We start from the raw sequence: 394,147 nt of genomic DNA, 5'->3' as shown, positions 1-394,147 counted from the left end.
TTGACGACGGTGAGTTTGAATTGCTCTGAATACTTGGCCATTTGAACACCCCCATTAGGTCGGATTGGTGTCCAACTTCTTGGGGGCAGTCCACCGCGTGGGAATGCAGTTCGTGACGCTCTGCGTCACACGGCGGTTTTTCTTTGCCAGGTGGATTGAGGTTCGACTCAGGGCACCTTTTCGTCCCTCGGCGACCTACTTTGATGGGGCCAAAGTAGGCAAAACCTTTCGCTCCGGTTTCCGGCCCGACTTCGTCGGGTTCCTTCGCCCTGTCACTTACGTCGCACTCTGCGTCGTGAGTGCCATCACGCTCAAAAAGCATTTCTGCGCCAAGACGTGAAGACAATGCATGACATCGTGTAGCGACTGCCATGTGACGCAGGAGCCTCACGCGTAATAATCGATCTCACTGGTGCCGATCACACGTGCTGCTGGCTGGCTGACCGGGATGGCCGCATCGACGCCTGCGATTTCATCGGAGCTATCGCCGGAGCTCATGCCACCGCCACGACCGCTGCGCTGGGAGCGGCTGGCCTGTTCCTGAGCCTGTTGCTGGGCCTGCTGTTGCGACTGATCGGAGACATTGACGTCGACGTTGCCAAGCCCCTGCTGCACGAATGACTCACGCAACTTCGACATCTGGCTTTCCAGCGCATCACGTACGCCCATATGGGCGCTCATGAATGTCACCTGGGTCTGCTGTTCAGGCGCCATGTTGATACGGATATCAAGACGACCGAGTTCGGCAGGTTCCAGCTTGATATCGGCGGTCTTGAGGTTCTGGCTCGACAGGTACATGACGCGATCGACGATGCCTTCGGTCCAGCCGCTTTGATGCATGGCCAACGGTTGGTTCATCAAGGGTGCGGCAGGTGCAGCCGCTGCGCGTGCAGGTTGCGCGGCCTGGCTGAGCGCTGCAAGGCGATCGGCAAAGTTGTCGACGCGAGTATCACCGGCGGCGCCTTTGACATCCTTCAGCCCCTCGCCGATCAAACCGCTGAACGACTTGTCACTGCTTTCGGTGCTGCCGCCTTCGGACGGAAGCTGCTCGCTCAGGACCGACAGGTTATTGACGATATTCTGATTCGGGTCAGCTTCAGCATTGCTCGGCGTCGCCTTGTTGGCAGCCTGGGCATTCTGCGCAGCCAGTTGAGTCTTGGCAGTGGCGTTTTCCAGCGCCAGCTGCACAGCATCCAGACCATCAAGCGGATCGGCGTCCGGATCGAAGGCTTCTTTAGCCACTGCTGGCGGGGCCGCCTGCGTAGTGGTGAGCGCCGAGACCGCTGGCGCAGTGACAACTTGTGCACTTGGCGCCTTGGCTACAACAGGTGCCGCGGGAGCCTGTGCGGTCATTGCCTGCAATGCCGGATCAAGGACGGGATCGACGATCGCCTGGCCGTCATTCAGCGCCGGATCGGCAGAGGCCTGCGCATCATCCTGCTTCGAGTCAGAATGGGCTGCGTCATCATCTGCAGCAGCCGGCCTGGCTGGCAAATCATTGCCGCTATCGGCAACGCCAGACTTGTCGGCGGCATTTGCCTGATCGCTTGCAGGCTTGTCCTTGCCGGCGGCAACCTTGTCCTTGTCAGGCGCGGTCTTGTCGCGGGCTGGCTTTACTGGCGCATCTTCGCGCGCAGGCACGGTGTCTTTCGCCTGCTTTGCATAGACATTGGAAAAGCTGGAGGCCCCGTCCTTGCTGCTGTCAGCAGACTTGACCGCATTGTTGGCCACACCGGACCTGGCGGTCACAGAGGTTGTGGCCTGAAGAAGCGCATTGGTAGCAAGGGGCATTTCGGTCTCCGCATCAGCTGCTGGTTATCGCCTTACCGAAATAGTTAGCAATATACGGGCCAGTTATCTAATGATTCCCCATAGCGGGGATCGGGGGCATGACTCTAAGGGCTCAGATGACGAACAGCTGCCGCTCGGAATTGAACAGCCCGCGAATCGTCATGTATTCGCTATCGATCGTGCCAATCAATTCTGCCAGACCTGCGAACTGCTCCTGGCGGGCCTGCTCCTCGAGCTGACGGCACAGCTCGGAAAGCTGCAAGGCCCCCATGTTGCTGCTGCTGCCCTTGAAACTGTGAGCGGTAAGGCTCAACTCCTGAAAGTCAGGATTGCGGGACCCGGCAGCCAGACGCAGCTGCGCGATACGCTGCTCGGAATCCTTGAGAAAAACATCCAGCAAGGTTGGATATTCGTCTTCCATGACCTCCTGCAAGGTATTCAACACGCTGTAATCCAGATGAATCGACACTTGTTCACTCCTTGATCAAGACTCCAGGCGGGGATTATGCCACTCCCTCCCAGGAAAATTCCACGCAGGCGGTCCTGCCATCCCTGGACCACCTGGCCTCGCGACTCAACTCACAGACCAGATGCAGCCCGCGACCATACAGTTCATTGCCGGCAGGCGTCAGCGTCCGGGTCTTTTCCACATCAAATCCCTGGCCGCTGTCCTCGACACCGAGGGTCAGCCGACCGCCCTGCGCGACCGTTTCAACCTGCAGGGTCATGCGGATGAAGCCGGACTGCAGCCTGTCGAGGCGTTCTGCCCGCTGCTGATAATAGAGCGCGAAGCCTGCTGCGTCGTGCTTGAGCGCCGAATCCAACCCTAGCACACCATGCTCCAGCGCATTGCTGTACAGCTCGCCGAGCACCATATGCAGTGCAGCGCCCTGATCACGCAGACCGTGAACCTCCAGCAGCAATTGCAGTACGTAAGGCAGGGGGTTGAAACGCTTGAGGGTCGAGGCGCGAAACTCGAAGCTGGCCGACCAGTCCAGCGGGCTGGAGGCGCCGCTGTCCGAATACATCATGGCAGGCAGACTTTGCAGCGGCGCTTCGACAGCGCTGACTTCCAGCAGACTGACATCGTCACGCGCCTTGCCGCCAAATTCGTTGAGCGCCTCGAGGATCTCTTCGATCAGCAACTGCGGTTCGCGATTGGCCGACAGAACCTGTCGCAGACGCTGCGCACCGAACAGCTCCTCCTGACTGTTACTGGTATCGAGCACGCCGTCGGACAACAGAAATATGCGGTCACCAGGCGCCAACGGATACACGTCGGTGCGCGCGTCGAAGGCATCGACGCTCAATACGCCCAAGGGCAGATGATTCGAGGCCAGCGGCACATGCTCGCCCTGTGCGCCGCGCAGCAGGTAGCCGTCCGGCAAGCCACCGCTCCAGACCTCGACCTGCCGCTGCGGCAGATTGATACACAGCAGCGTCGCACAACAAAACATGTCGACCGGGAGGATGCGTTTGAGCTTGGCGTTCATTTCACGGAGGATTTCAACCAGGCCATAGCCCTTGGCTGTCATGCCATAGAACACTTCTGCAAGCGGCATCGCGCCAACGGCAGCCGGCAAACCATGTCCGGTGAAATCGCCGAGCAGCACCTGCATGTGCCCGGCGGGGGTGTAAGCGGCCAGCATCAGGTCGCCGTTGAACAGTGCGTAGGGGGACTGCAGGTAGCGGATGTTACTCGCCCCCAGGCAACCGGCGTGGGCGATCTGATCAAACACCGCCTTGGCGACACGCTGCTCATTGAGCAGATATTCATGGTGCCTGGCGATCTGGTCACGCTGCTGGCGAACAGTTTCGTGCAATACCCGCAAACGATTCATGGCGTTGAGCTTGGCGGCCAATACCAGCGGGTTGTAAGGCTTGGACATAAAGTCGTCACCACCGGCGTCCAGGCAGCGTGCAAGCGCCTCGCCTTCGGTGAGCGAGGTCAGGAAGATGATCGGCACCAGCGATTCGCCGGCCATCGCCTTGATCCTTCGCGCGGCCTCGAAACCATCCATGACCGGCATCATGGCGTCCATCAGAATCAACTGCGGGCTTTCGGCCTTGAAGATGGCAACCGCTTCGACACCGTTGCCCGCGCTGAGGACCCGGTGACCCTGCCGCGCCACGATGGTTGACAGCAGCAAGCGGTCACTGGTGCTGTCATCAGCGATCAGAATGCACAGTTTGTTCGGGGCTGGCTGCACTGGGTATGCTCAATTCGAACAGCTTCGAGAAATTGGAAATGGCCAGAATCTTCAGCACATCAGGCGTGCAGTTGACCAGGCGTACCAATGCCTTGTCACCTCCGGCGTGATCGCGCAGCAGCAACAGCATGCCCAGCGCAGAACTGTCCAGATAATGCGTACCGCGCAGGTCGACCACGTAGTTCAGTGACTGCGGATAGTCCTCATAGGCAGTGCGAAACGCCTGATGGGAATTGAAATCGAAACGCCCTTCGATATAAAGGGTCAGCGTCTGGCCATCGGCAGAACGTTCGGAAGTGACAGTCATGGGAACCTCGAGGTGTTTCATCACCGAGACATTGATAGCGTAGACCAGCCAGAGAGATCACTGCGGGTCTGATTGAGTCAAACGTCAGAATTGTTCATGACGAGGCAGGCGCTGCGACAACTCGTCGAGCAATTTCTGCTCGCGCTTGTCTTCCAGCCTGCGCGCCTCGTCCATGTACCGCTGCACCAGCTTGCGCAAGCCCTCTACCCGCGCGTAGCAATCCTGCCAGGCGCTGCGCGCCCGATCCAGATTGGCTTTGTGCCATTCAAGACTTTTGTATTGCTGGGCAACGGCGACATCGAGCTGACTGAGAAAGCGTTGATAACCCAGCAGCCACTGCCCGGAAACCCCGGCACTGCCGCGCTGCAACCATTGTTGCTGATAATCCTGACGAAACTGGTCAAGTTCCTGCAGCTTGTTGTTGGCAAGATTGACCTGCCCCTGGAAGTGCCCAAGGCGCTGGGCGGCAGTTCGCTCGGCAGCCTCTGCCATCTCGACCACCGGCGCCAGACGCGCCGCTCGACTCTGCGCCATGGGTTATCAGCCGCCAGGCGCTGGTGCGAAGATCGAAGCCAGCGCCTCGCTGCTGCCCTGCATGCTTTCGTTCTCGCGCAACGCCTGACGCTGATAGCGCACCAGTACCGGATGCAGCGCGATCGCCATGTCCGTCTCGCGATCACCACCGGCCACGTAGGCGCCGACGCTGATCAGATCGCGGGTCTGCTGATAACGCGACCACAACTGTTTGAAATGCTGCGCACGCGCCATGTGTTCGGGGCTGACCACGGCGGGCATGACCCGGCTGATCGACGCTTCGATATCGATGGCCGGGTAATGCCCCTCTTCGGCCAGACGCCGGGACAGCACGATGTGGCCGTCCAGCACACCGCGCGCCGAATCGGCAATCGGGTCCTGCTGGTCATCGCCTTCGGAGAGCACGGTGTAAAACGCGGTAATAGAACCACCACCCTTTTCAGCGTTGCCGGCGCGCTCGACCAGTTTGGGCAAGCGGGCAAACACTGATGGAGGATAGCCCTTGGTGGCCGGCGGCTCGCCAATGGCCAGCGCGATTTCCCGCTGAGCCTGAGCAAAACGGGTCAGTGAATCCATCAGCAACAGGACATTCTTGCCCTTGTCACGAAAGTATTCGGCGATTCGCGTGCAATACATCGCTGCGCGCAAACGCATCAGAGGCGCATCATCGGCTGGCGAAGCGACCACCACCGAACGCTTCAGGCCCTCCTCGCCGAGGATGTGCTCGATGAACTCCTTGACCTCACGGCCCCGCTCCCCGATCAGGCCGACGACGATAATGTCCGCTTCGGTGAAGCGCGTCATCATGCCGAGCAGCACACTCTTGCCCACGCCCGTACCGGCAAACAGCCCGAGACGCTGACCGCGACCCACCGTCAATAAACCGTTGATGCACCGAATGCCGACATCCAGTGGCTGACTGATGGGGTCACGCTTGAGCGGGTTGATGGTCGGGCCATCCATCGGCACCCAGTCTTCAGCCTTGATCGGCGAGCGACCATCCAGCGGACGACCGGCACCATCAAGCACCCGGCCCAGCATGCTCATGCCCATCGGCAGACGACCGGTATCGGCCAGCGGCACAACCCGCGCCCCAGGCGCGATGCCGGCCACGCTGCCGACCGGCATGAGAAACACCTTGCCACCGGAAAAACCCATCACTTCAGCTTCGACTTCCACCGGGTGATGGCTGTCGTCATTGATAACTACACACCGGCTGCCCATTGCCGCGCGCAGGCCCTCGGCCTCAAGCGTCAGACCCACCATGCGCAGCAGCCGACCTTCCACTACGGGCTGGGCAGGCAGGCTGATCGACTCGGCATAGGAACCGAGGCGCTTGGCGAAACTGGTGCGATCAAGGCGCATCGAGGGTGTCCGCGTCAGATTCTTCAGCATTGGAGGCTTTGCCTGGCGAAACATCCAGATCAACGCTCAGATCCGCTGCAGCAGGATGAGTGACCTGTTCATGCAACTGGTCGTGCATCTTGGAAATCGCCAGGGCAATGCGTGTTTCGACGCTGGCGTCGATACGGCTATGCTCGGTTTCGATCCGGCAACCGCCCGGCAGCAGGTCTTCGTCTTCGACGATCTTCCACGACTCCTCGTGACGCTCACGCATGGCCTTGACCAGCAGGAAGTCCTGAGGGTTTATGAAAATTCGCACATTCTGCGCGCCCATCGGCAATAGCTTGAGGGCATCGCGCAGCACGCTGGCAATCTGTGCCGAGTCCGTGACCAGCTCGCGCTGAATGACCTTACGCGCGATGTGCTCGACGAGGTAAATGACGGCCTTTTCGATCTGGGTGTCCTGCTCGGCGATAGGTGCCAGCAGATTACCCATCAGTTGTTCCAGGCTGGCAACTTTTGCCGCAAGAACGACCTCCGCCTCCTGACGCACTTTTAGCTGAGTGCTGTGAAAACCTTCCTTTTCACCGGTGGCGAAGCCTTCGTTCCAGGCCTCCTGGCGGATGCTTTCCAGCTCTTCCAGAGTCAGTGGCTGAACTTCATCCAGCGGCACTTCTTCCATCTCGGCCGGTTCGTCGACCAGCTCGGGTTCCGGTTCAGGTTCGGGCTCCACGTGTGGATCGAAGCTGGGCAGCGCCCAGATGTCGAGCAACGCGGCGTCCTTGGCGCGAATGAGGTCGCTGGCCGATTCTTTATTGGAACTGGACATGAGTCGGCTGAATCCTTAGATCATTTCCTCGCCACCCTTGCCACCGAGTACGATCTCGCCGGCCTCGGCCATACGACGCGCAATGGTGAGGATTTCTTTCTGGGCGGTTTCCACATCGCTGACACGCACCGGACCTTTTGCTTCCAGATCGTCGCGCAACAGCTCAGAGGCACGCTTGGACATGTTCTTGAAGATTTTTTCCTTGATGCCTTCGTCCGAGCCCTTGAGCGCGAGTACCAGCACGTCCGAGGATACTTCGCGCAGCAGCGCCTGGATACCACGGTCGTCGACATCGGAAAGATTGTTGAAGACGAACATGAGGTCCTCGATCTGCACCGAGAGGTCTTCGTCGACCTCGCGGATCGAGTCCATGAGCGAACCTTCGATCGAGCTGTCGAGGAAGTTCATGATATCGGCCGCACGCTTGATACCACCCAGTGTGGTACGCGACGTGTTGGCGTTACCGGAGAACTGCTTCTCGAGAATCTGGTTCAATTCCTTGAGAGCCGCTGGCTGTACGGTGTTGAGCGATGACACGCGCAGGATGATATCGAGGCGGACCTTGTGATCGAAATGCCCAAGCACCTCGCCCGCCTGATCGGCGTCGAGGTAGGCGACCACGATGGCCTGAATCTGCGGGTGCTCGAAACGGATCACGTCGGCGACGGCACGCGGCTCCATCCACTTGAGGCTGTCCAGACCGCTGGTATTGCCACCCAGCAGGATCCGGTCGATCAGGCCGTTGGCCTTGTCCTCGCCCAGTGCCTGGGTCAGCATCTTGCGGATATAGCCATCGGAACCGACGCCAAGGCTGGTCTGATCACCGACGATGTCGACGAACTCGCTCATGACCTCTTCGACCTGCTCGCGATGCACGTTGCGCATCTGCGCCATCGCTACGCCCACTTTCTGGACTTCCTTGGGGCCCATGTGCCGGAGCACCTGAGCCGCATCGGTTTCGCCCAGCGAGAGCAACAGTACAGCCGCTTTTTCAACTTTGGAGAGTTTGGCTACCATGGCTCGTTCATTCATCAGTGTTGATCCACTCTTTCACAACCTGAGCCACACGGCCAGGATCCTCAGCCACCAAACTCTTGATTGCGTTCAGCTGTGCGTCATAGCCTTCGGTCGGGCTCGGCAGCAGAATGCTCTGCGGGCCGCCCAGGCTTACGCGATCGTTGGACAATTCGCCGTCCAGACCGCCCATGCCACCCAGTTCGGCGTCGCCACCGAAACCTGCCAGTTCCTTGCGCTTGCCGTTGGTGATGTTGTTCAAGACCGGGCGCAGTACACCGAACACCAGGATCAGGATGAAAATCACACCCACCGCCTGCTTGACGATGTCCCAGAACCAGGGTTGCGAATAGAACGACGCCTCAGGCAGCACTTCAGCGCGTTCGCTGGAGAACGGCACGTTGATCACGCTGACGCTGTCACCGCGGCTGGCGTCGAAACCCACGGCATCCTGTACCAGACGCGTGAAGCGAGCCAGATCCGCCGCGCTCCACGGAGCACGCGTCACTTCGCCATTGGCCGCGTTGGTCTTGACCATGTCGTCGACCACCACCGCGACCGACAGGCGGGTCAGACGGCCCTGCTGCTGCTTGGTGTGACTGATCGAACGGTCCAGCTCGAAGTTCTTGGTCGACTGCACGCGCTTGTCGGCGGGGTATGGCGCCAACGCGGGCTGACCGGTGGCCGGGTCCATGATCTGCTGACCATTGGCATCCAGCAGTGGCTGGCCTGGCGCGATGGGGCCGGCAGCACCGGCGGCACCACCGCCTGCAGTCTGCGGAGCCGTCGCCGGGCCGGGTGGCTGGTTGCTCAGCGCACCTGGAACGCCGCCCGAGCTTGAGCTGCTGGAACGTTGTTCATTGACCGACTGCTCGCTGCGCAAGGCAGGCTGGTCGGGGTTGAAGCTTTCGGCAGTCGATTCGACAGCGCTGAAATCAACCACTGCCGAGACCTCGGCCTTGTAGCGATCATTGCCCAGAATCGGCTGCAGAATGTTCTGCACGCGCTGGGTCAGCATGCCTTCCATGCGACGGCTGTAGTCGAATTGCTTGCCGGCCATGGTCAGTTCGGAGTTTTCCGCCTGATCGGAAAGCAGAGTGCCCTTCTGGTCGACGACGGTAATCTGCGACTTGCTCAGCTCGGGAACACTGGTGGCCACCAGATTGATGATGGCCATGACCTGACTCGGCTCCAGCGAACGACCGGCGTACAACTCGACCAGTACCGATGCACTTGGCTTGCGGTCATCACGGACGAACACCGAGCTCTTCGGAATGGCCAGGTGCACGCGGGCACCCTTGACGTTGTTCAACGCAGAAATGGTACGCGCCAGTTCGCCTTCCAGCCCGCGACGATAACGCGTGGCTTCCATGAACTGGCTGGTGCCAAGGCCCTGATCCTTGTCGAGGATTTCGAAGCCGATGTTAGCGTCGTTCTGTACCACACCCGCCTGGGCCAGTTGGATACGCGCACGCTGCACATCATCGGACTTGACCAGCAGCGCACCGGAGTTCGGCTCGACGGTGTAGTTGATGTTCGCCGCAGTCAGGGTGTCCATGATCTGCTTGCTGTCCATGCCCGCCAGACTGCCATAAAGCGGACGATAGTCAGGCTGCTGGGACCAGAGCACCACGGCGAAGCCGATGGCCACGCTCGCGGCAAGACCGACCATGAGGCCGATCTGACGCAGCATGGTCATTTCGGAAAGATTTTCCAGAAAAGACATACCGAACAACGGTTTTCTTTCGGAATCGCCCGTTCTTGCAGGAACGGTATCGGCAGCTGCTTCGGCCATGACTCAGTACGTCCCTTAAACCGGCATCTGCATGATGTCTTGGTAAGCTTGAACCAGCTTGTTGCGCACCTGGGTCAACGCCTGAAAAGACACGCTGGCTTTCTGCGACGAAATCATGACGTCGGTCAGATCCACGCCGCTCTTGCCGACTTCAAATGCATTGGCCAACTGGCTGGAAGCCTGCTGGGTCTGCGCGACCTTGTTGACGGCCTGACCAAGCATGTCAGCGAAGCTGCTGGCACCGGCTTCCTGCGCACCGGACACGGGCTTGGACGCAGACATCGCATCCATCTGCATGGCCCGCATATCCAACATCAAGCGATTAAATTCAACACCTTGGCTCATGGACATATCTCTCGTAAGGCCCGCAAATTTTTGACACTGATTCAGCGGGTACAGAAGGTATAGCAACAACGATGCCAGCTAGATGGCGGCCATTTGCCACACCAGATGAGTGCATCATGTCGCTTGACACGAGTTCGCGCCGGGCCGCCCGTATCTACGGGGCCCCGGGTTTATTTCAGGCTTGTATCACAGCAAAAATATTCAGTGACCGCCGATCGGGAGCGGCGATCTGTGTGCCGGGTTCATGTGGCAAACAGATAGGCTTCCACATCCATTCCGGCGTCACGCATCTGCGCCAGCTTGTAGCGCAATGTACGCGGGCTGATACCCAGGCGTTCCGCAGCCTCCTTGCGACGTCCCCGTTCAGAACGCAGGGTGTCGATGATCATTTGAAACTCGTGACGCCTGAGGTCATCGCCCAGCGCGCCGACAGATTCCGGACTGACGCCGGCACCTGCATTCTCCGCGGTGGTGCCAGTCACTGCCCCTGCAGCCTCGACAGAGGCAGCAACAGGCAGGCTGGTAACCGGCCCGGACAGACAGAAATCCTGTGCCTGAATCACCCCGCCCTGCTGCAGAATCAAGGCCCGCTGTACTGCGTTATCCAGCTCCCGCACATTCCCGGGCCATGGATAGCTCACCAGACACTGCTGCGCTTCGGCGGAAAGACGAACCGGCGCGTGCTTCATTTTATTGACGTGCTTGGCCAGAAGCCGCTCGGCCAACGGCAGAATATCGGCAGTCCTTTGACGCAACGCCTGCCATGCCAATGGAAATACCGACAGGCGATAAAACAGATCTTCACGAAAGCGCCCCGCCGCCACTTCACCCGCCAGATCGCGGTTGGTGGTCGCCACGACGCGGATATCCAGAACGATCGGCTTGCGCGCCCCTACGCGTTCGACTTCGCGTTCCTGCAACACACGTAGCAATTTGGCTTGCAGTCCCAGCGGCATTTCGGAAATCTCGTCCAGCAGGATCGTCCCGCCGTCAGCCTGCTCGAACTTGCCGGCCTGCGCCGCAATGGCGCCGGTAAACGAACCCTTTTCATGGCCGAATAACGTGGCTTCCAGCATATTGTCCGGAATCGCTGCACAATTGATCGCAATAAAAGGCTTATCGGCACGGGGCGAGTTTTGATGAATGAAACGCGCCAAAACCTCTTTACCGGTCCCGGACTCGCCGGAGATCAGCACGGTGGAGTCGCTTTTCGCCACGCGGCTGGCAAGGTTCAGTAACTGGATACTGGCGGACTCGACCGCAATCGGCCCGTCGCGCTCGGCAGGCTCCAGACGACCCAGTGCATGCCGCGCAACCAGCGCGATCAGCGCCTTGGGCTCGAAGGGTTTGACCAGGTAATCCGCAGCCCCCTGGCGCATGGCATCGACAGCGCGCTCGACTGCGCCATGCGCCGTCATCAACAGCACCGGCAATTGCGGATGCCGGCTGCGTAACAGACTCAGCAATTGGTGGCCGTCCATGCCCGGCATGTTGACGTCACTGATCACCAGGCTAAAGGGCGTTGCCTCGGCAGCCACCAGTGCTTCTTCGGCGGAACCGACCGCCTGATAGTCATAACCGGCCAGCTCGAGGGTTTCCCCAAGCGCTTCCCGGAGCGAACGGTCATCCTCGACCAGCAGCACATTGATCGGCATCAGTGATTACCTGTCGAACTGGAAGCCGGGATCAACGGCAGACTGACAATGGCGCAGGTACCACGGCCGACCCGCGACAAATAATCCACGCGCCCCTGATGCGCACGCGACACCGCCGTCACCACGGCCAGGCCAAGCCCTGTGCCGGTGGTCTTGGTCGTAAAGAACGGCTCACCGATGCGCGCCAGCGCGGCCTTGTCAATGCCGCTGCCGTTATCGCTGAAGCAGATTCGCAGTTGGTTGCCGCGACTGTAGGCGTGAATTTTCAGCAGCGTCCGGCCAGCGCTGGCCTGGACGGCGTTTTCAATCAGATTGAGCAGTGCGCCGACCAGTGTGTCGCGATTGCACAGCAGCTCGCCATCGATGCTGTCGCACTGCCAGCGCACCGCCACGCCCTGAACATGCGTCGCAGCCGCATTTTGCAGCGCCTGAAACAGAGCACCGGGCGTCAGGCGATCCGTCAGCGGCAGTTCGCCGCGGGCGAACACCAGCATGTCGCGAACCTGATGCTCCAGCTCATGTAAACGATCCTTGAGCCGCGCGGCGAAACGCTGCTGGGTTTCCACCGGCAGTTCCTGCTCGGTCAAATGGCTGGCGTAGATCATGGCAGCGGACAACGGCGTACGAATCTGATGCGCCAGAGAGGCTACCATACGCCCCAGTGAAGACAGGCGCTCGTGACGGGCCAGCTGTTCCTGAAGATGACGGGTTTCGGTCAGGTCATTGAGCAATACCAACTGACCCGGCTCGGCATCCAGCGAGCGTGTGGCAATCGAGAGCCTGCGACCGTCCTTGAGGGAGACTTCGTGGCCGTCGTCCTCTCGGGGTGCAAAGCAGCGGCTGATCACATGACGCCAGAGCATGCCCAGCAGCGGCTGCCCGAGCAGATCGATTGCAGCGGGATTGGCCTCGCGCACGACGCCCATGCCATCAATGACGATCACCCCGCCGGGCAGCAGATCAAGCAGATTCTGCAGGCGGTTGGCCAGGCGTTCTTTTTCCGCCAGCTCCTGAAGACGCTGGGCGCCGGCATGTGCCAGTTCGCCCTTGAGTTCGGTGACGCGTGCTTCAAGCACCCCGTAGGAATCGGTCAATTGCGCCGACATTTGATTGAACAGCGAGAATGCGTGCTCAAGCCCCTGACGACTTTCCAGCTCCGGGGAGTACGGAGCCTGAACAGATAGGGCGGAAGTCAGTTGGGCGGCCTGGGACATGATTCATCTCTCTCGTGGCGAACCGTCAGTAAACGGTGTGTTAAGAGAGACTTAGCAATCCCCGTGCCTAAAAAAAACCCCTGAAAAATCAGGGGCTTGGTTTTTGGCACAAAAAACCGGCGTCAATCATCTGCCTGTTCATCGCCCTCACGACGGCTCATACCGTACTTGCGCATCTTCTCGACCAGCGTCGTACGACGAATACGCAAGCGCTCCGCAGCGCGGGCAACGATACCGTTGGCATCGTCGAGCGCCTGCTGAATCAGGCCCTGTTCCAGACCACCGAGGTAGTCTTTCAGATCAAGCCCTTCAGGCGGCAGCATCGCGCCAGAGGCGAAGTTCGGCGTATTGCTGTTGATCGCCACACGCTCTTCGATCTCGCTGCGCATGCTGTCGACCATCTGCTCGTCTTCGTCGTCGACGTAGCGAAACTTCTTTGGCAGCTCAGCCACGCCAATCACGCCGTACGGGTGCATGATCGCCATGCGCTCGACCAGGTTGGCCAGCTCACGGACGTTGCCCGGCCAGGCATGGCGACACAGCGACATAATGGCTGCGGAGTTGAAGCGAATCGAACCGCGCTTCTCGTGCTCCATGCGCGAAATCAATTCGTTCATGAGCAGCGGGATATCTTCGACACGCTCGCGCAACGGCGCCATTTCGATCGGGAACACATTGAGACGGTAGTAAAGATCTTCGCGGAAGCTGCCCAGCTCGATCATGGTCTCGAGATTCTTGTGCGTCGCGGCGATGATGCGCACATCGATGCTTTGCGTCTTGTTGCTGCCCACACGCTCGAAAGTGCGCTCCTGCAGGACGCGCAGCAGCTTGACCTGCATCGGCAGTGGCATGTCGCCGATTTCGTCGAGAAACAATGTGCCGCCGTTGGCCAGCTCGAAGCGCCCGGCACGGCTGGTGATCGCACCGGTAAACGCGCCCTTCTCGTGTCCGAACAGCTCGCTTTCGAGCAGCTCGGCCGGAATGGCACCGCAGTTGACCGGCACGAACGGCGCATCACGACGCTTGGAGTGGTAGTGCAGGTTACGCGCAACCACTTCCTTGCCAGTGCCCGACTCGCCCAGAATCAGTACGCTCGCATCGGTGTCGGCGACCTGCTGCATCATCTGCCGCACGTGCTGAATCGCGCGGCTGGTACCTACCAGACTGCGGAACAGGTTCGGTTCACGATGACGGCCGCGCTCGCGGGCCTGATCGTACATCTCGCGATAGACCTGGGCACGGTGCAGCGAATCGAGCAGCTTGCTGTAGCTGGGCGGCATTTCGAGTGCAGAAAGGACTCGCCTGCGCAAATCCTCGGGCAATTCGACAGAGGAATTTTCGCTCATCAGCAGCACAGGAAGGAACTCATCCCATGCTGCGATGGTCTTAAGAAGCCCTTGCAGGCTGCCCGGCGCGTTTACGCTGCCGACCAGTACGCAGAGTACTTCTCGTGGAGACGCCAGAGAGCCGACCACCTGCTGCCAGTCCTGACTGGAACAGGAGAGATTTTCTTCGCCAAGAAAATTCAGGATAACCGCCAGATCCCGGCGGCGCTGGCTATCGTCATCGATTAGCAGAATCTTGATTTCACGCCACATGCAATAGCAACTTCCCTAGTCAACTCAATGCCCATGATTGGGGGGCAGCTTGGCTTCTCAGCTGTATAAACCTTGAGACGCCAGAAAATAGTAAACATCACTAGTTAAGTCAAAAAAACGGACACAGTCAAATTTATGGCGAAATTCTTGTCGAACAATAAAAATGACAATTAAACATTAACCAAACAGATGGTATACCTTCGTCGCGCTCTTCGCATTCTGGATTTGAGTCATTTCTTCGACAACCGCTTGACGCTCACCGGTTGCAACATCAATCAGCTGCCTGTAGACACCCAATAACTCCTCAAGGTTGCTGCGCAGTGCAGGTTCGTCGTCGGGCGCTTCGCTGACCACCGCGTCAACACACTCGCGACACGCCAGATCCAGCTTGACGATAGCCTCCCAGTCACGATCTGCCAGCGCGCCTACCAAGGCTTCGCGGGTTTCTTCGATACGCTTGAGCGCAGCACTCATTATTGTTCTCCTCAGGCCAGCAGATTATTGCAAGGTGCCGATAGCGTCCCAGCCTTCCTTGACGGTGATCAACAGGCCGGCGACTTCATCGAGCATCTTCTGATCATTACGGGCGTTGGCTTCCGCCAGACGCGTCATCATGTAGTGATAGAGGCTGTCCTGCCTGACCAGCGCATCGCTGGGCGAGTTTTCCAGATCCAGCCCCTCACGCAGGCCGCCCACGATGTCGATGGCCTTGCTGATGAGCACGCCCTTGCTGGCGATATCCCTGCGCGCCATGGCGCCCTTGGCCTGAGCAATGCGGTCGAGGCCACCTTCCATCAACATTTGAACCAGACGATGAGGACTGGCCTCCGAGGTCTGAGCCTGGGAGCCGATCTTCTGATACTGCCGCAACGCTAACATCGGATTCATAATGGGCCTCGTAACAAATCCAGAATACTGATACTCAAGCTATCGACGCAGTGCGCAGAAACTTTAGCCCAAAAGCAAGAACCCGACACAGCGTCGGGTTCCTGGTACTTCTGCACTGGTTTTTTACGAGGCGTTTTTCTGCGCGTTCATCGCTTCAAAAATCGAAGTAATGCTTGAGGCAGTTGCCTTTAACTGCCCGACGACCAGGTCCATTGCGTTGTATTTCTTGGTGAGGGTTGCCGTCAATGTCGTAATACGACGGTTGAGCGCCTCCTGATCACTGGCCAGTCGCGTCTGCACCTTATTAAGACTGGTGGTCTTGCCAGCCAGAACGCCGTCAGCTTTCGTGTATGGCTCAAGCGCCTTGTTCATGCGCGCAATCAAACCATCCGAGGTTGTGCCATCAGCATTGGTCACACCGGTGAACATCGCCTGAATCTGGCTGCCCAGCTTCTTGTCGCTCAGCGCTGTTGTGAGTTCGGTCGTGCTCAACGTCAACTTGCCGTCAGACTGTTGAGTCTTGATCCCCAACTGCGCCAGGGAACTCAAACCGGCATTCGACGTAGCCGTGGAAATCTGGTCGCGTATCGTTGCCAGCAGTGCACGCGGGGTGGAGTCGCCGGTCAACGCAGCGGCAGCGTAAGTGCCATCACTGCCGACAGTACCCTTGGTCAACGACGACACCAGTGAAACCAGCGTGTTGTAAGAGTCGACGAATGACTGCAATGAGGTTTTCAGACCATCGGTGTTGGTGGCTACCGTGACCGTGGTCGATGCCGAAGCAGCAGAAGAAGCGCTGGGCGCGACCAATTCGAATGTCAGACCGGAAATCGCCGTACTTACGGTATTGGTCTTGCTGGTCAGACTCAAGCCATCGACCGTGAATGCGGCGTCCTTGGCTACAGCGGTAATCGCACCAGCGCCGGTACTGGATTCACTCATCAACTTGGTGCCATCGATGTTAAGTGCTTCCTGGCCGGAAGCACCCGTCACCGAAATGTCACTGCCCTTGCCGGTGGTCGTCGAACTGAACACCAGCCTGGAACCGTTGTTGTCGTTGATGATGTTGGCGGTGATGCCTTTACCCTGCAGCGTCGAGTTTACCTTGTCGCGCACTTCCTGCAGCGTCGAGGTCTTGTCGATCGCCACGTTGTAATCAGTGCCATTTTGAGTGATTTTCAGAGTACCACTCGGAATAGCACTCGCCTGCGTCGAGTCCAGCGCGGCGGTAGCCACCTTCGAAGGTGTTGCCAGCTGGCTTATGTTAATCGCGTAGGTGCCGTTGACTGCCGTGTTGCCCGCTGTGGCCTTGACCACTGCTTCATTGGCAGACGTGGCAGCAAAGCCCTGAAAGGCAGGCGTGGTGGAACTGGCCAGGGTGTCCAGTGTTTTCTGGAACGCAGCCAGTGCAGACGTCAACTGACTGACACCCGACAGGGATGCAGTCGTGGAAGCGCTCTGCTTGTCGATCTGGTTTTGCTTGGGCGCTTTTTCAGCACCGACAAGACCTTCGACGATGGCGGAAATTGCCAGACCCGAACCCAGGCCTGTTGAAGATGTAATCGGACTTGCCATGGTGCTTCTCCCTTCAAGAATGCCGCGGGGTTCGCCGCCCTTTCAAAAGGCGAATGACCCGACAACACATACCGTACCGGCGATCAGGCCTTGGCGCGGAACAACAAACTGTTCGCATCACTCAGGCTATCGGCCAGCTTCAGGATTTCTGCATTGGGAATCTGTCGTACTACTTCACCGGAATCGCTTGCAATCACTTTGACAATGACTTTGCCAGAATCTTCGTCGATCGAAAACTCGAGATTGCGCTTTACCTCGTGAAAGAACTTCTGGATGTCCTCAGCGGCGGCCTTGACTTTGGCATCGTCTTTGGAATCATCCTTGTGCAGACCGGAGCCTTTACTTTCAGCCGTGGCGGCAACACGCTCGACGGGCGCCTTATCGGCAGGCTTGTCAACAGACGCGTCCGGCACCGGGGCCTGACTCGCCGGTTGAACGGCCGGATAAGTCACGCTCAACTTCACACTCATATCCATGACCATCACCTCAGAAAGTAAAAAAGCGAGAGAGCACTGTTAAGTACTCCCCCGCTAAAACTCACGCTGATATTACTGAAGCAGTTTCAGTACAGCGGATGGCAGCTGGTTAGCCTGAGCCAGAACAGAGGTGGAAGCCTGTTGCAGAGTCTGTTGCTTGGTCAGCTGTGCAGTTTCAGCAGCGAAGTCGGTATCCTGGATACGACCCAGTGCAGCACTGGCGTTTTCGTTGATGTTCTGCAGGTTGGAGATGGTGCTGGTCAGACGGTTTTGTGCAGCACCGAGATCAGAACGCGTGTTGTTGATGGTCTGCAGAGCCGAGTCGATAGCGGCCATTGCAGCAGAGAAGTTAGTCTCTGCAGCAGCACTGTCGGAACCGACGATGGTGATTGCCGAACCGACACCCAGGGTGTTTGCGTCAAAGCTGGCGCTCAGAGTCAGAGTGATCTGGTTCGAGGCGCCGGAGTTGGAGCCAACCTGGAAAGTCATGGTGCTGGCAGAACCGTCGATCAGGTTTTTGCCGTTCAGGTTGGTACTGTTGGCGATACGGGTCAGTTCCGAACTCATCTGGGTGAATTCTTTGTTCAGCGCAACGCGGTCAGTAGCGCTGTTGCTGTCGTTTCGCGACTGAACAGCCAGTTCACGCATACGTTGCAGAATGTTGGTCGACTCTTGCAGCGCGCCTTCAGCGGTCTGAGCAATGGACATACCGTCGTTGGCGTTTTTGATCGCCATGGTCTGACCTTTGATCTGCGAGTTGATCTTGGTGGCGATGTTCAGGCCAGCAGCGTCGTCTTTGGCGCTGTTGATTTTCAGACCGGAAGACAGACGAGTCATCGAGGTCGAAAGGGCGTCGGAAGCGCGACCCAGGTTCTTCTGGACGTTCAACGATGCTACGTTGGTGTTTACTGTTAAAGCCATGATGAATTCCTCGTTGGTTTGGTACTACGTGGCTTCCGGCCCCTGCAAGCGCCGGGTGTGCCTAGAGAACCTTCGTAATAGTTATCGTCGCGATGGCAGGTTGCTTGAGTGTTTTTTTTTAATATTTTGCCATCATCGTGACACCCCTTATAAAACAAGGGTTTGGGGCGTAAACCCACGGCGGGAAAGAGGGGAATTCACGGCAGTCAGAAGTGGCGGCAGGCGAGCGCATTGCACCACGAAGTTCAAAGTGTGACGCAGATCACTATTTAATTTAAAAGCGCCTGGGGTTTTATCCGCAGGCGTTCTTTGTAAGGCGAGGTGAACTCAGTCTTTATAGATAATTGCAGAGCCCCAGGACAACCCCACACCAAAACCACTCAAGGCAACCCGCTTCCATGAAGAACCGAGCACATGCTTTTCGATCAGCAGCGGAATGCTGGATGACACGGTGTTGCCGGTTTCGACCATGTCCTTGAGAAACTTCTCGGGTTTGTCTTCGAAGCGCCGCGCGACCGCATCGACGATCGCCGCACTGCCCTGGTGAATACAGAAGGCATCGATATCGTCCGGGGTCAGATCCGACTCGGCCAGTAGCTCATGCAAATGCGCCGGGACTTTCAACAGTGCAAAGTTGAACACCTGGCGACCGTTCATGAAGAAAACGCCGTTGCTGACCTTCAGATGTGGCGCACCGGAACCATCGGTACCGAACTTCGCCTTGCCCAATTGCCATTCGGCACCCTCGCCCATCCAGGTGGCTGTCGCCGCGTCACCGAACAGCATGGTGGTGTTGCGGTCTTCCTGATCGACAATTTTCGAATACGGATCGGCAGTGATCAACAGGCCATTTTTCAAGCCTGCCGCCTCCATGAAGCCCTTGATCGCATAAATGCCGTACACATAGCCGGAACAGCCCAGCGAAATGTCGAATGCGGCAACGTTGGTCGACAGCCCCAGCTTGTCCTGAACGATGGCTGCGGTATGCGGCAGCCCTTCCTCGTCGCCATTCTGGGTGACGACGATCAGCACATCGATGCTTTCGCGCTTGAGCTGCGGGTTATTGGCAAACAGCGTGTTGGCCGCCTCAACGCACAGATCCGAGGTTTCCTGGCCGGCGTCTTTGCGCGGCAGGAAGGTGGAGCCGATTTTCCCAAGGATGAATTCTTCATCCTTGCCGAATCTGGCGCCTTGAGCGTAGTTATCAACACCTGCAACAGGCACGTAACTCGCTATGCTTTTAATGCCAATCATCATGGCTTCCCGATGAGTAAACAGGTCATTTTTCGTCCCGACGAAATCGGGGCGCTACCGAATAGGGGTGATTTACGGACATTTTCAGGGCGCTTGGCAGGTTAAAGCAAGTCAGGCGCATGTCGCTCCCTGTAAAACAATACAGTGGAGATGCACTTTATGACCCGCAGGTCACTCCCGTGTGCATGCTTTAGGATAATTTGCGTCGAGGGAACATGCACTTGATGCTTGCCGGCAGCTTCCTGCGAAGAAGCCTTCAAAGTGACTAACCGGCCGCGAAGCAGCCGGTTTTACGGGGGTGAACGACTCAAACGGCCAGAGTGAAGCCTTTGCCGTGGAGATCCAGATTGACGCTGTAGGCTTCATCCTGCGCGAACTGCGCTGACCACTTGTCCATCAATGCTTCGCGCGCCTGCTGCGGGGCATGCAGCACACCGGAATGCACCACCTGCACATGCGGCGTCCATACGGTCAGGTAGCCGGCCTGCGCAGCCTTGAGGCACAGGTCGACATCGCCCAGCGCTTCGGCGAATGCCTCCTCATCAAGACCACCCACTGTGTTGTATAGCTCCTTGGCAATCATCAGGCAGGCCGATGACACGGCAGAGTAGTTTTGCTCGACCACCAGACGCTGCATGTAGCCGGTGGCGGTCTTGGGCTCACCGACAAACCCCGAACCCACACCGCCATTGAGGCCCAGCACCAGACCGGCCTGAGTCACTGCGCCTTCGCCATCCACCAGCTTGGCGCCTACCACGCCCACTTCCGGGCGCTGCGCCTGGTTGAGCAGTGATTCGATCCAGCCGACATTGACGATCTGACTTTCAGCATCCAGCAGGATCAGGTATTCGCCACCGGCTTCCTGGCTGATCAGATTGCGCAGGGTCGCGGGACTCATGCGTTGTTCGGTACGGAATACCCGCACGCGACCCGACACCTGCTCCTGCCGGTCAAGCCAGGTCGACAGTTCGGCAGAAGTGCTGGCGTTGTCACCGATCAGCACTTCATAACGCTGATAGCGGGTGCGTTGCAGAATGCTTTGCAGGCAGCGCTGCAATTCGGGGAGGTTGTCCTGGCTGTGCAGCAGGATCGAAACCACCGGCCGGTGGGCGTGGCGATAATCGATCTTGTAGGTGCCAGGCTGCGCCGAGCTGACTTCAGCCTGATAACCGCGCTTGCCAAGGTGGCGCTTGAGCGCTTTCTGTTCGTCCGGATTGTCTTTCAGCTCGGGCGCCTCACAGATCAGCAACGGTTCGCTCAAATGGGCCAGGCCGCTCATGCCGCCCTGCTCGATCAGGCGCAGCAACAGATCGAATTCCAGCGCCTCGGGAAACTCGCGCGAGTATCCACCCGCCTCGACCAGCAACTCACGGCGCACCAGCCAGTGACGAGCCATCAGTGCTGGCAGGCTTTGCAGCAGATCAAGGTTGAAGCCGGGACGGAACACCGGCGTGAGCGTGCCATTGGCTTGACGCTGAATCTCGTCCACGGCAACAGCCCGGCACTGCGCGGCATCGATCAGCTCGGCGCTGGCCAGCAACAGACCGCTGCGGGTGAACTCTTCGCCGGCCTGCGCGAGCATCAGCCAGTCGCTGGGCGACTGTTTGACGACCTGGTTGATCTTGTCAACGTAGTTGCTTTCGGTGACTTTCACAAAGTGCAGGGTATTGTGCAGCGTAGTCACGGCTGGCAATTCTCCGGTGGTGAACACCACCACCCTGAAGGCCTTGTAATGACTGTTGATCAGGCTGTCGAACGTGGCCTGCAGCTTGAATACATCCGCTTCCAGGTCCAGCAACAGGATACCGATCTGCGACCCGCCCGGTTTGCTGGCGAGCCTGTCGCTGATCTGCTTGAGGGCCTCAGGCGCCGGATCGCGCGAATCGAGCCAGTTGAGCAGTTGACCGGAAGCCATGCCATCGAGCAGCCGACCATTGTCGAAAGCGGATGCCGCCTGCAGACGCTGGCTCCAGGCCGAAACCTGTTCGATCTGCTTTTCGCTGTCCTTGCCTTTGCCGCTGATCAATTCCGCGATCAGGCTCTTCACGACGCCCAGGTTGAAAGCGTAGGTTTCGTAGGCGTACCACAGGCGGCTGATGCGCGCTTCAGCGTCCGGGTTGCTCTGCTCGCGCAACAACTCGGCCTGCTTGAGCAGCGCCGCTTCCAGCCCTTCCAGCTGCAAACGGCCCGCTGGCATCAGATGGATGAGGAATTCGATTCTGGCCAGCTCATCGAACAGTGCCTGGTTGTAAAACGGCATTTCGACGAACTGGCGAGGCTCGAAGAGCGCGTCCGATTGCTCAAGGCCGACATTCCACACCGCGCTGATGATTTTCTCATCGCCCTGGAAGCCCTGGGTCTTGAGGCACTCACCCATGGCGGCAAGGCCGGCCTGAATCTTCTGTTCGCCATGCGCACCTTCGAAGCCCGAACCTTCACCGAGCAGCGCGACCAGTTTCTTGGCGAACGCATCACGGGCGGCCCTGGCTTTGGGATCGGTGTGCCTGACGGCGGCGGCAATGGCCGCGCCATGACGTAGCTCGGCCTGCTTGCCCGAGGTGAAGTGCAGTGCATAAGCGATTGGCAGGATGCGCAGGCGGGCCGCCGCAACCAGATAGTTCATATGGCCGATTTCCTGCCAGTGCGGCTCGGTGTCATCGGTAACCGAAGTGAACCACTGCTGCGCCAGCTCCGTGCGCGTCACTGCGCTGAGCAGCGACAGGCCTTCACTCATGAAACCCAGAACCCGCTCACCCGCGTCATCCGCGGCATAGTCTTCGCAGGTTTTGCGATCGCGACGGAAATAGTCCACCTGACCGACCTGCGCCTGATAGCTCAGGCTGTAGCCCTGACAGGCGCCGTAGGTGGGGTTGGCCTCAAGAAAGCTCAGCGCTGCGCTCAGTGCATCAGGCAGCAGAAAACTGTCGACCGGAGCCTGAACCACGAAGGGCGTGGTCACCTGCTTGAGCCCCTCGGCGATCCTGACGCCAAGGCTGGCACTGGCCAGCGCGTCACTGTGCAGGTAATGCAGGCCGGCTGTGCCGGCAATCTCCGCATCAGGCTGGGCTGACGCATCGACCACTATGAGGGTGCACGGAAACTGGCTGTAATACTTCAAGGCGCGGCGCAGGAAGTCTGGCTGGTCCCTGGCCATCAACAGCAGGGTCAGACGCTGATTCAAAGCGGTGTGTTCATTTCCCGAATGGCTTTGCATGATCTTTCCTTATAACGAATCGATTGCGCCTTCAACCGCAGCGGGCGTTGAAGCAAGAGCGTAGCGTGACCGTGCCAGCGGGCAACCCGCTGGTGCGTGTTCAAACGGATCGGATCAGTCCGGCAACCAGCCGTTGGCCCAATACTGCAGGTTTTCGCCGCGCAACATGAAGTCACGCAGTACTGTCTCGCGCAACTCGTCGCCCATGCGGTAGCTGGCATTGGGGTCGGACAAGTGCATGCGGATCGCCTGCAACCATTCTTCGGAGCTGTTGGTGTACACCCGGGTCGCCGGCAGATGGCCGCGATACGCCTCGGTGTCGGAACAGATCACCGGATAGCCGCAGGCGCCGTACTCCAGCAACCTGAGGTTGCTTTTGCAGTCATTGAAAATATGGAATTCCAGCGGTGCCAAGGCCAGATCAAGGTTCAGGCTGGCGAGCTTGGCCGGGTAGGTTTTCAGGCTGACCCCTGGATGGAACTCATGGATGTAGGGCTTGAGCAGATCCGGGCACATGCCGAAGAACACCCACTCGACTTCATCAGCCAGTTCGCGCACCACATCGGCAATCAGCTCCAGGTCCCCCCGATGGCTGGTGCCGCCGCCCCAGCCGATACGCGGCTTGTCCGAGCTGCGACGCTGGGTCCTGAGGTTACTCCACAAGTGGGTCGCCAGCATGTTCGGCACGACGCGAATGTCGCTGTGCATGCTCGACAGCGCCTCGGCCAGCGGGTGAGTCGATACCACCACACGGTCACACAGGCCTATACCCTTGCGCAGCATGGCGCCGATGTTGTCCGGCATGTTGCGCTTGTGCTCGTTGCGCTCGGGGACATCGGCGATGTAGTCATCAAGCTCGAAAATACGCATGGCATTGGAGTAGTTCTTTGCCAGCTCGATGTCCGGGACCTTGGCTTCTGTGTAACGCCCCTGGAAAACGATGACATCTGGCGACTGGCGCTCTATTTCGACCGGCGTTGCGGTCTCGTAAGTCATCCGGCCAACCACCCGCCCGGCCGCCATCAACTCCAGGAGTGGCTGGCTGACCCGGTAGTGACCCACCGCCGAGGAGTTGACCGCCATACCGAAAATGGACGGCAGATGCCGGGTGCAGAACGGGCTCCAGCCCGCCAGCAGACCAGGGTCCAGGGTGAACGACAGCGCCTCGTTGAGGTACAGGTTGGGGTTGTAGGCCTGATCCCTGGCCATCTTCGGCAGCCACTTCTGGAAGAATGATTTCTGCTCGTTGTCGAGTACCTGACGAGACGTCTCGTTACGTTCGGCGGCAGCAGGCTCGGCCAGTACCAGCGATGAATCCGGGGTACCGACGATCAGGTAACCCTCGTGCCCGACACGCATGCACAGGTCCAGATCCTGCAGCCCCTGCGTGAAGGTCGCCGCCTCCAGTGCGCCGACGGCGTCGAACACGTCCTTGCGCACCATCAGGCAATTGCCGCTGACCGCACTCCAGTTCTGGGTCAATTGCAGGCGCTGCATGTAGCCACTGGCACCTGCAGGGAAATTGATGAACGGCCGACCGGCCAGACCATCCATGCCCATGACCATGCCTGCGTACAGAATATTGCCTTGTGGATTGAGGATACGTGGACCGACGATCCCGACCTCGGGGCGCTGGGCATGGTGCATCAGCCCCTGCAGCCAGTCCGCCTGATGGATCAGCGCATAGGCGCTGAGCATCAGCAGATAATCGCCACGCGCCTGACCGGCGGCATGATTCTGGGCGGCTGCCTCGCTGCCTGTTGCGGACAGGGAAAAAATCCGCAACTTGTCGCTGCCCAGCTCACTCATCGCCGTGAACCATGCCCGCGCTTCGGCGCTTTCGCTGGCGTTGTCGACGATCAGGACTTCGTAATTCGGGTAGGTGGTGTTGCTGAGCAGACTGTCTATGCAGCGCTCCAGGGCGCCCAGTTGATCCCTGGCGGTGATGATGATCGAGACCAGAGGCAGTGATGGGTGAACGTACTCGATGCGATTGAGCAACGGCAACTGATCGTGATGAATCACGTGTTCTCTGCCGATCCGTGACAGGTGGGCTGCAACCAGAGGCTCGCTGTGCTCGATAACACCAGGCAGCGACAGCCAGCCCGCGAATGCCAGACGCGACTCGACCTGAACTTCGGCAATGTGCTCGATGCTCTGTGGCCCGGCCCCTTCGACCAGACGCCAGATCACATCGTGCGGGGCGAGTTCATCGAAGGCCGGATCGAAACCGCCCATGTCGAGCAGATTTCGACGTTCGAACGCCAGCGTGCGCCCGACATAAGGATAGGCACGCAGCAGGTCCAGGTTGAAGCCGGGTTTGAATATCGGCTCTCTGGACTCGTCCTCGACCAGCGCGCCTTCGTCGCTGTAGACACACAGCAGCCCGGGGATCTGGGCGATACGCTCGGCCAGAATCAACAACGCTGGCTGCGTCAGCCGGTCACCAGCGCGCAACAGGTAGACCCAGTCGGCACTGTCCAGCAGTGGCAATACTTCGTTCAGTTGCCGAGCCCAGTCCGGCTGCAGAGAAAAACGCAGCACCTGCGGATCGTCGACACTGGCGTTGGTCAGCACCACCACCGAGTCTGCGGCATAGTCCTGTTCGGCCAGGCTGCGCAAGGTGATATCGAGGGCCTCGGCATCGCCATCCGCATCGATGATCACCGGCACGATACGTGGCTGCCAGGCCCAACTGACGATGCGCTGTTCCAGCAGTTTTTTTTGCGGCTCGGAAAACCGGCGGCAGGACAGCCATTCGGCGTAAAGCTCTGCATAGCTGTCACTGCTACTGCCGACGCGGCTCATCATGATGCCCTGGCGACCAGCCATCACCCCGTAAAGGCCGACCTCATCCCACTCGCGCGGCTCTTCGTGCGCGCGGCGCAGAGGCAGAAAACGCACCCAGCCCTGAGCCGGTGCGTCTTCGCCGCTACGCGCCTTGAGCATTTCGTTCAGCCAGCCCCATTCGGTGGTGGCTTTCTGGTGCATATCGCCCTGACTGCTGAAGCGCCCCGGGTGCAGGCGTTCGGTGCTCTGGATGCTGTGCAGCACCACGAGATTGCCGCGTCGCAGCAGGCAGATAAACAACGTGAAATCCAGCAGCGCAACGAAACCCTGCGGCAGCGCAATGGACGGCAGGTATTCCTGGACATCGGCGCGACGCATCAGCGCGCCACTGAAACCGCCCAGATAATTGCGCGGCGTGCGCTCGAAAATCGCCAGCATGTCCTCGCCCTTGAACACGGCGTCGTAGGGCACGAGGCCGACGTTTTCCATGCGGGCCGGCAAGACATAATCATCGACATCCACCAGATGGCGCTTGCTGACGACGAGTTGGACGTCCTGGTAGGTATCAAGGGTTTGCGCCTGATGCGCAATGCAGTAGTTATAGAGGCGGTCGTCATCACAGAGAAACTTGATGTACTCGCCGCTCGCCTGCTCCAGCCCCTTGAGCAGGTTGCCCTGAAACCCCAGGCGCTGAGGATTGCGCAGGTAACGGGCCCGGTCGCTGTCGGGAGCCACCAGTTCGTCGAAAATCGCCTTGATCTCGTCGCTACGGCAATCGTCACAGACGATGATTTCGAGATTGTCGTAGACCTGGTCGAGCGCACTTTGCAGCGCTGCGCGGAAAAAACGCGGATTGAAGGCGGGAATGACGATACTGACGAGGGGGACTGAATTCACTATGACTGACTCGCGAGCGGCTGGGGACCCATCAGTCGAGTGGCCCCCCTCACCGCTGAAAAAAGACGGCGGATGCTCAACGTCAGAACTCAAAGCTGACTGAACAGGTTCAACTTGGATAGCATGGTAAACACCTGCTGAGAAGCGTCCAGCATGGTTTTCTGTAATGTCAGGCGGGTGGTCGCCTCGACGATGTCGGCGTTTACGTAAGTGCCTTGCTCAGTGGTGTTGTTGCCTTTGAGCAGATCGTTGGTCGTGCCTTGGGCGGTTGCCGCCAGCTGACGCGCACCGCCGTTGGAGCGTGCCGTAGAGGCCTGCTCGATGGCGCTGCTCATGTTGCCCAGCGCAGAGTTCAGCGCTGCCGTCATATTCTGCGAGGCCACCAGGTTGCCATCGGTGGGCGTCGACAGGGCTTTGATCGCCGCTGTCAGCGTATTGAGAATGTTCTCGGTCTGGTGCGTGCCAGACTCGACGATGAACTGGTCGCCGGCAGCCGGCGTGCCGCTGATATTGAAGTTCACCCCTGAAGCATTGGCCGTCGAACCAGTCATGGTGCCACTGGACACTGGCTTGCTGCTGCTGGTCAGTGGCGCGGCGTACAGGTCGTAATCGGTCGGGCTGGTGAACTTGAGGATTGCGCCGTCTGTCGGGAAGGTATTGTTGAAAGCAGTCCGGTCCGCAGCGGTATTGCCCACGACAGAGCTACTGACGGTCGCCGTTGACGTATTGCCGGCGCTGCGCGAGGTGGAAACACTGTCCGGTGTCGACGCCAACTGGTAGCTGCGATTGGCCAGCGCCGCATCTGCGGTAGCGTCCGAAACCCGGTCAGCGGCTGGCAGGTTGACGTTGAGGGTCATTTCCACGCCGCGGAAGGTGAACGTCTGGGCATCGAACGAGCCGTGGGAAAACTTGCCGCCAGACGACGTATCGGAACTCACGTCAGTGCCACTGGCGTCAGTGATCTTGAACTGCGTACCGCTGAGAAAGGTCAGCGTGTAGGGCTCACCGGCCTGGTAGCTGGCGTTATAGGTCGGAGTGGACGTCACCAGGCCACTGCTGAGGCCGATCTTGCCGTCATCGGTTGCAGGCGAGAGCAGTGTGGCAGACGTACGGGTTGTGTTGACCGACTGTTCGAAGGCCTCGAAACCTGACGTGTTGCTGGCCATCACCAGACCATCGCCTACCGCCAGATTGACGCTGGTCTGATCGCCCTTGTAGCTGTAGGAGCCGTCGGCGTTCAGCGAGTACGGTGGCGTAGAGGCCTTGGAACCGGAAAATATGTACTGACCGTTCGGGTCCTGGCTGTTCATCAGGCCCAGAATCTGACTCTGGTACTGCTTGAGGGCCGAAGCCTTGGCGAGCCGGTCCGAGTCGGTAAAGGCGCCACTGCCTGCCGAGACGATCTGCTCACGCGCGGCCTGCATCGTGTCGATGATGCTGGTCAGCGTCGTTTCGGTGGTCACCGCATTGGTATTGATCGTGCCGATATTGGTTTCGTACTGGGTCAGCATGGAGTTCTGCTGGGTCAGTTGCAGTACGCGCGCCGCACCCACCGGATCATCGCCCGCAGTATTGAGCTTGATGCCGCTGGAAACCTCTTCGCTGGTCTTGTTCAGGTTCGAATAGTTACGCTGATAATTGGTGTTCGTGGATTCGAAGAACTGGGTAGTCGAGATACGCATGGCTCACGATTCCTTAAAGACTGTTGATCAGCGTGCTGAAAATGGTTTGTGCCGCCTTGATGATCTGCGAAGAGGCGGTGTAGTACTGCTGGTACTTGATCAGGTTGGACGCTTCTTCATCGAGCGATACACCCGAGACCGAATCGCGTGACGACTTCGCCTGGCTGACAACGGCCGCTGTGGCGGTCACATCGTTCTTGCTCTGGCTCGCCAGCGTACCCACAACAGACACCGTATCTGCATACGAACCGGACAGGCTGGTACCCACACCACCGTTGACGACGCCGACAGTCTTGGCAGTCTGCAGGCCGACCACCGCCAACGCATTGCGGTTATCGGACGAGCCGCCGCCGGTCATGCCGATGCTGAACGTGTCATTGGCAACCGGCGAGCCGGAAATGGTCATTTGCAGTTCAAAAGCGGTTTTGCTGCTCGGCGTTGTCGTGGTGTCGGTATAGCCAACGTTCAATTTGACGGTGTTGGCCTGACCCTGAATGATCGAACCACTGACGGCGTTGCCATTCTGGTCAAGCACCGCCCCGCCACTCGCATTGATCAGGGTATAACTCTGCACGCCGGTGCTGCTGACCGCACCCATTACCAGTTTCATCGGGGTGGAGTCTTTGAGCGCATTGCGCAGGTCAGCGGTCTGGGTGCTGTCGTAGATATCGGACTTGGTGTTCAGCACCGGCTGAGTGAAGCCGCCGGTGCCGGAGTTGCTGCTACCCGCGGTTGCCGTCAACGGCGCGGCAGCTGCAATGTCCTTGGCATCGGTCAGCACCACCGAAATCCCCGAGGCGCCAGTACGGGTAGGGATGACCTTGAAACTGTCACCGGCGGCCAGCGTATTGCCGTTGAGGCTCACACTGAAGCCATCGAACTGCTTTGGCGGATTGTCAGCCAGCGAACCGGCACCCACGCTCTCGCCATTGGGCAGACGGCGCACGCTGAAATTCGATGAATCGCTGAACGTCACTTCATAATCGTTGGCGGTCAGCTTGCTGGTGTCGCCGATCGTCACGTTGAGGTTGCCGGAGCCGACACTGTTGGTGGTTTTGCCGACGCTGCGCTGGGTGATGGCATCCGCACTGTTGATGCTGGAGAACAGGTTCGAACCGAAGTTGCCCTTGCTGTCGATACCCTGGCTCATCTGGCTGTTGACCTGATCGGACAGCACCATCGCGGTACGGCCCAGTTCATTGGTCGCGGGCACCAGCACTTCGTTGCGATAACGCAACAGACCACCAATCGAGCCGCCAGTAAGCACCGAGGTCACATCGGTCTGGGTCTGGCCGTAGGCAATCTGCACGTTGTACTGCAACGGATCGGACGGGCTCGGGCTGGCCGACATCTTGTAGGACGTGCCGCCACTGACCAGCGATTGTCCGGTGCCGGTATAAATGTCGAAGTTGCCGTTGTTCTCGACCACTTTCACGCCAACCAGCTCGTTGAGCTGACGAACCGCTTCACTGCGCGAGTCAAGCAGGGTGTTAGGCGTGGCATTGCCCGCCGACGCTTGTGTAATCTGCTTGTTCAGGCTCGCCAGCGTGGTGGTCAGTTCGTTGACCTGTTTGGTGAAGGTGTTGAGCTGCGTGTTGACGTTATCGTTCTGCGTGGACAACTGCGACGACACCGAGTTGAAGCGTGCGCTCAACGCGCCAGCCTGGGTCAGGAACGACGAGCGTTCTGCCGACTGCGTGGCGCTGGTGGCGATGCCCTGCATCTTGGTGAAGAAATCCGCCAGCTGCACGGAGATCCCCGTCGCACTGTCGGACAGCAATGTATCGGTCTTGCTGGCCTGACCGGAATAAGCCACTGCATCCGCGCTGAGGGCGGTGCTCGATTGCAATTGGGTGTCCAGATAGCTGTTGTAGATGCGACGTACGTCGGACAGCGTGGTGCCGGTACCGATGTAGCCCACACCCTGACCAAGAGCGATCTGCGCCGAAGCCGTGGTCAGCACCTGCTGACGCGAGTAACCCGCGGTATCCACGTTGGCCGTGTTGTTACCGATGGTGTTGATCGCGGCACTGCTGGCATTGATACCTGAGAGCCCAATTGAAATCAGCGACATGAGTCAAACCTTATAAAGTCGTGGAAGAGCCCGCTGCAGCGGCGTAAGTCTGGTAACTCTTCATCTGCTTGGCAATCTGCGAAATCTTGCTGGCATAGTCCGGGTCAGTGGCGTAACCGGCTTTCTGCAATTCTTTTACAAACTGTTCCGGTTTATCGGCCGAATTGACCACTTCTTTATAGCGACTGTTGTTCTGCAACAGACTGACCAGGTCGTGGAAGCTGTCGGCATAGGAATCGTAGGAACGGAAGTCCGCGGTTTCCTTGACCATCTTGCCGTCGCGGAACTCGCTGGTGATCGCGCGCGCTTCGGCACCCTTCCAGCTGCCTGCCGCCTTGATGCCGAACAGGTTGTGACTACTGCTGCCGTCCTGCTGACGCATGATCGATTTGCCCCAACCGGTTTCCAGTGCCGCCTGCGCCACCAGCATGACCGGGTCAACGCCGATACGTGCTGCGGCTTCCTTGGCCAATGGCAGCATGGTTTCGACGAACTGATCGGCGTTGCTGAACGCACGCTTGGCCGGTGCCAGCGGTGGCTGGGCCATGGAACGCACGTACTCGGGCGCTGGCGCCAGGTTCGGATCGAGTGTCCAGTCGCCGTTGTTGCCTGTGCTGCCGGCTGTCGCGCGAGCGGGTACCGGGCTGTTGCTGACGGCGGTTGTAGCGGACGGCACGATGCCAGCCAGCAGACGATCGGTGAGCTTGGCGGGCAGGGACAGACGGCGGGCGTTGAGCAGCGCCATGTCATTGCGCCCTTCTCCGGACGCCGATGCCGCAGCCGCCGCCTGATCGGCAGCCGCCGAGCGCGTGGCCCACAATGGACGCTGGTAGACACTGGTCGCCAGACCGGTCTTGGCCGGCGCAGCGTCAGTAGCGGCCGTTGCAGCGTCGGTCGTATTGACCGGCGCGGCATGGTTTATCCCCTTGTCTTTCGACAATTGGCGCATCAGCACATCCTGCAGACCGATACCGTTGCCACGCGTGGAGAGTGTGACCGCCAGCTGCTGGTCATACATATCCTGATACTGCCGCGTGGCAGGGGTGTTCATCGGATTGTCCTTGGCCAGCACTTCGTTGGCCGAGCGCATGGCCTTGAGCATCTGGCTGACGAACAGCGACTCGAACTCGCGGGCCACTTTCTTCTGGTTTTCCACACTGTCCTTGTCGCCATGCTTCAGCGACGCCAGACGGTTGACGTCGGTGTACGCACCCGAGTCGACCGCCGACGAAATTCCGCTCTTGGGCATATCCATGCTCGAATCCTCAGATCACGATCAGGTCGGCTTGCAACGCGCCGGCCTGTTTAAGCGCTTCGAGAATGGCCATCAGGTCACCGGGCGCAGCGCCCACCTGATTGACCGCGCGAACGATCTCATCCAGCGTGGTGCCTGGACCGAACTTGAACATCGGGTGCAGCTCCTGCTGGGCATTGACCCGCGAGCGAGGCACTACCGCAGTCTGACCGCCGGACAATGCGCCCGGCTGGCTGACGATCGGGTCTTCGGTGATGGTCACGGTCAGGCTGCCGTGGGTTACGGCAGCAGGCGACACCTTGACGTTCTGACCGATGACAATCGTGCCGGTACGCGAATTGATGATGACCTTGGCAGCGGTCTGGCCGGGATCGACTTCCAGGTTTTCCAGAATCGACAGGTAGTCGACACGCTGACCCGGATCAAGCGGCGCGGTCACACGCACCGAACCACCGTCCAAGGCCTGAGCGACGCCCGGGCCCAACAATTCGTTGATCTTGTCGACTATCCGCTTGGCCGTAGTGAAGTCGGAACGGTTCAGGTTCAGGGTCAGGGTATTGCCCTGATTGAAGCCGCTCGGCACCGAGCGCTCGACCGAAGCGCCGCCAGGAATGCGTCCCGACGACGGGACGTTGACGGTAATCTTCGAACCGTCACGGCCTTCCGCATCGAAACCACCGACCACCAGGTTGCCTTGAGCGATGGCGTAAACGTTGCCGTCGACACCTTTCATCGGTGTCATCAACAGCGCACCGCCGCGCAGACTCTTGGAGTTACCGATCGAGGAAACGGTGATATCGACCGTCTGCCCCGGCTTGGCGAAGGCAGGCAGATCCGCATACACAGCGACCGCCGCGACGTTTTTCAGCTGCACGGTGCCCGAACCCGACGGCACCTTGATGCCGAACTGCGACAGCATGTTGTTGAAGGTCTGCAGGGTGAACGGGGTCTGGGTGGTCTGGTCACCTGTACCATTGAGACCCACGACCAGACCGTAACCGATCAACTGGTTGGCCCGTACGCCAGAGATGCTCGCGATGTCCTTCAGACGCTCGGCGTGGACGCCGAACGCTGTGGACAACAACAAGGTCGCCGCTATCAGTTGCTTGAGCTTGATCATGTCTATCCCGCTATCAGAAAGGGAACAACGGGCTGAGGAAGAACCGGTCGAACCAGCCTGGCTGGCTGGTATCGGCAAAGGCTCCGGTCCCCGAATAGGTAATACGTGCATCAGCGATACGGGTAGATGACACAGTGTTGTCGGTGGCGATATCGTCAGCCCGGACCAGGCCGGCAATCCGCACCAGTTCATCACCGGTATTGAGGGTCATCCACTTTTCACCACGTACCGCCAGAATGCCGTTGGGCAGCACATCCGCAACCGTCACGGTGACCGAACCGGTCAGACTGTTGCTCTGTGCAGCCTTGCCATCACCCTTGGTGGTCCGCGCACCGTTGTAACCGGCGTTCAGACTCAGGTCGTTGCCGCCAATCGGGTTGTTGGTGGTCAGACCCGAACCGAACAGCGAGGTCAGACCAATGCTGTTGGTGCTGTCCTTAGACATCGCCGAAGTGGCCGCCTTGCTCGCCGCCATACGCTCGGAAAGCGTGATGGTGATGATGTCGCCAATACGGAAGGCCTTGCGGTCGCCGTACAGGTTCTGCTCGAAACCGGCCTGATAGATGGCGCCATTGTTGGCAGCCGCCGACATGGGCGTACGCGGTAACACCGGAGCGTAATAAGGGTCATTGGGCTTGGCCGTCGGCGCAACACAGCCGGACAGCAGGGTGATCCCGCACAATGAAGCGATCAACACTGAAAAACGCGGAACACTAAGGCGGTTCATGACACTTGAAACCTCGCGGTGTAACAGGCGCTTATCAGGCGCCCCATCGGATTGAGCGGTTCTACGAGCAGCGACATCAAGGCCTTACAGGTTCTGCGTCAGGTTTTGCAGCATCTGGTCAGCGGTCGAGATCACTTTGGAGTTCATCTCGTAGGCGCGCTGGGTAGTGATCATGTTGACCAGTTCCTCAACGGTGCTGACGTTGGAGTTTTCCAGGGTGTTCTGCAGGGTCGGACCCAGGCCGTTAAGGCCAGGGGTGCCGATCTGCGGCGCGCCGCTCGAACCGGTTTCCAGGTACAGGTTGCCACCGATGGCCTGCAGGCCGGCCGGGTTGATGAAGTCGGCGGTCTGGATATTGCCGATGATCTGCGGCGTAGCGGTTGCGCCTGCCAGCGTGACGGAAACAGTACCGTCCTGACCGACCGTGAAGGTCTGGGCGTTCTGCGGAACGACAATCGCAGGCTCAAGGGCATAACCGTTGGCCGTGACGATCTGGCCGTTGGCGTCGAGGTGGAACGTACCGTCACGGCTGTAGGCAATGGTGCCGTCCGGCTGGGTCACCTGAAAGAAACCACGACCGTTGACCGCCAGGTCCAGCGGGTTGTTGGTGGTCTGCAGGCTACCGGCAGTGAAGTTCTTCTGCGTGCCGACAATGCGCACACCGGTACCCAGTTGCAGGCCGGAAGGCAGTTCGCTGTCCTGAGTGGACTGGGCACCCGGCTGGCGTTTGATCTGATACAGCAGGTCCTGGAACTCGGCCCGGTCACTTTTGAAACCGGTGGTCGAGACGTTCGCCAGGTTGTTGGAGATGGTGGTCAGGTTGGTATCCTGAGCGGCAAGGCCGGTTTTGGCGACGTATAGAGCAGGAAGCATGTGTGTTCTCCTCGAGCGCCGGTTTGTCGGCGCAAGCTGTCATTGATTAGCCAAGTTGCAAGACGCGAGCCATAGACTGATCGTCTTCTTCGGCGGTCTTCATCATCTTGACGTGCAATTCGAATTGACGGGACAAGGCCAGTACCGAGGTCATTTCCTCGACCGCATTGACGTTGCTCGCCTGCAGAAAGCCGGACTCGACCTGAACGGTGGCATCTGCGTCGGCAGGCCGGCCGGTCTTGGTATGGATCAGACCGTCAGGGCCCTTCTCCATGGTCTTCAGGTCAGGCCTGACCAGTTTGATGCGGTCGACCTGCGCCATCACCTGCGGACTCTCGCCCAGCGAACGAATGCTGATCGTGCCGTCGGCGCCGATCTCGATCTGCTGCTGAGGCGGCACGGCAATCGGACCGCCGTTGCCCATAACCGGCAAACCGCTGCCGTCGCGCAACACGCCCAGGGCATCGATGTTCATGCCGGAACTGCGGGTGTAGGCTTCACCGCCGTCAGGCGTCTGCACCGCGATCCAGCCATCACCCTTGACAGCGATGTCCAGCTCACGACCGGTCTGCACCATGGCGCCGGCGGAAAAGTCGGTCCCGGGACGCTCGCTCATGGCGTAGGCACGCGATGGCATGACCTCGCCAAACACCGGCATCGAGCGGGCCTGTTCAAGGTCACGCATGAAACCGTTGGTCGAGACGTTTGCCAGGTTGTTGGCATGAGCCTTTTGCGCGATCGCGTTTTCGGATGCACCGCTCATTGCGACGTAAAGCAACTTGTCCACAGTCTTCCTCCTCCGACAGACGCTTGCCGCCTGTAGCTGTTCTGAAAGGGTTAAAGCAATTTTTGAACCAACTTGTCAGGCTCGATACAAATGCCTGATTAGCCAGTAAAAACCGGCATTCGCCGACGGCCTGAGGAGCGCGCGTCAGCCAATAGCGGCGGTGGACTGCCGCCTGCCGCTTGCCAGACCGGAAACACCGCCAAAAAAACTTCATCGAACTGCGCCGAGAACCGGATCGACAGTGATAACCTTGCCGACACCGCAACCCTGAACGGGAACCGTCATGCCTTTTCGTGCGTGCATCATCGGTATCGCGAGCGCGAGCTTGATGACCCTTGCCCTGCTCTCTCAGGCCGATCCCGCCCACTATTACAAATGGCAGGGCGACAGCCGTATCGTCTGCGCCCAGGCCAGCCCGGGCCCAGGCTGGAAACGCCTGAAAGGCCACTTCATCAAAGCCGACTGCTCGATCTGATCAGGTCGACTGAATCAGCGTCTGCATCAACGTCACTTCGGTGGATATCGCCTTGGAGTTGGCCTGATAGGCCGTCTGGGCCTGGATCAGCGCAATCAGCTCATCGGCCAGCACGACGTTCGAACCCTCCAGCGCGCCACTGACGATACTGCCCAGCGTACCGACGCCCGGCACATCATATTCAGCCACTCCGGAATCAGCGGTGGCGGCCCAGCGTGTATCGCTACGCGGCTGCAAGCCATGGGGATTGGCGAAACTGGCGAGCATCACCTGACCGATATCTTTAGTCATGCCATTGGTAAACCCGGCACGCAGAATGCCGTCCCGGCCAACGTCGAGACTTTTCAACTCCCCTGCCGAATGGCCATCCACGTAGGCGGCGGAGCGCGAACTGGCAGCGTTGTGCTGAAGCAGATGGGTGAAGTCGATGGTGATGCCGTCAGCGCTGCCGGCCGCCCCGTTGGCTATCCAGCGCTCACGACTGGTGCCAGGATCAACCGCCATCACCGGCGACCAGCCCGTGAGTTTCAGCTGATTGCCATTGCTGCTGCTCAGACCCGGACTGCCGGTCAACGACGCAACAGTGCCATGCGAATCGAAGACGATATTCGCTGTCAGCGGCGTGGTGGAAGCGGAGTTCTGCGGGTTTCGATCGTCGATCAGCACGTGCATGCGCCAGCTGTTGGTGCCGTCCTTCACGAAATACTGTTTCAGCTCATGGGTGTTGCCCTGACTGTCAAAGATCTGGTTACCGAACATCCTGCTGTAAGTGTTCAGATCTGCGGGATTGAAGTGCGGAACCGGCCGATGCATGACCGTATCGCCCGGGTCGAGCAGACTGGTCCCGGCATCGCTCAACGGCAACGAAACAGCCCCGCCGTTCAGCGAGCCGTTCGCCGCCCACGCGCCATTGATCTGCGTGGCAGGTACCCAACCCTGCAAGGCAAATTCGGTGTCCGAGACTTTGCTCAGGTGCTGATCATTGCCGCTGTACGACAGGGAGCCGTCAGGCTTGAGCTCAAGGCTCACCTGCAACGGCGCTACGCTGTCGGGATCCACCGGATTGCGCCCGTCCACCAGCACATACATGGACCATTGATTAGCCTCGGTCTTGACGAAATACTGCTTGAGCTCATGATCGGCTGCGGGCACCGGAGTGATGCCCACATCCTGGATGGTCCGGGTGGCGACCCGTGTGTAGGTCGCGGGGTCGGCCGGGTCAAAGGTCGGCAAGCGGGCGAGCGAAGGCAGCGAGGCATCCAGATTGATAGTTTCAGCCACCGTGGTCGTGGCCCTGGCACCGACGTTGGACGTATCGATCTGCAGGTCCGTGCGGATACCACTGGCAATCTCGCCCTTGTCGTTTGCGGCGTAACCCTGCAAGCGCCCGCCATCGCTGTCGACGACAAAGTTGGCAGCATCCTTCAAAAAGGCGCCGGCCCGCGTATAGGCCAACGAACCCTGATCACTGACCACAAAAAAACCGTTGCCCTGAATACGCATATCCAGCGCATTGCCGGAACTGATCACGGTTTCACCCTGATTGAAATTCTGCTGCACCGAAGCAAGTCGTACGCCATCGCCGACAGCGTGCTGTCCGGCCCCCAACTGTGCGGACGCATATAAAGCAGAAAACTGCGCACGAGACGACTTGAACCCCAGGGTACCGACGTTGGCAATATTATTGCCCGCCACTTCCAGTCGTTTATTGGCAGCATGAATACCGCTGATCGCTGTATTGAATGACATGAGAACTCCCTTGCCGCACAGGCAATTCATAGAGGAGTTTTATTCTCACATCATCGTGCGTAGGAAGTTTCCAAGTAGGATGCGGGAGTCATCCGTAACTTTCAGTACTAAAAAAGACATAACAAAATACTTTGCAGACACCCATAAAAAAGCCCCTTTTTACAGGGGCTCTTTCAACACGCATCCAACAACACGTGTTACGTCATCTGAATAGTGGTCTGCATGATGGTGCTTTGTGTGGAAATGGTCTTGGCGTTAGCCTGATAGTTGCTCTGCGCCTTGATCAGGTTAACCAGTTCCATGGTCAGGTCGACGTTGGATTCTTCCAGCGCCTGACCGGTGATGTAACCCAGCGTACCCGACTGTGGAGCGCCGCTCACCGGGACGCCGGAAGCGAACGTTTCACGCCAGTTGGTGCCGCCGGCCTGCGCCAGACCCTGCACGTTGGCAAAGCTGGTCAGCGAAGTCTGACCGATCACCTGCGACTTGCCGTTGGTGTAAGTGGCGAACAGGTTGCCGCTCGAGTCAACGTTCATGCCGCTCAGCTGGCCAGTGGCGTAGCCATTCTGATCCTGCTTGAGCAGACCGGATACCGAAGCGGTCTGGGTAGTGCTCGACATGTCCAGCTTGATCGAAGCAGCGCCCGTCGCACCGTTGGCTGCCCAGGTAGCTGTCGTGCCAGTACCGACCTGCACGCCAGGCACCCAGTTGCTCACGGCGAATGTACCGTCAGCGTTGAACTTGATGTTGGCGCTGTCGGTAGGAACAGAGCCGCCGGCAGTGGTCACCAGATTGCCCGAGGAGTCGAATGTCAGGTCATTCTTGTCCGGCGCGGTGGACGTCGGATCGGAAATGCTGCGCCCGTCCATCAGGGAATACATCGACCAGGTATTGGTGCCGGTCTTGACGAAATACTGATCCAGGGTGTGCGCATTACCCTGAGTGTCGTAAGTCGGGGTGCTGTACTTGACGTTGTAGCTATTGGTATCGGTCGCATCGAACGTCGCAACGGTCGGCAGCGCAGTTGTCGAGTTCAGGTTGGCGGAGTTGGTGATCGTGGTCGTCGCCTTGGGCTCCAGGTTGGACGCATTCACACGCAGATCGCTGAGCGCGCCGGTCACCACAGCGCCATTGGCGTCAACGTTGTAACCCTGCAGCTTCATGTTGCTGCTATTGACGACGTAGCCTTCCTTGTCGGTGTGGAATGCACCGGCACGGGTGTACAGCTTCTCGCCGTTATTGCTCATCATGAAGAACCCGTCGCCATTGATGGCCAGGTCCAGACTGTTGGCTGTTCCGGTGGTCAGGCTGCCCTGGGAGAACTGCTGGGAAACTGCCGCAGTTCTCACGCCACTGCCGACACTGGTATTGCCGGAAGTACCGCGAATCGACTGAGCATACTGATCAGCGAACTCGGCACGTGACGATTTGAAACCGGTTGTCGCGACGTTGGCAATGTTGTTGCCGGTAACGTCGAGACTTTTGTTTGCAGCATAGAGCCCACTAAGGCCGATATTGAAAGACATGTTTCACTCCTGCGCCGTAGCGGCTCTACAATCCGATAGTTTGAACTTTGGACAGGGCAACACTGCCGCTGGCCAGGTTAAGCGTTGTTTCTGCGCCATTGACACCCAGCGTGACACTGTTGACCGTGGCGGGCAGGTAAGTTGAAAACTGTGTGTTCTTGCCTTCGACCGAGCCTTCAGCCTTGAAGCTGTAAGTGCCCGATGGCAGCTGGGTACCGCTTGAGTCCGTACCGTCCCAGGCAAAGCTGGTGGTACCGGCTTTTTGCGTGCCCAGGTCGACACTGTCGACCAGATTCGATTGCGCGTCGTACACCTTGACCGTCGTTAGCGAGCTTTCGCTCGGCACCACGATCGACCCGGTCAGGCCTTTGGTGGTATCGACCGAGGTGCTGCTCGCATCGATGATCACTGAGCGACCGACCAGTGACGAGGCCTGCAAGGCCTGCGACGACTTGTAGCTGCTGGCGATCGTGTCCACCGTCGACGTCAGGTTCTGCATGCTTTCAAGGCTGCTGAACTGCGCCAGTTGCGCCACGAACTGCGTGTTGTCCTGTGGATCCAGCGGGTTCTGGTTCTTCATCTGCGTCACGAGCAACTGCAGAAAAGAGTCCTTGCCCAGCGTGCCGGTAGAATTCGTCGCGGTCGGCGTCGGATTCTGCAGCGTATTCAAAAATGTCGATGAAACGCTGTTTGCTGCGGTGCTATCAACGGCCATAACGTTCGCCTTCTATCACTGACCGAGGGTCAGAACCTTCTGCATCATGGATTTAGCGGTGTTCATGATTTCTGCGTTGGTCTGGAAAGACCGGCTGGCAGAAATCATGTCGGCCATTTCTTCCACGACATTGACGTTGGGGTAGTAGACATACCCGTCCTTGTCAGCGGAAGGATGATTGGGCTCGTAACGTGCTTCCAGGTTCGAGCTGTCTTCGATGATGCCGTTGACCTGAACACCCTGCCCGGCTTCGCCCTGGTCCTGGAACAGCGAACCACCTGTGGACTGCTGACCCTGCATCACGGTGGCGAACACCGGGTGACGGGCGCGATAGGTCTGGTCCATGCTCGAAGACACGGTCTCGGCGTTGGCGATGTTACTGGCCGTGGTGTTCAGACGCGTGGTCTGGGCACTCATGGCGCTACCGGCAATGTTGAACACATTGGCTAGTGACATGAATTATTCTCCGCGAAGGGCTGCAACCAGCCCCTTGAACTTGCTGTTGAGCAATGTGAAGCTGGCCTGGAAGCCCATGGCGTTCTCGGTGTAGCTGGCCTGCTCGACCTGGGAATCAACGGTGTTCTGGTCCAGCGAAGGCTGCGACGGCGTGCGATACATCAGCGTCCCGTCGTCATTGCCCATGCCCTCGGCTTCGATATGGCGGCTGTTGGTCTTGTTCAGCGCGAAGTGACCGTTCTGGACCTTGTCGTTTTCGGCAGCCAGCACCGAAGAGAAGTCCAGATCGCGAGCCTTGAAATTCGGGGTGTCGGCGTTGGAGATGTTGTTGGCCAACACCTCTGCACGCTGAGCCCGGAAGTTCAGAGCCTTTTCATGTATGCCTAGCGCTTTATCGAAGCTGATGCTCATTTCGGGAAACCTTTGCCGGTTGACCTGATTCTGTTGTTACTGACAAAGCAATCGGCGTGCCATGTTGTAAAAGCCAATGTTTGCAGGGTCCACAGGCGGCGGCGAGGCGGCAATGCCAGAAAAGCGGCAAGGCATTTCCGCTGTGGAGGGGTAAAGCGGCAAGGTGGGTGCCGTTTTTTTGCCAGTACCGGCTTGCCGCCTGGCAATCGTGGCCCTTCATCATTGCCTCAACCGGACACCCAATAAAAAAGAGACCCGAAGGTCCCTTTGACGATTGATCAGAGGCCAAGCTCGCTCAACCCCGGGTGATCATCCGGTCGGCGCCCCAGCGGCCAATGGTATTTGCGCTCGGACTCGGCGATCGGCAAATCATTGATGCAGGCAAAGCGCCGTTGCATGAGGCCGTTTGCAGCGAACTCCCAGTTTTCATTGCCATACGAACGGAACCAGTTGCCGGAGTCGTCATGCCATTCGTAGGCATAGCGCACGGCGATGCGGTTATCGGTGAATGCCCAGAGCTCCTTGATCAGCCGGTAGTCCAGTTCCTTACGCCACTTGCGTTCCAGAAAGGCCTGGGCCTCTGCGCGACCATTGACGAACTCGCTGCGGTTACGCCAGTAGGTGTCTTCGGTGTAAGCCAGTGCGACTTTCGCCGCATCGCGTGAATTCCAGCCATCCTCGGCGCCACGGACTTTCTGGACTGCAGTCTCCAGGGTGAAGGGTGGCAATGGCGGTCTTCCTTTATCACTCATCTCAGCGTCCTCAGAACGGTTTGTAGGGCAGGAATTTTCCATCGAGGGTGATCACGGCTCGCTCTCCCCCTTCCGGATCGTCGACTTTCTTGATGTCGAGCTTGAAGTTGATTGCGCTGATGATGCCGTCGCCGAACTGCTCATGCACCAGTGCTTTCAGCGTTGTGCCGTAGACCTGAACCATTTCATGGAAGCGGTAGATGGTCGGGTCGCTGGAGACGTCTTCGACATTGCCGCGCAACGGGATGGTTTGCAGTTCGGCGACCGCGTCCCGGTCCAGTCCGAGACGCTCGGCGACCACCTCGGCCACCGCTTGCGGCAAAGGGTGCTGCCCGAGCAATGCAGCGGTGACATACACCACGCTCAACCCCGTACCTTCTGCAAGTCCCGCCCAGGTCAGGTTCTTCGCAGTCTTGGCCTGCAGCACACGTTCAGTCAGATGCTGGCGCGGCGCTCGGGAAATATTGCTGTGCGGCATAGGTAACCCTCCGGAATGAATTCACATCACTCACAGGATCGGCAACTATCACCATAAGATCCAAGACTGATTTATGATCATCGCCATAACCCTGACTTATGGTGATGCTGTGCTGTTACGCCATATACGTTATTTGCTGGCAGTCGCCGACCATGGCAATTTCACCCGGGCGGCCGAGGCCCTGCATGTCTCGCAACCGGCGTTGTCGCAACAGATCAGGCAGCTGGAAAGCAGTCTGGGTGTGCAACTGTTCGACCGCACCCGCCGCAGCGTCGTGCCGACCGATGCCGGCCGCGTGTATCTGGACCACGCGCGTCGCTGCCTGCTTGAGCTGGATGCCGGGAAGCGTGCGCTCAACGATGTCAGCGACCTGTCACGCGGACAATTGCGCCTCGGCGTCACGCCTACCTTCAGTGAATACCTGATAGCGCCGCTGATCGACCGCTTCAGCGCGCTGTATCCGGGAGTGGCAATCATCCTCACGGAGCTGCCTCTGGAGCAGATTACCGAGGCACTGATCAGTGACGCGCTCGATCTGGCCATCGGTTTTGCCGGCAGTCACGCTGTCGAGATAGACAGCCAGCCGCTGTTCGATGAACAACTGTGCCTGGTCATGGCCAAACCTGCCTCCGAGAAGCAGGCCGCGCTGACACTTGAGGACCTGCAAGCGCTTCGCTTCGCCTTGCTGGCCCCCGGATTTGCCACTCGCCAGCTGCTGGATGCCTGGTGCCAGATGCAGAACTTCAAGCCGATCGTTGGCCTGGAAGCGAACTCGATTGCCATTTTGCTCAAGGTCGTCGCTCAGGGCCGCATGGCGACCATTCTTCCCGATGCCATCGTTCGCAAGCAGCCCGGGTTGTGCGAAGTCCAGACGATCCCTGCCCTGCCTGGGCGAACGGTTGCGCTGCTGCGGCGTAAAAACGGCTACCAGAGCGCCGCCGCCAAGGCTTTTGCAAAACTGGTGAGCGATATCAGAACGAAAATATGAACCCGATGGGCAGACAATCAGAGCTGTTTTCAGCCGCGCACAAAAAAAGAGACCCGAAAGTCTCTTTTTTCATGACAGGCCACTGACAGATCGTCACTTGGCCTTGTAGATGATCCCGGGGCTGCACTGAACCATCTGATAGTGATCCGGCAAACCATTGAGCGCTTCGGAAGCCCCGAGAAACAGGTAGCCGCCTGGCTTGAGCGTGCCGTGGATGCGCAGCAGGATGTCTTTCTTCACTTCGGCGGAGAAGTAGATCAATACGTTACGGCAGAAAACGATGTCGAACTTGCCCAGCGAGGCGTAGCTGTCGAGCAGGTTGAACGAGCGGAACTCCACACGACTCTTGATCGGCGCCTTGACCACCCAGCGGCCCGGACTTTTTACGTCAAAAAAGCGCTGCAGACGGTCCGGCGACAGGCCGCGACCGATGGCCAGGCTGTCGTACTCGCCGGTCTTGCAGTTATTGAGCATCAAGCCCGACAGATCGGTTGCGACGATCTGCACGCCCGATTTGAGCTGTCCCTGATTGGCTCGCTCGAACTCATCGATGGACATCGACAGCGAATACGGTTCCTGACCCGACGAACAGGCGGCCGACCAGATGCGCAGACGCTGACCAGGACTGGCCTTGATCTGCTCGGGCAACACCTTGTTCTTCAACACTTCGAACGGATAGGTGTCGCGAAACCACAGGGTTTCGTTGGTGGTCATCGCATCGACCACCTGCTCGCGCAAACCACTGCGCGGCTGGGTCTGAATGCGCTGGACCAACTCGCCAAGCGACTTGATGCTTTGCTGCTCCATCAATTTGTTGAGGCGGCTGGACACCAGGTACTGCTTGTTTTCCCCAAGCAGAATGCCACAGGCTTTTTCCAGAAATACCCGGAACTGATCAAAATCCAAATTACCCGTAGACAAAGTGCCGCCTCTCAAATCATGTGAATCACCGGGGACGACGCCCCCGGCTGGTTATTCTGCTGCCTTGATCCGCGCAACGACCCTGGCCGCCAGATCATCAGGCCTGAATTTCGCGAGAAAATCATCCGCGCCGACTTTCTTGACCATCGCCTGGTTGAATACCCCTGACAGCGAGGTATGCAAAGTGATGTGCATCTTCTGCATGCGTGGATCATTGCGTATTGCTGCGGTAAGGGTATAGCCATCCATCTCCGGCATTTCAATGTCGGAGATCATCATCAGGAACTCTTCTTCAGGTTTTTTGCCTTCTGCAACCATCTTGAGCAGGTAATCCAGCGCCTGACGACCATCGTTGAGCGCTACGACTTCCACCCCGACGGTTTCCAGGCAGCGGCTCACCTGCTTACGGGCCACCGACGAGTCGTCGACCGTCAGCACACGCAGGGAGACAGCCTTGTGCTGAACCTCGGCGTCAATGACACCGACCGAGATTTCTTCGGACACTGGCGCGACTTCGGCGAGAATTTTCTCGACGTCGATGATTTCCACCAGCTGGTTATCAACCCGGGTCACGGCGGTCAGGTAATGATCGCGCCCGGTGCCCTTGGGTGGTGGATGAATCTCTTCCCAGTTCATGTTGACGATGCGTTCGACAGAATGCACCAGAAAGCCCTGAACCTTGGTGTTGTACTCGGTAATGATGACGAAGGAATTAACCAGCGAAATCATCCCCGTGGAACCTGTCGCCATTGCCAGATCCATGATCGGGATCGTGCCGCCACGAATATTGGCCACGCCCCGAACGATCTTGCTCGATTTGGGCATGATGGTGAGTTTCGGGCATTGCAGTACTTCTTTTACCTTGAAGACGTTGATCCCATAGAGCTGCTTGCCGTCGAGACGGAACAAGAGCAGCTCCAGGCGATTCTGACCCACCAGCTGAGTTCGCTGGTTTACCGAATCCATTACACCTGCCATGCCGAACCCCCTTACAAAATGACCGCCGCCCAGACACCAGATCAACAAGCGGCACGGGCTTTGCTATTTATTACTTCATGAACGCAAAGACGACAATTTCTCGACACCTCGCATTAGAAACCCGCAGGCTTCTGTGCGCAATCGCCCTGCTGTGCCTTTCCAGCACGGTGACCCTCGCTCGTGCCGAGAATTTCACACTGCCTGAGCAGCTTATCGGCGTCACCCAAGGGTTTCTTGAGTTCACAGTAGAAGACTATTTGGCAACCAACCAGATTGACGGGCGTCATGAGATACAGGTCAAGCAGCTCGACCCGCGTTTAAGGATGGGTGCCTGCGACAAGGATTTGACAGCCACACTGGAAAGTCCTCGCCCGGTTGGCCGGGTTACCGTGCGGGTACGCTGCGAAGGTTCTTCGCCCTGGACGGTGTTTGTGCCCGCCCAGGTGTTGCTGTATCGCAACGTCGTGACCGTGATGCGCCCGCTCAAACGTGACGCGATCGTCACCGAAGAAGACGTCGCGATGCGCGAGCGGGATGTCAGCAGCCTGGGTCAGGGTTTCCTGGCATCGCTGGATCAGGCAGTCGGTCAGAAGGTTGTCCGACAGATGGTCATCGACCAGGTCATCACCCCGGTGGCGCTTGAGCAGCCACAAATGATTCACAAGGGCGATCAGGTGGTGATCATCGCCCGCAGCGGCTCGCTGGCGGTGCGCATGCCCGGCGAAGCGATGTCCGATGGAGGCTTCAACGAACAGATACGGGTGAAAAACCTCAATTCCCAGCGGGTGATCAAGGCAAGTGTCACCGGCCCAGGGCAGGTGGAAGTCGCTATGTAGTGCATTGATGGTGGCGCGAAGGGTGTGTTTTTTTTAGACTGCGGGGAATGCCCGACGGCAAATGTCGTCTATTGGGAAGCTTTCTCACAATCAGCCTAAAGTTTGATGGGGGTTGGCCGAAAACAAGGCAAGCGTCCAAACACCCAGAGGTTTTTTCAATCATGGTCATAGATTTCAGTCGCCTTAACAACTCACAGTCTGTTGCCGGTGCTTCACGTACCAGCGCCAGTAAAGACACCGCCAAAACCGATGCTCCAGCCCCTGCCGTCACCGCAGGTGTCAAAAGCACCGGGGAAACTTTTTCCTTGAGCAGTGAGGCTCAACAGTTGCAGAAAATCACGGACAAGCTGACCGATCTGCCAACCGTCAACAGTGCTCGGGTTGCCGAGCTCAAACAGGCCATCGCCGACGGTAGTTACACAGTGGACAGCAACCGTGTCGCCAGCAAACTGTTGAATTTCGAAACCCAACGCTAAGCCAAGGCTGGCGCTGGATATTCTGGACGCTTAAAAACCAGAGCATGCGATGCAAGACACTACTTTGCTGCAGATGATCACTGACGACATGGTTTCGGCCCGACAGCTTCTTGAGCTGTTGCAGGCCGAATCACTGATTCTTCACGGCCGCGACATGGGCGAGATGGAGCAGGTGCTGGCGCAGAAACAGGCGCTGGTCATTCTTCTCGACCAGCATGGTCGCAAACGTAGCCAGGTGCTTGCGGGCATGGGGCTGCCTGCCAATCGCAGTGGTCTCCAGCAACTGGCCAGCCAGTCGGATATCGGTGAGCAATTGCTGCTGGCCGCCGACGAACTGAATACGTTGATCAACGAATGCCAGACGCTCAACGAGCGCAATGGTAGTCTGATCCAGTTGCAACAGGTCAGTACCGCTCACCAGCTTCGCATCCTGAACGGTGGCGATACGCCTACACTCTATGACAGCCGCGGATCGACTGCGCTTAGAGCAAAACCACGCCCTCTGAGCCAGGCGTAACTTCCTGTATCAAGGTTTCGTGCATAGTGGCAGAATGCCTGCTGTTGCGTTGCCGTAGTATTTTGCCTGGAGATTCAAGAACGTGAATGGCTCAAGCGCGGACGATGCTCCGCAGCCCCCGAAGGTTCTCAATACACCTTTGGAAATTGCCGCTAACCTGCGGCTGCTACTCGAGAGTCATGATCCTCTGATCATTACCTTTCACGAGCGTCCCCAGCGCTTTCAGAGTTATCTGCTTGAAGTCGACCGTGACAACAACGTCATGGCCCTCGACGAAATGATCCCCCGCGATGGCGAACGCTTTCTGAGCAACGGCGAATCCTTCCGTGTCGAAGGCTTTCATGACGGCGTGCGGATTGCCTGGGAAAGTACTGCGCAGATGGACATCCTCAGCACCGACGGTCAACGCATGTACCGCGGCCCGATGCCTGAGGAAGTGGTTTATCACCAGCGCCGCAACGCCTTCCGGGCCGCGCTGAAGCTGGCGCAGCTGGTCGACGTCGAAATCGGCGGTGACCGCCTGAAATTCACACTGGCTGGCAAGCTGCTGGATATTTCTGCCACCGGTTGCAAGTTGCGCTTCGAGGGCGACGTGTCCGATCGCATGCAATTGGGCCAGGTATACGAGCGTTTCGTTGCCAAGCTGCCTTTCGGCGCCATGACAGCACCTGTCGAGTTGCGCCACCTGCATTTCGAAGAACGATTCAACACCACCTTTGCCGGCGTGCGCTTCCACAACATGAGTGGGCTGGTGCAGCGTCAGGTCGAACGTTTCGTCTATCAGTTACAGCGCGAAGCACGGCGCTTCGACAAAGACGACGACTTCTGACACTCACCTGAATCCCCCGGCGATTGCGGCATTGCTGCCGCAATCGTGTACTGCCCTACCCCTCAGGCCTTCCAGGTCTCGCTTTCACGCTCGCGTTCATGCTCATCGGCTTCGGTTGTTTCCGCTCCGGCAGCCGGCTCGCTCTGCGCCAGAACCTCGCTTTCTGCCTCGGCCTCTGCTTCAGAAACCGCCTCGGGATCCGCCTCTGGCTCAGGCTCAGGCTCAACGGTTGCCTGCATCTGCTCCTGAACCACCTGCTCATCGACACGCGGGTCAAGTGCAACCACCAGTGGCGAACTGGACATACTGTCCGGCATCGCAACGTGGTGCAGCGGTGCGTTTTCGACCTGGTGCAGGTGAGTGACCGCCTTGGGCCTGATCAGCAACACCAGAATCACACCCGCGCCACAGACAAACGCATAGAGCATGTGCCCGCCAAACAGCTTCATCACCACACCTGCGGCCAACGGACCGATACTGGCGCCAATGCCATAGGTCATGAGCAACATGGCCGTCAGCGACACCCGGCGCTCGGCCTCGACGTGGTCATTGGCGAAGGCCACTGCCAGTGGATAGAGGCAGAACTGCATCAGCGAAGCCAGAAACCCGACACCGAACAGCACCTCGACTGGCACGCTGGGAAACACCGCCAGCGGTAACGACGCCACCACCAGGGCGGCGGCAAAGATACGCATCAGTACGGAACGGTCATAGCGGTCGGACAGCAGGCCCAACGGCCACTGCACCAGAAACCCGGCCAGAATGCAGCAGCCCATGAACAGACCGACCTGCTCGGTGGACAGCCCCTGCTCGGCGGCGTAGACCGGCGCCAGGCCGTAGAACGAACCGATGATCAGACCGGCGCCCAGTACCGCCGTCAACGACTGCGGCACACGTTTCATGAAGAAGCGCGGCTCCAGTGGTGCCGGATGCAGAGGCGCCGGGTGAATCGCCCGGGTCATGGCGACGGGCACCAGGCACAGTGCGAAACACAGCGCTACCAGCATCAGCAGCTCAGGCCCCAGTTGCGGGTGAACCACCAGCACCAGCTGACCCAGTACCAGCCCCAGGTAGGATGCAATCATGTAGCCGCTGAAGACCATGCCGCGCTGTTTGGCGGCCGCCTGCTCGTTCAGCCAGCTCTCGATGACCATGTATTGGCACATCATGCCCAGACCGACGATCACCCTCAGCACCAGCCAGGCGGGCAACCAGCTGATCAGGCCATGCCCCAGCACCGCCGCACCGACAATGCCGGCACAGGTGGCGTAGGCGCGAATATGTCCGACACGGCCGATCAGGCGGTGACCGATCTTGCCGCCCAGCACCAGACCGAAATAGTTGGCGGCCATCAACGCACCGACCCACAGGCTGTCAACCTGATCGGCCGCCAGGCGCAGGGCCAGATAAGTGCTCAGCAGACCCGAGCCGATCAACATCATCAACGAGGCAAAATAAAGCGCTCGAAAGGACTTCCAGATTTGGCGCATCAACTTTCCAAAAATAGGGAGTCGCCCGACTGGGCGAGCCCGACACTGCGATTCTTAAACCTGAGCAGCCAGCACGCGCCGTTCCCAGGGGGTTATCTCGTCGAAAAAACTGGTCAGTTCCAGGGCCTTCGACGCAATGTAGCCTTCGATGAATTCATGACCAAACAGTTCCTTGGCCAACTGACTGCTTTTCAGACGCTCCAGAGCAGCGTGCAAGGTACACGGCAGTAACAATTCTTCCGGCACCTCCAGTTCGCCCTGCAGCGGCGGCGTCGGTTCCAGTCGCTGCTCGATGCCGTGCAACCCGGCCGCCAGACTTGCAGCGATGGCCAGATAGGGATTGGCGTCAGCGCCCGGCAGACGATTCTCCACCCTTCTGGCCGCCGCTGCACTCGACGGAATACGTAATCCGGCAGCGCGATTGTCGTAGGACCAGCAAGCGTTGTTGGGCGATGCATAAGGATGGCACAGGCGCTGGTAGGAATTCACATTGGGCGCGAACAGCGCGGTGAAGTCCGCCATGCAGGCTTGCTGGCCGGCAATGAAATGACCAAACGTGTCGCTCGGCTCACCCTGCGCATCACTGAATACATTCACTGCGCCCTCTGCTGCCACCACGCTCTGATGGATATGCATCGAACTGCCCGCCGTATGGGCGAGCGGTTTGGCCATGCACACCACGATGAGCCCGTGTTTGAGCGCAACCTCCTTGAGCAGGTGCTTGAACAGAAAAGTCTGATCGGCCAGCAGCAGCGGATCGCCATGCAGCAGGTTTATCTCGAACTGGCTGACACCCATCTCGTGCATCACCGTGTCACGCGGCAGCCCCAGCGCTGCCATGCAGGCATACACCTCGGCAAAAAAAGTCCGCAAGCCGTTGTTGGAGCTGACGCTGAATGCCGAGTGCCCCTGTTCGCGTCGCCCGTCCAGCCCGGTCGGCGGCTCGAATGGATAAAGCGGCTCGGGATTGGGCGCGAAGACAAAAAACTCGAGTTCGGTGGCCACCACTGGCACCAGGCCCCGCTCGGCATAACGGCCAATAACTGCCTTGAGCTGATTGCGGGTGGAGAGCATGCACGGCTGGCCATCGAGGTCCTGCGCATCACAGATGGCCAAGGCACGCGGCGAGGTGCTCCAGGGCAGCCGGTGGAGCTGCTGCGGATCACTGATCAGTGCCAGATCGCCGTCGTCACTGCCGTAAAAGCGCGCCGGCGGATACCCGCCCATGATGCATTGCAGCAACACGCCGCGCGCCAGCTGCAAACGGCGACCTTCGAGAAAACCTTCAGCCGTCATTACCTTGCCGCGCGGTACACCGTTCAAATCCGGGGTTACACACTCCACTTCATCAATGCCCATCAGCATTTCTTTCTGCGAATGGGGGTCATTGCCTGTCATGGGTCAGTCCTTTTAGTTGAGCAGCAGACGCCAAGCTTCAACCTTCAGACTGCAATCTTCAAGCACCGCGCTCCAGGCTGCCGGCCTGCCGCTAAGCGTGTCAGAGAACCGGGTTATGGAAAGGTGTCCCGGTCACTTCGATGAACTCCTTCCGGTAGTCTTCGTTTTCCGGGTCGACCACAAGGGCCTGGCGCAGGAATTCGACGCCTTCGGCCACATTGCCCAACTGACGACTCAGGGCGCCGGCGAGGTGCAGCCTGGTGGCATCGAAAAAATTGAATGACAGCATTATCTTGGTCAGCGTCAACGCGTTCTCGAGCTTGCCCGCCATCAACAACTGGTTGAACTGGGTGTTGAAGTCGCCGAGATCCTGCCACTTTTCGGCAGACAACCCTTCGACTTTGCGGAGCACGACGGTGTGGCCGTTGCCCACTTTCGAATCGGTCTCTTCGACGCACTCGATGTACCAGCAACCCAGGCCTGACGAGTTAACGTAATTGACCGCGCGGAGCATGCTTTGCAGGGAAAAGACCTGATAGTGACCGCGCCATTCACCTTCCGTGACGGTGGTCATGTCGACCTTGTTTTCATAGTCCTCGATCATCTGCGTCAGCGTCGTCAAACGACGCGCCCGATCAGTCTTGGCTGCCGTGCGCTTGGGAAAGATGCAGAAGAATACCCCGCCGTTCTTCAGCACTCTGAAGGATTCGACGTAGGCAGAAAACAGATTGGGGACGTGCTCGATGACGTGCGAACTGATCAGATAGTCAACCGACGAGTCCGGCGTATGGATGCATTGAAAATCGCCCAGCATGTCGACCTTCGAAACGTCGCCCGACACTTTCATCTGCTCGACGAAGTACTGCTGATAGTCTTCCATGTCGCGGGGGTGCAGAAAATCGACACCGTTGCACGGCGCAACGTTGAGGCAATTGGCAAGGTTGAACGCGTTGTGAGCCGCTGCGCCCAACTCTATACCGTGCCCCTGGCAGTACTTTTTAGCTAACAGCATCACCCACCCACCGCTCATCGTGATATCGAATACAGCCTTTCAACGATTTCGGCGGTGTCCGCTAAAACTTTAACCAGCACCGCTCCAGGCCTTTGGCGTGCCAGCAACTGGCGCAAATATTGCAGTCCACCGCGTACATACATCGATTTACGTCAGCGCAGGCCTGAACCACCCGCCACGCTGCGACGCCAATCAACGAACAATCACGCTAACGCCCGAGAGAACAGAGGATCACCATGATCAATGGTCAAAAGGTTGGCTGCGGAATCGTCACCTACAACCGTCCTGCGCTGCTGAAAAAGCTTTACGATTCCCTGCCTGCCGAGATCATCGACTGCGTTGTCATCATCAATGACGGCGATGTATATCCGGAGTTTTCCGCATATGACAGCGAGGTCTTCTTCAACAACGAAACCAACCTCGGCGTTGGAAAATCCAAGAACAGAGCCTTGTCGCGACTCATGAATGCCGGGTGCGAGCACCTGTTCCTGATCGAAGACGACATCTATATAAAAAGTCCGGAAGTATTCGAGCTTTATATTCTGACCTCGACGCTGACCGGCATTCAGCACCTCAACTACAGCCAGCATGGTCTGATGAACAAGACGCCGTCCGGCGAGGCCAACGCGGTGTACCGGATTGACTACGGCAATGGCATCAACCTGCCCTTGTACCGCCATTGCGTCGGTGCGTTTTCCTACTACTCCAGACGCAGTCTGGAAGCCGCCGGCCTGATGGACGAGACGTATCACAACGCCTTTGAACACGTCGATCACACACTGGCCATCATCAACCAGAACATGCACCCGCCTTTCTGGTTTTTTGCCGACATCGATAATTCGCAACTGTACCTGGGGGACGAGCCCTGGACGCTCGAAGGCTCAACGATTTCGTCCGACACCCTGCACCGCAAAAACGCCCTCGCGGCCATTGCACACTTCACGCTCAAGCACGGCTGCGAACCGGTCAGACATCCGTTGGCGTCTGATCAGGAACTGATGGACAGCCTGAACAGCATCAAACAGAACTTCGGATTGAATATCTAAACGCCGAACCAGCCCCGCAATCCTGACAAGGCGTTGCGGGGTACTCGTTGCAAGGCCGCTGCCTCAGGGCAGGGTCATACTGAACATCGCCCCGCCCAGCACCCCGCCGTTGGCGATTTCAATGCGTCCGCGCATGCCGTTGCGTACATGCAACTGGGCAATGTGCGCAGCGAAGTACAAGCCCAGGCCAGTACTGCCGCTGCCCTGGTTGATGCCCTGCACGTATTCGGTCTGGCGCTCGATCAGATACGCCGGGTAACCGGGGCCGTCGTCATTGATGGTGATCTTCAACTGACCGCCTTCATCACCAACACTGACAACGATCTGCTCACGGGCGAAACCGATGGCGTTGACGATGATATTGCCCACCACCGAGCCGATCAGTTCGCGGTCGAAAAAGCCCAGGGGGCTTGCCACATCGATCGCATGACGGGCGGCAATGCCGCGGCTGCCCAGCACGTCCTGATGATGGGCCAGTTGCGCTTCGATGAAATCGTCCAGTTCGTGGTAATCCGGACGCAATGGCATCTGGTTGACACCCAGTTTATAGAGGCCGAGCAACTGCACGAGCATGCCATTGAGGTTGGCAAACTCATAGTCGATGACGCCGTGCTCCGGCGTGTCACGCTGCTGAACCGAAAGCTTCGCCTGCCATTGGCTGTGCGCCTGGGTCAGGGTCGCCAGCGAGTTCTTCATGTCGTGCACCGTGGAGGCGATCACCATGGAAAAGTCGAGGCCCTGCTCTGTCTCTTCATTCATGCGCTGAACGCCCTCTCCCTGAGTTTTTGGTAGCGCTCATAGCGTGGATCGCTTTCCGGGATCTTGCCCAGCATGGTCAGGCTGGCACGACACTCGTCAATTCCGGCCTGGCCCAGATTCTGGCCAGGGTGAAGCAGCGACTGCACCATGTTCAGCGCAATACTGATGTTCTTTGGCTGCAAGCCAAGCGCACTGCGGAAAAATGCCTGTGCTTCGGTGAGGTTGCCGGCCTTGTAGCTGCGCACGCCTTGCAGGTTGAAATCGACAGCCGCCTTGCTGGCCCCCAGAATCGCCGGATCATCGGTCATGCTGGCAATGCTTTTCATCACCGCAGGATCGTCGCCATAGGCTCCCGCACAGCTCTTCAAGACGCCGGCACCGGCCTCTTCCTGACCGAGCTGCTTCAGTTGCGCAGCCACCATCAGTGCGGCGTCGGCACTGAGCACCTGCTCCATGCCATCCAGTCTGGCCATTGCCTGCTCGGTGAGTTTGGCTGCGGCTTCCGGGTCCGAATGCTGCAGGCTGGCCGCCTTCATCAGCCGGGTGCGCACTTGCAGACCTTGATCGTCGCCATGCTCCTTGGCAACGTCGACGAGGGCGTTGTTGATCTCGACGCGGGTGCGCGCATCAAGACCCTGATCGCCGCCCTTGCTGATCAACGCGTGAGCCAGCCCCAGATTGGTTTCCGGATCCTTGAAACGCGAATGCTGACCTTGGGAGACGGCCTGACGATAGGCCTTGGAGGCACTTTCGAAGTCCTCGTTGCCCAGCGCCAGCTTGCCCAGCAGCTTCTGTCGACGCACCGCCAGCGGCGACAGGCGCACTGCGCTTTCCAGCACAGACTGCGCGCGTTTGCCATCGCCAAGCGCCACCAGCACATCAGCCAGGCCATCGAACAGCGCAGGCATGGTCGGAAACGCCTTGATCGCCTGCTCGTAGACAGCCTGTGCCTCGGCGGTCTTGCCGCGCTTGAGCAGCAGGCTGCCCAATGCACCGTAAGCCCACGGCGTGGCCCGATCAGCCAGAATGGTCTTGAGGAACGCTTCCAGGGGCTCGTTCTGCTTCAGATCACGCAAGGCATCGGCCTTGTAACGCAGGCACAACGGCGCATAACGCGGGTCCTGCTCGATCAGCTTGTCGCACGCGGCCAGCACCTCGGCCGGCTTGCGACGGTCGAGGGCCTGCAGAATCGGCTTGAGCAAGGTCTTGCGCTGCACCAGCTTTTCCAACCGCTGGGCCAGCCCGGCGCGGTTGAACGGCTTGGTCAGGTAACCATCCGGCTCCCACTCAAGCGCACTCATGACCATCGCCTGACTGTTTTCGGCAGTGACCATGATGAATACGCTTTCGTAACTCAGCAGCCGCTCGATCATCAGGTCTTCCAGCACCTGCTGACCGTTCTTGCGGCCATCACCCAGGTTGAAATCGTGCAGCACGAAGTCATAACGCTTTTGCGAGCACATGCGCAGAGCCTGCTCACCGGTATCGGCGGTGTCCACTTCCTTGACGCCCAGCTCACGCAGCATCGATCTCACTGAACTGCGAAAGTCAGAGAAATCATCAACGATAAGAAAGCTTTTTTGGTTGTACGCCAGCATCCGGATTCCTGCACAGGAGAGGGGTGAAAATATGAGACCCGTGGCCTGAAAACGATTCAGGCCCGACTCGGCAGCCCATTTTTCAGGACGCACATAATAACTGATGGCAAAGAGCCACAATACGACTTGCCGGTACCCTCCCCCTATGCGTCAAAGCGCGAGGGTGAGGGCAACACTCAGTTTTTCGACCATCCACGCAGAAACTGTAGAACGAACATCAACTTCGCACACGGACTCTGTGCCAGGCAGGCATGAAGAGTGTGGGCTGGATCGTGATTGCAGCAGGGGAAAGGCATTTTCGGAGAGGTTTGTCACACATCGGCTGTGCATTCGATACAACGCACAGCGTGGCGGAACGGCATGCCAGCGCGGCGCGCTGGCATGCGAGGTTGCCCAGGTGGTTTACACCCAGCCGTCGTTCTTCTTGCGGCCCTTGGTCAGCGCCGGAAGGATCAGGCCGACCAGCAAGCCAGCACCGGCAATGCTGCCGCCGTAGACCATGTAACGCATCATCACCTGCTTGTTCTCGTCGCCAAGTCGCGCCTGAGTCGCACGCAACTCAGCCTGAGAGTCGGCCAGTTGATCGTTGAGGGTCTTGGTGCGCGCCTCCAGTTCGTCGACCAGCTTCTTGCGCGCGTCCAGCGTTTCCTGCATGCCTTGCACGCGGGTCTTCCAGGTGTTGTCGATGCCCGCCAGCTGCTCGGTCAGGTCGGCAACCTGCTGAGTCAGCTGCGGCACACGCTCGGCCTGGCCAGGGACTTCCTGCAAGTCGCTGCTGGGGATCCACACGGTGGAACCGCCTTCGCCACGCACCTGGCTGAACTTGCCCGAAGCGCTGAGCAGCTCGACCTTCTGCCCGGATTTCAGCGTCCCCACAATCCGATGATCATCGGTTGGTCCGCTGCGTACGTAGGTAGTGAGGCTGTCGCTGACCCAGCGATCGCTGCCGGCGGCCTGTGCGCTGCCAGGCATGACAACGGTCAATGCAGCGCCAACCAGGCCTGCGCCGAGCAAGCGACGCGAAACGGCGAACAGGCCAGGGGCTCGGGAAAGAAGTGCGGAAAAATGACGAGACATGGCGATAATTATCTTTATCTGAAATGAAAATAAAGCCTCGTTTAACGGGCCGGCTAAGGATGGGAGCGGCAAGTGATCAACGGTTTTGCAACTCCTGCCCGGACGGAATGTCTGCCTATCAGGCGCGTTGAAAAAGCACCTGATGATCCCTTTCATGCAGGCCGTCCAGAAAGTCCATCAGCTAACAGACTCCGTTAAAGGGGTCAGGTTCACTATTGCCCGTTGTCCGCGTCAAAATTCAGCCGCACGGTCATGCGAAGCAAGTGCCTGCTTTCAAAAGCATTCGCCTGCCGATTCAATCCTGCGATGACGCACAAGGGCTCAAACGAGGGACGTCGGCGTTCCGGCGTTTGCTTTCCCGGCCAAGTGCTGTAGAAAAGGCCCCACAGGGGTGAATCTTCTCGATATTCACCATCCTGATGCTCGACTGCATCGCTCTAATGGAAAATAGAATGATCCCAAGACAAGTGATTAACGCCACCGTAAGCCCGAAAGGCAGCCTTGAAACCCTGTCCCAACGTGAAGTGCAGCAGCTCAGCGCGGCCGGTTCAGGCAGCACCTATACCCTGTTTCGCCAGTGCGCCCTGGCCATTCTCAATACCGGCGCCCACGTCGATAACGCCAAGACCATTCTTGAAGCGTACGAGAGTTTTGAAGTCCGCATTCATCAACAGGACCGCGGCGTTCGCCTGGAGCTGCTCAACGCTCCGGCTGATGCCTTCGTCGACGGCGAGATGATCGCCAGCACCCGCGAAATGCTGTTCAGCGCCTTGCGCGACATCGTCTATACCGAAAGCGAGCTGGACAGCCAGCGCATCGACCTGAGCAATTCCCAGGGCATCACCGACTACGTGTTCCACCTGCTGCGCAATGCTCGTACCCTGCGCGCCGGTGTCGAGCCGAAGATGGTGGTGTGCTGGGGCGGCCATTCGATCAATACCGAAGAATACAAATACACCAAGAAAGTCGGCCATGAACTGGGCCTGCGCAGCCTGGATATCTGCACCGGCTGCGGCCCCGGCGTGATGAAAGGCCCGATGAAAGGCGCGACCATCGCGCACGCCAAGCAGCGCATCGTCGGCGGTCGCTACCTGGGCCTGACCGAGCCGGGCATCATCGCCGCCGAAGCGCCCAACCCGATCGTCAATGAGCTGGTGATCCTGCCGGACATCGAAAAGCGTCTCGAAGCCTTCGTGCGCGTCGGCCACGGCATCATCATCTTCCCCGGTGGCGCAGGCACTGCCGAAGAGTTCCTGTATCTGCTGGGCATTCTGATGCATCCGGACAACAAGGATGTGCCGTTCCCGGTGATCCTGACCGGCCCGAAAAACACCGAACCGTACCTGCAGCAGTTGCACGCGTTTGTCGGTGCCACGCTGGGTGAAGAGGCGCAGCGTCACTATCAGATCATCATCGACAACCCGGCAGACGTTGCCCGGCAGATGACCCAGGGCCTGAAGGAAGTGAAGCAGTTCCGCCGCGAGCGTAACGACGCGTTTCACTTCAACTGGCTGCTGAAGATCGAGGAAAGCTTCCAGCACCCTTTCGATCCAACCCACGAGAACATGTCGAAGCTGCAGTTGAACCACGATGTGCCGACTCACGAACTGGCCGCCAACCTGCGCCGGGCGTTTTCCGGCATCGTCGCCGGCAACGTCAAGGACAAGGGCATTCGCCTGATCGAACAGCACGGTCCGTATCAGATCCACGGCGACCCATCGATCATGGGCCCGCTGGACAAACTGTTGCAGGCCTTCGTCGATCAGCACCGCATGAAGCTGCCAGGCGGCGCGGCGTACGTGCCGTGCTATCAGGTCGTAACCTGACCGCATAGCGACGTACGGCAAGCCGACGGGGTGCTCTTGAGCACCCCGTTTCTATTTTTGCTGGCGAAATGCCTTGGGCGACTGCCCGGTAGCGCGCTTGAAGAAGCGCGAAAAATACGCCGGCTCGGAAAACCCAAGGCTGTCTGAGACCTGATTGATGGTCAGGGTGGTGTAGATCAGGTTGCGCTTGGCCTCCAGCAACAAGCGCTCACTGATGATCTGCAAGGCCGACTGGTTGCACAGCCGCCGACACAGTGCATTCAAATGCGCGGCGCTGATACCCATCGCCTGAGCATGCTGGTCGATCGACCAGTGCTCGCGAAAACTCGCTTCCAGCTGATGCATGAACACTTGCAAATGCTCGCGGCCGCGATCCATCGCATGAGTTTCTTCGCCTGCATGTTCACTGCTGCGCCGACTGAGCCACACCGCCAGCACATTGACCAGCGAGTGCAGCATCAGATCGCGGCCCGCTCTGGGCTGCCGGTATTCATTGGCAATGGCATTGAACAGCGTGTCCACATAATCGCCATCCGCCCCGAGCGCATAGCAGCGTGCCGCGCTGAGGGCTGAGACGTCGAGCGCAGCCTCGAGTTGCTCCACCAAGGGTCTGGCCAGGCTGAGAATATGGCCCTGAATATCTCTGGAGAACCTGAAGGTGTGCACGCTCAGTGCGGGAACGACCTGCAACGAAGGCATCTCGACCTCGCTGACCCGGTCCTCGACCTTGAGCATCGCCTTGCCCGACTGCACGTAAAGCAACTGGACCAGATCGCCATGCCGATGCGGCTTGATCTCCCATTCGTGAATCCTGCTGCGCTCGGGGATCGACTCGCAGTGGATCAGGTCCGGGGTCGGCCAGGCCGTGGTTTCCCCATAGAGCTTGAACACCGGTATCGCTGCTGTGGCAGGTCTGGCCATGTCGCCCTCTCTCGTCCGGACCCTCGGAAAGTCCAGATAATGCAGCGGATATTGCCTTCTTATCTCGACGGCATCCATTAAAAATGCAGGAGACAAAAACAAACACGTCCCGCTGATTAAACCTGGCAGGGATCAAAAGACAGGACTATCGCCATGAAGACCAAGGTTGCCATTATCGGTTCAGGCCCTTCCGGGCTGCTGCTGGGCCAACTGCTGCAGCGTGCCGGCATCGACAACGTCATCGTCGAGCGCAAGGACCCCGATTACATCCTTTCGCGCATCCGCGCCGGCGTGCTGGAACAAGGCATGACCGACCTGTTGCGTGAAGCGGGGGTCAGTGAACGCATGGACGCAGAGGGCATGATCCATGACGGTTTCGAGCTGGCGTTCGCCGGTCGCTGCGAGCGTATCGACCTCAAGAGTCTTGCCGATGGCAGGACGGTGATGGTCTACGGCCAGACCGAGGTCACCCGCGACCTGATGGCCGCGCGCGCCGCGACCGGAGCAATGACGATCTACAACGCTACGGACGTCAAAACGCACGAGCTCAAGAGCGATAGTCCGTACCTGACGTTCGTGAAAGACGGCGAGACCGTGCGCCTGGACTGCGATTACATTGCCGGCTGTGACGGCTTTCACGGGGTCTCACGGCAATCGATTCCCGCTGACGCCCTCAAGGTATTCGAACGCGTCTATCCGTTCGGCTGGCTCGGCGTACTGGCTGACACGCCGCCGGTCAACGAAGAGCTGGTCTACGCCAATCACCCGCGCGGCTTTGCCTTGTGCAGCATGCGCTCGGCCATTCGCACCCGCTATTACGTGCAGGTCAGTGCCGACGAGAAGGTCGAAGACTGGTCGGACGAGCGCTTCTGGGATGAACTCAAATCCCGTCTGCCCGAGCATCTGGCAGAGCGACTGGTCACCGGCCCGTCCATCGAGAAAAGCATCGCGCCGCTGCGCAGCTTTGTGGTCGAACCGATGCAGTACGGCCGCCTGTTCCTGCTCGGCGACGCCGCGCACATCGTCCCGCCGACCGGAGCCAAGGGCCTGAACCTGGCGGCCAGCGATGTCAGCACGCTGTACCGCATCCTGCTCAAGGTCTATCAGGAAGGCCGCACTGACCTGCTGGAAAAGTATTCACAGATCTGCCTGCGCCGAGTGTGGAAAGCCGAGCGCTTCTCCTGGTGGATGACGTCGGTGCTGCATAATTTCCCCGACACCGACGCCTTCAGCCAGCGCATCCAGCAGACTGAACTCGACTACTACGTCGGCTCGGAAGCCGGGCGCAGGACCATTGCCGAGAATTATGTGGGCTTGCCGTATGAGGCGGTCGAGTAGAGCGTTGGCCCCGGCGCTGTGATTGCGCTGCGTACTCACAAGCCATAGGCTGCCCGTCGACATGCGTTGTGCAATCACACAACGCATGCTCCCCGCCGCCGTGCAAAACCCCAAAGCGTTTTCGACACTGCCCACCTATGATCAGACGTGCGTCCAATAGCTATCTGGCTATATAAAAACAACAAGCACAGAGGAACACCCGCCATGACACCTGTTTCGACCCACGAGGTGGGCGACGCCGAAGGCAATCATGTCTACCGTCGCATCACCCTGCGCCTTATCCCGTTTATCTTCATTTGTTACCTGTTCAATTACCTCGACCGCGTGAACGTCGGCTTTGCCAAGCTGCAGATGCTCGATGCCCTGAGTTTCAGCGAGACGGTCTATGGCCTGGGCGCCGGTATCTTCTTCATTGGCTACGTGCTGTGTGGCCTGCCCAGCAATCTGGCGCTGAACCGCTTCGGGCCGCGTCGCTGGATCGGTCTGATGATGATTACCTGGGGAATCTTTTCGACCTGCCTGATGTTCGTCACCACGCCGGTCGAGTTCTACGTGCTGCGCTTTCTGACCGGTATGGCAGAGGCCGGTTTCTTCCCAGGCATCGTGCTGTACCTCTCGCGCTGGTATCCGAATCAGCGTCGCGGGCGGATCATGGCACTGTTCATGTCGGCCATCCCGGTCTCCGGCCTGCTGGGCGGCCCGTTTTCCGGATGGATTCTCAATCATTTCGCTGCGGGCCAGGGCGGCATGGCCGGCTGGCAATGGATGTTCCTGATTCAGGGCGTGCCGACGGTGGCGCTGGGTGTGCTGGCCTTCGTTCTGCTGTGCGACAAGGTCGAGGATGCCCGCTGGCTGACGCCCGGGCAGCGTCAGCGGGTCAAGACCGATATCACCAACGATGAACTGAGCCGTCCGGTGCACGGCAAAAGCTCGGTGGCTTCCGTGCTGAGCATGCCGTTCATATGGATCCTGGGCTTTATCTACTTCTGCATTCAAAGCGGCGTCTACGCGATCAATTTCTGGCTGCCGTCGATCATCAAGAACCTCGGTTTCAGCGATGCACTCGTGATCGGCTGGATCAGCGCCGTGCCGTACCTGATGGCAGGCGTGTTCATGCTGCTGGTCGGCCGCTCCGCCGACATGCGCAATGAGCGCCGCTGGCATCTGGTGGTCCCGATGCTGATGGGCGCGACCGGCCTGATCATCGCCGCCAATTTCGCGACGCTGCCCATCGTTGCCATCATCGGGCTGACTATCGCGACCATGGGTGCGCTGACCAGCCTGCCGATGTTCTGGCCATTACCGACCGCCCTGCTGAGTGCCAGCGTCGCCGCAGGCGGGCTGGCGCTGATCAACTCGATTGGGCAGATGGCAGGCTTTCTCAGCCCTTACCTGGTGGGCTGGATCAAGGATCAGACCGGCTCGACTACCCTGGCGCTGTATTCACTGGCCGCGCTGACCATCGTCGGCAGTCTGGTGGCACTGCGGGTCAGTCGGTCGTCGGCAGTCAAGGTGGCAGGGCCCGCCTGATCGCCATGGCCGAAGTCAGCGTGATCCTGCGCAGCTGGCGTGGAGCGGGATGCGCAGATTTTTGCGCACCCAATACCCGCATAAAACTGATCAAGGCTCGTATTTAAAGCGCTGCAGCACACAAGTATGAGTCAGCGCATGTGCGCAGACGTTTGCGCACTATTTCATGCTTTTTTTGCTCGATGTCTTTGCTTTAAATCTCTATCTCTTTGTTTTATATCGATAAATAGACAGTCGGCACATATCTTGGAATGCACCTCTGCATACAGCGGGCGATATCGCCCGTTTCTGCGCAGAGATTCCATGCATGACCGACAAATCCGGCACCCATACTCAACGACGTGCTGCAACGTTCGCCAAAACTCCCGCCACGGCCACCAGCCTGTGTCCCTTCCGCGGACCTGACATCGCCATCGTGCCAGTGCGCTACGCGCTGGATCGCTCCCGCTACGATGCCGCGCCCGAGAAGCTCAAGCCGCTGCTCAAGGGCAGCCGCTGGGCGGTGATGCCGAAGCTGAAAACACGCAGCTATACCCTTCGCCAACTGTATGACGGTTACGTGTATGTCTATGACGAAACGGCCGGGACCTTTCATGAGTACGTCTCGTCAGCTGCCGATGGTCATCTGAGCCGCATCATCTGGGCAGACGCACAGATCGGCAGTAACCGGCGAAGCGGTGCCGACGATGGCAAACCCTTCCTGCTTTATCCGCGAAACAACCGGCTTCACATCGCTTTTTCAGCGCAGCAGTGGACGTGGCGAATCTGCGAACACCTGCGCTCCAGTCCGGAAAGCCGCGCTTCATGGATGAAAGCGCTAGATCTGAAACGCTACTGCACGACCATGGCCGAGCCGGATACCTTGCCATTGAACCGTATCGCCGAGGCGGTGGCGGACATCGACAAGGAGTATGTGGTTGACGATGACCGCTTTGCAGACTCGGCGATCCCCACATCCAGGGCCTCCAGCGAGGAAGCCGATCCGCTGTTTTCGCCAATCGGCGCCGACGTTTTCTGGCAGGGCAGCGTTGAAGATCAGGACAGCTCCCTGCTCATCGCCCTTGATGATCCGCTGGCCATTTTCAACGATCTGGGCATGCAACTGGCCGCCGATCAGGCCGCATACCGCAACTGGCAAGCCGAGCACGAACACAAGATTCAGATTGCCCAGACCGTCGCCACGCTATGTGGCGCTGAAAGTGAACCGGAGAAACTGCCTGCATCGGTACGCGGCAATGCGGCGCTCACCCATCAGTACCTGAGCGACGTCGAAGCCTATTTTGAACAATGCATTTTTGAACAAGAGCAGATCGGCAACAACACCGCTCCCGGAGGCGTGCTATTGCTACCGGATAGTTTCAAGAGTCCGGAGATGCGCAGATCGCTTGAAATGCGTTACGGCAGCGCGCCCTCCGACGAGGCCCTGCAAGCCTGGAAAGATCGCCACAAATGGCGGCGCGAGGTCGATCTGAGCGGTGCGCGTGCGTACCTTCAGCAGCACCTGCCAACCGGCGACACACTGCTGCAACAGGTGCGTGACACGCAAAGCGACTTTCGGCAATGGTCGACCCATCTGGGCACGGAACCGCTCAAGCTGTTTGTCGACACCACCCACCCTGAAAGTCTGCTGTACCTGCAAACGGTCATGCTCAATCTGCAGATCATTTACGCTCAGGACAGCGCCGCCAGCGCCTGGCTCGCCGAGCAGGAAGCCAACGACAACAGCCTGTTTGGCACGTTGCGCTACGGCTTCTCACCGGCGCTCAAACACGCGCTGCATCAGGAGGCCAACGCGCTGCTGAACGGCCTCGGCGACATCACCAACCTGGCCACCCGCATCGGCGAACTCAACGGCACGCTCAATCACCAGGGTTTTGCCGACAAGCCGTGGATGAAGGCGCTGAAACAACCCGTTCAGGACACCTTCAAAGCCCTCGGCCAACTGGCCAGCAGCGCAGGCAAGGCGACGTTTGAAAGCATCCTGCTGGCCTGGGTGCCCATCGACAGCCGCATGGCGGTGGGCAAGCAGCAGAACATCGTTGCACTGATTCGCACGCTATTGATCGGCCAGATCCTGCTCGACTCGAAGGCGCGTATCGCGATCGATAACAACATGCTCGCGAAGCTGAAAAATTGGATCAGTGAGTGGCAGGTGCTCAACAAACAGATCAGCGACACCCGTCGCAGCTGGCTCTACCCAACCGCTTACAACCCCCGCAAAAGCATCGCCAGCCACCTGCGCGTGCTCGAGCAAAAACTTCGCCTGCACGAACTGAGCATGCCCGCCCTTCTGGACTATCAGAACAACCAATACGCCAAGCAGTTGCAGGACGAAATTCGCCTGCACGTCCAGTCCGGCAAAGCCATCACCAAAGACTGGCTGACCAGCGCCAGGCGCTGGCTCGATGGACTGGGAGGCATTGCCGGCTCGATCACCTGGGGCGTGATCATGCTCAACTTCATCAACACCGCCTTTACCTATCGCGACCTTACTCGAGACGGAAACTTCAGCACCAAGGACATTGGCAAGGTGACGTATGGGTTGGGGTATAGCTTTAACCTGTTGATGGCAGTGTTTGTTGAAGCACCGTGGGCGGTTATCAGTACGGCCAAGCCACTTGTCATTGGCGGCTATAACATAGGCATTCTCGATAAGTCGGCGGCTTACTGGAAAGCACGGGGTAATGCGGTTTGGGGGGATGCGATACGTGGGTTTAGAGGTTCGATGGTGGCGATGGGGGCATTTGGGATAGCGGCGGCCATGCTGGAAACTCTGGATATAGGAAATGATCTAAACAAAGTCAAAACAAGCGAAGAGCGGATAGCGAGCGAGATAAAAATTGCGTCGGTCGCCATGATGCTACTCGGCAGCGCCATTCAGCTCAGCGCTGGTCTCTTCCCGACAACTTTTCTCGCTGCGTTCGCAATGGCTTCATGGTTCAGTGCTGTACTGCTGCTGACTGGTGTCGTGTATCTGCTCGCCACAATGGCGTTGAACCACTTAAAACAAGACAGTATAGGACGGTGGCTAAGAAAATGTTGCTGGTCAAAGTCAATCGAATATCGATACTCTATAAATAGAGAAGGCCAACTTGAAGAAAAGCTTGCTCTACTCACGATACAGCTCAGTCCTCAAGTTTATGTGAAGAGCACCACACGTGATGCAACCCGCTACCTCGGCAAAGGTGATTACTACAGCACCCCGGAGCAGTATGGTGCTGGTGTTCAAATCCTCTTGCCCAAAGTGGTGCGCGGTCAGTCAGTGCATTTCAACGTCATCAGTAGTAAACGTCCCTGGGGCGTGCTTCCCGTGAAAAAAATTGATTCTTCAATACATGAATCATTTCTTAGTAGGGGTCAATTCAAAAAGACTGATCAGTTTGGAAAACTTGCTAATCTACCCGCTCGCAATGCTGAGGAAGACTTTACATTTCCTCGCATGCCTCCAGAAAGTGAGGATCTGGTTTGGGAAACCTGGGTGCCACTCGAGAAAGAAGCAGCATACCTAGAACTACAAATATGGTATTCAAACAACCTACTGAACTCAGATCCACAGGATATTGGCTACCTGTTTCAGCTTGAGCTAAGCGGTAAGGGCGAAACCGCTATCAATGGGGTAGACGCCACCGAGCTTGAAGTAAAATCAGCAAGTTTAATCAACGCGCTGACTCTTGAGATTGCGAATTAATAACATGACCGAACAAAAGACATCCGTCACTTACACACACAAAAGCGAAACACCTGTGAGCGACGTGCTAAAGACTCAAAATAAAAACCCGCCCCATAATAGTAAAGACCTATTGAATTGGACAATAAAAACCATTGCAAGATCACCAAAAGAAACCCTAATATCTGAGCTAAGTGTTATTTGCTTATGCGCTCTTGTACTGAGCTTTACTTTATGGATAAGCTGGGATCACTACATAGAAAACCCAATGGACTCGAGCTACCAAGTAATTACGTTAACTGGAACTGCGATCTATATCATCGCGCTAGGTGTCCGCCAAAAAACCATCTTCAACTACACCCTGAAAACCGATGGAGCCACGGTCGAGTATTACCTCCACTACCCCGACTTCGCTTCAAGTTTCTTCAAAGGCATCGCCATTTTCGTCATGCTGGTATTCGGATTCGTCGCCATCCTGACCGGATCGTTGCTCTTTCTGGTCGGTCCGGTGGCGATGGCCTTCATCGCCGCCATCAAACTGCTGAATTGGGAAAACCCTGTCCACCATCGACAAACCGCCCCTTGGCAACTGCACGAATTTGTCACGGTCGATCACAAACGCCTGATGGTCATTATCCATTGCGACGATATCACCACCGGCTTCGCCGCGCGCTTTCCCAGCAAGGCGTTGATGGACAAGTACCTCGCCTTCCTGCGCGAGGTACTTCCAGCGAACGTTGAATACATCGAAAAGGCCACCCACTGGTATCAGGGCTGATGCGACTCAGGCTTGAGCTGAAACTCACTGCAAGCCTGAGCAAGCGATCAAACCGCCATGGGCACCGTGAAGCGGAACTCGCTGCCCTCGCCCACCCGGCTTTGCGCTACCAGTTCTCCACCATGGGCCTTGACGATGCCCTGGGAGATGTAAAGGCCCAGGCCGGTGCCGGTCGGGTTGCCTTCCTTGACGGTCCAGTAGCGCTCGAAGATGTGTGGCAACTGCTCGGGAGGGATGCCCTCGCCGGAGTCCCGTACGGTGAATACGATTTCAGTGCCGTTGGACATTGCCGCCACACCGATCGTACCCATTTTCGGGGTGAACTTGATGGCGTTGCCGATCAGGTTGGACAGCACCTGGAAAAGACGCTCCGGGTCGGCCTGCACCTTGAGGTCAGGCTCGGCGTTGAAGGAGATCTCGATGGATTTGTCCATCGCCAGCGGGGCCAGCAAGGTATAGGCCTCCTCGAATATCTGGCTGACTTCCAGTGGCTGCGGCGTAATCGTGTAGCGGCCCGCTTCGATTTTCGAGGTGTCGAGCAGGTCTTCGAGTAACACATTCATGCGGCTGGCCGCTTGCTGCATGGTATCGATTGCCGTGGAAATACGTCGCGACGTATGCGGCCCATCGGAGCTGAACGACTTCTGCATCATCCCGCAGAGCATGGAAATGACCGTCATCGGGTTACGCAAGTCATGGGACACGACCGCTACCAGCTCGTCACGCGCGCGAACAGCCTGTTGCTCCCTGCGCACCTGACGGGCGAGGTCATTTTCCAGGGCGGAGCGGCGCAGGTCATTGGCGGCGAACACATCGCCGTAGCTCCACTTCGTAGCGATCCCGGTCATCTCGACCTTCCAGATCTCAAACGAGGTACGCGGCCGAAGACGCATGCCGCCCGCCGAGCTTTCCATGTTCAATGGCTTTTTAGGATCACCGCTCCACTGGACCGTTTCCTTGACCTCGGGACGAAACCAGATAACGCCATTGTCGACCGGCTTTGGCAGGCTCATCGCCAATACGCCGCTGGCGACTGGCTGATAAGCCTCGGCAGGCGCATAGACACTGGATAGATGATGACTGGCATACACTGGTTCGCCACCAGCGATCATCCAGGCATGCAATGCACGTATGTCGGACGGCTCAGGGCAGATGCCGAAACAATGCGTTTGCCGGTCTTCGATGATGGCGACGCCGGTCGCGCCGACCAGATCCATCAACAACTGGGGTTGCTGCGCCAGGCCATCGAAGACGTTTTCTTCGGACCCGGCCATGGCCAGATTCAATTGCTCGAGCGCCCTGACCTTCGCCTCTCGCTGACGGCTTATTTCCAGCGCTTCCATGGCGCTGATCTGCAGCGACAGCACCTGGCCTATCGCCTGGCAGGCACTGCGCAATTCGTGAGACACGTACAGCGGCGTGCGGTTGCCGCAACTGATCAATCCCCACAACTTGCCGCCCTGAATCAGCGACACACTCATGGACGACAGCACGCCCATGTTCTTCATGTACTGGCAGTGGATCGGTGAAACACTGCGCAACGTCGAAAAACTCAGATCAAGCTGCTGCTGAGTGTCCGGGCGCAGTTGAGGCACCAGGGGCACCGGGATGTAATCGGCATCGGGAATAATGCGCAGCCAGTTGCGGCGATACAGTTCGCGCGCCTGCTCGGGAATGTCCGATGCCGGGAAAAACAGACCGTTGAAAAGCTCCATGGACGGCGCCGACGCTTCGGCGATCACCTGGCCATGGCCCTCCTCTTCGAAGCGGTAGATCAGCACCCGGTCGTAACCGGTCATTTTCTGGATCTCGCGGACACTGACTTCATACAGGGTCTGCAGATCACTCGCAGCGTGCAGTTGACGCAACATGCGCCCCATGTTGCCGGTGCGCTCGGAATAACTCACCGACTGCGCATCCTTGCCCTGAATTTCGAGTTCCAGCACCAGAACGCCCTGATGACGGTGTAACAAGGCTTCGAACTCGATGCCGTTGATCGACATCAGCAGGCGTTGCGCGTCGATGAACGAATCATGGGCACTGGCGCTTCTGATCACCTCGGCCCAGCCAGCGCCCAGCACACAGTCCAGCCCCTTGCCGAGCAACTGCTCGGGCACATGACCCAGCACAGTCTGCACGTTGGCGCTGACTTGCAGGATCGTCAGCTCGGGCTCTGCAAGGGTAAACAGCAGGCCATGGGGTTGAATGGCGCCGGGAAACTGAATGGGCTCATCCGCACAATTGGCCAGAAGGACTTCAAAGGCGTCTTTGTCGAGTTGGCTCATAACAGTACCTTTTGACCCTCGAGCCAGTGCTCGAAACATGCAAATGTGGAGTGCGCTGCAAACGCGGCAGCATCATTAAAAGCAACTTCCCGCGACACTTCATCCAGATGGTTCAGAAACGCCTTCCAGCGAGGTCCGGTGCGGGCACCATACACATCGAGAAAGGCCGTTCCACTTTGCCCATCCAGACCCAGACGCTTGTTTATTTCGCGTCGCAACACCTGCCCGCCCAATGTCGCCCCTTCCAGTACATACATCACACCCAGGCAGGCGCCGGGAGAATCAATGGCGGGCAACTGTTGGCAGCGGGGCAATTGCCCGATGTCGTGATCGGACATCCCCAGCGCACGAAGATCCTCGACCAGCACAGGTGTTTTGACCCTCTCGGCCGGGACAAGCTCCGCAGGTACCAAGGCACTGCCGTGCAATACCGCTTCAAGCGGTGCATAAAAGCCGTAATAGGCCTGAAGCAGGCGCAGGTAAAGAGCGTGATCGAGAGCGGATGAAAAAAACGGCATGCGTTTTTCAAGCCTGACGTGCAACTGACTGGTTTCAGCACGCAGTGCATCAAGCAGTTTCGGCGGGGTAACACGTGGAAAACTTGCCGGCATCCAGGAAGGCTCTTGAGTGTGCAATGGGCAGAAAACGCATCCGAGCGAAAACAGGCCGCCAAAATACAGATTCAGAGCAAAATCTGACAGGTTTTTCCTGCGTTTGCGATGAAATACCACAATCCATAAAGAAAAACAGTCAGCGAAATAAGACGACGGTTTGCCACCGCCCGAAAATCCGCTATCGACCAAATAACGATAGTTGAAAACCGAACCCTATACGCGCCAGGTGCGCGAGCGGTTCACAGAGGCAAGCACTTTAACATCATCCAATAACGATGCCATCCTCACGCAAGCCCCTGACTCGACCAGCGGCTTGCGTGACAATGCTGAAAAGGCCAGCTCGCGTGGTCATCGCACGTTCTGATACAGCATCATTCGCGAGGTTTCATGCAGACCGCGGGTCAGGTCGCGCAGCCGCTCGAACTCTTGCGGATTCTGTTCGGCGACGTTGTCCAGCGGCGTGGGGGAAGACAGGTCGTGGAGCGTTGGCGAACTGCCGTCGTGTTCCATTTGCAGCAGGTAGTTGCGCGTGACACCGCCGATCAGCGGGAACGTACCTTCGCGCAGTACCAGCGGCACTACGCGTTCACCTTCAGGAGCCGCCTGCTGAATGTCGCGGCCCATGGTGCCGCTGGTGAAGTCCATTCCGGCCATCCCCGCCAGTGTCGGCAGCAGGTCGGCAAGGCCGACCGCTTCGTCGACGACCCGTGTGCCCAGCAGGCCAGGGGCGTGAATCAACAGCGGAACGTTGTTGCTCTCCAGGCCCAATTGCTCGAACGCTGGCGCCATGTGCGGGATCTGGCTGATGCGCGTGTTGTGATCGCCAAACAGCACGAAGATGGTGTTTTCGTAGTAACCGCCCGCCTTGGCCAGCTCCATCAACCGCCCGATATTGAAATCCAGCAGGCGCACCGCGTTGTACTGCTCCACGCTGCGCGAACCGGCGGCCTGGACCTGCTCCACGGTCTTGTCGCTGACCTGAAAACCGTCGTTGTCTTTGGGAATGGTAAACGGCCGGTGATTGCCCGCAGTCTGCACGTAGGCAAAGAACGGTTTGTCGGCTGGCAACGCACGCAGGATCCGGTCACTCTCCTTGAACAGGTCCAGGTCGGAAATCCCCCACACATCCACCTGCGGTGACTTCCAGTCGCGCTCGTCATACAGCCGTACGTCGTCGATACTGCGACGGATCAGGGCGTTCATATTGGCCCAGCCGGAATTGCCGCCAATCATGTACAGCTTCTCGTACCCTTTGAAGTCGTTGATGATGGTGTTTTGCCGGGTGAGCAGCGGATGACGTGTAGCCGTTTCCTGCCGGGTCACGTCGGGTACCCCGGTGATGCTCGCCCAGACCGTTTTCGCAGTGCCGGTAACCGGCACGTAAAAGTGCTTGAAGAACCAGCTTTGGGTGGCCAGATGGTCCAGGTTCGGCGTCGGGTTCAGCGGGTTGCCGTAGGCGCCGACGGCACTGGTGCCCAGCGATTCGAGCATGACGAACATGACATTCGGCGGCCGCTCGCCCGGCAGCCGGTAAGGCTGCACGGGCTGATGACGCTTGAAACTCAACCCCTGCACGTCTGGCTGGCGGACGCCCAGATAACGCGCGACTTTTTCATAATGCTTGCGCACCTGAGGCTCATCGAAGTTCGACTGCGAGACCTTGAGCGTGTCGTACAGAAACAGCGCCGGATTAAGCCCCAGCGCCGCCACCTGACTGTTGCCGGAGAAGAACGCATCGCTCCAGCGCAGCGGTACCGGGTTTTCCAGATTGAGATTCTCCACCCGGCCCAACAGGCCGAGGAAGGTTGCACAGATCATCAGTGCCGAACCCCAGACCGCGGACCAGCGTTTGATCGGTCTGGCCTCACGGTCCAGGGTGACACGCTCAAGCCTGATCAATACCCAGCCGAGCACTGCGACCGTGAGCAGCCAACCGACAGTGATCCACACCACTGGATAGGTCTGCCAGAGCATGTCCCGGGAAATCTGCGCATCCTCCAGATAGCGCAGCACACTGGCGTTGAGCCTGACGCCGAGATAGGCGTAATGACCGAAATCGACGATGTAGATCATCGTCAGAATCGCCAGCGTCACGATCAGATAACCTCGCGCCAGCCAGCGCAAGGCACGCACGCTGATCAGGTTCCAGCCCGGCAACCAGAGCAGCACCGCGACTGGCAGCAGTATCAGCAGCGCCAGGCGCAAGTCGAAACGCAAACCGATGCCCAGCGTCTGGGCGACCTCGCCATGCGTGAACAGCGTGCCCGGTTCGATGCCGGAAAACCCGTAGAAGAACACGCCCCTCAGCAACGCCGACAGCAGGAACACCACCATGACCGCGCCCAGCCAATAATGCAGGCGTCGCGATTGCAACCAACTCATCGTCATTCCTCTAGACATTGCCGACAGACAAAGCGGCCGGACGGCGCGTCTGCATTGCCCGGCGATAAACAAAACGGATAGCCAGAATCAGCAAGGCCCCACAACAGTAAAGGCCAAGCAGCGGATCAATCAGGTAATCCCAATAATTTTCCGATGGCTTGATGCGAAAAGTGAAGGCCAGCGTCGCCGCGCTGAGCATCACGGCGGCCAGCGCATTGCGCATAAAGACCAGCCCCAGTGCGATGACAGCGACAATCATGATCATCGGCCGCGGGTTGTAGCCCCAGCGGTACGGATCGAAATACGTCAGGCCCAGCGTGGCCGGGTACAGGGTCAGTGCCAGCGCAGCGAACACCACCAGCGTCACCCCGCGTCTGGGCGCTGCCAGCGGCTGGAGCACACCGAGTCGCTGCAGGGTCAGCCAGCCTAGGAGCACCAGGCTGCTGATGGCCAGGTCATCGGTCAGGCTACGGGCATAGGACGCCATCGACAGCCCGTCGATCGAGATCACACTCAATAGCGAGGCGGCGGCCAGCAAGCCGCAGCGCCACCATAACGATGCGGTCAAGGGTGCCAACAGCACAAACAGGGTCCAGGCAAACGCCAGATGAGCCAATCCCAAAGCGATCATAAAAGTTGCTCCGCCAGCCAGGCCTCGTTGAAGCTGACATGCTTGATGAAGGTGTTATTCCATGAGTAGACCAGGTGATACAGGCCGTCCGGACTGCGGATGAAGTACGGGTATTCGTATTCGAAATCGCAGCCCTGAGGCGAGCAGACGCGTTGGTCCAGATTGCTCAGAAACGCCTCTTCCATCGGTTGACGCAGGGCACCACTGGAGCTGCGGAAGCCCTCGCCGATCACCTCCTTGTACGCCTCAAGGGTAAACGGCGTGCCCAGCGGATCGGGCGACTTGTCGAAATCCATCAATGGCCGCCAGACGTTCATCTCCTCGTCAGTCCCGTACAGACTGAGTTTGAAGCGCCCCTCGCGCAAGTCATTGAGCGCCACCAGCAGGCCCTTGCCCGGCACACCGACCGCAGCCAGCGAAGAATTGGGGTTGCTCGGGGTCAACGGATACGGCTCGCTCCAGCTCTGCCCGCCGTCTTCGGTGCGGCTGGCCAGCACCCGGTGGAACGTCTCGCCGGCATAGCGCAGCAAGGCCACGGCACGCTGCCCATCCAAAGGCACGACGGTGGGCTGCAGGGAATTGTTGCCACGGCTGAGGCGAAACTTGTCGATGACCTCACCGTCGGCGCTCAGGTACAGGTATTCGGCAAACTTGCCGAGAAACTCGTGGTAGACCGGCAGGCCGATCGAACCGTCGGCATGAAACACCGGCGCACCGCGTACCAGCGTACTGATGTTCAGAAACGGTGTTGTCACCAGTTGCCACGGCGGCGACCAGCTGGCGCCCATGTCGCTGGAGACCATGGCGTTGACCGTGCTGCCCGCCCAGCCGCCGACCGAGACTGAAACGTAGAACAGCCACAGGCGATTGTCCGGAGCCAGGGCGATCACCGGATTGCCCAGTTTGCGGATGTATTTGCCGGTGCCCGCCTGGGTGGACTCGCGGGTTGCCAGCACCTGCTCGCCGCCCCACTCGCCACTGGCCGCATCGAAGCGCGAGGTGCGTATTTCGACGTCCCCCGCTCCTTCGCGAGAGCCGGCGAACCATACCGACATCAGGTCGCCGCCGGGCAACGCCGTCACGGCTGAAGAATGCACGAAATCGTCCAGGTCGGAAGACGCGAAGCGCGACATATAGGACGCCTTGGGCGCCACGCTCTCAGCGCCAACTGGCGCCGGGCTGACCGCAAAGGGCGCAATACGGTGCTGTGGATGGCTGAGCCACGCACTGAGAAAAATCGCCACAACAATCAGGCCTGCGCTCCATGCAGCCACGTTTCGGGAAATAACACGCATCGGGAGGCATCACTGTAAAGAGGAACAAAGGTGTGGTTTCAGCGATGGCGATCTTCGGGCAACGGACGTCGCTTGCCTGTCAGCATCGACAAGGGCAGGTTGTCACGTACCTGAACGCTTTCGAAGATGGCGGCGGCCATGTGCAGCACCACCAGGGCACACAATGTGTTGGCGAGAATTTCATGGATGTCCTGCGGCCAGTCGGCGCCCCACAAGGCATCGACCTCTTCCATCAGAAAACCGGTCAGGCCCATGCCGAAGATCAGCACCATCATGAGTACCATGACCAGCGCGCCGAGCGGGGAATGGCCGAGCCGATGCATCGGCCGCCGCTCGATCAGCGAGCGGATGTGCGTACGCAGGCGCGCCGGATGTGGCCAGAAATCACTCCAGCATGCGCTGCGTGGCCCGATGAATCCCCACACCACTCGCACCGCCAGCCAGGCAACCGCGTAATAGCCCAGCCAGATATGCCAGTCGCCACCGGCTTCATTGAAGAAATAATTGGCAACAAAAACACCCGCGATCGAGACATGAAACAGCCTGACCAGCGGGTCCCACAGGCGCAGGGAACCACGGTTCATTACTTGATCTCGGTCTTAACCGCTTTACCCGTCACCGGATCGTGATAGATCTCGACCTTGCGCTTGTCCTTGTCGAAGCCATAGATTTCGTAGCAGTTGCCATCGGTCACTTTGAACTTGCTGATCTCGTAACCCTGAGCCTTGAGCTGCTCCTGGAATTTGGCCTGATCCTGCCATTGGGACTTGTCAGCCGTGGTGCATTGCGGGCCGGCAAGTGCCAGCGGGCTGGCCAGACACAGGGAAATCAGCAGGACTTTACGCATGACAGAGACTCGCAAGCAGTTAAGGAGCGCCTACTGTGCGAAACGAATCTTAGGAAAAGCTTAATACGTAACAGCTCGTAACATCTTCCCGGACACACGGCACTTCGCGCTGCTGCCTGCTGACGGCATCATGGCGCCCTTCTCCCCACACTCACCGGTCAAACCCTATGCGCCTGCTTCTCGTCGAGGATGATCGAGCCATTGGTCAGGGCATCCGCGTGGCCCTGAATACCGAGGGCTATACCCTCGACTGGCTGGAGGACGGACTGAGCGCGCTGCACGCTTTGCGCAGCGAGCCATTCGACCTGTTGCTGCTCGACCTCGGCCTGCCGCGCCTGGATGGCCTGGACCTGCTGCGCCAGTTGCGCGCCGAAGCACTCACCCTGCCGGTGCTGATCCTGACCGCGCGCGACGGGACTGCCGACCGTATTGCCGGTCTGGATGCCGGCGCGGACGATTACCTGATCAAGCCATTCGACGTCGATGAACTGAAAGCCCGGGTCCGCGCCCTGCTCAGGCGCAGCCAGGGCCGTGCGCAACCGCTGCTGGAACATGCCGGCATCAGCCTCGACCCGGCGTCGCAACAGGTCAGTTTCCAGGGCAGCGAAGTACCGATGACGCCCATGGAATACCAGTTGCTGCATCAACTGATGATCCGCCCCGGCAAGGTGGTCACCCGCGAGCGCTTGTCCAACACCCTGTACGGTTGGCAGGACAAGGTCGAAAGCAACACGCTGGAGGTACTGATTCACAACCTGCGCAAGAAACTGTCCACCGAGCTGATCCGCACCGTGCGCGGCGTCGGTTACCTGCTGGAGCTCAAGGCATGACCTCGGTACGCGCGCGCATTCTGGTCCCGGTGCTGATGCTGTTGCTGCTCGGCGACCTGACCATCAGCCTGCTCGCCCTGCGCGACAGCCATCACGAAATCGAAGAAGTCTACGACGCACAGCTGGCCCAAAGCGCGCGCCTGCTGCAAGGCGTGCTGCATCAGCGCGCAGCGGGTGAACAGGACCTCGACAAGCTGTATCAGGCGTTCGATCAGGCCATGAGCCGGGTCGGCACCAGTGGCGTGGCCCATCCCTACGAAACCCGGCTGACCTTTCAGGTCTGGCGAACCTCGGGCGAGCTGCTGGTGCGCTCGGCCGAAGCGCCGCTGCTCAGCGCACCTCCGGCAACCGAAGGCTCCCATGATCTGGTCGAGAACGGCCACGAGTGGTGCGGCTTTCTCCTCGCCGATCCACAGCAAGGTTTTCTCATTTGGGTGGGTGAGCGCGATGACGTGCGCCAGGACCTGATTCAGCGCATTGTCAGTCACACGCTGTGGCCGACGCTGATCGGTGTGCCGCTGCTGGTGGTGGCGATCTGGCTGGCCATCGGCTGGGGCCTGCGCCCGCTGCAAGCGATGGCCAGAGTCATCCGCAAGCGCGATGCCGAAAGCCTCGAACCGCTTGCTGTAACGCCCCTGCCCAAAGAGCTGGAGCCCATGCAGTACGCGCTCAACCGCCTGCTGACCCAGATCGAGAGTGTGCTGGAACGCGAGCGACGCTTCATCGCTGACGCGGCGCACGAACTGCGCACACCACTGACCATCCTGCGCATCCACGCGCAGAACGCGCGCCAGGCCGAAACCCCGGAGCAACGCCTGGAAGCACTGGATTTCCTTGTGCATGGCGTCGACCGCGCCGCCCGCCTGGCCAGTCAGTTATTGACCATGGCACGCCTGGAACCGCGCCTTGAAGTCAGCCAGTTACAGACCTTCGAGCTGAACACGCTGGTACGCGAGGAAATGGCCGAACTCACGCCGCTGGCCCTGGAGAAGCGCGTCGATCTGGTGTTCGAGGAAGGCGAGAATTGCGTGATCCGCAGCGACCCGGCAGCCATCACCATTGCCCTGCAGAACCTGCTGACCAATGCGCTGAATTTCGCCCCGACCGCCAGCGAGATACGCGTCGCTCTGCACACACAGGAAGATGGCAGCGCGCACCTTTCAGTCGAAGACGCAGGGCCGGGTATCGACGAACAACAGAAGGCGCGCCTCTTCGAACGCTTTTACAGTCAGGGTCACAGCAATGGCGCAGGACTGGGGCTGGCGATCGTCGACATGATCGTGCGCAAACTGGAAAGCAGCCTGCACCTGCGCAACTCGGCGCAGGGCGGACTGTGTGCAGAGCTGCGCATCAAGAGCAGGACGAGCTGAACCCGCTCGGTTCAAAGCACCACGCGCAGGCATTGCCCGGCGTGATACAGGGTGAAACCCGTGTCGTAGGCGAGGCTGCGCAGCGAACTGCCGGAGACCTTTTTGCCGCTTGAAAAACTCATCGGCAACGCGGTCGCATCGTTGCTCAGCAGGTAATCGGCAAAGCACTTGCCCACCAGTGTCCCGGTGGTCACCCCCCGACCATTGAAACCGGTCGCCGCCAGCAAGCCTGGCGCGGGTTCGAAAAGGCGCAACAAGTGGTCCGGCGTAAAGCCGATGCGCCCGGTCCAGGTGCTCTGCCACTCGACCCGGCCCAGTTGCGGGAAGTAATGCTGCTGGACGCGATCCGCCCACTGACGAATGAACCACAGCGGATAATTGCCGGCGTTACCCAGGCTGCCCAGCAGCAGGCGCCCGTGAGCGTCGCGACGAATGTTGCTGAGCACCGTGCGCGTATCCCACGAACCCTGACCGCCAGGCAGAATCTGCGCCTGCTCGACACCGCTGAGTGGCTGCGAAGCGACCTGATAGTAGTACCCCGCGAAGATGTGATCCTTGATATCGGTCCACTCGCCTTCGGTGTAGGCATTGGACGCGATGATCACTTTCTCGGCACGTACACTGCCCGCGGCAGTAGAGACCTTCCAGCCATCAGCGGTGCGTTGCAAGCCGTTGACAGGAGAATCGCCGAACACTTGCCCACCCTGCGCCACCACGTTGAGCGCCATGCCCGAGACATAGGCCATCGGGTTCACCGTGCCGGCGCGGTGATCGAGCAAGGCACCGCTGACCTTGTCGGTGCCACAAGCGTCTTCGCAGGGTTTGCCGGTCAGCAATTCGACGTTGGCACCGCGCCGTTGCCACTGTTCGGCACGGCTGCGCAGGTCAGCCAGACCCTTGGCGTTATGCGCCATGTGCAGGTTGCCGGTGCGCGTGTCCTGGCAATCGATGCGGTACTGGTCGATGGTCGCGAACACCAGAGCCGGCGCCGCGCCCAATGCGCTATTCAGTCGGCTGGCCTCGACGCTGCCCAGTACCTTGTCCAGTTGATCGGGCGCCACCCAGGTCCCGGCATTCACCAGACCGACGTTGCGTCCGGAACCGCCATGGCCGACCTGGTGCGCTTCGACCACGCACACCGACTTGCCGCCTTCCAGCAAGCGCAACGCCGCCGACAGACCGGTGAACCCGGCGCCAATGATGCACACGTCGGCGCTCCGCTCACCGCTCAGGGCCGGGCTGACCGGACGTTGCGGAGTCAATTGTTCCCACAGACAGCCTTGAGCAAACTGCACCATCGAAAAACTCCAGCAATGTCGGTAATAAGTGCCCGGTTCACATCAGTCGAAAACAATGCCCTGAGCCAGCGGCAACTCGCGGGAGTAGTTGACGGTGTTGGTCTGCCGGCGCATGTAGGCGCGCCACGAATCGGAGCCGGACTCGCGACCGCCACCGGTTTCCTTCTCGCCGCCAAATGCCCCGCCGATTTCGGCACCGCTGGTGCCGATATTGACGTTGGCAATCCCGCAATCGCTGCCCGCGGCACTCTGGAAAGCCTCGGCCTCACGCAGATCAGTGGTGAAAATGCACGACGACAGGCCCTGCGGTACTTCGTTGTTCAGGCGCAGGGCCTCTTCGAAGTCGTCGTAGGCCAGCACGTAGAGAATCGGCGCGAAGGTTTCGTGACGCACGACTTCGCTCTGCCCAGGCATTTCGGCAATGGCCGGCGTGACGTAATAGCCGTTCGGGTATTTGTCCTGCAACTGACGCTCGCCACCGAACACTTGCCCGCCTTCGTCGCGGGCCTTGGTCAGCGCGTTCTGCATGGCCGAAAACGCTTGCTGGTCGATCAGCGGACCGATCAGATTGCCTTCGCGCGGATCACCGACGCGCACCTTGGCGTAGGCGGCCTTGACGCGGGCGACCACTTCGTCCTTGATCGAACGGTGCACAATCAGGCGGCGCAACGTGGTGCAACGCTGACCGGCGGTGCCTACCGCACTGAACAGAATGCCGCGCACGGCCAGGTCCAGATCGGCGCTGGGGGCCAGAATCATCGCGTTGTTGCCGCCCAGTTCCAGAATGCTGCGCCCGAAACGCGCGGCGACACGCGGCCCGACTTCACGGCCCATGCGAGTGCTGCCGGTGGCGCTGATCAGTGGCACGCGCGGGTCATCGACCAGCGATTCACCGGCATCACGATCACCGATGACCAATTGCGCCAGTGCTGCGGGTGCATCACCGAAAATCTTCAGCGCCTTGTCAAACAGTGCCTGACAGGCCAGTGCCGTCAGCGGAGTCTTTTCCGAAGGCTTCCAGATCACCGGGTTGCCACAGACCAGCGCCAGCGTGGTGTTCCAGGCCCAGACTGCGACCGGGAAGTTGAACGCGCTGATCACGCCGACCACACCCAGCGGGTGCCAGGTTTCGCGCATGTGATGACCGGGACGCTCGGAGGCAATGGTCAGACCGTACAGCTGACGCGACAGACCGACGGCGAAGTCGCAGATGTCGATCATTTCCTGCACTTCACCCAGACCTTCCTGAGTGATCTTGCCAGCCTCAACCGACACCAGTTCGCCCAGATCAGCCTTATGCTCACGCAGTACTTCACCAAAGATCCGCACCAGCTCGCCACGCCGTGGGGCCGGTACTGTGCGCCACTTCAGAAACGCGCTGTGGGCGCTGTCGATACGCGCTACGACCTGTGCCTTGCCTTCAAGCGTGACCGAGGCAATCCGGCTGCCATCAATCGGGGTGTAAACCGGATAGTCCCCTTGGGTGTGGGCACTGTTCGCCACGCCCAGACGTGCTAGTAACTCGGCAACCATGTTGATTCTCCTGTCATGAAACCACGGTGGAAATCATCGATGAGCTCAGTATCAAGCCACTCGGGGCTGACCTACAAACGACGTTTTTGAAAAACATGATTCCTTTTAGGAATGAACTTTTGATCATTAGCAGCCAGAAAGGCCACTACATTGGGAATTATTGGAATGACCCGGTGATTTTATTTCGTTTGCGAGCGGTGCCCGATGTTTGTTTGGATAAGGCCATCATGATCACCCGGAGTCGGGGCCAGACCGATGAGCGAACACATCAGCGAATCCATTTCGTTTGTCCACAACATGACGCTGTCCCACGGCCGCAACGCTGAAGTCTGGGACACCGCCGGCAAGCGCTACATCGACTTTGTCGGCGGCATCGGGGTGCTCAATCTGGGGCATTGCAACCCGCAAGTGGTCACGGCCATTCAGGACCAGGCGGCAAAACTGACCCACTATTGCTTCAACGCCACGCCTCACGACCCGTACATCCGCTTCATGCAGCAGCTCACGCAGTTCGTACCGGTCAGTTATCCCCTCAGCGGCATGCTCACCAACAGCGGTGCCGAAGCAGCCGAAAATGCCCTGAAGATCGTACGCGGCGCCACAGGGCGCACGGCGGTCATCGCCTTCGACGGTGGCTTTCATGGCCGCACGCTGGCGACCCTCAACCTCAACGGCAAGGTGGCACCCTATAAACAGAAAGTCGGCGTGCTGCCCGGCCCGGTCTTTCACGTTCCGTTCCCCAGCAAGGACAACGGCGTGTCCACCGAGCAGGCGCTCAAGGCCATGGACCGGCTGTTCAGCGTCGAGATCGACGTCAACGACGTGGGCTGCATCATCTTCGAGCCGGTGCAGGGCGAAGGCGGTTTTCTGGCCATGCAGCCGGACTTTGCCCAGGCATTGCGAGCGTTCTGCGATAAACACGGCATCGTACTGATCGCCGATGAGATCCAGTCCGGCTTCGGCCGTACCGGGCAGCGTTTTGCGTTCAGCCGTCTGGGCATCGAACCGGATCTGATTCTGCTGGGCAAAAGCATTGCGGGCGGCATCCCGCTGGGCGCGGTGGTGGGTCGCAAGCCGTTGCTGGACAACCTGCCCAAGGGCGGCCTGGGCGGCACCTATTCCGGCAACCCGATTGGCTGCGCAGCGGGCCTCGCGTCACTGGCGCAGATGACCGATGCCAACCTTTCCAGCTGGGGCGAGCAGCAGGAGCGCGCCATCGTTTCACGCTATGAAGCCTGGCGGGCGAGCAAACTGTCGCCGTATCTGGGCAGGCTGACCGGGGTCGGCTGCATGCGCGGTATCGAACTGATCACGCCGGAGGGCGAGCCCGGCACCCGACCGCTCGCCGAACTGCTGAGCTCAGCGAGGAACGCCGGGCTGCTGCTGATGCCCAGTGGCAAATCGCGGCACATTATCCGCCTGCTGATCCCGCTGACCATCGAACCCGACGTGCTGCACGAAGGGCTGGATATTTTCGAGCGCTGCCTGGCAGCGCTGGCTTGAACCCGTACGGAGAAAACACCCTGATGAGCACAGCACGCTTTGCCGACCCGGACCAGATCCGCGCGGGCTTTTCTCGCGCCATGTCGCAGATGTACAAGCACGAAGTGCCGCTGTACGGCACGCTGATGGCGCTGGTGAGTGAAGTCAACGAACAGGTCATGAGCCATGACAGCAGTGTGCTGGACAGCCTGCGCCAGACCGGTGAAATCCAGCGCCTGGACATGGAACGGCACGGTGCGATCCGCGTCGGCACGGCACAGGAACTGGCCACCCTCGCCCGCCTGTTCGCGGTCATGGGCATGCAGCCGGTGGGTTACTACGACCTGAGCGCGGCCGGCGTGCCGGTTCACTCCACCGCCTTTCGCGCCGTGCATGAGCAGGCGCTGCAGGTCAGTCCGTTTCGGGTGTTCACCTCGTTGCTGCGTCTGGAACTGATCGAAAGCGACAGCCTGCGTGAGTTCGCCAGTCAGGTGCTGGGCAAACGCAGTATCTTCACGCCCGGCGCCCTGGCGTTGATCGAGAAGCATGAAGCAGACGGCGGCTTGAGCGAAGCCGATGCGGCCGAGTTCATTCAGCAGGCGCTGGAAACCTTTCGCTGGCACAACACGGCGACCGTTTCGCTGGACGACTATCAGAAGCTGAACACTCAGCATCGCCTGATCGCTGATGTGGTGGCGTTTCGCGGCCCGCACATCAACCACCTGACGCCTCGCACGCTGGACATCGATGCGGTTCAGGCCGGCATGCCCGGCAAGGGCATCACCCCCAAAGCGGTGGTTGAAGGGCCGCCACGTCGCCAGTGCCCGATTCTGCTGCGCCAGACCAGCTTCAAGGCGCTGGAAGAACCGATTGCCTTCATCGGCCAAGGTGGCAGTCGGTCGGGCAGCCACTCGGCACGCTTCGGCGAGATCGAACAGCGTGGCGCCGCACTGACGCCCAAAGGCCGCGAGCTGTATGACCGGCTGCTGAACGAAGCTCGCGACGCGCTGGGCGAGTTCCCCAATGAGGCCAATGCCGTGCGCTATGCCGGGCTGCTGGAAGAGACGTTCAAGGCGTTCCCGGACAGCCACGCTGAAATGCGCAGGCAGGGTCTGGCCTACTTCCGCTATTTCCCGACCGAATCAGGCATCGCAGTGCGCGCATCAGGCAGTCTGGAGCAGCTTGTCGAAGCCGGTCATGTGCGCTTCGAGCCACTGGTGTACGAAGACTTTTTGCCGGTCAGCGCGGCGGGTATCTTCCAGTCCAATCTGGGCGATAACGCACAGGCGCATTACGCGACGAATTCGAATCAGCAGGATTTCGAGCGGGCGCTGGGACGCGGGACGCTTAACGAACTGGACCTGTATGCCGATACCCAGCGTCGCTCCCTGGAGGAATGCGCCAAGGCGCTGGAGCTGAGCAGTCCCGCCTACTAATTAGTGAGAGCGAGCTTGCTCGCGAAGACGATGTTTCAGGCGATGCATTTTGGCGCCCATACCGACTTTTTCGCGAACAAGTTCGCTCCTACGGCCTTCGGCCAGAATCAAACGCGGACTTGTGTATAACGATGAGCGCTCTGCGTCACATTCCCGGTTCGCTACCCCTTTGGCAAAAGGCCGTTTTGATTCTGCCCAACGGGCGTAGGAGCGGACTTGTCCGCGAAGGGGCCGCAAGCCTTCCCGAGAATGTATCGCCTGAAACATCGTCTTCGCGAACGAGTTCGCTCCTACGGCCTTCGGCCAGAATCAAAAGCGGACTTGTGCATAACGATGAGCGCTCTGCGTCACATTCCCGGTTCGCTCCCCCTTGGGCAAAAGGCCGTTTTGATTCTGCCCAACGGGCGTAGGAGCGGACTTGTCCGCGAAGGGGCCGCAAGCCTTCCCGAAAATATATCGCCTGAAAAATCGTCTTCGCGAACAAGTTCGCTCCTACGGCCTTCGGCCAGAATTAAAAGCGCACTTGCGCATAATGATGAGCGCGCTGCGTCACATTCCCGGTTCGCTCCCCCTTGGGCAAAAGGCCGTTTTGATTCTGCCCAACGGGCGTAGGAGCGGACTTGTCCGCGAAGGGGCCGCAAGCCTTCCCGAGAATGTATCGCCTGAAACATCGTCTTCGCGAACGAGTTCGCTCCTACGGCCTTCGGCCAGAATCAAAAGCGGACTTGTGCATAACGATGAGCGCTCTGCGTCACATTCCCGGTTCGCTCCCCCTTGGGCAAAAGGCCGTTTTGATTCTGCCCAACGGGCGTAGGAGCGGACTTGTCCGCGAAGGGGCCGCAAGCCTTCCCGAGAATGTATCGCCTGACACATCGTCTTCGCGAACGAGTTCGCTCCTACGGCCTTCGGCCAGAATCAAAAGCGGACTTGTGCATAACGATGAGCGCTCTGCGTCACATTCCCGGTTCGCTCCCCCTTGGGCAAAAGGCCGTTTTGATTCTGCCCAACGGGCGTAGGAGCGGACTTGTCCGCGAAGGGGCCGCAAGCCTTCCCGAGAATGTATCGCCTGAAACATCGTCTTCGCGAACGAGTTCGCTCCTACGGCCTCCGGCCAGAATCAAAAGCGGACTTGTGCATAATGATGAGCGCTCTGCGTCACATTCCGGGGCGTTCTGTGTTCTGTTTAAAGCAACGATAAATAAAATTCGCAATATTGGTGTGCAACCTCGCGCTATGCATACTGCGATGGCGTGTGGACAGCAAAGTGCCGTATTCAAAGGCTCATCCCTTCAAATAGCGCACCCTGTGATCCCCTTGCGAAGGCTCGAAGCAGCCTGGGTCTGGATCACATTCAGACCTCATAAAAATACCTGGCCGGATAACGGTCTCCATGACTTCATGGACTTTCCAACGCTGCCCTGGCGCTTCACCGCGCCGACCTGAAAAACAGAATAACGATTGATAAGGCCTGAAAAAGGTCATTCAGCAGGCAAGGGGATCATCATGCAAAACTCACACGCTGCAGTGTCGGGTGACAATCAGGCCGTTTCATCGACGGTGAAACTGTATGTCTGGGCCGCCATTATCCTCACCATTGCTGAAATGATCGGTGCAGTCAGTATTCCGCTGGGCCCCGGCAAGGTGGTGCTGTTGCCGATGGTCTGGGCGCTGCTGCTGGGCGCGATGATCGGCCTTGCCAGCCGTCGTATGCCGGGCACCATTGGCATCGACCACGGCACGCAATTGCGCTCGGCCTCCATCCTGCAACCTGCCCTGCTGCTGTTCATCGCCAAGCTCGGTCTGGTGGTCGGTGGCTCGCTGCCGGTGGTGTTCGCTTCCGGGTGGGCGCTGATGTTTCAGGAGTTCGGCCACTTCGTCGGTACCGTGATGCTCGGTCTGCCGGTGGCGTTGATGCTCGGTATCAAGCGCGAAGCCATTGGTGCGACCTTCTCGGTCGGCCGTGAGCCGAGCCTGGCAATCATCGGCGAACGCTATGGCATGGACTCACCGGAAGGTCGCGGCGTATTGGCCGAATACCTGACGGGCACCCTGTTCGGCGCGCTGTTCATTGCGATTGTCGCCGGGTTTATCGCCAGCCTGGGAATCTTCCATCCCAACTCGCTGGCGATGGGCTCAGGCATCGGCTCGGGCAGCATGATGGCCGCCGCTGCCGGGGCGATTGCCGCGCAACAGACACCGGAAGTCGCCAAGGAAGTCATGACCCTGGCGGCAGCCTCGAACCTGATCACCACCACCATCGGCACCTACTTCACCCTGTTCATCTCCCTGCCACTGGCGGTCTGGGGCTATCGTGTGCTCGAGCCGCTGATCGGCCGCACCACCAAAGCCTCCATGAGCGAGGAAGGCCTGCGCCACAGCGACGTGTCGCTGGAGGTGCCGGAACTGGGCTGGTCGGGCAAGATCAGTGCCTGGCTGGCGGCGGGGGCACTGGCGCTGATTGCCAACTATGTCGGCTACAAGACACTGTCAGGCGATGCCTTCACCGGCATGGGCATTATGATTTTCTGTGCCTTCGTGGGTGAGGTGCTGTGCAACCTGCTGCGCCGCAAGATCCCGGCGGTGTGCATGGTGTCGCTGGTAGCGATGTTCCTGACGTCGCCGGCCTGCCCCTGGGCCGCCGAGATTGCACGGATCACCGGCTCGATCAACCTGCTGGCGGTCATCACCCCGATGCTGACCTTCGCCGGCCTGTCGATTGCCAAGGACCTCCCGGCCTTCCGCCGCCTGGGCTGGCGGATTGTGCTGGTGTCATTCCTGGCCAACTTCGGTACGTTCATCGGCGCAGTATTGATCGCCGAGCTGTTCCATTGATCCGCACCGCCTGATTCGGCGCGAGTCAGCCCTGCGCCTCGTTCACCAGCCAGTCATGCACTGCGCGACGTGACGGGGTGCTGAGCGCCCCTTCACGATAGGCCAGCACGTATTTCTTTCTGGCCTTGATCGGATGACCGAACGGCACGATCAACAAGCCCTGCTCCAGCTCATCGGTGATCAGCGCCTTGCGCGCAATAGCCACACCCATGCCCATGCGCGCGGCGTCGATGGTCAGGTGATTACGGTTGAACGTGTGGCCGCGACGCACGTCGATGCCATCGGCACCGATGGCCGTCAGGTAGAACTCCCACTCCGCATACTCATAGCTGCCGCGCCAGGCAGTGATGTCGTGCAACAACGGAAAGTGCACCAGCTGACTGGGCGTATCCAGCGGCGGCTTGCCCACCAGCAGGTCTGGCGAGCAGACTGCGAACAGCTCCTCTTCCAGCAAGGGCGTAGTCGACAATCCCGGATAGCTGCCGTCGTTCAGGTCGATGGCCAGATCGAAATCGTCATCACGCAACGAGCCGCTGCTGTCCTCGGCAATGATCCGCAACTGGATGTCCGGAAACGCCGCCTGCAAGCGTGGCAGGCGCGGCATCAGCCATTTGCTCAGGAATGATGGAATGCAGCGCAGCTTGAACACCCCGCCGATACGCCCGGAATACAGCAGGCGCAGTTCTTCGCTGATACGGCTCTGCACTTCGTTGGCGACCACCGCCAGACGCTGACCTTCAGCGGTCAGCTCAAGCCCGCGCCCGACCCGGTGAAACAGCGCAAAGCCCAGGCGCTCTTCGAGCTGGCGCATCTGCTGGCTGATCGCGCCGGGGGTGACGTGCAATTCTTCCGCGCAGCGGGTGAAGGACAGGTGACGGGCCGCGCAGGCGAACACCTGTAGCCAGGCGTGCATCTGTGCGTTGAAGATTCTGCTCATTGAAGAGTTCCGCTAAAGCGTTGCATAGCAACAATCGTTTGTCGTTTCGACAGCCGAAGCCAAAGATGAGTAACAGAAAAAGGGGAATACCAAATTCCCGTGCATCATCTCACCTGAAGGACCTTCGTGATGGCTATCAGCGTCTTCGACATGTTCAAAATCGGCATCGGGCCGTCCAGTTCCCACACCGTCGGGCCAATGCGCGCCGGTGCGCTGTTCGTGACCGAGCTGCGCAACCACAACCGGTTGCACAGCGTAGAACGGATCGAGGTGCGATTGTACGGTTCTCTGTCGGCCACGGGCATCGGTCACGGCAGCGATCGCGCAACGGTCATGGGCCTGATGGGCGAATGGCCGGACCAGATCGACCCTAGCCAGGTCAACCAGCGCATCGACGCGCTGCGTGGCGATAACCAGCTGATGCTGGCGGGCGAACAGGCCATCACCTTCGTCTGGGAGCGGGACATGTGCCTGCTCGATGAAAGCCTCCCCTACCATCCCAACGGCATGACCCTGTGTGCCTACGGCAAGAACGGCGAACTCCACGAGCAGACCTACTATTCGGTGGGCGGCGGATTTGTGATCGACGCTGAACAGGCCGCCAGCGGCGTGCTGGACAACGACACAACCGTCCTGCCCTATGATTTTTTCAGTGGCGCGCAGTTGCTCAAGCTGTGCAAGACCCACGGCATGAGCATTTCCGAGCTGATGATGGCCAATGAAAAGGTCTGGCGCAGCGAGGAGGAAATCCGCGAGAAAATCATGGTGATCTGGGCCGCAATGCGCGCCTGCGTCGACAAGGGCCTGGTGGAAACCGGCATCCTGCCCGGTGGCCTGAACGTGCGGCGGCGTGCCTACCGCCTGCATCAGAACCTGCAGAACCTGGATAACCCCAACGTAATCGGCTCGACCCTGAGCGCCATGGAATGGGTCAACCTGTTCGCCCTCGCAGTCAACGAAGAAAACGCCGCAGGCGGGCGCATGGTGACCGCGCCCACCAACGGCGCAGCTGGCATCGTGCCCGCCGTGCTGCATTACTTCATGAAATTCAAACCCACGGCCAATGACGATGACGTGGTGCGCTTTTTCCTGAGCGCCGCCGCGGTCGGCATTCTGTGCAAGAAAAACGCTTCGATTTCCGGTGCCGAGGTTGGTTGTCAGGGCGAGGTAGGATCGGCCTGCGCAATGGCCGCCGCCGGTCTGGCGGAGATCCTCGGCGCGACGCCCGAGCAGGTAGAGAACGCTGCCGAGATTGGCCTGGAGCATAATCTGGGGCTGACCTGCGACCCGGTCGGCGGGCTGGTGCAGATCCCCTGCATCGAACGCAATGCGATTGCTGCCGTAAAGGCCATCAATGCCGCCCAGATGGCCCTGCGCGGCGACGGCGAGCACCACATCTCGCTGGACCACGCCATCCGCACCATGCGTGACACCGGCGCCGACATGCACGACAAATACAAGGAAACCTCACGCGGCGGGCTGGCGGTCAACCTGATCGAGTGCTGACAGACATCCACCGGCGTCGCGACGTATTCGAGAGCGTCCGGGACGGTACATCCCCTGCGGAGGTACCGTCCTTTTCGCGAACCGCGTCGCTCCTATGACCTACGGCCAGCATCAAAGGCAGGCGTAAGCGCGAGAGCCATTCAAGCCACCGGCAAACACTGCTCCACCAGCGAGGTCCAGACCGCAACGCCGGGCTCAATCACCTGGTCGTTGAAGTCGTAGTAAGGGTTGTGCAACGCCGCTGACGGCTTCTCGCCGTCGACGCCCATCCAGATGTAAGCACCGGGACAGGCATGCAGCATGAAGGCGAAGTCTTCAGAGGCCATCGACGGGTTGCAGCCCCACTGCACGTTGGCCTCGCCGACTGCGGCGACTGCTGCACGACGGATCGTGGCAGCCGCTTCGACGTGGTTTTCGGTCACCGGGTAGCCGACGTTGTAAACCAGCTCGCCGCGCACGCCGAAGGCCGTCGGCAAACGCTCGACGAACTCGCCGATCAGTTGCTGAACCTTTTCGCGCACAGGGGTTTGCAGGCAACGCACGGTGCCACGCAGCGTGGCGGTTTCCGGGATCACGTTGATCGCCTCGCCGGCATTGAACTGAGTGATGCTGACCACCGCCGAATCGAGCGGCGACAGGCGCCGGGAGACAATGGTTTGCAGCCCCAGCACCAGCTCGGCCGCGGCCACGATCGGATCATTGCCCTTGTCCGGCATGGCCGCGTGGCTGCCTTTGCCGGTCAGGGTGATTTCAAAGGTGTCGAGCGACGCCATCATCGGCCCCGGATTGATCACCACCTTGCCCGCAGGCACGCCCGGCCAGTTGTGCAGGCCGTAGATGGCTTCCATCGGAAAGCGTTCGAACAGCCCGTCTTCGATCATTCGCTGTGCGCCGCCGAGGTTCTCTTCGGCAGGCTGGAAGACGAAATGCACCGTGCCGCGAAAGCGCCGAGTCTCGGCCAGATGCCTGGCGGTGGCCAGCAGGATCGCGGTGTGGCCATCATGGCCGCAGGCGTGCATGCAACCCTTGTGGGTCGACTTGTGAACGCTGTCGCCCAGTTCCTGAATCGGCAAGGCATCCATGTCGGCACGCAGGCCGATGGTCGGACCGTCACCATTACGCAGGGTGCCAACCACACCAGTGCCGCCCAGCCCACGGTGGATCTCGATGCCGAAACCGCTCAGCAACTCAGCCACCTTGTCAGAGGTTTTCAGCTCCTGAAACCCCAGTTCCGGCGCGGCATGGAGGGTGCGGCGCCACACAGTTGCTTCGTCAATCAACGTCTTTGAAATGGACATGTGCTTACTCCAGACTCGCGCCGTAGCCAAAGCTGGCGGCTGGCTTGGCGGCGGTTTCGACCCAGACGCTTTTCACTTCACTGTACTCGCGCAGGGCATCCAGACCGGAAGACCGGCCATAACCACTCTCACCATAGCCGCCGAACGGCGAACTGACGTGAATAGTCTTGTAACCGTTGACCCAGAAGGTCCCGGCTCGCACTTGTCTGGCAACGCGGTGAGCACGACCGACATCGCGGGTCCAGACACCACCGGCCAGGCCGAAACGGCTGTCGTTGGCGATGCGGATCGCGTCCTCTTCGTCTTTGAATGGAATCGCCACCACCACCGGGCCGAAGATTTCTTCCTGCGCGCAGTACAGCGCGTTGGTGCCTGCCAGGACGGTCGGATTGATGTAGTAACCGGGTTTTTCCGGGATCGGATCAGCGTGCTCGCCCACCAGCTTCGCGCCGTCTTTGAGCGCCTGCTCGACCATGTTTTTCACGTGGTTGTATTGCTTGGCGTTGTTGATCGGGCCGATCTGGGTTTCCGGATCGCTCGGATCACCGACCTTGAACTGCGTCGCAGCCACCGCCAGGGCATTGGTGAACTTCTCGAAGATCGATTCCTGCACCAGCAGCCGCGAACCGGACACACAGCTCTGCCCGGCACCGGAAAAGATCGCGGCCTGGGCACCGCGCAAGGCGACTTCCAGGTCGGCGTCGTCGAACACGATGTTGGCCGACTTGCCGCCCAGCTCCAGCACCGCAGGAATGCAACGCTGCGCCGCTGCCACGGCGATATGCCGGCCAGTGGCTGGCGAGCCGACGAACACCACCTTGCGAATGTCAGCCTTGGCGATGAACGCCTGGCCGATGGAATGACCGAAACCGGCAATCACGTTGACCAGCCCTTTCGGCACGCCGGCCCGCTCTATCAGCACGCCGACCATCAGCGAGCTGAGCGGGGTCAGTTCCGACGGTTTGAGAATGACCGCGTTGCCCGCTGCAATCGCCGGGGCGATCTGCCAGCCACAGGTGAAGATCGGCGCATTCCAGGGCGTAATCTGCAACACCGTGCCCAGCGGTTCGTAGGTCACATAGTTCAGATGCGTGGTCGGCACCGGGATGATCTCGCCGTGCAGCTTGTCCGCCCAACCAGCGTAATACTCGAACATCTCGGCCACTTTGAGCACTTCGACGCGGGCGTCACGGATCGGCTTGTTGGCGGTCAGGGATTCGATCTGCGCGAGGTTTTCCAGCTCGTCACGAATCAGATTGCCCACCTGATACATGGCACGGCCACGCGCCTGAGCAGTCAGCGCCCACCATTGTTGTTGCGCAGCCCTGGCAGCCTTGTCGGCCACTTCAACCAACGACTCGTCGGCGTCCGGGAAACTCAGCAGCAGGCTGTCGTCATGGGCATTGCGCACTTCGACGGGCGCGCCGTGACCTTCGATGAACTGGCCGCCGACGTAGCTGGCGATGACACTGCGATCGCCCCAGTAAGGACGCATCAGTTCGAGGATTCTTGCAGTGCTCATCGCTTATTCTCCATGACCGTAAAGTTTGCCATCGGTGCGTTGCACGATGGCGCAGAAGTCTTCGTTGTCCGCCAGGGTTTCACTGCTGGCCTGCCACAACTGCGCGACGACGCGCGACAGCGGCAGGTCCATGTCCAGGCTGTCCGCCAGATCGCTGGCCAGGCCGACGTCCTTGCGCATCAGGCCCATGGTGAAGCCGGAGTCATAGGCCTTGTTGAGTACCCAGGTCGGGAACATCACTTGCGTGGCACCGCTGCGTCCGGAACCGGCATTCAGACCCTGCAGAAGTTTTTCCGGATCGACCCCTGCACGCGCGGCCATCGCCACGGCTTCGGCAGTGCTGATCAGGTGACAGGCGGCGAGCATGTTGTTGGCGATCTTGGCCACGTTCCCTGCGCCACATTGCCCGACGTGCACGCGTGTCCCGCTCATGCCTTCCAGGACCGGCATGGCGCGCGCCAGGTCAGCATCCTCGGCACCGATCACCATCGACATGCTGCCGGTGGCAGCGCCTTTCGGGCCGCCAGACACCGGCGCGTCGATGAAGGCGATGCCGTTCTTCGCCAGCTCGGCGGCGACCTTACGGCTCATTTCCGGCGTCGACGTCGTGGTATCGACGACGATAAGGCCCTTGCGACCCACCTCGTTGATGCCACCCGCGCTGAGGCACACCGACTCCACGTGCTCGGCCTTGGGCAGCGAGAGGATCAGAATGTCCACGCCTTGAATCAGTTGCGTGCGATCGGCAACCGGCTTGACGCCCTTGCTTTCGGCCTGGGCCAGCGCGGCCTGCGACAGGTCGAAGCCGCTGACATCAAAGCCCTTGCCGGCCAGCGTGGCCGCCATGCCGCCGCCCATGTTGCCCAGTCCGATCACACCTGCTTTCAAAGTCATGTCTGCATCCCGATCAAAGATTTTGTACGAATTAGAGGATGACGCTGCGGGCCCCTGCGGCCGGCAATGTGCTGGTGATTCGAGTATGGACAGCGCTCTCCCCTCTCAGCAATAATCCAAAAATCGAATTTATGTTGCCTTTAGCGCAACACTGGAAGCCCATGAGCCTCGTTCAAGATCGACGCATCCTGTACTTTTTCGAAGCCGTACGATTGGGCAGCGTCCGGGCTGCCGCCGACTTCCTCAACGTTGCGCCTTCGGCGGTCAGCCGCCAGATCGCGCAACTGGAACAGGAGCTGGGTTCCCCCCTGCTGGAGCGCCATCGACGCGGCGTCAAACCGACCGAGGCGGGCGACAAGGTGCTGGCCTATTACCGCCAGCGACTGACGCAGCAGGAGGTCCTGCTGGATTCGATTCAGGCGCTGAAAGGCTTGCACAGCGGCTCGGTGACGCTGGTCTCCGGGGAGGGGTTTCTGGAAAGTCTCGCGCAGCCGCTGGCCCGGTTTTCCGAGCTGTACCCCAGGATCGAACTGATCGTGAACGTCTGCGGCAGCAACGAAGTGATTCGCCAGGTGGTCGAGGATGAAGCGCACATCGGCCTGGTCTTCAATCCGGCTGCCGACCCGAAAATCCGCTCGCATGCGCATCAGCGTCAACCGGTCTGTGTGATCACCGCGCCTGATCACCCGCTGACCGACGAACCAGGCCCGATACAGCTGCGGGCACTTGAAGACTACCGTGTCGCCCTGCCTGCGGTGTCTTACGGTATCCGCCAGATTCTGCTGCAAGCCGAGCACCAGCTGGGCATCACCGTGCAGCCGACGCTGACCTGCAGCACCTTCGCCATGCTCAAGCACTTCGCCATGCAAGGGGGCGTCACGCTGCTGCCGACCTTTGTCGTGGAGGAAGAAATAAGGGCCGGAAGATTGCGTGCCCTGCCCTTGCAGCATGAGGTGTTCAGCAGCCCGCAAACCCACCTGATCAGCCGCCTGGGCCGTCAACTGAGCGTTGGTGCCAACCGCCTGATGGGCATGCTGTTGCAGGATATGACAGCGTTCCGCAACTGACCTACCGTTAGTCCGCGCGTCAAGCAATCGCGCTGAACCAACAAAAAGCTCATGGTTCATCTTCAGTAACGGAGCGGAATTCCTGCTGCCACTGAGGATTGATCATGAGAGCTTTGACTTACCACGGCGCGAACAGTGTAAAGGTCGATACGGTGCCGGACCCTGTGATCGAGCAAGCGGATGACATCATTCTGCGCGTAACGGCGACCGCTATCTGCGGTTCCGACCTGCACTTGTATCGCGGCAAAATCCCTACGGTTGAACACGGCGACATCTTCGGTCACGAGTTCATGGGCGTCGTGGAAGAGACCGGCTCGGCCGTCACGGCTGTAGCCAAAGGCGATCGCGTGGTGATCCCGTTCGTCATCGCCTGCGGCAGCTGCTTTTTCTGCAACCTCGACCAGTTCGCGGCCTGCGAAACCACCAACACCGGACGTGGCGCGATTCTCAACAAAAAGTCGATTCCACCAGGGGCGGCGCTGTTCGGCTTCAGCCATCTGTATGGCGGCGTTCCGGGCGGTCAGGCTGAATACGTGCGAGTACCCAAGGCCAACGTTGGTCCGTTCAAGGTGCCAGGCACGCTGGCTGACGAGAAGGTTCTGTTCCTCTCCGATATTCTCCCCACCGCCTGGCAGGCTGTACTCAACGCCGGGATTGGCCAGGGTTCGACGGTTGCCATTTACGGTGCTGGCCCGGTCGGCCTGATGAGCGCGGCGTGCGCAAAAATGCTCGGTGCGGAAAAGATCTTCATGGTCGATCACCATCCGTATCGTCTGGCCTATGCGCAGAAAACCTACGGCGTGATCCCGATCAATTTCGATGAAGACGATGATCCGGCTGACACGATCATTCGCCAGACCGCCGGCATGCGCGGCGTGGATGGCGTAATCGACGCAGTGGGTTTCGAGGCCAAAGGCAGCACCACGGAAACCATCCTTGCCACGCTGAAGCTGGAAGGCAGCAGCGGCAAGGCATTGCGTCAGTGCATCGCAGCAGTACGACGCGGCGGCGTGGTCAGTGTGCCAGGGGTATATGCCGGGTTCATCCATGGCTTCATGTTCGGCGATGCGTTCGACAAGGGCCTGACCTTCAAAATGGGCCAGACCCACGTGCATCGCTTCATGCCTGAATTGCTGGAACACATCGAGGCCGGCCGCCTGGAACCCGAAGCCATCATCACGCACCGGATGTCACTGGAGGATGCGGCGAAGGGCTACAAGCTGTTCGACAAGAAGGAAGAAGATTGCCGCAAGGTCATCCTGACGCCTGGCAACAACACGATTGTGGTGCCGGACGACACGACTGAAGCCCTGGTCGGGGGTGGCGTGCCGGCTATGTAAGGTACGGGTTCGCCTTTGATTCTGGCCTAAGGCCGCAGGAGCGAACGTGTTCGGGAACGGTATTGCAGACGATGTATGTTCATCGTTCATGCCACCCCTTTCGCGAACAAGTTCGCTCCTACGCCCTGCGGGCAGAAGCTTGAAAACGGTGTTTCAGACGATGTATGTTCATCGTTCATACCGCTCCCTTCGCGAACACGTTCGCTCCTACGCCCTCCGGGCAGAAGCCTGAAAACGGTGTTTCAGACGATGTATGTTCATCGTTCATGCCGCCCCTTTCGCGAACAAGTTCGCTCCTACGCCCTCCGGGCAGAAGCCTGAGAACATTTCAGACGATGTATGTTCATCGTTCATGCCGCCCCTTTCGCGAACACGTTCGCTCCTACGCCCTGCGGGCAGAGGTCTGAGAACAGTATTTCAGACGATGTATGTTCATCGTTCATGCCGCCCCTTTCGCGAACACGTTTGCTCCTACGCCCTCCGGGCAGAAGCCTGAGAACATTTCAGACGATGTATGTTCATCGTTCATGCCGCCCCTTTCGCGAACACGTTCGCTCCTACGCCCTGCGGGCAGAAGCTTGAAAATGTCACTACCACGCAGAGCGCTCATCGTTATGCGCACGTTCGCTTTTGACTCTGGCCGTAGGCCGTAGGAGCGAACGTGTTCGCGAACGGTATTGCAGACGGTGTATGTTCATCGTTCATGCCGCCCCTTTCGCGAACACGTTCGCTCCTGCGCCCTGCGGGCAAACGCCATCACCGGCTCAGGTAGGCAAACCGGCCTTTGAACGGTTTGCCGATGGGGTCGGCCAGGTCGCCGTGTTTGCTGGTGGTCAGGCCCAGATCCACCAGCGATTCGGCCAGTTTCACCGCCGCTGCCACGCCGTCGATGACCGGCAGGCCAATCGCTTCGCTCAGTTGCCTGCCCAGATCCGCCATCCCGCCGCAACCCAGCACAATGGCTCCCGCCCCTTCTTCGTCACGGGCGCGACGGGCCTGTTCGGCCATGCATTCGATGAGCTCCGGCCCGCTTTCCTCCAGCGCCAGCACCGGCAGATCGATACAGCGCACCGATGTGCATAACTCACTGAAGCCATAACGCTGCAGCAAGTGCTCGGCGATGATCCGCGTGCGGGTCAGCGTCGTGACCACGGCGAAACGGGTAGAAATCAGGCTGGCCATATGAAAGGCCGCTTCGGCGATGCCGATCACCGGGGCGCTGGCGTACTCGCGTGCCGCCAGCAGGCCGGGGTCGCCGAAACAGGCGATGATGTGCGCGTCGACCTGTTGCTCGCGGCCCTTGCGCACTTCTTCCAGCACGCCCAGCGTTGCTATCGCCTCATCGAAATGGCCTTCGATGGACACCGGGCCATCCGCCGGACTGCAGGCGATGATCTGTGTGCCTGGGCGCGCCACGGCTTGCGCGGCCAGACCGATCTTGTGGGTCATGGCTTCGCTGGTATTGGGGTTGATCACTTGAATACGCACCGGAACTCCTTCAGCGCCGTTTGAAAATGCTATGAAAATCCACTGTCTCGCTGAGCGGCGCATCCACATTCAGGCTGGCGCGGATGCGGCGCAAATGCTCGGCCATCCATTCGCGCGCCTGTTCGCCCTGCCCGCTTTCGAGCAAGGCCAGCAAGTCGACATGCTGGCCACAATCACACCCGACACTGCGTCGCGAACCGTACACCGCCACAATCAACGAGGACCGCGTGGTGAGCTGCGCGACCTGTTCGGTCAACACCTGATTGCCCGCCAGCGCGCTCAACTGCACATGAAAGCGCGCCGACAGTTGAATCGCTTCGCTGTGGCGCCCGGCGTGTTGCGCCTCATGCTCCTGATCGCAAAGCGCACGCAGTGCATCCAGACGCCGGCCGCCGACTCGCGTGGCGATCTCGGCCATCAGCGCGGGCTCGATCAGTTGCCTGGCACCCAATACATCCTGTGCTTCCTGAGCCGACGGTTGCGCGACCTCCGCGCCGCGCTTGGGGCGCAGGGTCACCAGCCGTTCCAGCGCCAGACGCTGCAAGACCTTGCGAATGCCGGTGCGGCTGATCTCGAACACTTCGGCCAGTGCGTCCTCGGGCAAGCGCGTTCCCGGAGCGAGCCGGTGTTCGACGATGGCTTCCAGAACATGCTGGTAAATCTGTTCATCACGGCCCTTTTCAGCGGCAGAAGGCGTGAGAAACAACGGGGCACTGTCAGGTCGGATCATGGCTTCACATCACATTGGCATTACAGATCGTATACAAGAATAGTGCCTGATACGGAACATGATGAGTAGCGCGATTTGAATAACTGGCCAGAGAGCCACTCAATTGAAAACGAATAAATCGCACCGTAAATGAGCAAAAGCGCCCTGTTTACGTGCACTTCAAATCACTGCTCGGACTTGCCCGATTTACCCGCCTGTCTCAGTAAAAACGCCCTAAAACAAGACTCGCGGCCATTCCCTACCAACGAGAAATCGTATGGCACATGTTTTGCGTACACGATCGTATACAAAAAAATCATCGATCGTACTCCGATCCCGTCACGACACACCGAGGGAGTCACGCAATGACAGATCAACGCCCGGCCGGGTACAGCCCGCGCCTGCACAACCACGATCTGGGGCCGGTGCCGCAGAAGTGGACCTGGTACAACATTCTGGCGTTCTGGATGAGCGATGTGCACAGCGTCGGCGGCTACGTTTTTGCCGCCAGTCTGTTCGCCCTGGGCCTGGCCAGTTGGCAGGTGCTGATCGCCCTGCTGGTGGGGATCTGCATCATTCAGGTGATTGCCAATCTGGTCGCCAAACCCAGTCAGCAAGCCGCCGTGCCCTACCCGGTCATTTGCCGCCTGGCTTTCGGCGTGTTCGGTGCCAACATTCCCGCCATCATTCGCGGGCTCATCGCCGTGGCGTGGTACGGCATTCAAACCTACCTGGCGTCCAGCGCACTGGTGATCGTGGTGCTGCGTTTCTTCCCGGAACTGGCCGTCTATCAAAGCGTGACATTTCTCGGACTGTCCTGGCTCGGCTGGTTCGGCTTTCTGGCGTTGTGGGTGGTGCAAGCCGCGGTGTTCTGGACGGGTATGGAGTCGATCAGGCGCTTCATCGACTGGGCCGGCCCTGCCGTTTATGCGGTGATGTTCGCTCTGGCAGGCTGGATTGTCTGGCGCGCCGGCTGGGACAACATCAGTTTTACTCTGGCTGAAAAGGAGTTGTCCGGCTGGGCAGCGTTCGGCCAGGTGGTCATGGCCATTGCGCTGGTGGTCTCGTATTTCTCCGGGCCGACGCTGAACTTCGGTGATTTCAGCCGCTATTGCCGCAGCATGGCCGACGTGCGCCGCGGCAATTTCTGGGGCTTACCGGTGAATTTTCTGGCGTTTTCACTGGTAACAGTGGTGATCGTCTCGGGCACGTTGCCGATTTTCGGTGAGATGATCCACGACCCGATTGCGACCGTCGCGCGCATCGACAACACCACGGCCGTGCTGCTCGGCGCCTTTACCTTCGTCACCGCCACGGTCGGCATCAATATCGTCGCCAACTTCGTTTCCCCCGCCTTCGACTTCGCCAACGTGGCGCCCAGCCGCATCAGCTGGCGGGCAGGCGGCATGATCGCAGCGGTAGCGTCGATCTTCATTACGCCCTGGAACCTGTTCAACAACCCTGAAGTGATTCACTACACCCTCGACGTGCTGGCGGCCTGTATCGGCCCACTGTTCGGCATCCTGCTGGTGGATTACTACCTGATCAAGAAGCAGCAGATCGATGTGGATGCCCTGTTCGATGACACGCCAAGCGGTCGCTACTGGTACACCAACGGCGTGAACTGGATCGCGGTCAAGGCATTGCTGCTCACCGCACTGGTCGGTCTGTGCTTCACCTTTGTCGAGTGGTTCAAGCCGATTGCCAACTTCGCCTGGTTTACCGGCTGCATCCTGGGCGGCGCAGTGTTTTACGCGTTGACCCGCTGGTCGCCCGTACAGGCTGCCAACCTTCCTGCGCCTGTCGGCCAGCATTGAGACGTCGCAAGACGCCAATACCTGAATGAAACCAGCGCTTTCAGAGGATTCGCCAAGCCCGGCATGACCTGAAAGCGCTGCCCCGCCTGCTCCGCCGAAAATAACGCACGCCCCGATGATATTAATTTAATATCACCCACTCCAGAATCATTGAATGATCGAGTGTCACTCATCGTTTGTGAGGCCTGAAGCACAAAATAGAATAAATTTTGTACAACTTTCAGGCCGCTGCGCTGCCCTATGACTGAGTCTTTGTGAACCAGGCGTTCAAGTGGGTCGATAGTGATGAGCAATGATGTTTTTGGCGGCAGGCCATTCGCCCCCCAGCCACCCGTTCCCTCGGCGCAGGAAGCAGCCGAGCGGCTGCAACTTGCCCTGGAGTCAGGGGCGGTTGTCGGTACCTGGGTGTGGGACATCATTGCCGATCAGTTGACCGGCGATGAGCGTTTTGCCCGGACCTTCGGCTTGTGCCCGAAGCTGTGCGCCAAAGGTTTGCCACTGGAACTGGTGATTGCCTCCATTCATCCTGACGATTCGGCCAGAGTCGACAAGTCAATCGAGGAAGCGCTGCAGAGTAGCGAAACCTATCGATGCGAATACCGGGTTCTCCATGAAGACGGTATTTATCGCTGGATCGAAGCCAGCGGAAGAATCGAACGCGACAGTCGTGGCAAACCCATTCGCAGTCCAGGTGTATTGCTTGATATAGACGGCCGTCGCACTGCCGAATACGAGCGCGACCGCCTCAACGAGTTGCTGAGAATATTCACAGCTGCCGTTCCCGGAGTTGTCTACGCCAAGGATCTCGAAGGTCGAATGCTGGTCGCCAATCGTGGCACCGCTGACCTGATCGGCAAGCCGCCCGAGTTTTTCATTGGCAAGACGGACCTGGAATTTCTGGATGATCAGGAACAGGCGCGGACGCTTATGGAAACCGACCGCCGGATCATGCAGAGCAATGTCAGCGAACAGATCGAAGAACAGGTAAACCTGGCTGACGGCTCTGCAGCGATATGGCTCTCGACCAAAGCGCCGCTGCTCGATGCCAGCGGTGAAGTGATCGGTCTGATCGGCTCCTCTATCGATGTAACCGCCAGAAAAAAAGCCGAAGAAGCGGTCAGAGAACTCAACCAGACACTAGAACAGCGCATCGAACAAGCCGTTTTCGAACGCGAGCAGATCGAAGACGCCCTGCGTCACTCGCAGAAGATGGATGCCGTCGGACAACTGACGGGGGGCATCGCCCATGATTTCAACAACTTGCTGGCCGGCATTTCCGGCAGCCTGGAACTGATCACCAAACGCCTGGCCCAGGGCCGCGTCGGTGACGTCGACCGTTACGTGTCGGTCGCCCAGGGCGCAGTACGCCGCGCCGCATCGCTGACCCACCGCCTGCTGGCGTTCTCAAGACGCCAGACACTGTCGCCAAGAGTCACCGACGTGAACGGGTTGATTCATGACATGGAAGAGTTGATCGCGCGCACGGTCGGCCCGGAGATAGACATCAAGGTCGTCGCCCATGATGACCTGTGGCCCGCGCTGATCGATCATGCCCAGCTGGAAAGCTCGCTGCTTAACCTGTGCCTGAACGCCCGTGACGCAATGCCCAACGGCGGGCGCATTATCATCGAGACCGCCAATGCGTCCCTCGAAGAGTGCACCGACCCGGATCACGGCATTCCTGCCGGCGAGCACCTGAGCATCCGCGTGACCGACACGGGCATCGGCATGAGTCCGGACATTGCCGCCAAAGCCTTTGAACCATTCTTCACCACCAAGGCCATCGGTGCCGGCACCGGTCTCGGGCTGTCGATGGTGTATGGCTTTGTGCGCCAGTCCGGCGGGCAGATTCGCGTCGAGTCGGTCGAAGGCCAGGGCACCAGCGTGGTCATGCACCTGCCACGCCACACCGCTGACAACGCTCCCCGCGCCGTTGAACCGGAAGTCATCGAAGAGCCGCCGCATCACACCGGCGAAACCGTTCTGGTCGTAGACGACGAACCCTCGGTGAGGATGCTCGTCGCCGAAGTCATCAGCGGTCTGGGCTACAACTGCCTGGAGGCGGCAGACGCACAATCAGGCTTGCAGATCCTGCAGTCGGACACACGCATCGACCTGCTGATCAGTGACATAGGCTTGCCAGGCGGCATGAATGGCCGAGAAATGGCCGATGCGGCCGGTGACTGTCGACCAGGCTTGCCGACCCTGTTCATCACCGGTTACGCCAAGACATCCGTGCTGGACGATTGCCACCTGCGGCCTTGCACGCAAGTGCTGACCAAGCCGTTCGGGCTGGACGCCCTGGCCGGGCGGGTGACAGGTCTGATCGGCGCTGACGCGGTCGCCCGCGGGTATTCGTGAGGTGAACCCGACCACGCCTGATGGTCGGTATTTCGTGGTCAAGGGGCAACTCTGGCGGTGCTCCAATCCCTCCTTGAGCGACGACGTCCGCCAGCACCTTGTGGATGAGCTGATGGCTGCACGTCGTGCAGTGAAAGCCGCCAAGGCATCCGAAGAACCCGCAGCCCTGAAGGCGGCTCGGGCCAGTGTCGACAAGGCCAAAGTTGCACTGGGCGAGCGCGGTGAAGTCTGGTGGACCGATGGCACCGAGGATTTCAATCGGCGCAAGGTGATAAACACGCCCTATGCCCAGTGGTACCTCGACCTGAATCACCCTGCCATCTGAAGCTGCCAGCCTGATTGGGGCCTGAAAGATGAAAAAATCAGGCCTTTTGTCATTTATATGACACATGACATTCATAAACACCGATTCCCGCCGATAACCACCCCTGCTCCACCCACTACCTATGACCCCTTGCGCAATACCCCTCTAAAGGCTCATATCGGCATGAGAAAATCTTTAAAATTCAGCCATAAAATTCTCTTGGCGGCGTCCCTTGTGGTGATCGCCGCATTCACGCTATTCACGTTCTATAACGACTATCTGCAGCGCAATGCGTTGCACGTGCAGCTCAAGGAGAACCTTAACCAGACGAGCGAAAGTACCGCCGGCAATATCCGTAACTGGCTTTCAGGGCGAATTCTTCTGGTAGAGAACCTGGCGGAAAACGCGTCTTCGCCTCAGTCCCCGCAAGAGCAGAATCGGGTACTCGGGCAACCCACGCTGATCGCCACCTTCATGAGCATTTACCAGGGCAGAAGCGATGGCTCCTTCGTCACCCAGCCGCCTGATGACATGTCGGCCGACTACGACCCAAGAACCCGACCGTGGTATGTCGATGCCCTTCGCGCCGGCAAAACCATCCTGACCGAGCCGTATCTGGACGCCGTGACCAAGGGCCTGGTCGTGACCCTTGCCACACCGATCAAGGGAGACTCCGGCGTGTCCGGTGTAATTGGCGGCGACCTGAGCCTGGAAATCCTGGTGAAGATGATCAGCTCGCTGCGGCTGCACGGCGACGGATACGCGTTTCTGGTCGACGCGAATGGCCGCATCCTGGTCCATCCGGACACCTCACTGGTGATGAAGACGCTGGCCGAAGTCTACCCGGCGAACACGCCCAGGCTGTCGCAAGACCTGAGTGAAAGCGAGTATGCCGGCAAGACCCAGATCCTGACCTTCGCTCACGTAGACGGCCTGCCCTCGGTCAACTGGTACGTCGGCGTAGCAATGGATAAGGACATCGCCTACGCGGCCCTGGGCGAGTTCAGAAACTCGGCCATCGTGGCCACTGTGATTGCTGTGGTGCTGATCATCCTGCTGCTGGGCATGCTCCTGAGTGTCCTGCTGCGCCCACTGAACCTGATGGGCCGCGCCATGCACGATATCGCTGCCGGCGAAGGTGACCTGACCAAGCGCCTGGTCATCGAGAGCCAGGACGAGTTCGGGCATCTGGGCAATGGTTTCAACCTCTTTGTAGAGCGAATCCATGACTCGATGCGTGAAGTCGCCTCCTCCACCGTGCAGCTCAATGAAGTTGCCCTGCGGGTACTGAATGCATCCAACTCGTCGATGCTTAACTCCGATCAACAGTCACACCGCACCAACAGCGTCGCCGCAGCCATCAATGAGCTGGGCGCCGCAACGCAGGAGATCGCCCAGAATGCCGCGCGCGCCTCGGGTCACTCCAGCGATGCACGAACGCTGGCGTCGGACGGGCAGGACGTGGTCGGGCAGAACATCGAGGCCATGAGCCGTCTTTCCAAGCGCATCAGCAGCGCAAGCGGGCAGATCGAAACGCTGAACACCAAGACAGCCAACATCGGCCAGATCCTCGACGTGATTACCGGCATCTCGCAGCAGACCAATCTACTGGCCCTGAATGCGGCCATCGAGGCCGCGCGTGCAGGTGAAGCCGGCAGAGGGTTTGCCGTGGTTGCCGACGAAGTCCGCAGCCTGGCGCACCGAACGCAGGAATCGGCGAGTCAGGTGCAGGAGATGATCGAGCAACTGCAATCCGGTGCCCGTGAAGCCGTGTCGATCATGAACGACAGCCAGCGCGAGAGCGTTGAAACGGTCGGCATTGCCAACAAGGCCGTTGCAAGCCTTGAGCACGTGACCGAACGCATTGGCGAAATCGATGGCATGAACCAGTCGGTCGCTGCCGCCACCGAAGAGCAGACCGCCGTCGTGGAAGCGATCAACGTGGACATCACCGAGATCAATACGCTGAACCAGCAAGGCGTAGAGAACCTGAACGCGACCCTGCGCGCGTGCACTGACCTTGAACAGCAGTCCACCCGACTGACGCAGTTGGTGGGCAGTTTCAGGATCTGATGTGCCAAGGCCGCTGCCGGGAAGCGTTCGGCAGCGGCCTGCCTTGCATAAATATCGGGGAATAGCGCCAATCTCTCGTTTTGGCGGTATGGTTACGCTTTCGTACGAGGGTGATCCATGGCCGTCCAAAACCCCAACAGTTCTCAAAAGCACCTGGCGGTGCTGATCGATGCCGACAATGCGCCAGCAGCTATCGTAGAAGGTCTTTTCGAAGAGATCGCCAAATATGGCGTGGCCAGCGTCAAGCGCATCTATGGTGACTGGACCGGCCCGCAGCTCGGCGGCTGGAAGAAAGTTCTGCTCGACTACTCCATCCAGCCCATCCAGCAATTCGCCTACACCAAAGGCAAGAATGCGACTGACAGCTCATTGATCATCGACGCGATGGACTTGCTCTACACGCGTCGTTTCGACGGGTTCTGCCTGGTGTCCAGCGACAGTGACTTCACACGCCTGGCCTCGCGCCTGCGTGAGGAAGGTCTGACCGTTTATGGCTTTGGCGAAGAAAAGACACCCAAACCCTTCGTGGCGGCCTGCGACAAGTTCATCTACATCGAATTGCTTCGTGAAGAGATCACCACACCGGCCACCGGAGACTCTACGCCGGATGCAGCTGCAACACCGAGCAACGTGAAATCGGTGGCAACCGAGCCGAGCAAGAAACCCAAAGCCCCTGTGGGCTTCATTGCAAAGATAATGGACGATATTGCTGATGAAGACGGCTGGGCACCCTTGGGCGCCATTGGCACGAACATCACCAAACTGCGGCCGGAGTTCGATCCTCGTACCCATGGCTACAAGAAACTGAGCGATTTGATCAAAGGCTATCCACAAACGTTCGAGCTACAGGCCCGTGCGGCCTCTGGCGGAACGGCGGTGCTTTATGCGCGGCATAAGCTGCAGGGCAAGTGAGGTTCGTCAGTCCTGGGCTGACAGTTGCGACTGTCAGTTCTTTCCTGACGCTGTAGCTGGGACGGCACCGTCGAACACATGTAAAAAAGGTCAGCCTGAAAACGCCGGTCTTCCAGTACGGCCGCACCTGTTTCGGTAACACCAAGAACAATGTGCTGGACATAGGGAAACGAGATGTCGTGATCCAGCACAGCGGCTGAAACCAGCAGTCCCTCTTTGACCAGCTCATCAATCATGGCCATAAAATCCCCGGCCGCCGGAACGTCTGATTGAAGACGTATCAGCGCGAGATAAATTTGCCCAGACGTCAACTTTCCAGGGCGAACGAAGTTGGCGCTGCGGACGATTTCAAGCACCGCCAATTCATCGGAAAAATTATTAAAACCCATAGCGGCCTCCAGCTTCTGAAGACGCTGACCCGCCTGTCCGGCTACGTCAGGACTTTTAAAAGAAGCTCAGCTCGTGATGAGCGGAAACGCATCTGGCTTCCGTTATTCATCTTGCAATTAAACGAGCCAGGTCCAACTGGCACATACGGATTTCATGAAGCTGCGTGTAGACGCTTTAGAGTGGAATCGTTGGAAAGGCCATCCGTTGCGGATGCCGTTAACGATGATCCGGTTTCAGAAACTTCATCACTTCGTCTATCACCGATGGATGATCAATCAACCGATTGTGGCCAAGCCCTTCAGTGGTAAACAGACGCGCCCCCGGCCATAGTTCTGCAAAACGAGCGCCCTTTTCCCACGGTGTTTCGCGGTCACGGCGGTCATGAATGATCAGGGCGGGACGATCAAGCAGCGGCAGTCGCGAAGTGGCGTCGTAGTCTGCAAAGCGGCGACCGGTCAGCGAATGCAGGACGGCCTCGAAAGGTTTGAATACTTTGTGGGCAACACCGACTGAATCGAACTGTTGAAATACGCTGTCCGTAGGTGCCAGGAGCGGCGCAATCAGGATAAAACGCTCGGGGCGCCACGACTGTTCCTGAGCGAAAACAATCGATGAAGCGCCGAGTGAATGCGCTATCACCGCCGAAGGCTTTCCGAAATGGCGTCCCACGTGCTGCTGCACAGCCACGAACTGGGTCATATGACTGATGCTGCCCGCGCTCAACCCGTGCGCGGGCTGATCGAACCCCACCACGGCGTAGCCCATGGAGCGCAGTAACGGCACCCATCCGATAAACCGCATCGCGTAACTTGACCAGCCGTGGGCCAGCAACACATACGGCTGGCTGGAGGGATCGCCCCAGACATAGGTGGCAATTCTGATGCCGTCCAGTTCAAGGCTACCGGTTTGCACATCCGTCGCTGTACTCAGAATTTCAGCAGCCTTGGCACGTCCGGACGCCTGCGGAGTCACAAAACGTCGAGCGAGATATCTTCCAGTGATGCCCGGTAGAATACGGCTGATCAGCGTGAACGTGCCGCGCAGCGTCAATAGTCGAAGCCTCTTGATGATGTCGCTCATCGGTATTCCCCACACCCGTCAGATGATCTGGCACCATTAGAACAGCCTATCTTGTCACTGACAAGATAGGCTGAGCCGACGGGAATATAACTTTTGTTTCATGATAGGGAGCCTTACATGTCGACTTCAGACACCCCGCGGACCTACCACCACGGCAATCTGCCTGCCGTTCTGCGTCAGGCCGCCTGGGATATCGTGGGTGAATCGGGAGTGCGCGGGATGTCACTGCGCGAGTGCGCCAGACGGGCGAATGTCTCTCACGCCGCTCCCGCTCACCATTTCGGCTCTCTGGAAAATCTGCTGGCAGAGGTGGTGGCCGATGGATATGAGCGCATGGCCGACGTCATCATTGCCGTCCAACAGGAACTTGACGACACCCTCCTGGGTTGCGGCATTGGTTATGTAAGTTTCGCCAAAAGTTACCCGGAGCACTTCCGATTGATGTTTGGCGCGGGTGTAAACCGCACGTTACCAAGGCTGCTTAAATCGGGTGAACGTACGCTGCAAGTGCTCCGCCAGTCGATACGCAACGCCTGGGTAGCGAAATACGGTAGCGAGCCCGAGCCGGAACTGCTTGAACAGCGCACCTTCCTCGCCTGGAGCACCGCACATGGTTACGCGTCCCTGATAATCGACAGAAAGGCGGATCAATTCCCTATTCCCTCTGCGGAGTCGATATTCCAGTTGGTGAAACGCTCCGTGCTTACGCCGTCAGACTGAAAACAGGCGTACTGACTCCACCTGATCGACACACAACCGCCGTCGTGACTGCGCTTGCGCAGAAGCGGTTTCGACGGTGTGCATGCAATTTGCCAGGACGTCTTCCGATGATGCTCTCCACATCCCCTTCCGAAAACTGCGCTCGATCGGCATCGAGCGTTTTTGATGTCGATCAACATCAATACGTTGACATTTTAGATTTCGATCGTAATCATAAGTGCGACTTCCTCAACGCACTTTACGAGTACATCCTCCATGACAACGCCATCCACTGTTCTCATTACCGGTGCCTCCAGCGGCATCGGCGCGGTATATGCCGAACGATTTGCCCGTCGCGGTCACAATCTCGTGACAGTCGCTCGTGACAAGGCACGTCTTGATGCCCTGGCGGCGCGCCTTCGTGAAGAAAACGGCGTTGCCGTTGAAGTCATTCAGGCTGACTTGACTCGATCTGCCGACCTCACGGCTCTGGAAACCCGTCTGCGTGAGGACACCAACATCGATGTGCTGATCAACAACGCTGGCATTGCTCAATCCGGAGGGTTCGTTCAACAGAACGCCGAGTCCATCGACAAGCTTGTCGCACTCAATATCGTCGCCCTGACACGCCTTGCGGCCGCCGTGGCCCCGCGTTTCGCGCAGTCCGGCTCAGGCTCGATCGTCAACCTCGGATCGGTGGTGGGCCTTGCGCCAGAGTTCGGCATGTCGGTCTACGGTGCGACCAAGGCCTATGTGCTGTTCCTTTCCCAGGGAATGAACGTGGAACTGGCGCCCAAGGGCGTATACGTCCAGGCGGTGCTCCCGGCGGCCACCCGTACCGAAATCTGGGAGCGCGCGGGAATCGATCTGAACACTATTGCAGAGGTGATGGACGTCGACGAACTGGTTGATGCGGCACTGGTGGGCTACGACCGCCGCGAACAGGTGACCATTCCGCCGCTGCATGTGGCGGGTCGTTGGGACTCGCTGGATGAGGCGCGACAAGGGCTGTTGTCGGACATTCGACAGGCCCAGGCAGCCGAGCGCTATCGCCCGCAAGCCTGAAGCGGATCAAGCCGTGGCAGGCGTCCATCCTTGTTCGACGACACTGGAATCAGAGCGTCATGAAAGCACTGACATTCGAGAACTACGGCAAATCGCCGGAGATTGCGATTACCCACGTTCCCATACCGGCCATCAAACCTGATGAACTGTTGGTGGAAGTTCACGCGGCCGGGTTGAACCCGATCGACAACATGATCACTACGGGTGCTTTCAAGACTGTGGTGAAGCTGCAACTACCGGCCATCATGGGCAGCGATCTGGCAGGCGTGGTCATTCAGGTGGGCAGCGCAGTCACTCGATTCAAGGCAGGCGACACGGTATTCGCGAGCCTGTTCGAGCTGGGTGGCGGCGCAATCGCCGAGTTCGCCGCCGTGCCGGAACACGCTGCCGCCCGGAAGCCCGCCAATCTGGACTTTGTTCAGGCAGCCTCCATTCCGATGGTCGGGCTTACGTCGTGGCAGGCATTCAAGGAGCGCGCCTCTCTTCAATCGGGCCAGAAAGTGTTCATACCGGCCGGGGCTGGAGGTATCGGCACCTTCGCCATCCAGCTGGCCAAACACCTGGGCGCCGAAGTGGCCACGACCACCAGCACAGGAAATATGGCGCTGGTTCGCAGCCTGGGCGCAGATGAAGTCGTGAATTACCAAGAGCAGGCATTCGAACAGTTGCTGCACGACGTTGACCTGGTCCTCGGCACCACCCGGGGAGACGACCTTGCAAGAGCTGTCGGCATCCTCAAGCCCGGCGGCAGGATCGTATCACTGGTCGGTCCGCTGGATGCGTCATTCGCCAAGGCTCGGCGGATGAATGCGTTCTTCACCTTCGTATTCGGGTTGATGAGCCGCAGGATCACGCGTCTGGCCAGAAAGAAGAATGTGTCGTACTCGTTTCTGTTTGTTCGCGCGGATGGCGCTCAACTTGGCGAGATTGCCAGGTTGCTTGAACGTGGCCAGATAACACCGGTGATTGACAGGGTCTTTGCGTTTGAACAGGCCCGCGAAGGGCTTGAATACCTGGGTCAGGGCCGCGCCAAAGGCAAGGTCGTCGTGAAGATCAAGTAAGCGCTTATTAAAGCCCCGCCCAGCCACCCTTCAGGCACGCGCCTGTTGAGCATTGGAGTATCGAATGAACACCTCTTCCAAAAGAACCGCCATCGTCACGGGTGCATCATCGGGCATCGGTCGCGCCACCGCCGAGGCGCTGGCGCGCGCCGGGTATACCGTGTTTGGCACGAGCCGCAAAATCGGTGACAGTGATGCACAGGTCTCCATGCTGACCTGCAATGTCACGGCTGACGATTCTGTCCGCGCGCTCGTTGCTGCCGTCCTCGCGCAAACCGGGCGTATCGACCTGCTGGTCAATAATGCCGGCATCGGCATGCTGGGCGGCGCCGAGGAGTTCTCGATCCCGCAAGTGCAGGCCCTGTTCGACGTCAATCTGTTTGGCGTCATGCGCATGACCAACGCGGTATTGCCGTCGATGCGCCAACGAGGTCAGGGGCGCATTATCAATATCGGCTCGGTTCTGGGGCTGATACCGGCGCCCTACTCGGCGCATTATTCGGCGGTCAAACACGCCCTGGAAGGCTATTCGGAATCGCTCGATCACGAAATTCGCGCCTTCAACGTCCGGGTCTCGGTCATTGAGCCGGCCTACGTACGCACCGTCTTCGATCAAAATGGCATCGAGCCGGACTCGCAGTTGCAGGCGTACGATCAGGCGCGAGCCGGGGTCCGTGCATTGCTCGCCGATGTCATGCCGACAGCCGACTTGCCCGAGGTTGTCGCAGCGGTGGTGCTGAAAGCGGCGAGCGATGTTCGTCCCCGGCATCGATACACCGCCGGCAAGACCGCCCGACAAATCAGCCTGCTACGGCGCTTCGCACCTGCCGGGGCGTTCGATAAGAGCTTGCGCAAGCAGTTTCGCTTGCCGGAGTAAATGGCATGGGTCGGGATGGAATGGTAAGTTGCCAAAGCGCCCTCTCCGGTCCATGCGCATCCTTGGTTCAACCGATAGCGTCAGTAACCGACGCCCCTGACCCCGCCCGAAGCGCGGATGGATTCGCCGGTGACCCAGTGCGAGTCCTGCGACGCCAGAAACACAGCCAAGGGGGCGATATCTTCGGGCTCTCCAAAACGACCCAAGGGTGTTCCAGCCAGAATCTTCTCACCTAACTCACCGGCAAAATGCCCATGGGTTGCCGGGGTGTTGGTGTGCCCCGGCAGGATCGAGTTGACCCTGATGCCCCGCGCGCCCAGCTCTCTGGCCAGCGCGAAGGTCAAGGTATCGACCGCGCCCTTGGTCGCCGCGTACACGCTCGACGCCAGGTAAGGGTCGGTGCTGAGAATCGAGCTGATATTGATGATGCTGCCGGTCGGCCCCAACAATTTGACGGCCTCTCGCACTGCAAGCAGGTAGCCCAGCACGTTCAGGTTGAATTGCGTGTGGAAAGCCTCTTCAGTCAGGTCGTCGATCATCTGGAACACAGCGACACCCGCATTGTTGACCAGAATGTCCAGAGCGCCGTACTTCGTGCCGACCGTTTCGAACAGGCGTATCACGTCTGCTGACTGGCTCATGTCTGCCTGTACCGCAAACGCGGAGCCGCCGTGCTCTGCGATCCAGGCGACGACGGCGTCCGCATCCGCCTTGCCGGAAGCGTAGTTGACGATGACGGTCGCGCCCTCGGCGCCCAGTGCTTTGGCGATCCCGGCACCTATGCCTTTGGACGCCCCCGTGACAACCGCTATCTTTCCTTCGAGTTTCATAAACCGGCCTTCTTCAAGTGATGTGGTATGAGGCCTCGTTGCAATCGGATCATGAATGACCGCCAGGCAACCAGCCGCGTGTCATCAGTATTCGGCCATCGAGGAGCACAACGTTTGCCGGTTAGTCGCAGATCCTTGCCTGTTCCTCTCAAGTTGCTTGCCATGCCTCGGGATATGGCCCACGGTGGCCTGTATGGAGAAATCATTGGCAGAACTGCGCTGCATCGTGATGCGCGCACAGGACAAGTGGACCGACACCGGGTTGCCTCGTGTGTCCATGGTCCGGGCCGAGGCCTGTGCGGATCAGGTCTATCAGCCGATGCTGCACTTGGTGCTTCAAGGCACCAAGACCCTGTCGATCGGCGAAGATGCGTCCAGATACACCGCGGGGAACTACTTTCTGGTGCCTGTCGATGTGCCTGCGACGGGGCAGATTCACGCCGACACGCCGGACAAACCTTATCTTGCGGTCAGCCTGACCCTCGATCCGGAAGTAATCGCCACGCTGCTGATGGCCGAAGGCAGAGCACCTGAAGCGCCCCAGAACGCCTGCTTCGAGGGCGTCATCGCGCCAGATGAAATGATCGATGCGTGGTTGCGCATGCTGCGACTCATGGACCGCCCGCACGAAGCCGCAATCCTCGCGCCCATGATCGAACGGGAGATTCTGTTCCGGGCCTTGCAGGGACCACTGGGTGGCATTCTTCGTGACGTTGCACGCCCGGATGGCCGACTGACGCAGATCCGCCGCGTCACCCAGTGGATTGGTGAGCACTACACCGAGCCCTTTCGCGTCGAACCGCTCGCGCAGATGGCCGACATGAGTGTTGCTGCCTTTTACAGGCACTTCAAATCCGTCACAGCGATGAGCCCGATTCAATATCAGAAGCGCCTGCGCCTGTTGAAGGCGCGCTGGTTGCTGCTCTTCGACACACTGGATGCGACCTCCATCGCTTATGCCGTAGGGTACGAAAGCGCTTCGCAATTCAACCGGGAGTACGCGCGGCTGTTCGGCCTGCCTCCGGCGCGGGACGCTGCAAGATTCAGGACGCCCGCAGATGAATTGACGGCCGTGTCGTGAGCCGTCGCCCCAGTTGTTACATGTCAGTCACGAGCGTACCGGCAATGCTCTCGGCGAACCCGCCACCGAAGACCTTGGCCGGTGTGACAAAACCCGGCAGCCGTTCGCCGTCGAGCACGCGACGCGCAGCCTCTACGGCCGCCAGCGGCGTATAGGTATAGCCGTTCACGGTCTCGATCATGGAACGTGCGATCGCGCCCTTCGCATCGGTCACTTCAACCACTGCACGCGCCCGATGCGCCTCCCTTTGCTCGGGCGTCGGGCCATCAGGCAGTTGTGACAGATCGCCTTGCGGGAACGCGTCCCCGGCGATATGCACGAACATTGCAATGTTGCGGATGCCGGTCGAATGCCAGGCGGTGACCAGATCACCGAATGACAACGGTACGCAAAGGACCGGGCCCTGACCAAAATCAAAATGACGCGGCTCGGCATCCGGCATTGCAACAAGTTCGCCATCGATTCTGGCGAGCACGCCTGCACCGATGATTTCGCTGACACTCATGGCAGACCCGCGGGACATCGACCCTGGCACCTGCAGCGCCATGTTCAGCGCCGTTGGCCCCTGCACGCGCCCGGCAACCTGCACGGCCAGCGAATCGGTAGGCACGACATCCCAACCGACACCCGGCAACAGCATGACCTGACTTGCCGCCGCTTCAGCGCCCAGCCTTTCGGCCAGCCGGTAAACGTTGATCTCGGCGGTGATGTCGAGGTAGTCGACACCGGCCTTGATACAGGCGCGCATCAACGGCTCGGCGGTCTGCACAAATGGCCCTGCGAAGTTGAGCAACACCGAGATGCCGGACAAAAAACCCTCGGCCTGGTCGGCATCGAAAACCCGGTATTTCACGTCCAGCTGCGCAGCGAGGGAGGCGAGGCGCTGCTGATTGCGTCCGGCGATTTCTACCTTCAGGCCGAGCGTCCTGGCCCGTTCTGCGGCCATACGCCCGGTGTAGCCCGTAGCGCCATAAATCAGAAGTGTGCTCATTGGACGTGCTGCCTTTTTTTCGAGACGAAGTCGGGGCTGTAGCCATCGGGGTACAGAACGGCTGGTGCGCGTAGAACGCTATGATCGAGCATGGGGTGGCCCTCAGATGTTGTAGCCGCCTGCGACTTCGATAGTCTGCGCATTGATCCAGCCGCCTTCTTCGGACAGCAGCATGGCGATGACGCGTGCCACATCCTGCGGCTCGCCAACCCGGCCCAGGGCCGTCTGCGCCGCCAGCATCGCCTCGAACTCATCATTGAGCCCACCGCCCAGTTCGGTACGAATGGCGCCGGGCGACACAGCGTTGGCCCGGATGCGTCGACCGGCAAACTCGGCCGCCATATAGCGGGTCAAGACTTCAAGCCCGCCCTTGAACGCCGCATAGGGAGCGACACCGGCAGTGGCCACGCGAGTGGTGGCACTGGTCAGGTTGACGATGCTGGCGTTTTCCGCCATCAGCGGCAGCAATGTCTGGGTGAGGAAAAAAGGGCCTTTGAGATGCACGTTGAGCAGGCCATCGAACTGCGCTTCGCTGACCGTCTCCAACGGATTGAACAGCCCGTAACCAGCGTTGTTGACCAGACCGCTCAGTGTTGCGACGCCCCAGACGTCTTGCAGGACGGAGCGCACCGACGCTCGAAACGCCTCGAAGCTGCCGACGTCAGCGACATCCAGCCTGAGCGCAACTGCCTTGCCACCGGCCTGCGCGATACGCTCGACCACCGTTGCGGCGGCCTCCGGGTTGGCGTTGTAGGTAAGGATGACCCCCATCCCGCGTCGAGCCACGTGTTCGGCTGCACTTGCGCCGATGCCACGGCTGCCGCCAGTGATTACGATGACGCCCATGTGATGTTCCTCTGTGGTTTGAATGTGTCTCCACAGTACCCAGCGCCATCACCGGGAGCGTACCCGTTCCTGCTCGAAACCTGCCTGTTTCTGCTTTTCGCTTGCACGGCGCCATGCCCAGCCCTCAGCATGCGAAGCATGGACAATCAACTCGATGAACTGCGGCTGCTCGCGGCCAAGGCTGAAAATCGCCGTACTGAAACAGGCATACCTCGTGTGGCCATGGTTCAAGGCAAAATCCCCGAGCATATGCTGGCAGCGGTCTACGACCCGATGATTAATGTGATCCTGCAAGGCAGCAAGCACATGACCGTCGGTGACAGCACGCTCGAATATGACCCGGCGACCTACTTCGTCATGTCCATCGACCTGCCTGCCGTGGGCTCGGTACACCCCGCCAGGTCCGGAGAACCCTATCTGGCGGTCAGCCTGACGCTGGATCCTGCGGTGTTATCCACACTGTTCGCCGACTTGCCCAAACCTGCCAGCCGCCTCGAGAACAGGCCCGGGTTTTCAGTGGCGCCGATGACCACCGAACTGATGGATGCGTGGGTGCGAATGCTGCGCCTGATGGGCGACCCGGACGCCATCGCCGCGCTGGCGCCGGTCTACGAACGGGAGATTATCTTCCGGGTACTTCAAGGGCCTCATGGCTGGATGCTCCGCGAGATCGCCGCACCGGATACTGCGATGGCCAGAGTCAACATGTCGATCCAGTGGATCCGCCGCGACTTCGCTGAGCCGTTAGGCGTGGAGCGCCTGGCGGAACGCGCGTCGATGAGCGTTTCGGCGTTTCATCGCCACTTCAAGGCCGTGACCAACCTGAGCCCTTTGCAGTACCAGAAGCGGGTACGTCTGCTGCACGCCAGAACGCTGATGGTGGCCAACGCCAAAAGTGTCATGGCGGCAGCCTTCGAGGTGGGCTATGAAAGCGCCACGCAATTCAGTCGGGATTATTCGAGGGTGTTCGGACTTCCGCCGGCCCAGGATGCCGGGCGGATCCTCGAGGCTACGAGGGGCGCGGCAGTTAATCAGCCTCTCGCCTGATGCACGCAGAGCGGCGGGCCTCTAGGCCGGAAGCGGCCCACAGGCACGATAGGTGTCGATCAACGTGTCAAAAAGGGAAATATCCGACCTGCTTCTGGCCACCAGTTGAGCGCCCGCCACAGCGGAAAAAATGGCCTGCGCCCGCACCTCGCTGTCCGAGGGCGCGCAAACCTTCGCAGCCACCAGAAGCTTGCTCAGCCAGGCAATGTTGACCTGGGCGAATAGCTGCATTTCCTCGGTCATCTCCGGCGGCAGGTTGTCGGTTTCAGCACCGACGAAAGTGCCCAGGCAAAGGCGGTTTTCAACTTCCAGCGAACGCCGGAAAATTTCCGGGAAACGCTGTAACGCTTCGCCGGGATCGGGGGTTTCTTCGCAGATCGTCTCGAGTGCAGCGGCACCGTCCTGCCAGTATCGCCTGGCAACCGCGACACCCAGATCAGCCTTGCTGGGGAAGTGGTAGTAAATACTGGCCGGCTTGATTCCGACCTGGGCGGCCAGATCGCGAAAGTTCAGGCCGTTGTAGCCCTGGGACTGGGCAATGTTTCTTGCAGCAAGCAGAATCGCCTCACGGGCGTTGATGGTCATCGTAGTGCCTTGTACTTCGGACGCGTTTCTGGAAACCAACACATGCTAATTCAAAAACCTGCCTTTTGTTAGGTAGAAAGACGGTGTGGGCATGGCAGCGGTCATACGCTGCTAAAGGGCCATCGTCGGTTTCTCCCAAGCTGCAACGGCTATCGCCGGGAACATCCTGCTTGACGTTCCCGGCGATAAGGTGCGCGTACAACCGCTCAATCATTCGGCCGGCGAGTTCAGCTCAGGAATTCCACTGCTGCGATCAGCATAAGCGGCCTGGAAAGCCGGACGCTTCTGCCAGCGCTGCCAGTACAGATCCAGGAACTCGAAACGCTCATCCAGTGGCGTGGCGTTGACCGGGAACTTGGAGAAGGCAATGGCGGTTGCAAGCGTGATGTCCGCGAACGTTGGCGCATCGCCGCCCAGCAGCCACTCGCGGCCATCGGACAGATGACGATTGACCAATGCCGCATGGCTCAGCGCCTCTTTGCGGCAATGCTCGCCCCATGCTTCGTTCTTGGTCAGTTCAAGCTTGAAGCCGAGGCCGGTGTGCAGCACGTGAAAGGCCGTAACGATCCGGTAGAGGATATGCACCCAGATGCGGTTATCCCACATGTTATCGAGGCCCTGCTCCAGGGCGCCCTCGCCCATGATCTTGCGGCCCGGATAAGCCTGATCCAGATAGCGAGCGATAGCGGCCGTCTCGGAAATGAAGCTGCCGTCTGCCAGTTCCAGGGTCGGTGTTTCACCCCACGGGTTCATGTTCAGGTGACGCCAGCCACGCTGCTCTCCACCCGGCGTCATGTCATAAATGGTTTCGTCGAACTGATCGGCAATGCCTTTTTCGTGGATGAACAAACGCAGGCGTTGAGGATTCGGAAATGCCGAAGGAGAGGTGAAAAGTCGCAATTTGGAGGTCATGGTCGGGCCTGTGAGGTAGGGTAAAAAACCTACCTAACTATCGTTAGGTAGCCATACCGTAGCGGTACTTTTGCACCGAGTCAATGTCTACCTAACATTTGTTAGGTAGACAATATCTGGCTCGGCTGACCAGCAAGCCTAGCAACCGGACAGGATTGTGCTGAAAATGCAGCCCTCAGGCATGGGTTGGCCCGCATTGACAGCGCTCAAACGTGAGCGCCTTGATATCCTGTCCGCTGATCTCGGGCGGCCAGTGCATGCCGCTCAAACACAAGACCCCGGCTCGAACCACAGGCCTCGCCAGGCCGCATCGCGCAGAGAAAGAAGGAAAAAGAATGCAGCACGCTTCGCTGAACCGTTTTCGTACCGGGTTGCTCGCCTTGCTTTTGCTGTGCGTGACCTTGCCGACCCTGGCCCAGAATGCCCCCGCTCCCCAGGCCGATAGTGCCAGCAACGCAGCACCTGCCGTGGAAGCCCCGAGCCTGGATGATCTGAACCAACAGCTCGATCAGATCCGTCAGAAAGTGACGGTCAGCGCCAACGATGACCTGCTTTCAAGCCTGCGCCAGGCGGCTTTGCAGGTCCAGAAACAAGCCGACAATCTGGTTGCTCAGCAGGCTGTCGACATCGAACACCTGAATGATCAGCTCAACATTCTCGGGCCGGTGCAACCAGACGAAGCACAAAGCCTGACCAGTCAGCGCAAGACGTTGACCGCGCAGAAAAACGCGCTGGTCAATGATGAACGGCAGACCAATGAGCTAAGCCAGTCAGCCCGGGATCTGGCTACGCAGATATTCAACCTGCGCCGCAGCCTCTTCGATTCACAGATCAGCACGCGCACCGCTAGCCCGCTCAGTTCGGCATTCTGGTCCACGCTGATTCGCCCGACCGATGACGACCTGGGACGCCTGAACAGGCTTCTGGTGGACGTGCGCCAGGTACTCAACAACGCGATGGCACCGGAAAACCGTGTGCAATTCATCAGCGTGGTGCTGGGCGCGTTGTTCATCTGGGTGGCTGTCCGGCGCCTGCTGGAGCGCCTGCTGATCTGGGCAATGATTCGCTGGCTGCCCGAAGGCCGCCTGCGCCGCAGTGCTCTGGCCCTGGCTGTCGGGCTGTCGACCATTCTCACCATCACCATTGCCACTTCCTTGCTGCGCTGGGGGATCGTCCACAACGCGGTACTCAGCAACGACGTAGTCAATCTGCTCGATCAGGTGCAGACGCTGATTACCTTCTGCGCCTTCATCGTCGGTCTGGGCCGTGCGCTGTTGATGCTGGCACACGCCTCGTGGCGCCTGCCGCAAATTCCTGACCAGATCGCCACCGCATTGGGTCGCTTCCCCCCTGCCCTGGCGCTGGCACTGATGGTCATCGGCACGCAGGAACGAATCAACAGCGTGATTGCCAGCAGCCTGGCCCTGACGGTTGCGGTCAATGGCCTGACGGCACTGGCGGTTTCGCTGGTGTTCTTCTACGCCCTGTTGCGCTACCGCCGCACCCGCCGACGCTTTGAGCTGGAGCGCCCGGCGGGCTTCGCCGGGCTGATTCCGTTTATCGTTGCGGTGTGGGTCGGCCTGAGTTTGCTGGCGTTGTTGAGCGGCTACCTGACGCTGGCGTACTTTCTGGCAGTGAAACTGCTCTGGGTGAGCGTAGTGGCGTCCACTGCGTACCTGCTGATCGCCTGCTTCGGTGACATCTGCGAAACCCTCTTGTCGCCCAAGCAACCCGGCGGCCTGGCGCTGGGGTCGGCGCTGGGCTTGTCCACTCGCCATCAGGCGCAGGCAAGTACCGTACTGGCCGGCATAGGCCGTACCTTACTGCTGCTCACCGCTGTACTGCTGGCCTTCCTGCCTTCGGGGTCGAGCCCGGGCGACCTGCTCGCCAGCTTTACTCAGCTGGATGTCACGTCCAAATCCATGGGCAACCTGAACATCGTCCCCGGCGACATTCTGGTAGCACTGGTGTGCCTGGTCGTCGGCCTGCTGAGCGTGCGTGTCCTCAAGGAGTGGTTTGGAGAACGCCTGCTGCCCGAAACCAACATGGACGCGGGCATGCAGGCCTCGCTGGTGACCCTGATCGGTTACATCGGCTTTGTGCTGGTGGTGGCCGTGGTGATGTCCACACTCAACATCAGCCTCACCAATCTGACCTGGGTGGTCAGTGCGCTGTCGGTGGGGATAGGTTTCGGCCTGCAAGCCATTGTGCAGAACTTCATCTCCGGCCTGATTCTGCTGACCGAGCGTCCGGTCAAAGTCGGCGACTGGGTAAGCCTGGCGGGGGTCGAAGGCGATATTCGCCGGATCAACGTCCGCGCGACCGAAATCCAGATGGGCGACCGCTCGACAGTGATCGTGCCGAACTCGCAATTCATCACGCAGAACGTGCGCAACGTGACCATGGGCAACGCGCTGGGGGTGGTCGGAATCACCCTTACCCTGCCCCTGGAAACAGACGTCCTGCAAATACGCGAACTGCTGTTGCAAGCCTTCACCGAGCATGAAGCCATACTCGATGCGCCAGCGCCTTCAGTCACCTTCAAGGACTTGACCAATACCGGCTTGATCATCAGCGCCAGCGGCTACGTGAACAGCCCACGCTCTGTGGGTGGCGCACGGAGTGATCTGTTGTTTACCGTTCTGGGGCGTCTGAGGGAATTGGGTGTTGCGCTGTCTGCACCGCAGAGCATGGTGTTGATCAATGAGGGGGCTGGGAAGGAGGCGGCGGCGGAGGAGAGTCAGTGATGCTTGTTTATATGGTGTCCCAGGCGGGGTTCGAACCTGCAACCTTCCCCTTAGGAGGGGGATGCTCTATCCAATTGAGCTACTGAGACACTGCGTGCCGACACACCGATCGGTGCCAGCGAGGACGGCGTGCATCTTAGCGGCATGTGGCGCTTTTGTCATGTCGTCATTGCCCTTCGACCCTGTAGCCGATGTCGCCTGGAAACACGGCCCGATAAACCGATCATGCAATTTGCAATACCCCAAAAAGCCATCATTGCAAAACGCACTGTAGAGCACTTTTTTTAATTTAATAAACCATTGATTTAAAAGGATTTTTTATCATTTTCTGATTGGCATGCAGACTGCATTATTGATATCTGTGGAACACATCTCATCCCAAACGGTCGGGCACAGGTACTGGAAAATGAACAAGACTCTCTCAGCGTTGAATGCGGCAGCTCTGGTGGCTCTGGTGGCATTTCATTTCCAGGATTCTGGTATCAAGGACGCTCAGGCCATCACGCCTGCTCCTGTGCACCACCAGATCAGTCAGGCGCCAAAGCTGGCAATCATGACTGACCGCGTTGCAAGCGCGGCGATGCTGGCTAATGACGATGATGAGTCACTTCAGTTTCCACGCGCCGAACAGCGCTGGGTTTTCTGATAACGCCCGCAACGAGCCTTTCAAGAGAGAGTAGCCATGTCAAAATCCGCGTTGTCATTTCTGGTCCTGACGATCATGGCTGTCGTTGCCGACCTTTTGCTTCCTGTTAATGCACAAGCCATGAGTATCGCTGCAAATATCGCCGCCGGCGTATTCGCCAGTCTCTTCGTGGTTGCGCTGTTCGTCGGTCGTCGCTTCAAATTCGACCCGGTGCTTCGCTGACAGCGAAGCTACCTGCGCCAATTTGCCCGGTCGTCTGACCGTTCGCATCCAGAATCCCCCCTCCTCCAAAAGAACCTTCCTGCACCGCAGCCAACCCTTTGTCGGCTAACCTCGCTCACGCTGAATTTAGACGCATACTCAGAGTCAAATGGCCATGATCGCTAAAAAGGCTCGGTGGCGTGCCCTTTTATCCGGGGACAAATGCGATGACTTTGCAAATTCGCTCGCATTTCTGATAATTGGTGCTGGCAATACGCCGCTACCTGAGTCAATATTTGTCACAGAATTGACGCCAAGGATTCGACGTAATACGGCATGATGTCGGCCCCTTGGAACCCCGGTTGAACATTTGGCCAAAATGATTGTCAGACTGTGACAATCTTGCGGCCACTTGCTAGAACCGCTTCCCCTGAACTAACCGGTTAAATATATGAGCCCTATGAAACAGGCTACTTATTCCAGCCGCACGGCTGACAAGTTCGTCGTTCGCCTACCAGACGGCATGCGTAATCGCGTGCAAGAGGTAGCCAAGAATCATCACCGCAGCATGAACTCGGAGATCATTGCTCGTCTCGAACAAAGCCTGATTCAGGAAGGTGCTCTTGGTGATGAACCAAGCCTGCGTCTCGATAGTCCTGAGCTGTCCTTGCACGAACGCGAGCTGCTGCAACGCTTTCGTCAGCTTTCACATCGTCAACAGAACGCCCTTGTTTCGCTGATTGCTCATGACACGGAACTCGCTTCCGAAGAGTCCTGAGATTTGACGTAACAGACAAAGGCCAGCGAAAGCTGGCCTTTTTCGTTATAGCCTTTTTGTAGTCTTTTTCTTTATTAGTCGTCGGCTTATTGTGTTACACAGCGACATGAAGACTTGGCCGAAGCATAAAAAAACCGCCTGATCACGGCGGTTTTTTATTTCAAAAGACTGTAAGAGTCGCGAGACTTAGAGCAGAAAAATCGTCGCCAGCCCTAGAAAGATGAAGAAGCCGCCGCTGTCGGTCATCGCCGTAATCATGACGCTTGCCCCCATCGCCGGATCTCGTCCCAGGCGGGAAAGCGCCATGGGAATGGAAACGCCCATCAGCGCTGCCAGCAACAGGTTGAGCGTCATGGCTGCGGTCATGACCACACCCAGCGACCAGCTGTCATAAAGCAGGTAGGCGACCACGCCGATCACACCCCCCCAGATCAGGCCGTTGATCAGGCCGACAGCGAGCTCCTTGCGCAGCAATCGCGCGGTATTACCGGTATTGACCTGGTCCAGCGCCATCGCGCGCACGATCATGGTGATGGTCTGATTACCGGAGTTGCCACCGATCCCGGCCACGATAGGCATCAGCGCAGCGAGCGCCACCAGCTTCTCGATGGAGCCTTCGAACAGGCCGATCACACGCGAGGCCAGAAACGCGGTTACCAGGTTGACTGCCAGCCAGGCCCAGCGGTTGCGCAGCGAACGCCATACCGACGCGAAGATGTCTTCTTCTTCACGCAGACCCGCCATGTTGAGGACTTCGCTTTCGCTTTCCTCACGGATCAGGTCGACCATTTCATCGATGGTCAGACGGCCGATCAGCTTGCCGTTCTTGTCCACCACCGGCGTGGAGATAAGGTCGTAACGCTCGAACGCCTGTGCCGCATCGTAGGCATCGTCTTCCGGGTGAAAGCTGACCGGATCGTTGGCCATGACTTCGCCAACCTGCTTCTCCGGATCATTGACCAGCAGACGCTTGATCGGCAGCACGCCCTTGAGCACGCCCTCGGAATCGACTACGAACAGTTTGTCGGTGTGACCGGGCAGCTCTTTGAGCCTGCGCAGGTAGCGCAGCACGACTTCAAGGCTGACGTCCTCACGGATCGTCACCATCTCGAAGTCCATCAGCGCACCGACCTGATCCTCGTCATAGGACAGGGCCGACCGCACGCGCTCACGCTGCTGTGAATCCAGTGTTTCCATGAGCTCGTGAACGACGTCGCGGGGCAACTCGGGAGCAAGGTCGGCAAGTTCGTCGGCGTCCATGTCCCGTGCCGCCGCGAGCAACTCATGATCGTCCATGTCGGCGATCAGGGTTTCACGAACGGAATCGGATACTTCAAGAAGAATGTCGCCGTCGCGATCGGCCTTGACCAGCTGCCAGACGGTCAGACGGTCTTCCAAGGGCAAGGCTTCAAGGATATAAGCGACGTCGGCAGAGTGAAGGTCTTCGAGCTTGCGTTGCAACTCGACGAGGTTCTGCCGGTGAACCAGGTTTTCTACACGGTCCTGATGCTGACCTTCCTGACGGTGGGTCAGGTCTTCAACAATACGCTGGCGCTGCAGCAGATCGACGACCTGAGCCAGGCGATCCTGCAAGCTTTCCTGCGTCTTTTTTACTTCTCTTTCGGTCATAGGCGAACTCCACTCCCAGCAGCGGAGCACGCCGGGAGATCAATCAGTTAATTCATGATTGTTGAAAAACATTATCGAGTAACGACTGGGTATGTCCATGGAGGTGTTCCACAAGCCCCGGCGGAGCTGACGGGCGCAATGATACACCGCTTTGAGCGAAGCGCACGCGAGAAAATTCAGCTCAGAACAACCGTTTGCAGTGCAAACCTGCACAACTCCGTAAGCCAGCCAGGGTTCGACGTCACATTCAGCCAATAAAACACGCTCGCCCCGTCCAAAGGCGGGAGTTAGCCTTTGCTGACACCCGTCACGGAGGACCCTGGGCATGCGACCTGCCAATCATCTACTGCTGTGGAGCGCCCTGCTCTGCATTTCTGCAACTGCAACCGCCAGCAGCGTGCATCGCTGCGAGGATGCATCCGGAAAGATTACGTTTACCACCCTGGGATGCCCGGATGGGCACAGCAGCCGTCTGCAGAAAGCCTTCAATGCGCCGCCGGGAACCCGTATCGATGTGCTTCCGCCCGCCGACACTGCGCATACTGTGCGTGAAAAACCGGCAGACCGGACAGTTGTCGTGGTCGGCACACGCGATGATGGCTGCGGCAACCGCCTGAGCGCCGAACAGCGCCGGACTGCGATCATCAACCAGCGCACCCCTCCCGGTATGACGCAGCGTGATGTCGAGAGCCTGCTGGGGCGCCCCGACAAAGTCACCCACCGCAACGGAGAATTGCATTACGTGTACAACCAGAAAAAAGGCCGCAGCCATAAGGTGACATTTGACGAGCACGGATGCGTTAAAGGAAAACGCTAGAAAGCAAAAAGCCCACATCTTTCGATGTGGGCTTTTCGTTTGTATGGTGCACTCGACAGGATTCGAACCTGTGACCGCTCGGTTCGTAGCCGAGTACTCTATCCAGCTGAGCTACGAGTGCATTGGTGTTTTTAGACCAGATCACCTCTGGTTGGAGCCAGTTATCGGAAACCTTGTAATTGCTTACAACACTTCAAACAACTTTAAATGGTGCACTCGACAGGATTCGAACCTGTGACCGCTCGGTTCGTAGCCGAGTACTCTATCCAGCTGAGCTACGAGTGCATGTGTTGGTGCCGCGCATTATAGGTCGTAAGATTGTTTAGTCAAGCACTTTTTCTAGTAAATTCAACAACTTACAGATCAAGCCCAATCTTACGCACTACATAAATAATGGCGGAGAACGGGGGATTCGAACCCCCGACACCCTTTTGAGGTGTACTCCCTTAGCAGGGGAGCGCCTTCGGCCACTCGGCCAGCTCTCCGCAACACGGGGCGTATAATAACCACCCTTTTCCCCGTTTGCAAACCAAAAATTCAATAAAAATTAATGGCTTGGTTCTTCGTCCTTCTCTTTCTTGATACGCAGGTAAATCTCTTCACGGTGGACAGCGACTTCCTTGGGCGCATTGACACCAATACGCACCTGATTACCCTTCACTCCGAGCACGGTGACGGTGATTTCACCATCCCCAATGATCAGGCTTTCCGCGCACCGACGAGTCAGAATCAGCATACTTTTCTCCTTACGCCTTTATTCAGGGACAACAGTCTGCAACCTATAGGCAGTGACACTAGCAAAACGCCATGACCACTACCTGTATATCGACTAACGCAAAGAAAACAAAAGCCCTTCTGCGCAGCACCCGAAAGACGCGGTCACGCCGCGCCCTTCGATGACAGGGTCATTCACCCTGCCGCGGAGCATCCAGCTCAAAGGCCGTGTGCAATGCGCGCACAGCCAACTCCAGGTATTTCTCTTCGATGACCACGGAAACCTTGATTTCCGATGTGGAGATCATCTGGATATTGATGCTCTCCTTGGCCAGCGCTTCGAACATGCGACTCGCAACGCCGGCATGCGAGCGCATGCCGACGCCGACGATGGACACCTTGGCGATCTTGGTATCGCCGGACACTTCACGCGCGCTGATTTCACGCGCGGTGGCTTCGAGCACCTGCAAGGCCGCCTGATAATCGTTGCGATGGATCGTGAAGGTGAAATCGGTGGTGTTATCGTGCGAGACGTTCTGCACGATCATGTCCACTTCGATATTGGCCGCGCTGATCGGGCCGAGAATCTTGAACGCCACGCCGGGGGTGTCTGGCACACCACGGATGGTCAGCTTGGCTTCATCGCGGTTGAAGGCGATGCCGGAAATGATCGGCTGTTCCATGGATTCCTCTTCATCGATTGTAATAAGGGTGCCCGGCCCCTCTTTGAAGCTGTGCAGAACGCGCAGCGGGACATTGTATTTGCCGGCGAATTCGACCGCACGGATCTGCAGCACCTTGGAACCGAGGCTGGCCATTTCCAGCATCTCTTCGAAGGTGATCTTGTCGAGGCGCTGGGCCTGCGACACGACACGCGGATCGGTGGTGTAGACGCCATCGACGTCGGTGTAGATCTGGCACTCGTCCGCTTTCAGCGCCGCCGCCAGGGCAACACCGGTCGTGTCCGAGCCACCACGGCCGAGGGTGGTGATATTGCCGTGTTCGTCGACACCCTGGAAACCGGCGACCACCACCACACGACCCGCTTTCAGGTCGGAGCGGATCTTCTGGTCGTCGATCTGCAGAATGCGCGCCTTGTTGTGCGCGCTGTCGGTGAGAATACGCACCTGATTGCCGGTGTAGGACACCGCCGGAACGCCACGCTTCATCAAGGCCATCGCCAGCAGCGCGATGGTCACCTGCTCGCCCGTGGAGACAATGACATCCAGCTCACGGGGAACCGGCTGATCACTGATCTGCCTGGCCAACTCGATCAGACGATTGGTTTCACCGCTCATGGCCGACAGCACGACCACCAGATCGTCACCCGCCTCACGGAATTTCTTGACCTTGTCGGCCACCTGCTCGATGCGCTCTACAGAGCCCACGGAAGTGCCGCCAAATTTCTGTACGATTAAAGCCATCTCAAAGCCGCCTCAAATCCCGTTAAGAGCACCCATTAACATTCGAGCCCAGGTGCGGCCTGCCGGTGTGTGGCAGGCCCGCTGACCCGACTCAGATACCCTGCTCTACAAAAGGAACGGCCAGTGCCAGCGCTGAATCCAGCGCACCGGCATCGACACCACCGCCTTGAGCCATATCAGGACGGCCACCACCTTTACCACCTACGGCGGCAGCTGCCTGCTTCATCAAATCACCGGCTTTGAGTTGGCCAGTCAGGTCCTTGGTCACGCCTGCGACCAAGACAACCTTGTCCTCATGAACACTGCCGAGCAGGATCACTGCGCGGCCGAGCTTGTTCTTCAACTGATCGACAAGCGCCAACAGCGCCTTGCCGTCCTGACCATCCAGGCGCGTGGCCAGAACCTTGACCCCTTTGACATCCAGCGCCGCTGACGACAGGTCGTCACCGGCGGCACTGGCTGCCTTGGCTTGCAGTTGTTCCAGTTGTTTTTCCAGCAGACGGTTGCGTTCAATCACCGCCGTCAGCTTGTCCAGCAGGTTGTCGCGATTGCCTTTGACCAGCGTCGCGGCTTCCTTGAGTTGATCCTCGGCCGAATTCAGCCAGGCCAGCGCCGCAGCGCCGGTGACGGCCTCGATACGGCGCACGCCTGCTGCAACACCGCCCTCACTGACGATCTTGAACAGCGCGATGTCACCGGTACGGCTGGCGTGAATGCCACCGCACAGCTCGACGGAGAACTCGCCGCCCATGCTCAGCACACGAACGCTGTCACCGTACTTCTCGCCGAACAGCGCCATGGCGCCCTTCTTCTTCGCCGTGTCGATATCGGTTTCTTCGGTCATTACCTCGGTGTTCTTGCGAATCTCGGCGTTGACGATATCTTCCAGCGCGCGCAGTTGCTCGGCCTTGATCGCTTCGAAGTGGCTGAAGTCGAAGCGCAGGCGCTGACTGTCAACCAGCGAGCCTTTCTGCTGAACGTGCTCACCCAGCACCTGACGCAATGCGGCGTGCAGCAAGTGAGTGGCCGAATGGTTCAATTTGGTTGCATCGCGAACTTCATCAGCCACTTGTGTTTCAACCTGTGCGCCCACGCTCAGGCTGCCGGAAGCGACGACACCGTGGTGCAGGAAGGCACCGCCGGTCTTGGTGGTATCACTGACGTCAAAGCGCGCGTCACCGGCCTGCAGGAAACCGCTGTCACCGATCTGACCGCCCGACTCGGCGTAGAACGGGGTGATGTCGAGAATCACCACGCCCTCTTCGCCTTCATTCAGGTGAGAAACCGACTGGCCTTCCTTATAGAGGGCCACGACGCTGGCGCTGCCAGTGGTCGCCGAGTAACCGGTAAACTGCGTGGCCACATCGACCTTGACCAGGCTGTTGTAATCCATGCCGAACGAGCTGGCCGAACGGGCGCGCACGCGCTGGGCGTCCATTTCACGCTCGAAGCCTGCTTCGTCGAGGGTCAGGTTACGCTCGCGGGCGATGTCACCGGTCAGGTCCATCGGGAAACCGTAGGTGTCGTACAGCTTGAACACCACTTCGCCCGGAACCACCGTGCCTTTGAGGTCGGCCAGATCCTGCTCGAGAATTTTCAGACCTTGCTCGAGGGTCTTGGCGAACTGCTCTTCTTCGCCTTTCAGAACGCGTTCGATGTGCGACTGCTGTTGCACCAGCTCAGGGAACGCAGACCCCATCTCGGCAACCAGCGCGGCAACGATCTGGTAGAAGAAGCTGCCCTTGGCGCCCAGCTTGTTGCCGTGACGGCAGGCGCGACGAATGATGCGGCGCAGTACATAACCACGCCCTTCGTTGGACGGCAGCACGCCGTCGGCGATCAGGAAGCCGCACGAGCGAATGTGGTCAGCCACGACTTTCAGCGAAGCCTGGTTGTCATTGCTGCAACCAATGGCCTTCGCCGACGCAGCCAGCAGGCTCTGGAACAGGTCGATTTCATAGTTGGAATGCACGTGCTGCAGCACCGCACTGACACGCTCCAGGCCCATGCCGGTATCGACCGACGGTGCCGGCAGCGGGTGCAGCACGCCATCCGCAGTCCGGTTGAACTGCATGAATACGTTGTTCCAGATTTCGATGTAACGGTCGCCGTCTTCTTCCGGCGAGCCTGGCGGGCCGCCCCAGATTTCCGGGCCGTGATCGAAGAAAATCTCGCTGCAAGGACCGCACGGGCCGGTATCACCCATGGTCCAGAAGTTATCGGAGGCGTACGGTGCGCCTTTGTTGTCGCCAATACGGACCATGCGCTCGGCGGGCACGCCGATCTCCTTGGTCCAGATGTCGTAGGCTTCGTCGTCAGTGGCGTACACCGTGACCCAGAGTTTTTCCTTGGGCAGGTTGAGCCATTTTTCGGAGGTCAGGAAGGTCCAGGCGTAGGTGATGGCATCACGCTTGAAATAGTCACCGAAGCTGAAGTTGCCCAGCATTTCGAAAAAAGTATGGTGACGAGCGGTATAGCCGACGTTTTCCAGGTCGTTGTGCTTGCCACCTGCACGCACGCATTTCTGACTGGTAACGGCGCGGGTGTAGGCACGCTTTTCCTGGCCCAGGAAGCAATCCTTGAACTGGTTCATGCCTGCGTTGGTGAACAGCAGGGTTGGGTCATTGCCCGGAATCAAGGAGCTTGAAGCGACACGGGTGTGGCCTTGCTCTTCGAAGAAGCCAAGGAAGGCTTCACGGATTTCTGCGCTTTTCATAGGTTCTTCCACGGAGACTGCGGCCAGAGGCAAGTGCAAAACGTCAAATGACGTAGCGACGGCAAAGGGCCGCATTATATAGGCGTTGCGCCCTCGGTACAGTGTGTTTGTGCGATAGAAACAAGTAACTGGATTATCGGCATGTCATGAATGTTCAAAGGCTGCGAATGCGGCGATGACCTGTTCGACCTGAGCGCGCGACACGTTCAGGTGGGTCACCATGCGTAGCCGCGACGCGGCCGTGAGTACGATGCCCCGCTCGGCGCAGAACGCTTTGAGCGATGCCGCGCGTTCGCCGATCTGCACATAGACCATATTGGTCTGTACCGGCTCGACAGGGTAGCCGAGCCCGCTCAGGCCTTCAGCCAGAAACGCCGCGTTGGCATGATCATCTGCCAACCGCTCGACCTGATGATCCAGCGCATAGAGCCCTGCCGCAGCCAGCCCTCCAGCCTGACGCATGCCACCGCCAAGCATCTTGCGCAAGCGGCGGGCCTTGGCGATCAACGGCTGCGAACCGCACAGCACCGAGCCGATCGGCGCGCCCAGCCCCTTGGAAAGGCAGACCGAAACCGAATCGAAGTGCCGGGTGATCTCATGGACATCGACACCCAGCCTGACCGCGGCGTTGTACAGCCTCGCGCCGTCCAGATGCAGGGCGAGCCCCTTTTCCAGGGTCAGGGTACGCGCGGCAGCCAGGTAGTCCAAGGGCAGCACCTTGCCCTGCATGGTGTTTTCCAGGGCCAGCAGGCGCGTGCGGGCGAAGTGAAAGTCATCGGGTTTGATGGCGTCGAGCACCTGCTGCAGGTCCAGGGAGCCGTCGGCCTGCACCTCCAGCGGCTGCGGCTGAATGGAGCCCAGCACTGCCGCACCACCACCCTCGTACTTATAGGTGTGGGCCTGCTGACCGACGATGTACTCATCGCCACGCTCACAGTGCGCCATCAGTGCCAGCAGATTGCTCATGGTGCCCGACGGCACGAGCAGCGCGGCATCGAACCCGAGGCGTCCGGCAAGCGTCGCTTCGAGCAGATTGACGGTAGGGTCCTCGCCGTAGACATCATCGCCAACGGGCGCACGTGCCATGGCATCGAGCATGCCGGCCGTGGGCAGAGTCACTGTGTCGCTGCGCAGATCGATGACAGTCACGAAAAAGCTCCCTGAAGTTGAAGATCGATAATGCATGCAACCTTTGGCTTGCAACAAGGCATTACTGAGGCTGCAGTACATGATAATCAAGCGCCGCCGCTCTCGATACTCCGAGCCCTTATAAGAAAAAGGCAGGTATACCGTACGAAAGTGTCCATGCATGATCCAGCGAACTATGATAAAAATCTCGCGCCGGCCACGTAAAGTGACGGCAACGTTCTCAGGGCGGGGTGCAATTCCCCACCGGCGGTAATGACGCGCAATGCGTCTAGCCCGCGAGCGCTTGGGGGTCGTGGCGTAGGCCGCGATCTGCAAGGTCAGCAGACCCGGTGTGATTCCGGGGCCGACGGTCATAGTCCGGATGAAGAGAGAGCGGGATTGGTGTCAGCAAGAACGTCTGTAAAACCTATCCATGAACGACATCGTTCAGGAGGCTTTCCTACGCAGCTTGAATCCCTTTCGATCCAAATGCCCTGTTTTTTCCATAAACAGGAGTCAGAACACGTGCAACCAACTGCAATCGACAGCAAAAGCAAAAGCCACGCAAACGAGCGTGTCGCGTTCATCCAGGCCTGTTGGCACAAGGATATCGTCGACCAGAGCCGTAAAGGTTTTATCGCCGAGATGGCCAATCAGGGCTACGCCGAAAGCGATATCGACATCTTTGAAGTGGGCGGCGCCTTTGAAATCCCGCTGCATGCAAAACTGCTGGCCAATACCGGCCGCTACGCTGGCATCGTCGGCGCCGCACTGGTAGTGGACGGCGGCATCTATCGTCACGAATTCGTCGCGCAGTCAGTGGTCAGCGCATTGATGCAGGTTCAGCTGGAAACCGAAGTACCGGTGTTCTCCGTGGTCCTGACACCGCATCATTTCCATGCGGGCGAAGAGCATCAGAAGTTCTTCTTCGATCACTTCGTGCACAAGGGCGAAGAAGCGGCCAAGACCTGCGCTGACACCCTGACCAAGGTACGCAGTCTGCGCCGTCTGGATGCACAGCAGAAAGCGGCCTGCTGAGACGCAGCATCGGTAGGTGTCCTCCCGGACACCTATCGTTCCTCACGCTCCAGCGTGGGAATGCCGTTCTGGACGCTCTGCGTCCGGTCCTGAGGGTGCCGAGCGATCAGCCGAGGCTATCCGCATCAGTGGGTACGATCAGAATTCCCGCACGCAGGCCGTTTTTGACCCTGGGGTTGGGGAAGATGATCCTCGCGCCCTCCTCTTCCACTACCCAGCGTGAACCACCCGCGTCTTCGGCCAGCACGTAGCCTTTTTCCAGCGGGGAGAAGTTCTCGACGTCATCGGCCAGGTTGAACGTGAACGCATCGGTGCGCTTGATCACTTCCCGCGCCACGCTGAACAGTTGCAACCCTTCAAGATCGTCATCCCGCTCGGGCTCGGTGCCTTCGATGAGCTGCTCGAGACACACGCGCAGTGGCCCAAGATTGACCTGCTGGTTCTGCCCGAACGGCCGCGCCTTGCCCAGTTCCAGAGTGAAAGCCTCGGCCCCCAATTGATCATAGGTGTAGGCGCTGAACACAATGGACGGCTTGTTCTGCAGCAGCACCGCACTCATGCCCGCCGCCCGCAGCCGGGCCAGCTCGAGCCGGGAATGCTGACGTCCTTCCTTCCACGGGTACAGCGCGAACTGCTCGATCGTCGAGCCGCGAATGGCGGTGTGCAGATCGTAGTGCAGCCGATAGCGCTCCGGCAGGCTGAAAAAGCTGGCGGCCAGTCGTTCCAGCTCGCAGGCCCGCAAGGCCTCGGCACCACCGCTTTGCAGATGGCGGCCATTGAACAGCCGGTTGACATCCTGCTCGACAAAACGCGCCCCGCGTCGCATCGCATCGGGATTGCCGAACAGGAACAGAATACGTGCGCGCGGTTTCAGGTCGCCGCGCGCGATGCTGCGGATCAATTCATCCAGCAGCTCGATGGGTGCAGTCTCGTTGCCGTGGATGCCGGCAGACAGCAGCAGGTCAGTGCCATTGTCACGAGCCTCTGGCGGGCGGACTTCCAGTGCGCCCTCGCCCATCCAGCGCATGCGCACGCCTTCGACGGTCAGTTGAGTCTTCTCCGCCGGCTCACGTCCAGCCAGGGTCAGTTCAAGCAGTTTGCCGAGGGCGAGCATGGCGCGCTTCCTTAGTGGTTGCAGTCAGGGCCGTGAACGTGACCGTCTTCCTCGACGCCCATGTCGGCCGGCTCCATTTCCAGTTGCAGGCTGACCAGGTTGGTCGCCAGCGGACGCAGCAGCAGGTTGGCGTATTCGGCATCGTCTTCTTCGACGTCAACGCCGATCAGCAACTGGCCACGGCCATCCTGCTGAATCCACAATTCCTTGCCCTGCCAGATGACGGCAACGCGGGTGCAGGACGTTTCCAGCTGGGTGCCATCAGTGTCTTCAAGGATCAGTTGCAGGGCGTCGCTCATATAAAAATGCTCTCTATAAAGGAAATAGTGCGCCGGACAGTGGCCCGACGCGCAGGATGCTTCAATTCAGTTGAAACGGATAAACCGCGCCCAGTTTAAGGATTTGCGTCAGTTCATCCAATGCCGTGCGGCATTCGTTGAGCAATCGGGGGTCGGCCAGATCGCTTTCACTCATGCGGTCCCGGTAGTGCCTGTCGACCCACTGCGTCAACGTTTCGTACAACGGCGCAGTCATGATCACCCCCGGATTCACCGCCGCCAGCTCGGTGTCATTGAGCGCCACCCGCAAGCGCAGGCAGGCCGGGCCGCCGCCGTTCTGCATACTTTGCTTGAGGTCGAACACCTTGACCTCGGCAACCGGGCTGTCATCGACGATCAGTCGTTGCAGGTAAGCCCAGACGCTCGCATTAGCCTGGCACTCCTGCGGCACGATCAGCAGCATCGAGCCATCGGGACGCGACAACAGCTGGCTATTGAACAGGTAGGAGCGCACGGCATCCTGAACCGAGACCTCGGCACGCGGTACGCAAATCGCGCGCAACTGCCCGCCGACACGACCGAGTTTGTCGCGCAGCTCATTGAGCATCGGTTCGGTATTGAGGAACGCGTCCTGGTGATAGAACAAGACCTCACCGTTGCCGACCGCAATCACATCGTTATGGAACACCCCCTGATCAATGACCGCCGGGTTCTGCTGACCATAAACCACGCCGGCCTCGCTCAGACCGTGCAGCCGCGCAACAGCGCGTGACGCCTCCAGGGTCTGACGGGCCGGGTACTTCTGCGGTGCCGGGTAGCGCGTGTCGAACGCACTGCGGCCAAACACGAAAAACTCCACACCGGCCTCGCCGTAATCACGACAGAAACGGGTGTGGTTGGCAGCGCCTTCATCGCCAAACTGCGCGACAGCCGGTAACGCAGGGTGATGAGCGAAATGTTTTGCATCAGCGAACATGGCGCCGAGCACGCGAGTGGTGGTCGGATGCTCGATGCTACGGTGGTATTTGCAGTTGAGGTTGGCCGCCGTGAAATGCACACGCCCATCGGCAGTGTCGGCACTGGGGCTGACCGTGGCCGCGTTGGCCACCCACATGCTGGAAGCCGAGCAACTGGCGACCAGCAGCGGCATGTCCTGCCGGGCCGCTTTTTCAATGACCTGCTCATCGCTGCCGGTGAAGCCCAGACGGCGCAGGCCGGACACATCAGGACGCTCCTGCGGTGCCAGCACGCCCTGGGTAAAACCCAGGTCCATCAGCGCCTTCATTTTTGCCAGGCCTTGCAGCGCCGCCTCACGCGGGTTGGCGCTTTGCTGGCTGTTACTCTGGGAGGCAACGTTACCGTAGGACAACCCGCCGTAGTTGTGGGTTGGCCCGACCAGACCGTCAAAATTCACTTCACAGGACTTCATCGGCAAGGCTCCGTGGATCTGTTTTTATAAGCAATCGTGCGCACACTGTCAGCTCAGCCTGATACCGGGAGTCAGTGTCGCAGGCAGCGTCAGGCTGCCGGCCTCCAGCGAAGCCACCGGATAGGCGCAGTAATCGGCCGCGTAATAGGCGCTGGCGCGGTGGTTGCCCGAGGCACCTACCCCGCCGAAAGGCGCGCTGCTGGCGGCTCCGGTCAACGGCTTGTTCCAGTTGACGATCCCGGCACGGCTGTGCAGCCAGAACTGCTGATAACGGGCTTCGGAGTCCGAGAGCAGACCTGCCGCCAGGCCATAACGGGTGGCGTTGGCTTCGGCGATGGCGGCGTCGAAACCGGCGTAGCGGATGACCTGCAGCAGCGGGCCGAACAGCTCTTCGTCGGGGCGCTCGGGCACCGCACTGACATCGATAATGCCTGGCGTCAGCAACGCCGCGCCGGGCTGCGGCTGGCGCATTTCCAGCAGGGTCAGCGCGCCGTTGGCGAGCAGATTGCGCTGCGCGTCGAGCAAGGCGCGTGCAGCCTCCAGCGAAATCACCGAGCCCATAAACGGCGCAGGCTGCTGATCGAACGCCCCGGCTTCGATAGTAGCGCTGACCCCAACCAGTCGTGCCAGCAGGGCATCACCCCAGTCGCCTTCGGGCACCAGCAGACGACGCGCACAGGTGCAGCGCTGGCCTGCGGAAATGAAGGCCGACTGAATGATGGTGTACACTGCGGCATCGATGTCCTGAACCTGATCGACGATCAACGGATTGTTACCGCCCATTTCCAGCGCAAGGATCTTGTCCGGCCGACCGGCGAACTGCTGGTGCAGCGCATTGCCGGTGCGGCTCGACCCGGTGAAGAACAGGCCGTCGATACCCGGATTGGCGGCCAGCGCGATACCGGTTTCGCGACCGCCCTGCAGCAGGTTCAGAACCCCGGCAGGCAGTCCGGCTTCGATCCAGCACTTGACGGTCAGCTCAGCGACTTTCGGTGTCAGTTCGCTGGGTTTGAACAGCACCACGTTGCCCGCCAGCAAGGCCGGGACGATATGCCCGTTGGGCAGATGCCCGGGAAAGTTGTACGGGCCGAACACGGCGACCACGCCGTGCGGCTTGTGGCGCAGTACCGCAGTGGCGTCGCCCAGTGGCCCGCTCTTTTCACCGGTTCGTTCGCGATAGCTCTGCACCGAGATGGCAATCTTGTTGACCATGCTGGTCACTTCGGTCGCCGACTCCCACAACGGTTTGCCGGTTTCTTCACCGATGCACTGCGCCAGCGCGTCGGCGTGATGCTTGAGACGTGCAGCGAAGGCCTCCAGTACCGCGATGCGCTGATCCAGAGACAGCAGTGCCCAGCCGGGAAATGCCTGACGCGCCGCCTGCACCGCCTGCTCGACCTGCGCGGCGCTCGCGCCACGCCCGGACCACAGCACCTGCTGGGTCACCGGGTTCAGCGAATTGACCACCTCACCCTGCCCGTCCTGCCACACACCTGCGATGTAAAGGCTATTCATCAAACGCCCTCCCGCGCCGCAGACAAGGGCACCGCGCGCACATTGTCGCCCGCACTCATGCGCAGCCGCCTGGCAGTCTGCGGAGCGACGACCAGCGTGCCGGCAGCAAAACGCGCAGCGCCTACCGTGATGCGGCAGTCTTCACGCTTGCGGTTGTAGATCAGGAACTGTGGAGCGTCGTCACCTGGCGTGCCGATGGCCAGCACCAGCGCCTGGCTGTCCTTGATTGCGCGAATCTTGCCGGTCTCGCACTCGATGGCCGGGCCGGCATCGAAGATGTCGACATAACCCTGGTACGAAAAGCCTTCGCTCTTGAGCATGGTCAGCGCAGGCTCGGTGTCGGCATGCACCCGACCGATCACGTTGCGTGCGTCTTCGGAAAGAAAGCAGCTGTACAACGGAAACTTGGGCATCAGCTCGGCGATGAATGCCTTGTTGCCCACGCCGGTCAGGTAATCGGCCTGGCTGAATTCCATCTTGAAGAAGTGCCGCCCCAGACTTTCCCAGAACGGCGAACGGCCCTGCTCATCGGACATGCCGCGCATTTCGGCAATGATCTTGTTGCCGAACAGCTTGGGAAATTCGGCGATAAACAGCATCCGCGCCTTGGACAGCAGGCGGCCGTTGAGGCCGTTACGCGAATCACTGTGCAGGAACAGCGAGCACAGCTCGGAATTGCCGGTCAGGTCGTTGGCCAGGAACAGGGTCGGAATTTCCCGATAGATGTTCAGTTCCTGTGAAGCGCTGACGGTCAGGCCGACCCGGTAGTTGTACCAGGGCTCACGCAGACCGACCGCTCCGGCGATGGCGGAAATGCCCACCACCCGGCCGTCATCATCTTCCAGCACGAACAGGTAATCGGCATCGCCGCGCTCGGCTTCGCCGCGAAAGGTCTTTTCAGCCCAGCCTACCCGGTGCGCCAGACGCTGCTCATTGGCGGGCAGGGTCGTCAGACCGGCGCCGGTGCTGCGCGCCAGCTCGATCAACGCGGGCAGGTCGCTGCTGCGTACAGGACGAACGATCATGTTATCTCCTCAGCGGCTCATCGAGAGCCTTGAAACTCGCTAATCGGCTATCGAACGTCCGGTTCAGACCGCGACAATCCGCACACTGGCACCTTCACCAACACCCAGGGCATCGGCAGCCTGGAGGCTCAACACCACCGGCCTGCCGGGCGCCCAGTCCAGTTCCAGCAGCACCGCGCGGTAGTCCTGCAACAGGCCATTGGCGATCAGATACAGACGCCCGCCCTTGCCGACATCGCTGCTTTGCCCGGCCTCGACCTTGACCGGAACCAGACGGCTCTGGGCAATCGAGCGAATCCCGGACACCCGCGCATGCAGCGTCGGCCCACCGTCGAAAATGTCGATGTAGTGATCGGTTTCAAAGCCCTCGCGCATGAGGATGTCGAAGGTGATCTGCGCACGCGGATGCACCTGCCCCATGGCTTCCTGCGCCGCGTCGGGCAGCAGTGGCACGTAGATCGGGTAATGCGGCATCAGCTCGGCGAGGAAGGTCCGGCTTTTCAGCCCGCACAGGCGTTCGGCAGCGGCGTAATTGATATCGAAGAAGTTGCGCCCGATGGCATCCCAGAACGGTGAGTCGCCCTGCTCATCGCTGTAACCGACGATCTCGGTGACCACCGAATCGGCAAAGCGCTCGGGGTGACTGGCGACAAACAGCAGGCGGCCGCGCGAATTGAGCTCCGACCATGCCGTGCCGACCAGCTCCGGGACCACGTAGAAACTGGTCAACAGACTGTTGCCGGTCAGGTCATGACACTGCGACAGCACGTGAATCTTGTTATGAATCTTCAGTTCGCGGGAAGCATGCACGAAGGTTTCGTTACGAAAACTGTAGAACGGCTCGGAGTAGCCCGCCGAGGCCACGATGCCCGAGCAGCCCACCAGCTTGCCGCTTTCGCTGTCTTCGAGCACGAAGAAGTAGGTTTCTTCGCCGTTGAAGCTGACCTCGGCGGCAAACGACGCCTCCGACGAGCCGATCTTGTCGGTCAGGCGGCCAGCATCGTCGGGCAAGGACGTGACACCGATAGGGCTGTCGGCAGCGAGGCGTTGAACCTCGGCCAGATCAGCCATTTGCGCAGGGCGCATTACCAGCATGGTGCCACTCCTTGTAGATCGACCAGCCTTTACGACCGGCGCTAGTAAAAGCACCACACGGCGTCAGGCCGCATGGCGCAGGAAACAGGTGCGGCACCCGCCATCAGGCGGACGCCGCAAGGCTGCAAGCGAGTCAGGATGTCAGTTTGGCGATGGCGCGCTCAAAGCGGTTCAGGCCCTCTTCGATGTCCGCGTCTTCAATCACCAGGCTCGGCGCGAAACGAATCACGTCAGGGCCGGCCTGCAGGATCATCAGGTCCTGAGCCTCGGCCGCATTGAAGATATCCTTGGCCTTGCCTTTCCAGGCATCGGACAACACGCAACCGATCAGCAGCCCCAGACCGCGCACTTCGCTGAACACGCCGTATTGCTGGCCGATGCTTTGCAGACGGGTCTTGAACTGCTGATGCTTGCGCTGTACGCCAGCCAGCACTTCAGGCGTATTGATCACGTCGATCACCGCCTCACCGACCGCACATGCCAGCGGGTTGCCGCCATAGGTGGTGCCGTGAACGCCGACCGCAAAGTGCCTGGCGAGCTTTTCAGTGGTCAACATCGCCGCCAGCGGGAAACCGCCGCCGATGCTCTTGGCGCTGGAAAGGATGTCCGGGGTCACGCCGTAATGCATGTAGGCGAACAGATGACCGCTACGGCCCATGCCGCTCTGCACTTCATCGAACACCAGCAGGGCGTTGTGCTCGTCACACAGTTTGCGCGCACCTTGCAGGTATTCCAGCTGACCCGGCAGAACACCGCCCTCGCCCTGAATCGGCTCCAGCACCACGGCACAGGTCTTGTCGGTCACAGCGGCCTTCAGTGCGTCGAGGTCGTTGTACGGCACATGGCTGATGCCGGTGATCTTCGGCCCGAAACCATCGGAGTACTTCGGCTGCCCACCGACGCTGACGGTGAACAGGGTACGGCCATGGAAACTGTTCAGCGCCGCAATGATTTCGTACTTTTCCGGGCCGTACTGGTCATGCGCCACACGACGTGCCAGCTTGAAGGCGGCTTCGTTGGCTTCCGCACCGGAGTTACAGAAGAACACGCGCTCGGCGAACGTCGCATCCACCAGTTTTTTCGCCAGACGCAGGGTCGGCTCGTTGGTGAAGACGTTGGACACATGCCAGAGGTTATTGGCCTGCTCGGTCAAGGCACCGACCAGCGCCGGGTGGCAGTGGCCCAATACGTTGACGGCGATCCCGCCCGAGAAATCCACCAGTTCGCGCCCCGCCTGATCCCAGACCCGGGAGCCCGAACCGCGCACAGGGATGAACCCGGCCGGGGCGTAATTGGGGACCATTACCTGGTCGAAATCGGCGCGTTGCACCGCAGCATGCTCAACGGACATCGGAGTCTCCTGATGAGGAACGCCTGCCTGAAACTGGCGAGCGATGGAAAGATTGTAAGGACTGAATTGTGTTCGGCCTTGCCGCCAGGCGACAACTTGTTACAGCGCAAAACCGGGTTTTTTCAAGGTTTTCGGCAATGCGACAATTTGCGTCACAAAGGCGCAGTTTAAACGGATTGAAGCCGGCCTGTCTGGACCTGAGCTGTCGCGGCAGCACTTCTATAGCGACAAGACAATCAACCGCGTTCGGCAGGCACAGGGGAAAGTTCGAACGGGCTGCTGCTGCGTCGCTGATTGCGGTCTTCACGCGGCGTGGCACCGAAGAAATTGCGGTAGGCGCTGGAGAAGTGCGGCCCCGAGGAAAAACCGCACGAAAGGCCGATCTGAATGATCGACTTGCTGGTCTGCATCAGCATCTGGCGCGCCTTGTTCAGGCGCAGTTCCAGGTAATACTGGCTGGGTACACGGTTGAGGTACTGCTTGAAGATCCGCTCCAGTTGGCGACGAGACACGCACACGTGCTGGGCGATTTCGTCGGTGGTCAAGGGCTCTTCGATGTTGGCTTCCATCAACAGCACCGCCTGGGTCAGCTTGGGATGGCTGGAGCCCAGACGGTTCTGCAGCGGAATGCGCTGACGCTCGCCGCCTTCGCGAATACGCTCGACCACCAGCTCTTCGGACACCGCCCCGGCCAGTTCGGCCCCATGATCACGGGACAGCACCGCCAGCAGCAGGTCGAGCACCGACATGCCACCACAGGCGGTCAGGCGATCCCGATCCCAATCGAACAAATGGCTGGTGGCGATGACCTTGGGGAAGCGCTCGGCGAAGTCGTCCTGCCAGCGCCAGTGCACGGCGGCACGGTAGCCATCCAGCAGGCCCAGTTGCGCAAGCGGATAGACGCCCGCCGACAGCCCGCCAATCGAACAACCGGCACGCACCAGTTGCTTGAGCGCACTGCCCAGCGCCGGGGCCACGCCTGCCGGAGGTTCGTCAGCCAGTAAAAACAGCTTCTGAAAGCCCTCCAGTCGCCCGGCCCAGGGCTCACCCGGCAACTGCCACGCACCGGCAAGCGCCGCTGGCTCCGCCGCCTCGGCCTGCAGAAACGACAGCTCATAGACCACTTCAGGGTGAACGCGCTGCGCAACGCGCAAGGCTTCCTCGGCCAGTGCCAGGGTCAGGGCTCTGGTGCCAGGCCAGACGAGGAAACCTATTCGATGGGCAGTCATTGGGAGATCCGATACGTATTGCCGCAAAAGCCGAGCCTTGGAAGATAGCTCGATCTGGAACATCCAGGTCGTGTCGCGCGTCGCGCAGCATGCCCTGTTCTGCCATAAAAAGGCATCGTCATGCGCTGCCGATCGTCACTTCAGGCTGCCGGACAGGAATTGCTGCAAACGCTCGGTCTGCGGATTGGCCAGCACTTCGCGCGGATTGCCACGTTCCAGAACGACGCCCTGATGCAGGAAAACCAGCTGGTTGGAGACCTCACGGGCAAAACCCATTTCGTGAGTCACCACAACCATGGTGCGGCCTTCCTGAGCCAGGCCCTGCATGACCTTTAGCACATCACCGACCAGCTCCGGGTCCAGCGCCGAGGTCGGCTCATCGAACAGCATGACCTCGGGCTCCATCGCCAGTGCGCGGGCAATCGCCACACGCTGCTGCTCACCGCCGGACATGTGCCCAGGGTAAGCGTCCTTGCGATGGGACACACCGACCTTGGCCAGATAGTGTTCGGCCTTTTCCAGCGCTTCCTTTTTCGACACACCCAGCACATGGACCGGCGCTTCGATGATGTTCTGCAGTGCAGTCATGTGCGACCACAGGTTGAAGTGCTGAAACACCATCGACAGGCGTGAACGCATGCGCTGCAACTGCTTGGCATCGGCAGCTTTCAGGCCGCCTTCCTTGTTTGGCACCAGCTTCAACTCTTCGTTGTTGAGCAGGATCTTGCCGGCATGGGGCTGTTCGAGCAGGTTGATGCAGCGCAGAAAGGTGCTTTTGCCCGAGCCGCTGGAGCCGATGATGCTGATGACATCGCCGGCCTTGGCGGTCAGGGACACGCCCTTGATCACTTCGTGACTGCCATAGCGCTTGTGCAGATCCTGCACTTCCAGTTTGTTCATGCTTTGGGTTTCCACAGTACGGTCAATCACTGAGCAGACGTCCGTGACGCAGCGCCGTGCGCCCCGCCACCTTGGCCAGCCAGAAACCGGGTTGAGCGTAACGAAGCCGCTCGATGGCGAACAACACCCCGGCAGTATTCGCACAAATGGTACTGACCTGATCGGACAGCGGGTCGATCACTTCGAACAGCGGATCGCCCACCTCGACCCTGTCGCCTGCAGCGCGCAGGAACGTCACCACACCAGGGTGCGGCGCATAGAGCAATTCGGTGCCTTCGAACGGCAAGCCTTCGCAGGCTTGGTGCACCGGCTGCGGCCAATCACCACTGATGAAGCCCTGCTTGGCGAGGAACGCCAGAATACCTTCGGCGTGCGCGATTGCCTGCGGCTTGCCGGTGTCGGCCTGACCGCCCAGTTCAAGGGTGGTGGCGAGGCAGGCCAGCGGGATCTGCGCCTGCGGAAAAATCCGCGAAAGACGCAACCACGGCAGCGAGCAGGCCTCATCGAAGGAGCTGCCACCGGAATCTTCGGCGAGCAGCGCCACCTGGATATTCAGATGTGCCGACAGCGACCGCCATTGTGGCCAGTGCTGCGGCAAGGCGTACATGTGCAGCGCAGCATCGGCATCACAATGCAGATCGAGCACCACATCAGCTACGCAGGCATGACGGAGCAGGATGCGCTGCATGCCTTGCAATTCGCTCTGCGGCGCGGGCAGCCCTTCGAGCGCAGCGCTCATCGCCTGGCGAATCAGCCGGGTATTGGCGCGCGGGTCATCGCCCAGCTGACCTTCCAGCAACTCGGCGACCGGCTCGCTCAGTTCGGTGAAGTCACGGTTGAAGTTCTTGCCACTGCCGAACTCGAAACGGCCCTGATGCGCGCCTTGCAGCAACTGCCCCAGGCCCAGCGGATTGGCCACCGGGACCAGTTCGACGACACCTTTGAGGAGGCCTTGCTGCTCCAGCTCGGTCAGGCGTTTTTTCAGCTCCCAGGCCGTGCGCATGCCGGGCAGTTCGTCGGCATGCAGGCTGGCCTGGATGTAAGCCTTGCGCTCGCCGGTGCCGAAGCGAAAGACACTCAGCGTGCGCTCGGTGCCGAGGGTGCTCCACGGCAATACATGATCGGTTCTTTGCATTTCAGACCTTCCGTGGGGCGAGGTAGCCCAGCCAGCGGCGTTCGGCGATCTTGAACAGCCGGACCAGAATGAATGTCAGGCCCAGATAGAAAACACCTGCGGTGATATAAGCCTCGAAAGGCAGGTAGAACTGCGCGTTGACCGTACGGGCCGCGCCCGTGATGTCGATCAGGGTCACGATGGACGCCAGACTGGTAGTCTGCAGCATCATGATGACCTCGTTGCTGTACTGCGGCAGTGCCCGGCGCAAGGCCGAGGGCAGCAGAATGCGCCGGTACATCTTGGCTTTCGACATGCCCATGGCCCGCGCGGCCTCGATTTCACCCGCTGGTGTGGCCTTGAGGCTGCCGGCGATGATTTCCGCCGTGTAGGCGCTGGTATTGATGGTGAATGCCAGGCACGCACAGAAGGTGGCGCTGGACAGCCAGGGCCACAAAAAGCTTTCGCGCACCGCGTCGAACTGGGCCAGCCCGTAGTAGATCAGGAACAGCTGCACCAGCATCGGCGTGCCGCGAATCACGTAGGTGTACAGCCAGGCCGGCATGTTCACCCAAGGGTTTTTCGAGACCCGCATCAAGCCCAGCGGCAATGCCGCCAGCAGCCCGAAAGCGAGCGAAATCGCCAGCAGCTTCAGGGTGGTCAGCAGCCCGCCGAAGTACAGCGGCAGACTGTCCCAGATCACGTTGTAGTCAAAGATCATAGGTCAGCCGCCCTCACGCCTACCGAGTAGCGTTTTTCGAGGTAACGCAAGGCGAGCAGCGACACACTGGTGATCACCAGGTACATCGCCGCAACCGCCAGAAAGAAGGTGAAAGGCTCGCGGGTGGCATCGGCCGCCTGCTTGGCCTTGAACATCATGTCCTGCAGACCGACCACGGAGATCAGCGCAGTCGCCTTGGTCAGCACCAGCCAGTTGTTGGTGAAACCGGGAATCGCCAGACGAATCATCTGCGGCACCAGAATGCGGAAGAACACCTTGCCACTGCTCAGGCCATACGCCATGCCCGCCTCGGCCTGCCCCTTGGGGATGGCCATGAACGCACCGCGAAAGGTTTCCGAGAGATACGCGCCGAAGATGAAGCCCAGCGTGCAGATGCCGGCCATCAACGGATCGAGGTCGATGTAGTCGTCAAACCCCAGCAAAGGGGCGACGCGATTGAGCAGGTCCTGGCCGCCGTAGAAAATCAGCAGAATCAGGACCAGATCGGGAATGCCACGAATCACCGTGCTGTACAGATCGCCCAGCCAGGCGATCCAGCGTACCGGAGACAGTCTCAGCGCCACGCCGATCAGACCGAGAACGATCGCCAGAGCCATCGACGACAGGGCCAGCTGCAACGTCAGCCAGGCACCTTCGAGGATGACAGCTCCGTAACCTTTCAACATGATGTGCGGTCCTCAAGCGTGGAATAAAAATGGCGCAAGCCAGGCAACCCTGTTTGCGCCATCTCGTTGCGACGACTTATTTGCCGAAGATATCGAAGTCGAAATACTTGTCCTGGATAGCCTTGTACTTGCCGTTGGCGCGGATCGCGGCGATGGCGGCGTTGAGACGGTCAAGGTTTGCCTTGTCGCCCTTGCGCACGGCAATGCCGATGCCGTCACCGAAGTATTTCGGATCGAAGAACGACGGGCCTACGAACGCATAGCCTTTGCCAGCGTCGGTTTTCAGGAAGCCGTCCTGCAACAGCGTGGCGTCGGCGATAGTACCGTCAAGGCGCCCTGCACTGATGTCCAGATAGATTTCGTTCTGCGAACCGTACGGCGTCACTTCGACACCCTGCGGGGCCAGCACTTCACGGGCGAAACGCTCGTGAATCGTGCCACGCTGTACGCCGATCTTCTTGCCCTTGAGCTCAGCCAGGCTGTCGCTGACCGTAGTGCCGTCCTTCATCACCAGACGCGCCGGTGAATTGTAATACTTGCCGGTGAAGTCCACGGACTTCTTGCGGTCGTCGGTGATGGACATCGACGACAGGATCGCATCGATCTTGCGCACTTTCAGCGCCGGGATAAGCCCGTCGAATTCCTGCTCGACCCAGGTGCACTTGACCTTCATTTCTTCACACAGCGCATTGCCGATGTCGTAGTCAAAGCCGACGATGCTGCCATCCGGGGCCTTGGACGCGAACGGAGGGTAAGCCGCTTCGATACCGATTTTCAGTGGTTTTTCATCAGCAAAGATCGGCTGGGCGAGCACGGACAACGCCATCGCGCCAATAAGCATGAGCTTTTTCATTTCCAGGGACTCCATCGGTAAAGCACGACAAATGGCAAAGTGAGCAAGCGCCCAATGTGCGAAAGGACAATCTCGGGGAGGAGCGACGCCGGATGCGTGACACCGCGCTGGCGGTTCACAGCCCTCCGGCGAATGAGAGGCATTTTAACGACAGGCTCAAAGTCGATATTTCTTCAATGCGACAACTAGTTACAGAAGCACCTGAAAACCCGCTACACGGTATTGACGGGACCTGTTTCTGCTGATCCAGCAGCGCAGACTTAACCTGTCATAACAGCAAAAAGTGCGCCCATTATTGGCAAACCCTTTTAATCCGGCAAGCCCGGCGTGCCACATGGCGGTTTTAAAGCCCTGCTGCGTCGTACTTTCCTACACAGAAAGCCCGGACATGTCCCACAACGAAGCACCGCGCGCCACACCGTGTAAACCGGTAACAACCCGATATATATCCCGTTTCTCGCTTCAGCCCCTGGAAACAAAAGCGCCCCGATCGGCTCTCACCGAACGGGGCGCTTCAGTCACAGGATCGCTCAGGCAGCGTTCATGGTCTTGTGCGTATCGATCAGATGCTGCACCACGCCCGGGTCGGCCAGGGTGGAGATGTCACCCAGCGCATCGTACTCGGCAGTCGCAATCTTGCGCAGGATACGGCGCATGATCTTGCCTGAACGGGTCTTCGGCAGGCCGGGCGCCCACTGAATGAAGTCAGGCGAGGCAATCGGGCCGATCTCCTTGCGTACCCAGTTGCGCAATTCAGTGCGCAGCGCGTCACTCGGCTCTTCACCGCCGTTGAGGGTCACATAGACGTAGATGCCCTGCCCCTTCAGGTCATGCGGCACACCGACCACAGCAGCCTCGGCGACTTTCGGGTGCGCAACCATCGCGCTTTCGATTTCAGCCGTGCCCATGCGGTGGCCGGAAACGTTGAGCACGTCGTCCACACGCCCGGTGATCCAGAAATAACCGTCCTCGTCACGACGGGCACCGTCACCGGTGAAGTACATGCCGCGGAACGTCTTGAAGTAGGTGTCGACGAAACGGTCGTGATCGCCGTACAGCGAGCGCGACTGGCCCGGCCACGAATCGAGGATCACCAGGTTGCCCTCGGCAGCGCCCTCGATGAGGTTGCCCAGGTTGTCCACCAGCGCCGGAATCACGCCGAAGAACGGACGTGTCGCCGAGCCCGGCTTAAGGGCGGTCGCACCTGGCAACGGGCTGATCAGAATGCCACCGGTTTCGGTCTGCCACCAGGTATCGACGATCGGGCAGCTCTGCTTGCCGACTGTGTTGTAGTACCAGGCCCAGGCTTCCGGGTTGATCGGCTCGCCCACCGAACCCAGCAGGCGCAGGCTGGAACCGTCGGCACCTTCAACGGACTTGGTGCCTTCAGCCATCATGGCGCGAATCGCGGTCGGCGCGGTATAGAGGATATTGACCTTGTGCTTGTCGATGATCTTCGACACGCGGGTGATGTCCGGATAGTTCGGCACGCCTTCGAACAGCAGCGTGGTCGCACCGTTGGCCAGAGGCCCGTAGACAATGTAACTATGCCCGGTGACCCAGCCGACGTCGGCGGTGCACCAGTAAACTTCACCCGGCCGGTAGTCGAACACGCGTTCGTGGGTCAGCGCGGCATACAGCAGGTAACCTGCGGTGGTGTGCAACACGCCCTTGGGTTTACCGGTCGAGCCCGAGGTGTAGAGAATGAACAGCGACTCTTCGGCGCCCATCTCTTTCGGCGCGCAGGTGCTGGACGCCACTTCCAGCAGCGAGTGGTACCAGATATCACGGTGACGGTTCCATTCGATCTCGCCCCCGGTGCGCTTGCAGACGATAACCTTCTGCACGCTGCTGGTTTCCGGGTTGGTCAGGGCGCGGTCGACGTTGGCCTTGAGCGCAGTCTTCTTGCCGCCACGCAGACCTTCGTCAGCAGTGATGACCACTTTGGAACTGCAATCGATGATCCGGCCAGCCAGTGCTTCGGGCGAGAAACCGCCGAACACCACCGAGTGAATCGCACCGATCCGGGCGCATGCCAGCATGGCGACCACAGCTTCGGGGATCATCGGCATGTAGATCGTCACGACGTCGCCACGGTGCACATCCTGGCCACGCAGGGCGTTGGCGAACTTGCACACTTCGGCGTGCAGTTCGCGGTAGGTGATTTCCCGATGCTCGGAAGGGTCGTCGCCCTCCCAGATAATGGCGATGCTGTCGCCGCGTTCTTCCAGATGGCGATCCAGGCAGTTGTAGGCAACGTTCAGCGTGCCGTCGGCGAACCATTTGATATCGACACGGTGATCATCGAACGAGGTCTGTTTGACCACACTGAAAGGTTTGATCCAGTCGAGGCGCTGAGCCTGTTCACGCCAGAAACCATCAGGGTTGACCACCGACTGCTGGTACATGGCCTTGTAGGTCGCTTCATCCGTCAGCGTAGTCGCTGCGACTTCTGGGCGGACGGGGTACAGGGAAGCTGCACTCATCTTGGTTACCTCGGTGGATAGTTGTTGTTTTATGCCCCTGTTGTATCCCGCCCCACCCGCAGGGGCCATTCGACGTTGGTATTACCGGGCGGGGCCGGGGCCGGGGCCGGAGCCGCAAGCCGCAAGCATGAAGCTTGAAGCTTGAAGCTTGAAGCTTGCAGCTTGCAGCTTGCAGCTTGCAGCTGCCCTCAAGATTATTACCATTTTGATAAAAGCGCTTATCCAAAGTCTTTATATATGCGCTGTCACAACAGGCATAGAATTCGATCCGCCAACAAGGCAGACATCAACTGCCCCCACGCAGTGTTGTTCCAACTCGAAAAACGTATCAGACCGCCTGAGCCCATGACGTCAAAAACGTGATGCGACGGCGCTCACTTTCAAAAAGGTAAACGACAATGAAAGTCTTATTAGTGGCATTGGCCCTGTGCGGCGTCAGTAGTCTGGCCATGGCCGAAGAATCGCAGACCAAAGTGGCTGCGCAACAGGCGCGTGTCGAGCAATATACCTACGGCACTCATCTGGATATCGCTCGGGTTATTTCCATCAGCCAGATACCCAATGTCTGCGAAGTGGTCCCGGCGCGGATGGTGTATGAAGATTCGCAGGGCGCACGCCACACCATGGGCTATCAGGTGATGGGCAACGGCTGCAGCAACGGTTGAGGCTTCTTGCCGTTGCAACCTGTGCACGACGCCTCGCCGCTATAGCCTCGCCGCTATATAAGGTGCGAGGCGCATGCACGAAGTGGGTGACGGAACTATCAATGAGCGAGTTATTTATCCGTTGAATGCGGATCTGATTCGCGCCCCACTTCATAGTCGCGCAACTTGTTGGCAATTGTTGTATGAGACACTCCCAGGCGTTTGCCTAATTGGCGACTGCTGGGATATTGCGCATAGAGTTGTTCCAGCACCGACTTTTCAAAGCGCCCGATAATAGCGCCCAGCCCGCCCTCCAGCGACACCTCACTCAACCCCTGTCGCATGCCGTAGTCCGGCAAACGAATATGCTCGGCCTGCACCTTGCCGCCGTCACACAGCGATACGGCCTGAAACAATACATTTTCCAATTGCCGCACATTACCGGGCCAGTGGTACTGACCAAGGCGTTTGATGGCCGCAGGTGATATGCCGGGCAGCGCACAGCCGATCTGCCGGCTGGCCTGATCGAGGAAATGCTCCACCAGCGGCTCAAGACCGTCCAGACAGTCGCGCAGTGGGGGTATATGCAGTGAAAGCACGTTAAGGCGATGATAAAGGTCCTGCCTGAACATGCCCTTGGCGCACAGCTCCGAGAGATCGACCTGGGTCGAACACATCACCCGCACATCGAGAAACATGTCCTCGTCGCTGCCGACCCGGCGAAAACTGCCGTCCTGAATGAAGCGCAGCAGCTTGGCCTGCATGCGGGCACTCAGCTCGCCCACGCCATCGAGAAACAGCGTGCCGCCCGCGGTCAGCTCCAATAGCCCCAGCCGCCCTTCCGCACGCGCACCTTCGAACGCGCCGGGGTCATAGCCGAACAGCTCGATCTCGGCCATCGACTCCGACAACCCGGCGCAGTTGAGCGCCATCAGCGGTGACTGGCCGCGCGGGCTGGCCAGGTGGCAGGCGCGGGCCAGCAATTCCTTGCCGGTGCCGGTCTCACCCTCGATCAGCAGCGGCGCATCGAGGGGCGCCATGCGCCGCGCCTCGCGAACCACAGCGGCCATGACCTTCGAGCTCTGAAAGATACTGTCGAAGCCGCGCAACTCCTGCTTGCGCACATGGTAGATGCGCTCGCCGACCCGATCAGCGCGGTGCAGCGTCAGCACGGCCCCGGCCATGGCCTCGCTGTCGTCATGCTCCGATTGCAGGGGCGCGATATCGGCAAGAAACACATCGCCGCACACCTTGACCCGCAGGCCGTTGATCCGCGACTGGCTGGCGCGCACCAGTTCAGGCAGGTCGAAATCTTCGGCGTAACGCGACAAGGGCATGCCCGGCACTTCATCGACCCGCACACCCAGCAATTGCGCAGCGGCACGATTGGCCGCAACGATAGCCCCGCCCATGTCGATGGACAACACCGGAAATTCCAGCGCGCCGAGCAAGGCATTGAGCTCCATGTGCCGGCGCTCGCTGGGCATCAGCCCGACACGCTTGACGCCGAATACCCCGGTGATCGCCTCGAACTTCGGGCGCAGGGCCTGGAACTGCAGGTTGATCAGGTTCGGGCAATGCAGATAGATCGCGTCACCGTGCTCACCCCCCACTTCACCGCGCGCCACGTTGACGCCGTAAGCCACCAGCAGATCGAGAATGTCGCGAAGAATGCCGATGCGGTTCTGGCAGTGCACCTTGATGCGCATGAGTCGTTGCCCCTGTGAGGGTAGTTTTTTATGAGGCGGCAAAATTAATGTCAACAATACGTTACGCACGCACGCTTCGCGAGCGGCAGGAGGACTGATTTCAGGCCTCACCCATCGCAAGCGTAAACTTTTCGTTACGAACCAGTGATCAAACCCTCGCACGGCCCTGCTCACCGCCGCTGACGCGCCCTCGAAACCGGGTTATTCCTGAACACAGGCTTTTACAAGAACACTTTAAAAACAGCAGCCTTTCGAGGACATCAGCATGGCCCAGACGCTTTACGTGGCACGCGAGCCGGACGCTTCGGGTTTCATCGATTACACGGCGGACGAACATGCGGTATGGAACACCCTGATCACCCGGCAGATGGAGATCGTCGACGGGCGTGCCTGCCAGGAGTATCTGGACGGCATCGAGCAACTGGGCCTGCCGCTTGATCGCATTCCTCAGTTAGGCGAAATCAACAAGGTTCTGGGCGCGACCACGGGCTGGCAGGTCGAGCGAGTGCCTGCGCTGATCCCCTTCCAGACGTTTTTTGAACTGCTGGCCAGCAAGCGCTTCCCGGTGGCCACGTTCATCCGTAGCGCAGAAGAACTGGACTACCTGCAGGAACCGGACATCTTTCATGAAATATTTGGCCACTGCCCGCTGCTGACCAATCCGTGGTTTGCCGAATTTACCCACACCTACGGCAAACTCGGCCTGAGCGCGAGCAAGGAACAACGCGTGTACCTGGCCCGGCTGTACTGGATGACCATCGAGTTCGGCCTGGTCGATACCCCGCAGGGGCGGAAAATCTACGGCGGCGGTATTCTTTCTTCGCCGAAGGAAGCGCTGTACAGCTTGTCGTCAGCCCCCGAACACCAGCCTTTCGATGCGCTTGAAGCGATGCGCACGCCTTATCGCATCGACATTCTGCAACCGCTGTACTTTGTCCTGCCGGATCTGAAGTGCCTGTTCGACCTGGCGCAGCAGGACATCATGGCGCTGGTCGGGCAAGGCATGCAGTTGGGCTTGCACGCGCCCAAGTTTCCACCTAAAACCAAAAGCCACGCCGCCTGACATTCGGCCCGCTCTCCGAAAAGGACCCTCTGCTTATGACCACCTTGAATCAAGCTCACTGTGAAGCCTGCCGTGCCGATGCGCCGCAGGTCAGCGAAGCCGAATTGCCGGAACTGCTCAGGCAGATCCCGGACTGGAACATCGAGGTCCGCGACGCGGTGATGCAGCTGGAAAAAGTCTTTCTGTTCAAGAATTTCAAATGGGCGCTGGCGTTCACCAACGCAGTGGGTGAGATTGCCGAAGCGGAGGGCCATCATCCCGGCCTGCTGACTGAGTGGGGCAAGGTGACCGTGACCTGGTGGAGCCACTCGATCAAGGGCCTGCACCGCAACGACTTCATCATGGCGGCGCGCACTGACAAAGTGGCCAAGGGCGCAGAAGGCCGAAAATAAAATGATTGGCGGGCCATGGACCTTGCCAGAGCGGTCCGGCCCAATGAAATCAAGCTGCTCAGCACCTCGCAAGGTGAAAAGCCGGACAGTAAAAACGCGATTTTGTTTCACGATCAGGGCAATCAGGGTAAAAAAATATCCTGATTGTCATTTTCAGTGGGTTATCCTGCGCAGGCTTTTTAAAGCACGGTTCTATCTGCAACCCCTTGCGAGGAGCGACGACGATGCATGAAATCCCTAACTTCCCACCAGGCCAACAGGAACCACAACAGTCGACTCTGGCTCAGCAAGAGCTTGGTCAACCTGTCGCAATGAAAGCAGCACCCTCGGCTCAAGACAGCCAGAAAGCCGGAAGCAAAGACTGAAGGCGATTGTTTTCAGGCGTATCGAAAAACGGTTTTGCCGGTTTTCAATACGCCTGGAAAACCAGCAACAGGCAAACAGCAGATTTTTATGAGCGACTTCACTGAAACCCAAGCCAGCGCCCTGATTGGCACCGCCGAGAAAATGATCGAGATCTGGTCACGCCTCAGCCCGGAAAAACAGAGCGCCCTGCTCGCCCGTTTCGGTACTCAGGAAAACGCCTTGGCCGCTCTCGTGACCACACACCTTGTGGCCCCCAGGGACAAATAGCCCCTCCATTCAGGTTTATTTCAATCTGTTGCACCTGCATCGCCCGATGCATCGGTATGATGAGCACTTCGAGAGCTTGCTAAGGGTTTTCCCTGCCCGCTCGAACGCCATGCCCGCAAAAGAACGAAAGCCCGCCCCATGTCCGAGACACAGCAAAACACACCGCAAACCCCGATGGCCGTTACCCTGACCGTCGTGTCCATCGTGATGTTCACCTTTATCGGCTACCTGAACATCGGCATTCCCCTCGCCGTTCTGCCCGGCTATGTCCACAGTGATCTGGGCTTTGGTGCAGTCATCGCCGGGCTGGTCATCAGCGTGCAATACCTGGCCACGCTGATCAGTCGGCCCTGGTCGAGTCGCATCATCGACAATCTGGGCAGCAAGAAAGCTGTGCAGATCGGGCTGACCGGTTGCGGGCTGAGCGGTGTGTTCATGCTGGTGCCGGTGTGGCTGGACAGCTGGCCGATGGCGAGCCTGGTGATTCTGCTGATTGGCCGGGTGATCCTCGGTGCTGCGGAAAGCCTGGTCGGTTCTGGTTCGATTGGCTGGGGCATCGGCCGGGTCGGCGCACAGAACACCGCCAAGGTCATTTCCTGGAATGGCATCGCCAGCTACGGCGCGCTGGCCATCGGTGCGCCACTGGGCGTGTGGATGGTTGACGAACTCGGCCTGTGGACAGTGGGCGTGAGCATCATGCTGCTGTGCGGGCTGGGCCTGTACCTGACCTGGCATAAAGAGCCGGCGCCTATTGTGCAGGGTGAGCGACTGCCATTCATGCATGTGCTGGGGCGAGTGTTTCCGCATGGCATGGGCCTGGCATTGGGCGGTATCGGTTTCGGCACTATCGCGACGTTCATCACCCTGTACTACGCGAGCAACCACTGGCCGAATGCCGCGCTGTGCCTGACGCTGTTTGGTGGCAGTTTCATCGCCGCGCGCCTGCTGTTCGGCAACCTGATCAATCGCCTGGGCGGCTTTCGAGTGGCGATTGTCTGCATGTCCGTGGAAAGCCTGGGGCTGTTGCTGCTGTGGCTGGCACCCACTCCGGACCTGGCGCTGGCTGGCGCGGCGCTGACCGGCTTCGGATTCTCGCTGGTATTCCCGGCGCTGGGCGTGGAAGCGGTCAATCTGGTCCCGGCGTCGAGCCGGGGCGCGGCAGTGGGCGCCTACTCGCTGTTCATCGACCTGTCACTGGGCATCACCGGGCCACTGGCAGGCGCCATTGCCGCCGGTTTCGGCTTCGTCTCGATCTTCCTGTTCGCGGCACTGGCGTCACTCACCGGGCTGGCGTTGAGCGTTTATCTGTACAAACAGGCGCAGGTGCTGCGCCAGTAATGATCGGTGCTCATAGTCATACAGGTCCTGAAGAGCCCGGAAAGCAGAGTTTTCAGGCTGCTGCCCGCAGGGCGTAGGAGCGAACTTGTTCGCGAAGACATTGTTTTGAACGCAAAATCTTCCGCGACGGTACGGGCCCTTTCGCGAACAAGTTCGCTCCTACGTTCGAGCGTGGGAACGGGGCTTTTGTAGGAGCGAACTTGTTCGCGAAGGCATTGTTTTGAACGCCAGATCTTCCGCGACGGTACGAGCCCTTTCGCGAACAAGTTCGCTCCTACATTCGAGCGTGGGAACGGGGCTTTTGTAGGAGCGACCTTGTTCGCGAAGACATTGTTTTGAACGCTAAATCTTCTGCGACTGTACGGGCCCTTTCGCGAACAAGTTCGCTCCTACGTTCGAGCTTGGGAACGGGGCTTTTGTAGGAGCGAACTTGTTCGCGAAGGCATTGTTTTGAACGCCAGATCTTCCGCGACGGTACGAGCCCTTTCGCGAACAAGTTCGCTCCTACGTTCGAGCGTGGGAACGGGGCTTTTGTAGGAGCGAACTTGTTCGCGAAGACATTGTTTTGAACGCCAGATCTTCCGCGACGGTACGAGCCCTTTCGCGAACAAGTTCGCTCCTACGTTCGAGCGTGGGAACGGGGCTTTTGTAGGAGCGAACTTGTTCGCGAAGACATTGTTTTGAACGCCAAATCTTCCGCGACTGTACGGCCCCTTTCGCGAACAAGTTCGCTCCTACGTTCGAGCGTGGGAACGGGGCTTTTGTAGGAGCGAACTTGTTCGCGAAGACATTGTTTTGAACGCCAAAATTTCTGCGACTGTACGGGCCCTTTCGCGAACAAGTTCGCTCCCACGGCCTGCGGCCAGAATCAAGCGTAGACTTTTGTATAGCGCTGAGCACTGCGTGGCACGAGACTGAAAAACACCTCAGAAATCCACTTTCCCGCGTCCGGCCTTGATCGAGCCGCGCTTGCTCTTGGACTCCAGGCGCCGGGTCTTGGAGCCGAGGGTCGGGCGTGTCGGGCGGCGTTTCTTTTCGACCTTGGCCGCGTTGACGATCAGCTCGCTCAGGCGCAGCAAGGCATCGGCACGGTTCTGCTCCTGGGTTCGATACTGCTGAGCCTTGAGCACGATCACGCCGTCGCTGGTGATCCGGCTGTCACTCAACGCCAGCAGCCGCTCCTTGTAGAACGGCGGCAGCGACGAGGCGTTGATGTCGAAACGCAAATGCACGGCGCTGGAGACCTTGTTGACGTTCTGCCCACCCGCGCCCTGGGCACGGATAGCGGTCAACTCGATCTCGGCGTCGGGCAGATGAACGTTGTTGGAAATCACCAGCATCGGGGTCTCTTCTTCTCGGAAACAGACAAGGCTATTTGCCAGACTCGGCAGGCACGACAACGCTACGCCTGTTTTTGGCCCGGTAACAGACCCACATCACCGCCAGCCACACCGGGATCGCATACACCGAGATCTGGATGCCGGGGATCATCAGCATGATGCCGAGGATGAACACCACGAAGGCCAGGCACACATAGTTGCCATAGGGATACCACAGCGCCTTGAACAGCGGCACTTGTGCGGTGCGGTTCATGTGCTGGCGGAATTTCAGGTGCGAGTAGCTGATCATCGCCCAGTTGATCACCAGCGTGGCCACCACCAGCGACATCAACAGTTCCAGCGCCTGCTGCGGCACGAAATAATTGAGCAGCACCGCGACCAGTGTCACGGCGGCAGAGGCGAAGATCGCCTTGACCGGCACCCCGCGTTTGTCGACCTGGGCCAGCGCCCTGGGTGCATCACCCTGCTCGGCCATACCCACCAGCATGCGGCTGTTGCAGTAGGTGCCGCTGTTGTAGACCGACAGCGCTGCCGTCAGCACCACAAAGTTGAGGATGTGCGCCGCCGTGTCGCTACCCAGCATCGAGAACACCTGCACGAACGGGCTGCCGCTGTAGGAATCGCCAGACGCATTGAGGCTGGCCAGCAGGCTGTCCCACGGCGTCAGTGACAACAGGACCACCAGCGCGCCGATGTAGAAAATCAGGATGCGGTAGATGACCTGGTTGATCGCCTTGGGAATTACGGTCTTCGGCTGTTCGGCTTCGGCAGCAGTGAAACCGAGCATTTCCAGGCCGCCGAAGGAGAACATGATGATTGCCAGCGCCATCACCAAACCGCTGACACCATTGGGAAAGAATCCGCCATGCTCCCAGAGGTTGCTGACCGAGGCCTGCGGGCCACCGCTGCCACTGACCAGCATGTAACTGCCCAACGCAATCATGCCGATGATCGCCACCACCTTGATGATCGCGAACCAGAATTCGGTCTCGCCGAAGACCTTGACGTTGGTCAGGTTGATGGCATTGATCAGCACGAAGAAGGCTGCCGCGGATACCCAGCCCGGGATGTCCGGCAACCAGTAATGGATGTATTTGCCGACGGCAGTCAGCTCGGACATGCCGACCAGGATGTACAGCAGCCAGCAATTCCAGCCCGACAGAAACCCGGCGAAACCGCCCCAGTAGTTGTGGGCGAAGTGGCTGAACGACCCGGCGACCGGTTCTTCGACGATCATCTCGCCCAGCTGGCGCATGATCATGAAGGCGATGAAGCCACAGATGGCATAACCGAGAATCATCGACGGCCCGGCTGATTTCAGCACGCCCGCCGAGCCGAGAAACAGGCCCGTTCCGATAGCACCGCCCAGGGCGATCAACTGGATGTGTCGATTCTTCAGGCCACGTTTCAGTTCGCCCGAGGGTGAGGTTGTTTCACTCATTCAATAGCCACCTGATCGATCGTGTTCTGTGACGGAATAGAACCTGTTGCGCTCGTGGCGCAACAGAATTGCAGCGTTCGAGGCGGATGGCCCGGAGCGTTGAACAGCACTGTTTCACAGAAAAAAGCGCAGCATTGTACACGTGCATCCCGGCTGAGGTTCAAAACAGGGGGGTCGAGGTGCCGCGGCTGTGTGACCGCACTTTTCAGAGCGCCGAAAACGACAACGCCAGCCCTGTGGACTGGCGCTGCCATTCATTCACACCGCGCGATCACTCGGGCTTGCGACGACCGAAGCCCGGACGCTGACCTGAACCTGCCGGTGGGCCACGACGCTTGCCTGACGGCGCATCATCGTTGACCAGCTTGATGCCGACACGCTTGGGGCCCGGCTTGGCCGGACGCTTGTTCATGTCGCTCGGACGCTCGGCGACCGGCGTGCCACGGCTGTTGTCGGCCGGACGCGGCGCGCGCGAACCGGGCTTGCCCGAATCCTTGCGCGGCGAAGGACGCTGAGTCGAATCGCCACCGCGCGGGCGATCACGCTCGCTGCCGGTGATTTGTGGCTGACGCGGTGCGCGCTCGCCGCCGGTCGCCGGAGCACCAGCAGCCGGACGCAAGGTGCGAACGCGCTCGCCTTTGCCCAGAGGGCGCGACGATTGACGCTGCAGACGCTCCATCTTGTCCTTGGTCTTGGCATTCATCTGCGGCTGGGCCACAGGTTGCAGACCGACTTCAGCGGCCAGAATATCGACTTCGTACTGGCTCATTTCGCGCCAGCGACCCATCGGCAGGTCGGAGTTGAGGAACACCGGCCCGTAACGCACGCGCTTCAGGCGGCTGACCACCAGCCCCTGGGATTCCCAGAGACGACGTACTTCGCGGTTGCGGCCTTCCATCACCACGCAGTGATACCAGTGGTTGAAGCCTTCGCCGCCCGGTGCCTGCTGGATATCGGTGAAGCGCGCAGGACCGTCTTCGAGAATCACACCGTTCTTGAGGCGCAGCAGCATGTCGTCATCGACTTCGCCACGCACGCGAACCGCGTATTCACGGTCCATTTCAAACGACGGGTGCATCAGGCGGTTGGCGAGTTCACCGTCGGTGGTGAACATCAGCAGGCCGGTGGTGTTGATGTCGAGACGACCGATGTTGATCCAGCGGCCTTCTTTCGGGCGCGGCAGACGATCAAACACGGTCGGACGGCCTTCAGGGTCGTCACGGGTGCAGATTTCACCATCGGGCTTGTTGTACATGATGACGCGACGGACCGTTTCGGCCGCTTCTTCGCGCTTGATGACGCGACCATCGACACTGATGGCGTCATGCAGGTCGACGCGTTGACCGAGGGTCGCGTCCTTGCCGTTGACCTTGATACGGCCTTGGGTAATCCAGGCTTCCACGTCACGGCGTGAACCCACGCCAATGCGCGCCAGAACCTTCTGCAGCTTTTCGCCTGCGGGTCCGATTTCCTGGCTGTCCTGCTTGTCTTTTTCACTCATCTGGGCACCTCCCGGTGTGTCGAATCAGGGCTGGCCGAGAACCGGCAAGACCTGTGCCCGGCGCGCTGTGGATAGCGGCAAGGCGAAATACTTGAAAGCCCGGGCGACACTTGATCGCCGAGGGTCGGCCATCATACGCCCCTGCGCCGGTTTACGCATCCGGCGTCAGCGGCAAATGCCCGGATCACTTCTTCTTTTTGCGACCGGCGGTCTTGAGCTTCGCCAGCCGCTTGGCAGACTCATCGAGCACCATGCGTTTGTCGTCCTTGTCGAGCTTCTTCCAGGACTTGATTTCGCGCTTGCTGCGGCCGCATCCCAGACAAATGTCATCATCGAACTTGCACAGGCTGATGCAGGGGTTCTTGGTCGAACTCATGGGCAGCGAATCTCGTGGCGAGTGGTATCAGATGTGACCCTGGGCTGGCGTATGAATTCGACCGAAGTGCATCGGGCGTTGGCAGGGCAGTTCTGATTGTCGTTCCGCACGCTCCAGGACGAGGTATCAAGAGGACGCAGAGCGCTCATGGCTACATACAGGTCTTGTGGGAGCGAGCTTGCTCGCGAAAGGGCCCTTACAGAATCCGAAAATAGCGAGCCTGCACCATCGCCTTCGCGAGCAAGCTCGCTCCCACGAGACTTGTGTATCACGCTGAACGCTTCAGCGTGGGAGCGCTAGTCAATCAGACCTCATCGTCGCCTTTGTCGTCTTCAGGCTCTGGCTCCGCGCGTAGCAGGTCATCGAAGTCGGTCTTGAGGCCCTGCTCCATCGAGTCCAGTTCCACCAGCAGGCTGCGGAAGCTGGTTTCGTCACGCGGGGCTTCGGGCTCTGCGTCCGGGTCGAGGCTGGCGTCGGCCAGGGCTTGCAGGTGCGCAGGCACCGGCGCCTCTTCGAAATCCAGCACTGGCTCGGTTTCCATTTCGCGCAGGTCGGCCAGCGGCGGAAGTTCGTCGAGGCTTTTGAGGTTGAAGTGGTCGAGAAAGCCCTTGGTGGTCGCGAACATGGCCGGTTTGCCGGGCACATCACGGTAGCCCACCACGCGAATCCACTCGCGCTCGAGCAGGGTCTTGACGATGTGGCTGTTGACCGCGACACCGCGCACATCTTCGATCTCGCCCCGCGTGATCGGCTGGCGGTAGGCGATCAGCGCGAGGGTTTCCAGCATGGCCCGGGAGTAACGCTGCGGCCGCTCTTCCCACAACCGCCCGACCCACGGCGAAAAGCGGTCACTAATCTGCAGACGATAACCCGACGCCACTTCCTTGAGCTCGAAGGCGCGCCCCTCACAGGACTTGCGCAGCACCTCGAGTGCCTTTTTGAACACCGGAGGTTCAGGGCGCTCGCCTTCCTCGAACAGCTCATACAGCCGCTCCAGCGTCTGCGGTTTTCCGGAGGCCAGCAGAAATGCTTCAAGCAACGGGGCCAGTTCGCGAGGTTCGTTGAGATTCATGGGTGTGTTTTAGCTCTACTCGGCTCGCGCCCGGACATGGATCGCCGCAAAGGGCTCGTTTTGGACCAGCTCGACAAGGGACTCCTTGACCAGCTCAAGCACCGCCATAAACGTCACGACCACACCCAGACGCCCTTCTTCGGCAGTGAACAGCTCGGCGAACGGCACAAAACCGCCGCCCTTGAGACGTTCCAGCACATCGCTCATGCGCTCGCGGGTGGACAGTGCCTCGCGGCTGACCTGGTGGCTTTCGAACATGTCGCCGCGGTGCAGCACTTCGGCCATCGACATCAGCACTTCTTCGAGACTGACATCCGGCAGCAACTTGCGTGCACGGGCTTCTGGAGCGTCCAGTTTTGGCACGATGACATCGCGCCCCACCCGGCTCAGGCCATCGATGCCCTCGGCGGCGGCCTTGAAGCGCTCGTACTCCTGCAAGCGGCGAATCAGCTCGGCGCGCGGATCGCCTTCTTCCTCTTCGACTTCCGCCGAACGCGGCAACAGCATGCGCGATTTGATCTCGGCCAGCATGGCGGCCATGACCAGATACTCGGCAGCCAGCTCCAGCCGCACGGTTTTCATCAGCTCGACGTAACCCATGTACTGCTTGGTGATCTCGGCCACGGGAATATCGAGGATGTCGATGTTCTGTTTACGGATCAGGTACAGCAGCAGGTCGAGCGGCCCTTCGAACGCTTCGAGAAAAACCTCCAGCGCGTCGGGCGGGATGTACAGGTCCAGCGGCATCTGCGTGACAGCACGCCCGTAGACCAGCGCGAACGGCAGTTCCTGCTGGGCGTCTGCCTGGCTGTCCACCGACTCGACGGCTGTCATCAGGCGCGTTCACCGAAAGGCGTCGGATCACCGCAACCAACCCGAACGATCTGGGGTTCACCCTCAGCCAGGTTAATGACCGTGGACGCCGAAATACCGCCGATCCCGCCATCGATGATCAGGTCGACCTGATGCTCGAGAACCTGGCGCATCTCATAGGGGTCGCTGAGCGGCACGCTGTCGCCCGGCATGATCAGGCTGACGCTCATCAGCGGCTCGCCCAATTGCTCCAGCAGGGCTTGGGCGATGGGATGGCTTGGCACACGCAGGCCGATGGTGCGGCGCTTGGGGTGCAGCACCAGACGCGGCACCTCGCGGGTGGCGTTGAGAATGAAGGTGTATGGCCCTGGCGTGTGCGCCTTCAGTGCGCGGAACGCGCCGGTGTCGACCTTGGCAAACAGCCCCAGTTGCGACAGATCACAGCACATCAGGGTGAAGTTGTGCTTGTCGTCCAGCTGGCGCAGGCGGCGGATACGCTCGATGGCGCTCTTGTCACCGATCTGGCAACCCAGTGCATAGGACGAATCTGTCGGGTACACCACCAGCCCGCCGGCCTTGATGATTTCAGCGGCCTGTTTGATCAGGCGCGGCTGCGGGTTTTCCGGATGGACCTGGAAAAATTGACTCACGATTACTTCCTGTTCAGACGGAGGCAGTAGGCTGTTCATGTTTGAATCTGCACCACAAAGGCGGTAGATCTTCAGGCACGGGGCGATAAGTGCCGATTTCGCCCCAGGTGCCAGGACCGTGGAAGTCGCTGCCGGCGGAAACCAGCAGACCGAACTCGCGGGCAAGGATGGCCAGGGTGCCGACCTGATCGGCAGGCTGCATGCCATTGACCACTTCTATGGCGTGCCCACCGGCCTGGACGAAATCGCCGACCAGTTTACGCCGTTTACTGCGGGTAAAGTCATAATGTGAAGGATGTGCGAGGCTGACCCATGCACCCGACGCCCGCAAGGTGGCGACCGTGTCTTCCAGCGTCGGCCAGTGCTGTTTCACATCGCCCAGTTTGCCCGCGCCCAGCCATTTGCGAAATGCCTCGGCGCGATCCTTGACGAAGCCCGAGCGCACCATGAAGTCGGCAAAGTGCGGACGCGCAGGCGCATTACCGCTGTCACCCAGCTCCTGCTGAATCGCGCGCGCGCCTTCCAGCGCCCCTGGCATACCTTTGATCGCCAGTTTGCGGCTGATTTCTTCCGCACGCAGCCAGCGTCCTTCGTGCAAACGGCTGATGGCTTCGGTCAGCGCCGGGGCCCGGGTATCGAATCCGTACCCCAGAATATGAATGGTCGCCCCGCCCCAAGTGCAGGACAGCTCCACCCCGTTGACCAGTTGCATACCCAATGAATGCGCGGCCGCACGGGCCTCTTCAAGCCCTTCGAGGGTGTCATGGTCGGTCAGCGAAAGGACGCGCACGCCGTTTTCATGAGCACGCGCAACCAGTGCCGTGGGCGAGAGCGCCCCGTCGGAAGCGGTGCTGTGGCAGTGCAGGTCTACATTCATAGTGATGCTTTCGTGTTCATTGATGTTTGTTATTATGCCGCCACATCCTGCTTCTGGCTGCCATTGTGAAACAATTCATCGACTTCATCCCGCTGCTGCTGTTCTTCATCGTTTACAAAACCGAGCCGCGTGCCGTGGATATCCTCGGCAATACCTATATGGTAGGCGGCATTTTCAGTGCAACGGCGATGCTGATCATCAGTTCGGTGGTGGTCTACGGCATTCTCTACGTCAAACAGCGCAAGCTGGAAAAAAGCCAGTGGCTCACCCTGGTGGCGTGCCTGGTGTTCGGCAGCCTGACCCTGGCCTTCCACAGCGAAACCTTCCTTAAATGGAAAGCGCCGGTGGTCAACTGGCTGTTTGCAGTCGCCTTCGCCGGCAGTCATTTCATCGGCGACCGTCCGCTTATCCAGCGCATCATGGGTCATGCACTGACCCTGCCGGCGGCGATCTGGACGCGGCTCAACATCGCCTGGATCATATTCTTCCTGTTCTGTGGCGCAGCCAACCTGTATGTGGCGTTCACTTATCAGGAATTCTGGGTCGACTTCAAAGTATTCGGCAGTCTGGGCATGACCCTGATCTTCCTGGTCGGCCAGGGGATCTACCTGTCACGCCACCTGCATGACACCACTCCCAATACGCCCAAATCCGAGGACTGACATGCTCTACGCAATCATCGCCACCGACGTCGAAAACTCGCTGGAAAAACGCCTCAGCGTTCGCCCGGCACACCTGGAGCGCCTCAACGCGCTCAAGGATGAAGGCCGTCTGGTGCTGGCCGGTCCACACCCGGCAGTCGACAGTAACGACCCGGGCGCTGCCGGTTTCAGCGGCAGCCTGATCGTTGCGGAGTTCGAATCGCAAAGCGCCGCCAAGGCGTGGGCCGAAGCCGATCCGTTCGTGGCCGCAGGCGTCTACGCCAACGTCGTGGTCAAGCCGTTCAAGCAGGTTATGCCCTGAGCCTGCCCGACCGACTTCTTAACAGCTCTGCTTTCTGATCGAGGCAGAGTCACGCTGCACCCCGGTAGTGGCCAATTGAGTGAGTCATGAGCGAGCTGTTACTAATTGATGATGATCAGGAGCTGTGCGAACTGCTGAGCAGTTGGCTGAGCCAGGAAGGCTTTCAGGTACGCGCCTGTCACGACGGGAACAGCGCGCGCAAGGCATTGGCCGACGCTGCCCCGGCGGCCGTGGTGCTGGACGTGATGCTGCCCGATGGCAGTGGTCTGGAATTGCTCAAGCAATTACGCGCCGAACACCCTGACCTGCCGGTGGTCATGCTCTCGGCACGCGGCGAGCCGCTGGACCGTATTCTGGGTCTGGAGCTGGGCGCTGACGACTACCTGGCAAAGCCCTGCGACCCTCGCGAACTCACCGCCCGCCTGCGCGCCGTGCTGCGCCGCAGCCATCCGGTGGCGTCGTCCAGCCAGCTCGAACTGGGCGACCTGACTTTCAGCCCGATGCGCGGCGTGGTCAGTGTCGACGAGAAGGAACTGACCCTCACCGTGTCCGAAAGCCGTTTGCTGGAAGCGCTGATGCGCCAGCCCGGCGAGCCGTTGGACAAGCAGGAACTGGCGCAACTGGCCCTGGGCCGCAAACTGACCCTGTACGACCGCAGTCTGGACATGCACGTCAGCAACCTGCGCAAGAAAATCGGCCCGCACGCCGACGGCCGCCCGCGCATCGTCGCACTGCGCAGCCGCGGCTATTATTATGCTCTTTGAGCAGCTACAAGCTGCAAGCTACAAGCAGAGCGCTTCTGGCTTGAAGCTTGAAGCTGACAACTTGCAGCTGCCCTTACACAAGCTTTACCAAGCGCTGACTGCGCTTGACCTTGATCTCCCTAAACTGGGCTCATCGGCATCGAGCCGCACTAGAGACAAGGAGATACACAATGCGCAAGACCCTGATCGCTTTGATGTTTGCCACTGCCCTGCCGACCATTGCCATGGCTGCACCACCAGCACCACCTGCCGGTGGCCCGGATGCTGACGGACCTGCCATGCACATGGATCGCGATGACCGCGGCCCAGGCCCTGGCCCACGTATGGATCGCGGCCCTGGCCCGATGGGACCGATGGCTGAGCTGGACCTGACACGTGAACAGCGTCAGCAGATCGAACGCCTGATGCGCGAGCAAAAGCATGAGCGCCGCGAAATCACTCAAAGCTACCTGGAAAAAATGCCTGCTGCCGACCAGAAAGCAATGCACGACGAAATCGAAGCCAAACGCTCCAAGACCGACAGCGAAGTTCGTGCACTGCTGAGGCCTGACCAGCAGAAGCTGTTTGACGAAATCAAGAAGAAAGAAGATGAGCGTCGCGCCGAATGGGCCGAGTTCAAGGCCTGGAAAGCGGCAAAAGCAGCAAAAACGCTGTAACCATCAGGCCTCGCGGCCCGGTGAGTTGAACACAACCCGGCATGCGCGCGCATGCCGGGCTTTTTTACTGAGACCGAGGAAATCCCGTGCGTTCATTGTTCTGGCGAATCCTGGCCAGCTTCTGGCTGGCCATCGCTCTGGTAGGCGGCCTGTCGGTGCTCATGGGGCATATGCTCAATCAGGATGCGTGGATCCTCAGTCGTCATCCGGTGCTCAACTCGTTGCCCGAACAGTGGACGCAACGCTTCGAGGACAAGGGCGCGGATAACGCTCAGGAATTTCTTCAGGACATCAAACGACGCAATCGTATCGACACGCAAGTGCTCAGCGACAGCGGCGAGCCGATGGTGCGCGGCACCTTCCCGCCCCGCGCCGCAGCCCTGGAAGCGCGGCAGCGGGAAGACGACGATCAGGGGCGCAAACTGCCCTGGCGCCGCCTGGCCACCGAGTACAGCAGCCCGAAGACCGGCGAAACCTACCTGTTTATCTACCGCGTTCCGCACCCGGAGCTCGACGAGTGGCACCGTCAGAGTCTGATGTGGCCGTTGAGCGCGCTGGGCATTGCCCTGGTGGTGCTGACCCTGTTCAGCCTGTTCGTGACGCTGTCGATTACCCGACCGCTGAGCCGCCTGCGCGGCGCAGTGTACGACCTGGGGCAAACCAGCTATCAACAGCACAGCCTCGGACAGCTGGCCAACCGCCGTGACGAATTCGGCGTGCTGGCCAAGGACTTCAACCGCATGGGTGCGCGCCTGCAAAGCCTGATTGGCAGCCAGCGCCAGTTGCTGCGCGATGTGTCTCATGAACTGCGCTCACCGCTGGCCCGGTTGCGCATCGCTCTGGCGCTGGCGGAACGCGCGGAGCCTGCCGAGCGTGAAAAGCTCTGGCCACGGCTGGGTCGTGAATGTGACCGGCTGGAGGCGTTGATCAGCGAGATTCTGGCCCTCGCACGCCTCGACGCCGAGCTTCGTGGCCCTGAGCCCGTCGACATCGAAGCCCTGCTGCAGCGCCTGAAGAGTGACACACAGCTGGACGGTGTCGACCAGAATATTCGCGTCGAGGTGCAGGACAACCTGCAGTTCAAAGGCTGGCCGGACATGATCGAACGTGCGCTGGACAACCTGCTGCGCAACGCGTTGCGCTTCAACCCGAGCGGCCAGAGCATCGATCTGCAGGCAACGCTGGTGGGCGATCACATCCGTCTGAGCGTTCGTGATCATGGCCCGGGGGTTGCCGACGAACACCTGACACAACTGGGAGAGCCGTTTTACCGCGCCCCCGGCCAGACCACGCCGGGTCACGGTCTGGGGCTGGCGATCGCCAAACGCGCAGCGGAACGACATGGCGGCACTCTGATGTTGGGCAATCACCCGGACGGCGGGTTTATCGCCACGCTGGATCTGCCCAGAGAGCCGCTCGGTTCATCGTCGGTCTGATCAGCCCTGCCACTCGCTGACAAACCCGCCCGTATCGACTTTTGGTGCTTCGCGCGGCGGGTTCAGCGGGGTGCCCAGATACAGAAAGCCGAGCACTTCTTCGCCGGCTTCAAGGCCGAAGCCTTTGGCTACCTGCGGCGCATAGGACAGCTCGCCAGTCCTCCAGACCGCACCGATACCCAGTGCATAAGCTGCCAGCAACACACCATGGGCGGCGCATCCGGCGGTGATCCGTTGTTCTGAGTGCGGGACTTTGAAGTGGTCCTGCAAGCGCGCGATCACGACCACCACCAAGGGTGCGCGAAACGGGCCAAGACGGGCCTTTTCCAGCGCCTGCGGGGTAACTTCTGCGCCACTCTCCTGCAGCGCCTGCGCCAGCATCTCGCCCATGCGCTCACGGGCCGCGCCTTCGACCGTCAGAAAACGATACGGCTTGAGCTGTCCATGATCCGGGGCGCGCAATGCGGCACCGAACAGGATTTCCCGCTGCGCAGCGTCCGGGGCCGGGTCGACCAGTCGTGGAACCGATACACGATTGAGCAAAACGTCGAGCGCCTGCATGGACTGTCTCCTTGAAAAGTGATCGAGCATTCTAGAGCCTGTTTAGCGTCAATAACGAGTGCGACGGACAATTCGTTACCTCTGCGCTTGCAGCCGGTCCTCGGCCGCGCCGGTTTACATGCCCTCAAGCGCAGGTAGAATGGCGCCTTTCCTCACACCAGCCAGAGCCTGTCATGTCGTTGCCGACCTTGCGTATCATCGGTTTCATTATCGGCATCTTCCTGATCACCCTGGCTGTTGCCATGATCGTACCCATGGCCACGCTGGTCATCTACGACCGTTTCGAAGACCTGCGCGAGTTTCTCTGGGCCAGCGCCATCACCTTTATCGCCGGCCTGGCGCTGGTGGTGCCCGGACGTCCCGACAACGTTCAGTTGCGCCCGCGGGACATGTACATGCTGACCGTCTCCAGCTGGATCGTGGTATGCATTTTTGCCGCCCTGCCCTTTCTGCTGACCCAGCACATCAGTTACACCGACTCGTTCTTCGAGAGCATGTCCGGCATCACGGCCACCGGCTCGACAGTACTCAGCAACCTGGACAGCATGTCACCGGGCATTCTGATCTGGCGTTCGATGTTGCACTGGCTGGGCGGTATCGGCTTCATCGGTATGGCCGTGGCGATTCTGCCCTTGCTGCGCATCGGCGGCATGCGTCTGTTTCAGACCGAGTCCTCGGACCGCTCGGAAAAGGTCATGCCCCGCTCGCACATGGTGGCCAAGTTCATCGTGCTCGCCTACGTGGGCTTTACCGCGCTGGGCAGCCTGGCTTTCTGGGCGGCGGGCATGAGTCTGTTCGACGCGATCAACCATGCGATGTCGGCGATTTCCACCGGCGGGTTCTCTACCTCCGACCAGTCGCTGGCCAAATGGCCGCAACCGGCGGTGCACTGGGTGGCGATCGTGGTGATGATCCTCGGCAGCCTGCCCTTTACCCTGTATGTCGCGACCCTGCGCGGCAACCGCAAGGCGTTGATCAAGGATGAGCAGGTTCAGGGCCTGATCGGGTTGCTGTTGATTACCTGGCTGGTCATGACCGTCTGGTACGCCAACACCACGGACCTGCCGTGGACCGAGGCGCTGCGCCATGTCGCGCTGAACGTGACTTCGGTGGTGACGACGACGGGTTTTGCACTCGGTGACTACAGCCTGTGGGGCAACTTCTCGCTGATGTTGTTCTTTTATCTGGGCTTTATCGGCGGCTGTTCCGGCTCGACAGCGGGCGGAGTGAAGATCTTCCGCTTTCAGGTGGCCTACATTCTGCTCAAGACCAACCTCAATCAACTGATCCATCCGCGCGCGGTGATGAAGCAGAAATACAACGGCCATCGGCTGGACGACGAGATCGTGCGCTCGATCCTGACCTTTTCGTTTTTCTTCACGATCACTATCTGTCTGATCGCGCTGATGCTGTCGCTGCTCGGGCTGGACTGGATGACTGCGCTGACTGGCGCTGCCAGTACGGTATCGGGTGTGGGACCAGGGCTGGGTGAGGTCATCGGGCCGGCGGGCAATTTCTCTACCCTGCCGGATGCGGCCAAATGGATTCTGTCCGGCGGTATGCTGCTTGGCCGTCTGGAAATCATTACTGTGCTGGTGCTCTGTGTACCGGCATTCTGGCGGCATTGAGGCCTGGCAGAGGCCGCGGGTAAGGCATTATTTATCGTCCCCATGCTGCGCGTGGGCATGCAGTTCGTGACGCTCCGCGTCACACCCCGGCTCTGCGATGTCAGGTGGATTGGGGCTCGACTCAGGTCACCTTTTCGCCCCTCGGCGACTCACTTTGAGGGACCAAAGTGAGCAACGTCAGTGCCATCGTGTTCGAAAAGCACTTTAGAGTAGTTTTGCTAGAGGCACGGTTCGGAAACTGATGACTATCGTCCCCACGCTCCGCGTGGGAATGCAGTTCGTGACGCTCCGCGTCACACCCCGGCTCTGCGATGTCAGCTGGATTGACGTTCGGCTCAGGTCACCTTTTCGCCCCTAGGCGACTCACTTTGAGGGACCAAGTGAGCAACGTCAGTGCCATCGTGTTCGAAAAGCGTTTCGATGGCAGTGGCTGTGGGTAAGGCATGACGGTGTTTCGCATCGTAGATTTGTGACGCGGAGCGTCACGAACTGCATGCCAACGCGGAGCATTGGCACGATAGTCGTAAGCATGAGCGCGAAGATCTGGCACGATAATCGTAAACATGAGCACGACTCGAATGCTCCACATCGGCACGACAGTCGGCTAAATTTGTGTATAACAACAAGAGCCCACACGAGGACAGGCACCGTGGATACCATCAGGCGTTTTTCGAGCTTTGCCGAGTTCTATCCGTTTTATCTTGCCGAGCACAGCAGCGCTACCAGCCGACGCTTGCATTTTGTCGGTACGTCTCTGGTGATTTTCCTGTTGGCGTTTGGTGTGGGCAGCGGTCGGTGGGGGTTGTTATGGTTATTGCCGGTCGCGGGTTACGGCTTCGCGTGGGCCGGGCATTTCTTTTTTGAGAAGAATCGTCCGGCCACGTTCAAGCATCCGTTTTACAGCCTGCTGGGCGACTTCGTGATGTATCGCGACATGCTCTTGGGCAAGGTGCCGTTCTAGGCCGGTTGCTTCAGGCAAGCGTTTCGCTGACGGGTTCCTCGAGCGCAACCTGTTGCGCCTTCAAATGCGCATCCGCCAGGCGGAACAGTTCGATGTTGCCGTCCAGGTGTTCGATCAGGGCGGTACAGGATTCGACCCAGTCACCGCAGTTGAGGTATTCCACGCCGCCCACCTGGCGAATTTCCGCATGGTGGATGTGCCCGCAGACCACCCCGTCCAGCCCGCGCTTCACGCATTCGTGGGCGATGGCTTCCTCGAAATCGCTGATGAAGTTCACTGCACTCTTGACCTTGTGCTTGAGGTACGCCGACAGCGACCAGTAGCCATAGCCGTATTTGGCGCGCCAGTGGTTGAGCCAGCGGTTGAGGGTCAGGGTGAATTCATAGGCCGAGTCGCCCAGAAAGGCCAGCCAGCGGTGGTAGCGGGTGATCACGTCGAACTGGTCGCCGTGAATGACCAGAAAGCGACGTCCATCGGCCGTGACGTGCTCGACTTCGTCGACCAGCTGGATGTTGCCCAGCACCAGCTTGGAGTAACGGCGCAGGAATTCATCGTGATTGCCGGTGACATAAATGACTTCGGTGCCGCGCTTGCTCATGGTCAGCAAGCGGCGAATCACGTTGCTGTGTGCTTGTGGCCAGTACATGCCGCCGCGCAGTTTCCAGCCATCGATGATGTCGCCGACCAGGTACACCTTGTCAGCCTGATAGCGCTTGAGAAAAGCGGAAAGGTGCTCGGCCTGGCAATCACGTGTGCCCAGATGAACGTCGGAAATCCACAAGGTGCGCACGCGCTGTTTGCGGCTGGGTGTGGCGAGCTGAGCACTGGTCATGTAACGACCTCCGGCAGGGTTTCCAGAAGAGTGGAGCATGCCGGTTAACCGAATGTGACACGTGCGTGGCGATGTCGTGACAGCGGCCCTGTATTACTGAGGGCTTGCCGGAGTATGACGGTCGTTATGGCCCAGATCGCGGGCCGGGTCGATCTGGTCCCGCAGCCGTTGCTTGAGCACTTTGGCTTCGGGAAAGCCGCCGTCGGCCTTGCGCTCCCAGAGTTGTACGCCGTCGCAGGTAATGCGGAACACGCCGCCGGTGCCTGGCTGCAGCGAGACTTTACCCAGATCGTCACTGAAGGTGCTCAGCAGTTCCTGGGCCAGCCAGGCAGCGCGCAACAGCCACTGGCATTGAATGCAATAGGTGATGATGACTTCAGGCTTTTCGGCAGGCATGGGCGTCCCCTTCGGAAATTCAGACGACCATGATACGCAGCGTGCGCCGAATCAACGAGCGTTGGCGAAGCGGCGCAATGCGCTGAGGGTCACGTCCTGTTCTGGCGCTTGCGGTGCGCTATCGACAGCCGCGTGCACCTTGACGCCCAGCAAGCCCAGCAAGCGGCTGCGAATCAGCTGAAACCCGGCCTGCCCGCTGTCGCGCTGGCGCGGCAGGTCGACGCGGATGTCGTCGGCAATCCTGCCGTCGGCCAGCACGATGACCCGGTCAGCGAGCAGGATCGCCTCATCGACATCGTGTGTCACCAGCAGCACCGCCGGGGTGTGTTTGCGCCACAGGTCGATGATCAGTTGATGCATGCGAATGCGCGTCAACGCATCGAGTGCGGCAAAAGGCTCGTCGAGCAGCAACAGTTTTGGCTCACGGACCAGCCCCCGCGCCAGTGCCACACGCTGCGCTTCGCCGCCGGACAAGGTGGCCGGAAAGGCATTCAGCCGATGCGCCAGGCCAACCTCGGTCAACGCCGCTTCGGCCCGAGCCTTGGCATCGTTGATACGCAAGCCGAGAACCACGTTCTTCCAGGCGCTTTTCCACGGCATCAGGCGCGGTTCCTGAAACACCGCCGCACGTGCCACCGGCACACGCAGTTCGCCGCTGTCGATCTTGTCCAGCCCGGCCAGGGTGCGCAGCAAGGTGGTCTTGCCGGAGCCACTGGCGCCGAGCAAGGCGACAAATTCGCCAGAAGCAATGTCCAGATTCAGCCCGTCGATGACCCGTTGCCGGCCAAACTGGCGCACCACGTTGCGCAGTTGTACAGGCGCCTGCCCCGCCTCGGGAGACACGGATGGAGTGTTGCGCAGATCGGGAGTCGCCATGTGTTCAATGCCTCACGAAGGTCGGTCGCCAGGCCAGCGCATAGCGCTCCAGCGTGCGAATGATGGCGTCGATCACCAGGCCAAGGACGCTGTAGATCAACAGGCAGATAACGATCACATCAGTGCGCATGAAGTCCCGTGCATCACTGGCCAGATAACCGATGCCAGCGGTGGTGTTGATTTGCTCGACAAAGACCAGGGCCAGCCACGAAATACCCAGTGAATAGCGCAGCCCGACAAAAAACGCAGGCAGCGAACCGGGCAGGATGACGTGCCAGATCAGTTCGCGGCGGCTCAAGCCGAGCGTATTGGCAGCCTCGATCAGTTTCGGGTCGATATTGCGGATGCCGGAAAACAGGTTCAGGTACACCGGAAAGGTGGTGCCCATGACGATCAGCGCCACTTTGGTGAACTCGCCAATGCCGAACCAGAGGATGAACAGTGGCACCAATGCCAGCGAGGGAATGGTGCGCAACATCTGCATGGGCGAGTCGAGAACGATTTCGCCGCGCCGGGAAAGCCCGGTCACCAGCGCAGCGACCACGCCGATGCTGACGCCAATGCTCAAGCCCAACAGTGCCCGTTGCAACGAGACCCACAAGTGGTGGGCCAGTTCGCCCGAAACGATCATCGACCAGAGCGTACCGCCGATCTGCGATGGCGCGGCAATCACGCGGACGGGCAGCAGGCCGGTTTGTGAGGCCAGTTCCCAGAGCAGCAACAGCACCAGCGGGCTGAGCAGACGCAAGACAAAGCCCGGCACTTGCCAGCGTGGGCGACCCGATTGCGAGACGCGCCCCTGTTCGGGTTTGTTCACCACCAGAAAACCGGGTTCTGCGGGGTTGAGCGTTGTGTCAGACATGGGTACATCCTTCCTGGACAAACCGGGCAGGACGCACCCGATGCATTATGAAGGCCATGTTATGAGCATAAGAACGCTGCGTGAAATTCGATTTAGACCTAAGCTAATAGTTAAAATATTTGATCACGACAAATATATATAATGCATATTTTTTATAATTAACTTAGACCGAAATCGAATTTCACAGCGTCTGCCCCTTGCCTTTATGGTGCCTCTCGACAAGGTCGAACGGACCTCAACCATTGGCAGGAGTTTTCATGAGCATCGAATTCATTGGCTATATCGCCACGCAACCCGGTTCTGAAATTCACCCGCGCAGCGGCGCGACCATCCAGCCCGACTACGTGAAGACCGTCGCCAAGGCTCATGAAGATGCCGGTTTTGATCGTGCACTGATCGCCTACCACTCCAACAGCCCGGACAGCACGCTGGTCGCAGCGCATGCCGCCAGCGTCACCACCAAGCTGAAGTTTCTGGTCGCCCATCGCCCTGGCTTCATCGCCCCTACTGTAGCGGCACGCCAGTTCGCGACGCTGGACGTGTTCAATGGCGGGCGCACCGCCGTGCATATCATCACCGGTGGTGACGACAAGGAACTGCGCGCCGACGGCAGCCACATCGGCAAGGACGAACGCTACGCACGCAGCGACGAGTACCTCAGCGTAGTGCGTCAGGAATGGACCAGCGACAAGCCGTTCGATCATAACGGCACCTACTACCAGCTCGAGGGTGCGCATTCACTGGTCAAATCCCCTCAGCAGCCACATATCCCTCTGTACTTCGGCGGCTCCTCGGCAGCGGCGATTGCGGTGGCCGGCAAGCACGCCGATGTTTATGCGTTGTGGGGCGAGACATACGAACAGGTGCGTGACGTGGTGAAGCAGGTTCGCGCCGAAGCCGCCAGACATGGGCGGACCATTCGTTTCAGCCTGTCACTGCGCCCGATTCTGGCCGAGACCGAGGAACAGGCCTGGGCACGTGCCGACAGTATTCTGGAAAAGGCCAAGGCCCTGGCAGACCGCAACGGCTTCGTACGTCGCGAACCACCGAATGAAGGATCACGCCGCCTGCTCGCCGCCGCTGCACAAGGATCGCGCCTGGACAAGCGCCTGTGGACCGGCATCGCCGGCCTGCTCGGCGCACAGGGCAATTCGACCTCGCTGGTCGGCACCCCGGAACAGGTCGCCGAAGCGCTGCTGGATTACTACGATCTGGGGATTACTACCTTCCTGATTCGCGGCTTCGATCCACTGGAAGATGCCATCGACTACGGCAAGAAGCTGATCCCGCTGACCCGCGCATTGGTGGCGCAGCGTGAACAGCAGGCTCGCGAACAGGTCGCCTGATTCAACTCATACCCTGCGGGCCGGTCTGACGCCCGGCGCCGGACTGCCTGCCCGCGATGCGGTATTCAGGCGGCTGCCGAGACCGGCTTGAGCGACCGCGCCACCAGTGCGCCAAAGGCGTCGACCGGCGCTTGCAGGTTACCCAGAAAGCGCGGGTAGAACAGCCACAGATCCATCACCGGCTTGAAGTCCCTGAGCGGCAGCGCCACCAACTGCTCGCGGTGCGCGCTGCGTTCCAGCAACGGCCTGGGCACCAGGCCAAGCCCCATGCCATCAGCCACCAGCCCCAGTTGCAGCTCGGTGCCGAAGGTTTCCAGATTGACCTTCATGCTCAGGCCCTGATCGGTCAGCGTGCGCTGCAAGCCTGCACGAAAGCCGCAGCCGTCCGGATTCAGCACCCAGCCCTGCTCATAACAGTCCGCCAGCTTGCCGGGCTTTTTCGGGGCCAGCCCCCTGGCGCAGACCACCACCAGCTCCATCTTGCCAATCGACTGACCGATGATGTTGTCTGGAAATATCTTGCCCGCCGGAAACAGCGCAGCCGCCGCATCCAGCTCGCCGTTTTCGATCTTGCCGATCAGGTGGCTGCCCCAACCGGTGCTGACCTGCGCACGCAGATCGGGAAATTCCCCACGCAACTGCTTGAGCGCATCGAGCAGCACCACGTCACCGATGGTTTGCGGCACGCCCAGACGCAACAGACCGCTGGGCGGCGTGTCACTCGCCACCAGCTCGCGCAACGAATCCATCTCGCGCAGGATCGCCAGGCACTTCTGGTACACCTGAAGCCCCATCGGAGTCGGCTTGAGCGGCTTGGTATTGCGGTCGAACAGCTCGACTCCGAGGGCTTGCTCGAAATTCTGCACCCGCCGCGTGATGGCTGGCTGGGTCAGATCCAGCGATTCAGCAGCGTGGCTGATCGACTGGCAGCGGATGACTGCAACGAACGCATCGATATCATCAATTTTCATTCGGACCGCACATAAAAAATGGATTAAACATAGGCAAAAAGCATAGTACCAGCCGGCGCTCATGAATAGCCCGAGCGTAGATTTCGCGGATTACGACAAAGAAGTAAAAGACGTTTTCGTTATAACCTAATCATTAAAAAATAGCATATTAAATATCCATATTATGCTTATATCGAACCATTCCCCGACTTTGATCTGGAAATGGACATGACTCAGAACCGACACCCGGAACGACTCGGGGCGTTTATCGATGCCCTCACCGAACTGCTTGGCAGCGAGCCGCACGAAGGCGATCTGTTGCGTCGCGGCGGCAAGCTGCTGGCGCAGCTGGTCAGCCACGATGACTGGCTGGCAGAAGAATTCACCGTACCCGACGCCAGTCGCTATCAGCAATTTCTGCTGCATGCCGATCCGCAGCAGCGCTTTTCGGTAGTCAGTTTCGTCTGGGGGCCGGGGCAGCGCACGCCGATTCACGACCACCGCGTCTGGGGGCTGATCGGCATGCTGCGCGGCGCGGAAGACGCCCAGGGCTACCGTCGCAACGCGCAAGGGCGCCTGGAAACCAGCGGCCCGGCGATTCGCCTGCAACCCGGGCAGGTCGAGGCGCTGTCACCGCACAGCAACGATGTCCATCAGGTCAGCAACGCCTTCAACGATCAGGTGTCGATCAGCATCCACGTTTACGGCGCCGATATCGGCACCGTCAAGCGTGCGGTCTATGACCTCGACGGCAGCGAAAAACTGTTCATCTCCGGCTATTCGAACGCCGCCACTGCCCATCAGGATCAGCCAACAGGGAGCCCCACCCCATGACCACACCTGCCACCCGATCATTCGCCGACATTCGCCAGGCCTTGCTGGACCGTCAGGAGCTGGCCCTGGTAGACGTCCGCGAAGAGGCACCCTTTGCCCAGGCTCATCCGCTGTTTGCCGTGAACATCCCGTTGTCGAAGCTGGAGCTGGAGGTTTTCTCCCGCATCCCGCGACGCGACACGGCCGTGACGCTGTACGACGATGGCGAAGGCTTGGCCCAGATCGCCCTGCAACGCCTGCAGACACTGGGCTACAGCGACGTGAAACTGCTCGACGGCGGCCTGCAGGGCTGGCGCGCGGCTGGCGGCGAGCTGTTCATCGACGTGAATGTGCCGAGCAAGGCGTTTGGCGAGCTGGTGGAGCATCACCGCGCCACCCCGTCGCTGGCCGCAGAAGAGGTCAAGCGCCTGCTCGACAGCAATGCCGACGTGGTGGTGCTCGATGCCCGGCGCTATGACGAATACCAGACCATGAGCATTCCCGGCGGCATCAGCGTGCCGGGTGCCGAACTGGTGCTGCGGGCACGTGAGCTGGCACCGGATCCCACTACTCGAATCATCGTCAATTGTGCCGGTCGCACGCGCAGCATCATCGGCACCCAGTCGCTGGTCAACGCGGGTCTGCCCAACCCGATCAACGCACTGCGCAACGGCACCATTGGCTGGCTGCTGGCCGGCCAGACGCTGGACCATGGCCAGAACCGGCGTTTTGCGGCAGTCAGTGAAGAGACCCGCGAAACCGCCAGTGCCGATGCCCGCAAGGTGGCCGATCGCGCCAGCGTCAAACGTGCCAGCCGTGCCGATCTGCAACGCTGGCAAGCCGAGGCTTCACGCACCACTTACCTGTTCGATGTACGCACCCCGGAAGAGTTTGCCAAAGGCCACCTGCCCGGCGCGCGCTCTACACCGGGCGGGCAACTGGTGCAGGAAACCGATCATTTCGCCAGCGTACGCGGTGCGCGAATCGCTCTGCTGGACGACGACGGCGTACGCGCCAACATGTCGGCCTCCTGGCTGGCACAGTTGGGCTGGGACGTGGCGGTGATCGATGACCTGGATGCGGCCGACTTCAGCGAACAGGGCGACTGGGACGCGCCCTTCCCGACGCCGCCGCAGGTGGAGGCGATCAGCGTCGAGACTCTCACCCAGTGGCAGACACAGGTAAAGGTGGCGGTGCTGGATTTCACCGCCAGCGCCAACTATGTCAAACAGCATATTCCCGGCGCCTGGTGGACCTTGCGTGCCGACCTGAAACAGGCGCTGAACAAGCTGCCGGCTGCTGACCGCTATGTCTTGACCTGCGGCAGCAGCCGTCTGGCGCGCTTCGCCGTAGCCGACCTCGAAGCGTTGACCGACAAGCCGGTGTTCCTGCTCGAAGGCGGCACCGCCAGCTGGATCAAGGCAGGTCTGCCGCTGGAGCACGGCGAAAGCCGACTGGCCTCGCCACGCATCGATCGCTACCGCCGCCCGTACGAAGGCACCGACGCACCGCGCGAGGCCATGCAGGCGTATCTGGACTGGGAATTTGGCCTCGTAGAACAGCTGGGACGTGACGGGACACATGGGTTTTACGTGATTTGATGCCGTTGAGTACACCGCGCAGCGCATTGGCACAAGCGCCAAGTGGGAGCGAGCTTGCTCGCGAAGAGGGCGCTACATTCAGTGCATTTTCTGCGTCTGGAACAGGGTCTTCGCGAGCAAGCTCGCTCCCACAAGGCTGCGTCCGACTCTAAAGGTGAGGCGTATTGGCACAAGCGTCAAAGGCTCATCAGGACTATTCATCACCCTATTGGAGACACACTTAAATGCTGCCTTTTTTCAAATCCCCCCTGCCCTTCAAAAGCCTGTTGCTGGGCGCGCTGTTGAGCGGCATGGCAGGTCAGCAGGTTCTGGCCGCTGAGCTGGCACCGTTGCTGGTGGCCAACCAGAAGTCACTGCTCAAAGTGCTGTTGCAGGTCTCCGGCGAACTCAAGGGTGTGCCGTACGAAATCAAGTTCTCCGAGTTCCCTTCGGCCGCGCCTTTGGGTGAAGCGCTGAATGCCGAGGCAGTGGATATCGGTGCGCTGGGTGATGCGCCCTATGTGTTCGCTCTGGGGGCGGGTGCGCCATTGAAAGTGGTCAGCATCACCCACGCCCAGGGCCGCTTCACCACCGCCGTGCTGGTGCCGAAAGACTCGCCGATCAAAACCGTTGCCGACCTCAAGGGCAAGCGCATCGTCACCGGACGCGGCTCCATCGGCCACTATCTGGCGATCCGCGCCTTGCATGAGGCCGGGCTGAAAACCAGTGATGTTACCTTCATCAATCTGCTGCCCAGCGAATCGCGCCTGCTGCTGGACAGTGGCGATGCCGACGCCTGGGCGACCTGGGACCCGTACACCACGATTTCCATCACGCAAAGCGACGCGCGGGTGCTGGTCAGTGGCAGCGAGCTGCTGAGCAACCATCTCTACCTTGCCGCAACCAGCAAGGCCATCGAAGGCAAGCGCGCGCAACTGGACGATTTCGTTGCCCGTGTGGAGCGCGCCTTCAATTGGTCCAACGCCCATCCCGAGGAGTACGCGGCGGCCCAGGCGAAAGTCACCGGCCTGCCCCTGGCGGTGCACCTCGCAGTGGCCAACGCAACGAAAATGCAGCGCACGCCGATTGACGATCAGATTGTCCAGGGCCTGCAAAACACTGCCGACACTTACCTGGCTGAAGGCATCCTGAGCAAACGCATCGACGTTTCGACAGGCTTCGACAAAAGCTTCAACGCATCGCGCGCACAGATCGCGCAGGCCGCCGCTCAATAAACGCTGCGAAAAGGACCCCGCATGACACTCTCGACCCTGCGCCCTACCCCGCGCCAACTGCATGACGCGCCCGAGTCCGCCGAGGACTTCAGTAAACGGCTGGCAGAACTGACCGCAGCGCTGGCCGAAACTGCCGAGCAATACGACATCAGCGCGCAATTTCCGCATGCCAACTTCCAGCGGCTGCACGCTCACGGCCTGCTTGGCCTGACCGTTCCGACCGAACTGGGCGGCGGCGGTGCCGACTTGCCCCGTGCTCAACAGGTAATCAGCGCGGTGGCCAGGGGAGAGCCGTCGACGGCGTTGGTTCTGGTCATGCAATACCTGCAGCATTCAAGGCTGCAGGAGAACCGCAACTGGCCGAGCCATCTGCGCGTGCAGGTTGCCGAACAGGCCGTGCGTGAGGGCGCCTTGATCAACGCCCTGCGCGTAGAGCCCGATCTGGGAACGCCCGCGCGCGGCGGCCTGCCAGGCACCATCGCGCGCCGCACCGCTCAAGGCTGGCGCATCAGCGGCAGCAAGATCTACTCCACCGGCAGCCAGGGTCTGACCTGGTTTGCCGTGTGGGCGCGCAGCGATGACGATGACCCGCTGGTGGGCAGCTGGCTGGTTCACAAGGACACGCCGGGCATCACCATCATTGAGGACTGGGACCATCTGGGCATGCGCGCGACCAGCAGCCACGAAGTCAGATTCGACAACGTGCTGGTGCCACTCGATCACGCGGTCAGCGTCAGCCCGTGGAGCGCTCCGCAATCCGAACTGGATGGGTCGGGCATGCTGTGGATGGCGGTGCTGCTATCGTCGGTCTACGACGGCATCGCTCAATCCGCCCGCGATTGGCTGGTGCACTGGCTGGAACAGCGCACGCCCTCCAACCTTGGCGCGGCGCTGTCGACCCTGCCGCGCTTTCAGGAAACCGTCGGGCAGATCGATACCCTGCTGTTCGCCAATCGCAGCCTGCTGCACTCGGCTGCCCACGGGCACACACCTGCACAACACGCTGGGCAGATCAAATACCTGGTGACCGGCAATGCCATCCGTGCGGTGGAACTGGCCATCGAGGCTTCGGGAAATCCGGGACTGTCACGCAGCAACCCGTTGCAGCGCCACTACCGCAACGTCCTGTGCGGCCGGGTGCATACCCCACAGAACGACGCAGTGCTGGTGAGCGCGGGCAAGGCGGCGTTTGCGGCGCGCAGCACAGACCAATAATCCCCCGTCAGAGCAGTGACGGCGGTTCGAACGCCGTCACCGGCGGCAGGTCCTGATCCCATTTGACGATGTCCACCGATGCCGTCTGCGCTGCACAACCCTGCGACAGGCTGGAGGCACCCGCATCTTCGGTGATCACATTCGGGTTACCGTGCTTTTCCAGGCTGCCCCGCTCGCCGTGCACCAGCGGATCGAACCAGGCCCCGGTGGCGATCTGCACTACGCCAGGGCGAATACCGTCCGACACGATCACTCCGGCCAGAAACGCGCCCCGCTCGTTGAACACCTTGACCACATCGCCATCGACCAGTCCACGGACGCGAGCATCCAGCGGGTTGAGGGTCAGCGGCTCGCGCGCCTGAATTTTCGAAGAGCGACTGTAACTGCCGTGATCATACTGACTGTGCAAACGGGTTTTCGGTTGGTTGGACAACAGGTGCAGCGCGTGGGTCGGCGCAGGCTTTTCCAGCCACACCGGGTGACCGGGACAATCGGCATAGCCAAAGCCTGCGATGCGCTCGGAGAAAATTTCGATGCGTCCGGACGGCGTCGGCAACGGATGCGCGTCAGGGTCATGACGAAAGGATTCGAGCAACACGTTGTCGGTGTGCGGGTAGTCTATTTCCAGTACACCGTCACGCCAGAACTGCTCGAACTCCGGCAGGGTGATGCCAAACGTTTCGGCCCGTTGCCGAGACTCGTCATAGATAAAGCGCAGCCATTCCCCCGCATCCCGACCTTCGGTAAACGCCTGTGCCACCCCCAGCCGTTCGGCCAGCGCAGCCAGAATCGAGTAGTCATCACGCGCCTCTCCCACGGGCTCGATGGCCTGCTGCATGGCGATCATGAAACGGTCGGAGGCCGAACTGCCGATGTCATTGCGCTCCAGGGCCGTGGTGGCCGGAAGCACGATGTCGGCATAGCGTGCCTGGGCGGTCCAGAACTGCTCGTGGACGATGATGGTTTGCGGCCGCTGCCACGCCTCCAGCAGCCGGTTGAGGTCCTGATGGTGGTGAAAGATATTGCCACCCGCCCAGTACACCAGGCGAATGTCCGGGTACCTGCGTGGCTGCCCGTTGTAATCGAAGGGCGTCCCGGGGTTGAGCAACATGTCCGTCACCCGCGCGACCGGAATGAACGCCTTGACCGGGTTGCTGCCCTGGGAAAAGCGCGGCCCCGAGAACGCCTTGCGGCCACTGCCGGTGTTGTTCATGCAGCCATACCCCAGACCGAAACCGGCACCGGGCAAACCGATCTGTCCCAACAGCGCGGCCAGAGTCACGGTCATCCAGAACGGTTGCTCGCCATGTAGCGAACGCTGCAATGAATAGGCGACGTTGATCATGGTGCGCTTGCTGGCCATGCGTCGGGCCAGCTCGACAATCTGCTGTGCAGGAATATCGGTCAGCGCCTCGGCCCAGTGCGGGTCTTTCGGCCGGCCATCGGTGTGGCCCAGCAGGTAATCGCGAAAACGCGCATAGCCCACGGTATAGCGCTGGACGAAATCCTCGTTGTGCAGCCCTTCACTGATCAATACCCAGGACAGCGCCATCATCAACGCCGTGTCGCTGCCGGGACGTACCGCCAGCCACTGGTTATGCGTCGGGCCAACCAGATCGTCACGCAGCGGGCTGACATTGACGAACTGCACGCCCGCGTCGGACATACGCTGTAGCGCGTCGCCCAGCAGATGGTCGCTGGCACCACCGGGGCTGGTCTGCGCATTCTTGGCGGGCAAGCCACCGAACGCGACGAACAGCTCGCAATGCTCGGCCAGGTTTTTCCAGGAGGTATGCGCCGCCAGCAACCAGTCCATGTTGCCGACGATGTGCGGCATCAGCACCCGTCCGGCACCCAGACTGTAGCTGTCGGTGCTGAACACATAACCGCCGATGCAGTTAAGGAAGCGATGCAACTGGCTTTGCGCATGATGAAAACGCCCCGCGCTGCCCCAGCCATAGCTGCCGCCGAAAATAGCCTGATTGCCATGCTCGTGTCGGACTCGCTGCAACTCGCTGGCGACCAGATCCAGCGCGACCTCCCAGGAAACCTCGATGAACGGCTCCTGACCACGCAGATCCGGCCGTCCACCGGCCTGCTGAAGAAAACTGCGGCGTATCGCCGGGCGCCTGATGCGGGTCGGTGAGGTAATGGCCTCGGCAACCGAATCGCCGATCGGAGACGGGTCCTTGTCCCATTCTGCTGGCAGCAGCCCGGTCAGCTTGCCGTCCTCGACCTGTGGACGGTAAGCGCCCCAGTGCAATGATGTGAAACTCATGGTGATGGCTCCCGGATAGCGCAGTGGCAGACGGTCAGCGCACTGCCTGCGCCTGATCGGCCAGCGCGGCACTGAACGACTCGTCAAACACGCTGGCGGCAGGATAACGCTTGGTCAGCCCCGCGTTGTTGAAAAAATCGATGGTCTGCTGCGCACCGGCCACCACTTGCGCAGTGATCGGCACGACCACCACCTGGGCGCGGGAGAACCAGCGGCGTGCTACCTCGGCATCGGCCTTGGTCAGCGCGGCCCACGCGTTGGCATAGCGTTCATTGTGCTGCGGATCGCTGACCGACCAGGCGCGAGCGGCCTGCAGGCGTTGCAGGAAATCGCTGATCTGTGCACGCTTGTCCTTGATCGCCTGATCGTTGGCGACGATGAAGCTTTGCGCCGGAATCAAGCCCTCGGCAGTCGCGATAATCCGCGCGCCCTGCCGTTCCTGTTGAGTGACGTAGGGTTCCCAGGTAGCAATCGCATCCACCGAACCGCCGTCCAGCGCGTGGGAGGAATCCAGTGCGCTGAGGTAGCGATAGTCAACGGCATCGCGGGCGATACCGGCCTTGTCCAGTGCAGTGAGCACCAGTTGCTGGCTGAACGAACCTTTCCAGATGGCGACCTTCTTGCCCGCCAGATCCGCCACGGTCTTGATTGGCGAGTCCTTACGCACAACGATGGCAACGCCGTCGAGGTTCTGTCGCGACACACCGATGACCTTGATCGGAGCCCCCAGCGCGCCCATGAACAGCGCAGGCGAATCACCCAGCAAGCCAATATCCAGGCTGCCGACGTTCAAGGCCTCGGCGACCGGCGAGCCTGCGGTGAACTGCTTCCATTCCAGTTCGTAAGGCAGATCCTTGAGCACCCCGGCGGCTTCCATCACGGTGCGGGCGCTGTAACTCTGATCGCCGACGATCAGATTGGCCGCCTGGGTATTGAGCGAGGCCACAAGGCTCAGCGCCAGCCCCTTCAGCAAGCGTTGGCTCCAGCGGACGAGGGTCGTTGGCACAGGTAGGTTCTCCACAGGCATTGGGCAAATCGAAATGATCGGCAACGACCCTAACACCCGAACAAAAATTAGCTAAATTCATTTTTGTTCTAGCCTAAGATGCAAATTAATCATCAATGAATCGGCCGCCAGCCTGCTTCAAGCTTGCCGATCATTCAGTTCGAGACCTGATTCCAGACGCTCGCGCAGGAACTCGATGAATGCCTGCACCGGTCGCGACGCCTGTCGGTGTTGCGGATAAACCGCGGACAGCGTCAATGGCTCGGGACGCAGGTCATCCAGCACCCGGACCAGGCTGCCCTCGCGCAACGCCGCGCCGACAATGAAAGTCGGCAAATAGGTGATGCCCAGCCCGGCAATGGCTGATTCCCTCAGCAGCTCGCCATTATTGGCGCGCATACGCCCGCTGACATTGAGGGTCAACGGCTTGTCCTGCCCTTGAAAACGCCACTGCGCCTGACGGCTGTGGCCATAGGGCAGGCAATCATGGGTGTGCAGGTCATCGGGCTTTTGTGGTGTGCCACGCTCGGCCAGGTACGCCGGGCTGGCGCAGTACACCCGGTCGATAGAAGCAATGCGCCGGGCGATCAGACTGGAGTCTTCCAGCACCCCGATACGCAGCACCACGTCGTAGCCTTCGCTGATCACATCCACCGGACGATCACTCAGGTCCACTTCCACCGCCACCTCGCGATAGCGCTGCAAAAACAGCGGCAGCAGGCACGCCAGGTGCGTAACGGCAAACGACAGCGGCGCACTCACGCGCAGGGTGCCGCGCGGTTCGTTGTTCTGTCCGGTGATGCCCTGTTCCACCTGCTCAAGCTCGGCGAGCAGACGCAGGGCCGATTCGTAGTAACTCTGCCCCAACGGCGTGACATCCAGACGTCGCGTCGAGCGGTTGAGCAGGCGTACGCCCAGACGCTCCTCCAGTTGCATCAGGCGACGACTGACAAACTGCTTGGACAGGCCCAGCTTGTCGGACGCAGCGGTCAGGCTGCCGGACTCCATTACCTGGCAGAACATGCGCATGTCTTCAAAAGGGTTCATGTGTTGCGACCTGATCAAGCGCTAATGGCGTTCGACAGAGCGTAACGCAGCATTGAACACTGTCAACCTCAGAGAGACAGTCATTCATATTTCAGCTACTTATTGCGACAGTCGATAAGCCGTACTCTTCGTCCTACGTGATCGACTGCTGAATGTGCAGCGTCGATAGATGGAGAAAGAATCATGCTGACTCTTCGCAAAGCCTCCGATCGTGGTGCAGCCGATCATGGCTGGTTGAAATCCTTTCACACCTTTTCCTTTGCCGGCTATCGCAACCCGCAGGAACAGGGCTTTTCCGACCTGCTGGTGATCAACGATGACCGTGTCAGTGCAGGCAAAGGCTTCGGCCAGCATCCTCACCGGGACATGGAGATCTTTTCCTACGTGCTGGAAGGCGCGCTGGAACACAAGGATACGCTGGGCACCGGCTCGGTGATTCGCCCTGGCGACGTGCAGTTGATGAGCGCCGGCACCGGTGTAGCGCACAGCGAGTTCAACCACTCGCACACCGAGGGCGTGCATTTTCTGCAGATCTGGATCGTGCCGAATGTTGCAGGCGCGACGCCCAACTACCAGGAAAAGCATTTCAGCCCCGAGCAGAAACGCGGTCGCTTGCAGTTGATCATTTCGCCGGAAGGCGAGAACGGTGCGCTCAAAGTGCGCCAGGACGCTCGCGTGTATGCCGGCCTGTTCGATGGCGATGAAACCGCCACCCTGGAGCTGGCAGCCAACCGCTATGCCTACGTGCACGTTGCCCGTGGCAGTGTGGTGCTCAATGGCGAGCAACTGGGCGAAGGGGATGGCGTGCGTGTTCGCGACGAACAGATTCTGAGCCTGAGCGCAGGGGTTGACGCAGAGGTGTTGGTGTTCGACATGCGGCCAAATGAATTGCCGCAGATGCCTTGAGCCTGAAACGAAAAAACGCCGCTCTTAATAGAGCGGCGTTCCTTTATATAACGTTAAAAACCCGTGACGTTAAAATATCTGGCTTAAAACGCACAAACAAAAACGCCGCTCTGTTGAGCGGCGTTTTTGTGAATTTGGAGCGGGAAACGAGACTCGAACTCGCGACCCCGACCTTGGCAAGGTCGTGCTCTACCAACTGAGCTATTCCCGCAATATGGCGTCCCCTAGGGGACTCGAACCCCTGTTACCGCCGTGAAAGGGCGGTGTCCTAGGCCACTAGACGAAGGGGACACTGCCTGAAACACAATGGTGTGTGTTTCAGTTCCAGACATCATCCGAAGACGTGTTCTGGTTTCACTCAACCCTGCCCAAAGGCAAAGCTGCTTAAAATTGGAGCGGGAAACGAGACTCGAACTCGCGACCCCGACCTTGGCAAGGTCGTGCTCTACCAACTGAGCTATTCCCGCAATGGCGTCCCCTAGGGGACTCGAACCCCTGTTACCGCCGTGAAAGGGCGGTGTCCTAGGCCACTAGACGAAGGGGACACACGTACAACATTCACTACTTATTGGCGCTACGCTGTGTGCTTTACGCTGTAAGTGGCGCGCATTCTATGGATGGATTGAGGGGTCGTCAACCCCCATGTGAAAATTTATTGAAATCAATAACTTCGATGCCGTTCGGACGCTGACCGACTGTCGCCAGGCGCGCGGCTGATCAATCTCCCCTCATCTATATAGAAGAGATGCCGACAAACTCCGAGAGGGACATCTATGCGCAGTAGTGCTTAGCCACTACACTCGCACTAAAACTAATTGAACGAATGAGGTTTGCACAGTGACTCCACTCATGATCACGCTGATGGTAGTAGCAGGTATCGCACTGCTCATCGCGATCGGCTACCTGAATCACGTCGCTGAAAACGGCAAACTGGAGAAGGCTCGCACCAAGGTCGAACTGGGCGATCGCCTGCGTCGCTGCAGCGAGATCACCGAAGTGTTCCCGGGCCAGCTGATGTCCCCCGCCTTGAAGCTGTTGCTCGCGCGGCTGGAGCTGAACGTCGTGCAGCGCATGCTGAACATGGAGAAAGGCAACGCTCAGCTCAAGCACCGTATTGGCGAACTGGAAGAGCAGATTGCCAAGGGCGAAGGCATCGACATACCCAACCCGGTCACACCGATCCAGACCGAAGCCAAGGCCAAGGACGTGCGTTTTCTGCTGGAAGCCCTGCATGGTCAGGTGACGCGTGCTGCACATGACGGCTTTCTGCAGACCAGCGAAGCGAAACACTGGATCCGTGAAATCCGCACGATCCTGGTCAACCTGCACATCGAATTCTTCAACAACCTTGGCCAGACTGCACTTTCTCAGGATCAGCCAGGTCAGGCACGTCTGGCATTCGAGCGCGGCGTACAGTATTTGCGCAACCAGCCGGACCCGGTCACTTATCAACAGCAACTGCTGGCGATGGAAAAACAACTGGCCCGTGCCAACTCCGTAGTGCTGACCAACACCGCGCCGACCGAAGACGACGACAACGCACTGACCGAAGGCCTCAAGCAGGACGACACCGAATCGGAATGGAAGAAGAAAGTCATCTACGATTGATGACTGCCCCGCCGCTGCCGGGCTTGTGCTCCGGGCAGCGGCAGGCCGACCGGCTCAGCAGTCGGTCGATGCCAGAAAGATCGCCGCAAGACGCTCGATCCCTGCCTGATCCTCTTCGTTGAAACGCCCCACACTCGGACTGTCCAGGTCCAGCACACCGATCAGACGTCCCTCCTTGATCAATGGCACCACCAACTCGCTGTTCGATGCGCTGTCGCAGGCAATGTGCCCGGGAAACTCGTGAACGTCCTGCACACGCTGGGTTTGTCGGCTCTGCGCCGCCGCCCCGCAAACGCCCCGGCCGAAAGGAATGCGTACGCAGGCGATCTGCCCTTGAAACGGCCCCAGCACCAGTTCTTCGTTGCGATTGAGGTAAAAGCCCGCCCAGTTCAGATCATCGAGCTGGGTGTAGAGAAACGCCGAAAACTGCGCCGCATTGGCGATGAAATCGCGCTCGTCGGCCAATAGTGCTTCCAGTTGTGCGGCCAGCAAACCATAGCCGTCCAGGCCCGCGCCGGTGTTTTGCAAATCAATCATGTGTGTTGCTCCAACAATTCAAGTCCTACCCAGTAACGTGCAAATTGATAGGCGCAGCGGCCATTGCGATTGCCGCGCGCGGTTGCCCAGCGAATCGCGGCTTTTTCCAGGTTTTCGTCGCGCTGCCACTGCAATCCGGCTTTTTGCGCCAATTGCGTGATCCAGTGCTCGACCACGTTCAGATAATGTTCCTGAGTGAACGGATAGAACGACAGCCATAGCCCGAACCGGTCAGACAAGGCGATTTTGTCTTCGACGGCCTCACTGGGGTGCAGTTCACCGTCAACGTGCTTCCAGTCAACGTTGTCACTTTCCTTCTCGGGCACCAGGTGACGACGATTGGAGGTCGCGTACAGCAGCACGTTGTCTGGCGCCTGCTCCAGCGAGCCGTCGAGTACACTCTTCAGGACGCGATAATCACCCTCGCCCGACTCGAACGACAGGTCATCGCAGAACAGCACGAAACGCTGCGGCAGCTTGTGCAGTTGTTCGACCACACGCGGCAAGTCGCCCAGGTGATCGCGTTCGATCTCGATCAGACGCAGCCCGGCCGGGGCGTACTCGGCCAGCAGCGCGCGGATCAAGGATGACTTGCCGGTGCCGCGCGAACCCCAGAGCAAAGCGTGGTTGGCAGGCAGCCCGTCGATGAACTGGCGGGTATTGCGCCCCAACTGATCGCGCTGCAAGTCGACGCCGATCAGATCGGTCAGGCGTGTATCCAGGCTTACTTGCAACGGCATCAGGTAACCGCTGCGGCCTTCTTGCACCCAGCGCGCGGCCAGTGCCTGCGACCAGTCGACCGGCTCGCGCAGCGCTGGCAGCAACGGCTCCAGCCGGGCCAGCACGGCGTCGGCACGCTGCAGAAAAGCATCCAACCGAGAATCCACGGGATCTCCTTATATTTAACTGATTAGTCAGCAGTGCCGATCGGCTATGCTTGGCCGGCACCGGGCACCAGAAGTGGCAGTACTCATGGATATATCGCTCAAAAACAGGCTGTCGTTCAAGCAGGCGCGCCTGGCTGTATCGATCGGCTTCGTGCTGGGGACCCTGCTGAGCCTGTTCCAGATTGCGATCGATTATGCCAGCGAAGACGCTTCCATCAATCGTGAAATCAAGTCACTGCTGGAAATCATCCAGAACCCGGCGTCGCGCATCGCTTATAACATCGACTCGGAGCTGGCCCAGGAACTCACGCTCGGCCTGCTGCGCTCGCCTGCCGTGGTCAGCGCCAGGCTTACCGATAACAACGACGCCGTGCTCTCCAGCGTCGAGCGCCCCATGGCCACCGGGCGTTATCGGGTGTTCAGCGACTGGCTGTTCGGCGAAAGCCGGCAGTTTCAGGAAAAGCTGCACCTCAATCACCTGCCCAATGAAACCATCGGCACACTGTACCTGACCGTGGACACCTTCGCGTTCGGCAGCCACTTTCTGCAGCGCGCCGAAATCACCCTGCTCAACGGCTTTGTGCGCAGCCTGGCGCTGGCCGGGATTCTGACCATTCTGTTTTACGCGACCCTGACCAAGCCGCTGGTGAGGGTAATCCGCGAACTGAGCAGTCGCGATCCGCGCAACCCTGACCAGGGCAAAATAACCTGCCCGCCCTACCATGCCCAGGATGAAATCGGCGTGCTGGTCGAGACGTTCAACCGTCAGTTTGAAACCATGAGCAGCGAGTTTTCCAGGCGACGCGCGGCCGAGGACCGGCTGACCGACCACCTCAATGAACTGGAAAACATCGTCTCGGCGCGCACCAACGAGCTCAAGGCCAGCAACCTGCGCCTGCGCGAATCCAACGAGGAACTGCAGATAGCACGCAGCACGGCGCTGGACATGGCCCATGCGCGCTCGGCATTTCTGGCGCACATGAGCCATGAGATTCGTACACCGCTCAACGGTCTGCTGGGCATGCTGGCGCTGTCGCTGGACAGTCCGCTGGGTGCCGAACAACGCCAGCAGCTAATGATCGCCCACGACTCAGGCAAGGTGCTGGTCGAGCTGCTCAACGATATTCTCGACATGTCCAAGTTCGATGCCGGTCACCTGGAGATCGAGCGCATTCCTTTCGACCTTGGGATGTTGATCGAGGACACCGCCAATCTGCTGTCGCAGAACGCAGCGCCCAGCGTGGAGCTGACCTGCCTGATCGCGCCGGACTTCCCGGCCATGGTCACCGGCGATCCGACCAGGGTGCGTCAGATCGTCAGCAACCTGCTGTCCAACGCCCTCAAGTTCACCCGTTTCGGGCGCGTCGATGTGCGTCTGACTCACCATCGGGACGCCAGCTCCGGTGAACACCGGGTGCGCATCGAAGTCCGCGACACCGGCATCGGCATTGCGCAGGACGCCCAGACCCGAATCTTCCAGCCGTTCACCCAGGCTGAGACGGCCATCACCCGCCAGTACGGCGGCACCGGACTGGGCCTGGCGCTGACCAACAACCTCTGCGAGGCCATGAATGGCACGTTGAGCATCCAGTCGCAGTCCGGTTTCGGCAGCCAGTTCTGCGCCGAGCTGCCGCTGCCGGTCCACGTGCCTGCGGTTACTCAGACGCCGCTCAAGGGCCGGGTGACGGTGGTCAGCTCGGCAGGCAGCGGACTGGTGGAGCTGCTGGGCAGTCTGCTGCCGTTCTGGGGGGTCGACCTCAAGCGACGCAGCATCGACGATCGCGCACAAGCAGTGGACCTCGACGGCAGTTCCGATCTGGTCATCACCGACTGTCCCGAATGCCTGTTTACGATTCGCCCCACCACACCCGTGCCGATCCTGCTGGTGACCGCCTATGGCAACTTCATGCCCGGCGAACAGGTTGCCGCCCTGGCCCCGCTGCAACAGCAGGCCCGGCCACTGGCGCGCAACGCGCTTTACCACACGCTGCGGCGCATACTGGGTCAGGAAGAAACGGGGCTCAAGGACACACAGGCGCTCGAACATACGGCGCCACGTCTGGCGCGGGTGTTATTGGTCGAGGACAATCCGGTCAATCAACTGGTCGCCAAGGGCATCCTCGGCAAACTGGGTTGCGAAGTGATCATCAGCAGCCATGGCGGCGAAGCCCTGGAACAGCTGGAGCAAGGCCATTTCGATCTGGTATTGATGGACTGCAACATGCCGGTCATGGACGGCTATGAAGCCAGCCGCCAGATCCGCAGCAGCGGCCGCTGGCCGAACCTGCCGATCGTTGCCCTTACCGCCAACGCCATGCCCGATGAGCGCGAGCGCTGCAAGGCGGCGGGCATGAATGACTATCTGGCCAAGCCGTTCCGGCGTGCCGAACTGGTCAGCATTCTCGATCAGTGGATACCCATTACCGGCATCGACTGAAGACTCAGCGCAGCAGCGCCTCGATCTCGCCCGTCAGTTCCTCAGGCTTGGTCAATGGCGCAAAACGCTTGACCAGCCGACCGTCCTGGCCAATCAGGAACTTGGTGAAATTCCACTTGATGCGCTCCGTGCCCAACAACCCCGGCGCCTGCTGCTTGAGCTGCACGAACAGCGGATGGGCCTGCTCGCCGTTCACATCGATCTTCTTGAACAACGGGAAGCTGACGCCATAGTTCAGCTCGCAAAAGCCGGAAATCGCCCCCTCGTCGCCTGGCTCCTGCTTGCCGAACTGGTTGCAGGGGAAACCCAGCACCACCAAGCCCTGATCCCTATAGTCCTGCCAGAGCTTTTCCAGGCCCTTGTATTGAGGGGTAAAGCCACACTTGCTGGCGGTGTTAACCACCAGCAGCGCCTTGCCGGAGAAATCGGCGAGGGTTTTCTGTTCGCCCTTGATCGTCGTGACCGGGATGCTCAGCAGGTTTTCACTCATCAAAGGAGGCCTCGATACTGGAATTGGGACAGGGCGTTGGCTGAATCTGCGCAGCGCTTAGGCGCGCGGCACCAGATCCAGGCAGACCGAATTGATGCAATAACGCAGGCCGGTGGGTGGCGGTCCATCCGGGAACACATGCCCCAGGTGCGCATCACATTTGGCGCAAACCACTTCGGTACGAATCATGCCGTGGCTCATATCGCGAACCTCGATCACTGCACTGTTCTCGAGTGGCGCATAGAAGCTGGGCCAGCCGCAGCCTGAATCGAACTTGGTGGTGGAATCGAACAGTGGCTCCTCGCAGCAGATACAGCGATAAATGCCGTCTGTCTTGACCTTGTCGTACTTGCCGGAAAACGGCCGCTCGGTGCCTTTCAGACGGCAGACGTTGTACTGCTCCGGGTCGAGCATCTGCTTCCACTCTTCCAGCGTTTTCTGCAACTTGTCCACAGGTACACCTCCGAATTCGAAAAACCCTGATCTGTACCTTTTCCGCAGATCAGGTGGCACGTATCATTGCGCCAGGTCAGACGTCAGTCTGGCACCCGCGTTTGTCGTACACAAACCCATTTTCATGGCGAATGTAGCGACCTTCATTGCAAGCCGGCGACAGCTCGTCCATTTTCGGGATCATCACCATGCAGTTCAACAAATCGAACAAGCTCGCAAACGTCTGCTATGACATTCGCGGGCCGGTGCTCAAGCACGCCAAACGCCTGGAAGAGGAAGGACACCGCATCCTCAAGCTGAACATCGGCAACCCGGCACCGTTTGGTTTCGAGGCGCCGGACGAAATTCTGCAGGACGTGATCCGCAACTTGCCGACTGCGCAGGGCTACAGCGACTCCAAGGGCCTGTTCAGCGCCCGCAAGGCGGTGATGCAGTATTACCAGCAGAAGCAGGTCGAAGGCGTCGGCATCGAAGACATCTACCTGGGCAACGGCGTGTCCGAGCTGATCGTGATGTCGATGCAGGCGCTGCTCAACAATGGCGACGAAGTGCTGGTTCCGGCCCCCGACTACCCGCTGTGGACCGCTGCTGTCGCGTTGTCCGGTGGCAGCCCGGTGCATTACCTGTGCGACGAGCAGGCCAACTGGTGGCCTGATCTTGAAGACATCAAGGCCAAGATCACCCCGAACACCAAAGCGATGGTCATCATCAACCCGAACAACCCGACAGGTACGGTGTATTCGCGCGAAGTACTGCTGGGCATGCTGGAGCTGGCTCGCCAGCATAATCTGGTGGTGTTCTCCGACGAAATCTACGACAAGATCCTCTATGACGACGCGGTACACATCTGCACCGCCTCGCTGGCGCCGGACCTGCTGTGCCTGACCTTCAACGGCCTGTCCAAGTCGTATCGGGTCGCAGGCTTCCGCTCCGGCTGGATCGCCATTTCCGGGCCGAAACACAACGCGCAGAGCTACATCGAAGGCATCGACATTCTGGCCAACATGCGCCTGTGTGCCAACGTACCGAGCCAGCACGCCATCCAGACCGCGCTGGGCGGCTACCAGAGCATCAATGACCTGATTCTTCCCCCCGGCCGTCTGCTGGAACAGCGCAACCGCACTTGGGAGCTGCTCAACGACATTCCCGGTGTCAGCTGCGTGAAGCCGATGGGCGCGCTGTATGCGTTCCCGCGCATTGACCCGAAAGTCTGCCCGATCCTCAACGACGAGAAGTTCGTCCTCGACCTGCTGCTTTCCGAAAAACTGCTGGTGGTTCAGGGTACAGCGTTCAATTGGCCATACCCCGACCACTTCCGCGTCGTGACCCTGCCCCGCGTCGATGAACTGGAGCAGGCCATTGGCCGCATCGGTAACTTCCTCAAGGGTTATCGGCAGTAAACAGCCACAGCGCTCTAGCCCGATCTCTCTGCCCCGACCCGCTCGGGGCAGTTTATTTCTGTGCGCCCGAAACATCATGGACGCCCTGCCCCAAACGCTTCAGGCATCGACCACTCTGGCTCAGGCGCCGTTCAGCCTTGCAGGATTACCATTGATTGCGACAAGAGGACACAGTTTGAAATAGTCCCTCTGTTGAATAGCAGCAAGCATCACCTTATATACCCGGCATCGAGTTACATATTTACCTGAGGAGAACGTTTCGACCATGATGCGCATTTTGCTGTTTTTGGCCACTAACCTTGCGGTCGTGCTGATTGCCAGCATCACCCTGAGCCTTTTTGGCTTCAATGGGTTCATGGCGGCCAACGGGGTTGATCTGAACCTCAATCAGCTGCTGGTCTTCTGCGCTGTGTTCGGCTTCGCGGGCTCGCTGTTCTCGCTGTTCATCTCCAAGTGGATGGCGAAGATGAGCACCGGTACTCAGATCATCAGCCAGCCTCGCACTCGCCATGAGCAATGGTTGCTGCAGACCGTCGAACAACTGTCCCGCGACGCGGGCATCAAGATGCCGGAAGTCGGTATTTTCCCGGCGTACGAAGCCAACGCGTTCGCTACGGGCTGGAACAAGAACGATGCACTGGTTGCGGTCAGCCAGGGCCTGCTCGAGCGCTTTTCGCCGGATGAGGTGAAAGCCGTCCTGGCGCACGAGATCGGCCACGTTGCCAACGGCGACATGGTGACGCTGGCGCTGGTGCAGGGTGTGGTGAACACCTTCGTGATGTTCTTCGCCCGCATCATCGGCAACTTCGTCGACAAGGTGATCTTCAAGACTGAAAACGGTCAGGGCATCGCCTACTACATCACGACGATCTTCGCCGAGCTGGTACTGGGCTTTCTGGCCAGCGCCATCGTCATGTGGTTCTCGCGCAAACGCGAATTCCGCGCTGACGATGCCGGTGCACGACTGGCGGGTACGGGTGCAATGATCGGCGCGCTGCAACGCCTGCGTTCCGAACAGGGCGTCCCGGTGAACATGCCCGACAGTCTGACCGCCTTCGGTATCAACGCCGGTCTCAAGAAAGGCCTCGCCGGCCTGTTCATGAGCCACCCGCCGCTGGAGCAACGCATCGAGGCCCTGCGCCGCCGCGGTTGAACCACGAACGCGATAGCCTCAGCCCCGCGCATGGCAATGAGAGGTGTTCTTCCGGACACCTCTCGTTCCTTACGCTCCGCGTGGGAATGCAGTTCGTGACGCAGGGCGTCAAACGGTTCTGCGATTCAGAGAGATTCAGGACCAACTCAGCGCGATTGACGCTCCAACACATAAACATGCTCATCCATACGCTCCAACCCGGCCTTCAACGCCTTGGGACTGCTGTGCAGCGTATCCTGCCTGCCTACCTTCGTTACCTCCCAGTTTCCCGACATGACGCTCTGCAGCCATGTGTGCGGCACGGAGAATGGCGGGCCTTCGAGCAGGGTCTGATCGTATTCCAGGGTGATCAGTAAACCGCTACACGCTTGCGGCATCAGCGCTTCAAGCTGCCGCACATAGCGTTCGCGCATATCCGCTGGCAAGGCGATCATAGCGGCGCGGTCGTAAAACGCCGCGCAATGACCGATATCGCGCACAGTCAGCGCGAAGAAATCACCGCACCAGATTTCGATACCGGGCGCTGCGTAGACCTTGAAGTCGCCCTGCGACGTAATCTTCGGCTGCTCACCACGCTCGGTGAAATAGCTCCCCACCGCTGCCTCGGAAAGCTCGGCGCCCACCACGTGATACCCCTGCCCCCTCAGCCAGCTCATGTCCTGGCTCTTGCCACACAACGGCACCAGAACCCGCGCCCCTGGCGCAACCCTCAACGAGGACCAATATTGCTGCAGGTCCTGATTGACCTCGGACTGATGAAAGCCGATCTGCCCGGCACTCCAGCGCTGCAGCCAAAAATCCGTCTTCATGAAAACCTCCTGAAAATTCGATAAAAAAGCGCCAGAACTTATATTAGATTTAGATCATAAAAATGACCGACTATGAGTCATCTCTCTATTCTGGAGCTTTAAATGTTCCCCAGCCTGTTTATTTCCCATGGCTCCCCCATGCTGGCGCTGGAGCCCGGTGAAAGCGGCCCTGCCTTGAAGCGACTGGCTGCCAGCCTGCCCCGGCCTCGCGCCATCGTGATGGTCTCTGCCCATTGGGAAAGCCATGAACTGATCGTCAACGGCAACCCACAACCCGAGACATGGCATGACTTCGGCGGCTTTCCGCCCGAACTGTTTGCAGTGCAGTACCCGGCGCAAGGGCTGCCGGAACTGACGCGCACGGTGATTGATCTGCTTGCCGTCAGCGACCTGCCTGCACGCATCGACAGCAGACGTCCCTTCGACCACGGCGTCTGGGTGCCGTTGTCGCTGATGTACCCGAACGCCGACATTCCGGTGGTGCAGGTTTCACTGCCCAGCCGCCAAGGACCTGAACTGCAGACCCGCGTGGGCCGGGCACTGGCCAGCTTGCGTGAACAGGGTGTACTGATCATCGGTTCAGGCAGCATCACGCATAACCTGCGTGACCTTGACTGGAACGCCGGACCCGACAGCATCGAGCCTTGGGCTGCCGCGTTTCGTGACTGGATGATCGATAAGCTGCAAAACGACGACGAAGCCGCACTGCACCACTACCGCAGCCTTGCTCCTCACGCAGCCCGTGCGCACCCCAGTGACGAGCACCTGCTGCCGCTGTATTTTGCGCGCGGCGCTGGCGGTGGCTTCGGCATTGCCCATCAGGGCTTCACCATGGGCGCGCTCGGGATGGATATCTATCGGTTCGGGTGAAGCCAATAGCGCCAACCTGCCTGAATCCAAAGCAAAAAAATCCCCGAACCAGTCGGGGATTTTTTATTGGCCGATCAGCTCAAGAGCCGATCAGTCTTCGCGATAGCGACGCAGCTTGAGCTGCTTGCCAGCAACACGGGTGTCCTTGAGCTTGGTCAGCAGACGCTCAAGACCATCTTCCGGCAGTTCGACCAGACTGAAGCTGTCACGGACCTGGATACGGCCGATCGCTTCGCGGGCCAGGCCGCCTTCGTTGAGAATGGCACCCAGCAGGTTCTTGGCAGCGATACCATCACGCGCACCCAGCGCGGTACGGCAACGAGCACGGCCTTCGGCCAATGGAACCGGCGCACGACGCTCACGCTCAGGACGATCACCACGGTCGCTGCTGCGCTCTGGACGATCACCGCGCGGGGCGTTGTTCGGAACCAGTGGACGCTCGCGCTCGATGGCTGCCAGGGTCAGTGCCTGACCGTTGGTAGCCTTGCGCAGCAGTGCAGCGGCAAGCGCGCGAGGGCTGCAGCCGATGTCGGCAGTCAGACGATCGAGCAGATCACCGTGAGTCGATTCGGCATCAGCGACCAGCGGCGAAAGGCTGTTGGTCAGTTTCTTGATGCGCGCATCCAGAACGGCCTGGGCATCCGGCAGGCGGACTTCCGCAACCTTCTGACCGGTAACACGCTCGATCACTTGCAGCATGCGGCGCTCACGAGGCGTCACCAGCAGCAGTGCGCGACCTTCGCGACCGGCACGGCCGGTACGGCCGATACGGTGAACGTAGGACTCTGGATCGTAAGGCATGTCCACGTTGAAGACGTGGGTGATACGCGGAACGTCAAGACCACGGGCAGCAACGTCGGTCGCCACAACGATGTCCAGACGGCCATCCTTGAGGGATTCGATAACGCGCTCGCGCTGGTTCTGGGCGATGTCGCCGTTCAGTGCGGCAGCCTTGTAGCCTTTGGCTTCAAGAGCACTGGCCAGATCCAGAGTCGCCTGCTTGGTGCGGACGAACATGATCAGGGCGTCGAAGTCTTCGACTTCCAGCAGGCTCAGTACGGCCGAGGTCTTCTGGTCAGCGTGAACCAGCAGGTGAGCCTGCTCGATCGCGGTAACGGTCTGGGTCTTGGTCTGGATCTTGACGTGCTTCGGATCGCGCAGATGGCGTTCGGCGATGGCACGGATCGACTGTGGCAGCGTGGCCGAGAACAGTACGGTCTGGCGGGTTTCAGGCATGGCCTTGAAGATGACTTCGAGGTCGTCCATGAAGCCCAGCTTGAGCATTTCGTCCGCTTCGTCGAGAACCAGGTGGTTCACGGTCGCCAGGACTTTCTCGTCACGACGCAGGTGGTCGCAGAGACGGCCCGGGGTAGCGACGACGATTTGTGCGCCGTTGCGGATAGCCTTGAGCTGAGGGCCCATCGGCGCGCCGCCGTAGACCGCTACAACGGTCACGCCCGGCATTTGTTTTGCGTAGGTCTCGAACGCGGTGGCAACCTGAAGTGCCAGTTCGCGGGTCGGGGCCAGGATCAGTGCTTGCGGCTCGCGCTTGCTCGGGTCGATCCGATGCAGGATAGGCAGTGCGAACGCGGCGGTTTTACCCGTACCGGTTTGCGCCTGACCAATCATGTCGTGACCGGCGAGAATAATCGGGATCGATTGCTGCTGAATGGCCGAAGGCTCTTCGTAGCCAGTGGCGACGACTGCTGCAACGATATTTGGATGAAGTTCGAGAGCGGCGAAGCCGCCGATTTCCTGGGTCATGGGTCTGCCTCTAGTGCATCCGCAAAGACCCATGCTTCAAAGCTGCGCGTGCCGTGTACGACCTTGAGGTCACCCTGGCTGCTTTGTCGGCGGGGATTTGCGAAAACGTTTGATGAATGGATCGTCCAGGCTAGTCCGTTGTGCGAACAAGCAACCGAAGCTGGCTTCGGGGAACTGCAATACCTTGACGAGGGCCGTGTTAAGGCCGGCGCGCACTATACCGGAAATACGCACCTTAGTGAGTCTTTTTTTACGAAACGTTGCGCCATTTTTGAGCGGCAGCAGCCCCTGAGTCCGGGCAGAAGGCCGCCTGATCAAGGCGCGGGCCCGAGATTGCGGGCATTGCCGCTTAAACGTTTAATCCATTCTTGCACATGACCGGCATTCTGGCCTTCGAGGTGTGGCGAATTGTCCCACCCCGTTTTCAGCACAATCGACTCACCTGTCGCCTGCTCAGGTGGCGGAACGAATAGCCTTGATCAGCGACGCAAGCGAGTAACCCAGATGCGGCGCAAGTGCCTCGGCTCGCCCGTTCAACGCGTCGATATCCAGCGTCTGCTCCAGGTCGGCCGGGACGAGCAGGATGACGTTGCCCTCCTTCACCGGCAGCTCCCAGTAATGGCGGTGGTAAAGGCCACGCAGCAGCGCCGCTCCCAGCGGCTTGCCGTCGTCGGTCGCCCACTGATTGATGATCAGCCAGCCGCCCGGATTCAGCCGCTGCTGACAGCTCTGCAGGAAATTCCAGGCCAGGTGCCCGACCCCAGGCCCGACATCGGTGTACAGGTCGACAAAGATCAGGTCGGCAGGCTCGGCACTGTCCAGCAGGTCCAGCGCATCGCCGATGCGGATATACAGTCGCGGATCGTCGTCGAGCCCCATGAACTCCATGGCCAGACGTGGCACATCCGGGCGCAGCTCGATGACTTCCACATCCTCGAGGGGCAGGAATTTCATGCAGGCCTGGGTCAGCGTGCCGGCTCCCAGGCCCAGAAACAGCGCGCTTTCCGGCGCGTCATGGCACAGCGCGCCGATCAGCATCGCGCGGGTGTAGTCGTACTCCAGCCAGCTCGGATCGGCTGTAAAGGTGCAGCTTTGCTCGATGGCATCGCCAAACTCCAGAAAGCGGTAATCCTCCACTTCCAGCACGCGAATCATGCCGAAGTCGTCGTGCACCTCGGCCAGGATTCGCTCTACGCGCTCACGCTCTTCCGTCATCACCGTTCCTGGTTGTCTGCGCCGAGCGCAAAATACGAATTGTCGGGCAAGCGCACGGCTTTGTCACACGTTGTGGCGTACGGCGTCGCTCCAATGCTCCGCACCGCACTGGCAGAGCAACGACGAACTGCTAACATGCCGATCCGATTGCACAACTCTAGAGCCAATAATGAGCCAACCCTGGAGCCCCGACAGCTGGCGGGCACTGCCGATTCAGCAGCAACCTCACTACCCTGATGCCGAGCACCTGCACAGGGTCGAACAGACACTGGCCAGTTACCCGCCGCTGGTGTTCGCCGGCGAAGCACGTGAGTTGCGCCGTCAGTTTGCCGAAGTGACCCAGGGACGTGCGTTCTTGCTGCAGGGCGGTGACTGCGCGGAAAGCTTCATGGAGTTTTCCGCCGCCAAGATTCGCGATACGTTCAAGGTCCTGCTGCAGATGGCAATCGTGATGACGTTTGCCGCCGGTTGCCCGGTGGTGAAAGTCGGACGCATGGCCGGACAATTTGCCAAGCCACGCTCGGCCAACGACGAAATCATCGACGGCGTGACGCTCCCGGCTTATCGGGGTGACATCGTCAACGGCATCGGTTTCGACGAGAAAAGCCGAGTGCCGGACCCGGAACGCCTGATCCAGGCTTACAACCAGTCCACCGCCACCCTGAACCTGCTGCGCGCCTTCGCACAGGGCGGGTTTGCCGACCTGCATCAGGTGCACAAGTGGAACCTGGACTTCATCGCCAACTCGGCGCTGGCCGACAAGTACAGCCAGTTGGCCGGGCGCATCGATGAAACCCTGGCGTTCATGCGCGCCTGCGGCATGGACAGCTCGCCGCAGTTGCGCGAAACCAGCTTCTTCACCGCCCACGAAGCGTTGTTGCTCAATTACGAAGAAGCCTTCGTACGACGCGACAGCCTGACCAACGATTACTACGATTGCTCGGCGCACATGCTGTGGATCGGCGACCGTACCCGCCAGCTCGATGGCGCGCACGTCGAGTTCCTGCGCGGGGTCAACAACCCGATCGGCGTCAAGGTCGGCCCGAGCATGAACACCGACGACCTGATCCGCCTGATCGATATCCTCAACCCGGACAACGACCCGGGGCGCCTGAACCTGATCGCGCGCATGGGTGCCAACAAGGTCGGTGATCACTTGCCGCAGCTGATCCGCGCCGTCGAGCGCGAAGGCCGCAAGGTGCTGTGGAGCTCGGACCCGATGCACGGCAACACGATCAAGGCCAGCAGTGGCTACAAGACCCGCGACTTTGCGCAGATCCTTGGCGAAGTGAAGCAGTTCTTCCAGGTGCACCAGGCTGAGGGCACTTACGCGGGCGGCATCCACATTGAAATGACCGGACAGAACGTCACCGAATGCATCGGTGGTGCCCGCCCGATCACTGAAGACGGCCTTTCGGATCGCTATCACACGCATTGCGACCCACGCATGAACGCCGATCAGTCACTGGAACTGGCCTTCCTGATTGCCGAGACCCTCAAGCAGGTCAGGCGCTAAACAGGAAAACCCGGAGCAACTGCCCGCTCAATGCTTGAGCGGGTCGTCCCAGAACGGGCGCTCGGCTTCCTGCTGAATATCGGCACGGCTCAAGCCCAGGTCCTTCAGTGCTCCGTCACTCATCTGCGCCAGCAAGCGGCGCTGGCGGTGCAGCTCCAGCCAGCGCTGCAGATGACGCTTCAGCGCTGTGAATACCGTGCCCGCCTGCAAACACCCATCGACCCCTTCTACCTCTGCGCATTGTTTTTGACCTTTCATCATCTTGCCCTCCATGTGGGATGACTGAAGTCTCGCTTCGGGCGTAGGATCAATCCAACGAATGTTCGTTATACCTTCCATCTGGGAGTTTGATGTATTGGCCACCTACCCGAGCATTGATACCGAACTGTTGCGCACCTTCGTAGCGATTGCCGATCACGGCGGTTTCACCCGCGCAGGTGAAGCCGTCAACCGTACCCAGTCGGCGGTCAGCATGCAGATGAAGCGTCTGGAAGAAGACGTCGTGCAGCGCCCGCTGTTTCAGCGTGAAGGTCGGGTTCTGAACCTGACCGCAGAGGGCCAGGTACTGCTCGGTTACGCGCGGCGAATCCTCAAGCTGCACAGCGAGGTGTTCAACACCTTGCGCGAGCCGCACATGATCGGCGTGGTGAGAATCGGCTCGCCGGACGATTACGTGATGCGCTTCCTGCCCGGCATTCTGGCGCAGTTCGCCCAGGCCTATCCGCTGGTTCAAGTGGAAGTGCATTGCGAGCCATCGGATCTTCTGCTGCAACGTCACGACCTGGATCTCACCATTGTCACGCGCAAGCCCGGTACCGAGATCGGCACACTGCTGCGTCAGGAACGTCTGATGTGGATGGAGGCCGTCGGCTTTGCCCCGCATGAGCAAACACCCATTCCGCTGGCGATGTTCAATACCCACTGCTTCTGTCGTGACTGGGCGTGCAATGCGCTGGACGGCATGGGGCGTGATTACCGCATCGCCTACAGCAGCTCGAGCATGGCGGCGATCACTGCAGTGGTCAGCGCGGGCCTGGCAGTCACCGCGCAGTTCCAGAGCTTGGCCACAGCGGGTTTGCGTATCCTCGGCGAGGCGGAACAATTGCCACAGCTGCCAACCGCCAGCATCGTCCTCCTGCGCAACCCTGAAAATCCCTCGCCCATCACCGAATGCATGGCCGATTACATCATCGCCGGCTTCAAACCTTGAGCGCGAGAATGACCGCACAAAGCACCAGAAACACGCAGAACATCAGGCGCAGGGTTCGCTCCGGCAACGAATGCGCCAGCTTGACGCCCCAGCTGATGCTGGCCAGGCCGCCGATGGCCAGCGGAATGCCCATCGACCAGTTGACGTGATCGTGCAGTGCATAGGTGACCAGCGTTATGCCGGTGCTCGGTGCCGCCAGGGACAGCGCCAGCCCTTGGGCCACGACCTGAGTCGTGCCGAAGACACTGGTAAGGATCGGCGTCGCCACGACCCCGCCGCCGACGCCAAACAGACCACCGGTCACGCCGGAGCCGACGCCCAGCAGCCATAACCACTTTTCATGACGCAACCCGCCAGTGGCCTGCTTGCTGCGCCAATACATCTGCGCGACATTGAACACCGTCAGCACCACCAGAAAACCGACGAAGCCCAGGCGCATGCCTTGCGGGTCGATGCGAACCGCGAGCAGCGAGGTCAGCCAGGCAAAAATGAAACTGGGGATGATCAACATCAGCGCATTACGCAGCAGAATCCGGTTGCGCTGGTTGTAACGCCACAAGGCCAGCAACACATTGGGCAGCACCATCAGCAAGGCGGTCCCTTGAGCCAGTTGCTGATCCAGACCGAACAGCACCCCGAGCGCGGGAATTGCCACAAGACCACCACCGATGCCGAACAACCCTCCCAGGGTACCCATCGCTGCACCCAGCAACACAAACATCACAATTTCAATCACACTGCGTCCCCACCCGGTCAATGACCAAATGCTACGCAGTCCTGCCCTGGACCGACAGCCGATGACGCCGTTTTTTTCGCGCATCACGCACGATGCCAGCGCTTTGAGCGCTGCATGAGCGAAATTATCTGGCGCATTAAAGAGTGCAACACTAAGTTAAACTCATTCACCGAGTTTGAGGACCTGATATGAGTGCCGACCAAAGCCCGACCCGCTCCGCACCTGCCGATTGCGATTCGCTGCTGCTGGATAACCAATTGTGTTTCGCCCTGTATTCCACCTCGTTGATGATGACCAAGGTTTACAAGCCGCTGTTGCAGGCGCTCGGGCTGACCTATCCGCAGTATCTGGCGATGATGGTGCTGTGGGAAAGGGACGGGCTCACTGTGGGCGACGTCAGCACGCGCCTGCTCACCGATCCGGGTTCATTGACGCCGTTGCTCAAACGACTCGAAGGCGAGGGCTTCATCAGCCGTACGCGCAGCAAGGAAGACGAGCGGGTGGTGTTGCTTCACCTGACCGTACAGGGACGCGACTTGCAGCAAAAGGCCTTGACCGTACCTGGCTGCATTCTCTCGTCGAGCGGGCTGACCATGGAAAAGCTTCGCGACCTGCAAGCGCAGTTGCTGGAGCTGCGCGAGCACCTGCACCAGAGCCTCTAGGAAAAGGCCTCACCTCAGCTCGTCATGCCCGGCCACCCTGCGTGAGGTCTGGCAGGCCCTCCAACGATCATCCTCGACCTTTTTTGCAGAATTATCTTGCGCGCAAACTATCCTTGGGCTACCTTTGCTTTGCGATTAGTTAGCGCGCAAGTATTTAGCGCAACAAAACCTTCATTGAACGAGGCAAGATCATGGACACTCTTTACACCGCAGTTGCAACCGCCACCGGCGGCCGTGATGGTCGCGCTGTTTCCGACGACAAGATTCTCGACGTCAAGCTGGCGACCCCGAAAGAACTCGGCGGTGCTGGCGGCGCAGCCACTAACCCTGAGCAGCTGTTCGCTGCCGGTTATTCGGCCTGCTTCATCGGTGCATTGAAGTTCGTGGCCGGCCAGAGCAAACGCAGCATTCCGGCAGATACCTCGATCACCGCCCACGTAGGCATCGGTCAGATCCCGGGCGGTTTCGGTCTGGACATCGACCTGCATGTCAGCCTGCCAGGCCTGGAGCAAGCCGACGCTCAGCAACTGGTCGATGCCGCTCACGTGGTCTGCCCTTACTCGAACGCCACTCGCGGTAACGTCGATGTGCGCCTGCATGTAACGGTCTGATCCTGTCTGACGCCTGGGCAACGGCTGCCCGGCAAGAGTCTCAGGCACAAAAAAACCCGCAGCGATGCGGGTTTTTTGCGTAACGGGGTTACAAAGCCATGCTTACTTCGCACGGCCTTTGTAGGAACCGCCTTCACGGGTATCGATCTCGATCATGTCGCCGATTTCGATGAAGTCGGCAACGCTCAGCTCGGTGCCGTTTTTCAGTTTGGCAGGCTTCATGACCTTGCCCGACGTGTCGCCACGAGCGGAGCCTTCGGTGTAGTCAACCTGACGCACGATAGTGGTCGGCAGCTCTACGGAAACCAGACGGTCTTCGAAGAACACGGCTTCGCAAACGTCAGTCATGCCTTCTTCGACGAAAGGCAGAACGCTTTCGATGTCTTCGGCGTTCAGCTCGTACATGGTGTAGTCAGAGGTGTCCATGAACGTGTAGGTGTCACCGCTGATGAAAGACAGGGTGGCTTCCTTGCGATCCAGGATCACGTCGTCCAGCTTGTCGTCGGCGCTGTAAACGATCTCGGTCTTGTAACCGGTCAGCAGGTTTTTCAGCTTGGTCTTCATGATCGCGCTGTTACGACCGGACTTGGTGAACTCAGCTTTCTGAACCAGCCATGGATCGTTCTCGAGACGGATCACGGTACCGGGTTTCAGCTCTTTACCAGTTTTCATTGCATATATCCGAATTTGGATGGAATTAACCAAAGGCTCTGTACGAGAAACAACCTGCGCAGGCCTTTTTCGTACAGAGCCTTGTATCAAGGCCGCGTATCATAGCGAATTTACATAAAACTGCACCAGCGCCGTGGCAAGATCAGTCTGTGCGGCTTGTTGCTGGCACCAGCGTTCGGCATTGCGCTCGATCTGCGGCCAGTGTTCTGCCAGCGCCGTCCAGCATTCGCCAAGCTCGCCGCCGACATTCCAGCGCTGCCAGAACTGATTCACCGCCTGCGCGGCGGCCGGAGAAAGACCCGCGAGATAGAGCGTTAAAAACGCATCGAGCTTGGGCAGATGCGCGTCGTCTTCCTGCTGGTAGATGTGCCAGAGCATGGGCCGCCCCGACCACTGCGCACGCACGAACGAGTCCTCGCCGCGCACGATATTGAAATCGCAGCTCCAGAGCAGCTGGTCGTAAAGCTCCTGACGGATGAACGGCAGGACCTGAACCGTCAGCCCGCCGCTGACCTGAGTGAACCCGGCGCGCAGCGGATCGTCGACACCCAGCCAGCGCTGCAGGTCGCCGAGGATGCGTCCCTCCGGCACTAGAAGATGCGTCGGCCGGCTGTCGCTGGCCAGGGCATCGAGCCACCTGCCGAGCGCGGGATTTTCATAGGCAAATACCGAGATCAGACGCGCACCGGCCAACGCGTCGATACCCAATCCGCTCAGGAACGCTTGCCTTGCCGCGCTGTTTTGCTGAAACGCCTGGCGCTGTTCGATCAGGTTTTTTTCGCGCAACAGGCCACCGGTGGCCTCGGAAAAACCCGGAAAGAAAAAGAACTTCTTCAAACCGTTCGATTGTGGCGAAGGCAGGCCGTGGCAGCCAGACACCCAGTCCTCGGCGCTGAGGTAATCCAGATTCAGCCACAACGGCCTTGGCGAACGCTGCAGCATCGATTCGGTGTAGCGCGTCGGCAGGCGGCAGGCGAACGCTTCGATGACCACATCAGGAATATCGGTGTTCACCCATTCGCTCGGCCACTGGCAAACGCTCACGCCCTCTTGCCATTGTTGCCGGGCCTGGAGATCGGCACCGGGGCACAAGCGAACGAAGGCCGACAGGTCATCGATCCATAAACGCACCTGCAGGCCATGCTCGGCGACCAGCTGGCGCGCCAGACGCCAGGTCACGCCCGCATCACCGTAGTTGTCGACTACGCTGCAAAAAATATCCCACGAGGCTTTCATCCTGGCTCCCTGAGGCTGGATGGCAAAAACGCTGATTGTCGTTCACAAAGGTCTGTTGTCACCAGCCTGATGCTGCCGGGCAAACATGCAGCACCGTTTCCATGCCTGACCATCAGGCATGGCACAATCACATCTGTTGGCCTGCAAGGAGTTCAGCCATGTCATTCCCTACCCGCCGTCGCGACCTGTACGTGTCGTTGAAATTGATCGTGTGCATTGCGCTGGGCATCTGGCTGGGCGCCCTGGCGGTGTTTCTGACCGCCCTGCTCTATTACAAAAGCCTGCCACCGGCCCAGACCCAGGCGCTGGAAAACGCCGCCGCACAGCTGACCGCCCCGCCTGCGCAAAAAGCCGCCTCCCCGTCTGCGCTGGAGACCGAGATGTTTCGCAAATATGAGCAAAGCCTGCGTGAAAGCGAGGCCCGTCAGGCACGCGAGCAGGCTCAGGAGCAACAACAGCGCACCTTCAACCGCTCGAAATGTGATTTCTGGATACAGCAGGATCGCACCGCGCCGAGCGAAAAAAGCCGTGCCAGCATCAATCAGTACTGCGGATAAACCATGAACAAACAGGATGTACTGCAACGGATCATCGACAAGCTGAACATCGATCTGGATATCGCCGAACGAGCGGCGCAAACCGCCTACGAAACGGCTACCCACGAAGAGAACATCGCTGAGAACAAGTACGACACGCTAGGACTGGAGGCGTCTTATCTGGCAGCTGGCCAGGCACGCCGCGTCGAGGAGATTCGTCAGTCGCTGACGCTTTATCGGAAATGGTCGCTCAAGCCATTCGATGAATCGCGCGGTATTCAGACCGGTGATCTGGTGGTTGTCGAAGATGCGAGCGGGCAGACGCACTATCTGTTCCTCGGCCCCGATGCTGCCGGCCTGAAGGTCAGTGCAGGGGATCATCTGGTCACCGTCATTACCGCCAGAGCCCCGCTCGGGCAGAACCTGCTGGGCAAATTCGAAGACGATGCTGTACAGATTGTCATCAACGGCAGCGGACAATCCTACGAGATAACGCAAACGTTGTGACACACCCGGCATCTGCAGGGTTGATCGCATCAAGTTTTTGTGGGTAAGGTGAACCGTCGCCATCACCACCGCAACCGGGGCAACATCAAAGCAAACAAGGACTAAAACCCAAGGAGATTTTTCATGACGAACGTCATCGCATTCCCTGACGCCCATGAACGTGATCGCCTGAAGTCCAGCCAAGATCCGGCGTTGAGATACTTGAACAAGAAAGAACGACAACTGATCGACCAACTGCGTTCGACCAGCCATGCGGGACGGCAGTACGTTTACGACTATGCGAGCATCATGCACTTGTCCAGGCCGTTGTATCCCGAGCCAGTGGACTGATCACGATCGCATGACCTCCTCGCAGTCTGCGCCGCTGGATTGGCGCAGACTGCGAGGTTTCGCTTGCCGGCTTCAGCGGATCAGCGAAAAGATCAATGCTGAAATTGCCACCACACCGGCGGCAACCACAAAGTAGTTGGACCACGCGCCAGCGTATTTACGCATGGCTGGTACCTTGTGGATGGCGTACATCGGCATCAGGAACAGCAAAGCCGAAATCACCGGCCCGCCCAGGGTTTCGATCATGCCCAGGATGCTCGGGTTGAGCGTTGCCACCAGCCAGCACACCACCAGCATGAACGCCGCGGTCATGCGGTCCAGGGCCTTGGGTGCAGGACGACGACCCGCCTTCAGAACCAGGCCTTTCAAACCCTCGCTCGCACCGATGTAGTGGCCAAGAAACGATTTGGAAATAGCCACGAACGCGATCAGTGGCGCGACAAAGGCGATGGTCGGGTTGTTGAAGTGGTTGGCCAGGTAAGACAGGATCGAGATGTTCTGCGCCTTGGCCTCGGCCAGTTGGGCAGGCGACAGGGTCAACACGCAACTGAACACGAAGAACAGCACCATCACGACCATCAGACCGTGGGCGCGGGCCAGAATCTGCGAACTGCGCACCTCGGCGTTTTCGCCATACTGACGCTTCTGATCGACGGCAAAGGCCGAGATGATCGGTGTGTGGTTGAAAGAGAACACCATCACCGGAATGGCCAGCCACAACGTGGGTATGAACGCCGATAGCTCAGGGAACGTGGTAGCGGTGCTCAGAATGCCGCCGGTCCAGTGCGGGATGAGGAATATTGCCAGAAACAACAGCGCGACGATGAACGGATAAACCATCAGGCTCATGGCCTTGACGATGAACCGCTCGCCACAACGCACCACGGCCAGCAGCCCCATGATCAGCACAAACGCCAGTGCGGCGCGCGGCGGTGGCGTGATGTGCAACTGGTGCTCAAGAAAACTGCCGACGGTGTTGGTGAGGGCCACGCTGTAGATCAGCAGGATCGGGAAAATTGCGAAGAAATACAGCAAGGTGATCATCGCACCGGCACTCTTGCCGAAATGCTCTTCGACCACATCGGTGATGTCGGCACCTTCACGCCCTGAGAGCACGAAGCGCGTCAACCCACGGTGGGCGTAGAAGGTCATGGGAAACGCCAGCAGTGCCAGCGCCATCAATGGCCAGAAACCACCGATACCCGCGTTGATTGGCAAAAACAGGGTACCCGCACCGATGGCGGTACCGAACAATCCGAGCATCCAGGTGGTGTCATTACGATTCCATGACGCGATGCTCTCGGGAGCTACATCCAGACGTTCTACGACGCCATTAGCCTGATCATTCATCCGGTCGACTCTCCGTGGCCGGTTTATCAAAAAGGGAAACGCGTCGAAAAAACCGGCAGTTCAGCGCCCCCCTCGAAAACAGCGGGCGAGATTCTCCGGGATTGTCGGCAGAAGTCAAAGGCTTGTAGGACAATAGTTTCTGCAGCGCATGCTGGCATTCGAGCGCACGCCCTTTATACAAAGGGCTGGAGGACGGTCGACCTCTTGTCGAGGAATTAGTGTTTCAACAGCTTACGGGCTCAATCCAGCCGCCCACGCGGCCTAACATCCGGGAACAGTTCTGCATTTTTCCTGGAGGGGCAGCAGCGATACCATGCCGCCCCTGTGCAGTACGCCCGGCAAAAAACCTTCAAGGACCAAAACGATGTTGAGCATCAACGCCGGGCCGTTCGCCCTCGCGATATCCCACCTGTTGTTGTTGGGCGCCTTGATAACGGCCACCTTGGTAGAAGCACGGCTTGTCCGGCATACCCTGTCCAGAAAGACCGCGGTATTCGGACTCTTCATTCTGGGTATCGCTACTGCACGTATCGCATTCGTCCTGACCTATTTCCCGCAGTACAGCGAAGCCCCCTGGAAGACACTGGACATCCGTGACGGCGGCTTTCTGGTCTGGGCCGGGGTTATCTGCGCCCTGCTGGGCGGCCTGATCATCGGCTGGCGCCGCCCCGAACAGCGTCGCGCCCTGACATTCGGATTCAGCATCGGACTGGCGATCTGGGTATCAGGCGGGTTTATTCTGGACCATTATCAAAAGGGCAATTCACTGCCTGATACAACCCTTCGGACGCTGACTGGCGAGCCGGTCAGGGTCTCCGACTACCGGGGCAAACCAGTGGTCATCAACCTGTGGGCCACCTGGTGCCCTCCGTGTCGCCGCGAAATGCCAGTGCTGCGCGATATGCAACGGGAACGCAAGGACATTACATTTTTGTTCGTCAATCAGGCCGAAAGCGCCGGGGAAGTCAGCGACTACCTGTCGAAACAGCAACTGGTGCTGAGCAACAGCTTTCTGGATCCGGACGGCGAGTTCGCCCGACAGGTGGGTTCGGCGGCGCTGCCCACCACTCTCTTCTATTCGCCGGATGGGCGCCTGATCGGCAGTCATCTGGGCGAATTGTCCAGCGCCAGCCTCACTCATTATCTGGATAAATAGTCAGGTATTCACCTGCCTGATTGAGATGAAGTTGTCATTGCGAGCGAAAGCCTGCTGCATCGTTTCACCTATCCATGTATAAATGCGCTTACACATTGGCCCTCTCGGAGACTCAGCGCATGCGTTACGCGCTTGATCATAAGGCCCAAACGCACCAACGCATTGTCAAGGAAGCGTCCATGCGCTTCCGTCGTGACGGCATTGGTGCTACGGGCTTGCAACCTTTGATGAAGGCACTTGGCTTGACCCATGGCGGGTTCTACGCGCATTTCAAATCCAAGGATGATCTTGTTGAACAGGCATTGAGTCACGCCCTCGACAATGTAAAAGGAATCACCAGCGACGTGTTCGCCAGACAGGACTCGCTTAGTGAATTCATTGATCTCTACCTATCGATAGCCAGCCGCGATGCGGAAGACGGCGGGTGTCCATTACCGACTATGTGCCTGGAACTGGGCCAGCGAGATCAGCCCAGCATGACGACGGATAAAATCATCCTTCACCTGCTGGAGAAGTTCGACAAGCCCCTGGCGGAGAATGGACTGGAGTCCAAAAGCCTGCCGGTGCTGTCCGCACTGGTGGGTGGTCTGGCACTCGCACGCAGCGCTTTTGACAAGGAGCTGTCACAGCGCATTCTGGACACGACCCGCGAATATCTCAAAAAGGAGATAAAAAAGAGCACCAACTGACCCTCTGGAACAGATACTTTCCCGGGAAGCTTCCCGGCGAGAGTTTATAAACACACAGGCCGATCATTGATCGGCCTGTGTGTTTAACGGATGAAACGCTGATCAGTCGATTGCAAGCTTTTCGCGATTCCTCTCCAGAATGGCCTTGCCGATTCCCTTTACCTCGATCAGTTCATCAATCGACGTAAAATCGCCGTTGGCTTCCCGGTAAGCCACAATGGCATCAGCCTTGTTCTTGCCGATTCCCGCCAGTTCTTTCTGCAGTGTCTGCGCATCGGCAGTATTGAGATTGACCCTGTCCTTGCGTTGCTCATGCGCCATAGCGGGCGCTGTGCCTTCCAGCATCGGCGAATGGGATACCGCGGGCTCTGACATGGCGGGCTGAGACGCAGGGGCGGCGTTGACCGCAACCGAGGCACTGGTGAGCAAGGCAAAGATCAAGGCACTGAAGATAGGGGTTCGCATAGATAAAGCTCCATAGCAGTTCAAGGCAGCATTCCACATGCTGTGCCTGAAACTTAGACCAGCGTCCCCCCTTGGAAAAGCAGTCGAGCGTTGCTGCCTGTTGCCGGATCGTTCAACGTATTTCCGCCTCTGCCCGGCACCCCGACAGCACGGATGAAATCACGTTTCGCCGCTGCGTTCCTGATACATCCAGTCAACGATTTCACCCTCTGGCGTATATCCGTTTACCGTTTCACGCAGCAACTGACGCACGCTGGTGTAATCGTCGCGGTCGACCGCATCCAGCAGTTTTGTCAGGCGGCCTTTCAATACATCCCACGGCAGGCAATCTTCGTTTGCACTCATGATCATCGGGTGCTCGGTGGCAACCACGTTGTCGCCGATCAACAGCTCTTCATAGAGTTTTTCGCCAGGACGCAGCCCGGTGAACTCGATGGAAATATCACCGTGTGGGTTTTTCTCCGAGCGAATGGCCAGACCGGACAGGTGGATCATCTTCTCGGCCAGTTCGACAATCTTGACCGGCTCACCCATATCGAGAACGAAAACGTCGCCGCCATGCCCCATGGAGCCCGCCTGAATGACCAACTGAGCGGCTTCGGGGATGGTCATGAAATAGCGGGTGATCTTGGGATGCGTCACCGTCAGCGGCCCGCCTGACTGGATCTGCTTGTGGAACAGCGGAATCACCGAACCGGACGAGCCCAGCACGTTGCCGAAGCGAACCATGGTAAAGCGGGTCTTGTTGACCTGATAGACATTGGCCTTGTCACCGAAGATCACTGGCGCGGTTTCGCGGCTCAGTGCCTGCAATATCAATTCGGCGAGGCGTTTGGTGCTGCCCATCACATTGGTCGGGCGGACCGCCTTGTCTGTAGAGATCAGGACAAAGTTGGACACCCCTGCCTGCAACGCGGCCTGGGCGGTATTGAGCGTACCCACGACATTGTTGATGACGCCTTCGGCAATATTGTGCTCGACCATCGGCACATGCTTGTAGGCCGCAGCGTGATAGACCGTGTCGACTTTCCAGGTTTTCATGATCGACAGCAGTTTGGGGTGGTTGCGCACCGAACCGAGTATGGGCAGCAATTTAACCGAGAGTGACTCGCGAGCCGAGCGCTGTTCAAGCTCGGAGAGAATGCTGTAGAGATTGAACTCGCTATGGTCCAGCAACAGTAACTGGGTAGGTTTCAGCAGCAGTATCTGTCGGCACAGTTCAGAACCGATCGAGCCGCCTGCGCCGGTCACCAGCACCGTTTTGCCCTTGATGCAGTGCTCAAGCAGGTTATCGCGGGCCGGGACTGCATCGCGCCCCAGAAGGTCTGCGATGTCGACTTCCTGAAGGTCGTCGACCTTGACCCTGCCAGCGGCCAGGTCCATGAAACCCGGAACGCTTCGTACGTGCAGCGGAAAGCCTTCCAGAAAACCGAGGATTTCCCGACGTCGCCCACGCGACGATGACGGGATTGCCAACAGGATTTCCTGAGCCCCCGTGGAATCTATCATTCGCTGGATGTTTCGCGGTTTGTAGACCTGAAGGCCGGAAATGACCCGGTTGGAAATCGACTCATCATCATCGATGAACGCCACCGGATGCATCAGACGCCCCATGCGCAATGCAGCGACCAACTGGTTTCCCGCAGCACCAGCGCCGTAAATGGCGACCTTTTGCAAACCGTTGTCGCTCTTGGCGAAGGGCACGTGCTGCGCTGCAGCGAACCAGTCGCCGAGAAAGTACTGCCGCATGGCCAGTCGCAGACCGCCAATCATGACCATGCTCAGCCACCAGTAATTGAAGATCACCGAGCGCGGGACCAATTGCTGGTGATTACTGTAAACGTAAACCATGCAACCAAGGATCAACGACGACATCGTGACGGCCTTGATGATGGCAATCAGCGCATCATTGCCGAAATAGCGCATCACTGCACGGTACATGCCGAACCGGATGAACAGCGGGATAGCCGCAACAGGCGCACTGATGAACAGCCAGGTGTGCTTCTCGAGAGGATTGATCAGCTCATCGATACCCAGTCGTACGACAAACGCCATCCACAGAGCCAGCCAGACCAGAATAACGTCGGCAGCAACCTGAATTATTCGTTTTTTGCGGCGTGGTAGAGCCAGTAACCTGGCCCGCAACCTGCTCATCAATTTTTTTATGCTCCGTTATGCTACCGGTTGCAACATGACCTGAAATCGGTATCAGTGAAACAGCTACGTGTCTGAGACAACCAGAAAAACACTTCGTTACCTTATTCTGCCTTGCCGGCGTGGAACTTCAACGCCAGTAGAATCAGCGGGCTGTAGGCAACTACCGCCCATATAAGCCCTTCTCCATCGCCCAGCGCAACCCATAGTGCAATGGGCAGCAACCAGACAAGATTGATCAGCCCCACTGCAAGCGTAACCGGCACATGCCTGCCGTAATGACGCGACGCAAACTGATACGCGTGGCTGCGATGCGCCTCGTAGAGCCTTTCTCTGCGTAACAGGCGCCGCACAAGGGTTACGGTCGCGTCGACGATGAACACTCCAAGCAGAATCAACCAGGACCAGAATAACTGAGGTGAGGCCCAGGAACCCTGAATGGATAGCACACCGAGCGCTATGCCGAGGAAACCGCTGCCCGCATCGCCCATGAATATCTTCGCCGGAGGGAAGTTCCAGTAGAGGAATCCCGCCGCGGCAGCGCCCAGCATGAGTACCTCCCAGGACAGTCCGGCGTGGCCGCTCAACGCATAGATAATGCTCATGCCCAGACATACCGTGACCGCCTCGATACCGGCGATACCGTCTATTCCGTCCATGAAGTTGTATAGGTTGAGCATCCACACCAGATAGAACGCCGCGAGCACCTGCCAGAGCGGCCCTGTGTCGAACGTCCAGCCCATGAACTCAAGCGGAGCGAGCCCGCCCAGCCAGAACAAGGCCCAGGCAGCCGCAGCAAAGTGTCCCAGCAGGCGCCATCGTGCGGCGATATGCCCGTGATCGTCCATGAAACCGATCACAGCCACCAGGCCTCCCGAGCCAACGATTGCGACAAGCGCAGAGGGCGGCAGATGACCGGCCCACCCCAGGACAGCCATCGCCATGATGAAAGTGATGACGATGGCAACGCCGCCGCCTCTGGGCGTGGGCATGGAATGCGAACTTCGGGCGTTTGGAATGTCGATCAGACTTTTGGCAAGCGCATACTTGCGCAGCAACGCCGTTAGAATCAGAGACAGAAAGGCAATAGCGATTACCGACAGCCACTCAATCATGCTTGTCGTGTTCCAGATAATATCGAGCAGTGTCCTGCATGGCGTGTTCAATACTCACAGGTGGATGCCAATCCAGCATCGTACAGGTTTTACTGATATCGACCTGCAGCGAGTTGCACAGCCGTTGTGAAAAAGCTTTCTTGCCCAACAGTGCTGCAGCCGCTTTCAACAGCGAGGCCGGCACCGGCAGCAGCCGGGCAGGTTTGCCCAAGGCCTTGCCCATTTCGCGCAGCAGCCTGGACGTCGACAGATCGTCCCCGTCACTGACCAGAAACGTCTGGTCAGCCGCAGCAGGATGATCGACACAGACCGTCACCAGATCTGCCAGATTATCCACCGCCACCAGGCTTCTGCGATTATCGATGGACCCGAGCGGCAACGGCAGCCCCTTGTCCAGCCAGCGCATCATGCTTCTGAAATTAGCCTTGACCCCCGGACCGTAGACCAGCACCGGTCGAATGATCACCACCTGCATACCGGTGCGGGCAGACAACTCGCGCAAGCCCTCCTCAGCCCTGTGTTTTGACACGCCGTAGGCATCCAGCGGAGTGCACGGGTCGCTGGCCGTGAATGGCGCACCCGCAAGCGTAGACTCGCCATTGGCCTTGATGGAACTGATAAAGATGAAGCGCTTGACGCCTGCCGCTGCGGCCTGCTCGGCCAGATTCAGCGTTGCGGTGACATTGGCGCGAAAGTACTCCTGATCCGGTGCGTCGGCGGTCTCATTGAGCACATGAACTCGCGCAGCACAATGAATCACCACATCCACGCCGGTTACAAAGCTTGCCCATTGATTATCCGGTGCCAGTGATTGTGCACTGACCACATCGATGCGCGGGCTGGAAACGACATAAGCGCCCCGGACTGCAACCCTCACAGAACAGCCTGTGCGCTCGATCAGCCGACGAACCACGGCACTGCCCACGAAACCTGTCGCACCTGTTATTGCAACCAATGCAACATCACCGCTCATGCAAACACGTCCTTCCAAATCGGCCAAATATTGCTCAAGTAACGCTTTTTGACAACTGAAATATCGTTAATCCATTTTATAACTTTCATGATGACGCTCAACGTGCACCAGGAACAATTCACAATAATCAGGCCCGGGCACTCACTTGCAAACATTCGATTATCGCGTCAGCCGACAACTAAGGTGCTCATCGTGCTTTTCAAGGGATGAGCAGTTCCAACGGGCGTTTTTCGAGCGAGTACTTACGACTCAGAATATTACCCAGCACCTTTTTCGCCGCCGCCTCGCCATGCACCAAGCGAATCTGCGTCGGCCACTCTTTCATCCCCGTGACGAACTCGACCAGTTCGACCTGATCGGCGTGGGCAGAATAGCCTTTTGCGGTATGGACCCCCGCTTTTATATCAAAGCGCTCGCGATCCAGCTCTACATAGCCACCCGACGGGCCGTGCAACTGAATGGCCTCGCCCGGTGTTCCCTTGCCCTGATAGCCGACAAATACCACGTTATGTCGCGTGTCGCCGAGCATGGCTTTCAGGTAATTGACGATTCTGCCTCCGGCACACATACCGTTACCGGCAATCACGATGGCCGGACGCGCCGTGCTGGCCAGGTAGTTGACCGTGCGCAGGTGCTCCTCATGAGTATCGACGGTAACCAGTTGTTCGAAACCCAACGGCTTTCTGCCGACGTCGAGCCTTAGCCGGGCATCCTCATCCCAATAGTCTTCGAACGACTGATAGACCCTGGTAAAACGACTCGCCAGAGGCGAATCAAGGATGATCGGCAACCTCGACCAGTCTGCGCACGGTACGTCACCATCATTCAGGTGCTCACTGTTCCCGGCGCAATGATCCAACGGCATCTTGTGTCGCAGTATGTCTTCCAGCTCGTAGAGCAATTCCTGGGTTCGGCCGATGCTGAACGCTGGTATCAGGACGGTGCCGTTATCCTCCAGCGCCTTGTCTATGATGCGCTCCAGCCCTTGCTGACGAATGCTGCGATCTTCGTGAATACGATTGCCATAGGTGCTTTCCAGGACCAGCACATCCGCGCGCTCGGGCGGCTTCGGCGCAGGCAGAAACGGTGTATGGCTTGCCCCCAGGTCACCGGAAAATACCACCCGCACAGAACGCCCTTGTGCAGGGTATTGAAGATCACACTCTATATAGGCCGAACCCAGTATGTGTCCGGCACGCTGCAAGCGGACCCGGCAATGCAGGGATTCGTTGTCGACCAGACTGAACCATTCATTGAATGGCAAAGCGATGATTCTCTTGTTGATGACGTCCAGGTAGCGCGCGACTTGCCCGGGGTCGTGTGCAAATTCAATTTTCAGGAGATCTTCCATGACCAGTGGCAACAGATGGGCACTGGGCTCACTGCACAGTATCGGCCCCTTGTAACCGGATGCCAGCAACTCGGGAATACGCCCGACATGGTCATTGTGTACGTGGCTGATCAACAGCGCCCTGATAGCCTCGGGATCGAATCCGAATGAAGCCGTCCCGGACCGCCTGCCGCGCTCCTGCACCGACCCACAGTCAATCAGCAGGCTGCTCGATGCATTCATGTGCAGTTGATGACACGAGCCCGTTACTGTATCGACAGCGCCGTGATGAATGATTTGCGGGTAGGACATGCAGTCACCTTTTCTTGCCAGCCTGCTCTGACTATGCGGAACATCCGGTAGCAGGTCTGAACATTAAGTTTCGGCGCATTCTGCACTTGAACGATTCATTTTCAAGCCTTGACACAAGGCGGTCAGGGCAGCAGTAAACGACGCTGAAAATGAATATAACCCGCACCCCCTTTAAAATGGGTGCGCGAATTAAAAAAGCGAATATTCCTACACGGCGAAGTAACTACTCTTCATATAAGCGAAGAATAAACCGACAGAATTATAAGGCTATTTTTTCGAAAAAAATCGTTTGAAGACACAACGAAGCGCGCCAACTCAGCGGCAGCGCATGTTGCTTCATGAACAAAAGGGAGTAAAAGACGCGCGCTATCGTGTCGCCAGATCGATCTCCGACGACGAATATCATCAACGCTGCTCAGACAGAGCGAGGGGAAGGTGTGCGCTTTTTACGAAGGCTGGCTATCCACGCCAGTACCGGGCCGATGACCATGCCCACGAGCAAGGCAAGGACAACAGGCAATGCCAGAGGAAGCTGAGGCGCCGACCAACCGAAAAACGTCACGGCGACAGACTGCCGATTTTCAAGTACAAACACGGTCGTTGCCAAAACAACGAGCAACACGGCGACGATCAAAATGACTCGTTTGAAGATACGCATCTGGTGATCCTGTGGTGAATGGCTTTAAAAGCCCTCTTCTTCATCCTCGTTGACCCGATCCCGCAGCTCTTTGCCCGGCTTGAAATGCGGGACAAACTTGCCATCGAGACTGACCGACTGACCGGTCTTCGGGTTGCGCCCTACCCGCGGTGCGCGGTAATGCAGCGAGAAGCTGCCAAAGCCCCGAATCTCGATTCGGTCTCCGGTTGCCAGGCACTGGGACATTTGTTCAAGCATGGTCTTGATGGCCAGCTCGACATCCTTGGATGAGAGCAGCCCTTGATGGGTGACAATTCGTTCGATCAACTCCGACTTCGTCATATTTTTCCCTTCTTTTTCAAGCAGCTAGATCAGCGCTTGGAAGGTTTTAGCATGACCGGATGAATTTGAACAGCCCATCTATTGACTTATGTTCAACACCGTCTAACCAGGCATGAACAGATTACAGCGACATGACAGGAGAGCGGTACCGGAAGGGAGCTGGAGCAATAGACGAATAAGACGGCCTGAGAGGCCACTGGAGACGTTTAGTGGCTCGGACTGTGCGTGAGAGCAAGCAAGAAGCATCCGAACCCGTAGGGCCTGAACGGCATAAACAAAAAAGGACGACCGAAGTCGTCCTTTTTTTGGTCAAGTAGAACTTAGTTCTGTTTTTCCATTTGCGCGCGCAGCAGGTCACCAATAGTGGTAGGACCAGTGCTTTCAGCGACTTCAGGCTTGCTACGCAGGCTCTGGATCGCTTCTTTCTCGTCTTCAACGTCTTTCGACTTGATGGACAAGCTGATTACGCGGCTCTTGCGGTCAACGCTGATGATCTTGGCTTCGATCTCTTCCCCTTCCTTCAGAACGTTACGCGCGTCTTCAACGCGGTCACGGCTGATTTCGGAAGCCTTGAGGGTCGCTTCGATGTCGTCGGCCAGAGTGATGATGGCGCCTTTGGCGTCAACTTCTTTAACGATACCGCGAACGATGGCGCCCTTGTCATTGACAGTGACGTACTCGGAGAACGGATCGCTTTCCAGCTGCTTGATACCCAGCGAGATGCGCTCACGCTCAGGATCAACCGACAGGATCACAGTGTCGAGCTCGTCGCCTTTCTTGAAGCGACGTACGGCTTCTTCGCCCACTTCGTTCCAGGAGATGTCGGACAGGTGAACCAGACCGTCGATGCCGCCGTCCAGACCAATGAAGATACCGAAATCGGTGATCGACTTGATGGTGCCGGAGATTTTATCGCCCTTGTTGAACTGGCCAGAGAAATCTTCCCATGGGTTGGATTTGCACTGTTTGATGCCGAGGGAGATACGACGACGCTCTTCGTCGATGTCCAGAACCATGACTTCCACTTCGTCGCCAACCTGAACGACTTTCGAAGGGTGGATGTTCTTGTTGGTCCAGTCCATTTCGGAAACGTGTACCAGGCCTTCCACGCCTTCTTCCAGCTCTGCGAAGCAGCCGTAGTCGGTCAGGTTGGTCACACGCGCGGTAACGCGGGTGCTTTCCGGGTAGCGAGCCTTGATAGCAACCCATGGGTCTTCACCCAGTTGCTTCAGACCCAGGGAAACACGATTGCGCTCACGATCGTACTTCAGGACCTTGACATCGATCTCGTCGCCAACGTTGACGATTTCCGATGGATGCTTGATACGCTTCCAGGCCATGTCGGTAATGTGCAGCAGGCCATCGACGCCACCCAGATCGACGAATGCGCCGTAATCGGTGAGGTTCTTGACGATACCCTTGACTTGCTGACCTTCCTGCAGGGACTCGAGCAGAGCTTCGCGCTCGGCACTGTTCTCGGCTTCCAGGACACTGCGACGGGAAACGACAACGTTGTTGCGCTTCTGGTCCAGCTTGATGACCTTGAACTCGAGCTCTTTGCCTTCCAGGTGAGTCGTGTCACGCACAGGGCGGACGTCAACCAGAGAACCAGGCAGGAACGCACGGATGCCGTTAACGTCGACAGTGAAGCCGCCTTTAACCTTACCGTTGATAACGCCCTTGACCACTTCTTCAGCTGCGAAAGCCGCTTCCAGAACGATCCAGCACTCGGCACGCTTGGCTTTTTCGCGGGACAGCTTGGTTTCGCCAAAGCCATCTTCGACCGCGTCCAGCGCAACGTGAACTTCATCACCGATCTTGATGGTCAGCTCGCCAGCGTCGTTGTGGAACTGTTCCAGCGGGATGAGGCCTTCAGATTTCAGACCGGCGTGAACCGTAACCCAACCTGCCTGGTAGTCGATATCAACGATGATTGCGGTGATGATCGAACCGGCCTGAAGGTTGAGGGTCTTTAGGCTTTCTTCAAAAAGTTCTGCAAAGCTTTCGCTCATTTTAATTCCTGTTGATCAAGGGCGAAGGATACGCCCATCTGCCACGCTCCAGACAACGTGGGTTTCGTTCAAGTAAAAGAAAGCCTGCGGGACTATGACTGGTCTCCCACACGCCTCTTCGTCATCCGGCAATACCGCGAAGCGCGATTTCACTCAGAATGCGTTCCAGCACCTGTTCGATGGACAATTCAGTGGAATCCAGCTGTATGGCGTCGTGCGCCGGCTTCAACGGTGCTACCGCTCGCTGGGTGTCACGCTCGTCGCGTGCACATATCTCATCTAGCAGACTCGACAGACTAACATCATCGCCCTTGGCCTTCAACTGTAAGTAACGTCGACGCGCACGCTCCTCGGCACTGGCGGTGAGGAATATCTTCAGCGGTGCATCCGGGAAGACCACGGTGCCCATGTCTCGACCGTCCGCGACCAGGCCCGGCTCTTCCTGAAACGCGCGCTGGCGCAACAGCAACGCATCGCGCACCGCCGGCAGCGAGGCCACCTGCGATGCGCCGCTGCCGACCTGTTCGTTGCGAATGGCGTGGGTGACGTCCTCGCCTTCCAGAATGATGCGCTGCCCCTGCCCTGCCGCAGTCGCCTCGAACTGAACATCCAGATGAGCGGCCAGGAGCTTGAGCGCTTCTTCATTGGTCAGGTCGACACCGTGATTGCGCGCCGCGAAAGCCAGCAGGCGATACAACGCGCCGGAGTCAAGCAGGCACCAGCCGAGCTTTCTGGCCAGCAACCCGGCGACCGTGCCCTTTCCGGAACCGCTGGGTCCGTCGATGGTAATAACAGGAGCTTTGATTTTCACTTTTTGTCCTCTTGCGCTACACGCATGCCAACTTGAGCGCACAGCGCCAGAAAATGGGGAAACAATGCGGCGGCATCCGCGCACGCCTGAATACGGATGGGCGCCGAAGCCCTCAACGATGCAACGCGAAACGCCATGACGATACGCTGATCACCGCGAGCATCAACCTCGCCGCCACCCGGCACACCGCCTTCGATAATGATGCCATCCAGCACGGATTCGACCTCGATGCCGACAGCCAGCAAACCGTCAGCCATCAGCCTGACGCACTCTGCCTCATCGGCTTGCAGGGCCTGCGCGCCGCGCAGAATGGTACGCCCTTCTGCGCAGGCTGCGGCAACAAGAAGCACCGGAAATGCATTCAGCGCCAGAGACACCAGCGCTTCGGGGATGTCAGCGCCTTTGAGCCGGGCCGAGCGAACGTGCAGGTCAGCGACCGTTTCATCCGCCAGCTTGCGGACGTTCTGCAGCACGATATCGCCGCCCATCAGGCGCAAGATATCGATCGCCCCCTCGCACGAGGAACTGACGGAAACGTCCTCCAGCAGCAGGTCACAGCCTTCACTGATCGACGTCGCGACCATGAACAGCACCGCCGACGTCACATCCACCGGCCCTTTGATGCGATGACTGACACCCTCCGCAGCCCCGCCGTGAATCGCACGAGGCTCGCCAGCTGAGCTATCGACACGGGCACGGCTGGCGAGGATTCTGCCAAAGTGCTCTCTCGCTGCGCGCGCGCGGGTAAATACGTCCATCAACTGCGCGCCGTCACCGGCATCCACTGCGTCGCGCAAGGCGTCGAGATCGGTGCGAAAGCTGTCCAGAGTGCGCAGTACAGCATCACGGTTGGCCATGAAAATGTCATGCCACATGGTCGGATCGCTGCCTGCGATGCGCGTGAAATCACGAAACCCGCCTGCGGCATACCTGAATATGTCCAGGTTTTCGTTGCGCTTGGCCAGCGAATCGACCAGACCGAATGCCAACAGGTGCGGCAGATGGCTGGTGGCAGCCAGCACCTCATCGTGGCGCTCGACCTGCATGCGCTCTACGTCAGCCCCCAGGGCAGACCACAACTGGTCGACAATCGCCACCGCATGAGGATCGGTTTCAGCCAGCGGCGTGAGAATGACCTTATGGCGACGAAACAGCGCCGCATTGGACGCCTCGACGCCGCTCTGCTCGGAACCGGCAATCGGATGGCCGGGCACGAAGCGCGACGGCATGTGCCCGAACGCCTGACGTGCAGCCCTCACCACATTGCCTTTGGCGCTGCCGACATCGGTCAGGATTGCCTGCCCCAGATCGATAGGCGCCAGCAGCGCAAGCAGCTTTTCCATGGCCAGTATCGGCACTGCCAGCTGAATCACGTCAGCGCCACGGCAGGCTACAGCAAGATCGGCCTCACAACGGTCCACGACCCCCAGCTCGACCGCAAGCCGTCGCGACTGTGGATCAAGATCGACACCGACCACCTCGCGACACAGCCCGCTTTCGCGTACGCCCTTGGCAAAGGAACCGCCAATCAGCCCAAGCCCGACGACCACCAGTCGACCGATCAGCGGCCGTACTGAATGTTCTGCAATCACATCAACCACGCGAACATACCTGACAGCCCGGCAAGGTAAAAAACAAATGCATCATGGAGCGCGCCCTCAGAGAACCGCCTTCGGGTAAGAACCCAACACCTTCAAGGCCACCGCCTCACTGCTGATTTGCTCCAGCACGGCCTTGACCAGCGGATCCTTGTGATGCCCGACGAAGTCGATGAAGAACACGTAGGTCCACTTGCCACTGCGCGAAGGACGGGTCTCGATCCGTGTCAGGTCCAGGCCATTCTCGTGGAACGGCACCAGCAGCTCGTGCAGCGCGCCCGGCTTGTTGCTCATCGACACAATGATCGAGGTCTTGTCATCCCCGGTCGGCGGGACTTCCTGATTGCCGATAATGAGAAAGCGCGTGGAATTGTCCGGACGATCTTCGATCTTTTCCGCCAGCCGGGTCAGGCCATACAGACCTGCCGCCATATCGCCGGCGATGGCCGCCGAGTTCCACTCGCCCTTGACCCGTTTGGCAGCCTCGGCGTTGCTGGCAACGGCGACGCGCTCGACATTCGGGTAATGGGCATCCAGCCATTTACGGCACTGGGCCAGTGACTGAGCATGGGAATAGATGCGCGTGATGCTTTCGGTCTTGGTGCTTTCGCCCACCAGCAGATGGTGGTGAATGCGCAGTTCGACTTCGCCGCAGATCACCATGTCGTGCTCAAGAAAGCTGTCGAGGGTGTGATTGACCGCGCCCTCGGTGGAGTTTTCCACCGGAACCACGCCGAAATTCACGGCACCGGCGACCACTTCGCGAAACACTTCGTCAATTGCGGCCATCGGCAGACTGATGACTGCGTGCCCGAAATGCTTCATCGCGGCGGCCTGGGTGAACGTCCCCTCAGGGCCAAGATAGGCGACCTTGAGCGGCTGTTCCAGCGCCAGGCAGGAAGACATGATTTCGCGGAACAGACGCGCCATTTCTTCGTTGCTCAACGGTCCGCGATTGCGTTCCATGACTCGCCTGAGCACCGCAGCTTCTCGCTCCGGACGATAGAATACAGGCACCTCGCCTTCAGCCAGCGAGGACATCTTGACCCTGGCCACTTCCTGGGCACAGCGGGCACGCTCGCTGATCAGTTCCAGAACCTTCTCATCGAGGCTGTCGATACGGACGCGAAGCGCCTTGAGTTCTTGCTCGGACATCAGCCGTGCTCCTTCTCGAAGTCTTTCATGTAGGCCACCAGCGCATTGATGGCGTTGATATCGATCGCGTTGTAGATGGATGCACGCATGCCGCCTACCGAACGATGGCCCTTGAGGTTGAGCAGGCCGTTTGCATCGGCACCGGCCAGGAACGACTTGTCGAGACGATCGTCAGCCAGACGGAACGGGACGTTCATCCACGAACGATCAGGCTTGTTGATCGGGTTGCTGTACAGCTCGCTGGCGTCGATGAAGTCATACAGCGTGCGCTGCTTGATTTCGTTGCGCTTGCCGATCGCTTCGACACCGCCCTGCTCTTTCAGCCATTCGAAGACCAGCCCGGACAGATACCAGGCCAGGGTCGGCGGCGTGTTGTACATCGAACCATTGTCGGCCGCGACCTTGTAGTCGAGCATGGTCGGGCACAGCGAGCGAGCGCGGCCCAGCAGGTCTTCGCGAATGATCACCACCACGATACCGCTGGGGCCGATGTTCTTCTGGGCGCCGGCGTAAATCATGCCGAAACGCGAGATATCCAGCGGACGCGAGAGGATGTCCGAAGACATGTCGGCCACCAGGGGCACGTCGCCGGTTTCCGGAATCCAGTTGAATTCCAGGCCGCCAATGGTTTCGTTCGGCGCGTAGTGGACGTAGGCAGCGTCCTTGGACAGCTTCCACTCGTTCTGGCCGGGAATGGCGAAGTAATCGTAGGCCTTGGCGCTGGCCGCGACGTTGATTGCGCCGTAGCGCGAAGCCTCGTCGATAGCCTTCTGCGACCAGATGCCGGTGTCGATGTAATCGGCCTTGCCATTTTCAGGCAGCAGGTTCAGCGCAATCTGGGCGAACTGCTGGCTGGCACCGCCTTGCAGGAACAACACTTTGTAATTCGAAGGAATGGACAGCAGATCACGCAGATCCTGCTCGGCCTTGGTGGCAATGGAGACGAACTCATCACTGCGGTGGCTCATTTCCATGACGGAAAGGCCTTTGCCATGCCAGTCGAGGAGTTCCGCCTGGGCACGCAGCAGAACAGCTTCAGGAAGCGCAGCAGGACCTGCGCAGAAGTTAAAGGCTCGCTTGCTCATATCCACTCTCGTCAAATACGTTGGGTCTGTACGCGCTTGTTTCTGGTTACTTGCCACGAGCAGACAGACGCCGCAGCGACTGGCAGCTCCTTGCGGGAATCTTGATCCGGCCGCCGGGCTGGCCGAATGCCGCAAGGGCTGGACTTGCCTGGAATGCAGATGCATGCACAGACGAGCCAGCCCTTACCTGATTTACGTTAGCGCTTAGTTCTGTGGTTCGTCTTCGTCTGACGCAGCATCCGCCTGCAGGTCTTCACCGGCATCGTCCACTTCAGCGGCATCGACGATCACGCCGTCGACAAGCTCACCCTCAAGCTCTTCGCCTTCGACTTCCGACGGCTCCTGAACACGCTCCAGACCAACCAGCTTCTCGTCGCTGGCCAGCTTGATCAGGGTAACGCCCTGGGTGTTACGACCCAGACTGGACACTTCACCAACGCGGGTACGAACCAGCGTGCCCTGGTCGGAAATCAGCATGATTTCTTCGCCATCAAGCACCTGAACCGCGCCGACCAGACGGCCGTTACGCTCGTTGCTGACCATGGCGATAACACCCTGACCACCACGCTTGTACTCGGGGAACTCGGAAATCGCCGTACGCTTGCCGTAGCCGCGCTCGGAAGCGGTCAGAATCTGGCTGCCTTCTTCCGGGATCAGCATCGAAATCAGCTTTTGCCCTTCCGGCAGACGCATACCGCGAACACCGCGGGCGGTACGGCCCATGGCGCGGACGTCGGATTCCTTGAAGCGGGTCACCTTGCCGCCGTCGGAGAACAGCATGATTTCCTGCTCGCCATCGGTAATGGCTGCGGAGATCAGGATGTCGCCCTCGTCCAGCTCAAGGGCGATGAGGCCCGAGCTGCGCTGACGGCTGAATGCGACCAGCGGGGTCTTCTTGACAGTACCGTTGGCGGTGGACATGAAGATGAACGGCGCCTTCTTCTTGTCGGCAGCCTTGATACGGGCCTTGCGCTCTTCTTCGGTCTCGCTGCTGTTTTCCGCGTCGTCCAGCTCGCCTTCCAGGGCCTCGCCTTCTTCATCGGCACGCTTGCGCATGGCTTCGAGGTCGACCGGCAGCATGGTGGTGATGTATTCGCCATCGCTCAACGGCAACAGGTTGACCAGCGGACGACCACGAGCAGCGCGGGACGCTTCCGGAATCTCGTAGGTCTTGAGCCAGTAGACCTTGCCCTTGCTGGAGAACATCAGCAGCGTGGTGTGGCTGTTGGCGACCAGCAGGTGAGCGATGTAGTCCTCATCCTTGATGCCGGTGGCCGACTTGCCCTTGCCGCCGCGGCGCTGAGCCTGATAGACCGCCAAAGGCTGAGTCTTGGCATAACCGCCGTGGGAAATGGTGACCACACGCTCTTCTTCGGTGATCAGGTCACCCAGCGTCAGGTCCAGGCGCGCATCGAGAATTTCGGTGCGACGGGCATCGCCGTATTCGGAGCGGATCAGTTCCAGTTCTTCGCGGATCACTTCCATCAGGCGCGTTGCGCTGTTGAGGATGCGGATCAGCTCGCCGATCTGGTTGAGGATTTCCTGGTACTCGCCCAGCAGCTTCTCGTGCTCCAGACCGGTCAGGCGGTGCAGACGCAATTCCAGAATGGCCTGAGCCTGTTCCGGCGACAGGAAATATTTGCCTTCACGCAGACCGTATTGCGGATCGAGGTTCTCGGGGCGGCACGAATCGGCACCGGCACGCTCGACCATCTCGACCACTGCGCTCGACTCCCAAGGCGTCTTGATCAGCGCTTCCTTGGCTTCGGCAGGTGTCGGAGAGGCCTTGATGAGGGCGATGACCGGGTCGATGTTGGACAGCGCAACAGCCTGACCCTCAAGGATATGGCCACGCTCGCGCGCCTTGCGCAGTTCGAACACGGTACGGCGGGTCACCACTTCGCGGCGATGACGAACGAAGGCTTCCAGCAGGTCCTTGAGGTTCAGGATGCGCGGACGACCGTCGATCAGGGCAACGATGTTGATACCGAAAACGCTTTGCAGCTGGGTCTGGGCATAAAGGTTGTTGAGGATAACCTCAGGCACTTCGCCACGACGCAGCTCGATGACCACGCGCATACCGTCCTTGTCGGACTCGTCGCGCAGCTCGGTGATGCCTTCGAGTTTCTTTTCCTTGACCAGCTCGGCGATCTTCTCGATCAGACGTGCCTTGTTCAGCTGGTAAGGCAACTCGGTGATGACGATCTGCTGGCGACCGCCAACCTTGTCGATGTCTTCGACGATGGAGCGGGCACGCATGTAAATGCGTCCGCGGCCCGTGCGATAGGCTTCGATGATGCCGGCGCGACCGTTGATGATTGCCGCAGTCGGGAAATCCGGGCCGGGGATGTATTGCATCAACTCGTCGACCGTCAACTCGGGGTTGTCGATCAGCGCCAGGCAACCGTCGATGACTTCACCGAGGTTGTGCGGCGGAATGTTGGTCGCCATGCCCACGGCGATACCGCTGGAACCGTTGACCAGCAGATTGGGAATACGGGTCGGCATGACCGCCGGGATCATCTCGGTGCCGTCGTAGTTCGGCACCCAGTCCACGGTTTCCTTGTGCAGGTCGGCCAGCAGCTCGTGCGCCAGCTTGGTCATGCGCACTTCGGTGTATCGCATGGCGGCGGCGTTGTCGCCGTCGACCGAACCGAAGTTGCCCTGACCGTCTACCAGCAGGTAGCGCAGCGAGAATGGCTGAGCCATACGAACGATGGTGTCGTACACGGCGGTGTCGCCGTGCGGGTGATACTTACCGATCACGTCACCAACCACACGGGCGGATTTCTTGTACGGCTTGTTCCAGTCGTTACCCAGCTCGCTCATTGCGAACAACACGCGCCGGTGCACGGGCTTCAAGCCGTCGCGTGCATCGGGCAGTGCGCGACCGACGATTACGCTCATCGCGTAGTCGAGGTAGGACTGCTTCAGCTCGTCTTCGATATTGACCGGGAGGATTTCTTTGGCCAGTTCGCCCATGAGAAGCCTGATTCCTTTTTCTGGTGAAACCTCGCAAACCCATTCGGGGTATACGAAGCTCGCCGCTGCCAGCATGTGCGGGGCAGCGACTTACGACAAATCAACGAGTTATGCCATGAATCTACGCAGCGTGGGCGACCACAATCAGTGTCCCCGATAACCGCCGGATATTACCACAATCGCCGAGGCGCTCACATCCTTTGCAGGCGCTGAAAGCGAGCCGCAGACGCATAACACGCCTGAGAAACGCTTACAGGCCCGTCCAGCCGCATTGCACAACGGCGAAGGGTCGGGCCTGTCAGCCTCAGTGAAGGTGTTTACGGCTCATCAATTGAGCCATGCGCGCGGTATCGGGACGCTCGACAATGCCCTTTTCAGTCACGATGGCGTCGATCAGGTCTGCCGGCGTCACATCGAACACCGGGTTGAAAGCCTCGACCTCGGCGCCGACTCGCTGACCGCCTACTTCAAGCAGTTCGCGACCGTCACGCTCTTCGATGACGATGTCGTCGCCACTGGCCATTTCCATGTCGATGGTCGAACTCGGCGCGACCACCATGAAGCGCACCCCGTGGTGCATGGCGGCAACGGCGAGCTGATAGGTACCGATCTTGTTCGCCACATCACCGTTGGCGGTGATGCGGTCGGCACCGACGATGACCCAGGTGATGCCCTTGGTACGCATCAGGTGCGCCGCGGCGGAATCTGCGTTCAGGGTCACCGGGATGCCCTCGTTGGCCAGCTCCCAGGCGGTCAGACGCGAGCCCTGCAGCCAAGGCCGGGTTTCGTCGGCGTAGACCCGCTCGATCATGCCTTCCAGATGCGCCGCGCGAATCACCCCCAGCGCCGTGCCAAAGCCCCCAGTGGCCAGCGCCCCGGTATTGCAGTGGGTGAGCACCGTCTGCAGATTGCCCTGGTGCTTGCGGATCAGGTCGGCGCCCAGCTGCGCCATGGTCAGATTGGCCTCGCGGTCGCTCAGGTGAATCGCCACGGCTTCGGCCTCGAGGGCTGCCAGTGGGTCATCGCCATCCTTGACGCGCATCAGCCGATCACGCATCCGGTTAAGCGCCCAGAACAGGTTCACTGCAGTCGGGCGCGAATCGGCCAGCAACTGCATGTCCTCTTCCAGCGCCGGATACCAGTCTGCACCCTGCGCGATACGCGCACGTGCGGCCAGCACAGCACCATAAGCGGCACTGATGCCGATAGCCGGCGCCCCGCGCACGACCATCGTGCGAATCGCTTCGGCGACTCCCTCGGCGGTGGTATAGCGGTGCCAGACTTCCTCGAACGGCAGTACCCGCTGGTCCAGCAGGTACAGAGCGTCGTCCCGCCAATCGATGGCCTTAACTTTCTCCGCAGCCAACAGTCGATCGCGCATCGCCAACTCCATCTTGAACATCCGAAACCCAGCATCAAAAGCCGCTGATTATAGCGAGCCGCCTGCGAAGACGCTCGGGTATACTTCGTCATCAACGTAATAAACGATGGAAACCTTCTCATGCCGAACGCTACAGCACCGCTCGACCTTTTGCTCCTGCCCGCCTGGCTGGTGCCGGTCGAGCCCGCAGGCGTCGTGCTCAAGGACCACGGCATCGGCATTCGCGATGGCTGTATCGTCTATATCGGTCCCCGTGCCGAAGCGCTGCGGCAGAACGCCGTGCAGGTGCAGGAACTGCCCGGCATGCTGCTCAGCCCCGGCCTGATCAACGCCCACGGCCATGCGGCGATGACCCTGTTTCGCGGGCTGGCCGACGATCTGCCGCTGATGACCTGGCTGCAGGACCACATCTGGCCTGCCGAAGGCAAGTGGGTCGATGAAGACTTCGTGCGTGACGGCACCGATCTGGCCATCGCCGAGCAGCTCAAGGGCGGCATCACATGTTTTTCCGACATGTATTTCTACCCCAAGGTGGCCGCCGAACGCGTCCATGCCAGCGGCATGCGCGCGCAGATCACCGTCCCGGTGCTGGATTTTCCGATCCCAGGTGCCCACACCACGGCTGAAGCCCTGCACAACGGCATCGAACTGTTCAACGACCTCGCTCACCATCCTCGCATCAAGATCGCCTTCGGCCCGCATGCGCCCTATACCGTGAGCGATGAGAACCTGGAGAAGGTCCGGGTGATCGCCGACGAACTGGACGCCACGATCCAGATGCACGTGCACGAGACCGCATTTGAAGTCGAGCAGGCTGTCGAGCAGCGCCGGGAGCGCCCCCTCGCCCGCCTCAACCGGCTGGGCATGCTCGGGCCGCGCTTCCAGGCCGTGCACATGACGCAGATCAGCGACGACGATCTGGCCCTGCTGGTGGGAAGCAACACCAACGTCATTCATTGCCCGGAATCCAATCTCAAGCTGGCCAGCGGTTTCTGCCCGGTCGAACGACTGTGGCAGGCGGGTGTGAACGTTGCGGTGGGCACCGACGGTGCCGCCAGCAACAATGACCTGGACCTGCTCGGCGAAACCCGCACCGCCGCCTTGCTGGCCAAGGCTGTCGCCGGCTCGGCCACGGCGCTGGATGCACACCGCGCGCTGCGCATGGCAACGCTCAATGGCGCTCGCGCCCTGGGTATTCAGGCCGAGACCGGCTCGCTGGAGATCGGCAAGGCGGCGGACATGGTCGCTTTCGACCTGTCGGGCCTGGCCCAGCAACCGATTTACGACCCGGTGTCGCAGCTTATATATGCCACTGGCCGCGATTGCGTGAGTCATGTCTGGGTGGCCGGCAAGCAATTGCTCGACGCTCGCCGGCTGACCCGCATGGATGAGCCCGCACTGCGCGACACCGCGATTGCGTGGGGCCAGCGTATTTCCGGTAAAGCCGAATAATTCGATTCGGACCGAACACATGTCAGTCAGGCTTATCTATAAGCCTGACTGACGAAAAAGAATTTTGAGTTCAAGAGGGACACCCATGAGCAACGTCGACCGCGCAGAAATCGCCAAATTCGAGGCCCTGGCCCATCGCTGGTGGGACCGCGAAAGCGAATTCAAGCCGCTGCATGACATCAACCCGCTGCGCGTCAACTGGATCGACGAGCGCGTCGGTCTGGCGGGCAAGAAGGTGCTGGACGTCGGTTGCGGCGGCGGCATCCTCAGCGAGGCGATGGCCCTGCGCGGCGCAACGGTGACCGGCATCGACATGGGCGAAGCGCCGCTGGCAGTCGCACAGCTGCACCAGCTCGAATCGGGTGTCAGCGTCGAGTACCGGCAGATCACTGCCGAGGACATGGCCGAAGAAATGCCCGAGCAGTACGATGTGGTGACTTGCCTGGAAATGCTCGAGCACGTGCCGGACCCGTCCTCGGTGATCCGCGCCTGCTACCGCATGGTCAAGCCTGGCGGTCAGGTATTCTTCTCGACCATCAACCGTAATCCGAAAGCCTATCTGTTCGCTGTGGTCGGCGCCGAATACATCCTCAACCTACTGCCGCGCGGCACCCACGACTTCAAGAAATTCATCCGCCCTTCCGAGCTGGGCGCCTGGAGCCGTGACGCCGGCCTGCAGGTCAAGGACGTCATCGGCCTGACCTACAACCCGCTGACCAAGCATTACAAGTTGACCTCCGATGTCGGCGTCAACTACATGATCCAGACCCTGCGGGAGGCATGACAGATGCGCCTGAGAGCGGTTTTATTCGACATGGACGGCACTCTGCTCGACACCGCACCGGACTTCATCGCCATTGCCCAGGCGATGCTTGCCGATCGCAACCTGCCGGCGGTGCCGGACAAACTGATCCGCGACGAAGTTTCCGGTGGCGCCAGAGCCATGGTCGCGGCCACCTTTGCGATGTCCCCCGAAGATCCACAATTCGAGGCGTTGCGTCTGGAGTTTCTGGAACGCTATCAGCGTGACTGCGCCGTCCACAGCAAACTGTTCGACGGCATGGACGAATTGCTGGCCGACATCGAGAAGGCCGGCCTGATCTGGGGGGTGGTGACCAACAAGCCGGTGCGCTTCGCTCAGCCCATCATGGAGCGGCTCGGCCTGGCGGAACGCTCGGCGCTGCTGATCTGCCCTGATCACGTCACACACAGCAAGCCACACCCGGAACCGATGATCCTGGCCTGCCGGATGCTCGACCTGGACCCGGCCAGCGTTCTGTTCGTAGGCGACGATCTGCGCGACATCGAGTCCGGGCGCGACGCCGGCACAAAAACCGCCGCCGTGCGCTACGGCTACATCCACCCCGACGACAATCCCGATCACTGGGGTGCCGACGTGGTGGTCGATCATCCGCTGGAATTGCGCAAGGTGCTGGATAACGCACTGTGCAGCTGCTAAACGAGGCTTTACATGTTTGATTACTCCGCGCACCCGGAACTGCTCAAGGGCCGGATCATTCTGGTCACCGGTGCCGCTCGCGGCATCGGTGCCGCAGCCGCCAAAGCCTATGCAGCACATGGCGCCACCGTCTTGCTGCTGGGCAGGACCGACGCCAGCCTGGCTCAGGTTCATGACGAGATAAAGGCAGCAGGTCAGTTGCCGCCACTGGTCATACCCTTCGATCTGCAAAGCGCCGACCCGGCGCAGTACCACGCGCTGGCGGCCATGATCGAGCGCACAGTCGGCCGTCTAGACGGGCTGCTGCATAACGCCTCGATCATCGGCCCGCGTACTTCGGTGGAACACCTGCCCGGCGAAGACTTCATGCAGGTCATGCACGTCAACGTCAATGCCACCTTCATGCTCACCCAGGCACTGCTGCCGCTGCTTCAGCGTTCGGCGGATGCGTCGATAGCCTTCACCTCCAGCAGCGTAGGTCGCAAGGGGCGCGCACAATGGGGCGCTTACGGCGTGTCGAAGTTTGCCACCGAAGGCCTGATGCAAACCCTTGCTGACGAGCTGGAGGGCGTCAGCACGGTCCGCGCCAATAGCATCAACCCTGGCGCAACCCGCACAGGCATGCGCGCGCAGGCCTATCCGGATGAAAATCCACAGAACAATCCGGCGCCTGAAGAGATCATGCCGGTCTATCTGTACCTGATGGGGCCGGACAGCAAAGGCATCAATGGGCAGGCATTGAATGCCCAGTGACAGGGACAGGCTGTTGTGACGAAAAACCGTCACAACGGCCGTTCAAAACGGCTTTTTAAGTCAAGGAATTGCCGATTTTTCGCCACTGTCAGAGAGATGGCGTCAGCTAAACCACTGATTTTAATAAGTCTGGCCAAAAATGAACCGAATGGCACCGCGTCCCCTCTAACCCAGCCAAGCCAGCAATATGTGCTGAGGAGCGAAGAGATGAATTTTCCTACCCAGACCCATGCAATCGACTTCGATACGGCTGAACTGCAACGCCTCGGGTTTAGAAATCGACCTGACGCCGTGCTTCCACCCCCGTCACTGCCCGAGCTGATCTACCAGCTTGGGCGACAATTGCAGACCAGTCTTGAAGCCGAGCGGATACTGACCCTGTTTTTTCAGGGTGTACAACGCTTCCTGCCATTGAGCGGTCTGATGTATCGACATATCGAAAGCGACTTGCAGCTGCGTCTGGGCGAGATGTCATCCGACAGCGCCAGTTTTCACCTGCGTCATGAAGGCAAATGCATCGGCGAACTGGAGTTTCAAGGCGCCAGGCCATTCGACACGCGGCAATTGAGCGACCTTGAATCGCTGCTGGTCTGCCTGGTGTACCCGCTGCTGAATGCGCTGCTATACCGCATTGCCACGCAAACTGCCCTGCGTGATCCGCTGACCAGCACCGGCAACCGCATCGCCATGGATCAGGGCCTGGCCCGAGAAATCGAAATTTCACGGCGCCACAAGCAACCGCTGTCACTGCTGATGCTGGATATCGACCACTTCAAGAAAGTGAATGATGAATACGGTCATCATACCGGCGACGATGTGCTGAAAACCGTTGCGCAGAGCCTGAAGGCGCAACTGCGCAATATTGATCGGGTGTTCCGCTATGGCGGTGAAGAGTTCGTTGTGATTCTGTCCAACACCGGCGCCGACTCTGCCGAACTGATTGGTCAGCGTCTGTGCCAGGCGGTGCGCAATCTCGAGTTTCGCGAACTCAGCCCGGCGTTGACCATGACCGTGAGCCTGGGTTGCTCGACACTGCTGCCGACGGAAACAGCCGACAGCCTGCTGCGCCGTGCCGATAATGCGCTGTACGTCGCCAAACGCGAAGGCCGTAACCGTATCGCCATGGCCAGCTAGCCCTCTCTCCCGCCTTTTCGCCCGCCCCTACGCCTCCAGCGCGGCAACACGTCCTCGCGGCTTGACCCTGTCCAGTTGCATGCAACGCTCAAGAAACAGGTACATGTAGTCGTAGCTTTTGGTAACGGCCTGACGCAGCTCGGTCTGCAATTGCACACTCGGCTTGTTGCCCACCAACGTACAAATGATCTCGAGCGCCTCCCAAGGGTGAGCATCGTCGTATTGCGCATGCATCTTGAGCCACTTCATGGCCTTCTTGCGGGTCTCTTCAGGAAACGCTTCAGCGTACGCACCAGTGGAACAGACCACAGCCGACCATTCGCCCGTCGCCCCTTCAATAGCGTAGTTGGTAGCCGCCATCGCCACGGCCAGCGAATCCGACGAGCTGGTCTGCCAGCACCAGTGGCTCAGCGCGTGCAACTCGGGCGCTACCCGCTGATCGTGCAAGTCCTCAAGCGTCACATCATGCGCCGCGCACCAGTTGACCCAGTAGTCGGCATGATTGAGTTCGACGCGAATATTGCGCATCAGCCAGCGGCGCGCCATGTCTTCACCCGGGTGACGACCGAAACGGGTCTTGGTGAGGTTCTTGGCCATGTACACCGCGAATTGTTCGACGACTGGCCATCCGCCGATCAGGTAGTGGCGCATGATCTGCGGACTCAGCGTCGCGTCACGCATCTGCTGGTACAACTCGTGCTCGACCACCCGTGCTTTTGCAGCGCTGCAATCCTTGATCAACTGCTGCGCCCAGGCCGGATAACTGCTGGCTTCCATGAGCGGACCGGTTCTATCGAAAGCATCGATCACTGGGGTATCTCCTTATGAGGGTTTCAACTGATTAACGTAGCGTTCCTGGCGCGCCGAACATCAGGGGGTCAGGCCGTACGGGCTGAATATAAAGACTCTCGCAAGTGAACAATTCAGGGCGGGAAATCAGATAGCCTTGTGCAAAATCCACGCCCATTTCCTGCAACGCAGATTCGATCTGCGGCGTTTCAACGTATTCAGCAATAGTGCGCTTGCCCATGACATGACCGATATTATTGATCACCTCGACCATAGCCTTGTTGATCGGGTTGTCGAGCATGTCCTTTACAAAACTGCCATCGATCTTCAGGAAATCCACCGGCAAGTGCTTGAGGTAGGCAAAAGACGACATACCCGAGCAGAAATCATCAAGGGAAAACTGACACCCCAATGCCTTCAACTCGTTAATGAATCTGATCGCACTTTGCAGGTCGGCAATCGCACTGGTCTCGGTGATCTCGAAGCAGATCATCCCGGGCGATACGTCAAACGTCTTGAACTGCTGTTTCAGGTATTCGAGGAACGTATCATCCCCGATACTCGATCCAGACAAATTTATAGCACATAGTGCCTGCGGCACCTGATGCCGATCATCACTCTGGCACTGGGCAATGACTTTGAACACATTGTGTACCACCCAGCGATCGAGGGTGGTCATGAGGCCGTAGCGTTCGGCGGCCGGAATGAAATTGTCCGGTACGACCATTCGTCCAGACTCGTCGCGCAGGCGCAAGAGGATCTCAATGTGTCGTACTTCGCCCACTTCGCCCTTTATTGAGGCGATTTCCTGCGCATAAAGGCAAAAGCGATTCTCGTCCATTGCCATGTGCAGCCGCTGTATCCAGGCCATCTCGCCGAAACGCATCGACAGCGTCAGGTCATCCACACTGTAGGCCTGGACTCGGTTGCGACCTCTTTCCTTGGCCATATAACAGGCCATGTCTGCAGCAGACAATGATCCTTCCAGAGACGCAGGTGTATCGCCGAGGTGTACCAGGCCAATACTGACGGTAGTCATGAATGGCCGACCTTTCCACATGAAATGCAGACGCTGCACCACTTCGCGCAACGCCTCGGCCATATCGAGCGCCGTTTCGGCAGGACAATCGACCAGCAACACACCGAACTCGTCGCCTCCCAGCCGGGCCAGCGTATCCCCGTCACGCAAGCCCTGCGGCAAGGCCCGGCACAGCTGGCGCAGCAGTTCATCACCCGCCGCATGGCCACCGGTATCATTGACCAGCTTGAACTGATCCAGATCGAGAAACATCAGGCAATGGCTTCGACCCTGACCGCAGTCTTCGTCGAGCACGCGCTGCAAACGGCGTTCGAACTCGCTGCGGTTGACCAGGCCGGTCAGCGGATCATGGGCAGCCTGCCACGACAGATCGGCGATGTACTGCTGCTCCTGGGTCATGTCATGCAGCACCAGCACCGCGCCACTGATCACGCCTTCGGTGTAGATCGGCGTGCCGACCAGCGCCACCGACACGGTGCTGCCATCAAGCCGCTGGATCAGCTTGCTGTTGGCACTGCCGCCCTTGAGCTTGCCGGTGATGATCTGCTCGACCAGCGTTGACTGATCCTTCTGATCGTTTTCATCCAGCAGATTGAACAGCGCAGCCAGCGGAAGTCCGCTGGCCTGAGTGCTTTTCCAGTGGGCCAGGCCCTCGGCGGCCGGGTTCATGTAGACGATGGCGCCGGCCACATCGATGGTGATCACCCCGTCGCCGATGGACTCCAGCGTGATCTGCGCCCGCTCCTTCTCCAGTTGCAGGGCGTCGGCAAACACGCGGCGCTGGACGATCAGACGGCGCACCCGCAGCAGTGCCAGAAGAATCAATACCACGGCGGTGATCAGATTGACCGCTATCAACAGGTTGAGGATCAGCCTTGAGCCTTCGCCCAGCGCATCACTGAACGCACGCGCAGCAGGCGTGACGCCCTCATTGATGACATTGATCTGCTCGCGCCATTGATCGACCTCGGCGGCGCTCACAGCACCCTGACCGACCCGGTCGTGGATGTGCCGGGCAAGTTCGTCGAGCTGCATGAGGTAGCCATCACCCACTTCCCAGAAATGAATGGCCTGTTTCATGAAACTGAAGTTGTGGAAGTTCAGGTACATCCAGATGATGCCATTCACATCATCCGGGTGATTGCCGCCCTGAATGATTCCGCCTCTGGCATCCGCCAGGGACGGGATGGGCTGATCGAGCGCCTTGCGCAGCGCATGGCCGCCCTGAGGTACGGAAAAGGCTTTTTGATACTTGAGGTAGTCACGCTCATCATGCCGGTTGGCGTACAGGCTCAGGTAGTGGATAGCGTCCTTCTGCCCCTTGGACCAGAGACTCTCCCCCGCCACATAGCTGCGCACGGCAGACATGGTGTAGAGACTGACGCATCCCAGCAACGCCTGAAACAGCGCGACGGCAATGAAAGGCCATACGATGCCCAACAGACGGGGCTTGGAGAAGGTCCATGGTTGCTTCATGGGTTTCACGTCACCACATGCCTGAATAAACGTCTAGCGCAGAGACTAGGCTAAATTCGCCCATGATGGCAGGTGAATCTCCCGCAATCGAGCCAACCTGTGCGCTGATCAAGGCTTGGCACATCAGATTTGTTGTAAATGTCCGTACAGTTTTGCGTACAGACCTCCATCGGCAATCAACTGCTGATGGTCACCGTCCTCCGCAATACGCCCGCCATCAAATACCAGTACCCGGTCAGCCTGCTTCACGGCCGACAGGCGGTGGGCAATGATCAACGTCGTGCGGCTGCGCAGAAAACGTGCGAGTGCCTGATGCAGGTTGTACTCGGTGGCAGCGTCCAGCGCCGAGGTGGCCTCATCGAGGATCACCACCTTGGGGTCGGACAGGACCATGCGCGCGATTGCCATGCGCTGGCGCTGGCCACCCGACATTCTGACTCCGGAGCGTCCGACCACGCTGTCCAGACCCTGTGGCAGATCGCGGATCGCGGAATCGAGCTGCGCAACTTCCAGTGCACGCCAGCAGGCTTCATCGCTGCAGTCGCGGCCCATGGTCAGGTTGGCGCGTACGGTGTCGTTGAACAGGGCCGGATGCTGCAGTACCACGGCGACGTTTTCGCGCACGGTCTCCAGGCCAATATCCTGCTGGCTGACGCCGCCAAAACGGATCACGCCGGTGCGCGCCGTATAGAGCCCCAGCAGCAACTGCACCAAGGTGCTCTTGCCACCCCCGCTGGCACCGACGATGGCGACTTTTTCTCCCGGCGCAATGTTCAGGTTCAACTGGTCCAGCACCAGGTCTTCGCCATAGCCAAAGGTCAGGCCACGGACCTCGACCCCTACGGTTTCCTTGCCCTCGAACGGGTCGGTGCCGCCGGCATATTGCGGCTCGTCGGCGCGCGCCAGCAACTCGTTGATGCGCGTCAGCGCCCCGCCTGCCGCGTAGTAGGCGTATTGCAGGTTCAGCAGTTGCTCAACCGGCGTCATCATGAACCACAGGTAACTGAACACCGCGAGCATCTGCCCGATGGACAGGTCCGAGAACAGCACGGTAAGCATTGCCGCGGCGCGAAAGATATCGATACCGAACTGGAACAGCAGCCCGCTGGCACGGCCCGAGGCGTCGCTTTTCCACTGTGAATTGATTGCGTAGTCACGCACTTCCTGCGCGCGTACGCCCAGGCGTCCCAGAAAGAAGCCTTGTCTGTTCCCGGCCCGAACTTCCTGAATCGCATCCAGCGTTTCACTCAGTGCCTGGGTAAACCGCGACGTACTGTCGTTCTCCAGCTTCTTGAGGTGCTTGACGCGCTTGCCCAGTTTCACCGTGAGCAGGATGACCAGCGGGTTGAACAGCATGATCAGCAGCGCCAGTTTCCAGTGCATCCACATCAGAATGCCTGCAGTGCCGGCCAGGGTCAGCGTGGCCACCAGCAGGCGGCTGAGGGTTTCACCGACGAACTTGTCCAGCGTATCCAGATCGGTCACCAGGTGCGTGGTCACCGTACCGCTGCCCAGGCTTTCGTATTCACGCAGGGAAATGCGCTTGAGCCGCTCGATCAGCCGCAGCCGGATACGATAGACGATGTCCTTGGCCAGCCCGGCGAACAGCCGCGCCTGCAACACATTGAACACCAGCGCCCCGACCCGCAGCACCAGCGTTAACGACAGCATCAGGCCAATGTAGCCCGCTGCCTTTTGCCAGTTGCCAGGCAGCAGGTGATCCATGACCTTGAGCGCAGCATCGCCACGGCCCAGCAACACCTCGTCGACCAGCAACGGCAGCAGCAACGGGATAGGCACACTGCACAGCGTGGCCAGCACCGCGACACCGTTGGCCAGCCACAAGGATTTTTTATGCCGCAAGGCAAGACGACGGATCTCGGCCCAGCTCAATGCGTCGCTGCGTGTGGCGTGCGGCTGTCGGGCAGCCTCAGGCACTTCATCATGCACTGGCTGCACGCTCCAGCCATCGACCCAGCAAGGGCGAAAGGCTGCTCAATGGCTGATAACCGTTGGTCAGCAGCGCCAGCTGACCGTTGCGCTCTGCCAGCAGGGTCGGGAAGCCGGCAATCCCCAGATCCTGTGCCCAGGCGAAATCGGCGGCGGTGGCCGCCTGGCGCTGCGGACTTTCGAACTCATCGGCAAATGCCTGACGCGACAGCCCTGTCTGCTCCGCGAGCTCAGCCAGCACCGACGGACGCGTCACGTCCCGCGCCTCGTTGTAGAACGCCCGCTGGATGAGCCCGACCAGTTCCCAGGCGCGGTCCGGGTCCAGCTGCCGTGCCGCAGTGACCGCCAGACAGGCAGGCGTAGTGTCGTAGACAAACCCTTCCGGCAGCGCCCCTTCGCGAAGAAACGGCTGGCCGGTAGCCTCTTCGACCGCCTGCCAGTGCTCAAGAATGTAACGACGCTTGGCAGGCTCCAGCGCAGCACCTTCGGAGCGCAGACCGCCCATGACCAGATGCAGCGGCACGCCCGCCGCCCGAGCCTGTTGCACCAACGCGTCGGCAACCGGAGCAAAGCCCCAGCACCAGGAGCACATCGGGTCCATGACATAGATCAGGCGGGCAGACATGGCTCAGGCCTCGGAGGGTAAACGGTAGTTGCGACCGATCGGATGCGGCTGATTACGTGCCTTGGCCAGTTCGATCTGCTTTTGCCGGTCGATGGCGCTGCGACGCGTCTTCTCGCTCAGCGAATCCCAGCAATGCGGGCAGCTGACGCCAGGCGAGTAATGCTCGCTGGCGCGGTCCTCGGCACTGATGGGCGTGCGGCAGGCGTGACACTGATCATAATCGCCTTCGGTCAGGTCGTGGCGCACCGTGACCCGATTGTCGAACACGAAACACTCGCCGCGCCAGTGACTTTCCTGCTCGGGGACTTCTTCCAGATACTTGAGAATGCCGCCCTTGAGGTGATAGACCTCTTCGAAGCCCTCGCCGAGCATGTAGCTCGAGGCTTTTTCGCAACGGATGCCACCGGTGCAGAACATGGCGACTTTCTTGTGCACTGCCGGGTCGAAATGCGCCTTGATGTATTCCGGAAACTCTCGAAACGACGTGGTCTTCGGATCGATGGCGCCCTCGAAGGTGCCGATCGACACTTCGTAATCGTTGCGGGTATCGATCAGCAGCACTTCAGGATCGCTGATCAGGTCGTTCCAGTCCTTGGGCTCGACGTACGTACCGACGCTCTTGTTCGGGTCGACGCCTTCGACGCCAAGGGTCACGATCTCTTTCTTGAGCTTGACCTTGGTGCGATAGAACGGCTGCTCGTCGCAGTAGGATTCCTTATGGTCGATATCGATCAGGCGCGGGTCGCTCTTCAACCACGCCATCAGGCCATCGATGCCTTCGCGACTGCCGGACACCGTACCGTTGATGCCCTCGTCGGCAATCAACAGCGTGCCCTTGATGCCGTTGTCGACCATCGCCTGCAACAGCGGCTCGCGCAGTTCCACGAAATCGCTGAGGGTGACGAACTTGTACAGCGCAGCCACGACGATCGGCTGAGTCATCGGCTCTTGAGTCATGTATCTCTCCAGTGGCGACCCTCGCAAAGGGCCTACCGGGTAAAAAAATGCGGACCAAAAAAACGCACCGGCCAGGCGGCGCGGTGCGGATTCTAGCAAAAACCGGAGTGCAGCAGACAGCTCGGCGGGGCAATCGCCCCCGGCAAGGGGGCAGGATCAGTAAAAAGCCCTGATCAATGCCCGCCGGCGCAGGTCGGTGAAGCAGGCGCTGTACCGACCTTCGACCATTCTTCAGGCGTGTAGGTGTGCAACGCCAGTGCATGAAACTCGCCCATGAGCGGTCCCAGCGTGGCGTAAACCTTCTGGTGCCGCTTGACCGAGTTCAGGCCCTGAAACTGATCACTGACCAGAACCGCCTTGTAATGGGTCTGCTGACCACGACTGTGCATATGACTCTCGTCGAGTACTTGCAGGTGGTGCGGTTGCAGCAGCGCAAGCGCCGACTCGATTCGTTGTTGCATGGTCATGATGGAAATCGCCTGTCAGGGCTTTTTGGCCGGAGCCGGAGCAGCTGCCTTGGCAGGTTCCAGTTCGGCAGTCATGTCAGCCAGCAGCTTGTTGACCACCGGAACAGCGCTTTCCAGCTTGCTCTGGGTCAGCTGGGCCGACTGCTGAGCCAGCTCAGGCATCTTGGTCATCACTTTCTTGCCCAGTGGCGACTGGTAGAACGCGACCAGATCCTTCAGCTCGCTTTCGGTGAAGTTTGCGGTGTACAGCTTGACCATCTCGGGCTTGAGCTTGTTCCAGCCAATGGCTTGGTCCAGAGCGGTGTTGGCCTTGGCCTGATAGGTTTCAAGCAGGGCTTTCTTCGATGCAGGTGCCTTGGTTTCAGCGAAACGCTGAGCGAACATCTGCTGAACCTGAGCGTAGACCGGAGCGCCCAGGCGATCGGCGTTGGCAAGCTTCAGGAACGTTTCGGCGCTCGCGTTGTGACTGGCGGTGTCGGCGAAGACCTGGCCGCTGGCACAGACCAGGGCTACCGCGGTACAAATGGCACGAAGACGGGTCATCGAGTTTCCTTATCTAGCAAACGAGGCATTACCCCAGGGCCGACCATTCTGCGCTTATCTGGGCTTTTGGCTCAACCCCCGGTTCACCCAGCGGTTAAAAAGCACTGCGCGGGAACCCTGTGGGCATATGGACACCTAACCCTGCAACGCACTTAAAGGAGTAAGACCAGTGAGCCGCACCGAAACCGATAGCATTGGCCCGATCGAAGTCCCCGAAGATGCCTACTGGGGCGCGCAGACCCAACGCTCACTGATCAATTTTGCGATTGGCGACCAGCGAATGCCGCTGCCCGTCCTGCACGCACTGACCCTGATCAAGAAAGCTGCCGCACGGGTCAACGATCGAAATGGCGACTTGCCTGCCGACATCGCCCGCCTGATCGAACAGGCCGCCGACGAAGTGCTCGACGGTCAGCATGACGCGCAATTTCCGCTGGTGGTCTGGCAGACCGGCAGTGGCACACAGAGCAACATGAACGTCAACGAAGTGATCGCAGGCCGCGCCAACGAACTGGCTGGCCAGGGGCGTGGCGGCAAGTCACCGGTTCACCCCAACGATCATGTCAACCGCTCGCAAAGCTCCAACGACTGCTTCCCGACGGCCATGCACATTGCCACTGCCCAGGCGGTCAAGGCGCAGCTGCTGCCGGCCATCGCCGAACTGTCCAGCGGGCTGGCCGAACAGGCCGCGCGGCACATGAAGCTGGTCAAGACCGGGCGCACACACATGATGGACGCGACGCCGATCACCTTCGGCCAGGAGCTGTCCGGGTTTGTCGCGCAACTCGATTATGCGGAAAAAGCCATTCGCGCCGCCCTGCCCGCCGTCTACGAGCTGGCTCAGGGCGGGACGGCAGTCGGCACCGGGCTCAATGCGCCCAAGGGCTTTGCCGAGGCCATTGCCGCAGAACTGGCGGCCCTGTCCGGACTGCCATTCGTCACCGCACCCAACAAGTTCGCCGCGCTGGCCGGTCACGAGCCACTTGCAGCGCTGTCCGGCGCACTGAAGACGCTGGCCGGCACACTGATGAAAATTGCCAACGACCTGCGTCTGCTGGGCTCAGGCCCGCGTGCCGGTCTGGCAGAAGTCAGACTGCCTGCCAATGAGCCCGGCAGTTCGATCATGCCCGGCAAGGTCAACCCGACCCAGTGCGAGGCCTTGTCGATGCTCGCCTGCCAGGTCATGGGCAACGACGTGACCATCGGTTTCGCCGCCAGTCAGGGCCACCTGCAACTGAACGTGTACAAGCCGGTGATCATCCATAACGTTCTGCAGTCGATTCGCCTCTTGGCCGACGGCTGCAGCAATTTCAACGAACACTGCATCGCGGGCATGGAGCCGGATGGCGAAAAAATGGCCGAACACCTGGAGCGCGGCCTGATGCTGGTCACCGCACTCAATCCGCATATCGGCTATGACAAGTCGGCGCAGATTGCCAAGAAAGCCTACACCGAAGGTCTGACCCTGCGCGAAGCGGCATTGGCGCTGGGTTACCTGACCGATAAAGAGTTCGATGCCTGGGTGCGGCCGGACAAAATGCTCGAGGCAGGCAGTAATGGCTGATGCCAGAAGCGGCGCAACGCCACTGGAAGGCAATGGCAAACGAATCCTGATGGTCTACGGCACGCCGAAGGCCATCAGTTTCTGCCACGCCCTGGGTGACGCCTACGCGCAAACGGCGCGTGGCGAAGGGCATGTGGTGCGGGTCATCAAGCTGGGCGAACTGGACTTCGATCCGATTCTGCATAACGGCTACGATCAGACTCAGACACTTGAGCCCGACCTGCTCGAAGCCCAGCGCCAGATTCACTGGGCCGAGCATCTGGTCTTCGTCTATCCGGTCTGGTGGGGCGGCTTGCCGGCGTTGTTGACGGGCTTTTTCGACCGGGTGTTGACGCCCGGTTTTGCGTTCAAGGTCCACGGCCGCAAGCACTCATCCAATGAACTGCTTCGCGGCCGGACAGCTGAGCTGCTGGTCGCCATGGACACGCCGCCACGCTACTTTCACTGGATCTACGGCGCGCCGGCTCACCGGCAGATGGTTAGGACCATACTCGGCTTTTGCGGGATAAAGACCAAACGCCTGACCGAGTTTGCTCCGGTACACAGCGCCAGCGAACAGCAGCGCCAGGAATGGATTATTCAGGCGCAGGGGCTGGGCAGACGCTGATCTGCCCCGCCACCCGCCAGTCAGGCCTGCGCCAGCCGGGCCTTGCGTGCCCTGAGGCCGGCGACCAGCGAAGGGCCAAGCGCAGTCAGCGCCGACCCGGCCACCACCAGCAGCGCACCGCCATAACCCAGCACGTTCAACTCTTCAGCCTGCACGTAATCCGGCCATAGCCAGGCGGCAAGCGCCACGGCGGTCAGCGTCACCAATGGCGTCAGCGCAAGCGTCGCACTGACCCGCGAGGCCTCCCAGTGCGCCAGCGCCTCGGCAAAGGCGCCGTAGGCCACCAGCGTGTTCAGGCAGCAGGCCAGCAGCAGCCAGCCTTGCAACGGGCTCAACAGCAATGCCTCGGCAGGATGCGCCCACGGCGTCAGCAACAGGGCGCAAAACAGGTAGATGACCATCATCACCTGCAGCGAATTCCATACTGTCAGAAGCTGCTTCTGACTCAGCCCGTAGAACGTCCAGATGGTCGAGGCCAGGAGCACCACCAGCACACCCAGGGTGTAGTCGCCCAACGAGGTGAAAAGCTCCACCAGACGCTGATTGAAAAAGAATCCGAAGCCCACCAGCAGCACCATCAGGCCGATGCCCTGCCCCAGACTGAAACGCTCCTTGAACAGAAAGATGCTGCTGATCAGCAGAAAAATCGGACCGACCTGAACCAGCAATTGCGTGGTGCCCGGGCTCAGCAGGCGCAAGCCAATGAGGTACAGCACATAGTTGCCGACCAGACCGAACACGGCCAGCCCGACCAGCACCCTGCCCTTGCGCCCCAGCACCTTGAAGCTGGGCAGGCGCTTGACCGAGGCCAGCCAGATGAACAACAGCGCCCCGGACACAGCCAGGCGGAACCAGGTCACGGTCACCGGATCCATCACCTGCAGCACCTGCTTGAGCTTGATCGGCAAAATGCCCCACAGCAGTGCGGTCAACAGTGACAGGCAGAGGCCATAGACCCAACGACCAGACGAGATGTGCATTGCAACTTCCGCGAGAGATAGAACAGAACACCCATTCTAGGCGCTGATCGGCAAAGCAACAGTTACAGCTGGATGCAGTTAACGACGCGAATTGTGCTCCTTACCCCTGGCCGCCGTGGTTGCGCTGGTAGGTCTCACTGCCCATGGCCTGAATCTGACCTTCGATCAACGCATCGAACGGCTTGAGCAACGCCTCGAACGAGGCAGGTGCTTCCAGCGTCTGCAAGGTGTGCACGATGGCCTCGAGCGTCGACAAGGCCTCAGGGCCCGGCGCCCTGCGCAAGCGATAACGCGAAACAGGCGCGGGGCCCGGCGTCACCCTTGGCAGCTCGGCGAGCAAAGGGTTGAGGTGCAGCAATTTGCGCGCCTTGCGCCAAGTGCCATCCGGCACGACCAGCAGCATGGGCAGCGAATCCTGTGCATAAGAAGTCAACGTCTGCGCAGTGTCCCCCGGAAACAGCAATCGCGCTTGATAGCCAGGCGGATTCAAAAGCGCTTGCAGATCGTCGAACACTTCACCCACCAACAACTGCGCATTGACCAGACCGAGCGAGGCCAGTCGGGCGGTGTTCAAGGCATGACCGACTTCATCCGGATGCTGCAGGATCAACACCCGCGTGCGGCTGTCCAACTGCGGAATCAGGGCGCACAGACAATGCGTGGCAGGACGCAGGCAACGTTCACAACGGGCACGGGGCATCGATGGGTACTCGATCAATCTCACATGGTCAAAAAGGCTGCGCTGCGCGACGAATCAGCGTTGCCGCAAACCGCCTGTCGAACAGCCGTGCATTTTAAACAAATCAGCACCGCAACGGCGCGGCAATCCACAGCCGCAACGGCGATTTGAGCTAGCCTCATGGGTCTGGGCTGGAGAAATGAAGTACGCCTGCTGTATCTGACAAGATCCACATCAGGGGCTTTCATGAATCGCGAAGAGATCAGGCAAAAGGTGTTCGACGCCCTAGGCATCATTCTAGTGGACAAGAGCGCCATTCAGGATGACGCCACCTTCGTCGATCTGACCCTTGATGACGATGATATCGAGCTGTTTTTCCTCGCGCTGGAGGAAGCCTTCGATTTCACCCTCCCTGAAGCCATCAGAACACAGGCAATCACCAGACCAGAGCAGTTTGCGCTGCACAGGATCATCGAGCTGATTTTTTTATTGCAGGAGGCGAAAAAGGGATCGGCAAAGCCGGGGGAAGAGACAGGACACCAGCATTGAACGCAGGCCCTTGTATCGGGACGCCCTGTGCGCCCCGACGAAACTCAACATGCGCATTACCCTGTGGCGAGGGTCAGGCGAGAAGCTTACCGGCGTTGGCGGCGACGATCATCGTCGGCACGAACCGGAATGGGTTGCAGTTTTGGGCGTTCTATCAAACCCAATGCAACGCCTACATCGTGGAGCCATTCTTGCAGTTTGCTATTCATAGAGCCCCCTTGAGGGAAATACTCGGCAGTCGATCAGTACTCATCACTCACTAGAGATCATAGAAGCAAATGAACTGTTAGCCGAGTGCAACGGGAAACAATTTTCCCGATGGAGTCAATGTGACATTTGTGCAGCGTAGCTTCTAGTCTTTGCGACGGACGGCCTGTTACTGAACATTACGCCGGGCAGTCGTACGGCTCAGTCAGGCGGGCTGATCAGGCCATCATTATCGGTCATCGCCCGCTCCAGCAAATCGGCAGGCAGACTCTTGCTCGCGCGCGCACCCAGCAGTTTGAGCTGTTCGCTGCGGCTGATCAGGTTGCCGCGCCCTTCCGTCAGCTTGTTGCGCGCCGCCGAATAGGCCTTGTCCAGCTGTTGCAGGCGGTTGCCGACCTCATCCAGATCCTGAATGAACAACACGAACTTGTCGTACAGCCAGCCTGCCCGCTCAGCGATCTCACGGGCGTTCTGGCTCTGACGCTCCTGCTTCCACAGGCTGTCAATCACCCGCAAGGTGGCCAGCAGGGTCGTAGGGCTGACAATCACGATGTTGCGGTCGAAGGCTTCCTGGAACAAATTCGGCTCGGCCTGCAGGGCGGCGGAAAAGGCGGCCTCGATAGGCACGAAAAGCAGAACGAAATCCAGACTGTGCAGCCCTTCGAGACGCTTGTAATCCTTGCCCGACAAGCCTTTGACATGGTTACGCAACGACAGTACGTGCTGCTTCAGCGCAGCCTGACCAATGACTTCATCATCGGCAGACACATATTGCTGGTAGGCCGTCAGGCTGACCTTGGCGTCGACCACCACCTGTTTGTCGCCCGGCAACATGATCAACACGTCAGGCTGAAAGCGTTCGCCGTCCGGCCCCTTGAGGCTGATTTGCGTCTGATACTCACGACCCTTTTCAAGCCCGGCATGCTCAAGCACACGCTCCAGGATCAGCTCGCCCCAGTTGCCCTGGGTCTTCTGCCCCTTCAAGGCGCGTGTCAGGTTGGTCGCCTCATCACTCAACCGCTGATTCAACTGCTGCAGACGTTCAAGTTCCTTGGCCAGGGAAAAGCGTTCGCGCGCTTCGTTCTGGTAACTCTCCTCGACACGCTTTTCGAACGACTGGATACGCTCCTTGAGCGGCGTGAGCAATTGGCCCAACTGCTGCTGGCTGGTTTCGGCGAAGCGCTGCTCGCGCTCATCGAAAATCTTGCCCGCCAATTCGGCGAACTGTGCACGCAGCTCATCACGGGAACCCTGCAGATCGTTCAGGCGCTGCTGATGGCCATCCTGCTGTTCACGCAGCTCAGCGTTAAGCGCCGCACACTGCGCATCAAGACGACGCAGTTCTGCCTCTCTGGCGGCACGCTCATGATTCCAGTCCTGGGCCGTTTCGCGCGCGTTATCGCTTTCCTGACGCAGCAACTCGACCTCGCGGCGTAACGCGGCAAGATCAGCCTGCTTGGCCGCATTGGCCTGACTGAGGTCGCTGACCTCGTCACGACACGCATCCAACTGGGCATTGAGACCTTCCTGCGCCATTTGCGCCATGCTCAGACGCTCATCGAGCAGCGCGCTCTCGGCCTGACGAGCGGCCAGACGGCGCTGCAGATGCCAGAGCAGAGCCAGCAAGGGCAGCGCTGCTGCGGCGAGCCCCAGTAACAGGCTGTTCAGGTCCAGTGCCATAAAGACTCCATGCGGGCTGAATAATAACGGCCAGCGGCAGTTTGGGTAGGGCGTGCGGATAGTGCAGCAGAAACACCGTCTCGGGCGAGACGAAATCAACAGGCGGGCATAAATCGGGGGAACGGATTGTACGCGTTTTCAGCGCAGCGCACAGCCCCTATTAGGGGGACATTTTCCTCGGGACAATCCACAGAAGCTGTGGATAACTCAGTGGACAACCCCCCTTTAACTTGCGCAAACGCAAGCAGCATGGGGCCTGCGCTCAAACTGACGATTTTTTCACCAGCTAAAAAAAACGATGTTTTTCATTGACTTAATAATTCACCATCATAAATCAAACCCTTAGCTTCGCTTGTGACAGTGATGTGGCAGCTTGTGCCGCTAATGTGCACAACTCCTCATCAAGGCCGTTTTTGGTCATTTCATGCATCATATTTTGCGTTCCCGAACGCATCGCATTCTCAATGAATACAAGGCTTTCAGCAGGTTTTCAGGTGCTGGACCGACATGACTGACGACCCATTTCGCGCATTATTCAGGGCAATGAAAGCGACGCAGGCGACAAATTGCACAAGTTGCGGTCCAAGCACTGGCAAAAATGCACCTCACTCTAATTTACCAACGATTCAGTGAAGGGACCCATGAAGGAGATCGCCAAGTTCTTCCTGCTGTTGTTGGCCGTTTGCCTCGTCGCCCTGGCAGTCAGTATCGTCCTGCCACCCCCGGACGGCGGCGTGTTCGCCTACAGCGTGCTGCTGTCAGCGATCGCCCTGATGCTGATCATCTGCGGTGACCTGAGCAACGGGCGTATCAACGCGACAGGCGATATCATGCGCGCCATCGAAAGCCGCAGGTCGCTGCGGCTTACCGTCGCCGCCTATCTGCTGGGCTGCTCGATGGTGGCGTCAGTCACCGTACTGATTTATCGGCTGGCCGGACACTGGTGAAGATTTGTTCACTGCCACTTGCAATGTTCTGATGGGGCGAGTAATATATCCGCCGTTAGTACCAAGCTGAAAATCAATTCCGGTCGACAAGTCCCCCGACAGACACTCCTCCATGCGACGAGAATGTTGGCAACAAGGGATCGACCACCTCGATGGTTTCCAGACATGAACCTTTCGCGCTGATTCACCATTTGGGGTGACAGTGCAGTCATGGCTCTCATGCTCTGCTTCAACCAGCCTGCAATTGATCAGGATCTTCACCCGGAGCGTAGAACCTTTGCTCCTGTTGTGTTGCCTGCCCTCCTAAGTACCTACCGGTCAGCCAGAGCGCCATACGATTAAGCGCGCTTCAACTGCCTGTCTTTGTTCCAGTCAGGTTCTCCGCCCAGCCAGGCTTTTGTATCAAATGTCGGCCCGCGTTTACTGGAATCTTTATTTTTGCACGGTATTGTTCCGTGTTGCTTCAGGAAACACCTTGAATATGAATACTCAGACTCAACATGCAATTCACACATTGACCAACGCTTTTGCCCCGATGAACTGCCTGATCATGGCCGCTCGCAAAGGCTGCTTCAGTTTCACCATCGTCAATGAACACGGCATCGCCCGCCACAGCGAACGCCTGTACCCCGATCAGTACGCCAGCGCCGAACCGCTGCAGGCCGTGATCGAGCGTACCCGTCAGGCCCTCATCGCCTGACGAAAACGCTGCACCGCAAGCCGAAAGCCCCGCACTGCAAAGGCGGGGCTTTTTTTATGCGCGCTTTATAACGCCGGCATTACGCAAGGATAAGGCTCTGGGCCTGCGCTAATTCGCAGGTCCTACTCCTGCGGCGGGATTGTCCTACAAGAATAGCTCTAAATCGGGCTCCTCAGCCTATAGCGCGCCATCGAAAATGTTGGTAATTTTCGAGCGGTGAACAACAAGGAGTTCTAATAATGAAAATAATGACAAAAGCACTGAACCGGACAACGCTTGGACTCGCACTGGGTCTGGCTTCTTCTCAACTGCTCGCTGCCGGCTTTGCCCTCAACGAACAAAGCATCAGCGGCATGGGCACCGGCTTTGCAGGTCGCTCCTCGTCAGCCGATGACGCAAGCACCGTATTCGGCAACCCTGCCGGTATGTCCCGCCTCAAACGCGAACAAATCAGCGTCGGTGCAGCTGCCGTGATCGCCAAGACCGATATCGACAATGGTCGTGGCACATTTGGCGGCAGCAACGACGGCGATATGGTTCCGGTGGTCGGCGTACCCATGGGCTATTACGTCAAACCAATCGATGATCACTGGGCATTTGGTCTGGGCGTGTACGTACCGTTCGGCCTGGTCACCGATTACGAAAAAGGCTTCGCTGGCCGCTACTGGGGTGACAAGAGTCACGTCCAGGTCGTGACCTTCCAGCCGACCGTCAGCTATGCATTCAACGACAAGGTGTCCATCGGTTTCGGCCCGACGATCAACCGTATCGACGGTGAACTGACCTCGGCAACATTGAACGCCGCAACACCGGGCCGTAACGACGGCAAAGTGAAGATCGAAGGCGATGACACCGCAATCGGCTTCAATGCCGGTATTTTGGTGCAGGCTACCGACACCACTCGCCTGGGCCTGACTTACCACTCCAAGGTCGATTACAAGCTCAAGGGCAAGACCAAGATCGAAGGTTCGGGTTTCGGTCCTTTCGGCGGCCAGAAGTATGACGCTTCGCTGGATATCTCCACACCCGAGTCCGTGGACTTCTCCATCACCCAGCAGATCGACGAAAACTGGACGGTCTATGCCGGCAGCACCTGGACTCGCTGGAGCCGCCTGCAAGACATCACCGTCAACAACGATGGCGTCCCTGCCTTACTGGGCGGTTCTGCCGGCCCAATCGGCACCATTACTGAAGAGCAGAACTGGCACGACACCTGGGCGCACGCCATCGGCGCCTCGTACAAGGTCAATAAAGAGTGGACGCTGCGCACCGGCTTCTCCGTTGATCAGTCGCCGACCAACAACGTCAACCGCTCCCCTCGCATCCCGACCGGCGATCGCAAGATCATCAGCTTCGGTGCAGGCTGGAGCCCGACCGACGACCTGACCATCGACGTGGCGTACTCGTACCTGCGTGAAGACGAAACCAAGATCCGCGATTCCAGCGCGACCAAAGGTTCGTACAGCGCCGACTACCGTAACACCGCTCACGGCCTGGGCACTTCGGTTACCTATCGCTTCTGATAAGCAACTGCCAGGCTGAAAAAAAGCCCGCAACCCGTAATGGTTGCGGGCTTTTTATTGCGCGCCTTGAGCTCTCAGACCTGCATTGACTGACTACCGCACAGATACTCCGCGTCATTGACTGACTATCGTGCCGACGCTCCGCGGCATTAACTGACTATCGTGCCGACGCTCCGCGTCGGCATGCAGTTCTGGACGCTCTGCGTCCTCTATGTGGCGCTCTGCGTCACACAAGGGTTCTGCGATGCCAGGTCGATTCAGACAAGACTCAAGCCGCCCTTTTTTGCCCCCTAAGGCTTAGACGCAATCGCCTTCTCAATGGCTGCGATCAGCTCCGGATCATCCGGCTTGGTCATGCTGGAGAAGTTGGCGATGACCTTGCCCTGACGATCAACCACGTACTTGTAAAAGTTCCAGCGCGGCGCACTGCTCTGCTCGGCCAGTACCTTGAACAGATGGGTCGCATCATCACCGCGTACTGCCTGCGGCTCGGTCATGGTGAAGGTCACGCCATAGTTGACGTAACAGACCTTGGCGGTCTCCTCACCATCCTTGGCTTCCTGTTTGAAGTCATTGGACGGCACGCCCAACACCTCCAGCCCCTGCCCCTTGTAGCGCTGACTCAGCGCTTCAAGGCCTTTGAACTGCGGGGCAAAGCCGCAGAAACTGGCAGTATTGACCACCACCAGCGGCTTGCCGGCGAAGCGCTTGCACAGGTCGATGTTTTCCTTGGCGCGCAGCTTGGGCAACTCGCCTTGCAGCAACGGCGGGCAGTCGGCAGCCATGGCAGCACCGCTCATGGCCAGCAGCAAAAGAGGGATCGAAAAAAAGCGAAGTTTCATCATGGCGGCCCTGGATATTGTTGTCGTCTGCCGACACGCTACCGCATGCCGGAGCGTCTGCCTAGCAAGCGCCCATTCCCAGTTGCAATGCGGCCAGCCCGACATGCTGCCAGGCCCACAAGAGCAATCCCAGCACCACCGCGCCCACCAGCAGCGCCGCCAGCAACGGCCAGCGCCGACTCATGCCAGACTGCCCTGCGCCTGCAAGCGTTCCACCGGGCGCTCGCGCACCGGCCAGTTGAGTGCCGCGGCGAGCAGACTCAGGAGTATCGAGACTTGCCAGATCAGGTCGTAGCTGCCGGTACGGTCATATACCAGCCCGCCCAGCCAGCCACCGAGGAAGGCGCCTAACTGGTGAAACAAAAAGACAATGCCGCCCAGCATCGACAGGTTGCGCACACCGAACAGTGTCGCGACCGTACCGTTGGTCAGCGGCACGGTGGACAGCCACAGCAAGCCCATCGCCACGCCGAACAGATACGCCGTGGTCTGGCTCAAGGGTATCCACAGAAACAATACGATTACTACCGCGCGCAACAGGTAAAGCACGGTCAGCAGCCGGGGCTTGGACATGCGCCCGCCCAGCCAGCCTGCGGTGTAGGTGCCGAAGATATTGAACAGGCCGATCAGGGCCAGCACTGTAGTGCCGACCTTGGCGGGCAGGTGCTGATCCACCAGATACGCCGGTAAGTGCACGCCAATGAATACCACTTGAAAGCCGCAGACGAAGAACCCCAGTGCCAGCAGCCAGAACCCCGAATGCGAGCACGCTTCACGCAGCGCCTCGCCGAGGGTCAGCTCGACGCCGGTGGATACGCTCGGCGTATCCTTGAGCATGCCCACCAGAGGCAGGATCAACGCCACCATCACGCCCAGCACCAGCAAGGCGCCGGACCAGCCCAGCCAGCTGATCAGGCCCAATGTACCGGGCAGCATGGCGAACTGACCGAATGAGCCGGCTGCGCTGGCGATACCCATGCCCATTCTGCGTTTTTCCGCAGGCAGCGCACGCCCCACGACCCCCAGGATGACCGAAAACGATGTGCCGGACAGACCGATACCGATCAGCAGACCGGCGCTCAATGAAAGGCTGAGGGAAGAATCGGCGGTACTCATGCACAACAGACCTGCGGCATACAGCACACCGCCGACGAAGACGACTTTCGCCGCCCCGAATCGATCTGCCAGCGCCCCGGCGAAGGGCTGTGCCAGGCCCCACATCAGATTCTGCAGAGCGATGGCAAAGGCAAAGACTTCGCGTCCCCAGCCAAACTCGGCGCTCATGGGCGCCAGAAACAGACCGAAGCCGTGCCGCGTACCCAACGAAAGCGCAAGAATCAGCGCACTCCCCAGCAGAACCCAGCCACTGGTACGCCAGATCGATGTCATGGTTGAGCTCCCTGCGCTGTGTGTTACATGGTTTTACCCGCGATTGGCGAAGCTACGCGCTGCCGGTAAAAGCTGTCAACAAAGCGTTGCGCAGGGTCTCAAAGCAGCGCCAGCGTCAGCAGCACCGCCAACTCCAGCAGCTCGAGCAATGCCCCGGCTGTATCACCGGTGCATCCGCCCAGACGGCGCATCATCAGTTGCCGCAGCCAGAAGAAACAGACGGCGCAGACCAGCAATACGGCTACCCCCGACCAGCCGGCGAGCAGCACGCACGCAATGGCGGTGGCGAGCAAAACCTTGCGTCCAGGGCCGCGCGGCAGGTGATCGGCCAACGCCTGCCCCAGCCCGCCGGAACGCACATACGGCGTCCCCAGAAACAGCCCAAGCATGGCCGCGCGCCCGATCACCGGTGCCAACAGCAGCCAGACGCTGGCATGGCTCTCGATCAGCGCCAGAATCGCAGCAAACTTGAGCAGCAGCACCAGGACCAGCGTGACCAAGGCGATAGGCCCGCTGCGTGGGTCTTTCATGATCTTCAAGGTGCGTTCACGGTCACCGAAGCCGCCCAGCCAGGCGTCAGCACTGTCGGCCAGACCGTCCAGATGCAGGCCGCCGCTGAGCAACACCCAGGTAGTGAGTACCAGCGCGGCGTGCAGCATCAGCGGCGCACCACTGAGCAGCGTGTTGAAGCCCAGCAGCAGCGTGCCGAACACCGCCCCCACCAACGGGTAAAACAGCAAGGAACGCCCCAGCTCCTCGGGGCTCGGCATGCCGGGCAGCCTGATCGGCAGGCTGCCGAGAAATTGCAGGGCGATCCAGAACGGCAGCATCTCAGACCTCCGTGAGTACGCGATCAGCAGCGACCTGAATCGACAACAGCGCGCCATGCCCGACCACCACCTGCAACAGTTGCTCACGCGGCAAACCACGCGCCTGCGCCAACAGCAGGCGCATGACACCGCCATGACTGACCAGCAACACGCGCTCACCGGCATAAGCCTGATGCAGACGCTCAACGGCACTCAATACCCGGTTCGAGAAATCCACTACCGGCTCGCCATTGGGAGGTGTGAAGGCATAAGGATCCGCCCAGAACAGACCCAGGCCCTCAGCATCGGTTTCCATGAGTTGCGCAGGGCTGTGCCCTTCCCAGTCGCCGAAATGCAGCTCCTGCAAGCCGGGCTCCAGGTGCAGGGGCAACGACAAGCGCTGCGCCAGCTCTTCGGAGAAACGTGCGCAACGTTGCAGCGGCGAGCTGACAATCCGCGTCCATGGGCCGCCACCGACCACTGCCGCACGCATCTGCTGCCAGCCAGGCTCGGTCAGCGCGTCGTCGATGCTGCCACGCAGGCCGCCGCCCCGTTCGGTTTCGCCGTGCCGCAACAGGTCCAGGTGCAAGGTCATGCGGGGCGATCCGCCACAGCCGCTTCGCCAAACGTCGCCATGCCGTTGTGCAGCTCGCACGCCAGGCGCACCAGCGGCACTGCCAGTGCAGCACCGCTGCCCTCGCCCAGACGCAAACCGAGGTCCAGCAACGGTTCGGCCTGCAGCGTTTCCAGCAGATGCCGATGGCCCGGTTCGGCGCCCCGATGACCGAACAGCAGCCAGTTACGGCAGGAAGGGTTCAGGCGTACCGCCACCAGCGCGGCCACGCTGCAAATGAAACCGTCGACCAGTACCGCGATACCTTCCTGCGCGCAGGCCAGGTACGCACCCGTCAGCGCAGCGATTTCGAAGCCGCCCAGGCAGAACAGGCTGCTTAACGGGTCACAGGCCTGCTCGGCGTGCAAGGCCAGTGCGCGCTCGATGACACGCGTCTTGTGCTGAATGCCCTCGGCGTTCAGCCCGGTGCCCGGCCCGACCAGCAACGGCGCGGCGCAATCCAGCAGCGAGCAGGCAACTGCGCTGGCGGCGGTGGTGTTGCCGATGCCCATCTCGCCACCGATGAACAGTTCAGCGCCGACAGCCTTGGCGCGCAATACGCTGTCACGCCCGGCCTGCAGGGCGGCGAGTCCCTGCTCTACACTCATGGCCGGCCCCTGTACAAAATTGGCAGTGCCCGCGCCAATGCGCAGATGGCGCACCCCGGGCAGATCCATTGGCGACACGGTGCCCAGATCGACCACGTCCAGTTGTGCGGAGAGCTGACGCGCCAGCACGCTGATCGCGGCGCCGCCATTGACGAAGTTGTGCAGCATCTGCCCGGTGACTTCCTGTGGGTACGCCGACACGCCTTCTGCGACGACCCCATGATCAGCGGCAAAAATCGCGATCCACAGTTGATCGACGGCCGGACGCTCACGCCCCTGCAGACCGGCCAGTTGCACCGCCAGGCGCTCCAGTTGCGCCAGTGATCCGGCGGGTTTGGTCAGTTGCTGCTGACGGGCCAGTGCCGCCTCGCGCATCGGCACATCAATAGCCTGTGCAGGCTTGAGCCACCAGGAATTACTCATAGCGCGGTTCCTTTCAACGTCAGGGGCAAGCCGGCAACGGTCAACACGACACGCTGGCAACGCTCGGCCAGCGCTTGATGCAACAGGCCGGCTTCATCGACATAGCGACGGGTCAGTTCGCCGAGCGGCACGACGCCAAGCCCGGTTTCGTTGCTGACAAAAATGATTTCACCCGGCAGCCCGGCGAGGCTGTCGAGCAGGGATTCACGCTCTTGAAGCAAGCGCTCGGGGTTGTCGAGCATCAGCAGATTGGTCAGCCAGAGAGTCAGGCAATCGACCAGCAGGCAGCAATCGGGCGCCGCCTTTTCGCGCAGCACCCGCGCCAGCTCGATCGGTTCTTCGACCAATCCCCAGTGCTCGGGACGGCGTGCGCGATGGCTGGCAACACGCTGATTCATTTCGCCGTCCAGCGGCTGACTGGTAGCGATGTAGGTCACCTTCAGCGCACTGTCGGCGGCCAGTTTTTCCGCCAGGCGACTCTTGCCGGAACGCGCGCCGCCGAGGATCAATTGCAGCATTCAGTTCGCCTCCAGGCCACACAGTTCGCGAAGCAATGGGCCGTCCAGATGCTTTTCCACCAGGTCCGCCAGACGTTCGATGTCACGCTCGCGCAGGGCGTGATAATCGACGGACTGCACGTTCGCCAACCCCGCCCAGCGCAGCAACGCGCTACACGCAGCAGGTGATTCGAACAGGCCGTGCAGGTAAGTCCCCAGCACCTGCCCGTCGGCACTCTGCGCGCCATCGCAACGCCCATCGTCCAGTTGCACGGCAGCCTGCTCCAGCGCCGGCCCTGTCGTTACGCCGGCATGAATTTCGTAACCGCTGACCTCGGCATCTTCCAGGGTCAGACGACCGCGCACATTGCGCAGTTGCTTTTCCGCTTCCAGCACCGTGCTCATGGCCAGCAAGCCGAACCCGGCACTGGACCCGGCTGCGCCTTCCAGCCCGAGTGGATCGTGTACCTGCTCACCGAGCATTTGCAGGCCGCCGCAGATGCCCATCAGCTTGCCGCCGTAACGCAAATGCCGAGCGATGGCGGTGTCCCAGCCATTGCTGCGCAGGTAGTTCAGATCGCTGCGCACGCTCTTGGAGCCGGGCAGAATGATCAGGTCCGCAGGAGGAATCGCCTGGCCGGGGCCGATGAATTGCAGATTGACCTGAGGGTGCAGGCGCAACGGGTCGAAGTCGGTGTGATTACTGATGCGAGGCAGGACCGGGACCACCACGTTCAGCACATGCTCGACCTTGTCGGCCTGACGCTGGTCCAGGCCGTCTTCGGCCTCCAGGTGCAGATCCATCACATAGGGCAGCACGCCAACCACCGGCTTGCCGGTGCGTGCTTCCAGCCAGTCCAGGCCCGGCTGCAACAAGGCGATGTCGCCGCGAAAACGGTTGATGATGAAGCCCTTGACCCGCGCCTGCTCGCTGGGCGACAGCAACTCAAGCGTGCCTACCAGATGGGCAAACACCCCGCCACGATTGATGTCGGCAATCAGCAGCACCGGGCAGTCGACCGCCTCGGCAAATCCCATGTTGGCGATATCGTTGGCACGCAGGTTGATCTCGGCCGGTGAACCCGCGCCCTCGACCACGATCACCGGATAGCTTTCACCCAGGCGCCGATGCGATTCCAGCACCGCCTGCATGGCGATCTCTTTATAGCCGTGATACGCCACCGCGTTCATGGTGGTCACGGCGCGGCCGTGAATGATCACCTGCGCGCCGGTGTCACTGTTGGGCTTGAGCAGCACCGGGTTCATGTCGGTGTGCGGTTCGAGGTAGCACGCCTGCGCCTGCACGGCCTGTGCGCGGCCGATCTCGCCGCCGTCTGCGGTCACCGCGCTGTTGAGCGCCATGTTCTGCGGCTTGAACGGCACGACCTTGACGCCCTGGCGGGTCAGCCAGCGGCACAGGGCCGTCACCAGGGTGCTTTTGCCGGCATCGGAGGTGGTGCCTTGTACCATCAGCGTGCTCATGGGTATTCCTTGCGGTATTCAAGCAGAACATCGTGCAGCCGCAGCCAGTCGGCCTCGTCGCAGGGCAGGCCAAAACGCAGACTCGACGACTCGGAGGAATCACCCTTGAACAGGCGCAGCAGCACGCCACGCAGCGCACAAAACTCATAGAGCGTCTGCGCTTCAGGGGTCACCAGCCATTGAAACAGCGCACAGCCGCCTTGCGGGGTCAGGGCGTACTGGTCGAGCAGCGCCACCAGCCGGTCGCGGGCCTGCTCACAGCGCTCACGCTGACGCGCCTGCCCCTGCTGATCGCTGAGGCACACCTGACCGATGATCCGGGTTGGCCCACTGACCGACCAGGGGCCGATTTCCTGCGCCAGCATCCTCAACAGCAGAGGTTCGGCCATGACAAAACCGAGCCTGACGCCGGCCAGGCCGAAAAACTTGCCAAACGAACGCAGGACGATCAACCCGGTGCGCCACGTCTCGGCCGCCAGGCTCATGCCCGGCGTGTTATCCATGAACGCTTCATCGACGACCAGCCAGCCACCGCGCTCGGCCAGTCGCGCATGCCACTCCAGCAGGCGCTCGGCGCTCAGGTGCAGGCCGGTCGGGTTGTTGGGGTTGACCACCACCAGCACGTCCAGGCTGTCGAGGAAGTATTCGACCTCCTGCTCACCCACCTCACGCACCACGAAACCGTTCTTGCGCCAGGCATGCGCGTGCTCTGCGTAGCAGGGCGACAGAACGCCGACCCGCCCTCCGCTGCGCACCCGCGGCAGCGCCTGAATCGCAGCCTGCGAACCGGACACCGGCAATAGCCGGGTCACGCCGTAATAAGTGCAGGCCGCCGCTTCCAGACCATCGTCGGTCTCGGGCAACCGCGCCCAGGCACGCGTCGGGATCTCCGGGATGGGCCACGACCAGGGTGCGATCCCGGTGGACAGGTCCAGCCAGTCGGCCAGATGGATACCGTAATGCTGCGCCGCCGCGCGCAACCGCCCGCCGTGCTCAAGCATAAAATTCAGCTATCACGCAGATGACCAGCAGCCATAACCACACGCCGCGCTGCACCAGGTGCCAGCCGCGATCGATCGAGTCCGCATCGGCAGGCGCCCCCTCGCCCAGTTGCGGACGCTGATGCAGCTCGCCGTGATAGATCGCCGCACCACCCAGTTCGACACCCAGCGCGCCTGCGCCAGCGGCCATCACCGGACCGGCATTCGGACTGTCCCAGGCCGGAGCCTGTGTGCGCCAGCAACGCAGCGCCAGTCGGGTCTTGCCCAGCAAGGCGTAAGTCAATGCCACAAGACGTGCGGGAATATAGTTGAGCAGATCGTCGATCTTCGCCGCAGCCCAGCCAAAACGCTCAAAGCGCTCGTTGCGATAGCCCCACATGGCGTCCAGCGTATTGCTCAGCCGGTACAGCACTACGCCGGGCGCACCGGCCACCACGAACCAGAACAGCGCAGCGAACACCGCATCGCTGCCGTTCTCCAGCACCGACTCGGTGGCTGCGCGGGCGACTTCGGTAGCGTCCAGCTCAGTGGTCTGGCGACTGACCAGATAACCGACGCGCTGACGTGCTTCGATCAGATCATCACTGCGCAGCGCTTGCGCCACCGGCTGAACGTGCTCGCCCAGGCTGCGCATGCCCAGCGCGCAATACAGCGCCAGAATCTCGAACAGCCAGCCCACGCCAGGCAACCAGCTCAGCAGCGTGGCCAGCAACGTCAGCGGCACAACAGTGATGACCCAGGCGGTAACGCCGTGACTGCGCCAGCCACGGCCGCCACTGTTGAAACGCTGCTCGACCCGACTGGCGAAGTTGCCGAACGCCACCAGCGGATGCCATCGTTTTGGCTCACCGAGCAGCGCATCCAGCGCGACCCCGGCGACGCTCAACAGCGCCATGCTCATTGACTCACTCCCCATTGATTCTCGTACAGCAACTCATGCAGCGGACGCGCCTGCGCCCAGCCTTCCATCACCAGCATTGGCGCAGGATAAAATTCCTTGACCGGGCCCAGGCAAATGATCGCCAGCGGCTTGGCGCCGTCGGGCATGCCCAGCAGTTCGGCCAGTGCCTCGGGGTCGAACAGCGACACCCAGCCCATGCCCAGGCCTTCTGCTCGCGAGGCCAGCCACAGGTTCTGGATCGCGCAGGACAGCGAAGCCATGTCCATTTCCGGCAAGGTGCGCCGGCCGAAAATGTGTTGCTCACGCCCTTCCATCAGCGCGGCGACCAGCACTTCTGCACAGTCGTTGATGCCTTCGACCTTGAGCTTCATGAATTCGTCGGTGCGCTCACCCAGCGCCTCGGCGGTCCGGATACGCTCTTGCTCTACCTGCGCCTGCATCCTGCCGCGCAATAGCGGGTCGCTGATGCGGATGAAGCGCCACGGTTGCATCAGCCCGACGCTGGGGGCCTGATGCGCGGCCTCCAGCACACGTGCCAGCAGCTCGGGCGCGACCGTGCCGCCGATGAAGTGGCGCATGTCGCGACGTTCGGCGATGGCGCGGTACACCGCAGCCCGCTCTTCGGGGCTGAACGCTTGCTCGGTCATGGTTTGAACAGCGCCGCGATCGCCTGAGGGCAGGAAGGAAAATAGAAATGCACGTAGGACGCGGTCAGGCGACCCAGGCGATAGACCGCTTCTGCGCCGCGCCCGCCATTGGGGCTGACGCCACGCGCAATCGGCTGCAGCTCGGTGCTGGTCAGCGAATGGTGATAAGTGTGACCGTGCAGCGTGCCCTCGGGCAGCTCGACGGCTTGCAAGGCCAGCGCGGCCAGACGCTTCTGCATGACCGCTTCACCGGACAGCAAGCCGACCAGTTCGGCGCGCACGCCCTCGACATCGGTCAAGGCTTCGAGCAAATAGAGCATGCCGCCGCACTCGGCGAGAATCGGCTTGCCGGCAATATGGTGAGCCCTGATCGAAGCCTGCATCGTGCCATTGGCGGCCAGCGCGACGTGGTGCAGCTCCGGGTAGCCGCCTGGCAGGTACAGGCTGTCGGCGTCGGGCAGCTCGCGATCATGGATCGGCGAGAAGAAGCTCAGCTCGGCGCCCATGTTCCTCAGCAGGTCCAGGCTCGCGCCGTACAGAAAGGCAAAGGCTTCGTCGCGCGCGATGGCGATGCGGATGCCGCGCAGCAGCGGCTCGACCTGCACCGGGTCGGGCGCAGTAAAGGTCACGGCCGGCGGCAAGGCCACTTCGCAGGTGCTGGCCAGCGCCGCAGCCGCCATGTCCAGACGCACGTCCAGATCATTGAGCTCACTGGCCTGGACCAGCCCCAGATGGCGGCTGGGCAATTCGAAGCCGACCTCCCGGGACAGGGCGCCGTACCAGCGCAGGCCTTCGGTCAGGCTGTTCTCCAGCAACTGCGCATGGCGTACCGTGCCGACGCGATTGGCCAGCACGCCGGCGAACGGCAGATCAGGCTGATAGCGCGCCAGGCCCAGCGCCAGTGCGCCAAACGTCTGCGCCATGGCCGTGCCGTCGATCACACCGAGTACCGGCACGCCAAAATGCCGGGCCAGGTCGGCGCTCGACGGCGTGCCATCGAACAGGCCCATGACCCCTTCGATCAGAATCAGGTCGGCCTCGTCAGCCGCTTCCCACAACAGGCGACGGCTTTCATCGGCACCGACCATCCACATGTCGAGTTGATAGACCGGCGCGCCACTGGCCCGCTCGAGAATCATCGGGTCGAGAAAGTCCGGGCCGCACTTGAACACCCGGACCTTGCGCCCCTGGTTGCGGTGCAGGCGTGCCAGTGCAGCGGTCACCGTGGTTTTGCCTTGCCCGGAGGCAGGCGCAGCGATCAGTACCGCCGGGCAATCACGCGGGGCTCTCATTGCAATGCGCTCAATGATGAAGGGTTCACAGCTCGATACCTTTCTGCGCACGAATACCGGCCTGAAACGCGTGCTTGACCACGCCGATCTCGGAAACAGTATCGGCCAGGTCGATCAATTCGGCTTTGGCACCGCGGCCAGTCACCAATACGTGCTGCATCGGCGGACGTGCCTGCAGATCGCTCAGCACCTGTTCGAGGTCGAGGTAGCCATGTTTGAGGGCGATATTCAGTTCGTCGAGCACCACCAGACCAATGGCCGGATCGCGAAGCATTTCCTGAGACACGGCCCAGGCGGCCTCAGCGGCGGCGATGTCACGCTGGCGATCCTGGGTTTCCCAGGTGAAGCCCTCGCCCATCACGTGATAGCGCACCTGCTCGGGGAAACGGCGGAAAAACATTTCTTCGCCCGTGCTGTTGCGGCCCTTGATGAACTGCACCACGCCACACTGCATGTCGTGGCCCATGGCCCGGGCGAGCATACCGAACGCCGAGCTGCTCTTGCCCTTGCCATTGCCGGTCAACACCAGCAGCAGGCCGCACTCGTTGGGCGAGCTGGCAATACGCTGGTCCATGAAGGCTTTCTTGCGCTGCATGCGCGCCAGATGGCGTTCGTCGCGTTCGGGGGATTCGTTCATCTGGGCTCTCCGCTCGGGGCAGGCGACAACAGACGGAAGGACAGCACTGGACAGCACGGCAACGCCCTGCACAGAACATCACCCTCCGTGATGTCATTGAGTGATTCAGGCCGGTCTCCGGGCTCATGAGCGGGTCACCCCGGCTGCGCGCCTTCCCATGTCGAAACACAGTGGCGTCAGGCACAGCCTTGACTCATTTACCGTTGCGGGGGCAGCGCCGGGATCGGATCTGTCGACCCACACCGGCTTCCCTGTTTCACTCTGCCAATCGAGGATTGCAGAGCACCTGAAACAAACCGCGAAGGGTAGAGGGTTGGACCGGGAGCGTCAATCGACACCGTCGCTGCGGAACGTGATTGAACCTAGCGGGTTGGCGGCGCCTCTATCAGTTACTGGACCACGCCCTTGTTAATGGAGATCGACAATGTTCAAACTCAGACCCCACTACGCAGTGTTGCTGCTGGTCGCCGGCGGCCTCGCTGCCTGCGGCGAGTCGTCGAGCCTGCAAGTCTCGGATGGAACAGGCCCCTCGCCCAAGCTGCCGGAGCCCAACAAGACGCTGATTCCGACCGTCAACATCGCCCCTGCCGTAGGCTGGGAAAAAGGCGCCAGGCCGGTCGCCGCGCCGGGCACACAAGTGGCTGCGTTCGCCGAGAACCTCGACCACCCGCGCTGGCTGTATGTGTTGCCCAACGGTGACGTGCTGGTAGCAGAAACCAATTCCCCCGCCAAACCGGATGATTCCAAAGGCATTCGCGGCTGGGTGATGGAAAAAGTCATGGGCCGCGCCGGTGCCGGTGTGCCCAGCGCCAACCGCATCACCTTGCTGCGTGACGTGGACAAGGACGGTGTGGCAGAGACCCGCACGGTTTTCCTGCAAAACCTCAATTCGCCGTTCGGCATGACCCTGGTGGGCAACAAGCTGTATGTCGCCGACACTGACCGCCTGATCAGCTTCCCGTATGAATCCGGGCAGACCTCGATCAGCGCGCAAGCGACCAAAGTGGTCGACCTGCCGGGCGGTACGCTCAATCACCACTGGACCAAGAACGTCATCGCCAGCAAGGATGGCAGCAAGCTGTACGTGACCGTGGGCTCCAACAGTAACGTGGCCGAGAACGGCATGGACAAGGAAGAAGGTCGTGCGGCGATCTGGGAAGTGGACGCGGCCACCGGCAACCACCGGATCTTCGCGTCCGGCCTGCGCAACCCCAACGGCATGGATTGGGAACCGAAGACCGGCAAGCTGTGGACGGCGGTCAACGAGCGCGACGAGATCGGCAGCGATCTGGTGCCTGACTACGTGACCTCGGTGCAGGACGGCGCATTCTACGGCTGGCCTTACAGCTATTACGGCCAGCACGTCGACGAGCGCGTCAAGCCGCAGAACCCGGCACTGGTCGCCAAGGCGATTGCCCCGGATTACGCAGTCGGTCCGCACACCGCTTCGCTGGGCTTGGTGTTCGCCGACGGCAAGACACTGGCTGCGCCGTTCAACGAGGGCCTGTTCATCGGCCAGCACGGCTCCTGGAACCGCAAACCGCACAGCGGCTACAAGGTGGTGTTCATTCCATTCAGCGGCGGCAAACCCAACGGCACACCGGTCGATGTGTTGACCGGCTTCCTCAACAAGGATGAAAAAGCCATGGGTCGCCCGGTTGGCGTGGTCAATGACCAGCGCGGCGGATTGCTGGTGGCCGACGATGTCGGCAACAAGATCTGGCGCGTGACATCCGCCAAGGCTGCTCAGTAACGCCGAGCGTAGAGGTTTGACGCAGAGCGTCGCACGATAGTTGAGATCATCGCTCCCTACGCTCCAGCACTCGGCGTTACACACAAGTCCTGGAGAGCCCGGAATACGTGCCTTTCAGGGTTCTGCCCGAAGGGCGTAGGAGCGAACTTGTTCGCGAAGGCGGTGTTTCAGAAGATGCATTTTCGGCGATCATACCGGCCCTTTCGCGAACAAGTTCGCTCCTACGGCCTACGGCCAGAATCTAAAGTAACGTTGAGCGCTCCGCGTGGGCGTGGGCATGCAGTTCTGGACGCTCTTGAGTGCGCGCAGAGCAATCAGCGCGAAGCGCTTAAGGCCGATTCTGCGCCAGGCTGGACGGCTGAATCACGCGTTTGGCGTTGAGATAGGCTCTCTGCCAGTAAGGCTTGTCGAGGCTGTCGAGCTTGACCGTGCCGCCGGTGGCCGGCGCATGCACGAAGCGGCCTTCGCCGACATAGATCCCGGCGTGGGACACCTGAGAACCGCCCGATGTGGCGAAGAACACCAGATCACCTGACTGCAATTGCTCGCGACGAATATTCGGTGCGCCCATCACGATCATCTCGCGTGTGGAACGCGGCAGGGAAATGCCCGCCGCATCACGATAGACATAGCCTATAAGACCGCTGCAATCGAAACCGGAGTCAGGCGTGTTGCCGCCCCAGCGATAAGGCGTGCCAACCAGCCCCAACGCACGAAACAGCACGTCTTCGGCAGCCGGAGAAAGAATCTGGGGAGGTGCAGTGACCACCGGACGCTGAACGATCCGGGGCGCTTTGGGCGGAGGCGGCGCGCTGGCGCAGGCACCGAGCAACGCAGCAACAGAGATGACTAACAGGCGCAACGCAATCGACATAACCACAACAACCTATCCGGATGCGGCTTACGCTGCCGAGAAGCTCAAAAACGCATAAAGACCCGAAGGTCTTGTGCTGCGCGTTCTATTTATTTACGCCGCTTGGGCGCGGTCTTGACTGTAGTCGAAGTCATCGCCGTTGTCTGCGTGACTTCAGGTGTCGATTTTACTGCAACAGTACCCGGGGCCATCGCCAGAGGCCGCTTGGCCTCGATGAAGGTCTTGCTCCAGTAGGCGTCATCGAGGCTGTCGATGCGCACACCGCCGCTGCGGCGACTGCTGGAGTGGATGAACTGCCGATTACCGGCGTAAATCGCTGCGTGGCTGACCTGACCACGACCGCGAGTACTGAAGAACAGCACATCACCCGGCTGAAGCTTGTTGCGCGCTACCAGAGGTGCGTTGACGTTGATCATTTCACGCGTGGAACGTGGCAGGCTCATGCCGGCCTCTTCGCGAAACAGATAACCGATGAAGCCGCTGCAATCGAAACCCGAAGAAGTCGACGTGCCGCCGAACTTGTAGCGGGTGCCGATCAGCGACTTGCCACGCTCCAGGATGCTGTCGGCCAGGGCCGGCAGTTGGTAAGACTTGTTATCAGCGAACTGGGACAGTTCGTCTTCGGTAGCGAGCTCGTCCTGCAGGACTGCCGCGTCGGCGCGACGGGCTGCGGACTGGGCATTGGCATTGATTGCACTCTGATAGCGTGGAACTGGCTGGGCCTGTTCCTGCTGTGCGACCGGCATATTGGCCGAGCAACCGAAGAGAAATGTAACGAGTGCGAGAGGCACGAGGGGTGCGAAGCGAACAACTTGCATGGGCACAACCGTGGCTGACTAGTTAAGATGGCGAGACTATGCCTTTTATGAAGGTGATTTGCAAATTCAATCGAACTAGATGTGACTTATGAGTTCGGCCATGACATGTGCCGCGCGGTACGGCAAAAAGACGTCCATCTGCGCGCTGTGATCCGTCGGCTGTGGATTGATTTCTGCGGTAAAACCCCCGGAAACCCTGGTGCGAATGACCGGTTCGTGAATGTAGGGGAAGCTTGCGGTGGTGCCAATACTCAACACTGCGTCATAGCCTTTAGCCAGCTGTTCATGCAGTGTTTCCAGCGCTTTTTCGGGAAGCATTTCCTGAAAAAGAACGACGGACGGTCGCAAAATGCCACTACATGCCGGGCATAAGGGGGGCAAAGGGCGCCGCAAGTGCTCACTCAATTGCGAATCCTCAGCACCGCAGGATTGGCAAAACAGTGGCGAGAGTTGCCCGTGAATTTCGATCAGGCGCTCCGGCGGACTGCCTGCCGCGCGATGGTAACCGTCGACGTTCTGGGTCAGTACCCAGCACTCGGGTTTGATGCGCTGCAACTGGGCGATGGCGTAATGCGCGACATTCGGCTCGCCACCCAGGCACGCCTTGCCCAGTTCGGCGATGTATTTCCAGCACAGCTCAGGATCACGACGCAGCATGGGCCCGGACAGGGCCATTTCGATAGGCAGGCCATCGTCGGTCTTGCCATTGTAGAGCCCGCCCACGCCACGGTAGGTCGGCAGCCCCGAATCGGCAGACAGCCCCGCCCCGGTGATCACCAGAATCCGTTTTGCATGGCGCAAGGCAGCCGCCGTCTGCATCAACAGCGCCTGATCTACCACCCGAGGGTCTCTTTAAGGAAGGGAATGGTCAGCTTGCGCTTTTCCTGGAGTGACGCCTGATCGAGGCGCTCGAGCAATTCGAACAACGCGCTCATGCTGCGTGTACCGCGCGTCAGGATGAAATGCCCGACATCGTCGGTCAGGTGCAGGCCGCGCCGTGAAGCACGCAGTTGCAGGGCACGCAGCTTGTCCTCGTCGGACAGCCCGCGCATCTGGAACACCAGCGCCATGGTCAGGCGTGATTTCAGGTCGGGAAGCTTTACCGGCAGTTCGCGGGGCGATTTGGACGCGGCAATCAGCAGACGACGGCCGCTGTCACGCAGGCGATTGAACAGATGAAACAGCGCTTCTTCCCAGTCCGGCTTGCCGACGATCGCCTGCAGGTCGTCCAGACACACCAGTTCGTACTGCTCCAGATGATCGAACAGCTCGATGCCTTCATCTATGACTTCGGCCAGCGGCAGATACACCGCAGGCTCGCCCAACTGTTCGAAACGCAGGCAGGCAGCCTGCAGCAGGTGCGTGCGCCCTACCCCGTCCTTGCCCCACAGGTAGATGAGGCTTTCGGTCCAGCCAGCGTCGGCTTCGCACAGCCGCTCGACATAGCCGAGTGCAGCGGCGTTGGCGCCTGGATAGTAATTGACGAAAGTGGCGTCATCACGCAGACGCACACTCAGGGGCAGCTGAATCGGTTTCATGCTGACTAACGGCTCATGCAAACCGTCAAGGGCCTCTGTGTAAAGAGCGCAAAGTTTATACCCGTGACGCTGGTCGCACAATGCGACAGACCTCAAGCAAAATCAAAGGTTTGCGTCAGGGTGAGTAAAGCGCCGCCCAGCACAGGGCGTTTGAAGGGGCGCATGCCCTCAAGGCATGAGCCTCTTCACCGGGCGGCGAAGAGGCTTGCGTCGACCTTACAGCTCCGGATCTTCCGCGCCTGCGTAGATTTCCGAGTCCTTGTACAAATCATGCATGTGCCGCACCAGCACCATGATCACCGCCGCCACCGGCAGGGCCAGCAGAATGCCGGTAAAACCGAACAGCTCGCCACCCGCCAGAATCGCGAAGATCACTGCGACCGGGTGCAGGCCGATGCGATCACCGACCAGCAAGGGCGTCAGCACCATCCCCTCGAGGGCCTGACCGATCATGAACACCGCCACGATCCCCATCATCGGGTACAGGTCACCGCCAAACTGGAACAGCCCGGCCACCAGCGCCGAACCGATACCGATCACGAACCCCATATAAGGCACGATGGCCGCCAGACCGGCAATCACGCCGATCAGCAGGCCCAGCTCCAGCCCGACCAGCATCAGACCGGCCGCGTAGATCACGCCAAGGCCGACCATCACCAGCAACTGACCGCGTATGAACGCGCCGAGCACTTCGTGGCACTCGCCCGCCAGCTTGACGATCTGAGCTTCACGCTGACGCGGCAGCAGGCCACGGATCTTGCCGGTCATGATGTCCCAGTCACGCAGCAGGTAGAAACACACCACGGGAATCAGTACCAGGTTGGTCAGCCAGCCGATCAGCGCCAGGCTGGAAGCCGTCGCCTGGGACAGCACGATAGAGACGATGTCCCCGGCCTGGCCCATATGCTCGGAGATGGCGGCCTTGATCTTGTCGAACTTCCAGAACCCGTCTGCCAGCCCGAACTTGGCCTGGACCCATGGCAACGCCGCGTGTTGCAGCCAGTCGAGAATCTGCGGCGCCAGCTCGTAGAGCCGGAACAACTGCTTGGCCAGCATCGGCACCAGAATCAGCAGTAACGCCATCAGCACCAGCGTGAACAGCCCGAACACGACTACGACGCTCAGGGTTCTGGACAGTCCTGCGCGCTCCAGGCGATCCACCAGCGGATCGCCCATATAGGCCAGTAGCAGCGCCACCAGAAAAGGAGTGAGGATCGGGTGCAACAGCACCACGAATGCGACCAGCAAGGCCAGGCCGCCGATCCAGAACCAACGCCGCATATCAGTCATCAACATCCCTCAAGCCAATGGAAAAGCGTTCTTGCCGGGTTACCAGCGGAAATAAAGTTGTGGCGCGGACGCCGGAACAATCATCGGTGCGGGCGCAGGTGCCGGAACAGCAGCGGCTCCATTGGCTGGCGCAACCGGCGCAGTCGCATCGACAGGCGCAGCAGGCGGCGTTGCGGTAGCGGCTGCTTCGGCTGCAGGCACTTCCTGCAGCTTGGCCAGCGACAACTGCGAGCGTAGCTGATCGGTGCTGCCACTGACCTCAAACACCACTTTATCGCCTTCGACAGAACTCAGACGCACGCCGAACGGTTCGAGTAACTGAAGCAGTTGCGCATAGCGCTCCAGCGTCATGCCCTGAACCTGGATCAGCATCCCGGTCGACGCTCCCGGCTTGGCAACGAAGCGCGGCGCCAGACGCTCGCTTACCGACAGCAGCACCGCATCGGCCAGCGCCTCGGAGCTGGCGCCGGTCGCGCTGCCCTGTTCACGCTGATCACCCAGCCACAAGCGCCATTTGCCCTGCCACTGACCGCCATCTTCCTTAGCATGCACAGCCAGTATCGCGTCGGCGCCATAGCGCTCGGAGGCTTCCTTGAGCGGTGCAGGGTCAGTGCCCTCCAGGGTCTTCGCATTACCGATGCCCTGCTCGCTCAAATCAGCCAGCGGCAGACGCAGCGGCAGTCCGCGGTGCTGAGCGGCCTGGCGCAAGGGTTCGGCGGCGGCCTGACCGTCGCCGACCAGATTCGAGCCTTCCACCGAATCATTCAGCCACCAGCCGAGAATCGACGGACGATTGCTGCCCCAGATCGACAGACCCGCATCGCGCAACGCGCGTTCGGTGGTTGCCGGATCGAAGTCCACCAGCAGGGTCTCCGGCGGTCCGGCCTCGTAACCGTACTGGCTGATGATCTGCTGCGGGTCCTTGCGCAGCGCGGCGATGGCCGAACCCTGCACGGCCTTGGCGTCGCCGGTCAGGCGCAGCACCAGAGTGTCGACGGCGGCCTGCGTGGCCCGCGTGCGCTCATCGGGCGACTGGCCATTGACCGGTTCGCGGACCTGATAAAGATTGCTGACCGTCTCGGCAAGGCTGGGAAGGCTGATCAGGGACAGACAGCCGATTAGAAGAATTCTGGAAAAACGCATGGACAGTTCCCGAACGGAAAAAAGTGAAAAGAAGCTGTTTCAGCAGGTATGCAAGTCTGGGACAGACGTGAGCCACCCATCATTCAGTTCGCGCATAAAGTACACCCTAAACGTCCAGGCTCGCACTCACAGGCCGCCGGGTTGAGTTTATTTGGTGCAACACCGCCCTGTTGTCGGCGCAAGGATGGCCCCTGATGAGCAAGCCTGATAAAATCGCGCGCCTTCGCAGACCGGCAATCGCCATGGCCCCAACATTACCACCGCATGACAGCGCGGTGCTGAACGGGCCCTAACGCAGCGGTCGATACCTCCGAATCCCCCCTAAAGGCCTGGATTTTCTATGAGCAAGCAACCCTCCCTGAGCTATAAAGACGCCGGTGTAGACATCGACGCCGGTGAAGCATTGGTCGAACGCATCAAGAGCGTCGCCAAGCGCACCAAGCGTCCGGAAGTCATGGGCGGCCTGGGAGGCTTCGGCGCCCTCTGCGAAATCCCGGCCGGCTACAAGCAACCGGTTCTGGTTTCCGGCACTGACGGCGTGGGCACCAAGCTGCGTCTGGCGCTGAACCTGAACAAGCACGACACCATCGGCATCGATCTGGTCGCCATGTGCGTCAATGACCTGGTGGTCTGTGGTGCAGAACCGCTGTTCTTCCTCGATTACTACGCCACCGGCAAGCTCAACGTCGACACCGCTGCTCAGGTCGTCACCGGCATCGGCGCCGGCTGCGAACTGGCCGGTTGCTCGCTGGTGGGTGGTGAAACCGCTGAAATGCCGGGCATGTACGAAGGCGAAGACTACGACCTGGCAGGCTTCTGCGTCGGCGTGGTGGAAAAGGCCGAGATCATCGACGGCTCGAAAGTCGCTGCCGGTGATGCCCTGCTCGCCCTGCCATCGTCCGGCCCGCACTCCAACGGCTACTCGCTGATCCGCAAGATCATCGAGGTGGCAGGTGCCGATATCGAAAACATCCAGCTGGACGGCAAACCGCTGACCGAACTGCTGATGGCACCGACCCGCATCTACGTGAAGCCGCTGCTCAAGCTGATCAAGGAAACCGGCGCGGTCAAGGCCATGGCCCACATCACCGGTGGCGGCCTGCTCGACAACATTCCACGCGTACTGCCTGAAGGCGCTCAGGCCGTTGTCGACGTCGCCAGCTGGCAGCGTCCGGCCGTGTTCGACTGGCTGCAGCAGCAAGGCAACGTTGCGGAAAACGAGATGCACCGCGTGCTGAACTGCGGCGTGGGCATGGTGATCTGCGTCGCTCAGGAGCACGTTGAAGCGGCACTCAAGGTGCTGCGTGAAGCGGGCGAGCAGCCTTGGGTGATCGGCCAGATCGCCACCGCTGCCGAAGGCGCAGCACAGGTCGAGCTGAAAAACCTCAAGGCGCATTGATGCCAGCCATCTGCGACGTCGTGGTGCTGCTGTCCGGCACCGGCGGCAACCTGCAAGCGATGATCGACAGCTTCAAGGACGAGGCCAGCCCCGTCCGCATCCGCGCGGTGATATCCAACCGCGCAGATGCGTTCGGCCTGCAACGCGCCCGAGACGCAGGCATCGAAACCTGCGTACTGGATCACACCGCGTACGAAGGTCGCGAGGCCTTCGATGCAGCGCTGATCGAACGGATCGACGCCTTCCAGCCACAGTTGGTCGTACTGGCCGGGTTCATGCGCATTCTCAGCGCAGGGTTCGTTCGCCACTATCACGGCCGTCTGCTGAATATTCACCCTTCCCTGCTGCCGCGTTACAAAGGCTTGCACACGCACAAGCGTGCGCTGGAAGCCGGCGACACCGAGCATGGCTGCAGCGTGCATTTTGTTACCGAGGAACTCGATGGCGGCCCACTGGTCGTACAGGCAGTTATTTCGGTACAGTTGCACGACACGCCCGCAACGCTCGCGCAACGGGTCCATGTTCAAGAGCACCGTATTTACCCACTGGCCATTCGCTGGTTTGCCGAAGGCCGACTGAGCCTTGGTGAACAAGGTGCGTTACTCGATAGCCAGTTACTCCCGGCCAGCGGCCATCTGATTCGACATTAGGAGATACTATGCGTCGCGCTCTGCTCTTCGCTTTCGCTCTGCTCGCATTGCCTGCCGTACAGGCCGCAGACCTTCAACCCTTCTCCGCCAGCTACACCGCCGACTGGAAACAACTGCCCATGAGCGGCACGGCTGAACGCAGCCTGGAAGCCGGCGCAAATGGCACCTGGACCCTGAGCTTCAAGGCCTCGATGATGATCGCCAGCCTGACTGAAGTCAGCACGCTGAAGGTCGACAAGGACACCCTGCTGCCACAGACCTACAACTTCGAGCGCAGCGGCCTGGGCAAATCCAAGAAGGTCGATCTGGCGTTCGACTGGAACACCAAGTTCGTCACCGGCACCGACCGTGGCGATGCGATCAAGCTGCCGCTCAACCGTGGCATTCTCGACAAGTCCACCTATCAGCTGGCGTTGCAACATGACATCGCTGAGGGCAAGAAGAGCATGAGCTATCAGGTTGTCGACGGTGATGAAGTGGACACCTACGACTTCCGCGTGCTGGGTTCGGAAAAAGTCACCACCAAGACAGGCCAGGTCGATGCGATCAAGGTCGAGCGCGTACGTGACCCGACGCAAAGCAAGCGCACCACCGTGCTGTGGTTCGCCAAGGATTGGGATTACCTGCTGGTCCGCCTGCAACAGGTCGAAACCGACGGCAAGGAATACAACATCGTCTTGCTGGACGGCACCGTCAACGGCAAGGCCGTCAAAGGCAGCTGATTGCCCTGACCGCCCGCACCACAGAGCCCCGCTTTTCAGCGGGGCTTTTTATTGGCCGAAGGCATGCGACGCACGATAGTTACGATCATCGTTCCTCACGCTCCTGCGTGGGAATGCAGGTCTCGACGCTCTGCGTCGTCAATGAGGACGCGGAGCGTCTGGAACGGCGTTTTCACGTGCGTTCGGACAGCCTCGAAGCACATGAAACATCCTTCATTTTGCCTCCACCGCGCTGTAAGCCTCGTCATGCAAGGGCTGCAGAAGATCGATCAGTTTCTGACCACTGGGGAACCTGAACAGGCTATTTACTTAGGCAGCTAACAAATCCTATAAAAGAGTCCTGCGACACATCGCCGCAGTATCCAGAGGCCTGACCATCAAGGCCATCAAAGTCAGGAGCTTACTACTATGACTGTCAGAGTTACTGAACGCGACGACGCCCACCTCTCTCACGAAGCCGTTGCCGACGGCATCCAGATCTGGGATGTGCACCAACAGGACCAACTGGTCGGCATGTTCCACGTTGAGTCCGATGCCCTTCGCTACAAGGAAGAGCTGGAAGCGCTGGAAAGCCAGGGCAACCACTGAACAATTCTCAGAACAGAAAAAGACAAAACCCGCTGAATGCGGGTTTTGTTTTGACAACTCAATGACCGCGCCGTGGGCTTACCACATCAGATCGTCAGGCACCTGATACGCCGCGTACGGGTCGTCTGCATCCGGCGCTTCGGTCGGGGTGTTGAGCAGCACGATACGACGCGGGTCACGCTCCTGAATCTTCAGCGCAGCCTCACGCGGAATGATCTCGTAACCGCCACCGTGGTGAACGATGGCCAGTGAACCGCTGCTGAGCTTGTTGCGCACCATGGCGTTGACCGGGATGCGCTTGACCTTCTTGTCGTCAACGAAGTTGTAGTAATCCTCGGTGATCAGCTTGGGCAGGCGCGACACTTCGATCAGTTGCTTGACCTGAGCGGTACGGGCTTTCTGCTCGACCTTCTCCTGCTGCTGACGGTTCAGCTCCTGGTCACGCCTGGCCTTCTCGGCCATGGCCTCCTGGGCCGCACGCTTTTGCGAGTCATCGGCCTGAGCCTGACCCTTGTGCACCAGACGCTGCTCTTTCTGCTTTTCTTTGCCGACCTGCTTGGCCTGCTTTTGGTTGACCAGACCTGCCTTGAGCAACTGATCGCGAAGGGAAAGGCTCATTGTCTACTCACTTATACCGTTACCGCACACTCAGCCGCAGCCGGGTGTGCTCTTTTCCTGACGTTTGGCTTCGCCCCACAACGCGTCCATTTCTTCGAGCGAGCACGCTTCGATAGGACGCTGCAGGTGGCGCAAAGCCTGTTCAATGAATCGGAAGCGTCTGTCGAATTTGCTATTGGCCGAGCGTAGCGCAGTTTCCGGGTCGACCTTGAGGTGTCGGGCCAGGTTGACGACGCTGAACAGCAGGTCGCCGACTTCCTCGGCGATGCCCTCGGCGTCATTGTCGACCATGGCCTCGAGAATTTCATCGAGTTCTTCACGCACCTTGTCGACCACCGGCAATGCCGCAGGCCAGTCGAAACCCACCTGCGCTGCACGCTTCTGCAGTTTGGCCGCACGACTCAACGCGGGCAAGGCCCTCGGCACGTCGTCGAGCAACGACAACTGCTCGGGAACGCCGGCCTTTTCGGCACGCTCCTCGGCCTTGATTTCGTCCCAACGACGATTGACCTGCTCGTCGGTCAGGCGCGGCGTTTCTGCCGGCGCGTACAGCTCGCCAGTCGGAAACACGTGCGGATGGCGACGCAGCAACTTGCGGGTAATACCGTCGATCACATCGTCGAATTCAAACCGGCCTTCCTCTTTGGCCAACTGCGCATAGAAGACCACCTGAAACAGCAGGTCTCCCAGCTCGCCCTTCAGATGATCGAGGTCGCCCTGTTCGATGGCATCAGCCACTTCATAGGCTTCTTCCAGCGTGTGCGGCACGATGCTGGCGTAGGTCTGCTTCAGGTCCCACGGACAGCCGAACTGCGGATCACGCAGCCGGGCCATGAGGTGCAGCAGGTCTTGAACTGTGTACATAGGCTTCCTTCGGTCGCAGCGGTTTAGCTTCAAGCTTCAAGCTGCAAGCCACCGCAATCCGCTTTAGCTTATAGCTTATAGCTTATAGCTGCCCCTAGGGCGTCCTGTTCCTGCGCGTTTCAATGATGTTCGGCAACTGGGAAATGCGCCCCAGCAACCGCCCCAGCGCGTCCAGACCCGGAATCTCGATGGTCAGGGACATCAGCGCTGTGTTGTCTTCCTTGTTCGAACGGGTATTGACCGCCAGCACGTTGATCCGCTCGTTGAGCAGCACCTGGGTGACGTCTCGCAGCAAGCCGGAACGGTCGTAGGCACGGATGATGATGTCCACCGGATAGGTGAGTACCGGCACCGGCCCCCAACTGACCTGAATGATCCGCTCGGGCTCGCGACCGCCCAGCTGCAGCACCGAAGCGCAATCCTGACGGTGAATGCTGACGCCACGCCCCTGAGTGATATAACCGACGATCGCATCGCCCGGCAGCGGCTGGCAGCAGCCGGCCATCTGCGTCATCAGGTTGCCGACGCCCTGAATCTGAATATCGCCACGCTTGCCGGGCTTGTAGCCGGTGGCCTTGCGCGGGATCAGCTCCAGCTGTTCATTGACGCGATCAGGCTCAACCTGCTGCTGAGCCAGATTGACCAGTTGCGCCAGACGCAGATCGCCCGCGCCCAATGCCGCAAACATGTCGTCGGCGGTCTTGTGATTGGCCTTGTCCGCCAGCTTGTCGAAATCGACCTGCGGTAACGCCAGGCGCGCCAGTTCGCGTTCGATCAGGGTTCTGCCGGCGGCGACGTTCTGGTCGCGAGCCTGCAACTTGAACCAGTGAACGATCTTGGCCCGCGCACGCGAGGTGGTGATGTAGCCCAGGTTCGAGTTCAGCCAGTCGCGGCTCGGCGTACCGTGCTTGCTGGTGATGATCTCGACCTGCTCGCCGGTCTGCAGGCTGTAGTTGAGCGGTACGATGCGGCCATTGATCTTCGCACCCCGGCAGTTATGGCCGATTTCGGTGTGCACCCGATAGGCGAAGTCCAGCGGTGTCGCGCCCTTGGGCAGGTCGATGGCGTGGCCATCCGGGGTGAAGACGTAGACGCGGTCAGGCTCGATATCAACCCGCAACTGATCGGCCAGACCGCCGATGTCGCCCAGCTCTTCATGCCATTCGAGCACCTGACGCAGCCAGGAAATCTTCTCTTCGTAATGATTGGAGCCGGATTTGACGTCGGTGCCTTTATAGCGCCAGTGCGCACAAACGCCCAGCTCGGCCTCTTCATGCATGGCGTGGGTGCGAATCTGCACTTCCAGCACCTTGCCTTCCGGCCCGATCACCGCGGTGTGCAGCGAGCGATAGCCGTTTTCCTTGGGGTTGGCGATGTAATCGTCGAACTCTTTGGGAATATGCCGCCACAAGGTGTGCACGATACCCAGCGCGGTGTAGCAGTCGCGCATTTCCGGGACCAGCACACGCAACGCACGCACGTCATAGATCTGGCTGAACGCCAGGCCCTTGCGCTGCATTTTGCGCCAGATGGAGTAGATATGCTTGGCACGGCCGCTGATGTCAGCGGTCACGCCGGTGGCCTGCAGCTCGTTATCGAGTTGAGACATGACGTCGCTGATGAAGCGCTCGCGGTCCAGCCTGCGTTCATGCAGCAGCTTGGCGATCTGCTTGTATTGATCGGGCTCCAGGTAGCGGAAGGACAGGTCTTCCAGCTCCCACTTGATGTGACCGATGCCCAGGCGGTGGGCCAGCGGTGCATAGATGTCGAAGACTTCGCGGGCCACACGGTTGCGTTTTTCGTCGTCGGCGTTCTTCACCGCACGAATCGCGCAGGTACGTTCGGCCAGCTTGATCAGCGCAACGCGAACGTCGTCGACCATCGCCACCAGCATCTTGCGCAGGTTTTCCACCTGCGCCTGACTGCCGAGCACCAATGACTGACGAGGGCTGAGACTGGCGCTGATCGCGGCCATGCGCAGCACGCCGTCGATGAGTTTGGCGACCGTTGCGCCAAAGCGCTGCTCGACGTCCGGCAGCGCAATGAGACCTTCACGCACGCCACGGTAAATGACCGCAGCGACCAGCGAATCCTGATCCAGCTTGAGGTCAGCCAGGATCTCCGCGATTTCCAGACCGGTCTGGAAACTGGAGGTGCCCTCTGCCCAATGATTCTTGTGAGCCTTGTCGGTCTGCTCGGCTTCCCGGGCAAATTCACAGGCCTTTTTCATGACTTCCCGGTCCAGGACCAGGTCGACGCTGACAATATGATCGAGCCACGCGTCGAGATTGATACTGCCGTCTGTGTTTATCGGCTGGCTCGCTCTCACCTGTACCATGCTGCTTACCTTCCCTACGGCGCGATGAATAGCGCCATCAGTCGCCAGCCTTCTGAGCGAATGCCACTTGCCGGGCAAGCAAGGACCGGCATTCGCGGGCCAGTCGGATTAAATGAGATTCCTTGTCAGCAACGAACTCGTTCCAGTGAACGCCGCTCACTTACTCATTTCAAATAAAGCCATCGCCTCGACATGCGCCGTCTGAGGAAACATATCGAGGATTCCGGCACGTTTTAATCGGTAGCCCTGACGGATCAGTTCGACCGCGTCACGAGCCAAAGTTGCCGGGTTGCATGAAACATAAAGCAGTCGCCGGGCCCCCGTCTTTCTGATCTGGCGGACCACTTCAAAGGCCCCGTCACGCGGTGGGTCCAAGAGTACCGCAGAAAACCCCTCTGCCGCCCAGTCGGCCTGTGTCAGCGGCTGGGAAAGATCCGCCTGAAAAAACCGCACATTGTGCAGATCATTACTCATTGCGTTGACGGCTGCACGCTCGACCATGGTCGCAACGCCTTCGACCGCCACCACGTCCCTGGCCAGCCCCGCCAGTGGCAAGGCGAAATTGCCCAGACCACAGAACAGATCCATGACACGCTCATCTTTTGCAGGCGCCAGCCATTGCAGGGCCTGTTCGATCATCGCGGTATTGACCGCCGCGTTGACCTGAATGAAATCTCCCGGTCGCCAGGCCAGTTGCAGGTTCCACGGCTCCAGCCGGTAGCCCAGCGTATCGCCGGAGCTGGCCGGTTGCGGCTCGCCTTCGCCGTGCAGCCACAGCTGCGCGTCGTGCCTGGAGCAAAACGCCTGCAACAGCGCCAGGTCGGCCTCGGCAAGCGACGCGGTGTGGCGCAACAACACGGCAGTCGCAACCCCACTGAACAGCTCGACGTGACCCAGCACCTGTGGCTTGCTGAAACTTTTCAGCATGCCAGGCAACTCATTCATGATCGGTTGCAAGGCTTGTACCAGCACTGGACAGTGTTCGATGCTGACGATGTCCTGGCTGGCGGCTGCGCGGAACCCCACATCCAGCCTTTTGGCCTTGGCATCCCAGCGAACCGCGACCCGCGCGCGTCGGCGATAGGCCAGCTCGGCACCACTCAAAGGTGCCGCCCATTCATCCGGCACCACGTTCGCCACGCGCAGCAACTGCTCGGCGAGCATGCGCTGTTTCAGGGCAAGCTGTTCTTCATGGGGCACATGCTGAACACTGCAGCCGCCGCAGCGACCGAAATACTCACAGGCCGGAGCGCGACGCATGGCGCTGGCAGTGAACACCCGCTCGGTGCGCGCCTCGACGACCTTGCCGCGCGCATTAAGTACGCGCGCCTCGACCTCTTCGCCCGCCAGACTGCCGGCGACAAACCAGGTTTTACCCTCGAGAAAGGCGATACCGCGACCGTCGTCGGACAGCCGCTCAATGGTCAGCCGCTGCTTTTTACCGGCAGGAATCTGTACGGTTTTAACGCCGCCCGCAGGCTGAAAGCGCAAACCTCTTTCATGCTTGGCCATCAGTTGGGCGAATCATAGACGCCGGTCGACAGGTAACGGTCGCCTCGGTCACAGATGATCGCCACAATCACGGCGTTTTCGACTTCACGGGAAATACGCAATGCCCCGGCGACCGAGCCACCGGACGACACGCCACAGAAGATGCCTTCTTCGCGAGCGAGGCGGCGCATGGTGTCTTCGGCTTCGCTCTGGCCCATGTCGATGATGCGGTCGACACGGTCCGACTGATAGATTTTCGGCAGGTATTCCTGCGGCCAGCGGCGAATACCGGGGATCGAAGCGCCCTCCATCGGTTGCAGACCGACGATCTGCACGTCGGGGTTCTGCTCCTTGAGGTAGCGCGAGGTGCCCATGATGGTGCCGGTGGTGCCCATCGAGCTGACGAAATGGGTCACGGTACCGCCCGTCTGCCGCCAGATTTCCGGACCGGTGGACGTGTAATGCGCCTCGGGGTTGTCGCCATTGGCAAACTGATCGAGCACCTTGCCACGGCCTTCGGCCTGCATGCGCTCGGCCAGATCACGGGCACCTTCCATGCCGTCATCCTTGCTGACCGAAATCAGTTCGGCGCCATAGGCGGTCATCGCGGCCTTGCGTTCGGCACTGGAGTTGTCCGGCATGATCAGAATCATACGGTAGCCCTTGATCGCCGCAGCCATGGCCAGCGCGATTCCGGTATTGCCGGAGGTGGCTTCGATCAGCGTGTCACCCGGATGGATCTGGCCGCGCAGCTCGGCGCGGGTGATCATCGACAAGGCCGGGCGGTCTTTTACCGAGCCAGCGGGGTTGTTACCTTCGAGTTTCAACAGGAGGGTATTGCTGGTATTACCCGCCATGCGTTGCAGACGCACCAGCGGGGTGTTGCCGACGCAATCGGCAATGGTTTGATACTGCAGGGTCATGGCGTCTTCGCAATCCAGACTGCGGGGGGTGCCTATCATAACGGCAAACGGCCAAAGCCCATATCACGCAAAGTGCGCTGCTTATTCCCAAAAAGAATAACCACCGATTTTTCCGCAGCCACCCCGCCCTGCATAGAGAGTTAGGTGCCCATGCCGACGGTAAATGGCTAAACTCATCCCCTTGTGCCGATACAGCAAGGCAGCCGATGCCTGATATCGACGGACTGATACGTGTTGCCGGAGGAAGAGCGTGCTGACCAAGCTGGGTATAAAAGGCCGTGTGCTGCTACTGACTATTTTGCCTGCCAGCCTGATGGCGGCGATGCTCGGTGGCTATTTCACCTGGATGCAGTTGAGCGAACTGCAAAGCCAGCTGCTGCAACGCGGCGAAATGATCGCCCAGGATCTGGCGCCCCTTGCCGCCAATGCACTGGGGCGCAAGGACAAAGTACTGCTCAGTCGCATCGCCACCCAGACGCTGGAGCAGACCGACGTGCGCGCCGTGTCGTTTCTCGACACCGATCGCACGGTACTGGCCCACGCCGGGCCGACCATGATCAGCCCGTCGCCAATTGGCAGCGGGTCGCAGTTGCTCAGCTCGACCGGCACCGACGCCACGCGCTACCTGCTGCCGGTATTCGGCAGTCAACGCCACCTGACCAGCCCGATCATTCCTGCCGAAGCCGACACCCTGCTGGGCTGGGTCGAGCTTGAAATATCCCATAATGGTACGCTGCTGCGCGGCTACCGAAGCCTGTTTGCCAGCCTGCTGCTGATCCTCACCGGGCTGGCGTTCACCGCAACCCTCGCGGTACGCATGAGCCGCACCATCAACGGGCCGATGAGCCAGATCAAGCAGGCCGTGTCGCAACTCAAGGACGGCAATCTGGAAACCCGTCTGCCACCGCTGGGCAGCCGCGAGCTGGACGAACTGGCGTCGGGCATCAACCGCATGGCGGCGACGCTGCAGAACGCGCAGGAAGAACTGCAACTGAGCATCGATCAGGCGACCGAGGATGTCCGGCAGAATCTGGAGACCATCGAAATCCAGAACATCGAACTGGACCTGGCCCGTAAGGAAGCGCTTGAAGCAAGCCGGATCAAGTCGGAATTCCTGGCCAACATGAGCCATGAAATTCGCACGCCGCTCAATGGCATTCTGGGCTTCACCCATTTGCTGCAGAAAAGCGAACTGACGCCGCGCCAGTTCGACTACCTGGGCACCATCGAGAAGTCCGCCGACAACCTGTTGAGCATCATCAACGAGATTCTCGACTTCTCGAAGATCGAGGCCGGCAAGCTGGTGCTCGACAATATCCCGTTCAACCTGCGCGACCTGTTGCAGGACACCCTGACCATCCTCGCCCCGGCGGCGCACGCCAAGCAGCTGGAACTGGTCAGTCTGGTGTACCGCGATACGCCACTGGCGCTGTCCGGCGACCCGCTGCGTCTGCGGCAGATCCTGACCAATCTGGTCAGCAACGCGATCAAGTTCACCCGCGAAGGCACGATCGTCGCGCGCGCCATGCTCGAAGATGAAACCGAAGAGCACGCGCAACTGCGCATTAGCGTGCAGGACACCGGGATCGGCCTGTCCAGCCAGGATGTGCGAGCGCTGTTCCAGGCCTTCAGCCAGGCCGACAACTCGCTCTCGCGCCAACCGGGCGGTACCGGACTGGGTCTGGTGATCTCCAAGCGCCTGATCGAACAGATGGGCGGTGAAATCGGTGTCGACAGCACACCGGGCGAAGGTTCGGAATTCTGGATCAGCCTGAAACTGCCCAAGGCCCGCGAAGACAAGGAAGAATCACTCAATATTCCGCTCGGCGGCCTGCGCGCCGCAGTGCTTGAACATCATGACCTGGCGCGTCAGGCGCTGGAGCATCAACTGGAAGACTGCGGCCTGCAGACCATCGTGTTCAATAACCTGGAAAACCTGCTCAACGGCGTGACGGCAGCGCACGAGACGCCAGCGGCCATCGATCTGGCGGTACTTGGCGTGACGGCGCTGGAAATCTCTCCGGAACGGTTGCGCCAGCACATCTGGGACTTGGAAAACCTCAATTGCAAGGTCATGGTGCTGTGCCCGACCACCGAGCACGCGCTGTTCCAGTTGGCCGTCCACGATGTCTACACGCAACTGCAGGCCAAGCCCGCCTGCACGCGCAAACTGCAAAAAGCCCTGTCCGAGCTGATCGCGCCGCGAGCGGTGCGTGCCGACATCGGCCCGCCATTGTCGAGCCGTGCACCGCGAGTGCTGTGTGTGGACGACAACCCGGCCAACCTGCTGCTGGTGCAGACCCTGCTCGAAGACATGGGCGCTGAAGTGGTCGCTGTCGAGGGCGGCTACGCAGCGGTCAATGCCGTGCAACAGGAAGCGTTCGACCTGGTGTTGATGGACGTGCAGATGCCCGGCATGGACGGTCGGCAGGCTACCGAGGCGATCCGCGCCTGGGAGGCCGAACGCAACCAGAGCTCGCTGCCGATCGTGGCCCTTACCGCGCATGCGATGGCCAATGAAAAACGTTCACTGCTGCAAAGCGGTATGGACGACTACCTGACCAAGCCGATCAGCGAACGGCAGCTGGCGCAGGTGGTGCTCAAGTGGACCGGGCTGGCGCTGCGCAACCCTGCGCCGGAACGCCAGAATGAAGCGCTCGAGGTGCACGTCGGGCCGCTGGTGCTGGATCATGAAGAAGGGTTGCGCCTGGCTGCGGGCAAGGCGGATCTCGCCGCCGACATGCTGGCCATGCTGCTGGCCTCCCTGGACGCCGACCGCGAAGCCATTCGTGTGGCGCGTGCCAACCAGGATGTACACGCCTTGATCGAACGCATCCACCGGCTGCACGGCGCAACGCGTTATTGCGGCGTTCCCCAGCTGCGCAGTGCCTGCCAACGCGCCGAAACCCTGCTCAAGCAGAACGCCCCGCACACCGAAGAGGCCCTTAACGATCTGGACAGGGCCATCATTCGCCTGGAAGCAGAGGCGCGGGTCATGGCTTGAGCGTGCGGCGCGACACCTTTCGTGCCTGACGCTCCAGCGTGGGCGGAGCATGTTAGGATGCGCGCAATTTTGGAGGACCCATGGTCGAACACGATTTTCGCTACAGCATGCTCAACCCCCAGCACACACTGACCGAATGCCGCACGCTGGCGCCCGGTCGCTACCAGGTCACCGGCAACGGCGGCTCGATTCACGACAACGACCAGTTGCTGGTGACTATCAAAGGCAGCAAAAGCCTGCACATGCGCCTCACCGTCGAGAAAGTCCGGCACCTGATCAACCCGCCCGGCCAGTGGATTGCGGTGGCTAAAGGCCCGGTATTCGACGAGTTGGCGATTCATCAGTGGAAAGTGAATTGCGACAGCTGCGCCGCCGAACTGAACTTCGAGTTCATGGTAGAGAGCAAGCTGGGCGTCAAGGCGCAGAAACCGGCCGCTACCGCGCGCATTGCGGAGTTGGGCTGGAAAACCGATAGCGAGAAGCACTTCTGCAAGAAGTGCCAGGAGAAAGCGGCATGAAACAGTTTGCGCTCCTGAGCCTGATCGGCGGCGCGCTGCTGGTTGGTTGTACTGCTGACCCGCTGCCGATCCAGCAGGATCACAGCTATGTAACCGAGTGGATCGGCGAACGTCCGCTGATCGATAACAGTCGCTTGACCATGACGCTGGGTGCCGATGGCCGGGCGTATGGCAATGCGGGCTGCAACCATTGGTTCGCGCCCTATACGCTGAACGATCACAGCATCAGTTTCGGTCCGGTGGGCAGGACGCGCAAGATGTGTGCGCCGGCGTTGATGGAGCAGGAGCAGCGTTTTATCAAGGCGATGAGCAGTGTGCAGCGCTGGGATATCTCGCCCATCGAGCAGTTGCGTCTGTGGCCAACGCAGGGCAAGCCGTTGCGTTTCTGGCTGGAAGATAGCTGATTGTAACTATCGTGCCGAAGCTCAGCGTAACTTGCGACGCAGAGCGTCTAGAACTGCATTCCCACGCTGGAGCGCAGGGAACGATCACTATCGTGCGACGCTCCGCGTCGCATGCCGTTCTGGACGCTCCGCGTCCTCGTTGCTACGCCAAGCGTCGAAAATCGATCCGATCAGCCCTCGCCGCGCAGTGTCTTGAGCTTCTGGATCACGGTCGCGGCTGATTGTTCGCCGAGCAGTTGTTCGCGCATTTTGCCCTTGTCGTCGATGATGTAGGTCACCGGCAGCGCCTCGGAGGGCGGCAGGCTGTATTGCTCGGCTGGGTCCTGAGCGAGCACGGTGAATTTGATGCCCAGTGCATTGGCAGCGTTTTTCAGTTCGTCGCCCTGCAGGTTGTCGAAGTTGACCCCCAGCACGGTGACTTTCTGGTCCTTGAGCTGTTCGGACAATGCATTGAACTCCGGAACCTCTGTACGGCAGGGGCCACACCATTCGGCCCAGTAGTTGACTACCAGCCAGTGCCCCTTGATGCGTTCGCTGGCGACCTTCTGGCCATTCTGATCATTGCCCAGGTCCACGCCACATCCGCTGAGCAGCAAGCTGCCGAAAAGTATCACCGCTGCTGTTAATCGCCTTGCCATTTGCTTGTTTCCTCGCCCCGTTCAACCTGCAATTACTTATACCCACGCCACGACTATTGACCATTCGATATGTCGGACAGTGCCATCGCTGGTTAGAATACGCCACCCCACACAAGATGCGACGAGCAAATGACCGATCTGACGCTGTATCACAACCCGCGCTGCAGCAAGTCCCGCGGCGCGCTGGAACTGCTTCAGGCCCGCGGCCTGACGCCGGACATCGTCCTGTACCTGGAAACCCCGCCCGACGCCGACCGTGTGCGCGACCTGCTCGGCAAGCTGGGCATCGGTGCCCGGCAACTGCTGCGTACCGGCGAGGACGATTACAAGCAACTCAATCTGGCCGACCCGAGCCTGAGCGACGAGCAGCTGATCGCCGCCATGGCCGCTCACCCCAAACTCATCGAACGACCGATTCTGGTCGCTGGCGACAAGGCTGTCATTGGCCGCCCACCCGAGAACATTCTGGAGCTGCTGCCGTGAGCACACCCTACATTCTGGTCCTTTATTACAGCCGCAACGGCTCCACCAGCGAAATGGCCCGGCAGGTTGCCCGCGGCATCGAACTGGGCGGCATGGAAGCGCGGTTGCGCACCGTGCCCGCCGTTTCCGCCGACTGCGAAGCGACCGCCCCCGAGATTCCGGAAAGCGGCGCGCTGTACGCGACCCTCGACGACCTGAAAAACTGCTCCGGCCTGGCACTGGGCAGCCCGACGCGCTTCGGCAACATGGCCGCGCCGCTGAAATACTTCCTCGACGGCACCAGCAACCTGTGGCTGACCGGCGCACTGGTCGGCAAACCGGCTGGCGTCTTTACCTCCACTGCCAGCCTGCACGGCGGTCAGGAAACCACGCTGATGTCGATGCTGCTGCCCCTGCTCCACCACGGCATGCTGATCATGGGCCTGCCCTATAGCGAATCGGCGCTGCTGGAAACCACCGGGGGTGGCACGCCCTACGGTCCCAGCCATCACGCAGGTGCCGACGGCAAGCGCGCGCTGGACCGTCATGAAACCGACCTGTGCCGCGCACTGGGCCAGCGTCTGGCCAGGACCGCGGTGCAACTGGACGCGCCGCGCAGTTGAACCGGCAGAACGCCGGGGGCTTTCAGTTAAATCGTAAACTTGCAGGGCAAGGGTCGGTCTGACCCCTTGTCCTGCCTGTTGAATTTCTTTGGAGAACCGATGCACGACTACAAATGGCTGAACGAGTATTGCCTGAATCGATTCGGCTCCGCCAAAGCTCTGGAAGCTCATCTGCCCTCCCCCAAGACACCCAGACAACTGCAAGCCATCAGCGCCGACCGCTACCTGTCGACCATGGCCCTGCGGGTTTTCCGCGCAGGCCTGAAACACAGCCTGGTAGACGCCAAATGGCCAGCGTTCGAGGAAGTGTTCTTTCGCTTCGACCCGGAGAAAGTCGTGCTGATGGGCGCCGATCATCTGGAGCGACTGATGCAGGACGCGCGCATCATTCGTCACCTGGGCAAGCTCAAGAGCGTGCCGCGCAACGCGCAGCTGATTCTGGACATCGAGCAGGAGCATGGCAGTTTCGGCAAGTTCATCGCCGAATGGCCGGTCGATAACATTACCGGCCTGTGGCAGTACATCGCCAAACACGGCAACCAGATGGGCGGCCTGTCAGCGCCGCGCTTTCTGCGCATGATCGGCAAGGACACCTTCATTCCGACCTGGGATGTGGTTGCCGCCCTGAACGCGCAGGATATCGTCGACCGTGTGCCGAGCAGCAAACGCGATCAGGCGATCGTGCAGGACGTCTTCAACCAGTGGCATGCAGAAAGCGGTCGGCCGATGTGCCAGCTGTCAGCCATGCTGGCGTTCACCGTCAACCACTGAGCATTGTCAGATATTCACCACATTGACGAACCGTGATGCTGCGGTTTCGTCGATGCGCAGATTGGTGAAGTCGAACAGGTTGCGATCGGCCAGCTGCGAGGGCTGCACGTTCTGCAGGGCGCGGAAGATGCTCTCCGTGCGGCCCGGTGTCTTGCGCTCCCAGTCCTGCAGCATCTCCTTGACCACCTGACGCTGAAGGTTTTCCTGCGAGCCGCAGAGGTTGCACGGGATGATCGGAAACTGCTTGAGGTCCGAGTAGGCCTGGATGTCCTTCTCGTGGCAGTACGCCAACGGACGAATCACCACGTTGCGGCCGTCATCGGCACGCAGCTTGGGCGGCATGGCCTTGAGCGAGCCATTGAAGAACATGTTGAGAAAGAATGTCTCGACGATGTCGTCACGGTGGTGCCCGAGCGCCATCTTGGTGGCGCCGATCTCGTCAGCGAAGGTGTACAGCGTGCCGCGACGCAGCCGTGAACACAGGGAGCAGGTGGTCTTGCCTTCCGGGATCAATTCCTTGACCACTGAATACGTGTCTTTCTCGACGATGTGGTACTCGATACCCAGTTCTTTCAGATAGGCAGGCAGCACGTGTTCAGGAAAGCCGGGCTGCTTCTGGTCCATGTTGACCGCCACGATGTCGAACTTGATCGGCGCGACCTTCTGCAAGTGCATCAGCACGTCGAGCATGGTGTAACTGTCCTTGCCGCCGGACAGGCAAACCATGACCTTGTCACCCTCTTCGATCATGTTGAAGTCGGCAACCGCTTCGCCGGCCAGCCGACGCAGACGTTTCTGCAGTTTGTTCTGATTGACTGAAAGGGTGCCCATGTATGGAAATATCCGCTGACGATAGCTTGAGAAAAGCCGGGCATTTTACCCGTAACCGACCATTCGTTAAATATGCTGCGATCGTGCTGTTCAGACAGGCGAACATACTGGAGCAAAAATGACCACCGGGCGGCTGGCGTGTTCAGAGCTTAGCCACATTGCGGCATACTTGGCGCACTGGAGAACCCTAAAGCATGCCCGACCAACTCAATTCACGCGTCGAAACCTGTTACCAACAAGCCGAAGCCTTCTTCAAGCGCACCTTCAAACGCCCGGTGGTCAGTTTCCAGTTGCGCGGTCAGAAGGCCGGTGTCGCTCACCTGCATGAAAATCTCCTGCGCTTCAACCCGCAGCTTTACAAGGAAAACGCCGAAGACTTCCTGCGCCAGACCGTGCCCCACGAAGTCGCGCACCTGATCGCCCATCAGCTGTTCGGTGGCAGCATCCAGCCACATGGCGAAGAATGGCAATTGATCATGCGCGGCGTCTATGAACTGCCGCCCAATCGCTGCCACACCTATGCGGTCAAGCGGCGCAGTGTGATCCGTTACATCTACCGCTGCCCGTGCCCCGACAGCGACTTCCCGTTCACCGCGCAGCGTCACGGCATGGTTCGCAAGGGACGGCGCTACCTGTGCCGCCGCTGCCGCGAGCCGCTGGTGTTCAGCGGCGAGACGCGCACGGAATAGTCCTCCGATAAACAGCAGGCATAAAAAAACCCATCCGAAGATGGGTTTTTTATGGCCTGAAGGGTGTCAGACGGTTTTGGTGGTGTTCACTGCAGCGCCTGGAGTCGGGCCTTCGGCAACGCCGAGGTCGTCTTCAGGGCGGGTTTCCAGAATGGCGGAGCCACCGGAAGCCAGCTCGGACTGCAGCTTGTCGGTGTCCAGCTCGCCGACCCACTTGGCAACCACAACGGTGGCAACAGCGTTACCGACCAGGTTGGTCAGGGCGCGGGCTTCGGACATGAAGCGGTCGATACCCAGAATCAGCGCCAGACCGGCTACCGGCAGATGGCCTACAGCCGACAGGGTCGCAGCCAGTACGATAAAGCCGCTACCGGTTACGCCGGCAGCACCTTTGGACGACAGCAGCAGTACCAGCAGCAGGGTGATCTGATGCGTGATGTCCATGTGCGTGTTGGTCGCCTGAGCGATGAACACGGCGGCCATGGTCAGGTAGATCGACGTACCGTCCAGGTTGAACGAGTAGCCCGTCGGGATAACCAGACCGACCACAGACTTCTTGGCACCCAGGCGCTCCATCTTGATCAGCATGCGCGGCAGGGCCGATTCCGAAGAAGACGTACCCAGTACGATCAGCAGCTCTTCACGGATGTAGCGAATCAGCTTGAAGATGCTGAAGCCGTGAGCGCGGGCGATCGCGCCCAGTACAAACACGACGAACAGTGCGCAGGTGATGTAGAAGCAGATCATCAACTGACCCAGTTGCACCAGCGAGCTCACGCCGTAGGCACCGATGGTGAAGGCCATGGCACCGAACGCACCCAGCGGGGCCAGTTTCATGATCATGTTGATGATGTTGAACATCACGTGGGCGAAGCGATCGATGAAGTCCAGAACCGGCTTGCCGTAGGCACCCAGGCGATGCAGCGCGAAGCCGAAGATCACCGAGAACATCAGGACTTGCAGGATATCGCCGTTGGCAAACGCGCCGACGATGGTGTTCGGAATCACGTTAAGGATGAAGCCGACGATACTCTGGTCCTGACCGGCAGTGACGTAGGCAGCGATCTTCGAAGCGTCGAGCGTGCTGACGTCGATATTCATGCCGGCACCCGGCTGAACCACGTTGACCACGATCAGACCGATCAGCAGGGCGATGGTCGAAACGATCTCGAAATACAGCAGCGCATAACCGCCGGTCTTGCCGACCGACTTCATGCTCTGCATGCCAGCGATACCACTGACGACGGTACAGAAGATGATCGGGGCAATAACCATCTTGATCAGTTTGATGAACCCGTCACCCAGCGGTTTTAACGCCTTGCCGGTGTCCGGGTAGAAATGACCGATCAGGATACCGATGACAATCGCAACGATTACCTGAAAATAGAGGGATTTGTAGATGGGCTGACGAGTCGTCATTGCAGTTTTCCTCAAGGGCGTCGTCGGGCATCTTCACCTGATGCACGCGAGCCTATAAAGCGCTAACCCTCCTGCACTGGAGGGATTTGTTTTGTCGAGCTGCGCAAGGCAGGTCTCTGCCATGTAGATAGCAATACGCGTGCCATGGAGTCATTTTGATATCAAACCCCCGCATTACAAGGCGCACACTGGTAACGGTAGTCGGGATTCAACAGGAGAGGTGGCGGTTTTCCGCCGTATGATGGGAAAAATGGGCACACAGTGGCGGGTATCCGCCTTCTTTCGCCGGTGACGGTAGCGCTCGGTGACGCGCAGAGGTGTGACGCAGAGCTTCACGAACGGCATTCCCACGCCGGAGCGTGAGGAAGGATAGGTGTCCGGGTGAACACGATCGTCACTGCGCCAGAAAATGAATCCTGAACGCCGCGCCGCCCAATGGGGAATCGCCCAGCGTCAGTTGCGCGCCGTAGCTTTCGATGATGTCCTTGACCACCGCCAGGCCGATGCCTTGCCCGGGGTTCTGGCGGTCCAGCCGTTCGCCGCGTTCGAGAATGCGGGCACGCTGGCTCTGCGGGACGCCGGGGCCATCGTCTTCGACGCACAGTTCATCGCCGGTCGTTGAACGCGTGAAGCTGACGCGTACTTCGCTCAGGCACAGCCGATAAGCGTTTTCCAGCAGGTTGCCGAGCATTTCCAGCAACGCGCCCTCTTCCATATGCACCTGGCAGTGCTCGGGCAGGTCCAGCGTGGCCTTCACCTGTTTGTCGCGATACACCTTGTCCAGCGTGTTGCACAGGCTTTCGACCACGGGTCGCAGCATCACGTGATGCCGCACCAGACCGCTCTTGCGCAGGCTGGCCCGCTGCAGTTGATAGCCGATCTGCTGGCTCATGCGTTCGATCTGCGATTGCAGCACCCACGCCTGCTCGACATCCTCGGGGCGCTTGGCGATGTTCTCGCTTACGCCCTGCAAGACCGCCAGCGGGGTTTTCAGGCTATGCGCCAGGTCGTCCAGAGAGTCGCGGTAACGAATCCGCTGCTCGCGCTCGCTGCGCAACAGGCGGTTGAGCGAGTCGGTCAGGCGCAGCAGTTCGCTGGGGTGTTCTTCGCTGAGGCTGTCGCGCACACCGGCTTCCACCTGATCGAGTTCCTGGCTCAAGCCGCGCAAGGCCCGCAGCCCCCAGGTCAGGCCCATCCACAGCAACCCGAGCAGCACCGCCAGTGCTGCGCCAAAGCCCAGATAAAGCTTGCGGCGCAGACCGTCGATGGTTTCCTGATAGACGCGCAACGGTTGCACGGCAACGATACTGAATGCGGCATTGCGCCCGCCGAGCAGCCGGATCTCGACGTCATAGACGAAATACTCATCGCCATTGATTTCCTTGATCTTGGTGAACTCGCTGCCCTGCCCGTCGTATTGCGGGCGGTAGTCGATGTTCTCGCCTTCGGTCGACAACGAGCGCCAGACCATCTGCCCCTGGCGGTTATAGATGTAACCCAGCAGACGGCTACCGGGCAGATTGAATTGTTCGCCCGGCAGTACAGACGGCATCAACAGATGACCATCTTCGACGCGCGCGGCCGAAATCATGGTGGTGACATCGGAAGCCAGGCGTTGCTCGATCGCTCCGCGCAGCGCCAGGCTGAACGCCCCCTGCAGAGCAGGCAGCATCAGCAGCATGAAGATTACCGCCAGCGTGGCGGCGCCCAGCATCAGGCGCAGGCGAAGCGAACGAATCACGTACAGCGCTCATTGAACAGATAGCCCATGCCGCGCACGGTTTCGATAGGTTTGAAGGCCACGCTGCTGTCCAGTTTGCGACGCAGACGACCGACCAGCACTTCGATCACGTTCGGGTCGCGCTCGTCGTCATCAGGGTACAGCTGCTCCATCAGGCGCTCCTTGGGCACCACTTGCTGATGATGGAGCATCAGGTACTCAAGAATGCGGTATTCATAGGCCGTCAGCGCCAAGGGTTGCTCGGCCAGGGCGGCGTGCTTGCGATTGAGGTCCAGCAACAGCGGGCCAGCGGTGATGGTTGACTGGATGAAGCCGCTGGAACGCCGTAACAAAGCGTTCAGCCGTGCCTCCAGCTCTTCGAACTGGAAGGGCTTGACTACGTAGTCGTCAGCCCCGGCCGCCAGGCCTTCGACCTTGTCCTGCCAATTGCCGCGCGCGGTCAGGATCAGGATCGGAAACGCCTTGCCTAGTGCGCGCAGCTGGCGAATCAGGTCCAGGCCGCCAATGCCCGGCAGGCCCAGGTCGATCACCGCCAGGTCGTGATTGAATTGCGCGACCTGATACAACGCTTCTTCAGCGTTGGCCACCGCTTCCACCACATGCCCGGCTTCGGTCAGACGGGTTCGCAAGTGGTGGCGCAGCAGCGCTTCATCCTCAACTACCAACAACTTCATGCAGCTCTCCCAGGCACAATCGCAGCCTCAAGACAAAGAATGAAACGACATCGTCGCATCAGTACTCAACAGGCGGGCGCTGACGGGCACGTGTTGTGTCACATCATAGCTGCCCAGCAGGATTTCGCGGCTGACAGGCGCACCATTGTGAGTGCCCGTCAGACTGCCGTAAACCGGTGGCGAATAAAGCGTCCCCACCGAGACGTTGGAATGCGCCTGCTCCCCGAGCGCGTGCCCCCAGCTGTTGGTATCGTCAAGCCTTTCGCTGGTCTTGCTGAACTCGATACGGGCCACGTCAAGCCGACCATCACCCGCCTGCACCGCAGCACTGCCACCCAGAAAAGCCAGGGCCAGGAAAAACTTGTTGAGATTCAACATATCGACTCCTTTTGCGCTCGGGGACGCTGTCAAGGTATGGGCCAACAGTAATCGCGCCGGGCTGAACCCCGACTGAACACTGCATGAACCGGCGCTGAACAGTCATCCACACCCTGTGCAGCAGAATCGGCTATGGTTATTTGCCAACTCAAACATCAACAAGGAGCTGACCATGCGTGTGTGGATTGCAATGATCATGATGGGCCTGACCGGCCTCGCCCAGGCGGCGATCAAGACCGAGCAGATCGATTATAAAAGTGCCGACGGCACCAAGCTGGTGGGCTATTACGCGTACGACGACGCGGTAAAAGGCCCGCGCCCTGGCGTCCTGGTGGTCCACGAATGGTGGGGCCTGAACGACTACGCCAAGCGCCGCGCCCGCGATCTGGCTGCACTGGGTTACAGCGCAATGGCCATCGACATGTACGGCGAAGGCAAAAACACCGAGCACCCGAAAGACGCGATGGCCTTCATGCAGGCCGCGCTGAAGGACAGCGATGCCGCCGACAAGCGCTTTGACGCCGGGCTGGAGCAATTGAAGAAGCAGCCACAGACCGATCCGAAGAAGATCGCAGCGATCGGTTACTGCTTCGGCGGCAAGATCGTGCTCGATGCGGCACGCCGCGGTGAACCGCTGCTGGGCGTGGTGAGCTTCCACGGCGCACTGGTCACCAACACCCCGGCGAAACCGGGCATCAAGGTGCCAATGCTGGTCGAACACGGCGCCAAGGACAGCATGGTCACCCCTGAAAACGTCACCGCCTTCAAGAAGGAAATGGACGACGCCAAGGCCGACTACAAGTTCGTCAGCATCGACGGCGCCAAACACGGCTTCACCAACCCCGACGCCGACCGCCTGAGCCACGGCGAACACGGCGGCCCGGACATCGGCTACAGCAAATCCGCCGATGAGAGCTCCTGGGCGGACATGAAAGAGTTCTTCAAGAAGATATTTGGTTGACTGTCAGATGTTCCTTCTACACGGAGCGTCGGCACGATAGTCGGGATCATCGTTCCTCACGCTCCAGCGTGGGAATGCAGTGCTCGACGCTCTGCGTCGCAAAAGAGGACGCAGAGCGTCCAGAAAGGCATGCGACGCGGAGCGCCGCACGATAATTACGATCATCGTTCCTCACGCTCCAGCGTGGGGATGCAGGTCTCGACGCTCTGCGTCGCAAAAGAGGACGCAGAGCGTCCGGAACGGCATGACGACGCGGAGCGCCGCACGATAGTTGCGATCATCGTTCCTCACGCTCCAGCGTGGGAATGCAGGTCTCGACGCTCTGCGTCGCAAAAGAGGACGCAGAGCGTCCAGAAAGGCATGCGACGCGGAGCGCCGCACGATAGTTGCGATCATCGTTCCGCACGCTCCAGCGTGGGAATGCAGTGCTCGACGCTCTGCGTCGCAACAATGCGTTAATACCAGCGCTGAATATCGATCAAACCGCGCTGCCCCTCATAATCGCGGGCGCTGGAGTATCTCCAGTGCTCACCGACATCCACATAACCTCTCTTTACCGGGTTATGGTGAATGTAATCGAGCTTCTGCCGCATCACCTTTTCATTCCACACAAGCTCGGCATGGGCTCCTTCCTGCCAGACCTGATAAACCCTGTCACTCTTGTGCAGGCGCTTGACGAACCGCAGACGCTCCAATGTGCTGTCGGCATTGGCGTTCTCAAGTGCTGCGATTATCTGTCGAGCCGTAAAAGACTTGAAACTACTCACACACTTGTCCAGAGCGGGCGCTTGGGCCACGAAGTGCAAATGGTTTTCCAGTACGACATACCCGAATAGCTGCAGTCCCTGATGAGCCTGTTGATAGCGCCAGGCATTGAACAGAATGTCTACCAGAGCAGGCCGGGTAAAAAGCGGTAACCACTCCACCACTGTGCAGGTCAGGAAGTGAGGCTTTTCAGGTTCGGTGATGGTGTATCTGCTTCGACCCATGTGTTCATCCTTGAATCATCAGAGGCGCGAAAGGTACCTTCCGACCGAGTACGTGGAAATAATGAAAGTGTGACCAGTTTTTTTGCTCTGAATCGCCAAGAGGACGCAGAGCGTCCGGAAAGGCATGCGACGCGGAGCGACGCACGATAGTTGAGATGATCGTTCCGCACGCTCCAGCGTGGGAATGCAGGTCTCGACGCTCTGCGTCGCCGAGAGGACGCAGAGCGTCCAGAAAGGCCTGCGACGCGGAGCGCCGCACGATAGTTACTGCTAGTGCCCTTCCCTCCAACCCGTTCCCCCGGCAAAATGCCGCCCATGACTGAACTATCCCACCTCCCCATCTGCTGCCCGGAACTGATCCGGCATTGGCCGCTGCCACAAGCCTTGCCGGGAGCAGTACTGGTGAGTGGACATTTTGATCCGCTCAAGCTGGCAGACGGCGACTTTCAGCGTTGTGAGCTGCAAATGCCGGCGAGCATTCAGCGCTCGGTGGCCAAGCGTCAGACTGAATTTCTCGCCGGTCGTCTCTGCGCACGCGAAGCCATGCGTCAGCTCGATGGCCGTCTGCACGTTCCTGCAGTGGGCAAAGACCGCGCGCCGGTGTGGCCCTCGGATGTCTGCGGTTCGATCACTCACAGCACCGGCTGGGCCGCTGCCGTGGTTGCGCACAAGCAGCAGTGGCGCGGGTTGGGGCTGGACACGGAAAACCTGCTGAGCCATGACCGCGCCTCGCGGCTGGCCGGGGAAATTCTGACGGCGGCCGAGCTGGCAGAGATGGCGGCGGGTCCGGAAGATCAGATCGCACTGCGCGTGACCCTGACTTTTTCGATCAAGGAAGCGCTGTTCAAGGCGCTCTACCCCATCGTGCACAAGCGTTTCTATTTCGAAGACGCACAACTGCTGGAATGGTCCGCCGATGGCCACGCCCGGCTACAACTGCTGATCGACCTGTCCAGCGAGTGGCATGCGGGCAAGGAGCTGGACGGTCAGTTCAGTGTGCAGGACGATCACCTGTTGAGCCTGGTCGCCGTCGAAGGCTGATCAGCCGGGCAGCGGACAATGCTCGCAACGCCCAACCCACTCGACCCGATGACTCAAACAGCACACACGCCGTTGCCTGCGTGGTTCACCACCTCGCGCCTGCGGCACATAACGCACGGTCTGAAACAGAGGATTGGTGCGCCCGTCCGGCCTTTTCTTCTCGCTTAACAGCGCCAGCCCCGCAGCCAGCGACGCATCACTGCAGGTAGCCAGCTGCGCAAGGCAGCCTTCCAGATAATCCCCGGCGCTGCTCCACAACACAGCAGCCGACAGTCCGCCATAAGCGCTCAGAGAAGTAATGAAGGGCTGCAGATTGTCATCGAGCAATCCGGCAAAGCGCTGAAACGGATCAACCGCAATACCCCGCCAGACGCTTCCCTCCCCTGCCAGCCTGATGCCGCTCGGCACCCCACGCTCATCCAGCGCCAACGCCACTTGCTCCAGCTGTAACGGCCAATGCCAGTCATGCACCAGGCTGGCCACCAGCACCGGCGGAATCAGTTGCATGAAGTAAAACTTGGCCCACTGCGACACCAGCACCGGCAATTGATCGGGCATCAGTTGCGGCCCGTAAACAGTCAGCAGTATCTGATCAAGACGCTCGGGGCGCAGCAGATCAGGCAACGTCATCACCGGACGCGGATCATCCGCCGTCAGCAAGGTCCGCCCGAACCGCGCAAATGGCCCGGCAAACAAAGGCAAGCTCAACGCGGCACCTGCGTGCGCGGCCAGGTCAGGCTGAAGCATGCTCCGCCCAGGCTGACGCTGTGTCCGATCAGCGCGCGGCCTTCATGCCAATGGATGATCCGCCGCACGATCGACAGACCCAGCCCATGCCCGCCCGAGGCACGGGTGCGGCTGTCATCGATGCGCATGAACGGCGTGAAAATCTGTTCCCAAGCCTGCTCCGGCACGCCAGGACCATCGTCGTCCACGTCGATACGGCACTGCTGCGCTTCCAGCCGATAACTGATACGCACCTCGTTGTCGGCATGGCGCAGCGCATTGCTCACCAGGTTCTGCACGGCGCGATGCAGGTAGCGCGGCTCACCCTCGACCCAGGCAGCCTCGCCCTCTTCGGCCCTCAGGCATTCGCCCCGCGAAACCCGCACATCGGCACGCAATGGCGCCAGTTCGGCGATCACCTGATCGATCAGCGCATCCAGATCGACACGCTGGAAGTTCAAGGTCGGCGCGCCCTGCTCAAGACGCGCGTAGGTGAGCATTTCATCGACCAGCTTGTCGAGGTCCTGAATATCGCTGTCCATGCCACGCATGTATTTGCGCCGCGCCTCGGGAGTGGCGGCGTCGCTGACCATCTCCAGACCGAAACGCAGACGCGCCACCGGCGTGCGCAATTCGTGGGACACCGCGCGCACCAGTTCACGCTGGATCATCAGTGAGCGCTGCAGGTGTTCGGCCATGCTGTTGAACGCCGCCGCCACACGCCCCACCGAGTCGGAGCCTTCGGTCGGCACGCGGCTGTGCAGGCTGCCTTGGGCAATCTGCGTGGCCGCCGCTTCCAGCTCCAGCACCCGTCGCTCCAGACGCCGCACCAGCAAGTACACCACCAGACCGATCAGACACAGGCCCATCAAGGCGATCAGCAGCAGCCAATGCAGCGGATAGGGGTTCATCTGGTACAGCGGGCCGATTTCCAGCACCCAGTTGGTGTCGACGATCCCGGCCAGCACGCGGATCGAATCGCCGCCCTTGCCCAGCGCCATGACCGTATCGCCCTCATAGACGCGGCGGCGCTGGTCATCGTCCAGATCCGCCTGATCCAGCGCCAGCAGGTGCAGGTCGAAACCGAACCCCTTGTCGCTGCGCAGGGCCTGCAGGCGCGCCGGTTGCTCGTCGACTGGAAAGCGCACCAGTTCATCGATCAGCAGGTAAATAGTGGCTCTCGCCAGTTGTTCGGTGATCTGCTGCACTTCGCCGGTCAGCAACAGTGGCTCCTTGTCGCTCAACTGACGATAAACCCTGGCAGCGTGCGGCCCGATCTGTTCGACCACTACCTTGCCGCGCGCCAGTTGCCCCAGTGCGCTGCTGTCGAGGTGAGCCTGTTCAAGGGTTTGCAGACTCAGGGGAATGCCCAGCAGGCGCTCCCAGACTGCCAGGGCGCGGCGCCGTTCGATGCCGTCGAGGGGCAGCAGATTGTCGGCCATGATCGTAAAGGTGCCATGGGCCAGGCGCTCGCGGTACTGCTCGCCGCGCGACTGGTTGAGCACATGCAGGGCCAGCACGCCGAGCAGCGCGACCAGCACCAACACGCCCAGCACGCCACCGTAGATGCGCAGAAAGATCGAATTCATCAGGTCAGCCGCTGAACACGTGGCCGCTCATGTCCTGCGCCGCTTCGGGCACAAACAGATAGCCCTTGCTGCGCACGGTCTTGATCAGACGCGGATGAATGGGATCGTCGCCGATCTTCGGGCGGATACGCGAGATACGCACATCGATGGAGCGATCCTGCCCGTCGTACCCCACACCGCGCAGCGCGGTGAAAATCTCTTCGCGGGACAGCGTGCGCCCGGCGTTGGCCACCAGCAGCCACAGCAGGTCGAACTCGGCACCGGTCAGCTCGATGCTCTGCTCGCGCAGCCAGGCCTCACGCAGTGCGTTGTCCACCACCAACGGCCCGAACACCAGACGGCGCAGCTCGGCAGCCGGCACCTGCGGCGCTTCACTGCGGCGCAGCAGAGCTTTGATACGCGCCAGCAGCACGCGCGGATGCACCGGTTTGCAGACGAAATCGTCGGCGCCGGTGTCGAGTCCTTCTATATGGTCGGTGTCGTCAGTGCGCGCGGTGAGCATCAGAATCGGCCCGTCGTAGCGGTCACGCACGCTGCGGCAGATGCTGAAACCGTCCTCGCCGGGCAGCATCAGGTCGAGAATCACCAGATCCGGCTGCTCGGCGATGATCCGCGCTGCCGCCAGCGCGCCGTCGCCTTCGATGCTCACGCGCAGGCCGTGGTTCTGCAGGTAATCGCTGGTCAGTTCGGCCAGTCGCTGGTCATCCTCGACGATCAATACGTGCCAGGTGTGTGGTTCCACAGCCATCTTTCCTTGTCGTTATCGACCGCTTTTTGTTTTTGCAACGCAGGGGTTGCGGCATCGCGTCGCAGGCGAGTGTAGCAACCCTTGCGCGGATCACACGACACCGCAGGTGGCATAGCACATGACATGCCAGAACGGCCTTGCAGCTGCGTTTTTTTGTGATAGGGTTCGCGCCCTCAAAAATCAGCAGTGCATCGCCGGTGCCTACAGAAATCGGTGACAAACGGTCACGATCCAGTAGTTATGCGGCCTACACGCACGGTGTGCGATTCATACACAAACTACACACACTTTATCCACAAGCGGTGCGTTGCAATTCATGTCCAAAACGCATTATCTTGTAGCCCGGCGACCAGACACACCCTACATGTGGGGTTTTGAATAGAAACACCAGCACAACTCAAATGGGAAATTCAAGCATTTTTGTTGCGTCTGAGGGGTTGAACTTCAAGCCAGTTTAGGTACCAAGACCCTCGTGTGTGAGCCAGAGCTATCCCGTACACGTTTTGCAACATCGAACACGCACTCTTGATCAGATTTTCGAAGGATCGGGCATAGCCCGGTCCTTTTTGGCTTCAAAACCTGGAAGCGGCGACAGACCCCGCTTTCACCTTCGTTTTGGAGCCCTTTGGTCGCCTTTTGCGACTGACTGCTCTAAACGAAATGGTGGGCAGCAATGCCCGAACAAACTTAAAGAACGTGGAGTCACACATGCAAACAGACACAACTCGCGAGAACTCGCCGACCGGCGCGCCGCAGCCAAGCCAGACCCAGCAGGATCTGTCTGCCACTGCCCCCGGTCAACTGCGCGTGATCAAGCGTAACGGTACTGTCGTTCCTTACACCGACGACAAGATCACCGTTGCCATCACCAAGGCGTTTCTTGCAGTTGAAGGCGGCAATGCTGCTGCCTCGTCGCGCATCCATGACACCGTTGCGCGCCTGACCGAACAGGTCAGCGCCACGTTCAAGCGTCGCATGCCTTCGGGCGGCACCATCCACATCGAAGAAATCCAGGATCAGGTCGAACTGGCGCTGATGCGTGCCGGCGAGCAGAAAGTAGCTCGCGACTACGTCATCTACCGTGACTCGCGCGCCAAAGAGCGTGCCGTTCGTACACCCGAGGAGCAGGTCCAGGCTCACCCGTCGATCCGCATCACCCGCGCCGACGGCAGCTTTGCGCCGCTGGACATGGGTCGTCTGAACACCATCGTTACCGAAGCGTGCGAAGGCCTGGCTGAAGTCGACGCCGACCTGATCCAGACCGAAACCCTGAAAAACCTGTACGACGGCGTGGCGCTGAAAGACGTCAACACCGCACTGGTGATGACCGCCCGTACCCTGGTCGAGCGCGAGCCGAACTACTCGTTCGTCACCGCCCGCCTGCTGATGGACACCCTGCGCGCCGAAGGCCTGGGTTTCCTCGGTGTCGCCGACAGCGCCACCCACCACGAAATGGCCGACCTGTACGCCAAGGCGCTGCCTGCCTACGTCACCGCCGGTATCAAGTTCGAACTGCTCAACCCTGTGCTGGCCGAATTCGACCTCGAAAAACTCGGCAAGGCGATCAACCACGAGCGCGATCAGCAGTTCACTTACCTGGGCCTGCAAACCCTGTACGACCGTTACTTCATCCACAAGGATGGCGTGCGTTTCGAGCTGCCGCAGATCTTCTTCATGCGCGTGGCCATGGGCCTGGCAATCGAAGAGAAAGCCCGTGAAGACCGCGCCATCGAGTTCTACAACCTGCTGTCGTCGTTCGACTACATGTCGTCGACTCCGACCCTGTTCAACGCCGGTACCCTGCGTCCACAGCTGTCCAGCTGCTACCTGACCACCGTGCCGGATGACCTGTCGGGCATCTACCACGCGATCCACGACAACGCCATGCTGTCCAAATTCGCCGGCGGCCTGGGCAACGACTGGACACCGGTTCGTGCGCTGGGCTCGTACATCAAGGGCACCAACGGCAAGTCGCAGGGCGTCGTACCGTTCCTGAAAGTGGTCAACGACACCGCCGTTGCGGTCAACCAGGGCGGCAAGCGCAAAGGCGCTGTCTGTGCCTACCTGGAAACCTGGCACATGGACATCGAAGAGTTCATCGAGCTGCGCAAGAACACCGGTGATGACCGTCGTCGTACCCACGACATGAACACCGCCAACTGGATCCCTGACCTGTTCATGAAGCGTGTCTTCGATGACGGCCCGTGGACCCTGTTCTCGCCCTCCGAAGTACCGGACCTGCACGACCTGACCGGCAAGGCCTTCCAGGAGCGTTACGAGCACTACGAAGCGCTGACCGAATACCCAGGCAAGATCAAACTGTTCAAGACCATCCAGGCCAAGGATCTGTGGCGCAAGATGCTCTCGATGCTGTTCGAAACCGGCCACCCCTGGCTGACCTTCAAGGACCCGTGCAACCTGCGCAGCCCGCAGCAGCACGTGGGCGTGGTTCACAGCTCGAACCTGTGCACCGAGATCACCCTGAACACCAATAAGGACGAGATCGCGGTCTGCAACCTGGGCTCGATCAACCTGCCGAACCACATCGTCGACGGCAAGCTGGATACCGACAAGCTCAAGCGCACCGTCGATGTAGCCGTGCGCATGCTCGATAACGTGATCGACATCAACTACTACTCGGTACCCCAGGCCAAGAACTCCAACCTGCGCCACCGTCCGGTCGGCCTGGGCATCATGGGCTTCCAGGATGCGCTGTACCTGCAACACATCCCGTACGGTTCCGATGCTGCCGTGCAGTTCGCCGACACCTCCATGGAAGCGGTCAGCTACTACGCAATCCAGGCGTCCTGCGACCTGGCCGACGAGCGCGGTGCCTACGAGACGTTCCAGGGTTCGCTGTGGTCCAAGGGCATCCTGCCGCTGGATTCGCAACAGATCCTGATCGAACAGCGTGGCGAGAAGTACATCAGCGTCGACCTGAAGGAAACTCTGGACTGGGCGCCGGTACGTGCCCGTGTGCAGAAAGGTATCCGTAACTCGAACATCATGGCCATCGCACCGACCGCCACCATCGCCAACATCACCGGCGTGTCGCAGTCGATCGAACCGACCTACCAGAACCTGTACGTGAAATCGAACCTGTCCGGCGAATTCACCGTGATCAACCCGTACCTGGTTCGCGACCTCAAGGCCCGCGACCTGTGGGACTCGGTCATGATCAACGACCTGAAGTACTACGACGGTTCGGTACAGCAGATCGAGCGCATCCCGCAGGAGCTCAAGGAGCTTTACGCGACTGCCTTCGAAGTGGACACCAAGTGGATCGTCGACGCGGCAAGCCGTCGTCAGAAGTGGATCGACCAGGCTCAGTCGCTGAACCTGTACATCGCTGGCGCTTCGGGCAAGAAGCTGGACGTGACCTACCGCATGGCCTGGTACCGTGGTCTGAAAACCACTTACTACCTCCGTGCCCTGGCCGCGACCAGCACCGAGAAGTCCACCGTCAACACCGGCAAGCTCAACGCAGTATCGAGCGGCGGCCATGGCCCGGACGACTCGGCGATCACCGCCCCGCGCCCAACCGAAGCAGCACCGGCCGGCCCGGCCCCAGTGCCAAAGGCTTGCGCAATCGACGAGCCGGATTGTGAGGCTTGCCAGTAAGGCAACCCGCCTCGCCCCCACAGGAGAAACACAACCCTGTGGGAGCGAGAGGCCAACAAGCCTGACGCTGTACCTGTAGGAGCGGACTTGTCCGCGAAGAGGCCGGCAAGGATACACATCCCCTTGCCACCCTCCTCCTCACCCAAAGGCCCCGAAAGCCAAAAATTCATGTTCCTTGCGCGCCACACCTGAAAAGCAAGCAACACACCCTCTGGATCCAACAGGCCAGTCCACCCGACTGACCCTCAAGCAGGAGACGTACACCATGCTGAGCTGGGACGAATTCGATAAAGAAGACGGCGAAGTAGTCGCCAAAGCGACCAACGCCGGTCATGCCAACGAAGCCAACATGGACCGCCTCGACAGCGCCGGCGGCCTGGCTGCACAGGAAGCCCGTGCAGTGACCGCCGCCGACTCCGCTGCCCTGATCCGCGCCAAGAAAGCGCTGGACGCACTGGACGTCGCTGAAGGCCTGGCCGAACTCGAAGGCGCCAGCGCCCGCGTCGCCGTTGACGAAAAAATGATGATCAACTGCCGCGCCGACCTCAACCAGCTCGTGCCTTTCAAGTACGACTGGGCCTGGCAGAAGTACCTGGACGGTTGCGCAAACCACTGGATGCCGCAAGAAGTCAACATGACCGCCGACATCGCCCTCTGGAAAAACCCGGAAGGCCTGACCGACGACGAGCGCCGCATCGTCATGCGCAACCTGGGCTTCTTCTCCACTGCCGACTCGCTGGTTGCCAACAACCTGGTATTGGCCGTGTACCGCCTGATCACCAACCCGGAGTGCCGCCAGTACATCCTGCGCCAGGCCTTCGAAGAGGCGATCCACACCCACGCCTACCAGTACTGCATCGAATCGCTGGCCATGGATGAAGGCGAGATCTTCAACATGTACCACGAGATCCCGTCGGTCGCTAAAAAAGCAGCCTGGGGCCTGAAGTACACCCGTTCGATCTCCGATCCGAAGTTCGAAACCGGCACCGTCGAAACCGACAAAGAGCTGCTGCGCAACCTGATCGCTTACTACTGCGTACTGGAAGGCATCTTCTTCTACTGCGGCTTCACCCAGATCCTCTCCATGGGCCGCCGCAACAAGATGACCGGCGTTGCCGAGCAGTTCCAGTACATCCTGCGCGACGAGTCCATGCACCTGAACTTCGGCATCGACGTGATCAACCAGATCAAAATCGAAAACCCGCACCTGTGGGATGCCGAGATGAAAGAAGAAGCCACGCAGATGATCCTGCAAGGCACCCAGCTGGAAATCGAATACGCCCGCGACACCATGCCCCGCGGCGTGCTGGGCATGAACGCTGCGATGATGGAAGACTATCTGAAATTCATCGCTAACCGCCGCCTGAGCCAGATTGGCTTGAAGGAAGAATATCCAGGGACGACCAACCCGTTCCCCTGGATGAGCGAGATCATGGACTTGAAGAAAGAGAAGAATTTCTTTGAGACTCGGGTTATTGAGTATCAGACAGGTGGGGCGTTGAGCTGGGATTGATTTGCATCCCGCGGAGTTGCAATAAAAGCTGAACCCATCTCATCAAAAATGAAACGGGTTCTGAGAAAAGGGCTGCCAACTGGCAGCCTTTTTTATTTTTGTTTCGGCAGAAACGTGAGGTTTGACTCGGTTAATTCCGGTCGAACGCGACTCCGGCCGGGCCTCGCCTGTTTTTGCCTTGCCTGACCTTCCTCTCGGCCATCATCCCAGACGGCAAAGACCAGGACGACGGGTGATGACAAAGGGAAGGTCAAACGAAACTAAACGGTTTCCAAAGACAATCTGGTTTGGCTGGCCCTCCCCTTATTGGTAACTGCCTCAAGGATCGCCCGCCCCAGCTCGCGAATGTCGGGCTCTTTCACAATGGAGTGATGAGTCCCCATGATGGAGATGACTTGCAACTGCTCCTTGGGCATCAGCGCCTCCCAACCCATGCTGATATCACTACGGTTTTCTCCCATTGCTGAGAATAAAGTGACACGCACCGGTAGCGCGGGCGGCCTGTAACGGTAGAGCGCCAGACCGATACTGCGGATCAGTGCCAGGTATCTTTTTGCAAGATCACTCTCTATACCTTCAGGAAGCAGACCTTGAACTTGCGTATAAGCCAACAAGGCCTCGAAATCCCGAGCAGCAGCCAAGTGTCTGACAGGCCCCTGGCGTACATCAGGCGGCAGAAGTCTCAACAAGGCTTCGATCTCGTCGAAATCCGGCCTCTCATCGAGATGAGCGTACCCACCCTCCTGCGCATCAAACAAATGCCGATAGTCGCTGGTGGTGTCGACAAGCCCGAGGAATTCTACCGTAGCACCGGCCCCTATCAGTTGGTGGGCAATTTCATAGGCGATCGTTCCCCCGGCAGACCAGCCGGCCACGCGATACGGCCCCTGTGGCTGTATATGGCGGATACCCTCAATGTAGCGTGAGGCCATTGCCTCGATAGTGGTGAGGTGTTCCTCTCCACTTTGCAGTCCGCTCGCCGAAAATCCATACACCGGAATGTCAGAGGGAATTTGCTTTGCCAACTGTTGGGCATAGCCGATATCCCCTGAGCCTTCATGAATGAGGAACAAAGGATGTTGAGCCCCCTCTTTGCGAAGGGTGGTTAGATTCGGATGCAGAGCCTTGTTCAAACCGCTATGGCAAGACGCGGCAAGTTCACAGATTGTCGGGTGCATGAACAGATCGCCTAACGCCACTTCGACCTCGAAGCGCTGACGCAGGCACGAAACCAGTTGCACTGCCAGCAGCGAATGCCCGCCCAGTTCGAAGAAGTGGTCATGGCGACCCACCCGCTCCAGCCCCAGCAATGCCTGCCAGATCTCCGCCAGCGCATGTTCGATTTCACCTACCGGCGCCTCGTAACCACGACTGGCATAAGCGTCATCCTCCGGTGCTGGCAATGCCCGTCGATCCAGCTTGCCGTTCGGCGTTAGCGGGAAACGCGCCAGCGTTACAAAGGCGCTCGGGATCATGTACTCCGCCAGCCCTTGCGACAGTTGCTCGCGCAACTGTGCCGCCGACAACACGGCGCCTTCCTGCGCCGTCAAATACGCCACCAGGCGTTTGTCTCCGGGACAGTGCTCGCGCGCCAGTACCACCGCCTCCCTGACCCCGGGGCAACCCGCAAGCTGCGACTCGATCTCGCCCAGTTCGATACGGTAGCCCCGGAGCTTGACCTGATCGTCGTTACGCCCCAGGTACTCGATATTGCCGTCTGCCAGCCAGCGCCCCAGATCGCCGCTCCTGTACATCCGCGCCGCCGGCTGGGCACTGAACGGATCCTCCAGGAAACGCTCCGCCGTCAATTCCGGCCGATTCAGATAACCACGGGCAACCCCAATACCGCCGATATGGATCTCGCCGCTGACCCCGATGGGTACCGGCTGGCCGTGCGCATCCAACAGGTAAATCTGTGTATTTGCTATCGGACGGCCGATCGGAACGATACCGATATCCTGCTCTGCCACGTAATGCCATGCAGTAACGTCAATGGCTGCTTCGGTGGGGCCGTAAAGATTGTGCAACTCGCTTTTCGGGAAATGTGCCTGGCCTTGCAATAGCAAAGCATGCGGCAGCGCTTCACCACTGCAAAGTACTCGCTTGAGCGTCGAACACCGGCCTGCTGGCGTCTGATTGACGAAGGCCTGCAGCATGGAAGGAACAAAGTGCAGCATGCTGATGCTTCGGCGCTCGATCACCTCCATCAGGTAGTGAGGGTCTTGATGCCCGCCGGGGCGGGCCATGACCAGTTGTGCCCCGGCCAGCAGAGGCAGGAAGATCTCCCAGACCGATACATCGAAGCCGAAGGGCGTCTTCTGCAAGACACGATCGTCGGCTCCAATCCGGTATTCGCTCTGCGCCCACCACAACCGGTTGACGACGCCGTCATGCTGGTTGGCCACGCCTTTGGGTTTACCAGTGGAACCCGAGGTATAGATCACATAGGCCAGGTGCTGCGGCGTGATGGCCGGTACCACGGGATTGTGGTCAGCCTCAACCTCCCAGTCGGCATCTTGCAGATCGAACGTCGGCACTGCCAACTCGCCCAGCAACGTCCGGGTCTCGCCCTGCACCAGCACCGCCACCGGCGCGCTGTCCTCCAGCATGTAGCGCAACCGCTCCGACGGATACCCAGGATCCAGCGGCACATACGCACCGCCCGCCTTCAGAATACCCAGCAAGCCCACCACCATTTCCAGGCTGCGCTGCGCACAAATCGCTACCCGATCATCCGGCTGGACACCCAGGCCGATCAGATAATGTGCCAGTCGATTCGCCCGGGCATTGAGTTCGCCATAGGTCAGGCTTGCGGTTTCATCGACCACCGCCAGGGCATCCGGCTGTTGTGCCACCTGCTCCTCGAACAGTTGATGGAGCAACGTGTCCGCCGGGTAGGCCGCTGCCGTATCGTTGAACGACTCCAGTACCTGCCGACGTTGCTCGCAGGACAGCAGCGGCAGTTGTCCGACTGCTTGCTGGTCATCCGCCACCATGCCTTCCAAGAGCACTTGCAGGTGCCCCGCCATCCGCTCGATCGTCGCACGCTCGAACAGATCGCTCGCGTATTCCAGAGAGCCGATCAACCCGCCATCCGCCTCGACCAGCGCAAGCGACAGGTCGAACTGGGCCGTCGTGTGCGGCGCTTGCAGCGGCTCCAGGCTCAGCTCTGGCAGACTGAGTTCGCCGCCGCCCGGGGTGTTGTTCAGCGCCAGCATGACCTGGAAGATCGGGCTATGGCCCAGGCTGCGCGGTGGTTGCAGCGCCTCGACCACCTGCTCGAACGGCAGGTCCTGATGTGCATGCGCCGCCAGCATGACCGCCTTGACCTGCTCCAGCAACGCCGCCACGCTCAGGTGCCCTTGCGGCCTGATTCGCAGCGCCAGTGTGTTGACGAAGAAGCCGATCAGCGACTCCAGTTCGCTGCGCGGACGATTCGCCACCGGCGTGCCGATCACCACATCGTCCTGTCCGCTGAAACGGCTCAACAGACTCGACCAGCCCACCAGCAAGGTCATGAACAGCGTCGCACCGTGACGCTGGCCCAACTGTCGCAACCCTGCCGTCAATGCAGGGCTCAGGGCCAGGCTCACCCTTCCGCCTGCGTAACTGCGCAACGGTGGGCGGCGGTGGTCGGTTGGCAGCTCCAGCAAGGCCGGTGCGCCGCTCAGGTGCTGCCGCCAGAAGTCGACCTGCGTTTGCAGCGTCTCGCCCTGCAAACACTGCCGCTGCCACGCGGCGTAGTCGACATACTGGAAGGCCAGTGCCGGCAGAGGGTCGGCCAGCCCCTGGCTGAAGGCCCGGTACAACGTACCGATTTCGTGCAGCAGAACGCCCGTCGACCAACCGTCCGAAACGATATGGTGCTGCGTCACCAGCAGGATGTGCTCCGTCTCCGACAGTTGCACAAGCCGTCCGCGAATCAGCGGACCGCTCGACAAATCGAATGGCGCCAGCGCCTCCTCGCCAGCGAGCTGCTGCACCGCCTCGTGTTGCGCTGCGCTGTCCAGAGCGCGCAGGTCATGAGTGACCAAGGCGAACCCCTGGGTTGCCGGCGCGATCACCTGGATCGCCTGGCCCTCGTGCAAGGCAAAATGGGTGCGCAGTGCTTCGTGGCGCGCCACGATCCGGTCCAGCGTGGCCTGCAAGGCCTCGCTGTCCAAACGGCCGCGCAAGCGCAGTCCCGCCGGGATGTGATAGGCCGCCCCCGCCGCCCGATCCAGTTGATCGAGGAACCACAAGCGTTGTTGCGCCCACGACAGCGGCAATGGCAGATTGCGATCCACCGGCGTCAACGACGTCTGCGCCGATAGCCGGGCGTTCGCCACCTGACGTGCCAGACCTTGCAGCGTCGGCTCGGCGAACACATCCCGCAGTGCCACTTCGACTTCGAAGCGCTGACGCAGGCGCGAAACCAGCTGCACCGCCAGCAACGAATGGCCGCCCAGTTCGAAGAAGTGGTCATGGCGACCCACCCGCTCCAGCCCCAGCAACGTCTGCCAGATCTCCGCCAGCGCATGCTCGATTTCACCAGCAGGCGCCTCGTAACCGCGACTGGCATAAGCGTCGTCCTTAGGCGTCGGCAATGCCCGACGATCCAGCTTGCCGCTAGGCGTTTGCGGGAAACCCGCCAGCGTTACGAAGGCACTCGGAATCATGTATTCCGCCAGCCCTTGCGACAGCTGCTCGCGCAACTGCGCCGCCGACAACACGGCACCTTCCTGCGCCGTCAGGTACGCCACCAGGCGTTTGTCGCCGGGACGGTGCTCGCGCGCCACTACCACCGCCTCCCTGACCCCGGGGCAAGCCGCCAGCTGCGACTCAATCTCGCCCAGCTCGATACGGAAACCCCGGAGCTTGACCTGATCGTCGTTGCGCCCCAGGTACTCGATATTGCCGTCCGCCAGCCAGCGCCCCAGATCGCCGCTCCTGTACATCCGCGCTGTCGGCTCGGCACTGAATGGGTCGTCCAGGAACCGCTCCGCCGTCAGTTCCGGCATATTCAGATAGCCACGGGCAACCCCCGCACCGCCGATATGGATCTCGCCAATGACCCCGATCGGTACCGGCTGGCCATGTGCATCCAGCAGGTAAATCCGTGTATTCGCGATCGGACGGCCTATCGGAAGTGAATGACCCGCTTGAACAGCGCTGTCGCACAGGTAAAAAGTAGAGTCACCCGCCGCTTCCGACGAACCGTAGAAATTCAGTATCGTGGCCGAAGGTAACCAGGCGCGAGTGCGAGCAAGCAGGGAGGACGAAAACACCTCGCCACTGCAAACGATCAGCCGCTTTTCTGGCGAAACTTGTCGGTTCTCTATTCTCGACAGTTCTTCCAGCAGTGAAGGGACAAGAACCAGACGGGTCAACTGATGCTCTGTAACCGCCTGCCATAGCTGTAGCGGATCCCTGGAGGCCAGCGGCGACACGATATGCAGTTGCGCGCCAAACAGTAAGGGCATCAGCGTTTCAGTCACCGAATCGAGAAAACTGATCGACGTTTTTTGTGCATGCTTTTCGAGTCGCTCACCACCGAAAGTGTTATGCATCCAGTAAAGACGGTTAACCATGGCCTGATGTGGACCGCCCACCCCTTTGGGTTTACCGGAGGAACCCGAGGTATAAATCACATAGGCCAGGTGCTGCGGCGTGATGGCCGGCACCACGGGATTGTGTTCAGGTTCAACCTCCCAGTCGCCCTCTTGCAGATCGAGGGTCCGCACCGCCAACTCACCCAGCAACGTCCGGGTCTCGCCCTGCACCAGCACCGCCACCGGCGCGCTGTCCTCCAGCATGTAGCGCAACCGCTCCGACGGATACCCAGGATCCAGCGGCACATACGCACCGCCCGCCTTCAGAATACCCAACAAGCCCACCACCATTTCCAGGCTGCGCTGCGCACAGATCGCGACCCGATCATCCGGCTGGACACCCAGGCCGATCAGATAATGTGCCAGTCGATTCGCCCGCGCGTTGAGTTCGCCATAGGTCAGGCTTCCGGTTTCATCGACCACCGCGGGGGCATCCGGTTGTTGTGCCACCTGTTCCTCGAACAGTTGATGGATCAACTTGTCCGCCGGGTAGGCCGCTACCGTATCGTTGAACGACTCCAACACCTGCCGACGTTGCTCGCAGGACAGCAGCGGCAGTTCTCCGACCGACTGTTGATCATCCGCCACCATGCCTTCCAGAAGTACCTGCAGGTGCCCCGCCATCCGCTCGATCGTCGCACGTTCGAACAGATCGCTCGCGTATTCCAGAGAGCCGATCAACCCGCCATCCGCCTCGACCAGCGCAAGCGACAGGTCGAACTGGGCCGTCGTGTGCGGTGCTTGCAGCGGCTCCAGGCTCAGCTCCGGCAGGCTGAGTTCGCCGCCGCCCGGGGTGTTGTTCAGCGCCAGCATGACCTGGAAGATCGGGCTATGGCCTAGGCTGCGCGGGGGTTGCAGCGCCTCGACCACCTGCTCGAACGGCAGGTCCTGATGCGCATGCGCCGCCAGCATGACCGCCTTGACCTGCTCCAGCAACGCCGCCACGCTCAGGCGCCCTTCCGGCCTGATGCGCAGCGCCAGTGTGTTGACGAAGAAGCCGATCAGCGACTCCAGTTCGCTGCGCGGACGATTCGCCACCGGCGTGCCGATCACCACATCATCCTGCCCGCTGAAGCGGCTCAACAGACTCGACCAGCCCACCAGCAAGGTCATGAACAGCGTCGCACCGTGACGCTGGCCCAACTGTCGCAACCCCGCCGTCAATGCCGGGCTCAGGGCCAGGCTCACCCTTCCACCTGCGTAACTGCGCAACGGTGGGCGGCGATGGTCGGTTGGCAGCTCCAGCAAGGCCGGTGCGCCGCTCAGGTGCTGCCGCCAGAAATCGACCTGCGTTTGCAGGGTTTCGCCCTGCAACCATTGCCGCTGCCACGCCGCGTAGTCGACATACTGGAAGGCCAGTGCCGGCAGAGGGTCGGCCAGCCCCTGGCTGAAGGCGCGGTACAACATGCCGATTTCGTGCAGCAGAACGCCCGTTGACCAACCGTCCGAAACGATATGGTGCTGTGTCACCAGCAGGATGTGCTCCGTCTGCGACAGTTGCACAAGTCGTCCGCGAATCAGCGGGCCGCTCGACAAGTCGAACGGCGCCAGCGCCTCCTCGCGAGCGAGCCGCTCCACCGCCTCGTGTTGCGCTGCGCTGTCCAGAGCGCGCAGGTCATGAGTGACCAGGGCGAACCCTTGAGTTGCCGGCGCGATCACCTGAATCGCCTGGCCCTCGTGCAAGGCAAAATGGGTGCGCAGTGCTTCGTGGCGCGCCACGATCCGCTCCAGCGTGGCCTGCAAGGCCTCGCTGTCCAATCGGCCGCGCAAGCGCAGCCCCGCCGGGATGTGATAAGCGGCTCCCGCCGCCCGGTCCAGTTGATCGAGGAACCACAAGCGTTGTTGCGCCCACGACAGCGGCAATGGCAGATCGCGGTCGACCGGCGTCAACGGCGTCTGCGCCGAGAGCCGGGCGTTCGCCACCTGACGTGCCAGACCTTGCAGTGTCGGCTCGGCAAACACATCCCGCAGCGCCACCTCGACTTCGAAGCGCTGACGCAGACGCGAAACCAGCTGCACCGCCAGCAACGAATGGCCGCCCAGTTCGAAGAAGTGGTCATGACGCCCTACCCGCTCCAGCCCCAGCAACGCCTGCCAGATCTCTGCCAGCGCATGCTCGATTTCACCAGCAGGCGCCTCGTAGCCACGGCTGGCATAAGCGTCGTCCTCCGGCGCCGGCAATGCCCGACGATCCAGCTTGCCGTTCGGCGTTAGCGGGAAACGCGCCAGCGTTACAAAGGCACTCGGGATCATGTACTCCGCCAGCCCTTGCGACAGTTGCTCGCGCAACTGTGCCGCCGACAACTCGACACTTTCCTGCGCCGTCAGGTACGCCACCAGGCGTTTGTCGCCGGGACGGTGCTCGCGTACCAGCACCACCGCCTCCCTGACACCGGGGCAAGCCGCCAGCTGTGACTCGATCTCGCCCAGCTCGATACGGAAGCCGCGGAGCTTGACCTGATCGTCGTTGCGCCCCAGGTACTCGATATTGCCGTCCGCCAGCCAGCGTCCCAGATCGCCGCTTCTGTACATCCGCGCCGCCGGCTCGGCACTGAACGGGTCGTCCAGGAAACGCTCCGCCGTCAATTCCGGCAGATTCAGATAACCCCGGGCAACCCCCGCACCGCCGATATGAATCTCGCCGCTGACCCCGATGGGCACCGGCTGGCCGTGTGCATCCAATAGGTAAATGCGTGTGTTGCCGATGGGGCGGCCAATAGGAATCGAGCGCGAATTGTCGGACAGCGCATGGATCTCATAGGTGCTGGCAAAGGTCGTTGTTTCCGTTGGTCCATAGCCATTGATCAGATGCCTCGGGCGATGGGCGCGGGACAAAACCTTCGCAACGCTCACTGGATCGAGCACATCGCCACCGACCAGGAGATATCGCAGCTTTGAGAAGGCGACGGCGAGTACATCGACATATTCATTGAACAATCCAGCAGTCAACCATAAAGCGGTCACGCCACCTTCAATCAATACATGGTTCAAGCGCGCGGGATTGAGCAGCGTCGCCTGAGACACAACCAACAGTTTCGCCCCATTGAGCAGCGCACTCCAGATTTCCCAGGTCGAAGCGTCGAAGGCCGTATTGGCGCCATGCGCAACGCAATCCTCTGTGGTGATCCTGGCATAATGATTATTGATAACCAGACGCAACACACTGCGGTGCTCAATCAGCACGCCCTTCGGCACTCCCGAGGAGCCGGATGTATACATCACATAAGCCGGCATTCTCGACGTCAGCTCCAGGGCATCAAGATCCGGATTGCCACACGGCAGCCCACCGGTCCCTGAGGACAGGTCCACGCTGTCCAACACGACCTGCGGCACATTCACCGCCGGCAGGCATTCCTGCAGAGCCTCTTGCACCAGCACTGCTACCGGCGCGCTGTCTTCCAGCATGTAGCGCAATCGCTCAGGCGGATACCCAGGGTCCAGCGGCACGTACGCACCGCCCGCCTTCAGAATACCCAGCAAGCCCACCACCATTTCCAGGCTGCGCTGCGCACAGATCGCAACCCGATCATCCGGCTGGATACCCAGGCCGATCAGATAATGTGCCAGTCGATTCGCCCGGGCGTTGAGTTCGCCATAAGTCAGGCTTGCGGTTTCATCAACCACCGCCAAGGCATCCGGTTGTTGCGCCGCCTGCTCCTCGAACAGTTGATGGAGCAATTTTTCCGCCGGGTAGGCCGCTGCCGTATCGTTGAACGACTCCAGTACCTGCCGACGTTGCTCGCAGGACAGCAGCGGCAGTTCTGCGACCGCTTGCTGGTCATCCGCCACCATGCCTTCCAGAAGTACCTGCAGGTGCCCCGCCATCCGCTCGATCGTCGCAAGTTCGAACAGATCGCTCGCGTATTCCAGAGAGCCGATCAACCCGCCATCCGCCTCGACCAGCGCAAGCGACAGGTCGAACTGGGCCGTCGTGTGCGGTGCTTGCAGCGGCTCCAGGCTCAGCTCCGGCAGGCTGAGTTCGCCGCCGCCCGGGGTGTTGTTCAGCGCCAGCATGACCTGGAAGATCGGGCTATGGCCCAGGCTGCGCGGGGGCTGCAACGCCTCCACCACCTGCTCGAACGGCAGGTCCTGATGCGCATGCGCCGCCAGCATGACCGCCTTGACCTGCTCGAGCAACGCCGCCACGCTCAGGTGCCCTTGCGGCCGGATGCGCAGCGCCAGTGTGTTGACGAAGAAGCCGATCAGCGACTCCAGTTCGCTGCGCGGACGATTTGCCACCGGCGTGCCGATCACCACGTCGTCCTGTCCGCTGAAGCGGCTCAGCAGACTCGACCAGCCCACCAGCAAGGTCATGAACAGCGTCGCACCGTGACGCTGACCCAACTGTCGCAACCCTGCCGTCAATGCCGGGCTCAGGGCCAGGCTCACCCGTCCGCCGGAATAACTGCGCAACGGTGGGCGGCGATGGTCGGTTGGCAGCTCCAGCAAGGCCGGTGCGCCGCTCAGGTGCTGCCGCCAGAAATCGACCTGCGTTTGCAGGGTTTCGCCCTGCAGCCACCGCCGCTGCCACGCCGCGTAGTCGACATACTGGAAGGCCAGTGCCGGCAGAGGGTCGGCCAGCCCTTGGCTGAAGGCGCGGTACAACGTACCGATTTCGTGCAGCAGAACGCCCGTCGACCAACCGTCCGAAACGATATGGTGCTGCGTCACCAGCAGGATGTGCTCCGTCTCCGACAGTTGCACAAGCCGCCCGCGAATCAGCGGACCACTCGACAAGTCGAACGGCGCCAGCGCCTCCTCGCCAGCGAGCCGCTCTACGGCCTCGTGTTGTGCCGCGCTGTCCAGAGCGCGCAGGTCATGGCTCGCCAGGGCGAAACCCTGGGTCTCCGGCGCGATCACCTGGATCGCCTGGCCCTCGTGCAAGGCAAAATGGGTGCGCAGGGTTTCGTGGCGCGCCACGATCCGGTCCAGCGTGGCCTGCAAGGCGTCTCTGTTCAATCGGCCGCGCAAGCGCAGTCCCGCCGGAATGTGATAAGCAGCCCCCGCGGCCCGGTCCAGTTGATCGAGGAACCACAAGCGCTGCTGCGCCCACGACAGCGGCAATGGCAGATTGCGATCCACCAGCGTCAATGGCGTCTGCGCCGATAGCCGGGCGTTCGCCACCTGACGTGCCAGACCTTGCAGTGTCGGCTCGGCAAACACATCCCGCAGTGCTACCTCGACTTCGAAGCGCTGACGCAGACGCGAAACCAGTTGCACCGCCAGTAAAGAATGGCCGCCCAGTTCAAAGAAGTGGTCATGACGCCCTACCCGCTCCAGCCCCAGCAACGCCTGCCAGATCTCTGCCAGCGCATGCTCGACTTCACCTGCTGGCGCCTCGTAATCACGACTGGCATAAGCGTCGTCCTCCGGCGCCGGCAATGCCCGACGATCCAGCTTGCCGTTCGGCGTTAGCGGGAAACGCGCCAGCGTTACAAAGGCACTCGGGATCATGTACTCCGCCAGCCCTTGCGACAGTTGCTCACGCAACTGTGCCGCCGACAACACGGCGCCTTCCCGCGCCGTCAGGTACGCCACCAGGCGTTTGTCGCCGGGGCGGTGCTCGCGCACCAACACCACCGCCTCCCTGACCCCAGGGCAAGCCGCCAGCTGCGACTCGATCTCGCCCAGCTCGATACGGAAACCCCGAATCTTGACCTGATCGTCGCTGCGCCCCAGGTACTCGATATTGCCGTCTGCCAGCCAGCGCCCCAGATCACCGCTCCTGTACATCCGCGCCGCCGGCTCGGCACTGAACGGGTCATCCAGAAAACGCTCCGCCGTCAGTTCCGGCAGATTCAGATAGCCACGGGCAACCCCCGCACCGCCGATATGAATCTCGCCGCTGACCCCGATCGGTACCGGCTGGCCGTGCGCATCCAGCAGGTAAATCCGTGTGTTCGCGATCGGACGGCCGATTGGAAACACCGAAGACCGATAACAGTCGATATCGTCAATCAATCTGTGCCAGGCCACCACGTCGCTACACTCCGTAGGCCCGTAACTGTTAATGAATTCGGGCCTCGGCTCGGGAAGCATTTCCAGCCTGGCGACTTGAATAGGCTCTCCGCCCAGTACCACCCGGCGAATGCTGTCGAGCTGTCTTGAATCGTTTGCATCGATGAGTGTGTTGAACGCACTGGGTGAAAGATTGATATGGGTAATATGCTCGCGTTGAATCTGCTCCAGCAGCACCTCTGGAATGAAAGCCTCTCTGGCCAGGTGCAGTGTTCCACCGACCAACAACGGCCCCAGGATATTTTTTTGCGTCAGATCGAAGCTGTAGGAGGAAACAAGCAGCACGGCATCATCGGACGCCAGTTTCAGCTCGGCCAGATACCAGTGCATCAGGTTTAGAAAGCCCCTTTGCTCGATCAACACGCCCTTGGGTTGGCCGCTCGAGCCTGAGGTATAGATCACATAGGCCAGATGATCCGGCTTGACGGCTCGCGCCACTGGATCATGGTCAGCCTCAGCTTCCCAGCACCCGCCTTCCAGGTCCAGCAGCGGCACCGCTAACTCGCCCGGCAACGCCCGGGTCGCGCTCTGCACCAGCACCGCCGCCGGCGCGCTGTCTTCCAGCATGTAGCGCAACCGCTGCTCCGGATACGCTGGGTCCAGCGGCACGTAGGCAGCGCCCGCCTTCAGGATCCCCAGCAAGCCCACCACCATTTCCGGGCTGCGTTCTACGCAGATCGCCACCCGGTCATCCGGCCCGATGCCCAACCCGATCAGATGATGCGCCAACTGGTTGGCACGCGCATTCAGTTGCGCATAAGTGAATGTGCGCGCCTCAAATACCAGCGCAATCGCTTCTGGCGTCTTTTCTACTTGCGCTTCGAATAACTGATGGACGCAGGCGCCTTGCGGATAATCCACGGCCGTCGCATTCCACTCCTGCAGCAACTGACGCTCGGATCGCGGCAGCATCTCCAGACTGCGCAGCAACGACTCAGGTGAGTGTTCCAGCGCGTCGACCAGACTCTCCAGCGCCGTCTCCATGTAAGCACATACCCGCTGCGGATCAATCCCCGCCTTGGCTTGAACGGTCAGGGCAAAGCCCTCGCCCAGATCGTCCACAGCCAGTGTCAGCGGATAGTTGGTTCGCTCATTCCAGCCCAAGACCTCGATTCCGCTCCAGGCGCGGTCTCCCTGGTCCGAGACTTGCGGCTCGGCGCTGTGGCGGTAATTCAGCAGCGCGCTGAACAGCGGCAACGGCGGAGCAATGGCGCTGCAGCGTTGCGCCAGCGCCAACGACGCATGTTCGTGACCGAGCAGCGCGGTCAGGCGGGCATGCGTGGCCTTCACCCCCTCACGCACGCCTTGCTCACCGACGTTCAAGCACAACGGCAAGGTGTTGATGAACATCCCCAACGAGCGGTCGGCGCCGTCGCCACCCTGCATGCGTCCCAGCAACACCGTACCGAACACCACGTCTTCCCGGCCCGACGTGCGCCCCAGCACCTGCGCCCAGGCCAGATGATGCAGGCTGGCAGCACTAACGCCCAGGCTCCTGGCTTGCCGACGGATCCTGCCCGCCAGATCTGCGGAAACCGCCTGCCTGGCTTGCTTGATGTCCCGACCGTCGCCCTGCACATCGTGCAAACCGAATGGCAGCGTCGGTTCTGTCACCTGACCGAGCATTTCCTGGAAGAACGCTTCATGCGCCGCTTGGCTTACGCCCAATCGCGCCTGCGCCACATGATTGCGATAGGGTACCGAATCCGGCAGGCCGGCTGCCTGCCCCAGCAGATCCGCCTGCACCTCATGTTGCACCACTTCCAGCGCCATATGGTCCAGCACCATGTGGTGAAACAGCAGAATCGCCACCCAGCGACTATTCGCTTCGTCGTAGGCGTAAGCCATCTTCATCAAGGGCGCTTTCGTCAAATCCAGCCGGAAATGCCTGGGGTCGAAGCGCTCCTGGAGTTGCTGTTCGATGTCTCCGTCGGCCGCCTTCAGCGCCAACGCCTCCACGGCCAATGGCGCTTCGCGCCAGACTGTCTGAACCGGCTCGTCAAGCCCCTCCCACAGCACTGCTGTTCTCAAGATGTCATGCCTGGCAATCACGCCCTGAAGTGCCCGCACAAACGCCTTCAAGTGATCTTCGCTTGGCAGCGCAAAACGCGTATTTAGCAGATAGGGGTCACCCTCGACCGACGCAAGGTGGTGGAACAACACCCCTTCCTGCAGTGGCGCCAGTGCATAGATATCCTGGACGTTCGCCGTCCCGCCTGGCACAGCACGCACAATCCGCTCGATGGCGTCCTCGCTCAGGTCCGCGAGCGGTAACATCGACGGTGTAATTCGTGTGCACCCGACCACGATTCCGTTGGCGGGTACTTCCACCTCATGACCGTTACCCAATACCTCGGCAAACGCCGAAAGGGTTGGCTGGGCAAACAGCATCCGCACATCCGCCGACATTCCCGCTTGACGCATCCGGCCCATCAGACTGACGGCCAGTAGCGAATGCCCACCCAGCTCGAAGAAGTGATCGTGGCGACCCACCCGTTCGACACCAAGCAGCTCTTGCCAGATTTCGGCAAGCGCCCTCTCGACCGTCCCGCACGGCGCTTCGTAGCCGCGGCTCACATAAGCGTCAGCCTCCGGCACAGGCAACGCCCGGCGATTCAGCTTGCCGTTAGGTGTCAGCGGCCACCCCGGCAATTTCACATACGCGGCCGGCACCATGTACTCCGGAAGACTCGCCTGCAAGGCCGCCCGTAGCGTCTGCACCGCAATAGTCTCTTTAGCTTCTCGCGTCGTGTAATACGCGATCAGACGCTTATCACCCGGCGTGTCTTCCCGGGCAATCACCACCGCCTCTCCGACACCAGGGCACCCAGCCAGCTGCGCCTCAATCTCGCCCAGCTCGATACGGAAGCCACGGAGCTTGACCTGATCGTCGTTGCGTCCCAGGTATTCGATATTGCCGTCCGCCAGCCAACGCCCCAAATCGCCGCTCCTGTACATCCGCGCCGTCGGGTCGTTGCTGAAACGGTCTTTCACGAACCGCTCTGCGGTCAGCGCATCACGATTCAAATAGCCGCGCGCGAGCTGTACACCCGCGATATAAATCTCGCCGCAGACGCCAACCGGGACCGGTTGCATGTGCGGGTCCAGCAGGTACATCCGGGTATTGGCGACCGGCCGGCCGATCGGCACGATCCCCGCATGCAGGTCGGGCACACAGTGCCAGTAGGTGACGTCGACAGCGGCTTCAGTGGGGCCATACAGGTTATGCAATTGCACATGTGCAAAGCGTTGCTCGAAGTGCTTTTGCAAACTATAGGGCAACGCCTCGCCGCTACAGAACACCTGCCGCAATGTGCTACAGGCCAGCGGGCCAGCCTGATTGAGGAAGCTCTGCAACATGGACGGTACGAAATGCAATATCGTGACACCCGAGTCTGCGATCAACCCGGCCAGATACTCGGGGTCCTGATGGCCTCCCGGACGCGCGATCACCAATTGCGCACCCGCGAGCAAGGGTAGAAAAAATTCCCAGACCGACACGTCAAAACCGAACGGTGTCTTTTGCAAGACGCGGTCTTCGCGACTCAGCCGATATTGGTCCTGTGCCCACAACAGGCGGTTCACAATGGCGCGATGCTCGATCATCACGCCCTTGGGCTGACCGGTCGAACCCGAGGTATAGATCACATAAGCCAGGTGCTGTGGCGTGACCGTCGGCAACACACGATCATGCCTGGCTTCAGCCGCCCGGTTCACGCTTTGCAGATCCAGCACCGGCATCGTCAGCGCACCCAGCAAGTCCCGGGTCGTACGCTGCACCAGCACCGCAACCGGCGCGCTGTCCTCCAGCATGTAGCGCAACCGCTCCGGCGGATACCCAGGGTCCAGCGGCACGTAGGCACCGCCCGCCTTCAGGATCCCCAGCAAGCCCACCACCATCTCCACACTGCGTTCCACACAGATCGCCACGCGGTCGTCCGGAGCAATGCCCAGTGACAGCAAGACATCAGCCACCTGATTGCTGCGTTCGTTGAGGTCCGCGTATGTCACACGCTCGTTGCCGCACACCAGTGCAAGCGCTTGAGGCTGCTGCTGCACTTGCTGTTCGAAAAGTTGATGGACCAATAGATCCTGTTGCCAGGCATGATGTGTCGCGTTGAACTCGACAAGCACTTGCCGACGTTCGGTTTCGCCCAAAAGCTCGATCGCGCCCACAACCTGGCGCTCGTTCTCGACCATCGCACGCAGCACCCGTTCCAGATACGCCACGTAGCGTTGGGCCGTCTCGCGGTCGAACAGCGCCGTGGCATATTCCAGCGAACCGACGATCCGTCCCTCCACCTCCGCCAAGTCGAGGGACACATCGTACTTGGTGGTGCGTGCTACCGAATCCAGCAGCGTTAGCTCCAGCCCCGCCAACGCCAGTTCTGCCGGCGGCGTGTTCTGCCACGACAGCATCGCCTGGAACAGCGGACTATGGGACAAGCTGCGCACCGGCTTGAGCAACTCCACCACCTGCTCGAACGGCAGATCCTGGTGTTCATACGCCTCCAGCGTGCAGGCCTTGACGCGACTCAGCAATGTCTCGACCGTCGGATCGTTCGACACATTCACGCGCAACGCCAGGGTATTGACAAAAAACCCGATCAGGCCCTCGACCTCAGCGCTCATCCGGTTCGCCACCGGCGAACCGATCACCACCTCATCCTGCCCCGACAAACGACTCAATACCGTCGCCCAGCCCGCCAGCAATGTCATGAACAGGGTCGTGCCGTGCCGTCGACTCAGCGCCTTGAGCTCGTGGCTCAGCGTCGCATCCAGCACCACGGGCACCGCATCGCCCGTATAGTCCTGCTGCGCCGGACGGACACGATCAGAGGGCAACATCAGCAATGCCGGCGCATCGAGTAGAGCGGTCTGCCAGTAGATGCTTTGCTTGTGCAATACCGCGCCGCTCAACCAGCCTCGTTGCCACACCGCATAGTCCGCGTACTGGATCGACAACTGCGGCAACGGGTCTGCCTCAGCTTGGCAACCGCTCGCGTAGAGTGCTCCCAACTCGCGCGTCAACACGCCCATCGACCAGCCATCCGATACGATGTGGTGCATCGTCAACAGCAACACATGCTCTTGATCGCCCAGCCGAACCAGACTCCCTCGAATCAGCGGTCCCTGCTGAAGATCGAAGCGCCCGACGGCTTCTTCGTCCATCAGTCGTGCCAACTCACTCGAGCTATCGGCATGCGTCGTGAGATCGTACTTGCGCAACGGGCAGCCTGTTTCCTCGGGATGGATGCACAGCTCTACGGCCTGATCCCCGGTCTGGACAAACGTTGTGCGCAGTACTTCGTGACGCGCCACAATGCGGTTCAACGCACGTTGCAAGGCCGCCTCATCCAGCGCGCCGACGATGCGCAGCCCCGCCGGTATGTGGTAAGCAGCGCTGGCACCTTCCATTTGCGCCAGAAACCACAACCGTTGCTGAGCAAACGACAGCGGCAGTCGCGCCTCTCGTGACGTTTGCACAATCTGCGGCAACGTATTGTTTTGTGCCTGCGCCACCACGCAGGCAAGCGCCTCGAGCTGCGGATGGGCGAATAACGCGGCCAGTTCCAACTCCACGTTCAAACGCTGCCGGACCAGGGAGATAAGCCTCATCGCCAGCAGCGAATGCCCACCCAGCTCGAAGAAGTGATCATTGCGCCCCGCCCGATCAACACCGAGCAGCTCCTGCCAGATATCCGCCAGCGCACGCTCGACTTCGCCTGCCGGCGCCTCGTAGTCACGACTGGCATAAGCGTCGTCCCCCGGCGCCGGCAATGCCCGCCGATCCAGCTTGCCGTTCGGCGTCAGCGGCCATTCGGACAATTTCACATACGCCGCCGGCACCATGTATTCCGGCAGCCTCGCCTGCAAGGCAGCACGTAACGTCTGTGCCGTAATCGCCTGTGCAGCTTCCTGAATCGTGTAATACGCCGTCAGACGCTTTTCACCCGGCGTATCCTCTTGGGCAATCACCACCGCGTCCCTGATGTCCGCGATCTGTCTCAGTTGCGCCTCAATCTCGCCCAGCTCGATACGAACTCCCCGGAGCTTGACCTGATCGTCATTGCGCCCCAGGTACTCGATATTGCCGTCAGACAACCAGCGCCCCAGATCGCCACTCCTGTACATCCGCGCCGCCGGTTCGGCACTGAACGGGTCATCCAGAAAACGCTCCGCCGTCAGTTCCGGCCTGTTCAGATAACCCCGGGCAACCCCTGCGCCGCCGATATAAATCTCGCCGCTCACCCCGATGGGTACCGGCTGGCCGTGTGCATCCAACAGGTAAACCTGCGTATTGGCTATCGGACGGCCTATGTGCAATACCGACTGCGTTGCATCGATCAGACCGGATGTGGCCACAACCGTAGTCTCGGTCGGACCATAGTTGTTGATCAGCGCAACCCGACTATCCGGATTGGGAAACTGACGCAACCGGTCTCCACCGATCAGCAACGTTTGCAGCGACGCCGGCTCAATCCCTTGGGCGAACGCAATCTCGGCAATCGGCGTAGGCAAGAAGCTCACATCCAGTTCTTGCCGACGCCACCATCCCAGCAGCACATCGACATCATTGCCAAGCGCTTGTCCAGGCAACAGCGACAGGCTGGCTCCCACGCACAGCGCTGGCCATAGTTCCCAGACGCAAGCATCGAAACCGACGCCCGCCACGCTCGAAACCCGCTTGCGATGGGTCAGATTGAACGCCTCGCAATGCCACGCCACCAGGTTCACGAGATTGCGATGCTCGATCATCACGCCCTTGGGCTGGCCGGTCGAACCCGAGGTATAGATCACATAAGCCAGGTGCTGTGGCGCGACCGTCGGCAACACGCAGTCATGCTCGGCTTCAGCCGCCCGGTTCACGCTTTGCAGATCCAGCACCGGCATCGCCAACGCACCCAGCAAGTCCCGGGTCGTACGCTGCACCAGCACCGCCACCGGCGCGCTGTCCTCCAGCATGTAGCGCAACCGCTCCGGCGGATACCCAGGGTCCAGCGGCACGTAGGCACCGCCCGCCTTCAGAATCCCCAGCAAGCCCGCCACCATCTCCACACTGCGCTCCACACAGATCGCTACACGGTCGTCCGGAGCAATGCCCAGCGACAGCAAGACATCAGCCACCTGATTGCTGCGTTCGCTGAGCTCAGCGTAGGTCACACGCTCGTCGCCGCAGACCAGTGCAAGCGCTTGGGGCTGCTGCTGCGCTTGCTGTTCGAAAAGCTGATGGACCAATAGATCCTGTTGCAAGGCCTGATGTGTCGCGTTGAAATCGACAAGCACTTGCCGGCGTTCCGCTTCCCCCATAAGCGCAAGCTGGCCAATCGGCGTCGATTCATGAGCGGCAACCGACTCCAGGAGCAGCGTAATGCGGTCCCGAATCCGCTCAACTTCGTCCGGGCGAAAGCAGGCCAGATTGAAGTTGAAGTCAACGACTACGTCTTCATCCGAATAGTAATCACAGATAGCGATTGAGAGCGGCGTCTGATCGAAGCCGCTGTACATCCTGATCGCCTTCGAAGGGGCGCCGCCAAAGACAAAGTCTGCGTCAAATTTTTCGAATGAAAGCGTGATATCGAAGATCTGCTTGCGCCTGGAATGGCCAATATTCAGAGCGCGATTCAGTTCGGCAATCGGGAAGTGCTCGTGGCGGTAGCAGCGTCGCAATTCGGCGGCCACATCGCCCATCAATTCGAGCAGGGAACGATTGGGGTCAACCCGTACGCCGACCGGGATGACAGAAGAAAACATCCCGATCGTCTGCTTCTGGCGGGCCGTCGTGCGGTTATGCAGGGGCATGCCGATGATGACTTCTTCTGCACCACCGACGCGTGAAAAATAGGCACTGACGACTGCAAAGAATACCGTGACAGGAGAAAGGCCATGCTCGGTGGCAACCGCGGCCACAGCATTGAACAGGTCACGCTTGATCGTCGAGCGAATATGACCGCTCTTGCACATCGAACCCACGGCATGGTCGCCGGACCACTGCAGCAGGGATGGCGGTATATGTGCGTAACGTTCGCGCCAAAACGACCGGTCACGCTCCAGGCGCGGCGAATTCAGATAGGCCTGGTCTTTGGCCAGGAAGTCGCTGTAGGAAGGGTCTTCCTCGAACGCGTCGATGCCCACCAGTAAATTGTTGTAGGCCTTCTCGACTGCATGGCAAAACAGCGTCACCCCTGCGCCGTCCATGACCAAATGATGGTAGCGGCCCAGCCAGTAGTGACGGGATGCACTGCACCGTACGAGCTGCGCCTCCCAAAGAATGCCTTCCAATGGATTGAACGGTCGGGAAAATGCGTGTTGAAGGTATTCCTGCGCTCGCTCGACACTGTCACCGTAGTCTGAAAAATCGACGAGCGCGAGTGTGATATCGACAGATGGCAGCACCCTCTGCCGGGCTATATCACCGTCCTGGAACAAGGCAAGCCGTAGCGCATCGTTATGCTTGGCAACGAGCTTGATAGCCTTCTCGAACATCGGAATATCGAGATCACCTTTGATCTCCAGCGTCATGCCGATGTTGTACAGCGGTATGTCCGAATTCGCTATCTGACCGAGCCAGATACCCTGCTGTACAGAGGATAGTTCATACGAGACATTGGAGTTGTTCGATACGTGTTGATGTGACGACGTCATGCGTAAACATCCCTGATTTTAATATCCTTTCGGGAGCCGAGTGACGATGTTCGCGGCCCTGCCGAATTCCTGGCGTGCTGGCCAAGTTCCATACAGAACTCGGCAGTTACAGCACAAGTTTGTCGCAGATAAACCGGTCGACAGTACCGACTAGTAGCACCTTGATACTTCCAGCCTGCGAATTTCTATTTTCCCCTAAGTCGTGAACGGCCCGAACCGACGAAAAAAAGACGCTGACCCCGGATAAGCTGCTAGACCTGCAATAATAGCGTTGACACTTACAAAGAGAAAAACACAAATAAAGTGCTTGTCCCGCATTACCAGTGCAACCATCCCGCATTCAATAAACCGTTTTCGCTTCATTTGTCACAGCAAAAAGCGGGCATATAACCTTATCTGGAGGTGCTGGATTGATCGGTGGGCTAGGGGTTTGAACTTTGCTCAAAGCGCTGCTCGATTGGCTGGCCAGCCGCTTGGTTTCATTGAAGCCTGTCACGCTGAACAGTCCGAAGTCAGTAGGTGCCCCCGTGCCCAAGTAGCCCGTTAGCGGCATCGCAATCATCAGACCATAGAGTCCCCCGTGCGCAACGTGCGCGCAGATGATCCAGCAACGCACCCAGCTGGAAATCGAATACGCCCGCGACACCATGCCCCGCGGCGTACTCGGCATGAACGCAGCGATGATGGAAGACTATCTGAATTTCATCGCTAACCGCCGTTTGAGCCAGATTGGCTTGAAGGAAAGCACTCGGGTTATTGAGTATCAGAGAGGTGGGGCGTTGAGCTGGGATTGATAGCCTAGCTAGACTTAGATAGTTTGAACACTAAAAGCCAAAAGCAGAAATGTTTTTGGCCTTTTAACAAAAAATTAAAGCAATAACTTTTAGGATTTTTTTCAAGCTGAACTTATCAACAATCTTAGTATCTCTAATGCGTCTAACTAACGCGCTTTTAAATAGCTTTGCGCTTTCTGAGCACAGTTCAAAATAACATCATCGATTTCAGATTCCGAGCCAATTTCAAAAAGCAAACCACCAGCATCTACATTCAACTCAACCATAAACCTTCGAAACGAATTTTCGCTAGAAGTTATCCATTGGTTAGTTAACATAGCGCGAAATATTCCTCTGATAAGAGGCTTTCTAGCGACAACTGTAGGACGCTCCACCATTGCCTGACGAATATCCGCGGTTTTTAGAAGAAGACGAAGACAAGCTTCCGGATTGGTGGGACCGGCACTAGTGGCAATATGCATGTTCCACCAGAGTCTAGAAATAGAGTTATCGTCGCGAACTCCTGTCCGACCAACTGCAAAAAAATGCTTTAGAACTTGTTTACGTTGATCCTCTTCGCTTCCAACTAGAGACCAACGTGCTCGAGAATAATCAATACATTCAACATGCGTAAAGCGAGTCCAAACTCTGGGTTCCATTGCGAGCGCTGGAGTCATTCCAACAAGAGCGTTGTAAACGATTATTGAATTATCAGCGTCCGTATCCGCCGCCGCATTGACAGCATCAAGAGTACGCAGCATATCTAGATTGACCCCAACCAACTCGCTAGTGATATTCCAGCCATTATCTTTAGCGAGGTCTAAAAAATCACCTCCATGATAACGGCTTAGATTGTCCACAATCGTGCCTTTGAGTTCATTCAGTTTTTCTTGGGACATGTACATGAGTCTGGGGATCGTCATATTACTTATCCTCTGTGCAACTGCGAAGAGATAGGATGGGATATTCAAGTAATTTTTGAGCCTCTTCTAAAATCGACATAGAAGAATCAATACTTATATTTTTGGATATACACTTCTGAGTGAAAGGAGTATACCATCGCCGCCCCTCATAAGACTCGCCCTCTTCGCGTAGGCGATCAAGCACCTCCATTACTGCAGGTAGATATATAGCACTCATTACAACAGAAAGAGTTGAACTCTTCTGCCTAAGCAAATCAATCAGTTCGAACGCGACAGGAGATACAAAAATAGAAATTCGATCACTTTCTAAATCAACACGCATTTCACTCTCACTAACGTCAGCAGATTTACTAAGTTCAAAAATACTTTCTATAGGTGCTAGCTTTTCCTGCCCGACGCTTATTTCCGTCTCGGCAGCTACTGCCAAAATATTACCAGCCTTAAGAGAAATAGGAGAGGAGAACTCTGGATGCAGGGAGGACGGATTCCACTCAGGAATATCTTTGTTAAGCCAAATTACGGGACGCAGCGTAACTGAATTCAGAAGCAAACCTGAAGAAAAATCAGTAAGCCCTACCTTATAAGAAAGGGTACGAACATCACTATAAAATGTGTGCGCACATCGAACAATGCATCCAACCGTCGCAACGCCACAATTAACCAATTCTGACAAATTTGGCTCAGTCAAAATGATCTCGTAGCTAAGAGAAAGCGCGCCTGTCACTCTACTCTCAGTGATATCAAACTCAACAGAAAATTCACCCTCTTTATAATCTCCAGTAAACGGCCCTAGGACCGGATGAGGAAACCTTGTATTATCTGTAAGCCTCATACAGACGCCTCCTCACCAGCAACAGACGCCAGAACTTCGATAGGCCCGTTGTATAGCTCCGAAAATGAAACTTTCAATGAGCATCTCTTTTTGGCAACCACATCTACCAAAATCGATTCACCTCTAATAACACCTAAGCTTGTTTCAACTGGAAAAAGAACTTGTGGATTATTTAACCCTAAAGCGTGTATAAATAAAAAAATCTTACCGTGAAACTCAGAGTCAAAAAATATTTCTCGTGTGGATTTACTATTCTCGGCGGTACAGATGCGATTTCGAACATCATTTAGTTGTATCGCCTTACCTTCCTTGAAATTACTACCATCCTTTTGAGCGCTCTCGTGAGAGCCGTTTCGTCCACCGCTATTTTGGCTTTTACTATTATCCCTGAAACCGCCGGAATGACTGGTACCGGCTTTTATACCTGAGTTTGGGGTAAATGTACTTTTAGGCTTTTTAGAGGCCGCTTTATATGTGTAAGTTTCGGGATCATCTTCAGAACCTTCCGTAGATGAAAATTCTGTTTTCCCAGCATTCGCAAAAAACTTTCCAAGCTCATCTATAACAGTAGAGTCCTGAGACTTAACTCCGGTAACATCCTTAATAAGGCTTCGCAGTTTATCACCTAGCTCACGCATCGCCTTCGTCGCAGATGCTCGCTTTTTTGAGTCTGCAATACGCTCAGCTGAAAAGGCATTATGCGCTGGATTTTCTAGATTTTTAAATATCTTACTAGCTTCATTGTTTTCCGGCTCTACAAGTGCGATAAAGTCAAGCGAGCTGGGAAACCTAGACAAAGGCTTATCGAAATGTCGAAGATTATCAGTAATTAGCATTCCGTTACGGACAAACCCTATTCGCTTTGGCAACCCGTCACCAATCAAAACACGAGCTTTTATTTCACCTAAACCTGGAATATTAAAAACACTTAGCTCAGAAGCATCAGATATGAGGCAAGTGTGTAATTCTCGAGCAAAATCCAAGTCACTTTTAAATCCAGACTGTGCTGCCGCTGCAACTATAGATACATTAGACATGAGGGCTTCAAGGGTATTCTTATTAATCTTAAACCTACCCGAATCCACCTCAAAAACCATGTCACCTGACTGTATTGCTACAAAAAAATTCATAACTAAAGAGCAGACCATTCGTTCTGCCCAATCTGGCGCTTCTCTAAACCCGAGACAGAATATCGATGTGCCAAGCTCATCACGTCGCATCCATTCAGGCAATGATGCTAAATCAGTAATCGCACGAAAGTTTGGCCCCCCCCAGTATCCTATTGCACGACGATTCGATTCGTCACTGTCGAAGTGAGAGACAAGCTTAACTTTTCCTTGGGCAGCAAACTTAGACTCTCCAGAAACCTTATCTTCATACAGCGAAGAATAAAACACAGTTTGTAGATCAGAAACGGCGAAAGAAGCATTTTTCCCAATACCGAATGAACCTCCAGACGTCTCGTTATCTTTCTTACTTACTCCAGCACCTTTAAGCAAGGCATTAAAAGGACTAGCAGGGTCATCGGGAGGACCTATCAGCCCCTCAGTATTATAATCGGCTATTCGTAAGATCGGAATAGTTTTACGCGCAACAACCGCAGCAGCACTGGTAAAAAAGTCTATTTCTTTTTCACTTACCGCTGTTTTAGCACAACTATCTATAGCACTTATAAGCTTTTCAAAATCTGGTATATTATCGACCGAAACATCAATTACATCAAAAGTCATTCTAACTGGATCGCTGTTATTTTGAATCGCATCCCGAGAGTTCTGTCCTGCTTCACGAGCACAACTCGCATAAGGAGCATCACGGAAAGTCTCTATCCCAGCATCCCCTAACCCCTCTTTTTCATCAGCCTCGTTGCGGAGAAATACTAAAGATGGCCCTGTCATTTTTCATCCTTTCAATAATCAAAGTTAAGTAGCTTCAAAACCTCCAACTTATGCATATGTATCTTTTCTTTCACAAGGCAAAATCACACAGAATGATATTGCCTTATAGGCAGAGCTACTATTTTTTCAATGCCCGCATCTCGTTTATAAAATCACCTAAAGTCAATAGATGGCAACGTAACGCTTCTGGATATTTAGTATGTAAAGTTTTGGGCACAACCAAAGAAACGCCTTCACTCACCATCTCACTGAATTGATTTACAGATACTCCTTCTTGTAGAGTAAACAAATGTATACGGCTCACCCTGCTGGCCTCGTTCAATACCTGCCGCCATCTATCCTTACAAGTAGTTTTCACCGCAAGCATTCTTAGGTTTGATGAAGGAAAATTTTCATCATGGTATGCTGTACATGATGGGAATATAAAATCAGGTCTTTTTTTAACTTCGGTTTGACATTGATTACTAAAATCTAACAAACCAAACTGCCTAAACAAATGAACCAGGTGAATCTCTAAAGAACGACCTGACCTTGATTTTCGCCGATTACTGACTGAGTTAGCCATCTGCATAAATTCATCAACTGAACGAAAGCCTTTTTTAACATGATGCAACGTATGCAACTCTTCCACTTGACGAAATAAGCTATACTCTTTTTTTCGACGCTCAACAATTAAAGCATCTGGTGTATCTCCATTCCACTTAAAGCTCTTTAGCAAATGAGAAATTATTTCTTCACCACTTGGAAAAGAATCAGTCCAGCTTTCAGGTATAGCTACAGCACTAGGTGCCACCGCAAACCCTGCGCTAAAGTCTGAAAATAATCTATCTCCTCTTTCAGCCATCCACCCGCCGGGCACAATCTCTCCCATCAGATCTTCTAAAAATCTTTCTTCCTCTAATCCATTGCAAAGCCATACGTCTACAAAATCTGCATCCTGCGTCTCTGACGGCATATGAAATGCGAATAGAATAAGCGCCCCAGTATTTTCTGGATCCTGAACAGGACTACCTTTAAAATCAGTATTCCATTTTGTTATCCGGCTTTCGTTACGGCTTCCTCCAAAAAACTTATCATTGTAATAGATCACATGAAGGCCTTGTTCAGGAAAAGAGTGCGAACTTATTTTAGCTCTGACTGCATAGCGTGGATTCTTAACCAATTTCGTATCTATGGAGGGAAATGCTATGATAGCTACAGGTTTATGAATATATATGCCAACCTGCTTTCCGCCAGTCAAGCCGGTATCATTACCCGATAGTCGCTTACCGTATATATACCAATCACCGGTACTTTTTTCGTGAACCCACTTTAAAAAACTGTCCAAATGCTCCGTCCTATATTACAGCTCAGTCAAAATTGAAAATTTAACCTGATACATAAGCCAAAGTCTTCATAGGCCGAATGCAAATTTTACTCTTTCAACACTACGCCATCGTCAATGCGACCATTTTTTGATTCAAAGCTTCCACCACAGAGCCTGACGCTGTACGGAAGCTAAGTAGCCCGCATCACGCTCCCGCTTTGCAACCCGTCAAATATCTAGGTCTGCCCCCAAAAACTCTCATTTCTCAACGTACCTTCATCGATCTGAAAATAATTGGATCCATTTACCAGCCAATCTGCGATCAGGTCAACCAGAAGTGAAGATTTTTCTTTTTTCATAGACCGTACTGCGCATTCCCATACGACCAGTATCCTCCAACCTTGCGAGTTCAAAGATCGTTCCTGGTCGCTGTCTCGGGCCTGATTTTTCCCAATTTTTTCCATCCAGAATTCTGGACGAGTCTTAGGAATCTTAAAGTACCTGCAAGCGTGTCCGTGCCAGAAGCAGCCGTGAATGAATACGGCGGCTTTGTATTTGGGGAACAGTAAGTCAGGTTTTCCAGGCAGGTGTGCAGCGTGTATACGGAAACGAAAGCCGCGTGCGTGAAGAGCTTTACGAATTAACAGCTCAGGAGAAGTATTTTTCCCCCGAATACCAGACATCATTTGGGAGCGAGTTGCTACGTCAACAATATCAGCCAAGGAACCTCCAGACCGAGATGGGCGTCCCGGCTTGTATAGAAGTTATCTTCGACATTAAGCAGGCAGTGAGAATTCCAACTGATTTTGATTGTCAGCAGTTTTGGCTTTAGCAGCTATAATCCGATCCTTCATCAATCGTGCTACCGCCTCAAAAACCGGCACCGCAACAGAGTTACCGAACTGCCGGTACGCCTGTGTATCCGAAACCGGGATGACAAATTTGCTCTCACCTGGCTTATCAAAGCCCATCAGCCGCGAGCACTCATGAGGGGTCAGCCTGCGTGGGCGATTGAGCTGATTCAGCTCGCTATTGAAATCAAGGTGCTCTACAAAACCTCGGTCTACCAATATTTCAGATCCGTCCTTGTGATATCGCGCAGACAGCGTGCGTGCAACATCATTGGGACGGGTAAGCCCAAAGCCGAAGCCATTGCCTTTCTGGCGATGTTTCTCTGCGTAACGGTAGAGATAATCCCAAAGCTTCGGGGTAAGGATGTATTTGCTATCCACTTCCTTGTCCAGGAGATCCCCAAAGCTGGGACGCTGTTTCGGTATGAGCTTCTCAATGTCACGAAGCGTGAAGCCCCCGTGCACGTTCAAGTCCCGTCGAAATCCGACCAACACGATTCGCTCGCGGTGTTGTGGCACGAAATGCTTCGCATCGATCACCTTGGGGTCTGAACCCTTTGGGGCATTGACGTCGGCGACTTCATATCCGAGCTCGTCCAATGCTTCACAAATGATTCGGAATGTATTGCCCTTATCATGGCTTTTGAGATTCTTGACGTTCTCAAGAAGAAACGCAGATGGCCGTTTTGCGGCAATAATCCGGGCTACGTCAAAGAAAAGCGTCCCTTGAGTTTCACATTCAAACCCGTGCTTGCGGCCAAGCGAGTTCTTTTTGGATACGCCCGCCAGCGAAAATGGCTGGCACGGGAATCCCGCAAGAAGCACATCGTGATCAGGGATCTCGCGATCAATATTCCGATAGGCGTCTTCGTCACTGATTTCTGGTTTGTCAGAGAGGGTTACCGTACGGATATCCTGATTGAATTTATGGCGCTTTGGATCACAATAGTGGTTTGCCTTGTAAGTTCTGACGGCATACGTGTTCCACTCCGAGGTGAAAACGCACTCGCCTCCAATCGCCTCAAACCCCTTACGAATGCCGCCTATACCAGCGAACAGATCGATAAACGTAAACGACGGCTTATACGTTGGCTGGGTTGGAAGCAACGACTCGAGATGCTTGTACTCGTTGTAGGTAAGGCGGGGCGTCGACTTACCCTTGACCCAGCGATTCACCGTCTCACGGCAGTGCGGTGATCCGATCTCGTTGAGCTTCGCTGCCAACTGCCCTTGATCATAGATTTCAAGAAGCCTGCGCAAAAGGTCTATGTCTTGAGCTGGATGTGGATCAGAAAAGGAGACAGGCTGGCTCATTTGAGATGATTCGGGCATTGCGGCTTCAAAGAGATTCATGAGCCATTTTCCTCTGGGTCAAACGTGTGACGAACGATCACCATTCTATTCCTTTATCACGGGATGTAAATTCCTGATTTCGCTCTAAACGAAAAGGACGGCACGCGGCTTTGAGAGGAGAATGGCAGGACTTTAACTGTATGAAAAAACAGTATATGGAGGTTTTCTGATCTGTCCAGGTCAATTTTCAGCAGGGTGTAGGCTTGACGTATTTTCGATCCCTTTGACGTAAATTCCTACGGAATCCGCAGCCTTTTCGGCACATGCTGGAGATTGACGACATCAACCAATCGCCCTAACCTCCTCAACCCGAGCCTAAGAAACTCGAAAACCAGAGCGGTCCTCCGCACCCGACAGCCATGCGGCTTTTTTGCGCCAGCGGTTTCCCTACGCCTGCAGGAAAGGTCACGTTTTATGCCGGGAGTGGGCGAATACAAGACCCGAAAGGGGAATATGTCCGGCCCGTCTCTGGTGGGTTTCTTAGCTCCCGGCACCTAAATTCTTGCCCTAAGAAAGCATCCAGAGGTTCATCATGACCAGTTCGCGCTATAAATCCGACTCTCGTCCGCATTCCGTTTCGGAGGTGGCAGATGACTAAGCTCCTCACCCCAACCCCCTTCCACCGCCACAACCGCCAACTCCTCGCCCTCCTCCTCGAAAACCAACCCTGGTTCAGTGCCCGCGATCTGGGTCGCATGATCGGCTGGCCATTGAACGAGCGAACGCTGCGCAAGCTGGACGCTGACCAGCACCGGATGATCACGCTCGACCTGCACGGCGAAACACAGTCAGAGCTGATGGTCAGTGAGTCGGGGGCGTACGCGATGATGGTACATCACTATCACGCAGAGAATCGTGGGTTACGGCAGTGGATTACCCATGAGGTGGTGCCTGCGTTGCGGGATGGGCAGGTGCCGTTCGATGACTGCACGCCGAACCTGAGCATGCTGCAGTGGCCGGGGTTGTCGGTAAGTATGTTGCACTGGCACAGCGAGCCGTGGATACGGTTGCGGGATATGCCGATGCTGTTGGCGCATCCGCAGATGCAGGTTGAAGCGCGGCCACGTAGTTTAGGCAGGCCTTGGTGGCGGGCGGTGTTGCCTGCTTCTCGGTTGGGTTGAATGCGTGGTGATGGCCGTGCCGTGTAGGTGACGGCCATTGCGTCTCGTCGGGTCAGTCTTTCAGGCGGCGTCGGTAGTCGTTGATCATTTCTTTAGTAACGTCTTCCTTGTAGCAGATGGGTGCGTAGCCGCCTTTGCGGCTGTACGCGCTGCGTTTGCCACATTGACTGCCATTGCGGGCGGAGTTGTAGGGGCATGGGCAGTTGCCGGGGTAGCTGTCGATGGATTCCTGGATGATGGCTTTGACGATTGAGGCGTCTGTTACCTGGGTTTCTCTGGCCTGTACGGTGAAGGCGCAGAGCAACGCGAGTATGGCGAAGAGGCCTGTCCCTGTCTTTTTCATGGCTATTCCTTAGCGAGTGCAGACGAGTGTCTGTTGCAAGGTTTTACCATGGCATCACTAGGCCATCAATTTTTAGTGAGGTCCTTGTCCGGGTCTTGTCACGTCGCGGGAGGGAGTTTTGAGACGTGTGAGGTTTTTGTCATAGCGCACAGGGTCCGCTATATGGGGCGCACGTGAATGCGCTTGTCGCTATACAAAAATCCGAGTGAGTTCGGAAAAAGGGCTAAAAAACGACGTCGCAGACTAGATGTAACCCCAGCGGGGTGACCTAAACCTTCTGCCAGAATCGAAAACAGACTTATGTATAACAACGAGCGCTCTAAGTGGTGATGATGCTTGGGAGGTTCTGTGTCCAATTCAGAGTGTGCAGTGCAACGAAGACTCGTGATACACATCGTCATCTTGACAATACCACTTTTAAAAGTCAGGAAATCACATCAAGACGTCCACAGGAGAAACTGATCATATCTCCGACGTTTATGTCTCCGGGTAGTACATCATCCAATTCAATAGTGACTTCACCCGCAATCACCAGCGTTTTTTCAACACTAGCCACCTCAGCCAGAATTTCATGAACGAATCCATCGTCAATACGTAGTACGTATGGCTGAGAGCCTGCCGCCATCTTGGCTACATTTTTTATTGATATCGCAAGGACAGGCTCAAGCAGCATGTCCCCGACATTCATATGACATGGATGACAAAAGGCTACGCACTGAGTCTCGGCATCACCGATTGTCAGCATTGCCTCTAGAGCATCTTTCGAGATCCATTCACACTGTTTAACAAACATTTAAAATCCTGAGCCTTGGCTTTTTGCTGAGCTATCGATTTCACCATTGCACAACTTCAGTGAGACACATACCCCTTTAGCACTAAAGGCTTTTTAGTTCCTCGGAAATAAATATTTCCGCCCCCGAAAAAACCGCTTCATTTTGGCATGCCTTATAAATTTCCGCCAAGAAACTTTCGAAAGCTTGAAAATAGATACTCTCAACCTCATTATTGTCGTCAAGAAAAATCGACATATTTATCTGACCGTTGGTATATTTCTTGATGCCTGCGTATTCCTCTTCAAACTTAAGACCCAAACACCCAACCAAATACTCTCCGATACTTTCAGGAAGCCTTTCAAGACTATTAAACTCCCACCCATAATCGCCTAGAACCTTAGATGCGCCTGTAGGAACTATGAAAACTGCCTGATAACTTCTCTTCATGCGACCACTCAAGTTCCTACGAGCGCCTCGTAAATTTCAATTGGTTTTTTCATCCAATGGCTGCCACAGAATCCTTTTAATATAATCCTTAGCTTCCTGCTCAGTTTCAAAATCCAAGACCTCGTACTCATCATTTACTAACATGTCTCGCCAAGAAACATTTTGATCACGAAGACATTCAGCTAACTCATACCTCATCTCATCTGTTTTGCCACTAGAATTAAGGCTATTAACATATATACCTATAGCAACGTCTTCTGCCAGATTAAAATCCGAACAAAAAACAGTCTTTAGCATGTGCCGAACATTCTCATATTTCATAAATGCCTTACCTTTTTAGGGAGCAGGTGCTGGAAAAATAGTAATTGTCTCCCAAATTTTCTTGCTGGGATTATACTGATACAAGCCTTCTACACTTCGCAAATTTTCAAGCTTTTCTGGAGCGCCATTTGTCTCAAGGTTTTTAAGGATGTTACCAGTGGGTAATACCCGCTTGAAACCTCTTCCAAGATCAACGCCGATATCGCCTGCCTCTTGAGCCGTAACCCTTATGACATCTTGGCCTGGTTGGCGCGCTATAGCCCTTTCCAAAGCTCCACCATTTCTAATGGTTTGGTCAGCAAAAATCAATAATTCATCGCTGTGGAAAGCCGATGATAAAGGTGGGACTGACGGGCCGACGTCTCCGTTCGGCTTAATGGCTGATTTTGCCCGGAGCATTAGGTCTCCATCAGAGACTTTGCCACCGTGAACACTTAGGGAGTGTGCGTTGGGGTGGCCCGTTACAAGATCTAATTGTTTTGGATCTATCTTGCTTGAAACAGTTTTTTGATCCAATGCATCTGGTTTAGCTGCGTCTGCGGTCTTTGAGCGATTTGTTGACAAAGCCTCTTGAGCTTCCAGCGCCCCCCTACCCGGCTCCGGCCTCTGCAAATCAGGTCGCTTCTTCAGGTCATCTTCATGCTCAAGCATCCACTGGCCCAGTCGCTCGCCTTTGGCGCTGGCCCGCATTTCATTTGCCAACGCACGAGCGTTACCGCGGCCGCGTGTGATGTACTGAACCATCGCGCCCAATAGCAGAATCACAACCTCAACGTGCCCTTGTGCGATTTCCTGAACCGCACTGTTCTGTGCGACCGGGTCGTCTCCCATGAAGGAGCTCCACCCTTGTTCGCGGGGGCCTTGCCATGCTGTGCTGATACCGCGTGTGTAGTAATGAATGATGCGCGGAAAGCCGTCGATGACGGATTCAGCGATGGACTCCAGACCAAGAATCCCCAGTATGAAAGTACTGGCCTGCGCCCCTAATGCAGCGCCCATTAAACCACCGGGAGCAGCACCCACCCCGAAAAAAAGTGCACCCGCGCTTGCACCGGCGACCCCTCCGACAAAAGCACTGCCGACGACGATCATGGCCATCTGGGTGACTACGTCGATCAAGTCCTTGATGATGCTAGAGATGTCGAGGTCAACGAACCGCTGTCCCAGTATGCGGCAAGCTTCCCATTCGGCACGGTCGAACGCGGACCTGACACAATTGAAGCGGCGAATGATCAGCGCGGGCGACGGGAGGGGTTCATTTCGATGGGTGCGAAAATGGCCCCCTCTGTAGGGCTCGATGTCACGGTCAAGCTTTCGCCGTATGTCATCCCATGAAGGCAGCATGTGAAAAAAGAACATTCGGTGTCTCCCTGACAATTCTTGATACAGCTCTGCCTGAGCAACTTAACAGAAGAAGTGCAAAAAATTCCAAGAGCCGCATGGCACCTGCAAAAATTCGGAAAATTCGTACATCAGCGTTGGTTGTTCAAAAACAGCCTTTGCCTGAGTCCTATTCGGGCGTGTGGGGAAGATGTGAAGCTGAATTTGGATATCGTCTCCGAGCGGAGGAATGAAATCTATATACCAGCCCTGTGACCGATTCGGAGAACGAGCTTCTACACGGAGGGCGTAGGCGCTTCAGTAGGTGAAGACGGCTACGATGGGCTGCGAAGCGGCCCTGAAACTGGTGACCTCGTTTGAACCTGACGTACCGGGCGCACAGGTTTTGCTGCCGGTTCCCGGCAGATCGCGAACAAGTTCGCTCCTACGCCCTACGGGCAGAAGCGGGTCAGCGAAACGTCGACCGGTGCGCCCCACGGCCTCCGGCCAGAAGCCGGAGTTGTGAGTGATCAGGCATTTGCCTGATGGCTTGGATATGACGCAGAGCGTCACGAAATGCGTGCCAACGCGGAGCATTGGCACGATAGTCATACGGAGCGATGGGCACGCTAGGTGTCTAGAGCCTGCGGGGCTACTTCACCCCGCAGGCATCCCCCATCAGAACTGCCAATCCAGCGACAGACCCACACCGTGGGTTTTATCCCGCGCACCCAGCAAACCGTTGTAGTCCAGGTTGATGCGCGCATCCCTGCCCAGTGCCAGGCTGGCGCGGGCGCCGACGACGGCGGCGTCGCGGTCCATGGAGACGCTTTGTACGTTGAAGCTGTTGCCAGCGCTGGCGAAGGCCAGGTGTTGTTCAGACGAGGTGTCGCTCAGGTTGTGCTGCCAGCCGAGGGTGGCGGAGACGTCGAGTTTTTGTGTGTCGTTGAGGTTGAAGCGGTTACCGGCGCGCATGCCCAGGGTTGAGAGCACGGTGTCGCGGGTGTCGTCGCTGCCTTTGAGGGCCGTGGCGCCGCCTTTTTCGGTGAAGCTGTCGCTGTCGAAGTGGACGTAAGCCAGGTTGGCGAATGGCTCCAGTGCCAGCGGTTGCAGGTTCAGGCGGTAGGCGGCTTCGGTGAACACCTGGCTCGACTGGGCGTCGCGTTTGACTTTCTGGCGATCGGAGAACGCGCCGAATTGCAGGTCGCGTTTCACGTCGATGCGGTGCCAGCTGTGCGATGCGCCTGCGGTGAGGCGCAGTGCGCCCTGTTCGTGGCCGATGTAGGCGCCCAGGTGGTAGCTGTCTGCCGAGGCCCGCGAGTGGGTGTCGTCGCCCAGGCTCAGCGAGGTGTCGCTGTATCCTGCCATCGCGCCCAAGCGGGTGTGCTCGCTGATCAGGCCGTCCACACCGGCAAGCAGGCCGCCCAGCGATGAGGTCGAGCTGGCGCTGTCGCTGCTGCCGCTGTTTTTGCCCCAGGCACCCAGCGCTTTGACCCACACTGAATTGTCTTCACTGCCCGGTGCTGGCTGGTCGTACAAGCCTTCTACACGCAGACGATCACCTACGGCGTCGCGCAGTTGGCGACTGTCGTTGATCAGCTGTGTAGCAATGGCCGGGTGCACTTCGCCCGATAGCTGGGTAAACGCCCGGCGTGCGCTGGCAGTGTCCTGGCTGAGGATGACGCTCTCGTACACCGAATTGCCGGCATTCAGTTGCTCGATGGCCTGAGCCACGCTGCGCTGATTGTCGGTTTGCGCAGCGCTGGCGAAGCTGTCGCCGTTGCGCTCAAGCGCCAAGGTTACGCCGCTGCCGGTGTAGGCCAGGTTGCCGGCGAGGAACGCGTAATCGTCGGTGACCGAACCGAACTGGCCCTGAATGCCGCCAGCCGCTTGCAACACGTTGTATTGGCGGCCGATGACGCTGCGGGTCTGGTTGCTGCTGAGCAGTGCAGCGTTGTCGTTTTCCAGCGTCAGGGCCATGTTGGCGCCGCTTACGGTGGCGGTGCCGCCGACCACGATGCGGTCGCTGGCGGTGGGTGACAATTCCACCGCGTAGGTCGAGCCCGGCGCCAGGTTGAGGTCGCCCGCCACTTGCAGGGTGCCGATGGAGTTGCCCGGCGCGACGGTGCCGCCCTGGTTGGCATTCAGCGACGCGACGCGGCCATTGCCACCCAGAATGCCGCCGTTGTTGACGGTGACGGCCGAGGCCAGAGAGCCGTTGATGGCCAGGCGTCCTTGATTGACCAGGGTCGGGCCGCTGTAGCTGTTGGCCCCGCTCAACACCAGGGTGCCGATGCCTTGCTTGGTCAGGCCGCCGTGGCCGGAGATGTCGTTGCTCCACACGTCCAGTCCGCATTGCGGGCCGGTGCAGGTGCGCTGCGTCGGTTTGCCGGCATCGACAATCGCGCCAACACCGGGCAAGTCAGCCACGAACTGGCTGTCGCCGTAGGCGCCGTCGATACGAAACTCGGCAGGGATGTCCGCTTCGGTGACGAACATGCTCGGGCCGTTGATGGCCTTGCCGAGGTTGATCATGCCCCAGCCGTACAGCGCGTCGACGCCCGGCGCGCCAAGGTCGGTGGCGGTGGTTTTCAGGACGTCGGCGACCTGCGCGCCGGTCATGTACGGGAAGCGCTCCATCAGCACAGCCATGCTGCCTGCCACGTGAGGTGCGGCCATCGAGGTGCCGTTCTTGTTGGCCCAGCCGACGGTCAGGTCTGCCAGGCTGGTGCCGTTGAGCACCGAGCTGTAGATGCGCGTGCCCGGTGCCGAGACGCAGAAGCTGGCGGTGTAGCCGCAGCGCGACGAGAAGGTGCTCAACGTGTAGGGCGTGGTAGCGGCCGCTGCGGCATCCGGGTTTTGTTGCAGGGCGGCGACGGTCAGCCAGTTGGGCGCGATCTCCGGTACGAAGTAGCCGAGCCCTGCCATCGCGTCGGGGTTATTGAGGTTGTAGTCGTTACCAGCGGCGAAGATGGTTACCACGCCGCTGCGTGCTGCGTCGATCGCGCCCTGATACGCGCCACCCGGACGCGTGCCGAGGATCTGGCGAATCTGGTCGAACTGCACTTGTGCGTCCTGCACGGTGAAGTGCGGGAACGCCGGATCGCGCCCGCCTTTGTCGAAACGGTCGGTGATGCCGATGCCCCAGCTGTTGTTGATGACCCGTGCGCCACTGTTGACCAACGCGTTCCAGCCTGCCTGATACACCGCGCCGTCGTTGCCCAGCACGATGCCGTCTTCCGGGCCCGGGTCGCCGTTGTCGGCGCTGATGATTTGCGCGTTGTAGGCCACGCCGTGCATCGGCCCGCCGTCACGATTGCCACCGGCAATGCCACCGACGTGGGTGCCGTGGTTACCGAGTTTGCCGCCGGAGTCCAGGCTCGGTGCGCCGTCGTAACGGAAAGCGTCGCCCGCCTTCACCGGGATGTACGGGTCGGTGTATTCGCGGATGCCGCTGGTGACCAGATTGACCACCTTGTCGGGGCTGTCGAATTCCGGATGCGGGGCGTAGACCGGCTGGTCGAAGATGCCCAGTTTGATGCCCTTACCGCTGTAACCTCCGGCATAGGCTTGATCAGCGTTGATCGCGCCCAGGCCCCAGTCGGCATTGAACTCGGCGCTGCGCCAGCTGGCGGCGTTGCCTGCCTGCCCTGCTTCTACATAAGGTGCGGCATGAGCCACGCCCAGTGTCGCCAGGTAGCAGGCGAGCGCGCCGCAAGAGGCGCGATTGACCGCTCGAATGGCTTGTCTTAGGGATTTGACAGAGGTGTGTCGGGTACTGAATGCATCTTTCATGAAAATTACCGTCCTTAGTTAACGCGCACGAATCTCCGCGCGCATGCATCTGCATGCGCGTCGTTCTTTTGGGTTTAGGGTTGTCTACTGCTTAGAACTGCCAGTTAAGACTCAGGCCGACACCGTGACTTTTCTCACGATTGGCCAGCTGGCCGCTGTAATCAAGGCTGATCCTTGCCTCCTTGCTCAACGCCAGACTGGCGTGAGCACCGACCAGCGCGGCGTCACGCACCAGCGGCGAGCTTTCGATGCCGAAGCTGTTGCCGCTGGAAGCGAATGCCAGGTGCTGTTCGGAATCGGTGTTGCTCAGGTTGTGCTGCCAGCCGAGGCTACCGGACAGGTCGACCTTCTGCCGGTCGCTGATCGCGATGGTCTTCAGGGCACGCAGGCCCAGAGTGCTGAGTACCGCATCACGGTTATCACTACCGGCAGACAGCGCAGCAGCGTCGCCCTTCTCGGTGAAGCCATCGGTGTTCAGGTGGACATAGGCCAGATTGGCGAACGGCTCAAGCGTGGCGGGTTGCAGGTGAATGCGATACGCCGCCTCGGTGAACACTTGGGTGCTCTGCGCATCGTGTTTGGTTTTCTCCTTGCCCGCTGCACCGCCGACCTTCACGTCGCGTTGCGCATCGATGCGATGCCAGCTGTGTGCGGCGCCGAGGGTCAGGCGCAGTGCACCGATTTCATGGCCCAGGTACGCACCCAAATGGTAGCTGTCCACCGACGCCCGCGAATGCGTGCCGGAGCCCATGTTCAACGAGCTGTCGCTGTAGCCTGCGACGACGCCCAGACGCGTGTCATCGGCAAGGTTGCCATCGACACCGGCCAGCAGCCCGCCAATCGAGGAGGTGTAACCCGCGGTGTCGTCGCGCGAGTCGGTCTTGCCCCAGGCACCCAGCGCCTTGAGCCAGACGTTGTCTTGTGCGGCAGTGTTGCCATCGGTGCCGAACACGCTGGCACCCAGGCGCTCACCCACGGCATCGCGGACCTGACGGCTGTCGTTGATCAGCACGCTGGCGATGGCCGGGTAAATTTCGCCGGACAATTGCTGGAAGCTGTCGCGTGCAGAGGCAGCGCTCTGGGTAAGCAGCAGGTTTTCGTACACCGCGTTACCGGCGCCGAGTTGTTCGGCGGCAGTCGCCACCGCAGCCTGGTTGGGGGTTTGCGCCACGCTGTTGAAAGCGGCGGTTTGCTCGACGTTCAGTGCGACCGCGTTGGCTGCGTAGTCGAGTCGACCACCGAGGAAGGCGTAGTTGGAGGACACGCTGCCAAACTGACCGTTGATGCCATTGGCGGCTTGCAGCACGTTGTACTGGCGACCGACCACGCTTTGGACGGGTGCAGCACTCAAGGCCACTGGCGTCGCATTCTCCAGCGCCAGTGTCATGTTCGCGCCTGACACAGTGGCGCTGCCGGTGGCGACGATGCGGTCACTGGCGGTTGGTGAAAGCTCCACGGCGTAGGTTGAACCCGGCTCGAGGGTTACATCGCCATTGACCTGCAATGTACCGATGGAATTACCCGGCGCGACAATACCGCCGTTGCGTGCTGTCAGCCCGCCGATCTGGCCGTTGCCGCCCAGCGTACCGCCCGCGTTGACCTGCACGGCTGACACCAGCGACCCATTGACCGACAGCACGCCGCCGTTGACCAAGGTGTCACCGCGATAGGTGTTGGCACCGTCGAGAATCAGGCGGCCTGCGCCGGATTTGATCAGGCTGCCCTGATACTGGCGCTGTGCAGCAGCGGCGGCGCGAGCGGTGCCGGTGGCGTAATCGGTTTGATCCTGTTGGCTGGCGGTGCTGGCAACACCGTTCTGCCAGCCTTTGCTGATCAGCGTCTGCTGCCAGGTGGCCTGCTCGGCGCTGTCCTCGGCCTGACGCTGGAGCAGCGCCTGATCGGAAATATTATTGCTCCACACATCAGTCAACCCTGCACCCAGATTGGCATCGAAGGTGCCGAGCAATTGGCCCGGACCACGCATCGCCCGCTCCAGGTTCGCCACACCCCAGCCGACGCTGTTGGTCGGTGCCTGAGTAATCGAACCGTCGAGCTGGGTGGCGGTGGTCAGCAGCACTTGCAGCGCCTGCTCGTTGGTCATGTACGGGAAGCGCTCCATCACCAGCGCCAGTGCGCCGGTGGCATGCGGCGCGGACATCGAGGTGCCGGATTTGACGCCATAGCCGCCGCCCGGCACGGTGCTGTTGACCAGCCGACCGGGCATGGTGATGCACCAGTATTTGGACAGGCCGCACTGGTTGTAGCGTTGACCGTTGCTGCTGTCGAGGCCCGACACGGCCAGCCAGTGGCCTTCAAGATCCGGCTCGAAAAAAGGCAGCGAAGCGCGCACGCTGGCGTTGGCGTAACCGGTGTTGCCTGCGCTGAAGACGTTGATCACGCCCTTGCGCGAGACATTCGCCGCTTCGTCCAGCCAGGTGCCGCGGTTGTAGTGCTGAGCGTAGGCAGCGCGCACGCCCGCTTCGGTGGCGTAGGTCACGTCGGCCGGCTGGCTGCCCCAGCTGTTGTTGACGGCGCGCACGCCCGCATCCGCCAGGGCGCCGTACACCGCCTTGAAATACTGCGGGTCAGGGTTGGGGCCGAACAGGAAGCTGTCATTCTGGTTGGTGTTGCCGACGTATACCTGGGCGTTGTAGGCCACGCCGTGCATGCCGACGCCATCACGCGCCGCGCCCATGGTGCCGGTGACGTGCGTGCCGTGGGTGTCGTTGTTCGGGTTGATGGCGCCAGTGATGCTGAACGGTGAGCCGTCAACGTAGGTGCCGGTGGCGGTGACTGCGTGGTAGCGGGACGGCGTGGCTTCCGGGTGGGACGGGTCGAAACCCGAGTCCAGCGCACCGATCTTGACGCCTGCCCCGGTGATGCCGGCGGCGTAGGCCTGATCAGCCTGGATACGGCCCAGACCCCAGTCGCTCTGGAATTCTGCCGACCGCCAGCTGGCCGCGTCACCCGGCTTGCCCTGCTCGACATAGTCAGCATAAGCCGAGCAGCCAAACGTAAAAGACAGCGCACACAGCGCGCCTGTTGCTACAGGCTTGAACGAATGACGGACAACACCCACGCACTTCGACTTTTGCATCCCTGCACACCTGATACTGGTTGGCTCTTGATTGAGCGATTCCAGAACATAGTCCGCAGTTTAAAACTTGGCAACAGTTTTATTTCAATTCTGATACAAAGGTTAAGACATAAGGAAAACGCATCGCAGAACATATATATCGTTGATAGGCGCTTGAATCTATTGAGATTATTTTGGATTTTATTGTGCCGTTGAATTGTTGTGTAGTGGCCATTTAATTGCACACGACTTGTTTTTCTTGTGCTTTACCCACTGTTTCCGGTGACAGTTACCAACGGCGTTACTTGTCTGAAAGCACCAAAACTTGTCAGGCCATAATAAATATTCATTCTGAGATTCACGGAAAAAGATGACGCAGAGCGTCATGAATGGCATGCCCACGCGGAGCGATGGGCACGATAGAGGTGGGCTGGGGCTTGCGTGAACACCATCAAGCCCCCGCAGCACGGCACCAGGACGCGAAGCGATGGGCACAATAAGTGGCGGTCGATATCGTTCCCACGCTCCGCGTGGTAATGCCGTTCAGGACGCTCCGCGTCCTATCCAGGGAGTGGCCTGCCTAGCGGCTGAACCGTTCCGCCAGACTGTGCAGGTACTGCGCCATTTCTTCCAGTTCGCTGCTGATCTGCGAGCCTTGCTGCGCCTGGCTGGCGCTCTCGTCGCAGAGTTGCGCGATGCGGGTGATTTGCTGGCTGATGGTTTCCGCGACGTGGCTCTGTTCTTCAGACGCCGACGCCATCTGCTGGCTCATGCCGGTGATGCGGGTCACCGACTGGCTGATGCCATCCAGCGCCTTCTGCACGGCTTCAACGCTGGCGACACTCTCCTGAGAGATCTGCTCGCCCTTGCTGGCGGTCTTTACCGCCCGGTCGGCGCCATCGCGCAGCGAGGTGATGATTTGCTGGATCTGCTCGGTCGACGACTGCGTGCGAGACGCCAGCGAGCGTACCTCGTCGGCCACCACCGCAAAACCACGTCCCTGTTCACCGGCACGCGCCGCTTCGATGGCTGCGTTGAGCGCCAGCAAATTGGTTTGCTGAGCGATCGAGGTGATCACATCGACCACACTGCCGATCGATTGAGTCGCATCAGCCAGTTCCCCCACGGCGTTGCCAATGTCGGTAACCGAGGTGGCCATGTGCCGAATCGCCAACAGGCTTTCATCGGCCAGGCCACGCCCCTGTTGTGCCAGCTTGTCGGCCTCTTCGGCAGCATGGGCAGTGTTCTGCACGTTGTGGGTGACTTCCTGAATGGTCGCCGCCATCTGGTTGATGGCGGTGGCTGACTGATCGGCTTCGCTGCGCTGCTGATCCAGCGACTCGGCCTGACGCAGGGACAATTGTGCTGACCGACCGGCATGCTGGCGCACGCTTTCGCCAGTATCCGCCAGACGCGTCAGGGCTGTTTGCAGGCGCGCCTCTTCGCTGAGCATGGCCAGGTCGAGCTGCGCCTGCGGGCCGCGACTGTCGCTGTAGGTCAGCGCAATCAGTGCACTGGTGAAGGCCTTGGGGTGTTCCTCAAGGGTTTTGCGGATGCTGCTGCGCTGACGTACTTCAAGAAAAACGCCCAACACGACCATCACAATCGGGATCATGATGATCGACGGCAAATCGTCGAGCAGATAAACACCCACAGCCAGCGCAAGCGCGCAGAGAATCATCGGTAACTGACGAATCAGGTGATAGGCAGCCGAGCTGCTGGCGGACACCGCCGCCTTGCCAGCCCGCAACCGCGCATAGAGTGCTTCGGCACGCCGTACCTGATCGCGGGTCGGCAGCGAGCGCACCGACTCGTACCCGACGATCCGGCCGTTTTCGTACACCGCCGTTACATAAGCGCTGACCCAGTAGTAATCGCCCTGCTTGGAGCGATTCTTGACCACGCCCATCCACGGCTTGCCCTGTTTGATGGTTTCCCACATATGCGCGAACACCGAGGCTGGCATGTCCGGGTGGCGCACCAGGTTATGCGGCTGCCCGACCAGCTCTTCGCGAGTAAAGCCGCTCAGGGTGACGAAAGCGTCGTTGCAGTAAGTGATGTGGCTGTTGAGGTCGGTGGTAGAGATCAGACGTTCAGAGGCCGGAAAAGTCCGCTCAGTCTGCGTGATAGGCATGTTGACGCGCATTAAGAATCGCTCCGTGATAATGCTGATACTCAGGGCAGTTGTTGAAGGTGTAGCACAGCGTTTCAAAGACAGCCGATAGTCATGATGCACTGTTATCGCCCACAGGACTCAGGGTTTAAAAAGCGCTCGGGGGTTACGCCGCTCAATAAACGGCAGGCATGAGGGCCGAGTCAGGTATTTGCGCCACGACGAGGATGCCTGCACCATGCTGCCCTGATCGCGACCCGACCCAAGGCAATCCCATGGCACGCAACACGGCCTCTGCGCTGAAATCACTGATCAAGGCACTGCGCGGCTTATGGAGCCGGGTTGCACGAGGCACACCGAGCCAGCGACAGCCCCCGGAGCCCGCTACGCCTGCAGTGCAGTCGCCTGAGCCACAAGCGCCGGTCAGAACCCGCCGCGCCAAACCCGACAAGAAGCCCCGTCAAGCTGCGCCGCCAACACCCGCGACGGAGCCTGCGGCACCTGCATGTCCGCACTGCCGGAAAACCATGGTGATCAAGGTGGCGCGCACCGGCAAGAACGCCGGGGAATTCTGGGGTTGTGTGGCCTATCCGAAATGCCGGGGGATCCGACCGATCTTTCGCTAAACGCCAGACCGGTCGCCCCTCAAGAGCTGCGCTCAGCTGATGCTGGCCAGCAGCTCCCGCGCCATGCGCTGATGCTCTTCGTCGGACTCGTCAATGATCTGCTGGAGGATTTCACGGGCCGATTCGAGATCGCCGTCCTCGATCAGCACCTGCGCCTGATTGATCTGGCTGAGCGGCGGCTCTTCCAGGTCCAGCAGGTCGAAATCGGCGTCATCGTTCATGAAACTGTCGAGGAAATCGTCACTCAGACCGTCGGCGGCGGATGGCACGATTACCTCAACAGGCTCAACGACCTCAGGCTCGGAGAAATCACTGAGGAACTGTTCGTCCGAGAGTTCGAAGACTTCCGGCAGTTGGGTCAGGTCCGAAGAAAAACCGGGATCGACTTCAACGGGGGCTGGCGCAGCGGCAGGCTTGGCACGCGGCGGTGGGCTGTCGAACGGGTCGACCAGGTCCCAATCGGCGTCCATCGACAGGTCATCCAGGTTCAACTGAAACTCGTCGGCGGGCTGCGGATTCAGCGCCGCAGCGGCGCTTTCATCCAGCTGCGCGGCGGGTTCTGGCTCAGGCTCGGGCTGCAGGTAGCGCGAAGGCTCGGGCTCGGATTTCTCGAACGACAGTGTGCTGGCTGCCACCGCGGCAGCCGGGACGATTGCCGCCAAGGGAGCGACCTCGGCAGCCTTGAGTTGCGGGAAGCGATCGCGGATGTCCTGAATGGTCTGCGGGTCGACGCCATGCTCCAGCGCGGCCTGTTCTTCGCGAACGAAACCGCTGCCGTCGCCCTGTTCAGCGAGCAACTCCAGCAGGCGGATGCGAATGTCATCACGCTCAGGCTGGGTTTCCAGGGCGCTGCGCAGAATACCCATCGCCTCGGTGAAGCGTCCGTAGGCGATGTAAATGCTCACGCCGTCCAGCGCATCCGGGGCAGAGCCAGCGGAACGTTGTGCTGGCGATGGCTTGGCCGGAGGCGGTGTCGACGGGCTCTGTGCCACGGGCTGCGGTGCCACGGCAGGCACTTCGAACACCGGCAGCATGGCGGCCTGAGCGGGCTTGATCAACGGATCATCCGGGCTGATAGCGGACGCTCCGGACTCCATACGCTGCTGACGTCGTTTCGAATAAGCAAACGCCACCAGCAGCAGCACAATCAATACTGCAGCGAGCAATATCGGCAGGCTCAGGAAGGAATCGCTGCCCGACGCAGCAACAGGTTGCGCAGGAGCGGCAGGCGCAGCTACCGGCGTGGCGGGTGCAGGTGTGGTTGTTGCAGGTGCAGGTACAGCTGGCGTAGCGGCGGATTGCGCCGTGGCCAGATCGCTGCGCAAAGCAATGATCTGTTTGTCCTTGCCGCTCATCTGCTCTTGCAGTTCCTGAGTCTGGGCCTTGAGCGCCTCCAGCGACTGAGTCAATTGCTGGTTTTCGATGGCAGCAGCCGACAACTGCTCGGCGGTGCGCTGCAGTTCGGCAGGCTTTGGCGACGGCGCCGCAGCGCTTGCGGCAGGCGCTGCGGCGGTTGGCAGCACTGCGGCGTCCGGCAGCAACAGGTCCTGGCCGACTTTGAGCGCAGAGCCGGCACCTGCGGCGAAGACCTGCGGGTTGAGCGAACGAATGCCGTCCGCCAGCTGGCTGGCCGACACCTTGTTGCCCGGTCCCTGCAAGCGGCTGGCGATACCATTCAGCGTGTCGCCACTGGCCACCGTATAGTGTTTGCCCTGCACGGCCGCCGGTGGCGCGACCGGCATGCGGCTTTCCGAGGCGGAGCTGGCCGAGCGCTGCTGGTTGCGGCTGCGCGTGGCGGCCAGGCCTTGCGCCGAGGTGGCAGGATCGAGCAGCAAGGTGTATTCGTGCAGCAAATCGCCATTCGGCCGCGCCAGCTGAACGAGAAAACTCAGGTAGGGTTCGGTGACCGGCTTGCTGGACACCACCCGGATCACGCCGCGGTCACCACGCAGTACCGGCGTGAAGCGCAGATCATTGAGAAAGAACACGCGTTCCATGCCTGCTTTGGCGAACGCTTCGGGCGAAGCGAGCCGGGCGACCACGTCTTCATTGCTCAGACCGCCGGTTTCCAACAGCTGAATCTCGGCATCCAACGGCTGGTTGAGCGCCGAATGCAAGGTGATTTCACCCAGGCCCAACGCCGACGCCAGCGTGGAGCAGGTCAGCAACGAAACCGCCAACACGCCCTTGCCAAACGCCTCGCGCGCCTTGCGACCTGCACCTTCGACAGCAGCCAGTGAACTCTTCAGCATGCGAACCCTTATGGAAACCACGGCAGGCTTCTCACGTAATCAGATGGACGTCAGTATCCGTTTAACGATTATGGTTGAGAATGCGCAGCTTCGTCTCAGGATCTTTCCAGATTGGCCAGAATCTGCGAATGCACGCGCATGCTGACGCGCAAATCCTCCTCGCTCACGCCCTCGAACAACTCGATACGCAATACATTGGCGATGTTTTCAATTTTTTCGATCAGGGGCAATGCCGTGTCACTGAGCAGGATCTTTTTCGCACGGCGATCTTCGAGCACTGCCTGACGCTGCACCAGGCCCTGTTTTTCAAGACTGTCGAGCAAACGCGCCAGGGTGGGGCCTTCTACGCCAACGCTTTGAGCCAGCTCGCGCTGGGTGGGCGGTTCGGTAAAGCGCGCGAGGTGCAGCAAAACCAGCCAGCGGGCCTGGGACAGGCCAAGATCGGCCAGCCGACGATCCAGCTCGGCACGCCAGCCTCGCGTGAGGTGTCCGAGCTGCATCCCGAAACGATGTTCATCAGTCATTGGCATAAGGAAACTCGTGATTCAAACTAATTATTAGCGAGCTAAGCATGGTCCTTATGTTCAGGCAAGCACGGGACGGTGACGCTCCGTCGCACGCCGTTATACCTCAAACTCCGATTGCAGCGCTGCACGCACGCAATACAAAACACCCTCAGGCACCCGCCCGGCAAACTGCTCGGCAATCGCCGACACCGGCGGCAGTTCGCCTTCGCCGTCGAGAAAGGCGTCCTGCACCTCACCCAGCAGGTCCTCCGGCAAGTCCAGCGCCTGCTCGATGGATAACTGCTGCTTGCCGATGGCTTCGGCCAGCAGGGTGTAGACATTCTTTTCCGAGCACTGCAACTGACCGGCGATCTGCGTCGGGGTCATACCCGCGCGCGCCAGGCTGATCAGTTCGTGACGCACATCGGCGACCACCCGTGGTGCCTCGGCCTTGCCGCTGAGCACTTCGAGAAAGGCTTCGCCATAACGCTCCAGCTTGCGCGCACCGACGCCACTGACCTTGGCCATCTCGGCCATCGATCCGGGTTTGCTGCGCAGCATTTCCAGAAGGGTCGAGTCCGGAAAAATAACGTAGGGCGGCACGCCGTGCTCTTCGGCCAGCTTGCGGCGCAGCGCGCGCAGGGCTTCCCACTGCTCGCGCTCTTCGCCACGCACCAGTTGACTGGCCGGGCTGCCGGAACTGCTTCTCGACGTGGTTTGTGGCTTGAGGTCCTGGCGCAGTTCCAGAGAAACTTCGCCCCGCAGCAAAGGGCGGCACGTCTCGCTGAGGCGCAGGCCGCCATAGCCTTCAAGGTCGATGTCCGCCAGACCGCGCGCAACCAGCTGGCGGAACAGCGAGCGCCACTCGGACTCGGTGCGCGCCTTGCCGACCCCGAACACCGACAGGTGCTGATGACCGAAGCTCTCCACCTTGTCGTTGGACTTGCCGAGCAACACGTCAACCAGATGACCGACGCCATAACGCTGGCCGGTACGGTAGATGGCCGACAGCGCCTGACGCGCAGGTTCGGTGGCATCCCAGGTTTGCACGCCATCGACGCAGTTGTCGCAATGGCCGCACGGGTTGGGCATGTCTTCGTCGAAATAGGCCAGCAGGGTCTGCCGACGGCAACGGGTTTCTTCGCACAGGGCCAGCATGGCATCGAGCTTGTGCTGCTCCAGCCGTTTGTGGCGCTCGTCGCCTTCGGAGTTCTGCAGCATCTGCTTGAGCATCAGCACGTCTTGCAGACCGTAGGCCATCCAGGCATCGGCGGGCAGACCGTCACGCCCTGCCCGGCCGGTTTCCTGATAATAAGCCTCAAGCGATTTGGGCAGGTCCATGTGCGCGACAAAACGCACGTTGGGCTTGTCGATGCCCATGCCGAACGCGATGGTGGCAACCATGATCAGCCCTTCCTCGTTGAGAAAGCGCTTCTGGTTGGCCGCCCGGGTTTCGGACGGCAGACCGGCGTGATAAGGCAGCGCGGGATAGCCGTTGTCACTCAGGAATACGGCGACCTCATCGACCTTCTTGCGCGACAGGCAATAGACGATACCGGCGTCGCTGCGGCGCTCGGAAAGAAACGCCAGCAGTTGCTTGCGCGGCTGTTCCTTGGGCACGATGCGATAGAAGATGTTGGGCCGGTCGAAGCTCGACAGAAAGCGCTCGGCGTTCTGCAGGTGCAGACGCGTGACGATTTCTTCACGGGTGCGCTTGTCGGCGGTGGCGGTCAGCGCGATGCGCGGCACCTCTGGAAACAGCTCGGCGAGTTGCCCCAGTTGCAGGTATTCAGGGCGGAAGTCATGGCCCCATTGCGACACGCAGTGCGCTTCGTCGATGGCAAACAGGGCGATCTTGAGGTTTTGCAGGAATGACAGCATGCGCGGCTGGACCAGGCGCTCCGGGGCGAGGTAGAGCATTTTGACTTCGCCCAGACGAATGCGGTTGGCCAGGTCGCGCTGCTGCTCGGCGCTGAGGGTCGAGTTGAGTGCAGCGGCCGACACGCCCAGCTCATCCAGCGTGGCAACCTGGTCGTCCATCAGCGCGATGAGTGGCGACACGACCACGCACAGCCCGTCACGCAACAGCCCCGGCACCTGAAAACACAGGGACTTGCCGCCACCGGTGGGCATCAGCACCAGCGCATCACCACCGCTGGCTACACGCTCAATAATGGCACCCTGGCGACCACGAAAGCTGTCGTAACCGAAGATGTCTTTAAGTACGCGTTGTGCCTGCTCAAGCATAAAAAACCCCGGAATATCCTGCTGCACTGCAAAACGGGGGAGTATACCCGAGCACTCGGGAGCAATGGATGACTGGGACATGAGCGGTCGAAATTAACTGCAATTGGCCTGCGCGCTGGCGCCACGGACGCTCAGGGCCTAGAATCCAGCATCGTTTATTTTCAAGGTAGCGCTTCCATGTCCTTCGCTGAGCAATTAACCCGCCTGCAAGTCTTCCTCGATGCAGATGAACTGCACGAAGAAGCACTGGACTACGTGGCCGCGCATGGCTACCTGACCGCCCTGTCCATCTGCGCTGAAGAGGTGCCGGAACGCGAGTGGATCGACGCGCTGTTCTCCGAGCCGCCGCAGTACTCCAGCGAAGCGCAACAGACAGAAGTCGAAGCGACGCTGATCGCCCTCAAGGCACACATTGCCCGCCAGCTGGCTTCGGACGAAGAGTTCGAGCTGCCCTGCGATCTGGATCTGGGCGACGACCCGGATGATTCCGATCTGCGCGGCTGGTGCATCGGTTTCATGGAAGGCGTGTTCCTGCGTGAAAACGCCTGGTTCGAAAGTGCCGAGGAAGAAGTCAGCGAAATGCTCCTGCCGATCATGGTCGGTTCGGGCCTGTTCGACGAGCAGCCGGAGTTCGCCGACATCGCCCAGGACGCCAACCTGATGGACGACATGATCGTGCAGATCCCCGAAGCGCTGACCGCCCTGTACCTGCTCTGCCAGGCACCGGACGAAAAGCCGGCGATCCTCAAGCCCCGCCATCACTGAGTCGGCGCCTATGGCGCAAGGTTCACCGCGCACCAGCCGTCATAAGTCGGTGCGCTATCTGCTTGTAGCGATTGGCTGGCTGAGCGTGGTGCTGGGTGTCATCGGCATCTTCCTGCCCGTGCTGCCCACCACGCCTTTTCTGCTGCTGGCCGCTGCCTGTTTCGCGCGCAGCTCTCCGCGCTTCTACGACTGGCTGGTCAACCACCCGCAACTCGGTCCGTGGGTTCGTGATTACCTCGAAGGCAACGGCATCCCGCTCAAGGGCAAGGTGTACGCCATCGGCCTGATGTGGCTCAGCATCAGCCTGTCCTGCTACCTGGTGCCCTCACCCTGGGCACGCGTCTTCATGCTGACCAGCGCAGTGCTGGTGACGCTCTATATTCTCAGGCAGAAGACGCGAGCGCCGGGCGATCGTACAAGGTAGCGCCGCCCCAGGCGGACGCCACCGCAACACTCAGACCGTCACTTCTTTTTGTCCCTGGCGAACGCCGCTTCCAGCGCTTCGTTGAGGGTGCGCAACACCTTGACCCTGGCCCAGCGTTTGTCGTTGGCCTCGATCAATGTCCACGGCGCGATTTCGGTGCTGGTACGATCCACCATGTCGCCGACTGCCTGGCGGTAGTCAGGCCACTTCTTACGGTTGCGCCAGTCGTCTTCAGTGATCTTGTAGCGCTTGAACGGGATCTTTTCGCGCTCCTTGAAGCGTTCCAGCTGGGTCTGCTGGTCGATGGCCAGCCAGAACTTGACCACCACAACGCCCGCGTCGGTGAGTTGCTCTTCGAAGTCATTGATTTCCGAGTAGGCGCGCTTCCAGTCCGACTCGCTGCAAAAACCCTCGACCCGCTCGACCAGCACGCGGCCGTACCACGAGCGATCGAAGATGGTGAATTTGCCGCGCGCCGGTATCTGCCGCCAGAAACGCCACAGATACGGTTGCGCGCGCTCGTCCTGGGTGGGCGCGGCGATCGGCACGATGGCGTATTGCCGCGGGTCCAGCGCCGCCGCCACACGTCGGATCGCACCGCCCTTGCCTGCCGCGTCGTTGCCTTCGAACACTGCCAGCAGCGCGTGGCTTTTCATGCGCTTGTCGCGCATGTTGCCGGACAGCCGCGCCTGCTCGGTGATCAACTGTTGCTGATAGTCGTCCTTGCTCAGGTTCAGGCTCAGGTCGAGGCTGTCGAGCAGGGTCAGCTCGTTACTGTGAATCGCCAGCGGCCCGACCGTCAGCGCCGCGGTCTCGGGTTCGGCCTTGTTCAGCGCGGCCTGCATGCCTTCCAGCAACAGGCGGCCGACGGTCAGGCTGCGGTAGTTTGCGTCCACCCCCTCGATCACATGCCAGGGCGCATACTCGCGGCTGGTACGGCGCAGGACCCGTTCGCCGAAGCGCACGAACTTGTCGTAGGTCTTGGACTGCTGCCAGTCCAGCGGGCTGATGCGCCAGCTGTGCAGCGGATCGTCCTTGAGGGTCTTGAGGCGCAGCTTCATCTGTTTTTTGGACAGGTGAAACCAGAATTTGAAGATCAGCGCGCCTTCATCGCAAAGCATCTTTTCCAGACGTTCGGCACCGCTGATGGCTTGGTCGAGAACGGCGTCCTTGAAGCGCCCGTGAACCCTGTCCTGGAGCATCTGGCTGTACCAGTTGCCGAAGAAGATACCCATGCGGCCCTTGGCCGGCAATTGCCGCCAGTAGCGCCAGACGGGCGGATGAGCGAGCTCCTCGTCGGTCTGCTGATCGAAGGTGCGTACCTCGATCAGACGCGGGTCCATCCACTCGCTGAGCAGCTTGACGGTCTCGCCCTTGCCTGCGCCTTCTATGCCGTTGATCAGCACGATGATCTGGCGACCGGCCTGCTCATGAAGGTCTATCTGCGCTTCCAGCAACGCTTCGCGCAGTTGCGGCAACGCAGCCTCGTAAGTCTCATCGTCAATGGCATGACCGATTTCAGCGGATTCAAACATGCACAGCTCCTGATTGATGTTGGCTCAGAGAACGCCTGATGCAGATTGTGACCATTGATGACCGGCATCGGTCAATCCACACAACCTTGATAGCACTTTTCTCTGCGCAGACGGCTAAAATGCCGCCACTGCCTCCGCTGAGCCCGACATGACCATTACCCGCCACGCCCAGATCGACTGGGACGAACACGGCAACCCGCGTTCCCGCGACTTCTCCGACGTGTACTTTTCCACCGAATCCGGCCTGGACGAAACGCGCCATGTGTTTCTGGTGCAGAACGACCTGCGCCGGCGCTTTACCGAGTTGCCGGACGGCGGCAGGCTGATCATTGGCGAGACCGGATTTGGCACCGGGCTGAATTTTCTCTGCGCCTGGCAGTTGTTCGACGAGTGCGCGCCCGCCAATGCACGCCTGCAGTTCGTCAGCGTCGAGAAGTATCCGTTGAGCCACGCCGACCTGCAGCGTGCCCTGGCGTTGTGGCCCGAGCTGTCGCCGTTCGCGGGTCAACTGCTCGATCAATATGTGGCTGTGCACGAAGGCTTTCAGCGTCTGGTGTTCGCCGGCGGCCGCGTGACCCTGACGCTGCTGATCGGCGATGCACTGCAGATGCTGCCGCAACTGGACGGGCAGATGGACGCGTGGTTTCTCGACGGTTTTGCGCCAGCGAAAAACCCGGAAATGTGGACCCCCGAGCTGTTCGCCGAACTGGCGCGCCTGTCCACATCGAGCACCACGATTGGTACGTTTACCAGCACCGGCTGGGTGCGCCGCTCGCTGAATGCGGCAGGTTTCAAGATGAAGCGCGTGCCGGGCATCGGCCACAAATGGGAAGTGCTGCGTGGCACGTTTATCGCCTGGCCAGAGGACGTGGCGCATCCGCCCGCTGCCAAGCCATGGTTCGCCCGCCCAGCGCCGATTGGCGGCGAGCGTAAAGCGCTGGTGATTGGCGCGGGTCTGGCCGGCTGCGCCACGGCGCAGAGTCTGGCGCAACGCGGCTGGCAGGTCAGCCTGCTGGAGCGCCACGCCGCACCGGCGCAGGAAGCGTCGGGTAATCCGCAAGGCGTGCTGTATTTGAAACTGTCGGCGCACGGTACCGCGCTGTCACAGTTGATCCTCAGCGGTTTTGGCCATACGCGAAGGCTGCTTGAACGCTTGCAGCGCGGGGTCGACTGGGACGCTTGCGGGGTGCTGCAACTGACCTTCGATGACAAGGAAGCGCTGCGCCAGAAACAACTGGCCGATGCCTTCCCTGAATCACTTCTGCACCTGCTGGACAAGCCTGCCGCCGAAGCACAAAGCGGCGTTGCACTGAACAGTGGCGGGCTGTTTTATCCCGAAGGCGGCTGGGTTCATCCGCCTGCGTTGTGTCACGCACAGGCTGAGCACGCCAATATCCGCCTGATCGCTCATCAGCAGGCGCTGGAGCTGAGACGTGTCGATGATCAGTGGCAGGTCTGGAGTCACGAACAGTTGATCGACAGCGCTCCGGTCGTGGTGTTGGCCGGTGCAGCTGATATCCAGCAGTTTTCGCAGAGCGCCGACTTGCCGCTCAAGCGCATTCGCGGGCAGATCACCCGCCTGCCACAGACTCAGGCCAGCACGGCATTGCGCAGCGTGGTGTGCGCCGAGGGTTATGTGGCTCCGGCGCGTCTGGGCGAGCATACGCTCGGGGCGAGTTTTGACTTCAACAGCACTGATCTGACGCCAAACCTGGCCGATCACCTGGACAATCTGGGGCTGTTGCGGGAGATTTCGGAAGACCTCACTTCGCGCCTCGATACCGCCGATTTGTCGCCCGAGCAATTGCAGGGACGCGCGGCGTTTCGCTGCACCAGCCCGGATTACCTGCCCATCGTCGGGCCGCTGGCCGATCGCGAGGCGTTCATGCAAGCCTATGCCGCGCTGGGCAAGGATGCGCGTCAGGTGCCGGACATCACCTGCCCGTGGCTGGATGGCCTGTACGTTAACAGCGGCCACGGTTCGCGCGGCCTTATCACTGCGCCGCTGTGTGGCGAACTGATCGCCGCCTGGCTCGACAACGAACCACTGCCCCTGCCACGCAGCGTCGCCGAGGCCTGCCACCCCAACCGCTTTGCCCTGCGCGGGCTGATTCGCGGCAAGGGGAAACAGACTGTCGGGCACTGAAACCCGCAGATCATCCTCGCTTGCACGACAGTTGAGATTAGCGTTCCCTACGCTCCAGTGGAATGCAGCTCTCGACGCTCTGCGTCGAAAAGAGGACGCAGAGCGTCCTGAACGGCATGCCGACGCGGAGCGTCGCACGATATTTCCTACGAGCACGCTCAGGCGCTACTCTTGAGCGTCTGTCAGAACAATTGGGCCGCTCATGCTGCAAGTGCGAAACGTATTCAAGCGCTACACCACGGCACAGGGACCGCTGGATGTCTTGCGTGGTGTCGATCTGCATCTGGCACAGGGCGAAAGCCTGGCGTTGATGGGTGAATCCGGCAGTGGCAAGAGCACCTTGCTGCATCTGGTGGCAGGCCTGGATCAGGTCGACGATGGCAGCATCGAGGTCGCAGGCCAGCGTCTGGACCTGATGAACGAAAGCCAGCTGGCCAACTGGCGGCGTACCGAAATCGGTCTGGTGTTTCAGCAGTTCAACCTGATCGGCAGCCTGAAAATAGCCGACAACCTGGCGTTTCAGGCACGCTTGGCCGGGCGTGTTGATGCGGATTGGCAGGCGCATTTGATCGAGCGCCTGGGTCTGGGGGCTTTGCTGGATCGCTACCCCGAACAACTCTCCGGCGGACAGCAGCAGCGTGTAGCGATAGGCCGCGCCCTCGCCTCCCGACCCGGCCTGCTGCTGGCTGACGAACCCACCGGCAATCTCGACGAAGCCACCAGCGACGAGGTACTGCAACTGCTGCTGGATATCCTCGCCGACAGCCCTACCAGCCTGCTGATGGTCACCCACAGCCCGCGCGTCGCGCAGCGGTTGTCGCGTAAAGTGGTGCTGCATCTGGGCCGTCTGGCTGACGAAGGCGAGCGTTGAGATGCGGGTTTTCTACTGGACGCTGCGCGCCCTGCTGAGTCATTGGCGCCGTCATCCGGTGCAGTTTTTCAGTGTATTGACCGGTTTGTGGCTGGCTACCGCGCTGCTCACCGGTGTGCAGGCGCTCAATAGCCAGGCGCGAGAAAGCTACCAGCGCGCCAGCCAGCTGATTGGCGGCGAGCCGCAGACCCGTATCACCGCCAGCAGCGGCGGGCTGTTCCCGCAGGCGTTATTTATCGAGCTGCGCCGTGAAGGCTGGCCCGTGTCGCCCATGCTGCAAGGCCGCATCGTGCTTCAAGGGCGCGAAGACCGTCGCCTGCAACTGATGGGTATCGAGCCGGTGACCTTGCCGACCGGCTCGGCACTGGCCGGGCAGACGCTGAACGCCGAACAGGTCGTGGACTTCCTCACACCGCCGGGTATGACCTGGATTGCACCGCAGACCCTGCAAGCGCTGGGGCTTGAGGAAGGCCAGCAGCCGCTGACCGAAACCGGCGTCGCGCTGCCCCCCTTGCGCGCCAAACCCGACATGGCGCCTGGCGTTTTGCTGACTGACATAGGCTTTGCGCAACCGTTGCTGGGCCAGTCGGGGCAGTTGTCCGAAATGCTGCTGGCCAAGGATTTTGCCCGGCAGAACCCCGTGCTGCCGGCAGCCCTGAATGACCTGCTGGTGATCAAGAAAAGCGGCGAAGAAAACAATCTGGAGCGCCTCACCGAAAGCTTCCACCTGAACCTGAACGCACTCGGGGTGCTGTCCTTCATCGTCGGTCTGTTCATTGTCCACGCCGCCATTGGCCTGGCTCTTGAACAGCGTCGCGGCCTGCTGCGCAACCTGCGTGCCTGTGGCGTCAGCGCACGTCTGTTGATAGCTGCGCTGGGCGTAGAACTTGGGGCACTGGCGCTGTTGGGCGGTGTTTTTGGTGTCGTCAGCGGCTACTTGCTGGCCAGCCTGTTATTGCCGGATGTAGCGGCCAGCCTGCGCGGCTTGTACGGCGCGGAAGTCGCCGGCCAGTTGAACCTCAGTCTGTGGTGGTGGCTGAGCGGTATCGGCCTGGGTCTGCTTGGCGCGTTGCTGGCCGGTGCCAACAGCCTGTTGCGAGCTGCGCGTTTGCCGTTGCTGGCGCTGGCCGATGCCCAGGCATGGCAGCAAGCCCACGCGCAATGGTTGCAGCGCCAGGCGTGGGTGGCGGTGCTGGGCGCGGTGGTTGGCGTGAGTGCGCTGTTGTTCGGCACCAGCCTGATGCTGGGGTTTGTGATGATGTCCGCCCTGCTGCTCAGTGCCGCGCTGGCCCTGCCGGTTTTGCTGGACGCCATGCTTGGCGGTCTGTTGAAGCGCAGCCGCTCGGTGCTCGGGCAATGGTTTGTGGCGGATTGCCGTCAACAGCTGCCCGCCCTGAGTCTGGCGCTGATGGCCCTGTTGCTGGCAATGGCCGCGAACATCGGCGCAGGCAGCATGACCTCGGGTTTTCGCCAGACGTTCAACAGTTGGCTGGAGCAACGCCTGACGGCCGAATTGTATGTCAGCCCGCAGAACCCCGAGCAGGCCGGGCCGCTGAACACCTGGCTGAACCAGCAACCGGATATCAGCGCCGTGCTGCCCAACTGGCAGGTGCCGGTGCAAGTCCAGGGCTGGCCTGCGGACCTGTTTGGCGTGATCGATCACAGCATCTATCGCCAGCACTGGGCGCTTCTGGAATCCGTCGCCGGTGATCCGTGGGATGTTTTGCGCGATGAAGACACGGTCATGCTCAGCGAACAATTGGCACGCCGCCTCCAACTGGGGCTGCAAGATACGCTGAGCATCCCGGTGCCCAATGGCAAGTGGACCCCGCGCATCGTCGGGATCTATGCCGACTATGGCAATCCGAAGGGCCATCTGCTGGTCAATGAAAAACACCTGCTCGCACACTGGCCGCAATCGATGCCGGTGCGTTTCAACCTGAGGGTCGATCAGGCGGCAATCCCGTCGCTGGTCACCCGGCTGCAAGCGCGTTTCAAGCTGGACGATAATCACATCATCGATCAGAGCCAGCTCAAGGGTTGGTCGAGCCAGGTCTTTGAACGTACGTTTGCCGCCACGGCCGCACTCAACAGCCTGACATTGGGCGTGGCTGGCGTGGCGCTGTTCATCAGCTTGCTGACTCAAAGCCAGAGCCGCCTCGGGCAGCTCGCCCCGTTGTGGGCGCTGGGGGTCACTCGAGGGCAATTGATGCTGCTCAACCTGGGACAGACCTGGCTGCTGGCGGTCCTGACACTGGTGCTCGCGCTGCCACTCGGGCTGCTGCTGGCCTGGTGCCTGGATGCGGTGATCAACGTTCGAGCCTTTGGCTGGCGCCTGCCGCTGCAGGTGTTCCCGCTGCAACTGCTGCAATTGATGGCGCTGGCGATGCTGGCGACTTTGCTGGCCTCGGCCTGGCCACTGCTGAAACTGTACCGCAGCCGTCCAGCGGACCTACTCAGGACATTCGCCAATGAACCGTAAATGGCTGGTGCCGCTGGTCATCGTCGTGCTGCTCACTGCCTGCGACGACAAACCGCAACCTGAAAGCGGTTTCGCCGGTCTGGGCAATACGGCCGACAGCTATGCGCAGGTGACACCCGGCAAGGTTTTTTCATTCCCGCAGGACCACGGCCAGCACCCCGGCTTTCGGATCGAGTGGTGGTACATCACCGCCACCCTCAAGGATGACGCGGGCCAGCAGTTCGGCGTGCAATGGACCCTGTTTCGCAATGCCCTACGCCCCGGCCAACAGACCGGCAGCGGCTGGAATGACGGCACGATCTGGCTGGGCCATGCAGCGGCGACTTCTAGCAGCGGTCATTATGTGGCGGAGCGTTACGCGCGCGGCGGCATCGGTCAGGCCGACGTGACGCTGGCGCCCTTCTCGGCGTGGATTGATGACTGGGCATTTACCAGCCATGTCCGCAGCGGTGATCCGCTAGCGGCCATGCAACTGAAGGCCAGCGGCAAGGACTTCCGCTACAACCTGAACCTGACATCCAGCAAGCCGCTGGTGCTGCAGGGTGAACAGGGCTACAGCCAGAAATCGGAGGCGGGCCAGGCGTCGTACTACTACAGCCAGCCATTCTTCGACGCCAAAGGCAGCGTGGTCATTGAGGGCAAAACACATCAGGTCACCGGTAAAGCGTGGCTGGACCGCGAATGGAGCAGTCAGCCACTGACCGCCAACCAGAGCGGCTGGGACTGGTTTTCGCTGCAACTGGCAGACGGTGATCGCCTGATGCTCTATCGCATCCGCCACAAGAGCACTGCCCCCTACCTGACCGGTAACTGGATCAGCGCCGACGGCACCACCCGGATGCTGCACGCCAACGAGATCAGCCTTGAGCCACTGAAAGAAACCTCGATCGGCGAGCATAAAGTGCCCACCCGCTGGAGAGTCAGGGTCCCCGACCGGAATCTGGACATCACCAGCGAAGCGCTGAACCCTGCTGCCTGGATGGGCGTGAGTATCCCCTACTGGGAGGGGCCGGTGAGGTTCAGCGGGAGTCAGGAAGGCGTGGGGTATCTGGAGATGACCGGGTATTGAGCGGGTCTGCTGGCAGTTGCGCCTTCAATTCGAAACACCTGTTGGCGCGGGGACAACCACCGACGCACCTCAGGCTGACTTTTTGAAATAGGGCCATGTGCTCAGGTTTTTCAGAGGACGCTCATCCCAAGACAAAGCCATTTTTTCAAAATGTCTGTAAAACGTGTCCTTCTGCTCCTTGTAACGCACCGCGTCTATAAAGGGCTTGGCTTTCTTGTACAGGCTCACGACATTTGAATGGTTGGACTGGCGCAGCATTTCCTCGTGGTAGATCCCTTGAACAATACCAACGGCCACTCGCTCCCAATGGTTCAGCACGTACTTGACCGCTTCCTTTTCCTTGCGATCAGCCTCGTTGCAGGACAAAAGCAAATCCTTCATCGGCGACTGGGCATCATGCATGGCGGCGATGCGCGCGTTACCCAGTTGCAACTGCTCATCCAGCCGGCACCCAAATAACAGGTCTGCGGTCTGTTTCTTCTTTGCAGTCGCCAGCACCATGTACATCGAAACGATTGCAGTGAGCACTCCGCAGAACAGGAGAACATTGCGCAGAGCTTCTTTTGCCAACAGCTCGGCCAGAGCCAGACACATATCCATATGATTTTTCTCATAAAAAAATGGAGACCGATCGGGGCTCCATTTGAAATTCCTGAACGAGTTTAAAAGCCTTCGTACTCTTCGCAAGCCTGTGCGACGTGCTTGTTCATATCGATACCCCTTTATGTATGCCGAGTGAGTTGACGTGCTTTCATGTGCCCCAAACTAGCGTGCTGCAAACATCACCGTCAATGAGCCGAATCCGCTTTACATGTCAGAAAAATCCGCCCTAAAGCGGGTGCGGTAAGCACGACAGCAACCCCAACCCAGTGAAAGCATCAATTCCAGAAGCAAGCACCCAACCAGCTGAAAACAAACGCTTATAACTTTTTGATCTAAAACTACCATGCCCTCACTGGGTCAGTTTCTGGGTGACTGCACTTTCTCAGTCACCTCCCCAACGGAAACCCGGTAAGGACTTATGTGCGGATTAGCAGGTGAATTACGTTTCGACCATCAACCAGCGGACTTAGCCGCTGTTGAACGCATTACCCATGAGCTGGCGCCTCGCGGCCCGGATGCGTGGGGGTTTCATAGCCAGGGGCCGGTTGCCCTTGGTCATCGTCGCCTGAAAATCATGGACCTGTCGGACGGCTCGGCGCAGCCGATGATCGACAGCAATCTGGGCCTGTCCCTGGCCTTCAACGGTGCGATCTACAACTTCCCGGAACTGCGTGCCGAGTTGGAAAGCCTTGGCTATCAGTTCCATTCCGGCGGTGACACCGAAGTGTTGCTCAAGGGCTATCACGCCTGGGGCGCAGACATGCTGCCCAAGCTCAATGGCATGTTCGCCTTTGCCATCTGGGAACGTGACAGCAAGCAGCTGTTCATCGCCCGTGACCGCCTCGGCGTCAAGCCGTTGTACCTGTCGAAAACCGACAAGCGCCTGCGCTTCGCGTCCTCGCTGCCTGCCCTGCTCAAGGGTGGTGACATCAGCGGGATGCTTGATCCGGTGGCGCTCAACCACTACCTCAACTTCCATGCGGTAGTGCCTGCGCCGCGCACCCTGCTGGCCGGCGTCGAAAAACTTCCGCCAGCCAGCTGGATGCGTATCGACGCCAGCGGCAAGGTCGAACAGAAAGTCTGGTGGACCCTGCCCTACGGCCCGCACGAAGACGAGAAAAACCTCACCCTCGAAGACTGGCGCGACCGCGTACTGGACAGCACGCGTGAAGCGGTAGCGATCCGCCAGCGTGCTGCAGTGGACGTCGGTGTGCTGCTGTCCGGCGGCGTCGACTCGAGCATGCTGGTCGGTCTGTTGCGCGAAGTGGGCGTCGAGGACCTGTCGACCTTTTCTATCGGTTTTCAGGATGCCGGCGGCGAGCGCGGTGATGAATTTCAGTATTCCGACCTGATCGCCAAGCATTACGGCACGCGCCATCACCAGTTGCGTATTCAGGAACGCGAGATCATCGAGCAGTTGCCTGCGGCGTTCCGCGCCATGAGCGAACCGATGGTCAGCCACGACTGCATCGCCTTCTACCTGCTGTCGCGTGAAGTATCGAAGCACTGCAAGGTGGTACAGAGCGGCCAGGGCGCTGACGAACTGTTCGCCGGTTACCACTGGTACCCGCAAGTCGACGGCGCGAGCGATCCGGTTGCCGCCTACCGTGATGCATTCGTCGACCGCAGCTACGCGGAATACGCCGAGACCGTGCAGCCGAAGTGGCGCACTGCCAACGACGCAGCCGGTGATTTCGTTCGCGATCACTTTGCCCAGCCAGGCGCCAGCGCTGCTGTCGACAAGGCGTTGCGTCTGGACAGCACGGTGATGCTGGTCGATGACCCGGTCAAGCGTGTCGACAACATGACCATGGCCTGGGGCCTGGAAGCGCGCACGCCGTTCCTGGACTATCGTCTGGTCGAACTGTCGGCTCGCATTCCGGGTAAATTCAAGCTGCCCGACGGTGGCAAACAGGTGCTGAAAGAAGCCGCACGCATGGTCATTCCTTCGGAAGTGATCGACCGCAAAAAAGGCTACTTCCCGGTGCCTGGCCTCAAACACTTGCAGGGCGACACGCTTAACTGGGTGCGCGAGCTGCTGACCGACTCCAGTCAGGACCGCGGCCTGTTCAACCCTGCCATGGTCGACAAGTTGCTGACCAACCCCGAAGGCCAGCTCACGCCATTGCGCGGCTCCAAGCTGTGGCAACTGGCAGCGCTGAACCTGTGGCTCAGCGAACAGGGACTGTGATCGATGAAACAGAACGCGACGACTTATAGCCAGCGCCTGTTGCGCGGCCAGTCGCCCTCGTACGAACGTCTGCAGGCGCGACTCGCTGAAGACGGCAGCCAGATAGATGCAGACCCTCTGGCGCTGCATTGTGGCTGGGGACGCTTGCTGATCGGTCACACCTACCCTGATCCGGCCGCACTGGCTCAGGACCTGCTCAACGAAAAACCCGGCGAGCGCGACATCGCCCTGTATGTGGCAGCCCCGCAACAGGTGTTGGCGCAATCGCCGCAGCAGTTGTTTCTCGACCCGTCGGACACGCTGCGTCTGTGGTTCAGCGATTACCGCCCGGCGCACCGTGTGTTTCGCGGCTACCGTATCCGCCGTGCGCATAATGAGAACGACTGGCAGGCCATCAACAACCTGTACCTGGCACGCGGCATGTTGCCCATCGACCCCGAGCTGCTGACCCCGCGCCATGAGGGTGGCCCGGTGTACTGGGTGGCCGAGGACGAGGGCAGCAAGACGATCATCGGCAGCGTCATGGGCCTCAACCACCAGAAGGCCTTCAATGATCCGGAAAAAGGCAGCAGCCTCTGGTGCCTGGCGGTTGACCCGCAATGCACGCGGCCGGGTGTCGGCGAAGTGCTGGTCCGGCACCTGATCGAGCATTTCATGAGTCGCGGCCTGAGCTACCTCGACCTGTCGGTGCTGCATGACAACGATCAGGCCAAGGCGCTGTACGCCAAATTGAATTTTCGCAACCTGCCGACCTTCGCCATCAAGCGCAAGAACGGCATCAACGAGTCATTGTTTCTCGGCCCAGGCCCGCAGGCAGACTTCAATCCTTATGCGCGGATCATTGTCGAGGAAGCCCATCGGCGCGGCATTGACGTGCAGGTGGATGATGCCGATGCCGGGCTGTTCACCCTCAGCTATGGCGGTCGTCGCATCCGCTGCCGCGAGTCGTTGAGCGATCTGACCAGCGCGGTGAGCATGACCCTGTGTCAGGACAAGAGCCTGACCCATCGTGCCCTGAAGGCCGCCGGCCTGCGCCTGCCCGCACAGCAAAGGGCAGGCAACGCAGACGATAATCTGGCGTTTCTCGAAGCGCACGGGCAAATCGTGGTCAAGCCGCTGGACGGTGAGCAAGGTCAGGGCGTCGCGGTTGATCTGCGCACCATTGAAGACGTGCAGAGCGCCATCGAACAGGCCCGCCAGTTCGACACTCGCGTAATTCTGGAAAGCTTTCACGAAGGTCTGGACCTGCGCATCGTGGTGATCGGCTTTCAGGTCGTGGCGGCGGCGATACGTCGCCCGGCTGAAATCATTGGTGATGGTCGCCACACCATCAAACAGTTGATCGAAGCGCAGAGCCGACGCCGCGCCGCGGCAACGGATGGCGAAAGCCGTATTCCGATGGATCAGGAAACCGAGCGCACGGTGCGCGAGGCCGGCTTTGACTACGCCGATATTCTGCCGATGGATCAGCGCCTGGCCGTACGTCGTGCTGCCAATCTGCATACTGGCGGCTGCCTGGAAGATGTCACGGCTATTCTGCACCCGGTGCTCCACGACGCAGCGGTGCGTGCCGCGCGGGCGCTGGACATCCCGGTCGTAGGTCTGGACCTGATGGTGCCGGCTGCCGACCAGCCTGACTACGTGTTCATCGAAGCCAATGAACGCGTAGGCCTTGCCAATCACGAACCACAACCCACCGCCGAACGTTTCGTCGATCTGTTGTTTCCGCATAGCCTGCCTGTGCATATCTGATCGCAGCTGCGGGCACGGCTGCAAATGGCGTATCAGCCTTTGCAGCCCGTGGCTTGCAACTGTTCCATAAGGAGCATCCATGACCCCTGCAAATATCCCCGATCCGGATCTGAAATACCTGCAGAAAGTTCTGTTGGAAATGCTCGCGATCCCAAGCCCTACCGGCTTCACCGACACTATTGTGCGTTACGTGGCCGAGCGTCTCGAAGAGCTGGGCATTCCGTTCGAACTGACCCGCCGCGGCACGATCCGCGCCACCCTGAAGGGCAAGCAGAACAGCCCCGATCGCGCCGTATCGGCGCACCTGGACACCATCGGTGCCAGCGTTCGGGAAGTCAAAGAAAACGGCCGCCTGTCACTGGCTGCGGTCGGCTGCTGGTCGAGCCGCTTTGCCGAAGGCAGCCGGGTCAGCGTGTTCACCGACACCGGCGTGATCCGTGGCAGCGTTTTGCCGCTGATGGCTTCCGGTCACGCGTTCAACACCGCCGTGGATGAAATGCCGATCAGTTGGGACCACGTCGAGCTGCGCCTGGATGCCTATTGCACCACCCGCGCCGACTGCGAATCGCTGGGTATCGGCATCGGTGACTTCGTCGCCTTCGACCCTCTGCCTGAATTCACCGAGAGCGGACACATCAGTGCCCGCCACCTGGATGACAAGGCTGGTGTCGCGGCACTGCTCGCCGCCCTGAAATCCATTGTCGACAGCGGTGCCGAGCCGTTGATCGACTGTCACCCGCTGTTCACCATCACCGAAGAAACCGGTACGGGCGCGGCTGGCGTGCTGCCTTGGGACGTGAGCGAGTTCGTCGGCATCGACATCGCGCCGGTTGCGCCAGGTCAGCACTCCAGCGAACACGCCGTCAGCGTGGCGATGCAGGACTCGGGCGGTCCTTACGACTACCACCTGTCCCGCCATCTGCTGCGGCTGGGTGTGGAAAACGAGTTGCCGGTGCGTCGTGACCTGTTCCGCTATTACTACAGTGATGCGCACTCGGCCGTGACTTCGGGGCATGACATCCGCACCGCCCTGCTGGCCTTCGGCTGTGACGCGACGCATGGCTACGAGCGCACGCATATCGACAGTCTGGCAGCGCTAAGCAAGTTGCTGGGTGCCTACATACTCAGCCCACCGGTATTCGCCAGCGATGCCAAACCGGCGCAGAGCTCGCTGGAGCGCTTCAGCCATCAGATCGAGCACGATGCGCAGATGGAATCCGATACCCGCGTGCCACCGGTCGACAGCCTGATCGGGCAGAATCGCGAAGAGAGCTGAGGCCCTGTGAATTGCGGTGCGTGGCACCGCAGTTCTATTATCGCCGCTCATCGACACGAGAACCGCCATGCTGATCCCCTACGACCAACTGGAACCTGACACCCTCACTCGCCTGATCGAGGATTTCGTCACCCGTGAGGGCACCGATAATGGCGACGAAACACCGCTGCAAACCCGGGTACTGCGCGTGCGTCATGCGTTGACCAAGGGCCAGGCGGTGATCTTTTTCGACCTTGAGAGCCAGCAGTGTCAGCTGATGCTCAAGCACGACGTGCCGAAGGAGTTTTTCGAATAGCCTCCAAAGGCCGAGTCAGGTCATTTGCCCACAACGTCGCCTGCTGACCACGCCGCTCACCGAAGCGGCGTTGTTGCCTGTTGCGCAAGCGTCCTGGCGATTCGCTTGTAGACTTCAGCGCGGTGAACCTTGACGTCTTTCGGGGCATTCATCCCGAGCCTGACCTGATTGCCGTTGATCCCCAGAATCTGCACCGTGATGTCATCACCAATGGAAAACGTTTCGCCAATTTCCCGCGTCAGTACCAGCATTTTTCCCACCCTTGCGTTGCGCAAAAGAGGCAGGGTGCATGGCGAAACACGGCGCTTCAATGCGCTGATGGCAAATCAGTAACGTCCTGCAACAGCACCGGAAAAGACTGAAGGAAACGTCTTACTTTCCAGCCAAATCCGTGGGAAATATCGTTCGCGGCAGTGGTTAATCAAGCGGCGGACCAACGCGGCCCCAGCAGAATGATGATCGCACCGATGACGCAGAACGCCAGACCCAGCCAGTCCGTGCCCAGCGGCCTGACTCGCTCGACCAGCCCCAGCCAGGCAATCGAAGCAGCAATGTAGATCCCGCCATACGCCGCATAGGCTCGGCCCGCATAAGCCGCCTCCACACGTGTCAGCAACAGTGCAAACACCGTCAGGCTGACAAGCGCAGGAATCACCCACAGCGCGCTCTTGCCCTGACGTAACCACAGCCAGAAGGCATAGCAACCGAATATCTCGAACAGAGCAGCGAGGAAAAACCACAGGTAATTGAGCATGAAAGGTTCTCAGGTCAGGGCTGCAAGATGCGCGCAACCCTATCAGAAAACAGTGTGGTCATGACCTTGATACCACCCAAGAGGACGCGGAGCGCGGCACGATAGTTGAGGTTATCATTCCGCACGCTCCAGCGTGGGAATGCAGGTCACGACGCTCTGCGTCGCACGATAGTCGCGATTATCGTTCCTCACGCTCCAGCGTGGGAATGCAGGTCGCGACGCTCTGCGTCGCAAAGAGGACGCGGAGCGTCCAGAAAGGCATGACGACGCGGAGCGTCGCACGATAATCGGATCATCCGTGCAGACCGACGCAGAGCTTCAGCACGATAGTTGAGGTTATCGTTCCTCACGCTCCAGCGTGGGAATGCAGGTCACGACGCTCTGCGTCGCAAGAGGACGCAGCGCTTCCGGGTTAGTCAGGCATGCCCCGTCTGCGCCTTCGCGCGCATCTTGGCGCACATGACAGTCATTTCGTCATACATCGCCTGTGGCTGCTTGCGTTTCATTTCCCAGGCCATGCGGCCTTCTTCGTGAGGCAGGATCATGAATTCGCCTTCGCCAACCTGCCTGAAGATGCAGTCGGCGATATCCCCGGCGGTGATCGGCGACTTCTCCAGCAACCTGCCGATCTGCGCCTTCATCGCGGGCGTGGGGCCGCGGAAGGAATCCAGCAGGTTGGTCTGAAAGAACGACGGGCAGACCACATGAACACCAACCCCCTGATCATGCAGTTCGACCAGCAGGCTCTCGGAAAGCGCGACGACCCCGGCCTTGGCGACGTTGTAATTGCTCATCGCCGGCGCCTGCATCAGCGCTGCCATCGAGGCGATGTTGATGATCCTGCCATTGCTGGCCAGCAGCATAGGCAGGAACGCCTTGCAGCCCTTGACCACCCCCATCAGGTTGATCGCGATCTGCCAGTCCCAGTCCTCCAGCGACAATTCGTTGAAAAAGCCCCCCGAGGCCACCCCCGCATTGTTGACGATGATGTCGATGCCGCCAAAGCGCTGTTCGCACGCTTGGGCAAACGCGGTGAGCTGGCTGTAATCGCGAACGTCGCAACGCTGCACGAAGCCGTCCCCCCCCGCCTCGCGTACCCGTGCAAGGGTCTCCTGCAAGCCGGCATCGTTGATGTCCGAAAGTGCCAGCCGCCACCCTTCGCGTGCCCAGCGCAGTGCAATTTCACGACCCAGACCTGAGCCGGCGCCAGTAATCATGATGCGGTTTTGCATAGCGAGTGCCTTGTGATGTGCAGGAGTTGCCTGAGTGTAATCACAGTAGAAGCACCACAAACCCACCATCAAGACGCTGAATGCCTGGAGCAAACCGCAGCCCTATGAACGCCTGGACCGGGCCACATAGCGCACCAGCAACAGGCCATATACCGACACATTGAGCAGCACGACGATGCCGCCCAGCCAAAGCTGTATGCCCGGCGTAAGCCCGGCCGGGTAAATCAGCGGGAGCAGATAATGCTCAACGAAGCCCCCGCTATAGCCCTGCCCTCCAGCGTTGCTGCGCAGGGTGTTTTCCAGCGGTGTCAGCGGGCAATACAGATGCAGAAACTCGACCGCAGTCCCCCAGGCCGCCGCTGGAACGTGCAGCAGCGCCAGCCAGGGCCTTCTCAATACCAGCAGTCCGCCGAACAGGACGAACACAATGAACAGTAGATGAAACACGACCACGGCATCCGCCGCCACTCGATAAACCATCATTGTGTCCTCTTGTGGCCCATGCCTCAGGTCGAAAGTTCACATCGCGCCGAGACTTTCCAGGGCCTTTAGTTCAATTGTTTTTAAGACCGATTCAAACCCATCAGGTTAAAACGGGCCAAGTTATTGTCAGACAAAAATACGACAAGATGCTGATTTTCAATGTTTTTTAGAAATGTAAGAAATTATTTAAAATAGATCGAACCTTTCTCCAGCACCCAGAGTCCGATGAGTCAAGCAGGCAAACTTCATACCGTCTGGCGTGACGTTTTAACGGCATCTGTTAATTAACACTACTGTAAAGAGGGAACTCACCATGGGCATCGGCACTATTCTTATCATCGTTCTGATTCTGCTGCTAGTTGGCGGTTTGCCAGTATTCCCGCACTCGCGCAGCTGGGGCTACGGTCCGTCGGGCATCATCGGTACGATCCTGGTGATCCTGCTGATTCTGGTGTTGCTCGGCAAGATATGATCTGCTGCTCCACGCAGCAGCGCATGTAGCCAATAAAAAACCCCGCTTTTTCAAGCGGGGTTTTTTATCGCCCATGAAAAAGCAGCCCGAAGGCTGCTTCGTTCACAACACCGGTACCTTAGTGCGAAACCGCACCACTGGCACCCAGCCCCGTCTGCGAGCGGACGAATTGCGGATAGAACAGAGCGCGCTCGCCCTCCGCCGCTTTCGACTTGTCGGTGATGGAGAAGAACCAGATACCTACGAAGGCGATGGCGATGGAAAACAGCGCCGGGTATTCGTAAGGGAAAATGGCTTTCTCGTGGTGCAGGATCTGCACCCAGATGGTCGGACCGAGCACCATCAGCACCACTGCACTGATCAGGCCCATCCAGCCGCCGATCATGGCGCCACGGGTGGTCAGGTTTTTCCAGTACATGGAAAGCAGCAGAATCGGGAAGTTGCAGCTTGCCGCGACCGAGAACGCCAGGCCCACCATGAAGGCGATGTTCTGGCTTTCAAAGGCAATACCCAGAAAGATCGCCACGACCGCCAAGGCAATGGTGGTGATTTTCGAGATACGGATCTCGTCCTTCTCGTTGGCTTTGCCTGCCTTGATGACGCTGGCATACAAGTCGTGGGAAACCGCCGAAGCACCCGCCAGGGTCAGACCGGCAACCACTGCCAGAATGGTGGCGAAAGCGACTGCCGAGATGAAGCCCAGGAACAGACTGCCACCGACCGCATCGGCCAGATGAACCGCAGCCATGTTGTTACCGCCCAACAAGGCGCCTGCTGCATCCTTGAACGCCGGATTGGTGCTGACCAGCAGGATCGCGCCGAAACCGATGATGAAGGTCAGGATGTAGAAGTAACCGATAAAGCCGGTTGCGTAGAGCACCGACTTGCGCGCTTCCTTGGCATCGCTCACGGTGAAGAAGCGCATCAGGATGTGTGGCAGGCCCGCAGTACCGAACATCAGGGCCAGACCCAGCGAGAACGCCGAGATAGGGTCTTTCACCAGCCCGCCAGGGCTCATGATCGCTTCACCTTTTGGGTGAACCTTGATCGCTTCGGAGAACAGCATGTTGAAGTCGAAGTTGACGTGCTTCATGACCATCAATGCCATGAACGACGCACCGGACAGCAACATCACCGCCTTGATGATCTGCACCCAGGTGGTAGCGAGCATGCCGCCGAACAGCACATAGAGGCACATCAGGATACCGACCAGCACCACCGCAACGGCGTAGTCCAGACCGAACAGCAACTGGATCAGCTTGCCGGCACCGACCATCTGCGCAATCAGGTAAAACGCCACCACCACCAGCGAGCCGCAGGCAGACAGGGTGCGAATTTCCTTTTGCTTGAGGCGGTACGACGCCACATCGGCAAAGGTGTATTTACCCAGGTTGCGCAGGCGTTCGGCGATCAGGAACAGGATGATCGGCCAGCCTACCAGGAAGCCGATCGAGTAGATCAGGCCATCGTAGCCGGAGGTGTAGACCAGCGCGGAAATACCCAGAAAGGACGCTGCCGACATGTAGTCACCGGCGATCGCCAGACCGTTCTGGAAGCCGGTGATCTTGCCACCTGCCGAGTAATAGTCCGACGCTGTCTTGTTCTTTTTCGATGCCCAGTAGGTGATGTACAGCGTGAAAGCGACGAAGACCACGAACATGACGATCGCGGCGACGTTCAGGGGTTGTTTCTGCACTGCACCCGTCAACGCGTCTGCCGCCCAGAGGGTCGGCGCGAAGGCGGCCAGGCCAAGTGCTGCTGATAGGCGCCGGATCATTGCTGAGCCTCCTTGAGGATCGCGTTGTTCAGGTCATCGAATTCACCGTTGGCACGGCGAACATAGATGGCCGTCAATATGAACGCGGAAAGGATCAGCCCGACGCCTATCGGCATTCCCCAGGTAATGGTCGAAGTGGGACTTAGTTTGGCCCCCAGAATATGGGGTCCGTAAGCGATCAAAAGAATAAAGGCCGCATACAGGCCAAGCATGATCGCCGAGAGAATCCAGGCGAAACGCTCTCTTTTGGAGACCAGCTCCTTGAAACGGGGGCTGTTTTGAATCGAGAGGTAAATGCTGTCGTTCATTGTTTTTGTCCTCGCAGCACAGATGAGATGTCACGTAACGCACTTTAGTCGGGTCCGGCGCGCACTCCAGACGACCTTAGTATTAGAACGACATTAGCTGTAGATACCTCTTCTCGCACGGCCTGGACCCGCCGGCAGTCGGTCGCACGGAAAATACTTCGGAGCGGAAAAACGAAAGGCCGTCTGGCGACAACACCAGACGGCCTTGAGAAGGGCTGTTCAGACACTTTGCGACTATTTGGCAGTCCATGCAGCAACGCGATCCGGGTGCTTGGCGACCCAGTCCTTTGCTGCCGCTTCAGGTTTGGCACCGTCCTGAATCGCCAGCATCACTTCACCGATTTCGTCCTTGGATGCCCACTGGAATTTTTTCAGGAAGGCCACGACCTCAGGCGCTTTTTTCTCCAGCCCCAGGCTGGCAACGTTGTCGACGGTTTCAGCCTCGCCATAGACACCTTTCGGGTCGTCCAGGAAACGCAGTTTCCACTTGGCGAACATCCAGTGCGGCACCCAGCCGGTAACCACGATGGATTTCTTCGCCTTCTCTGCGCGGGTCAGCTCGGCGATCATGCCTGCGCCGGAGCTCGCCTGCAGCTTATAGCCGTCCAGACCGTAGTCCTTGATGGCCTGATCGGTCTTGAGCATCACGCCCGAGCCCGCATCGATCCCGGTGATCTTCTTGTTGAAGGAGGCATCAGTCTTCAGGTCTTCGATGGTTTTGGCCTTGACGTACTCAGGCACGATCAAGCCAATCTTGGCGTCCTTGAAGTTGGGGCCGTAGTTGACGACCTGATCCTTGTACTTGGCGTAGTACTCGCCATGCGTGCCCGGAAGCCACGCAGACAGCATCAGGTCCAGCTTGTCGGTTGCCACCGCCTGCCACATGATCCCTGCAGCGACAGACTGCAACTTGACGTCATAGCCAAGCTTTTGCTTGATCACCTCGGAAGCCACGAAGGTGGTGGCGACACTGTCGGACCAGCCTTCCACATAGCCAATGGTCAGGGTCTTGGTTTCGGCAATCGCCAGCGTGGAGCTGACCGCAAGTACCAGAGCGGCACCCGCCCCCAGTATTTTTCGCATCATCATTGTCGCTTCCCCGGAAGTCTGCACCGACGGTTGTCGGAACATGGTTAACGTTGTTCTCCAGACCGCCCTCGCGCCCGACCTTGGGGCACGCGGCGCCTTGCACGTTTTTATCGCTGCCACGCGCAGTCAAACGCACCGCAACGCCACCCTGATCATCGACCTGCGGAACAGGCAGGCATGCTCTGTCTGCGACACTGGGGCAATGGGAAACGACAACAACGAGCCATCAACGACAACGCGCCCCGAAAAACGCCTTGATCCGGCCATCAACAGCTGAGGACGCTGCTTCATGCCTATGGGCGAGCCCCCTTCCCCATACCAACGTCGTATAGACGGTAGAGAACTGCAGCGCACCACTCTGGCTCATGTTTCGAAGGAAACACGATGTGTTACCGCAGCTTCAGGATCACCGACGCGAACGGGTAACACGGAAACATTTTTTCCGGCTCCATGACCACCCAACAATCATCAGAATCCGCAACTTACTGATTTTAAAGAATTTTAAAAAACTGGCACGGGTCCTGCTATATCTCTGGTACAACAAAAACAACAAATGATGCGGCAAACCAATAAAAACAAGACGTAACGGCTCTGACACAACAAGAACAAAACGGACAGAGGCGCAGCTAACAGATTTTTTTGGAGTGGATCAGCTTTACAGAGCCCTTTCAATGAAAGGCCTCGCGACCGGACCGAGAACAATAAAACTACCGTCAGGTAGCTCCAGAACCGGTGGGATCACGCTGTTGTGCAGGCAGGTGATTAAAGCGAATCAGCGCTCAAAAAAATACGTTTGCTCTTGACCCCGATAGGGGTCGCACAACAACGCTGTAAAGGGACTGGTCGCCAACAACAATAACAGGCCGCCCTATAACAATAAAAAGAGCACGTGAACCACATTGGAGGAGAGCTACGGCTCTCCTTTGTGCTTTCCGCGAGCCGGAAAATCCGCCTCCAGGCCATGGTCTGCCAACCTTTACCAGCAGTGCAAACGTCGCGCCGGGGCAGCAAATACGCTAGTCACGCAAAAATAAACCGCATATCTGCATTGCAAAATCCAAAGAACGTGTATTGTTCCGTCATATTTACAGGATTAACCAGTGGATGGGGCACTTTGGCACTACACCTTGGTCATAGCCTGCGTATTTCATCAGCACTTCTTTCCCAAGGGATTTAGTCATGCTCCGTTTTCTGCGCCTCGCCACTGTTATAGGTGGCTTGTGTTTAAGTGCGTCCGCTCTGGCAACCAACGTCGACTCCGCCACCTATGGCTACCCGCTGACTAATCCGTTCGAAGCGACCATTGCGACCACACCGCCCGCTCTGCGCCCCGACCTGCCTGACGATGAAGATATCGATCAGGATGTCTACACCCTGAACCTGCATCCCGAGCGCGAGTTCACCCTGCCCGACAACTTCTGGGCGGTGAAGAAGTTGCACTATCGCCTGGCCAAGCAGGACCACGCTGCCCCGCTGATCTTCCTGATCGCCGGCACCGGCGCGCCGTATAACAGCACGATCAATGAATTCCTGAAAAAGCTCTATTACGGCGCGGGCTACCACGTCGTACAGCTGTCTTCGCCCACCAGCTATGACTTCATGACCTCGGCCTCGCGCTTTGCGACTCCTGGTGTCTCCACCGACGACGCAGAAGACATTTATCGCGTCATGCAGGCCATTCGGGCTCAGCAGGCGCAACTGCCGGTAACCGACTATTACCTGACCGGTTACAGCCTTGGGGCACTGAATGCTGCATTCGTCAGCAAACTGGATGAAACCCGCCGCAGCTTCAACTTCAAGAAAGTCCTGCTGCTCAACCCGCCGGTCAATCTCTACACCTCAATCAGCAACCTCGACAAACTGGTGCAGACCAACGTCAAGGGTATCAACAACACCACCACGTTCTATGAACTGGTGCTGGCCAAGCTGACCCGCTACTTCCGCCAAAAGGGCTACATCGACCTCAACGATGCACTGCTGTTCGACTTCCAGCAGTCCAAGCAGCACCTGACCAATGAACAGATGGCGATGCTGATCGGTACCTCGTTCCGCTTCTCGTCGGCTGATATCGCGTTCACCTCCGACCTGATCAACCGTCGTGGCCTGATTACACCACCGAAATTCCCGATCACCGAAGGCACCAGCTTGACGCCGTTCCTCAAGCGTGCCCTGCAGTGCGACTTCGATTGCTACCTGACCGAACAGGTCATCCCTATGTGGCGCGCGCGCACCGACGGCGGTAGCCTTCTGCAACTGGTCGACCAGGTCAGCCTCTATGCACTCAAGGACTACCTGCACAGCAACACCAAGATTGCCGTCATGCACAACGCTGACGACGTGATCCTGGGATCGGGGGACCTCGGCTTCCTGCGCAAGACCTTTGGCGATCGCCTGACCGTTTACCCGTACGGCGGGCATTGCGGCAACCTTAATTACCGCGTCAACACCGACGCCATGCTGGAGTTTTTCCGTGGCTAAACGTCTTTTACTTCTTGCCGCTCTGCTCTGTGCCGGCACAGTCCAGGCCGCTGACGCGGATACCAGCAACAAGGCTCAGCACCCGGCCACGGTGGCCCGTCAGACCGATGCTGACGGCTTTACCCAGCCGCTGAAGTCGCTGCAATTCAACCCGGGGCTGGATCAGCGTGAGTTCGAGCGCGCCTCCATCAACGCACTGGAAGTCTATGATCCGCTGGAATCCTGGAACCGCCGGGTCTACCACTTCAACTACCGTTTCGATGAATGGGTATTCCTGCCGGTCGTGGACGGCTACCGCTACATCACCCCTGGCTTCGTGCGCAGCGGTGTGAGCAACTTTTTCAGCAACCTGGGCGACGTCTCCAACCTGCTGAACAGCCTGCTGCAGTTCAAGGGCGAGCGCTCGCTGGACACCACTGGCCGTCTGCTGCTCAACACCACCATCGGCATCGCCGGTCTGTGGGACCCGGCGACCATGATGGGCCTGCCGCGCCAGAGCGAAGACTTCGGCCAGACGCTGGGCTTCTACGGTGTGCCGTCCGGGCCTTATCTGGTGTTGCCATTGTTCGGTCCATCGAACCTGCGTGACACCGGCGGCATGCTGTTCGATTACACGGCTGAAAACCAGATCAACTTCCTCAACGTGGCCGAAGTCAGCAGCGACCATCCGGAAATCACCGTGTTGCGTGCCATTGACCGCCGTTACGTCACCAGCTTCCGTTACGGCCAGCTCAACTCGCCGTTCGAGTATGAAAAAGTGCGCTACGTCTACACCGAGTCGCGCAAGCTGCAGATCGCCGAATAAGCGTAACGCAGTAAAACGACGGCCAGCCGGAGTGATCGGGCTGGTCGTTTTTTTATGGGCACTTTTACCTGCCTGGTTAATCACATGCCTCAGGCGCAAACGCCTGCGTCATTAACAGACAAAAAGGAATTTCCATGCGCTCTTTCGGTTTCAAGACAATCGTTGTGTGTATCGCACTGGCAGCGTGCCAGAGCATGGTCAGCGTTCAGGCTGCCACCAAGCCGCAGGCCGCCGCGCCCGCCGCTGCTGCGGTGCAAAACGCTTCACTGCTGGGCGGCAAACTGGCCTTCACCATTCCTGCGGGCTACGTACAAGGCGAGATGCCCGAGATTGACGCAAAGGCCAAGGCTCAGGGTGTGACGGGGTCGCTTTACACCAATGCGGCTGAAAAGCGCGTGTTGATCGTTACCGAAACGCCGATGCCAATGGGCGTGCAGGCCAGCGATAACGATGGCGCAGTACTTGATGGGCTGGTCACCGGCATCCTTGCCCAGCAGAGTACCGGCTACAAGGATTTCAAAAAGCTGGGTGACAAGAAGATCGTCAAGAAGAACGGTCTTGGTGTGCGCCAGCTGGATACCTCGGCGACCATGAGCGACGCTCAGGTGCTGAGCACGTCGATCATCGCGGCATCGGGTACTCGCGCAGCCGTGCTGAACGTGGTCTCCAATGCAAAGAATCCGAAAGAGCACGCCGCGCTGGTGAAGACCGTTATCGGCCAATGATCTGCGGACCGGTCAGCCGGTCCGATGCGACTCAATCCGCCCGCAACACGCCGGAAATTCGCTCGCCCAAGGCCGGACCCTGGACAGGACGCAGACGAAATTCCAATTAGTGAATTCCAGTCCACAATAAAGGGAAAACTTGGCAAAGATACAAGCTCATTTCTGCAATAAGCTGGCGGACTTATTTTTAATGGGTCTGCACTATGCCTTCTCTGGAAACCACTGCCTCCGGCGCTCGCAGCGCAAGCTCGACCGGCGCCGGCTTGTCCATCGCGATTCTGGCCCTGGCCGGCTTCGTGATCGTCACCACTGAATTTCTCATCATCGGTCTGTTGCCTTCGATGGCCCGTGATCTGGGAATCTCCATCTCTACTGCCGGTTTGCTGGTGACGCTGTTCGCCTTCACGGTGATGCTCTTTGGCCCACCGCTGACGGCCATGCTTTCGCACCTGGACCGCAAGCGCACGTTCATCGTCATTCTGCTGATCTTTGCCGCCTCCAACGCACTGGCGGCGGTATCGAGCAATATCTGGGTGCTGGCGCTGGCACGGTTCATTCCGGCACTGGCCTTGCCAGTGTTCTGGGGCACCGCCAGTGAAACGGCAAGCCTGCTGGCCGGACCGAAGCGCGCTGGCAAGGCCGTTGCGCAGGTCTACCTCGGTATCTCGGCTGCCATGCTGTTCGGTATCCCGCTGGGTACGGTATTCGCCGATGCCGTGGGTTGGCGCGGGGCATTCTGGGCTCTGACGTTGCTGTCAGCGTTGATGGCTTTGTTGCTGGCACTGTCGATGCCGCGTATCGAACCTACCGCAAAGGTCGGCCTCGCGGAGCAGGCAAAAATTCTTCGGGATCCGTTTTTCCTCGCCAACCTGCTGCTGTCCATCCTGCTGTTCACGGCCATGTTCGGCGCCTATACCTATCTGGCTGATACGCTGGAACGCATCGCGGGCATCGAATCGGCTCACGTGGGTTGGTGGTTGATGGGCTTCGGCGCGGTAGGCCTGATCGGCAATGCCCTGGGTGGACGTTATGTGGACCGCAGCCCGCTCGGCTCGACCATGGCGTTTGCGCTGCTGCTCGCACTGGGCATGACCGCAAGCGTACCCGCCGCAGGCTCCATGCCGCTGCTTGCCGTGGTACTGGTGATTTGGGGCATTGCGCACACGGCGTTGTTTCCGATCTGCCAGATCAGGGTGATGAAAGCAGCGCCTCAGGCCCAGGCACTGGCCGGGACCCTGAATGTCTCGGCAGCCAATGCCGGCATCGGCCTGGGATCGATCATCGGAGGCCTTACCATCGAGCACCTGGGCCTGGGTGCCGTAGGGTATGTCGCCGCTGTTGTTGCGCTGCTGTCCATCGGCGTTGCATGGATGACCAGCATGCAGAAAAACAGGGCACCGTTGTAACCGCCTGACCGTCGCTTTACTGAATTCGCCGGGCAGTGTGTCTGCCAACAACCAGACACCCTGCCCCCGGTTATTCACGGTGTATTAGATTGTAAGTTTCGTCATATTTTTGAACGGGTTTTAGCACTGTTTATGTCATTTAATTGACTTCCAAACAGTGACCTTTCATTAATATGTGGTTATTTGACACCCCTCGGCAAAATACTCTTTCCTTGCCACTAGTGAACGCTCAAACTCCAGCCTTTCGGTCACGCGGCGTCGATTTCCGACCGATTCGAAAGTAATGTCCGGTAAGAATCTATGAGCACCTATCACCGCCGAGGGATGGCATTCGCCAAGCGGATCTACGCCCCGAGATGCTTCGGTGTCAGCGTTGGCTTTGTGACGGTCGCTGTTTCTTTGTATTACGTGAACACAGCACACTGGGCGTGGTTGTTGGCACTGCTCTACAGTCTGGTATGGCCACATGTTGCTTATCAGCTCGCAAGAACGTCACGCGAGCCCTACCAGGCTGAATGGCGCAATCTGCTGTTCGATTCGATGATGGGCGGTTTCTGGATTGGCGCGATGGGTTTCAGCGCCGTTCCCGGGGTCACGGTCCTCGCCATGATGGCCATGCATAACATGGCCGCCGCCGGGCCACGGCTGATGCTGCAAGGCCTGTGCATGCAGGCACTGGGCGTGCTGATTTCGCTGGCCGCGCTCGACCCTGTCGTCAATCTGCATGGCAACATGGCGCAGATCTACGCCTGCCTTCCGGTACTGGTGACCTACCCTATCTTCATTGGCTGGCTGAGCCATCAGGTCACACTCAAGCTATGGGAACACCGCAACATCCTGCGCAAGGTCAGCCGCACCGACAGCCTCACCGGCCTGCTCAATCATGGTGCGTGGAAGGACCTGCTTGATCTGGAGTACGCCAGTAGCCAGAACGCGTATCAGGAATGCGTCATCGCGCTGATCGATATCGATCACTTCAAGGTCATCAACGACACATATGGCCACCTGATGGGCGACACGGTGCTGCAGAGTATCAGCGAAGCACTGATCGAAAACCTGCGTGATTCCGACCTGATCGGGCGTTGTGGCGGCGATGAGTTCTGCGTCATTCTGCCCGACACCAGCTTGCTTCAGGCAAAGGAAATCCTCGAGCGCCTGCGTCTGGCGATAGACGAAATGACCTATACCCTGCATTGCGATCTCAAGGTCAGTCTCAGTATCGGTATTGCCGCCTATTCTCCTGAAATGCCGGATGCCTCGTCGTGGCTGCATGAAGCAGACAAGGCGCTGTATCTGGCCAAAAGCACAGGCCGCAACCGCGTCGCCAGCCCTCAGGATGCGCCGCCAGAACTCCAGTCGCTTGGCGCACAGGCCTGACCTGTCAACGCCTGTCCTTGAACAGCATGTCGAACAGGGATGAGAGACTCTTGACCCCCATCGCTTTCAGGAACGTCTCGCGCATGTCGTTACGCAGGCTTTCCAGGGTTATTTCCTTGGGTTTGGTGGCTTTTTTTACGGATGGCGTTTCTCGAGAGTCTCCTTCGCCGGGAGTGTACGTTTCCTTGGACAGCGTCCTTATGTAGTCACTCTTCTGGCTTTTATAGGTAGTGAAATCTGCCCCCAGTTGCTCGTCTCTTTCCCCCGCCGTTGAAAACCGGTTGATGACTTTTTCCATGAACTCAAAATTATTGTGCCCTATGGAGCCGTAGTCCTTGTCAGTGATGAAGCGAACAAACCCCTGGTCCAGCCGTGTTGTTTTTAGCCCATCGCTCTCGGTAATACGCTTGGCGGTGGCCGCGTGCGGCTCGGTAAAACTGTAGAAAACCTTGTGGCCTTCGAGGTCATATGTTTTGCCCTGGTTCTGGCGGCCCCATATTCTTCCATCATCTTTCTCTCTATATGAGGCCAGTCCAAAAGCCAGATCATCAACATAGCCCAGATCAGCTCCCTGAGCGCTTGCCCATTCATAAACATCACCCAGCAGCCTGCGATCATCCCGGGTTAAAAAAAACGCCTCGGGCATGGACATTCCACATTCGGCTTTCCCGAGCATGGGCGCAGAACGACCAGAGTCCGCGACCCCAAATACCCTGTGTTTCAGGAGGGCCTGGCCGCTGATGGTCACCGCAGAGTCTGGAGAGGTTGATCGAAGGGGGGGATTGGCAATTGAGGATATGGTCTTTGCTGCTCTTTTATCATCAAGTTGTTGCGCGGCTATCAGTGCATCTGCTCCGGAACTTATGACTCGCATGACGTTGGCTCCTACCCCGAAAGATCCCTGACGGTTATCGCCAGGGATTAACAATCAGTACGTTAAATGAAAGGTGACTGTTTCTGGCCCGGCAGGCTTGCTTTGCCAAGGTCCACTTTCAGCGCTGTGCCTGATCATGACGTCGGAGGCATAGCTAAAACCAAGACTGTTGAATCTCTCAGTACTGCCAGGCACGCCTGGCGTTATAGAGATACAATCAGAATCATGTACACCGCCTCTCCTGAAACAAAGATTTGCGCGTTCGTTCACGCTTTCCGGAAAGGTAGTCGCGGTCCAGGAAATCTTTTGCAACCGAGAGTTGTTAGCCGCGCCGCGGGGGTAATCAGCCAATCTCAACTGGTGTCGGGAAAACGCACTGTGAGCAGGCCCATTGATAAACGTCGGGGTTCTGGTAGTCGTCACCGAATAGTCGGCCGCCTGGCTGGCAGCCGACACTAACAAGAAAACCAAAGGTGTTATTTTTTTCATAGGTGTTACTCCAATATTTATAAATAAAATTCATCGGCCGTGCAAAAGCCCCAGGCTTGAAACGTTTGCACGAGCTGCTATTTCGTATCATTCGCCGGACGCGCTGACGCGCACTGAGCTTGAACGTGTTTTGTTAGAAAAAACCTGAACCGCTTGTAAAACCCTATCAGCCGAGAGGATCAACACCCGCTTCCAACACCTGCTTAGCCACACGCTTGATCAATGGAAAGTTCAAACGAGGACAGGTTATTCAACAGCCACTCAGGCGTATGCATCTCAAGCAATGTACCGATGGGCTGCTCCATCATCAGTGCTCCATAGAGGGCTTCCTCATTATCGAGGTGCGCTTGCTGGACAGCGCGATAGTTGAGCGGATAGATGCTCTTCTCAATGGGCAGTAATCGGTCGAAGTGTTCGAGCAGACCATGGAAGACGATTCGCCGCTCGACGGTGTTGCGCGTGGTGGCAATGAGTTTGACGAAGTACTCACTGTCCTGAGCCCGCAGCGCTTCGCTGGCGGTATAACGCTCGACCAGCGTGTGCGTTGAGGGGTCATCGAACACGATGCAGCACAGGTCTTCGCGCACCAGGCCTTTGAACGGGTTCTCGACTTCTGGCCGACGGCCGTGCAGGCCCAGTGCGAATTGTACGGCGCGCTCGGCCAGCCATTGACGCTTGCGGCCCTCAAGCCGGGCAATGTCTTCGAGTAAGGGTGACTGACGCCCATGCGAACGAAGCTGCCGACAGAGTTTGGCAAACAGGCCAACGGGGCCGGACAGCTTTGCCTGTTGCTCGGCCAGTTGCGCCACCGAAAGCGCGGACTGCCGGGTTGCCAGATGATGGAAGTTTGTTGTCATATTAAAACCGGGCCGCTGCGGATCCAGCCGCAACGACACGTCGGCACCTGACTCGCCCCGAACAAAACAAACAGTCATGAGTGGCTCCTTTTTTATTGTTTACAGTTCGTCGTGCGAGCAGGCTTCGGATATTCCTTTCTGCAGCCAGCCAGGAAGCAGTGCCTGATGGGCGTCACAGCGCAGCACGGTATTATTGATGGCACTGCCAAACGTCAGCAGTGCTCATTGCATTAACAAGTTACAGGTTGCGACAAGACACATTATGTATGTGCTGGCTCGCTGCGCAACCCGACAGATGTAGGGGGTCGGGTAATGTTTCCCGGAAGCAATAGAGATACGCACCTGGCCATGAGCTCGGCACGCGTCCTTACCTGGTTCTTTCTCAGCAGCGAAGAGACGTGATCGCGAACTGTGTAGTCACTGATACTGAGTTGCCTGGCAATTTCCTTGTTCGTACATCCCTGCAACAACAGGCCAAGAACCTCCTGCTCTCTCATTGTCACCCACATGATACTTCCCCTTGCCAGCATTTTGCCCAACAGGCAAATTTGTAGGATGTTTCTTACATTCGTCTTCCATGACCCAAACAGTAAGTCGGCACAGAAATCATTTTATTTAATCTTGTTTTGCATTAAAACGACACACCCCTCAAAGTCTCGCAACAAAACCGAAGACTGTAAGAAGAATCGCCGATAATTAAATATCGAGGAAAACTCCTACAACAAACGCGGAATAGTTACACCTATCTATTTACAGACGTCATAAAGGATTCACCTGACGAAACATTTCGCGCAGACACGAACCAAGAGCACATTAGATAAACAACGTAAACAGTATGGAGAGGCGAAAGATAGACTTGAGGAAACGGAATTACAATCACTTGTTACAAATGAACGCGTCTGCCAGCAGGAACTTTCCGGCCATGTTCGAGCTGCCACTCACCCCACAACAGAGGTGAGCAGCGGGCGTTGCGCCACACGGCCCGGAGTTATCCGGCGTTACCGCTTGCCAGGTCATCCACCACCACGCCCCGGCGCAGGCCGAATACCGCTGCGGTAACCAGGCCCGTGGCGCCCATGATCAGGCTATAGAACACGCACACCCAGATATTCCAGGGCATCAGGGTAATCAGCATCAATGGCGTGGTGCTGGCCCAGAAGGCGTAGGCGATGTTGTAAGTGAACGAGATGCCTGACACTCGGATGTTCGCCGGGAACAGGCCGACCATCACCGATGGCACCACACCGACAATCCCGCACGCCAGCCCGGCAATCGCATAGGCGATGCCCAGTGGCATCCATTGCTCGATGAGGCTGGTGTAAAGCACGCCGATGCCTATCGGCATCAGCAGGCTGTAGAACATGATGCCGCGCCAGGCGCCGATGCGGTCGACCAGCATGCCTGCCAGCACACAACCTATATTGAGAAACACGATGCCGACGGCGCTCAGGGCAAAGGTGTCGCTGGCGCTGATACCAAAGCGCTGCTGCATGACCGTCGGGGTAATCACCACCAGTACCACCACGGCGGAGGTCAGCACAAAGGTCAGCAACGCAGCAGGCAGCAAGGATTGGCGGTGATCACGCAGAACCTGGCCAAGTGGCAGCGCCGGCAGATGTTCACGCTGGGCATGCATGGCGATGAACACAGGGGTTTCGTTCAGCCAGCGGCGTAGCCAGACCCCCACCACGCCGAATACGCCACCGAGCAGGAACGGAATACGCCATGCCCACTCAAGGATCTGGTCAGGGCTGAAGACTCGCGCCAACCATGTCGCGGTCAGTGCGCCAAGCAGGTATCCGAACGTCAGGCCGGCTTGCAGTACGCCCAGTGCATAGCCGCGATGCCCCTTGGGCGCGTGTTCTGCCACGAATACCCAGGCACTTGGCACTTCACCGCCCACGGCGGCTCCTTGCAGGATGCGCAGCGCCAGCAGCACCAGCGGCGCCCAGTAACCGATCTGTGCGTAGGTGGGCATCACGCCGATCAGCAGACAAGGCAGCGCCATCATCAGAATGCTCAGGCTGAACACCCGCTTGCGGCCCAGCCGGTCGGCGAAGTGCGCCATGAGTATCCCGCCCAGCGGGCGTGCCAGATAGCCGGTCACGAAGATCCCGAAACTTTGCAGCAGACGCAGCCATTCAGGCATGTCCGGGGGAAAGAACAACTGGCTGAGGGTCAGCGCAAAGAACACGAAAATGATGAAGTCGTAGATTTCCAGTGCCCCACCCAGCGCCGCAAGGCTCAGGGTCTTGTAGTCGGCTTTGCTGAAGGGCTGGGAGTGGGAACGTACGATGTCCGTCATGAGGCATCCGAAACATGGCTTGAAAGAGCGCCTGGCGCTCACAGGGCGCGAAGAATAGCAAAGCTTGGGGGCGCACTGATACCGAGCTGACGCCTGCAACGGGAACGATCATCTCAACTATCGTGCCACGCTCTGCGTCGCATGCCGTTCCGGTTGACCAGATCAGACGCTCCGCGTCCTCTTGACGACGCGGAGCGTCGAGAACTGCATTCCCACGCTGGAGCGTGCGGAACGATCATCTCAACTATAACTATCGTGCGACGCTCTGCGTCGCATGCCGTTCTGGACGCTTCGCGTCCTCTTGACGACGCAGAGCGTCGAGACCTGCATTCCCACGCTGGAGCGTGCGGAACGATCATCTCAACTATCGTGCCATGCTCTGCGTCGCATGCCTTTCCGGACGCTCCGCGTCCTCTTGACGACGCAGAGCATCGAGACCTGCATTCCCCCGCTGGAGCGATCAGTTTAACTATCGTGCGACGCTCTGCGTCGCATGCCGTTCTGGACGCTCCGCGTCCTCTTGACGACGCGGAGCGTCGAGACCTGCATTCCCCCGCTGGAGCGGGCGGAACGATGATCTCGACTGTCGTGCCAATACTCCGCGCACTAAAGCCCTTCCGCTAAAAGTTGACAGTGGCCGACAATCTCGCCGTTCTGGGCGCGCCCATGAACAGGTAGTCGTCACCCAGATACTCCCCGGCATCACGCCAGTAGCGTTTGTCGAACAGGTTGTCGACGGTCAGGCGCAGTACCGTGTCGTAACCGCTGATTCGGGTGCTGTAACGGCTGCCGATATTGAACAGTGCGTAGTCATTGACCTGCACGGTGCCTTCACGGTCAGCGTACTTGCTGGCGCTGTACTGCACGCCTCCGAGCAACGCGAGCCCGGGCACCGGCAGGCTGTAGTCGGCTTGCAAGGTGCCACGGTATCTGGGCACATTGAGGGCCTGATGATCATCGTAGGCCTCGGTGCCGCTGTCTTCAACGCGCGCCCGGATGGCCGCCGCACTGGCGGATATCTGCAGGCGGTCAGTCACCCAGCCACTCGCCCCCAGTTCAAGACCGGTGTTTTTCTGCTCGCCTTGCTGCACATAGGTAAACGTACCGTCATCGTTGGGCCTGGAGTACTGGTACGCCTGGCGGGCCTGAAACACCGCGGCGGTCAGGCTCATGCGCTGCCAGTCATACTTGATGCCTGCTTCGAGCTGTCGGGAGACGGTCGGCGCCAGAATTTCACTGGCATTGGTGGTGAACCACGCTGCCGTCCCGCCCAGCGACAGGCCCTTGCTGTAGCTGGTGTAGAGCGAAACATTGTCCACCGGCTTGTAGATCAGCGCCGCCTGGGGCAGAAACACATAGCGCTCGGTGTGTCGCGCATCGCTGCCGTCCTCGTTGAACGCCTGCTCGTCGAGCCGCACCCCGCGTCCGCCCAGCACGGTTTGCCAGTGCTCGTTGAGGCTGATCAGGTCAGTGGCAAACAGCCCGTACTGGCGGCTGTCCAGGCGGCGCTTGGTATGTGGCAGCGCCAGGGTCGAGGGGACCACCTGCTCAGGCGCCTCATCGATAGTGCCCGAGCCGACGAATTCGTTGAAGGTCCCGCGCGTATCAACCGTACGGCGGTAGGCACTGCTGCCGAAGGTCAGCTCGTGCCCAAGCGATCCGGTAGTGAAGGTGCCGGACATGGCCGCTTCGACTTCGTCATTGCGACGCGTGTCGTCCGGGCTGCGGAAATCATAGATGTCATAACCCCCTTCGGCACTGAAGTGGTTGGGCACCGCCTGCCCTGCGCAGCTGGCCGACCCGTAGCAACCCCACGCAAAGGCACTGTAGTCATCAATGACCACGCGACTGCGTGACGCACTGAGGCTGCCCTTCCAGTTGTCATTGAAGCGGTATTCGAAACGTCCGTTGATGTTCAGCGAGTCGATACCGACCGGATTGGACCAGTTCTGGTAACCCAGCAATTTGCCCGGCGAGGCATCGTGAGGCAGCGTGGTGCCGCCCAGAAGCTGATAACCGGGCACCGAGCGCTGCTCTTTGCTCTGGTACTCGACATCGAGTTGCAACAGGGCGCGCTCACTGATGTTCCAGTCGAACGCCAGCGAGGCAAAATCGCGCTGGCCATCGGCGTGTTCGACATACGAACGAATGTCTTCATGGGCAAGGTTGGCGCGCAGGCCGAATTGCTGTTCACTGCCGAACCAGCCACCGACGTCGGTCGCGATGTAGCGTTCGCCGTGTTCGTTGGTCGAGACCGTGACCGACCGGACGTCCTGCGCCCGCTTGGTCTGATAGTTGATTACGCCACCGGGCTCGGCCACGCCGCTCTGCAGGCCGGAAAGCCCCTTGAGCAACTCGACCTGCTGCTTGTTTTCCAGCGCGACGTTCTGCTCGCCGGCAATGCTGCGACCGTTGATGCGATAACTGTTGGCGGCGTTCAACGAAAACCCGCGCACCACAAAGTTTTCGTAATAGCCCACTGGCGCATAACCGTCGCCGACCGACGCATCGTTGCGCAGTACCTCACTCAGCAGCTTTGCCTGACGATCCCTGATCAGCGCAGCGCTGAACACCGACACCGAGGCGGGCGTATCCAGCAGTGAAGCCTGATCGAATCCAAAGATCGACGCCCGCTCGGCTTTATAGTCGCCGGTACTTTCCGGCTCGCTGAAACCAGTGACATTGACCGCATCCAGGCTGAGCACCTCTGCGGCCAGCAACGGCGAGGCAACCGCCATACCCAACGGTAACAATCGCCAGGCGTGGCGCATGGCAGGTCGGTAAGGCGTTCTCATCGAGCAGACTCCGCAGGGACAGCTGCCTGGACAGGCGCGACGCACCTTCCGGCAGGAGGCCAACCTTTTACGTTCACTGCCGGTTTTTTTCAACCTTTACGTGATGCTTTGCCTGTAAACGAAGTGCAGGGGAAAACTTTACTTACGAATCGGCAGAGCGAGACCGGCTTCAAAACGCTTCGCACACTTGAATAATTAAGCGTGAATTAAGTAAGCGCGGATAATCTGAGTTCAACAAAACCGCTGAACCCATCAGCGTGTGATGAATCAATCAAGACAGATCAATCAAAAAGGAATACCCCATGAAACTTATGCCTGCCGTTTTCGCCGCTGTTGCCCTCACTGCTGTTGCAGGTGCCGCCCAGGCTGACGTTGGTCCCGATGAAGTGATCCGCCTGTACAAGTCTCAGGCGTTGGGTGACTTTGAACAGTTCAACAAGCAGGCCGTTGCCAAGCACACAGGCTTCACGGTCCACGATACAGAACTGGACAAGGACCGCACCGGCCGCCTGATCTATCAGATCGAACTGAAAGACGCCAAGGGTGTGGAGTGGAATTACGACGTTGATGCCAAGACGGGCGAAGTGGTACGTGACGCAAAGGATAATTGATCCGACTGCTTTACCGGCTACCACCGCAAGCAACTCATAAGAAAATTCCCACAATATTGTGGGAATTTTCTTTTTCAAGCGATTAACAGTTTATTACTGAGCCAAGCCGACTTTCAGCAGACTTCCCTTATCGTCGTCGGTCAACACATACAAGTAACCGTCCGGTCCCTGACGCACATCGCGTATGCGCTGTTTCATGTCTTTCAACAGACGTTCTTCATGAACGATCTTGTCATTTTCGAACTGCAGTCTGATCAACTCTTCAGTGGCCAGGGCACCGATGAATACACTGTGATCCCATGCCTTGAAAAGGCTGTGATCATAGAACGCCATGCCACTGAGGCCCGGTGACACTTCCCAGACCTGGAACGGAATTTTGGTTCCTTCGACAACCTTGCCTTTCGACTCCGAAATCGGCTGACCCGAGTAGTCGATACCGTGGGTCGCGATCGGCCAGCCGTAATTCGCGCCACGCTCGATGATATTCAGCTCATCACCGCCCTTGGGGCCATGCTCGTTGGTCCACAACGTCCCGGTCCACGGGTCGAGCGCGGCGCCCTGCTGATTGCGATGGCCATAGGACCATATCTCGGGGCGTACGCCCTTCTGGCCCACGAACGGATTGTCTTTCGGTACGCTGCCATCCGGATAGATGCGCACGATCTTGCCCTGCAGCTTGTCCAGATCCTGCGCCGTGGGGCGCTGATTGTTTTCGCCCAGGGCGATGAACAGGTAGCCGTCGCGATCGAAGACCATCCGCGCGCCGAAGTGGTTGCCCACCGACAGTTTCGGTTCCTGGCGGAAGATGACTTCGAAGTCTTCCAGACGGGTCATGTCCTTGGACAGACGACCACGCCCTGCGGCAGTGCCGGCGGTATCGCCTTCGGCGGCGGTCTTGCCGCTGCCCTCGGAGTAGGTCAGATACACCATGCGGTCCTTGGCGAAGTCCGGTGACAGCACCACATCAAGCAGACCGCCCTGCTTCTGCGCCCAGACTTGCGGGACACCGGAAAGCGGTGCGGACAATTTGCCATCCGCCGATACCACGCGCAGGTTGCCCGAACGCTCTGTCACCAGCATGCCTTGCCTGTCAGGCAGAAAGGCCAGCGCCCACGGATGATCCAGACCTTCGACAACAGGGGTCACCGTGACGGTGCCCAGTTCGCTTTTGTAGGTTTCCGTAGCGGCGCTGGCCGTCAGTGGCAGGCTCAGAATGGCTGCAGTACACAATGTCGCGATCAGGTTTTTTCTAAGCATGAGCGTTTCCTTATGCATTGAGTCGACGTCCACACGGGTTCGCCGGGTTGAAAATTCAGTTGCCGCGCTTGGGGTCGGTTATCGGTGTAGAAGGACGTGGCGTGTTCTGGCGCGTAGGGTAGCCGTTACCAATGCCACCGTTTTCCAGAGTGGGCTTGCGCACCGGCGGCGCGATGTTGGGGCCACGGGACGGTGGCACGCTGGACTCGGTGCCCTGGCGGCTGTTGGGGTTGGCACGGTGGATCGGGCTGTTATACGGGTTGCTGCTGGCACCGTTGTTGAGGGTGCTGTTTGGCAGCGTCTGCGCCTGGACCGCACCGATGCAGCATGACGCAACAAGCACGCCGCCGACAAGATTACGCACAAAACTGTTCATCACTACCTCTGGGCAAGGTGAAAACTTCGGAGTAACCGTGAAGACTCAGGCCTTCGATGGCAACCCGGGCCTCAGGTTCGACCCGGCACTGCCGATGAGCAAGCAAAGCGGTAGGAGAGTTTGTAACAAGGATGGTCAAGGCTGTCGCAGCCGAACGACGCGACGGCCTGCACCCGCGGTTTGCGGAGCACAAAAAAGCGCCTGGCGGGCAGTCTGTGTGATCACAGGACACAGGCTGACGCAGGATGCCTATGCAGACTTCAACGGCATACTGAAGGTAAAGACCGTGCCCTGCTCTCGCGTCGAGCACACCTCGAGCGTACCTCCATGAGCAATGGCGATCTCGCTGGCGATGTACAGCCCCAGCCCGAGCCCGGCTTGCGGCTCGTCGGTGATGGGTCTGGAGTACGGCAGGAACAGTTGCGCACGAACCGATTCAGGTATCGGCTCTCCCTGATTGGTAACGCTGAGCACAAACACATCGCCATGCACGCCTGCCGTCACTTCGACCGGGCTCTCGGCATCACCATGGCTGATCGCGTTGGACACCAGATTGGAGAGCAATTGTGCGATCCGCTCGTGATCGCAGCGAATACGCTCCAGCGCGCCTATGTTCGAGTGAATCGGCCGCGACGGGTGAACGCGTTGCACCTCTGAAATCACATGCTCCAGGGTTTTATCCAGACCGTGTGCCTCATGGATACTCAGAGGAATGCCATGCCCCATACGACCACGGGCAAAATCGAGCACGTCATCGACCAGCTGCGAGGCGCGCTGGCCAGAGGTCAGGATGTGTTGCACGATCTGCTGGGCCTTTTCATCCAGCGGACGACGCAGCAGCAATTCGGCACTGGCATTGATGGCAAACAACGGGTTGCGCAGGTCGTGCCCCAGCACCGCGATAAACTGCTCGCGCAGCTCAGCCACCTCACGTTCGGCGAGCAGGTCTTCACGCGCCTGTTGCAGGTTTTCCTCGGCCTCGATCTGCAGCGCCAGAAGACGTGCGAACGACACCATCATGGCCTCGATGGGCGTCCCGATCAGCTTTGCAGGCTTGGGATCCAGCGCGCAGATAGTGCCGAAAAAGGAGCCGTCGGAAAGAAAGATCGGCACCGAGATATAGCTCTGGAAGCTGTACAGACGTGGTGTGTCATGCGCACAGAACAGCGGGTCCTCGGCGACATGGTCAATCACCACAGGCTTGTGGGAACTGCGAATCTCGTGGCAGATGGTGCTGCTCAGCTCCAGCTCACCGCCGGGCTTCAAACCGAAGTCGAGCTTGTCCAGGACCGCACAGGCCGTCCAGCTGGTTTCGGTTACACGCGCCACGGCGGCGAAACCCAGCCCGGTGGATTCGGCAATGACCTGCAGGATGGCCGGCACTGCGCTGATCCGGTTGATCGTGGCCACATCATTTGAAATGGATCGCCGCATGTAGAACCTGTATGAGCCTTGAGGTGATGACGCAGCACGTTAGTTTAGGACTGTAACGATTTTTCTGCACCCGTGAATAACACGGATTGCTCGTCAACCTGTACGAAGCCTGATCAAACCTCGGATTTCACCGGGGGACGCGGAAACGCCACCGTGAACGTCGTGCCCTCTTCAGCCGAAGAGCGAACCGTCACATCGCCCAGATGGGCTCGAACGATCTCGCGCACGATAAACAGGCCGAGCCCGACGGTGCGGGTCTCGTCACTGTCGCTGACCACGCGTACGACGGGCTCGTACAGGTCGTCTACCTTCTCCATCGGTATCGGTTCACCGAGGTTGTGCACCGACAGCTTGATCATCCAGGTGTCGAACGACGACGTAATCAAAACCTCACCGTCGTCGGCGCCGTAATTGATGGCATTGCTGACCAGATTGCCGAGCATCTGCAGCAGGCGGTCAGGATCAGCCGAACACGCGCCCTGCCCTTCGCTGCGATGGGTCAGCACCCGATCCGGGAAAACCTGGCGCAGTTCTTCGACGCCCCGGGCGACGACTGCGTGAAAGTCGATAGGCTGAGGAACGACGGTAATGCCACTGCCCACCCGGGCGTGAGTGAAATCCAGCAGGTCGACAATCATGCGATCGGCACGGTCGGTGGAATGATTGATGTGTCCCAGAATCCGCTCCTGCCGCGACTCCAGTGGGGTGCGCTCCAGCAGTCCGGCGGCCATCTTGATCGCGGCCAGCGGGTTGCGCAGGTCGTGGCTGACGATGCCAATCATCTGCTCGGCAAAAATAGCCCGGATCTCCGCCTCGGCATGCGCCAGACGCAAGCGATTGCGCGCCGAGGTCAGCTCGCTCTGCACGGTCATCTGCTGTTGCAGGAGCTCTTCGGCAATCTTGCGAGCAGCCAGCAGTTCGCGCTCGTACTTGTTGCGCTCTTCGGCCAGGAACACGGCCACTTCATGCAGATACCCCGACGGGTACTCGCGGCGTACGGCGTTGAGCATCATCGGGATGGGGCGGCCATCGGCATGAATCAGCTCGACCTTGACCTCGGCAATTGACCCTTGCGACTGCAGCGTGGGCGCCCAGTGAGTCTGCAGAAAGGCCTTGCCTGCCAGGCTCAGCAAATCCTGAAAGCGGCGGCCCACAACAGCGTCGCGCTCCAGACCCAGCCATCGGCAAAACGTCAGGTTGGCGCGCTCGATAGTGCCGTTGGGCAACGTGATCAACAGACCACAGGGCGCATGCTCGTAGAGGTCTTCGGTGACGGGCAGGCTCACCTGTTCAACGGTCATGGGCGGCACTCTCGCAAGAGGCCAGAAACTGATTCATCGCAGTAATGCATTCCTGTGCTGCGCTCATGTGCGGGTAGTGCCCTACATTGTCGATCATGTGCAGGGTGCTGTCGGTAATGACGCGGTGCAAGTACTTACCCACCTCGACCGGCACCACCATATCGTCGCTGCTTTGCAGAATGAGTGTTCTGCTCTTGAGTTGCGCGACATCGGCACGATGGTCGGATAAAAACGTCACGTGGGCAAACTGTCTGGCAATCTCCGCATTGGTGCGACAGAAACTGTTGGCGAGTTCTTCGCTCAGCTCAGGTCGATCCGAGGCACCCATGAGTGTCGGCGCGATGGTGCTGGACCAGCCCAGATAATTGCTTTCCAGCGTCTCAAGCAACGAATCGACATCGGCGCGAGTGAATCCACCCAGGTAATCTTCTTCGTTGAGGTAACGCGGGGACGGACCAATCATGATGTGACTGTCGAACCGACCGGGAGACTGAAGCTCGGCCAGCACGGCAATCATGCAACTGACCGAATGACCGACGTGCACCACCGGCCCCTCTGCGGCGAACTCGTTGACCACCTCCAGCAAGTCGGTTGCGTAGCCCTTGAGCGACGAATACTTGTGCGGATACCAGGCCGATACGTCCGAATTGCCGTTGCCCACCAGGTCGAACAGCACGACTTTGAAGCGCTCTGCGAAGTGCGGCGCTATAAAACGCCACATGTTCTGATCGCAGCCGAATCCATGAGCGAAAATCAGAGTGATCGGTCCGTCGCCCATAATGTTGACGTTGTTGCGCTGCTGGACCGACATATCGGGCTCCGAAAATGGCCAGGTAAACGGCTGGGTATGTGCATACCGTGATAAAGATGAGAGGAGGTTATCACCGTTAAAGGCACATTAGTGGCACAAACCGCACTTTAAGGCAGGAGCCAAAGAAGATTAATGATGGGCAGTGTTCTGAGGCGCACCTGAACTTCGCAGGTATCGGAGCGGTGTCGGGTGACGCAGAGCGTCACGAACTGCATGCCAACGCGGAGCATTGGCACGATAAGCCGTTGGATTTACGATGAGCGCGGAGCATGGGGCTGACAAGAAGCGGTCTTTACTCGCCGATGTCTTCGTTCCACAGTTCGGGCTTGCTGGCGATAAAGTCTTTCATCATGTGTGTGCACTCAGGGTTATCCAGCACGTCGATCTGCACGCCACGCGAGCGCAGCAGTTCTTCCTCGCCCATGAAGGACTCATTCTCACCGATGATCACTTTGCGAATCCCGTAGAGCAGAATCGCACCGCTGCACATCGCACAAGGCGACAGTGTGGTGTAGAGCACCGAGTCACGGTAGACACTGGCCGGCTGGCGACCGGCATTTTCCAGCGCATCCATCTCGCCGTGCTTCGTCGCACTGCCCTCTTGTACACGACGGTTATGGCCTCGACCGATGATCTCGCCGCCGTGGACGATGACCGAGCCGATGGGGATTCCGCCTTCCTTCAGCCCAAGTTGCGCCTCATCGAATGCTGCCTGCATGAATGCGTCCATGTTTTTTGCCTCGTCTCGTCAAAATAGCTGTCAGTGTTGCAGTGCTGCCTCGGCATTGCCCAGCGCACGACTGACAAATTGTCCCAGCAGCTCCGATGATCGGGCTTTCATATCGACGCTGACCTGGGTGTTTCTGGCCCTGAAGCTGTTTCCCAATGAAGGTGAATCCCCGCCCTGATTGAGCGAGCGCAATTCCTCGGCGGTAAATGAATGAGCATAAGCGGCTGCCAGATTGCGGTCCCACTGCGCCTGATATTCCGGTTTGAGGCGCTGTAATTCCTTCTGTACCAGTTCCTGCGCTTCAGTCTTGCCGACTGCCTGCACGATACCGGCAAACGTCGCCGTGCGCGAGGCGACCTGATACCCCAGCCAGGCAAGGCCCTCGCCCAGATTTCGTTGCTCCACCAGCGCCAGCGCCATGTCGTCGGCCTCTTCGGCACAGGCCGGATGCATCGCGTCCAGGCACAGACAGGCCAGCAATGCCAGGCAGGTCTGCCACGTGCCGCGCGAGCCCCGAACATGATCAGTCATGACGCCTCCCGCATCGATTGACCCAGACCTGAACTTATCAGCTCGGCGGGGCTTTACCACTCGGCGCGTCGCATACCGGTCATTGATGCCGTTATCAGCTATGCGCCTCGCGTCATGCAGCAGAGTCATAGTTAAAGACTGCTGCTGACCCGGGTGGCAACATCGGCAGGCAACCAGGCTTTCCAGACCTCGGGATGCTGCTTGAGAAAGCGGGCAGCCACGACCTTGGCATCCTCATGCTTGTCACTCATTTCGCCCAGGGTCTTGTTGAGCAGATCAATCGGGAAATCCACGCCTTTGAAGACACTCACCAGTTCGGGGTACTGCTTGCTGAATTCTGCCGATACGCCAATCGACAGCGTCGCCGCCAGCGAAGACGTGCCGCGTGGGTTGGGGTTGCTGGCGTCGGTCAGGGTTTTCCAGGCCTCGGCATCAAAGGCGGGCTCGTCCAGTTTGATCAGCTTGTACTTGCCCAGCAGGGGCGTAGGCGACCAGTAGTAAAACAATACAGGCTTGCCGCGCCGGATAGCGGAGGCGACCTCGGCGTCCAGTGCTGCGCCCGAGCCGGTACGGAAGTTGACGAAACTGTCGGCCAGGCCATAAGCCTTGAGTTTCTGCGTGTTGACGATTTCCGAGGTCCAGCCGCTCGGGCTGTTCAGGAACCGGCCTTTGTCGGGCGATTCAGGGTCTTTGAAAACGTCGTTGTAACGCGCCAGATCCGCGACAGATTTCAGGTCAGGCGCCAGCGGCTTGATGCCTTTGGCGGCATCGCCCTTGATTACGTACTCCGGCACCCACCAGCCTTCGGTGGCGCCCTTGACGATGTTGCCCAGCCCGAGCACCTTGCCCTCCTCTTCAGCCTTGACCCACACCGGGCTGCGTCCGGTCCATTCTTCGGCGATCACCTGAATGTCATTTTTCGCCAGCGCGGTTTCCAGGCTGACCGTACTGCCGGGCAAGGTATCGGTCGGGTAGCCATAGCCCTTCTCGACAATGGTACGCAGGACTTCAGTGATCAGGCTGCCGCTTTCCCAAGTCAGTGCGCCAAACTGGATAGGCTTGGCTTTTTCAGCCGCTGTGGCTGTCTGGCCAAGCAGGCCCAGCGCCAGAAGTGAACAGCCCAGGAGTCGTGTTATTGATTTCATGCTCACCTCAAATGGCGCGGAAGAAACGGGTCTGAAACTATCGACACCAGCCTGCGCCGATTAGTTGTCACGGCTTGGGCCTCTGTATGATGCAGGGCTCCTATTTTTCAAGCGCACCTGCGATGTCCGAAATCCAGTTCTACCCGCTGCCTGATGAGTGTCGCCCGTTGTTGGGCAAGTTCTACCGCGAGCACCAGTCGCCAATGCGCGCTGCCAGCAAGGGCCAGGCCTGGGTTGCAAAACGGGCAGAAATCATCGGTGCGTTGTGCCTGACGCCTGTCGCAGAGGGGCATTGGCTGACCGGGCTGTTCGTCGCGCCGGCGGCTCGCGGGCAAGCAGTGGCGCAGGGCCTGATCGAAGCGGCATTGCAACCGCTGAACGGGCCGGTGTGGCTGTTCTGCCATCCGGACCTGCTGGGCTTTTATCAACGTTCAGGGTTCGCGACGGCCCGGCGTCTGCCACAGGCCCTGGGTGAACGGTTCATGCGTTACAGCCGCAGCAAGCCGCTGATCGCACTGTGCCGCGAAACCTGATGGCGTCGCAGCACAACACGACGATCACTCGTCGGCGTTGGGGTCCATGTCCGGAAACATCACGTCCATGAAGCCGAATTTGCTGAAATCGGTGATGCGCGACGGGTAAAGCCGACCGATCAGGTGGTCGCATTCATGCTGAACGACCCGCGCGTGAAAACCGTGGGCAACACGCTCGATGGGCTGGCCCTGAGGATCGAAGCCTTCGTAACGAATGCTCTGATAACGGTCCACCATGCCGCGCAGGCCGGGCACTGAGAGGCAGCCTTCCCAGCCCTCTTCCAGCGTCGGGCTCAATGGGGTAATCAGCGGGTTGATCAGGATCGTCTGCGGGACCGCCTCGGCCTGCGGATAGCGCTCGTTGCGCTCGAAACCAAAAATCACCAGTTGCAGATCGACGCCGATCTGCGGCGCCGCCAGGCCAACACCGCCGACGCTGTGCATGGTTTCGAACATGTCGGCAATCAGCGTATCGAGCTCGCTGCTGCCGAACATCTCTGCGGGTACCGGAGGGGCGATGCGCAACAAGCGCTCATCTCCCATCTTCAGGATTTTGTGGATCATGACTGCGTGTCTCTTGCCGACTTAAAAAGCGATCTTGCCACACAATACGATCAGGCTTCGTCCGCTTTCTGCAACGGCACCGAATGGTCGCGGCCCAGACCGGAGACATGCTGCTTGACTGTCTCGCTGCTCTCTTCGCCGCCGTCACCGGCTTCCTTCTCGCCTGCGTCCTTGCCTTCGGCGGACATGTGCTCGATCACCGCATTCATTTCCGCACCCAGCAACAGCACCGCCGCGGAAATATAGAAATACAGTAACAGCACGATGATCGCGCCGATGCTGCCGTACATGGCGTTGTAGTCGGCAAAGGTCTTGACGTAAAAACCGAAGGCCAGGGAAGCGACGATCCACACCACCACGGCCAGCACCGAGCCTGGGGTGATAAAGCGAAACTCCTGTTTGACGTCAGGCATCACGTAATAGATCAGCGCTACGGCGACCATCAGCAGGATAATGATCGCGGGCCAGCGCAGGATGGTCCACAGCGTGACGATGAAGTCTTCCATGCCGATCTGCGCGGCAATCCAGTTCATGACCTGCGGCCCCAGCACCATGAAGGCGGCTGCCGCCAGCAACATGCCGGCAATGCCTACGGTGTAGAGAATCGACAGCGGCAGGCGTTTCCAGATAGGACGCCCTTCGACGACGTCATACGCTGCGTTCATGGCGCTCATCATCAGGCGCACACCCGCTGACGCGGTCCATAAGGCGATGACGATACCGATCGACAGCAAGCCGCCCTTGGACTGCTGCAACTGGTCGATGACCGGGTTGACCTGCTCGAGCGCCTGCGGCGGCAAGAGGAACTCCGACTGCAATCGCAACCAGGAAAAAAAGTCCGGCAGGTGCAGAAAGCCGATCAGTGCGATCAGAAACAGCAGGAACGGAAACAGAGAAAACAGCATCTGGTAAGCCAGTGCCGATGCATAGGTGGACATCTCGTCATCGAGGAACTCGTTGACGGTTCTCACCAGCACTTTGCCGACTTTCAATTTACGCAAATGGGGGAAAATCATGGCGCTTCCTCTCGCTCCCTTACTGGAAAACCTTACATCCTGAAAACCTGCATGTCATAGATGACGTGTCGCGTTGACGAACCGATACGCAAATACCGATGGCACATTGACTGGACAGGCCATGAAAGGTTTCAGTCCCGCAGAGCAGAAAGCATAACGGCCATCCGTGGATGACCGTTATCGGTAAACCTGCCCCGGCGCCAGGGCGCCGGGAACAATCGACTCAAGCCTTGTCCACGCCCTTCTTGATCGCGTCCTTGACCTTGCCTACGGTCTGCTGGCCTTCGCCTTTCAGCTCTTGTACCTTGCCTTCAGCCTGAAGTTTGTCATTGTCGGTAGCCTTGCCAACAGCCTGCTTGACGTTACCAACTGCTTCGTTGGCCATACCTTTGGCTTTATCGCTGGTGCTGCTCATCGAAAATCTCCTGGGTCTGAAGACCGCGCTGGAATCGGATGTCGTACTCGACAGAAGATTGACCTGTGCCGGTGGCCAAGAGTTTCAACTATTTTCCAGGCCACTCGTCTGCCGAGCATTTGGGCAGGTTTGCGGCAGAGTTTGTGCGAGAATGCGCGCCACCGTTGTCCGGCAGGGCCGACACGCTGAACACACCGATTCACAGGAACGTTATGAAACTCGATAAAAAGCTGGCCATTGCACGCAGAAACCAGGATCTGGGTGGCGCAGTGCTGGGCGTCAACAACACGCAGTTCGCCGTGCTGGACCACAAAAGAAACATCTGGTGGTTCGACCTGCCTGTCCCGCGCCTGCAAGTAGGCCAGTACGAGTGGCTGCACCTGCTGCTGCACACGCCTGAAACCGACCAGTTACTGCATTTGAAAGTGACCACGGTATTCATGCGCGATCACATGGAAGGCCTTGAAGTGCGCAATGCCGACAAGCGCAAACCGACCGTCAGCCTGGAGCTGAGCGCCGACAAGGACTCTTTCCTCAAGGACATGCGCCCCAAGGGCAGCAACCTGAGTTTTGCCGGCTTCCTGCAGAAGTAGCGGTAAACCCGCCACCAGATTCGCGCACTGCGCCGGGTGAGCGTTGCGAGCAGCCAACCCTCACCCGGCACACCGCTTCAGGCAAATCGACGTACCGCCAGATAGCCCGCCGTACCGGCCAGCGCCGACACCACCGTGCCCCACGCATGATCCACCAGCGCCAGCTGCGCCGGCCAGCCCTGCAAGGTGGCCCAGTTGGTCAGGTCATAGGTGCCATAGGCAATCAGCCCCAGCAGACCGCTGCACAATGTCGCATGGCTCAGTCGTTGCACTCTGAGCGCAGGCATGACGCCGAAAAACACCACCCCCGCCCCATACAGCAGATAAAACGCGATGGCAGGTCCTAATACGGGCGTATCGAGCATCAGCGGTCCGAGCCATTCACGGTAGGTCGGCCCCATCAACACGCCCAGCCACAGTCCGTCGAGGATCAGAAACGCCAGCAATGTGCCGAAGTAAGCGATCAGTATTCTTTTCATGGCGCGTCCTTGATCAAGTTTCAGGGCCGGGAAAACCCGCTTGAGGGTATGACCGACCAAAGGTAGACATTGATCCATCCAACTTCAGGACTTTTAAAAGGTGAAGGGAGTCAGTGTTAACGAGCGTTATGGAGTTTCAAGCACATGAACACTGTTGGTCCCCTGAAAATAGATGTCTGGAGCGACTACGTCTGCCCGTTCTGCTACCTGCAACTGGCCGTCCTGGAACAGCTTCAGCAAACCTACGGTGAGCGGCTCGAATTTAACTGGCATGCCTTTGAACTGCGCCCTGACCCATTGGCACTGCTCGACCCGAGTGCTGATTATCTGCGTGAAACCTGGTCACGATCTGTACTGCCGATGGCCGACAGGCGTCAGGTGATGATGAAGATGCCCAGCGTTCAGCCGCGCAGCCGCAAGGTTCTGGAAGCCGCAGTCTTTGCCAGGAATGCAGGAGGTTTTGAAGCGTTTCACAAAGAGGCTTACCGGGCGTTCTTCGAAAAGGGGCTGGATATCAGCGAGACGCACACGCTGCTCGAGCTGGCCACCACCACCGGACTGGATCGGCAAGCGATGGAGCAGGCACTCAATGCCGGTCATTTTGAAAAGGCCGTGTTGGACGACCGGCAACTGGCACAGAAGCTTGGGTTGAGAGCGGTGCCGGTCGTGCTGCTGCGACGCAGCGACGAGGCGCTGGAAGACGCGCGGGTATTCAACGGCACCTTGCCGTTTGAGCGCCTGAGCCAGGAAATAGACGCGCTCGCCACTTGGGCCTGAGGCATCGCGAGCTGCATTGACTGCAGCTCACATCAATTGCCGCTCAGGCACCCAGGCTGCGACGTGTTGTCAGACCAGCTCGATACGGTCGGCGTGAATCACGATCTGGCCCTGCTTGTACAACGCACCAATGGCCTTTTTGAAGTTGCCCTTGCTGACGCCAAACAGGCCGCTGATGACCTGCGGATCACTTTTATCGCTGACCGGCAGCGTGCCGTTGTTCTCGCGCAGCTTGGTGAGAATCTTCGAGTTCAGGCTGCTCGCGGCCTCTGCACCGACGGGTTGCAGGCTCAGGCTGATATTGCCGTCGCTGCGAATTTCCTTGATGTAACCCTTTTCCTGCTTGCCGGCGCGCATGAACTTGAACACTTCGTTCTTGTGAATCAGGCCCCAGTGCTTGTTGTTGATGATCGCCTTGAAGCCCATGTCGGTCGCTTCAGCCACCAGCAGATCGACTTCCTGGCCCACGCTGTAGTTGGCGGGAGTCTTGTCCAGGTAGCGATCCAGACGCGCAGTCGCGGTAATGCGCCGTGTGTGTTTGTCGAGGTAGACGTGAACCACGCAGTAATCACCGGCCTGCAAGGTGCGCTTCTCTTCGGAGTACGGCAGCAACAGGTCCTTGGGCAGGCCCCAGTCAAGGAATACACCGATGCTGTTGACTTCAACCACCTTCAGGCTGGCGAACTCACCGACCTGCACCTTGGGTTTTTCAGTGGTGGCGAGCAGCTTGTCTTCGCTGTCCAGATAGATGAACACATTGAGCCAGTCCTCATCTTCCGTAGGAACGTCCTTGGGGATGTACCGATTGGGCAGCAGGATTTCACCATCCTGCGCACCGTCCAGATACAGACCGAAGTTCGTGTGCTTGACGATTTGCAAGCTGTTGTAACGCCCGATTAAAGCCATTTCCAGATACCCTCATTACGTGGGCGGCATTCTACCCGACTTTGAGTCCGGGTTCGCGTTGCGTGGCCGAAGGTGTCGATACAGCCTCCACTCGTCAGTTTCCCCGATCCCCGTCGATCGACCTTGCTGCACTGCGGCGCAGCGCCACGTCGAAATTTTGTATCTGAAAACAGGCGCTTAGCGGCTTCCGGAATAAATTCGCCAAGCCACCGAGTGCAGGTTCGGCTCGGGCGAATGCCATATTCACCAAGCAATAATCAAGCGTTTCCTGTACTCTGGCTGGCCGTATTACGTTTATGAAGGTAAATGGCAGCCATGCGTATCAAAGCATCCCACTCGAAAGCCAAACCCGCCCCAGCCGTTGAAACGAGCGACTCGATCAACGCGCAGATTGCAGCTTTCCTGAAGTCCGGCGGTGAAATCCAGCAAATTGCCAAAGGCGTGAGTGGCCAGACCTTCGCACCTTCCAAGCAGATCAATCTCGGTAAAAAGTAAAACCGCGTCCTGCCTGTCGATCTCTACGCGCCTTGACGCTCAAGGCGCTAGATTGACCATCCTTCGCTGGATATTCTTCCGGTCACGCTGCTACTCTCTCCTCTGATATCACTATGACCACGAGCTGGATCACGCTCTGGACGTTATCTTCTTTGTGGAATGCTCGAATGAAGAACTGGATGCTTTTCGGTGCACTTGTCTACCTTGGCGGCTGCGCGTCGCACCACTGCGAAAACGGCCCCAACGACAGTCAGCTCACCGACAGCCCTTGCCGGGCGGAGCATCTGCTCTATCAGAACGACATGCTGCAGGCCAAACTGCTGATCAGCGAAGACAACCGCGAAAACTATGAGCTGGCCGAAGCCATGCTGCGCCGTGCCGCACTTGACGACGCGTCGGGCGAAGCCGAGTTCTATCAGGCTGTATTGCTGATTCGCCAGCAGGCCGACCAAAAGCAGATCATCGATTTGCTGCAAACCGCCGCGAAACACAAGCATCCACTGGCCATCGCCCTGCTCTCCCAGCAACTGAGTGTCAGCGATCCAAAGCTTGCCGAACGTTATCAGTCTGAATACGCCCAACTGGACGTCGCCAAGAGTGGCTACCCGTCGTTTGAG

The 394,147-nt window shown here is 59.4% G+C and carries 340 protein-coding genes, 8 tRNA genes, 3 pseudogenes and 2 riboswitches (1 of these 353 cut by a window edge); of the genes and pseudogenes, 123 read left to right on the top strand and 228 right to left on the bottom strand.

Features of this window, described 5'->3' with window-relative positions; genetic code table 11:
• Nucleotides 1-387: 387 nt before the first annotated feature.
• The 28 genes from KBY02_RS05750 to KBY02_RS05615 all read right to left on the bottom strand — a co-directional run bounded on the left by KBY02_RS05750 (nucleotide 388) and on the right by KBY02_RS05615 (nucleotide 35,169).
• Nucleotides 388-1,791 carry a flagellar hook-length control protein FliK gene (locus tag KBY02_RS05750; protein WP_011268437.1) on the bottom strand — a complete coding sequence of 468 codons (1,404 nt, stop codon included), beginning with the start codon at nucleotides 1,789-1,791 and terminating at the stop codon, nucleotides 388-390.
• A gap of 112 nt (nucleotides 1,792-1,903) precedes the next feature.
• A complete protein-coding gene (locus tag KBY02_RS05745) occupies nucleotides 1,904-2,260 on the bottom strand; it encodes an Hpt domain-containing protein (protein ID WP_011268438.1) in 357 nt (118 codons plus the stop codon).
• Between the two features lie 34 nt (nucleotides 2,261-2,294).
• Nucleotides 2,295-4,001, bottom strand: a complete 1,707-nt coding sequence (locus tag KBY02_RS05740) for a fused response regulator/phosphatase (RefSeq protein ID WP_004408075.1) — start codon at nucleotides 3,999-4,001, stop codon at nucleotides 2,295-2,297.
• On the bottom strand, nucleotides 3,961-4,308 hold the full coding sequence (locus KBY02_RS05735; RefSeq protein WP_004408073.1) for an STAS domain-containing protein: 348 nt from the start codon (nucleotides 4,306-4,308) through the stop codon (nucleotides 3,961-3,963). Before KBY02_RS05735 ends, KBY02_RS05740 begins: the two co-directional genes overlap by 41 nt.
• 84 nt (nucleotides 4,309-4,392) lie before the next feature.
• Nucleotides 4,393-4,842 (bottom strand): flagellar export protein FliJ, encoded by a 450-nt coding sequence (gene fliJ, locus KBY02_RS05730; protein ID WP_002554288.1) that lies wholly within the window; start codon nucleotides 4,840-4,842, stop codon nucleotides 4,393-4,395.
• Between the two features lie 6 nt (nucleotides 4,843-4,848).
• Nucleotides 4,849-6,207 carry a flagellar protein export ATPase FliI gene (gene fliI, locus KBY02_RS05725; protein ID WP_011268440.1) on the bottom strand — a complete coding sequence of 453 codons (1,359 nt, stop codon included), beginning with the start codon at nucleotides 6,205-6,207 and terminating at the stop codon, nucleotides 4,849-4,851.
• Complete coding sequence (fliH, locus tag KBY02_RS05720; RefSeq protein WP_011268441.1) at nucleotides 6,197-7,015, bottom strand: flagellar assembly protein FliH; 819 nt, start codon at nucleotides 7,013-7,015, stop codon at nucleotides 6,197-6,199. Before fliH ends, fliI begins: the two co-directional genes overlap by 11 nt.
• 15 nt (nucleotides 7,016-7,030) lie before the next feature.
• Nucleotides 7,031-8,047: a flagellar motor switch protein FliG gene (gene fliG / locus KBY02_RS05715; RefSeq protein WP_011268442.1), complete on the bottom strand. Its 1,017-nt coding sequence runs from the start codon at nucleotides 8,045-8,047 to the stop codon at nucleotides 7,031-7,033.
• Nucleotides 8,040-9,824 carry a flagellar basal-body MS-ring/collar protein FliF gene (gene fliF, locus KBY02_RS05710; protein WP_004408062.1) on the bottom strand — a complete coding sequence of 595 codons (1,785 nt, stop codon included), beginning with the start codon at nucleotides 9,822-9,824 and terminating at the stop codon, nucleotides 8,040-8,042. Before fliF ends, fliG begins: the two co-directional genes overlap by 8 nt.
• A 15-nt stretch (nucleotides 9,825-9,839) precedes the next feature.
• The gene (gene fliE, locus KBY02_RS05705; RefSeq protein ID WP_024661307.1) at nucleotides 9,840-10,169 is read right to left on the bottom strand and encodes a flagellar hook-basal body complex protein FliE; all 330 of its coding nucleotides are present in this window, start codon (nucleotides 10,167-10,169) and stop codon (nucleotides 9,840-9,842) included.
• Between the two features lie 242 nt (nucleotides 10,170-10,411).
• Entirely contained in the window at nucleotides 10,412-11,824 is a 1,413-nt protein-coding gene (locus tag KBY02_RS05700; protein WP_024661306.1) for a sigma-54-dependent transcriptional regulator, read from the bottom strand.
• On the bottom strand, nucleotides 11,824-13,038 hold the full coding sequence (locus KBY02_RS05695) for a sensor histidine kinase (RefSeq protein ID WP_024643116.1): 1,215 nt from the start codon (nucleotides 13,036-13,038) through the stop codon (nucleotides 11,824-11,826). Before KBY02_RS05695 ends, KBY02_RS05700 begins: the two co-directional genes overlap by 1 nt.
• Before the next feature lie 122 nt (nucleotides 13,039-13,160).
• Nucleotides 13,161-14,636: a transcriptional regulator FleQ gene (gene fleQ / locus KBY02_RS05690; RefSeq protein WP_003316803.1), complete on the bottom strand. Its 1,476-nt coding sequence runs from the start codon at nucleotides 14,634-14,636 to the stop codon at nucleotides 13,161-13,163.
• Between the two features lie 177 nt (nucleotides 14,637-14,813).
• The gene (fliT, locus tag KBY02_RS05685; RefSeq protein WP_003316802.1) at nucleotides 14,814-15,110 is read right to left on the bottom strand and encodes a flagellar protein FliT; all 297 of its coding nucleotides are present in this window, start codon (nucleotides 15,108-15,110) and stop codon (nucleotides 14,814-14,816) included.
• Nucleotides 15,111-15,134: 24 nt separating this feature from the next.
• Nucleotides 15,135-15,524, bottom strand: coding sequence for a flagellar export chaperone FliS (fliS, locus tag KBY02_RS05680; protein ID WP_003316801.1), 390 nt, complete (start codon nucleotides 15,522-15,524; stop codon nucleotides 15,135-15,137).
• 123 nt (nucleotides 15,525-15,647) lie between these two features.
• On the bottom strand, nucleotides 15,648-17,099 hold the full coding sequence (fliD, locus tag KBY02_RS05675; RefSeq protein WP_032656979.1) for a flagellar filament capping protein FliD: 1,452 nt from the start codon (nucleotides 17,097-17,099) through the stop codon (nucleotides 15,648-15,650).
• Between the two features lie 83 nt (nucleotides 17,100-17,182).
• Nucleotides 17,183-17,575: a flagellar protein FlaG gene (locus tag KBY02_RS05670; RefSeq protein WP_032656981.1), complete on the bottom strand. Its 393-nt coding sequence runs from the start codon at nucleotides 17,573-17,575 to the stop codon at nucleotides 17,183-17,185.
• 72 nt (nucleotides 17,576-17,647) lie between these two features.
• A complete protein-coding gene (locus KBY02_RS05665; RefSeq protein ID WP_003316798.1) occupies nucleotides 17,648-18,496 on the bottom strand; it encodes a flagellin domain-containing protein in 849 nt (282 codons plus the stop codon).
• A 327-nt stretch (nucleotides 18,497-18,823) separates the two neighbouring features.
• Nucleotides 18,824-19,750, bottom strand: a complete 927-nt coding sequence (locus tag KBY02_RS05660) for a ketoacyl-ACP synthase III (RefSeq protein ID WP_024648363.1) — start codon at nucleotides 19,748-19,750, stop codon at nucleotides 18,824-18,826.
• Between the two features lie 307 nt (nucleotides 19,751-20,057).
• On the bottom strand, nucleotides 20,058-22,964 hold the full coding sequence (locus tag KBY02_RS05655) for a glycosyltransferase family 2 protein (protein ID WP_104684419.1): 2,907 nt from the start codon (nucleotides 22,962-22,964) through the stop codon (nucleotides 20,058-20,060).
• 114 nt (nucleotides 22,965-23,078) lie between these two features.
• Nucleotides 23,079-26,651, bottom strand: a complete 3,573-nt coding sequence (locus tag KBY02_RS05650; protein ID WP_104684420.1) for a glycosyltransferase — start codon at nucleotides 26,649-26,651, stop codon at nucleotides 23,079-23,081.
• A gap of 89 nt (nucleotides 26,652-26,740) precedes the next feature.
• Nucleotides 26,741-28,333 (bottom strand): flagellar hook-associated protein 3, encoded by a 1,593-nt coding sequence (locus KBY02_RS05645; protein ID WP_003404348.1) that lies wholly within the window; start codon nucleotides 28,331-28,333, stop codon nucleotides 26,741-26,743.
• A 13-nt stretch (nucleotides 28,334-28,346) separates the two neighbouring features.
• Entirely contained in the window at nucleotides 28,347-30,407 is a 2,061-nt protein-coding gene (gene flgK / locus KBY02_RS05640) for a flagellar hook-associated protein FlgK (protein ID WP_003404346.1), read from the bottom strand.
• Nucleotides 30,408-30,417: 10 nt separating this feature from the next.
• On the bottom strand, nucleotides 30,418-31,662 hold the full coding sequence (gene flgJ / locus KBY02_RS05635; protein ID WP_003316789.1) for a flagellar assembly peptidoglycan hydrolase FlgJ: 1,245 nt from the start codon (nucleotides 31,660-31,662) through the stop codon (nucleotides 30,418-30,420).
• Nucleotides 31,663-31,672: 10 nt separating this feature from the next.
• Nucleotides 31,673-32,782 carry a flagellar basal body P-ring protein FlgI gene (locus tag KBY02_RS05630; protein WP_003404340.1) on the bottom strand — a complete coding sequence of 370 codons (1,110 nt, stop codon included), beginning with the start codon at nucleotides 32,780-32,782 and terminating at the stop codon, nucleotides 31,673-31,675.
• A gap of 13 nt (nucleotides 32,783-32,795) precedes the next feature.
• Nucleotides 32,796-33,509, bottom strand: a complete 714-nt coding sequence (gene flgH / locus KBY02_RS05625; protein ID WP_011268457.1) for a flagellar basal body L-ring protein FlgH — start codon at nucleotides 33,507-33,509, stop codon at nucleotides 32,796-32,798.
• 84 nt (nucleotides 33,510-33,593) lie between these two features.
• Entirely contained in the window at nucleotides 33,594-34,382 is a 789-nt protein-coding gene (flgG, locus tag KBY02_RS05620) for a flagellar basal-body rod protein FlgG (RefSeq protein ID WP_003412455.1), read from the bottom strand.
• Nucleotides 34,383-34,428: 46 nt separating this feature from the next.
• Nucleotides 34,429-35,169 carry a flagellar basal body rod protein FlgF gene (locus tag KBY02_RS05615; RefSeq protein WP_003316785.1) on the bottom strand — a complete coding sequence of 247 codons (741 nt, stop codon included), beginning with the start codon at nucleotides 35,167-35,169 and terminating at the stop codon, nucleotides 34,429-34,431.
• Nucleotides 35,170-35,452: 283 nt separating this feature from the next.
• On the opposite strand from KBY02_RS05615, the gene KBY02_RS05610 reads away from it, so the two are divergent.
• Nucleotides 35,453-35,644, top strand: a complete 192-nt coding sequence (locus tag KBY02_RS05610) for a hypothetical protein (protein WP_024639345.1) — start codon at nucleotides 35,453-35,455, stop codon at nucleotides 35,642-35,644.
• Here the strand turns inward: KBY02_RS05610 and KBY02_RS05605 are convergent, their stop codons facing one another.
• The 7 genes from KBY02_RS05605 to cynS all read right to left on the bottom strand — a co-directional run bounded on the left by KBY02_RS05605 (nucleotide 35,645) and on the right by cynS (nucleotide 41,731).
• Complete coding sequence (locus KBY02_RS05605) at nucleotides 35,645-37,393, bottom strand: flagellar hook-basal body complex protein (protein WP_003404337.1); 1,749 nt, start codon at nucleotides 37,391-37,393, stop codon at nucleotides 35,645-35,647.
• Between the two features lie 197 nt (nucleotides 37,394-37,590).
• The gene (gene flgE, locus KBY02_RS05600; protein WP_104684421.1) at nucleotides 37,591-38,919 is read right to left on the bottom strand and encodes a flagellar hook protein FlgE; all 1,329 of its coding nucleotides are present in this window, start codon (nucleotides 38,917-38,919) and stop codon (nucleotides 37,591-37,593) included.
• A 25-nt stretch (nucleotides 38,920-38,944) separates the two neighbouring features.
• The gene (flgD, locus tag KBY02_RS05595; protein WP_003404333.1) at nucleotides 38,945-39,634 is read right to left on the bottom strand and encodes a flagellar hook assembly protein FlgD; all 690 of its coding nucleotides are present in this window, start codon (nucleotides 39,632-39,634) and stop codon (nucleotides 38,945-38,947) included.
• Between the two features lie 15 nt (nucleotides 39,635-39,649).
• Nucleotides 39,650-40,090: a flagellar basal body rod protein FlgC gene (gene flgC / locus KBY02_RS05590; RefSeq protein ID WP_002554316.1), complete on the bottom strand. Its 441-nt coding sequence runs from the start codon at nucleotides 40,088-40,090 to the stop codon at nucleotides 39,650-39,652.
• 3 nt (nucleotides 40,091-40,093) lie between these two features.
• Nucleotides 40,094-40,501, bottom strand: coding sequence for a flagellar basal body rod protein FlgB (gene flgB / locus KBY02_RS05585; protein ID WP_003370068.1), 408 nt, complete (start codon nucleotides 40,499-40,501; stop codon nucleotides 40,094-40,096).
• A 278-nt stretch (nucleotides 40,502-40,779) separates the two neighbouring features.
• Nucleotides 40,780-41,253, bottom strand: a complete 474-nt coding sequence (locus tag KBY02_RS05580; protein ID WP_004416966.1) for a DUF1348 family protein — start codon at nucleotides 41,251-41,253, stop codon at nucleotides 40,780-40,782.
• 10 nt (nucleotides 41,254-41,263) lie between these two features.
• Nucleotides 41,264-41,731, bottom strand: a complete 468-nt coding sequence (gene cynS, locus KBY02_RS05575; protein WP_003404332.1) for a cyanase — start codon at nucleotides 41,729-41,731, stop codon at nucleotides 41,264-41,266.
• A 73-nt stretch (nucleotides 41,732-41,804) separates the two neighbouring features.
• Here cynS and cynR point away from each other — a divergent pair, with 73 nt between their 5' ends.
• Complete coding sequence (cynR, locus tag KBY02_RS05570; RefSeq protein ID WP_032656992.1) at nucleotides 41,805-42,719, top strand: transcriptional regulator CynR; 915 nt, start codon at nucleotides 41,805-41,807, stop codon at nucleotides 42,717-42,719.
• 93 nt (nucleotides 42,720-42,812) lie between these two features.
• On the opposite strand, the gene cheR is transcribed toward cynR, so the two are convergent.
• Complete coding sequence (gene cheR, locus KBY02_RS05565; protein ID WP_003347319.1) at nucleotides 42,813-43,640, bottom strand: protein-glutamate O-methyltransferase CheR; 828 nt, start codon at nucleotides 43,638-43,640, stop codon at nucleotides 42,813-42,815.
• A 51-nt stretch (nucleotides 43,641-43,691) separates the two neighbouring features.
• The gene (locus KBY02_RS05560) at nucleotides 43,692-44,618 is read right to left on the bottom strand and encodes a chemotaxis protein CheV (RefSeq protein ID WP_003316772.1); all 927 of its coding nucleotides are present in this window, start codon (nucleotides 44,616-44,618) and stop codon (nucleotides 43,692-43,694) included.
• 77 nt (nucleotides 44,619-44,695) lie between these two features.
• Between KBY02_RS05560 and flgA the strand changes: the two genes are divergently transcribed.
• From flgA to KBY02_RS05540, 4 genes are all read left to right on the top strand, one after another.
• Nucleotides 44,696-45,454 (top strand): flagellar basal body P-ring formation chaperone FlgA, encoded by a 759-nt coding sequence (gene flgA, locus KBY02_RS05555; protein ID WP_011268462.1) that lies wholly within the window; start codon nucleotides 44,696-44,698, stop codon nucleotides 45,452-45,454.
• A gap of 161 nt (nucleotides 45,455-45,615) precedes the next feature.
• Nucleotides 45,616-45,930, top strand: coding sequence for a flagellar biosynthesis anti-sigma factor FlgM (gene flgM / locus KBY02_RS05550; RefSeq protein ID WP_003404324.1), 315 nt, complete (start codon nucleotides 45,616-45,618; stop codon nucleotides 45,928-45,930).
• Between the two features lie 49 nt (nucleotides 45,931-45,979).
• Entirely contained in the window at nucleotides 45,980-46,447 is a 468-nt protein-coding gene (locus KBY02_RS05545; RefSeq protein WP_003404322.1) for a flagella synthesis protein FlgN, read from the top strand.
• Nucleotides 46,448-46,529: 82 nt separating this feature from the next.
• The gene (locus KBY02_RS05540) at nucleotides 46,530-47,276 is read left to right on the top strand and encodes a flagellar brake protein (RefSeq protein ID WP_003404320.1); all 747 of its coding nucleotides are present in this window, start codon (nucleotides 46,530-46,532) and stop codon (nucleotides 47,274-47,276) included.
• A 62-nt stretch (nucleotides 47,277-47,338) separates the two neighbouring features.
• On the opposite strand, the gene KBY02_RS05535 is transcribed toward KBY02_RS05540, so the two are convergent.
• The 3 genes from KBY02_RS05535 to KBY02_RS05525 all read right to left on the bottom strand — a co-directional run bounded on the left by KBY02_RS05535 (nucleotide 47,339) and on the right by KBY02_RS05525 (nucleotide 51,176).
• Nucleotides 47,339-48,766, bottom strand: coding sequence for an MFS transporter (locus KBY02_RS05535; RefSeq protein ID WP_003404319.1), 1,428 nt, complete (start codon nucleotides 48,764-48,766; stop codon nucleotides 47,339-47,341).
• A 54-nt stretch (nucleotides 48,767-48,820) separates the two neighbouring features.
• Nucleotides 48,821-50,062, bottom strand: a complete 1,242-nt coding sequence (locus KBY02_RS05530) for a glutamine synthetase family protein (protein ID WP_161936290.1) — start codon at nucleotides 50,060-50,062, stop codon at nucleotides 48,821-48,823.
• Nucleotides 50,063-50,264: 202 nt separating this feature from the next.
• On the bottom strand, nucleotides 50,265-51,176 hold the full coding sequence (locus tag KBY02_RS05525) for a methyltransferase domain-containing protein (RefSeq protein WP_011268465.1): 912 nt from the start codon (nucleotides 51,174-51,176) through the stop codon (nucleotides 50,265-50,267).
• 236 nt (nucleotides 51,177-51,412) lie between these two features.
• On the opposite strand from KBY02_RS05525, the gene KBY02_RS05520 reads away from it, so the two are divergent.
• Entirely contained in the window at nucleotides 51,413-52,222 is an 810-nt protein-coding gene (locus tag KBY02_RS05520; protein WP_024659434.1) for a glycosyltransferase family 2 protein, read from the top strand.
• Nucleotides 52,223-52,285: 63 nt separating this feature from the next.
• Here KBY02_RS05520 and KBY02_RS05515 read toward each other — a convergent pair whose 3' ends face one another.
• From KBY02_RS05515 to KBY02_RS05505, 3 genes are all read right to left on the bottom strand, one after another.
• On the bottom strand, nucleotides 52,286-52,981 hold the full coding sequence (locus KBY02_RS05515; protein WP_003404311.1) for a sensor histidine kinase: 696 nt from the start codon (nucleotides 52,979-52,981) through the stop codon (nucleotides 52,286-52,288).
• Nucleotides 52,978-54,579, bottom strand: a complete 1,602-nt coding sequence (locus KBY02_RS05510) for a tetratricopeptide repeat-containing response regulator (RefSeq protein ID WP_024659435.1) — start codon at nucleotides 54,577-54,579, stop codon at nucleotides 52,978-52,980. The genes KBY02_RS05515 and KBY02_RS05510 overlap by 4 nt, the downstream gene beginning before the upstream one ends.
• A 402-nt stretch (nucleotides 54,580-54,981) precedes the next feature.
• Nucleotides 54,982-55,656, bottom strand: a complete 675-nt coding sequence (locus KBY02_RS05505) for a TIGR04211 family SH3 domain-containing protein (RefSeq protein WP_003316760.1) — start codon at nucleotides 55,654-55,656, stop codon at nucleotides 54,982-54,984.
• A 452-nt stretch (nucleotides 55,657-56,108) separates the two neighbouring features.
• Between KBY02_RS05505 and ppnN the strand changes: the two genes are divergently transcribed.
• On the top strand, nucleotides 56,109-57,482 hold the full coding sequence (gene ppnN / locus KBY02_RS05500; RefSeq protein WP_024639339.1) for a nucleotide 5'-monophosphate nucleosidase PpnN: 1,374 nt from the start codon (nucleotides 56,109-56,111) through the stop codon (nucleotides 57,480-57,482).
• A 51-nt stretch (nucleotides 57,483-57,533) separates the two neighbouring features.
• Here the strand turns inward: ppnN and KBY02_RS05495 are convergent, their stop codons facing one another.
• Nucleotides 57,534-58,403 (bottom strand): helix-turn-helix domain-containing protein, encoded by an 870-nt coding sequence (locus KBY02_RS05495; protein WP_011268470.1) that lies wholly within the window; start codon nucleotides 58,401-58,403, stop codon nucleotides 57,534-57,536.
• A 153-nt stretch (nucleotides 58,404-58,556) separates the two neighbouring features.
• Here KBY02_RS05495 and pobA point away from each other — a divergent pair, with 153 nt between their 5' ends.
• The 4 genes from pobA (at nucleotide 58,557) to KBY02_RS05475 (ending at nucleotide 65,716) form a co-directional block, all read left to right on the top strand.
• Entirely contained in the window at nucleotides 58,557-59,741 is a 1,185-nt protein-coding gene (gene pobA / locus KBY02_RS05490) for a 4-hydroxybenzoate 3-monooxygenase (RefSeq protein WP_024659438.1), read from the top strand.
• Between the two features lie 204 nt (nucleotides 59,742-59,945).
• Nucleotides 59,946-61,271 carry an MFS transporter gene (locus tag KBY02_RS05485; protein ID WP_054091703.1) on the top strand — a complete coding sequence of 442 codons (1,326 nt, stop codon included), beginning with the start codon at nucleotides 59,946-59,948 and terminating at the stop codon, nucleotides 61,269-61,271.
• Nucleotides 61,272-61,578: 307 nt separating this feature from the next.
• Nucleotides 61,579-64,959 carry a toxin VasX gene (locus KBY02_RS05480; protein ID WP_060402009.1) on the top strand — a complete coding sequence of 1,127 codons (3,381 nt, stop codon included), beginning with the start codon at nucleotides 61,579-61,581 and terminating at the stop codon, nucleotides 64,957-64,959.
• 4 nt (nucleotides 64,960-64,963) lie between these two features.
• Nucleotides 64,964-65,716: a hypothetical protein gene (locus tag KBY02_RS05475; protein ID WP_032657003.1), complete on the top strand. Its 753-nt coding sequence runs from the start codon at nucleotides 64,964-64,966 to the stop codon at nucleotides 65,714-65,716.
• A 47-nt stretch (nucleotides 65,717-65,763) separates the two neighbouring features.
• On the opposite strand, the gene KBY02_RS05470 is transcribed toward KBY02_RS05475, so the two are convergent.
• The 7 genes from KBY02_RS05470 to KBY02_RS05440 form a co-directional block, all read right to left on the bottom strand.
• Nucleotides 65,764-68,001 carry an ATP-binding protein gene (locus KBY02_RS05470; RefSeq protein WP_032657005.1) on the bottom strand — a complete coding sequence of 746 codons (2,238 nt, stop codon included), beginning with the start codon at nucleotides 67,999-68,001 and terminating at the stop codon, nucleotides 65,764-65,766.
• Nucleotides 67,998-68,612, bottom strand: coding sequence for a biliverdin-producing heme oxygenase (locus KBY02_RS05465; protein ID WP_011268476.1), 615 nt, complete (start codon nucleotides 68,610-68,612; stop codon nucleotides 67,998-68,000). Before KBY02_RS05465 ends, KBY02_RS05470 begins: the two co-directional genes overlap by 4 nt.
• A 351-nt stretch (nucleotides 68,613-68,963) precedes the next feature.
• A complete protein-coding gene (locus KBY02_RS05460) occupies nucleotides 68,964-70,997 on the bottom strand; it encodes an LTA synthase family protein (RefSeq protein ID WP_011268477.1) in 2,034 nt (677 codons plus the stop codon).
• 10 nt (nucleotides 70,998-71,007) lie between these two features.
• Complete coding sequence (locus KBY02_RS05455) at nucleotides 71,008-71,628, bottom strand: hypothetical protein (protein ID WP_058399217.1); 621 nt, start codon at nucleotides 71,626-71,628, stop codon at nucleotides 71,008-71,010.
• Nucleotides 71,625-72,923, bottom strand: a complete 1,299-nt coding sequence (locus tag KBY02_RS05450) for a sialidase family protein (RefSeq protein ID WP_011268479.1) — start codon at nucleotides 72,921-72,923, stop codon at nucleotides 71,625-71,627. Before KBY02_RS05450 ends, KBY02_RS05455 begins: the two co-directional genes overlap by 4 nt.
• 38 nt (nucleotides 72,924-72,961) lie before the next feature.
• On the bottom strand, nucleotides 72,962-73,507 hold the full coding sequence (locus KBY02_RS05445; RefSeq protein ID WP_024661225.1) for a cytochrome b/b6 domain-containing protein: 546 nt from the start codon (nucleotides 73,505-73,507) through the stop codon (nucleotides 72,962-72,964).
• Complete coding sequence (locus tag KBY02_RS05440) at nucleotides 73,507-73,770, bottom strand: PepSY domain-containing protein (protein ID WP_003406383.1); 264 nt, start codon at nucleotides 73,768-73,770, stop codon at nucleotides 73,507-73,509. The genes KBY02_RS05445 and KBY02_RS05440 overlap by 1 nt, the downstream gene beginning before the upstream one ends.
• A 167-nt stretch (nucleotides 73,771-73,937) precedes the next feature.
• Between KBY02_RS05440 and KBY02_RS05435 the strand changes: the two genes are divergently transcribed.
• Nucleotides 73,938-74,600: a response regulator gene (locus KBY02_RS05435; protein ID WP_003406384.1), complete on the top strand. Its 663-nt coding sequence runs from the start codon at nucleotides 73,938-73,940 to the stop codon at nucleotides 74,598-74,600.
• Nucleotides 74,597-75,970 carry a sensor histidine kinase gene (locus KBY02_RS05430; RefSeq protein WP_024652803.1) on the top strand — a complete coding sequence of 458 codons (1,374 nt, stop codon included), beginning with the start codon at nucleotides 74,597-74,599 and terminating at the stop codon, nucleotides 75,968-75,970. The genes KBY02_RS05435 and KBY02_RS05430 overlap by 4 nt, the downstream gene beginning before the upstream one ends.
• A gap of 11 nt (nucleotides 75,971-75,981) precedes the next feature.
• On the opposite strand, the gene KBY02_RS05425 is transcribed toward KBY02_RS05430, so the two are convergent.
• Both KBY02_RS05425 and KBY02_RS05420 read right to left on the bottom strand, forming a co-directional pair.
• Nucleotides 75,982-77,268, bottom strand: a complete 1,287-nt coding sequence (locus KBY02_RS05425; protein WP_225649952.1) for an NAD(P)/FAD-dependent oxidoreductase — start codon at nucleotides 77,266-77,268, stop codon at nucleotides 75,982-75,984.
• 42 nt (nucleotides 77,269-77,310) lie between these two features.
• Nucleotides 77,311-78,801, bottom strand: a complete 1,491-nt coding sequence (locus tag KBY02_RS05420) for an aldehyde dehydrogenase family protein (RefSeq protein ID WP_318654142.1) — start codon at nucleotides 78,799-78,801, stop codon at nucleotides 77,311-77,313.
• Between the two features lie 255 nt (nucleotides 78,802-79,056).
• Between KBY02_RS05420 and KBY02_RS05415 the strand changes: the two genes are divergently transcribed.
• The 3 genes from KBY02_RS05415 (at nucleotide 79,057) to KBY02_RS05405 (ending at nucleotide 84,551) form a co-directional block, all read left to right on the top strand.
• Entirely contained in the window at nucleotides 79,057-80,304 is a 1,248-nt protein-coding gene (locus tag KBY02_RS05415; protein WP_024661224.1) for an aspartate aminotransferase family protein, read from the top strand.
• Between the two features lie 23 nt (nucleotides 80,305-80,327).
• Nucleotides 80,328-81,719 carry a VOC family protein gene (locus KBY02_RS05410; protein ID WP_225649950.1) on the top strand — a complete coding sequence of 464 codons (1,392 nt, stop codon included), beginning with the start codon at nucleotides 80,328-80,330 and terminating at the stop codon, nucleotides 81,717-81,719.
• A gap of 1,503 nt (nucleotides 81,720-83,222) precedes the next feature.
• Complete coding sequence (locus KBY02_RS05405; protein WP_024639145.1) at nucleotides 83,223-84,551, top strand: DUF3100 domain-containing protein; 1,329 nt, start codon at nucleotides 83,223-83,225, stop codon at nucleotides 84,549-84,551.
• Nucleotides 84,552-84,576: 25 nt separating this feature from the next.
• On the opposite strand, the gene KBY02_RS05400 is transcribed toward KBY02_RS05405, so the two are convergent.
• On the bottom strand, nucleotides 84,577-85,488 hold the full coding sequence (locus KBY02_RS05400) for a LysR substrate-binding domain-containing protein (RefSeq protein ID WP_003406407.1): 912 nt from the start codon (nucleotides 85,486-85,488) through the stop codon (nucleotides 84,577-84,579).
• Between the two features lie 129 nt (nucleotides 85,489-85,617).
• Between KBY02_RS05400 and KBY02_RS05395 the strand changes: the two genes are divergently transcribed.
• Nucleotides 85,618-86,994, top strand: a complete 1,377-nt coding sequence (locus KBY02_RS05395; protein WP_225649948.1) for an L-serine ammonia-lyase — start codon at nucleotides 85,618-85,620, stop codon at nucleotides 86,992-86,994.
• Between the two features lie 140 nt (nucleotides 86,995-87,134).
• On the opposite strand, the gene KBY02_RS05390 is transcribed toward KBY02_RS05395, so the two are convergent.
• The 3 genes from KBY02_RS05390 to KBY02_RS05380 are packed head-to-tail and all read right to left on the bottom strand — an operon-like array spanning nucleotide 87,135 to nucleotide 90,708.
• Nucleotides 87,135-88,292: a M20 aminoacylase family protein gene (locus KBY02_RS05390; protein ID WP_011268489.1), complete on the bottom strand. Its 1,158-nt coding sequence runs from the start codon at nucleotides 88,290-88,292 to the stop codon at nucleotides 87,135-87,137.
• Nucleotides 88,293-88,296: 4 nt separating this feature from the next.
• Nucleotides 88,297-89,814, bottom strand: a complete 1,518-nt coding sequence (locus tag KBY02_RS05385; protein ID WP_011268490.1) for an aldehyde dehydrogenase family protein — start codon at nucleotides 89,812-89,814, stop codon at nucleotides 88,297-88,299.
• A 3-nt stretch (nucleotides 89,815-89,817) separates the two neighbouring features.
• Nucleotides 89,818-90,708 (bottom strand): NAD(P)-dependent oxidoreductase, encoded by an 891-nt coding sequence (locus KBY02_RS05380; RefSeq protein ID WP_225649947.1) that lies wholly within the window; start codon nucleotides 90,706-90,708, stop codon nucleotides 89,818-89,820.
• Nucleotides 90,709-90,869: 161 nt separating this feature from the next.
• On the opposite strand from KBY02_RS05380, the gene KBY02_RS05375 reads away from it, so the two are divergent.
• Nucleotides 90,870-91,775, top strand: coding sequence for a LysR family transcriptional regulator (locus KBY02_RS05375; protein ID WP_024639142.1), 906 nt, complete (start codon nucleotides 90,870-90,872; stop codon nucleotides 91,773-91,775).
• A 104-nt stretch (nucleotides 91,776-91,879) separates the two neighbouring features.
• Nucleotides 91,880-93,115: a zinc-dependent alcohol dehydrogenase gene (locus KBY02_RS05370; protein WP_011268492.1), complete on the top strand. Its 1,236-nt coding sequence runs from the start codon at nucleotides 91,880-91,882 to the stop codon at nucleotides 93,113-93,115.
• A 756-nt stretch (nucleotides 93,116-93,871) separates the two neighbouring features.
• Here KBY02_RS05370 and KBY02_RS05365 read toward each other — a convergent pair.
• The gene (locus KBY02_RS05365) at nucleotides 93,872-94,603 is read right to left on the bottom strand and encodes an aspartate/glutamate racemase family protein (protein ID WP_003412566.1); all 732 of its coding nucleotides are present in this window, start codon (nucleotides 94,601-94,603) and stop codon (nucleotides 93,872-93,874) included.
• Between the two features lie 10 nt (nucleotides 94,604-94,613).
• The gene (locus KBY02_RS05360) at nucleotides 94,614-95,333 is read right to left on the bottom strand and encodes a GntR family transcriptional regulator (protein WP_003406418.1); all 720 of its coding nucleotides are present in this window, start codon (nucleotides 95,331-95,333) and stop codon (nucleotides 94,614-94,616) included.
• A 344-nt stretch (nucleotides 95,334-95,677) separates the two neighbouring features.
• On the opposite strand from KBY02_RS05360, the gene KBY02_RS05355 reads away from it, so the two are divergent.
• From KBY02_RS05355 to KBY02_RS05335, 6 genes and pseudogenes are all read left to right on the top strand, one after another.
• Nucleotides 95,678-97,129 (top strand): NCS1 family nucleobase:cation symporter-1, encoded by a 1,452-nt coding sequence (locus tag KBY02_RS05355; RefSeq protein WP_011268495.1) that lies wholly within the window; start codon nucleotides 95,678-95,680, stop codon nucleotides 97,127-97,129.
• Between the two features lie 285 nt (nucleotides 97,130-97,414).
• A complete protein-coding gene (locus tag KBY02_RS05350; protein ID WP_096135421.1) occupies nucleotides 97,415-99,490 on the top strand; it encodes a PAS domain-containing sensor histidine kinase in 2,076 nt (691 codons plus the stop codon).
• 1 nt (nucleotide 99,491) lies between these two features.
• A complete protein-coding gene (locus KBY02_RS05345) occupies nucleotides 99,492-99,815 on the top strand; it encodes a hypothetical protein (protein ID WP_096135420.1) in 324 nt (107 codons plus the stop codon).
• 57 nt (nucleotides 99,816-99,872) lie between these two features.
• A pseudogene (locus KBY02_RS26370) lies at nucleotides 99,873-101,012 on the top strand (cache domain-containing protein); the annotation flags it as partial.
• 15 nt (nucleotides 101,013-101,027) lie between these two features.
• Nucleotides 101,028-101,867, top strand: coding sequence for a methyl-accepting chemotaxis protein (locus KBY02_RS26365; protein ID WP_371136436.1), 840 nt, complete (start codon nucleotides 101,028-101,030; stop codon nucleotides 101,865-101,867).
• Between the two features lie 117 nt (nucleotides 101,868-101,984).
• On the top strand, nucleotides 101,985-102,779 hold the full coding sequence (locus tag KBY02_RS05335) for an NYN domain-containing protein (RefSeq protein WP_024639138.1): 795 nt from the start codon (nucleotides 101,985-101,987) through the stop codon (nucleotides 102,777-102,779).
• Here KBY02_RS05335 and KBY02_RS05330 read toward each other — a convergent pair.
• Nucleotides 102,749-103,168 (bottom strand): hypothetical protein, encoded by a 420-nt coding sequence (locus tag KBY02_RS05330; RefSeq protein ID WP_058398742.1) that lies wholly within the window; start codon nucleotides 103,166-103,168, stop codon nucleotides 102,749-102,751. The genes KBY02_RS05335 and KBY02_RS05330 overlap by 31 nt on opposite strands.
• A gap of 217 nt (nucleotides 103,169-103,385) precedes the next feature.
• On the bottom strand, nucleotides 103,386-104,249 hold the full coding sequence (locus KBY02_RS05325) for an alpha/beta hydrolase (RefSeq protein WP_003406426.1): 864 nt from the start codon (nucleotides 104,247-104,249) through the stop codon (nucleotides 103,386-103,388).
• Nucleotides 104,250-104,366: 117 nt separating this feature from the next.
• Here KBY02_RS05325 and KBY02_RS05320 point away from each other — a divergent pair, with 117 nt between their 5' ends.
• The 4 genes from KBY02_RS05320 (at nucleotide 104,367) to KBY02_RS05305 (ending at nucleotide 107,951) form a co-directional block, all read left to right on the top strand.
• On the top strand, nucleotides 104,367-104,969 hold the full coding sequence (locus KBY02_RS05320) for a TetR/AcrR family transcriptional regulator (protein WP_003406427.1): 603 nt from the start codon (nucleotides 104,367-104,369) through the stop codon (nucleotides 104,967-104,969).
• A gap of 255 nt (nucleotides 104,970-105,224) precedes the next feature.
• Nucleotides 105,225-106,013: an SDR family NAD(P)-dependent oxidoreductase gene (locus tag KBY02_RS05315; RefSeq protein ID WP_011268500.1), complete on the top strand. Its 789-nt coding sequence runs from the start codon at nucleotides 105,225-105,227 to the stop codon at nucleotides 106,011-106,013.
• Nucleotides 106,014-106,072: 59 nt separating this feature from the next.
• The gene (locus KBY02_RS05310) at nucleotides 106,073-107,074 is read left to right on the top strand and encodes an NADP-dependent oxidoreductase (protein ID WP_225649946.1); all 1,002 of its coding nucleotides are present in this window, start codon (nucleotides 106,073-106,075) and stop codon (nucleotides 107,072-107,074) included.
• 64 nt (nucleotides 107,075-107,138) lie between these two features.
• Entirely contained in the window at nucleotides 107,139-107,951 is an 813-nt protein-coding gene (locus KBY02_RS05305; RefSeq protein ID WP_011268502.1) for an oxidoreductase, read from the top strand.
• A gap of 80 nt (nucleotides 107,952-108,031) precedes the next feature.
• On the opposite strand, the gene KBY02_RS05300 is transcribed toward KBY02_RS05305, so the two are convergent.
• Nucleotides 108,032-108,781 (bottom strand): SDR family oxidoreductase, encoded by a 750-nt coding sequence (locus KBY02_RS05300; protein ID WP_003406431.1) that lies wholly within the window; start codon nucleotides 108,779-108,781, stop codon nucleotides 108,032-108,034.
• A gap of 193 nt (nucleotides 108,782-108,974) precedes the next feature.
• On the opposite strand from KBY02_RS05300, the gene KBY02_RS05295 reads away from it, so the two are divergent.
• Complete coding sequence (locus KBY02_RS05295; RefSeq protein WP_024639132.1) at nucleotides 108,975-109,862, top strand: AraC family transcriptional regulator; 888 nt, start codon at nucleotides 108,975-108,977, stop codon at nucleotides 109,860-109,862.
• A 16-nt stretch (nucleotides 109,863-109,878) separates the two neighbouring features.
• Here the strand turns inward: KBY02_RS05295 and KBY02_RS05290 are convergent, their stop codons facing one another.
• Nucleotides 109,879-110,853 (bottom strand): saccharopine dehydrogenase family protein, encoded by a 975-nt coding sequence (locus KBY02_RS05290; protein WP_096135419.1) that lies wholly within the window; start codon nucleotides 110,851-110,853, stop codon nucleotides 109,879-109,881.
• 102 nt (nucleotides 110,854-110,955) lie between these two features.
• Complete coding sequence (locus KBY02_RS05285) at nucleotides 110,956-111,699, bottom strand: SDR family NAD(P)-dependent oxidoreductase (protein ID WP_096135418.1); 744 nt, start codon at nucleotides 111,697-111,699, stop codon at nucleotides 110,956-110,958.
• Nucleotides 111,700-111,837: 138 nt separating this feature from the next.
• Between KBY02_RS05285 and KBY02_RS05280 the strand changes: the two genes are divergently transcribed.
• Entirely contained in the window at nucleotides 111,838-112,746 is a 909-nt protein-coding gene (locus KBY02_RS05280; RefSeq protein WP_024661056.1) for an AraC family transcriptional regulator, read from the top strand.
• A 21-nt stretch (nucleotides 112,747-112,767) separates the two neighbouring features.
• Here the strand turns inward: KBY02_RS05280 and KBY02_RS05275 are convergent, their stop codons facing one another.
• Nucleotides 112,768-113,331, bottom strand: coding sequence for a TetR/AcrR family transcriptional regulator (locus KBY02_RS05275; RefSeq protein WP_024639130.1), 564 nt, complete (start codon nucleotides 113,329-113,331; stop codon nucleotides 112,768-112,770).
• Between the two features lie 210 nt (nucleotides 113,332-113,541).
• On the bottom strand, nucleotides 113,542-114,243 hold the full coding sequence (locus tag KBY02_RS05270; RefSeq protein ID WP_225649945.1) for a glutathione S-transferase family protein: 702 nt from the start codon (nucleotides 114,241-114,243) through the stop codon (nucleotides 113,542-113,544).
• A gap of 335 nt (nucleotides 114,244-114,578) precedes the next feature.
• Here KBY02_RS05270 and KBY02_RS05265 point away from each other — a divergent pair, with 335 nt between their 5' ends.
• Complete coding sequence (locus KBY02_RS05265; RefSeq protein ID WP_096104129.1) at nucleotides 114,579-116,990, top strand: DUF3772 domain-containing protein; 2,412 nt, start codon at nucleotides 114,579-114,581, stop codon at nucleotides 116,988-116,990.
• Nucleotides 116,991-117,002: 12 nt separating this feature from the next.
• Here the strand turns inward: KBY02_RS05265 and KBY02_RS05260 are convergent.
• A tRNA-Arg gene (locus KBY02_RS05260) sits at nucleotides 117,003-117,079 on the bottom strand.
• Nucleotides 117,080-117,396: 317 nt separating this feature from the next.
• On the opposite strand from KBY02_RS05260, the gene KBY02_RS05255 reads away from it, so the two are divergent.
• The 3 genes from KBY02_RS05255 (at nucleotide 117,397) to KBY02_RS05245 (ending at nucleotide 118,615) form a co-directional block, all read left to right on the top strand.
• Entirely contained in the window at nucleotides 117,397-117,636 is a 240-nt protein-coding gene (locus tag KBY02_RS05255; RefSeq protein ID WP_024639118.1) for a hypothetical protein, read from the top strand.
• Between the two features lie 36 nt (nucleotides 117,637-117,672).
• Complete coding sequence (locus KBY02_RS05250; RefSeq protein ID WP_003406456.1) at nucleotides 117,673-117,858, top strand: PA3371 family protein; 186 nt, start codon at nucleotides 117,673-117,675, stop codon at nucleotides 117,856-117,858.
• Nucleotides 117,859-118,288: 430 nt separating this feature from the next.
• The gene (locus KBY02_RS05245; protein ID WP_002554423.1) at nucleotides 118,289-118,615 is read left to right on the top strand and encodes an Arc family DNA-binding protein; all 327 of its coding nucleotides are present in this window, start codon (nucleotides 118,289-118,291) and stop codon (nucleotides 118,613-118,615) included.
• Nucleotides 118,616-118,801: 186 nt separating this feature from the next.
• Here KBY02_RS05245 and mgtE read toward each other — a convergent pair whose 3' ends face one another.
• Entirely contained in the window at nucleotides 118,802-120,244 is a 1,443-nt protein-coding gene (mgtE, locus tag KBY02_RS05240) for a magnesium transporter (RefSeq protein ID WP_003412626.1), read from the bottom strand.
• Nucleotides 120,245-120,569: 325 nt separating this feature from the next.
• Between mgtE and bamE the strand changes: the two genes are divergently transcribed.
• A complete protein-coding gene (gene bamE / locus KBY02_RS05235) occupies nucleotides 120,570-121,061 on the top strand; it encodes an outer membrane protein assembly factor BamE (protein WP_003406463.1) in 492 nt (163 codons plus the stop codon).
• A 44-nt stretch (nucleotides 121,062-121,105) separates the two neighbouring features.
• Here the strand turns inward: bamE and KBY02_RS05230 are convergent.
• The 7 genes from KBY02_RS05230 to ltaE all read right to left on the bottom strand — a co-directional run bounded on the left by KBY02_RS05230 (nucleotide 121,106) and on the right by ltaE (nucleotide 127,064).
• Nucleotides 121,106-121,182: transfer RNA gene (locus KBY02_RS05230), tRNA-Arg, on the bottom strand.
• 87 nt (nucleotides 121,183-121,269) lie between these two features.
• Nucleotides 121,270-121,346, bottom strand: a tRNA-Arg gene (locus tag KBY02_RS05225).
• Nucleotides 121,347-121,455: 109 nt separating this feature from the next.
• Nucleotides 121,456-121,546, bottom strand: a tRNA-Ser gene (locus tag KBY02_RS05220).
• A gap of 62 nt (nucleotides 121,547-121,608) precedes the next feature.
• Nucleotides 121,609-121,797, bottom strand: a complete 189-nt coding sequence (gene csrA, locus KBY02_RS05215) for a carbon storage regulator CsrA (RefSeq protein WP_002554426.1) — start codon at nucleotides 121,795-121,797, stop codon at nucleotides 121,609-121,611.
• A 169-nt stretch (nucleotides 121,798-121,966) separates the two neighbouring features.
• Nucleotides 121,967-123,199, bottom strand: coding sequence for an aspartate kinase (locus KBY02_RS05210; RefSeq protein WP_003369901.1), 1,233 nt, complete (start codon nucleotides 123,197-123,199; stop codon nucleotides 121,967-121,969).
• Nucleotides 123,200-123,290: 91 nt separating this feature from the next.
• Complete coding sequence (gene alaS / locus KBY02_RS05205; RefSeq protein ID WP_024642718.1) at nucleotides 123,291-125,915, bottom strand: alanine--tRNA ligase; 2,625 nt, start codon at nucleotides 125,913-125,915, stop codon at nucleotides 123,291-123,293.
• A 144-nt stretch (nucleotides 125,916-126,059) separates the two neighbouring features.
• Entirely contained in the window at nucleotides 126,060-127,064 is a 1,005-nt protein-coding gene (gene ltaE / locus KBY02_RS05200; protein WP_060406103.1) for a low-specificity L-threonine aldolase, read from the bottom strand.
• Nucleotides 127,065-127,276: 212 nt separating this feature from the next.
• A riboswitch (FMN riboswitch) is annotated at nucleotides 127,277-127,442 on the top strand.
• 126 nt (nucleotides 127,443-127,568) lie between these two features.
• On the opposite strand from ltaE, the gene KBY02_RS05195 reads away from it, so the two are divergent.
• Nucleotides 127,569-128,081, top strand: coding sequence for a 6,7-dimethyl-8-ribityllumazine synthase (locus KBY02_RS05195; protein WP_003406469.1), 513 nt, complete (start codon nucleotides 127,569-127,571; stop codon nucleotides 128,079-128,081).
• A 106-nt stretch (nucleotides 128,082-128,187) separates the two neighbouring features.
• On the opposite strand, the gene astE is transcribed toward KBY02_RS05195, so the two are convergent.
• The 14 genes from astE to acs all read right to left on the bottom strand — a co-directional run bounded on the left by astE (nucleotide 128,188) and on the right by acs (nucleotide 143,877).
• The gene (gene astE / locus KBY02_RS05190) at nucleotides 128,188-129,195 is read right to left on the bottom strand and encodes a succinylglutamate desuccinylase (protein ID WP_003404084.1); all 1,008 of its coding nucleotides are present in this window, start codon (nucleotides 129,193-129,195) and stop codon (nucleotides 128,188-128,190) included.
• 11 nt (nucleotides 129,196-129,206) lie between these two features.
• Nucleotides 129,207-129,494 (bottom strand): hypothetical protein, encoded by a 288-nt coding sequence (locus KBY02_RS05185; protein ID WP_003314741.1) that lies wholly within the window; start codon nucleotides 129,492-129,494, stop codon nucleotides 129,207-129,209.
• Between the two features lie 61 nt (nucleotides 129,495-129,555).
• Complete coding sequence (astB, locus tag KBY02_RS05180; protein ID WP_060406102.1) at nucleotides 129,556-130,902, bottom strand: N-succinylarginine dihydrolase; 1,347 nt, start codon at nucleotides 130,900-130,902, stop codon at nucleotides 129,556-129,558.
• A gap of 48 nt (nucleotides 130,903-130,950) precedes the next feature.
• On the bottom strand, nucleotides 130,951-132,420 hold the full coding sequence (gene astD / locus KBY02_RS05175; protein ID WP_161633403.1) for a succinylglutamate-semialdehyde dehydrogenase: 1,470 nt from the start codon (nucleotides 132,418-132,420) through the stop codon (nucleotides 130,951-130,953).
• Nucleotides 132,417-133,442 (bottom strand): arginine N-succinyltransferase, encoded by a 1,026-nt coding sequence (astA, locus tag KBY02_RS05170; RefSeq protein ID WP_024642714.1) that lies wholly within the window; start codon nucleotides 133,440-133,442, stop codon nucleotides 132,417-132,419. Before astA ends, astD begins: the two co-directional genes overlap by 4 nt.
• 63 nt (nucleotides 133,443-133,505) lie before the next feature.
• On the bottom strand, nucleotides 133,506-134,537 hold the full coding sequence (aruF, locus tag KBY02_RS05165; RefSeq protein WP_003404093.1) for an arginine/ornithine succinyltransferase subunit alpha: 1,032 nt from the start codon (nucleotides 134,535-134,537) through the stop codon (nucleotides 133,506-133,508).
• Between the two features lie 133 nt (nucleotides 134,538-134,670).
• A complete protein-coding gene (locus KBY02_RS05160) occupies nucleotides 134,671-135,888 on the bottom strand; it encodes an aspartate aminotransferase family protein (RefSeq protein WP_225649943.1) in 1,218 nt (405 codons plus the stop codon).
• Nucleotides 135,889-136,124: 236 nt separating this feature from the next.
• A complete protein-coding gene (gene argR / locus KBY02_RS05155; RefSeq protein ID WP_024639109.1) occupies nucleotides 136,125-137,117 on the bottom strand; it encodes a transcriptional regulator ArgR in 993 nt (330 codons plus the stop codon).
• 135 nt (nucleotides 137,118-137,252) lie between these two features.
• Entirely contained in the window at nucleotides 137,253-138,017 is a 765-nt protein-coding gene (locus KBY02_RS05150) for an ABC transporter ATP-binding protein (RefSeq protein ID WP_003404100.1), read from the bottom strand.
• A 22-nt stretch (nucleotides 138,018-138,039) separates the two neighbouring features.
• Nucleotides 138,040-139,152 carry a succinylglutamate desuccinylase/aspartoacylase family protein gene (locus KBY02_RS05145; protein ID WP_225649941.1) on the bottom strand — a complete coding sequence of 371 codons (1,113 nt, stop codon included), beginning with the start codon at nucleotides 139,150-139,152 and terminating at the stop codon, nucleotides 138,040-138,042.
• Nucleotide 139,153: 1 nt separating this feature from the next.
• Nucleotides 139,154-139,852, bottom strand: coding sequence for an ABC transporter permease (locus KBY02_RS05140; protein WP_003314733.1), 699 nt, complete (start codon nucleotides 139,850-139,852; stop codon nucleotides 139,154-139,156).
• Complete coding sequence (locus KBY02_RS05135) at nucleotides 139,849-140,538, bottom strand: ABC transporter permease (RefSeq protein WP_003369874.1); 690 nt, start codon at nucleotides 140,536-140,538, stop codon at nucleotides 139,849-139,851. The genes KBY02_RS05140 and KBY02_RS05135 overlap by 4 nt, the downstream gene beginning before the upstream one ends.
• Before the next feature lie 76 nt (nucleotides 140,539-140,614).
• Entirely contained in the window at nucleotides 140,615-141,391 is a 777-nt protein-coding gene (locus KBY02_RS05130; protein ID WP_003404105.1) for an ABC transporter substrate-binding protein, read from the bottom strand.
• 530 nt (nucleotides 141,392-141,921) lie between these two features.
• Complete coding sequence (gene acs / locus KBY02_RS05125; protein WP_225649939.1) at nucleotides 141,922-143,877, bottom strand: acetate--CoA ligase; 1,956 nt, start codon at nucleotides 143,875-143,877, stop codon at nucleotides 141,922-141,924.
• Nucleotides 143,878-144,275: 398 nt separating this feature from the next.
• Here acs and KBY02_RS05120 point away from each other — a divergent pair, with 398 nt between their 5' ends.
• Complete coding sequence (locus KBY02_RS05120) at nucleotides 144,276-144,542, top strand: DUF2790 domain-containing protein (RefSeq protein ID WP_024639107.1); 267 nt, start codon at nucleotides 144,276-144,278, stop codon at nucleotides 144,540-144,542.
• 110 nt (nucleotides 144,543-144,652) lie between these two features.
• On the opposite strand, the gene KBY02_RS05115 is transcribed toward KBY02_RS05120, so the two are convergent.
• Nucleotides 144,653-146,230 (bottom strand): sigma-54-dependent phenylalanine hydroxylase transcriptional regulator PhhR, encoded by a 1,578-nt coding sequence (locus KBY02_RS05115; RefSeq protein WP_011268520.1) that lies wholly within the window; start codon nucleotides 146,228-146,230, stop codon nucleotides 144,653-144,655.
• Nucleotides 146,231-146,495: 265 nt separating this feature from the next.
• On the opposite strand from KBY02_RS05115, the gene phhA reads away from it, so the two are divergent.
• The 4 genes from phhA to KBY02_RS05095 all read left to right on the top strand — a co-directional run bounded on the left by phhA (nucleotide 146,496) and on the right by KBY02_RS05095 (nucleotide 149,656).
• Entirely contained in the window at nucleotides 146,496-147,293 is a 798-nt protein-coding gene (phhA, locus tag KBY02_RS05110; RefSeq protein WP_011268521.1) for a phenylalanine 4-monooxygenase, read from the top strand.
• A 35-nt stretch (nucleotides 147,294-147,328) separates the two neighbouring features.
• The gene (locus tag KBY02_RS05105) at nucleotides 147,329-147,685 is read left to right on the top strand and encodes a 4a-hydroxytetrahydrobiopterin dehydratase (protein WP_225649937.1); all 357 of its coding nucleotides are present in this window, start codon (nucleotides 147,329-147,331) and stop codon (nucleotides 147,683-147,685) included.
• 453 nt (nucleotides 147,686-148,138) lie between these two features.
• The gene (locus KBY02_RS05100; protein ID WP_003314725.1) at nucleotides 148,139-148,318 is read left to right on the top strand and encodes a hypothetical protein; all 180 of its coding nucleotides are present in this window, start codon (nucleotides 148,139-148,141) and stop codon (nucleotides 148,316-148,318) included.
• Between the two features lie 138 nt (nucleotides 148,319-148,456).
• Nucleotides 148,457-149,656 (top strand): MFS transporter, encoded by a 1,200-nt coding sequence (locus tag KBY02_RS05095; protein ID WP_024642710.1) that lies wholly within the window; start codon nucleotides 148,457-148,459, stop codon nucleotides 149,654-149,656.
• A 926-nt stretch (nucleotides 149,657-150,582) separates the two neighbouring features.
• Here the strand turns inward: KBY02_RS05095 and arfB are convergent.
• The 8 genes from arfB to KBY02_RS05055 all read right to left on the bottom strand — a co-directional run bounded on the left by arfB (nucleotide 150,583) and on the right by KBY02_RS05055 (nucleotide 157,726).
• Nucleotides 150,583-150,996, bottom strand: a complete 414-nt coding sequence (gene arfB, locus KBY02_RS05090) for an alternative ribosome rescue aminoacyl-tRNA hydrolase ArfB (RefSeq protein ID WP_003314723.1) — start codon at nucleotides 150,994-150,996, stop codon at nucleotides 150,583-150,585.
• 31 nt (nucleotides 150,997-151,027) lie between these two features.
• Nucleotides 151,028-152,437 (bottom strand): amino acid permease, encoded by a 1,410-nt coding sequence (locus KBY02_RS05085; RefSeq protein ID WP_003404128.1) that lies wholly within the window; start codon nucleotides 152,435-152,437, stop codon nucleotides 151,028-151,030.
• Between the two features lie 271 nt (nucleotides 152,438-152,708).
• Complete coding sequence (gene rluB / locus KBY02_RS05080; protein ID WP_003314721.1) at nucleotides 152,709-153,938, bottom strand: 23S rRNA pseudouridine(2605) synthase RluB; 1,230 nt, start codon at nucleotides 153,936-153,938, stop codon at nucleotides 152,709-152,711.
• A gap of 184 nt (nucleotides 153,939-154,122) precedes the next feature.
• Nucleotides 154,123-154,314: a DUF1289 domain-containing protein gene (locus tag KBY02_RS05075; RefSeq protein ID WP_225649935.1), complete on the bottom strand. Its 192-nt coding sequence runs from the start codon at nucleotides 154,312-154,314 to the stop codon at nucleotides 154,123-154,125.
• Nucleotides 154,315-154,618: 304 nt separating this feature from the next.
• Nucleotides 154,619-155,386, bottom strand: coding sequence for an SMC-Scp complex subunit ScpB (gene scpB, locus KBY02_RS05070; RefSeq protein ID WP_054091891.1), 768 nt, complete (start codon nucleotides 155,384-155,386; stop codon nucleotides 154,619-154,621).
• 15 nt (nucleotides 155,387-155,401) lie between these two features.
• Nucleotides 155,402-156,100, bottom strand: a complete 699-nt coding sequence (locus KBY02_RS05065) for a segregation and condensation protein A (RefSeq protein WP_170855934.1) — start codon at nucleotides 156,098-156,100, stop codon at nucleotides 155,402-155,404.
• A gap of 119 nt (nucleotides 156,101-156,219) precedes the next feature.
• A complete protein-coding gene (locus KBY02_RS05060; protein ID WP_003404133.1) occupies nucleotides 156,220-156,849 on the bottom strand; it encodes an L-threonylcarbamoyladenylate synthase in 630 nt (209 codons plus the stop codon).
• Nucleotides 156,850-156,862: 13 nt separating this feature from the next.
• Complete coding sequence (locus KBY02_RS05055; RefSeq protein WP_003404134.1) at nucleotides 156,863-157,726, bottom strand: PHP domain-containing protein; 864 nt, start codon at nucleotides 157,724-157,726, stop codon at nucleotides 156,863-156,865.
• Nucleotides 157,727-157,791: 65 nt separating this feature from the next.
• Here KBY02_RS05055 and KBY02_RS05050 point away from each other — a divergent pair, with 65 nt between their 5' ends.
• The 5 genes from KBY02_RS05050 (at nucleotide 157,792) to KBY02_RS05030 (ending at nucleotide 161,545) form a co-directional block, all read left to right on the top strand.
• Nucleotides 157,792-158,388 carry a septation protein A gene (locus tag KBY02_RS05050; protein WP_011268525.1) on the top strand — a complete coding sequence of 199 codons (597 nt, stop codon included), beginning with the start codon at nucleotides 157,792-157,794 and terminating at the stop codon, nucleotides 158,386-158,388.
• A gap of 1 nt (nucleotide 158,389) precedes the next feature.
• Nucleotides 158,390-158,689: a YciI family protein gene (locus KBY02_RS05045; protein WP_003404138.1), complete on the top strand. Its 300-nt coding sequence runs from the start codon at nucleotides 158,390-158,392 to the stop codon at nucleotides 158,687-158,689.
• A gap of 86 nt (nucleotides 158,690-158,775) precedes the next feature.
• Nucleotides 158,776-159,453 (top strand): response regulator transcription factor, encoded by a 678-nt coding sequence (locus tag KBY02_RS05040; protein ID WP_003404140.1) that lies wholly within the window; start codon nucleotides 158,776-158,778, stop codon nucleotides 159,451-159,453.
• A 170-nt stretch (nucleotides 159,454-159,623) separates the two neighbouring features.
• Nucleotides 159,624-160,109 (top strand): hypothetical protein, encoded by a 486-nt coding sequence (locus tag KBY02_RS05035; RefSeq protein ID WP_003404142.1) that lies wholly within the window; start codon nucleotides 159,624-159,626, stop codon nucleotides 160,107-160,109.
• Between the two features lie 86 nt (nucleotides 160,110-160,195).
• The gene (locus KBY02_RS05030; protein WP_011268526.1) at nucleotides 160,196-161,545 is read left to right on the top strand and encodes a sensor histidine kinase; all 1,350 of its coding nucleotides are present in this window, start codon (nucleotides 160,196-160,198) and stop codon (nucleotides 161,543-161,545) included.
• Here KBY02_RS05030 and KBY02_RS05025 read toward each other — a convergent pair whose 3' ends face one another.
• A complete protein-coding gene (locus KBY02_RS05025) occupies nucleotides 161,546-162,106 on the bottom strand; it encodes a nitroreductase family protein (protein ID WP_003404145.1) in 561 nt (186 codons plus the stop codon).
• Between the two features lie 173 nt (nucleotides 162,107-162,279).
• On the opposite strand from KBY02_RS05025, the gene KBY02_RS05020 reads away from it, so the two are divergent.
• Together KBY02_RS05020 and KBY02_RS05015 are read left to right on the top strand one after the other, a co-directional pair.
• Entirely contained in the window at nucleotides 162,280-163,734 is a 1,455-nt protein-coding gene (locus tag KBY02_RS05020) for a TrkH family potassium uptake protein (protein ID WP_003369828.1), read from the top strand.
• A 649-nt stretch (nucleotides 163,735-164,383) separates the two neighbouring features.
• The gene (locus KBY02_RS05015; RefSeq protein WP_003393857.1) at nucleotides 164,384-164,695 is read left to right on the top strand and encodes a DUF962 domain-containing protein; all 312 of its coding nucleotides are present in this window, start codon (nucleotides 164,384-164,386) and stop codon (nucleotides 164,693-164,695) included.
• 10 nt (nucleotides 164,696-164,705) lie between these two features.
• Here KBY02_RS05015 and KBY02_RS05010 read toward each other — a convergent pair whose 3' ends face one another.
• The 4 genes from KBY02_RS05010 to KBY02_RS04995 form a co-directional block, all read right to left on the bottom strand.
• On the bottom strand, nucleotides 164,706-165,527 hold the full coding sequence (locus KBY02_RS05010) for a UDP-2,3-diacylglucosamine diphosphatase (RefSeq protein WP_024660900.1): 822 nt from the start codon (nucleotides 165,525-165,527) through the stop codon (nucleotides 164,706-164,708).
• Between the two features lie 93 nt (nucleotides 165,528-165,620).
• The gene (locus KBY02_RS05005) at nucleotides 165,621-165,923 is read right to left on the bottom strand and encodes a SelT/SelW/SelH family protein (RefSeq protein WP_011268529.1); all 303 of its coding nucleotides are present in this window, start codon (nucleotides 165,921-165,923) and stop codon (nucleotides 165,621-165,623) included.
• A gap of 51 nt (nucleotides 165,924-165,974) precedes the next feature.
• On the bottom strand, nucleotides 165,975-166,799 hold the full coding sequence (locus KBY02_RS05000; protein WP_024660901.1) for an ABC transporter ATP-binding protein: 825 nt from the start codon (nucleotides 166,797-166,799) through the stop codon (nucleotides 165,975-165,977).
• A 4-nt stretch (nucleotides 166,800-166,803) separates the two neighbouring features.
• Entirely contained in the window at nucleotides 166,804-167,661 is an 858-nt protein-coding gene (locus KBY02_RS04995) for an ABC transporter permease (RefSeq protein WP_024652863.1), read from the bottom strand.
• Between the two features lie 257 nt (nucleotides 167,662-167,918).
• On the opposite strand from KBY02_RS04995, the gene KBY02_RS04990 reads away from it, so the two are divergent.
• Nucleotides 167,919-169,007 (top strand): LLM class flavin-dependent oxidoreductase, encoded by a 1,089-nt coding sequence (locus tag KBY02_RS04990; protein ID WP_011268532.1) that lies wholly within the window; start codon nucleotides 167,919-167,921, stop codon nucleotides 169,005-169,007.
• 65 nt (nucleotides 169,008-169,072) lie between these two features.
• Here the strand turns inward: KBY02_RS04990 and KBY02_RS04985 are convergent, their stop codons facing one another.
• On the bottom strand, nucleotides 169,073-169,978 hold the full coding sequence (locus tag KBY02_RS04985) for a LysR family transcriptional regulator (RefSeq protein WP_103754131.1): 906 nt from the start codon (nucleotides 169,976-169,978) through the stop codon (nucleotides 169,073-169,075).
• 207 nt (nucleotides 169,979-170,185) lie between these two features.
• Here KBY02_RS04985 and KBY02_RS04980 point away from each other — a divergent pair, with 207 nt between their 5' ends.
• The 4 genes from KBY02_RS04980 (at nucleotide 170,186) to KBY02_RS04965 (ending at nucleotide 174,800) form a co-directional block, all read left to right on the top strand.
• Nucleotides 170,186-170,791, top strand: a complete 606-nt coding sequence (locus KBY02_RS04980) for a cysteine dioxygenase (protein WP_024640850.1) — start codon at nucleotides 170,186-170,188, stop codon at nucleotides 170,789-170,791.
• On the top strand, nucleotides 170,788-172,371 hold the full coding sequence (locus KBY02_RS04975) for a rhodanese-related sulfurtransferase (protein WP_103714400.1): 1,584 nt from the start codon (nucleotides 170,788-170,790) through the stop codon (nucleotides 172,369-172,371). The genes KBY02_RS04980 and KBY02_RS04975 overlap by 4 nt, the downstream gene beginning before the upstream one ends.
• Before the next feature lie 224 nt (nucleotides 172,372-172,595).
• The gene (locus tag KBY02_RS04970) at nucleotides 172,596-173,585 is read left to right on the top strand and encodes an ABC transporter substrate-binding protein (protein WP_024652861.1); all 990 of its coding nucleotides are present in this window, start codon (nucleotides 172,596-172,598) and stop codon (nucleotides 173,583-173,585) included.
• Nucleotides 173,586-173,606: 21 nt separating this feature from the next.
• Nucleotides 173,607-174,800, top strand: a complete 1,194-nt coding sequence (locus tag KBY02_RS04965; RefSeq protein WP_024652860.1) for an acyl-CoA dehydrogenase family protein — start codon at nucleotides 173,607-173,609, stop codon at nucleotides 174,798-174,800.
• Nucleotides 174,801-174,807: 7 nt separating this feature from the next.
• Here KBY02_RS04965 and KBY02_RS04960 read toward each other — a convergent pair whose 3' ends face one another.
• The 3 genes from KBY02_RS04960 to KBY02_RS04950 all read right to left on the bottom strand — a co-directional run bounded on the left by KBY02_RS04960 (nucleotide 174,808) and on the right by KBY02_RS04950 (nucleotide 179,131).
• Nucleotides 174,808-177,078 carry a molybdopterin guanine dinucleotide-containing S/N-oxide reductase gene (locus KBY02_RS04960; protein ID WP_225649933.1) on the bottom strand — a complete coding sequence of 757 codons (2,271 nt, stop codon included), beginning with the start codon at nucleotides 177,076-177,078 and terminating at the stop codon, nucleotides 174,808-174,810.
• A gap of 34 nt (nucleotides 177,079-177,112) precedes the next feature.
• Nucleotides 177,113-178,105, bottom strand: coding sequence for an ABC transporter substrate-binding protein (locus tag KBY02_RS04955; RefSeq protein WP_172452238.1), 993 nt, complete (start codon nucleotides 178,103-178,105; stop codon nucleotides 177,113-177,115).
• 117 nt (nucleotides 178,106-178,222) lie between these two features.
• Nucleotides 178,223-179,131, bottom strand: coding sequence for a LysR family transcriptional regulator (locus KBY02_RS04950; protein ID WP_024660905.1), 909 nt, complete (start codon nucleotides 179,129-179,131; stop codon nucleotides 178,223-178,225).
• A 183-nt stretch (nucleotides 179,132-179,314) separates the two neighbouring features.
• On the opposite strand from KBY02_RS04950, the gene KBY02_RS04945 reads away from it, so the two are divergent.
• Nucleotides 179,315-180,037, top strand: a complete 723-nt coding sequence (locus KBY02_RS04945) for a pirin family protein (protein ID WP_024640857.1) — start codon at nucleotides 179,315-179,317, stop codon at nucleotides 180,035-180,037.
• 135 nt (nucleotides 180,038-180,172) lie between these two features.
• Here KBY02_RS04945 and KBY02_RS04940 read toward each other — a convergent pair.
• The 4 genes from KBY02_RS04940 to KBY02_RS04925 all read right to left on the bottom strand — a co-directional run bounded on the left by KBY02_RS04940 (nucleotide 180,173) and on the right by KBY02_RS04925 (nucleotide 180,582).
• A tRNA-Gly gene (locus KBY02_RS04940) sits at nucleotides 180,173-180,248 on the bottom strand.
• 4 nt (nucleotides 180,249-180,252) lie between these two features.
• A tRNA-Glu gene (locus KBY02_RS04935) sits at nucleotides 180,253-180,328 on the bottom strand.
• Nucleotides 180,329-180,428: 100 nt separating this feature from the next.
• Nucleotides 180,429-180,504: transfer RNA gene (locus KBY02_RS04930), tRNA-Gly, on the bottom strand.
• Between the two features lie 2 nt (nucleotides 180,505-180,506).
• A tRNA-Glu gene (locus KBY02_RS04925) sits at nucleotides 180,507-180,582 on the bottom strand.
• A gap of 304 nt (nucleotides 180,583-180,886) precedes the next feature.
• On the opposite strand from KBY02_RS04925, the gene KBY02_RS04920 reads away from it, so the two are divergent.
• Nucleotides 180,887-181,645, top strand: coding sequence for a hypothetical protein (locus KBY02_RS04920; protein ID WP_011268541.1), 759 nt, complete (start codon nucleotides 180,887-180,889; stop codon nucleotides 181,643-181,645).
• A gap of 54 nt (nucleotides 181,646-181,699) precedes the next feature.
• On the opposite strand, the gene KBY02_RS04915 is transcribed toward KBY02_RS04920, so the two are convergent.
• Both KBY02_RS04915 and KBY02_RS04910 read right to left on the bottom strand, forming a co-directional pair.
• A complete protein-coding gene (locus KBY02_RS04915; RefSeq protein ID WP_016568678.1) occupies nucleotides 181,700-182,182 on the bottom strand; it encodes a GAF domain-containing protein in 483 nt (160 codons plus the stop codon).
• A complete protein-coding gene (locus KBY02_RS04910) occupies nucleotides 182,179-183,069 on the bottom strand; it encodes an ATP-binding protein (protein ID WP_011268543.1) in 891 nt (296 codons plus the stop codon). Before KBY02_RS04910 ends, KBY02_RS04915 begins: the two co-directional genes overlap by 4 nt.
• 85 nt (nucleotides 183,070-183,154) lie before the next feature.
• On the opposite strand from KBY02_RS04910, the gene KBY02_RS04905 reads away from it, so the two are divergent.
• Complete coding sequence (locus KBY02_RS04905) at nucleotides 183,155-185,506, top strand: ATP-binding protein (RefSeq protein WP_024638898.1); 2,352 nt, start codon at nucleotides 183,155-183,157, stop codon at nucleotides 185,504-185,506.
• 4 nt (nucleotides 185,507-185,510) lie between these two features.
• On the opposite strand, the gene KBY02_RS04900 is transcribed toward KBY02_RS04905, so the two are convergent.
• Both KBY02_RS04900 and msrB read right to left on the bottom strand, forming a co-directional pair.
• Nucleotides 185,511-185,996, bottom strand: coding sequence for a glutathione peroxidase (locus tag KBY02_RS04900; RefSeq protein ID WP_003418059.1), 486 nt, complete (start codon nucleotides 185,994-185,996; stop codon nucleotides 185,511-185,513).
• A gap of 57 nt (nucleotides 185,997-186,053) precedes the next feature.
• Entirely contained in the window at nucleotides 186,054-186,449 is a 396-nt protein-coding gene (gene msrB, locus KBY02_RS04895; protein WP_054092567.1) for a peptide-methionine (R)-S-oxide reductase MsrB, read from the bottom strand.
• Between the two features lie 188 nt (nucleotides 186,450-186,637).
• On the opposite strand from msrB, the gene KBY02_RS04890 reads away from it, so the two are divergent.
• Together KBY02_RS04890 and htpX are read left to right on the top strand one after the other, a co-directional pair.
• Entirely contained in the window at nucleotides 186,638-187,849 is a 1,212-nt protein-coding gene (locus tag KBY02_RS04890; protein WP_225649931.1) for a pyridoxal phosphate-dependent aminotransferase, read from the top strand.
• A 265-nt stretch (nucleotides 187,850-188,114) separates the two neighbouring features.
• A complete protein-coding gene (gene htpX / locus KBY02_RS04885) occupies nucleotides 188,115-189,002 on the top strand; it encodes a protease HtpX (protein WP_003369784.1) in 888 nt (295 codons plus the stop codon).
• Between the two features lie 146 nt (nucleotides 189,003-189,148).
• On the opposite strand, the gene KBY02_RS04880 is transcribed toward htpX, so the two are convergent.
• Nucleotides 189,149-189,811: a thiopurine S-methyltransferase gene (locus KBY02_RS04880; RefSeq protein WP_104684446.1), complete on the bottom strand. Its 663-nt coding sequence runs from the start codon at nucleotides 189,809-189,811 to the stop codon at nucleotides 189,149-189,151.
• Between the two features lie 102 nt (nucleotides 189,812-189,913).
• Here KBY02_RS04880 and KBY02_RS04875 point away from each other — a divergent pair, with 102 nt between their 5' ends.
• The gene (locus KBY02_RS04875; RefSeq protein WP_104684447.1) at nucleotides 189,914-190,681 is read left to right on the top strand and encodes a DODA-type extradiol aromatic ring-opening family dioxygenase; all 768 of its coding nucleotides are present in this window, start codon (nucleotides 189,914-189,916) and stop codon (nucleotides 190,679-190,681) included.
• A gap of 90 nt (nucleotides 190,682-190,771) precedes the next feature.
• Here KBY02_RS04875 and KBY02_RS04870 read toward each other — a convergent pair whose 3' ends face one another.
• Nucleotides 190,772-192,478, bottom strand: a complete 1,707-nt coding sequence (locus tag KBY02_RS04870; RefSeq protein ID WP_172452258.1) for a DEAD/DEAH box helicase — start codon at nucleotides 192,476-192,478, stop codon at nucleotides 190,772-190,774.
• A gap of 420 nt (nucleotides 192,479-192,898) precedes the next feature.
• The gene (locus KBY02_RS04865; protein WP_003404195.1) at nucleotides 192,899-193,660 is read right to left on the bottom strand and encodes a spermidine synthase; all 762 of its coding nucleotides are present in this window, start codon (nucleotides 193,658-193,660) and stop codon (nucleotides 192,899-192,901) included.
• A 169-nt stretch (nucleotides 193,661-193,829) separates the two neighbouring features.
• Here KBY02_RS04865 and KBY02_RS04860 point away from each other — a divergent pair, with 169 nt between their 5' ends.
• Nucleotides 193,830-195,176, top strand: a complete 1,347-nt coding sequence (locus KBY02_RS04860; RefSeq protein WP_003404196.1) for a class II 3-deoxy-7-phosphoheptulonate synthase — start codon at nucleotides 193,830-193,832, stop codon at nucleotides 195,174-195,176.
• A gap of 27 nt (nucleotides 195,177-195,203) precedes the next feature.
• Here KBY02_RS04860 and KBY02_RS04855 read toward each other — a convergent pair whose 3' ends face one another.
• Nucleotides 195,204-195,437 (bottom strand): DUF1127 domain-containing protein, encoded by a 234-nt coding sequence (locus KBY02_RS04855; RefSeq protein WP_058398573.1) that lies wholly within the window; start codon nucleotides 195,435-195,437, stop codon nucleotides 195,204-195,206.
• A 94-nt stretch (nucleotides 195,438-195,531) separates the two neighbouring features.
• On the opposite strand from KBY02_RS04855, the gene KBY02_RS04850 reads away from it, so the two are divergent.
• Nucleotides 195,532-196,386: a LysR substrate-binding domain-containing protein gene (locus tag KBY02_RS04850; RefSeq protein WP_201025281.1), complete on the top strand. Its 855-nt coding sequence runs from the start codon at nucleotides 195,532-195,534 to the stop codon at nucleotides 196,384-196,386.
• Here the strand turns inward: KBY02_RS04850 and KBY02_RS04845 are convergent.
• Nucleotides 196,376-197,122: a sulfite exporter TauE/SafE family protein gene (locus tag KBY02_RS04845; RefSeq protein ID WP_032653503.1), complete on the bottom strand. Its 747-nt coding sequence runs from the start codon at nucleotides 197,120-197,122 to the stop codon at nucleotides 196,376-196,378. The two genes, KBY02_RS04850 and KBY02_RS04845, sit on opposite strands and share 11 nt — an antisense overlap.
• Before the next feature lie 188 nt (nucleotides 197,123-197,310).
• Here KBY02_RS04845 and KBY02_RS04840 point away from each other — a divergent pair, with 188 nt between their 5' ends.
• Both KBY02_RS04840 and KBY02_RS04835 read left to right on the top strand, forming a co-directional pair.
• A complete protein-coding gene (locus KBY02_RS04840) occupies nucleotides 197,311-197,784 on the top strand; it encodes a MarR family winged helix-turn-helix transcriptional regulator (protein ID WP_024660908.1) in 474 nt (157 codons plus the stop codon).
• Nucleotides 197,785-197,975: 191 nt separating this feature from the next.
• Nucleotides 197,976-198,395: an organic hydroperoxide resistance protein gene (locus KBY02_RS04835; RefSeq protein ID WP_003342698.1), complete on the top strand. Its 420-nt coding sequence runs from the start codon at nucleotides 197,976-197,978 to the stop codon at nucleotides 198,393-198,395.
• 102 nt (nucleotides 198,396-198,497) lie between these two features.
• Here the strand turns inward: KBY02_RS04835 and KBY02_RS04830 are convergent, their stop codons facing one another.
• Together KBY02_RS04830 and earP are read right to left on the bottom strand one after the other, a co-directional pair.
• On the bottom strand, nucleotides 198,498-199,067 hold the full coding sequence (locus KBY02_RS04830; RefSeq protein ID WP_003404205.1) for an elongation factor P: 570 nt from the start codon (nucleotides 199,065-199,067) through the stop codon (nucleotides 198,498-198,500).
• 99 nt (nucleotides 199,068-199,166) lie between these two features.
• Nucleotides 199,167-200,303 (bottom strand): elongation factor P maturation arginine rhamnosyltransferase EarP, encoded by a 1,137-nt coding sequence (gene earP / locus KBY02_RS04825; RefSeq protein WP_024660909.1) that lies wholly within the window; start codon nucleotides 200,301-200,303, stop codon nucleotides 199,167-199,169.
• A 158-nt stretch (nucleotides 200,304-200,461) separates the two neighbouring features.
• Here earP and KBY02_RS04820 point away from each other — a divergent pair, with 158 nt between their 5' ends.
• The 3 genes from KBY02_RS04820 (at nucleotide 200,462) to KBY02_RS04810 (ending at nucleotide 201,676) form a co-directional block, all read left to right on the top strand.
• The gene (locus tag KBY02_RS04820; protein WP_011268555.1) at nucleotides 200,462-200,860 is read left to right on the top strand and encodes a hypothetical protein; all 399 of its coding nucleotides are present in this window, start codon (nucleotides 200,462-200,464) and stop codon (nucleotides 200,858-200,860) included.
• 3 nt (nucleotides 200,861-200,863) lie between these two features.
• A complete protein-coding gene (locus tag KBY02_RS04815) occupies nucleotides 200,864-201,346 on the top strand; it encodes an elongation factor GreAB (protein ID WP_003404212.1) in 483 nt (160 codons plus the stop codon).
• A gap of 123 nt (nucleotides 201,347-201,469) precedes the next feature.
• Nucleotides 201,470-201,676: a hypothetical protein gene (locus tag KBY02_RS04810; protein WP_002554553.1), complete on the top strand. Its 207-nt coding sequence runs from the start codon at nucleotides 201,470-201,472 to the stop codon at nucleotides 201,674-201,676.
• A 72-nt stretch (nucleotides 201,677-201,748) separates the two neighbouring features.
• Here KBY02_RS04810 and KBY02_RS04805 read toward each other — a convergent pair whose 3' ends face one another.
• Complete coding sequence (locus KBY02_RS04805; protein WP_011268556.1) at nucleotides 201,749-203,026, bottom strand: aromatic amino acid transport family protein; 1,278 nt, start codon at nucleotides 203,024-203,026, stop codon at nucleotides 201,749-201,751.
• 364 nt (nucleotides 203,027-203,390) lie between these two features.
• On the opposite strand from KBY02_RS04805, the gene KBY02_RS04800 reads away from it, so the two are divergent.
• On the top strand, nucleotides 203,391-204,182 hold the full coding sequence (locus KBY02_RS04800; RefSeq protein WP_024660910.1) for a TlpA disulfide reductase family protein: 792 nt from the start codon (nucleotides 203,391-203,393) through the stop codon (nucleotides 204,180-204,182).
• A 119-nt stretch (nucleotides 204,183-204,301) separates the two neighbouring features.
• The gene (locus KBY02_RS04795) at nucleotides 204,302-204,871 is read left to right on the top strand and encodes a TetR/AcrR family transcriptional regulator (protein WP_225649929.1); all 570 of its coding nucleotides are present in this window, start codon (nucleotides 204,302-204,304) and stop codon (nucleotides 204,869-204,871) included.
• A gap of 102 nt (nucleotides 204,872-204,973) precedes the next feature.
• Here KBY02_RS04795 and KBY02_RS04790 read toward each other — a convergent pair whose 3' ends face one another.
• From KBY02_RS04790 to mtnA, 14 genes are all read right to left on the bottom strand, one after another.
• The gene (locus tag KBY02_RS04790) at nucleotides 204,974-205,336 is read right to left on the bottom strand and encodes a ComEA family DNA-binding protein (protein WP_024638889.1); all 363 of its coding nucleotides are present in this window, start codon (nucleotides 205,334-205,336) and stop codon (nucleotides 204,974-204,976) included.
• Between the two features lie 159 nt (nucleotides 205,337-205,495).
• Nucleotides 205,496-207,490, bottom strand: coding sequence for a polysaccharide biosynthesis protein (locus tag KBY02_RS04785; protein WP_003404223.1), 1,995 nt, complete (start codon nucleotides 207,488-207,490; stop codon nucleotides 205,496-205,498).
• A 104-nt stretch (nucleotides 207,491-207,594) separates the two neighbouring features.
• Nucleotides 207,595-208,605 (bottom strand): MraY family glycosyltransferase, encoded by a 1,011-nt coding sequence (locus tag KBY02_RS04780; protein ID WP_032653381.1) that lies wholly within the window; start codon nucleotides 208,603-208,605, stop codon nucleotides 207,595-207,597.
• The gene (locus KBY02_RS04775) at nucleotides 208,598-209,578 is read right to left on the bottom strand and encodes a UDP-glucose 4-epimerase family protein (protein ID WP_054092573.1); all 981 of its coding nucleotides are present in this window, start codon (nucleotides 209,576-209,578) and stop codon (nucleotides 208,598-208,600) included. Before KBY02_RS04775 ends, KBY02_RS04780 begins: the two co-directional genes overlap by 8 nt.
• A 199-nt stretch (nucleotides 209,579-209,777) precedes the next feature.
• Nucleotides 209,778-211,220, bottom strand: a complete 1,443-nt coding sequence (locus KBY02_RS04770; RefSeq protein WP_003404229.1) for an MBL fold metallo-hydrolase RNA specificity domain-containing protein — start codon at nucleotides 211,218-211,220, stop codon at nucleotides 209,778-209,780.
• Between the two features lie 415 nt (nucleotides 211,221-211,635).
• Nucleotides 211,636-211,878 (bottom strand): lipopolysaccharide assembly protein LapA domain-containing protein, encoded by a 243-nt coding sequence (locus KBY02_RS04765; protein WP_003404230.1) that lies wholly within the window; start codon nucleotides 211,876-211,878, stop codon nucleotides 211,636-211,638.
• Nucleotides 211,879-211,902: 24 nt separating this feature from the next.
• The gene (gene ihfB, locus KBY02_RS04760) at nucleotides 211,903-212,199 is read right to left on the bottom strand and encodes an integration host factor subunit beta (RefSeq protein WP_002554561.1); all 297 of its coding nucleotides are present in this window, start codon (nucleotides 212,197-212,199) and stop codon (nucleotides 211,903-211,905) included.
• Nucleotides 212,200-212,519: 320 nt separating this feature from the next.
• Entirely contained in the window at nucleotides 212,520-214,211 is a 1,692-nt protein-coding gene (gene rpsA, locus KBY02_RS04755) for a 30S ribosomal protein S1 (RefSeq protein WP_002554562.1), read from the bottom strand.
• A gap of 121 nt (nucleotides 214,212-214,332) precedes the next feature.
• On the bottom strand, nucleotides 214,333-215,022 hold the full coding sequence (gene cmk, locus KBY02_RS04750) for a (d)CMP kinase (RefSeq protein WP_002554563.1): 690 nt from the start codon (nucleotides 215,020-215,022) through the stop codon (nucleotides 214,333-214,335).
• Nucleotides 215,019-216,623, bottom strand: a complete 1,605-nt coding sequence (locus tag KBY02_RS04745; protein ID WP_225649921.1) for a prephenate dehydrogenase/arogenate dehydrogenase family protein — start codon at nucleotides 216,621-216,623, stop codon at nucleotides 215,019-215,021. Before KBY02_RS04745 ends, cmk begins: the two co-directional genes overlap by 4 nt.
• Nucleotides 216,624-216,680: 57 nt before the next feature.
• Nucleotides 216,681-217,775, bottom strand: a complete 1,095-nt coding sequence (gene pheA, locus KBY02_RS04740; RefSeq protein ID WP_003404232.1) for a prephenate dehydratase — start codon at nucleotides 217,773-217,775, stop codon at nucleotides 216,681-216,683.
• Entirely contained in the window at nucleotides 217,775-218,860 is a 1,086-nt protein-coding gene (gene serC, locus KBY02_RS04735; RefSeq protein ID WP_024638884.1) for a 3-phosphoserine/phosphohydroxythreonine transaminase, read from the bottom strand. The genes pheA and serC overlap by 1 nt, the downstream gene beginning before the upstream one ends.
• A 204-nt stretch (nucleotides 218,861-219,064) precedes the next feature.
• A complete protein-coding gene (gene gyrA / locus KBY02_RS04730; RefSeq protein ID WP_003314654.1) occupies nucleotides 219,065-221,842 on the bottom strand; it encodes a DNA gyrase subunit A in 2,778 nt (925 codons plus the stop codon).
• A gap of 304 nt (nucleotides 221,843-222,146) precedes the next feature.
• On the bottom strand, nucleotides 222,147-223,223 hold the full coding sequence (gene mtnA, locus KBY02_RS04725) for an S-methyl-5-thioribose-1-phosphate isomerase (RefSeq protein WP_003404235.1): 1,077 nt from the start codon (nucleotides 223,221-223,223) through the stop codon (nucleotides 222,147-222,149).
• A gap of 120 nt (nucleotides 223,224-223,343) precedes the next feature.
• On the opposite strand from mtnA, the gene KBY02_RS04720 reads away from it, so the two are divergent.
• From KBY02_RS04720 to KBY02_RS04700, 5 genes are all read left to right on the top strand, one after another.
• Nucleotides 223,344-224,675 carry a TRZ/ATZ family hydrolase gene (locus KBY02_RS04720; RefSeq protein WP_058398567.1) on the top strand — a complete coding sequence of 444 codons (1,332 nt, stop codon included), beginning with the start codon at nucleotides 223,344-223,346 and terminating at the stop codon, nucleotides 224,673-224,675.
• An 85-nt stretch (nucleotides 224,676-224,760) separates the two neighbouring features.
• Nucleotides 224,761-225,459 (top strand): bifunctional 2-polyprenyl-6-hydroxyphenol methylase/3-demethylubiquinol 3-O-methyltransferase UbiG, encoded by a 699-nt coding sequence (gene ubiG / locus KBY02_RS04715; protein WP_003369710.1) that lies wholly within the window; start codon nucleotides 224,761-224,763, stop codon nucleotides 225,457-225,459.
• 3 nt (nucleotides 225,460-225,462) lie between these two features.
• A complete protein-coding gene (mupP, locus tag KBY02_RS04710; protein WP_024638882.1) occupies nucleotides 225,463-226,134 on the top strand; it encodes an N-acetylmuramic acid 6-phosphate phosphatase MupP in 672 nt (223 codons plus the stop codon).
• A gap of 12 nt (nucleotides 226,135-226,146) precedes the next feature.
• Nucleotides 226,147-226,887, top strand: a complete 741-nt coding sequence (locus tag KBY02_RS04705) for a YciK family oxidoreductase (RefSeq protein ID WP_003404242.1) — start codon at nucleotides 226,147-226,149, stop codon at nucleotides 226,885-226,887.
• Nucleotides 226,888-227,094: 207 nt separating this feature from the next.
• Complete coding sequence (locus tag KBY02_RS04700) at nucleotides 227,095-228,021, top strand: GGDEF domain-containing protein (RefSeq protein ID WP_024638880.1); 927 nt, start codon at nucleotides 227,095-227,097, stop codon at nucleotides 228,019-228,021.
• A 27-nt stretch (nucleotides 228,022-228,048) separates the two neighbouring features.
• Here the strand turns inward: KBY02_RS04700 and KBY02_RS04695 are convergent, their stop codons facing one another.
• The 7 genes from KBY02_RS04695 to KBY02_RS04665 all read right to left on the bottom strand — a co-directional run bounded on the left by KBY02_RS04695 (nucleotide 228,049) and on the right by KBY02_RS04665 (nucleotide 235,867).
• Nucleotides 228,049-228,831, bottom strand: coding sequence for a TenA family transcriptional regulator (locus KBY02_RS04695; protein WP_024652842.1), 783 nt, complete (start codon nucleotides 228,829-228,831; stop codon nucleotides 228,049-228,051).
• Between the two features lie 31 nt (nucleotides 228,832-228,862).
• On the bottom strand, nucleotides 228,863-231,325 hold the full coding sequence (locus tag KBY02_RS04690; RefSeq protein ID WP_024660915.1) for an EAL domain-containing protein: 2,463 nt from the start codon (nucleotides 231,323-231,325) through the stop codon (nucleotides 228,863-228,865).
• 123 nt (nucleotides 231,326-231,448) lie between these two features.
• Nucleotides 231,449-233,275: an ABC transporter ATP-binding protein gene (locus tag KBY02_RS04685; protein ID WP_011268570.1), complete on the bottom strand. Its 1,827-nt coding sequence runs from the start codon at nucleotides 233,273-233,275 to the stop codon at nucleotides 231,449-231,451.
• Nucleotides 233,268-233,900: a DsbA family protein gene (locus tag KBY02_RS04680; protein ID WP_003404247.1), complete on the bottom strand. Its 633-nt coding sequence runs from the start codon at nucleotides 233,898-233,900 to the stop codon at nucleotides 233,268-233,270. The genes KBY02_RS04685 and KBY02_RS04680 overlap by 8 nt, the downstream gene beginning before the upstream one ends.
• Before the next feature lie 3 nt (nucleotides 233,901-233,903).
• The gene (locus tag KBY02_RS04675) at nucleotides 233,904-234,857 is read right to left on the bottom strand and encodes a rhodanese-related sulfurtransferase (protein WP_024660916.1); all 954 of its coding nucleotides are present in this window, start codon (nucleotides 234,855-234,857) and stop codon (nucleotides 233,904-233,906) included.
• Between the two features lie 173 nt (nucleotides 234,858-235,030).
• Entirely contained in the window at nucleotides 235,031-235,324 is a 294-nt protein-coding gene (locus KBY02_RS04670; protein WP_003404250.1) for a BolA family protein, read from the bottom strand.
• A gap of 15 nt (nucleotides 235,325-235,339) precedes the next feature.
• Nucleotides 235,340-235,867 carry a DUF2059 domain-containing protein gene (locus tag KBY02_RS04665; protein WP_003314637.1) on the bottom strand — a complete coding sequence of 176 codons (528 nt, stop codon included), beginning with the start codon at nucleotides 235,865-235,867 and terminating at the stop codon, nucleotides 235,340-235,342.
• Nucleotides 235,868-236,036: 169 nt separating this feature from the next.
• Between KBY02_RS04665 and KBY02_RS04660 the strand changes: the two genes are divergently transcribed.
• Nucleotides 236,037-237,431, top strand: coding sequence for a class II fumarate hydratase (locus tag KBY02_RS04660; protein WP_024640839.1), 1,395 nt, complete (start codon nucleotides 236,037-236,039; stop codon nucleotides 237,429-237,431).
• Complete coding sequence (locus KBY02_RS04655; protein WP_011268572.1) at nucleotides 237,424-238,038, top strand: NAD(P)H-dependent oxidoreductase; 615 nt, start codon at nucleotides 237,424-237,426, stop codon at nucleotides 238,036-238,038. Before KBY02_RS04660 ends, KBY02_RS04655 begins: the two co-directional genes overlap by 8 nt.
• Nucleotides 238,039-238,058: 20 nt before the next feature.
• Here the strand turns inward: KBY02_RS04655 and KBY02_RS04650 are convergent, their stop codons facing one another.
• On the bottom strand, nucleotides 238,059-239,018 hold the full coding sequence (locus KBY02_RS04650) for a DMT family transporter (RefSeq protein ID WP_024660917.1): 960 nt from the start codon (nucleotides 239,016-239,018) through the stop codon (nucleotides 238,059-238,061).
• 100 nt (nucleotides 239,019-239,118) lie between these two features.
• Complete coding sequence (locus tag KBY02_RS04645) at nucleotides 239,119-239,718, bottom strand: tRNA-uridine aminocarboxypropyltransferase (RefSeq protein ID WP_032653404.1); 600 nt, start codon at nucleotides 239,716-239,718, stop codon at nucleotides 239,119-239,121.
• 225 nt (nucleotides 239,719-239,943) lie between these two features.
• Here KBY02_RS04645 and KBY02_RS04640 point away from each other — a divergent pair, with 225 nt between their 5' ends.
• Nucleotides 239,944-240,246, top strand: coding sequence for a hypothetical protein (locus KBY02_RS04640; RefSeq protein ID WP_024638875.1), 303 nt, complete (start codon nucleotides 239,944-239,946; stop codon nucleotides 240,244-240,246).
• Nucleotides 240,247-240,332: 86 nt separating this feature from the next.
• On the opposite strand, the gene KBY02_RS26235 is transcribed toward KBY02_RS04640, so the two are convergent.
• Together KBY02_RS26235 and rmuC are read right to left on the bottom strand one after the other, a co-directional pair.
• Nucleotides 240,333-240,455, bottom strand: a complete 123-nt coding sequence (locus tag KBY02_RS26235; protein WP_003418154.1) for a PA1414 family protein — start codon at nucleotides 240,453-240,455, stop codon at nucleotides 240,333-240,335.
• A 199-nt stretch (nucleotides 240,456-240,654) separates the two neighbouring features.
• The gene (gene rmuC / locus KBY02_RS04635; RefSeq protein WP_161429162.1) at nucleotides 240,655-242,019 is read right to left on the bottom strand and encodes a DNA recombination protein RmuC; all 1,365 of its coding nucleotides are present in this window, start codon (nucleotides 242,017-242,019) and stop codon (nucleotides 240,655-240,657) included.
• Nucleotides 242,020-242,774: 755 nt separating this feature from the next.
• Here rmuC and KBY02_RS04630 point away from each other — a divergent pair.
• The 3 genes from KBY02_RS04630 to KBY02_RS04620 all read left to right on the top strand — a co-directional run bounded on the left by KBY02_RS04630 (nucleotide 242,775) and on the right by KBY02_RS04620 (nucleotide 245,303).
• Nucleotides 242,775-243,080 carry a hypothetical protein gene (locus KBY02_RS04630; RefSeq protein WP_003404260.1) on the top strand — a complete coding sequence of 102 codons (306 nt, stop codon included), beginning with the start codon at nucleotides 242,775-242,777 and terminating at the stop codon, nucleotides 243,078-243,080.
• A 481-nt stretch (nucleotides 243,081-243,561) separates the two neighbouring features.
• Nucleotides 243,562-243,780, top strand: coding sequence for a hypothetical protein (locus KBY02_RS04625; RefSeq protein ID WP_002554588.1), 219 nt, complete (start codon nucleotides 243,562-243,564; stop codon nucleotides 243,778-243,780).
• 239 nt (nucleotides 243,781-244,019) lie between these two features.
• Nucleotides 244,020-245,303 (top strand): OmpP1/FadL family transporter, encoded by a 1,284-nt coding sequence (locus KBY02_RS04620; RefSeq protein ID WP_024652837.1) that lies wholly within the window; start codon nucleotides 244,020-244,022, stop codon nucleotides 245,301-245,303.
• A 290-nt stretch (nucleotides 245,304-245,593) separates the two neighbouring features.
• Here the strand turns inward: KBY02_RS04620 and KBY02_RS04615 are convergent, their stop codons facing one another.
• From KBY02_RS04615 to cobO, 13 genes are all read right to left on the bottom strand, one after another.
• The gene (locus KBY02_RS04615) at nucleotides 245,594-246,145 is read right to left on the bottom strand and encodes a glutathione peroxidase (protein ID WP_003404262.1); all 552 of its coding nucleotides are present in this window, start codon (nucleotides 246,143-246,145) and stop codon (nucleotides 245,594-245,596) included.
• Between the two features lie 61 nt (nucleotides 246,146-246,206).
• Nucleotides 246,207-246,329, bottom strand: coding sequence for a hypothetical protein (locus KBY02_RS26130; protein WP_032611050.1), 123 nt, complete (start codon nucleotides 246,327-246,329; stop codon nucleotides 246,207-246,209).
• The gene (locus KBY02_RS04610) at nucleotides 246,326-247,534 is read right to left on the bottom strand and encodes an MFS transporter (RefSeq protein ID WP_263870126.1); all 1,209 of its coding nucleotides are present in this window, start codon (nucleotides 247,532-247,534) and stop codon (nucleotides 246,326-246,328) included. The genes KBY02_RS26130 and KBY02_RS04610 overlap by 4 nt, the downstream gene beginning before the upstream one ends.
• A 98-nt stretch (nucleotides 247,535-247,632) precedes the next feature.
• Nucleotides 247,633-248,364 (bottom strand): adenosylcobinamide-GDP ribazoletransferase, encoded by a 732-nt coding sequence (locus KBY02_RS04605; protein WP_225649920.1) that lies wholly within the window; start codon nucleotides 248,362-248,364, stop codon nucleotides 247,633-247,635.
• A 1-nt stretch (nucleotide 248,365) separates the two neighbouring features.
• The gene (gene cobC, locus KBY02_RS04600) at nucleotides 248,366-248,938 is read right to left on the bottom strand and encodes an alpha-ribazole phosphatase family protein (RefSeq protein WP_024652835.1); all 573 of its coding nucleotides are present in this window, start codon (nucleotides 248,936-248,938) and stop codon (nucleotides 248,366-248,368) included.
• Nucleotides 248,935-249,987: a nicotinate-nucleotide--dimethylbenzimidazole phosphoribosyltransferase gene (gene cobT / locus KBY02_RS04595; protein WP_225649919.1), complete on the bottom strand. Its 1,053-nt coding sequence runs from the start codon at nucleotides 249,985-249,987 to the stop codon at nucleotides 248,935-248,937. Before cobT ends, cobC begins: the two co-directional genes overlap by 4 nt.
• A complete protein-coding gene (gene cobU, locus KBY02_RS04590; protein ID WP_003404268.1) occupies nucleotides 249,984-250,505 on the bottom strand; it encodes a bifunctional adenosylcobinamide kinase/adenosylcobinamide-phosphate guanylyltransferase in 522 nt (173 codons plus the stop codon). The genes cobT and cobU overlap by 4 nt, the downstream gene beginning before the upstream one ends.
• Nucleotides 250,506-251,966: a cobyric acid synthase gene (locus tag KBY02_RS04585; RefSeq protein WP_024641140.1), complete on the bottom strand. Its 1,461-nt coding sequence runs from the start codon at nucleotides 251,964-251,966 to the stop codon at nucleotides 250,506-250,508. It lies immediately after the preceding gene.
• Nucleotides 251,963-252,967 (bottom strand): threonine-phosphate decarboxylase CobD, encoded by a 1,005-nt coding sequence (gene cobD / locus KBY02_RS04580; protein ID WP_225649918.1) that lies wholly within the window; start codon nucleotides 252,965-252,967, stop codon nucleotides 251,963-251,965. Before cobD ends, KBY02_RS04585 begins: the two co-directional genes overlap by 4 nt.
• A complete protein-coding gene (gene cbiB / locus KBY02_RS04575) occupies nucleotides 252,960-253,868 on the bottom strand; it encodes an adenosylcobinamide-phosphate synthase CbiB (protein ID WP_225649916.1) in 909 nt (302 codons plus the stop codon). Before cbiB ends, cobD begins: the two co-directional genes overlap by 8 nt.
• Nucleotides 253,865-254,515: a 5,6-dimethylbenzimidazole synthase gene (gene bluB, locus KBY02_RS04570; RefSeq protein WP_003404272.1), complete on the bottom strand. Its 651-nt coding sequence runs from the start codon at nucleotides 254,513-254,515 to the stop codon at nucleotides 253,865-253,867. The genes cbiB and bluB overlap by 4 nt, the downstream gene beginning before the upstream one ends.
• Complete coding sequence (locus KBY02_RS04565; RefSeq protein WP_024659858.1) at nucleotides 254,512-255,807, bottom strand: cobyrinate a,c-diamide synthase; 1,296 nt, start codon at nucleotides 255,805-255,807, stop codon at nucleotides 254,512-254,514. Before KBY02_RS04565 ends, bluB begins: the two co-directional genes overlap by 4 nt.
• Before the next feature lie 25 nt (nucleotides 255,808-255,832).
• Nucleotides 255,833-256,444: a cob(I)yrinic acid a,c-diamide adenosyltransferase gene (gene cobO, locus KBY02_RS04560; protein ID WP_003393737.1), complete on the bottom strand. Its 612-nt coding sequence runs from the start codon at nucleotides 256,442-256,444 to the stop codon at nucleotides 255,833-255,835.
• 90 nt (nucleotides 256,445-256,534) lie between these two features.
• Nucleotides 256,535-256,749: riboswitch (cobalamin riboswitch) on the bottom strand.
• A gap of 119 nt (nucleotides 256,750-256,868) precedes the next feature.
• Here cobO and KBY02_RS04555 point away from each other — a divergent pair.
• Complete coding sequence (locus KBY02_RS04555) at nucleotides 256,869-258,197, top strand: PQQ-dependent sugar dehydrogenase (protein ID WP_011268583.1); 1,329 nt, start codon at nucleotides 256,869-256,871, stop codon at nucleotides 258,195-258,197.
• Nucleotides 258,198-258,525: 328 nt separating this feature from the next.
• On the opposite strand, the gene KBY02_RS04550 is transcribed toward KBY02_RS04555, so the two are convergent.
• From KBY02_RS04550 to KBY02_RS04525, 6 genes are all read right to left on the bottom strand, one after another.
• Nucleotides 258,526-259,071: a C40 family peptidase gene (locus KBY02_RS04550; RefSeq protein WP_003369637.1), complete on the bottom strand. Its 546-nt coding sequence runs from the start codon at nucleotides 259,069-259,071 to the stop codon at nucleotides 258,526-258,528.
• Between the two features lie 89 nt (nucleotides 259,072-259,160).
• Entirely contained in the window at nucleotides 259,161-259,889 is a 729-nt protein-coding gene (locus KBY02_RS04545; RefSeq protein WP_011268584.1) for a C40 family peptidase, read from the bottom strand.
• A gap of 75 nt (nucleotides 259,890-259,964) precedes the next feature.
• Nucleotides 259,965-260,729 (bottom strand): NAD-dependent deacylase, encoded by a 765-nt coding sequence (locus tag KBY02_RS04540; protein WP_162886629.1) that lies wholly within the window; start codon nucleotides 260,727-260,729, stop codon nucleotides 259,965-259,967.
• A complete protein-coding gene (gene hda, locus KBY02_RS04535; RefSeq protein ID WP_003369632.1) occupies nucleotides 260,723-261,427 on the bottom strand; it encodes a DnaA regulatory inactivator Hda in 705 nt (234 codons plus the stop codon). The genes KBY02_RS04540 and hda overlap by 7 nt, the downstream gene beginning before the upstream one ends.
• A gap of 216 nt (nucleotides 261,428-261,643) precedes the next feature.
• A complete protein-coding gene (locus KBY02_RS04530) occupies nucleotides 261,644-262,717 on the bottom strand; it encodes an AI-2E family transporter (RefSeq protein WP_003404282.1) in 1,074 nt (357 codons plus the stop codon).
• A 39-nt stretch (nucleotides 262,718-262,756) separates the two neighbouring features.
• Nucleotides 262,757-263,860, bottom strand: a complete 1,104-nt coding sequence (locus tag KBY02_RS04525; RefSeq protein ID WP_011268587.1) for a DUF2066 domain-containing protein — start codon at nucleotides 263,858-263,860, stop codon at nucleotides 262,757-262,759.
• 340 nt (nucleotides 263,861-264,200) lie between these two features.
• Between KBY02_RS04525 and purM the strand changes: the two genes are divergently transcribed.
• The 4 genes from purM to KBY02_RS04505 all read left to right on the top strand — a co-directional run bounded on the left by purM (nucleotide 264,201) and on the right by KBY02_RS04505 (nucleotide 267,219).
• Complete coding sequence (gene purM, locus KBY02_RS04520) at nucleotides 264,201-265,259, top strand: phosphoribosylformylglycinamidine cyclo-ligase (RefSeq protein WP_003344863.1); 1,059 nt, start codon at nucleotides 264,201-264,203, stop codon at nucleotides 265,257-265,259.
• Nucleotides 265,259-265,909, top strand: a complete 651-nt coding sequence (gene purN / locus KBY02_RS04515; RefSeq protein ID WP_024649977.1) for a phosphoribosylglycinamide formyltransferase — start codon at nucleotides 265,259-265,261, stop codon at nucleotides 265,907-265,909. The genes purM and purN overlap by 1 nt, the downstream gene beginning before the upstream one ends.
• An 8-nt stretch (nucleotides 265,910-265,917) precedes the next feature.
• A complete protein-coding gene (locus KBY02_RS04510; RefSeq protein ID WP_003369623.1) occupies nucleotides 265,918-266,631 on the top strand; it encodes a DUF3108 domain-containing protein in 714 nt (237 codons plus the stop codon).
• A gap of 408 nt (nucleotides 266,632-267,039) precedes the next feature.
• Complete coding sequence (locus tag KBY02_RS04505) at nucleotides 267,040-267,219, top strand: hypothetical protein (protein ID WP_002554613.1); 180 nt, start codon at nucleotides 267,040-267,042, stop codon at nucleotides 267,217-267,219.
• Nucleotides 267,220-267,297: 78 nt separating this feature from the next.
• Here KBY02_RS04505 and KBY02_RS04500 read toward each other — a convergent pair whose 3' ends face one another.
• From KBY02_RS04500 to cysM, 5 genes are all read right to left on the bottom strand, one after another.
• Nucleotides 267,298-267,837 (bottom strand): DUF2058 domain-containing protein, encoded by a 540-nt coding sequence (locus tag KBY02_RS04500; RefSeq protein WP_003407712.1) that lies wholly within the window; start codon nucleotides 267,835-267,837, stop codon nucleotides 267,298-267,300.
• A 30-nt stretch (nucleotides 267,838-267,867) separates the two neighbouring features.
• Nucleotides 267,868-268,701 (bottom strand): nucleoside triphosphate pyrophosphohydrolase, encoded by an 834-nt coding sequence (gene mazG, locus KBY02_RS04495; protein ID WP_011268591.1) that lies wholly within the window; start codon nucleotides 268,699-268,701, stop codon nucleotides 267,868-267,870.
• A gap of 94 nt (nucleotides 268,702-268,795) precedes the next feature.
• Complete coding sequence (relA, locus tag KBY02_RS04490; protein WP_225649914.1) at nucleotides 268,796-271,039, bottom strand: GTP diphosphokinase; 2,244 nt, start codon at nucleotides 271,037-271,039, stop codon at nucleotides 268,796-268,798.
• A 156-nt stretch (nucleotides 271,040-271,195) separates the two neighbouring features.
• Nucleotides 271,196-272,551, bottom strand: coding sequence for a 23S rRNA (uracil(1939)-C(5))-methyltransferase RlmD (gene rlmD, locus KBY02_RS04485; protein ID WP_024641423.1), 1,356 nt, complete (start codon nucleotides 272,549-272,551; stop codon nucleotides 271,196-271,198).
• On the bottom strand, nucleotides 272,551-273,453 hold the full coding sequence (gene cysM / locus KBY02_RS04480; protein WP_003407727.1) for a cysteine synthase CysM: 903 nt from the start codon (nucleotides 273,451-273,453) through the stop codon (nucleotides 272,551-272,553). Before cysM ends, rlmD begins: the two co-directional genes overlap by 1 nt.
• A gap of 250 nt (nucleotides 273,454-273,703) precedes the next feature.
• Between cysM and KBY02_RS04475 the strand changes: the two genes are divergently transcribed.
• From KBY02_RS04475 to KBY02_RS04465, 3 genes are all read left to right on the top strand, one after another.
• The gene (locus tag KBY02_RS04475) at nucleotides 273,704-276,457 is read left to right on the top strand and encodes a response regulator (RefSeq protein ID WP_003407728.1); all 2,754 of its coding nucleotides are present in this window, start codon (nucleotides 273,704-273,706) and stop codon (nucleotides 276,455-276,457) included.
• Nucleotides 276,458-276,537: 80 nt separating this feature from the next.
• Nucleotides 276,538-276,975 carry a hypothetical protein gene (locus tag KBY02_RS04470; RefSeq protein WP_054091437.1) on the top strand — a complete coding sequence of 146 codons (438 nt, stop codon included), beginning with the start codon at nucleotides 276,538-276,540 and terminating at the stop codon, nucleotides 276,973-276,975.
• Complete coding sequence (locus KBY02_RS04465; protein WP_104652875.1) at nucleotides 276,972-277,379, top strand: META domain-containing protein; 408 nt, start codon at nucleotides 276,972-276,974, stop codon at nucleotides 277,377-277,379. The genes KBY02_RS04470 and KBY02_RS04465 overlap by 4 nt, the downstream gene beginning before the upstream one ends.
• A 170-nt stretch (nucleotides 277,380-277,549) precedes the next feature.
• On the opposite strand, the gene KBY02_RS04460 is transcribed toward KBY02_RS04465, so the two are convergent.
• Nucleotides 277,550-278,017, bottom strand: a complete 468-nt coding sequence (locus tag KBY02_RS04460; RefSeq protein ID WP_011268596.1) for a TlpA disulfide reductase family protein — start codon at nucleotides 278,015-278,017, stop codon at nucleotides 277,550-277,552.
• A 129-nt stretch (nucleotides 278,018-278,146) separates the two neighbouring features.
• On the opposite strand from KBY02_RS04460, the gene arsC reads away from it, so the two are divergent.
• The 3 genes from arsC to KBY02_RS04445 all read left to right on the top strand — a co-directional run bounded on the left by arsC (nucleotide 278,147) and on the right by KBY02_RS04445 (nucleotide 279,873).
• Entirely contained in the window at nucleotides 278,147-278,500 is a 354-nt protein-coding gene (gene arsC / locus KBY02_RS04455) for an arsenate reductase (glutaredoxin) (RefSeq protein ID WP_003314592.1), read from the top strand.
• A complete protein-coding gene (gene wrbA, locus KBY02_RS04450; protein WP_003418197.1) occupies nucleotides 278,497-279,102 on the top strand; it encodes an NAD(P)H:quinone oxidoreductase in 606 nt (201 codons plus the stop codon). The genes arsC and wrbA overlap by 4 nt, the downstream gene beginning before the upstream one ends.
• A gap of 99 nt (nucleotides 279,103-279,201) precedes the next feature.
• A complete protein-coding gene (locus KBY02_RS04445; RefSeq protein WP_003314590.1) occupies nucleotides 279,202-279,873 on the top strand; it encodes a DNA-3-methyladenine glycosylase I in 672 nt (223 codons plus the stop codon).
• A 6-nt stretch (nucleotides 279,874-279,879) separates the two neighbouring features.
• Here KBY02_RS04445 and ttcA read toward each other — a convergent pair whose 3' ends face one another.
• The gene (gene ttcA / locus KBY02_RS04440; protein WP_011268597.1) at nucleotides 279,880-280,704 is read right to left on the bottom strand and encodes a tRNA 2-thiocytidine(32) synthetase TtcA; all 825 of its coding nucleotides are present in this window, start codon (nucleotides 280,702-280,704) and stop codon (nucleotides 279,880-279,882) included.
• Between the two features lie 194 nt (nucleotides 280,705-280,898).
• Between ttcA and KBY02_RS04435 the strand changes: the two genes are divergently transcribed.
• Nucleotides 280,899-281,393: a SprT family zinc-dependent metalloprotease gene (locus tag KBY02_RS04435; protein ID WP_011268598.1), complete on the top strand. Its 495-nt coding sequence runs from the start codon at nucleotides 280,899-280,901 to the stop codon at nucleotides 281,391-281,393.
• Between the two features lie 66 nt (nucleotides 281,394-281,459).
• Here KBY02_RS04435 and KBY02_RS04430 read toward each other — a convergent pair whose 3' ends face one another.
• The 4 genes from KBY02_RS04430 to KBY02_RS04415 form a co-directional block, all read right to left on the bottom strand.
• On the bottom strand, nucleotides 281,460-282,812 hold the full coding sequence (locus KBY02_RS04430; protein WP_003407743.1) for a dicarboxylate/amino acid:cation symporter: 1,353 nt from the start codon (nucleotides 282,810-282,812) through the stop codon (nucleotides 281,460-281,462).
• A gap of 394 nt (nucleotides 282,813-283,206) precedes the next feature.
• Nucleotides 283,207-284,553, bottom strand: a complete 1,347-nt coding sequence (locus KBY02_RS04425) for an ATP-binding protein (protein ID WP_225649912.1) — start codon at nucleotides 284,551-284,553, stop codon at nucleotides 283,207-283,209.
• A complete protein-coding gene (locus KBY02_RS04420; protein WP_003314580.1) occupies nucleotides 284,550-285,227 on the bottom strand; it encodes a response regulator in 678 nt (225 codons plus the stop codon). Before KBY02_RS04420 ends, KBY02_RS04425 begins: the two co-directional genes overlap by 4 nt.
• Nucleotides 285,228-285,254: 27 nt before the next feature.
• A complete protein-coding gene (locus KBY02_RS04415) occupies nucleotides 285,255-285,605 on the bottom strand; it encodes a hypothetical protein (RefSeq protein ID WP_003407754.1) in 351 nt (116 codons plus the stop codon).
• A 172-nt stretch (nucleotides 285,606-285,777) separates the two neighbouring features.
• Here KBY02_RS04415 and KBY02_RS04410 point away from each other — a divergent pair, with 172 nt between their 5' ends.
• Nucleotides 285,778-286,566 carry a dienelactone hydrolase family protein gene (locus KBY02_RS04410; RefSeq protein WP_003407755.1) on the top strand — a complete coding sequence of 263 codons (789 nt, stop codon included), beginning with the start codon at nucleotides 285,778-285,780 and terminating at the stop codon, nucleotides 286,564-286,566.
• A 455-nt stretch (nucleotides 286,567-287,021) separates the two neighbouring features.
• Here KBY02_RS04410 and KBY02_RS04405 read toward each other — a convergent pair whose 3' ends face one another.
• A complete protein-coding gene (locus KBY02_RS04405) occupies nucleotides 287,022-287,555 on the bottom strand; it encodes an REP-associated tyrosine transposase (protein WP_032653427.1) in 534 nt (177 codons plus the stop codon).
• Nucleotides 287,556-287,870: 315 nt separating this feature from the next.
• Between KBY02_RS04405 and KBY02_RS04400 the strand changes: the two genes are divergently transcribed.
• A complete protein-coding gene (locus KBY02_RS04400; protein WP_197709714.1) occupies nucleotides 287,871-288,596 on the top strand; it encodes a 4'-phosphopantetheinyl transferase family protein in 726 nt (241 codons plus the stop codon).
• On the opposite strand, the gene fhuF is transcribed toward KBY02_RS04400, so the two are convergent.
• The 3 genes from fhuF to KBY02_RS04385 are packed head-to-tail and all read right to left on the bottom strand — an operon-like array spanning nucleotide 288,597 to nucleotide 291,659.
• Nucleotides 288,597-289,343: a siderophore-iron reductase FhuF gene (gene fhuF, locus KBY02_RS04395; RefSeq protein WP_011268602.1), complete on the bottom strand. Its 747-nt coding sequence runs from the start codon at nucleotides 289,341-289,343 to the stop codon at nucleotides 288,597-288,599. It lies immediately after the preceding gene.
• Entirely contained in the window at nucleotides 289,301-290,911 is a 1,611-nt protein-coding gene (locus KBY02_RS04390) for an ATP-binding protein (RefSeq protein WP_024650760.1), read from the bottom strand. Before KBY02_RS04390 ends, fhuF begins: the two co-directional genes overlap by 43 nt.
• A 4-nt stretch (nucleotides 290,912-290,915) precedes the next feature.
• Nucleotides 290,916-291,659, bottom strand: a complete 744-nt coding sequence (locus KBY02_RS04385) for a response regulator (protein ID WP_003407760.1) — start codon at nucleotides 291,657-291,659, stop codon at nucleotides 290,916-290,918.
• 708 nt (nucleotides 291,660-292,367) lie between these two features.
• Between KBY02_RS04385 and KBY02_RS04380 the strand changes: the two genes are divergently transcribed.
• Both KBY02_RS04380 and KBY02_RS04375 read left to right on the top strand, forming a co-directional pair.
• Nucleotides 292,368-295,280, top strand: coding sequence for a ribonucleoside-diphosphate reductase subunit alpha (locus tag KBY02_RS04380; protein WP_011268604.1), 2,913 nt, complete (start codon nucleotides 292,368-292,370; stop codon nucleotides 295,278-295,280).
• A gap of 265 nt (nucleotides 295,281-295,545) precedes the next feature.
• The gene (locus tag KBY02_RS04375) at nucleotides 295,546-296,793 is read left to right on the top strand and encodes a ribonucleotide-diphosphate reductase subunit beta (RefSeq protein WP_002554639.1); all 1,248 of its coding nucleotides are present in this window, start codon (nucleotides 295,546-295,548) and stop codon (nucleotides 296,791-296,793) included.
• Nucleotides 296,794-297,053: 260 nt separating this feature from the next.
• Here the strand turns inward: KBY02_RS04375 and KBY02_RS04370 are convergent, their stop codons facing one another.
• The gene (locus tag KBY02_RS04370; protein WP_225649910.1) at nucleotides 297,054-317,048 is read right to left on the bottom strand and encodes a non-ribosomal peptide synthetase; all 19,995 of its coding nucleotides are present in this window, start codon (nucleotides 317,046-317,048) and stop codon (nucleotides 297,054-297,056) included.
• 596 nt (nucleotides 317,049-317,644) lie between these two features.
• On the opposite strand from KBY02_RS04370, the pseudogene KBY02_RS04360 reads away from it, so the two are divergent.
• A pseudogene (locus tag KBY02_RS04360) lies at nucleotides 317,645-317,842 on the top strand (ribonucleotide-diphosphate reductase subunit beta); the annotation flags it as partial.
• Nucleotides 317,843-317,988: 146 nt separating this feature from the next.
• On the opposite strand, the gene KBY02_RS04355 reads toward KBY02_RS04360, so the two are convergent.
• From KBY02_RS04355 to dcm, 6 genes are all read right to left on the bottom strand, one after another.
• Complete coding sequence (locus KBY02_RS04355) at nucleotides 317,989-318,720, bottom strand: DUF6339 family protein (RefSeq protein WP_225649908.1); 732 nt, start codon at nucleotides 318,718-318,720, stop codon at nucleotides 317,989-317,991.
• 25 nt (nucleotides 318,721-318,745) lie between these two features.
• A complete protein-coding gene (locus KBY02_RS04350) occupies nucleotides 318,746-319,576 on the bottom strand; it encodes a hypothetical protein (protein ID WP_141249855.1) in 831 nt (276 codons plus the stop codon).
• Nucleotides 319,573-321,471 (bottom strand): hypothetical protein, encoded by a 1,899-nt coding sequence (locus KBY02_RS04345; protein WP_225649901.1) that lies wholly within the window; start codon nucleotides 321,469-321,471, stop codon nucleotides 319,573-319,575. The genes KBY02_RS04350 and KBY02_RS04345 overlap by 4 nt, the downstream gene beginning before the upstream one ends.
• Nucleotides 321,472-321,589: 118 nt before the next feature.
• Nucleotides 321,590-322,798 (bottom strand): type II restriction endonuclease, encoded by a 1,209-nt coding sequence (locus tag KBY02_RS04340; protein WP_225649900.1) that lies wholly within the window; start codon nucleotides 322,796-322,798, stop codon nucleotides 321,590-321,592.
• 215 nt (nucleotides 322,799-323,013) lie between these two features.
• Nucleotides 323,014-323,499 carry a very short patch repair endonuclease gene (locus tag KBY02_RS04335; protein ID WP_096128172.1) on the bottom strand — a complete coding sequence of 162 codons (486 nt, stop codon included), beginning with the start codon at nucleotides 323,497-323,499 and terminating at the stop codon, nucleotides 323,014-323,016.
• A 54-nt stretch (nucleotides 323,500-323,553) separates the two neighbouring features.
• The gene (dcm, locus tag KBY02_RS04330; protein WP_096128173.1) at nucleotides 323,554-324,981 is read right to left on the bottom strand and encodes a DNA (cytosine-5-)-methyltransferase; all 1,428 of its coding nucleotides are present in this window, start codon (nucleotides 324,979-324,981) and stop codon (nucleotides 323,554-323,556) included.
• A gap of 590 nt (nucleotides 324,982-325,571) precedes the next feature.
• Here dcm and KBY02_RS04325 point away from each other — a divergent pair.
• Nucleotides 325,572-326,102 (top strand): Bro-N domain-containing protein, encoded by a 531-nt coding sequence (locus tag KBY02_RS04325; RefSeq protein WP_225649898.1) that lies wholly within the window; start codon nucleotides 325,572-325,574, stop codon nucleotides 326,100-326,102.
• A 52-nt stretch (nucleotides 326,103-326,154) separates the two neighbouring features.
• On the opposite strand, the gene KBY02_RS04320 is transcribed toward KBY02_RS04325, so the two are convergent.
• The 9 genes and pseudogenes from KBY02_RS04320 to KBY02_RS26360 form a co-directional block, all read right to left on the bottom strand.
• Nucleotides 326,155-326,445: a hypothetical protein gene (locus KBY02_RS04320; RefSeq protein ID WP_058398917.1), complete on the bottom strand. Its 291-nt coding sequence runs from the start codon at nucleotides 326,443-326,445 to the stop codon at nucleotides 326,155-326,157.
• Between the two features lie 424 nt (nucleotides 326,446-326,869).
• A complete protein-coding gene (locus KBY02_RS04315) occupies nucleotides 326,870-327,238 on the bottom strand; it encodes a hypothetical protein (RefSeq protein ID WP_096135925.1) in 369 nt (122 codons plus the stop codon).
• An 82-nt stretch (nucleotides 327,239-327,320) separates the two neighbouring features.
• Complete coding sequence (locus KBY02_RS04310) at nucleotides 327,321-327,665, bottom strand: hypothetical protein (RefSeq protein ID WP_024642229.1); 345 nt, start codon at nucleotides 327,663-327,665, stop codon at nucleotides 327,321-327,323.
• A gap of 36 nt (nucleotides 327,666-327,701) precedes the next feature.
• A complete protein-coding gene (locus tag KBY02_RS04305) occupies nucleotides 327,702-327,986 on the bottom strand; it encodes a hypothetical protein (RefSeq protein WP_011268614.1) in 285 nt (94 codons plus the stop codon).
• A 15-nt stretch (nucleotides 327,987-328,001) separates the two neighbouring features.
• Nucleotides 328,002-329,345, bottom strand: coding sequence for a DUF6861 domain-containing protein (locus KBY02_RS04300; protein ID WP_011268615.1), 1,344 nt, complete (start codon nucleotides 329,343-329,345; stop codon nucleotides 328,002-328,004).
• 639 nt (nucleotides 329,346-329,984) lie between these two features.
• Nucleotides 329,985-333,101, bottom strand: coding sequence for an autotransporter serine protease (locus KBY02_RS04295; RefSeq protein WP_225649896.1), 3,117 nt, complete (start codon nucleotides 333,099-333,101; stop codon nucleotides 329,985-329,987).
• 91 nt (nucleotides 333,102-333,192) lie between these two features.
• On the bottom strand, nucleotides 333,193-336,198 hold the full coding sequence (locus KBY02_RS04290; RefSeq protein ID WP_225649889.1) for an autotransporter serine protease: 3,006 nt from the start codon (nucleotides 336,196-336,198) through the stop codon (nucleotides 333,193-333,195).
• Nucleotides 336,199-336,757: 559 nt separating this feature from the next.
• Nucleotides 336,758-337,792, bottom strand: coding sequence for a methyl-accepting chemotaxis protein (locus KBY02_RS04285; protein WP_373634054.1), 1,035 nt, complete (start codon nucleotides 337,790-337,792; stop codon nucleotides 336,758-336,760).
• A gap of 249 nt (nucleotides 337,793-338,041) precedes the next feature.
• A pseudogene (locus KBY02_RS26360) lies at nucleotides 338,042-338,311 on the bottom strand (PAS domain-containing protein); the annotation flags it as partial.
• Between the two features lie 254 nt (nucleotides 338,312-338,565).
• Here KBY02_RS26360 and KBY02_RS04280 point away from each other — a divergent pair.
• Complete coding sequence (locus KBY02_RS04280; RefSeq protein WP_003402554.1) at nucleotides 338,566-338,916, top strand: topoisomerase DNA-binding C4 zinc finger domain-containing protein; 351 nt, start codon at nucleotides 338,566-338,568, stop codon at nucleotides 338,914-338,916.
• Between the two features lie 32 nt (nucleotides 338,917-338,948).
• On the opposite strand, the gene KBY02_RS04275 is transcribed toward KBY02_RS04280, so the two are convergent.
• From KBY02_RS04275 to recQ, 3 genes are all read right to left on the bottom strand, one after another.
• Nucleotides 338,949-341,168, bottom strand: coding sequence for a FimV/HubP family polar landmark protein (locus KBY02_RS04275; RefSeq protein WP_225649887.1), 2,220 nt, complete (start codon nucleotides 341,166-341,168; stop codon nucleotides 338,949-338,951).
• 95 nt (nucleotides 341,169-341,263) lie between these two features.
• A complete protein-coding gene (locus tag KBY02_RS04270; protein ID WP_003363288.1) occupies nucleotides 341,264-341,698 on the bottom strand; it encodes a MarR family transcriptional regulator in 435 nt (144 codons plus the stop codon).
• Nucleotides 341,699-341,791: 93 nt separating this feature from the next.
• Nucleotides 341,792-343,921 (bottom strand): DNA helicase RecQ, encoded by a 2,130-nt coding sequence (gene recQ / locus KBY02_RS04265; RefSeq protein ID WP_003402551.1) that lies wholly within the window; start codon nucleotides 343,919-343,921, stop codon nucleotides 341,792-341,794.
• A 177-nt stretch (nucleotides 343,922-344,098) separates the two neighbouring features.
• Here recQ and KBY02_RS04260 point away from each other — a divergent pair, with 177 nt between their 5' ends.
• Nucleotides 344,099-344,686 (top strand): YecA family protein, encoded by a 588-nt coding sequence (locus KBY02_RS04260; RefSeq protein WP_003314545.1) that lies wholly within the window; start codon nucleotides 344,099-344,101, stop codon nucleotides 344,684-344,686.
• 10 nt (nucleotides 344,687-344,696) lie between these two features.
• Nucleotides 344,697-345,110 (top strand): YbaN family protein, encoded by a 414-nt coding sequence (locus KBY02_RS04255; RefSeq protein ID WP_032653451.1) that lies wholly within the window; start codon nucleotides 344,697-344,699, stop codon nucleotides 345,108-345,110.
• A 38-nt stretch (nucleotides 345,111-345,148) separates the two neighbouring features.
• Here KBY02_RS04255 and pap read toward each other — a convergent pair whose 3' ends face one another.
• Nucleotides 345,149-346,645: a polyphosphate:AMP phosphotransferase gene (gene pap / locus KBY02_RS04250; protein WP_024639721.1), complete on the bottom strand. Its 1,497-nt coding sequence runs from the start codon at nucleotides 346,643-346,645 to the stop codon at nucleotides 345,149-345,151.
• A 148-nt stretch (nucleotides 346,646-346,793) separates the two neighbouring features.
• Here pap and mnmC point away from each other — a divergent pair, with 148 nt between their 5' ends.
• From mnmC to KBY02_RS04230, 4 genes are all read left to right on the top strand, one after another.
• Nucleotides 346,794-348,791, top strand: coding sequence for a bifunctional tRNA (5-methylaminomethyl-2-thiouridine)(34)-methyltransferase MnmD/FAD-dependent 5-carboxymethylaminomethyl-2-thiouridine(34) oxidoreductase MnmC (gene mnmC / locus KBY02_RS04245; protein WP_225649883.1), 1,998 nt, complete (start codon nucleotides 346,794-346,796; stop codon nucleotides 348,789-348,791).
• Between the two features lie 202 nt (nucleotides 348,792-348,993).
• Nucleotides 348,994-349,662 (top strand): ABC transporter ATP-binding protein, encoded by a 669-nt coding sequence (locus KBY02_RS04240; protein WP_003402544.1) that lies wholly within the window; start codon nucleotides 348,994-348,996, stop codon nucleotides 349,660-349,662.
• 1 nt (nucleotide 349,663) lies between these two features.
• The gene (locus KBY02_RS04235; protein WP_225649881.1) at nucleotides 349,664-352,144 is read left to right on the top strand and encodes an ABC transporter permease; all 2,481 of its coding nucleotides are present in this window, start codon (nucleotides 349,664-349,666) and stop codon (nucleotides 352,142-352,144) included.
• A complete protein-coding gene (locus tag KBY02_RS04230) occupies nucleotides 352,134-353,213 on the top strand; it encodes a lipocalin-like domain-containing protein (protein WP_116887035.1) in 1,080 nt (359 codons plus the stop codon). The genes KBY02_RS04235 and KBY02_RS04230 overlap by 11 nt, the downstream gene beginning before the upstream one ends.
• Before the next feature lie 69 nt (nucleotides 353,214-353,282).
• Here KBY02_RS04230 and KBY02_RS04225 read toward each other — a convergent pair whose 3' ends face one another.
• Nucleotides 353,283-353,813 (bottom strand): DUF4760 domain-containing protein, encoded by a 531-nt coding sequence (locus tag KBY02_RS04225; protein WP_003402541.1) that lies wholly within the window; start codon nucleotides 353,811-353,813, stop codon nucleotides 353,283-353,285.
• A 421-nt stretch (nucleotides 353,814-354,234) separates the two neighbouring features.
• Between KBY02_RS04225 and KBY02_RS04220 the strand changes: the two genes are divergently transcribed.
• The 4 genes from KBY02_RS04220 (at nucleotide 354,235) to KBY02_RS04205 (ending at nucleotide 359,330) form a co-directional block, all read left to right on the top strand.
• On the top strand, nucleotides 354,235-356,007 hold the full coding sequence (locus KBY02_RS04220; RefSeq protein WP_003402540.1) for an N-acetylglutaminylglutamine amidotransferase: 1,773 nt from the start codon (nucleotides 354,235-354,237) through the stop codon (nucleotides 356,005-356,007).
• Nucleotides 356,008-356,010: 3 nt separating this feature from the next.
• Entirely contained in the window at nucleotides 356,011-357,759 is a 1,749-nt protein-coding gene (gene ngg / locus KBY02_RS04215; RefSeq protein ID WP_032653461.1) for an N-acetylglutaminylglutamine synthetase, read from the top strand.
• A gap of 79 nt (nucleotides 357,760-357,838) precedes the next feature.
• Entirely contained in the window at nucleotides 357,839-359,035 is a 1,197-nt protein-coding gene (locus KBY02_RS04210; RefSeq protein WP_003402538.1) for an osmoprotectant NAGGN system M42 family peptidase, read from the top strand.
• 67 nt (nucleotides 359,036-359,102) lie between these two features.
• Nucleotides 359,103-359,330 (top strand): YheU family protein, encoded by a 228-nt coding sequence (locus tag KBY02_RS04205; protein WP_003314533.1) that lies wholly within the window; start codon nucleotides 359,103-359,105, stop codon nucleotides 359,328-359,330.
• 56 nt (nucleotides 359,331-359,386) lie between these two features.
• Here the strand turns inward: KBY02_RS04205 and csrA (KBY02_RS04200) are convergent, their stop codons facing one another.
• From csrA (KBY02_RS04200) to KBY02_RS04185, 4 genes are all read right to left on the bottom strand, one after another.
• On the bottom strand, nucleotides 359,387-359,581 hold the full coding sequence (csrA, locus tag KBY02_RS04200) for a carbon storage regulator CsrA (RefSeq protein ID WP_225649879.1): 195 nt from the start codon (nucleotides 359,579-359,581) through the stop codon (nucleotides 359,387-359,389).
• Between the two features lie 170 nt (nucleotides 359,582-359,751).
• Complete coding sequence (locus tag KBY02_RS04195; RefSeq protein WP_060406653.1) at nucleotides 359,752-360,084, bottom strand: YnfA family protein; 333 nt, start codon at nucleotides 360,082-360,084, stop codon at nucleotides 359,752-359,754.
• Between the two features lie 416 nt (nucleotides 360,085-360,500).
• Nucleotides 360,501-361,316 (bottom strand): SDR family oxidoreductase, encoded by an 816-nt coding sequence (locus KBY02_RS04190; RefSeq protein ID WP_060405798.1) that lies wholly within the window; start codon nucleotides 361,314-361,316, stop codon nucleotides 360,501-360,503.
• Nucleotides 361,317-361,418: 102 nt separating this feature from the next.
• Nucleotides 361,419-361,796, bottom strand: a complete 378-nt coding sequence (locus tag KBY02_RS04185; protein WP_024640797.1) for a DUF2784 domain-containing protein — start codon at nucleotides 361,794-361,796, stop codon at nucleotides 361,419-361,421.
• Nucleotides 361,797-362,112: 316 nt separating this feature from the next.
• Here KBY02_RS04185 and KBY02_RS04180 point away from each other — a divergent pair, with 316 nt between their 5' ends.
• Complete coding sequence (locus KBY02_RS04180; protein WP_002552554.1) at nucleotides 362,113-362,271, top strand: DUF3309 family protein; 159 nt, start codon at nucleotides 362,113-362,115, stop codon at nucleotides 362,269-362,271.
• A 118-nt stretch (nucleotides 362,272-362,389) separates the two neighbouring features.
• Here KBY02_RS04180 and KBY02_RS04175 read toward each other — a convergent pair whose 3' ends face one another.
• From KBY02_RS04175 to KBY02_RS04165, 3 genes are all read right to left on the bottom strand, one after another.
• The gene (locus KBY02_RS04175; protein ID WP_003402531.1) at nucleotides 362,390-364,048 is read right to left on the bottom strand and encodes a cation acetate symporter; all 1,659 of its coding nucleotides are present in this window, start codon (nucleotides 364,046-364,048) and stop codon (nucleotides 362,390-362,392) included.
• Entirely contained in the window at nucleotides 364,045-364,356 is a 312-nt protein-coding gene (locus KBY02_RS04170) for a DUF485 domain-containing protein (protein WP_003314526.1), read from the bottom strand. Before KBY02_RS04170 ends, KBY02_RS04175 begins: the two co-directional genes overlap by 4 nt.
• 234 nt (nucleotides 364,357-364,590) lie before the next feature.
• Nucleotides 364,591-365,445, bottom strand: coding sequence for a glycine betaine ABC transporter substrate-binding protein (locus KBY02_RS04165; protein ID WP_011268630.1), 855 nt, complete (start codon nucleotides 365,443-365,445; stop codon nucleotides 364,591-364,593).
• A 40-nt stretch (nucleotides 365,446-365,485) separates the two neighbouring features.
• Here KBY02_RS04165 and KBY02_RS04160 point away from each other — a divergent pair, with 40 nt between their 5' ends.
• From KBY02_RS04160 to KBY02_RS04135, 6 genes are all read left to right on the top strand, one after another.
• Nucleotides 365,486-365,722, top strand: coding sequence for a hypothetical protein (locus KBY02_RS04160; protein WP_003402529.1), 237 nt, complete (start codon nucleotides 365,486-365,488; stop codon nucleotides 365,720-365,722).
• A 902-nt stretch (nucleotides 365,723-366,624) separates the two neighbouring features.
• Nucleotides 366,625-367,923, top strand: a complete 1,299-nt coding sequence (locus KBY02_RS04155; RefSeq protein ID WP_011268631.1) for a serine protein kinase PrkA — start codon at nucleotides 366,625-366,627, stop codon at nucleotides 367,921-367,923.
• Nucleotides 367,916-368,728, top strand: coding sequence for a VacJ family lipoprotein (locus KBY02_RS04150; protein WP_003402525.1), 813 nt, complete (start codon nucleotides 367,916-367,918; stop codon nucleotides 368,726-368,728). The genes KBY02_RS04155 and KBY02_RS04150 overlap by 8 nt, the downstream gene beginning before the upstream one ends.
• 134 nt (nucleotides 368,729-368,862) lie before the next feature.
• On the top strand, nucleotides 368,863-369,453 hold the full coding sequence (locus KBY02_RS04145; protein ID WP_024659541.1) for a polyribonucleotide nucleotidyltransferase: 591 nt from the start codon (nucleotides 368,863-368,865) through the stop codon (nucleotides 369,451-369,453).
• Between the two features lie 203 nt (nucleotides 369,454-369,656).
• Nucleotides 369,657-370,859 (top strand): MFS transporter, encoded by a 1,203-nt coding sequence (locus tag KBY02_RS04140; protein ID WP_024650560.1) that lies wholly within the window; start codon nucleotides 369,657-369,659, stop codon nucleotides 370,857-370,859.
• 300 nt (nucleotides 370,860-371,159) lie between these two features.
• On the top strand, nucleotides 371,160-372,236 hold the full coding sequence (locus KBY02_RS04135; protein WP_011268632.1) for a diguanylate cyclase: 1,077 nt from the start codon (nucleotides 371,160-371,162) through the stop codon (nucleotides 372,234-372,236).
• A 4-nt stretch (nucleotides 372,237-372,240) separates the two neighbouring features.
• Here KBY02_RS04135 and KBY02_RS04130 read toward each other — a convergent pair whose 3' ends face one another.
• The 5 genes from KBY02_RS04130 to KBY02_RS04110 all read right to left on the bottom strand — a co-directional run bounded on the left by KBY02_RS04130 (nucleotide 372,241) and on the right by KBY02_RS04110 (nucleotide 379,556).
• Nucleotides 372,241-373,110: a hypothetical protein gene (locus KBY02_RS04130; protein ID WP_011268633.1), complete on the bottom strand. Its 870-nt coding sequence runs from the start codon at nucleotides 373,108-373,110 to the stop codon at nucleotides 372,241-372,243.
• Between the two features lie 692 nt (nucleotides 373,111-373,802).
• On the bottom strand, nucleotides 373,803-374,534 hold the full coding sequence (locus KBY02_RS04125) for a hypothetical protein (protein ID WP_003402519.1): 732 nt from the start codon (nucleotides 374,532-374,534) through the stop codon (nucleotides 373,803-373,805).
• A gap of 182 nt (nucleotides 374,535-374,716) precedes the next feature.
• Complete coding sequence (locus KBY02_RS04120) at nucleotides 374,717-374,986, bottom strand: helix-turn-helix domain-containing protein (protein WP_003402518.1); 270 nt, start codon at nucleotides 374,984-374,986, stop codon at nucleotides 374,717-374,719.
• 458 nt (nucleotides 374,987-375,444) lie between these two features.
• Complete coding sequence (locus tag KBY02_RS04115; RefSeq protein WP_003402517.1) at nucleotides 375,445-376,761, bottom strand: MFS transporter; 1,317 nt, start codon at nucleotides 376,759-376,761, stop codon at nucleotides 375,445-375,447.
• A gap of 620 nt (nucleotides 376,762-377,381) precedes the next feature.
• Complete coding sequence (locus KBY02_RS04110) at nucleotides 377,382-379,556, bottom strand: TonB-dependent siderophore receptor (RefSeq protein WP_032653463.1); 2,175 nt, start codon at nucleotides 379,554-379,556, stop codon at nucleotides 377,382-377,384.
• A gap of 302 nt (nucleotides 379,557-379,858) precedes the next feature.
• Between KBY02_RS04110 and KBY02_RS04105 the strand changes: the two genes are divergently transcribed.
• Nucleotides 379,859-380,167, top strand: coding sequence for a PepSY domain-containing protein (locus KBY02_RS04105; protein ID WP_003402515.1), 309 nt, complete (start codon nucleotides 379,859-379,861; stop codon nucleotides 380,165-380,167).
• A gap of 93 nt (nucleotides 380,168-380,260) precedes the next feature.
• On the opposite strand, the gene KBY02_RS04100 is transcribed toward KBY02_RS04105, so the two are convergent.
• The 8 genes from KBY02_RS04100 to KBY02_RS04065 form a co-directional block, all read right to left on the bottom strand.
• Nucleotides 380,261-381,424: a PQQ-dependent sugar dehydrogenase gene (locus KBY02_RS04100; protein ID WP_024661124.1), complete on the bottom strand. Its 1,164-nt coding sequence runs from the start codon at nucleotides 381,422-381,424 to the stop codon at nucleotides 380,261-380,263.
• Between the two features lie 55 nt (nucleotides 381,425-381,479).
• Nucleotides 381,480-381,800, bottom strand: coding sequence for a hypothetical protein (locus KBY02_RS04095; RefSeq protein ID WP_003402512.1), 321 nt, complete (start codon nucleotides 381,798-381,800; stop codon nucleotides 381,480-381,482).
• A 249-nt stretch (nucleotides 381,801-382,049) separates the two neighbouring features.
• A complete protein-coding gene (locus tag KBY02_RS04090) occupies nucleotides 382,050-383,234 on the bottom strand; it encodes a GAF domain-containing sensor histidine kinase (RefSeq protein WP_024638951.1) in 1,185 nt (394 codons plus the stop codon).
• A gap of 113 nt (nucleotides 383,235-383,347) precedes the next feature.
• Nucleotides 383,348-384,535, bottom strand: a complete 1,188-nt coding sequence (locus tag KBY02_RS04085) for a PAS domain-containing sensor histidine kinase (RefSeq protein ID WP_096135054.1) — start codon at nucleotides 384,533-384,535, stop codon at nucleotides 383,348-383,350.
• Nucleotides 384,525-385,346, bottom strand: a complete 822-nt coding sequence (locus tag KBY02_RS04080; RefSeq protein WP_024638949.1) for an alpha/beta fold hydrolase — start codon at nucleotides 385,344-385,346, stop codon at nucleotides 384,525-384,527. Before KBY02_RS04080 ends, KBY02_RS04085 begins: the two co-directional genes overlap by 11 nt.
• Nucleotides 385,347-385,638: 292 nt before the next feature.
• On the bottom strand, nucleotides 385,639-386,076 hold the full coding sequence (locus tag KBY02_RS04075; protein ID WP_024642217.1) for a nucleoside deaminase: 438 nt from the start codon (nucleotides 386,074-386,076) through the stop codon (nucleotides 385,639-385,641).
• 30 nt (nucleotides 386,077-386,106) lie between these two features.
• Nucleotides 386,107-386,607: a hypothetical protein gene (locus tag KBY02_RS04070; RefSeq protein ID WP_096135053.1), complete on the bottom strand. Its 501-nt coding sequence runs from the start codon at nucleotides 386,605-386,607 to the stop codon at nucleotides 386,107-386,109.
• Nucleotides 386,608-386,738: 131 nt separating this feature from the next.
• The gene (locus tag KBY02_RS04065; RefSeq protein ID WP_024638947.1) at nucleotides 386,739-387,752 is read right to left on the bottom strand and encodes an ABC transporter substrate-binding protein; all 1,014 of its coding nucleotides are present in this window, start codon (nucleotides 387,750-387,752) and stop codon (nucleotides 386,739-386,741) included.
• Nucleotides 387,753-387,874: 122 nt separating this feature from the next.
• On the opposite strand from KBY02_RS04065, the gene KBY02_RS04060 reads away from it, so the two are divergent.
• A complete protein-coding gene (locus tag KBY02_RS04060; RefSeq protein ID WP_024638946.1) occupies nucleotides 387,875-388,285 on the top strand; it encodes a GNAT family N-acetyltransferase in 411 nt (136 codons plus the stop codon).
• Nucleotides 388,286-388,309: 24 nt separating this feature from the next.
• Here the strand turns inward: KBY02_RS04060 and def are convergent, their stop codons facing one another.
• The 3 genes from def to KBY02_RS04045 all read right to left on the bottom strand — a co-directional run bounded on the left by def (nucleotide 388,310) and on the right by KBY02_RS04045 (nucleotide 390,280).
• Complete coding sequence (gene def / locus KBY02_RS04055; RefSeq protein ID WP_003402497.1) at nucleotides 388,310-388,849, bottom strand: peptide deformylase; 540 nt, start codon at nucleotides 388,847-388,849, stop codon at nucleotides 388,310-388,312.
• Between the two features lie 50 nt (nucleotides 388,850-388,899).
• Nucleotides 388,900-389,865 carry a YihY/virulence factor BrkB family protein gene (locus KBY02_RS04050; RefSeq protein WP_011268643.1) on the bottom strand — a complete coding sequence of 322 codons (966 nt, stop codon included), beginning with the start codon at nucleotides 389,863-389,865 and terminating at the stop codon, nucleotides 388,900-388,902.
• Nucleotides 389,866-390,088: 223 nt separating this feature from the next.
• The gene (locus KBY02_RS04045) at nucleotides 390,089-390,280 is read right to left on the bottom strand and encodes a CsbD family protein (RefSeq protein ID WP_003402493.1); all 192 of its coding nucleotides are present in this window, start codon (nucleotides 390,278-390,280) and stop codon (nucleotides 390,089-390,091) included.
• Nucleotides 390,281-390,492: 212 nt separating this feature from the next.
• Here KBY02_RS04045 and KBY02_RS04040 point away from each other — a divergent pair, with 212 nt between their 5' ends.
• Nucleotides 390,493-390,873, top strand: a complete 381-nt coding sequence (locus KBY02_RS04040) for a hypothetical protein (RefSeq protein WP_225649877.1) — start codon at nucleotides 390,493-390,495, stop codon at nucleotides 390,871-390,873.
• A gap of 77 nt (nucleotides 390,874-390,950) precedes the next feature.
• Here KBY02_RS04040 and KBY02_RS04035 read toward each other — a convergent pair whose 3' ends face one another.
• Nucleotides 390,951-391,352, bottom strand: coding sequence for a DUF2177 family protein (locus KBY02_RS04035; protein ID WP_011268644.1), 402 nt, complete (start codon nucleotides 391,350-391,352; stop codon nucleotides 390,951-390,953).
• Between the two features lie 144 nt (nucleotides 391,353-391,496).
• On the opposite strand from KBY02_RS04035, the gene KBY02_RS04030 reads away from it, so the two are divergent.
• A complete protein-coding gene (locus KBY02_RS04030) occupies nucleotides 391,497-392,129 on the top strand; it encodes a DsbA family protein (protein WP_011268645.1) in 633 nt (210 codons plus the stop codon).
• Between the two features lie 69 nt (nucleotides 392,130-392,198).
• On the opposite strand, the gene KBY02_RS04025 is transcribed toward KBY02_RS04030, so the two are convergent.
• Nucleotides 392,199-393,035: a S1 RNA-binding domain-containing protein gene (locus tag KBY02_RS04025; protein ID WP_011268646.1), complete on the bottom strand. Its 837-nt coding sequence runs from the start codon at nucleotides 393,033-393,035 to the stop codon at nucleotides 392,199-392,201.
• 306 nt (nucleotides 393,036-393,341) lie between these two features.
• Between KBY02_RS04025 and KBY02_RS04020 the strand changes: the two genes are divergently transcribed.
• Both KBY02_RS04020 and KBY02_RS04015 read left to right on the top strand, forming a co-directional pair.
• The gene (locus KBY02_RS04020; protein WP_002554403.1) at nucleotides 393,342-393,530 is read left to right on the top strand and encodes a hypothetical protein; all 189 of its coding nucleotides are present in this window, start codon (nucleotides 393,342-393,344) and stop codon (nucleotides 393,528-393,530) included.
• Between the two features lie 167 nt (nucleotides 393,531-393,697).
• A protein-coding gene (locus KBY02_RS04015) for a hypothetical protein (RefSeq protein WP_003412760.1) crosses the window boundary here: on the top strand, nucleotides 393,698-394,147 show its 5' portion. 63 nt of this gene lie beyond the right edge of the window; 450 of the gene's 513 nt are visible here — the first part of the coding sequence; its start codon is at nucleotides 393,698-393,700; its stop codon lies beyond the right edge, outside the window.

The sequence above is a fragment of the Pseudomonas sp. P129 genome (assembly GCF_020312195.1).
Classification (GTDB): Bacteria; Pseudomonadota; Gammaproteobacteria; order Pseudomonadales; family Pseudomonadaceae; genus Aquipseudomonas; species Aquipseudomonas fragariae.
This window is presented reverse-complemented; position numbering and strand designations above follow the sequence as displayed.

Bases quoted from the DNA above. Each gene is read 5' to 3' on its own strand.
- KBY02_RS05750 (WP_011268437.1), bottom strand. From the start codon at position 1,791: ATGCCCCTTGCTACCAATGCGCTTCTTCAGGCCACAACCTCTGTGACC.
- KBY02_RS05735 (WP_004408073.1), bottom strand. From the start codon at position 4,308: ATGACTGTCACTTCCGAACGTTCTGCCGATGGCCAGACGCTGACCCTT.
- fliJ (WP_002554288.1), bottom strand. From the start codon at position 4,842: ATGGCGCAGAGTCGAGCGGCGCGTCTGGCGCCGGTGGTCGAGATGGCA.
- fliI (WP_011268440.1), bottom strand. From the start codon at position 6,207: ATGCGCCTTGATCGCACCAGTTTCGCCAAGCGCCTCGGTTCCTATGCC.
- fliH (WP_011268441.1), bottom strand. From the start codon at position 7,015: ATGTCCAGTTCCAATAAAGAATCGGCCAGCGACCTCATTCGCGCCAAG.
- fliG (WP_011268442.1), bottom strand. From the start codon at position 8,047: ATGAATGAACGAGCCATGGTAGCCAAACTCTCCAAAGTTGAAAAAGCG.
- fliF (WP_004408062.1), bottom strand. From the start codon at position 9,824: ATGGCCGAAGCAGCTGCCGATACCGTTCCTGCAAGAACGGGCGATTCC.
- fliE (WP_024661307.1), bottom strand. From the start codon at position 10,169: ATGAGCCAAGGTGTTGAATTTAATCGCTTGATGTTGGATATGCGGGCC.
- KBY02_RS05700 (WP_024661306.1), bottom strand. From the start codon at position 11,824: ATGCCGATCAATGTGCTGCTGGTCGAGGATGACCGTTCGCTCCGGGAA.
- KBY02_RS05695 (WP_024643116.1), bottom strand. From the start codon at position 13,038: ATGTCCCAGGCCGCCCAACTGACTTCCGCCCTATCTGTTCAGGCTCCG.
- fleQ (WP_003316803.1), bottom strand. From the start codon at position 14,636: ATGTGGCGTGAAATCAAGATTCTGCTAATCGATGACGATAGCCAGCGC.
- fliT (WP_003316802.1), bottom strand. From the start codon at position 15,110: ATGAGTGCTGCGCTCAAGCGTATCGAAGAAACCCGCGAAGCCTTGGTA.
- fliS (WP_003316801.1), bottom strand. From the start codon at position 15,524: ATGAATCCGATGTTAGCGTTGCGGCAGTATCAGAAGATCGGCTCCCAG.
- fliD (WP_032656979.1), bottom strand. From the start codon at position 17,099: ATGGCAAGTCCGATTACATCTTCAACAGGCCTGGGTTCGGGTCTGGCA.
- KBY02_RS05670 (WP_032656981.1), bottom strand. From the start codon at position 17,575: ATGGATATGAGTGTGAAGTTGAGCGTGACTTATCCGGCCGTTCAACCG.
- KBY02_RS05665 (WP_003316798.1), bottom strand. From the start codon at position 18,496: ATGGCTTTAACAGTAAACACCAACGTAGCATCGTTGAACGTCCAGAAG.
- KBY02_RS05660 (WP_024648363.1), bottom strand. From the start codon at position 19,750: ATGATTGGCATTAAAAGCATAGCGAGTTACGTGCCTGTTGCAGGTGTT.
- KBY02_RS05655 (WP_104684419.1), bottom strand. From the start codon at position 22,964: ATGCAAAGCCATTCGGGAAATGAACACACCGCTTTGAATCAGCGTCTG.
- KBY02_RS05645 (WP_003404348.1), bottom strand. From the start codon at position 28,333: ATGCGTATCTCGACTACCCAGTTCTTCGAATCCACGAACACCAATTAT.
- flgK (WP_003404346.1), bottom strand. From the start codon at position 30,407: ATGTCGCTGATTTCAATTGGGCTCTCAGGTATCAATGCCAGCAGTGCC.
- flgJ (WP_003316789.1), bottom strand. From the start codon at position 31,662: ATGGATATGCCCAAGAGCGGAATTTCGTCGGCGGTCGACTCGGGTGCG.
- KBY02_RS05630 (WP_003404340.1), bottom strand. From the start codon at position 32,782: ATGATCAAGCTCAAGCAACTGATAGCGGCGACCTTGTTGTTGTCCACA.
- flgH (WP_011268457.1), bottom strand. From the start codon at position 33,509: ATGAACCGCCTTAGTGTTCCGCGTTTTTCAGTGTTGATCGCTTCATTG.
- flgG (WP_003412455.1), bottom strand. From the start codon at position 34,382: ATGCTTCCTGCTCTATACGTCGCCAAAACCGGCCTTGCCGCTCAGGAT.
- KBY02_RS05610 (WP_024639345.1), top strand. From the start codon at position 35,453: ATGCCTTTTCGTGCGTGCATCATCGGTATCGCGAGCGCGAGCTTGATG.
- KBY02_RS05605 (WP_003404337.1), bottom strand. From the start codon at position 37,393: ATGTCATTCAATACAGCGATCAGCGGTATTCATGCTGCCAATAAACGA.
- flgE (WP_104684421.1), bottom strand. From the start codon at position 38,919: ATGTCTTTCAATATCGGCCTTAGTGGGCTCTATGCTGCAAACAAAAGT.
- flgD (WP_003404333.1), bottom strand. From the start codon at position 39,634: ATGGCCGTTGATAGCACCGCAGCAAACAGCGTTTCATCGACATTTTTG.
- flgC (WP_002554316.1), bottom strand. From the start codon at position 40,090: ATGTCACTAGCCAATGTGTTCAACATTGCCGGTAGCGCCATGAGTGCC.
- flgB (WP_003370068.1), bottom strand. From the start codon at position 40,501: ATGAGCATCAGCTTCGATAAAGCGCTAGGCATACATGAAAAGGCTCTG.
- KBY02_RS05580 (WP_004416966.1), bottom strand. From the start codon at position 41,253: ATGAGTGATAAAGGAAGACCGCCATTGCCACCCTTCACCCTGGAGACT.
- cynS (WP_003404332.1), bottom strand. From the start codon at position 41,731: ATGCCGCACAGCAATATTTCCCGAGCGCCGCGCCAGCATCTGACTGAA.
- cynR (WP_032656992.1), top strand. From the start codon at position 41,805: ATGATCATCGCCATAACCCTGACTTATGGTGATGCTGTGCTGTTACGC.
- KBY02_RS05560 (WP_003316772.1), bottom strand. From the start codon at position 44,618: ATGGCAGGTGTAATGGATTCGGTAAACCAGCGAACTCAGCTGGTGGGT.
- flgA (WP_011268462.1), top strand. From the start codon at position 44,696: ATGAACGCAAAGACGACAATTTCTCGACACCTCGCATTAGAAACCCGC.
- flgM (WP_003404324.1), top strand. From the start codon at position 45,616: ATGGTCATAGATTTCAGTCGCCTTAACAACTCACAGTCTGTTGCCGGT.
- KBY02_RS05545 (WP_003404322.1), top strand. From the start codon at position 45,980: ATGCAAGACACTACTTTGCTGCAGATGATCACTGACGACATGGTTTCG.
- KBY02_RS05535 (WP_003404319.1), bottom strand. From the start codon at position 48,766: ATGCGCCAAATCTGGAAGTCCTTTCGAGCGCTTTATTTTGCCTCGTTG.
- KBY02_RS05530 (WP_161936290.1), bottom strand. From the start codon at position 50,062: ATGACGGCTGAAGGTTTTCTCGAAGGTCGCCGTTTGCAGCTGGCGCGC.
- KBY02_RS05525 (WP_011268465.1), bottom strand. From the start codon at position 51,176: ATGCTGTTAGCTAAAAAGTACTGCCAGGGGCACGGTATAGAGTTGGGC.
- KBY02_RS05520 (WP_024659434.1), top strand. From the start codon at position 51,413: ATGATCAATGGTCAAAAGGTTGGCTGCGGAATCGTCACCTACAACCGT.
- KBY02_RS05515 (WP_003404311.1), bottom strand. From the start codon at position 52,981: ATGAATGAAGAGACAGAGCAGGGCCTCGACTTTTCCATGGTGATCGCC.
- KBY02_RS05510 (WP_024659435.1), bottom strand. From the start codon at position 54,579: ATGCTGGCGTACAACCAAAAAAGCTTTCTTATCGTTGATGATTTCTCT.
- KBY02_RS05505 (WP_003316760.1), bottom strand. From the start codon at position 55,656: ATGTCTCGTCATTTTTCCGCACTTCTTTCCCGAGCCCCTGGCCTGTTC.
- ppnN (WP_024639339.1), top strand. From the start codon at position 56,109: ATGATCCCAAGACAAGTGATTAACGCCACCGTAAGCCCGAAAGGCAGC.
- KBY02_RS05495 (WP_011268470.1), bottom strand. From the start codon at position 58,403: ATGGCCAGACCTGCCACAGCAGCGATACCGGTGTTCAAGCTCTATGGG.
- pobA (WP_024659438.1), top strand. From the start codon at position 58,557: ATGAAGACCAAGGTTGCCATTATCGGTTCAGGCCCTTCCGGGCTGCTG.
- KBY02_RS05485 (WP_054091703.1), top strand. From the start codon at position 59,946: ATGACACCTGTTTCGACCCACGAGGTGGGCGACGCCGAAGGCAATCAT.
- KBY02_RS05480 (WP_060402009.1), top strand. From the start codon at position 61,579: ATGACCGACAAATCCGGCACCCATACTCAACGACGTGCTGCAACGTTC.
- KBY02_RS05475 (WP_032657003.1), top strand. From the start codon at position 64,964: ATGACCGAACAAAAGACATCCGTCACTTACACACACAAAAGCGAAACA.
- KBY02_RS05470 (WP_032657005.1), bottom strand. From the start codon at position 68,001: ATGAGCCAACTCGACAAAGACGCCTTTGAAGTCCTTCTGGCCAATTGT.
- KBY02_RS05465 (WP_011268476.1), bottom strand. From the start codon at position 68,612: ATGCCGGCAAGTTTTCCACGTGTTACCCCGCCGAAACTGCTTGATGCA.
- KBY02_RS05460 (WP_011268477.1), bottom strand. From the start codon at position 70,997: ATGAGTTGGTTGCAATCGCGACGCCTGCATTATTGGCTGGGCGCGGTC.
- KBY02_RS05455 (WP_058399217.1), bottom strand. From the start codon at position 71,628: ATGATCGCTTTGGGATTGGCTCATCTGGCGTTTGCCTGGACCCTGTTT.
- KBY02_RS05450 (WP_011268479.1), bottom strand. From the start codon at position 72,923: ATGCGTGTTATTTCCCGAAACGTGGCTGCATGGAGCGCAGGCCTGATT.
- KBY02_RS05445 (WP_024661225.1), bottom strand. From the start codon at position 73,507: ATGAACCGTGGTTCCCTGCGCCTGTGGGACCCGCTGGTCAGGCTGTTT.
- KBY02_RS05440 (WP_003406383.1), bottom strand. From the start codon at position 73,770: ATGCGTAAAGTCCTGCTGATTTCCCTGTGTCTGGCCAGCCCGCTGGCA.
- KBY02_RS05435 (WP_003406384.1), top strand. From the start codon at position 73,938: ATGCGCCTGCTTCTCGTCGAGGATGATCGAGCCATTGGTCAGGGCATC.
- KBY02_RS05430 (WP_024652803.1), top strand. From the start codon at position 74,597: ATGACCTCGGTACGCGCGCGCATTCTGGTCCCGGTGCTGATGCTGTTG.
- KBY02_RS05425 (WP_225649952.1), bottom strand. From the start codon at position 77,268: ATGGTGCAGTTTGCTCAAGGCTGTCTGTGGGAACAATTGACTCCGCAA.
- KBY02_RS05420 (WP_318654142.1), bottom strand. From the start codon at position 78,801: ATGGTTGCCGAGTTACTAGCACGTCTGGGCGTGGCGAACAGTGCCCAC.
- KBY02_RS05415 (WP_024661224.1), top strand. From the start codon at position 79,057: ATGAGCGAACACATCAGCGAATCCATTTCGTTTGTCCACAACATGACG.
- KBY02_RS05410 (WP_225649950.1), top strand. From the start codon at position 80,328: ATGAGCACAGCACGCTTTGCCGACCCGGACCAGATCCGCGCGGGCTTT.
- KBY02_RS05405 (WP_024639145.1), top strand. From the start codon at position 83,223: ATGCAAAACTCACACGCTGCAGTGTCGGGTGACAATCAGGCCGTTTCA.
- KBY02_RS05400 (WP_003406407.1), bottom strand. From the start codon at position 85,488: ATGAGCAGAATCTTCAACGCACAGATGCACGCCTGGCTACAGGTGTTC.
- KBY02_RS05395 (WP_225649948.1), top strand. From the start codon at position 85,618: ATGGCTATCAGCGTCTTCGACATGTTCAAAATCGGCATCGGGCCGTCC.
- KBY02_RS05390 (WP_011268489.1), bottom strand. From the start codon at position 88,292: ATGTCCATTTCAAAGACGTTGATTGACGAAGCAACTGTGTGGCGCCGC.
- KBY02_RS05385 (WP_011268490.1), bottom strand. From the start codon at position 89,814: ATGAGCACTGCAAGAATCCTCGAACTGATGCGTCCTTACTGGGGCGAT.
- KBY02_RS05380 (WP_225649947.1), bottom strand. From the start codon at position 90,708: ATGACTTTGAAAGCAGGTGTGATCGGACTGGGCAACATGGGCGGCGGC.
- KBY02_RS05375 (WP_024639142.1), top strand. From the start codon at position 90,870: ATGAGCCTCGTTCAAGATCGACGCATCCTGTACTTTTTCGAAGCCGTA.
- KBY02_RS05370 (WP_011268492.1), top strand. From the start codon at position 91,880: ATGAGAGCTTTGACTTACCACGGCGCGAACAGTGTAAAGGTCGATACG.
- KBY02_RS05360 (WP_003406418.1), bottom strand. From the start codon at position 95,333: ATGATCCGACCTGACAGTGCCCCGTTGTTTCTCACGCCTTCTGCCGCT.
- KBY02_RS05355 (WP_011268495.1), top strand. From the start codon at position 95,678: ATGACAGATCAACGCCCGGCCGGGTACAGCCCGCGCCTGCACAACCAC.
- KBY02_RS05350 (WP_096135421.1), top strand. From the start codon at position 97,415: ATGAGCAATGATGTTTTTGGCGGCAGGCCATTCGCCCCCCAGCCACCC.
- KBY02_RS26365 (WP_371136436.1), top strand. From the start codon at position 101,028: ATGCGTGAAGTCGCCTCCTCCACCGTGCAGCTCAATGAAGTTGCCCTG.
- KBY02_RS05335 (WP_024639138.1), top strand. From the start codon at position 101,985: ATGGCCGTCCAAAACCCCAACAGTTCTCAAAAGCACCTGGCGGTGCTG.
- KBY02_RS05330 (WP_058398742.1), bottom strand. From the start codon at position 103,168: ATGGGTTTTAATAATTTTTCCGATGAATTGGCGGTGCTTGAAATCGTC.
- KBY02_RS05325 (WP_003406426.1), bottom strand. From the start codon at position 104,249: ATGAGCGACATCATCAAGAGGCTTCGACTATTGACGCTGCGCGGCACG.
- KBY02_RS05320 (WP_003406427.1), top strand. From the start codon at position 104,367: ATGTCGACTTCAGACACCCCGCGGACCTACCACCACGGCAATCTGCCT.
- KBY02_RS05315 (WP_011268500.1), top strand. From the start codon at position 105,225: ATGACAACGCCATCCACTGTTCTCATTACCGGTGCCTCCAGCGGCATC.
- KBY02_RS05310 (WP_225649946.1), top strand. From the start codon at position 106,073: ATGAAAGCACTGACATTCGAGAACTACGGCAAATCGCCGGAGATTGCG.
- KBY02_RS05305 (WP_011268502.1), top strand. From the start codon at position 107,139: ATGAACACCTCTTCCAAAAGAACCGCCATCGTCACGGGTGCATCATCG.
- KBY02_RS05300 (WP_003406431.1), bottom strand. From the start codon at position 108,781: ATGAAACTCGAAGGAAAGATAGCGGTTGTCACGGGGGCGTCCAAAGGC.
- KBY02_RS05295 (WP_024639132.1), top strand. From the start codon at position 108,975: ATGGAGAAATCATTGGCAGAACTGCGCTGCATCGTGATGCGCGCACAG.
- KBY02_RS05290 (WP_096135419.1), bottom strand. From the start codon at position 110,853: ATGAGCACACTTCTGATTTATGGCGCTACGGGCTACACCGGGCGTATG.
- KBY02_RS05285 (WP_096135418.1), bottom strand. From the start codon at position 111,699: ATGGGCGTCATCGTAATCACTGGCGGCAGCCGTGGCATCGGCGCAAGT.
- KBY02_RS05280 (WP_024661056.1), top strand. From the start codon at position 111,838: ATGGACAATCAACTCGATGAACTGCGGCTGCTCGCGGCCAAGGCTGAA.
- KBY02_RS05275 (WP_024639130.1), bottom strand. From the start codon at position 113,331: ATGACCATCAACGCCCGTGAGGCGATTCTGCTTGCTGCAAGAAACATT.
- KBY02_RS05270 (WP_225649945.1), bottom strand. From the start codon at position 114,243: ATGACCTCCAAATTGCGACTTTTCACCTCTCCTTCGGCATTTCCGAAT.
- KBY02_RS05265 (WP_096104129.1), top strand. From the start codon at position 114,579: ATGCAGCACGCTTCGCTGAACCGTTTTCGTACCGGGTTGCTCGCCTTG.
- KBY02_RS05255 (WP_024639118.1), top strand. From the start codon at position 117,397: ATGAACAAGACTCTCTCAGCGTTGAATGCGGCAGCTCTGGTGGCTCTG.
- KBY02_RS05250 (WP_003406456.1), top strand. From the start codon at position 117,673: ATGTCAAAATCCGCGTTGTCATTTCTGGTCCTGACGATCATGGCTGTC.
- KBY02_RS05245 (WP_002554423.1), top strand. From the start codon at position 118,289: ATGAGCCCTATGAAACAGGCTACTTATTCCAGCCGCACGGCTGACAAG.
- mgtE (WP_003412626.1), bottom strand. From the start codon at position 120,244: ATGACCGAAAGAGAAGTAAAAAAGACGCAGGAAAGCTTGCAGGATCGC.
- bamE (WP_003406463.1), top strand. From the start codon at position 120,570: ATGCGACCTGCCAATCATCTACTGCTGTGGAGCGCCCTGCTCTGCATT.
- csrA (WP_002554426.1), bottom strand. From the start codon at position 121,797: ATGCTGATTCTGACTCGTCGGTGCGCGGAAAGCCTGATCATTGGGGAT.
- KBY02_RS05210 (WP_003369901.1), bottom strand. From the start codon at position 123,199: ATGGCTTTAATCGTACAGAAATTTGGCGGCACTTCCGTGGGCTCTGTA.
- alaS (WP_024642718.1), bottom strand. From the start codon at position 125,915: ATGAAAAGCGCAGAAATCCGTGAAGCCTTCCTTGGCTTCTTCGAAGAG.
- astE (WP_003404084.1), bottom strand. From the start codon at position 129,195: ATGCTCGCCCTCGGCAAACTGCTTGAACTGACCCTGGCTGGACGTGAG.
- KBY02_RS05185 (WP_003314741.1), bottom strand. From the start codon at position 129,494: ATGAGCGACGCCCTGCAACTGATCCTTGAAGACACTGATGGCACCCAG.
- astB (WP_060406102.1), bottom strand. From the start codon at position 130,902: ATGAAGTCCTGTGAAGTGAATTTTGACGGTCTGGTCGGGCCAACCCAC.
- astA (WP_024642714.1), bottom strand. From the start codon at position 133,442: ATGATCGTTCGTCCTGTACGCAGCAGCGACCTGCCCGCGTTGATCGAG.
- aruF (WP_003404093.1), bottom strand. From the start codon at position 134,537: ATGCTGGTAATGCGCCCTGCGCAAATGGCTGATCTGGCCGAGGTTCAA.
- KBY02_RS05160 (WP_225649943.1), bottom strand. From the start codon at position 135,888: ATGTCCGTTGAGCATGCTGCGGTGCAACGCGCCGATTTCGACCAGGTA.
- argR (WP_024639109.1), bottom strand. From the start codon at position 137,117: ATGACTGCCCATCGAATAGGTTTCCTCGTCTGGCCTGGCACCAGAGCC.
- KBY02_RS05150 (WP_003404100.1), bottom strand. From the start codon at position 138,017: ATGAACAAACTGGAAGTGCAGGATCTGCACAAGCGCTATGGCAGTCAC.
- KBY02_RS05145 (WP_225649941.1), bottom strand. From the start codon at position 139,152: ATGCAAAGAACCGATCATGTATTGCCGTGGAGCACCCTCGGCACCGAG.
- KBY02_RS05140 (WP_003314733.1), bottom strand. From the start codon at position 139,852: ATGATCTTTGACTACAACGTGATCTGGGACAGTCTGCCGCTGTACTTC.
- KBY02_RS05135 (WP_003369874.1), bottom strand. From the start codon at position 140,538: ATGTTGAAAGGTTACGGAGCTGTCATCCTCGAAGGTGCCTGGCTGACG.
- KBY02_RS05130 (WP_003404105.1), bottom strand. From the start codon at position 141,391: ATGAAAAAGCTCATGCTTATTGGCGCGATGGCGTTGTCCGTGCTCGCC.
- acs (WP_225649939.1), bottom strand. From the start codon at position 143,877: ATGAGTGCAGCTTCCCTGTACCCCGTCCGCCCAGAAGTCGCAGCGACT.
- KBY02_RS05120 (WP_024639107.1), top strand. From the start codon at position 144,276: ATGAAAGTCTTATTAGTGGCATTGGCCCTGTGCGGCGTCAGTAGTCTG.
- KBY02_RS05115 (WP_011268520.1), bottom strand. From the start codon at position 146,230: ATGCGCATCAAGGTGCACTGCCAGAACCGCATCGGCATTCTTCGCGAC.
- phhA (WP_011268521.1), top strand. From the start codon at position 146,496: ATGGCCCAGACGCTTTACGTGGCACGCGAGCCGGACGCTTCGGGTTTC.
- KBY02_RS05105 (WP_225649937.1), top strand. From the start codon at position 147,329: ATGACCACCTTGAATCAAGCTCACTGTGAAGCCTGCCGTGCCGATGCG.
- KBY02_RS05100 (WP_003314725.1), top strand. From the start codon at position 148,139: ATGAGCGACTTCACTGAAACCCAAGCCAGCGCCCTGATTGGCACCGCC.
- KBY02_RS05095 (WP_024642710.1), top strand. From the start codon at position 148,457: ATGTCCGAGACACAGCAAAACACACCGCAAACCCCGATGGCCGTTACC.
- arfB (WP_003314723.1), bottom strand. From the start codon at position 150,996: ATGCTGGTGATTTCCAACAACGTTCATCTGCCCGACGCCGAGATCGAG.
- KBY02_RS05085 (WP_003404128.1), bottom strand. From the start codon at position 152,437: ATGAGTGAAACAACCTCACCCTCGGGCGAACTGAAACGTGGCCTGAAG.
- rluB (WP_003314721.1), bottom strand. From the start codon at position 153,938: ATGAGTGAAAAAGACAAGCAGGACAGCCAGGAAATCGGACCCGCAGGC.
- KBY02_RS05075 (WP_225649935.1), bottom strand. From the start codon at position 154,314: ATGAGTTCGACCAAGAACCCCTGCATCAGCCTGTGCAAGTTCGATGAT.
- scpB (WP_054091891.1), bottom strand. From the start codon at position 155,386: ATGAATCTCAACGAACCTCGCGAACTGGCCCCGTTGCTTGAAGCATTT.
- KBY02_RS05055 (WP_003404134.1), bottom strand. From the start codon at position 157,726: ATGAATGTAGACCTGCACTGCCACAGCACCGCTTCCGACGGGGCGCTC.
- KBY02_RS05045 (WP_003404138.1), top strand. From the start codon at position 158,390: ATGCTCTACGCAATCATCGCCACCGACGTCGAAAACTCGCTGGAAAAA.
- KBY02_RS05040 (WP_003404140.1), top strand. From the start codon at position 158,776: ATGAGCGAGCTGTTACTAATTGATGATGATCAGGAGCTGTGCGAACTG.
- KBY02_RS05035 (WP_003404142.1), top strand. From the start codon at position 159,624: ATGCGCAAGACCCTGATCGCTTTGATGTTTGCCACTGCCCTGCCGACC.
- KBY02_RS05025 (WP_003404145.1), bottom strand. From the start codon at position 162,106: ATGCAGGCGCTCGACGTTTTGCTCAATCGTGTATCGGTTCCACGACTG.
- KBY02_RS05020 (WP_003369828.1), top strand. From the start codon at position 162,280: ATGTCGTTGCCGACCTTGCGTATCATCGGTTTCATTATCGGCATCTTC.
- KBY02_RS05010 (WP_024660900.1), bottom strand. From the start codon at position 165,527: ATGACCAGTGCTCAGCTCGCCACACCCAGCCGCAAACAGCGCGTGCGC.
- KBY02_RS05005 (WP_011268529.1), bottom strand. From the start codon at position 165,923: ATGCCTGCCGAAAAGCCTGAAGTCATCATCACCTATTGCATTCAATGC.
- KBY02_RS05000 (WP_024660901.1), bottom strand. From the start codon at position 166,799: ATGGCGACTCCCGATCTGCGCAACACTCCATCCGTGTCTCCCGAGGCG.
- KBY02_RS04995 (WP_024652863.1), bottom strand. From the start codon at position 167,661: ATGTCTGACACAACGCTCAACCCCGCAGAACCCGGTTTTCTGGTGGTG.
- KBY02_RS04990 (WP_011268532.1), top strand. From the start codon at position 167,919: ATGAGCATCGAATTCATTGGCTATATCGCCACGCAACCCGGTTCTGAA.
- KBY02_RS04985 (WP_103754131.1), bottom strand. From the start codon at position 169,978: ATGAAAATTGATGATATCGATGCGTTCGTTGCAGTCATCCGCTGCCAG.
- KBY02_RS04980 (WP_024640850.1), top strand. From the start codon at position 170,186: ATGACTCAGAACCGACACCCGGAACGACTCGGGGCGTTTATCGATGCC.
- KBY02_RS04975 (WP_103714400.1), top strand. From the start codon at position 170,788: ATGACCACACCTGCCACCCGATCATTCGCCGACATTCGCCAGGCCTTG.
- KBY02_RS04970 (WP_024652861.1), top strand. From the start codon at position 172,596: ATGCTGCCTTTTTTCAAATCCCCCCTGCCCTTCAAAAGCCTGTTGCTG.
- KBY02_RS04965 (WP_024652860.1), top strand. From the start codon at position 173,607: ATGACACTCTCGACCCTGCGCCCTACCCCGCGCCAACTGCATGACGCG.
- KBY02_RS04960 (WP_225649933.1), bottom strand. From the start codon at position 177,078: ATGAGTTTCACATCATTGCACTGGGGCGCTTACCGTCCACAGGTCGAG.
- KBY02_RS04955 (WP_172452238.1), bottom strand. From the start codon at position 178,105: ATGCCTGTGGAGAACCTACCTGTGCCAACGACCCTCGTCCGCTGGAGC.
- KBY02_RS04950 (WP_024660905.1), bottom strand. From the start codon at position 179,131: ATGAACCCTTTTGAAGACATGCGCATGTTCTGCCAGGTAATGGAGTCC.
- KBY02_RS04945 (WP_024640857.1), top strand. From the start codon at position 179,315: ATGCTGACTCTTCGCAAAGCCTCCGATCGTGGTGCAGCCGATCATGGC.
- KBY02_RS04920 (WP_011268541.1), top strand. From the start codon at position 180,887: ATGATCACGCTGATGGTAGTAGCAGGTATCGCACTGCTCATCGCGATC.
- KBY02_RS04915 (WP_016568678.1), bottom strand. From the start codon at position 182,182: ATGATTGATTTGCAAAACACCGGCGCGGGCCTGGACGGCTATGGTTTG.
- KBY02_RS04905 (WP_024638898.1), top strand. From the start codon at position 183,155: ATGGATATATCGCTCAAAAACAGGCTGTCGTTCAAGCAGGCGCGCCTG.
- KBY02_RS04900 (WP_003418059.1), bottom strand. From the start codon at position 185,996: ATGAGTGAAAACCTGCTGAGCATCCCGGTCACGACGATCAAGGGCGAA.
- KBY02_RS04890 (WP_225649931.1), top strand. From the start codon at position 186,638: ATGCAGTTCAACAAATCGAACAAGCTCGCAAACGTCTGCTATGACATT.
- htpX (WP_003369784.1), top strand. From the start codon at position 188,115: ATGATGCGCATTTTGCTGTTTTTGGCCACTAACCTTGCGGTCGTGCTG.
- KBY02_RS04880 (WP_104684446.1), bottom strand. From the start codon at position 189,811: ATGAAGACGGATTTTTGGCTGCAGCGCTGGAGTGCCGGGCAGATCGGC.
- KBY02_RS04875 (WP_104684447.1), top strand. From the start codon at position 189,914: ATGTTCCCCAGCCTGTTTATTTCCCATGGCTCCCCCATGCTGGCGCTG.
- KBY02_RS04870 (WP_172452258.1), bottom strand. From the start codon at position 192,478: ATGGGTCTTTGCGGATGCACTAGAGGCAGACCCATGACCCAGGAAATC.
- KBY02_RS04865 (WP_003404195.1), bottom strand. From the start codon at position 193,660: ATGACGGAAGAGCGTGAGCGCGTAGAGCGAATCCTGGCCGAGGTGCAC.
- KBY02_RS04860 (WP_003404196.1), top strand. From the start codon at position 193,830: ATGAGCCAACCCTGGAGCCCCGACAGCTGGCGGGCACTGCCGATTCAG.
- KBY02_RS04855 (WP_058398573.1), bottom strand. From the start codon at position 195,437: ATGATGAAAGGTCAAAAACAATGCGCAGAGGTAGAAGGGGTCGATGGG.
- KBY02_RS04840 (WP_024660908.1), top strand. From the start codon at position 197,311: ATGAGTGCCGACCAAAGCCCGACCCGCTCCGCACCTGCCGATTGCGAT.
- KBY02_RS04835 (WP_003342698.1), top strand. From the start codon at position 197,976: ATGGACACTCTTTACACCGCAGTTGCAACCGCCACCGGCGGCCGTGAT.
- KBY02_RS04830 (WP_003404205.1), bottom strand. From the start codon at position 199,067: ATGAAAACTGGTAAAGAGCTGAAACCCGGTACCGTGATCCGTCTCGAG.
- earP (WP_024660909.1), bottom strand. From the start codon at position 200,303: ATGAAAGCCTCGTGGGATATTTTTTGCAGCGTAGTCGACAACTACGGT.
- KBY02_RS04820 (WP_011268555.1), top strand. From the start codon at position 200,462: ATGTCATTCCCTACCCGCCGTCGCGACCTGTACGTGTCGTTGAAATTG.
- KBY02_RS04815 (WP_003404212.1), top strand. From the start codon at position 200,864: ATGAACAAACAGGATGTACTGCAACGGATCATCGACAAGCTGAACATC.
- KBY02_RS04810 (WP_002554553.1), top strand. From the start codon at position 201,470: ATGACGAACGTCATCGCATTCCCTGACGCCCATGAACGTGATCGCCTG.
- KBY02_RS04805 (WP_011268556.1), bottom strand. From the start codon at position 203,026: ATGAATGATCAGGCTAATGGCGTCGTAGAACGTCTGGATGTAGCTCCC.
- KBY02_RS04800 (WP_024660910.1), top strand. From the start codon at position 203,391: ATGTTGAGCATCAACGCCGGGCCGTTCGCCCTCGCGATATCCCACCTG.
- KBY02_RS04795 (WP_225649929.1), top strand. From the start codon at position 204,302: ATGCGTTACGCGCTTGATCATAAGGCCCAAACGCACCAACGCATTGTC.
- KBY02_RS04790 (WP_024638889.1), bottom strand. From the start codon at position 205,336: ATGCGAACCCCTATCTTCAGTGCCTTGATCTTTGCCTTGCTCACCAGT.
- KBY02_RS04785 (WP_003404223.1), bottom strand. From the start codon at position 207,490: ATGAGCAGGTTGCGGGCCAGGTTACTGGCTCTACCACGCCGCAAAAAA.
- KBY02_RS04780 (WP_032653381.1), bottom strand. From the start codon at position 208,605: ATGATTGAGTGGCTGTCGGTAATCGCTATTGCCTTTCTGTCTCTGATT.
- KBY02_RS04775 (WP_054092573.1), bottom strand. From the start codon at position 209,578: ATGAGCGGTGATGTTGCATTGGTTGCAATAACAGGTGCGACAGGTTTC.
- KBY02_RS04770 (WP_003404229.1), bottom strand. From the start codon at position 211,220: ATGTCCTACCCGCAAATCATTCATCACGGCGCTGTCGATACAGTAACG.
- KBY02_RS04765 (WP_003404230.1), bottom strand. From the start codon at position 211,878: ATGCGTATCTTCAAACGAGTCATTTTGATCGTCGCCGTGTTGCTCGTT.
- ihfB (WP_002554561.1), bottom strand. From the start codon at position 212,199: ATGACGAAGTCGGAGTTGATCGAACGAATTGTCACCCATCAAGGGCTG.
- rpsA (WP_002554562.1), bottom strand. From the start codon at position 214,211: ATGAGCGAAAGCTTTGCAGAACTTTTTGAAGAAAGCCTAAAGACCCTC.
- pheA (WP_003404232.1), bottom strand. From the start codon at position 217,775: ATGTCCGAGCAAGAACTCAAGGCGCTTCGCGTCCGTATCGACAGCCTC.
- serC (WP_024638884.1), bottom strand. From the start codon at position 218,860: ATGAGCAAGCGAGCCTTTAACTTCTGCGCAGGTCCTGCTGCGCTTCCT.
- gyrA (WP_003314654.1), bottom strand. From the start codon at position 221,842: ATGGGCGAACTGGCCAAAGAAATCCTCCCGGTCAATATCGAAGACGAG.
- mtnA (WP_003404235.1), bottom strand. From the start codon at position 223,223: ATGCGCGATCGACTGTTGGCTGCGGAGAAAGTTAAGGCCATCGATTGG.
- KBY02_RS04720 (WP_058398567.1), top strand. From the start codon at position 223,344: ATGCCGAACGCTACAGCACCGCTCGACCTTTTGCTCCTGCCCGCCTGG.
- ubiG (WP_003369710.1), top strand. From the start codon at position 224,761: ATGAGCAACGTCGACCGCGCAGAAATCGCCAAATTCGAGGCCCTGGCC.
- mupP (WP_024638882.1), top strand. From the start codon at position 225,463: ATGCGCCTGAGAGCGGTTTTATTCGACATGGACGGCACTCTGCTCGAC.
- KBY02_RS04705 (WP_003404242.1), top strand. From the start codon at position 226,147: ATGTTTGATTACTCCGCGCACCCGGAACTGCTCAAGGGCCGGATCATT.
- KBY02_RS04700 (WP_024638880.1), top strand. From the start codon at position 227,095: ATGAATTTTCCTACCCAGACCCATGCAATCGACTTCGATACGGCTGAA.
- KBY02_RS04690 (WP_024660915.1), bottom strand. From the start codon at position 231,325: ATGAAGCAACCATGGACCTTCTCCAAGCCCCGTCTGTTGGGCATCGTA.
- KBY02_RS04680 (WP_003404247.1), bottom strand. From the start codon at position 233,900: ATGTCTGCCCGCCTGATCTATGTCATGGACCCGATGTGCTCCTGGTGC.
- KBY02_RS04675 (WP_024660916.1), bottom strand. From the start codon at position 234,857: ATGACTCAAGAGCCGATGACTCAGCCGATCGTCGTGGCTGCGCTGTAC.
- KBY02_RS04670 (WP_003404250.1), bottom strand. From the start codon at position 235,324: ATGACCATGCAACAACGAATCGAGTCGGCGCTTGCGCTGCTGCAACCG.
- KBY02_RS04665 (WP_003314637.1), bottom strand. From the start codon at position 235,867: ATGACCCGTCTTCGTGCCATTTGTACCGCGGTAGCCCTGGTCTGTGCC.
- KBY02_RS04655 (WP_011268572.1), top strand. From the start codon at position 237,424: ATGGCTGATGCCAGAAGCGGCGCAACGCCACTGGAAGGCAATGGCAAA.
- KBY02_RS04650 (WP_024660917.1), bottom strand. From the start codon at position 239,018: ATGCACATCTCGTCTGGTCGTTGGGTCTATGGCCTCTGCCTGTCACTG.
- KBY02_RS04645 (WP_032653404.1), bottom strand. From the start codon at position 239,718: ATGCCCCGTGCCCGTTGTGAACGTTGCCTGCGTCCTGCCACGCATTGT.
- KBY02_RS04640 (WP_024638875.1), top strand. From the start codon at position 239,944: ATGAATCGCGAAGAGATCAGGCAAAAGGTGTTCGACGCCCTAGGCATC.
- KBY02_RS26235 (WP_003418154.1), bottom strand. From the start codon at position 240,455: ATGAATAGCAAACTGCAAGAATGGCTCCACGATGTAGGCGTTGCATTG.
- KBY02_RS04630 (WP_003404260.1), top strand. From the start codon at position 242,775: ATGAAGGAGATCGCCAAGTTCTTCCTGCTGTTGTTGGCCGTTTGCCTC.
- KBY02_RS04625 (WP_002554588.1), top strand. From the start codon at position 243,562: ATGAATACTCAGACTCAACATGCAATTCACACATTGACCAACGCTTTT.
- KBY02_RS04620 (WP_024652837.1), top strand. From the start codon at position 244,020: ATGAAAATAATGACAAAAGCACTGAACCGGACAACGCTTGGACTCGCA.
- KBY02_RS04615 (WP_003404262.1), bottom strand. From the start codon at position 246,145: ATGAAACTTCGCTTTTTTTCGATCCCTCTTTTGCTGCTGGCCATGAGC.
- KBY02_RS26130 (WP_032611050.1), bottom strand. From the start codon at position 246,329: ATGAGTCGGCGCTGGCCGTTGCTGGCGGCGCTGCTGGTGGGCGCGGTG.
- KBY02_RS04610 (WP_263870126.1), bottom strand. From the start codon at position 247,534: ATGACATCGATCTGGCGTACCAGTGGCTGGGTTCTGCTGGGGAGTGCG.
- KBY02_RS04605 (WP_225649920.1), bottom strand. From the start codon at position 248,364: ATGCTGCCGTTCTGGATCGCCCTGCAATTTCTCGGCAGCCTGCCGATC.
- cobC (WP_024652835.1), bottom strand. From the start codon at position 248,938: ATGACCTTGCACCTGGACCTGTTGCGGCACGGCGAAACCGAACGGGGC.
- cobT (WP_225649919.1), bottom strand. From the start codon at position 249,987: ATGAGTAATTCCTGGTGGCTCAAGCCTGCACAGGCTATTGATGTGCCG.
- cobU (WP_003404268.1), bottom strand. From the start codon at position 250,505: ATGCTGCAATTGATCCTCGGCGGCGCGCGTTCCGGCAAGAGTCGCCTG.
- KBY02_RS04585 (WP_024641140.1), bottom strand. From the start codon at position 251,966: ATGAGCACGCTGATGGTACAAGGCACCACCTCCGATGCCGGCAAAAGC.
- cobD (WP_225649918.1), bottom strand. From the start codon at position 252,967: ATGCTTGAGCACGGCGGGCGGTTGCGCGCGGCGGCGCAGCATTACGGT.
- cbiB (WP_225649916.1), bottom strand. From the start codon at position 253,868: ATGAGCATGGCGCTGTTGAGCGTCGCCGGGGTCGCGCTGGATGCGCTG.
- bluB (WP_003404272.1), bottom strand. From the start codon at position 254,515: ATGACCGAGCAAGCGTTCAGCCCCGAAGAGCGGGCTGCGGTGTACCGC.
- KBY02_RS04565 (WP_024659858.1), bottom strand. From the start codon at position 255,807: ATGAGAGCCCCGCGTGATTGCCCGGCGGTACTGATCGCTGCGCCTGCC.
- cobO (WP_003393737.1), bottom strand. From the start codon at position 256,444: ATGAACGAATCCCCCGAACGCGACGAACGCCATCTGGCGCGCATGCAG.
- KBY02_RS04555 (WP_011268583.1), top strand. From the start codon at position 256,869: ATGTTCAAACTCAGACCCCACTACGCAGTGTTGCTGCTGGTCGCCGGC.
- KBY02_RS04550 (WP_003369637.1), bottom strand. From the start codon at position 259,071: ATGTCGATTGCGTTGCGCCTGTTAGTCATCTCTGTTGCTGCGTTGCTC.
- KBY02_RS04545 (WP_011268584.1), bottom strand. From the start codon at position 259,889: ATGCAAGTTGTTCGCTTCGCACCCCTCGTGCCTCTCGCACTCGTTACA.
- hda (WP_003369632.1), bottom strand. From the start codon at position 261,427: ATGAAACCGATTCAGCTGCCCCTGAGTGTGCGTCTGCGTGATGACGCC.
- KBY02_RS04530 (WP_003404282.1), bottom strand. From the start codon at position 262,717: ATGACTGATATGCGGCGTTGGTTCTGGATCGGCGGCCTGGCCTTGCTG.
- KBY02_RS04525 (WP_011268587.1), bottom strand. From the start codon at position 263,860: ATGCGTTTTTCCAGAATTCTTCTAATCGGCTGTCTGTCCCTGATCAGC.
- purM (WP_003344863.1), top strand. From the start codon at position 264,201: ATGAGCAAGCAACCCTCCCTGAGCTATAAAGACGCCGGTGTAGACATC.
- purN (WP_024649977.1), top strand. From the start codon at position 265,259: ATGCCAGCCATCTGCGACGTCGTGGTGCTGCTGTCCGGCACCGGCGGC.
- KBY02_RS04510 (WP_003369623.1), top strand. From the start codon at position 265,918: ATGCGTCGCGCTCTGCTCTTCGCTTTCGCTCTGCTCGCATTGCCTGCC.
- KBY02_RS04505 (WP_002554613.1), top strand. From the start codon at position 267,040: ATGACTGTCAGAGTTACTGAACGCGACGACGCCCACCTCTCTCACGAA.
- KBY02_RS04500 (WP_003407712.1), bottom strand. From the start codon at position 267,837: ATGAGCCTTTCCCTTCGCGATCAGTTGCTCAAGGCAGGTCTGGTCAAC.
- mazG (WP_011268591.1), bottom strand. From the start codon at position 268,701: ATGTACACAGTTCAAGACCTGCTGCACCTCATGGCCCGGCTGCGTGAT.
- relA (WP_225649914.1), bottom strand. From the start codon at position 271,039: ATGGTACAGGTGAGAGCGAGCCAGCCGATAAACACAGACGGCAGTATC.
- rlmD (WP_024641423.1), bottom strand. From the start codon at position 272,551: ATGGCCAAGCATGAAAGAGGTTTGCGCTTTCAGCCTGCGGGCGGCGTT.
- cysM (WP_003407727.1), bottom strand. From the start codon at position 273,453: ATGACCCTGCAGTATCAAACCATTGCCGATTGCGTCGGCAACACCCCG.
- KBY02_RS04470 (WP_054091437.1), top strand. From the start codon at position 276,538: ATGGTCGAACACGATTTTCGCTACAGCATGCTCAACCCCCAGCACACA.
- KBY02_RS04465 (WP_104652875.1), top strand. From the start codon at position 276,972: ATGAAACAGTTTGCGCTCCTGAGCCTGATCGGCGGCGCGCTGCTGGTT.
- KBY02_RS04460 (WP_011268596.1), bottom strand. From the start codon at position 278,017: ATGGCAAGGCGATTAACAGCAGCGGTGATACTTTTCGGCAGCTTGCTG.
- arsC (WP_003314592.1), top strand. From the start codon at position 278,147: ATGACCGATCTGACGCTGTATCACAACCCGCGCTGCAGCAAGTCCCGC.
- KBY02_RS04445 (WP_003314590.1), top strand. From the start codon at position 279,202: ATGCACGACTACAAATGGCTGAACGAGTATTGCCTGAATCGATTCGGC.
- ttcA (WP_011268597.1), bottom strand. From the start codon at position 280,704: ATGGGCACCCTTTCAGTCAATCAGAACAAACTGCAGAAACGTCTGCGT.
- KBY02_RS04435 (WP_011268598.1), top strand. From the start codon at position 280,899: ATGCCCGACCAACTCAATTCACGCGTCGAAACCTGTTACCAACAAGCC.
- KBY02_RS04430 (WP_003407743.1), bottom strand. From the start codon at position 282,812: ATGACGACTCGTCAGCCCATCTACAAATCCCTCTATTTTCAGGTAATC.
- KBY02_RS04420 (WP_003314580.1), bottom strand. From the start codon at position 285,227: ATGAAGTTGTTGGTAGTTGAGGATGAAGCGCTGCTGCGCCACCACTTG.
- KBY02_RS04415 (WP_003407754.1), bottom strand. From the start codon at position 285,605: ATGTTGAATCTCAACAAGTTTTTCCTGGCCCTGGCTTTTCTGGGTGGC.
- KBY02_RS04410 (WP_003407755.1), top strand. From the start codon at position 285,778: ATGCGTGTGTGGATTGCAATGATCATGATGGGCCTGACCGGCCTCGCC.
- KBY02_RS04405 (WP_032653427.1), bottom strand. From the start codon at position 287,555: ATGGGTCGAAGCAGATACACCATCACCGAACCTGAAAAGCCTCACTTC.
- KBY02_RS04400 (WP_197709714.1), top strand. From the start codon at position 287,871: ATGACTGAACTATCCCACCTCCCCATCTGCTGCCCGGAACTGATCCGG.
- fhuF (WP_011268602.1), bottom strand. From the start codon at position 289,343: ATGCTTCAGCCTGACCTGGCCGCGCACGCAGGTGCCGCGTTGAGCTTG.
- KBY02_RS04390 (WP_024650760.1), bottom strand. From the start codon at position 290,911: ATGAATTCGATCTTTCTGCGCATCTACGGTGGCGTGCTGGGCGTGTTG.
- KBY02_RS04385 (WP_003407760.1), bottom strand. From the start codon at position 291,659: ATGGCTGTGGAACCACACACCTGGCACGTATTGATCGTCGAGGATGAC.
- KBY02_RS04380 (WP_011268604.1), top strand. From the start codon at position 292,368: ATGCAAACAGACACAACTCGCGAGAACTCGCCGACCGGCGCGCCGCAG.
- KBY02_RS04375 (WP_002554639.1), top strand. From the start codon at position 295,546: ATGCTGAGCTGGGACGAATTCGATAAAGAAGACGGCGAAGTAGTCGCC.
- KBY02_RS04370 (WP_225649910.1), bottom strand. From the start codon at position 317,048: ATGACGTCGTCACATCAACACGTATCGAACAACTCCAATGTCTCGTAT.
- KBY02_RS04355 (WP_225649908.1), bottom strand. From the start codon at position 318,720: ATGTCCCAAGAAAAACTGAATGAACTCAAAGGCACGATTGTGGACAAT.
- KBY02_RS04350 (WP_141249855.1), bottom strand. From the start codon at position 319,576: ATGAGGCTTACAGATAATACAAGGTTTCCTCATCCGGTCCTAGGGCCG.
- KBY02_RS04345 (WP_225649901.1), bottom strand. From the start codon at position 321,471: ATGACAGGGCCATCTTTAGTATTTCTCCGCAACGAGGCTGATGAAAAA.
- dcm (WP_096128173.1), bottom strand. From the start codon at position 324,981: ATGAATCTCTTTGAAGCCGCAATGCCCGAATCATCTCAAATGAGCCAG.
- KBY02_RS04325 (WP_225649898.1), top strand. From the start codon at position 325,572: ATGACTAAGCTCCTCACCCCAACCCCCTTCCACCGCCACAACCGCCAA.
- KBY02_RS04320 (WP_058398917.1), bottom strand. From the start codon at position 326,445: ATGAAAAAGACAGGGACAGGCCTCTTCGCCATACTCGCGTTGCTCTGC.
- KBY02_RS04315 (WP_096135925.1), bottom strand. From the start codon at position 327,238: ATGTTTGTTAAACAGTGTGAATGGATCTCGAAAGATGCTCTAGAGGCA.
- KBY02_RS04310 (WP_024642229.1), bottom strand. From the start codon at position 327,665: ATGAAGAGAAGTTATCAGGCAGTTTTCATAGTTCCTACAGGCGCATCT.
- KBY02_RS04305 (WP_011268614.1), bottom strand. From the start codon at position 327,986: ATGAAATATGAGAATGTTCGGCACATGCTAAAGACTGTTTTTTGTTCG.
- KBY02_RS04300 (WP_011268615.1), bottom strand. From the start codon at position 329,345: ATGTTCTTTTTTCACATGCTGCCTTCATGGGATGACATACGGCGAAAG.
- KBY02_RS04295 (WP_225649896.1), bottom strand. From the start codon at position 333,101: ATGAAAGATGCATTCAGTACCCGACACACCTCTGTCAAATCCCTAAGA.
- KBY02_RS04290 (WP_225649889.1), bottom strand. From the start codon at position 336,198: ATGCAAAAGTCGAAGTGCGTGGGTGTTGTCCGTCATTCGTTCAAGCCT.
- KBY02_RS04285 (WP_373634054.1), bottom strand. From the start codon at position 337,792: ATGATCCCGATTGTGATGGTCGTGTTGGGCGTTTTTCTTGAAGTACGT.
- KBY02_RS04280 (WP_003402554.1), top strand. From the start codon at position 338,566: ATGGCACGCAACACGGCCTCTGCGCTGAAATCACTGATCAAGGCACTG.
- KBY02_RS04275 (WP_225649887.1), bottom strand. From the start codon at position 341,168: ATGCTGAAGAGTTCACTGGCTGCTGTCGAAGGTGCAGGTCGCAAGGCG.
- KBY02_RS04270 (WP_003363288.1), bottom strand. From the start codon at position 341,698: ATGCCAATGACTGATGAACATCGTTTCGGGATGCAGCTCGGACACCTC.
- recQ (WP_003402551.1), bottom strand. From the start codon at position 343,921: ATGCTTGAGCAGGCACAACGCGTACTTAAAGACATCTTCGGTTACGAC.
- KBY02_RS04260 (WP_003314545.1), top strand. From the start codon at position 344,099: ATGTCCTTCGCTGAGCAATTAACCCGCCTGCAAGTCTTCCTCGATGCA.
- KBY02_RS04255 (WP_032653451.1), top strand. From the start codon at position 344,697: ATGGCGCAAGGTTCACCGCGCACCAGCCGTCATAAGTCGGTGCGCTAT.
- pap (WP_024639721.1), bottom strand. From the start codon at position 346,645: ATGTTTGAATCCGCTGAAATCGGTCATGCCATTGACGATGAGACTTAC.
- mnmC (WP_225649883.1), top strand. From the start codon at position 346,794: ATGACCATTACCCGCCACGCCCAGATCGACTGGGACGAACACGGCAAC.
- KBY02_RS04240 (WP_003402544.1), top strand. From the start codon at position 348,994: ATGCTGCAAGTGCGAAACGTATTCAAGCGCTACACCACGGCACAGGGA.
- KBY02_RS04235 (WP_225649881.1), top strand. From the start codon at position 349,664: ATGCGGGTTTTCTACTGGACGCTGCGCGCCCTGCTGAGTCATTGGCGC.
- KBY02_RS04230 (WP_116887035.1), top strand. From the start codon at position 352,134: ATGAACCGTAAATGGCTGGTGCCGCTGGTCATCGTCGTGCTGCTCACT.
- KBY02_RS04225 (WP_003402541.1), bottom strand. From the start codon at position 353,813: ATGGATATGTGTCTGGCTCTGGCCGAGCTGTTGGCAAAAGAAGCTCTG.
- KBY02_RS04220 (WP_003402540.1), top strand. From the start codon at position 354,235: ATGTGCGGATTAGCAGGTGAATTACGTTTCGACCATCAACCAGCGGAC.
- ngg (WP_032653461.1), top strand. From the start codon at position 356,011: ATGAAACAGAACGCGACGACTTATAGCCAGCGCCTGTTGCGCGGCCAG.
- KBY02_RS04210 (WP_003402538.1), top strand. From the start codon at position 357,839: ATGACCCCTGCAAATATCCCCGATCCGGATCTGAAATACCTGCAGAAA.
- KBY02_RS04205 (WP_003314533.1), top strand. From the start codon at position 359,103: ATGCTGATCCCCTACGACCAACTGGAACCTGACACCCTCACTCGCCTG.
- csrA (WP_225649879.1), bottom strand. From the start codon at position 359,581: ATGCTGGTACTGACGCGGGAAATTGGCGAAACGTTTTCCATTGGTGAT.
- KBY02_RS04195 (WP_060406653.1), bottom strand. From the start codon at position 360,084: ATGCTCAATTACCTGTGGTTTTTCCTCGCTGCTCTGTTCGAGATATTC.
- KBY02_RS04190 (WP_060405798.1), bottom strand. From the start codon at position 361,316: ATGCAAAACCGCATCATGATTACTGGCGCCGGCTCAGGTCTGGGTCGT.
- KBY02_RS04185 (WP_024640797.1), bottom strand. From the start codon at position 361,796: ATGGTTTATCGAGTGGCGGCGGATGCCGTGGTCGTGTTTCATCTACTG.
- KBY02_RS04180 (WP_002552554.1), top strand. From the start codon at position 362,113: ATGGGCATCGGCACTATTCTTATCATCGTTCTGATTCTGCTGCTAGTT.
- KBY02_RS04175 (WP_003402531.1), bottom strand. From the start codon at position 364,048: ATGATCCGGCGCCTATCAGCAGCACTTGGCCTGGCCGCCTTCGCGCCG.
- KBY02_RS04170 (WP_003314526.1), bottom strand. From the start codon at position 364,356: ATGAACGACAGCATTTACCTCTCGATTCAAAACAGCCCCCGTTTCAAG.
- KBY02_RS04165 (WP_011268630.1), bottom strand. From the start codon at position 365,445: ATGATGATGCGAAAAATACTGGGGGCGGGTGCCGCTCTGGTACTTGCG.
- KBY02_RS04160 (WP_003402529.1), top strand. From the start codon at position 365,486: ATGGTTAACGTTGTTCTCCAGACCGCCCTCGCGCCCGACCTTGGGGCA.
- KBY02_RS04155 (WP_011268631.1), top strand. From the start codon at position 366,625: ATGCTCCGTTTTCTGCGCCTCGCCACTGTTATAGGTGGCTTGTGTTTA.
- KBY02_RS04145 (WP_024659541.1), top strand. From the start codon at position 368,863: ATGCGCTCTTTCGGTTTCAAGACAATCGTTGTGTGTATCGCACTGGCA.
- KBY02_RS04140 (WP_024650560.1), top strand. From the start codon at position 369,657: ATGCCTTCTCTGGAAACCACTGCCTCCGGCGCTCGCAGCGCAAGCTCG.
- KBY02_RS04135 (WP_011268632.1), top strand. From the start codon at position 371,160: ATGAGCACCTATCACCGCCGAGGGATGGCATTCGCCAAGCGGATCTAC.
- KBY02_RS04130 (WP_011268633.1), bottom strand. From the start codon at position 373,110: ATGCGAGTCATAAGTTCCGGAGCAGATGCACTGATAGCCGCGCAACAA.
- KBY02_RS04125 (WP_003402519.1), bottom strand. From the start codon at position 374,534: ATGACTGTTTGTTTTGTTCGGGGCGAGTCAGGTGCCGACGTGTCGTTG.
- KBY02_RS04120 (WP_003402518.1), bottom strand. From the start codon at position 374,986: ATGCTGGCAAGGGGAAGTATCATGTGGGTGACAATGAGAGAGCAGGAG.
- KBY02_RS04115 (WP_003402517.1), bottom strand. From the start codon at position 376,761: ATGACGGACATCGTACGTTCCCACTCCCAGCCCTTCAGCAAAGCCGAC.
- KBY02_RS04110 (WP_032653463.1), bottom strand. From the start codon at position 379,556: ATGAGAACGCCTTACCGACCTGCCATGCGCCACGCCTGGCGATTGTTA.
- KBY02_RS04105 (WP_003402515.1), top strand. From the start codon at position 379,859: ATGAAACTTATGCCTGCCGTTTTCGCCGCTGTTGCCCTCACTGCTGTT.
- KBY02_RS04100 (WP_024661124.1), bottom strand. From the start codon at position 381,424: ATGCTTAGAAAAAACCTGATCGCGACATTGTGTACTGCAGCCATTCTG.
- KBY02_RS04095 (WP_003402512.1), bottom strand. From the start codon at position 381,800: ATGAACAGTTTTGTGCGTAATCTTGTCGGCGGCGTGCTTGTTGCGTCA.
- KBY02_RS04090 (WP_024638951.1), bottom strand. From the start codon at position 383,234: ATGCGGCGATCCATTTCAAATGATGTGGCCACGATCAACCGGATCAGC.
- KBY02_RS04085 (WP_096135054.1), bottom strand. From the start codon at position 384,535: ATGACCGTTGAACAGGTGAGCCTGCCCGTCACCGAAGACCTCTACGAG.
- KBY02_RS04080 (WP_024638949.1), bottom strand. From the start codon at position 385,346: ATGTCGGTCCAGCAGCGCAACAACGTCAACATTATGGGCGACGGACCG.
- KBY02_RS04075 (WP_024642217.1), bottom strand. From the start codon at position 386,076: ATGGACGCATTCATGCAGGCAGCATTCGATGAGGCGCAACTTGGGCTG.
- KBY02_RS04070 (WP_096135053.1), bottom strand. From the start codon at position 386,607: ATGACTGATCATGTTCGGGGCTCGCGCGGCACGTGGCAGACCTGCCTG.
- KBY02_RS04065 (WP_024638947.1), bottom strand. From the start codon at position 387,752: ATGAAATCAATAACACGACTCCTGGGCTGTTCACTTCTGGCGCTGGGC.
- KBY02_RS04060 (WP_024638946.1), top strand. From the start codon at position 387,875: ATGTCCGAAATCCAGTTCTACCCGCTGCCTGATGAGTGTCGCCCGTTG.
- def (WP_003402497.1), bottom strand. From the start codon at position 388,849: ATGATCCACAAAATCCTGAAGATGGGAGATGAGCGCTTGTTGCGCATC.
- KBY02_RS04050 (WP_011268643.1), bottom strand. From the start codon at position 389,865: ATGATTTTCCCCCATTTGCGTAAATTGAAAGTCGGCAAAGTGCTGGTG.
- KBY02_RS04045 (WP_003402493.1), bottom strand. From the start codon at position 390,280: ATGAGCAGCACCAGCGATAAAGCCAAAGGTATGGCCAACGAAGCAGTT.
- KBY02_RS04040 (WP_225649877.1), top strand. From the start codon at position 390,493: ATGAAACTCGATAAAAAGCTGGCCATTGCACGCAGAAACCAGGATCTG.
- KBY02_RS04035 (WP_011268644.1), bottom strand. From the start codon at position 391,352: ATGAAAAGAATACTGATCGCTTACTTCGGCACATTGCTGGCGTTTCTG.
- KBY02_RS04030 (WP_011268645.1), top strand. From the start codon at position 391,497: ATGAACACTGTTGGTCCCCTGAAAATAGATGTCTGGAGCGACTACGTC.
- KBY02_RS04025 (WP_011268646.1), bottom strand. From the start codon at position 393,035: ATGGCTTTAATCGGGCGTTACAACAGCTTGCAAATCGTCAAGCACACG.
- KBY02_RS04020 (WP_002554403.1), top strand. From the start codon at position 393,342: ATGGCAGCCATGCGTATCAAAGCATCCCACTCGAAAGCCAAACCCGCC.